Below are 461,373 nucleotides of genomic sequence, written 5' to 3' on the forward strand. Positions count from 1 at the left end.
TCTTTTATCTGAAAAACCATAGTTAAGGTCTGTATTAATTCTCAACCAGCTTCCTTTCTCTTCATTGTTTTTAAAATAAGTAATTCCAGCTGTTGAATTCCATCCTTGAATAGAATTGTATTGCGTTGCAAATAGCGGAGCATTAAATGTAAGTTGCCAATCTTTATAAGAGTTTTTATAGGTGTAGCCAAAAAAGAAGTTGGTAGCTTTAAATCTGTTGTTTTTCTGATCTAAGGAGTCTAGGTATTTTTTTGATTTCCGAATAGTTTTAATACTGTCTTTCACCGAGTAATCAGTTGCCTCTTCATTAGTTAAAGGTACGGGGCGCACTTTACTCCAAAAATCATCCTCTTTTTTATTGGCGCTTTTTTCAAACGAAACTATCTCATTGGTAAAAAACGTAGTGTCAAAATCAGGATTGAAATTATAATTATTGTATACCGCAGTAAACCTACCATTTCCCTTAATTCCAAAAATACCAAACGCTACATCAAAAGTTTGAGAAATAAGAGCCCATAAGGTGTCTTTTTCAGAATATGAATAATTTAGTTTTAGAACTATCTTTTCAACGGCAGGTAACTGTAACTGTTCTCCTGTTAAAGCGAATTCTACCGCATACAACGCCCATTGATCTTTAACTATGTATAAAAATCCTTCTCCAACGCGGTCTTTAGGCCTTTTTGGCGTTGCTTTGATCTTATAAATGAGATTGTTGAGATCATCATAAAATGTACTTTCCAATCTGTAGGTATAATAATTAAATGCGTAATCTGAAATAGGAGAGATTAAAGATGTATTAAATTCAATAGTATTTTGATAAAAGCTAAAATTAACATCTGAAGCATTATTAAAGCTAAAGGCATTATCATTACCGCTTACCTTAGAGGCCATTATTTTTTCCTTAAATAAAGAAGGTGCTTTTCTAAAAATTTTAGATTTCGTTTCAGAAAGATAAATAACACCACTTCGGGTAGAATCTAAGCCTCCTCCAAAATCTCCTAAATTTTGACCTAAAATTCTTTCTGGTGCATCCTTAAGTCTATATATACCTCTTGAATAAAAATCACTCGTATAGGTATCTGTTTTTTGAAGATTTTTTTTTCGAAATGAAATAACCTTTTTTATAATATCATTTGCAGGATTGTCTTTAGCATTAATTGTAACTTCATTAAGGAGCATATTTTCAGGAACCATTTTCACATTAAGTTCAAGAGGAAATTGATCCACTTTTATCTTTTTTCGAACAGTTTTATATCCTAAATATTGAAAAACAATCATATAGTCGTTCTCTTTTTCTACCTGAAGTTCGTAAAGACCATTTTCGTTAGACGTAGTGCCTATATAGGTATCTAAAATATATATGTTTACAAAAGGTAAGGCAACTCCTTGATCATTGGTTACAATTCCTTTTACCTGCCCATTAACTAAAAAACAGCAAAAAAATAGCAACAAGAATAAGAATCTAAAGCTTTTTGTCATCTCTACTTAATTATTTTAATGGATACGTCTTATTAATTTTTAAGAACAAAAAAGAAATTTAGAGGAAAGACTCTATGTTGAAGAGGTAATTATTTATAGGCTTTTTTTATCCGGTCTAAATTTCGTTTATTATCCCGGTCTTTAATCACTTCACGCTTGTCATAAAGTTTTTTCCCTTTTGCTAATGCAATTTCTAGTTTTGCAAATCCTCTATCATTAATAAATAATCTTAAAGGAACAATAGTATTACCAGAATTAGTAACTTCTTTATGAAGCTTCTTAAGCTCTCTTTTCTGTAAAAGTAATTTTCTTTCACTTCGAGGTTTATGATTGTGTAAATTACCATGAGAATACTCTTGAATATACATATTAATAGCAAAAAGTTCACCTTGCTCATTAAACTCACAAAAGCTTTCAGCAATAGAGGCCTTACTCATTCTTATGGATTTGATTTCGGTACCAGTTAAAACTATTCCCGCTATGTATTTATCCAGAATTTCATATTCAAATCTGGCTTTTTTATTTGTAATATTGATATTTTTCTGTACCATAAGTCCACAAAAGTACTAACATTTGTATTATGCACAATCAACAAATCCTTATTAAGAGGGTTTTAAGAAATATTTATCAAAGTTTGTATAATTTTACACGTGAAAAACCAAGATTATGAAATTAAGAACACTTCGCTATGCATTGGTCATATTACTCATTTTTTCATGCAATAAAAACCAGCAAGAACGGGTGATTACAGATCCACAGATAATTGTAGACAAGGCCATAGATGCATCTGGCTCTAAAAATCTCAATGGTAAAGAAGTTTGTTTTGATTTTAGAGGGAGAGAATACATTTCTGTTCATAATGATTGGCGTTACAGACTGGAACGAATTACTATAGATTCTACTAAAATCATTAAAGATGTGCTTTCAAATACAGGTTTTTCAAGATTTTTGAATGATGAAATTGTAAAATTACCAGACACACTGGAATCCAAATTAGGAAATTCTGTAAATTCTGTACATTATTTTGCGTATCTGCCATACGGATTGAACGACAAAGCTGCTAAAAAAACGTTTTTAGAAGAAACCGTTATTAAAGAAACTCCCTATTATTTATTAAAGGTGACTTTTAATGAGGAGAACGGAGGAGATGATTTTGATGATGTCTTTTTATATTGGATTCACAAAAAAACATTTAAAGTAGACTACCTAGCGTACAAATTTCATGTAAACGGAGGAGGCTTAAGGTTTAGAGAAGCATTTAACCAAAGAACTATAGATGGTATTAGATTTGTGGACTATAAAAACTATAAACCCTCTAATCCCAAAACTACTTTATACGATCTAGAGGAAGCTTTTAAAAACGGAGAGTTAATACTTTTATCTGAGATAGAACTCGAAAATATTTATGTACAACCCTGTAACCAATGTTAATTAACAGACAACCTGATGCTTGATGCAATATCACGCACAATGGTAACTATATATAAACCTGCATTATCAGAATCATCCATAGCTTCATAAGTATCTTTCCCAATTAATTTATTTGCAAAATCAGGCGTTGTATTACTATGCCCAACGATTAATACAACCTTACCTTTTGTTTGTTTTTTAAATTCTTCAATATCTAATTCAAACGGATCGTATAAAAGTATCACTTTATTTTGTCGAAGGGAGGTAGGTGCTGCAGTTTGACGGGTACGATTATAATCCGTCGAATAAATCACATCAAATGATACATCTTTAAATGTTTCTGCCCATTCAAGTGCTCTTGCCAATCCTTCTTGCTTCAAATTTGGATTTTTGTTGTCTTGATCTGAGCGATCTTTCTCAGCATGTCTTATGAGATAATAGGTTGTTGTATTATCTTCTTTACCATCCTGTGCAATACTTGGAATGGTAGTTATCAGTGCGGAAAAAAGCAAAAGGAGTTTTTTCATGATGTTAAAATCCGTTTTTATGTTAATTATCAAAGATAAAGGATTCTTGAAAATGTAAAATGTTAAGAAAACTAAATTTAGAATCTTTTATATTATCCAGAAAAAGTTACAATTTCAACACTATTAGAAGTTCCAAGTCTGTCTGCCCCATTTTTAATTAAAAGCTGTGCCGTGTTAAAATCTCTAATGCCTCCTGAGGCTTTTATTTTTGCCTGCCCTTGTAATGCTTTCTTCATCAATCTAATGTCTGCTAATGTGGCACCTCCACTTCCAAAGCCTGTAGAAGTTTTTACGAAATCAGCACCTGCCTCCACACATAAATCACAGGCAATTCTCTTCTCTTCATCTGTTAAATAACAATTTTCTATGATTACCTTTAAAACATTTGATCCTAGCAGTTGTTTCATTTGAATAAGCTCCTTTTTAAGGTCTTGATATTTTCCATCTTTTAAATAACCCACATTGAGTACCGTATCTATTTCTGCTGCACCGTGTTTTATTGCGAGTTCGGTTTCATATATTTTTGCTTTACTCTGCATAGCTCCTAACGGAAAACCTACTACAGAACAAACTGCTATTTCTGATTCAGAAAGCTGTTCTTTTGCAAACAAAACATAACAACTATTTATGCATATGGAGAAGAATTCGTGCTTTTTAGCCTCTTTACACAGTTGTAAAACGTCTTTTTCGGTGGCAAAAGGCTTTAAAAAAGTATGATCTATGTAAGAATTAACCTTCATTTTGAATATTTTTTGAAATTTCTCTAAAGTGTCGAAACATCGATGAAATAACGGATTTTTACGTTGAAATACACTATTTCACTATTTTTTTAAAGAATTTTATGTTCAAAAAGTTTGTTTAGAACCTTTTTTTATATAATTTAGACCATGAAGATACAACTAAAAAAAAGCGTATGATATAAGATTACTTTCTTCATTTATTGTTGCCCTAAAAACCCTTATAAAAACCGTTTTTATTTTAACCCCAAGAATAAAAATTATGAAACAAAGCCTACTCCGAACAGTATGCTATTTAATATACTGTTTAACCTTATGTAACATTTCGTTTGTCGCTGCTCAGCGACTCAATGCTCCTGATCTCTCTTTTACCTATGCTTGCGTAAAAGATAATTTTAATAGCTTTAATACTATTGTTAGTTTTGAAGAGCGTATTTTTAATTCAGATAATTCATTTATTCTTGAATTATCGGATGCCAATGGAGACTTCAATAATCCATCTGTTCTTAAAACGATTAATGATCAAAATTACTCATTTGCCTTTGAAACCACTTTTGCTTTGCCATTAGATATTTCGGGGGAAGGTTATATGTTAAGAGTAAGAGCTACTTCACCAGAAATGGTAGGTCCAGCGTCCCAAGCTTTTCATGCATTTTATGTGCCGGAAGCAACACTCGTATTAAATAATTATACAGATGTAGCCATCTGCGGGGGTAACACGGCTACCATAAGTCTAAATCAGGAGGTAGCAGCTTCTTATATATGGTATAGAAATGGTAATTTTTACAAAGAAGGTGGCTCTAGTATAAATGTAAGTTCTTCTGGAGATTACTATGCAGAGCCTTATTATGGAGATTGTACTGGCAGTATTTATTCAAATATTATTAATGTTAGTTTTGGAGATGAGTTAAGTGCAGCCATAGTAGGGAGTGATGTTGTGGAGTCTTGCGAAGGAACTACACATATATTTAAAGCTTCAATAACTGATTCCTCATTAGAATATCAATGGTTCCTAGATGGAAATAGAATTGAAAATCTTCCAAATTATGCACCAGAATTAGCTGTAGATGTTAATCAGGGTTCTTATGGTGATTATACTTTAAAACTTATTAATGTTGGGGGATGTGAGGCGATATCACAAGAAGTTAGGTTGCAACCTAAGACTACTTCTGAAACGATTTCTGCTGTAAGTCCTTTAGAAAATATTTTGTTGGACGGACAATCAACAGTTTTGAAGATAGCTACTTCTAGCACCAATCCAAGGATTACTTGGTATAAAGATGAACAATTATTGAATAATGGTGGTACTTTTGAACTTAATGTGTCACAGCCTGGTGCATATTTTGCTAGGGTTACTGCTGCTGGTTCTTGTACCGGTATTATTGAATCCCCAGTTTTTACTGTAATGCAGCCAGTAAGCTTTACGGCAGCTATTGCACATGCTAATAATTATGAAACCTGTTTTAATACTAAAACTTCACTAGAATTGCAAAGTATTATTGCTATTGCTGAAAATGGACTTGAGGTACGAGTTTCTGAAAACCTATATACTGAATTCAATTTGAATTGGAAAAAGAACGGAACGGCAATTAATCATTCACAGTCTATACTTTCTTTGAACTCTTATAATGAAAATGGGGACTATAAACTTGAGGCTTCCTACGGAGATATTCAATTCACAACAAATACCCTAAGTGTACAATTAGGTATTCCAGAAAACGACATCATTTCAGATACTGATTTTATTTGTTCCAATAATGGCGCAGCAAATTTTTCTATCACAAATTATAACGGCGCAGTTTACAATTGGTATTTAGGTGAGAAATTAATTCGCACCTCTAACGAGTCTACTTTTACCGCAACGGAAGCAGGAAGCTACTCTGTAGAAACTATCTACAAAGGATGTGCTGTTTTCTCTGATTATTTTGAATTAAAACCATTTGGAGAAGATGTAGTAGAAATTTTTCCATCTCAACAAGTATATATTCAAACGGGAGGTTCAGAAAATGTGTTCGCAAAAGGAGCTGATTCTTATCAATGGATTGATAGTAAGGGAATGGTGGTTTCAACTTCAAACTCCTTTATCGCTATGGAAGAAGGCACTTTTTATTTAGTTGCTCAAAAAGATGGTTGTGAAATCCGCAAAGAAGTTACCGTAGCAATTTCAGATGTTACAGAGGTTCCCAATATCATTACACCAAACCAAGATAATATTAATGATAAATGGGTACTTCCTGCTAAGTTTGTAAATGACCCCGATATTGAAGTAATGATATGTGACACATACGGAAAACCCGTTCTCAAAACTAAAGCATACCAAAATAATTGGCCAATGAATACAGCATCTGTTAAATATGAAGCTTCTATTTATTATTACAATATTCATAAAAATGGTGAATCACTAAAAAAAGGATCAATTACAGTTGTTAATAGATAAAATAATCTACGTGCTTTTTAGATGATAAAAAAAATATCTTTTTTCATATTCGTATTACTCTACGGACTCTTGCAAGCGCAACAGTCCGTTTTGCCTGTTGATTGGCGCCAGCATAACTTAGCAAAGTATAATGATAATGTTTTTAATCCAGCATTATCATTTGTGCGTAATGAACAAATGAATCTGAGTCTATGGGGACGCATTCAATGGGTGAATGTAGAAGATTCACCACGAACCTATTTTATTAACTATAGTGGAAAGGCTGGAGAAAAATCAGGCGCAGGCTTGGCATTATTTCAACATAATATTGGACTTTTTACAGATTCAGGTTTAATGGCGAATTATGCAAGAGGAATTCAACTTGCACGAGAGTCATGGCTTACTTTTGGTATTAATATTATAGCATTTAAAAGAGGATTAAACGAGGCTAATTTTATCACACCACAACCAGACCCATCAATACTGGAAGGAAAAGATGACTTTATTTTGGCTTTAATGCCAGGAATTAATCTTACACTGGATAGATTTAATATAGGAATTACATCAGAAAACTTATTTGATTATAATCTTTCTAGTTCTGGACAGCAGACTGATTTTGGAGATAAAATTTTTTTAGGATATAGTAGTTATGATTTTAAAGTAGGGCAAAATTCAAGCAGCTGGAAAAATTCAATACTACGAACAACTATTTATGCAAAAACAATTCCTAATCAGGATTTACAATATGGTCTAGGCGCATTAATGGACGTTCCAGAATATGGGTGGATTCAAGCCGGTTACAATAATTTTTATGGCATTTCTGGTGGTTTAGGTGCTAAGGTGTCAAAAGGGATTGCCGTAGGGTTCTTAATAGAAACCGGAACTAGAAATACCAATCAGGCATTTGGTGCTACCTATGAGATAACTGCTGCCATAGAATTTGGAAATGTAAAAGGTACAGATGAACAATTGGTGTTCAAGGAAGGTCCTAAACCAGTTAGACGAAGAAAAGTTACCTCTGAGGAAGAAAATCAGAGCCTTGAAATAATTCAAAATAAGGAAGTTTCCAAGAATGAAGAAATCAAAGAAGTAACCGCCCAAGTTTCCAATAAAGAAACAGATAAGGTTGAGACTTCAAAACCAGCAATAATTTCTGAGGAGAACCTAGCAAAGGAAAGTTTAAAAGTGCCCCCTAAAAGAAGTAGACGCAGAGTTGTTGTTTCTAATGAAGAAGAAGAAGTTGTTGTTTTAGGGAATAAAAAAGAATCTACGCCAACAGGTGTTTTAAAGACTAGTTTGCAGGATGATGTAAATAATGATAACATTCCAGATAACGCTAATAAAAGTGTTGAGAATGTGGTTACTGATGTACTAAGTGAAAAAAACAAAGACACGCTCAACTTTGACAATATTCAACAAATGGAAATCAAACAATTGGAATCTTATGCAATTGATAAAAATACAGATAGGAATGTTTTAAACGCTTTATTCAAGGAACAAGTAGAAAATACTCGATACAAAGTAGTTGAGAGAATTGAAGGAGTTGAATATGGTTTTTATTTGGTTGTAAATGTGTTTGCGCAAAAGAAGTATTTTGATTTGTTTATGAGGCTTCTAAGTGCTCAAAGCCTAGATCCTAAGTCGTTTTATAACCCAGATAACAATTACTATTATGTTTATCTGAAGAAATATGATAAACTTTCAGAAGCAGAACAAGACAGACGTTCTTCTTACAATGGCTCGTACACGGGAGAAACATGGATTTTATGGGTGCGAGCAAACTAAGTATTTAGAGATTTAATTTTTGTGTAATTTGTAGTAGTACTTTTACAACTCATTGTTTTTTCTTTACTTCGCTTCATGATAAGAAATATTTTGAGTCTCTTTATATTTTTTGGAAGTCTAAGTTTGCTAGGACAGGAAAGTAATACCCCTAGAGATTTAAGGCAACACAATCTAGGTAACTTCAACTCTAACATCTTAAATCCTGCATTTTCATATGCCCGCAATGAAAACCCTACGGCCTTGTTTTGGGGAAGAAGCCAATGGACAGATTTAGAATTCTCACCAGAAACCTATTTTATAAATTATTCTCAAAGAATTAATGATTATTCTGCTGCTGGTCTGGGTGGTTTTTTGCATGATACAGGTATTTATGAAACTGGTGGTTTTATTGGTAATTATGCATATTCATTTGATGTGGGTAGAGAATCCCAGATTACTATAGGACTCAATATTATAGGTTCTATACGCAAACTTCAGAAGTTTTTCTTTACCAGAGAAGAATACGAAGCTTTACCTAAAGAACAAAGAGAAAATTTTACTCTTGCAGCCATGCCAGGTATTGTGTTTACATCTGGCAATCTCACATTAGGAGTGGTTTCAGAAAACCTCGTTGATTATAACCTTACTAATTCAGAAGCTGTCTCTGATGATAAAATTTTCACAGGGCACGCCGGGTATCAGTTTGATTTTGATTCTTCAAGTACGTTGTTTGAGGGAGGAAGTCTAAAAACATTAGCTTATATAAAAAATATACCCAATTTTGAAACACAATACGGAGGTAGTATTTTGCTAGATATTTCTCATGGTTGGATGCAGGCAGGATATAATAATTTTTATGGTCCTGCTATAGGTCTTGGCGCAAAAATTAATAAGCTAAGAATAGGCGGTATAATAGAATTACCTAATGCGGAATCTGACGAAAACCTAGGTACTACATTTGAAGTATTTCTAGCTTGGAATTTTGGTGATCCGAAGGAAAACAATAAAGGATTTGCTGGTCCGGTAAAGAAAAAGAAGCCTAAGAAGAAAGTAATTATTCAAAAAGAAGTAACCGTAACTGAAGATGCTTTAAGTGAAAATAATAAGAAATCAGATTCATTATCGTCTACTATAACCAAAATTGATGATCATTATTCTACTGTTGAAAAAATAGAGGGCGTAGCCCCTGGTTTTTACTTAATTGTAAATGTGTATAGCACACAAAAATATTTTGAATCATTTATGGCAAAACTCAAGAAGCAAGGGCTTACCCCTAAATACTTTGTTAATGAAGCAAACAATTACTATTATGTGTATTTGGAAAAGTATGATACTTTTAAAGCTGCATCTGCTGCCAGAATAAGTAACTATAATGGCAAATACAAAGGATCTTCCTGGATTTTTAACATACAGAAATAAAGATACAGGCAATAAGGATAAAAGTTCTTCTCAATTGTTTACTGGATAGCTTAAGCCCACATTAAATGCTTAAAACCTATGGGTTGAACCTTAGGAAGTATCTCAGAATTCACAAAAGATGTCTATAAAATGATTCTATAGCTTTTGGCTCTTTAATGTTAAAAGTTCTACTTATCTATTTTTAATTCATATGCTAAAAAAACAATGAATTGAGAATCATTAAATACCACTTTTAGAACAAAATGATCCATAGTAAGGTACCATTCTTAGTTACAAACCATTACAGAAACCTCATACGTATATGCTTATTGAAGCTTTATAATTAATTTAGCATTGGAATTTTTATAGTATTTCTACTTTGAAGTCTTTAGTGGTAGGGATATTACGTATAATTTCTTGTATTCTTTCTTCTGGTTGAATCAGTTTTCGCTTTGAAAGATCTAAAAAGCCCCCTTCTACCCTTAAAATACATGCTAAAGTTTGATCTTGTTTACGAACATTATGTTGAATGCCCCAACGTGAAAAATCTCTAGAAAGAAAGAAACATTGGCAATCCAAAGTAATGGTTTCATCCAAAAGAACCTCCCTCATGTATTCACAAGATGATCTTAAAATTACAGGACCGTATCCAGAAGTAATGAATTTATGAAATGGATAGCCATGTTCTCTGAAGTATGCGATACGTGTTTGATCTCCAAAGTCTAGGTATACTGAGTTACGGAGATGCATGTAAGGGTCTACATCAGACCATTTAATGGTGAAAGAAGTTTTAAAATAATTCATATAATACTGAAAGGTATATTTTTAAAAGAAAAACTATATTTTAAGTTGCGTAATTATTAATTTGTCTATTACATCCATCATCTCTTTTAGGTAACTTGTATTTTCCATTATTGTAGCTGAAAATACAGCGCCTTCAATCATGGTAAATAATTGTCTGCTATATCTTTCTGAATTTATATAAGGTTTTATCTCGGCCTTTACTTTACCTTCTGTAATAATATCTTCTATGATTTTTTGAAGCTTCACAACAACCAATTGCACCCTTTCCTGAAGATGCACATTTTGATTTTTAGTATCCACACCCACATTCAAAACAGGGCATCCCCCAAAATCCTTTGTATAATCTGCATAAAACCTATAAAAATTAGTAAGAACAAAAAGTTTTTGTAGAGGAGAGGAAGTCGCTTCTAATCTGTTTGTTATTTTAGTTAGTAGCTTTTCAATATTATAATTAAAAGCCAGAATTGCAAGCTCTTCTTTATTTTTAAAATTACCATAAATAGCACCTTTGGTCAAACCAGTAGCTTCGGTAAGATCACTTAAACTTGTAGCAGCATATCCCTTTCTATTGAAAATGGGAGCAACCGTTTCTATAATATAGGTACTAGTTCTTTCTGCTTTTGTACTCATTATAAGTAATTGATTCTCAAATATAACAAAAATATCATACTTATCGGTATTTATAATTACTTTCAAATAAGCATAGCAAATAATGGCTATGAACTATAAATTATTTAACCAAAAAAATAAAAGCCCTGACAACACAGGGCTTTTATAGTTTTACCTTGTTTCTGAAATTACTTAAGAATTCACTAAATTAATTTGATTTCTAAAGACTAGTTTATTGTCAAATGCATCCAGAAGAATAATACTGTCTGTATTAACTTTGCCACTTAGAATATCTTTAGATAGCATATTTAGCACCTCCTTCTGAATTACTCTTTTAACAGGTCTTGCACCGTAATGGGGGTCAAAGCCTTTTACCGCTAAATATTGAATAGCATCTTCGGTTGCATCTAAAGTTATATTTTGTTTGGCGACCATTTTGGTGATATTCTTCATTTGTAATCTTACAATTTCTATGATATCGGTTTCACTTAATGGAGTAAACATAATGATATCATCAATTCTATTTAGAAATTCTGGTTTTACGGTATTCTTTAGCAAGCTCAGTACTTCCACTTTGGCAGCTTCTGTAGCTGAATTCAAATCTTTCAGGGTTTCAAATTTTTCTTGAATGATAGCACTCCCCATATTACTGGTCATAATAATAATGGTGTTTTTAAAATCAGCAATACGTCCTTTATTATCAGTTAATCTTCCTTCATCTAAAACCTGTAATAAAATATTAAAAGTATCTGGATGTGCCTTTTCAATTTCGTCTAGCAACACCACAGAATAAGGTTTTCTCCTTACTGCTTCTGTTAATTGCCCTCCTTCGTCATACCCTACATATCCAGGAGGAGCTCCTACTAATCTACTCACTGCATGACGCTCTTGATATTCACTCATATCTATTCTAGTCATTGCATTTTCATCATCAAAAAGATAGGAAGCAAGGGTTTTTGCTAACTCTGTTTTACCTACTCCTGTGGTACCCAAAAATAAGAAGGAACCAATGGGTCTTTTCTCATCTTGCAATCCAGCTCTACTTCTTCTTATAGCATCAGAAACTGCTTCAATAGCTTCATCTTGACCAACAACTCGTTGATGAAGTTCATCCTCTAGCTTAAGGAGTTTTTCTCTTTCACTCTGTAACATTTTCGCAACTGGAATCCCAGTCCATTTAGCAACTACTTCTGCAATATCTTCATAAGTAACTTCTTCTTTTATTAAAGAGGCTCCGTCAGTTTGTTGTTCTTGTAATTCTATTTCTAAAGAATCTAGTTTTTCCTGCGCTTCCTTGATTTTGCCATAACGTATTTCAGCTACTTTTCCATAATTTCCGTTTCTTTCTGCTCTTTCTGCTTCAACTTTGAAATTTTCAATGGCTTCTTTTGTATTCTGAATGGTATCAACTATTTCTTTTTCACTTTTCCATTTGGCAAATATTTCATTTCGTTGTTCTTTCAAATTAGCCAAATCTATATTCAAAGACTTTAACTTTTCTGTATCATCTTCCCGCTTTATAGCTTCAATTTCAATCTCCAATTGCATTATTTTACGATCTAATACATCCAATTCTTCCGGTTTGGTATTGATCTCCATTCGTAATTTTGAAGCCGATTCATCCATGAGGTCAATAGCCTTATCAGGGAGAAATCTATTGGTAATATACCTTTGAGATAATTCTACCGCACCAATAATAGCTTCATCTTTGATTCTTACTTTATGATGTGTTTCATACTTTTCTTTGATACCTCTAAGTATAGAAATAGCACTTTCAATATCAGGCTCAGCTACCAATACTTTTTGGAAGCGACGTTCTAACGCTTTGTCTTTTTCAAAATACTTTTGATATTCATCTAGGGTAGTAGCTCCAATAGCTCTTAATTCCCCTCTAGCAAGAGCTGGTTTAAGTATGTTGGCAGCGTCCATAGCACCTTCACCACCACCTGCACCAACCAATGTATGGATTTCATCTATAAATAGTACAATATTTCCATCACTAGAGGTTACTTCTTTTATTACAGACTTCAAGCGTTCTTCAAACTCACCTTTGTATTTAGCCCCTGCAATCAAAGCACCCATATCTAAAGAGTGAACCTCTTTATCTCTAAGGTTATCTGGAACATCGCCTTGAACAATTCTATGGGCAAGTCCTTCTGCTATTGCGGTCTTTCCAACCCCTGGTTCTCCCACGAGCATAGGGTTATTTTTGGTTCTTCTTGATAGAATTTGAAGAATTCTTCGTATTTCTTCATCTCTACCTATTACGGGATCTAGTTTCCCTTCATTGGCAAGTTGATTTAAATTTCTTGAATATTTTGATAATGAGTTATAGGTGTCTTCTGCACTGGCGGAAGTGACTCGCTCTCCTTTTCTAAGCTCCTCAATAGCCGATTTAAATGCCTTTTCTGAAACCCCTTGATCTTTTAATATTTGAGCAATTTTACTATTTGACTTAAAAATGGCTAAAACAATATGTTCAATGGAAATGAACTCGTCTTTCATTTTTCTGGCAATAATAGATGCTTCACTCATGGTAGTGCCTGCTTCACGAGAAAACATAATCTCTCCCCCCGTAACTTTTGGAAAACTTTGTAAAGTGCTTTCTAAAATTTGCTTAAGTAACGTGATATTTACTTGGAGCTTTTTTAAAAGAAAGGGAAGAACATTTTTATCTATTTCAAGAATAGCTTTGAAAATATGCTCATTTTCAATCTGTTGATGATCATATCGCTTTGCGATTTCTTGAGCTCTTTGTACAGCCTCCTGAGTTTTTATAGTGAAATTATTTAGATTCATATCTTTTGTTTATTTCTTTTCAAACAATTCTTGTTCCATTTCAATTTTCTAGACATTATGTCGTTAAAACCAACTAATTTAAAGACATTTTGACATTTATACTACTTGAAATGCAGACTTTTTTTGATTACTGATGATGGATAGTTACTTTTGAATCCTGTTTTAGTATAACTATTGCTTAATAAACAAAAACAATATGGGATTATTTGATAAACTTTTAGGGAGTAACAGCAGTGATAAAAAAGATGCTTCTACCAATGTTCCATGGATTGCTTTAGAAAATATTAATCAGTTAAACGATATCGTAGAGCTAAGCAAGGAGACTCCTGTAGTGATTTTTAAGCACAGTACGAGATGTGGTATTAGTAGAATGGTATTAAATGGTTTTGAAAGAGAGTTTGATATAGAAGACGATAAAATAAAGCTTTACTTTTTAGATTTGATTCAATTTAGAAAAATTTCAAACGAAATAGCCACACGATTTAACGTGTGGCATGAAAGTCCTCAACTATTACTAATTAAAAAGGGCGAAATGATTCACCACAGTTCTCATAGCAGCATATCTTCAATTAGACTAAAGGAGTTTATTGTGTAAAATTATTTCTTCTAATAATACCTTTAATGCGCTGTTTTAAATCCTCTCCGGCATCATAAATCATTTGCTCATTGCTCGGGAAAGCAACTTGACTGAGATTTATAAGATTTAACCAACCTTTATCAAATGCTCTTTTATCACCGTCAAAATCTGCGTATTGATGTTCAAATATAAATTCACTTGCTAATGGATAGGTATTCATTAACTGTCCTGTTTTTACATCTTTGAAAAAAACTTCTCCAGCTACTTGAACTGATTTGAATTGAGTAAACTCATAAAAATCACACCTTACAGTTTTGAAGCTGTCTACTTTTATTTTATTACCAAGACTGTCTTTTACCAGCTCACCTTGATTATCATATAAATATTCCCAACCGTCTTTTATTTGTTTTTCTCTACTAATTTGTCTCTCCTTTACTTGTTCTGGGGAGATGTTAATGTCTCTGAATAACAATTCCATTTCATAATCATACTTGACATTTTTTTGTGGATTACTGTGGTAAACAGTCCATAGATTATTAACCTCATAAGTGTCAAAATTTAACAAGGAAGATTCTAAACGTTCTGGAATTACCATTTGTGTATCATTAAACAAAGATACTTTTACAAAATCCATACCTCTAAAGTGCGCCTCTTCCATTTTAGCTGCAACATCTTGGTATCCAGGATTTATTTTTTCAAGATAGGCCAAATCATTATATACAGCTCTAAAATCCAGTTTAGTGCGCCCTGTTTTTAATAATTGGCTGGCATTTGCATACAAGTATTTAGATAATTTCTCTTTAGTGGCGATTATTCTAGATGAATAATCTTTCATATCAAACCTCGCATTTTTATTTTCCGATTCAAATCTTAAAGGGAGTAAGGGTTTGATTAATTCTTGCCGATTTCTCAATCCTATATACAACTTATAAATTTGCTCTAAGTTTGCTGGATTACCATCACTTTTGAGAAAGGAAATTCTTTCCAGATCTCTCTGTGTGATTTTGGCAAAGGCTTCTTCTAATTGATAGATGTATGGCTGATTACTCTTTCTTGTTTTGTTATTTCTAAGCTTATCTACTGAAATATTAATACTGGTGTTATAATCACCTGAATTAAGCGCTTCCTGAGATTTCTTTACGGAACTACAAGAAAATAAAAAGACTGAACTGATGCATAATGCAAAAAAACCATTTTTCATAAGTAACATTTTAGTTTGGGGAATATACTATTCAAATGTGATGCCAAAGTAATTAAAAGAATCATTAAACTGCAAATTAATGATGTATAACCTACTAGTTTTGTGGTATAAAAAAAAGTTGATATACAAATGAAATATCAACTTTTGCAGCTTTTATAATGTAATATTATTATTTTTCTTTAGGAACAAAAGCCGGTAATAGTTTAGTGGTTACTTTACCAAAACCAATTCTTACATCCTCATTTATACAAAAACCACGCATGGTGACTGTATCGTAGTCATTAATAAATTTACGCTCTGTTCCATCTTTCATTTTAATGGGTTTTTCTCCTCGCCAAGTAAGTTCTAACATAGACCCATATGAGTCTGGTGTAGGGCCAGATATGGTGCCACTTCCCATCATATCTCCACTAAGCACATTACAACCATTTACAGTATGATGTGCTAGTTGTTGAGACATATTCCAATACATATACTTAAAATTAGAACGTGTAACAACTTGTGATTCACCATCTTTAGGAGTAATAGAGACTTCTAAAGCAATATCATAGCTCTGATTTCCTTCGATTTTAAGATAGGGTAGAGGTTCTGGATTTTGTTCAGGGCCTTTGGTTCTAAATGGCTCTAAGGCGTCCATGGTTACTATCCATGGTGATATAGAGGAAGCAAAGTTTTTGGCCAAAAATGGACCAAGTGGGACATATTCCCATTTTTGAATATCTCGTGCACTCCAATCGTTTAATAAAACCATTCCAAAAATATAATCACTTGCTTCTTCAACAGGAATGGGTTCTCCTAAATGATTTGCATCTGTTGTGATAAACCCCATTTCCAATTCAAAGTCTACTAATTTGGAAGCTCCAAATACAGGACTAGTTGCGCCGGATGGCATGGTCTGGCCGTAAGGTCTTCTAATATGTATACCAGAAGGAACAATAGAAGAGCTCCTGCCATGATATCCAACAGGAATATGAAGCCAGTTTGGAAGCAGGGCATTCTCTGGATCTCTAAACATAGAACCAACATTGGTTGCATGCTCTTTGCTTGAATAAAAATCTGTATAATCACCTATTTGAACCGGAAGTTGCATCTCAATTTCATCCATCGTAAATAGTACAGTACTTCGGTGATTTTCATTATCTCTAAGGGTAGCATTTGCCTCATCAAAAATATCTCCAATACGATTTCTAACAAGGCGCCATGTTTTCTTTCCATCAGAAATAAAATCATTTAAAGAGTCTTGAAGAAAGATATCATCCGTTAGCGGAATGCCCTTAAAGTACCCTAGTTGATGGAGTGCTCCCAAATCTATCGCATGGTCTCCAATTCTTGTGCCAATAGTAATTACATCGTCTCTGGTAAGAAAAACACCAAAGGGAATGTTTTGTATTGGAAAATCAGAATCTTTAGCAACGGGGATCCAAGATTTTCTAGCAGGATTATTTGTAGTATTTGGCATGATTTAAAATTTATGGTAAACAATATTATGAAATAAAATGAATATGACCCTTACAGAATGTCTTAAATTTTAAAGATAGTGCGCCGACACAAAATAATAAAAAAATGTTAGTATTATTCTTGAAAGAAAGAAATCAATACTTAGTTTTTTCATAAATTCGCAACGATTTGTTTTGCAAAACTTTACTACTTTTTTAAAACTATAAAATGAAACGTGACGAACAGATTTTTGAACTTATTCAAGCCGAGAAAGAGAGACAACTTTACGGGATTGAATTGATTGCTTCGGAGAATTTTGTAAGCGACCAGGTAATGGAAGCGGCTGGTTCTGTATTAACTAATAAATATGCCGAAGGTTATCCTGGGAAACGCTACTATGGAGGATGCGAAATAGTGGATGAAGTTGAAAATATAGCAATAGAAAGAGCAAAAACACTTTTTGGAGCACAATGGGTTAATGTACAGCCACATAGTGGTTCTCAGGCAAATACTGCTGTCTATCATGCCTGTTTAAAACCAGGAGATAAGATTTTGGGGTTTGATCTTTCTCATGGAGGGCATTTAACGCACGGTAGTTCTGTAAATTTTTCAGGAAGATTATACAATCCTGTATTTTATGGGGTTGAAGAAGAAACAGGAGTACTTAATTACGATACTATTGCAGAGATAGCCGAACGAGAAAAACCACAGATGATTATTGCTGGCGCTTCTGCTTATTCAAGAGACATTGATTTTAAACGTTTTAGAGAGATCGCAGATCATGTTGGCGCGTTACTTCTTGCAGACATCTCACATCCTTCAGGATTGATAGCAAAAGGCTTGTTAAATGACCCTTTACCTCATTGCCATGTAGTTACCACTACAACACATAAGACATTAAGAGGTCCTCGTGGTGGAATGATTATGATGGGACAAGATTTTGCCAATCCTTTTGGTCTTACTTTGAAAAATGGAATGCCTAGAATGATGTCTGGATTATTAGATAGTGGTGTGTTTCCTGGTAATCAAGGAGGTCCTTTAGAACATATTATTGCAGCAAAAGCGATAGCTTTTGGAGAGGCGCTTACTGATGATTTTCTTCACTATGGAATTCAGGTGCAAAAGAATGCAAAAGCAATGGCAAGTGCTTTTGTGGAGAAAGATTATAACATTATCAGTGGTGGTACAGACAACCACATGATGCTCATTGACCTGCGTAATAAAAATATTACTGGTAAACAAGCAGAGGCTGCCTTAGGAAAGGCACATATTACAGTAAATAAAAATATGGTCCCATTTGATGACAAATCTCCTTTTGTTACTAGCGGAATTCGTATTGGAACTGCAGCAGTAACTACAAGAGGACTCATAGAAAAAGACATGATTACCATCACAAATTTAATAGATGAGGCACTTGTTAATGCTGAAAATGAAGCTAAATTAGAGGCTATATCTAAAGAAGTAAAGAAGGTAATAAGTCATCAACCTTTATTTGTAGAAGGTTAATGATTCACATAAAATTCATGGAGTACTAAAAAATCCGGCGTAATGCCGGATTTTTATGTTAATTATCTTCAAAAGAGCTGCTTTGATAGGCGCCAGAATCAGGGTCTGCTACTCGGCTAACCCCTAAAAGGTCTAACGGGACCAGATTTGCTGTTGCTGTTGCTCCTAGACTATTTGCTGCGGATGCTTCTCCAATAGTAAACAAACTATTCTGCGTGTCCAGAAAATTGGGATTTTCATTCAAAATCACATTCGTATATAAACTTGTATTTGAGAAATCAAAACGAGGATCATTAATAAATTGTTGATTGAAATCGTTAAATTGAAGTAGTGTGTTTTCTAATTTATAATTTAATTGTACCCCTTCAACACCCGTCGCAAAAAACTCAAGATTATTGTTTCCATAAATAATACTATTTTGAAAAGTTGCTTCTATCAAATCTCTGCTAAAGATTCCATTTTCACCTAGGTCTACAAAGTTATCCACTAGAACAGCAGGGAAATCACGAAAACTATTACGCCAGTAATTGGCAACGGTGATATGTCTAAATTGATACCTGCCTCCTATATTACAATATAAAGATGCCTGCCCTGCATTGCCAATAACTAGGTTTTCAGCGTCTATAAAGGCTGTTCTACCCCAGAGTCCTACATTAGCCGTATTGTGAATTTGTGTGTTTTTAAGTTGTAGGGTAGGGTAGATGCCATCGTTTCTATCCATCAGAATACCTACAGTTGCATTTCTAAGGGTAAGATAATTAATTTCATGCCCGGTACTTCCTGCGGTTAGCCATACCGTACCCCATTGTCCTGGTACATTGGAAAATTCAGGTTCCAGCCTGTCGCCTTCAAAAATAACTTCGTTTTCAAGTAGTTCCTGGTTCGTACTTAGACTACCGTTTACCAACAATGTACCATTATTCCCCACTAAAAGTCCTGAATTTTTATGAAAATGGACTCTTGCACCTGCTTCAACAGTAAGGGTCTTGCCATTGCCTACACCTGCATACCCATAAATAACATAGGGTTTTTCATTGGTGAATACAAGCTCATCATCTTCTAGGAAAAATCCACTTATTCTAATTTCATTTCCCAGATCATCAATACCTAACAATAAGGATTCCTCAGTACCATCATCAAATCGTTGTGGAAATAAAAAAACCGCATCTTTAACTAAAGTAACTAAGGCAACTTCCTGCTCGTTTTCACCAGTATCAAATGCAATGGCATCTGTATACAAAAATTCTGTGCCGCTCGCTGTAAGTTCATCAATAGCAACGGTAGTTTCAACAAATACGAAAATACTATCCTTGGCAAGAATTTCAACATTCTCAAATGTTTTTCCAGCTACGCCATCTACGTTAAGACGATATCTTGAATTTTGACCTTGTCCTAAGCTTACCACTGGAATACGAATATCATCATCACTTCTGTTATAGACTTTAAAGGTGTAAGTAGCAGAGCCTATATTAGTAAAAACCGTATCTAGGTAGATGGTATCTCTTGAAAATTCAAGTCTTCCATTACTGGGAATGGTTTCGAAATCTTTCCGGCAAGAACTCCAAAGTATAAGAACAACCAACAAAACTAAAGAAAGAAGTATCCTTTTCATGTATTTGAAACGATTTTGGTAAAAATAATACATTTCACTATAAACCATCAGAATAGAAATCAATCTTTTTTAAGGGAATAAAGAATTTAATATAAAAAAATAGGTTGCAAAATATTTCTTACCGTATAAAAAGAGATATTAATTCTTGTGGAACCCTATGAGGTTTTAAAGTGTCACTCAATAATAAACACCAAGTTGTTTCTGCCTTTACTAATAATTGTTTTGTGATGCTATTATGCATCTCTACAACTCTAATTGAAGTTACCCCCGAAGATTTTTTGATATAGGTTCTTATATGAATTTTATCCCCAAGAAAGGCAGGTGCTTTATAGTATATGTGATGACTTAAAACTACCCATAAAAACGTTTTCTTTTGAAAATCATCTGTAGCCTCATCCCAATGAGATTTCGCAATATCCTGAATCCACTGAACATACCTCACGTTATTTACATGGTTCATTTGATCAAGGTCACTTTCTTGAACTTCTATTACTTTTTCAAAAACGATAGGAGATGGATTTTCCATTAATTTTTTTCCTCAAAAACTACTTCAAACATTTTATTCCAATATTTACCTGTCAAGAAAAAAGTTTTACGTGAAGGGTTATAGGCAATTCCATTTAAAACATCTAGTTGACTATGCGAAGCAACTTTTTTCTTTAGTCCTCTTCCATCTACCACTCCCAGCAGGGCTCCACTACTAGCATCAATGATCATAATTCCATCATTTTGATAACTATTTGCATAGATTTTCCCATCTACATATTCTAGTTCATTTACCTTATTATAAATTTTTGAATTGGAAGTAACCTGTATATAATCTTGCTCTTCTAGCGTTTCTGAATCAAGTATCCATATTTTTTCTGTTCCATCGCTTTTAAATAACTTCTCTCCATCATTTGTAAGTCCCCAGCCTTCTTTACTTTTTTTATATGAGAATGATTTTATTTTTTCAAAAGTGTTTATGTCATAAACAAAACCTATTTTATTCTGCCAGGTCAATTGGTAAATCTTATCATTCAATATAGTAATTCCCTCTCCAAATTGATTTTGTTGTAGGCTAATTTCTTTTAAAACTTCTCCAGTTTCTAAATTGAGTTTTCTTAGTCTAGATTCGTTATAACGCCCTGTGCCTTCGTAGAGAGTGTCTTTGTAGAATTCCAATCCTTGTGTATAAGCACCTTGATCGTGCGGATATTCTTGTATTATTTTAATAGTATACACTTTAGGTTTCACCATAGAAAGCACTGTGAATTTAGAAGTTAGAACTTCTTTTTTGCCATCGTGAAATACGGCTGCTGTAAATGAGTGAATCCCTAGTGGAACATTTGTAAGCGGTAACTTTTGCTCTTTTAATTGTATTGGGTTTTCTTTTAATGTATAGCTAATGGAATCTGGAGCTACCCCTTTTCGGTTCTCAATAGAAAATACAAGCGTATCATTTTGATGAAACTGTGTTTTTTTAGCAGGAAATTTTAGCATAAAATTGGGCGAAGTATCTGATTTTGATCCGTTGCAAGAAATCAAAAAAATAACTAAAATATTAAACGTGAAGAAGTTAATAAACCGCATTTTACATTTTATTTTCCGGCAAGTTAGCTAACAAAAATTAGATTAAAAAATACTTGACAAAACTTTAAAAGGTATTATCTTTGCAGTCGGCAAGTCCTGCACGACTAGCTCCTACAGAATCCCCCAGGGTGGGAACGCAGCAAGGGTATGTGGTTGTAGCGGTGCGATGCAGGTAGCTTGCCTTTTTTTATGTAATTATCTTTCGTTTTACTTCCCGTTTTTTTGTTGTTAATTTGCAGCTTATACAGATATATATTATATGAGCAAAGTAGTTCTTATCACTGGTGGATCTTCGGGGCTTGGAAAAGCTACAGGTGAATATCTTTCTTCTAAAGGTTTTATTGTATATGGGACTAGCAGGAATCCTGAGAAAGTTAAAGAAGAATTTCCTTTCTATTTAATTAAAATGGATGTAAAAGACAGCAATTCTATTCATCAAGGAATTTCAAAAGTGCTAGGTGAACAAAAAAGACTTGATGTCTTAATTAATAATGCTGGTATGGGGATTACTGGTCCTATAGAAGAAACGCCTCTTGAAGAAATTAGAGGAGTATTTGAAACCAATTTATATGGTTCTATAGAGGTCATAAAAGGAGTACTCCCGACAATGCGTACGCAAAAAGCAGGATTAATCATCAACATTACTTCTATAGCAGGTTATATGGGCCTGCCGTATAGAGGTGTATATTCTGCAACCAAAGGTGCTTTAGAGTTGATAACGGAAGCGTTAAGAATGGAAGTTAAAGATTTTGGTGTACATATAACCAATTTGGCCCCAGGAGATTTTGCTACTAATATCGCAAGTGGACGTTATCATGCCCCACTTTTAGACAATTCACCATATCACAAACCGTATGGAGATACTCTAAGAATGATGGATGATCATGTAGATCAAGGAGGAGATCCTATGTTAGTAGCAAGACTTATATACCAGATTATTAATACTAAGAAACCTAAAATTCATTATAAGGCGGGTGCATTTATGCAAAAATTTTCTATTGTATTAAAAAGACTCTTACCTTCTAAAACTTATGAGAAATTATTAATCAATCATTATAAATTGTAATTTTACAATTCAAATAAAACATACTAATATTAAAATCAGTATATGAAATTTTTTATTGATACCGCAAATTTAGACCAGATAAAAGAAGCTCAAGATTTGGGTGTTTTAGATGGTGTTACTACCAATCCTTCATTAATGGCCAAAGAGGGTATTACAGGAAGAAATAACATTCTTAAACATTATGTTGACATATGCAATATAGTGGAAGGAGATGTTTCCGCAGAGGTAATTGCTACTGATTTTGACGGAATGGTGAAAGAAGGTGAGGAGCTTGCAGAACTGCATCCCCAAATTGTGGTAAAAATACCTATGATAAAAGAAGGGATTAAAGCCATCAAATATTTTTCTGACCATGGAATTAGAACCAATTGTACGCTGGTTTTCTCTTCTGGACAGGCATTGTTGGCTGCAAAAGCAGGCGCTACCTATGTATCTCCGTTTATTGGAAGATTAGATGATATTTCTACGGATGGATTGAATCTTATTGCAGAAATAAGAGAAATCTATGATAATTATGGATTTGAAACTCAAATCTTAGCTGCTTCTGTAAGGCATACGATGCATGTGATTGAATGTGCTAAAATAGGCTCCGATGTGATGACGGGTCCTTTATCCTCCATAGAAGGCTTACTCAAACACCCTCTAACAGATATTGGATTGGAAAAGTTCTTGTCTGATTTTAAGAAAGGAAATTAAGTATAGAAAAATCCCCGTAATATCGGGGATTTTTTTTATAAATCTTTTTGATTATTTAAGTAGAAGTTTTCTTCATAAATATCTCCAAATGCATTTATAATTGTGCCATCATTTTTAACTACAATTATCTTATTAAGACCTTCAATTACTAGTGAATTACGTATCTGAATGAAGTCTTCGCATCTAAATTGATAAGTAGTATTCAACTCCATTTTTTCAACAGCCTTCAGCCAACTATCATGATCCTCATTAATACTTATGCCAACGAATGCATATTCAGGATATTTAACACGCAACTCATTTACTTTGCGATTAATATTTTTCATATGATTCTTCTGATTCAAAGACCAGAAATAATAGACTGTATGTTGCTGACTTTTGTATGCTAATGTATCTATATTGACTTCTTTTCCAGAAGAGTTAACCAGAAGTACATCTGGAAGCTTACTCCCTTCTCTTAACTTTTTGATAGAAGTGTAAACCTCCATAACTTCTTTAGCGTACTTATTATCTTTTGAATACGTATTAAACGCTTCTATAAATTTTTCATTATTGCTATGCTTGTGGTCTTTTCTAAAATAGGCAAAAGCGGTATTTCTGTATAAATTATCTCTAATCTCTTTTACTGCCACTAAACTATCTATTAATTTTAGTTTATGAAGATGAAAATGAAGCGTTTTATCTACTGGAAGATTTGATCCAGAACACTCATCCATACATTCAGTGTATGACATATTATTGAAAAAAGTGTTTAAATACTTAATATAGGGACCAAAATAACTTAACTTGAGATCATTATAATTAAGGTTTTCTCTATAATCATAGTAATCTTCAGGGATACTATCTGATTTCTGATGAATCTTCTTCTTGGTATGAAGATATGGATAAATCTCCTTTGAATCGTAGTGTCTGTAATCAATACCTGCCCTAGTTATTTGCTTAGCTTCCTCAGAGAGATCAAAATTTAAAATGAGGTTTTCGTATTGTTCCAGTTTCATGTTTTTTAAAGAATCCATTCTGAAAATGAATTGATCTGCTTCTAAATCATAATAATCATAGACCAATCTTTCCTCGTCTTCATTGACCAAGAACATATCTATCATAAAATTATTTTTCTCAGCTCCATTACCCGTAAAAATAAGGGATTCATCAAAATCCAGCGTATTCAGACGAAATAAGATACTATCTCCTTTCTCAATTAGTACATATTGCATTTCTGGCGTATGCTCAAAATGATATAAACCATCTGAAACAGGATCAATTTTTAATAAAAATCTATTATTTGAGTCCAAAACAATAGAATCAACCACTTTGTCGTTCTTGTAAAGAACAACATAAGGGTTGGTAGGATTCACAATTTCGCCACCAAAATAAGCAGCACCGTCTGAATGTTTATCCCCGCAACTATAGGCCAACAGTACTAAAGAAGCTACTAATAAATACCTCATAAATCATTTTTATAAATACCTTATGGTAATCGTCTCATTCAAAGCAAATCTAACAAAGCAAAACACGCTATCATGTTAATACAGAGTTAAAAAAAATGTTTTTAACTTATTATAAAAGTGGTTTGTGAATGTTGTATTCACCTTATTTTCTTACTTTTGCACCACTTTTAAAAAATAAAAATTTCTATAAATGTTAAGTGTATCAAATCTTTCTGTACAGTTTGGAAAAAGAGTGTTGTTTGACGAAGTGAATGTTACATTCACACAAGGTAACTGTTATGGGATTATAGGAGCCAATGGTGCGGGAAAATCTACTTTTTTAAAGATCCTTGCAGGTAAAATAGATCCAACTTCTGGGCATGTACATCTTGAAACGGGGAAACGTATGTCCGTTTTAGAACAAGATCATTATGCATATGATGATTTCACAGTTCAAGAAGCTGTTATAATGGGCAATAAACCTCTCTATGCTATTAAAAAAGAAATGGATGAGATTTATGCGAAAGAAGATTTTGGAGACGCAGATGGGGAACGTGTAGGAGAACTTCAAGTTAAATTTGAAGAGATGAATGGATGGAATGCAGAAAGTGATGCTGCTACCTTATTATCCAATTTGGGTATTTCTGAAGCGCTACATTATACAATGATGAGTGACCTTGATTCTAAATTAAAGGTTAGAGTATTACTGGCTCAAGCCTTATTTGGAAATCCTGATGTGCTTATTATGGATGAGCCTACCAATGATTTAGATTTTGAAACGATCTCATGGTTAGAAAATTTCTTGGGTAATTATGACAATACAGTAATTGTTGTATCTCACGATAGACACTTTCTTGATGCCGTTTGTACCCATATTTCAGATATAGATTTTGCTAAAATAACGCACTTTAGTGGTAATTATACTTTTTGGTATGAGTCTAGTCAGTTGGCTGCCAGACAAAGAGCACAACAAAATAAGAAGTCTGAAGAAAAAGCCAAAGAACTTCAAGAGTTTATACAACGCTTTAGTGCCAATGTTGCCAAAAGTAAACAGGCTACGTCCAGAAAGAAAATGCTGGAAAAATTAAAGATAGAAGATATAAAACCTTCCAGCCGCCGCTATCCTGCCATTATTTTTGAAAGAGAGCGTGAGGCAGGAGACCAAATATTGAATGTTGAGAATTTAAGTGCTACTTCTGATGACGGGGAATTACTTTTTCAAAATATAGATATTAATTTGTCTAAAGGAGACAAAGTAGCGCTTATTTCAAAAGACTCAAGGGCTACAACAGCTTTTTATCAAATTATCACAGATAATCAAAAAGCAAATACGGGTAAGTATCAATGGGGTGTTACCACTTCACAATCTTATTTACCAGTTGATAATTCTTCTTTCTTTGAAAACAACCTAAGCTTAATTGATTGGTTAAGACAATGGTCAAAAACTGAAGAAGAGCGAGAAGAAGTTTTTGTACGAGGTTTTCTAGGCAAAATGTTGTTTAGTGGGGAGGAAGCTTTTAAGACTGGTAATGTATTGTCTGGTGGAGAAAAGGTACGCTGTATGTTAAGCAGAATGATGATGACAAGGGCAAATGTTTTATTATTAGATGAGCCAACTAACCACTTGGATTTGGAAAGCATAACTACCTTTAACAATTCTCTTAAAAACTTTAAAGGCACAGTAATATTTACTACGCACGATCACGAATTTGCACAGACTGTTGCTAATAGAATCATAGAAATAACTCCTAATGGAGTCATTGATCGCTATTTAACTTTTGATGATTATATGACGGAAGCTTCTATTAAGGAACAACGAATGAAAATGTATGAAGTCACTGTATAAAAGAAGCCGCTTAAAGCGGCTTCTTTTATATTACAAATAGCGTGTTTTATATACTTCGTTAGTAAAAATAGCTAACTTAACCTATTCAGAGAAGGGATGTGCAAATCCAGGTAATCTTTCATGTTCATGCCCTTTTAGTAAAGGGAAAACTAGTTCCTTTAATGCCAACCAGTTTTAAATAAAGACAGTATCTAACTATAATGCACTATACCTTAATTCATAGATAGAATCTGTTAGCTGCAAACTAATTTTTAAGCATTGAAATATTTACTATTCCAAATAGCATGATTAAAATTCTTCCCCAATGCAAATCCATAAAATAAAGTCACCGCAGCAACAGATTTAAACATAAAGAAATAAATCACAAAATAGTTTGCGAGCGTGTCTTCTTTGGAAAATAAACCTACAGGAACCATCTCAGTTAAAACCCAACTTATTAATAATAGGAGTATGGTTAGATTACGAAAATTTTTAAAAGGGAGCATGAATAGTTTCCTAAAAGCACTTAAGTCATTACCCCACTTGTGTACCAAATAATAATAGCCATTACCCATTGGAGCAAATAAAAGCGGATCATCTGCATTCTCCAATTTGAACAATTTAGAAGGAGCCACTATTTTGAAGCCTTTGAGCGCAATATCATGTTGTTTCTCTAACAATTTAATTTCAGTAAATGCCCGTTGCGGAAATTTGCCTTTAAAATATTTAGTATCTAAAAAGCGTAAACGATAATCGATACAAATTTTCTTAATTTGATCTATATGATATATTTTGCTAGCATCTAACATATCAAAGTTAAATATATTGCTTTCATTTATAGCAGTACCTGTTAACTCTTGTTGAATTTTTTGGTCTTTAAAATCATCCTCTTCTAAAATTTGTTTTACCTGACTAAGAATGTCTTCGGAAGAAACCGTTTGATTACGGACTTTTTGAAGTTTTTCTTCAATATTGGTTTTTTTAAATAGCATATTTTTTCTTTTTAACAATTTCAAGCGTTTCAAAGTTAATGAAATAGAAGCAAGTTATCAAAAGAAAACAAAGACCAGATTAAAAGTCTTACCATATTTTTTTTGAAGAACACTATATAAAAAATGAAATTTTATAAAATGGAACTTAATCAAAAGCGGTAATTCTTATCGAAGTTCTGCACTTAACTGTTTTTCAAAGCTCGATTTTAACTTTTTCATTACCTTATCTATTTGCTTTTCCGTAAGCGTATTCTCGGTATCTTGAAGTACAAAGCTTACGGCATAGCTTTTTTTGCCTTCTGGTAGTTTATCCCCTTCATACACATCAAACAAGGTAATGTCTTTAAGAAGTTTTCGTTCACTTTGTTTGGCGAGGGAATAGACCTCATTAAATTCCACTTGTTTATCTACCAACAATGAAAAATCTCTTTTCACTTCAGGAAATTTTGGGATAGCCTTGAATTGTATTTTTGAATCTCTGGCAATTTCAATTAAGGCGTCCCAATTGAAATCAGCATACAAAACCTCTTGTTTTAGATCAAAATGCTTCCTTATCTTTTTCTTAATTACACCAAATTCTACCACTTTTTTCTTTCCTACAGACAAAATTAATCCCTCAGCGAATATATCATTCTTAAAAGGAGTTGTTTTTAACTCACCTATGCCCAAACGCTCCAAAGTTCTGTATACTACTGATTTCAAATAAAAAAAGTCACTTAGTTCTTCTTTTAATTTCCAGTTTTTACTATTCTTATTTCCAGAAATCCATACTCCTAAATGTTTTAATTCGGTTCTTCCAGAATCATATTGATGGTATGTTTTACCAAACTCAAACAAACGTAAATTATGTTTTTTTCTATTGATATTAAAAGCAAGTACTTCCATTCCCGAAAACAACAAAGACTGTCTCATCACAGCAAGGTCGTTGCTCAATGGATTTAACATCTTAACCTGACTATTTTCATGAATTTGTTCACTTAGCTGCTGAAAATCAGGTGAAGTTAAAGAATTCGTCATAATCTCATTGAAACCTATCGCAGCTAATTGATCTGCAATAATATTTTGAAGACGATGATCATCATACTTTGAAGTAGTAGAGATAGACGCGTTTAACTTTCCGGTAAAAGCAATATTATTATAACCATAAACTCTTAAAATTTCTTCAATAACATCGGCTTCACGTTTTACATCAACCCTATAAAAAGGTATTGTGAGACCTATACCCGTTTCGGTGACATTATTTACTTTTATTTCAAGAGAGGTAAGAATACGTTTGATGGTTTCCTTTGGGATTTCTTGACCAACTAATGCGTTTACTTTTTCAAAATTGAGGAAGACTTGATGATCTTCTATTTTCTTTGGAAAAACATCAACTACATCGCTAGTAATAGTCCCTCCAGCAACTTCTTGAATCAATAATACCGCCCGAAGTAATGCATATTCAACTTTGTTTATATCTACACCTCGTTCAAAACGAAAAGAAGCATCTGTATTTAGTCCATGCCGCTTAGATGTTTTACGAACATGAATTGGATCAAAATATGCACTCTCTAGAAAAATATGAGTAGTATCTTCAGAAACTCCAGAATTGAGTCCTCCAAATACACCCGCTATGCAAAGCGGCTTCTCAATATCGCAAATCATTAAATCATCCTCATCCAGCTTTCGCTCCACTCCATCTAGTGTAGTAAAAAGAGTGTCTTTTTCTAATTTTTTAACGATGATCTTGTCTCCTTTAATTTTCTTAGCATCAAAAGCATGAAGGGGTTGTCCTAATTCATGCAGTACATAATTAGTTACATCTACTACATTATTGATAGGAGTAAGGCCTATTGCCTTTAATCTGTTCTGAAGCCAGCTAGGCGAAGATTTAATAGTAACATCAGAAATTGTAATCCCACAGTATCTTGGAGACCAATCTTTATTGGCAACTTCAACGTCAATTTTAAGTATTCTATTGTCAATGTTAAAACTACTTACAGAAGGTGTTATCAACTCCAAGGAAATCTCTTTTTGCAAGAGACCAGCCTTGAGATCTCGCGCAACACCGTAATGACTCATTGCGTCTGCCCGATTAGGCGTGAGACCTATTTCAAAAACTTGATCTGTTTCAATATTGAAAACCTCAGCGCAGGGTGTCCCGGGAACAAGTTCTTGGCTTAAAACCATAATGCCTTCATGGCTATCCCCAACACCTATTTCATCCTCCGCACAAATCATTCCTTCAGAAACTTCACCTCTAAGCTTTCCTTTTTTAATTTGCCAGGGATTCCCATCCTTATCGTATAAAGTAGTCCCTATTAAAGCTACAGGTACTTTTTGACCCGCTTCCACATTAGCGGCACCGCATACAATTTGAAGTATATTTTCGTTTCCAACATCTACTTTGGTGAGCTTTAATCTGTCTGCATTGGGGTGTTGTTCACAACTTAAAACATGCCCCACTACAATCCCTTTTAATCCGCCTGCAACAGATTCAAATGTTTTTACTCCCTCAACTTCCAGACCTAGATCTGTCAGTAATTCAGCGGTTTTATCTGAATCCCAATCAATTTGTAAAAATTGTTTTAACCAGTTATAAGAAATCTTCATAAGTTGCCCCTAATTTTGAAACCGCAAAGATACTATAATGCAATTATCCTAACAATAAAAGTAATTCAAACATTCTATATCTTTATTGTCCTAAAAATATACCTCTAAATGACATTTTATTTAGTTTATTTTAAAAATGTACGTTACGTCTGGGTACTTTTCTTTTTCCTTATTGGATGCAAGAAGAAGGAACAAATTCAAAATAAACTTTCTACAGGAGTATGGCGAGCTGAATTAGTTATAAAGGAGGGTGTTTCACTACCGTTTATTTTTGAAATACACCACAAGAACAAATGGAGCTTTTACAATGCACAAGAAACCATTATTGTAGATGAAATTAGTATTAAAAATGATTCTGTTCAAGTTCAATTTCCTGTATATGAAGGTTATATAAAGGCTAGAATTAAAGATTCTGTACTAACAGGACATTTCATCAAACCATCTTTGGATAGAATTGTACCTTTTAGAGCTACCTTAGGAAAGACAAAAAGATTTCAATCTAAAAAACCAGAGGTTCAACTTTCTGGTAACTGGGAGACTGTTTTTAGTGATCAATGCGATACTTGTAGATATGTTGCTAAAGGAACATTTAAGCAGGTAGAGGGGGTGGTGACTGGAACTTTTAGAACTACCACAGGAGATTATAGATATTTGGAAGGTGTTGTTTCTGGTGACTCACTAAAGCTTTCTACATTTGATGGTGCCCATGCATTCCTGTTTGAAGCAGTTGTTACAGATAGTACCATGCAAGGCACTTTTTATTCTGGAAATCATTTTGAAGAACCTTTTTATGGAAAAAGAAATGAGACATTTGAATTAGCAGACGAAGATAGTCTTACGTATTTGAAATCAGGTTTTAATAAATTTTACTTTGAGTTTCCTGACGCCAATGGTAAAATAATCTCACTAGATGACCCAAAGTTTAAAAACAAAGTAGTGTTAATACAAATTTTAGGTAGTTGGTGCCCCAATTGTCTTGATGAGACTAAATATTACAGTTCTTATTACCGAAACAATAAGAATGACAATCTTGCTTTTGTTGGGTTGGCTTTTGAATATGCCAAAACCCCTGAAAAGGCGTTTAAAAGTATTCATAGATTAACGGAAAAAATAAAAGTTCCTTATCCTATTTTATTAGCACAATATGGTACTGTAGATAAAAAAGAAGCACAGAAAAAAGTACCCATGCTCAATCAGGTATTATCCTATCCAACTTCTATCTTTCTTGACAAGCAAGGGGTGGTAAGAAGAATTCATACTGGTTTTAACGGTCCCGCAACAGGTGAAAAGTATACACTTTTTAAGAAAGATTTTGAGAGTTTCCTCACGAAATTATTGCAGGAAGAATAACTAAAAAAACAATAAACAAATGGTTTGTTATCAAATTGTAAAATTAGCTATTTGATTTTATTTCAGCTTTTGGTTTGTATTTTTTAAGTAGTTTTGCGTTTTTTCCTACGCAATAAGCGTTACTAATTAAAATAAACCTCATGAAACAAAAATTGCTTTATCTTTTCTTACTGGCCAGTGTTGTAGCTTTTGCACAAGTACCTTCTTATTACAACAATGTAAATTTAAATCTAAGTGGTACTGCATTGCGAGATGAACTGGCAACGAAAATAATTGTAACACACACAAATGCCTTAAGTTATACTCCTGGAATATGGGAAGCTTGCAAGGCTACTGATTTGGATCCAAACAATAGTGCTAACGTATTACTTATTTATGGGTATAGTGATTCAGATGGCAATTATGTAACAGATAGAACACGAAGTGTGAATGCTAATGGCGGAAATATGGGTACAGATTGGAATAGGGAACATACCTTTCCAAACTCTCTCGGTAACCCAAGTCTAAACAGCTCAGGCACAAGTGGTCCTCCTTATGCAGATGCTCATAATTTAAGAGCTTCTGACGTAAGGATGAATTCCAATCGCGGGAATAAGAAATTTGCTTCCGGAAGCGGAAATGCGGGCGACTCTAATGGCGGATGGTATCCAGGTGATGAATGGAAGGGAGATGTAGCACGTATTGCAATGTACATGTATCTTAGATACGGTTCTCAATGTTATCCTACTCTAGTTGCTAACGGAAATACAAACACCGCTGACAGCAACATGATAGACCTTTTACTTCAATGGAATGCAGAAGACCCCGTTTCTGTTTATGAAGATGCCAGAAATACATATCATAATAGTAATGCTACTTATGCACAGGGAAATCGAAATCCGTTTATTGATAATCCGGCATTTGCTACTCAAATTTGGGGAGGACCTCAGGCAGAAGATCGCTTTGGAAATACTGGCGGAGGTACTGATACGCAGGCACCATCTGCGCCTGCATCTTTAGTAGCAAGTAGTATCACCCAAACTGGAGTTTCTTTAAATTGGATTAATTCTACTGATAATGTAGGGGTAACTGCTTACAATATTTATAGAAACGGAAGCTTATTTCAAACTACAACTACGAATGCTGCTACGATTACAAATCTTTCCGAAAGTACTACTTATACCTTTTTTATAAGAGCTAAAGATGCCGCTGGAAATCTATCATCAAATAGTAACACCGTTTCTGTTACCACGATTACTGGAGGTGGTGGAGGAGAAGCCTCCGAGTTCTTTTTTTCAGAATACATTGAAGGTAATTCTAATAATAAAGCTTTGGAAATCGCAAATTTTACCGGAAGCAATAAAAGTTTGTCGGGCTACAGTATCCGTAGAAACACAAATGGTGGATCTAGTTGGGGAGCCGCTTTTTCACTTTCAGGATCGGTTGCCAATGGGGATGTATTTGTAATTGCCAATGCTTCCGCTACTTCGGCAGTGACCAATCAGGCAGATGTAACTACTACAGCAGATGCTATGGTTTTTAATGGAAATGACCCTGTAGGACTTTTTAAAAATGGGACATTGATAGACATTATTGGTAATTTTGCCGGAGGTTCAGCTAATTTTGCAGTAAATATTACCTTGAGAAGAAAAGCCAGTATTAGCAGTCCTTCTGTAACCTACGATGCAAATGATTGGGATTCTTTTGCTGTAGATACTTTTAACGGATTGGGGGATCACAGTATTAATGGTGGAGGAACTGGCGGAAGTAACCCTACAACCACAGTACTTCAAGAAAGTTTCTTTGAAACCGGATTGGACAACTGGATAGATGGTGGTTCTGATTGTGCTCGTTATTCAGGATCTCGTTCTTTTGAAGGTAATTATTCCATTCGCCTACGAGATAATTCAGGAACGGCTTCTTCCTTAACGTCACAAGCGTTCAATCTTACTAATTATGACACCGTTGAAGTTGAATTCTATTTTTATGGGTACAGCATGGAGAATGGAGAAGATTTCTGGCTTCAATTTAACAACGGTAGTGGATACACAACTGTAGAAACCTTTGCTAGTGGAACCGATTTTAATAATAATACGTTTTATTCAGCAACAGTAACACTGACCAATGCAACCTCAAATTTTGGAATTTCCAGTAGATTCAGGTTTAGGTGTGATGCCTCTTCTAATGCAGACCAGATCTATATAGATCAAGTAAAAATTACTGGAATATCAAATAGCGGCTCTCGCTCACAAGTCCTAGATTCCAAAGAATCTGTTATTAAAAGAGTAGGTTCCCTTGTTGAAAAAGACAAAAACGAAATGATTGCTTTTTATCCCGTTCCTGTAGCTACTTCATTAACCATACAGTATGGTAATGATGAAGAAGCGAGTTTTGAGGTTTTTAATATGTATGGGCAGCAAGTTGAGAAAGGTGTTTTTACTAATGAAACAACTATTAATACCTCAAGCCTTTCTAATGGAATGTATATCGTTAGGATTATAGATGAAGATGAATCATTTTCAAAAAGATTTTTAAAAAAATAGTTAAACAAAATATAGAAAAAGAGGTGCTAGACTTGTTTAGCACCTCTTTTTTGTATAAAAAAACGTTAAAAAAGGTGTTTTAAGCTGTTTTTAACATCATGATAACATCAGTGAGTTGCAATCCTGTTTAACTTAACATCATAAAACAGTTTTAACCTAACCAAACAGATTGATCATGCAAAATTCTATTTCGGGAATGTTCCGACTCATGGCAAGTACGCTTTTTTTTGTTTTTTTAACCAGTAGTATTTCTGCGCAACTAAACCTGCCCACAGGAAGTCAAAAAGCCCGTGTAATTCAAACTATTGGTATCACAGACATCACAGTTAATTATTCAAGACCTTCTGTAAATGAACGAGAAATATGGGGGAAGTTAGTTCCATATGGCTACAATAACCTTGGTTTTGGCACCGCAACAGCGGCACCCTGGCGTGCTGGAGCTAATGAAAATACAACCCTATCATTTTCACATCCTGTAATTATTAATGGGCAAAACATTAATTCTGGCACTTATGGTTATCATGTGGCAGTAGAAGCAGACAATACTGCAACAGTGATACTTTCTAAAGATGCCACCTCATGGGGAAGTTATTTTTATGAACAAGAAAATGATGTAATCAGAGTACCCGTTAAAACAAAGGAGATACCCCATACAGAACTATTAACCTATGTTTTTAATGAAGTTTCAACCACAAAAACAACGCTTGCGCTACAATGGGAAAAGAAAGAAATTCCATTGACCATAGAAGTAGAAGTGCACAAATTGGTTCTTAATGACATAAGAAATGCATTAAAAAGTTCTCCTGGCTTTAATAGGCAAAGTTGGGAGCAGGCTGCAAATTATGCGCTGAATAATAATGGAGATCTTAAGGAGGCACTAGGCTGGGTTGATGCAGCAATTGCAGGTAAGTTCTTTAGTCAGAAAACATTCGGAAACTTAATGATTAAAGCCAATATTTTGTCTAAAATGAATAAAATGGAGGATGCTAAAGAAGTAATAGATGAGGCATTGGCTATAGGTACTGTTTTTCAGGTTCATCAATATGGAAGGCAATTAATAGCTAGCGGACAAAAGGAAAAAGCATTGGAAGTTTTTAAATTCAATTTAAAAAAACATAAAAAAACATGGCCCGTTCATTTGGGGGCAGCTAGGGGGTATGCCGCTAACGGAAACTATAAAGAAGCGCTAAAACATCTTACTATTGCACAAAAAAATGCGCCAGATCAAGTAAATAGGGATGCAATCGCTGCTAATTTAATCAAGCTTAAGAATAATGAGGATATTAATTAAACAAAGAGGTCATTCATCATCATTGTATTGCAAAAACTCCGTTTAAGCGGAGTTTTTTTAGTCGTAAATCCCAGATTATCCATTGATGGTTTACAATAATTCCGCTAGCTTATATAATTCCAAATATTCTTGTATTTGGCAATTTGCCCGTAAACATATTTATAAATCTGATGCTCGATCATAGAGAGAGAAGGATCTTTTTTTAAGATTTGTATGGCATAAAATCTAGCTGTTTTTAGAATATCATGATCCCTTATTACATCTGCAATACGTAGGTTTAAAACACCACTTTGCTGTGTCCCCATAATATCTCCTGGTCCTCTTAACCTCAGGTCTACTTCGGCAATTTCAAAACCATCATTGGTTCTCACCATGGTTTCCAGTCTGGTTTTGGAGTCATTAGTAAGCTTATGGCTCGTCATAAGAATACAAAAACTCTGTTCTGCTCCTCTACCTACACGTCCGCGAAGTTGATGCAATTGAGACAAGCCAAAACGTTCTGCACTTTCAATGACCATTACAGATGCATTGGGTACATTTACACCCACTTCAATCACGGTAGTTGCCACCATAATTTGAGTTTCTCCCTTAATAAATCTATTCATTTCAAAATCCTTATCCGCAGGCTTCATTTGTCCGTGAACTATAGATATTTGATATTCCGGCTTTGGAAATTCTCTGGAAATACTCTCATAGCCATCCATTAAATCTTTATAATCCATTTTCTCCGATTCCTGAATCAACGGATACACTACATATATTTGGCGCCCTTTTTTTATTTCATCTTTCATAAAGCGAAATACGCGTAAGCGATTGCTATCAAAACGATGCACTGTTCTAATGGACTTTCTTCCTGGAGGCAATTCATCTATCACAGAAATATCCAAATCGCCATATAGGCTCATCGCCAAGGTTCTAGGAATAGGAGTGGCGGTCATTACCAATATGTGAGGAGGATTTTCATTTTTTCTCCATAGCCGAGCCCTTTGTGCTACCCCAAAGCGATGTTGCTCATCAATAATTGCCAGTCCAAGATTCTTAAATTGTACTTTGTCTTCTAGCAGCGCATGGGTACCTATGAGTAAATGTAATTTACCAGACTCTAACGATTCGTGAATTTCACGCCTTGCCGCTTTTTTCACGGAACCCGTAAGAATACTAACTTCAATGGGTAATTGGGCTACTAAATCTTTTATGCCATTATAATGCTGCGTAGCTAAAATTTCTGTAGGTGCCATAATACAGGCTTGAAAATTATTGTCAATAGCAAGCAAAACAGCCATTAACGCTACAATTGTCTTTCCAGAACCCACATCGCCCTGCAACAAACGATTCATTTGTGCATTGCTACCTAAATCATTGCGAATTTCTTTAATAACTCTTTTTTGTGCATTGGTAAGTTCAAAAGGTAGGTATTGCTTGTAAAAATCATTGAAAAGCGTACCTACCTTATCAAAATTAAAACCTTTGATCTTCTTCTTCCTAACCAGATTTTTAATAATCAGCTGTAGTTGTATATAGAATAGTTCTTCAAATTTTAATCGATATTGCGCTCTTGCCAGCAATTCTTGGCTTTTAGGAAAGTGGATGTTTAAAAGCGCTACTTGTTTAGATACTAGTTTTAATTCCTCCAGAATTCCAATTCCCAAAGTCTCTAAAAATTGAGCCTGAGTTTCAATAAAGAGTTGCTCCATCAATTTATTGATCACTCTATTGGTAATGCCTCTATTACTGAGCTTTTCGGTAGAAGGGTATACGGGTTGCATCGCAGAGCGCAAACTTTTTTTGTGTTCATCTAGGAGTTCCATTTCTGGATGCGGCATACTAAAAACGCCATTGAACCAATTGCATTTACCAAAAACTACATAAGGAATATTGATTTTGAGGCTTTCTTTGATCCATTTATGCCCCCTAAACCATACCAACTCCATATCCCGTTCACCATCTGTAAATGTAGCTACCAACCTTTTGCCTTGCTTTTGAGCCACGCTTTTAATATGGGTAATTTTTCCCACTACTTGAACCTCCGCAGAATTTCGCTGTAACTCCGCAATTTTATAATACCGAGTTCTGTCAATATATCGATTAGGAAATAAGTTTAACAAATCCTGATAGGTATGTATGCCTAATTCTTTACGCAGCAGCTCTGCACGGTTAGGACCAACACCTTTTAAATAATCTATAGGAGTATTTAGAATTTCCGAGTTCATTAAAACGAAGATAATCTTCCAGATGCAATGTTCAAAGTTTATCTTTATCCTGTTAAATAGGGATTTTAAAAATATAGTATTCTAATTAACGTTAAGTAAAACAAGACAGCAAGTAATGAGGCAAAAGTTAAAGAATTTCTTAAAGACATTTATAAGGATAATCTTATTATACTCCTTTTGTTTTTCTTTTTCTCAACAGTATGATAATGTAGATTTTAAACAATGTAATGTAAACATTTACATTAATCCTTATAAAGAATTGGTAAAAGGTGCGGTAACGTATTCCTTTGTGGCTAAAAAAAATATAGATAGCATATATTTAGATGCACGTAAACTACAATTTTTAGAAGTAAGATTAAACGGTTCCAACGTAAAAACATCCTATGATAATAAGCGTCTGGTAATTCATAAAAAAATAAAAAGAGGTAAACCATATAAACTTAAAATAGATTATCAGTCCAATCCAAAAAAGGCCATGTATTTTATTGGATGGAAAGAACCTAATGAGAGGCAGCAAGTATGGACTCAAGGACAAGGCAAAAATAACAGCCATTGGCTACCTTGTATTGAAGATGTCAATGAAAAGATTGTCTATAAATTGAATCTTACATTTCCTGAAAGTTATGAGGTTATTGCAAATGGCGAGTTAGATGCTACAGAGCTAATTCAAGATAGCCTCAAAACTTGGAAGTTTTCTATTAAAAAACCTATGAGTAGTTATCTTTTAGCAGTGGCTGCTGGTGATTATCATAAAAAGATCATCTATTCCAATTCAAAAGTTCCTATAGTGTTATTTTACTATCCGGAAGATTCACTAAAAGTGGAACCTACCTACAGATACTCAAAAAGGATTTTTGATTTTTTTGAAGAAAAAATTGGAGTTCCTTACCCTTGGAAAATCTACAAACAAGTTCCGGTTAAAGACTTCTTATATGCCGGAATGGAAAACACCACCACCACTATTTTTTCAGATTCATTTCTAGTAGACTCTATTGGATTTGTAGATAAAAAATATGTAAATATCAATGCGCATGAATTAGCACATCACTGGTTTGGTAATTTAGTAACTGCAAAGAGTAGTGAACACCATTGGTTACAAGAAGGTTTTGCTACTTATTATGCATTATTAGCTGAACGCGCTCTTTTTGGAGAAGATTATTATTATCAAAAATTATACGAATCTGCTAAACAGCTAATTTCACTTTCAGAAAAGGGTAGTGGAGAAAGTTTACTAAACCCAAAAGCTAGTAGTTTAACTTTTTATGAAAAAGGGGCTTGGGTTCTTCACATGCTAGCTCAAAAAATAGGGGAAGAAAACTTTGATAAAACGGTCAAAGAATATCTAACTCAGTATCAATTTAAGAGTGCAGATACGGATGCATTTTTAGCTATTGCTGTAAAGAATTCGGATGTTGATTTAACCCAATTTAAAGAATTGTGGATTACTGGGAAAACAATTCCTAAGTTAAACGCAGAACTTGTGGGAAATAAACTTATTGTTCTTGAAAATGAATGGGGAATTGATATACCCTTAAGATTTGTAGTAAATGCTAAAGATACCATTTACACAAAAATAAAACAGAGTCATGATTTAACAGATTTGTTAGTAGGCAATAGGTCTTTGTCTAATGAAATAAATAGTATTCACCTCAATTATGCCTATCAACTATTGGTTGATTTACAATTCAAACGATCTAAGGCTTTATTAGAGGAACAAATTTTTAATGCCCTCAACAGTGCGGTTGCTATGGATGCATTCTCATTTTTAAAAGATACGGCCCAAAAATTGGTGGTTAGTAAAAAGCTTTTAGAAGAAAACTATCCATTCCAGTTAAAAGAGTTTGCAGTTTATCAACTTGCACAGAACTTAAATCCTAGCACTATTAAAATATTAAGATCAGTTGCAAATTCAAAGGAGATTAGACTAAGACAAGCAGTTGTTAAACATCTAAATACTATTCCAGCCAATTTAAAGGAATCATTTGAAGGTTTATTGGAAGATAAAAGCTATATGACCAGAGAAAGCGCGCTATTTAAGTTATGGGTAAATTTTCCAGAAGATCGTTCTCGTTATCTTGAAATAACCAAAGATATGATAGGTTTTAATAACAAAAATATTCGTACTTTATGGTTAGCTTTGGCGTTGGGAACACCCGATTATAATTCTCACTCAACACCTATTTATTATAAAGAACTTTCAAAATATACCAATCAGTATTATCATTTTGAAGTACGCCAAAATGCGTTTACCTATTTATACCAGTTACAAATGATATCGGACCTAAGTCTTAAAGATTTAATAAAGGCCGGAACACATCCAGTATGGCAGTTTGCTTCTTTTGCCAGACGTCTAACAGACTTGCTTTTAAAGGATAAAGATTATAGATTTAGAATAGAAAAAATAACACATAACTTATCAAAAGAACACACAAATTGGGTACTAAAGCGGATAGAATAAAATCCTTTATAAATAGATTTTAATTAACAAAAATGAGAGCATTAGTTATTTCAGGAGGCGGCAGTAAGGGTGCATTTGCAGGCGGGGTATCACAGTTTCTTATTCAAGAACTCGGTAACTCCTATGATTTATTTCTGGGCACTTCAACCGGGAGCTTATTAATATCGCACCTGGCCTTAGGAAAAGTAGCTGAAATTAAGGAAATCTATACCTCCGTAGATCAACAAAGTATTTTTAACATCTGTCCCTTTATTGTGCGAAAAAAACACGGAATTGAAAGTATAGGAATTAATCACCTTAATGTGGTTAGGAACTTCATTAGAGGAAGTAAAACCTTTGGGGAAAGCTATCATCTTCTAGAACTCATAAGAAAATCTATTACAGAAGAAGATTTTGTAAAGCTTAAAGAAGGGTTGTCTGATGTAGTAGCTACCGTATCAAATCTTTCCTTAAATCAAGTAGAATACAAATCTGTTAATGATTATTCCTACGATGAATTTTGCTATTGGCTTTGGATTTCATGCAACTACACCCCGTTTATGAGTTTAGCGAGGGTTGATGGATGTGAATACGCAGATGGTGGTCTTGGAAGTATGGTTCCCATAGAGGAAGCTCTTAAAAGAGGCGCTACAGAAATAGACGCAATTATACTTCAAACAGAAGTTACTCACTTGAATAGAATGCCTAGTAAAAATCCATTCTCTTTAATTACAAGTATCTTTAGTTTCATGCTTGATAGAATAGAACATCAAAATATTAGGATAGGAAAATTTGTAGCTAACAACAATAATGCAATTATAAACTTCTATTATACCCCCACAGTGCTCACTACCAATTCTCTTATTTTTGACAAAAAGCAAATGTCTGAATGGTGGAGAAGTGGATTTGAGTTTGCAAGAGTAAAAAATACAGAAACAAATCAAATTATATAGTAATGAGAGCTTTAGTAATTAGTGGTGGAGGAAGTAAAGGTGCGTTTGCTGGAGGAATAGCGCAATACTTATTGGAAGTTGAAAAGAGAGATTACGATTTGTATTTGGGAACCTCTACTGGAAGTCTACTAATGCCACATCTTGCGAATAATCAAATTGAAAAAGCGTATGAAAATTATACTACTGTAACACAGCGTAAAATTTTTAGTAATAATCCCTTTATAGTTAAAAAAAAGGGAGGACGTGAATATGTTGGAATTAATCACCTTAATGTACTTTGGCAAATTATTAAAGGAAAAAGAACGTTTGGTGAAAGCAAAGCCTTGCGTAGAAATATACGACGTAGTTTTTTAGAAGTAGAATTTAATCAATTAAAACAATTAGATAAAGAAATTGTAGTTACCGTATCCAACCTTACAAAGAATAGTATAGAGTACAAGTCTTTGAAAGATTTTGAATATGAGGAGTATTGTGAATGGATTTGGATAGGCTGTAATTACATTCCTTTTATGTCTTTGGTCAAGAAAAACGGATTTGAGTATGCAGATGGTGGTTTTGGTGCGGTTGTACCTATTCGGGAAGCGATAAGAAGGGGAGCTACTGAAATAGATGCTATTATTTTGGAAACAGAAACCATGGAACGCAATAATGTGCTTGGTCGTAATCCATTTTCTCTAATGGTGAATCTCTTTGCTTACTTATTAGATCAGGTAGAGCATAATAACATCTTGGTAGGGAAACTTGCAGCTCAAAATAAAAATGTAAAGCTTAACCTGTTTTACACACCTACTTCACTTACTGAAAACTCTCTTATATTCAATAGAAAGCAAATGAAACTATGGTGGCAACAGGGGTTTATTTATGCAGGCCAAAAAATAAAAAAGGATAGAGAACAAAGGCTACGCACTAAAGACATTGCTTAGACTACCAGAGTTCACCCACTTCTTTTTTTATAAAAGATAATGCTGCATAAGAAGGAGTTTGCCTATCCATCAAATCGTTTAAGATACTTTCACGTAATTTATCCGAAGAATCAATTTTATCGCTCATACTTGATTTACGAATAATTTGGATGGTTGCATTTTTAGCAGCCTTTACAATATTCCAACATTCGTCACTCATATATATTTGTTGAGAGATATTATGGTCATACTCATTCTCAATATTTGTGATTAACTGATTTTCATATTCATTTTTACTGGCACTAGAAGGAGAAACCCGTACTAATAACTTTTGCGGATTGATACGCTCAAGAAACAATGCCATCCGCTCGTAAGCTTGAAGCCTAATAGGTAAGGTGTTTTTTTGTGCATCTTTTTGAATAATGAATCTTCTTCTGGCATCTTCATTTTTGGTATGAAGGTTAAAAAAATAATATGCCAGAATACCCGTAATTAAAGCAGGCATGGTATAGGCTAAGAGTTCAAAGAATTTATTCTCCATGAAGAATTATTTAAGACTTTTGGTTAATTTAATTAGGATGACAAGTATAACGCTTAATCAATCTATTTTATTTTATAATCACCACCAAGATAAATACAATCTTTTAGATCTTCCATTTTTTCAAAAGGAACCTTTACCTTATTGTAGCCATAACAATCAGCTAGTGTTTGTGTCATATTTTTATCGCCAAGACTTACATCCACATCTTGCATGGTTAATTCGCATGGATGCTCATAACCACATGCATGGGTGATTTCAAGTACTTCTTTTCTAAATGTTTTAAAATATTGTTGAAGTCTATCAGACTTTAAGGGTACATTAATCCCTTTTTGCAACCACTTGTTCTGAGTAGCAATTCCTGCCGGACAACGATTGGTGTGGCATACTTGTGCCTGAATACATCCAATACTCATCATTGCCTCTCTTGCTACATTGATACAATCTGCTCCCATAGAAAATGCCATAATAGCTTTAGCAGGAAGCCCCAATTTACCACTGGCAATAAAAACAATACGTTCTGTAAGGTCTTTATCTTTAAAAATACGATATACTTGTTTGAATGCGAAAACCAATGGCAGTGATACGTGATCTGCAAAACTAGGAGGAGCAGCGCCAGTGCCGCCTTCTCCGCCATCAATGGTTATAAAATCAGGGCCTTTATTAGTTTTTGTCATATAATCGGCCAGTTCTTTCCATTCGGCTGTCTTACCAATAGCTGCTTTAATACCTACTGGGAGTCCCGTTTCCTCTGCAATTGCCTCTATAAACGCTACCATCTCAGGAATGGTGCTAAACGCACTATGAAAAGCTGGAGAAAGAACTGCTTTGCCCATTTCCACATTTCTAATTTCAGCGATTTCTTTAGTGATTTTTTTAGCAGGTAAGACACCTCCTTTTCCTGGTTTGGCGCCTTGCGATAGCTTAATTTCAATAGCTTTTATATAAGGATGTTCTTCTACCAGTTTTTTGAGATGTTCCATAGAAAAATTACCGTCTTTATCTCGAACCCCAAAATAACCCGTACCGAAATGAAAAACTATATCTGCACCATTTTTATGATAAGAAGACAAACCACCCTCTCCGGTATTGTGATAAGCCCCTGCTTTTTTAGCACCAATATTCATTGATTCTACAGCCTTTGCAGATAAAGAACCGTAACTCATAGCAGAAATATTGATAATGGAAGCTGGTCGGTATGGTTTCTTACGCTGGTTATATGCACCCATTACTTTTGCGCAAGGAAGAAAACATTTGTCTTCCAAATTTGGATGTCCTTCCTTTAATTTAAAAGGAATCATAGCATTGTTTACAAAAATATACTGATGCGCATAAATATCCCTATCGGTACCAAAACCTTCATAATTATTTTCATTTTTAGCTGAAGCATAAATCCACCCTCTTTCAATTCGGTTGAAAGGAAGTTCTTCCCGATTATTTGCAACTAGGTATTGGCGTAATTCCGGACCAATACTTTCCAGCATATACCTGAAATGCCCTACAACGGGGAAGTTGTGAGTAATGGTATGCTTGTTTTGAAAAAAAATATCTCTTATAGCTACCAATAAAAAAAGAATTATTAACCATCCCCACCAAGGAATAGAACTAACAATATCTAGTATATGATTCATATATTAATTTCCTAAATAATCATGCACAATTTGAATAAATGTTTTCACCCCCAGAAGCATCCCACTCTCGTCAATATAAAAAGCTGGAGTATGGTGAGAAGTTGCATTTTCTGGTTTTACATTTAAAGGTTTTCCTCCTAAAAAGAAATAAAATCCAGGAATTTTTTCCTGAAAAAATGCAAAATCCTCGGCTCCTGTGATTGCTTTTGCCAAATACACATTTTCTTTTCCAGCTGCTTTTTGTAACGAAGGGAGTGTTTGAGCAGTAAGGTCTAGATCATTAAACGTTATGGGGGCAGTATCTTCAATAGAAACGGTTGCAGTAGCTCTGTATGCCTTGGCAATAGCAGACACCATTTCTTCCATACGCTTATTTATTTTGGTTCGCATATTGTAATCTAAGGTGCGAATGGTACCAATCATTTCTGCCTCTTCCGGAATAATATTAAAACGTACTCCTGAGGTAATTTTGCCCACTGAAATTACCGCCGCCTCGTTGGTTAGTTGAGACTCTCTACTAATAATTGTTTGAAGTCCGTCTATAATTTTTGCAGATACCATGATAGGATCAACTCCGGTCCAAGGACTGGAGCCATGGGTTTGCTTTCCTTTTACCTTAATCACAAAACGTTGAGAAGAAGCCATGGCACCTCCTGGTTTGTAATTTAATTTACCAACATCCATTCCTGCAGAAATATGCAATCCAAAAATGGCGTCTACTTTGGGGTTTTCAAGAACGCCTTCTTTCACCATAAGAGATGCACCTCCTTCTTCTCCAGGTGGCGGCCCTTCTTCTGCTGGCTGAAAAATAAATTTTATAGTACCTGCAAAATCGTTGTTTTTTGCCAAAATCTCAGCAACACCCATCATTATTGCTATATGAGTATCATGCCCGCAAGCATGCATTACCCCGGTTTCTTTTTCCAAAAAGGTAGTAGTTACTTTTGATTTAAAAGGCACATCTGTAATTTCCGTAACAGGTAGCGCGTCTATATCAGCCCGAAGCGCAATCACTTTACCTGGTTTTTTTCCTTTTAAAATCCCCACAACTCCGGTTTTTGCAATTCCTTCTTTTACTTCTATTCCTAGAGATTTAAGATGCGTAGCAATTTTTTTAGCGGTATTATACTCTCTATTAGACAACTCGGGGTTTTCATGAAAATCTCTTCTCCATTCAATGATTTTGGGTTCTATAGCAGCAATCTCTTTTTCCAGTTTTTGCTGCGCCATAGAAATAAATGGCAGCATTAAAACCAGAAGGCTAATATATTTTTTCATAATTAAAATTTTATAAGTCTGTAATTGTTATTTTGAAGTTGAATAAGAGCAGTCATCGCAGACAAAGCCCACTGTACCTCAGGCAGGGTATCAGATTTTGATATATTTCGATGTGCAGCGGTTTGTCCGCATAGAATAATTTTCACACCTGCAGCGTCCAAGGCTTTTATTAATGGAGCATTAGGGTTTGAAATTTGAAATTTTTGCTCGTATTTTTCATTAGACAATATAGCGCTGGAAGCTTTCCCATGAATTACCAAGGCTACCTGAAGATTTTCTTTAGGAAAACCATTTCTAACATGTAAATTAAGAAAACGAGCAGCGGTTTCAATCAATGGGTTAGGAGCAGATTGGTTTTCATAAGTTCTATCTACGTCAAATACTACTTTAAGAACATTTGTTGTGTCTGTTTTAAAATCAATAGTTTCCACTTCATAAACAGCACCATACTGGGATATCACGGGACCTTTGGTGCTTGTGCTTTGTGCGAATAAGGTTGTCGTGCAAGCCAAAAAAAGCAGTACACACAAATCTATTTTATTCATGAAGTTCATTTCTGCTTTAAATATATTAAATAAATATTTGAATGTTTATAAATAATGAACTCACGTTTTCTAAATCGGGTGATAATAGTTATTTTCACGTTCTCATTTTATGACTTTAGAAAGCTGTGTTGGAATCGTATATTAATGAATTAAATGAAGCACAAAAGGCTCCTGTTTTGCATAAAGACGGCCCTTTAATTGTGATTGCTGGAGCAGGCTCGGGAAAGACGCGGGTGCTTACCTATAGAATCGCTTATTTAATGAGTCAGGGAGTAGATCCTTTTAATATTCTGGCATTGACTTTTACCAATAAAGCGGCTCGGGAGATGAAAAAAAGGATCACCGCCATTGTAGGTGGTTCGGAAGCCAAAAATCTGTGGATGGGAACCTTCCACTCCGTCTTTGCGAAAATTTTAAGGTTTGAAGCCGATAAGTTGGGCTATCCAAGTAATTTCACCATCTACGATACGCAGGATTCACAACGGTTGATCTCTGCAATTATAAAGGAAACAGGCCTTGACAAAGACATTTATAAGTATAAACAAATTCAGTCTCGTATTTCTTCTTATAAAAACAGTTTAATTACAGTAAAAGCCTATTTTTCAAATGCTGAATTAATGGAAGCAGATGCCATGGCAAAACGGCCTAGAATGGGTGATATTTATAAGGAATATGTGGATCGTTGTTTTAAGGCTGGAGCAATGGATTTTGATGATTTACTTCTCAAAACGAATGAACTCATTAATCGTTTTCCAGATGTCTTAATGAAATATCAAGATCGTTTTCGCTACATTTTGGTAGATGAGTATCAAGACACCAATCATTCACAATACCTGATTGTAAGAGCATTATCAGATAGATTTCAAAATATTTGTGTGGTAGGAGACGATGCTCAAAGTATTTATGCATTTAGAGGAGCTAACATAAATAACATTTTAAATTTTCAAAAAGATTACGATAATGTAGAAATGTACCGATTGGAACAAAACTACCGCTCCACAAAAAATATTGTAGAGGCTGCAAACTCTGTTATTGAAAAGAATAAAAGCCGACTTGAAAAAGTGGTATGGACTGCTAATGAACAAGGTTCTGCGATTAAGGTAAATAGATTGATCACAGATGCAGAAGAAGGGCGTTTTGTAGCAAGTTCTATTTTTGAAAATCAAATGCAGCATCAAATGTCTAATGGAAGTTTTGCGGTTCTTTATAGAACTAACTCTCAATCCAGAGCTATTGAAGATGCCTTGCGCAAGAAAGATATTCCATATAGAATCTACGGAGGACTCTCTTTTTATCAGCGTAAAGAAATTAAAGATGTGCTGTCTTACATAAGACTGGTTATTAATCCAAAAGATGAAGAGGCGTTAAAACGAGTCATTAATTACCCTGCAAGGGGCATCGGTCAAACTACTGTTGATAAGCTGGTGGTAGCAGCAAAACATTACGACCGTTCTATTTTTGAAGTAATGGAACATCTTTCAAAGATAGATCTTAAAATAAATTCTGGTACTAAGCAACGTCTGGAAGACTTTACCAATATGATTAAAAGTTTCCAGATTATGAATGAAGGTGCAGATGCATTTGTGCTTGCAGAACATGTTGCCAAAAAAACAGGAATCCTACAGGAGTTTAAAAAAGATGGTACCCCAGAAGGAATTGCCCGAATGGAAAATGTAGAAGAGCTCTTAAATGGAATTAAGGATTTTGTGGAAGGACAAAAAGAACTGGCGGATGCTACAGGCTCTATAGCAGAATTTATGGAAGACGTTGCGCTGGCTACAGATTTGGATAAAGATACAGGTGATGATGATAGAGTAGCACTAATGACCATTCATTTGGCAAAGGGACTTGAGTTTCCATACGTTTATATTGTAGGTATGGAGGAAGACTTGTTTCCATCTGCTATGAGCATGAATACACGTAGTGAGCTGGAGGAGGAAAGAAGGTTATTTTATGTGGCACTTACCCGGGCAGAGAAGCAGGCTTATCTTACTTATACACAAAGTAGGTATAGATGGGGTAAATTGATTGATGCAGAGCCAAGCCGATTTATTGAAGAAATAGAAGATAAATTCTTAGAATATATTACTCCCGTAGACACGTATCGCTTTAAACCCATGATTGATTCTGATATTTTTGGGGAGGTAGATAAAAGTAAATTACGTCAACAAAAACCTATATCAGGAGAACCTCGAAAAGGACCTAATACAGAGCAACTTAGAAAGTTAAGAAAACTAAAACCAGACCTACAGCAACCCATTGGAAATAGTAATGCAAAAGGGTTAGATCTTACCGAAGGAAGCAGAATAGCTCATTCAAGATTTGGAAATGGAGTTGTGATTAAAATTGAAGGAGTTGGAAACGATAAAAAGGCTGAGATCAAATTTGACAATGGGGATGTTAAAAAACTATTGCTGAGATTCGCCAAGCTGAGTATTCTGTAATTAGGCATTTTTGACGAGAATTCCGTAATTTTACATACGTAATGATTCCTACTTTATATGGCTCAATTCATAAAAATATACGAAACAAATCCTAATCCTAAGGAAATAGCTAAAGCTGTTGAGATTCTTAGAAATGGAGGATTGATTATTTATCCTACAGATACTGTTTACGGATTAGGTTGTGATATTACCAACAATAAGGCATTAGAGAGAATTGCTAGAATTAAAGGTGTAAAGCTAGAGCGTGCTAATTTTTCTTTTGTTTGTGCAGATTTAAGTAATTTATCAGACTATGTTAAGCAAATAGACACCCCAACTTTCAAAATTTTAAAGCGTGCTTTACCAGGCCCTTACACTTTTATCTTACCTGGTAATAATAATCTTCCAAATGTTTTTAAGAAGCGGAAAACGGTTGGTATTCGAGTTCCCGATAACAACATCGCTAGAACTTTAGTAGAACAGTTAGGCAATCCCATTATATCTACTTCTATTTATGATGAAGATGAACTAATTGAGTACACTACAGATCCTGAATTAATTCTTGAGAAATGGAATAACTTGGTTGATTTAGTTATAGATGGTGGCTATGGAGATAATGTTGCTTCCACCGTAATAGACCTTTCCGGAAGCACCCCGGAGGTGGTTAGGGAAGGCAAAGGGCCTGTTGATATTTTATAACCTTTAAGATTTCTCTTAGATTCATGAAGAAAAAAAAATTATTCATAGTGCTTGTCATTACCTTTTTAATATCAGGTGCCGCAGGCTTTTACCTTTACCCATTATTTCAACTTTATAAGACAGGTAAAGAAAAGATTCTTCTTAAAGAAGATGTTACTTATTTTGTTCATACAGGTACTTCTTTAGATAAGCTGGTGGAAGATTTAGAGCAAAAAACTATTATAAAAAAAGGGAAGTGGTTTAAAAAGTATGCATTGAGGCGCAATCTTAAAGATGCTACTTTAGAACCAGGGAAGTACGAGCTAGAAGCAGGGATGACTTTAGAAAGTCTGGTCACAGGGTTTAGAAAAGGGTATGCAGAAAAAGAAGTACGCATCACGTTTAACAATGCAAGAACCAAAGAAGATTTAGCTGGAAAAATAGCAGATAATCTTGAATTGGATAGTACTTTGCTAGTAACAAAACTGAAAGATCCTGAGATTGCTATAAAATATGGTTTTAATGCGCATTCTTTTAATGTTATGTTTATTCCAAATACTTACAATGTTTATTGGGATATTACGGCAGATGAATTATTAGACAGAATGGCAAAAGAATATAAGCAATTTTGGAATGATGAACGTTTACAAAAAGCAAAAGAATTAAATCTCTCTCCAATCGAAGTTTCTGTTCTTGCTTCTATCGTAACCTGTGAAACCGCTAAAAAAGATGAAAGTAAAATTATTGCAGGAGTTTATGTAAACAGGCTCAAAAGAGGCATGCCTTTAGAGGCAGATCCTACGTTGGTTTGGATTCTGGGAGATTTTACGATCAAGAGAGTCCTTAACAAGGATAAACAATTAGACTCTCCATACAATACCTATAAATACGCCGGTTTACCTCCAGGGCCCATTTATATTCCATCTACCACCTATATTGATGCCGTATTAAATTATGAAAAACATGATTATATTTTCTTTTGTGCGAGGGAAGATTTTTCAGGGTATTCAAATTTCGCCGCTACGTATCGCCAGCATCTTGTAAATGCTCGCAAATATCAAAGAGCTTTAAATGCCCAAAGGGTTTACCGATAACAATAGATTATAAAAAGTATAAAAAAAGGAGTACGCTTAAAAGCCTACTCCTTTTTCTATTATTATTGAATTCTAACTAGTTATTAATCGCAGGGTCTTTCATTCCATCTTCAATCATACCAAAAAATTGATCTAATTTTGGAAGCACTACGATACGCGTTCTTCTATTTTTTGCACGCCCCTCCGGGGTATCATTACTTGCAATAGGTACATAATAACTTCTTCCAGCAGCAGTCATGCGTTCTGGCTTCACTCCAAAGTCATTCTGTAAAATACGAATAATCGCAGTAGCACGGTTTACACTTAAATCCCAGTTGTCTTTTAAAACCTTATTGTTAATAGGCACATTATCTGTATGGCCCTCTACTAAGAATTCAAAATCAGGCTTATTTTTCACTACAGTCGCTACTTTTCCTAATACCTCCTTGGCCTTGGCTGTCACGTTGTAACTTCCGCTACTGAAAAGTAATTTGTCGGAAATAGAGACATATACTACTCCTTTTTCAACACTTATCTCAATATCTTCATCATCAAGATTTCCTAGAACTCCTTTTAGACTTTGCACTAAAGAAAGATTTACAGAGTCTCTACGAGTAACTGCGTCCTGTAATTTACGAATGGTTAAATCTTTTTCACGAAGACTTTCTAAAGACTTTTCTAGGTTCTCAGCACCCTTTGTAGTAAGAGTAGTAAGATTTCCTAAATTGTTTATTAAATCTTGGTTATTAGCTTTTAAAGTAGTTACTTGATCTGTAAGCGCTTCATTTAAAGAAGATAATCCTGCTTTTTCCTCCAAACAAGAGTTTAACTTGACCGTCGCAGAATTTAACAGGTCTTCCGTTTCCTGTTGTTTTGCCTCCAGTTCAGCATATTTTTTCTGGGAAACACATGAAGTTAATAATACCAGAGCACCCAAGCTCCATAAAAAGGATTTTCTCATAATTTAAATGTAATTTTAGAAATTGACGCTCAAAATTATCAAATTGGCTATTGTTTTGAGAGCGGTTTTAGTTAATCTTTTACTAAATTGTTAAAGTTTCTCATATTACGTACGAAGTAAGACCATACTATAGATGTCGTAACGTAATATTTATTTGGTTTTTCAATAGGTGATCTGTTTGAAAACGTTCTTTTAAAATGCATATAAAAGCTAATATGTGCTTTTAAAATAGCTGCAAAATGTCTCCATTTTAATTGAAAAACAAATCGTAAGCCGGCAAGTCCGTCGAGCAATAATCTTATCAATAAGATTGGAAAAACTTTTCTTTTGGGAAGGTTCTTTGTTATGGAAAAGAGTGAATTTCTAAAGTTTAAAAACGTTTTTTTAGGATTCATATTACTTAAGGTTGCTCCACCAACATGGTAAATAGCGGAAAAACCGGTATAATATGATTTATAACCTCTATTTCTTGCTCTCCAGCAAAAGTCTATTTCTTCTTGATGTGCAAAATAATCTTCATCAAATCCTCCTAGTTCTTCAAAAACACTGCTTTTTACAAACATACAAGCACCTGAAGCCCAGAATATTTCTTTGATATCATTGTATTGGCCATGATCCTTTTCTAAGGACTGAAAGATGCGTCCTCTGCACAAAGGATATCCTAAACTGTCAATATATCCACCTGCCGCTCCCGCATATTCAAAATGACTCCTCTTGTTATAATCCAGAATTTTAGGTTGAACAATAGCAGCGTCTGGATAGTCTTTGAAAACTGTAATAATTGGTTCAAGCCAGCCGGGTGTAACTTCCACATCAGAATTTAACAAACAATAAATGTCTGCATTTACAGATACCAGAGCATCATTATATCCTTTGGCATATCCACCATTTATTTTATTCTTAATAATAGTTACCTCTGGATAATTTTTTTGAACAAATTGAATAGAGGTATCTGATGATGCATTGTCTGCTACATAAATACTTGCTTCAGGAGAATAGGAGGTGACAGAAGGCAAAAACTTTTCTAATAGTTCCCTTCCGTTCCAGTTTAATATGATGACGGCAATTTTCAATGTATAAAAGTTGCAAATTTAACGGATATAAGATGGAATATCCTTTAAAAAAACATATTTTTCATTGTTATAATCTAATTGACAATAAAAGTGTTCTATTCCATTGGTTACCATAAGATATGAAGCTTTGAGCTTTAAATTGTAAGTGGCAATCTGATCAAAAGTTTTTTGATTAATTACAATATTAGGTGCTTTGCATTCTACTATTAAGTGAATACTTCCATCACTATTAAAAATAACAAGATCATATCTTTTGACAAGATTATTAATCTTAATTTGTTTTTCAACGTTAATTAAAGATGCAGGATATTTTTTTTCCCTTCTCAAGTAATGAGAAACATGTTGTCTAACCCATTCTTCTGGTTGTAGCACCACAAATTTTTTGCGTAAATCATCGAAAATACAGAGTTTATTTTCGCTATTTTTGAAACGAAAAGGATATGGCGGAAAATTAAGGTGTTGCATTCTGCCAAAATACTAAATTGCACAAAAAGAGATTTGATTTTTTCCGAAAATATAATCATCATTATAAACATTTGATTTGGACGAGGTAAAAAAAATTGTAGCATCCATTAAAGAAGGCAATATTGCTCCAGTTTATTTCTTGATGGGTGAGGAACCCTATTATATAGATCGTATCGCTGAATTTATTGAAGAAAATGTACTTCAAGAAGAAGAACGTGGTTTCAATCAAATGGTTCTTTATGGAAGAGATGTAAGTATAGATGAAATCGCCTCAAATGCCAAACGCTACCCAATGATGGCTGAAAGACAGGTAGTAATTGTAAAAGAAGCCCAAGACCTTTCAAGAACTATTGAAAATCTCACTTCCTATGTTGAAAATCCACAGCCTACTACAGTGTTGGTTTTTTGTTATAAATATAAAACGATTGATAAGCGTAAAAAACTGTATAAAGCACTAAAAAAAGGGGGTGTTTTATTTGAGAGCAAAAAATTATATGAAAATCAGGTAGGGGAGTGGATAAGAAGGGTTTTAGGGGGAAAAAAATACACAATTTCTCATAAGGCAGCGCAAATGCTGGTAGAATTTCTTGGAACTGATTTGGGAAAAATAAACAACGAACTGGAAAAATTGCAACTCGTCGTTAAACCAGATACTCAAATCACCCCTGAGCTTATAGAGGAGAATATAGGCATTAGTAAAGACTTCAATAATTTTGAGCTACGAAAAGCAATTGGTGATGGTAATTTTGTAAAGGCTACTCGTATTATTAATTACTTTGCTCAAAATCCGAGAGAAAACCCTACCGTAGTAACTATTTCTTTGCTTTATAATTTTTTCTCTCAATTACTTCATTATCATGGACTCCGAGATAGGTCTCCTAAGAGTGTGGCCTCTGCACTAAGGATTAATCCCTATTTTGTGAGTGAGTATCAAACCGCGGCTAGAAATTATCCTATGAAAAAAGTGAGTAAAATAATAACGGCACTTAGGGAAACAGACGTAAAAAGTAAAGGAGTTGGAGCTATTAATTTGGGCACAGAAGACCTTTTGAAAGAATTATTAGTAAAAATAATGACCTAGAAAAACATGGGTTAACACTTGCTTTTCTAGGCATATGTCTTTATCTTCTATTCATCATTCCATCTATTGAATGTTTACCACCACCTAAAAAAGCTATTGCAAGGAATCCTATTAAATAAAGGAGTGCTAATTCTTTTTTAGCAAGCGGGTCGCTCCCATGAACTATAAAAGCAGCAACAGCCATAGTTATCGCGGCTGGAATAGCAGCAATTTTGGTTTTAAAGCCAACAACAATTAAAATAGGAGCTATAAACTCCCCAAATACTGCTAATATGAGGGATAGTGTTGAATTCATACCTAAAACAGACGGAAACCGAATTTCTCCACCATTTATGAGCATATTAAATTTACCATACCCATGCGTTATCATAAGAGCACCCATACCTATCCGCAAGATGGCAAGGCCAATATCATTTAAAGATCCTTTCATAAAAGTCTAAGTTTAAATTTTTCTAATATACTAATTTCTTTTATTTGATTTCTTCGTGCTTTAGATAAAATTTAAGGATAAAATAGAAAAAATAATACCCATCAATAAGACGCTAAAACTATTTTGAAAATTTAAATTGAGGATCAACAATCTATATCCTAAGCTTAAGTATTCAAATTTACAGAACTATTTATTTTAGAGGTATAAAAGTACCCCGCCTTACTCAGGATGCACTAAAAGGGTAACTTAGACAAATCTACATTTCCTCCGGAGAGGATAATGCCAACTTTTTTATCCCGAAAGATTTCCTTTTTTCTAAGCACAGCAGCAAAGGGAACCGCGCAAGAAGGTTCTATAATAATCTTTAGCCTTTCATAAATAAGTCGCATGGCTTGAACAATCTCATCTTCTTCAACTCTGATGATTTCTTTTACTAACTTTTTGATAATTGGGAAGTTGATATCACCAAGTTGTGTTTTAAGTCCATCCGCAATAGTATTTACTGTTTTATTACTTTCAATTTTGCCAGAAATAAGAGATCTATATGCATCATCTGCCTCAAAAGGCTCTCCACCAATGGTTATACATCTAGTGCTTAAGTAATGAGCTGCGAGAGCCGTTCCCGCTATTAAACCACCCCCTCCAACTGGGGTCAATAGATAATCAAGATCTTCTTGCGATACTAGCAATTCAATTGCCGCAGTTCCCTGACCTAAAATAACGGAAAGATCGTTAGATGGATGAAGAAAAGTTGCCCCTTTGCTTTTTACGATAGCGGCAGCTGTTCTTTCGCGGTCTTCAATAGTTGAAGGACACAAAATGATCTCACCTCCATATTGTTTTACTGCTGCTTTTTTTACTTCGGGGGCAGATTCTGGCATTACAATGTAGGCTTTTATTCCAAGTGTTTTAGCAGCCAGTGACACTGCCTGAGCAAAATTACCAGAAGAATGTGTAACTACTCCAGACTGTTGTTGGGCTTCTGAAAGTTGCAACATTGCATTTAAAGCTCCTCTCATTTTAAAAGCTCCCATTCTTTGAAAGTTTTCACATTTAAAATAAAGCTGGGCTCCGCTCATTTCATTAAGAAGAGTAGAGGTTAAGATAGGCGTATTGTGCACATGAGGTTTAATTCTTTTCATGGCAGCAATAACCGCTTCTTTGCTAGGAATACTCATTAACTATGTTATCGTAAAAAAGGAAATTTCTTAGGATTAGATTCATGCATAATTTGATAGATTTTTTCAAAAATATCTTCAGCATTTGGCTTAGAAAAATAATCTCCATCGGTACCATAAGCAGGTCTATGGGGTTTAGCGGTAAGGGTTTGGGGTGCACTATCTAAATATTGATAGGCACCTTGTTTTTCTAACACCTCTTGTAGTAAATATGCCGAAGCACCGCCTGGTACATCTTCATCTATAACCAATAATCTATTTGTTTTCTTAACACTCTTTAATACATCATGATTAAGATCAAAAGGCATTAATGACTGGCAGTCAATTACTTCGGCATCAATACCTACCGTATTTAGTTCTTTGCTCACCTGCGCTACTATTCTCAGTGTAGACCCATAAGAAAGCAATGTGATATCTTTACCTTCTTTTAAAGTTTCTACCACACCTACTGGTGTTTTAAAAGCTCCAATATTGGAGGGTGATTTTTCTTTTAATCTATATCCGTTAAGGCTTTCAATTACAAGAGCAGGTTCATCGCTAGACAGTAATGTGTTATAAAAACCAGCTGCTTTAGTCATATTTCTAGGCACTAGAATATGCATTCCTCTTAACAAGTGAACTATTGCTCCCATTTGTGAACCACTGTGCCAAATACCTTCTAAACGATGTCCTCTAGTTCTTACTATTAAAGGAGCTTTTTGTTTTCCTTTGGTTCTATACAAATAAGTAGACAAATCATCACTTAATATTTGAATCGCATACAGAAGGTAATCTAAGTATTGTATTTCTGCTATAGGCCTTAATCCTCTTAACGCCATTCCAATACCTTGACCAATAATAGTTGCTTCTCTTATTCCTGTATCTGCAACTCTTAAAGCCCCATGTTTTTCTTGAAGGCCTTCCAGGCCTTGATTAACATCACCTATATATCCTGTATCTTCTCCAAAAATAAGTAGGTTTGGATTTTCACTTAGAAGAACATCAAAATTATCTCTTAGCACCACTCTGCCATCTACCTCCTTAGCACCATCATTGTATTCCGGTAAAACAGGTTTAACATGAATCAACGCTGTGTCATTTTCGTTGTATAAATGTGAACTGTATTCAGGTTGTATTTTTCTATAAGCGTCCTTTATCCAATTTTGAAGATGTAATTTTTCAGGAATATCTTCAGAAATCACATAACGTAGCGATCTTCTAGCAGCTGAAATAATATCTTTCTTCATTGGCTCTTCATTAGCTACCAAATCATTTTTAAGTTTAGATATAAAAACTTTATTAGTGCTTTTAGAAGCTAATTTATCAAGAAGACTTACGGCCTCTTTTTTAAAAGTAAGAATTGGCGATAGAAAATTATTCCATGCCTTTTTGCGGGTTTCTCGGATTTCTTTTTTAACCTCTTTTTCTAACAGACGTAACTCCTCATCTGTTGCAATATTACTCTCAATGATCCATGCTCTCATTTTGAGGTTACAATCATAAGCACGTTCCCATTCCAGCCTTTCTTCCGTTTTATAGCGTTCATGTGAACCTGATGTAGAATGCCCCTGAGGTTGTGTAAGCTCTTTTACGTGAATTAAAACTGGCACATGTTGTTCCCTAGCTATTTTCCCTGCAAGTTCATATACCTCTACTAATTTTGGATAATTCCATCCTTCTACGATCATGATCTCATAACCCAGATTTTCATCATCACGCTGAAATCCTTGTAAAATTTCTGAAATACTTTCTTTAGTAGTTTGGTACTTTGCAGGTACAGAAATACCATAATCATCATCCCATACACTAATAACCATAGGTACTTGTAGAACTCCAGCAGCATTGATGGTTTCAAAAAAGATTCCTTCGCTAGTACTAGCATTTCCTATAGTACCCCAAGCAACTTCATTGCCATCAATCGAAAAATTATCGGCCTTTGTATTTTTTACATTTCTATAAATTTTTGATGCCTGAGCCAGCCCTAAGAGACGTGGCATTTGTGCTGCAGTTGGAGAAATATCTGAACTACTATTCTTTTGCTTTGTTAAATCTTTCCATGTACCATCTTCATTGAGACTATGAGTTAAGAAGTGACCTCCCATTTGTCTTCCCGCAGACATTGGGTCTGCTTCTATATCTGTATGTGCGTAAAGCCCTGCAAAGAAATGATTGGGCTTATAAGTACCCAATGCCATCATGAAGGTTTGGTCTCTATAATAACCGCTTCTAAAATCTCCATTTTTAAAAGCCTTTGCCATGGCAAGTTGAGGAACTTCTTTTCCATCTCCGAAAATACCGAACTTAGCCTTCCCAGTGAGCACTTCTCTTCTTCCGAGAATGCTACACTCTCTACTTGTAATTGCAATACGGTAATCTTGAATAATCTCCTTTTTAAATTCCTCAAAAGAAATATCCTTTTTTGTATTCGTATCTACTTTCATAAGCTAGAAAAGGGTTTTTGCAAAAGTAATCAAAAAGATTGGTTTTAGCAATTCTCGGAAATGCCGTAATAATGAAATATTCTCATTATTACCCTTTGTATTTTGATAATATTATATTTTAAAGACGTAAAATGATAAAAAAATAAGAATGTAATAATTTATTTTTAAAAAATCTTTTGTATAAACTGTTAGTTCATAAGAATCTAGAACCACTTGCGGGTAAAGAGCCCTAAGAGTGTTCTAGGGCTTAAGGTCACTATAAAACGTATTTTTTGATCATATCTTTCTTGTCCCACTTCCCAACCATTACTTGAATAAAGCGGAAAATACAATTCAAAATAATCAGTTAACAGATTGAGGCGGATGCCGGAATCGTATACAAAGCGTGCATTTCTACGATTATCTTTTATAAAACCAACGTCACCATATAATTCAATCCAACGCCAAACATTAAAGCTTCCATTAGCTGTAACCATCCAGTTATTAGAAAATGGATTTTCTAATTTTGATTTAAATCCGCCTTCAGCAATGATTAATTGTTGACTAAATAGACCTGAGTTCTCTGACCTCCCCAGATAGTTAAAATCAAATAAATAATCAGTTGGGCGATCTAACGCGAAGCTGAAAAAATCTGAGTTCGTATTATTAAAAATAAATTTTCCCGCAAAAAGTCTTAAATTAAGTTGTCTATTATTTTGATATAATTTACGATACTCAACATTCAAAGCTACTTTGGAAAAATTTTGAGCGATCTGAAAATCAGTAAACCAAGAAAGGTAATTAATAATTCCATTATTGGAGTAGGAATACCTAGCATTGAGAACACTATAGTCTGGATCTGTTTCTACATCTGTAGATCTGTCTCTTAATACGTTTACATACCTTAGTGTTACAAATTCTCTTTCATTAGACCGAAAATCGTTTGTTCTAAATCCAAAAGAAACAGAAGGTGTAATAGTCATAAACCTTGAGTTTTCTGCAAAATGAAAAGAAGAACCTCTAAGCGCATAGTTTACCCTATAAAGGCTTTTGTTATCTATATTATGCCTATATGCAACCACTCCCGAGCCTACTAAAGATTTTTCACCACTAGACCATGAAGGTTGAAGGTCAAAAATAAAGGGTTTGTCTAAAAGCGTTTTGTTGTGAAAACGCATTCCTACTACGAATTCGTCATAGAAGTTATAGGTAAAAACAGGTACAAAAAATACTTGATTAGCATAGGGGTTTTCAGCATCCTTAAGTAATTTGAACTGTAATTTTTTATTTCCTGAGAAAAATCCGTTTAATGATTTCCAATTGTCCCGTTGATTAAATTCTGGAATAATCTTATCATAATTTAACACCAATCTTTCTGCACTGTCTCTAGCTATTTGAAATGTCTTTTCTTTATCAATATCCGTAATCCAATATTTGGAAACTACAGAATCATTTTTGATACCGTATAAAGAAATAGGTACATTAGTGCCTCTTTTATTTTTAATGGTTACTTGTAATGAATCATTCTCTATCTTCTTTACTTTTCCAATTTTAAAGTCAATCTTGTTACGAGAATGAATATAGTGATCAAAAAACCAATTAATACTTTTTGGACTTCCCTCTTTCAAATAATCTTCAAAAACATTTGCATCAATGTCTTTAAGCATTTGTTCATTGTAAAACTTTTTAATTCTAGGTTCTACATAGTCATGTTCTAAATAATCATTAAGGTATTTTAAACCAATACCTGCTTTGTATTTGCTGGCTATCTTTTCATTAAATTTCACAAGAGAATCAATTGGGGTGTCTAAGGATTGATCCAGATTTTTTCGTTGCATTAACATGAAGAGAAATGGATACTGGTCATTAAACTTCATCTTAGACAAATGAAAAGTATTTATAATAAAGAAATCAGAAACATTCCCTAACAACTTCATATCAGGGTAATGGGTTTCCACATACTTGATCATCAAATAGGTTTGAATGGCATCTAACACCCATCTTTCTCCCCTTGGGTCTACGTAAATAGTATTCTCCAACCAGTTATTAAGGGTTGTCTTAAGAATTTTCATTTCAAATTGAAAATCTTCAGGAAATGGTCTTAAAAAGGAGGGAAGCTGGTTTAGGCCGTACAATGGATTCTTTTTATATTCTAATTCACTAACCAGCAAGCTTTTATGTGGAAAATTTCCCAGATGCTCTGCTATAAAATTAACTACTTTATCTACGGAGACCGCTTTTTGGATATCATCCATATTACGTCCGTCAAGGTTCGTGATTAATTTTACCTTATCATTTTCATAGAAAGAAAAAGTCTTTGTTTTGTCTAGATGAAGTCTTATATCTGTTCTATTGGTACCCTTTAAAAGTGCTTGCTTGAAGCCCGTAATTGTGTTGCTTTCAACAACATCTAAATCTGAGGTTAGAAAATAATTTTCTGGATAATTAAAGGTTATTTCATAGTTTGAATTATAGGTATAAAGATCATCAAGGTTTTTATCACTGTAGAGCTTCCATCCTTCTTCTTGCAGTACTGCAGGGGAGAGATACCAATACCGTAATTTTACGTCTCCGTCTTTATTAATGCCATACTTTGTGAATTTACTACTTGGCAAATGAACCGTGTATGATATTTTAATTGGATAATATTCTCCTGGTTTAACAGGTTCTTCTAGCGGAACTCTTATCAGATCTCCTTCTTTTAAACGACGCCAATCCAAAAACCTGAATTGACGATCTGTCATAGAAATTATTTTTGTAAAACCTCTTTCTTCATCTTTTGCCAAATGCAAACTCCTATCAAACTCTTCTGCAAACCGATTCGCTAAACCAGTATTTTTACTTGAATATGCATTATTCCAATCTGAAAGGTATATGGTATAAAGCGTTTGTCCTGTAACATTTTGAAATACAATTTCCTGTTGAATATTGATTGTTTTCTGATCTTCATGAAAAGTAGCTGTTATTTTATGCTTATTTTGAGCATATAGAGAGCTTACCATTAAAAGCAGGACAAGGGAACGATATGTTTTTATGAGATCCAACAATCTAATTAAATTCTGTAAAAGTTTTGGGATTACTAATTATTCAACAAGACTAACTAACTTTAAAAGCCATTTAAGTACTTTTCATACTATTTGTTTAAAAATCAAATTAAAAATTAGGACTGAGATTGTATTTACCATAAAAAGAATCTAGTACATCAATCACTTCTTCCTCGGTATCTACAATTTTAATTAAATCTAAATCTCCGGCACTTATATTTTGATAGCGATCTAATAAAACCGATTTAATCCATTCAAGGAGTCCTCCCCAAAAATCGCTTCCTACTAAAATAATAGGAAACTTACCAATTTTCTTTGTCTGGATTAGTGTAATTGCCTCAAAAAGTTCATCCAAAGTACCAAAGCCTCCTGGCATAACCACAAATCCTTGAGAATATTTAACAAACATTACTTTACGCACAAAAAAGTAATCAAAATTAAGGTTTTTATCACTGTCTATATAAGGATTATCGTGCTGCTCAAAGGGTAGATATATATTGAGCCCTACAGAGGTTCCCCCTCCCAAATGAGCCCCTTTATTTCCAGCTTCCATAATACCAGGACCTCCACCAGTGATAACGCCATAACCTGCTTCCACAATCTTTTGCGCTACACTTTCTGCTAATTTATAGTATTTATGATCTGGTTTTGTTCTTGCAGAACCAAAAATAGAAACACACGGACCAATACGACTCATTTTCTCAAAACCATTGACAAACTCTCCCATGATTTTAAAAATAGCCCATGAATCATTCGTCTTAATTTCATTCCATCCTTTTGAATGCTGCTCTTTCCTCATAAATTAATTATTTTTTGATGTGGTCTAAGGTAATTCTTTTTTAAGAAATTTAGCAGTATAGCTTTTAGGATCCTTAGCTACTTTTTCTGGAGTACCTTCAGCTACTACTTCTCCTCCTCCTTTACCTCCTTCATACCCAATATCAATTATATAATCTACCGTTTTAATAACGTCTAAATTATGTTCAATTATGAGCACTGTGTTGCCTTTATCTACCAGTTTATTTAAAACCTCCATCAAAACTCTTATATCTTCAAAATGCAAACCTGTAGTGGGTTCGTCTAGAATATAAAAGGTGTTTCCGGTATCTTTTTTAGAAAGCTCAGTGGCTAATTTAATTCTTTGCGCTTCACCACCAGATAGAGTTGTAGATTGTTGCCCTAGTGTAATGTATCCTAAACCAACATCTTTAATGGTTTTAAGTTTACGATGTATTTTTGGAATATTTTCAAAAAATTTAACGGCTTCATCAATAGTCATATTCAATATATCTGAAATTGATTTGCCTTTATAACGAATCTCTAATGTCTCTCTATTAAAACGTTTCCCTTGACAGGTTTCACATTCAACATAAACATCTGGTAGAAAATTCATTTCAATAACTCTTAAACCTGCTCCCTCGCAGGTCACACATCTTCCTCCTTTAACATTAAAACTAAAACGCCCTGGTTTGTAGCCTCTTATCATTGCTTCGGGGGTTTTAGTAAATAGCGTACGAATTTCACTAAAAACGCCTGTATAAGTTGCAGGATTAGATCTGGGAGTTCTTCCAATAGGGGACTGGTTAATATCTATTACCTTATCAATATGCTTTAAGCCTTGAATACTTTTATAAGGCATGGGTTTCTTTACCGCATTGAAAAAATGAGCATTGAGAATAGGGTATAAGGTTTCATTTATTAGGGTAGATTTACCGCTGCCTGAAACCCCGGTTACACCAATCATTTTTCCCAACGGCATTTTTACCGTAACATTTTTTAAATTGTTACCAGTGCAGCCTTTTAAAACCAATGTATTTCCGTTTCCTTTTCTGCGCTTGATGGGAATTTCTATCTGTTTAGTTCCGTTTAAATAATCTGCGGTTAAGGTGTGAAATGTTTTGATTTCTGCGGGGCTTCCCTGAGAAATAATTTCACCACCGTGTTTTCCTGCTTCTGGACCAATATCTATTACATGATCTGCCTGTTCAATCATATCTTTATCATGCTCTACAACAATAACAGAATTTCCAAGATCTCTTAAAGCCGTTAATGACTTTATAAGGCGTTCATTATCTCTTTGGTGCAAGCCTATACTAGGTTCATCAAGAATATATAGCACTCCAACTAATTGAGAACCAATTTGAGTTGCTAATCTAATACGCTGGGCTTCTCCACCTGAAAGCGATTTTGAACTTCTATTCAAAGAAAGATAATCAAGGCCTACATCTAGTAAAAATCGGATACGGGTATTAATCTCTTTTACCACCTCTTCTGCTATTTTAAGCTGTGTGCCAGAAAGTGATTTAGGTAATTTTGAGAACCAGTTGCCTAAGTCTGAGATATCCATTTCAGCAAGTTCTGCGATATTCTTTTTATTAACCTTAAAGTTTAGCGATTCCTTTTTTAGTCTTGAACCATCACAAACAGGGCATCTATTCTTATCCATGAACCCTTTTGCCCATCTTTTTATACTAGTAGAACTACTTTCGTTAAACTGATTGGTAATAAAGCTTATAATTCCTTCAAATTCAATTTTATAATCTTTAGTAACTCCTAAAGTCTTAGATGCTACCGAAAATCGTTCATTTCCTCCATGTAAAATTACTTGCATTGCATCTGTTGGAATTTTATCAATAGGATCAGTCAACTTAAAATTAAAACGTTCTGCTATAGTTTCTAGCTGTTTGAACATCCATGATTTTTTGTACGCTCCCAAGGGTTCAATACCACCAGCTTTAATACTTCTTTTGTTGTCTGGAATTACCTTATCAATATTTACTTCATGAACAGTTCCCAATCCACTGCATTTAGAACACATACCTTTAGGCGAATTGAAAGAAAATGTATTAGGTTCTGGTTTTGGATACGAAATACCAGATGAAGGACACATTAAATTACGACTAAAGTAACGAACTTCCTTAGAATCATGATCAATAATCATTAACACATCATCTCCGTGATACATAGCTGTGTTGATGGTTTCCATTAGTCGTTTCTGCACTTCTTCAGATGCCGGATTCACCTGCAATCTATCAATTACAATTTCAATATCATGAGTTTTATACCGATCTGCTTTCATCCCCTTTTCGATGTCTCTAATTTCGCCGTCTAACCTGACTTTTACAAAACCCTGTTTTGATATTTGTTCAAAAAGTTCTCTGTAGTGTCCTTTTCGAGAACGAATTACAGGCGATAAAACATTAATTCTTTTTCCTGAAAAATCCTGAAAAATCAGCTCTTTAATTTGCTCATCACTATAACTGACCATTTTTTCGCCCGTATTGTAACTGTAAGCATCAGCCGCCCTAGCAAAAAGGAGTCGTAGAAAATCATAAATTTCAGTAATAGTTCCTACAGTAGATCTGGGAGATTTAGAAGTTGTTTTTTGCTCAATGGCAATAACAGGAGAAAGACCATCTATTTTATCCACATCAGGACGCTCTAATCCTCCTAAAAATTGTCGTGCATAGGCAGAGAAGGTTTCTATGTATCTTCGCTGACCTTCTGCATAGATCGTGTCAAAAGCAAGTGATGACTTTCCACTACCGGAAAGCCCCGTAATCACCACTAAACGTTCTCTAGGAATGGTTACGTCAATGTTTTTTAAATTGTGCTCTCTGGCACCTCTTACCTCAATATATTCTTCGTAATTTGTCATAGCAATACAAAGTTGCAAAAGTACAGTTTTGAGAGCTATAAAGAAAGCTGTGGTGGCTTAGAATTTTGTTAATTATAGGTTTCTAAATTATCTATTTTTAGATTAAAAAATAAGATTTTATGAGAAGTAGCTAAAAGGATTCCAGTTTTGGTTTTTTTCCATTCATCCCAACTTGCTTCCAGCCCTCCAATTGGTATAATACTTACCCACATTTTAAAGTTTACAGGACGTCCATTCTCATCAATACGCCATAAATAGGAATCACCTGGTGTACTGCCTCCTTTAGTATAAGTAATCAATAATCCCTTATTGCCATCTTTCAAATTCACTAATTTTCTGGTAACACCTGTGTCAAAAAGTTTAAAAGGTGCTATTAACCAAAACGAGTCGTTATTAAAATAATCAATTGCTTTGTTGATTAATTCAGATTTTTCTTTTTGTGCAAGCGCACCTGATGGTGATAATACCTCACTTTTCTCTTTTTGTTTTAAATCAAGGGATACCTTGTTACCTCCCCATTTCACAATAACATTTTCCTCTTTTTTATTCCAGATATAATGATGTTCTCCGGGAAAAGACCATTCTATAATCGCCGTTTTTTTGAATGCATCATAATAAAGATTTTCTTGGATTTTCAAGGCTAACCTATCTGCTTCTTCACCTTCAATTCCCTCTGGTAATTTTTCATCTAAAACAAAAAAGGTTACTGTTAACAGCACTCCAAGGAAAATAAGCGTCAGAAAAATCCATTTAAAAAATTTTTTCACCATCAAGTAACTCTTTTATTATAGATTAACTAATTTTATGCTACTAATTTACTGCATTAAAGATGAAACTACTAGGTATTGGATCAAGGATTAATCATCCAGAATATGGTCAAGGGGTGGTAACCAATGTTACTGCTATTCACTATTGGGTTACTTTTATTGAAAAAGGTTTGGAAACTATTGCCATTGACGATTCTTTTGAAGTAATTGAAACTTTGGAAGATGATGTTGACACAGTTAGTTTTTATGAGATTGAAAAAAGTCTTCGTTCTATTTTAAAAAGATGGAGTGACGTGAGCGAAGTCACCCCTATAGCTGATAAGTTTAAAGGAGGGAAACTGATTCTTGAACCTTCTAATACAGAGCTGAAAAGCCATGAGGTGCCTATTGATACTTTTTTTAACAAAATTATTATGGTGAGAGACCGTTTACGAGTCATGGAACAAAAAATTAATTCTAGCAACTTAGAGAATAGTGAAAAAATAGACCTTCAGCAATATCTCAGCCGCATCTATGGCAGCCTTACTACCTTCAATGTTTTATTCAAGAATAAATCAGAAGTATTTGTTGGCGCTGGTAAACGAAAAGATTAAAGGTTTCTTATAATGGAACGAGCTAATAATGTAGCTGCCTCTGGATGGTATCTAAACCAGAGTTCTGGTTCAATGAGTTCCAGTTCTGAAAGTGCCAATTCGCCTTCATTATCAGTGAACATATCGACCCTTGCATAAATAGGTTTCTCAATACAATTTTTTACAGCATTCTCCGCAAATTTGATGGCTTTAATTGATGCAGAATAATTGTGTACGCTTCCTCCGAAGTCGTCTTGTACCCTAAAGTCACCAGACTTTGCCTTTTTCAAAATAGCATGACTATATTTTCCATTAATAATCATTAAAGACAATTCCCCTTCGTTTATAATTTCATGTTGAAAGGGTTGCAGCATCATTGCTTCTTGCTTAAGTAATTGTTCTAATAGCCTTTCATATTGATGTGAATTTTCCAGAGAAACTCGGTAAGTATGTCTGGCAGCGCCAGAAACACAGGGCTTTAAAACAGCATCATACCAATCGGTATTTTGAATTAGATCATATAAAGAAATACTTTCACCTTTTTCAATAAATCGGGTAGGAGTGATACGTACCCCTTTTTTCTGAAGGTCTAATAAATAGTGTTTATCAATATTCCAACGAATAAGTTTTTCCGAATTGAACAATCTTGTAAGTTTACTTACAGTATTAAGCCAATTAGAAAACTCGTTAAACCTATCAAAATAGTCCCAGGTAGTTCTAAAAAGTATTGATTTAGCAGAGGACCAATTAAAATTAGGATCATCCCATGATTTTCTTGTTACAATTAATCCTTCTTTTTTTAATGCCGCTACCACCAAATTATCTTCTAAAAGAACATTTTTTGTATACGTATCTATTTTTTTTGGTGATATCCATCTGCAATCTGTTAACACCACTACATCTATTAATTTCATATCAATGTTGATGTTAATCAATATCCTACAGCGATATCATCACCTCTTGGATCTGCACCTCCTTCTAGTGTTCCATCTGGCCAAACCAAAATAGCATCTACCTTGCCCATAATGGGAGTTCTGTTTTCATTTATAATATATCCCTTATGCCTCAAACTGTCTAAAAGTTCTCTAGAAAACCCTTTAGGCTCAAATGTAATTACATCTGGTAACCATTGATGGTGAAAGCGTGCTGCATTCACGGCCTCTTGCATACTCATTTCAAATTCATAAACGTTGAGAATGGTTTGCAATACTGCAGTAATTATGGTGGATCCTCCTGGAGTGCCTACTACCATCCAAAGTTTTCCGTCTTTTTCTACAATAGTGGGGGTCATAGAGCTTAACATTCTTTTACCAGGTGCTATACTGTTTGCCTTAGCTCCTATAAGTCCAAACATATTAGGAACTCCTGGTTTTGAGCTAAAATCGTCCATTTCATTATTCAGAAAAAAACCGAGTTCGTCTACGTATAGCTTAGATCCGTAAGCTCCATTAAGTGTAGTAGTAACAGAGACCGCGTTTCCCTTACCATCAACTATAGAATAATGTGTGGTTTCATTGCTCTCTACAAAATTAATCTCACCACGACGAATGTTTGAGGATTGCGATGCACTCTCAAAACTAAAATCCTGCATTCTACTGGTAAGGTATGACTCAGAAATTAGGGTGTCTTTAGGGATTTTAACATAATCCGGATCCCCCAAAAAATAATTGCGGTCTGCATATGCTCTTCTTTCTGCTTCTGTTATTAATTGAATAGCTTTCATTGAATTATGGCCATATTCACCAATATCGTAAGGTGCAATCATTTTCATAATCTGAGCAAGCGTAATTCCTCCACTTGAAGGAGGACTCATAGAAATCACTTTTATGTTTTTATACGTAAAAACTACAGGATCTCTCCATTTTGCTTCATAGGTAGCAAGGTCTTCAAGAGTAACGTAACCTCCTTTTTCTTGAATGAAACTTGAAAGTTGTTTGGCTATTTTTCCCTTATAAAATGCATCTCTTCCATTTTGTTGAATCCTAATTAGTGTTTTTGCCAACGCAGGATACTTAATAGTGTCTCCGGCTTTAAAAGTTTTAGCAAACAAGGTGCTGTCACCACTTACTTGAACAATTAAGTCTCTGTATTTTTCTAAACGTTTTTCCTGATTTTTGGTGACCACCAAGCCTGTTAAAGCTATGTCAATTGCTGGCTGTATAAGCTCCTCCATAGGCAAAGTGCCAAACTTTTTATGACATTCAAAAATACCAGCCACGGTACCAGGTACGCCAACAGCAGTTGCCCCATATATACTTTTATCAGGAATTACATTACCCAAACTATCTAAGTACATATCTTTATGAGCAGACAAAGGGGCTTTTTCACGATAATCCAAAGCACCGGTTTCTCCGGTAGACTTACGATATACCATAAAGCCTCCACCACCTAAATTTCCTGCAAATGGATAAGCTACAATTAAAGCAAGTTCCGTAGCCACCATCGCATCAAAAGCATTACCTCCCTTTTGCATAATTGCCACACCAATTTTAGATACTTCCTCTCTTGCTGAAACTACCATCGCGTTTTCTGCAACGAGTCCGCTTGGTTTGGTAAATACTTTAGGCGTATTTCTGCAACTTGCAATTAGCAGAACAGCAATTACAAAAAATAACTTTTTCATAAAGATTTTAGTTTATCTTGGGAATATTCAATTAATTCTTCAAAAAAAGAAGTGAATTCTGATTCAAATTCTTGATAATATTTTTCAAGTTCTATAACTGCAAAATTCATTCGAGAGATGTTTTTGGTACGATTATTCATTTGATAAAGAATTCTACTAATCCCTTCAATAGTAGCATAACTCAATAACCAGTTATCTTTAATCATAAATGGAATCATTTTCTGAATTCTTTGTGGCAGAATATCAAAATGTTTTTGAAGGAGCAGATAAAAGTTTGACACGTAAATATCTAAGGGTACTGGGGAATAATTTTTCCAGTTATGCGCTAAAAAATGATCATAAAAAATATCTACAATCACTCCGCTGTAATGACTATAGTTTGCGTGTAACTTTTTGGTGCTTTTTCTTACGGTAGGATGCGCATCTGTAAAGGTGTCTATATGTCTATGCAATAAAATGCCTTTCTGCATTTCTGGAGGATAATTCATGTATTTTTTACCCCGTACACTATCTGCGGCAAAATTTCCGATTTTTACTAAATCCTGATCCCCGGAAAGATAAATATGGGCAAGAAAATTCATTTTCCGAAAATACAAATTAGTATTTAACTATTCCCAATTTGGAATTGTATATTTGTCCCGAAAAATCATAAAATATGACGCTCATTAAATCTATTTCCGGTATTAGAGGAACCATTGGCGGAAGTACTGGAAACAATTTAACCCCACTAGATGCGGTTAAGTTTGCTGCTGCTTACGGAAGTTGGCTAAAACAGCATTCTAACCATACTAAGCTCACCGTTGTTATTGGGCGTGATGCACGTATTTCAGGTCCTATGATTCAACAATTAGTAGTAGCTACTTTGGTTGGCTTAGGCATAGATGTAATAGATCTTGGATTATCTACGACACCTACAGTTGAAATTGCTGTACCCATGGAGGAGGCAAATGGTGGTATCATTCTTACAGCAAGTCACAATCCAAAACAATGGAATGCGTTAAAACTATTAAATGAAAAAGGGGAATTTTTAAGTGGTGATGATGGAGCTAAAATCTTGGAGATTGCTGAAAGAGAAGATTTTAATTTTGCTGAGGTAGATTCATTAGGAACCGTGGTTACTAATAACACGTATATTGACAAGCATATTGAACAAGTTTTAAATCTAGAGTTGGTAGATGCTCAAAAAGTGAAAACTGCTGGGTTTAAAGTAGTGGTAGATGGGGTTAATTCATCTGGAGGAATTGTTATTCCTTTGTTGCTAAAGAAGATGGGAGTAGAAGTAGTAGAGCTTTATTGCGAACCTAATGGCTATTTTCCTCATAATCCAGAACCTTTAAAAGAGCATCTCAAAGATATTTGTGATTTGGTAGTGAAGGAAAAAGCAGATTTAGGAATTGTTGTAGACCCTGATGTAGATCGTCTTGCTTTTATTTCAGAAAATGGAGAGATGTTTGGAGAAGAATATACTTTAGTTGCTTGTGCGGACTATGTTCTTGGTAAAAAAGGAGGGAATACCGTTAGTAATATGTCTTCTTCCAGAGCTTTAAGAGATATTACTCATAAATATAATGGAGCGTATGAAGCAAGTGCCGTAGGCGAGGTTAATGTAGTAACCCTCATGAAAAAGAACGAAGCTATTATTGGAGGTGAAGGTAATGGAGGTATTATTTATCCAGAACTCCATTATGGGAGAGATGCATTGGTTGGTGTAGCCTTATTTTTAACCTATCTGGCCGAAAAAAATATTTCAGTTCAGGCATTGCGTAACTCGTACCCTTCTTACTTTATGAGTAAGAAAAAAATAGCCCTTACTCCTAAAATTAATGTTGATGCTATTTTACAACAAATAGAAGCCCGTTATAAGAATGAAGATGTTTTGAATATTGACGGCATAAAAATAAATTTTGCTGAAAGTTGGGTTCACCTTAGAAAATCCAATACTGAGCCTATTATTCGTATTTATACAGAGGCAAAAGATCAGCAAACTGCAGATTTGTTAGCAGATAGGTTTATTGATGAAATCTCTAAAATTGCAGGGATCTAAGGCTTCTTTTTACGCACAATACCATGATGGAGATCTTCAGGCGCTTTATTCATATGTTTAAAACGCTTGTGTGTCCAAAGGTAAAATTCCGGTTTTGCTTTAATTTGCTCTTCTAGCATATCGGTAAAAATATCGGTAATCTGATAATCTGGAAAATCTTTTGGTTGTTCAGCGATGAGTTTAAACGTAGTCTCATAATATCCCCGTTTTACCTTTTGAATATCTAAAAAAATCACTGCACAATCCGTTTCTTTGGCCATATACTCAGCACCGGTAAAAACAGGTACGGTTACTCCCATAAATGTACGCCAGTATCTTGCCCTTTTAGGGCTGGGAGATTGATCGCTAGCAAAACCATACATACTAAGCATTCCCTGTTCTTTATGCTTTTTTATCTCTTTTATTGCGGTATATCTTGAAAGTAAAAAGGCTTCATGCCGCATTCTGATTTTTTTTACGAGTTTATCAAAATATTTATTAGCAAGAGGGGTATAAATGGCAAAGCCCTTATGCTTCACTCTATAACCTAGTGATACCATCCATTCATAACTTGCATAATGGCCACAGACCAGAATTACATTTCGTTCTTCCTTTTCAAAACGCTCTATTAAATCCATATTAACGAATTTAAACCGTTTTTGAATTTCTTTTTTAGAAATAGTAAGTGACTTGATCATTTCCAAGAAGAGATCGCACATATGACTGTAAAACTTCTTTTCAATTTCAAATAATTCCTTTGGTGATCTATCAGGAAATGATAGCTCTAGGTTTTTACGAACAATCTTCCTGCGATATCCAATTATTCTAAAAACTATAAAGCATACGCCATCAGAAACTAAATAAAACAAAGGAAAAGGTAGAATAGAAATAAACCACAAAAGTGGATATGCTAGCATATAAATAAGAAACTGCATTCCAGAAATAATTTGGTCAAATATAGCTATATTTGAAATGAAACCTTAAAAGATCATCATGAATTTAGCGATTGTCACAATTGCCATTATTGCTTCAAACGTACTTATTTCCATTAAAGGATTTAATGACTTTTCATTCTTTGAAAAGTATAAATTTCATATTGGGAGTATTCGTAGAGGAGAGCAGATTAGAATGTTTACATCTGGATTTTTGCACGTAGATATTACCCATTTATTGTTTAATATGCTTACCCTTTATTTTTTTGCGGATGTAGTGATCGCAAATTTTGGAGAACCTAAATTTTTAGCAATCTATGTTATTAGCTTAATCGCAGGGAGTCTTTTGGCATTGTTTTTTCATAAAGATGAGTATCATTATAGTGCCGTAGGCGCCAGTGGTGCGGTAACAGGAATTTTATACGCGGCCATTTTATTAAGACCCGATATGAAATTATTTCTGTTCTTTGTACCCATTCCAATTCCTGCCTATATTTTTGGAATCGGATATTTGTTATACTCTATTTATGGAATGAAAAGTAGAATAGGTAATATTGGGCATACAGCACATTTTGGAGGCGCTATTGGAGGATATCTTACTACACTATTTTTTTTACCAATGCTATTAACAACAGAGACTTTAATGGTGGTTCTTCTCGCTATACCCATTATTATTCTTTTTATTCTTGAAAAATCAGGAAAGCTATGAATGAAAGTCATATATTAATAAAAACCTTAACCTTGATGATTCCATAAATTATGAAAAAAATATTTATTATAGCCATAACACTTTTTAGTATGAATCTAAATGCACAAGCAACACCTCCAACACCAACTATTTCAGTTACCGGGGAAGGAATTATTACTATAATTCCAGATGAAGCACGCATTCGCGTAAGTGTAGAAAATAAGGGTAAGGAAGCCGCTGCAGTAAAGGGTAAAAATGATGAAGCTATAGATCAAGTACTTAAATATTGTAAATCTTTAAAAATTGAAGCAAAAGACATCCAAACGGAGCGTATTAATCTTAATAAAAATTATGATTATCAACTAAAAAAGTATAATTACGTAGCCAACCAATCTTTAACTATTAAATTAAAAGATCTGGAAAAGTATGAGAAATTAATGCAGGGGCTATTGAATTCTGGAATTAACAGGGTTGATAATGTAGTTTTTAAGTCTTCTAAATCTATAAGTCTTGAGGCTGAAGCGCGTAAAAAAGCGATGTTAAATGCAAAAACCAAAGCATTAGAATATGCTTCTGCGGTTGATCAAAAGATAGGGCGTGCAATTTATATTTCAGAAGCAAACAGCACTCCTCAACCACCTTTGCCCATGTACAGAACTGCAATGTCTCTTGAAAGCACTAACAGTGTTGCCAATAGAGAAACGATTGCTCCCGGACAATTAGAAATTATTAGTAAGATTAATGTAGTATTTGAGCTTAAGTAATAAATTAATGTGAGTTCGATATAAACTCTATAAAATATAATTCCAAAATTTCCACACTATTTTAATCTAACAATCTTATTTTTAGATTATTATTTTCATTTTTTTTACTCGCACAGGGGCGAACGTAAAGAAAACAGCTAGTAGTTTTTTTAGTGAAGCAGCCAGGCGGCGTGGGGAAATAAAAGAATCCCGAAGGAAGCCGGGAGCGCTTTTAGTTCTTTTTAGATCGAACTCAGGTATAAATAATTAATTATATTCTGTTATTGTATAAAAAAGGGGTGTCTTTTATAAAAACACCCCTTTTTTAAATTTTCAAATAGCTTTATATCTTTTTAACTTCCCGATAACAATTCTGCTACTTTAGCATCAAGTGCATCACCTCTTAAGTTTTTTGCGACAATTTTACCTTCTTTATCAAGAATGTAAGTAGAAGGAACCTCTCTTATATTATACATTCGTGCAATAGGATCTTGCCAGAATTTTAGATTTGAAACATGCTGCCATGACAATGAATCAGCCTGAATTGCCTTTTTCCAGTCATCGGCGTTTTTATCCAAAGAAACTCCAATAATATTGAGTCCTTGATCGTGATACTTATGGTACATTTTTACCACTCTTGGGTTTTCAATTCTACATGGTTTACACCAAGAGGCCCAAAAATCAATAATCGTCACCTTTCCTTTTGCTTCAGTCAAAGTAAGCTGCGTACCTTCTGGTGTAGGTCCTGTAAAATCAGGAGCAATTGAACCTATGCTTGTTTTAGTGAACTCATCTAGCTTACTAGAAATATTCTTTCCAACTCTAGTTGCTTTTAGTTCTTCGCTTAGAGGCTCAAAAAGTTCTTTTATCTCTTCGGTCGTTTTACTACCCATAAAAAGCATTCTTTCCATAATTAAAGCAGACATGAAAGACTCTGGGTTTTCTTTGATGAATTCAGTCTCAAAATCCTGAGCTTCTAACATTAATTCTTCATACGTTTCTTTAAGCGTATTTATAGTAACCGTATCGCCCGATTTAGAAGCTGCGGCAAATTCATCACGAACCGAATTGATTTTATTTCCAATAATTTTAGATTGGGTAAGAAAATCATTGAAATCTTCATTTGCAGGTGAACCTCCTAAAATAGATTTCGTAATACTATCTTTATAAGCAATTACATTTATTTTACCCGGTTCTGCGATATATCCTAAATTCCCTTTTACACCATCAATAAAAACATAATGTAATTCTGGAGATGCTGAAAAACCAGAAATCACAAACTTACCATCCTTTACCTCTGTGCTGTCAAGTGTAACCGGAAGATTCTGTTCGTCGGATTTTTTTATGTATACTTTTTTACCGTCTTCAACACCTTCTATTTCTACTGTTAAACGATATTCATTTTCTTTCAATCTGTCGCATGAAATCATAGCAGTGAGAGCTACAAAAAGTATTCCTATCTTTTTCATTTTTATTTTAAATTTGTGAGCGGCAAAGTTAACTAATTGGATGATAAACTCATAAGTTTTAACAAAAAGTAAAGAGCCACTAAAATAGTGACTCCTTGATATGTTATACATGAAGATTTTAAAATTGATATCGTATCCCAATAGCCAAATCAAAATCAAAGTCGTCTGTATAGTTACTAAATCCAATTTCGGGCCTAAGATCAAGAGATATAATCAACGGAATTTCAAAATCATACTCTATTCCTATGTTACCTGCTACAAATCCAAAGAATTCACTATCTAAATCTCTGGTAAGAGCATTGTTATCATCTGGATCTATATTTCCAAACCCACCACCAGCACCTACATACCAATGGAAATTACCATCTAACAAAAATACCCATTGGTAGAGTCCTGTAAGTCTAAATGCATTATAATCGCTTGCATCCCTCCATCCAAGACCAAATTCTAATCGGTTGTTACCAGATAGTGCCCTTTGATAAGATATTTCAGCTCCAAAACCATCGCTGTCACCTAGACGAAGACCTAGCGCATTTTCAGAAAACAATTGTGATGAAGCACTAATTACAAATAAGAAAATTAAAGAAATTGATAAAATTATTTTTTTCATAGTTTATGAATTTAAGAGATACAAAAATAACGCTCCTTAGCGGTTTTAATTACTATTTTTACCAAAAAAAGTTAAATGTCTGCCAAAGAGCTATTTAAAAGTTTTTCAAAAAAAGTAAAAGGAGAGCTATATATTGACGAGCTCCATAAGACTCTTTATGCAACAGACGCATCGGTATATAGGCAAAAACCATTGGGGGTTTTCTATCCACAAAATGCTACAGACATTCAAAAAGTTGTTGAATTTTCAGCGACCAATAATATCTCTTTAATACCAAGAACTGCTGGAACTTCCCTTGCTGGGCAGTGTGTTGGAAAAGGTCTGGTTGTAGATGTATCCAAACACCTTACTCAAATCTTTGAAATCAACACTAAAGAAAAAACTGCTACTGTTGCCCCCGGTGTTATAAGAGATGAATTAAATTTATATTTGGAGTCTTATGGTTTGTTTTTTGGTCCAAACACCTCTACTTCAAACCGTTGCATGATTGGCGGCATGGTTGGTAATAATTCTAGTGGCACTACCTCAATTCAATATGGTGTTACTCGAGATAAGGTATTAGAACTTCATACGATTCTTAGTGATGGGTCTGAAGCAATTTTTAAATCTCTTACCAAAGAAGAATTTACTGCTAAATGCAAGGAAAAATCACTTGAAGGAAATATTTATAAAACAATTAAGGAACAACTATCACCTCCTCATATTAAAGAACAGGTAGCAACAAATTTTCCAAAACCTGAAATACATCGTAGAAATACTGGCTATGCCATAGATGCACTTTTAGAAATGGCACCGTTTAGTGAAAATGGAGATCATTTCAATTTATGCAAACTACTTACTGGAAGCGAAGGAACACTTGCTTTTACTACAAAAATTAAAATCAAGCTAGATCCATTACCTCCAAAACATAGAGTAATGATAGTGGCTCATTTTGACAGTATTAAGAAAGCTTGTGAAGCAGTAAAACCCTCTATGAGGCATTCCCTTTCTACTTGCGAACTTATGGACAAGGTGATTCTTGATTGTACCAAAAATAACAAGTCTCAATTGCCTAACCGATTTTTTATTCAAGGAGACCCAGAAGCCATTTTAATGCTTGAGCTACAAGATAAAAATCTGGAAAATCTGGAAAAGAAAAGAAATGCGTTAGTAGCAACCCTTAAAAAAAGCAAATTGGCATATGCACATCCTACTCTTTATCATGAAGATATAGGGAAAGTTTTAGAACTGCGTAAAGCAGGACTTGGCTTGCTTGGTAATATTGTAGGTGATAAAAAAGCAGTAGCATGTATTGAAGACACCTCAGTTACCATAGATGACCTGGCGCCTTATATAGAAGACTTTTCTCAGCTTATGGCGGCTTACAAACAAAAAGCGGTTTATTATGCACATGCAGGAGCAGGGGAACTCCATTTACGACCTATTTTAGATCTTAAAAAACAAGAAGAGGTTAAGTTGTTTAGGGCAATAACAACAGATGTTGCTAAACTGGTAAAAAAATATAATGGCTCCTTAAGTGGAGAACATGGTGATGGTATTGTGAGAGGGGAGTTTGTTGAAATGATGATTGGGGCTGAAAACTATCAAATATTAAAAGAAATAAAAGCAGCATTTGACCCACAAAATATTTTTAATCCGGGAAAAATTGTGGACGCGCCTCCAATGGATCTCAATCTGCGTTATCAGCCAGATAGAAAGGAACCAGAGATTCACACACTCCTAGATTTTACAGATTCTTTAGGAATCCTAAGAGCTGCGGAAAAGTGTAACGGTAGTGGTGACTGTAGAAAAACTCACATTGCTAAAGGTACTATGTGCCCCAGTTATCACGCTACAAAGAATGAAAAAGATACTACCAGAGCCCGGGCTAATGCATTACGCGATATCTTAACCCATTCCACCAAACAAAATAAATTTAATCATAAAGAGCTCAAAGACGTATTTGATTTATGTTTGAGTTGTAAAGCTTGTAGTAGTGAGTGTCCTAGCAACGTAGATATTGCGACTTTAAAAGCGGAGTTCTTATATCAATATCAGCAAACAAACGGAACATCTCTGCGAGATAAAAGTTTTGCTTATAATACCCAATTAAATGCTATCGCAGCGAAATTTCCACTAATTTCAAATACAATCTTCTCTGGTTTTACTGGAAATATATTGAAAAAGGCGCTTGGCATAGCTCCAGAAAGATCAATCCCAAAAGTTGCTAAAGTAGATTTTGAAAAGCATGCATTGGCTTATCGCTCTCCTAAACCTTTAAGATCTATTATTTTGTATATTGACGAATTTACAAGGTATTTGGATACTGATTTAGGTAAAGATGCTATTGAGGTTTTCTCAAAATTGGGATATCTAGTGAAAATTTTTTATGCCGAAAGTGGACGAACATTTATTTCAAAAGGATTCTTAAAACATGCCAAAGTAATAGCCAACTCAAATATAAATGAACTGAAATCTCTGGTAAGCAAAGACTGCCCATTGATTGGTCTAGAGCCCTCTGCCCTTCTTTCATTTCGTGATGAGTATCCACGTTTGGTTCATGATAAAGAGGCTGCAGTTTTAGTGGCTGAAAATAGCTTTTTGGTAGAAGAATTTATAAGTAATGAAATTCTAAAGGGGTTTATTACAAAAACTCAGTTCAAAAAAGAAGCAAAACACATAAAAATTCACAGCCATTGTCATCAAAAAGCCTTGTCTAATCAAAAATGTACTTTTGAGATGTTAAACCTTCCCGAGAACTATCAAGTATCTATTATTACATCTGGTTGTTGTGGAATGGCGGGGTCTTTTGGATATGAAAAAGAACATTATGAGGTGAGCATGCAAGTTGGCGAACTCAAATTATTTCCTGCTATCCGAAAGTCAAGTAAAGAAGTACTTATAGCAGCAAATGGTACCAGTTGTAGGCATCAAATCTTTGATGGCACAAGCCGAAATGCACTTCATCCAATTTCCATTTTTAAGCAAGCACTACTATAAAATGAAATTGAAAAAGAATTTATTAAAAAGGTTTTCCGGTTATTGTTATTGCGGCTAATAATTCTTTACAATTAAGTTCCTTTAACTCTTTATCAGAATAAAAAGGACTTAGTTTGTCTTCGTTAAAATGATATAGGTTCCATCTTTTGTTATGATATTCCAAAGCAGTTAAATTTTCTACCCAGTCACCACTGTTCAAATATAAACAGATACCATTTTTATTTACCTTTCTGATCATTTCTGGTTGATGAATATGACCACAAATCACATATTTGTATCCCTGTTTAATAGCTAAATCTGAAACTACTTTTTCAAAATTGTTGATGTGTTTCACCGCTTTTTTTACCCCGCTTTTTATCCTTTTAGATATAGAATATTTTTCCTTTCCAAGTCTTTGAAGTACCCAATTGATTAATCTATTGATAAGAATTAATAAATCATAGCCCCAGCCTCCTAATTTAGCGATCCATTTGGCGTGTTGAATAGAAGCATCAAAAACATCTCCATGAAATATCCATGCTTTTTTACCATCTAATTCTAGTATCAACTTATCTAATACATGTATGTTTCCCATACTTATATCACTAAATTTTCGGAGCATTTCATCATGGTTGCCAGTAATATAGAAAACCTCAGTTCCTTTAGTAGAGAGATCAATGATTTTTTTAACTACTTGAAGATGACTCTTAGGGAAATAACTTTTTCTAAATTGCCAAACATCAATTATATCGCCATTGAGCACTAATTTTTTGGGTTCAATACTATTTAGGTAAGACAATAATTCACCTGCATGACATCCGTAGGTTCCCAGATGGACATCTGATATGACAACTGTATCTAACTTTCTTTTTCTCAACCCAATATTACTTTTTACAAAGAAAGATTTTTGTTGTTATTCAACTATTATTTGATAATTATGAATACATAAGAAGAACGTTAAATAATTGTCAACTAATTATATCAATATTAAGTTATTATTATCTGGTTTTAATTTTTGTTTCTCTGATATAAAATTTACTTTTGCTACAAAGCATCAACACTATGGCCGGAAACTCTTTCGGAAACTTATTTAAGCTCACAACTTTTGGAGAATCACACGGTAAAGGAATTGGCGGCATTATAGATGGTTGCCCAGCAGGTATCACTTTAAATCTTGAAGCCATACAGCAAGAACTGGACAGAAGAAAACCAGGACAGTCTGCCATTGTTACGCAACGAAAAGAAAGTGATACTGTGCAATTTTTAAGTGGTGTTTTTGAAGGTAAAACTACTGGAACTCCTATTGGATTTGTGATTTTTAATGAAGATCAAAAGTCAAAAGATTATTCACATATTAAAGATAGTTATAGGCCTAGTCATGCAGATTACGTTTATGATCAGAAATATGGATTTCGAGATTATCGAGGAGGTGGCAGAAGTTCGGCACGTGAAACTGCAAGTAGGGTAGTAGCAGGCGCTATTGCAAAACAACTACTTTCAAATATCAAAATAAATGCATACGTTTCGGCTGTTGGTGAGATCAAGATGAATACACCTTACAACGAGCTGGACTTTGCAAAAACAGAATCTAATAGCGTGCGTTGTCCTGACATTACTATTGCTCAGGAAATGGAGACCTACATAAAACAGATCAAAAAACAAGGTGATACCGTTGGCGGAATAATTAGCTGCGTAATTACTGGGGTACCTGTAGGTCTTGGGGAACCTGTTTTTGACAAGTTACATGCAGAATTGGGCAAAGCAATGCTTTCTATTAATGCCGTAAAGGGATTTGAATATGGCAGCGGATTTGAATCTGCTAAAATGAAAGGAAGTGATCACAACGATCAATTTAATTCAGATGGTTCTACCAAAACCAATTATTCAGGTGGAGTGCAAGGTGGTATTAGTAATGGGATGGATATCTATTTTAATGTAGCCTTTAAACCAGTTGCTACCCTTATTCAAAAACAAATAACTATTAATAATAAAGGAGAGGAAGTAGAAATGCAAGGTAAAGGGAGACACGATCCTTGCGTAGTTCCAAGAGCCGTGCCAATAGTTGAGGCTATGGCTGCGCTTGTTTTAGCAGATTATTTCCTCCTTAACCGAACCAATAAAATCTAAACTTCATGAAAAAACTCGCATTACATTGGCAAATACTATTGGGTATGTTAGTAGGTGTCTTATTTGCCTTAGGAATGACGCAGTTTTCGTGGGGACCTAAATTTGTAACCGATTGGATCAAGCCTTTTGGAAATATATTTATCAATTCTCTTAAACTTATTGCAGTTCCTTTAATTCTGGCGTCCCTAATTAAAGGGGTCTCTGATTTAAAAGATATCTCTAAACTCTCAAAAATGGGAGGTAGAACAATTGGCACCTATATAGTAACTACTATAATTGCAGTCTCAATAGGCCTAACTGTAGTAAATGTTGTTAAACCCGGAACTTCTATATCTGAGGAAACAAGAAATGAACTTATGGAAAATTATAGCGGAGATGCCTCTGCTAGAATCTCTCAGGCAGAGAAACAAAAAGAAGCGGGTCCCTTGCAGGCCCTAGAAGATTTAGTTCCAGGAAATATTTTTAAAGCAGCCACAGACAATGGTAAAATGCTTCAAGTAATATTCTTCGCAATCTTTTTTGGTATCGGTCTCATATTGATTCCAGAAGAAAAAGCAAAACCAGTGAAAAGTTTTTTTGACGGGTTTAATGAAGTCATTCTAAAATTGATAGATCTTATTATGTTAGCTGCTCCTTATGGAGTATTTGCGCTTCTCGCATCTCTTATAGTGGAAGCTCCTAGCGCAGATCTTTTTGTAGCTCTTTTATGGTATGCCATCTGTGTTGTTTTAGGACTAGCCCTTATGATGGGGGTTTACACTCTTATTGTATGGATCTTCACCAAGAAATCACCCGCTTTTTTCTGGAAAGGAATTGTTCCTGCACAATTACTCGCTTTTTCTACAAGTTCAAGTGCAGCTACCTTACCAGTAACCATGGAGAGAGTAGAAGAACACTTAGGGGTAGATGATGAGGTGACCAGTTTTGTGCTACCTATTGGTGCTACCATAAATATGGATGGAACCAGTCTTTATCAGGCTGTAGCAGCCGTTTTTATTGCACAAGCTTTTGGTATGGATCTGAGCTTTAGCACTCAATTAGGTATTATTGCAACTGCTACCTTAGCTTCTATTGGATCTGCTGCCGTACCTGGGGCTGGTATGGTGATGCTCGTTATTGTTTTGGCACAAGCAGGAATACCCGAGGCAGGACTTGCTCTTATTTTTGCCGTTGACAGACCCCTAGATATGTGCCGAACTACGGTAAATGTTACCGGAGATGCTTCTGTTTCTATGCTGGTGGCTAAATCTATAGGTAAATTACGAGACCCACATGTTCGCAATTGGGATGATAATTATCCATCCGGATCCTAACTATGTCTGCTCAAGCAACATATCCGAATCTTTTTAAGATTGATGCACAAATAGAAAAAATCTTAAAAGGGGTGGAGCTTTTACCGTATCTCAATCCTATCAATGCAGAAACAGAAAAGCGTAAATTTTTTCAATCTAAATATACTAAAGATCCTAAGTTTGCATATACCAAGATTAAATTTAACGCATTTAACACGCAAAGACGTTTATTTGCTATTGAACTTGACAGAATAGAGGAAATAGAAATACGTAAATTTTATGAGGAAGTAATTTATTTTTATTCTTCCCAAGTTGATGCGATTAATCATATAGGTAACAATAACAAATTCTATTACAATAGCCTAAAACTTTTTGGTACTCCGAAGGATAAAGATGTTGAAAATGCGAAGTTTATTCTTCATTTTGAAGATGATGAACTTACAGAAAACGCAATAAAAAAGTATACAGCAAATGATGCTCAAATGTTCTTTGAGGATTTTTCTAAAAATTACGATTTTAAATTTACCGTAGAACAGTCTGTTAAAATAGCTTCTGAAGCTATGGTTAAAAACAGATCTAAAGTTCTATTGTTAAAGAAAAATGCGCTTTTTAGTCAAAATAAACTTAATATTCTTGCGCATCATGAGATTGGCGTTCATCTACTTACTTCATATAATGCACAGGCTCAAAATTTACATATTTTTTCTAACGGCTTCCCTAGAAATGTAGAAACTCAAGAAGGTTTGGCTGTTTTTAGTGAATTTATGAGCGGTTCTCTTTCCATTAAGAGACTTAAAACTCTGGCTTATAGAGTGATTGCAGTAGATAGTTTACGCAAAGGATATAATTTTGTGAATACTTTTGATCTATTGCATAATACCCATAAGCTAAACATTGAAGATGCTTTTATAATTAGCATGCGTGTGCACCGCGGAGGCGGATTTACCAAAGATTATTTATACCTCACAGGACTTAAAAAAGTCTACGATTATTACCATTCTGGAAAGGAATTAAACGTTCTCTTAACTGGAAAAGTGAATTTAGAACATCAAAGCGTTATTGAAAAATTGTTAAATTTAGGGCTGGCTAAAGAGGCTGCTTATTTTAATCATGCCTTTTTAAAAAATAACAATACCAATAATACCCTTGATTTTATTTTAAAAAACTTAAAGTAACCAGCATGAACTGGTGGCTCGCCATACTCATCTTTCTAATAATTTATAGTGCACTTAATATCGTAGTATATTTTTTGCAGGAACGACTTATTTTTAAACCTGAAAAATTGCCTTCCGATTTTGAGTATCAATACCAGAATCAAATTTTTGAAGAATACAATATAGAAGTTGATGAAAATATAAATATTAATGGAGTTCACTTCAAGGTGAAAAACCCTAAGGGAATCGTACTCTATTTAAAAGGCAATTCTAGAAGTATTAAAGGTTGGGGTAAATTTGCCATAGATTTTACCAGATATGGTTTTGACGTTTTGATGATTGATTATAGAGGCTTTGGAAAAAGTACAGGAATTAGAACAGAAGAGGGGATTAAAAAGGACCTTCAATTTGTGTATGATGAACTCAAGAAGCAAGTAGATGAAAAGTATATTCTTCTCTACGGGAGATCTTTAGGCTCTGGATTTGCAGCTAAATTAGCATCGGTAAATAATCCTAGAATGCTCATTCTTGATGCTCCTTATTACAGCGTAAGACATGTAGCCAAGCGATTTTTACCCATTATGCCAATGACCTTCATTTTGCGTTTTCCGGTAAAGACCTATCGTTGGATTGAATATGTAAAATGTCCCATTAAAATTATTCATGGCACCAGTGACAAATTAATACCTTTTAAATCCAGTATTAAGTTATCTAAAATAAATGCTGAAAACACACGACTATATCCTGTAATAGGTGGAGGACATAATAATTTACATACTTTTCCTCAGTATCATAGATTTTTGGAAGAAATTTTACATTCTAAACTGCCCAAAACAATTGACCCAAGTACTTCTAGTCTTAATTTTAGGAGAAAAAAAAGATAATTATTTAAATAACCCCTCATGTTAAATTACTTTCAACAAAAACTCATATTTAAAAGCACAAAACTTGAAAATTCACACATTTTTGATTTTAAACAGCCTTTTGAGGAGATTCATTTGAAAGCAACAGATGGGGCCCTGCTTCATGGAGTACATTTCAAAATTCAAAATCCAAAAGGCATTGTACTCTATCTTCATGGAAATGCCAGAAGCATGGATTATTGGGGGCATTGGGGAGAGCAACTAGCAAGCGCTTATCAGCGTGATGTGGTGGTGATGGATTATAGAGGCTATGGGAAGAGCAGGGGAGTGCGCGATCATAAAGCCATGTTAGAAGACACCCGGTTATTTTATGACTATTGTGAAACGCTTTTTCCTGAGCATAAAATTGTGGTTTTTGGAAGATCTCTAGGGGGTGCTTTTGCATCCTATATTAGTAGACAAAAAGATCCGGGACTGCTGATTATAGAATCCAGTTTTACCACATTGGCAGCTGTGGTGAAAAATATGTTTCAATATTTACCTGTTGCAACCTTACTAAAATACCCATTTCAAAGTGAAGAGAACATTAAGCATATTCGTGCAAGGAGCTACTTTATTCATGGCACGGAAGATCGCATTGTTCCTTATGAGTTAGGGCAAGAATTATATGCGCTCTCTGGGAGTAATCATAAAGAATTTTTCACTATTGAAGGGGGATTTCATAATAATTTGAGAGAATACAACACATACTTTAAAGCATTGGAGACTATTTTTAATCAAGTCTAATACCCTTCTAAAAATTTTGACTTTAGCGCTGGAGTAGGAATCATACAACTCTCTTTTTTCCCAAACCATTTATAGCGATTTTTAGCAATTAATTTATAAATACCATCTCTTACGCCTTCAGGTAAAATATACTCAAAAGGCTTTAAAAGAATCCATATTCCACCAAATTCTTTCGCAATTTCTAAAGCTGCCGTTGATCTGGTGTAATAAGCTACTCCAGGATCTACCAAAATAATGGAATCTATTTTTTCAGTGTCAATATTTCTTTCTTCTATAAGTTTTTTGCCGATTTTACTTTGTAAAGCTGCAAATCTAAAAACATCTTTGCGGTCTCGTTTTATGATATAAAGCACGGCTCCATTACATAAATTGCAAACTCCATCAAAAAGAATAATTTTTTTATCCTGCGGCACCTCTTTCATAATTTAAGATTTTGCGGCTTCTACCAATTCTAGCTGATTCAATTTAACATTTGTAGTAAAAATACCATAATTAACAATAGCCTTGTCTTTTTCTATCACATCAATACTTCCCACTGCTTTACCGTCATTCATTCTCACTCTATCGCCCACCTTAAGTATCGGTCTTGGTTTTATTTGTTCTTTTACCTTTTGAAGTGTTTTCTCTTTCTTTTTTTTCTGTCTAATCACTTCAACCTTTTTCTCCACCTCTTTGGCTACTTCCTGCTTTTTCTCTTTTTCTGCTTTTTGTTGTTTGGCCGTTTTTTTCTTTCGCTTACTGTTTTCGGTTTCAACAATTCTTAAAAACTCTGAAATTAAGGGACGCTTTTTTTTGTCTGAAAAATATTTTTCCGAGATATCATTAATTTTATTTCCTAACACTACCATCCGTTGGTTATGATCAAATAATTGCTGATAACTTTCAAGTTTTGTTTTGGTTTTTGCGTTCAATACTTCCAATCTTTTTGCTTCCTCTCTGGCTTTTTCTTCCTCTGATTTTAAGGCAGAAGAGGTTTTTTCCATTTTATTTCGTTCTTTCTGTAATTTGGCAATGGTTGCATCAAATCTAACCTTTCCGCGTTCAATCTTCTTCTTAGCTCTATTAATTAGGCTGTATGGAATTCCGTTTTTCTGAGCAACTTCAAAAGTAAAGGAACTTCCTGCATCTCCAAGGATGAGTTTAAATACGGGTTCTAATGTCCTATTATTAAACATCATATTTGCATTGGTAGCATGGGGAAGCTCATTTGCTAACATTTTTAAATTGGCATAATGAGTAGTAATAATTCCAAAAGCATTCCTATTGTAAAATTCTTCTAAAAATGCTTCCGCGAGAGCCCCACCCAATTCAGGATCACTTCCTGTGCCAAATTCGTCAATAAGAAAAAGCGTTTTTTCATTGCATTTTCTAAGGAAGTAATTCATGTTTTTCAATCTATAACTATACGTGCTTAAATGGTTTTCTATAGATTGATTATCTCCAATATCTGTTAAAATATTATGAAACAAACACACTTTGCTTCTTGGGTGCACAGGTATTAACATACCGCTTTGAAGCATTAATTGAAGAAGCCCCACTGTTTTTAATGTAATACTCTTTCCACCCGCATTGGGTCCGGAAATTACAATAATCCTATTATTGGGGTGTAGCTCAATAGATTGAGGCCAAGTTTTTTCTTTTTTTAGCTTATTGGTAAGAAATAGCAGCGGATGGTAAGCCTCTTTGAGGAACAACTCCCTATTATCCGAGATTTCTGGTAAAGTAGCATTCATTTCGTCTGCATACTTAGCTTTTGCTGCTATCATATCAATTTCCGTGAGAAATTCCTGATAGGTTATCAATAATGGTTTAAAGGGTCTTAAAAAATCGGTTAATACCCGTAAAATGCGAATTACTTCTTCTCTTTCCTCAAATTCAAGCTCGCTCAGTTCTCTTGAATATTGTAACGTAACCTCCGGTTCAATATAGACAATGCTTCCGGTTTTTGAACTTCCCATCATTGCACCCTTCACCTTTCTACGATGCATTGCTTTTACTGCAAGTACACGGCGGTTATCAACAACACTTTCGCGAATATCGTCTAAAAAACCTGATGCGTGGTATCTGCTTAAAGCGCTACCAAAGCTTTGGTTAATTTTAGATTTTATCCCTACCATAGATCTTCTAATAGTTAATAATGCATTACTTGCATTATCCTTAATCTCACCAAATTTATCCACAACACTTTCAATTTCCTGAATAATTGCTTTGGTATATTCAATTTTAACGGCCGCTTCATGGAGCGAAGGATAGTAATCTTTAAACTTTTGATAAAATTTAATATGTAAATTAACGGTCGCAGAAAGCGCAGCAATTTTTCGAAAACCACTAATCTCGATTTGTGTATTTTCAATACTTAATAACTGTAGCTCTTTAGAGATTCCTTCAAAACCATGATTGGGAATCTGATTGTTATTGGTAAAAGAAGATAAATACTCGTGGGTACGTTTCAACGAAGTTAGTAGTACTTCCTTTTCTTTATAAGGAGTTAACTCCAATACCGCTGTCTTACCCATTTCTGTATTGCAGCGAATGGATAAATGATTAAGTACGGTGGCATACTCCAGGTCTTGTAAGCTTTTCTGAGGTATATTGTTCATTGCAATTTTATATGCTACATTTGAGCAGTGCAAAAATAATGCTTTTTAAATGAACGTAACAATTCACCAAAGCTGGAAATCAAGACTCCAACACGAATTTGAAAAACCATATTTTCATTCGTTAACAGAATTTGTTAGCGCAGAATACAAACAACATACTTGTTACCCAAAGGGTTCTAATATCTTTGCCGCTTTTGATTATTGTGCATTTGAAAACACTAGGGTTGTTATTATTGGCCAAGATCCATATCACGGCGTAGGACAGGCAAACGGATTATGCTTTTCAGTTCATTCAGGAGTACCGCATCCTCCCTCTCTAATCAATATTTTCAAAGAGCTTGAAAACGACCTTGCGCTTCCGTATCCTAAAAGTGGAGATTTAGAAAGATGGGCAAAACAAGGCGTATTATTGCTCAATGCTACGCTAACAGTTAGAGCTCATCAAGCAGGTAGCCACCAAAATAAAGGCTGGGAAAAATTTACGGACACCGTGATTGAAACCATATCACAAGAGAGACAAGGCGTTGTCTTTTTATTATGGGGCGGATATGCAAAGAAAAAAGGAGCTATTGTAAATAAGCAAAAACATCATGTACTTACTTCGGGGCATCCTTCACCATTAAGTGCAAATAGAGGTTATTGGTTTGGAAATAAACACTTTAGTAAATGTAATGAATTACTAGCAGAACAAAACCAAGCACCCATAAAATGGTAAAAAAAATAGTGTAGCCCCTTGAAGGTAACTACACCATTTTGTATAAGTACATTGATTAATAGCAAGGTAAATCTAGTGAAAACCTCATAGGTAGATCAAAATATTCGATGAACTAATTCATTTTTCGGTTAACGGCATTTTTAAAGTTATTTTAGCACTTTTTACGGCAATGCCATAAGTATTTTACGGGAATTTTCCTTTTTTTCAAGTAGGTTTAGATTAATTAGTTGGTTTTGTACCACCTCTAGCGTTGCTTCCGGTAATTGTGATTGTCCCCATTTTGTAAGGGATAACCATGTTTTTACGTCTTCTAGTTTTTGTTCATAGCGATTAGCTATGGTTCTGTCTATACTTGGAATTTGTTTAAAATCTTTGGTATAGTTGTTAATAATTTCCAGTATATGTTTAGCAATGGAGGAATGGTTTTCAAGAAATGCATCAGAAATTGCAATCACAAAACAAGGCCATGGAGTAGGGCAATCGCCCACTCTTCTAAAAATTCCATTATCAACCAAAGGCTTGGTAGTGAATCTTTCCCATAAAAAGTAATCAGCCGCTCCATTAGTTAAGGCATCTATACCTCCTTGCAAATTATTTACTATTTCAAACTTCAATTGGTCCAGATTCCAGCCCTGAGAACTGGCGTTTACATAAGACATTAAATGACTCCCACTACCAAAACGACTAATTGCAGCTTTGCTATTTTCTAAATCTGAAATTGTCTGAAAATCAGAATTAGCGGCAACATGTACTCCCCAAATAAGAGGAGATTCTACATAGGTCTGAATAATTTTAGAAGGATTTCCTGCTGCGATATCTTTTACAATTCCTTCCGTTAGAATAATAGCTAAATCGGTTTCATTGTTACGCAGCATAGTACACATTCGTCCTGTTCCTTCGGGTACCTCCGTCCACTCCAATTGAATACCACGCTCATGGAAAGCACCTTCTTCAATGGCCATATGCCATGGCAAATTAAAATGTTCTGGAACACCAGCTATACGAACTTTTATCATATAAGAATTTTTAAAACAACTATTTGAATTGGTTTTAAAGATAGGTAATTAGGCCGTATTGAGATATAAGTGCTTTGCTATTTATATTAGATTTTTTTGAATATTAATTAGTTTTTTAAATTTTCATATCCCTGATTTTAAGTTAAATAAATAATTTAACTTAAAGTACAAATTTAATAAATAATATAGTCTTTGAAAACACTCTTTATTTGTCTTATAGAAACTTTAAGCTCAAAAAGCGGCTCTCGATTTGAAAAACAAGATCGCTAAAAACAAAACGTTCTAAAATGAATTGATTGTTAACAATTAAGAAAATGCAAGCCGGTCTAAAACAAATTTAATAAGGCGATCCATAGAAACCTCCCCATTAGAAGAAAAAGTTCTATTAGGGCGGTTGGCAAGAATACAATTTAGAGAAACCGCATGATGCCCTAAAAGCAATGCTAAACCATAAATTCCGGCTGTTTCCATTTCTAAGTTTGTGATCTGTAATCCCTGATAGTTAAAAGAAGTTAGTTTTTCATTTAAAAGGGGATCTTGAACTTCAAGTCGCAGTTTTCTAGATTGCGGGCCATAAAAGCCTACAGCGGTAGCAGTAAACCCTTCATGTACATTTTTATGTTTAAAAATGCTTGCAAGTATAGGGGAACAAATGACTACGTAAGGTTCAGATTTTTTATAAAACCAACTGGTATGTTTTTTAATAGCTTCCTGAATATTAGTGTTTTGTATTTTTTCACTATCGTAAAAATGTAATAAACCATCAAAACCTACTGCATATGAGCTCAGAAGAAAATCATCCACTTTTATTTCCGGTTGCAAAGAGCCACTTGTGCCAATTCTAATGATATTTAAAGAGGTGCATTTTTCTTTAACTTCACGCGTGTTAAAATCAATATTCACCAAAGCATCCAACTCGTTAAGTACAATATCTATATTATCTGTACCTATTCCAGTAGAAATAACGGTTAATTTCTTTTTTTTGTAAAAACCCGTATGCGTTACAAATTCGCGTTTTTGCTTTTTAAGAATTACTTCATCAAATTGATTTGACACTTTAGAGACTCTTTCCGGATCTCCCACAACTATAATAGTTGTGGCGATGTCTTCAGGGAATAAGTTTAGATGGTAAATACTACCATCCTTATTGAGAATAAACTCAGATTCAGGAATACGCATTCTACATTATAACTTTAATAATCCACCTGTAGGCTCATTAAAAAGAAAGTCATATTTAGCCGCTCCGCCAAGATAACTTTCTGTGTTTCTAATGATAGGGTAGAAGTTATTTGATTTTTGAAGAAGCTCTTTTGCCAATTTTTTTAAAGTCACGGGTTTCATAGATCTGAACAATGGTTTTAGTTCCTTAATGATCTGAATAAACTGTAAATCTCCAAAACCATAAATACCTTGATTTTCAAGTGCAAGTTTCACCAATTCTTCTTGAGATTTTGGCTTATGCGTAGCGGCAAGATCTAATACGATATTTTCTAATTCGTTAAGACCATTACCTACGGAAGGGAATCGCCTTAGGTGCGCTTCTATGGCATCTGGAAGATATTTAAACGTAGATGAACTAAACTGCGCAGAGCTTTGCATCCGTATAGGGTTTTCTTCGCAATATAAATGCCAAATATAATCAGCAAACTCTATATCGTCTTGAGATAAAGCTATGCGATTATGATACATCTCATTTAATTTGTCTTCTGATAATTCGGCTAAACCATATAATTTACCAGAACTGTCTTCCTTACCACTGCAAATAAGTGAAATAGAAGTTTGGTTCCTGTATTTTTTTAACCAACTTATAACAGCTATCATATTGATTTGGCAAAACAAATCATATTCAAACCAAAGAACAATTTCATCATGCATTTTATAATTACAAAGAGATCTATATTCTTTGAGAGTACGATCAATAAAACTCCGTTTGGTTACTTTGTATACTTTATTAAAGAAATCAAAGCGAACTTTCCAGAATTTCTCACTACCTACTTCGGTAATGGTTCTTCCTTCACACAACATCTCACGCCATGTAATCAGATCACCCTTTATATCGAATTCTTTGAGCTTGGAGGTGAAATTATCTCCATTTGTGATGTGAAGTACTTTGCTCATTTTGCTGAAATAATTGGTTAGGTAAGTTAAATTTAAACATTTAAACGGATAAATAATATGTTTAACCGTTAAATTTATCCACCAACCCGTTTTACATTGTAGGATAATGCCTTTAAGATTTCAATGATCCTATTTCGGTAATCTCCTTGAATAATGATTTCGCCTTCTTTTACACTACCTCCAACACCAAGTTTTGTTTTTAGTGTTTTTCCTAAAGATTTCAAGTCTTCATGAGAACCCACAAAGCCTTTGATAACGGTTACTGTCTTGCCTCCGCGACCTTTATTACTAAAGTGCGCTTCAAGGTGTTGTTGAGATGCAGAAGGAGTTTCCTCTTCACTTTCAATAGCTTCAGGTTTAAAATCATCATTTGTTGAAAACACAAAACCTCCAAGAGATTCTAAACTATTTAATTTTTTCTTACTCATTTCCCTATTTTTTTATCAACCCAAGTTCTATAAGCCTTTCGTGCAAAAAGTCACCTGCTGTAATATCTTCAAATTGTTTGGGATGTGATTCATCCACACAACTCTCCAGACAATCTAACGGCATGCTACTTACCGGATGCATGAAAAAAGGAATGGAATAACGCGATTTACCCCAGAGTTCTCTAGGCGGATTAACTACTTGATGAATGGTAGATTTTAATCGGTTATTTGTGTGTCTGGAAAGCATATCGCCCACATTAATCATTAATTCATCAGGAGCCGCTATCGCATCTATCCACTCTCCTTGATGATTTTGTACCTGGAGTCCGCGACCTTGTGCCCCCATTAGTAATGTAATTAGATTAATATCTCCATGAGCCGCTGCACGAACTGCGTTTTTAGGTTCAGAAGTTATAGGGGGGTAGTGAATAGGTCTTAAGATGGAATTCCCATTTTTAATATACTTATCAAAATAAGTTTCTTCCAGATCTAAATAAAGAGCAAGAGCCCTTAATACGTATTTCGCAGTTTTTTCAAGCATTTTAAAAGTAGTTTTACCCACTTCATTAAAAGATGGAAGCTCTTCAACCTTCACATTGTCTGGATATTCTTTTGCCAATATTTCATCGTCTTCTACATATTGACCAAAATGCCAAAACTCTTTTAAATCGCCTTCTTTTTTTCCCTTTGCGTGTTCCTTCCCAAAAGAGGTATAGCCTCGCTGACCGCCAATGCCTTCAATTTCATATTTAGATTTAACTTCATCTGGAAGATCAAAAAACTTTTTTACTTCGTTATACAAATCAGACACTAATGAATCATCTAAAAAATGACCTTTTAGTGCTACAAATCCAATAGTTTCATAGGCATTACCAATTTCATTGACAAAACGCTCCTTGCGTTCTGAATCTTCACTTAAAAAATCATGCAAATTTACACTTGGTATCTTATTCATCTTTAAATTTTTCCATTAATATTAAGGCAATTCCACAACTAAGTTGTATAAATACAAAAATAATCATTTTGATTTTTAGATCATACTGGCTATAAATTATAATCGCACAACTTTAAGTTTTAATAACTTATTTCCCTAATTTTGATATACAAATTACTGGCATATGGCAGAGGCTGCTTTTCAACATACACTCAACTATTTTAAGGGAGATTTAACAGAGGAAAAACTTCTTTATCTCTATAAAATAATGCTCAAACCAAGAATGATAGAAGAAAAAATGTTGATTCTTCTGAGACAGGGTAAAATATCTAAATGGTTTAGCGGTATTGGACAGGAAGCCATAGCAGCTGGGGTGGCAGCAGCTCTAAATACCGAAGAGTATATTCTGCCTATGCATAGAAACCTAGGCGTTTTTACTACCCGAAACATTCCATTGCACCGGTTGTTTTCACAGTGGCAAGGAAAGGCAAATGGCTTTACAAAAGGAAGGGATAGAAGTTTTCATTTTGGCACCAAAGCTTATAAAATAGTGGGGATGATATCCCACTTAGGCCCCCAGTTAGGAGTAGCAGATGGAATAGCACTCGCACATAAAATTAGAGGAGAGAAAAAGGTATGTGCCGTATTTACGGGTGAAGGCGCTACTAGTGAAGGAGATTTTCATGAGGCGCTTAATGTAGCTGCTGTTTGGGATCTTCCTGTGCTATTTTGTATTGAAAATAATGGCTACGGACTTTCCACTCCTACATCTGAGCAATACCGATGCGAAAACCTTTCAGATAGAGGTATAGGATATGGTATAGAAGCTCATATAATTAATGGAAACCATATTTTAGAAGTGTATACTAAACTCAGTGAGTTGGCCGAAAGTGTTAGAAATAACCCAAGACCTATTTTAATTGAATTTCAAACATTTAGAATGCGCGGGCACGAAGAAGCAAGTGGCACTAAATATGTTCCTCAAAAATTAATGAATGAATGGGCACTTAAAGACCCTATTGATAATTACAGGCAATTTTTAAAAAAAGAAGGATTCTTAACCGAAGAAGAAGATAATGAAATTCAATTAAAAATAAGAGCCGAGATAGAAGCACATTTACAAAAATCATTTGAGGAACCCCCGATTGAATCTACTGAAAGTAATGAGTTAAGTGATGTTTTTCAAAAATTTGTTTATAAAGCAGTTAACCCTTTACCCTCAACAAGAAAAATACGTTTGGTAGACGCTATTTCTGAAGGACTCAAACAGTCCATGGAGCTACATGATAATATGATGCTTATGGGGCAAGATATTGCAGAATATGGTGGAGTTTTTAAAATTACAGAAGGGTTTGTTGATCTTTTTGGTAAAGCAAGAGTTAGAAATACTCCTATTTGTGAGTCCGCCATTATTTCAGCGGCGATGGGTCTTTCAATAAACGGAATGAAAGCGGTGGTGGAAATGCAATTTGCAGATTTTGTTTCTTCAGGATTTAACCCCATTGTTAATTACCTAGCTAAATCTCATTATCGTTGGGGTGAAAATGCAGATGTGGTTATCAGAATGCCTTGTGGAGCAGGTGTGCAGGCAGGTCCTTTTCATTCTCAAACCAATGAGGCCTGGTTTACCAAAACTCCAGGGCTAAAGGTAGTGTACCCAGCATTTCCATATGATGCTAAAGGCTTATTGGCAGCTGCTATTAATGATCCAAATCCGGTATTATTCTTTGAACATAAGGCTCTTTACCGCAGTAGCTATCAAGAAGTGCCAGCGTCTTATTACACGCTACCGTTAGGAGAAGCAACCATTTTAAGAGAGGGGAATGAGATTTCCATAATTACCTATGGAGCGGGTGTTCATTGGGCTTTAGAAATATTGGACAATAATACAGAAATAAAAGCTGATTTAATTGACTTAAGATGTCTTCAACCATTAGATATAGATAAAATATACCATTCGGTACAGAAAACGGGTAAAGTAATCATTTTGCAAGAAGATTCTCTTTTTGGCGGTATTGCAAGCGACCTTTCAGCACTTATTGGTGAACATTGCTTTGAATATTTAGATGCTCCTGTTAAAAGAGTGGCAAGTATTGAAACACCTATTCCTTTTGCTGGAAATCTTGAAGATTTATATTTACCTAGGGAACGATTTGAAAAAGAACTAAAAGCGTTACATACATATTAAAACCAGTATTACCTATTCTACTCAAAAGTACTTCTGAAGCTTACTTATATTACTTTGAATGCCTAGAAAGTCATGAACAGCAAATACCTATACATTATAATAATAAAAAATCAATGACCCCCTAACTTTAGGCCAAGTTTTACATTGACTAACATGGAATTTCATTGTTTTTTGCGGTAAAGTATATTATAAAGTGATAAATAATATGCATCACTCCTAATAAGAAAATGATGGGGCTATTTTATAGGTTATCAATGCCTTTAGCGCCTTTACTCATAGTTTTAAATCAAGTTGCTTAAATTAATCCAAACCAGATACAATATATTCACGAATTAGCGTTATTGTATTAAAGAATATTGAAAAAATGCCTCAAATTAAATTCAATTATTTCCTTTTGGTTTTATCTAAGAACAACCCATCCATTTTTAGGCATTTTATTTACTAAATATGAAAAATTAATTTTCATATAGTTAAACGCTACAGGCGATATTTGATTTTTAATCGTATTCGGCTGTAATGAACATCACAGCAATTAAGTAGGTTAAGTTGCTTAAAGGCGGTTACTAGGGGCATACGTAACCGCCTTTATTTTTTTATTCAAGTAGGGCTCCAGTTCTTGAGGAGTGCACATATTCTAAATAAATTACTCCGGTCTAGCTAGAGGAAAATCTATATATACATCCATTTTATTTTCATAGCGTTTTTCAGATAACTCAATTCCATAATCCATCAGATTAATGGAACCAACCCCCACAATACTGCCTTGTGTATAGCCTACATGGAATACCGTTTCTTTTGTAATGTCTTTAATGGTAAGTTCTCCGGTGATCAAATAACCATTACCAACATCTTTAATTTGTAAACTTTTAAATGAAATAACAGGGTGTTTTTTTTTGTGAAGGTATTTTCTAGATCCGAACTTAATGTCCCTAACCATATTCCCCGTGCTTAAAGTGCCTACCTCCAAAGTTGCTCTTATAATAGATTCAGAAAGATTTTTAGCGTCAAAAAGAACCTCCGTTTCTAAACCATTAATTGTTCCTGAAATACGCTCTGAAGCCAATTCTAGGCGAATAGACGCTTGATTATCTAATACTTCTATTTTGGGAGGAGATAGAAAGAAAATAACTAAAATTCCTAAGCCTGCAATAGCAAGCAATTTTTTTGCAAGTAGCATAGTTTTAAAATTTAGGGCACTTAAATATACTAAAAATCTGATTATCAGTCAATAATCTTCTATATTAAGTGTTTTCAACTAAGTTTTATCTGTTTTCCAAACCCTGAAAAAGCTAAACAACATAAGAAAAAGGCTAAAGATGCCTGATATATATCATTCTTTTCTAATGATTTCCACTTTATTTTTAAAATTATAAAATTGAATCTTATGAAAAGAATTGTCATTCCTACCGATTTTTCACCTAACGCATACAATGCCATCGCTTACGCATTACAATTATTTTCTGAAGAACATTGTTCATTTTATTTATTGCATGCGTATTCGCCCCCTATGCCAGAACCTAGCAATACAATGACATCTGCCATCACGGCGAAAAGACTCATGGAAATATCTCAAAAAAGTGCTGAACAAGGACTTGAAGAAGTTTTAGATCAAATTAAAAGTTCTTTTAATAATCCAAATCATTCATTTGAAATTATAGCTACATATGGCTTTATAAAGGATGTTATTGATGAAGTTGCAGAAAATAAAAAAGCCGATTTAATCGTTATGGGAACCAAAGGAGCTAGTGGACTTAAGGAAATAGTGCTAGGAAGCAATACAGCTAGGGTGATTGCTAACTCTTCTTATTCTTTGATAGTAGTTCCCGAAACTGCCATTTATGAACCATTTAAGGAAATTGCCTTTTTTACAGATTACGATTACTATTTTGAAAGATCTGAATTAAAGCCATTAGTAGATTTAGTACAACAAACAAAAGCAGAGCTTCATGTAGCGCATATATTAACAAAAGGAGACAAGCCTATCCCAGAAAAAGAATTGGTAAGAGAGCATTTAGATGATTTAATAAAAATAGTAAAACCGCAGTATCATTTACTTACTGATCATTCTGTAGAGAAAGCTATTCATATTTTCGCACAAAGCAGAAAAACGGCAATGCTTTGTATGCTCACCCAAAAACATTCTTTTTTAGACAGACTCTTCAATACCCATCCTACTAAGAATATCAGTTATCATACCAAGATACCTATGCTTGTTTTGAGAAAAAGTCTTTAACCAAATCGAAAAAAACAGTTTATCATTAATTTGGAATATAAAGAGCCCTAATCTTTTCGTCATTGAGTTCTGCTTCAGAAATAAGCATAGACTCTATCTTTTTTGAACTTTCTGCTACTATAAACCTTTCATCGGTAAAGCGATGGCAGCTCTTTTGTTGAGAATATGTATCTCTTGACTCTTGCGGTATAGCTGCATAAAATTGACCCGTAGCCTCTTTGTTCAACCACTGCCCGGACCTCTTCTTCTTTTATTAGAGGTATCACTCTGAGAATTGCTTCTGGCTTTTCTTATTCTTGAGCTCCTGCGTGGAGCATTTTCCGGAGGACTTTGCGCTTCATTAGAAGCAATCATTAAGCCTGGAAGCGGTATTGTTGCTTCGCTTGTGTTTTGAACAATCTCTGGTGCTTCTGCAATACCATATTCTTTTCTAACTTCTTCCATCTTAGTTAAATACTCTGTACGATTTTGATCTATTACGGACTCAATTTGATCATCAGGTACGGTTCTCATCGCAAGTCTCAAATTATCTTCTATTTTTTCAAAATCTACTAAATCTAAATCTACAGACAGATCTCTGTTATTAGGTTCTTCCATGAGTTGTGTTATCTCACGGATGTATTTTTTTCTGGCTTGCGCTTTGGTATCTAAAATGCCTTGTTTTTCTATGTATTTTTGAGTAACGGTGTAATACTTATCTGGATCTAATTGATACAGACCTTGATGATCTTTAATAGGATTGCTACTATCATCGGTTTTACAACAGAGTTTGGCAAACTTATCTCTAAATTCTTCCTTTATCTCCTTAAAACCAACCTCTATAAAACTAGTTTTAGCGGCTATCCGTGGTCTATCGCCTTGAATTTTTAAAGTGTTTTCTGCTCTTGTTTCTGCGTTTTCAAGGAACAATGCATTGGTAAGACCTTGAACAGCTTCAATATGTTCTTTTAAATCAGAAGGAACCATACGTTCCTTCTTTATCAAGGCCTCAAAAGCCTGTCTATGAAGTATGGTTTTTAAAGTTGTACTTATTTCTTTAGCTGATCCTAAGGCTAATTGAACACCCGTTTTTTCCATAAGATCCATTACTGGTGTGGGGCAATTACCTAGCGAAGATGCTAACTGGGTGAGCGCAGCATCTGAATCAGTAGTATCTGTGCCAAGAGATCTTTCAAGAAGGTGTGTTGTAGCCCCATGATAGAGTCTTGTAACATCTGCCCCCCCATGATCCACTTCTAATCGTGCAAGAAAGCTATCTACTACTTCACTACCTTTTAGGCTACTCGGTCTTAAATCATTTCCATCCATAAAACTAGTGTCTCTACGATTTAAACTTCCGATGCGCAAGTCTTTTTGAGCTATTTGTTCTTTTGATGCATTAGGGTATAAAATGTTTAGTTTTCCAATGCTGTCAGATTCTATATTTACGGTGATCTCCTGCTCTTCAGGGAAACCGTTGCTAAGAAATGTTAACGTTTCCTCAGAAAGAGGATTCCTCACAATTTCCAATCTTTCAAGATTTCCAAGCCCCGCAATTTCTGAAGGCAAGGTAGTTATAAGGTTGTTTTCTAGTCCTAACCCTTGAAGACTAGCGAGTTGCCCAAACTCCACAGGCAATACTGTTAGCTGGTTGTCGCGAAGCCCTAGTACTTGAAGGCTACTAAGTTGTCCTATTTCTGTGGGCAAGGTTGTTAAACGGTTTCCGCCAAGTCCTAGCAACGTTAGGTTATCTAGTGCTCCAATTTCTATAGGCAATGTTGTTATTTGATTGTTGTCAAGTCTTAATGTTTCAAGGGTACTCAGCTGTCCCATTTCTGGAGGCAATGCTGTTAACTCATTATTACTAAGTCTCAAGGTTGCAAGTTTACCTAGCTGTAAAATCTCTGGAGGAAATACTGTTATCTGATTATTTTCAAGCCCCAGCTCTACAAGTTCTCTAAGCTGTACAATCGCTGCGGGTAATCTAGCTAACTGATTATTATCAAGTCTTAATTTGGTAAGCTTAGTAAGCTGTCCTATCTCTGTTGGTAATTCTGCTATCTGATTATTTTTAAGCCCTAGCTCTACAAGTTCTCTAAGCTGTCCCATTTCGGAAGGTAACGAAATTAACTTATTGTTTTCAATCTCTAGTCCTGCCAGTTTACTGAGCTGTCCAATCGCTGCAGGCAAGGTAGTTAACCCGTTATTGGTAATCCTTAACATTGTAAGGTTATCAAGCTGTCCTATCTCTTCTGGCAATGCGGTGAATTGGTTGCTGGCAAGGCCTAGTTTTTTAAGCTCCTTAAGATTTTTAATCTCTACTGGTAATGTTGTTAATTGGTTATTATTAATTGCAAATGCTTTAAGCTTACTAAGCTGTCCAATTGCGGCGGGCAATACCGTTATTTGGTTATTACTAAGTGATAATACATTAAGGTTACTAAGCTGTCCCATTGCGGCGGGCAATACCGTTATTTGGTTATTATTAAGTGATAATACATTAAGGTTACCAAGCTGTCCTATCTCTTCAGGCAATGCTGTTAACCGATTGTTGTCAAGTTCTAGTGTTATAAGATTACTAAGTTGTCCTATCTCTGCTGGTAATTCCGTCAACTTGTTACTGTGAAGTATTAATCCCGTAAGGTTATTGAGTAGTCCAATCGTTTGAGGCAATGCTGTTAATTGGTTATTATTTAGTGATAATGCTTTAAGATTAATAAGCTGTCCAATCGCCTCGGGCAATTGGGTTAACTGATTTTCGTGAAGTGTTAACCCTGTAAGGCTTTGCAATCCACCAATCTCTACTGGTAATTCGGTGAGCTCGTTATTGTCAAGTTTTAGCATGGTAAGGCTACTTAGTGCTCCAATCTCCGCAGGTAATTCGGCTATCTGGTTGTTATTAAGCACTAGCATTGCAAGACTAGCGAGTTGTCCTATCTCTCTTGGCAAGGTGGTTAACTGGTTACCTTCAAGCCCAAGTGCCGTCAGATTACTTAACTGTCCTATCTGTACAGGTAATTCGGTAATCTGATTGTTGTTAAGTGCTAGGCTTTTTAGGCTATCGAGTTGTCCTATCTCTTCAGGCAATGCTGTTAACTGATTGTTTTGAAGTGCTAGGATGGAGAGGCTGCCTAGCTGTCCTATCTCTGCGGGCAATGTCGTTAACTGATTGTTTTCTACTCCTAATCTGGTAAGATTGCTTAACTGTCCAATCTCTGCAGGCAATGCTGTTAATTGGTTGTTTTGAAGTCCTAGTGTAGAAAGGCTACTGAGCTGCCCAATCTCTGTTGGCAAGGTTGTTAGTTGATTGTTATTGAGTAATAATCTACTAAGGTTGTTGAGCTGGCCTATCTCTGGGGGCAATGTTGTTAACTGATTACCTTCAAGCCCAAGTGCTGTCAGATTATTTAACTGTACTATCTCTGGGGGCAATGCCGTTAACTGGTTATTATCAAGTCTTAGCATTGTAAGATTGTTGAGTTGTCCTAACTCTGGGATGAGAGCTGTAAGATCCTCATTCGTAAGACCAAGCCCGGAAAAAACAAGTGGTTTTGGTTGAAGAGTTGAAGGAGGATTTTGTGATTTCCAAGCATTAATCTGTTCTCTTGCTTGTCTTAAAGCATCTGAAACTGGAATATCTGGCATAGGCTAATTTTTTTTATAAGGGTATGTCCTGTATAATAAAAGTATGTGTTCTTTTGAGTGCTTTGATAGTAAGACTTGCAATGCATAATACTGAATTTCATGCTTTATTAAAAACCTTCTTAGCGATGTATTGTTGTAGCACTGTTTTATTTTTCAATTATTTCTTCTACTTATTCTAGGAGTAGTACTTCTGTTTTCATTCGTATTTGCATTCCTATTTCTTCTATTGGTTGGTGTTCTAGTACGTTGTGCTTCATTACTAGGAATCACCATATCTCCAAGCGGTAGGCTTGGGCTCTGTGCTTGTTGACTACCTGCATCTTGAACAACTCCAGATGCTGGTGAGAGGTCGTATTCGTTCCTAACTCTTTCCATTTCAACCTTAAATTCTTCACGATTTTGATCAATAATCGTCTTAACCTGATCATCAGGAGCTGTTTTCATAGCCAGTCGCAAACTATCTTCTCTTTTTTCAAAGTCTATTAAATCATTGTCTATGGCAAGTTCTCTATTCTCAGGTTGTCTTATTAATTGGGTTAGCTCCTCTATGAAGTGTTTTCTAGCCTGCGCTTTAACATCTAAAATGCCTTGATTTTCTAAATACTTCTCCGTAATTGTAAAATATTTGTCGGGGTCTAATTGATACTGCCCCTGAGCATCTTCAATGGGGTTATTACTGTCATCGGTGATACAACAACTTTTAGCAAACTCTGCGCTCATTTTTTCCGTGATTTGCTCAAAGGCGAATTCTATATTTTCAGTCTTAGGAGTGATCCTTGGTCGATTTCCTTGAATTTTTAACGTATTTTCTGGTTTTGTTTCTGCATTTTCAAGGAACAACGTATTGGTAAGCCCTTGAACGAATTCAATACGTTCTTTTAAGGAAAATGGTACAATACGTTCCTTATTTATATGAGCTTCAAAAGCTTGTCTATGCAGTATGGTTCTTAAAGTTTCACTTATATTTTTGCTAGAATCGAGGGCTAATTGAACCCCTGTTTTTTCCATAAAGTCTATAACTGGTGTGGGACAATTACCCAACGAAGATGCCAGTTGGGTAAGTGCAGCTTCAGAATCAGCACTGTCTGTGCTAAGTGCTCTTTCAAGAAGATAGGTTGTAGCATCATGATAAAGTTTTGTGACGTCTGGCCCTTCATGATTTGCTTTTACGTGTGCAAGAAATATATCTACTACTTTATCTCCTTTTAGCATACTAGCCTTTCTATCATTACCATCCGTAAAACTGGTGCCTTCACGATTTAAGCTTCCTATACGCAAGTCTTTTTGAAGTATTTCTTCTCTTGATGCATTGGGATATAGAATATTTAATTTTTCGATACTATCAGATTCGGTACGCAACATTGTTGACCCTCCCGCCGGAAATGTATCTGTGAGTAATTTTAATGATTCCTCATTAAGAGGATTTCTTGCGGCATCTAATTCCGTAAGGTTTTGAAGCGCCAAAATATGCCGTGGTACTTCAGTTAAAAGGTTATTTCTAATTCCTAATTCCTGAAGCTCGCCAAGCATCGCTATATGCGAAGTTAATTTTGTTAATTGATTGTTATTTGCATCTAGTTTTAAAAGATTACTGAGCTTTCCCACCTGTTGGGGAAATTTAGCCAACTTGTTATCGCTAAGCAGCAACATTTCAAGCTTAGTAAGGTAACCAATAGTTGACGGTAATTCTAGCAATTGATTATTTGAAGCTGATAGTACCTGTAGTTCACTAAGCCGTCCGATTTCTGGAGGCAATCCTGCTAATTTATTATTATCAGCCTCCAACGTGTTGAGCTTACTGAGACCTCCAATCTCTCGAGGTAATATCACTAAATCATTATTATCAGCCTTCAGCACTCTGAGCTTACTGAGATTTCCAACCTCTGGAGGTAATTCAGTTAGCTGATTGTTGCTAATTAGTAGATTTTCAAGATTAGTCAGCTGTCCAATTGCTTTCGTTAGTGTATTTAGTTGATTGTTACTGGCATCTAAATCAACAAGGTTTTGGAGTTGTTCTATCTCTTGCGGTAATGCTGTCAACTCATTATCGTTAATTTTTAATAATACAAGCTCCGTAAGCCTTCCTATTTTGGAAGGTAATTCTGTTAATTTGTTATTATCTGCTGCTAATACCTGTAGGTTGCTTAACAATCCTATCTCATCGGGTAATTTTGTTAACTCGTTATGACTAATTATTAACATGTTAAGGTTGCTGAGCCCTGATAACTCTGGTATCAGGTCTTCAAGGTCTTTGTTAGTAAGCCCCATTCCCGAAAGATCTAATGCCGCTGGGGTCGTTGTTGTAGGTGGGTTTTGTGATTCCCAGGTATTTATTTTTTCCAATGCTTGCGTGACAGCTTCTGAAACTACTATGTCTTCTGGCATAATTCTAAAATTTTAAGCGTGTTATTCAAACCATTGGAAAAATACATATTTATTACAAAACTTAAACAAGCAATGTAATAGTTGGTAAATCAATAGTATATCTGGCGCACCTATATGCTAAAAACTAGCCTTAATAATGTTTCTTGTCTAAAATGAAACTAAATCAATTATTAAGCTTTCATGGGCTTCAACGTATTAAAAAAACATCTTTAATCTCTTATCAATAGTTGGTTTTAATAGGTTCAAAATTGTATCAATCAATACAGAAATTAATTTTTGATCTTAAAACTGGTTTAAGAAGTGGCTTAACTAGTAGCCAATGCAGTTATTAAAATTCTTTTGTATCTGGTGTTTCCATCAAATTTAGCACATCTTTAAATTCATAAACAAATAGGTATTAGGCATATAAAATCCTTTGATCGGGAGTTCTCTTCCGATAAACGATTATCTCCATGTACGATTGTAGTTTTTATGAATTTTAAATATTTTTATGTCGGAATAAAGTAAGAAAAAGCCCCAATTTTATCACAATCGTAATCATAGCTTAATATACTGTTATCCTTTGGTTTAAAACAGCATTTTAATTTCGTAACCATTATTTATTAACAGAAATAAATTGTATCAATCCAATTCATATCCCTTTTATGAATAGGTGTAGTTCGTTTGTTTCAATATACTAATTAGTAACCTCAATTAAATTCTAATTAAATGAAAGTAAAATTACTTTTTTTGTCAGTCTTAGGGCTGCTCTTGTTTTCGGTATTGCCGATAACAGCACAATCGGTTTTTATCAATGAAATTCATTATGATAATACTGGTACAGATGTAGACGAAGCTATCGAAGTAGCAGGCCCTGCAGGCACAGATTTAACAGGATATACCTTAGTGCTGTATAACGGATCTAATGGGTCTGTGTACAACACCATCACCCTATCTGGAGTATTAGCAGATGAACAAGGCGGTTATGGTACATCGGCAGTAGTGCTTCCTTCAAATGGTATCCAAAACGGATCGCCAGATGGAATTGCACTTGCAGATGCCTCAAACAACCTCATTCAGTTTTTAAGTTATGAAGGCACACTTACCGGAGTAGGTGGGGTAGCAGATGGTGTTCTTAGTACAGACATTGGAGTCGCCGAAACCGGAAATCCTATAGGTACTTCGCTTCAATTAGCTGGCGAAGGTACCGTATATGAAGATTTTACCTGGAAACCTCCCGTGGCGAGCAGCTATAACGCAGTTAATGTTAATCAGGTATTTGGCACCCCAGAACCAGTAATCAACGAATTTGTATTTAATCATACCGGATCTGATACGGATGAGTTTGTAGAAATAAAAGGTACACCCAATACAGATTTAAGCAGTTATACATTAATAGAAATTGAAGGAGATAGCAATGCTCCCGGAATTATTGATGAAGTAATTGCCCTAGGAACTACAGACAGTAATGGTTATTGGACCACCGGATTTGGATCTAATACCTTTGAAAATGGTACCGTTACCTTGCTACTGGTAAAGAATTTCACTGGAGCACTTGGTGATGACTTAGATACTGATGATGACGGAACGCCAGATGTAACTCCTTGGGAAGCTATTATAGATGGAATAGGAGTAAACGATGGCGGTACTGGAGATTTTAACTATAGCACACTTACGTTGGTACAAAGTTTTGACGGAAGTAGCTTTACGGTTGGAGGTGCCTCACGAATTCCTGACGGCACAAACACAGGGAATACAAGCGATTGGACGCGTAATGATTTTGACGGACAGGGGTTACCTAGTTTTCCAACGGCGGTTGCCGAAAATGGAGAAGCACTCAATACACCTGGTGCAGAAAATGCTTTGGCAAATGTAGTCGCTCCAATAGTCTTAGTAATCAATGAAGTGGATGCTGATACCGCAGGCACAGACACCCTTGAGTTTGTAGAGTTGTTTGACGGAGGGGTAGGAAATGCTTCTCTAGACGGGTATGTATTGGTTTTTTATAACGGGTCTAACAATCTAAGTTATGCTACTTATGATCTAAACGGATTTACTACCAATGCAAACGGTTATTTAGTACTAGGAAATGCAGATGTTGCCAATGTATCTATTGTTTTTGGAAGTAACGGACTCCAGAATGGAGCGGATGCGGTAGCACTTTATAAAGCGAATGCTAGTGATTTTCCAAATGGAACAGCAGTTACCTTAACCGGACTAGAAGATGCGGTAGTATACGACACCAATGATGGAGACGATGCAGATTTACTCATATTGTTAAATGCAGGTGAGCCTCAGGTAAATGAAGATGCTATTTCAGGAAAAGACATCCAGTCTATTCAACGTTTTCCAAATGGAAGCGGTGGATTGCGAAATACAAGCACCTATGTAAATGCAATTCCAACACCTGGACGTGCAAATACCAATGCAACCGAAGAAGTTAATCTGATTATTAACGAATTAGATGCAGATACCGCAGGTTCAGACGTGGAGGAGTTTGTAGAATTATACGATGGCGGAAGCGGTAATACTTCACTATCAGGCTATATTTTGGTATTGTATAATGGAAACGGAGACACCTCTTATAATACGATAGATTTAAGTGGATTCACTACCAATGCTGAAGGGTATTTTGTGGTGGGAAATGCCGGCGTAGCAAACGTAGGCTTAGTAGTACCCGGAAACACTTTTCAAAATGGAGCAGATGCAGTAGCCTTGTATCAGGCAGATGCCGCAAGCTTCCCTAACGGAACAGCTGTGACCACAGAAAACCTGATTGATGCGATTGTATACGATACTAATGATGCAGATGATATAGCGCTTTTAACTTTATTGAATGCGGGAGAAGCACAAGTAAATGAAGGTGGCGGTGGTGATAAAGATGGACAATCTTCGCAACGTATTCCAAACGGAGAAGGGGGACCACGTAATACAACTACGTATACACAAGCCACACCTACACCAGGAACAGAGAATGGAGGTACTGTAACACCAGGAGATCCGGTTACTATTGCCGAAGCTAGAAATGCGGTTTTAGGCACCACAGTTACTATTTCTGGAGTACTTACCGTAAGTGATCAATTTGCAGGTTCTGCATACATTCAAGATTCTACAGGGGGTATCGCCATTTTTGATGCAACGGTGCATGGAGAAGGTATTTTTGCTATAGGAGATTCCATCACGCTAACAGGTGTTAGAAGTGCCTTTAATGATCAAATACAAATAAGTCCTGTAAATGCGGTAGTGGCAAACGGATTACCAAATGAACCCATCCAACCCAGAACTATTACGCTTGCAGAGTTGGCAAATTACCCAGGGGAGCTTGTAAGAGTTATAAATCCGGTATTTCCAGATCCAGCCGAACTTTTATTTGGAAATTCAAATGTGATTGTATCTGATGCTAGCGGAAATGGAGAAATTAGAATTGATAATGATGTTGCTGCATTGGTAGGCTTGGCGCAACCAGAAAGCTGTGCAGAAGCAATAGGCGTAGTAGGTAGGTTTAGAGAATCCTATCAATTACTACCAAGACAATTTTCAGATCTTTCTTGTGCAGTTCCATATGAGAATCCAGCAAATAATTCGCCAGTATCTAAAGACGATAGTTTTGATGTAGTTTCATGGAATATTGAGTGGTTTGGAGATGAGAATAATTCGCCAGCTGCCGGGAATCCATTATCAGACCCTATTCAAAGAGACAGCGTTAGAAGTGTGATATTAGCATTAGATGCTGATGTAATTACGGTACAAGAAATAGCAGATGATGCTTTATTTGCAGAATTGGTAGCAGGGCTTCCGGGATATGACTTTATTTTATCTGATGCCTTCTCCAATCCGCAAGGAACGCCACCTTTCCAGAAGTTAGGCTTTATTTATAAAACCAGTACAGTAACTCCTAAAGAAACACGTGCTTTATTGAAGACTATTCATCCACTCTACAATGGGGGAGACGATACTGCTTTGGTAAACTACCCGAGTACTACAGATCGTTTTTATGCAAGCGGGAGGCTTCCGTTCTTGATGACGGCAGATGTAACTATTAATAATGTAACCGAGGAGATAAGCCTTATATCACTTCATGCAAGGGCAAATAGTGGCAACGCATCGCAAAACCGATATGACATGCGTAAGTATGATGTTGAGGTATTAAAAGATTCATTAGATGTACAATTTGCAGATAAGAAGTTTATCCTCTTAGGAGATTACAATGATGATGTAGATGAGACTGTAGCCGATATTTCATCAACTATATCCAGTTTTGAAGCTTATGTGAACGATACTGAACGGTATCAAATAGTTACAGATACCTTAAGCGAGCAAGGTTTCCGTTCCTTTGTATTCCGTGAGAATATGATTGATCATATTGCTGTATCTAATGAATTATTTGATGCATATTTAGATGGATCGGCTACTGTTCATTATGAATTCTATGACAATGATTATACAAACACCGCATCCGATCACTTTCCGGTATCTGCGCGTTTAATTTTAATAGAACCTCTAGAATTAACGGTTTCTGCTACAGAAATTCTGTGTGCAGATGAAACTGCAACAGCCACAGTAACTGTAAATGGAGGGGCTGCACCTTACACCTATTTATGGAGTGACGGACAAACCACTGCGGAAGCTATAGAGCTAGGAGCAGGGGAGTACACTGTTACAGTAACAGATCAAAATGGAGATTCTTTAGATGCGGTAATTACTATTAGCGCACCAGAAGCACTTTCTATAGAAGTATCGGAAGATGCCTTGGTGTATGTAGGGTATGAAGCTGCTGAATCTTGTGCAGATCTTTCGGTATTAGGCGTTACAGGTGGTACCGGAGGCTACACCTATGAGTGGAGTACAGGAGCAACCGGAGCAACTCTTAATGTATGCCCAGAAGAAACCACTACGTATACGGTAACCGTAACAGACACAAACGGTTGTACTATCACAGCCGAAGTAACGGTAGAGGTAGTAGATCTTGCTTGTGGAAACAATCCCAGAAACCCAAGAGTTCAATTGTGTTACAGAGGTAGAGAGTATTGCTTACCGCCATCTGCTGTACCTACATTCTTAAGAAGAGGTGCAGTACTAGGTAGTTGTGATCAAGGTGTAAACAACCCAATGGTAGTAACTGGTATGAGAATAGCACCCAATCCAGTAGCAAATTATACTACGATATACCTAAACAGTGCGGTGGGTACTTCTGTTGCCATTAATGTATATGATTATACGGGGCAGCTTGTATTACAGACTTCTCACGCAATAGCAGCCGGAAGTTCTTTAGTTGATTTAGACTTAACCGGACTACGTAGAGGGTTCTACTATGTAAAACCTACAGTAAACGGAGTGGTACAAAAAGTAAAAGTGCTAATTAAGCGATAAATTATTCACACAAAAACACTAGTAAAGCCCGGCATGTCCGGGTTTTTTTTTAGACACAATTCAAATTATGCACCCTTAACTACCTTTTTTTTGATTTTTTTGGAGGCGGCTTTAAATCAGGTTTTCCGTCCCGTACCTGGCCTTTATTTTCGTCTTGTTTCCTCTTGTGTACGGACTCCTTTTTGGTATGGTCACTGCTGGCCTGTGCGCGAGCTGTATGCGGAGTAAGTCTTGTTAAAGCAGAAAGGTCTGGTCTTGATTCCTGAGGCACACTGGATATTTTAACATTTTGATACAATGAGGGCTTTCGTTGCATTAAGTCTGATTCCAGTTTCAACACCTTTTTCTTTAGTGGTTCCGTGCAGGCTTTGAGAATCCGTTCTTTGACCTGATCCTCTTTTCTCATCCTACAGGCTGCCAACCCCATAGCGATACTTTGCTCCTTCAATGCTCCTTGACATGCCTGGAGTACCTTCTCTATTCCCTGAGTTCCTAAGTGATCAGTTCGTTTAGCAAAATTGTACAGCACCGTGCCAGCAACCTTTGCATTTAGTGATGGGTCTGGACAGGATTTAAATAGCCGCTCCATGGCTTGGACATCTCCCTTATTTGCAAGGCTGTACAATACTTGAGAGATAACTCCCGTTCTATTTGTTTCCGGGCATATCTGCATTGCGTGTTTCAAGGATTCCAGATGCTCGAGTTTTGAACATTTAAAAAGTGTATTGACAATGACCTGATGCCTTGTCGGCTCCGGACAGATGTTAAACAGTCGCTCCATGGCCTGGACATTCCCCTTATTTGCAAAGCTGTACAATACATGAGAAACAACTCCCGTTCTATTTGTTTCCGGGCATACCTGCATTGCGTGTTTTAAGGGATCTAGGTTCTCGAGTTTTGAACATTTTAAAAGAGTATCGGCCATGACCTGATTCCTTATCGGCTCCGGACAGATGTTAAACAGCCGCTCCATGGCCTGGACATTCCCCTTATTTGCAAAGCTGTACAATACATGAGAAACAACTACCGTTCTATTTGTTTCCGGGCATACCTGCATTGCGTGTTTCAAGGGATCTAGGTTCTCGAGTTTTGAACATTTTAAAAGAGTATCGGCCATGACCTGATTTCTTATCGGCTCCGGACAGATGTTAAACAGCCGCTCCATGGCCTGGACATTACCCTTATTTGCAAAGCTGTACAATACATGAGAAATAACTCCCGTTCTATTTGTTTCCGGGCATACCTGCATTGCGTGTTTCAAGGGATCTAGGTTCTCGAGTTTTGAACATTTTAAAAGAGTATCGGCCATGACCTGATTTCTTATCGGCTCCGGACAGATGTTAAACAGCCGCTCCATGGCCTGGACATTACCCTTATTTGCAAAGCTGTACAATACATGAGAAATAACTCCCGTTCTATTTGTTTCCGGGCATACCTGCATTGCGTGTTTCAAGGGATCTAGGTTCTCGAGTTTTGAACATTTCAAAAGAGTATCGGCCATGACCAGATTTCTTATCGGCTCCGGACAGATGTTAAACAGCCGCTCCATGGCCTGGACATCTCCCTTATTCGCAAAGTTATACAATACATGAGAAATAACTCCCGTTCTATTTGTCTCCGGGCATACCTGCATTGCGTGTTTCAAGGGTTCCAGGTTCTCGAGTTTTGAACATTTCAAAAGAGTATCGGCCATGACCCGATTCCTTATCGGCTCCGGACAGATGTTAAACAGCCGCTTCATGGCCTGGACATCTCCCTTATTCGCAAAGTTGTACAATACATGAGAAACAACTCCCGTTCTATTTGTTTCCGGGCATATCTGCATTGCGTGTTTCAAGGGTTCCAGATGCTCCAGTTCAGAACATTTCAAAAGAGTATCGGCCATGACCTGATTCCTTATCGGCTCCGGACAGATGTTAAACAGCCGCTCCATGGCCTGAACATTCCCCTTATTGGCAAAGTTGTACAATGCATGAGAAACAACTCCTGTTCTATTTGTTTTAGGGCATGCATCCATTATCGTTTTGAAGGAGGCACTATCATCATTTTTATTTTCGTAGGACAATAAAAGCCAAATAATAGACCGTTCACCTATCGGGATACATTCCAACCGTTTTTCAAGTGATACCTCCAACTTGGAGAGTGCTTTTAGCGACACCTGTTCAAAACCAGTCATCTCACATATTGAACCGGCGACAATTTCCTTGGCCTTTTTTATTATAGTGTCGGATTTTTCGAATCTTGAATCTTTCCCGTCCTCTTCGAAAACAAAGACGTCGTTCATGAACCCTTCCTTATTGTCTAGCCCCCTCCATGGGGTCAAAATATCCCTTTCAATGTGGTATACTGCCCTGTTCTGTTCAGATAAATCTTCCAATTGGTCAAAACCCCTCATTATATCCTCGATGCTATTATCCAAATTAGTGACCAGCCATCTTGGAAAATCGAAACATCTTTCTATTACCATGGAAAGACAATCGTTGTCTAGACCAATTATCCCGCTGCCAAAACTCTTATCATGAGCCTCGATAAGATCTGGCGATACACCAAAAATTCTATCTGCAAAAAAGGGGAAGTGGAGTTGATTTCCTTGCTGTATCCTTTCTGAAATGGAAGGGGTTCCTTCCTCGGGAGCCTCCTTCATAATTTCCTGTACATAAAGGTTCCAATAGGCAACAAGGGTCTCCTTTGGTTCGGTCGCTAGCAAATTCTTTGCAGACTTTATGCGATACGATTGTTCGGCCGGGCATAAACCATAAAAGCTCTTATTCATCGGGAACATTTCTTTTAGGGCCTGCTTTGCCTTTTGGGTACCTTCTGCAGTGTTCCTTATAGCGAAGATCTTTTCAAGAACACCCGACAAATTCCGCATAAGCCGTATGTGTGCCCCTGGATCTTTCCAATACAGCTTATTAAAGGTGAAATCACGTATCAATAACCCTTCCATGTCCGATGGTTCCATAGAAATAGGGCTTAGCGATTCAGGGGTAGCCAAGACACGCATCAGGTCTTGGTATTCTCCATTTTCCAATGACTTCTCCTCTTCGGTAAAAATTTCGCTGGCAGCAATGGCCTTTACGAGATTGTTAAGAGTTTCCCCGATAGCATTTATCATTGCCCTTCTATATTCGATATTAGGCACTCCGGTGGCATCATCTTGAATAGATGGTGGCCATTCACGGTCTTCGTTCCAAGATGAGGATTCCGTTAAGAATTGGTTCACATCAGGAACCACGTCACTTGGCGTACGACTTATGGAAGTATGGATGTAGTTGTCGGAAAAAATTTTCAAGAGGGCTTCATGTAAACTATCCCCATGTAATGTTTCCTTTGGCATATTTCAGTTTTTAACCTTATGTATGATTAAATAGTCTGAACCCCCAAAATGCTAGATAATACTTAGTCAACCCTTAAAAAATTGATGAAAGTCTATCTTTTACCTGTACGTAATGGCTTCGATATGACAAATTTTAATGATAAAATCACCTCCATTATTGTATCGCCAAGAAGAAATTGAGGTCTGTAAATTTTAAACAATAGCTTGTCTAAAGAATTCTTAAGACAAGCTAAAAACACAAAAAGTCCAGCAAATTGCTGGACTTTTATCTAATATATACATTTTATTGCCTAATGTGAAGACATAGAAGCCTTCCGTTTTTTGAGTTGTACTTCCAAATCGCGAACCGTTTCATGCATGGCTGCTTCAAAGCTTTTTTCGTCAGACTCTGCAAAAATGCGAGGTCCGGGTAGACTTAACCTGATATTACATTTTTTGCCTTTATCTCCAACCGTATTTTCTTTTTTAAAGAATACATCTGCACGAATTAGAAAATCATATCTAACTGCTAATTTGTTCAGTTTTTCAATAGTCATTTCTTCAAGTCGATCGCTTTGCGTAAGGTCTACAAATTCAAAATTTATTTGCATAATCCAGTAATTTAGTGTTTGATTAATTTATTGGTTAAAAGGTACGAACTGCGCATTTCATAAAAAAAGATATTTGTCAGTTTTAAGAGAAATTTAAGTTTGACAGCACCAGCATGTTTTGGGAAAGTTTTAAGGATTCTTGGCGAAGCTTTAAGATTTATACCTGTTAAATACAGCTATCTTAGCTGTACATCAATCAAACAAACAACACCAATCATGAAAAAGCATAAACGTTTCCTTTTATTCTATGTATGTTGGGTTTCTGGTATTGTATGGGTTTTAAACAGCCCTATGCAGCAAACAACTACCACGAATACGGTAAGGCCAAAAAGCAGCTGTTCAAAACAAATCAAAATAACTATATCCCAGCAAACTTATAAAAATCAACTAAGAAGCCCTTGCAAATCACAAAGGAGTTAAGTAAGTTTTGCAAACCATCATTCGTATTTCTAAAAGGTAAAACTACGTGTACCCAAGTTGTATTTTAGCTTCAATGTAAGTAGAGAAAAATGGTGAGATTTTAGCAACTAAAATTAGCAGATTATTTTAAAAAGCAGCTAGGGGATATGGCTTGTTTACACCACCTTATGGTAAACAATCCATATGGGAAATATACCAACTAAATCAGCACAACTCTCAGAGGCGATAAGAAGAATTAAGGAGGCAAAATCTAAAGGGAGTGATTTACTCATTTTATCGGGCATAGGGTTAACTTCAGAAGACCTTAAATTATTAATTCCCCGAATTCGAAAAATGCGAAAGCTTAAAAAACTGGCGCTAGGCAATAATAAAATACGCATATTGCCTAAAGAAATAGGTACCCTAAAACAACTTACCAACCTGATTTTGTTTAAAAATCTGCTCATTGAGCTTCCGGAAGACGTTAAGACCTTGAAAAATCTTCAAGTACTGGATTTAACTGATAATCCATTAAAAAAAGAAGAAATAATACGCTTAACAGCTATCTTCAAAGGCAATGTACTTAGAACCAATATGGCGGCTTATCAAAGAACCCAAGATCCTAAAAAAGTACTGGAAGCTATTTATGGTGAACCTAGAGCTGCCGAAATGGCAATTGAACTCAACGCACTTGAATTGGGCTTTTTTCAAATTGAAGGAGGCGATTTTAAAAGTGCCCCAGAGATTTTTCAGGAGTTTTTAGAAAAATTTCCTGAAACCGATGAATACTCAGAAAAGATCTATTTTCCAGCCGCCAGACACCTTTTAGATAATGCATTAAATACCCATTTACCTGAGGAAGAAAGAGGCCTTTTTGTGCAACAGATAGCCACTTCGCTAAATGATTGTCCTACGCCTGTAAAAAGCTTTTTGGTGCAAGCTTATATTGGTCAGTTTTTAGAAAAACAAGAAGAAATTCCAGATTACCTGTACACTTTTATAGAAAGAGAAGCCATTGAAGAACATATTCTATCGCAGCTTGCCGAGGATATTTTACGAGATAATGAACTCATTGAACAAGTACAAGGATTAAGCAATAGTTTGTATTTGGCAGATGCTGAAAACCGTGAAGACAATAAAGTACCTATTACAGGGGATAGGGACAGACTACCAACAAAAACCGATAATTTGGAGATTTCGTTTGGATTGATCTCAGAAGAAGCCGCACTTGCCTTTGTACAGTTAGTATGTAAGACCAACGACAAACAAGAAGCCATAAAAAAAGACGGAAAGTATGAGTTTGATCTGGCAAAGGTAAGAGCAATTGCAAAACCCTATTTTTCAAGCAGACATATTCTGCCATTAGCCAAAAAATATGCCCAGCAATTTAGCGAAGAAATGCAGGTATTTATACCAGCTAAAAAAAATGCGCCAGAGCATACAGAGGTGCGTTTAACCGCAGCAAAATTACAATTGCAGTTAGAAGGTCTTAAAAATTCGGAGATGGCAGCATTCTATCAAAACTTTGTAGCAGCACAAAAAACGGTATTTAAAAAAGTCTCCAGAGACGATAGCTTAACAGCCTTGACCACTGCATTAAATGAAGACCATCGTTTACAAGGAGGCGAGGTATTTGGCACAGAGGTTAAAACAGAGCGTAAAACCTCCGTACAAAAACAAAGTATGTAGCGCATAGTGTATTATAATAAGTTAGAAAGAGCTAGTAATGTTATCAGTAGTTAATTATTCTATTTTACATAATATAAATTATAGGGCAAATAATATATTGTAGCAATTTGCGTATAGCTGTGCTATTTTAGCATAATATCAGATATAACGTCTTTAGACTTATATCGGCACAGATATTATGTAAAAGCAAATTGCGAATCTAATTTTGTAAATATTCGTAAGCTATCATGTTCCCAGCCGCAACATCTCGCAGCTTTTTAAAAATACTTCACTGGATTAATTTTAAAAACTCGCGTAAAATATTCTAGAGACTTTATATTTCCAATAAATGCTTTATGGTATTTATTTTTAAACATAATTTCGAGCCGCTTGCCTAAGTTTATACTGAGCTTGTCGAAGTACCAAAATAAAAACTAACCTTCTTCATTAATATTGTTCTAGACGTGTTCGTGAATGCTGCGCATGTCTCGTGGATTGCCACAAGAGCATAAATTTTAAGAAATCGACTTTTTAGGAGATTCACGAACACATTTGAAGTTTTTGCAAATAATTAAATATGTGAGTAAAAATAAAATTCTAAGCACTTATTCTATTCTCGATATTATTTAAACTTTTTTTTATTGTAACTTCTAATATTATGTAAAATAGAAATTGAGTTTTTTGAACTTCTAAAGTTTTCATTCTTATCTTTTTTTCTTGATAAAAAAAGAAACAAAAAAATCAAGACTGCATAAACTTTTGGAAACAATTACGGCTCGTTACGCTATATTTTAGGAAACATTGGAACTCGTTAAGATTGTTTTGAAATCCTTTGTAAAAAAGAAACTCTTAAGAAACTGTATTACTAAACCCCTAAAATATGGAGGCTCATTTCTCCTATTGTTTTAACCAAAAATTTATGAGGCCAAGTTTAATATCGAGTTTCTATTTTACATAATGTTAAGGAAAAATACTCTTTTTACCTCAATCTAACACCTACAATTCTTTCAAATTGGTTATTATCTATATAACCATATATTTTACCTCTATTACCTATAAAGTTTATGGCATATTCTCTCAATCTGGTATAAATATCAGTTTCTTGTCGATAAATTCTTAATTCATATTCACTATCTCCTATTCTGGATAAAGCCATAATATCTCCTTCACTAGCTAGCCCAGTTCTCATTAATTTTCCTGTCCCTAATCTAAAATCTAAATTATTTTCTGCTTCAAATGTTACACGACAATTATCATCTATTATATCTAAGTCTTTATAATGAAGTCTTATTAAAGCTGAATAAGTTCTTTTTCGTCCCCTATTATTGAGTATAGTTAGCGCAGGAAAAAAATCATAAGAATATTTACTTAAAAAAAAGTATTGAGTACCAACAGTTACTCGCCCTTCAATTCGAGAAGTATCATTCGCACTTAAAGTCATAATTAATGTACTACGTTGATCTTCATCAATAACAACTTCTCTTCTTAATTCATCATATAAAAGTGACCATGCTGGAGCTTCTAAATTATCTAGTGTTGGTTTATGATAGTCCCATCGTTGATTCAATAAATTTCCCATCAAATTGTCCCATGTAAAATTCATTTCACGTGTGTGTTCTCCAGTAGCTATTAATGAAGATTCAATATTTGCAGACATTCCAGGACCAGTGAAATTACCAGAAGAAATAATAAGTGATTCATTTTCTTCACTACTAACTCCATAGCACTTCATATGCAATAACCTGTTTCTATTTACTAAATGGACATCAACCCCAATCTCTAGTAATTTTTCAACGACCTGTTTACTTGATAATCTTTGAGAAGTTTTCCCTCCTAAAACAGCAGTTACTTGACCACCAGCATCGATATGATTTTTAAAAGTATCATAAAATCGTATACCTCCATTATAATTTGAAAATCCCGAAATAAGAAACATCGAACCAGTTCCTGGAGTATGGTTTCTTACCCATACATCTTCAAGCATGTTGATTAACCCTTTGTAATTTCGATTTGTATGATATACTTCAGGATGAATTGTATAATTAATCATTATTTTCTAAAATTATTAAGGTTTCAGAATTTATTGCATTAGCACTATGTAATTCATAACGTTTGTAAGTTTGAAGAGGAATCATTTCTTTAATTTTCCAACCATTTTGTTCTGCAATTATTGCAAGGTGTTGTGGTGTTTCAATATGGAAAGTTGTACCTCCAAGTGTAGTTTTATTATGACCTACAATAAGTGCATAATATCCACCAATTTTCAACTTTCTTTTAATTGATATAAAACTCATCTTCATATCAGAAAAATACTTATATAATAATAAAGGTACTGCTCTTCTTCTGAATCCATCATCAATACCGATTGATTTTTCAAGAGATAAACAATAATGATGGGTTTCCGTTGGAAGTAAATTACTATTACTTTTTAAATTATCTAAGGCTTTTTCTTTTTTAGCTTTTGTATTCAGTTCTCTACTTCCCGTTAAAGAGGCTTCTAAAGACTTTATATCTGATGCTTTTGATAATCCAAGCCAAACTAAACTAAGTCTTTGAGTATCAATATATGGAAGTGCCATTGCATATGGAGGACTTGTTATTGCTAAATCATACTTCTTAAAGTCTTTATTTAGATGTAAAGACTCTTCATAAGTTCTATTATCCTTCAGTAAAGCAAAACTATCAGTATTTAATACTCCTGTAATTTTCTGAGCATTTTTTAATACTGTCAAAAACTTAAAAACTTTATCTTCTATCGCTTTTTCAAAAGGAATATCTGGCATTGGAGATTTTCTCTTTCTAATTCTTAAATCTCTAGGTTCTTGAAGAGAATACTCTCGTAACATATCACTGACCAGAGCTAAAAAAATTGTAGAGTGAGATTTAGGCAGCTTATTTAAGTAGATCTTTATTTGTTCGGCTTTAATTAAAATATCTCTGGGAAACCATTTCAAAAGGTATTTTATTCTCTCATTCTCTTCATTTAATTCAATGTCTTTTTTATTCCATTTCTTTTGAATACTCAAAAATGAAGTTTCAAGATCAATAGAATTTGTATTCAAAGCCGAAATTTTAGCATTAGACAAATAAACGGCCATTGGGTTTATATCTGTTCCTTCTGCTTGAATACCCATTAAAGAAGATTCACATAGCGATGTACCACTTCCACAAAATGGATCTAGAAGCCTATCACCTTTCTTCGCATCAAAAATATTTAATATTGATTTTACTATTTGTGGGTTAAACTTTCCTTTATATTCATGTAATCCATGAACTGAATATCTAGTAAATTGACGTTTTTTTGACTCAGAAAGCACTTGGCTTGATTCTAATTCTGATTGAATTGTATCAGAAATATTCTCTTCATTATTAATTTTCGAAAAGTAAACTAATCGTTTAGCTAATTCTGCATCAAAATTTCCAATTAATTTAACTCCTTTTTTGGTTGTTATAATTTCTTTTGGACATAGTAAAGTTTCAATTTCAGAATAAGCCAACTCTTTTTCGTATTCAAAATATTTGTATTTATGCCATTCTAATTCCAATTCATTCATACTTTTCTTAATATAACAATATGCTCTTGTTTGATTCTGGCATGATTTAAATTAAATGATTTTCTATTAGAGTTCATATTTCTTGTAATAATATCATCTAAAACAAATCCATTCAACTTTCCTGCATTTGCAATTATAGTTTCATTTGCTATTATTTCTCCATGAATTTTTGAATTACCAGTTACCATAATAACTTTACCATCATTAACCACTAGCTGACTCAATTTATAGAAAATTTGATTCATTTGTGTTTCAAAATCAGCGGCTGTTTGATGATTTTTTTTAAAATAATGAGCTCGTGCTCCAATCTCTTTATTTTTAACATCAATCGGATCATAACCCAACCACCACATTCTATATTTATGATATAACCAATATTCATAGGCATTTGGGTATGGCGGAGAAGTAACAACTAATCCGATTGGGCGATTTATTAATTTAACATCTAATTCTAGGATATTTTTATTTAGTATTGTTGATTGCTGTCTGTTCTTTTTATTTTTCGGAATAAATTTTATTAATCTATCTATACTATTTAAAAATAAATCAAAAACTAAATCATAATCTACATCTTTACTTACTGCTGCATATCTAGTATCACTATCTTGATTAGATACTTTAACAATTATACTTGAAACAGCAACTTTATAAATTTCTTTTAGAGTTAGATCTTTTGTTTTAAAAATCTGATCAGTTAAAGTAGCTAATGCTAATTGCACTCCTTTTTTAAACCAATGATTAAGATTCGGAATATCTGGGATTTTAACGTTTTTAACGTTCTGTTTTGAATTGAAAACTAGCTCTAAAGATTTATTTTTTAAGTTTTCTGGTAAAGAGTTACCGGTTTTAATTTTTGAAATTAGACAAGCAATCGGGTTTAAATCAACACCAAAAGACTCATGTCCTGCAATTTGCGATTCTAAAAGAGTAACACCACTTCCACAAAAAGGATCTAATATTGCTGTTCTATCTGGAAAACTTATATTTTCAATAATTGCTCTAGGTATCTCAGGAATAAATTTCGCTGGATAAGGATGTATAGAATGGATACTTAATGATTTATTCGAATTTTTAAAATCCCAATCAATCTGTCTTAATGGATGTTCCTTTATTTCTTTAGCATTAATCATTTTGTAAATATAAATTGTTTGAATTCTTTTTTCTAACAATTTTAATTAAGTTGTAAAATAAGTTATTAAGAATAATTTATCCATTTCACACACATTACGCTTCCCTCCTACGTCGTCGCATAAAGAGTGTTCCATTAACATCCTAGAAGAAACTTTTTAGAATAAATTTTTTTCAAGAAACTGTAGTAAGAACTTTTCGCTTTTAACCAAAGCTCAAGTTACATAACGCAGAACATTATAGTACAAATGTCATATTTTATAATTTATGGGTTTTTGCCAATTGTAACTCGTTAAGATTGCTTTGAAATTCCTTGTGTATTTAGAACTCTTAAAAAGGCTTATTACTAAACTCCTAAAATATGTACGCTTCACTCACCTATTGTTTTGCCAAAATTTTATGAGATCGAGTTGAAATCAAATTTAAATTAATCTTCCTTTACTTCATCGTTATTCTCTTTTTTAGTAGGAACAACTAATTTAGTTCGTTCAAAAATAGAACTTATAGTTTTAGGTTCAATTAACTCTCTTTCTCCAGCAGAATTGAACATCTCTGATAAATCTTGATTATAGAGTCCTTTTGATGAATTAAGAATTTTAATTAGTTTTTCTAAATGGTCTTGTAATATAAAAACAAATAAGTCGTCGTCATCTTTGAAATGAAGAATAATTTTTCTACAAACTTCGTCAGCTTTAGAAACAATATTTGATGAGTATTTAAAAAGGCCTAATGCAAAAAATTTGATATGACTAGAAGAAACCTCTGTTTGATTAATTATTACATCTAAAATGTCATTAAATATCCTGTTTAATTTTCTTCCATCTAAATAATCATTTTCTAATAAGCCATTCCAAAAATCAACATCGTCTGGAATACTCTTTTCAGTTTTTGCTATTGATTCAAAATACTCATCATAAGCACTCATAAAGAAAGTGTTTTTAGTAATTTTTTTATCTAAAAGTTCATTTTCGGTAAGACCTTTGAAAGCAAAATTCAAATTATTATCTGTATCAAAGTTTTCTAGCCAAACTTCTTTTGAAGTATTATTTAGCTCACTTATAATTTTATCGTGTATATGCTTAATAGAGTTAAAACTATGATTGTCTTGAGAGAACGTTAATTCTATGATAGATGTTCTTAAATCAAACACATCTTCTCCTTTAAAGTTTTTTTCAAATTTGGGATTCCAACTATCAAACCTATTTAGGAAGTCATTAAAATTATTTGGAAAAATTTTAGTTTTGATTTTGTCTAAATTTTCAAAAACCCACTTTATACTTAATGATTGAGTAAACCCGAATTGATTACGTGTTACTATATTAATTATTTCATTAAGTAAAAGATGATTTCTTCCTTTATCTATAACTAATTTAAGTAACGAACCATAATCAATATAATAGTGTATAATTTCAGCAATTCTTTCCGCTTTATCTATTTTACCAAGCTCTGTTGTGAAAAATGAACTTCTTGGCACAGTAGTTTCTAGATGAGCAATTTGATTAGCAATTACATCAAAATAAGGATTTTCATCACTACTTCCATTATGGTTTAGATAATTTGTTGCAGTAGCTTCAGGTATTAATTTTAAAGCTTTTTTCCCTGTCAGTGTTTTAATAATTTCTATTAAATATTCAACGTCCTCTATAGAGGTATAACCTACAGCTTGTAGTTTTGTTTCAATATGTTTTCTGAATTCTTCAAAATTATAAGACTTATCATTTTTCTTTAAAAACTTTATGACGTGTAACCAATTATGGTTCATAGGTATTCCGTCTTTATGTTCAATATAATATTTGTTTAATTCTTTTGAATTTGAGTAGATTTTCAAATCTTTAAAAGTACATTTCCCTTCTTTAAAAAGGTTTTCCATATCATCTATGAAATAAACAAATTGGTCAGATGTAAATTCAACTTTATCTAAATCTATATTTATCTTAATTGAATTTTCATTTATATATTCAATTAAATCATATACAGTTGAGTAATAATCACTTCCTTTTTCAGATTTTTTAAATTTTTGTTTGCTATTATAAGCAATTTTGTCAGCAAGTTTCTTTGACGTCCCTTTTGAAGTTTTTGCTAAAATATTTTTGTGCCAATCAGTTAATAATTGGAATTCTTCTTCTGGTCTTCTATCTAAGTTTTTACCAAATTTTTCCCAATAAGTAGATAAAGATTTCGAAGAGACTACATCTTTAATCTCATCTAATATTTTTGCAGTATTCTCTGGTCTCGAACTTGGAAAATCACCTTTTTGAATTACATTGTCAAAATATGTTTTAAACTCACTGTGCTTTTTAACCTCTTTCAGAACATCGAAATTAGCTTTGAAAAATATATCTTCAATATTATTTTTTAGTAGAATTTCACTTGATTTTTCTTTATTAACATTATATACTATAGCAGCTAGACTCTCCTCCAATTCAGCGTTATTACTAAACAGATATGATTCTTGTTTTAGGAATTGTTTACTTGAAATAGTAGTTAGAGGGTTTGATAAAATCTCTTTCTTTCTTAAAGAAAAAAGTGCTAAATATTTAATGTCAATTGAATTATTATGCTGTAAATAAAGAGAGACTAGGTTGTTAACAAATGTTATAATATCTCTTGGCCTTCTATTATTTGTATCAGTAACTATTTCATAAAGAGATGAAATAAAATCAATATCATCACTATTAATAATTTCCTTAAAAGATTCTTTAAATTTTAAAACAAAGAATTTTTTCCAATCCGATAAAACAGGCGGAGAAATTCTAAAAATTGTTGAAAAAGTTTTACCTATAAAATTATCAATTATATATGAGTCTTCATTTTTATCAAAATGACTTGATAAGTGTTCTTTATCGTAAGGAATAATAACCCAGACATTATCAATTTTTTCTTCCGCAAAGAAAGTGTGTATCGAAGACCATAATGACAGTACTTTTGCACTATCTGATAGCCTGTCCATATTATCAAAAACTATAACTAAACCGTCTGATTTTAAATCTTTAGTAATTTTTCCAAAGTATTCCTTAAAGCTCTTAACAGATGGCTCTTCTTCTAATGTGTGTTCTAATTCTTCTGAAGTTAAATCTGAACCACTAAAAATGTAAAACAACTGTTTAAATCTATCTTTAAAATTTATATTTTTTGTTTTTTCGTCTTTATCAAAATCTTTATATTCTTTCTTTATTTCAATTAATCCCCAAACAAATAATATTACAGGTAAAAAATATTTTACTAGTATAAGTTTTAATATTGGAGATTGAAAAGATGGAATAAAATCTTTTGTACTAAAAAAGTCTTCATTTAAAATATCTAAAAAAGAAAATAATAATATGGAAGCCATTATTAAAATCCAATAGAATTTTACTTTAGGGAATTTTTCTGTAGTTTTTAGTGAAGTTTTGGAAAGTAGCTTATTTAATTCTTTATTCCAATCAATACTGCCTTTAAACTTATCTTTTTTCTTAAGTTTTGAAATTAACTCTTCTAGAAATGTTTTTCTTGTTAAATCTTCTTGATGTCCCCAAGCATCATAGGTAAAAAAGAAATAATCTGAATCTAACTTATCGAATTTAGAATTAAGTATGCTGACTACATTTGATTTACCTGAACCCCATTTACCTTGAAGACCAATTATATTATTAGGCAAAGATTTATCTTTTATAAGCTCAAAGATTGTATTTGAAATTTTTTCGTGCGATTTGCCTTCAAACAAATCTTCTCCTGATGGAGAACTAGAAATATAAGTTGGTTTTGGCTTAATGGATGGTTCACTCATAAATAGATTTTAAATTGTTAAAGGTTTACTAAATCAAGAGTTGTGCCGTTTGGTAATTCATATGTTTTTAAGCAAATAACTGACAAAAACAAAAGAATTATAATAAAAATATGACAATAATTCATTGATTATAATTGCTATACGGTTCATTAATCATTTTGTTCAAGTCAAAAAACAGGTTTTACGATTAAATTAATCACCCTTTTTGTGTTTATGTTTTTTAATGGAGGATAGTCTTTCTTTTTGTCTGGACTAACTCGTCTTCTTTTGTCTAACGAACCATCATCTTTTTTGGTTTTGAACCAGGTTTAATAGCTTCAATTTTCATTATGATATTTGGTTTTAAATATTCAAGTATAAATATATAGAAGTTAAAAGGTAATAAGTTACGGTAAACCATAAAGAAAGTAAGGGATATTTATCCCATTCCATACACATTCCCCTACTCTCCTACGTCGGTTCGGGCAAAGCGTATTCCATTACATTTTTAAAGAAACTTTTAGAAAGAAAAAAATGAAGTAACTGTTTGTGTATATAAACCGCTTTTTCCAAAGCAAAGTTACCCTTCGATAAAAAGCTCAGGGCAGGCGCCACGCAGAACATTATAGGGCAAATATGTTTATACGAGTAAAACGGCGAATACTGTGTATTTGATATAAGATCAGATATAAGTACGCGCAAGCGTATTATATCGATAATTTTGCTTTTACAATTATGCATGAGTTAGGTCATGTCTACAAACACCTCACAAAGCCGAAGTAAAAAAATGCTAATTTTTTTCTAAATAATGCAAATATGAAAATGGAGGAATTTGAAGCAGATAACTATGCCCAAAGTAATTTAATAGAGCTTGATATATGAAATGAATTTTATATGTCTAATGAAGAATTTGATGATGAAACAATTATTGGTTTTGCTAATAAATTAAACATCCATCCAGGTATAGTTAGAGGTCGTATTTGCTTTGAAAATCCAGAATATTATAGAAAAAGGACTATTTTTAATAGAATGAATATTTTATCTTAAAATTCCAGTAGGCACTATAATTTTGGATATCTTACTCCCAAATATTGATACAATCGCCTTAATTTCATACGCCAATTAATACTTGCCATATGCCAAGATTTACTTCCTTCAATATTTAAAATATTATCGTGAGAATGACGCATTTTTTGTTTCTTAGCCATTCTTTTGTCAAAAAGCAGAAGTAAATGAGGATTATCAATTGGGTCTGGGTCCTCATCTAAATCAAATATATTTCTATCTGTATCCTTATTAAACTTTTCTTTTTTTGATTTTAACATGTTATATAAATCAGATAAATCTTCTGATTCTGTGATATATTCTAAATCATAAATGTCTTTTTTAGCAGGACGACTGGCACAACTCACTAATTTGAAAAGCCCTATATCTTTTACATCAAAACAACGTACTCCTTTAATGATTTCAAAATCATAAAGCGCTTTCATATTCTGAATAATATCCACTTTTATTGTAGCATTCTTTTTAGCTACATAAAAACGTATATCTACAAATTGGTCATTCTCTTTTATAGGATATATTATATTTAATAATTTATCACCATAAAATGCTTTTGCTTCTGATTCAATTTGTTCAAATCCTTTAATACCTATGATGTTGGTAGAAAACAAGTCAATGTCTTCGGATATTCTGTGATTAAAGCGCAATGCTAAATTTGTACCACCTGCCAATGCAAAATCAGACAGACTAGGTAATTCCTGCAATTCTCTAATTGTTTGCAAAAGTAATTTGGAAACCGCTTGCATTATTTATACTGCGTAACGGTAGAAAGGCTTTGTATTATATCGTTTACTTACTAGAATACATACTTGATTACTAATATTCTCTTTAGTATGTTTTAGAATCTGTAAAATATCTTTTTTAGAATAATATTCTTCTAATAATTTAATGTCTTTGGAAAAAGAATCTTTATTAGTAGCATATAAAGCTCTTGGAATAATAATATCTTTATCTCTTTTAATAGATAATTTGCTACTATCCATATCCCAAAACACATGGTTAGGGAATACTTTAGATATGTCTACTCTTGTTTTCAAAACTTCTTATAATAACGTTTAATACTTTTATGTATTATAGTCTACTTAATACAAATATATGAAATAGTATATAAATAAGTATTTAAACTAATTGTTCTATTATTATTATTAATAGAACTTATATATCTTAGACGTTTATTAGAGTAATATATTACATATTTACTAGTGAAATTATTTAAAAAGTCTTTAAGTGAGTAATTAACTCTTTAATAACAATACAATTCAAATAAGCCATTCCACACACATTCCACTTCCCTCCTACGCTTCGACTATGCTCACCACGGGTTTGCCGCATAAAATTGTTTATTCGCAAGGTTTTCATTATTTTTTGATGGAGTTTATGATTCTCGTAAAAAAGCTTAGTTTCATTAACGTCTTAGAAGAAACATTTGTCAAGAAAAAATAAAGAAACGGTAGGATGCCAAAGCGCCAGCTGGCTCATTCGCTAAAATAGTCCACCGGACTATTCTTTAACACTCTACCCTGTTTTAGCCAACGTTTTCTGTGGTCAGGTTAAATTCGAGATTCTAATATTTTTAACTTTTCGTAGTCAAAACTTTAATTATAAATTTTGAGGTAAAAATCTCCCGTAAATCTTTCAGTATTAATTACATCCTGACTATTATCTTCCTTTTTAAAAATTCTTTTATAGGTATATTGTGCAGTTCCTATAAAATAACCATTTGTAGAATCGTAATAACCCGAAAATTGAGAACTGTTTATAAAAGTAATTCTTTGATTTACACTACCGCTGGTATTTCGATCGATGTAGCTCTCACTGGAAGTGGTAAACTCTAAAAGGGTATCGGTTAAGGAGAACTCAGAGAAAGTACTTGTAACAACATACACTTGTTGATTAGCAAATTCATGCGGCTGATTTGTTGTATTATCTTCAAAAAATTTGATTGAACTTATCCAACAATCATCTTCATTATATTCCGTAATTGTATTTAATAACAAATCTTCAACAATAATATTTCTTTTGCAAAGCTTGTTTTCATCAGGGTAAATTTCACTAGCAGGTCTTATTAGCCATAAATTTGCATTCGTCAGTAATTCAAATAAATCATTTTGCCTTTTACTACCAAAATAATTTATTTTTAAATTTTCTTTTCCGTCAATGGTTTCAACTGAAATTATTCCTTGAATTGCATCTGAAGTATTTTGAACTGGAGAAAAAACAGCATTTATAATTATAGAATCTCCCGCATTAATAATACCGCCGTTGCCCCCATCTAAAGTTACTTCTGAATGCGCTGTTGATAATGGTTTAATTTCAATAGCTGTATCTGAATTATTTTTAATTATAAAACTTTTCACTGGTGAATTTTCTCCTACAACTATCTGTCCAAAATCTAGGTCTTCTCCTATAATTTCTAATTTAGGAGCATAAATACCTATGCCTGTTAACATTACTAACGTATCATCAATAACCGCGTCATTCTTTACCATAATTTCACCCGTATATTCTTTTTCTTCAAACGGGCTGAAAGTCACTAATATTTCTTGTGAAGACGCTAACGGAATTAAACCTGAACTCCAATCAACACTAAAGCCATCAGGTAATACGATGTCTAAAATATTTATTTCACTTTCCAGCGTATTCATCAATGTAAAAATTCTACTTTCCGAAGTACCTACTCCAACTTCACCGAAATCTGTATCCCCCAATAAGCTTAAACCATCGCAATAAAACACTTCTTGATTATCCTGAACAAAACAGAATTCTTCCTGATTGTTATATATAGCTAAATCATTAAAAAACATGGCAAGTTGAACAAAACTTTCAATCTTATCTACCTGAGAAAGTCGGGCAAAAACTACCCTTATCTTTCCAAATAAAGTACTTGTTCCAATTGGTTTACCGGAGCAGGAATTAACTATACCGAACACATCATTAGTTAATCCAGAAAATAGTTTTAATGTGTTTTTTAATAAAGACTTATCATCTCTGTTTAAATAAAAGTCGTTAAGTAAATCTATCATCTGACCAGACATATATTCGCCAACAGCGGTTAAACAATCGCTTAATAAAAACAGTCTTTTTAGCGAATATGAGAAAAGCCCAATAGTGTTTGCAGTAAATCTACCAAGATTATTCCATCTTGCTTTGCTATTTTCTTTTGATTCATCTGCCAGGGGTAGCCCATTCTTTGCTTTTAGTAACCACTGGCCATCTGTGGGTATTGGAAAGTTTATTTCTGTAGCTTTAAAAGTTGATGAAGTATTGGTAAATACTTCTAAAATTCTATCAAACGAAGTAATTTCCTTTTCTCCTTCTAGAAAATAAACTTCATCTGTTGCCTTTCCCTCTGTGTCGTATAATCTTAAACCATACCCATTTATATTTCCATTATTAGTAACATTTACAACTCCATTGGTTATATCTGCTTCTAAAGGTTCTTTTTTAATATTTAACTGAGGTCTTTTACCAGATTCTTGTTTTTTAATGATAATATTTTCAATAATATCATCTACATTAAGGGAATTTAAAGTTCTGTTTCTTATTCCGTTTTCAACAACAACAATAAAGTCTTTAAAAATATCAAGACCTTTTATGTATGAAATAGCTTCTGATTTAGTATTTGGAGCGAAGTTTATAGCCCATGGATGTGTCATTATTAAGGCTAGAGCTGTAGATTCTGAATTTATAATCAATTTGTTACTTCCTGAAGGAGCTATAATTCCATATAAAACAATATCTTCATTATTGTCTTGAGCGAAAACAATTTCATAACCTTCAGACTGATAAATATCAATATCCACATTTCCATCTTGCGGGATATCTTTTTCATCTGCAAATGTTGCTAAGGTTAAATCTTCAATCGAAAATGAAGTATTAGATGGTAATTTAATATCAATATTTATGGAGGTAACTGGCAGTTCTCCTTCTGCGATTTCTTCTTTAACTAAATTGTCATCGTTCTTTCCGCAAGCAAGTATTAATAAAAAAGTAAGTAAACAAAATATAGCATTTCTCATAAGTTATTCTTAAACAAGAAAAGTACAAAACTTATAAACAAAGAAAAGGCTCAATTGCTTGTTAAATAACTGATAAATAATACGTTTTGGCTAAAAATCAAAAGAAATAATTATAAGGAAGCTAAATCTTTGTTTTATTAGTTAGAGTTAAATTGCCATTCCACTTCCCTCCTATGGTTCGACTCCGCTATTAAAACAAAAAATGCCCATCATAAGCCTGAAACAATAATTACAAACATCAATTGTACCGTAAAGGTCCCCCACATTTTATGCTACCTTTCAATTGGAAATGTTTTAAAAATGTACACCGCTGCCAAATTTTGGAGACTGGATTGCTTTTTAAAATCAAAATGTACGTACGTATTTTATTGCATACTAACTGATTAATATCATTGCCTAAAATCTATTCGTTACCTAAATTAATAGTCGCTCTAATTAATAGTTAAAATAGATACGTATACGAATTATAAAAAAATTAAATAACCAATTTCTATCGTCATGAAAACAGCTTATTTAAATAAAATCAAATTTTTTACAGTCATTTCTATATTACTCATTTCTATGTCGATGACTTTTACTAGTTGTGATGCACTTAGAAGATTTCTAGGTATAACAGATACCATTAGCATTTTAGATAATACCAATAAAATTCTGGATAAAGCCGTAAATGATTTAGCGGGTAATTCAGAAAATTTCAATTCAATTATTCAAGAAGCAATAGATGATATTAAGGACGCTCATATAAAAGAACAGCTTAACGACGCATTATTTATTGCAACTAATAATGTAAGTGCTGAATTAAAGTGTACCATTCAATTTACAGCCGATTTTTTAATAAAGAAAATAAGAATTATTAAGGCCGAATATAATGATGAACCCATCCCTTTACAAGAACCCATGATTTGTGTTATACATCCAGATGGGGTAGACATGAATCTGCCACCAAATCTAAGGAACAACATAACAATATCTGGATACTTCTTAAAAGAAAATTATAGAAATTTTGAGCTTTACCATTATGCTTCCAATGGTATCAAAACGAATAAAACTTCTCATTTAAGTATGAGTACCGATTACAAACTTAAAATAAATCTAGGAAGTAATGGGATTACGTTGAATGAAAACAGTAGTAAATTAGTCTTGGAATTGGAAGATGATATTGTTTCTGAAATAGTGGTATTACAGGTACAGCCTGAACCTTGCGAAACTAAAACATGGTCTTATACTAATTTGTCAAATTTAGTGGTGTATCCTGTTCATAAAAGATTTCCAGGAAAAAGAAAAGGAGACAATGATTTTGATGATAATGGGCCATGTGTTACAGGAGACGTAAGCGTTTTTACTAAAAATAATGGTCGTGAGCTTTGGGCTTATTCTTGGGTTCAAATGTGGGAGTGTCCTGATAATTTATCTAAATCAAGAAGTGATTATACCTATGGGAATGCATCAAAAGAAATGAAATTAGCCACCGTAGAGGAAGGGTTCAGAATTCAAAGGATTAACATTGCTACTACAAGTAGTTTTCAATATATTGATAAAGATCACAGCACAGAATCAATATCTGGCTCCGGACCTGTATCGCAATATAGAATACACGGCGATACAGAAGGAAGCGATTTAGGAGCTAGTAGGGTAGAAATTTCCTTTAAGAGTATTAGCGTTTCCTTAATTGAATTGGGCGATTGTATTTCAAATTAATTAGTGCACAATGCCGTTCCATTTAGTACACCTCCCTCCTATGCTTAATACAGGCTTAATGAATACATTGTTGTCTTAGAAGTGCTTCCTCGCTCTACTGCTACTGGGTATTTAGGTGCTCATGAAAGTATAGAAGTTGTTGATCTTAAAAAAGAACCAAAAACACAGGCATTTGCCTTACCAAAGACATGAAATCACTTCACTACGGACAATAGTGTACCATATGGTAGCCATGAACCACGATATGGTATCCCGTTTTGTAAAGTGCAGTTTTTACGACCTATTCAAAATGAGATGCTAAATTTTCCATACTCTTTAGGTCATTCTTAGTGTCCTAACCCTTTTTACGCCCCCCCTTTTTCTTTTTTTTGTTCGGTCTGCGTCTCGTTGCTGCCGTATTTGCCCTTTGGGACGATGTTACGGAGTCTGTTACCCCGCTATTGTCTCTTGGGCTTTGGGCTAAGGATTGTAAAGACTCTAATGAAGGAATCTCTGCTGCGCTTTGTGCCACTGCGGATAGCTTTCTTTCGGTTGGTCCTCCTTGTTCTCTCCATAAGTTGGCAAGTGCTTCGGCTATTTTGCCGTCCCCAAGTTGGGTATCAGGTCCTATTATTCCCCTATTCCAAAGGGTTTCCAAATCTTTAATTTGCTCTTCCGTTAAATCTTGCAACTGATTTTCTGGACTTTGAGCCACCGATCTCGATGTATCGGTCGAAAGGGGCTCCACAGCCTGTTCTCCTACACTAGAAACTGCTGTACTTTGCGAAGCCGCGGTGTCCGGTCTTGGTTCGCCCATTTCCAAATTTCCTCTATCTAAAGGCATTGAACTAATGGCAAACTCTACCTCAGCACGGGAAACTGCTGTACTTTGTGAAGCCGCGGTGGCCGGTCTTGGTTCACCCATTTCCAAATTTCCTCTATCTAAAGGCATTGAACTAATAGCAAACTCTACCTCAGCACGGGAAACTGCTGTACTTTGCGAAGCTATGGTGTCCGGTCTTGGTTCGCCCATTTCCAAATTTCCGTTGTCGTCCAGCTGCAACCGCTGAAGTGCTTCTGCAAGGGGTATTTCGGCTTCAGTGGTACCTCTAAGCGGTTCCATTGCCTCCATAAGCTCGTTAATGGGTCTCTGATCGATTTCCAGTGCCTGACCTTGTGGCGTCTGGGCAAAAGCACCCATAACTTGATCAAACGCTGTTCTTTCTTCAAGGGGTATCCCCGGAAATGGATTCTCGTTAGATGTTACCTCATTCAACAACCTTTGATACTGTTCATTTTTTTCTTGCTCTCTTTGTTTTCTATTTCTTTTGCTCATCTCTTAAAAATTTTATATCGTTACTAGTTAGCCAGACAAAAAAGGCCTGTTTTTCCAAAAGCAATAGGCATTTGCCTAACGACACTAAGTAAACTGAAGTTCCAAAAACCCCCAACCTGATTAAAAGATATTTGTTCTACAATGACAAACGAAGGAAAGTACGTCCCTATTCCCCTTAGTATTCTAGAAGAAGTTCCTGCAATCTTTGTATGCTATAATCCGGTATACGCTCAAACGTATCCTTGAGCCGTGTACCAGAGAGTTATGCACTGAATCTTGCTCTCATGTTAAGTCATCCTTTATATGATTGCAATTACATGTTTGTCAAATCTTCATGTGGATTATGACCTATATTACGGCTACTCCTCCACTGGATGAACCAGGCAATTGTATTTCAAATTAATTAGTGCAAAATGCCGTTCCATTTAGTACACCTCCCTCCTATACTTAATAAAAGCTTCGTGAAAACATTGTTGTCTTAAAAGTGCTTCCTCGCTCTACTCCTACTTTGTGTTTAGGTGTTTATGAAAGCATTGTGTTTTATGAACCTTGCAGAAAAACTTTGAGATAAAATTTTTAAGGAAGTTATAAGGAAGTCTCCTTACTCTAAGCCAATAATCTTCAAAAATTTATTTGAAAACAGATGTTGCATTTCAGCTGATACTAATTTTTTGCGTTGCGCTATCCATTTTTCTGCATTGTCGCCATACATATGAGTGACCAATTCTGGAAATTCCCAATCACTATTTTTTCCCCAATGAATGGTAAAAGGAATATTGTTTTTTTTCAACACTTCTATCATCCGTCTTGAATATTCTTCTAGACTCATTATTTTTTTGGTTTTTTTCCAAAGTACCCCATCAATCTCAATCACACAGGTAATTGGAAATTTGGTAAAACCAATAGTAGCTTTGGTCTGCTTTACAAAACGCAATGCAAATATCCCGGGAATTGGGCCTTCCTCACGGGTTAATTTACCCAGAAGATGCATTACTTTTTCAGCATTTTTATGGTGAACCCCAAAGGAACAAGCAAATGCTGGTCCTTGGTAAGGGGCATCCCAAAAAATCTCTTTGAGCATCCCTGTAGTTTCTTCATCAACTTTTGGTAGAATTGTTTTACGTAAACGTTTAACCAACCAAGGAATACTCTTTGGAAAATTTTCAGCGAGTTTTACAAAGAGGTAAATTAAATCTCGATATAATGATTCTTTAATTATTGGAAAAGGATCTGGATATGATTCATGATACGGCTTTTTATACATTACTTCTACCACACAATTGGGATCATCACTATATTGATTGATAAAGATTTTATAGTGATAAGGGCGATTGCCTTTTCCTTGAGCATCTGTCTCTCCTGGGATGGTAAATGGTGAATTTTTAAAATCCATGGTATTTGCAAGTTCAAACGCTAAGTGCTTACTTATATTTTTCACATAACGCTTTAAAAGAAATACGGGTTCTGCCTCTATTACTACCCCGTGAATAAATCCAAAACTCCCCAATCCAACCAAGGCAGCATAAAATAAGTCATCGTCCCTTATTACCCTAGAATTTAAGGCATGCCAAAAGTGATCACTCAAAGCAGGTTTAGATTTAGGTTCAAGATAGACAATATCATCAGTATTTGGACCAATAATAAGGTTAAGACCCACTACAAAATCCTGCACAGCCCCAACGTCAAGACCCGCACCGTGAACGCCTGTAGAAATACAGCCTGCAATTGTTTGCCCATTACTGGCTCCACTTGTTTTAAGCGATTTTCCATTTTCAGCTAAAGTTTCAGATATTTCTTTAATGGTGTTTCCGCATTCAAATAGGAATAAATTTGTTGGATCATATGTATTGTCTGGGTGACAATCTTTAGCGTGAATGGGCATTGAAAGATTCATAAATCCATTGTAATGCATCCTGTCTTTATGGCTTGCAATTCGATTCATTGACCAAGCAGATCCATAAGCCCGAAAACCCTCCCCTGCATCTTGAGTTTCTTTTATTAATCGCTGTATTTCAAGTGCTACATCATTATAACGTTCCACTTTATCTGGCATTACTCTTTCCCCTTCTAATTTTGTTTGGTACAACAATTTTAAAGGAAAAGGACCATTTTTATGTAAAGTATTCCACTCGTTTAATTGTTTAGATTTTGTGGTAGCCATACTAATTTAGTTTTGAAGTTTTTCACACACATATTTAATTTTCACTTTTCTCTTTCTCCCAAAAGTTATCGCACTTAGTAGTATCCCTCCTAATGTATTGCGATATTCAACAATATTTAATTTACCAGATTCACAAGAATCACTTTCTTTAATGAGGTAAGTAAAGTCTTTTGAAGTCAATTTCATATTAATAACGGTATCTATTTCAATAACCGCCATTCCACGATAATAGTCATCTCTATCTGAAAAAGGATCTGGTTGCGGCGTTCCATTAATATTTCTCAATCTAACAGAATAACAAGATGCTAACAGTAAAAAACTAAGCAGGAGTAGCAGAAGTCTAATTTGTTTCATATTTTATTTATTAAAGGTTGTTTTATGAAGTTATTTAATCGTAGCCATTAGGGTTTGTGGGGACTGTAAGTCAATAACTAACTCTTAACAGTTTGCAATGAAAGATGGAACAATTACATTCCCAGAATTCCTTAATTTGCTATCCTATATATTCTATGATTAAATAATTTATGCAATACACCAAGCAATACTAAGAAATTTGCTAATCACAAACTATACCCACTCATGGGTACTATTCATACCTTAAAATATTTTTACGTTTTTTAAACAGGGGGCGTTTAATAACTAATAATAAGTTCCTTATGTTAAGGTATGAAAAAAAATTAATTAAAGCCATTCCTTAAATATCGCCGCTTCAGGCAAAGAATATTTAACGTCAGTTCAATGTAAATAAGAATTAAAATCGAGTTCGAAATTGTCTTTTTCCGCTGTGTAACAAGGTTTTCCGTTAAGAATCTTCGTAGCCCTAATCCTTCGGGGGAGAAATGTAAATTCATGAACTCCTTTGAAGAAAATAGAATTTAGTGAACTAAAATTTAGGAAAGCCTTATTATGCTGCAGAAAAGAAAAAAATCCGTAGAAAAAGTAGTTCTTTTTACATCGAACTCAGATTATTTAAGATTAAAATGCAGTTAGGGTCTGGATTGGAAAAGTAGCTTACCCCTATTAAATTTTGCTTAAATTACAGTCAGTATATTTAGAGGTCTAAAATCTTTTAAAATAGGGTAAAGAGCCTGAACTATAACAATCGTTGATCCCAAATAAACGGACTATTGGATGCAATGCGTACTTTGCTAAAGTTAGGATGATTGGTGTTGATTACATAGTTGTATTCTCCCGGAATTAGCACTGAAGGCACTTTTAGAATCAAATATTTTTTTTCCCGATACCAATCGCTTCCAATGGTTTGAAGTTGACTGTAATGTTTTAATAATCGCCAGTCTTTGGGTAAAGAAGCTTCTACTTCTAAGTAGTATTTTTTATCGGAAGGAACCGAGATACGCAGCAGTTGGTAATCGAGTTTTTTCATTCGAGCATTTCGGTGGGCTACCATTTCTAAAGTGCATAAGGCTCTGCTTTGAGAGGTATAAATTACATACTCATTATCTTTATTCCAGCGGTTTGGAGCACCGGAAGCACTTAATTTATCCGCATACCTGGTCTGTGAAATTCGAAATACGTCCATTACTACACGTTGTCACCGTATTCCATGGCGGTAAGACGGCTGTCTACGAAACGAATACCACTTATGGTATTTAAAAAAGAAATGGGCTCTTTGTGATCAAAAAATACATTAGGTGATTCTAGCCACTCGTTAAAATCTTGCGTATCTCCAAAAACTTCTGCTCCTTTCTTTAACAAAGAAATTAATAAAATAATGTGTTCTTTAGTATCAATTTTAATCTTAGAAATATCTTTGGTGTAGGTGGTAAATGTTTTTGGATTAATGTTTAAGATTTGTGAAAGCTCTCGAATATTGATGTGACTCAATGCTTTAAGTGCACGAACGTGATTGATAGTAAATTTCTTATCTTGTAAAAAGCTAAGCATCCAAGCGGGATCTGCCTCGGTGGGAATTAAGTCTATTACTTTTTGCCTTGCAAGCATCTTTGTGGTATTTTTACTTTTTTACAAACGTAAAATTACGCTTTTTTATGCGATATACCAAATAAAAGGCCTAATTTCAAGCCTTTAGATTCTTATATAAACCTGATTTTTATACTCTGTTAACAAACTATGTATATTGACTTGGTTGGCAATAGCAAACAATCCTTGAGATCACTCGGCTCCTTATTGAATATATAATTGATAAATCGCAAAGGGCGGCCACTAGGAATTAAAAGCATAAGTTAACGCTAAAAACTTACTTTCCAGTCTTTGAAAGTCTCAGATAATCTTATCACAGGTTCGCCGCTTAGATCAATCTGAGTGCGCCAATTGATACCACTTCGTAAACGTGCAGTTATTTGATTGATACTCCAGTTATCAGGATCCAACACTACATTATCAATCCCTGAAGTATGTCTTACTTTTATATAAGCGAAATTGCGCAAAGATATAGACGAATCAAAGGTATAATTAAAAGTGTTTATACTGCCATTTGCAAAAGACTCCCCACCATCATTTAATTTAATCTCTCCTAACAAATCATCATTGCGATCATAAATCTCAATAAATGCTCTATTATCTCCTCTAAGATCATCTTCTCCTGTCGTGATGCGCACAGAAATCTCTTCCACCATTTCGTTTGTTTTCTCAAGATAATTACTAACAAGTACGTGTTTAGCTTTGGAAGGAATAAAGTCTTGAGGACAGATATCCTCAGAATCCTCTACGATTTCTTTTAACACAAAGATCATATAAGGTCCTGGTGGTATATAACTTGCATCGTCGGGCATTCTGGCAGTTAAGCGAATCCGCCCGTCACTCAAAGTAGTTTTTACAGCCGTAAAGTTTAGCAAACGTTGATCTGTATCTAACGAATGTGTTCTGGAACCATGTCTTACTAGTACAATTCTGGAAGCTACATCAGGATCGTTTACCGTAACCGAGAATTCCTGATCTAACTGAAGGGTTTCCGGCGCATCAAAAATGATAGGTCTTGTAAGCAAAGGATTGTCTATATAGGGCGGAGAAAACACTTCTACTGATGTGAGCTCTTCCTCGGGACCATCCATTCCTAACCAATTTCCATTACCTCCAGAAACCATAACACTGGCATCGGGCAGTAACAGCGCAGAAGCATGGTAGCCGCGGTCCTCCTCAGCATCTGCTAAATCTCTGTAACCAGCTACGCGTTCCCCATTAACTATTTTTAACAAGGTTGCCTTTAAAAATCTGTCTTGGTTGGTATTTGCATACCCTGTTTTAGCACCTCCCACAATGAGTACATTTCCATCCGGTAACAAAATACCGTCTCCCATGAGTCTTCCTGCACTCTCGAACTTTTGTGTTTCACTAATGGTCTGGGCATTCACATCGTAGGTGAAAATCTTAATATCTGAAAGTGCGGGAACATTCTCATCATTTGTTCCTTTAGTTCCTCCACCAATCACCATTACTTTTACGGTATCTGGAGGATTTCCATTTTCATCAATGGGTATGGGAAGTAATACCGAAGACCCCTGCGTCCACCAGGTGCGAAATCCACCTACATCTATTTTAGTATTGATAATACGGTTCGTAGTAGGATTGTAAAGCCGTAAAAATGATTCAGTCAATACAAATAAAATCCCATCAGGAGCACTTCCATCGTCAGGTTTCGGTAATAAATGTGTAAGTGGGTAAAGTCCTGCAAGTTTCTTTCCGGAAGCTACTTCTTGACGTTCATCATTTGAAGGATAATTGAAAGCCCCGTCCTCCGGATAGTCAATAGTAGTAATATTTTTGTTAACGTAACGGTCATTTAAAAGATCATAATATTCATAATCATCATTCGTTCCCGCCCAATTGTAAGCCAATATAGGAGAACTCCCTCCTATGACCTGTGCATTACCATTTGCAAGCGTTACCACCGTAGGATACCATCTATTATTCCCCATAGCCTTGAAATCAATATCCCAGTTGGGATTGCCTGATTCGTCCAAATTAATAGTTGCAACATTTTCTGCACCGGATTCACCTGGCCAGTGCACATGTCCACCCGCAATAAAAAGTCTTCCATCTCCCAAAAAACTATGCCCTGAACAAAAGGGATTCCACCCTTCTATATAGGTGTTCTCTCCCTCCGGACTTCGGGTTTCAGGGTTCCATATTTGATATTTTCCTTCGCTCTCTTCTAGTGCATTACGGTCATTATAACTAAAGGTTAGTACTTTTCCATTAGGTAAAAGGGCAGCATGCACTGCTACCAGCTCCATCGAATCTTCTGTTGTTTCCCAACTTCCCAGGTTCTCACAGGTATCATTACAGCCAGTTAAAAAAAACATCGAAACAAAAACTATGACATAATTTCTCATCTATACAGAATTAAGGTGTTTAAAGATGTTAAATTTTCAATTCCGAAACAAGGGGAAAATCCCTGATTTATAGATACATAAATTAAATTTAAAAATATTGAACATTAAAAAAGCCGCTCTTTAGAACGACTTTAATTAGCTCTTTTAATATATATCTGACTCCGATGTTAGTACTACATCGTACGATGATTCCTAGTAGATTCTTCTAACTGCTGCCTATGGAGTTTTTAATTCAAATTCCTGAATTCTCTTGGATAATTATTTCAATTTGGCGAAGGTTGATCACCAGGTCACAATCAAGGACACAGATAGGCTTACGTACTTTTATAGCTCTTTCCTCAATAGACGCTTCAAATACCTGAGCTGCCAATTCATCAAACCCCTTTTGTAACAAATAACTTCTGGGTTGAGTAATGTCTTTGGGCTATATAATACTGCTAACCAAGTGCCTAAAACACAATAGCTATCGTTATAAAAAGATAGACAAGCCTTTTTTTACCTAGCTCATTAGGTTTGTTCTTTTAAAATAATTAATCGGCAACACAACTTAAAGACCTTGTTTTTTTGGGGGGTTTAAATTAGGGGTGATTACTTTTCTTGGTTGGAGCCTAGGAGCCGTTCTTTCCTTCCCTGAAGTTAAACTAAGTCTTTCCTGATTTAAAGGCACTGTAAATGCTTCCTTTTGGGCTTCTTTGGTGTCTGAAAACGTTTCAGACTGCTGCTTTTGTTCTTTCTTGAAAATATATTTGTCTCTCAAAGCATAATCGCCTTCATCATTTACATAAAAGGAAGTAAATTTTTTCTCTCCGTTTTTGTTCTTTTTCCAACCTTCAAAGGCATTTTTACCATCTGGAACGGTCAATACTGTTATTTGGGCATTCTGGATATAATTAGGAGCTAAATCAATAAACAGCTGAGCTTCGCAAAGGTTGCAACTATGTGATGATATTTTGATGTCCTCAATACCTTTATCGATTAGTAATTGCAAAATGGCCTTGGCTTCTTCTTCTTTTATTTTGATATCTGGGTTAACTCTATTGCCGCTGTGTTGATTAAAGGCAAGACGAAAGGATTTGGTGTCTTTTTGTGTTTCCAACAATGCCTTAATCGCATCTAAAAGTTCCCTGCCATTAGCAACCACCGCAACTTTAACTGGTAATCCTCCTTTTTTGTGTTTATGAGCCTCGTATTGCGCACTTCTGTTTTCTTTGACCATTCTATTAGATCTGACCACCATAGTAAGCACTGTATTTGGTTTCATTTGGTGTTCCGAATCGTCAAACACTATTTTACCATTATCAAAAACGCCTTTTAAAACTTCCCCACTGCTATATCTAGAGGTACCCCATCCATTGATTTTTCCTTCTACAAACGTTCCTTCATGTGAGTCTCCTCCTGCATTTTTAAATACCCCTTGCCCATGGTAAGCCCCCATTTTAAATGCTCCTTCATAAGAATTACCATTGGCACGTTTCAAATTTCCTTGTCCGTTAAACTTATCACGTGTAAACTGCCCCTCGTAAACATCTCCATTAGCAAAGTTTCTAATGCCTTCTCCGTGTAACTTTCCGAATCTAAGATCTCCATTATAGGTATCATTTTCGCCATAAGAGATGTTTACCTTTTGGGTACCAAATAAATCTGATAATCCAAGTTGTTCAATAGCCGTATTGTTCAACGGTATGTCTGAAAGGTCTAATTGATTTAGATTGCCTAGCAGATGAATTGAAGGCATAAGTGTCTGCAGATTCTCCTCCGTGAGGCCCAGCCCTGAAAGATCTAGTTGGTGTTGTGCCCAATTATTATCAAAGGTTTGTATTCTTTCCCTTGCTTGTTGTAAAGCATCTAAAACAGGTATCTCATCCATTGCAATAACGTTTACTTTATTTTAAGGTAACAAAAAACATGAAATACCCTCAATTGGAGGCATCATTTAATCTAAAAAAAGAGCTATTTTCACCTTATTGCCATTTGCTACTATTTACTGGCTTTCTTCTAAGTTTAGAAAAATATGCACACGCATCTCTTCAATAGTTTTACTTCAGATTTTATAAGGTTATGGTGAACATCAATTAAAATTACCCCACCATTCATCATTTATACCCAACTTATTTTTCAATAAAACAGGTGCTCCAATTTTTGGCACTACAACATTCATATTTAATTCTTTGGACTTTATCAGAAGACGTTCTATTGGATCTGTCCAAGAGTGCATTGCCAACTTAAATGCTCCCCAATGTATAGGCATTATTCTTTTTGCTTTTATATCTATTCCTGCTTGTACGGTCTCTTCGGGAAACATATGGATATCTGGCCACATTTCATTATATTGACCGCATTCCATCATCGCAAAATCAAAAGGACCATATTTATCTCCTATTTCCTTAAAATGATTCGCATAACCGCTATCTCCACTAAAGAATATATTTTCTGTGTTTGATTGTATGATCCAAGAACTCCATAAGGTATTTGTTCTATCGGTAAGACCTCTACCCGAAAAGTGTTGCGCTGGGGCACACTTAAAATTTAATCCTTCAAATATGGTTTCCTGCCACCAGTCTAACTCTATAATTCGTTCCTTTTCTATTCCCCATTCTTGCAAATGAACTCCCACACCTAATGGTGTAAAAAACATTCTGACTTTATTTTTCAATACTTTTATAGAGCCATAATCCAAATGATCATAATGATCATGTGAAATAAGCACTGCATCAATTTTTGGTAATTTTTCAACTTCAATAGGCAACTCTTTGCTAAAGCGTTTACTCCCTAGCAGAGGATGTGGTGCCGGCACCTCTCCAAACATTGGGTCTATCAATATGTTTTTAGTATCAATTTGCAGTAAGAAGGCCGAATGCCCAAACCAAATAAGTCGTGTACTCCCATTGTATTCTTCAATAGTTAAAGAATCTATGCTCACAACAGGGATGTTTCCTTTTGGAAACGTATTAGGTTGTGATTTTAGATACCTCATTAAACTTTTTACCATATCACCCAGACTCATATCTAATTTTACTTCATTCTTGTTAACAAATTTCCCATGTTGATAATTATCAGATTTTGCATAAACCGCACTTTGTTCGGCAGTAGGTTCTCCTCCAAATTGAGGACTTAAATGCACAAATAACAATACCGTTATACTAATCGCAACTATAAAAACACCTATAATTAGCGCTATTCGTTTTAAAAATTTTACGACCCTATTTTTCATATTTCTTAGTTATCATATAGCTAATATTGCACCTGTTTATTACATAAAACAATAACAAACTTATTTTTTAACAGGTACTATTTTGGAAGCTCTAATTGCTGTTTATTTGTTAAGGCTTTATAAATTGACCAAGAAAATTACGCCCGTTGTTCCTCAGTCTGAGCTGTATTAATAACTCATCGTTTATTGTGAGTTGGGCAGAGACGCTCTCTACTAATTGGAGGTAGTCATTTTTAATAGGTAGTAAAGAAAACTCTAGTGGGTTTTCTAAATAACTATGTATGTTTATATGAGCATTAAATTTGTATTGTTTTTCTTTTAACAAACGAGTTTCAAGCTGTCTTTGAGAAGAAATATGTAGATAGTTTTCCTGTCTTCTTGCATACATTTTATATACTGGTATCCCTGCAAAAAGAGTATCTCCTTCCTTAATTTGAATTATCTTATGAGTGTAAAAATAACCATAGAGATTTGCATCGTTTCCTAAGGTGATTGTTACATTAGGTATATTGGTTTTTTGTACTGATTTTTTCTCTATTTTGTTGAAATCATCATCGTACTCGTACGTGATAATAGTATCTGTTTTTGTGTCAATATTTTTTAGATTAAATACTACACTTCCATTCCAATTGTTTACAATAGAGTCAATAGAGAGTTTTGTGAAATCTTTGAATTTGGTCTTATTTTTGTCTGATATAAGGGATCTGAAGATGTGATGATTTGTGTTTACTTTAGTCGCTATAAATCCTATAAGGTTTTTGGAATCTGCATTGTAAGCATCCGCTACAAATAGTTCAGATTGAACCTTGCCTTTAATTTCAAAGAGTCCTTTTTTAAAATCTGCTTCTAAAAAATCAGACTTTGCATTAACATATGTAATATCACTTTTAGAATTCTTAATTGACTTGAGTATATCTGTTTCTTTTTTATAAAAACTAGTTTCATTAAAAACAGTTTGAATAGCAGCATTTACAGATAGGCTTTGCTGTTTTTTGTAGGCAATTATCCCCTTTTTACCAGCTATAGCGATAACCACTTTACCTTTACTAAAGAATGTTATCTTTTCATCAGTAAAGTCATTAAAGCCTTCTTGTAACAAACAATTTCTAAGCTCAACAGAGTCTTTAAGCTTTATGATAGTACTAAACCATCCCCCTTTAAAATTATCATTGTTGGTGAAAAACAACAAATTCTTCGGTATCACTATTGTTTCAATAAATGAAGCGGTGGTATCTTTCTTTTTACTTTTAAGGCTTATATATTTAAACGGATTCTTAATCCCATCAACTAACAAATGATGTTCTATTTGACGGAGATTAATTTGTACAATCTCAGTAGCAGTACTAGGGATTTTATTTTCAATAGTTAAAGCACTTTTATACCTAAAAAGATATAACGTGATTACTACAATACTGATAATTACAAAAAGATAAGTAAGCTTTTTTCTCATCTATCTTCAGTTTGCTAAAACCTCGATATAGTCTAAAAATACTTTGAATGAATTTTCCTGAGAAGTAGCCATATTAATCTTCATTTCTGATTGCAATTTGTTGCCCTTCATTTTAGACGATTTAAAATACACATCTTTAAAATGATCATTGGCATACTTTAGATATTCTTGCTCCTTTTTATTTAATTCTGAAGCGGGTATTTTAGCCATCATTTTTTGCCCATTCATATAAAAAACAGCACTATTCTTACTCATAAGTTTTTGATGCTTTCCTACATTTTTAACCACACGATTATTTACAATATTTGAAATTTTTTCCTTTGAAGTAGTAAAGAACAAAATGTCGTTTTTTACTGCGGTATATAAATCCACAGGAATTTCATTTTTAGGTGCATTTATCTTGTAGTAACCTTCTTTATTTTCAAAAAGTTCATACTTAATGGCTACAAGAGCCGCTTTATTGAGCAGTTTCTCTTTCTTGGATCCTATCATGATGGTAAAATCAGGCATTACCTCTTTTTTTGTTTTGGTTACTTCTTTTCTTTTATAATCCTCTTCATCATATTCATAAGACAAATAGGTTACTTCTTTCTCTCCAAAATCGTTCAATAGAAGTACCATATCACCGGTTATTAATTCCCCTATTGCTTCTTCATCTAATACAAGAGACAAGAATTCACTACCTAGCATCATCTCTTCCTTATATTTTGGCATAATTTCACCATACACACTCGTTATAAAAGTAGGATATTCTTCCATAAATGCCTGCATATCGGTAGAAAAACTCATGTATGCTAAGACATCATTCTGATTAAAATAGTTGTAAAAATTCTTATCTAATTTAGAATTGTAAACATTTTCAAATATCTTACCCCAATCAGAATTCACTTCCATTTCGGTGGTCATTCTGGCATTATTTTCATCTAAATATAAATTAGCAACAATACTCTTGAATCCAGCTAAATTAGAAGAAGATTTCAATGCCCCAAGCGATGAAACACCCACCATGTCATATATGCCAGACATGGCTCCTTCCATTAATTGACCATAGTTACGAACCCATACAGATGCTACTGCATTTTTATCTTTATTCGCTCTATAGTTTCCATCGTTTAAAATGGAGGCTTCATTTGTTCCTTTAAAAATGCTTAGCGCATATGCTTTTGCCCATTTGGAAGTTATTCTTTTCTTCACTTCATAATCTGATAGCTCTTTATTTTCTGGTTGAGCCATAAAGCGTTCTATATTTTCATTAAGGTAATTATATGTTTTTTCGTACCCGGAAAACAAAAGCAAATTGTCATTCCATAGTGCAACACTACTATTATCTGCCATCATACGTATTCCATCTTCTGAAATTATTTTTTCTCTATCTCGCTCCGAGATCAAGCTTTCAAACTTATTTTTATCGGTTAACTTCACTAAGAAATTATGATAGTTGATACTATCTGTTGTCTTATAAAAATAAAATGCCTTTGAGTTCAAATTAAATCCTAAGTCTTCAATACTGGTGATAGTTAACGAAGAGTCTCTTTTTCTATTTAACTTATCAAACATTTCTTTGGCAAAGGTATAGTCATCAAATTCTGCAATAGAGACTAAATCAATCAAGCGATCTCCATTTATAGAAATCACCGCTTCTGCGCTGTTTGGTATTTTACTTTCAATGTTTTGAGCTATGCAGGTAAATGATATAATTACAGCAATGAATAGTAGGTTTGTTTTCATAATAATTACTTCTGTAGTTTTATTTGATTTTTGATTGATGTTCTATTGGTAATAATATCTTGAGCATTCACTCTTAACATGATTGCTTTTTTACTTCCAGCTATTTTAGCAGTAGGGTTTTTTGATGAAATAATTGGGGTTTCAAAACGATAAATAGTGGTCATTGTAGCGGTTTCAAAAACCTTGCGATCTTCTATGTTTGTTTTTTTGAATTCTTGAGAAAGATTATAATGATAGTTTCTCGTAAACGTATTTTGAGATTTATTGAAACTAAAATGTTGTTCTTGTTTTATAATGGCCGCATCTTTTTTGGTGCTGAAATGTGAAATTACTGTATTCAATGATTCTACATTCGTGAAATCACAAGAAATGGTAAAAATGTATTCTTCAAAATCAGAAGAATTTTTAACACCCGAAATGCCCTCAATTTGCGCTATCTTTTCAATTGCTTGAGCGATTTTATGATTAATTTCTGTTTTGGAAGGTATTTTGTAGTTATTAATGCTATCGAGCAACATTATAGAGTTTAATTTGGTCCTACTCTTACTTAAATTCATAGTAAGTGATACATGACCCGAACCCTCTTTGTTAAAACTAACTTCTTCTATAATTTCGAAACAGCTAGTGCAAAGAATGAACAATCCTAAAAAAAGAATCTTGACTACTTTTTTGTACATTTTTACTTTTGAATTGTAAATTTAGTTGAATTATTACAATTAGGAACTTTTTAAAATATAATTATTTCTTGCAAAATTTGAATAAATATAGCTTTAGTTGATACCCTTTTCTTAACGGAAGTAATACTTATAGCTCCTCCTAGTCTTTCATGATTTTAGGCTTTATGAGCAGTAAACACAAGCTTGTTTACTTTAAACATGTGCGGTCCTAAAAAGCATATGGGAGAGCGTTCAAAATTATTCGCTGAACTCTATTTTTCTTAGTGTTTTAATGAGACTCTTTAATCTAAGGCATTTTATAGCCTACAATGAGTGGCGGGCGATCATATTGTCCTACCTGTCCTGCTTTTCCCAAGGCTAGATATAGTAGTCCCGATGAACTATCAAAAGAACCACCAATAATACGATGACTGCCATCGTCATCAAAAGGAATCGAAAATTTCCCGTAGGCATAAGGACGTGGACTAGACACATTTTCGGCATTGAGAATTTCTTCCACATCAAAAAACCAATAGTAATTGTAGTAGTCTGAAGCCTGATAGGCGCAATATCCGCCACATAGATTTCCATTATCCTGAGTAATTTTATAACCTATACCACTGTCTATACCTCCGGCTGAACCAAAAACCGCAAAGGTACGGGTGCCAGGTACAATAAAACCATACATGCCTTTGGCGAGATAATTCCAAACTGCTTCTCCGGGGTCATTGGAAGGTGGGGTAATATAATTTTGGTCATTAAAACTAAAATTCATGAAAGGCACCGTTTCTATAGAGCCACTATTTGAAGAAGTGTTCAACAATCCGTTAAGATCAAAGGTGAACAAGGAAGGTCCGTAACTATATCGGGAAATTATAGAGTTTACAGAAGACCACCCGGTAAGGTATTCTGCATTAAAACGTTCGTGCCATTCGTTAGGAATTGGCGATAAATATCCAGCCGCATGCGCAGCACCGTCCATTTGATAATATCCATCTATTTGTGAGGTGCCAATGTTATTTGCATCACGAACTACCAAACTGGTATTGCGATTTCTTCCACTGGCATCATACCACACCTCTGCGTTTATAACCAGTTGCTCATTTTTATACAACATCCCATTTATCCGATTGACATTACTAGGGTTGTCTACAGCATTCAAAACGGTATGAAAGTCTTGCAAGGGTTCAGAGACGTTTAGCGCTGTTATATCAGTCTCATCTAGTAACGCCGGTACAGGAAACTCTGCAATCGCATTTACTTGTGCATGCCCCACTATGTAAATGGAGTGATTATCGTTATTATAAGCCATGGCGCCACTGGCGTAATTTATACTTGATTCACCATAGGTGTCTCCTGAAAGGCGAAATGCCCCTACATAATTAAGATCTGATATTTGAAGTAAATCAGAATTAGTATTTTCCGCTTCCTTCAAAAGATCTATATCATCTTCACAGGAACTAAGAAATGCTGCTGCAAGTAACAAGTAGCATAATTTTAAGAATGTAGCTTTAATACTCATAATAAGATATAATAGGTTCTTAAATTAACACGATATAGATGTTATTATTGCAGCGCATCCGGCAAATTTTTGATGTTTTGAGATTTTCACGTCGTTATCGTATTCAAATCAGCAAGGGTAGACAAAGCTATTATCCCACGGCATGTTCCTTAAAAAAATCCTCCCGAGAAGGAGGGTTTAAATGGTTATATTTTCTAAAGTCTATTTGCCAGCTGGCTCTTCCAAGGTGCCATTATTATAATCATTAACCATTCTTAAAAAGGCCGCTTCATATTCTTTATTGACAATAACTCCAAACTTCTGGCGCTCTGTAAATTGATTTCTGAAACCATAATGATTAGCATCGTAATTGGTTTTTACACGTTCATTATCCCCTATATAATTTAGCAAATTTATTTGCATAATATTGCGTGGATTTTTAGTGTTTTTCTGCACTAGTATCTGGAAATTATCTTGAATATAATCTATTAACATTTGCTCCCCTTTGGTACGGCTATCCATAAAAATATTAGCCAGTTCTGCGGAAATTTTTCCTGTAGTCCTGCTGTACATTTTAAAAGCATTTATTTTACCCTCTGCGATTTGCTCTAAACAAATACGCTTAGGTAACATTCCCAGTTTCTTTTTAGTAAGATCTGCATACTTCACTACCTGAAACTTTTTTCCGTTTTCCAGAGTAAAACCTTCAAACTCTTTTAATTTTAGTTTGACCTTCTTTTTATTCTTTATTTTTCCTTTTTCAAGGTACTTTGCAAAATCTTTAGGAGTTATGTAAGTGATCGCGTTTTGAAAACGTTGCGGAAAGTTAAAATCAATAGATATATAGGCTTCTATACTCTTCCTTTTAGTAATTTGAATATTTCCTTTTTGATAGTGACGCTGTGCGTTCACTATACATGTCATACTCAAGAAAAAAACAAGGCCTAAGGAAACTTTTTTAATAGTATTCATAGATAAAACGGTTAAGATTTAGGAATAGCTAGAACGAATAATATTTAAAAATATTTTGTCATCGACTCCCAAAAGCATTAAAATTTTTTTCTCTTTCCTTTTATACCGTGTGCCTGAGTAATCGTCTTGTAATTTTTAAAACAAAGAAAAATGAAGAAAATGCTTGTATACGATTAAAAAGCATTCCATAAAGACTTTTAATAATGTTTTTATTTCATTTAAACGCTGTCTGCCATTTTCTACCACTGCTAATTTAATAGCTAAGTCTTCTTTTTTATATTTATGGTATTGTGCAACGCTGTTCTCTTTTACTATTCTTTTAGACGATATTTACCTGCTTTTGCATTTTATTTAATTAGGGAGGAGGCATTCATCCTGCTATATTTTTTAAATAGGCCATTCTAAAGAAACTACGGTATATTTGCCTTTTAAGAGTATCTATATTTTATAATTTAATTTCAGCAGTAAACGCTATGTCATTCAAAAAATTGCACCCCTATTTGCTTGAAACATTACAACATTTTTCTATAGAAACCCCTACCCCTTTTCAAAAAAATAGTATTCCTGTAATTAAAAGTGGTGCGAATGTATTTTGTACAGCGCCAAAAGATAGTGGAAAAACGACTACCTTAATACTAACCACCCTTCAGAAACTCAATTGCCAGCCTGAGGGAAACGCACCAAGAGCAATTGTTATGGTTGAAAATAAGACAAAAGCACTAGAATTATACAATGCATTTTTAGCCTATACAAAGTACAATTCACTTAGGGTATATGTAGGATACACAGAGCTGCATATTGATATTCAAAAGTCGGAGATTTTTGAAGGAATAGATATTCTTATTACTACTCCAAAAAGCTTGCATAAACTATTTTTGTTAAATGGCGTAAGTACTTCTCAATTAAAAATATGTAGTATAGATGATGGGGAATTTTTAATTCAGAAATCAGAATATGCAGCTATAATTGCAATTACGCAAAGTATCAAAAAATGTCAATACGTTATCTATTCAGAAAATCTGCACCCCACATTAAAACGTTTTGAGCAGTACTTTATGGAACACGCCAGACGGGTTCAAGAGTAAGAAACTCATTGTATTCTGATTCATATCAAGGTGCGACATCTAAAATTTTTGGTAATCTCGAGTCATAATCAACCCATAAATTACCATTATCTAAGAATTTCCTGTGAAGTTGAATTAATTCTATTATTTCTGATGGTTTTATGAATTTCTAGTGATCCCATGAAAATGTTTTTAAAAAAAAATCAAAGAAACCTCCATTTTACTAGGAATTCTGTAAAAAAAGTTTAGATTGTAGTAAAGAATGTTTAATTAAAATAAATATATGAGGCAACTTAAGATCACTAAACAAATTACAAACAGAGATACCAAGTCATTAGAAAAGTACTTTCAAGAAATATCAAAAATTGATTTAATTACCGCAGAAGAGGAGGTGGAACTGGCAAGAAGAATACGTGAAGGAGATCAAATTGCCCTTAATAAGTTAGTAAATGCAAATTTACGTTTTGTAGTTTCGGCCGCAAAACAATATCAAGGAAGCGGCATACGGCTTTCTGATTTAATCAACGAAGGAAATATTGGGTTGGTGAAAGCAGCCAAACGTTTTGATGAAACCCGTGGTTTCAAATTTATCTCCTATGCCGTATGGTGGATAAGACAATCAATATTACAAGCGATGTCTGAACATTCGCGGATGGTTAGATTACCCTTGAATAAAATTAGTGAAATTAGTAAAATAAAAAAGGTATATTCTTCTTTAGAACAGACCTATCAACGACCTCCAAGTGCTGTTGAAATTGCAAGAGAACTTGATATGAGTGCTGCTCAAGTTAAACTTGCAGTAAAAAATACAGGAAAGCATTTATCTATGGATGCCCCTTTTCAAGAAGGGGAATCTTCTAATTTATATAATGTAATAAAATCTACAGGAGCCATTAGTCCTGATGCTAAAATGATGCAAGATTCACTTAGAACAGATATCCATCAAATGTTGAAAGTGCTTCCAAGTAGAGACAGTGAAATTATACGCCTGTATTATGGTATAGGAGAAAAAAGTCCTAAAACCTTAAGTGAGATTGGTGAACTCTTTGATATCACCAGAGAACGGGTAAGACAAATTAGAGAAAAAGCGATCCGGATTTTAAAAAACAAATCACATAACGAAGTTTTAAAAGCTTATTTATAAGCTATAGCAGTATTTGATATAATTGCAGACAACACAACACCCAATCAAGTGTATATCTGCAATTATATCAAAGTTATTGTATTGACTAAGTTTCTCTTCTCAACACCTCTAATGGCGAACTTCTTAGAACACTCTGAATATTGCTTAAGCCTATGGCTAGTACCAAGAGTGAAATGCCGGGTAAAATTACCAGAAACGGAATTACTGAAGGTACAAAAGGTTCTTTAAAAACTAATATCGCCAACAGTAAACTACTTATGAGTGCCAAAAGAATTCCCAGTAAACTGCCTAAACTACCTAAAAACAAATACTCTAACGCAGAGATTTTTAGTATTTGAGTATTCTTAGCTCCCAATGTTCTTAGTAATACACTTTCTTTGATACGTTGATATTTACTATTGCGAACAGATCCTATTAAGACAATAATACCGGTAAGCATACTAAAGAAAGCCATAAAGTTAACAATCCATGAAATCTTGTCTAAGATATCTTCTACGATGGTATATACCTGTCTAAGATCTATAACAGATACATTTGGAAATTTTGACACCAAATCACGTTGTAAAACTGCAGAACTTTCTTCATTGGGTGCATAGGTGGTTAATACATTAAACTGGGGTGCATTTTCCAATACTCCTTTTGGAAACACAATCAAAAAATTAAGTTGTAAGCGAGCCCAATCTACTTTTCTTATACTGCCTACCGTAGTTTCCATTAGTACACCTTGCACATTGAAAACAACAGTATCTCCAACCGCTAGATCTGCATCCCTAGCCAAATTATCTGAAATGGATATTTGAATAGTCTCTTCCGGCTTTTTAACCGGAATCCACTTCCCTTCTATAAGCTCTTCAGATTCAATAAGGGTATCTCTATAAGTAGTTCTAAATTCATGATTTAAAATCCATTCTTTAACTTGCTTTGTACTATCCTTTCGTATTGTATTTGCTAATTCTCCTTTAATACTGTGAATACGCATAGTAACTAAAGGAATATTGTCAATAATAGTTAAGTTATTTGCTTCAAAGGTTTTTTCAATATCCATACGTTGGTCATTTTGGACGTCTAATGCAATAAGGTTTGCGTTTACAGAAGTTTCTTCAAGGTCTGTTTTGGCTAGTAAAATGTCTTTGGTAAAATACAACGTACTTATTAGAAAAGTACCTAAACCAATAGCAACTAGTAATACCACAGTTTGATTATTTGGGCGGAACAAGTTTAATAGACTTTGACGAATGGTGAAACCTGCATTTTTTGGAAAATAGGTTTTAACAGCCTTCATTGCTACTAATGCAATACCTCCCAAAATACCAAATGTCACTAAAATTCCAATTATAAATGTAAGCGCAAACAGTGCATCTTTAAGTAACCAAAATGAAAATAAATAGAGGAATAAAATAATTATTGAAAAGACAAAAAATCTTGCTTTTTTAGGTTTTTCTAAAGAAGTTCCTCCTATGCGGAGTACTTCTAAAGGAGAAACATACCAAGTACGCATTAGGGGTAATAATGCAAACAATACAGACATAATAAAACCGAGTAAAACACCCATAACTAAAGGCTTTAACGTGATACTGATTTCAATATTAAACGGTAAAAATTCCTTTAAAATGTAGGGAAAAAGCTCTTGAAGACCTACACCAATAAAAGTCCCTATAAAACCTCCTACGATACCAATTCCTGAAATTTGCAAAAGAAAAATTAAAAAACTTTGTTTTCTTGTAGCTCCCATACATTTTAATACAGCTACCGCTTTTAATTTTTCTTTGATATAAATATTCACAGAACTTGCAATACCTACACACCCCAGTAATAAGGCAATAAAAGCTGCTAGATTTAAAAACTTACTCACATTAGCATACCGCTGCCCTAAACGTCTACTAGTGGTTGTATGGGTATCTAAATCGGCTTTTTCTGCATCAAGCATAGGCTGTAACCGGTCTTCTAACTGATCTAAATCTATTCCTGGTGCTTTGTAGAAAAATTGATACTCTTTACGACTACCGAATTGCAAAAGCTTCGTCTGCTTTATATAACGATAGGGAATAACAATTGTGGGGGCTACTGACGTAGAAATAGCGGTACTGCCAGGAATGGCTTTTAATGCCCCTGAAATAGGTAAGGTCACCTCACCTATTTTGATAGAATCTTCCGGTTTAATACCAAACTGTAACATTAAAGTGGCGTCTACCAATGCGCCTCCAGATTCTTGGTAATTAGCAGCAGCAGAGATAGGCTGGGTATCAATAGTACCATAAAACGGAAAATCACCTTTTAGACCTCTAACACGTGCCAATTTGGTACCTCCATTCTTTGGAAAGGCAATCATTGAGACAAAGTTTATCTCAGAAGCATCTGGTTTTAAAGAATCAATAATCACTTGCGCACGTTTATTAGGAAGTTGCCTGCTGTCAATAATAAAATCGGCACCCATCAAAGCTTTAGATTGTCGCTGTATATTATCTTTTAAATTCTCACTAAATAGTTGAATAGATACCACGGCTGCAATTCCTAAAATAATAGAAGCCATAAAAAGAAGTAATCTTATCCTGCTCGCCTTTGCATCACGCCATGCCATTTTAAAAAGCCATGCTGTGCTGCCTTTTGATGTGAAAATTGTTTTATTCAAAATAGTACTGTGGGTTGATTCGTAATTATTTGCCCGCCTTTTAATCGTAATATTTGCTGGGTTCTTCTAGCTAAATCTAAATCGTGAGAAATAATCACTAAAGTAGTTCCTGCCTCTTTATTAAGCTCAAAGAGTAATTGAATTACTTTTTCTCCAGTTTCTTCATCTAAATTTCCGGTAGGCTCATCAGCAAATAAAATAGAAGGCGTATTTGAGAATGCTCTCGCCAAGGCTACACGTTGTTGTTCTCCTCCTGATAATTGAGAAGGATAATGATGCAAACGATCTATTAATCCTACTTTGTCTAGCAATGCTTTGGCTTTTTTAACTGCATCTTTCGCACCTTGTAATTCTAACGGTACACTCACATTTTCAATTGCGGTAAGAGTTGGTAGTAATTGAAAATTTTGAAAAATAAAACCCACTTCTTTATTACGCAATTGTGCTCTTTCATCTTCATTCAACGTATTTAAATCATACCCACATAATTCTACTGTACCAGCATCGGGCTTATCTAAACCAGCGCATAAGCCCAGTAAAGTTGTTTTTCCACTTCCGGAAGGTCCTATTATGGAAAAAGTTTGTCCTTTTTCAACTTCAAAAGAAACATTTTGTAAGACCGTTAATTGTTTTGAACCGCTAGTATATGTTTTTTCTAGCCCGCTAATCTTTAATATCTTTGGCATATAAACTTAAAATTATTTTCAACTCATGCATAAGCTTAAAAATATACAAACGTTTTTAAATACAGTGCATTCTATTCAATGGAACTTCTTAAAGTTTTGTTATTTTACCATTCCTTTTGTTTTACTTTCCTGTGGCAATGGAACTAACTCTAAAGAAAAAACAGCACTGGATACCCCAACAACTAATACTTCTACGATTACTGAAGCAAGTACAAAAAAAACGATTCTTTGTTTTGGAGACAGTATTACAGCCGGCTATGGTCTGGATGATAGTAATGACGCATTCCCTGGTGTACTGCAATCTAAACTAGATTCCTTAGGCTTAGATTATGTGGTTGTGAATTCAGGATTAAGCGGCGAAACTACCGCGGGTGGTAGAAGTAGAATAAAATGGGTACTAAATCAAGATTTTGATATTTTTCTTTTAGAACTAGGTGCTAATGATGGATTACGAGGAGTTCCTTTAGCTGAAACCAGATCCAACTTACAGGCTATTATTGATGCGGTACGCGATAAAAACCCTCATACTACTATTATTTTAGCGGGTATGGAATTACCTCCTAATATGGGACAGGAGTATACTTCTGAATTCAGATCAATTTTCTCCGACCTTGCTAAAAAGAATGATTTAGCGTTTATTCCATTTATATTAAAAGATGTTGGTGGTATTGCTGAATTAAATCAAGGGGATGGTATACACCCTACTATTGAAGGTCATAAAATTGTAGCAAATACCGTTTGGGAAGTTTTAGAAACGGTAATCAAGCTATAAGGAAAGAATATAAATGAGTTAACTGAATCTCAGATTACCATAAAATATCTTTAAGTTATAGAACTTTCACCCGAATTTTTTTCTTTTTTAACCGGGTATTATTCAATTTTTCTACCAATTCATCAGCAATAGTTAATGGAACTGCAACAAAGGCGCAATCTTGCTTTAGCTCAATAATACCAAGTTGGACTTTTTGAATTGCACCTTGTTTAAAAAATAGCCCTGCAATATCACCTTTGGAAATTTTATCCTTTCTACCTCCAGATATAAATAAAGTTTCCCAATAGGGTTCTTTATAGGTTGCTTTCTGAGTGATATTGACTTCTTTAATATTTTTAATGAATTCTGGTAGCAGCTCTTTTTCCCATTTCAAAACGTAGGCAGTACCGTGGGCTTCCACTCTAGCTGTTCTTCCATTTCTATGAATAAATTCTTCTTCATGTCTTGGTAGCTCATAATGAACAATATAATTTATTTCTGGAATATCAATACCTCTGGCAGCCAAATCTGTAGCAAGTAATACTTGAGAGGTACCGTTTCTAAATTTAATTAAAGCCCGTTCTCTTTCTTTTTGCTCCATCCCACCAGAAAAGCAAGCGTGACTAATTTTATTGCGTTCTAAAAAAGTACTAACCTGATCAATACTATCTCTTAGATTACAGAAAATAATTCCACGTTCAGCACCAATATGCAGTACCAATTGCAATAAAGTCTTTAATTTGTTCTTGTCTTTAGAGAGAACGGTTTTAACCGTAAGTTTTGAAGGTGTTTTTTCTTTTAAATAATTAATGATAGTTGGCTTATCTAACCTTACAAAACTAGGAATAGTTACGCCTTGAGTCGCTGAGGTAAGAATTCGTTTATTTATGGTTGGTAACTGACTAATAATGCCTTTCATTTCATCTTCAAAGCCAACCTCTAAAGACTTATCAAACTCATCTAGTACAAGCATTTTAATACCTGTTTTAGAAAACCGATTACTATCAAAGTGATCTAATATTCTGCCTGGTGTTCCTATTAAAATAGCAGGAATATGTTTCATTTCAATTTTGTCTTTAGACATGGGCCTGCCGCCATATACGGCATTCACTTTATAACCAGATCCCATGGAGCGAATTACTTGCTCAATTTGAATGGCTAATTCACGTGATGGTACCAGAATTAATGCTTGAACCTCTTTAGATTCAGAATCTAAGGATTCAATTAATGGTAATGAAAATGCCAATGTTTTGCCTGTTCCGGTTGGTGAAAGCAGTATCGTATTGGTGCTGCTTTTAATAACAGAAACAGCTTCCTTTTGCATGGAATTTAAGGCGTGAATATTTAACTTTGTTAAAATATCCTGTTGGTTTTTAATACTATCTGCCATGCTGATTATTTCTTTTTAGAATCTTCAGGTTTAAGATTACCCGTACGAGCTTGAGCTAAGTAATTTGCTAATATTTTATCTACTAGCTCCTCTTTGGTTAAGTGATGAAATATAGTTTTAACTTTAGTTTTTAGGTTTTCAGAAACTTCCCGATCCGGTTTTGTTTTAAAAATTTTTCGAGCCCAAAGCACTGCATTGTTTTCTTCAATAGCAAGGGCATCAGCTTTGGTCATTTCAAAAAAAGTAATGCCTAATTCCTTTTCTAAATCTGGAATCTCGTTTACTTCCTCTTCTTGAATGATGCTTAAAGAAAGCCCCTTAGCTCCTGCTCTAGCCGTACGCCCACTTCTATGCACATAGGTTTCATAAGTGTCTGGCAAATGATAGTTTACCACATAAGTTATTTCTTTAACATCTATGCCACGCGCTGCTAGATCTGTAGCTACTAAAATTTTAATATGTCCATCACGAAATTGGCCCATAACCCGATCTCTAATTCCTTGCGATAAACTACCGTGTAATGCTCCAGAGGAAAATTTATTTATTGCTAGGTTTTTGGCAAGTTTATTAACAGCCGCTTTTGTTTTACAAAATATAATACCCTGTTTTCCTTCTTTTGTGTTTAAGAAGTGCATTAAAATCTCTAATTTTTCAATGGGCTGTACCACTAGATATTGGTGATCTATACCTTGATGCCCAACTGTGGCCATATCTGCTTCTATATGTAACACATTTTTTGACAGATAGTTTTGAACTAATTGTTTTATAACCCCTGGTAAGGTAGCCGTGAAGAGTAAGGTTCTACTAGTTTTGGGAATCTCTTTAGTAATCGTATCTAGTCCATCTTTTAAAGCAGTGACCATTTCATCTGCTTCATCCAACACCAAATATGAAGTGTTTTTAATAGTAATTGCTTCTCGTTGTATTAAATCAATCAAACGCCCAGGTGTAGCTACAATTATGTGAGTGTCCTTTTTTAAACGTTCTATTTGAGGTTTTATAGGAATACCCCCGCAAACAGAAGCTATGGAGATTTTTGGTATGTGTACTGCAAAATCATTTAGACTCTTATAAATCTGTTGTCCTAGTTCTCTTGTAGGTGCTAAAATAACTGCCTGAATAGTGGTGTTATCTACATCAATAAGTTGTAGTAATGGCAACCCAAATGCCGCAGTTTTACCTGTACCTGTTTTTGCTAATGCTACTAAATCTTCTTTTTGATTTAAGATAACAGGAATTACCTTTTCTTGGATGCTTGTAGGTTGCTTAATGTTTAAGGTTTCTAATGCCTTAATTAAAAAAGCATCTATACCTAAACCTTGAAATGTATGCGCCATATTTTTAACAATTCAATATTATTTTTTTCTTATGAAATCCGTATTTTTTAGTTCACTTCTTGAAATATTCGTTTAGATTTTCGGAAGCTATATTTTTGGTAAATAGTACGTTTTGCTAAACGATTCATGCTTCCTGCATTTATTATTTTGAGATAAACCCGTTTAGTGCCCCCAAAAAACTCATAGATTGTTCCATTTGTAAAGCTAATCTCTAGTAATAAGCCTTTATGCTGGTGATCTACAATTGATGCATTTAACATGGTCGCTGTATGCTGGTAATTTTTTTCCATTGTCTCCGAAGCTACACGAACCAAAAAGTGATAACCATCTATAATTTTACGGCTTTGCATTTCTTCCTCTTACCGCAATGCATCTTCTTCTTGAAATTTATCTGGATTCTATTTTTTTATTAAGTCTCTATAACTCTTTTTACGTAGTTTAAGATCAATTCCTTTTCTACGCCAAATAATTTCTTATAATTATGAATTCCTTTTAGAATCAGAGCTTAGCTTTATGCGCAAAACTACCTATTTTTAATAGATCTGATGGGTTTATTAAGCAATAAAAAAGCCCATCAATTAAGATGGACTTTCTTTAAAAATATCAGGTATGTATTTTTAGCTCACTTTTACGTTTACTGCATTCAATCCTTTATTTCCTTCTTGTAGGTCAAATATAACCTCATCACCTTCTCTAATTTCGTCTATTAATCCCGAAACGTGTACAAAGTGATCTTTTTCAACTCCTTCTTCCGTGATAAATCCAAAACCTTTAACATCGTTGAAAAATTTTACTGTTCCTTTACTCATTTTAATGTAATTTAATTTATTAATGTTTAATACTGTGCAAAGATGATGCCAATAAATCACATTACAATGAATTATTCTATTTATTATTCATTTTTATGATCTAAAAAGTAATATTTCATAAAAAACTAGACTCAATGTTCACCTTTTTTGATTCTATCAGTTCAATTGTGTAAATGATAGCGCTTTGAAATCGTTACTAGAAATGATTAATAATGGTTCTTTTGTGTAATAACACAATGTGAAATTTAACAGAATTGTGGGAATATATACTAAAAAAAACCTTCAAATAAGATAGATTCCATCTTATTCTAAGTATCTATTATTACACCAAACGCACTCTTACAGCACTTAATCCTTTATCACCTTTTTCTATCTCAAACGCTACTTGGTCTTTTTCTTTAATCTTATCGATGAGATTTGTTGAATGTACAAAGATCTCTTCTTCCGTATCTTTAAGTTTTATAAAACCGAATCCTTTGGTATTATTGAAGAATTTTACGGTTCCCTCTTTCATTTGAGTTACTTTATTAGGTTTAAATAACTTATTTATAAATTGTTTTATCATGAGTTGTTTATGCTTAATTAATAAATAATAGTACGAAATTTACTTTTTGCCCAAAATACGAAGCATTTTGGTGTGATCCCAAATAGCATGAACAAGGGATGTTTTCACGTGATAGGGCATTCCGAATTCTTGCGCAGTTTCCGACACAATCTTTGTTAATTTTTTATAATGCACATGACATACATCTGGTAATACATGATGCTCAATCTGATAATTTAAGCCTCCTATAAGCCAAAATAAAAGATTGCTTTTTGGAGAAAAATTACTGGTGGTAGCCAATTGATGCCCATACCAGTTATCATTTATCAAACCATCTCCATCAGGTAACGGAAAGTCATTAACAGGCATAATATGTGCTATCTGAAAAACGATGCTTACTAAAAGACCCGTAACAAAGTGCATGCATATAAATGCCAACAATACAAGCCACCAAGAAAATGATAACATAACCATAGGAAGTATAAGTGCATAGGAATAATAAAATAGCTTCCACATAATCATGCTTATGAGTGTTTTGTTGTATTCATTTTTTTTGCCTAAAAACCCCATGTTTTTGTAGCGTTTTAAGCGTACAAAATCTTTTGTGGTAATCCATGAAATTGTAGAAATTCCATAAAAAAACCAGATATAAAGGTGCTGAAACTGATGTATCCAATAATGTTTAGCATGTGGCGAGAATCTCAGAAAAAAAGGCGCATTTAAATCATCATCAGCATTGTCAATATTAGTATAGGTGTGGTGTAAAACATTATGCTGTATTCTCCAAACTGTTGCATTGGCTCCTATAAGATTAAATGTATAACCTAAAAGAATATTGATCTTCTTATTTTTTGAATACGAGCCATGAATTGCATCATGCATAACCCCCATACCTATTCCAGCCATTCCCAATCCACTTAATATATAGAGTAAAAAAAGCATCCATACATTAGTGACTATCCCAGATGAAAGTATCACTAGTGGTAAAAAGAATAATGATAGCATAACCACCGTTTTTACGACCATAGTTGCATTGGCGTTCCGACTCTTGTTATGGGTTTTGAAATATTTGTTTACCCTATTTCTCAACGTTTTTGAAAAGTTAGGATTTATGTCTCTTGAAAATTTTGGAGTATCTATACCGTTATTTTTTTATATTATTTATTCAACTTCAAATACAGTACGTCATTTAAAGTAAAAAGAAGTAGTCCTTTATTTTTAAACTGCTAACTTTTGCTTCGAAGCTTTTTTGACAAATCAGACTAATATGACTGAACTCTATCTATTAAAAAAAGAAGAAAGCAAAAGATTATTTAAGATGGTAAGAAATTAAAAAAATGAAGAGCTATCTAAATAATTAATACTACAAAGGTAGGTTAAATTAATATTAGTTTTTCCTAAAATAAGTTAAATAACTGATAATCAAATTTATATGTATGCCTGGAGACTTAATTGACGTGAGTTCAATCTAATTTCAGTTTATATTTTAATCTTAAATAGGGTCTTTGAATTACAATAATAAGGGAACCAAAAGAAAAGACAATTTCAAACTGAGTTTTTAATTCTTATTTACGTTGAATTGACGTTAATTATTAACTTTCATTAATAGACTAACGACTAAAAAAATTAGTAGTGATTGTTCAACCAGTTCAAAACGAAGATAAATTTGAAAATTTTAGGTATCAATAGACTCAAAAAGTCTATCAAAATATTGATTTATGGTTTAATACAAATCTGAGATTTAGTTTTACAATTCTATATTAGAACAAAACATTGAGTAACCAGCGAATATTATAGGATTATCAAAAGTATTTTAATTTATAAACCTGCAATCTCAGTATCTAACCAACTAAGCCTGTCTTTTATCCAATTTTTAAGGTACTCTTCTTCTTCTTCATAGGTGTTACCAACAAAGTTATTAGGAATTATATATGTTCCTAGAACAACCCATTTTTTAAAATTTTCTTTGATCCCTCCAGACAATGTAAGCGTTTCTACATAGGTATCTATCCTTTGTAAAATAGCAGCCTCAGAAAATTCGCCACCTCGCAAGTCTGCCCAACGAGCTTTTAGTTGCGTAACAAAAGCGGGGTCTTGCAATAAACGATCCCACCAAAAAGGAAGTAACCAAAAATCATTAGGGCAACGTTCATTAAATTTATAAGTCCAAACATTAGTTAGACCACCACCACAATAATTTGCATTCCCAAAAGCTATATTAAAATCCCATATAGGGCCCATTTTAAGCTTCTCGTTTTTATCTTTAACCAACCACGTACTTAGTCTATAACCGTCTACATTATTTGACAACTCATTTAATAAAAAGAAATCAATAAAACTTTGGGTGTCAATATATGCGGCATATCCTGTGTCTGGATCTTTAAAGTCACTGCTAGATAATGCATTTTCAAAGGAAGACATATAGTTACTTATATATACTCGCTGTTCTGTTGTAATATCTTCCTCGTCTGGGGTATCATACGAAAATCGTATTTGTTGTCCAGAATTCGCGTTAAGAGGTTCATAATTAGATATGAAAGAATTTGCAGGTGTATATGAGAATGGAGCAGAACCATCCGCTTTATCAAGCTTAAGAATATATCCCCCTGTAAGGTCTTCTCCACTATTCTCATCTTCTTTTAGCTTGTTAATGTCAATGCGATTATTGTCTCTTTTCAGTTTTTCCATTAACACATAAACTCCGTTGTAGGATTCATTAATATAGACATCTACAAATTTTGTTCTACTTGTATAGCGCCCTATTGCTCTGGATAAATCATAAATAAGAACATTTCTTATTAACGACTTATCACTATAAGGGGCATGTAATATCCAATCTTCTTCTTCGGGGAAACCAAGTAAAGAAACGTCTATATCTTCGTTGGCTGCATCTCTGGTTTCTAATCCAAATTGTTTTTTAGGATAAAACTGCGACGTAGCTCCTCTTATTTCTATCCCTATAGCTCCTTCATAATCTATTTCATCATTTACGGTAATAGTCATTTGAGCATTGATCTTTGGTTCATCAACAATTACTCCTCCATTTGTATTTATAGATACCCTGGGAAGTCTATTTTCAGGGAGTATTTCCTCCTCCGGAGGATCTGTGATAGTTGTTTCCTTTGAACAAGAAAAAATTACAAACATCAATAAACTAAGCAAACACAGATTTGAAAAACTTCTCATTAAATTAAAATTTTGATTGACTAAAACGTTAAAAATACCCAATACGGATTTTGAGGCTAAATAGAAAATGTTATTATAAAAAATCTTACCATATTAGTATGAAAATTACAAAAATAATTTAACAAACAACTCGTATTATAAGAATTTTTTAAGCTATAATAGATATTTCTTTAAATTAAGAAAGTTTAATCTTTCATAATTTAGGCCATTTTAGATTACGATTTTGCTCTTTATCAGTTGTTTTTGTGCGCTGACGTATGTTTCTCTGATTTTCTATTGCACGCTGATTTGTACTACTGCCTATGTTGGTACTTAGCTCCAGAGGTAAGCTAAATGCCTGTAAGGATCTTTCAGAAATAGGAATAATTCTTGTTCCTGCTTGATTTGTACTTTGTTCAGAAAATAATCCAGGGACTATAAGAGAATCATTAGGTTGTATTCCAACGTGATTTATGCTTTGTTGCTGAGATGAGTTCAATCCTGAGAAATACTGCCCAGCTCTTGGGGCGAGTCTTATTTTTCTAGAACTTTCAGGTGAATTTAAATCTAGGCTTTGATTTAAGGGTATACTAAGTGCTTGCAAAGACGCTTTTGTAATTTGGTTAAAATTCTCCATTTTTCTATTTAAACTCGGTGCTCTCATGGATTTATAATCTTGAAAAGCTCCTCCAAGTCTTACCCTATTCTGCCTCGTTGTTTGTTGAGAAAGGAAACCTGTTCCCTGTAATGATTTCTGAGGTATTGGTGCCAAAATTTCTCTTTCTTGATTTGAATCAGCAGCTTGAATTTTTCTTTTTTCTGGAGATTTGCTAAGCGATTGGAAAAACCGGTCTGGTCTATATATAGGTGTTGTTCTATTTTGGGCTGTTCCTTGGTCTGGAGGCAAGCTAAGCGCTTGTAAAGTCTCCATAGGGCTCGCGGCCAGTGTTACTCTACTTTGATCTCTAAACGGTGTCTGTCTTGTTTCTCTTTTTCTCATCAAAACTACTTTCTTTTTACAGAAGTATCAATACAGACTCATTTCCCCCAATAGAATTCATTAACTAAAAAATATATTGAATTTGCTATAATTAGACGTAGCTTCTAAAGAATGTATGATCTGTAAAAATCATTTCGAATCTAATTAAAATAAGTGCCAGAGCAGTAGTTTCAACGTTTGAGAGTAATATGCCCCGTATAAACCTGCCCTTCAATTAGAATACGGTACCAATAATCAGTTGATGGAAGCTTTTTATTATTAAACGTACCATCCCATTTAAAAGGAACATTATTTGCTGATTTTAAAAGTTTCCCATAGCGATCAAAAATAAAGACTTGTGAAGAGCCATAGAATTCAATATCTTTTAAATTAAAGGTGTCGTTAATCCCATCATTATTGGGTGTAAAATACTTAGGAATATAGAAATGTAGGTGTCGTGTGCTCACTTCAAAATCACACTCCTGCTCTTTTACGTAAATGGTATACCAACCTGCTTCTATAGCATAAAACACATTGTTAGATTGAAAGCTAATTCCATCCAAAGAATATAAAAAATCACCGGAATTCGCAGTAAAAACTATCATATCAATTCCATCTGAAACTACGGATTCAATAATAGGTGCTTCTGAGATAGTCACCGTGTAAATTATCTTTTCAAAAGAACAATTTCCATCAAAAATCTCTACAGAATACTCGCCCAAGGTATCAACCTGAATACTTTCCGTTATGGCACCTGTACTCCAAAGATAGGTAGGTGTTTGAAAATTGGTATCTGCTTGCAATACGAGTTCATTACCACATAAAATACGTGTCTCTTCAAAAATAGTTTCTGGTTTAGTGCCCGTTACCTCCCAACTACAACTGCTGTTGTTAAAGCTAGCGGTTTCCCAACATTCAACGATAGGAAGCGGTGGTTGCGTACCTGTCACTTCCCATGCACAGACGCTGTTATTAAAAGTAGCGGTTTCCCAACACGCTGTCAACGGAACCTCAGGTTGCGTTCCAGAAATGTCCCAAGAACATGTTGCATTATTAATAGTTGCTGTCTCCCAGCAAGCCAAGGATGGTGCGGGTGGCAATTGGTTGATTATAACCTGATAGTTATCTGAAAACGAAATACATTGAGGATTGCCTATATTGATAGCAAATTCAGCAACTTTTACTCTATAAAATCTAGAAATAGTAGTAGAAACGAATAAATTTTCATTTATTTCACCAACTAGATCTGTCCAGTTAATACCATCTGTACTTTCTTGCCATTGATAAAAATGGCTACTGTATACAGAAAAATCAGGGGTTGCCGTTAGGGTGGTTGCAAATGGAGTTTGCGTGCTGCACAATGCTGTAGTAGTTATGTTTGAAGAATCAGTAATTATCACCTCATCTCCGCAAGATTTAAACTCAATATCATCAATGGCCAAATCGTTACCGCAACCACCACTACCATTATTAATCATTTTTAAAATCACTTGATTTTGTCCTGCTAAAGTTTGAAAAACGAGCCCATACTTTTCCCATTCTGGAATTGCATTTTCCAAAATATCACCTGTATTACCACTCGCCAATAAAACAATATCTGTAATATCCCAGATTTCAAAACTTACATTAACGGGGATAGCAATCCCTTGATTGACGCAAAAACCAGGTACTTTCACTAAATTTAGCAGCCATGCAGAAAATTCATAGGTTGTAGCTTCGCAGAGTCCAGAAATAGTTGTTCTATAAAATTCTCCCGGGGTAAATCCAGCATTTACAATAAGACATTTTCCGTTCACGTCACCCGGTGTATGGTCTTCAAGTTGATGCCAATCAAAAGCATTTCCGAAAGTACCATTGGAGACTGTATAAAAGCCATCATCAGGAAAGGCGTTCGTATAGGCATAAGTAGTTGTGCCTGATGGTAAAGAATTGAACCCAATGCCAGTTCCAAAGGTTTCTGTAAAAATAGCATCTCCTGAATTTCCATTACAAAAACCTAGTTGCCCGTGTACACGCACGAGTACAAAACATGATAAAACAAACGATAAAAAGAAGCTTTTTTTAACGATATCGAATTTATTAAGTAGAATTTCTATAATTAAATACGATATTACTAAAAAATATCAGATATATTGGATTATTACATAAATTATATACCCATACAAAAACTATACAGGCTTTAGTTACTTTCTAATATATTGAATTGTAAAGAAAACCTATTGTCAATTAGAGACAATAGGTTTTTATATGACATTATTTCCTTCAACAATAAGAGTTCCATTCAAAATTGAATGATGCTCTATCAAAATTATGGTATCACTTTAATAATCAATAGTAACGCTAATTTTAGATTTATTATCGATTATTTTCACTACTACTTTTTGGTTGGTAGCATCATAGCAGTATGCATTGGTTTTAGAACTTTCCATCTTTTGTTGCGTAACAGCAGTTAGCTTTTTACCATTTACGGTGATCCCTGCATTTGCATTAGTGATGCCAAGAAAAGAGGTATAAAAGTACTTTTCTGTGGGTTTAAAGTTGTCATACGTTCTATTAAAAATAACCTCTTTACCGTTTGTATTGTTTTGAGATGTAATAGTGGTGGTTCGATAAGCTGGATTTTTCAGGTCTAAAGCATCCATGGTTGTTTTATCATCCAAGTACAGTTGATAACTGCTATCTTTTCCTGGATAAAAATAAAAATTAAGATAGTTTTCTGACAATTCTCCTACGTATTGTTCTAACTCTCGCACTGGAAGAATAGCCCCTTCCCTAATATAGATAGGCACCAAATCAAGTGGAACATACCATGAATACGCTTCACCACCTGAAGTAGGAAGAGGAAGTACTCCTCCTTGAATATCAAAAACATACCATTGGCTGTTTGCTGGTAAATAGACTTCTTTATCCCAATTCTGGTCAGTCACCGGTGCAACTAACAGGTCTTTTCCAATAAAAAATTGTTGATCTGCATAAGAAAAGACATTGATATCTTCCACCTCATTTAGGAATAGAGCCCTTGCAATTGGCATTCCGGTTTGGGTATTTTCAAACATGCTATCGTAAAACAATTGTAGTAATTGATACCGGATGTTAATATATTTTCTACAATTGCTAGGGACTGGTTCTCCATATCTAAAAGGCTCTTGGAACGCTTTCGTATATCCGTCATAATGATTTCTATACCAAGGTAAAAAAGCTCCCATAGTCATCCAACGAGTATAGAGTTCATATTCTGTAACGCCTTGTCCTACACTACCTGATCCATTAGCAAAACCTCCTATGTCGCATCCGGAGATAGGCATTCCGGTGAGCCCAATGTTTAATACTTCTGGTATATTTATTTTTAAGAAATCCCAGCTTGAAGCAGAGTCTCCTGTCCAAATTCCGGCGTACCTATGAGCCCCAGCAAATCCTCCACGAGAAATAATGAAATTTCGTTTGTTTTCATTGTAAAGTCCATTATAAGCATTACTGCTTTTTAGTTTAGTCAAACCTTCATAAGTAGCTTGTACCAAATTAAGTGAAAATGCATTATGAATCTTTGCATTAGGTTGATATTCCTCGGTTACCTTATCATACATCATTAAATCTAAAGGAAGGGTTTTGTCTTGATTTCCATTGTCTACATTAGGTACTACTGCTGGGCATGTCATATCCTGCCAGATCATATCTAAGCCTTGGCGTAACAGATAGTCATATTGTTCTCCCCAATATTCCTGAACAGCTTCCTGACCCATATCAGAATAAAACCCATAGGTGCCGAGTGCATTTTGACCATTAGGATATCCTGGTGAAGGGTAGTTTTTCTGGTAAGGGTTAAAACCATTATTCTCTCCGTAACTTTCATTAGCTAAAAAGATGGCCGGGTCTTCCCCTCCTCCATAGCGCGTATTAAAGATAAAGGCTTCTAATGCTCCGGGTTTGTAGGTAGATTGTGTAGCTTGATTTGGATTGAGATTTAAAAGATTATCCCTAGTTGGATAAGGCGTATCTGTATTTCCATTTTCATCATACGGATTTGCAGTGATGATTCCAGTAATATTGGTACTACATTTAAAACCTTGTTGATGTAACTGATCAAACATTTGTTTCACATTTGGAAACTTTACATCACTACTGGTGAAAGTACGGTAGTTATTTTGAAAATCTACATCAATATGGAGTCCGTCTATAGGAATTTTTTGCTGGCGATACTCATTAGCAATGTTTTCTAAAATACTTCGGTCGTAATATCCGTAACATCCTTGCTGATAGCCAAAGGCATACATTGGGGGCATGGCAGAAGCACCTGTTAACTGAGAATATTGTTTTAAAACACTCGCAACTATATTCTGACTGGCATCATTAGGATTTCCAACCATAATGTAATAATCCAATTCTCCATAGAGTGCTCCAAAATAATATTTCCCATCCATATCTGAATAATCATTAGAGCCCATATTGAAATAGGATTGCGAAACATTGTCAAAATAGATTCCATAGGCATATTCTATACCATCATTTCCTTTTCCAAGAGCTAATGTATAAGGCATAGAATTGTATAATGGACCTGTTGGATTCAAAGGGCCACCGTCATTATTTTCTGGAACTACCTTACTGCCATCGGCGGCGATATCATTATAAGTAAAGTTGTCATAATTGAAAAAAGTCATCGTGAATTTTTTCTTGTCAATTTGCGATCCTGCCTTTTCTCCAAATCCAAAATAACTTTCGTTATCTGGAGATTTTTTTAGGTTGGCAACAGCTTCATTACTAAAAACAATATTTTTAGCATAGGTGTCTTCTGTAATTACTTTGCCATCTTTTTGAACCGATATTCCGTAAGGGTTGAGACCTACAAAAACATCTATATCTCCAGTTGAAATCTGTAATGTACCTCCATTATCTGATAGTTTTTTAATGATAGGAGTTACAGTTCCTAAATTTCTATCCACCACAGCATAAGAATTGTCTTTGCTGTAATCAGGATTCACTACAGGATTAAAACGCACCCGTAAAGCCGTGGTAGATAAAAACGAAATTTTAATTTGATACCCGAGGTCGTTCGTTAATAGAATGTTTTGATTATCTAATTTTTGATAGGAAACAGCGCCTATTTGATTCCATCCACTTACATTAGGTTGAAATTCATCAACCTGAACAAATTTGAATTGTGCCATGAGCTATTTGTATTGGTAGTTTAGTTATTTTTTAAAACTTGCTTTTTGATTAAGTAACCAGCTAAAATCTGCTGATGTAGGCAACCCAAATACAGGTGTTTTCACTCCGTTCTGCTCTTTGTAACCAGTTGCTATAGCCGAAGAAAAGTGACAGGCAATACAGCTCTCTGTACCAAATATTATTTGCTGTGTGTTTTTGGTATCTGTACCCATTGGGAAGTTATTCATCTGAAAATAAGCGGGCTCATTAGCTAGATATACGTTATACCCATCTAAGGTATCTTTGTATTCAATTTTACCATCTCGGGTATATTGTTGAATAATTTTATCTGAACCTGCCGTAATGGAACCACCTTGAAAATAGGTCTCCATCACCATATTAGTTAAATAAGCTGGTGTTGGATTACCTCCTGATTTGTTAGTAACTGCTTGTGGTAAAGTATATGCGGTAGTATCTTTTAAAGTATATGGTGGTACCTCTGGTGCAGTTGGCCATTGGGTACCTATTTGTTGATAGTACTGTAATTTTGATCCTGCCGCTCTGAGTAAGTTTTGAACACTAGCATTCAATTCTTTAGTGGCACCAGAAATGGGTATGATACGCTGAATCTGTGTTTTAACTTTAGGATTATCTGCTGATACAACGGTATCCCCAAGTACATTGATAGGACATATTTCACAATCAGGATCATTATAAGAAGGGCGTAATGGTTTTCCATCTACTTCATCTAATAAATTCACTTCCAGATTGTCTACATGTTCAAAGGTAGTCCAAATCCATTGGGGAGAAGATTCCGTCTTAGAAGAGATATGCATTCCCACCATACCTACTTCTTTTCTTTCATAGGTTTTATCTTCATTAATAACATACCCATAGGTGGTAAAATATCGAGATTTAATATCGGTGTCTTCTAATATCTTCCATGCTAATTTTATTTCAATAGCACCTTCTTGAGTACGATTTCCTTCCGGGAATGTAACATTACTATTTTCTTTAGAAAATACAATCTGACCGTCATAATTGTAAAGTTCGTTTTTTACCACATAATCAAATTCAACCTCGTTCATACGTATTTCATAACGGGTTATATTTCCGTTTTGATCCCAGATGGGAGAGGTAAAAGCCTGATTCACTTCGTCTTCAATATCAGGATGTGCAAAGTCTACTATTTTATTTGATCTAAAAAGAATTTTTTCGCCCTTATATTCAATAGATTTTGGAAAATGATCTGGAGGAGTAAAAACACCCCAAGGGGCTGGTTTTTGACCATTTGGAAGAAAAACTTCGTAGCTTTCTTTCCATCCAAACCAAGTTGGATTCCCTGCATCTGATATAGCTGGCATAGGCTCCCCTTTATCGTTTGTTGGCCAATTTAGGGCTACAAACCATTGCCATGACAAGATTTCAAACAAGCGTTGTACCTGCACAAATTTACCTTGATTGGTAAGTTCTGCCTGTAGATTTCTATCTACATCCCAAGGCGTGTCTGGAGATAAAGGTGTAGGGAAATTTAAGTAGGGAGCCCTTGAAGAAGTAATTTCTTCAATAGTCACTTTTACAATATCTTCACTGGGTTTCTTTTTACATGAATTGAGTAAAACGCATAAGCATGCGAAGTAGATTAGTTGGTTCTTTAGTTGAATGAGTTTGGATTTCATAATTAAATATTTGGTTTGAAGTTTGAGTGAAATTTCATAAAATAGGATGCGCATCCATTGAATTATAAAATAACAGATGCTTAAGAAATCTACTTTCTTATTAACAGGATAGATTTTTAATCTATATTGATTTATTGAATCGATAATTAATGATTTAAAATAGGGATTACTGTCAAATAATATCAATGAAAGCAATACCTACATTCGTTTATTAAATCATTGGGGTAGTTTAATTACGTACGAATTTTAGGATAAAATAACAGGTCAAATCTATAAAAATTATAGCATCTCAACATCGTTTACAACTCTTTTTAATCCATTTTTGAGAATTTGAAAAAAAAGAGCATCAAACATTTTTAAATACCTATTTAGCAATCCTTAATTAGAGAAAAATGTAAACTAATATTTTATAATCTCGTTGTGTTGTGCATTAGGATGAAAGCTTTATACTTTTAAGTAAGTATAGTCCTAATTAAAAAAATGCAGGAAATTCGTTACAATTTATCCCTAATTTATCAGAGAATCTTATTCACCATCAAATTAGTAGTCTCTCTTTATCATTCGTAACTAATCCATTTTGTAATCAGATTTTTTTGATTAATTTAGAGAAAATAAATAACTTTTAAATACTTAAAAAATGAAGAAAAAAAATCTAAAATCGCTAAATTTAAATAAGAATTATATTTCAAATTTTGAAACTGAAGACATTAAAGGTGGTGCCATGTACTCAGGAGTCCAAACCTGTGGAGGTCAGACTTCTAGTTATCCTCCTAGTGTGAGTTGTCAGCTATAACAATTTTGAGATCAAATCTTAATTTAAGAGCTCCTGTTTTAAAAACAGGAGCTCTTGTCTTATATAATAATCTTTCTCTGTCTTTCTCTTTAATACTAGTTTACCAAGTATCTTTTCTAAAAAACGCTTTGGGTTCTGCAATCCAAATGGTTCTTGAAATTTTATCTCAAAAAATTTATGTGATAAGGATACTAAAATATTTAGTTGAAAATTATTTACATCGTATGAGACAAATCTATGATAATCGTTAAAACATACTTTAATAAGAAAAAACCACATTATTTTAAAGGTTTTTCCACATTGTAAATTCATATTTTATCCCTATTTTTAAGGAAGCATGCATGCCACAATTTTAACCATTTAAATCATTTTATTATGAAAAAATTAAAAATGTTGGTTGTACTTGCTATTGCTTTTGCTTCTTGTACAACAGATTCAAACCAAACACAGGAAGATCTTACACTTGATGCGACTACCAGAAATGCCATCTTATCTGAGTTAGAAACCCAGTTGACTATTGAAAAAGGAGTGCCTATTAAATACGACTCCTATGAGGTCATGCATATTGATGAAAATTATTATCTCCGAGCCAGAAGTGGAGCCTACGTAACTACTACCCTTTTGAAAGAAAATGCAGAAGGAATATTAGTAGGACTTGGCGTATCCTGTACATCAAGCTCTTGTGCTGGCAGTACTACCGAATGTTACCCTAAATGGGTAGATGGTGTGAGACCCACATGCACTCCTTGCACTGCTGGAACAAAAGACTGTAAAAGAACCATCACAAGCGGATCGGTAGCGATAGATCAATAATACATAGAAATTTGAGATATTGAATGAGGCTGTCTAAAAAGGCAGCTTCATTTTTGTTTAATTTTAAAATTCTAAAGCTAGAGGAAGAAAAGAAGTTTGTTCAGTTTATGAATGCTGCCGTTTTATTTCTTTTTTATGTATATTCCCAACACACATCATAACAATCCTTTCTTGATGCTAAAAAATACCTTTTGGAAACCGCAAAGATTTAACTCTGGACAGATTTCTATACCTTTATTCACGAAACATCTTTTTGTGATTCAATTAAACTTCTCATAGCCTTATCGGTTAATTAAACTATAAGAATTACTCATGAAGGACATCGTAGAATCCTGTAAAAAGAAAATATCTAGTATTATACTTCTTTCTTTGGCTATTATTTTAGTGTTGATTACCAATACGAAATCAAAAGCATATAGAAATACTTTTGAAGCCCTAGATAGACTTGTGAATATAGATTATGATTCATGGCGGAGTGACCTTCTTCTAAAATGGGAAAATGAAATGGAACCTTACCAAGATTCCATAAAACATAGCATGGATACTTTTATTATAGACAAAAAGATTTTGAAAGACTCCACATCTAATCCATTTTATCGGATTTCTTATTCCTACACGAAATCTAGAAGCAAAGGGTCTTATTTTACACCAGAGTTCTACTCATTGGAATCATTATTGAAAGAAGAGGGTGAACCATTTTATACTTTTGTGCCTGATTTAACATCTTTAGGTGATTTTTTAAATGCCAGCCATCAGAAGGCTGTTGGCATAAGTCAACTAAAAGAAAATAAAAATCTATTAATTCTTGAAGATGCTGTTATCAATTCTAATTTAAACAAAGGCGAGTTGTATACAACGCTTAATTATTATTTTTACAGAAACGGTTCTAAAATATACACTAAAAGTGATACCCTTAACTTCATGGGAATCAAAACTTCAGGAACATTTCCTTCCTATTTAGATTGGATCATTGATCAGTTCTCAAAGGGTTCTGAGACTGGAAGTTTTAAAAAAGGATTTGACCCCCTAAAAATAAAAGAAGATCAAAGCCTTGGTGATTATATCTTTGGTGACCATGAGCATTCCTATGAAATATGGATGGAAATTAAGGATCAGAAAATAGAAGAAGCATTTTCCGTTGTAAAATCAAACTATGAAAGGGAAAAGAAAACAATCTCCATCTTTGGTCAAGAATTAGATAATACCATCATTGCTCTGGTTGTACCTGTTATATTCTTATATTTATTTCTACTGCTTTTTGTTCATATTACCGATTTAAAGAAAGCGGTTTCTAAAAAGAAAAGCACCTATTATTATTGGGTATTAATGCATCCTAATTTGTTGGGAAAAGGCATCGCTTTTTGTGTCTTTTTTATTCCGATAATTATTGAGGGATGGTTATTAATTGAATACTTATCAATGCAAACATTACCCATTCAAATAATAATTATGGCTATTTATATTGGCACCACTGCATTGGCATTCTTAGGGTTTATAAAAACACCCTACATTCGAAAAAAATACCATAAACTCTTAAAGTCCCATGTCTAAAAAACATGTTCATTTTAAATTATATAAGCCTTATGGCATGATAAGCCAATTATTTTCTAATGATGCAAAACAGCGTCGAAAAAAACAATTTCTTAGCGCGCTATTTGACTTTCCAGAAGGTACCATGCCAATAGGGAGGTTGGACGAAAAATCTGAAGGTCTTTTGTTAATGACTACAGATGGAAAGTTAAGTGATCATATTAATCGTTCTGGTATTGAGAAAGAGTATTATGCCCAGTTAGATGGCATTATTACTCAACAAGCTATTGATATATTACAGAAAGGAATTGAAATAGGCTTCTACGGCAAGCGATACATTACTAAACCTTGCTTTGTAGCTCTTATGGATGCTCCTTCCCTGCCTCCTCCTGATAAAAGGTTACGAATAGAAAGACACAGACCGGCTTCGTGGATACGCCTCACCATTACAGAAGGCAAATTTAAACAGGTTAGAAAGATGACCGCCGCAGTAGGTTTTCCTACCCTTAGATTGATACGAGTACGGATTGGAAATATTACTCTTGAAAACTTAGAACCGGGCAATTTTGAGCCTATCAATGCACTAACTACCCATAACTGAAATTCTAAGATCTTTTAAAATTGTTTAGATGAATTTTTTATGGCATCATAGCCATGGCACCAGTAACATCAATATCCAGTTTTTCTTTAGGGTCTGTGTTTTCTGCAGCTTGAACTAGTTTGCACATTCTTTCAAGGTCATCTTGAGTAATCAAACTTACATCAAAATCACAATCTGCATGATTCACTTCTTCTGTAAGTTTCCAAATATCAGGCATACGGGCATCGCGACAAATCAGGTAATATGCTTTCACAGGATGAATCTCAAAATATTGACCATGCTCTTCATCCATAATCCAGTCTCCGTAGGTAATTACAATATCACCTCCCTGCGTGGTGGTGGTACCTACAGGATCATCAAAGTTACCCTCTTCAATGTCTACCCCTATTTCATCTGCGTTGCCATCTTCCCAATCATTCACCAGCCAAGAAATCAAAAAGGCTAGTAATGCTACTATTACAGAAACCGCAGCACCTATCCACCCACATAGAAAATCAAGTGCTCCAAGACTAATAACATCACAAGCAATACAAATACCTAATGCTACTATTAATCCCGCTAAAGCAGAGCCGTAGATATTGTTTAAGAGTATCATTAATCTGTTTCCTTCTACTTCTGTATGCAAGTAGGGAACAATGGTAGTATTTGCAGAACCTCCATTGTCATATCTAAATTGCGGATTTGGATCTTCATCTGTAATAAGGTCTGAATCTGAATTATCAAAAGCAGGTTGTCCCATTATGGCTTCATCCCTTCTGTAGAGGTGTCTTTGAAAACCTTTGTTTGGTTGAGACATCATCTTTTCATCCACTAGCCTTATATAGAATTTATTCTTAGTAATGGTGTCCATTCCATTGAGATACCCTACCAGAATCTGACGGTTTTGAAGATCTATTAAATCGGGTACATTAGAAAGTTCTCCTCTCATTTCATCTAAAAGTTCTGCAATAAGAGCTTCCGTTTCTTTAGGCGTAAATGGAGCTAGATGTAAGTTTATTTTACGATCTCCATCAGTCGCAGCAGTAGGATTATGGGTGACTGTACCCAGAGCGCATCTATCTTTCACAATACACATTAGCCTGTGATTATTATACCAGTCTTTGAATTGAATAAACCAATAGGTAAGGACTCCTATAAATGCAGCTATACCGCCACACCCCCAAGCAAATCCACTAGCAAAAACAGCCATTATTCCGCCTAGAATAATACCAAAACCTGCTCCTGTTAAAAGGCTCAATCCTACTTGCGCAAAAATATTACCCACGGTAACATATGGGTACGAGTCTCCTGGACTAGCACAACTTGTAAAATGTTTTAAATTTCTCGGCATCTTTTTTTATTTTACATTGATTAAAAGTGTAACTCCTCCCGCAATCTTGCCGGAAGGTGCAATTGCGATTACGTTAATTGGCATTTGATCTCCAGGTACCGCATTTATGGGTACTTTCACTTGAAGCTCTACATCTTTACCTTCTTTTCCTTGCAAAAACATGGTTTGCGTATTGGTAGCTGTATTTAATCCATTGATAGCAAGTTTCCATTCATCAGGAAGAGGAGCATTACCTCTTCTGTGGTTTTCCTTAAATTCATCCCATCCTTTGTATTGATAATGGGTGTATTTAGGCATATAATTATCTCGTGTTTTAATACTTCGTTTTTTTTCGTCTACCGTTAATAAATAGTTCCGAAGGTTTTGAAAAATTGGTTTTCTTCCAAGCGGTATTTTTTTGGTTTCAAGCCTAAGACGTACCCCTTTACCATCTATTTTATAAGCATCGGCCATTAATTGAAATGTGCGCTCTCTATCTTCAACATTCATTAAAAAGGCTGTTGTTTCAACGGTTTCTCCAGGAGCTGCTGAGAATACATTTGTATTTTCCTGACCTAGATTATTATTAGGGTTTATATCGTCTTGGTGAAAGCATTCTACTTGAATGCAATAATGTGCTGAATTCACATTTGGTGTATGCCATTTAAATTCTGCAATAGCTGAAGACCAGGGAGCAATATCTAAAAATACCATCTTTTCAGTCCCGTTGGGATTTAATTCTATAGGAATCTTATCTGGACTATTAAAACTCCATGGCCTATAATAGCACCTCACGGCAGTTGCTAAAGAAGGATCAAAGGCCGAATTGGAGATTTTAGCTCTTAGCAAATAATCAGTATTTGCATTTAAATTTGAAGAATCTGCCAATGTTCCATTGGTTTCATATATTTCAATATCTGGATTATTCCATGTCACAGAAAGGCCTTGATTCATTCTATAAAACTGACTGTATATACAAGGATTTGGCTTTCTAGTAACATGTGGCGGTATTTTATGGCAAACTTCTGGTTTCTTTTCGTGAGGTTTTTTCCTGCGTTTACGTCGTTTAAACAACCAATAAAGAATATATAATAACAACAAAAGAATCAAAAGCAGAATTCTAATGATTGCTGCTAAGATTTCCTGAGGCATCTGGACTAAACTTGCTAAAAAACGTCTTATAGTATTCATTATTATGATTTTTTTAGACCTATTATTTTAATCTCTAATGAGATAAGACTTCAGTTTGTAAATAAAATAACCCAATACAAAAAAGGTAGAAAGAAAGGCTATACACTCCAATGTAAAACTTCCAAATTTGTAAAAGGATTCTGAAATGAGTAAAGAAATTCCGATAGAGGGAATAATTTCAGTTATCGTATCTTTCATGGTGAGGTGTTGAATAATCTTATACATAATGTTATTATATTTTAAAGTGAGAGAACAGTGTTAATCAAATATAATAACCATTAAATCAAATATATAGGAGGTTTTTACCCATTTTAAGAGGGGGTTTTTACCCATTTGTTGCGATATATGTTTAATCCATGAAATATAAATTCATCTTTTTCTAATGCATGGTGCTGCTTCATATTCCACTAAACTTTTTAACTTTATTTTATGTAGGTTTATTCTTAATAATTATTAAGTTTGATAAACTAAAAAACATGAAATGAAATGAAAAGAAAAAAGATCACAAACCTCGTTTTGAACAAAAAAAGAATTGCAAATTTTAGCTTAAAGAATCAGATAATTGGAGCAGGTAGTAGAGTTCCCTGTCCTGAACCCGATACAGAAGGAACTTGTGCTCCTACTGCTGATACAATTTGTCAATCAATATTTCCGCTTTGTTAAGCACTTTACATACTGAATATATTGAATCCGCCAAAGTTATTTAACTCTGGCGGATTTTTTAACTGTATCATTCTTGTATTTATCTTATGTTAACTGCCTGACTTTTATAGTTATTTGCTGCATAATTTAGCAACACACTACCTCCCTGTCTAATTCTCCATTTATGGGTATTGTAGGTAGATTGTGTATAAGACCTTCCTGAAGGTAAATCATAGTATTTTACCTCTACTCCCTGAAAGTTAATCCAATAAATTTGAACAGCAGCACCAGTAGAATTCGTAAAGGTTACTTTCACGCTGCCGTCTACCGATTGATCGCTAGAAGTAATGTTGGTACTTCCATTTGAAGAAATTACACCTAAATTAGTTTTTGAAGTACCTTCCCAGGATTCATAAATATAAGCAGAAACTCCCATGCTGTTATGTGCGACCTCTAATTCTACGCGGTAGGTACCTCCTAAAACAAATTTGAAACGCACCATATTAGAAGTTATCAATTCAACACCTTCATAAACAGGCGGGTACGAATATTCATGCTTGGTATACGCCGCACTAAGATCATTATTGTTTCGATAAATGGTTAATTGAAATTTACGCCCCTTATGGTTATAGTTATAAATACCTGGTAAATTTGAAAGCACATAATTACTCATTTGAGGACTTCTTACGCAGCTACTGCTAAGCATTTTAAGCCTTTGTATGCGGTCTCTGGCAAGGTCAGCTATAGTTGGGTTTACTTTTTTGTTCGGATAAATAACCGTATAAGTCCATTTGTTGGGTATCAGGTCTTTAGAACTTAGATAAGGCTCTAACTTAGAAATTACACCAGTGATACTATTACATTCTGCTGTAGTTAAACTTTGTTTTCTGGGAGCAGTCAAATAAATATTTTGAACTGTATTGTATCGTTGCTGTGAAAAATAATTACCCGAATTAACACAATTTTTAAAGCGGCTTTGAACCCTTGCTACACGGTCTTCTGCCAAATCCCCTATAGTAGGATTCGTAACCCTTCTTTTAAAACTTACAGAATAGGCTTTGTCTGCTGGTACACGTTCTGTATAGTTTTTGTAAGCACTTAAATCATTAATAAGAGTATTCACCCTGTTGCAATCACTTGAAGAAATATTGTAATAGCGCCCATACATATTTTGCACCTTATTATAGAGTTCTACAGATCTTGGGCTGCCTGCTGTAGTAAGACAACTTTTAAATCTACTCTCTAATCTGGCAATGCGATCTTTGGCAAGATCGCCTATAGTTGGATTGTTTACTTTGTTAGGAAAATTGACAGAATATGCTTTATTAGCAGGAACTGCCTGACGATATCCTTTATAACCGGCTAGTTTTGCTATGTAACTTTTTGCTTGAGAACAGTTACTACTATTTGTGGAAGTACCTGAAATATAAATATTTTGTACCTGATTATACAGTTGTGCAGAGGATTGTGCATAAATACTCTGAGACCCAAAATAAAGGTAAAAACAACTTACTAATACGATACATTTAAGTAATATTCTATTCATAATGAAGTATTTAAAGGGGCTATTTAGTATTTCGCAAGTATAAATAGTACCCAGTTATTAAAGTTTCTGTTCGATTAATTAGGTCATAATTTGAATACAACGTTTTTACGGATGGTGTTAAATTTACATTATTAATTCTTTATTTGAATCAAATTTATATCATAATCAATAAATGAGTAGAGATCAACAAAGCCTATTCATTCGTGGTATCAAAAGGTAAATAGAACTAAAAATATCCTTATTACTACTATATTTATAGTTTTATTACTATAATTATAGTTATACTGCTATAATTATCCTATATTTGTTTTCTCAAAAGGTTTTTAGCTATTTAAAACAGATCGTATACATGAAGGATTTAACAAAAGCGGAAGCACAAATTATGCAATATTTATGGCGCTTAAAAAGTGCTTTTTTAAAAGATATTGTAGAACAATATCCCAATCCCAAACCAGCTTACACTACGATATCCACTGTTATTAGAGTATTAGTAAAGAAAAAGTTTATTGATTACAATACATATGGTAAAACACATGAGTATTATCCGCTTGTTTCCAAAGACACTTATTTCAAAGACCGATTAAAAGGGATGATACAAAATTTCTTTAACGGCTCTATTAGTAATTTTGCACACTTCTTTACAGAAAATGAAGAAATGAATCTGATGGAGTTAGAAAAGATGAAGCAATTTATAGAAGCAAAAATTGAAACTTTAAAAGAAGAAAATGAGTAATTCTGTTATTTATTTGCTAGAAACTGCTATCGTTTTCTCAATTCTATATCTTTTGTATAAGTATGTCTTGCAAACACTTACATTTCATACTGCAAATAGAACTTTTCTTCTTCTTTTAATTCCAGTTTCTCTTTTATTACCCCTATTTGATAGCTTTATTCCTGAATTTTACACAAATAACTATAGTCTTCCTATTTTTTACCAATGGATTCCTTCCCAAAAATTGGAGACTACTTCTTTGAATATTAAAGCTGAGAATATTAGTATAGATTTTGAATTTCTTGGATGGATGCTCTATTTGATAATATCTGCCTATTTCTTAATGAGAATTGCATTAATTCATTTACACCTTTATAAACTTCAAAAAAAAGGAACGGTACTACAGACAAATGGAACTACCTTTATTTCAACAGACGTTTCTACCGTTTTCTCCTACTTAAAGTGGATCTTTATACCAGCCAATACTGATAAACTTCCAGACACTTTAGTTATTCAACATGAAAGGATTCATATAAGACTTATGCATAGTTTAGACCTTATTCTAGCTGAGGTGTATTTTGCTTTTTTCTGGTGGAATCCATTAGTATATTTCTACAAGACATCACTAAAGTCTGTTCATGAGTTTCAGGCAGACTCCTTAGTTTTAAGCCTCAAGAATGAAAAATCTTATTACCTGAAATTGCTATTAGAAAATATAGGGCTTGAACGTCCTAATAATTTATTTCATCAATTTAATCATTTAATCATCAAAAAACGAATAGACATGATCATGAAAACCAAATCATCAAAAAAATCAGTAATCCGTTATTTTTTAATCGTTCCTTTAGTTGCATTGCTTTTAATGGCATTTACTAAGCCATTAAGCAGCTATGAAGTTACATCCTCTTCTCAAATTGACTGGACATTAAAAGCTACACCTCCCAGCCTATTCCCTTTAAAAAATAGGTTGAAGAAGCACATTACAAATTCCTTTGGGAAAGAATTTAAACATCCAATTACCAAAAAGAAGGTTGTACATGGAGGTATTGATATTAAAGCTCCAATGGGTACTCCAATTGTAGCAACAGCAGATGGAAAAATCACCTTTTCCTCCTTTAAAAAAGATTGGGGAAACCTTATAATAATTAACCACTCTGATGGTTATGAGACCTGGTACGCTCACATGCAGGGTTTTGAAGTAGCTAAAGGAGCCAGCGTAGAAAAAGGAGCTATTATTGGTTACGTAGGTTCAACCGGGCAATCTACAGGACCACATTTACATTATGAAGTACGACGGAATGGAAAAAGACTCAATCCAGAAGATTATTATAAAAAATAAGTTCATGAAGTGTTATAGTTAAAAGCATCTGCGAAATTACAGATGCTTTTAATTTTGATTTTTGTCTTATTTATTTACTGATTATCTTACTTCTAGAAAGCTTTTTACGGGTGTTAATGAAATACACTCCCGTGAGTAATATTACCGCAGCAATAATAGATTGTTTAGTTATTTCTTCATTAAGAAAATACCAGCCTAATAACAATGCTATGATGGGGTTTACATAGGTATTTGTAGCAACTTTTTCTGGGGAAACATATTTTAATAGATAGTTAAACGAGGTGAAAGCAACAATACTCCCAAAAATTATTAATAATAACATAGACCATCTTACAGGGTCACTCCATTGTTCAGGATAGGTCCACTGTTCTCCTAATAAAACACTAGAAATGAAAAGCATAATTCCTCCCATTAGCATTTGATAGCCGGTATTAACAAAATAATTTGTTGGCATCTCTGCTTTTCCCACAAACAGACTGCCATATGCCCAGCTAATCATACAGGCAAAGATCATCAACATACCAATAATACTTCCTTCCCTACTAATTACTTGCTTTTGGCTTACTAATAAATAAATTCCAATGATTCCCAGTATCACTCCAACCAAAGACATTAGTTGAATTTTTTTTCCTTGTAGTATTCTCATAAGCAGTAGTACTACTAAAGGTTGTGCAGATATTTCAAGGGCTGCGAAGCCACTGTCTACATACTTAAGTGCCCAAACTACTACTCCATTACCGAAAGTTAAAAAAAGGAATCCTGCAATTATGGTATTCTTTAATTGCTTCTTCGTGATCGCTATCTTAACGCCTATTAGCTTGCAAATGATAAAGATTAAAAGTCCAGCAGTAATAAAACGAATAGAAGCCAACATAAAAGGTGGAAGTTCCTTTACTGCTATTTTATTCAATAAATACGTAGATCCCCAAATAACATAAATGGAGAAAAATGCTAGCACAATAAGGAAGGTATTTTTAGAGGCACTCATGTGAATTTCTTCAGTTTAAAATCGCACACAATAGTAAGCATAAGTTTTGATATGTATTTAGTCATACCTCTTAATTAATTGTTCGGCTTGTCTGATGAAAGAACTACTGTTACTAGTAAGCATTGTATTGATGTGAGTAATTTTGTTGCATAGTTATAGAATTATTTAGTTGAAATTTGATTATTTTTAATTAATCACCGTCTTCTACCTTTCTTTTTTCGATTCTTATTTGGTTTATTTGCGGATTCTTTGGATTCGTTGGATTCTTCGGATTCTGCAAATTCTGAAGATGGTCTTCTTGTCATTTGAGCACTAGGAGGATTAGGTTGTATAAATCCTTGCCCTTTCCAATATTCAATAGCTTCTTGGTTACCCGGTACTAAATCAATTGGTTTTCTTGGGTTTTGTTTTCTGCTAAGCTCTAATACCCATTCTGTCATGGCTTTTCCAGCACCCTTTTCTACACTAACAACATCGTCAATATAATAATTTTCAGGCTCCATAAGACCTAATGTACAAATTCCTAACCCTACAACCAGATCATCTTTTTCAACAATTAAAAAATGTTCATTTTCTGCTTCAAACTGTATCCTATCTTTAATATCTAATAAGACCTTACGGTGGGCATCGGTTACATTTTTATGTTTGTCAATGCTTTCTATCATTTCACTAAATTCTTCCTTATTTACTTCTCTTGCTTTCATATTTACTTTTTAAATTTAAATCTTTTATTTAGCTGTGATAAACTTTAGTAAGTTCAAAACAATAAAAGAGAGAAAAATAGCTATTATTCCAATTTAAAATATCATAACAAATTGGAGAAGACTTAAGAGCTTTGAAATAATTCCTTTTCATAATTAAATTAGTTTTCAATATAAGCATAATGTTTTTATACTTGAAAACGACTACAACATGCTGCATTCAATTGACAAAAAAGGGTTAAATAGTAACCTATAATTAAAGGTCTTGTTGTTTATTCTTATCTTCTATAAGATATCCTAAAACTGTTTAATGACAATTTTCGATATGACTCTTTGGAGAAAATGTTCTGTTATTAAAACAGTAAATGATAAACTTAAGAATATTAGTCAGGCAAAATATTCAGGACATAGAAGTTTTGGTAATTTCCTTAACAATTATCATAACTGGATTAATTGCATATAATTTCCTCTTTGAGAAACAACCAAATCTATTTATTCTGATGATCGAACTAAGAGTCTTAATTAAAATCAGATTCCCTTGAAACAAAATTGGAAAGCTACAAAAGCTTCTCTCTTTTCCTGGTTCAAATAGGATTTCTCTAGTTCTCAAGTCTAATAAACGTTTCAATTTATACCCTTAATTATAACCTTCTCCAAACCTAAGGCTTAGTACTAGGCCATGTGTATTGCCTATAGGAGAATTAGCCGTTACTATATTGTATTGATAGATAAGTCTGCATAATTTGAATACATACAAGCCTGCTAAAATATTAAAAGAGGAATTTGATCTGTAGCCTGCACCAAATTCAAATTGATTTTTAAAACTTACCGACATATTAAAATCAGCTAAGAGCGGTGCGCCTTTTTCGTGCTTCACAAATACACTAGGTTTCAACATCAAATTTTGAAAACGATTATTATAAAACCGGAAACCTACATAGCCATAAAAAGGGAACTGAAGTGATAAGGCATCATCGTTTGAAACCAAACTTGTTCCTATAAGATTGGGCGAAGAAATGCCTACGTAAAATAGTGAATGATTAAATAGAATCCCAGCTCCAATAGTAGGTATCGTAGAATTAATATTTTCACTAAACTGTATGTCATCCATAATATTAAGATCCAATAAATTATTCTGATATTGTTGTAATCCTGCTCTAATACCAAATGATAAAGTACCGGGTTGGTAATTTTGCCAGTATGGACGATTACTTTTGAAATCAAAAAATATTTTATAGGAATAAGCTATAAATGCATCAGTAGTTGTTGTTACACCAATTTCGTCTCTAATAATTGCAGCTCCTAGCCCCATTTTCCCCTTATTTACAGGGGAATTAAAACTTAAACTAAAATTTCTCGGAGCGCCATCAATGGAGCTAAATCCTGTATTAGCTATCGTTGCTTCTGTGGTTGAAAGCATTCCTGTAAAGCCTGAATTGATAATAAATGGATTGTAATTATACTCAGGAAAAGAAGCTGTTTGCTGGCAGAATAAAATACTGTATGTTAAAAATAGTATTAATAAAAAACCTAATTTCATACGGTTATACTGTGTTCTCATTTTCATAATTTTAACGCTTTATAACAACGTACCCTTTTGTTTTTCTCAAGTTGTGATTACCTTCAATCTGAATATCAAAAAAGTAAGTTCCAGATGGTAATCGGCCTGCGCCCATGTTCGTTTTTTGGTTTGCATCACCTCTAAATACTCTAGAACCGTTGTCATAGCCTTTCACTTTAAAAACCATATCTCCCCAACGATTATATATGGTCACCACATTGTTTGGAAAGTTCTCAATACCTTTTATTTCCCAAAAATCATTGATACCATTATTATCAGGAGAAAATCCATATTTGGTTTCATCTGCTAATGTAAATTCAATAGTAAAACTTTCTTCTACGCATCCTGTGGCAGCTCCTACTCCATTGTATGGAATGATGGTGACAAAGATTTCTGTGTCTTCTGGTAAATCTATAGGGATATTATAGCTGGTAATATTACCCACATCCAGATTATCCACAATATCATTTCCTCCAGAGGTGGTGCCAACGGTTAAGCGATAACCATCTACATTACTAATGGCGTTCCATGTCAAGTCTGTGCTAATTGACACATCAATAGCTCCGTCTAATGGGGTGGTTAATACGGTACAGCTAGGTACAGTTAAAATAGTTTCTGTGGTAAAACTTTCTTCTACGCATCCTGTGGCAGCTCCTACTCCATTGTATGGGATAATGGTGACAAAGATTTCTGTGTCTTCTGGTAAATCTATAGGGATATCATAGCTGGTAACAATACCCACATCCAAATTATCCACAATATCATTTCCTCCAGAGGTGGTGCCAACGGTTAACCTATAACCATCTGCGTTACTAATGGCGTTCCATGTCAAGTCTGTGCTAATTGACACATCAATAGCTCCGTCTAATGGGGTGGTTAATACGGTACAGCTAGGTACAGTTAAAATAGTTTCTGTGGTAAAACTTTCTTCTACGCATCCTGTGGCAGCTCCTACTCCATTGTATGGGATAATGGTGACAAAGATTTCTGTGTCTTCTGGTAAATCTATAGGGATATCATAGCTGGTAACAATACCCACATCCAAATTATCCACAATATCATTTCCTCCAGAGGTGGTGCCAACGGTTAACCTATAACCATCTGCATTACTAATGGCGTTCCATGTCAAGTCTGTGCTAATTGAAACATCAATAGCTCCATCTAATGGGGTGGTTAATTCGGTACAGCTAGGTACAGTTAAAATGGTTTCTGTGGTAAAACTTTCTTCTGTACAAGTGGTCGCATTTCCAAAAGTATTATATGGGATAATGGTGACAAAGATTTCTGTGTTTTCAGGTAAATTAGCTGCTAAATTGTAGGTTATTACATTGCCTACATCCAAATTATCTAAAATATCATTTCCTCCAGAGGTGGTGCCAATGGTTAACCTATAACCATCTGCATTAGGGGCTGCGGTCCAGCTTACATCTGTATCAATTGCAATATTGCTTGCACCATTAATTGGAGTTGTTAAGTTAGTGCATGGCGGTGGGTCATTTAGCGTGGATGCTCCTGTTCTAAAACTTTCTTCTAGACAACTTGTAGCATCTCCAATATCATTATAGGGTATAATAGTAACATAGTGTGTTCTGTTTTCCTGAAGATCAACGGGAAAATTGTAGGTGGTAACATTACCAACATCAATGTTATTAGCAACTTCAATACCACCTTGAGTAATGCCAACAATTACTAAATAACCAGTAGCACCATCAACTGCATCCCAACTCAAATCAGTATCAATAAGAACATTGGTAGCACCATTTATCGGATTATTAATATTGGTACAAAGGGGCGGTACCGGAATCAATTCTGTTGTAAAACTTTCCTCAGTACATCCCAAAGCACTTCCTTCTTCATTATAAGGAATTATTGTGACAAAAATTTCAGTGCTCTCTGGTAACTCTGTTGGCAGATCATAAGTTGTTATATTTCCAACATCAAGATTATCTATAATATCATTTCCACCAGTAGTTGTTCCCACGGTGATTCTATAACCATCTGCATTTGCTATAGGATTCCAAACTAAATCAGTAGCTACACGTACATCAACCTCATTTGCAACCGGTGTAGAAAGTTCTGTACAATCGGGTACATTAGCTGGATCATTAGATATAGTGAAACTTTCTTCTATACAGGGGCCAGTAGCATCTCCTTCATCATTAAACGGAATAATAGTTACAAAAACAGTCTCACCTCCAGTAAAATCAGTAGCAAACTCGTATGAAGAAGCGTTATTTATTACTTCATTAATAATGGTTCCACCGGGCTGAATTGTGATCGTAAGTCGATATCCTCTTGCAAACTGTGCTTCCTCCCAAATAAGGTTTGTATTTACGGGTACATCAGTAGCCCCGTTTAGAGGAGATATTAATTGAGTGCATTCCGGAACAGGACAATCTAAAACATCACCAGAAATTGTCCATTCATAAGTATCAATTATAGATTGTCTTTCCTCCAAGGCATCACAATAGGGCAAACCTAAAGCTCCTAAAGTGATCTCATTAGTAAGTGATTGTTCAGACCAAGCAATTAAGGTATTATCATAATTTTCCCTAATAATTGCAGTATTGTCTAGCATATTTTCCATATCAGACACGTTGCGAATATTCCAATCTCCTAAATATTGATTTAATGAAGATGCATTTAGAAACATAGAACGCATAGAAACTGAACCTAAATCCCATTGATCCATATTTTGATTATAGGCAGATGCATTTTGGAACATAAAATTCATGTTTTGAACACCAGTAACCCTCCAGCTATTTAAAGGTTGATTAAAAGAGATCGCTCCTTGAAACATACTTTGCATGGTAGTTACTCCTCTTACATTCCAACTATCTAAAGAACGATTGAAAGAGATAGCGTTTTGGAACATTCCGTTCATGGCTGTTACGGATGCTACATTCCAAGAAATCAGATCTTGGTTATATGATGATGCATCTCTAAACATTTCTTCCATGGTGGTTACAAAAGACACATTCCAATTCTCAATATTTTGATTAAATATGGTTGCTCCTCTAAACATTTCTTGCATGGTTAGTACTTCTCCAGTGCTCCAATTATTTAAAGACTGATTAAATGCTATTGCCTCTTTAAACATTGCTTCCATATTGGTAACTACTGAAACATCCCAATTATTTAAAGGTTGATTAAAGTCTTGAGCCGCTTCAAACATAGATTCCATTAATGTTACCGAACTAACATCCCAGACATCTATGGGTTGATTAAAAAGAATTGCATCTTCAAACATTGAACTCATATTAGCCACGGCACTTACATTCCAAGTATTTAGAGGCTGGTTGAAACTATCTGTACTTCTAAACATAGAAGACATATCTACTACAGAATTCACATCCCAACCGCTCATAGGTTGATTATATAAAATAGCAGAATTGAACATTAAACGCATGTTTGTCACATTAGTAACATTCCATGAATTAATATCTTGATTAAAGGCTAAAGCACTACTGAACATGGCAGCCATGTTAGTTACTTCAGATACATTCCAATTATTTAGTGGTTGATTGAATAGAGGTGCACCAGAAAACATAGAAGACATATTTTCCACAGAAGAAACATCCCAAGAATTGAGCGGTTGATTAAATATTAAAGCGGATTGAAACATACCTTTCATAGTGGTAACATTACTCACATTCCAACTATCAATATTTTGATTAAAACTGTTAGTGCTTCTAAACATCTCCTCCATATCAAGTACATTGCTTACATTCCAATTGTCTAATGATTGATTAAAAATTTGAGCCCTATTAAACATTTGGCGCATGTTCTCTACTGCAGAAACATTCCAGTTGTTAATAGGTTGATTGAAAGCATCTGCATCTTCAAACATTCTTGCCATATTGGTAACATTACTAGTATCCCAATTATTAATATTTTGATTAAACGCATCTGTCCTAAAAAACATCAAAGACATGCTTTCTACATTACTTACATCCCAATTATCTAAGGGTTGATTAAAAATGCTGGCTACTCCAAATAACGCAGTCATATTTGTAACATTACTAACATCCCAAGAGTTGATATTTCCGTTAAAATTTCTACAAACAATAAACATGCTACTCATATCCGTTACCGCTGAGAGGTTAGGTATATCAGTGGCATTATATTCCATGTTTTCACAACCGGCAAATGCGCTTTGCATGCTTTCCCAAGTCTGCGTACCCCACTGATCTATGGACAATAGTTTAAAAGAATCACTATTGAATTCTGCATGTCTGGGCGCAGGAAAAGCACCAATAATACTAATGGTATAGATTTCTGGAACTAAGTAAGTATGAGTAATTTCACCGTTCACATTATTATCATATTGACCGTCTCCCCAATCAATAGAATAATTATAAGACAACCCAGATATTGTTTGAATTCTTAACTGATTAATAGGTGTCGTCTGATTTGCTTCTTGAAGCCTTGTATCATACGTAAGTTTAAAAGCATTAGGACTATTAACCCAGCTCTCTACCACAGTAAAGCTAATTTCCGGGCAACCGGTTGCAGGTCCTTCATCATTGTATGGAACTACTGTTACGTAAACCGTATCTCCTGGTGTAAACTCATTGGTAAAGTCTAAACCTATTACATTACCAAAATCCTGATTGTCGTAAATAATCTGTGTAGTGCCTCCGTTTTCTCGTCTTATGCTTACTCGATACCCTGTTGCATTTGGTGCAGGTGCCCAACGTATATCAGAATTTGCTGGTACATTCGTATCACCATCAAATGGTGAGGTTACCTGCGTGCAAAATACAAAAGAACAATTAACAATATCACCCGTAATATTCCAGTTATGGTTATCAATTAAATCTTGCCTTGCGTCCCTCCCATCACAATAGTTGATGTTTGTAGCACCAAGATTTACATTATCCGTTACAGCTTGAGCCGCCCAGCCAATCAAAATATTATCATAATTTTCTTGAGATAATCCGCTATTAGACAACATGTTAGACATATTAGTTACCCCAGAAATATTCCATGCAGCCAAATTTTGATTAAATGAAGTTGCACTTAAAAACATAGTAATCATATTGGTAGCTGAAGTGGTATTCCAATTACTTATATCTTGATTAAATACTGCTTCCCTAAACATACTTTGAAAGTTAGTTGCGGCACTTACATCCCAATTATCTAACGGAAGATTAAACTGAGAGGCTCTAAAAAACATCAAGGATAGATTTGTTGAAGCTGAAACATCCCAAGTATTTAATGGTTGATTAAATGCATTAGTTTCTTGAAACATGCCGCTCATATTAGTAACATTACTCACATCCCAACCACTAAGGTTTTGATTAAAGACCAATGCACTATCAAACATCAGATTCATATCAGTAACATTACTTACATTCCAGTTATCTAGTGGTTGATTGAAACTTTGACAGTCTCTAAACATCTTACTCATACTAGTAACATTGCTAACGTCCCAAGTATTCAATGGTTGATTAAAAATCATAGGGATAAAAAAACCATCAAACATGCCACTCATATTAGTAACATTACTAACATCCCAATTAGCCAAAGGTTGATTAAATAGAGAGGCTCTAAGAAACATATCAGACATATTAATAACAGAAGAAACATTCCAGTTATTTATATTTTGATTAAACCTACTAAATTGAGAAAACATACCGCTCATATCGGTAACACTACTAACATCCCAATTATTCAAAGGTAAGTTGTATTGAGAGCCTTGAAACATGTCTGACATATCAACTACCGAAGAAACGTTCCAGTTATTTAAAGGTAAATTGAAATTGTTGGTATTACGAAACATACCACTCATATTGGTAACTAAGCTTACATCCCAATTATTGATATTTTGATTAAAATCGGAAGCATTAGAAAACATAGAACTCATGTTAGTAACAGAAGCCGTGTTCCAATTATCAAGTGGTTCATTAAAATCACGCGCCTCGCTAAAAGTTTCTGTCATATCAGTTACAGAAATTGTATTCCAGTTGTCTAATGGTCTATTGAATATTATTGCCCTGGCAAACATTCCAGATAAATCTGTTATGTTATTTACATCCCAATTATTTACTATCCCATTGAATGTGGCGCATAACCTAAACATATTACGAAGACTGGTAACTTGAGAGAGGTCTGGAGCATCAATAGCATCAAAATTTAAATTTTCACATCCATGAAACGCATTTTCCATACTCTGCCATTGTATGGTACCCCAATTAAGAATTTCTATGATTTTATTTCTATCTCCGGTATTGTTAAAGTAAATGGCTGGAAAACTTCCACTTATTTGAATGGTATAACTTCCAGCAACTGCATATGTATGCGTAATATCCGTATTTATTCCTGTATCCGTGTTTCCATCGCCCCAATCAATAGAATAATCATACGTGAATGCAGGATTTGTTGGAATTGTAATTTGATTAGCCGCTGAAGAACCAGTACTGGTATTGTTAGTATTCCAAATGGAAGAAAAGCTTTGAGAATAACTTTTAGAGAATAAAAAAAGTACTCCAAATAGCAGTAAATATCTGAACATAATTAAATTGTTTGGGGTTAAATTAATCAGGCTTGTATAGATATGGGCAATAATAAGCTTTTACAAACATTATTTTGTACCATTCAACCGAGTGGAACCTTTTTATAAGATATTTTAAATATTGGAGTCTATTTTTTTCCTGAATTCGGAAGGAGTCATGCCGGTGTAGTTCTTAAAAAGTCTATTGAATGATGTTTTACTTTTAAAGCCAGCGTCAAAAGCAATTGAAATTATTTTAGCGTCTTCGTAGTCTTTGTTTTTTATTAATTTTTGGGCCTCCATAATTCTATACGAATTTATAAAATTATAAAAATTCTGTTCCATGTTATAGTGTAGAACTTCAGAAAAATGATGACTACTTATATTTAGTTTAGCAGCTAGATCTGATTGTGTCATTTCAGGATCAAGAAACGGTTTTTCATTTTTCATGAAATCTAAGATGTCTTTCTCTAGTTCTAAACGTTTTTTAGCTGTTAATGATGAATTTTTATAAGGTTTAAGTTCACTTTTACTAGATTCATTCTTCTTTGCTGGGATAGATTTTGAAGATTCATCTATATATTCTTTAAAGTCATGTTGCAATGCTAGGTATTGGGTTTGTAGCTTGGATTTTTCAAGTGCCAACTTCTTTTTCCGACGGATGTAGATATAAAGTAAGGAGCCAAAAAACAATATAATACCGCCACCAAAAAGTGCGATTCTATTTTTCAAATTAGTTGCTTCTTCTAATTCTTCATTACTTTCTGTTATCTTCTTACTTTTTAAATCTATTTGTTTGGCTAAATCAGTATTAGAGGCAGCTTTCTTATCCTTATAAAAGATATCTCTAGCTGAGGCATATGCTTTTTGTTCTCTTAGAGATGCTTTAAAATCTTGATTTTGTTCGTATACCTTTGCAAGGAATTCGTGCGCATACATTTTAATTTCTAAAAGATTCTTTTCTTCTGCTAAGTTTAAACACATCTGTAAATATTCTAAAGATTTATCCAACTTATTTAAATGGAAATTTGCAATTCCTATGTTAAGTAATAGCCAAGCCCTTCTTTTCGTTGGCTTTTTAGCGATAGATAAATTTAAAGCAGCTTCGCCTACCTCTAAGGCTTTCTTATATTTTTTAAGGCTTATGTAGGCATTACACAGGTTAATACTGGAAGATGCAATAATACTTTCACTCTTTATATTCTCTCCAATTGCCTTAACCTGTTGTGAATAAGCAATTGTTTTTTCAAAATCTTCTAATTCTGCGTAATTATTAGCTAACCCTGTTAATGCCGCGGCCCTAATGTTATCTGAGTTTTCATGAAGATCAAGTAAAAAAAGTACTCTCTCCATGTATTCAATAGATTTTTCATAGGAGCCAATACTATTATATGTATTACCCATATTGACTAATACGATAATCTTAGATTTAAAATCTTCTGGAATTAATTCACATTTCTTTAGTGCCTCGTGGTATAATTCTATTGCTTCTAATCTTTCACTTCGGCTATTATGGTATACAGCTTGATTATTTAAAGCTAGAATATGCATTTTGGTTAGTCCGTATTCTTTAGAAACCTCTAACAAAGAATCACTGTACTTTTTGTGCAATACATATGCACCATCATCGTAGGATTCTTGTAATCGTTTTAAATAGTATGTTGCTTTTTCCTTAGAAGTTTCTAGGTCTATTTTTTGATCTGCTTGCGAATTGGTTTTTGTAGGCGTTATTAAAATTGAAAAGAAAATTATGAAAAGTAATAGTTTATTCATTTTCAAGGCGATACTTAAGATATTTATTTTTGGATTAACAAATTTAAATTATTTGATTTTAGTTTCTAGTATTCTAACAATAATTCTAAACTTCTAGCTTGATTTATACTAACTTCATCAGAAGCTTAACTAAGATTCAAAAAAAGTCCCAAAATTAATCTAGCAAAACAACTAATAGCATTGTTGCTAATTTCTATCATTGTAGGTATAAAGATTTTTTCTATTTACATAAAGCAAAAAATAGTATATCCTAAATTACATACACATAAGAACTGAAGAACCTCCAGATAGGATAATATTTCAAAAAGACCAAAAGGTATATTATATTACTTTAAGTATTTTATCACCGCTTCAGCAGCACGCTCACCAGAAATCATTGCGGCATTTAAAGAACCATTTAATAATTGGTCTCCAGCTCTAAATACACCTTTGCTAATACTAGTTGCTTCTGGTTTAATATCATAAGTCAGGTTTTTTAAATCTGGTAACGCCTTTTGTATAGGAAAATGAGAAATACAAGAAGTCACCTCTATCCCACAATATTTTTTTAACTCTTCAATTACTTGTTTCTGCAAATCTTCTGATGAAAGTTGATGCTCTTTTACAACGGTTACAGAAATTATGCCTTCTTCTTTCTTTTTGATATTTTGTACTACAGATGGATAATGAATATTATTAATGAGTGCATCAGCATCTGCTATAAGGCCAATGATGGATTTTTTAAGAATGGGCTTACCCGTTTTAAAATATAGATTATCACAACTTTTCCAATGTATTTTATGCTCGCTGTCCTCAGTAATAAGTCCAGAGTCTCCGCTAGCTATGATAACCGCATCGTATCCTATTCTTTTGGAATTTTCTAGAAAAATTTGATCTTCTTCAATTCGCTCGACTTTTGAGTTGTAATGAATTTCTGTTTTTTCTAATTTGTTTACTAATTGATTTGGTATGGCTCCAATACCATTTTGTGGAATCACAGCCAATCCTTCCCCAAACATTTTGTAAACAAACTCAAACATTCTGCTAGATGTTTCCAAAGTTGTTTCCAGAAATATTCCTGTAAAAAAAGGTTTAAAAAAATCGTGAATCATACGCTCGCTAAAACCTTTTTTTTGAAGATAAGATAAAGTGGTTTGTTCGCTATCTTGAAAAATAGCTTCCAATGATTTATTTTTAAGTGTAAAGTTAAGATTAAGCACTTTCCACTTATCACTTAAGTTTCCAATTCCGGAGAGTAATGTAGGCCATGCTAAAGATATATCTCTAATGGGGTCACCTATTATTTTTTTATTACCATTTAAAAAAATAGCTGCGCCTGGAACAAACTTTTTGAGTTCTAATGCTTCATAATCTAAATATTGTTTCGCTTTTGGATACGCTTCCAAAAGCACTTGAAATCCATGATCTAATGGAAAGCCATCTTTATATGTAGTTTTTACGCGCCCCCCCGGCCTATCTGTTACTTCAAATATTTTAGGGGAAAATCCGTTTTTCTCCAAAACCAGAGCAGCTATAAGGCCACTTATTCCTGCTCCTATTATACAAACCGACTGTTTTTTACTATTCATAATACAAACTGTTAAGTAAAAAGCAAAAATACACAATTCCAAAGAGCAGCTTTATCATATTACATAGGTATTTACAGTCGTTCAAATTTTTAAATTTAAGGTCTCTGAAACTATTTTTATTTTAAGATTTTACACTAAATTGCTTTCTCAAATAGTAAAAATGCCCACAACAAACTTATCAGAACGTTTAAGAATCACTTTAAAAAAGTTTTTTGGCTATGATCATTTTCGGGAACAACAGGAAGCAATTATAACTGCGGTTCTCAATCAACAAGATTCTTTGGTAGTCATGCCTACCGGAGGAGGGAAATCACTCTGCTTTCAACTTCCTGCTTTATTATTACCTAACGTAACACTTGTGATTTCTCCATTGATTGCTTTGATGAAAGATCAAGTAGATGGTCTTAATGCCAATGGTATTGAGGCTGCCTATTTAAATAGTAGTCAGTCATCAGTAGAACAAAACAAGATTATAGAGCGTATTATATCAAAAGAATTAAAATTAGTTTATACCGCTCCAGAGAGTCTTGCAGCATTTAAAGAAGTTTTAACCGCTGCCCATGTTAGTTGTATTGCAGTAGATGAAGCCCACTGTATTTCTTCTTGGGGGCATGATTTTAGACCTTCATATCAGCAATTGTCTTTCTTAAAAAAAACATTACCACAAATTCCTATTATTGCGCTAACTGCTACTGCCGATAAAGCTACGCGTAATGATATCATTGAGCAGTTAGGAATATTTTCTGCTAAACAGTTTATTACTTCATTTGACAGAGCCAATATTGAACTTGAAGTGAGAGCTTCTCATAAAAGGATAGAACAAATTATCCACTTTCTAAAAGAACGAAAAGGTCAATCAGGTATCATTTACTGTCTTAGCCGTAAAACTACTGAACAACTTTCTGAAAAACTAAAAGACAAAGGTATTCCTGCAGAAGCATATCATGCTGGGCAGAGTTTTCAGAAAAGAACCAAAATTCAAGAAGATTTTATTTATGACAAAATTCAAATTATTTGCGCTACTATTGCCTTTGGTATGGGGATTGATAAATCTAACATACGTTGGGTAATACATTATAATATGCCTAAAAATCTTGAAGGCTACTATCAAGAAATAGGTCGCTCAGGAAGAGATAGTGAAAAAGCGCATGCCTTATTGTTTCATAGCTATGCAGATGTAATACAGCTCAGAAAATTTGCAGAAGGAACTGCCAATGAAGAGGTGCAATTGGCCAAATTGGAACGCATGAAACAATTTGCAGAAGCCACTAGCTGCCGTAGAAAAATTCTTTTAAGTTATTTTGGAGAATTTAGGGAAACAAATTGTAATAATTGTGATGTCTGTAAAAATCCGCCCGTATTTTTTGAAGGCACTATCATTGCACAAAAAGCACTTTCTATTATTGCTCGTTTAAAGGAGATGGAAGCTCTTGGTGTAGTTATTGATGTGCTAAGAGGTGCTCAAAACGCTACAATTTATGACAAAGGATATCAAAATATAAAATCGTACGGGATTGGTAAAGATATTTCTTGGAAAGACTGGCAACATTATATTATTCAATTAATTGATCAGGGATTTTGTGAAATTGCTTTTCATGAAAACAATCATCTAAAACTTACGGAAGCATCACGGAAAATACTTTTTGAAAATCAGAAAATAGCTCTGGCGAAACCTATTGATATTAAAGCAAAATTGGTTGGTTTGGAAACAGCGGATAGAAAACAGAAAGCATCCATATTATTTGAAAAGTTAAAATTCCTGAGACATCAAATAGCACTTCAAGAGAATATTCCTGCTTATTTGGTTTTTAGCGATGCTACACTGAGAGAAATGGAACGCAAAAAACCATTAGATGAAGTTTCTTTTCTTAAAATAAGTGGTGTTGGACAACGCAAACTAGAAGTATATGGAAAACAATTTATGGATGAAATTAAAGCTTCTTTAAAACCCGTAAAGACCAAAGAAGACACTTTATTGATTACCTATCAGTTATACAAACAAGGTTTATCTATTGAAGAAATAGCCATAAAAAGAGCATTAAAACCATTAACCATTTATGGACATCTTTCCAAACTCTATGAAGAAGGAAAAGAGATAAAATTAGATACGCTTGTTACAGAAGAAGAATTAGCTCTGGTTAAAAAAGCTTTTTCAACTCTTGAACAGACTGATACTCTTAAGCCCTACCATGAATATTTAGAAGAAAAAGTACCTTATCATGTTTTAAAACAGGCGTTAAACATTTTGAAAAATGAATTCTAGAGCTAACTTCACGATAGAATGAAAGCTTATTTTTTCTTGGGTGGCATTGGCCCTCTTAAATGAATTATTAGTCCATTTAAAAAATTTCTAAGAATTTGATCACCACATTCCATATATTTTGGATGATTTTCATTTCTGAATAAAGCATTTAATTCACTTTTTGAAACTTTGAAATCTACCAGTTTGCAAATTTCTACGATGTCATCATCTCTTAATTGATGTGCAACCCTTAACTTTTTAAAAATATCATTATTTGTTAATCCCATATTGCAAATTTAATTGTTTTTTTAAGGTGTGCATATTTTAAAATTAGAATGTTAACACCTGCTTTTGAATGAATGGGTAATCGATCGTATTTTGAAAGCTGACAAACATCATTGTAACCTCTTTTATAGTACCTTATTTTCAAGTAATGTTAAATGTAGGCACTAATAAAATTCATCAAACATATCCACATCGGTTAGTTTTAATACTTCCTATGGTGGGAATGGTGTTTTTTATAATCTTATATAGCGCCGCGGCTATAGACTATTCAGGAGGCTCTTATAAAATGCCAACAGCGAATCACTTTAACTTTTGGCATAATTATCTTTGTGACCTTTTAGATAAGAAAACGTATAACGGCTTAGCAAATTCTTCAAGATACTATGCACAGGCTGCTTTGGCAACTTTATGCTTTAGTTTGATGATTATATGGTTCTACGTTCCATTGCTTTTTTCTTTGAAAAGCTTTCACAGCAGAATTATTCAAATAACAGGAATACTGTCTATGACCACAATACTTTTTTTGAGTTCTGAAAGGCACGATCTTATCATAAGAATTGCTGGAATATTGGGCTTGGTAGCAATAACAGTACTTGTAAAAGCTTTAATTGACTTTAAGTACTACAAATTAGCCGTTGGAGGTTGCTTTTGCATTTTAATCTTTCTACTTAATTATATTATCTATGAATCTGGGCTTTACATCAAGGCATTACCCGTTATTCAAAAATTTACTTTTGTTTCATTTATGGGGTGGTTTTGTCTTATTGATATTGCGCTTTACCTATATGTCTATAAAAAAAACATTAGAAAGAAGCTAAATTAGCGAACAGTTATTAGTTATCATATCCTATAAATTGCTTCTAAAACTTTTACGTATGGCCTGCAAAGTATCATCAATCTCAGTAGAAGTAAGTCCTTTTATGGAGGCAATTTCATCGTATGTTAATCGCCCAAAAACATAAAAATCAAAAATATTGGAGGTTTCAAAAGGCAACCAATCATATATTTTGTGAAGTATTTTTCTTTTGGCCGTACTAAGAGATCCCCTAGAATCTTGAATCTCTAATGCCTGAATAATATTCTTTTCGGCATCATCATATAGAAATTCAGGTTGATGCTGGTCTTTTTGATGGTAAGATATATCGTCTAACTCCTCGTGCATTAGTAAATCTTTATCAGCGTCAATTTCAAATTTTTCTTCAAGCATCTCTAGCTCTCTGCGAAGTATTTTACTGGTACTCACGGTGTCTTTATGAAACTCTTCATCTCTAAAAAGTTTATTTAGCATATTGTCTACTGTTCTAAAAAGCTTCAATTTAAGTTCTTGAGCATTGGTGATTTTACCCTCAAATTTTTCATAAATCTCTATAATAGCTTCGTCTATAATACCGTTGGGTTGATACATGTTTTTAGGAATAATACCAGAAGTTTCAGCAATATAGAGTCTATGCCGTACGTAAGGAAATACTCTGGGAATAGCACTCAACACTTTTTTGCCAAATTCTTGATGTGCATCGTTGAGAAGAGAAGAATTTTTCATGATATCCTTATTTTATGTTACTTATTTGAAATTAGAATAAAAGAAGTGCTTTTAAAATGATATTAGTCAGCTATACTAATTAGTGCCAGATATAAGAAAATTAATGACAACTAGGGTTGTATTTGTGCCCTTACCTATCGCTTCATGGAATCTTAAAAGTATTTCTAGTATTACTGATATCCATCTAACTAGAACCAAATTAATTGTTTTTGCCGGTAACAAAAGGAAAATTTATACATCAAATAAGCATTTAAAAAGTGATCACAATCATGGGGCTTAAATTTCTTAATTACACCTTACCATTGCATTTGAAATAAAATTTATTTTCACTCATTTATATTTTAACTGCAACACTTATATCTTTCCAATAGCTGTTTTTAATGATTAGTTCTTACTTTTTAACGATAAAATCGAGTGAAAAAAACCGCAAAGCATCATAAAATATATGGGAGAAATAGAATGGGCTCTTAGACGTATAAATGCTAACATAAGAGAAAAGGATATTTTATTAGATTTATCCAGATTAAATTTAACATCCGCAAATGTTAACCAATTAATCCCAAGTATAAGAAAAAATAAAAATCTCCGCACGCTTCTTCTGAATGATAATCAGATTCAAAACCTACCTGAAAGCTTGGAAGCATTAACAAATCTTACGCATTTGAATTTAGCAGATAATCTATTAGAAAGCATCTCAGAAAACATATTAGAACTAACTAATCTTAAGTCATTAAATCTTCAAAACAACCAAATTCAAACACTTCCAGAAGATTTAGGGATGATGCCCAATCTTGAAGCACTTATCTTAACGAATAATAAACTTCAGACCCTTCCGGAAAGTCTAGCAAATCTTACATACTCCAACTGCTCTATCCTATCGTTAAATAATAATCCTTTATTGGAAGAAACAATGATATGGGTTAATAGTGCGTTACCCGATATTGCCATATTTGATATGGCTGCTCATGATGAAGATGAAACGGAAAATTATGAAATAGTATTAAACAAAATATTCGGGACTAATATCCAAAGAGAGAAATCTAAAATGAGCGCATTAAACACAGGGTCTTTTAAACTCGGTGATGATATTTTGGGTCATGGTAATCTTCCGAGTATCCCTGCTCCAAGAGCAACCGGGCAAGAAGTTATCAAAAAATTCTTAGAAAAAATACCTATCAAAAATACTTTTGATCTTGCCATTTATATACCCGCAGCAAGAAATCTATTAGAAAATGTTTTTAATGACGATGCTTCAGAAGACTCCAAAAATACAACTTTATCTATTATGGCGTCCTCATTAGGTAATTGTCGAACTCCAGTAAAAAGTCTTTTAATCCAAAAGGCTATCGGTTTAAAAATGGAGGAAGGAGGCGTTATTCCAGAAAGATATTACACCATCGCAGAACGGGAAGCATTTGAAGAAAAAATTCCTCAAATGCTAGGAGACCAATTGAGTGAGAATGAAAAAATTGAACAGGTTCAAGGACTGCTTAACAGTTTATTTCTATCCAATTCTGAACTAATGGAGGAAAATAAACTAAAAATATCAGGAGATAGAAAACGACTACCCTCAAAGACCGGTTATGTTAAATTTGCATTTTCAGCAATAAAAGAGGAGGCACTTAAATCTTTTGCTAAATCTTGTTGTAAAACAGATTCTGAAAATAATCTTTTGCAAGATGATAGCGGTAGGTTTATTTTAGATATGAATAAATACAAAAGAATTACAGAACCATTCTTATCAAAATTAGGAATTGTAACCAAAAGCGATGTGGATGTTTATATCCAAAACTATATTGATATCATACAAAATTCTATATTAAAATCAGGAGTTATATTACTTCATATGGAAAAAGAGGAAGTAAAGGCATTATTTAAAATAAATAAACAAAAGGATGAATTAGCAACTCTTCTGAATGAATCTAAAAAAGAAGATCTTCAAAACGTTTTTGATAGCTATGTTGCACAGAAAGAAGAAGAAATAAAAGAAGTGGCCAAAATATGCGAAAAGGAACAACCTGCAGAAAGTGAGCAAAATCCGGGCAATAATTTAAGTGCTCTTACGGTTGCTCAGATGCCTATTGTTACTAATAAAAGTGATAGCGATGAAGAACGAAATTCAAGAAATAATGTATCTTCTAAAAAAAGGCCATTTGAAAAAAAGGAATCTTTTAGCAGAAAGAAAAGATAATTTGGTTTATTATTGATCTTACTAACCTGATGCTGGAACCACTGAATTAATTACTACTAGTCTTGCCACAGTATCTTGTCCCATAGCCTTATGGAATTTTTTCATTGTATTTCTGCTATTACTAACGTCTAATAAACCGTCAACATCCAAATCTACCCGTTTCTCACCAAGGGCTATGCAACCATTAAGTTGTCTTACGAAATTGGCAGCATGAAATTTACACTCTCTTCTATTAGGAACACCATATATTTCCCATAAGTCTTTTTGAAACCTCGGAGACCATTCTAACTTTAGATTGTAATTGCCAGCAGGGATACATGAAATGTTTCTAGTATTATTTAACCAACCCCTTTCTAAGCTTTGTGAAGTAAAAAGAACCTTATTATTAGTATCTCTTATTAGGCAAATACCAAGACTTTCTTTTCTTCCCACAATATCTCTTATTACAAATACAGTTTTCATAAAAATATAATTTATCATAAAACGATCAGGTTATATGAAAAACAATTCATATACCTGCAAATACGTCACCTATAGTTGCTTGGTAAATAGAATTTTTAAAACTTAACCTATTAAAGATAAGAAAGAAATTGGGGCTAATCAAAAACTTTCTTACAAATAGCCACCTTGATCAAGCTTTGTTATATTTTGATGTCAAATTTTATATCTTTACCTTATAACCAAAATATACCCCCTATTTTATAGGGTTATTTTTAAAATAATACTATGAAATTAGACAACACCCTGCCTATTTTCTCATCATATCAAAAAAATAATAATTTTTTTGATGAAGTTTTTGATGATCAAAATAATTCTAGGGAGATTTATAAAACGCTTTTAAAAATTTATGGAGAGCAATCTGTACAAGATTATATAAATCTTAACAACAAGGCAAAAGCCTCTTTTTTTAATCAAGGAATTACATTTCAGGTTTATAATGAGAATGAGGCGAAAGAAAAGATTTTTCCTTTTGATCTTTTTCCAAGAATTATAGACTCAAAAGAGTGGTCGCATATAGAGAAAGGTGTTTTGCAACGTAGCAAGGCGCTGAATTTGTTTTTATGGGATATCTATCACGACAAGAAAATCATTAAACAGGGTGTAGTTCCCTTAGAATTGTTGAGTTCATCTGATAATTACTTAGATCAAATGATGAATCTTGATCCTCCTGGTGGAATTTATAATCATATTTCTGGAACAGATCTTATTAAGCATTCTGATGGAAAATATTATGTCTTAGAAGATAATATAAGATGCCCATCTGGTGTGAGTTATGTGATTTGCAATAGAACAGCCCTTAAAAGAGCGTTATTTGGTGTTTTTGATCATTACCAAACACATACAGTTACAAATTATGCTCAGCATCTGTTAGAAATTATGGAAACTGTTAAACCTCATGGAGTTGATAATCCCAATTGCGTAGTTATTACCCCAGGAATCTACAATTCTGCCTATTATGAACACTCTTATCTCGCAAAATCAATGGGAGTAGAATTAGTAGAGGGTAGAGACTTATTTGTAGAAAATGATTTTGTCTATATGAAAAGAATCAATGGACCAGAAAAAGTAGACGTAATTTATAGAAGAATAGATGACGCCTTTTTGGACCCTTTGGAATTTAAACCAGATTCAACCTTGGGAGTTCCTGGTCTGTTTGCCGCTTATAAAAAAGGAAATGTATGTCTTGTTAATGCTCCTGGAACTGGAGTGGCAGACGATAAGGCAATCTATACCTATATGCCGGAAATTATAAAATATTATTTGAATGAAGAGCCTATACTTAATAATGTTCATACCTATAAATGTAGCAAACCTGATGAACTCCGTTATGTATTAGAAAATATAGATAAGTTGGTTATAAAACCGGTAGATGAAGCAGGTGGATATGGCATTTCTATTGGAAATAAGCTTACTAAAGCGGAAATTGAAACCGTTAAAAAAACAATAAAAGAAAAACCCCGAAAGTACATTGCACAACCCATAATGTCCTTATCTGTTCATGCAACTTATACAGAAGAAACTTCTTCTTTTGAACAGCGACATATTGATCTGAGAACTTTTACGTTATTAGGAGCTGATAAAGAATTTGTGCTTAAAGGTGGCCTAACCAGAGTTGCCTTGCAGAAAGGCAATCTAATTGTAAATTCTTCACAAGGCGGAGGTTCAAAAGACACCTGGGTTTTAAAAAAATAAAAATATTTTATGTTAGCAAGAGTAGCCAATAATCTTTTTTGGATGGGGCGTTATATAGAACGTGCAGAGCATATTGCAAGATATATGAATGTAAATTATTTTAATTCATTAGACGCTCCTAACGATCTATCTCAATCGAGACAATTTGTTTTAAGGTCGATGCTTTTTATGACTGGTGAACCAGTTCACGATGATACGGTTATATTAAAAGAAAATAAAGTCCTATACGATATTGCATTAAATAAAGAAAAACCTTTTTCCATCATTAATTGTGTGAAAAATGCCAGAGAAAATGCAAAGAGTGCCAGAGATTTAATCTCAACAGAATTGTATGAAGCTTTAAATAAGTTTTATCACTATGTTATTGAGTATCCTGAAGATTTTTTCCTTAAAAACGGATTGTTTGAATTTACTGTTTCAATCACAGAATCTACAGACATCTTAAGAGGTAAAATAAGAGGTACATTACTTCATGATCAAGTGTATGCAATTATTATGATGGGAATTAATATTGAAAGAGCAACTCAAATCATTAGAATAATTAATACAAAATTCAATGATGCTGCTGCCTGTGTAAATCATTATGACAATACCATTAGTGACAGTCATGAATGGAGTACTCTTTTAAAATGTGCAGAATCTTATGATATGATGCGAAGGTATTATAAAAAAGCCCCTACAAATATCACCACATTAGAGTTTTTAATTCTAAATCCAGATTGCCCAAGATCTGTAATGAATAGTCTGAATCAGGTTTTTAGGCATATCCAAGTAATTAATAAAGACAAGCACTTTTCTAAAAACTCCGCAGCTTTTTACATTGGAAAGGTTAGGGCGCAATATAAATACATGTTAATTCAAGAAATTGAGGAGAATCCACAGGTGTTTATTGAAAGTATTTTGTCCTCTTTAACAAAGATTGGAGAAAAAATTGAAGGGGAGTACTTTACCTACTAAAAAGTAACTTACTTTTATATTTATCAAAGCCAATCATGTTGCACATCTATAATATATCGTATAAAACGGTAAACCACTATGAACTTGGAACCAAAGGAGCTATATGGCAATTTCTTGTTTTACCTGAAACAAATAGTACTCAAAACATTCAGTCGGCAAAGTTTTCTAATTCAGAGAATGAAACCGTTGAGCAATCCATTAATGGATATGGATTTTCTACCTATAAAATTCAATCCAAAAAGCTAATTTCTGAAATTTCATTTTCTGGAACTTTTGTGTTGACCAAACAACAAGTAAATCCAATTAAAGAGTTGGTAACCAGTAATAGTAAGGAAACCTTTGAGTGCCTGCAAAGGCTGGATTTTAAAACGGACTTTGAACCTTTTTTGAGAGAAACCCCTCTTACTTATTTACCCGATGACAATCGTGATTATTTTACTTTAAATGAGTCTATAAGTATCTTTCAAAATTTACAACAGCTTAATGAAAAAGTATTCAAGACTATTCACTTCAAAACAAATATTACAAATGTTAACACCTCAGTTTCAGATGTCCTCAAAATAAAGGCAGGTGTTTGTCAAGATTTCACTCACTTATTTTGTGCAGTTGCGCGAAAAAATGGCATTCCCTCTAGATATATTTCGGGATACTTACATCAAGGGAAAGGCTATTTTGGTGATTCTCAAATGCATGCGTGGGCTGAAGCTTATATTCCTCATATGGGATGGGTAGGGTTTGATCCTACAAATAACATACTAGCAGACCACAATCATATTAAAGTTTGCCATGGCAAAGATTATAACGATTGTTCACCTTTGAAAGGCATTGTTTTTAGTTCCGGAACTAACGACACCAAATATCAGGTATCTGTGCATTCAGATCAGTAAAAATTTGATTTAATGAGTGGAGTATGGATTGTTTATAAACTTGTTAAGCTATGATTTAGTCTATTTTCTTAACATTAACGGCATTCATACCTTTCATTCCTCTTTCAAGATCGAAAGTAACTTTGTCATTTTCGGCTACTGGCTGAAGTAATCCATTCACATGCACAAAATACTTTTCTCCAGACATGTTTTCTCTAATGAACCCATATCCTTTAGAATCATTAAAGAAGGCAATTTTTCCTTCCCTAATTAAAGGTTCTTCATCTCGGTCTTCTTTTTTTGGAATTCCAATTACGATATCTTCTGCTTCAATAGCTACTTTATTAGCAGGATCTGGTGGGGTATCTGTTAAATGCCCGTTCTCATCAACATAGACAAGCATATTCTCCAATCCACCACCCTTAGAGTTGGCACGTCTTTCTTCTTTGCGCTTTGATTTTAATTCACGCTTTTTTATTCTTTTTTTCTCTTTTTCCTTTTTACTGTAGCTCTCTTGAGATCTCGCCATTAACTGTTTTGATTTTAATTTTTATAATAGATTACCTGTTATATTAAGCATTTTTTTTATAGATACACCAGACATTATTTTGCTCTCTCTGAGTTTATCGCTTGGAGAAATAAAAAATGCGATTTAGAACTTTATGAATATAGTGCTTTTTGTACAACACTACAAAGGTACAATAATTCTGTAAAAACTTCTTATTGATTATAGAATAATTCTATTTACTCTTTAACTACAATTAGTGTTGCTTTTACTCCTGTGGTAAGATTCCATTGATTAGCCGAAATAAGCTTTCCAGTATCATCATAAACCTTAAACTCTGCGGTATTAGGGCCGGAGCTTCCTTGATTTAATGCTTCAAAATCAATTTTATTAAATCCTTCTTCCAAAATAATGTCAAAACCTGTATAATCGTAATTAAGCGTTATTTCATATTGAACTATTTGGTCATTATGATATACCATTACTTTATCTCCATCTACAAATTCATGATCTCGACAAATAATTTTTACATAATTACTTTTGGTTTTAAAATCTCCTAGATATTGCGGACTAGCGTAGGATTCTTTTACTTCCTTGTCTTTTTGCCATTCTTTAGCATAAATCTCTCCTGGATCTCTTAAATCTTGTCCTGCTGTGATGTCTACCTTTTTGCTTCTTGGCTTTACACTAATTGAATCTCCAAAATATTTCTTAATTCGTTCTCTGGTATCATCTTTATTGAGTATGTCAAACCCTATTGGTTTATTGATGGATTTTTTGTTAGTACCCATTTCTAAGGGCCTTCTTCCCCCATCTTGCCCTATCGTATTATTTGTTCCTGCAATAAGCACAAAAACAAATATGTTGAAGTAGCATAAAAACTTAAAATTTATCATTTAATCCTGTAAGTTTCTCAAATATATACAATAGAAGTCAAGACAATTGCGAATGATTTGTTAAATCGTAAAAGCAAAAGCACACTCTTCATTAATTGACCAAATTGCGTGCCAGAATGAAAGTGTGCTTTAGAAAGTTTTACTATTCTATTTTGAACGTTGCTCTTTTCGCATCTTTCTTTTTATTTTATTAATGGCAGATTCTATAGATTTTTCTGGTTCAATCACGTTGTACTCGCCCCAAAATTGTGGGTCTGAAAAACCTGAAGCTTCATCCGCTAAAACCACAGAAGGTCGTAGTCTTTCTTTTCCTGAGATCGTCTTTTTTTCAAGGTTAACCGCCCAGTCTGTAACCGCCATTTCACTATTTAAGGTATAGTTAGAATTGAATAGTTTATTTTTCCAATTTACTTTAAAGCCCAATTGTAAATTACTATACCCGTAGTACCACTTTCCATTCTTTTCTCTGTAATCTACTCGATACGCCGCTTCAGTAGGCATCACTTTTACATTTGTAGGCTTTCTTTTAACAAACCAACGACTAACTTCCGCTTTATTTTCAAGATTTAATTTATACACCGCACTCATTAAAGCAAGTGTTTTTGCATTTATGTAGAGTTTTCCATAATATCTTGGCTCGGTAACATCTTTTCTTTGGTTAAATTTAATCACATATACCGGTTGGTTATTCACACGTGTAGATCTTTCAAAACTAAAGACATAATCGTTTAAAAGTTCTTCAGTAAAAATATACTCTGGATATTTCATTACATCTAAATAAAGAGCTGAGAAAGGACCTCCCTGTAATTTCAGTGCTATGGTATCCAATTTTGAATAATCTGTACTTTTACGAGATTTATAAAGACTCACTTGATCACTTCGGGAGGAAGGATAAGGTTGTTTGTAAATGTTTACAACAGCCTCCGACAGAGACACGTTTCTTCTTCTTTTCTTTATGGTTTCTCTGTAAAAAGCAGTCATTACCAAAGCATCATCAAAGTAATTATCTTTACGTTTGTCAATGACTTCACGTACCAGTGCCTCTGCATCTTTCGGAATTTGAATATTGACTTCTCCAAGCATTATTGCTGCAGGAGTTAACTGTATTTTGTTTCCCTTTTCTTTAAGCTCTGAAAGTTGAATTACTTCATCTTGGTAGCCTAAAAAAGAAATAACTACTTGGGTTGCTTTTTGGTTTTTAGGAATTTTAAGTAAAAATTCTCCTTCGGTATTAGTAATAGAACTAATGTTGGTTCCTGTAACACGCAGTACAGCAAAAACCAAGGGATCTCCAGAATTTGAATCGGTTATAGAACCTGCGTATTGTTTAAATTCAGTAAGTTCTAATTGTTGTTCAAATTCAGCTGCATTTACAATTAAATTTCCTGTGGCGAAAAGCAACAAGAAACTAAGGATGCTAATGAAAGTCCTTTTTCTGTTTTTAGATTGATTCGTTTTCATCTCTTTATATCTATTTCCACTTCTTAAAATACGAAATTTTTGGACATAAAGGGACTTCCAAAAAGTTAAAAAGTCTTAAAACACTATGGTGGGTTTAAATTGTATGTTATTTAAATATAGATTGATACAAAGATTGGTAAGCAGTCATGGTATCTATATCTGCAGTTGGGGCATTAGCCTTAATACAAGCTGCATTGCCTTTAAGAGAATTCAATAAGGCTTTGGCTCCTATTTTACTATTTAATTTTGTTAAAGCTTCAAAAACAGAAATATCAAACACTGCTGGTACTCCTAGGCTTTGGTTATAACAAGTGGCCATAGCAATTTTATCACTCGTAGAGAGTGAATGTATCAATTGCCTATAAAATTTAGCAAGAAGTAATGGTTGATCACAAAGTGTAATTAACAGCCGTGAATACGATTTTTTGGATTTTTGGATTTTTTGTACTCCTATGGCAATAGAAACTCCCATACCCATTTCCCATTGTTCATTCGTAACAATACGAATATTCTTTTGGATTAATGTTTCTTGAATTTCCTTTTTATAGGCACCTAAAACTACGTAAATATCTTCTATACCAGCTAGTTTACCTTGTTCAATGGTATGGCCCAACAAGGTTGTATTATTCCATGGCAATAATTGTTTAGGTTGCCCCATTCTTGAAGAGTTTCCAGCAGCAAGAATTAACATGGCTGTTTTGGTCTTTGCTAACATCTAATATCCTTATGAATAGGTCCTTTTTTGTTTTTTAGAGATTCTACTGGAAGCACTCTTCTTACTACAGAAAGCATTTCTGCTAAAATGGAAACTGCAATTTCCTGTGGTGTTTCAGCACCCAAATGGAGACCTGCGGGTCCATAAATTTGATCAAAAAAAGTAGTTTTTTCTTCAGGATATTGTTCTATAAAATGGTCTAGTAACTTCTCCCTCCGAGCCGAAGGCCCCAAAAGGCCCATATAACATGGAGCTACGTCTTTTAGCTTATATAAATACTTGAGATCACTTACAAAGCTATGTGTCATTAAAACTACAGCGGTTTGTTGATCTATTATAGAAGCTTTAAATGTTGTTGCATCTGTATTAACCAATTTAGAAGCTCCTGGGAAATTTAGCAGGGTTCTTGGGTCTTGTTCTGAAGCAATCACCCAAACTTCCCATCCCATAAGGGAAGCCATTGAACATAGCTGCACAGCATCGTGCTCTGCTCCTATAATAACCAACCTTAACAATGGCTTAAAAACTTGTGAAAAAGTTTTATCATTAGTTAGGTCTGGATTAAAATGGATAGGAGCTACAGGGAAAATACCTGATTCATCAAATTTAAATTGAGTATATCCCTCTCCTTTTTCAGAAAGATTTAAATTGTAATAAATCTGTAAGCTAAAAGCTTTTCTGTTTTTTAGGAAGTCATCAAAACAAGCTAAAAATCTATCAGAAGGCTCAAATGGTTCTAAAAGAATATACAAGATTCCTTCACATCCTAAACGATATCTACCATCATACGTCATTATCACCGATTTTCCCGTAGAAAATACATGTGTAGTTTGTCTTATAATCTCTTTTTCTACACATCCACCACTCACGGCTCCAGTAACCGTGCCCTTCTCTGTAATTAACATTCTAACGCCCGGTCTTCTATAGGATGAACCTTTTAAATCTACTACCGTTGCTAAAACAGTTTTTGTTTTAGTCTCCTTAGCTATTTTATAGCTTTTAATGATCTTAAGAAGCTCATGAGTCATACAAATTGCTTAAAAATTTGGTGGAAATAAAGGGTACTACCGTTTCTTTAGGGTATCCATCAGTTTTTGCATCTAATCTCACAAATCCATCTGTATGTGTTAGGCTTGTTAAATCTCCTGAACCATTTTGATAAACTTGTTCAGCAAAAATTTTTCCAGAAGTAATTCTGAGTTTAACAGGCACATATCGGGTTAGTGTTGAATGGGCATTGATCTTTTCTGCTAGAATTACGTTGTTTTCATTTATAGACAGGCCATAGCTTTTTTTTAACCAGGGTATAAAGTAAATGTGATAGTTTGCAAAGGTTGATACTGGGTTTCCTGGAAAAGAAAATATGGTCGTGTTGGAATTGGTATGTTTACCAAACCAAAATGGTTTCCCTGGTCTTTGTAAAACACGATGAAAAACCTTCTTAACGCCACATGAAGTCATTGCATCTGGTAAAAAATCAAACTTACCTTTGGAAACACCTCCGCTAATGAGAAGTACATCATAGGTATCTAACGACTGTAACACAGCTTTTTCTATACTTATTTTATCATCCTTTAAATGAATGGTATCTGCGCTAATTTTTAGGGATTCCAGTGTAGCCTTTAGGCTTAAAGTATTTGATTTACGAATCTGATAAGGTTCAGGTTCTTCTTCTACCTCCACAAGCTCATTACCCGTAGAAATTACCGCTACTTTTGGCAATTTTTTAACCCATACTTCTGACTTTCCAACCGAAGCGAGTATTCCAATTTCTGAGGCTCCAATTAGTTTTGGGGATTTTATAACCAGTTCATTTTTTTTTAAATCACTCCCTTTAAAATGAATATTTTGGCCTTTTTTTATCTGTGATGGTAAAACTACGTACCCTTCCTGGAATTCCAATTCTTCATACATAATCACTGAATCTCCATTATCTGGAACCACTGCACCTGTCATTATTTCAAAAGCACTTTTATAATCTGGAATGTTCTTGGTTGGGTTTCCTGCAGAAATAACGCCAGAAACCTTTAAAGAACTAAATCCTTCTTCAATAGATTGGTAATTGCATACAATACCATCTTTGGTGGCTCTATTAAATGGCGGAAAATCTCTATCTGCCAAAATATCCTCCGCAAGAATACGATTGCAAGCATCCTTTAGAGCCACTTTTTCCCTAGTGAAAGAAGTAGAATTTGCTAATACTAAATTGTAAGCCTCTTGATATGTAATCATTTTAATAGTGGTTAACGTATTTTGTATAGCTGTTAGCTACAAATACATTATCTGTTCTTCTTTAAACTTCCTTATTCCCCCATCCACTTCAAATATTTCTAATTCTGGATTTAAATTACTTAATATTTTTAAAGCTTTTGCACTTCGTACGCCAGATTCGCATATTAGATATACGGATTGGTTACTATTTATTTCTTGAAACCGCGCTGTGATTTGATCAAGCGGAATATGAATACTTCCGGGAATTGCATAGTTTTTATACTCATCGGTATTTCGTACATCTACAAGCTGTAAAGAAGGTACGGAACCCATTAAGCTTTTTAATTCTTTAGTATCAATCACTTTATTTGTAGCGCTACAAATCAAATAATTAGAGCTTTTTGTAAGTTTTTGAATTTTAAAATTTTCCAGATTCACTGGAATATTTATTTTTCTAATTTGCTGTTCCAAACCATCATAAATCATTAATTTACCCGAAAGAGATGTGCCAATTTCTGTAATCAACTTTACTACTTCCAATGCTTGAAAATTTCCGATAATTCCTGGGATTACTCCTAAAACCCCATTGGTATTGCAATCGGGAATTTCCTCGGCTGTTGGAATATTAGGAAACAAACAACGGTAGGTAGGACCACTTTTGTAATTAAAAACACTCAAATGCCCTTCAAAAGCGTGCAAAGCTCCATAAACAAAAGGCTTTTTTAGAATTACGCAGGCGTCATTAATTAAGTATCTGGTTTCAAAATTATCTGAACAATCCACAATTATATCAAAGCCTGATAGTATTGATAATGCATTTATGTGATTTAAAAAAGTATGATACGTTTTAAAACTAATCTCACTATTTAAAGCTTTCAATTTTTTAAGGGCAACTTTGAGTTTAGCACTTTTATTGATCGCTTCTTTTTCCGTATAAATTACTTGCCTTTGCAAATTAGTCAAGGAAACAGTATCGTTTTCAACGATCCCTAAAGTTCCTATTCCCATTCCGCATAGATATTGTAATACGGGTACTCCTAATCCTCCTGCTCCTATCACTAATACACTCGCTTTTTTTAGGAGTAGTTGTTTTTCTACTCCAAAACCTTTTAGCTGTGTCTGCCTTATATACCTATACATGCTGTTCTCTAAATTTTTGAAAGTGCCTCTTGATAGTCTAATTTAGAATTTGCATTAAATAGTACCTTATCATTTTCTGGAAATACCAGTTTTGTATCTGAATTGATTAAAAACTTTCTTGGACAGCTTGTTTCTGAAGTTTCAAGCCATTTTTTAACCTTTTTTAAGCCTTCCGGTTCCCATAAAGCACATAGAGGTTCTGGAAGTTTACTTTTAGTAGTGGCAAATACGCTAGCAACTTTTTCTTTATCGCGATTTTCAATCAATTGAGAAACTGCTTTTTGATCCATAAAAGGCAAATCACATGCTAGCACTAACCATGAAGCCTCGGGAAATAATTGATGTGCACTAAGTATTCCATTTAAGGGACCTTTAAACTCATCAGTATCAACAATAAACTCTTGATTTTGATTTATTTCTGTCTGCTGCGATTTGCGAATACTCAAAAAGCTGCGTTCACAGAACTTATTCAATAGATGATATAAATAATCTCGATGTGGCATTCCGTGATATAGAAGTTGTCCTTTATCTCTTCCCATTCGGGTACTTTTTCCTCCAGAGAGCACGAGTCCGTATAAATTATCTTTTGTAGTCACTTTTCCCTCCTGATTTTTGTTCTAATTGTATTTGAGAAATCTCTATGTTTTGAGACAATGCTTTGCACATATCATAAAGCGTTAGTGCACTAACGCTTACCGCTGTCAACGCTTCCATTTCAACACCTGTCTTACCGCTACAAACCACTGTTGCTTCTATCCATAATTCTGGTGATACAGGCGTAATTTCTATGTTCACTTTAGAAAGATTGATTTGATGGCAAAGAGGAATTAATTCTGCGGTTTTTTTAGCCGCTTGAATCCCCGCAATTACCGCAGTTTGCGTAATACTTCCTTTTTTACTTGTAAAACCTTCCTTCTCTAATTGATTAAATATATGTTGAGGAAAAACTACCTTTCCCGAAGCTATTGCGACGCGCTGAGTGTTGCTTTTGCCAGAAACATCTACCATGTTAATCTTTCCCTCGTCATCAATATGTGAAAGCATATTGTTCATGTTTATTGATTTTTTACCCTCCAATGGAAGTCATTGAGTTTGAAAATACGGTCTTGTGCTTTTCTTGCGCTTCAAAACCAGTTTTTGCTTTTTTACTTACCGCATTTAAAATAAGTGCTTCTATGCTACTTCTCTGATTTTGACTTCTGAGAATTTCTCGAATATTAGCAGATGCTTTTGCATACAAACAAGTAACTACATCACCCGTAGCAGTAATTCTCAAGCGATTACATGTGCCACAAAAGGTGCGGGTAAATGATGGTATAAGACCTATCGTACCTTCAAATCCTTTCACCTGATAATTAAGAGAGGTAGATGAAAACGGGTCTTCTAACTTTTCTATATCTGGATAAACTGCTGTTATATGTGAAAGTATTTTTTTGTAATCCCAAGTTATGGATTGAAAATTTTTGGTCCCACCATTAAACGGCATTTCTTCCAAAAAACGAACGGCAACATTTAAATGTCTTGTCAACTCCACCATTGGAATAATTTCTTGCTCATTCTGGTTTTCAAGTACAATACAGTTAATCTTTACATCAAAGCCTTCTGAAATTAAATGAGTTAAATTTTTATGAACGGTATCATACTGTTTTCTTCGTGTAATTTTTTCAAAGGTGGCTCTTTCAATAGCATCCATGCTCACATTCACCTTTAGAATGCCTAATTGTTTTAGTTCTTGAATGTAGGGTCCTATAAGTGTTGCGTTGGTGGTAACTGATATTTCTTTTAATCCTTTTAAAGACGCTAAATGACGCATCAAAATCATAATATCTTTTCTTACAAAAGGTTCTCCTCCGGTAATTCGTATTTTATCAATCCCCATATTCACCAACATTTCTGCAAGAAGACAAAGCTCTTCAATACTTAGGAGTTTATCGTTTGCTGCCCATTTAATTCCTTGCTCTGGCATACAATAATTACAGCGCAAATTACAACGATCTGTAACAGCAATTCTTAGGTAATTAATCGTTCTGTTGTGATTATCTACTATCATATTTAGTATTATGGATGGGCTGATACCCAAACTTCTTTATTCTTAAAAAATTCTTTTTTCCAAATGGGCACTTTTTCTTTAAGTGTATCAATTAAAAACCTACATGCTTCAAAACAATTATCGCGATGAGGCGCTGAAGCTCCAACTAAAACTACCGGCTCTCCTACTTGTTTCATCCCTGTAACATGTTTTATCACAACTTTCTTTAGCTTCCACTTTTGCAAAGCTTTGTCTGCTATTTTATGCATCTCCTTAAGTGCCATTTTATCATAAGCTTCAAAATGAAGTTGATTAACCTCTTCATTATTAGTTTGACTTCTTACAGAGCCTATAAAAACACAAATTCCTCCACTATCCGGATCATTCAGATCTTCATAAGCGCTGGAGCAATTTAAATTTGAAACAATTTCTATTATTTTTTTCATGGTATACTAACCTCCGCTTACTGGAGGAATTATGGCAATTTCATCTGATTCAGTTAAAGCTGTTTCCATTTCTGCATAATTACTATTTACAGCAATTGCTATAGAACGTAATTTTTGAAATTCTGGGTATTTATTTTTAAGAAAATCTGTTAACTCTTTAACAGTTTTAATATTTAACGCTTTTTCAAGCCTTAGTTCTTGTGTACCAACAATATCTTTGGCTATTCCAAACAGGAGTACGTTCATTAACCTAATACTTTTTTATTTTTAATACTATTCACAAAAGGCTGTTTGTAATAACGTTCTCCTGTTGCAGCGTAAAAGGCGTTAGCAATCGCTGCACCAGCTGGCGGCAGAGCAGGTTCTCCAAGACCTGTAGGTGCCAAATCGTTCTCTACAAAGAATGCTTCTACTTCTGGAGCTTCTTGCATACGAATTAAACGATAGCTATCATAGTTATCTGCTTCAGGAACGCCATCTTTAAAACTCAAATCACCATACATAGCATGACCAATTCCATCTATTACTCCTCCTTCAATTTGATTCAACGCGCCTAATTTATTTATTACAATACCACAATCTACAGCGCAATATACTTTTTTAACTACTGGTAAACCATCTTCTAATTGAACTTCGGCAACCTCAGCTACATGGGTATTATGACTATAGTAGGCACTAAAACCTTTATACACCCCTTGTTTGGGTTGATGCCAACCTGATTTATCTATCACCAATTTAATGGTATTTTGCATTCTTTCTGGGGAATATTGAATTCTTTCATCAGACGTACCTTTTGCGTTCTCTAAAAGATCTAATCGTAATTGAATCGTATCTATTTCTAATTTCTGCGCAAGCTCATCAAAGAAAGTTTGCTCTGCGAAGGCAAGAAAATTAGTATAAGGAGCACGCCATGCACCTGTGGAAATTTTGCTATCAAATTTAGCGACGTCCACCTGATAATTGGCTATGGCTCCTGCGGGGAAAAAATTAGGGATCAAGCCATACATATTAGAATTAATGGAAGCTTCTTTTAAATGATAAGCTGTGATTTTACCATTCTTTAAGGCTGCTTTTATGCGGTATTTTATAGAAGGTCTATAAATTCCCGCAGTCATATCGTCTTCTCTTGAATAAACTACTTTTACTGGTTTTCTAGTTACATTTGATATTTCTGCCGCTTCTACTACAAAATCCCCATATAATCTTCTACCAAAACCGCCCCCCATTCTGGTCATTTCTAAATGCACCTCCTCTTCTTTGCGTTCTAATAATTTCGCCACATATCTTGCAGTACCTTCTGGCGTTTGAATAGGGCCTACCAATTCAACCTTTTCATCTGATACATGTGCAAAAAAGTTCATGGGTTCCATACAGTTATGTGGAAGAAAAGGTGACTCATATGTTCTCTTCACTATTTCATCTGCATCTGTAAATGCTTTATTAATATCCCCATCTGTACGTAATGTTTCAAACTGGTCACCATCCAGTAAATCTGTGAGTATTTTATCGTGATCTTTACTACTTTCTAAAGGTTCCTCTGCATTCCATTCGGCATCAAGCGCTTTCTTTCCTTTCATAGCAGCCCATGTATTAGTTGCTAACACGGCTACTTTATCACCAAAACGAACAATATCCTTTACTCCTTCTATATTTCTTGCTTTGGAATCGTCAAACGAAATGAGTTTTTGACCAAAAGCAGGAGGTCTCAGTACGGATGCATATTGCATGCCTTCTGTTTTAAAATCAAGACCAAACAAAGGTTTTCCAGTAATAATATTATCTATATCTACATTCACAATACCTTTGCCAATAATCTTATAATCTTTTGGTTCCTTCAAGGTAACTCCTTCTGGAATTTCCATTGAAGCGGCTTCTTTAACCACCTCACCATAACCCAATTTTTCACCTTTAGCGTTTGTAATGATGCCTTGGCTTGCAGAACATTCAGATGCATCTACGCCCCATTTTGCTGCTGCAGCATTTACTAACATTTGTCTTGTTGTAGCACCGGTTTGCCGTAACGCATCCCATCCTTGACGAATGGATTGACTTCCGCCAGCCACCTGTCTGGTGTAATTCTTTGCATCTAAAGGTGCTTGCTCTACATATACATGTTTCCATGGAACTTCTAATTCTTCCGCTATAATCATTGGCATTGAAGTTTTAACTCCTTGCCCGATTTCAGGGTTTGGCGAGAAAATAGTTACCATTCCATTATCTGCAATCTTGATAAAAGCATTAAAATCATTAAAATTTAATTTAGAGATATCAATTGGAGGCACTACTTCTTTTTTACAAGCGGTAAAAAGGTTAAAACCAATAAGGATCCCCCCACCTGCGAGGGTTGATGCTTTAATAAAAGATCTCCTGCTGAATGTATTTGGTGTTGCTGCTGACATCTTACAATTTTTAAGTTAGTTTCTCAGCTGCCAATGCCACAGCCTTATGAATTCTATTATAAGCCGCACATCTGCAAATATTACCATGCATAGCACTTTTTATTTCCTGTTCCGTTGGGTTTGGATTATTTTTAAGAAATGAAGAAGCGGTCATAATTTGTCCTGCTTGACAATATCCACATTGAGGTACATCCACTTCTTTCCAAGCCTCTTGTACCGGGTGTTCTCCATTTTCAGAAAGCCCCTCAATGGTAGTAATTGCTCTTCCCGCTAATTGAGAAACCTGCAATAAACAACTTCGTGTTGCTGTACCGTCTATATGAATAGTACAGGCACCACATTGGCCTATTCCACAACCATATTTGGTACCTACCATATCAAGATGATCTCTCAATACCCATAAAAGTGGTGTATCTGATGCTACTTCTACAGAATGGTTATTTCCGTTAATTTTTAAATTATAAGTTGGCATAAAAATTGGTTTTTACTGAAAAGACAATTAAAAAAATGAGGTTAACATCCTACTATTTTATCAAAGGACGCCAAATTTGCTGCATTTGACTACAAGTTACTAAAAAATAAAAATACATTAGTTATTTTAACAATTTCCATTTTACTAATTATGTACTCCTATTATATAAAACAAAAAAAGCTATCCTTATGGATAACTCTTTTAAAATGATTTATTTTAAACTCTACTTAATTGTTAGTCAGTTCTTTATATAAAATCAAAAGTGTTTTAAGATTTTTAGAAGGTTTAAAGATTACTTTATCATAACCGGGCATAGCCTCTCTTTTTTTCTCTTTAACAACAATAGTACTTCCCGTTTGTTCTAATAATCCAGAAATCACTTCCATATAATTTTCATCAGGATATGTATATGAATAATCATTTTCAGTAGTCCTACCACAGTTAATGAAAGCTCCCAATAAGAAATACAATTTTTCATTTTGAGTTTTAAAGGCTTCCGGTTTTAATTTTAAGACCACTATTTCAAAATCTTTATCTAGGGTTTCATCATAATAAAACATATCTGCTGATCTTTCTTCTTCAAAAAATCGTAAAAATGGATTTTCCTCCCCCTCTTCTCTATATATTTCAACAAAATCTTCTTTTTTAATGATAAAATTTAATCCAGATTGTTTTTCATAAGATGCTAAAGTATCTAATACCACCTCAATAAGTTTTTCTTTCCCTGGAAATAAAAAATTAACACGATTCTTTAAAACTGGATGTTCCTTCACCCAGTTAGTACCACTAGAAAAATTGAACATCCCCACCAGAAAAGCTTCTTTTTCTGGTATAGACAATTCTTCGTGCTGACCTTTACAACCAGCACTTAGAATCATCATTAAAATTACTATTACTTTTCCTATTTCCATACGCTGAAAATCTGGTAGATATTTTTAAATGTTGCTCTCACTCCATGACCACCAGGATCCATTATAGTGATTCTATATTTTGAAAAATCTGCAAGGAATTGAATTTTAGTAATTAGACTTGCGTGCCCATATCCACTTTTTGGATACCAACCAATCTGTACAATTCTATTTGCTTTCATTTCGCCTAACATCCAAGGAAGTGCATTTTTGGGTGTATAACTTCCATTGTATCCGTTTCCGAAAGAACTCACATTATAACCAGAACCCTTATAGTACCCTTGTATAAACGTATTTTTCATACCATTATTAGAGTTTACATATTTGAGCCATTTGCTATTAATAGACGATTGACCGCTGGTATTATAATATTTATCTACAGATAATTTAGTGGCATGCGTACAATCCCACTCTCCTTTTTGTAGCGTTCTACCTATTTTCATTTCAAATTCGGTATCCCATTTTTTACCTAGATCAAAGTCTTTGGTAAAGCCTGAAGTTCCTTCCCCTCCATATCCTAAGGTTATTTCCTGCCATTTTTCACCAGACCAAAATTCCCTACCGTTTTTCACTGCATTAATTCCGCCTGAGATTCCTCCTGCTATTCCTCCTGTGACACCACCAATAAGTGCTGCTTTAATACCTGAGACGAGTCCTTCTCCAAAACTTGAACCGTTGAGCCAGGCGTTTCCTGCCGCACCTACAAAGCCGCCAGCAAAACCTCCGGCAGCCCCTGCTGCGGCGCCAGACCAAAAGCCCATGGTAGAGGCTACTGTACTTCCAAAGAATGAGCCTCCGGCGACGACACTTCCCACGCCAGCTCCTACTAATCCTGCCACAGCTCCTATTAATGCTCCTCCAAGTATGGACCCAAAGGTGGCTCCTGGTTTTAGTGCCTGACTAATAGCACCAATTGCAGCACCAATAATTACTGCAAACCAGAAAAATTCACCGTTGGGATCTGTATATTTTAGCGGGTTATTAAGTACATAAGCATATCTATTAAAATTTTGTGTATTAAATGGGTCTTGCATATAATTATCAGGACTCAAGAACCGATGGATCTTAGCATCATATAAACGACCATTCATATGTACCAACCCTACTCCCTGCAAGTGTTCATGACCGGTATACCCTCTATCTAGTACTGCAAAACTGGAAAGATTAGCTCCGCTCCCATTGGTAAGTTTTATGATATTACCCCATGCATCAAAATGTCGCTTTTCTTTAAAAGCACCCTCTTTATCTGTAATTGCCAAGATACTTCCAAGGTAATCACGATGTAGGTAATAATATTTGTTTGAGGTGGTTGAGCCTTGCTCAGAATGCCAAATAACTGGGGCAGTATATGCGTCTCCTCCAATATATGCTACAAAAGTAACTTTGCCGGTTTGTTTATCATAAGTAGCTTCCATACTTCCATCAAAGGAATAATGCTTGCGATACCTTCGTTGTAGTTTGTCTGATTGCGTTCCTCCGTAAAACATATTGGAACGACTCATAAAAGCATTGTACTGGAATGAAATACGATCTTTACCGTGTTCGTAAATTTCTACCGGGCTTTTAAAAGCATTGTACGAAATTTGCTGCCTTGTATAAGTATTAAAATAATTTTGTCCAGTCCCGTTTAAAGTAAGTGAGGCAAGCCTATAAGAATTTCCATTATACACATAACTTCCTACCCGGCTTTCAGAGGTAATTCGCCCTCTAGTATCATAGGCCTGTGATTGGTTTCCGCTATTATCATTAAAGCTAATTAGCCTATCCATACTATCATACTGGAAATTTTCATTCCAATTAAACAAGCTGTTAGATCGGCTATTAAGCAAGCCCCGTTGTGTATTGAAATTATAACTAAGCTTCATTAATTGCTGTACCCCGCCAGAAGGATCACCAATAGGCGCTAGGGTTACTTTATTGGTTATAGCCTGTGTTAAATAACCATATGAATTATAGGTGTTGTTCTTGGTGAGTCCTACGCCACCTGATGATGAAACTACTTGCCCTCTGGCATTTACACTATTCACAGACCATAAGAGCTCATTTGAGCTGTAATCTCTTATATTTCTTATTTCTCCATAGGTATAGCTATTTTTAATTTTACGAACCGTGCTCTTATTATTTGCCAATACCTTCCCGTCAAACTCCTCGGTGTATACTCTTCCAAAAGAATCGTAAGTATATCTCTTAATAAACCTAGCAAATGCATTATTCTCAATAATGGAGGTGACTCGTTTATAAGAATCATACGCATAGGTATAAGTACTGTTATTCCCATCTGAATTGGAAAGGTTAATTGTCTTGAGTTGTTTTGAGGTAGAATCATACGTATACTGCATGGTCATATTAGTAAGATCTCCCGAAACTGTTTTTTGAGTAAGTTTACCAACGTTTGTATAAGTGTTTACAGTATTTCCTTTTGGAGTTGTTTCTTTAATAGTGTCTCCAAATCCGTTGTATTCAAATGTGTAGGTTCCTGCGGATGGATCTATCAATTTGGTTCTTCTTCCCCATCCATCTTGTTCCATCCTTAATAGTACTCCTCCGTAGTTTGCAGTTTTAAGTGCTCCGTTACCAAAATAGGTATATGAAACTGTTCCTCCAGGATCTTGTACAGATACTGTTTTACCCATTGCATTTTTGGTAGTTACTACTGTCTTAGTTCCATCATTAACCGTAGATGTTAGTCCGGAATAACTAATGTTTGTGATTTTTCCAGTAAATGAGGTGAGCTTTACTACTCTTCCATAAAAATCATATTCTGTATCATTCCATTGCGTAGCACTGCTACTTGTATACGGTTCACTTTCTCTAATGGTTCTATCAAACTTATCATAAACGTAGCTTTTCTTTACCCATTGCCCAGTTACATTTTTTTCTTGTTCAAGAATGAGTCGTTTTAAAGGGTCGTAGGTTGAAATTTTAGAGGCTCCATTGTCTCCATTTACAGTTACGGTATATTGATAATTGGACTCTGCATAGGCTGTAGTTACTTTTTTGCCTAAATAATCAGTAGCTCTTGTCATTCTAAACCAGCTATCGTATAGATAATTGGTGGCATGCCCTAATGTATTGACTTCGCGAGTAAGCGTTCCATTATTAATATTATATTGATAGGTTGTAGCTAAACCTTCAATATTGATAGATTTAGTAAGATACCTTCCAGAAGAATCATACTCAAATTTTACTTCTCTGGATGTTGATCCATAAGGTGTGGTTACCTTTCTAATAATATTACCAAAAACATCATAATAGTAGTAATCTATATTAAAATTGGTGCCGTCGCCTTTCGTTTTCTTTTGAGAAACATTCCATCCACTATATACATATTGCTCTTCACTCCTAAAGGTTTCTGAACCTATGCTAGAAGTTTCTACTTTTTTAGTAGCTCTACCAATATAATATGTACTACCTGTACTATTTGCATAGGTTACATCAATTACTTTTGATGCCTGTCCAGAATAATTAGTGGTAGACTTAGTAGGATTATTGTAACTATCGTAAACAAAACTTTTAGTTGTGGTTGTATTCTCCAGACGGTTTTCCTCTACAATAGAGGTGTTTGTAAGTTTAAAAACTTTGCTTGATGATAAAGAAGATTGATAAGAATAGGTGTTTTTGGTTGTGAAATTAGACGGTACCGATGTAAAGTTTATACTATAGGGGGCTTGATATTCTAGGGTAACGGCTCCTCTCAAAGCGGCACTATGCCGTGTCATGGTGAATAAACGATCACTATTACCAGTGTGCCAATTACTCCGTGCAACCGCAGAAAAACCTTGAAATCCTAGTCCACCCAAATGCGTAACTGCTCCTTTGTAGGAGTAAATCTGCTTTAAGGTTGAGGTACCACTCCTTATTCTTTGCAACGCCGTAACTACTTTTGTGCCAGGTGCAATCTGAATATCCACATACGGATATGTGTTATCATAAGTATATTGATATACGGGCATATAGTCTAACCCTTGCTCTGAAGTATCTAAAGAATTGTAATTGATGGTATGCGTAACTCCATTAGAAGCAACAGAGCGCAATAAAACATCTTCTCTATGGTCTTTTGTAAACCTGAAAGATGATACCCAACTATTACTAATAGAACCAAAGTCAAGATTAGCGTTTGCTTTGTCTTGTGATATAAAAATAGGGATTGGAAAATGTTTTAAATTTCCATATTTTGAAGCATATCCACTATAATTAAATGCTGGAGTTCCGTTAGTTGAAGTAGTATATGTATTATGATATACACGCACGTATTGGGTACCATTACTACTACTATTGTAAGTAGTAGTTCTATAATCTACAACATCTGTACGTCCATCCCCATTAATATCTACTGGGATTAAATTATATCCATACAAGGTTCCATTTTGTCCGTTCCAGTTGGTTTCTTTATACTGATACGGCATGGAAGATTCTCTTTTTACAAAACCTGTTCCTGTTGAAAGAAAGGTGGCAAATGTATAAGAGTTGTTTGCGATTGGAGTCATGAAATCTGTTTTTCCATCGCCATTGTAATCACCTATCATGATAGGTCTTGTGGTGGTAATTCTGGAATCTGGTGTAGACCATAACAATTGAATATAATTGTTACTTTTTAGGGTATACACATAAATTCTTCCTGACTTGACCTGAAGAATATCTGTTTTTCCATCTCCGTTTACATCTGCTGCATAAAGCTTATCGCTAGATCCGAGAGAAGCGGAAAGATATCCTGCCGAATTCGCAAATCCGCTAGTTAATCTTCTATCCAAATTAATAAAACTAACTTTTGAAGAACCAGAACTGGTAGAAGTACATTGACAGCATGTTCCGTCTCCTCCTCCTATCGGAATACGAGATTCTTCTCTTGGAGGTCCTACAGTTTCCGTGTTTGGATTGATTTTGCTTTCTTCTACCCCAGTTTTTTCATAATTAGACAAAAAAGGATCATCAAAAAAACCACAGGGATTATTTGGGTCTGGTAAGGTTTCATAGCAATAAGAATATGAATAAGGCTTACTTATTGCAATAACATCTGAGATGCCATCTCCATTAAAATCTCCCGAAATATACTTTTGGTTTACCCGATAGGTATTACTACTTCCGCAAGAATAACTGGAAGTGTATGTTGGGGCATTCCAAAGCTTTTCATATTGATAATAAATAGGATTTACCGTTCCGTTTGAGTATACTTTAAATTTTACCTGAGTAGACCCATAATTTTGGGCAATACCAATACCTTGCCCTGCTAAAATTTTATTATTATGAGTTAACCAATTTACTGGAAACAAAGCTTCAAAGCGTCCGCCTGTATTTACTTCATACGCATAATTGGGATACCCAGATTGAATTTCCTTAAAAACCCAAAACTTATTTCTAGCTGATGACGATTTTGGAAAAACCGTAAAATCCATTTTCCCATTACCAGTGAGGTCTAAAGAAACTGCTTCTGCATTTCTTTGTTCTATATTACCTACGGATAATGAATAGGTTGTATTTACTGAAGTTATGGATGTAGCGGTATTATTATAATTAAAAGTTATAGGCGAATGACTTAAGGTATTATCTCCGCTTTTTTCTTGAATACTTATGAGTCTGTCATACCCAAGAGAGGTATAATTATGATTTAAAATATAATTTCTATAACCAACTCCATTGCCTTTTACTCTTACTTCTTTGAGTAAATTTGTTCTCACAAATGCTTGTCCGCCAATATAAGAATGTTCATAACGCTTACGGGTTCCATAAACAAATTGGATCTCATTCATATGCGCTGAAGAGCTTCTACCTCCCCATTTTATTTTACTAATAGAGAGCCCATTACCACTTGTAGTGTAATTATAATGGATATATACGCCATGCGGACTTCTCCAATACGTAATTGCATAATCTGTTCTTGAACGAGCATCTCCTCCTAACCCATAATAGGCATATGAACCATCTGGATATTTTACCTGAAAATAGCTAGGGCCATAAGCCGCTCCATATATAGAGGTTCCATAAGCTGTAATCTTTACATTTGAATACCGTTCTGTTTCATAAACAGCCCCACTGATTCCATGAGTACCACTTTTTAGAATCATCCGCTGACCTTCAAAAGCAAAGCGGTCTTTATTATCAAAATCTACTGGATCAATTTCATTGTCATGAAAATTACTTGAAGGGATTCTGGTGATTAAAGATACACCAGAAACATTCCAACCATACCCAGCCAGACCGCTTCCTGCTTGACTATTATAGGTAAGAGCAATTGAAGGTTCTATTCCGTTAATCCCGGGAGGAACAGCAATAGGAACTCTGTAACTCGCACCGCCAGATAGTGAAACTGAAAGCTGGCCTTCTGTTTCGTTAATTCCAGATCCTCCTGTAGACATGGAGGCAGTAGCGTTTATGGGTATTTCTTGAGCGGGTTGCTCTGATGCGCCTGTTAATTCAAGTTTTTCTTTATCTATATCTGTGCTTTTTATCTTTTTATAGGTAAAAGTATCCTGAGCAGTTATAAGGTTTAAAGCAAAACATAAAGTCAATAAACAAGTAATTTTTTTCATAATGTTGGAGGGTTTTTTATGAGTTATCTTGGAATTACTAAGAGATTTTTTAATACATCTGATAATCCATTTTTATAGATTTTAAGATCTATGATTAATTATTGCTATTTGAATATTCTTTTTTGCGTGTATTTAATTATTCGCTTTTTGCTTTAAACCGATATCTATACCTGTTTTTTTGAAGATTCATCTCTAGCGTTAATTCCTCCCCTATTCGGATATTTTTAAATTCTTCTTCTGAAATGTCCTGGTTTAAATTATAAAAAACGGTTAGGTTCACGCTATCCTTTGCTTTAATTGTAAAAGGAAGCATATTCTGATTCTTATTATTTGAAAAAACCGTAGTTCCTTCACCCGGTTTTTTAAAATCCTTTGAATTATTAATCACTTTTGACCATTCATACGTGAATATGGTACTGTTAATTTTAAAAGAATAATTAGCAATTTCTAAGGGTATTTTCTGAGGATTTACGATCACTAAATTCTGAGAAACACTTACTTTATTCCCTGGAAGATGCATTGCATAAAAAGCACCGTCTTTAATATTGATGTTAGTTTCATTATTAATTATTGATTTTTCCAATAATTCAAAATAATAATAATGAGGTGCACACCCATAAAAAAAGAGTGTGCACAACATTAGTACATTGAATCTTATAAATCTTTTCATATTAAAAATTAGTGTCCGTGAGATCGTCCTCCTACAGAATTCACTAGCGCCTCTGCTCCATATTCTTGGAAACCTGGAGTACTATAAGCCCTAGGGCCTATAAAAAATTGTTCAAATATACCCGTGGCTTGAAAATCAGCCCATCCAACTAATTTCATGCTTTGTATAATATGCCCAAATTCATGCCCCATAGTTCCTGCGGTAGTTTTATTTCCAAACGTTACTATGCTTCTTCCCCAAACTACTTCTCTACCACCTTGGCCTTTTGTAAGTAAGTTCCAGACGCCTTGATAGGCACCTCCTTTTCTATACGCAACGTCTTTATATGAAACACCATATTTGGCACTCATAAGCTTTACATATTTTAACTGTTGATCTGATGGTTTATAGGTAGCTCCAAATAATCCTATCATCCCTATTGATTGTACTGCGGCACCCATTGCCCCATTTTTTGCACCGGTCTTAAGACCATCAATAGCATTTTCTCCATCTATTAAGGCTCCAACAAAACCATTAACACCACCACGAACGGCTCCTTTAAAAGAGTTAAACCCAACTTCAAAAGCTGCGTTTTTAAACCAACCTCCTTTAACTCCGCTCCAGTTTCCTAGTTTGGCTCCTGCAAAACCTCCTGCAAAAGATCCTAATATAGTTCCAAACGTGACATCTTCTCCAAATGCAAGACTAGTTCCTACCTGAGACGCTACTTCAGACAACATATTCATGGTGCCACTCTGGACAAATGCACTCGACGAACTTATGAGCTGGGACCCCAGCGAACTCAGGCCACCCGAAATGGCTCCGCCTACCGCCCCCATGAGCACGGCATTACCAAGACCACTCAAAGAGAAAGTGCCTGTAATTAATGATATAGCGGTATAAGTGACTGCGGCAACTGCCGCTCCCACCAGCGCTCCATAAAGAACAGCACCTAAAAATGCTAAGAAAGCAAAATTACCGGAAGGATCTGTGTACATTAATGGATTGTTTAATACATATCCATATCGATTGTAATTTTGGGAACTAAATGGATCTTGAATATAATTATCGGGCCCTAAGAAACGGTGCAATGTAGGATCATACATTCTTGCATTCATATTAACAAGACCTACACTTTTAATATGTTCATGCCCCGTATAACCTCTGTCTGTAATGGTAAAAGCATTTAGGTTTGAGCCAGAGCCATTAGTTAATTTTACAATATTACCCCAAGCATCAAAGTGGCGTTTTTCTTTTACCACACCATTGGTGTCAGTAATAGCCATTATACTTCCTTGATAATCTCGATGTAGGTAATAATAATTATTAGTTGCAGATGATGTTTGACTGGAATGCCAAATTACATTTGCCGTGTAACCGTCACCTCCTAAATAGGTTACAAAGGAAGTTTTACCTGTATTTTTGTCATAAGTAATCTCCATGGAACCATCCATAGAATAATGTTTACGATACCTGCGTTGTAATTTATCTGTTTGCAGGCCACCATAGAACATATTTGATCTTTTAAACAATGCATTGTACTGAAAAGTCACTTTATCCTTTCCGTGTTCTGTGATTTCAAAAGGCTTTCTAAATGCGTTATAAGATACTTGTTGTCTTGTATAATTATTGTAATGGCTTTGTCCTGCACTATTTAAACTTAATTGATATGGTTCATACGCATTACCACTGTAAGAGAATGTACCGAGTCTGGAGGCTGTCGTGATTCGTCCTTTAGTATCGTACGCCTGAGATTTTGACCCACTACTGTCGTTAAATGCCGTTAATCTATCTTGACTGTCGTAACTAAAGTTTTCATTCCAACCAAACATGCTATTTGTTCGGCTAGTAAGCGTTCCTCTTTGCGTATTGAAATTATAGGTTAGATCCATCAGGTGTGTTGTAGTTCCAGGGTTTCCTATAGTGACTTTGTCTACGTCAATTTTAGTGAAATAACCATAGCTATTAAATGTAGCTTTTGTAACAAGACCTGTACCTGCAGAACTATTTGTAACTTGTCCTCTAGCATTTTGTCCCGTAACCGTCCATAAGGATGCTCCTGTAGAATGATCTTTTATTCCTCTTAACTGCCCATACGTATAATAGTTTCTAATCTTTTTAATACTAACCTTGTTATTAGAAAGATATCTAGCTTCACTCTCTTCTGTATAGGGTTGCCCATGAGAATCATAGGTATACCTTTTGATAAATCGAGCATAAGGATTGTTCTCTGTTATGGTACTGATTCTTTTGTAACTATCGTAGGTATACGTATAATTTGAATTATTCCCATCACTACTAGTCATTGATGTATAAGATGGGAGTTTAGTAGCAGAATTGTAACTGTAATTGACGGTCATATTAGTATGATCACCAGAAATAACTCTTTTAGTTAACCTCCCTAATGAATTGTAGGTGTTTGTAGTGGTTCCTTTTGGTGTAATTTCTTTGGTAGTTTCACCAAAACCATTGTACTGATAATCATGTATGCCCGCTGTTGGATCAGAAAGTCTGGTTTTTCTACCCCAACCATCTTGGGTAATTGTAGTTGTTAAACCTCCATAATTGGTGGTTTTTAAATTACCATTCCCATAATAGGTATAGGTAACGGTGCCGCCAGGATCTTGTACCGAGATCACATTCCCCATTCCGTCTTTTCGGGTAGTCACAGATTTAGTTCCATCATTAACCGTCACATACAATCCTGAATAAGTAATATTCGTAGTCTTTCCTGTATACGCAATGGTTCTGATGATTCTCCCATAAAAGTCATATTGTGTTTCATTCCATTGGGATGGGGAGCTACCTGTATAGGGTTCACTCTGTTTATAAACCCTACTAAATTTATCATATAGGTAACGTGTTTTTACCCATTGCCCCATCACATCTTTCTTCCAGACCTCGCTCTTTCTTTTTAAGCGATCATACTTAACAATTTCTCCACTTCCATTACTTCCGGTAGTAGTTACTGTATATAAATTAGAAGATTCTGCATAGGTAGTATTCAATTGTTTACCTAAGAAATCTGTGGCTCTTTTGAGTCGGTTCCAACTGTCGTATAAATAAGTAGTTGTTAAACCATATGGGTTTCTTTCTGTGAGTTTACTTCCCGTACTGCTGTTGTATGTAAATATGGTTTGTAAGCCCTCTGCATCTATAGACTTGGTTAAAAACCTGCCTGAAGAGTCATACTGAAAATTAAGAGTACGGGATGGTGTGCCATAAGGAGTAATTACTTTTCTGGTTAGATTTCCATAAATATCATAGGTAAACGCTTCTGTATTAAAATTAGTACCATGCCCTTTATGTTTACGCTGTGTTATTAAAGCTCCTGAGTAGGTAAACTGATCTTCTGTCGTAAACGTATTAGATCCAATAGTATGACTTACGATTTTCTTCGTAGTTCTTCCTATATAATAATTACTACCTGTGCTATTTGCATAGGTAAAGTTTTCCACCTTAGATCCTGATCCAGAGTAACTGGTAGTTATTCTTGTAGGATTATTATAACTATCATAAATAAAACTTTTGGTGGTCGTAGTTCCCTGCAAACGATTTTGTAATACTACGGAAGTAGTTGATAATTTAAATACTTTATTTGAAAGGGTGGTAGAACTGTTTGTATAGGTTGATTTATTTATATAATTGGATGGAATGGAAGTGAAATTCATATTATACGGAATGGTATAATCACTTACAGTGGCTCCCCTTAATTGTGGATTATGCTTAGAGATGCTAAAAATCCTGTCACTACTTGAAGTGTACCAATTACTTCTGGCAACTCCTTCAAATCCCATAAATCCAAGACCAGATACATTTGATACCCCTGCGTAATATGAATATGCTTGTTTTACCGTGGTTGTCCCTGAAGCTGACCTCGTAAGACCCGTTACTACTTTAGTACCTCTAGCTACTCCAATATTCACATAAGGATAGGTTTGATTGGTGTTAGTCTGATATACTTGTTGATTATCTAAACCTCTTTCTGCGGTATCTAGTGCATCATATGTAATACTATTAGTGACCCCGTTATTACCTATAGATCGCAATAGAACATCTTCCCTATGATCCTTAGAGAAACTAAAGGAAGATACCCAGTTATGACTTACAGAGGCAAAATCAAGATTGCTATTGGGTTGACTCGATGACATAAATATGGGAATAGGATAATGTTTTAAGTTTCCATATTTATAAGCGTAGCCACCATAGACAAACGCTGGTGTAGCAATACTAGAGGTAGTATGCGTATTATTATAAACTCTTACGGTTTGATTTCCATTATTGTTGCTATTGTAAGTAACCGTTCTGTAATCAATAATATCGGTTCGGCCGTCTCCATTAATATCAACTGGTATTAAATTATATCCATACAAGGTAGCGCTACTCCCATTCCAGTCTATTGGCTTGTATTGAAATGGATAGTTCACTTGTTGTCTATAATAAGTAGTACCTGTAGATAAAAATACGGCAAAAGTATAGGTGTTATTTGAGATGGGTGTCATAAAATCGGTCTTTCCATCTCCATTATAATCACCTGATAGAATTGGATAATCATTTTTAATACTTGAATTACTGTAGCTCCATAACTGCTGTAAAGTATTGCTATTACTTAAAGTATAAACCGTGATTTTCCCAGCTGTAATATGAATAATGTCTGTTTTACCGTCTGCATTTACATCTCCTGTTTGTAATCTATCAGTAGACTTTAGTCCTCCTGATAAAAAACCAGCATATGTAACAAATCCAGAAGTTACTCTTCTGTCAAGATTAATAAAATGTACTTTAGAAGAAGTAACGGTATTGGAATAGCAATCACAACAGCCAAAGGCTAAGGGTTGATCTATCTCATCAATTCTTTGATCTCTAACAGGTCCAACAGTATTCTGTCTATTAGAGTTATTGTCTTCACTATAGGCTTCTTCTGTAGGTGCCAATATATCTTCTTCTTCTTTCTCATATGGGTCAATACAGGGACCGCCGCCTCCAAAACCTTGATTACAAGTTCTTACGGTATATCGTTTTCCAATGGCAATTACATCTGATAAACCATCACCATTAAAATCTCCTGAGATGTATGATTGTGGCACCCTTTTAGGAATACCAGGATCCCAACAGTCAAGCTCAGTGGTATAAGTTGGTGGGGTCCAGGCTTTTTCATATTGATAATATATGGGAGTGGTTGTACCATTTGAATAAACTTTAAACTTAACTTGTGTTGAGCCTGAGTTTTGAACTAGCGCAAGCCCTTGTTGTGAAAGTAGTTTATTGTTATGCGTTAACCAGCTTACCGGGAAAAGTGCTTCAAATGCACCCGTATTTACTTGATAGGCATAGTTTGATGAACCTGATTGAATATCCTTAAAAACCCAAAATTTATCTTTACCATAGCCTTGTTTTGGAAAAACCGCAAAATCCATTTTCCCATTTCCTGTAATATCTAGTGGAATTGCCTCTGCATTTCGTTGTTCTAAATTTATAACAGACAGGTTATAGGTTAGGTTTGTAGAAGAAACCGAAGAGGTTGTATTGGTATAATTAAATGTGATAGGACTATGTGTTAATGTATTGTCGCCACTTTTTTCGGTTACGCTAATTAAACGATCATAACCAAGAGACGTATAATTGTGTCCTAAAATGTAAGTTCTATAACTTGCTCCATTACCAGTAACCCTGATTTCCTTAAGTAGATTTTTACGCATAAAACGTATACCGCCAACATAAGAGTGTTCTGTTCTTTTTCTGGTTCCGTAAATAAACTGAACGGTATTTATTGGAGCCGCTGTTGTTCTGGTTCCATATTTTACGGTGTTTATTCTGAGTCCATTGTCACTTAAAACATAATCATAACTTATTCTAATCCCTTGAGGGTTTTGCCAGTATGTAATGGCAAAATCCGTTCGGGAACGAGAATTATTGGTATATCCGTAATATGCTATAGCTCCATCTGGATATTGAACTTTAAAGTAAGAAGGTCCATATGCAGCACCAAAAGGAGATACTCCATAAGAGGTGATTTTTACATTAGAGAATTTTTCTGTTTCATAAATTGCACCGCTTGCTCCATAGGTTCCACTTTTAAGCATTAGTCGCTGACCTTCAAAAACAAAACGGTCTGCAGTATCAAAATCTACTGGATCTATATTATTATCATGGTGCTTAGAAGACGGTATTCTTGTAATAACAGATAAGCCGGATACGTTCCAGCCATATCCTGCAAGACCATTCCCTCCTTGACTATTGTAGACCAGAGATAAATCTGGCTGCACTCCAGAAATACCAGGGGGCACAGTAATGGGGACGTTATAAATAGCTCCTCCAGTAAGAGAAACAGACAAGTCTCCCATAGTTTCGCTAATTTCCTCTGTACCAGAACTTCTGTTAAGCCCTTCCTGATCAGTAATACTCATTTTTTCCTGAGGAGCCCCTTGTAATTTTTCTTCTTTTTGTTCTACAGAGGTGGTTTTTATCTTTTCATAAGTGAATGTGTCCTGCGATAACGCCAAATTGGCCGTAAGCACGGCTATTAGCAATAATAGATATCTATTTTTCATTGTTTAATTGGTTATGTAGATGATTGGTTGTAATCTATTTTTTTATAATCTTATAACTTTCTGTGCTTCCATCGGCAAAATTCACCAGCAACAGATAAAATCCAGAAGGATAACTCCCAAAATTAAATTCTGTGCTATTCATTTCATCAGAAATATCCAACGTAGACAAAAGTCTATTTCCATTGCCAAAAAGCGTAATTTGTTTCACGGGGTTTTTAGCATGATAAATCCATTCTACGTTGAGAATATCGGTTACCGGGTTAGGTGCTGCTAAAAACCTATCTTTTGAGAGGTTTTTAGAAGTTACATCTTCAATAACTGCGGGTAAGGAGTCTTTTGCAGCGTCTATACTTACTGCACTGCAATTCAAACAAATGCGATCTCGAAGTGTTTGATTTCCAGAGGTGTCATAATTAAAGACTAATTTGTCTTGTGCGTATACCATAAAAGTAAATAGACACAATACTGTACTTAGTAGTTTTAATTTCATTGGTTGCTATTAATTGGTTGGCTATGTACTAAGGTCTTTGCTAAGTATATGTTTAATTCTTATAATTGGTGTAAAGAAAATAAACAGTAAAACTTAAACATGTATGGCTCTATATTTGTTTTCTAAATCATAGGTTTCATGAATTTGTATTGAAATTCTTAAATAAATGTGAAAAAAACAAAAAAAACTGCCCTGAATTCATGAATTCAGGGCAGTTTTAATAATCGATCTCCATGTAGCTATCGTCTTACTTCAAAAAACCGAAGCGTCTTGAATAATCTAACATTTGAAATTCAAAATTTATAGGCTGCTTTACTTCTATAGATTTAATATTTCCGTTTTCATCCATCTCAGGAACTAAAACCGGATTGACAAAACCGCTATATGGTGCAGATGTGAATTGTTTATTTCTTTCTAATACTTCTTTATGAAGTGCTTGATCTACTTTTACACCATATCCTTCCACAAGTGCTTGTGCCGCTTCATAATCTCCTTCAGACTTAATGCGTTGTGTCTCTTTTAGTAATTCACCGAACAAAGTTCTCAAACGCTCATAATCATTTATTTTAAAATATGTTTTTCCTTCTTTTTGAATTTTTTCTATTACATTTTCATCCGCACCTTTTTCAAAAACCCAAGCAGATACCCACTGCCTGTTCCGCATATGAGACTCTTCTACATCTGCTCCTAATTCTAGCCTAATTAATTGTGTTATTAGTCCATTTCGGATATAATTATTGTAAGCCGTAATCCCAAGCTTTTGCGCATCATCTACCAATCCTAATTCCTCTAACTTAGCATCCATTAGGTAATAAAGCCCCACCAAATCTGCTCTCCCCTCTTCTAAGGTTGAAGAATAATTTTTAAGGGTTTCTTTGGTTTCTCCCACTCCCGGGTTCAATTTGCCCGAGGCATGCCCTATTACTTCATGAAGCGCTGTGTGCAATTTTGAAGATAATTGCCCATATTTTTTATTTAACTCTAACTCTTCCTCGCTATACGCAAATTCAGCAGTTCTGCCTGTATTTCCTGCATTGTTGTAAGCATCAATTATATTACCTAGAGATACTGATTTAGAACCAACTGCAGCCCTAATCCAATTCGCATTAGGTAAATTTACTCCTATAGGTGTACTTGGAGAAGCATCTCCTGCTTCTCCTGCTACCGTAACTACCTTATAACTTACACCTACCACATTTTCTTTCTTATGTGCTGGCATAATGGTAGAATTGTCTTCAAACCATTGCGCGTTTTCAGAAAGAACAGACATTTTATCAGACATATCAAAATCTTTTATCTGAACAATGTTTTCATAAGAACCTTTGTATCCTAATGGGTCGTTGTAGACCTCTATAAAGCTATTGATGTAGTCAATATTCCCTTCTGTTGCAGCAGTCCATGCCACATTGTAATCATCCCACACTTGTAAATCACCTGTTTTATAATATTCAATTAATAAACCTAACGCTTTTTGTTGGGGTTCGTTTTCTGCAACACCCTGAGCCTTTTCAAGCCACTTAACAATTTCATCTATAGCAGCTCCGTAAAGGCCACCAGATCTATAAACTTGTTCCTTAATTTCCCCATTTTCCTTTATAAGTTTAGAATTTAGACCGTAAGAAAGCGGTTTATCTGGATTTGGAGATACTTTTGACTTGTAAAAATTAGCCACATCTTCATTGGTAATGTTTGGTCCATAAAAGTTAACCGCAGACAATGCCACATTATCAACTCCTTTAGCCTGATTGACTTTTTTTACATCCACATCATTAAAAAGTACTTCAAAAGCTTCTCCTTCTAATTTGACACCAGTTTCATTTAATAAATTGCTAAGATAATCTGAACTGAATTCTGGCTTGATCTTGTCATTTGAATAATGATGATGTATCCCATTTGAAAACCAAAAACGCTTTAGATAGGTTTCAAAGGCTTTCCAATTGTTATTAGTTTTATCCCCTTTATATACCGTATAAACACTTTCTAAAGCATTTCTTATTTCAAGATTATGTCGGTAATTCTGATCATACATAATATCTCTCCCGCTAAGACCTGCTTGAACAAGGTAGTAAACCAGTTTTTGCTCTTTTAGTGTCAATTTTTCCCATCCTGGAATTTGGTAACGCAAAATTCGTATATCCGCAAATTGATCTACGGTATAATCTTTTAATTTTCCATTCTTAATAGCCGCGAACTCCACCAATGTTTCTTCACCTTTAGTGGGTTCCTTTTTTTCAGCACATGCAAAAAATAGCAACGCTATCCATAATAATGTTAAATACTTTGTAGTTTTCATGCTTTAAATTCGTTTTTTAGTAATTGCAAATGTAATTAATTTAGAAATCTTCAAAATAACTAAAGAAAGTTAATAACCTTCACCTTATTAGGTCAATAAAAAATCAATATGAAAAAAATACTTATTGTAGGGTTTGTTTGGCCAGAACCAAATTCTTCTGCAGCTGGCAGACATATGATGAACCTTATCCTTTTCTTTAAAGAAATGCTATATCAGGTAACCTTTGTTACAACAGCGAAACATTCAGATTTTATGGCGGATCTTTCAGGATTAGATGTTCAAACTAAAGTTATAAAGCTCAATGATTCTTCTTTTGATGATTTTGCGATGGAGCTAAATCCGCATATTGTTCTTTTTGACAGGTATATGACGGAAGAGCAATTTGGTTGGCGAATTGCTAAGAATTGTCCTAACGCCATTAGAATCTTAGACACCGAAGATCTTCACTTTTTAAGAAATGCCAGAGAAACCTCTATAGAACAAAACGGAACTCTTGAAAATGTCCATTTAATTACTGATTTGGCTAAGCGAGAAATTGCAAGTATCTACCGCTGTGATTTAACGCTCGTTATTGCTGAATATGAAATGGAACTGCTTAAATCAGAATTTAATATTCCAGAATACTTACTGGTATATTTCCCGCTTATCTCAAGTAATACAAGGAATTCATCAATTTTTAAATCAAAAACATTTGAAGAAAGAAGACATTTTATATCCATTGGAAATTTTAGACATGCACCAAATAAAGATGCCGTTCTAATCTTAAAAAATCAGATTTGGAATCAGATTAGAAAACAACTTCCACAAGCTGAACTGCACATTTATGGGGCTTATTGCAATGAAGCAATATATGTTTTAAATAATAAAAAGGAAGGGTTTATTGTAAAAGGAAGAGCTAAAAGTGTGCAAGAAATAATGCAAAATGCTAGAGTTTATTTGGCTCCTTTAAGATTTGGCGCTGGTATTAAAGGTAAATTATTAGATGCTATGGATTATGATTTACCTGGTATTACAACTTCCATAGGCGCTGAGAGTATGCAAGGCTCTTTTGATTGGAATGGTGCTATTCATGACGATTTTGATGCATTTGCTACTGCTGCAATTAATTTATATCAAGATGAAAATCTTTGGAATAAATGTGTTAAAAATGGTCGTATTCTTAGACAAAACAGATTCGATAAATTTAACGCATTTCAAAGATTGGCTGCTGCTATAGAACGTATAACTGTTGATCTTTCATCACAGCGCAAAAAGAACTTTACTGGTGCAATGCTTATGCATCACACCTTACAAAGTTCTAGGTATCTATCAAAGTATATTGAATTAAAAAATAAGAAAGAATAAAACCTTCCTATACTTTAAATCCATGTGGAATTACTGCTCCTTTTTTAATTACTACGATGCCGTCCTTAATGGTGTACAATTCATTATCTTCAAAAGTTTTATGGGGTCCTCCTTCAATTCGCACATCGTTACCAATACAGCAATTTTTATCTAAAATTACATTGTTGAGATAGCAATGTTCTCCTATACCCATTGGTATTTTTAAAGGATTAGATGCTTGCAGCTCTTCTATCTGCTGATAATTATCACAACCCATCATATATGAATTGCTTATAGTAGTTCCCTTCCCTATTCTTGATCTAATACCAATAACAGATCGCTCAATGCGACTTGCATGAATAATGCATCCCTCTGCAATCAATGCTTTTTCTAATGTTGTTCCCGCAATTTTTGAAGGGGGAAGCATTCTAGCATGTGTAAATATTCTCCTTGATTCATTAAAAAGATTGAATGCTGGCAAATCATCCGTAAGCCCGAGGTTTGCTGCAAAAAATGAATCAATATTTCCAATATCCGTCCAATAACCTTCATATTGATAACTAACTACTTTATGCGTATCAATAGATTGTGGAATAATCTCTTTTCCGAAATCCATTGTATCTGGATTCTTCATTAAATCAACCAGTAAATCTTTATTAAAGATATAAATTCCCATGGAGGCAAGATAATGCCGTTCTTGGTTTTTCATTTCCTTGCTTACATCCGATTTCCATTTTGGTAATTCTTCTGCTGAAGGCTTTTCAACAAAAGAAGTTATACGCTGTTCCTCGTTTGTTTTAAGTATTCCAAATCCAGAGGCATCTTTGGCGTTTACGGGAAGTGTAGCTATTGAAATCTTCGCATCATTTTCAATATGTTGTGATAGCATGTGATTAAAATCCATCTCATAAAGTTGATCTCCAGACAAAATGAGGGCATATTTGAAATCATGATTAAGGAAATGCTGCATACATTTTCTTACCGCATCTGCTGTACCTTGAAACCAATTTGTATTCTCCGGCGTTTGTTCTGCTGCTAGAATATCAACAAAAGCACGACTAAAAAAACTAAAATGATAGGTGTTCTTAATATGTTTATTTAACGATGCCGAATTAAACTGTGTAAGCACATACATTCGGGAGATATTAGAATTCATACAGTTAGAAATAGGAATATCTACCAAACGGTATTTTCCAGCTATGGGCACTGCTGGCTTAGATCTTGTGCTTGTAAGAGGGGCTAGTCTAGACCCTTGTCCTCCACCTAAAATTATTGCTAAAACACTGTCGTCACTCATTATTTATTTTTTATTGATTGGTATAAATTTATATAATCTGATGCCGTATGATCCCAGGAATGATCAATGGACATAATTCTTTGTTGAATTGATTTCATTTCTGCTATGTCTGCACTTAATTTTACTGCCCTTGCCATTGAATAGGTTGCATCCCATACCGTATTCTGATTATGGCAAATTCCAAAGCCACCAGTTTCTCCCAGATCTATTACGGTATCTTTTAACCCCCCTGTTCTTCTTACTATAGGAATAGTGCCATACCTAAGTGCATACATTTGATTGAGTCCGCAAGGTTCTACCCTAGATGGCATTAACAAAAAGTCTGCACCTGCATACATGATATGAGAAAGTTCTTCATTGTATCCAATATACGTATTATAGTTACCTTGAAACTTTCCTTTGAGGTTTTCAAGATCGTTTTCTATTCTTTTATCTCCAGATCCCAAAACAAGGAGATTCATTTTATTTCTAAATCTGTTTAAGGATTCGTAGATAATGCCCGATAAGAGGTCTGCACCCTTTTCGTAAACGAGTCTGCCTATAAAAACAAAAAGGGGAAGGTCTAAATTGAGGTTAAACTTCTCACAAAGAAATTTTTTATTTGCTTTCTTTCCGTTTTCCATGGTTTCTTTTGAGTACTGTTTAACCAGCATTGAATCTGTTTCTGGATTCCAAACCTCAAAATCAATGCCGTTCAATATTCCATGGCTTTTAGCTGCTTCATTTCTCAATAAAGATTCTAAACCACCCGCAGATTGTGCAAGTTCTGTAAGATATGTTTTAGATACTGTGGTAACTTTCCAAGCTGTTTTAATAGCTGTTGCTAAAGAGTTAATACTGCCGTTCCAATCTAGTAAGCCGCTACTATTATGATCAAAATCGGGCAAATAATGTAACTTATCATAGCCAAAATCACCTTGATATTGCGCATTATGAATACTAAATACGGTAGGAATAGCAGCCAACTTTTTATAATTAAAGCTCTGAGAAAGCATAAAAGGTATTAATCCTGTATGGTGATCATGGCAATGCACTATATCTGGTAAAGAAGTTGAACTGGCAAGCCATTGCAGTACTACTTTTTGGAAAGCGATAAATCTTTCTATATCGTCCCCATAAGAGTAAATTTGAGGACGATCTAACAAGCCGTCAATTTTTACTAGAATTACCTCAAAATCTAGATTTGGCTCCTTTATTTGAAGGAGACTATACGAATATTCATGAGGTCCTAGCCAAACTGAACCGGCACCTACACTTTTTAAAATGGCTTTTTCAATAAATTTGGTTTCATAATATGGCATCATCACAATTGCTTGATGCCCTAAATTATTTTGGTACTTAGGCAAAGCACCTACCACATCAGCCAATCCACCCGCCTTCGCCAGAGGGTAACATTCAGCACTAACATGAAGTATTCGCATAAAAAATGTTTAAATAGAAACAATATTTAAATATACCCATTTCTTTATAACCCTAAAATAAAAAAACCTCATAATATTTGATTATGAAGCTCTTTATTTGGGTATTCTTTTAACTTAATTATTTACTAATTGGTACCTAGAAAAGATCCAAGTGAATAATCGCATTGTACAACACAGGACATCACACCGTACAATGAATAACCACAAGCTAGATAGGTATTGGGAAGATACGATGTACCTCCTTTTAATTCACCCTTCATCTTATTCAATTTGCTAATGGTTTTTTCATTTTTAGTTAATTTAGATCGTTTGAGGATTTTTGCATAAGTTAAGAGACTTTATTAACAAATATAGTATCCATTTGTATCCTGTTCATTAGTTTGTAATGGGCAGCCTCCCCAATAATTGGTGTAATTACAGAAACAGGTATGATGAGATCTGGCTGCTCCCCCTTTAATTTCAGCTTTCACAGTATTCAATTTGCTAACTGTCTTTTTTTCTAGGCGTAATTTCTTAATACTTTTTTTCATTTTACTTAATTTTAGTTTATTTAAAAATTTTTTGGTTTGCGTATAGCATCTATTAAATTAAATCATTCACATCTGCTTTTGAATACGTATTTCACACTTTTGTTTTAAAAAATAAAGCCCTTTTAAAAAGAGCTTTAAATGTTCTTAAATCAAGATTTTATTTTAAAATATAGTGACTGGTTCTTCCGGACAAATATAACACCAGGTGAGCGCAGTTGGATCCGTAGTTGGCTTCAAAATAGAAGCGGCGCGCCCCCCTTTAACGTCTTCTTTGCTTTTGTTGAGATTTGCTATTGTCTTTTTCTTTAAATCAAAAATTCGTTTTGTTATTTCATTTTAAACTGTTTAAATTAAATATTATTAAAATTTATTGAACGTATCTGGCGGACAATCAAAGCAACCTGTTTCCGCAGTTAAATCTGTAGTTGGTATTTGTATGATTGACCTAACCCCGCCTTTTATGGACTTCGCATCTTTATTCAGGTTTGCTATTGTCTTTTTATTTAAATCAAAGACTTTTTTAGTAGTTTTCATATTTATCTTCTAAATTTATTAATTATTAGTACATCGTATCTGGCGGACAGTCAAAACAAAGAGTCTGTGCAGTAGGGTCATCTGTGGGATTGTCTGTAAACTCCTCTTGAAACTTAGCAAGTCCACCCTTCATTTTATTTAACTTGCTAATGGTGATTTTTTTAATCTAAAATTTTCTGTGCTTCTTTTCATTTAAATATCATTTTATATTTGTAGTAAAAATCTTAACTTAAAGATACTTATAATTTTTTAAAATTTGGTCTAAATTCATGAATCTGGCATACTACTTTACTTTCTTTATTGTTTTATTGGTTAAAAATTATTCTATGGGAAGTACCTTAGGCCTAATTCTTCAAGTTTCCAAATCAAGACCAAATTGTCTCAATATTTAAAAGTGAACAATTTTACGACACCCAATATGATTTGTTCATTTAGTGCTGCATCTAAACATTAAAATTCTAATTTTTTGTATCTTCCAAAACAACCAATCCTATAAATTTCATGAAAAAAAATAGTTCAATTTTATTAGGCATTTATCTTAGTTGTACTCTTTTAGCCTGTAAGAAAGACATAGATACCATAAAGCAAGTTTCTATCAATGACTCTATAGCGCTGGTTAATGAAGCAAAACTTATTCATGAAAAAGTAATTACTATAGACACGCATAACGATATTAATGTAGCGAATTTTACAGATTCTATTAACTATACTCAAGAGCTCTCTACACAGGTTACTTTACCAAAAATGAAATCTGGCGGATTAGATGTATCATGGCTTATTGTATATACAGGTCAAGATTCGCTCACTTCAGAAGGTTATGAAAAAGCAATGGATAATGCGATGTCAAAATTTAATGCTATTCATAAACTTTGCGAAGAAATTGCCCCTAGTCAAATAGAATTGGCCTATACTGCGGGAGATGTGGGACGAATCATTAAAAGCGGAAAAAAAGTAGCCATGATTGGGGTTGAAAATGCATATCCAATTGGGACAGATTTAAAAAATATAAAGAAATTTTATGACCTTGGAGCAAGATATATGTCCTTGTCTCATAATGGCCATAGTCAGTTTTGCGACTCTAACACGGGTGAAGAAGATGGTATTTGGATGCATAATGGACTAAGCGAATTAGGAATAGAAGCTGTTAAAGAGATGAATAAATGGGGAATCATGATAGACGTTTCTCATCCCGCTTCTTCTTCTATAACACAAATGATAGCGCTATCTAAAGCTCCAGTGATTGCTTCACATTCTTCTGCAAGAGCATTATGCGATCATAGCAGGAATCTAAAAGATGAAGAGCTGTTATTGATTAAAGAAAACGGAGGAGTTGTTCAGACCGTAGCGTTTAGCTCCTATCTCAATACTGAAAAGGATGAAAACTACCGTGCATTTTTGAAAAAAACGCGAACTAAAATTGCTGACTCCTTGGGCGTGAAATGGTTTGAACGGAAAGAGTTTCGTAAACTTTCTGCTAAAGAGAAAGAGAATTTTTTGACTTACAGGTCAAGAATTATTGAATTAAGCGATTTGAAACTGGCAAAAGCTAAAAATATTCCTGAACAGGTTTCAGTAAAAGACTTTGTAGATCATATAGACTACATGGTAAATTTAATTGGTATTGATCATGTTGGAATTAGTTCTGATTTTGATGGCGGTGGCGGTATCAAGTACTGGAATGATGCCTCTGAAACATTTAATGTTACCCTAGAATTAGTAAACCGTGGCTATACAGAATCACAAATTGCCAAGTTATGGGGCCTTAATTTACTAAGAGTCCTAAAAGATGTTGAAAACATTGCTAAAAGTATTCAATCAGAAAATTGATTCTCTCTCTTTCGCATTTTTTTTAGGATTATAGCCTACTTTTGTAATCAAAATTATTTTTACGGTATGATTGAAAAATGGAGTAGACAAATATTTGATTTACTTATTTCAAGAGGGGTTTCTGAAACCATTGCGATCTATTTGAATTTACTTACTAATATAATTCTTTTAGGAATTGTCATTTTTATCTTTGACCGATTTCTTCGGGGTTTAGTGATTAAGGCTTTTAAGATTTTCTCAAATAAAACCAAAACCACTTTTGATGATTACTTGGTAAAGAGCAAGTTTCCCAAATACGTAGCACATATTGTTCCGTTTATTATCATAGAACAAGTAATTCCTTATTTATTAGTTGATTTTCCTAAGTTTGAAAGATTTTTTCTAAAGCTAACTGACGTTTATCTTGTTTTTCTTATTGTTTGGATTCTTAGAAGTATTTTAAGATCCACAAGAGCATTTTTAAAAGCACAAGATAATTTTAAGGATAAGCCCATAGACAGCTATAGTCAAATTGTAATGATTATTCTTTGGTTCTTTGGAATTACCGTTATGTTTTCAGTCATTTCCGGAGAATCTGCATGGAAATTCCTTACTACCCTAGGCGCTGCTTCTGCTATTTTACTTTTTGTTTTTAAAGATACCATACTTGGTTTTGTGGCTAGTATCTCAGTTTCCGCTAACGATATGGTTCGTATTGGCGACTGGATAACTCAAGAAAAATATGGTGCAGATGGTGATGTTGTTGAAATTAACTTAACTACAGTGAAGGTTCGAAATTTTGATAATACCATTACTACTATCCCAACCTATGCGCTTATATCTGATTCTTTTAGAAATTGGAGAGGAATGCAGGAAAGCGGAGGAAGAAGAATTAAACGAGCGCTATACCTGAAAGTTTCAAGTGTGAAATTTTTAACCCCTCAGGACTTAAAAAGGCTCTCTAAAATACAGATCATTTCGCAATTTATTGAACATCGGCAAAAAGATATTGATAAATTTAACTCCGAGAATGGATACGATAAATCTTTAATAGTTAATGGAAGAAATCAAACAAACTTAGGACTCTTTAGAAAGTATTGTGATCTTTATTTAAATAACCATCCGGCTACTAATAAGGATTTAATGATTATGACTCGCCATTTAGAACCTACTCCTAAAGGAATTCCGTTAGAGATTTATGTATTTTCTAGTGACAAAAGATGGGGAAATTATGAACGTATTATGGCTGATATTCTTGAACATCTCATCGCTTCCGTTTCGTATTTTGAGTTAGAAATTTTTGAATTACCTACAAGTAAAGATTTGCTAAGTATGAGTTCGTCTTCTCATAATTAATCCTCTTTAAGTCTATCACTTACATATTCTATCTCTGTTTTATGATGAGGGGTTGGTTTTCCATCTTCATCTAAATTAACAAGTACTAAATTCTCAACTGTAATAATAGTTTCCCTTGTCATTTTATTTCTGACTTCGCATTTTAAAACAATAGAAGATCTTCCAAATTTTAAAACTTCTATACCTATTTCAACAATATCGCCAGGTTTTGCTGAACTCATAAAATTGATTTCAGACATATACTTAGTAACTACTTTTTGATTCTCTAATTGAATTACCGCGTAAAGAGCAGCTTCTTCATCAATCCATTCTAACAGTCTACCTCCAAAAAGCGTTCCATTGGGGTTTAGATCTTCTGGTTTCACCCATTTCCTAGTATGAAATGTCATCATATTAAAATTGTTTCAGAAATTGACTTACTTTCTTTCGGTAAAATTCATGATCTTCAAACTGAGCCCATAAGGCTCTAGAACCATGATTCCCCAAAGTTTTTGGTAAAAAGTATTCTTTCTTATTGCTCTTAATTGCCTCAAAAATCTTCCTCCAGCTTTTTTCTTCATTTTTTGCAGAGGTTATAAAAACCGGTATCACAATTTTAGCAGCACTTTTTGAAATAAAATTATCAGTTCCAAAATATTCTCCAGACGAAAAAGATAAAACGCCATCTATCTTATCTGGATAATCTCCGGCATATTTTAAAACCAAGGAAGATGAATAAGAACTTCCCCATATAATAATTTTTAAAGGATTATAATTAGACCTGAGATATACAACGGAAGCCTCTATGTCTGGAAAAGAATGAATATATTTTGTTGGTAGCTTTCTTTGAACTGCCCTTAAATTTGTATGGTTGGCAATCCCATTAACTTCTTTTCCTGATCTTAAATCTACAGCAAGACAGTTATAACCTATTTTAACAAGCCATGGTGCTATTTCTTGATACTCACCTCTGCTCCAACCTGCTTGATGATATAAAATAATGAATTTGTCAGACTCCTTTGCCCTATACAAATCAGCAGAAATTAAAAGTCCGTCTTTTGAGGGAAATTCAATTGTTTCTTGTGCTTTTACCATACTTGCACCAAAAATGAGTATTCCAATTAGAATAGTATGAAAAATAGTATGTTTCATTTCTGAGTTTTAATTAATGATCTTAAAATAAGGTTTGGGTTTCATTTGAGTTCATGGGTATTTTAAGATTAGTTCCTAGACGGTCATTTAACTTTTTTATAAAATAAGCTGCAAGTAATGGTGATTCAACTTCTAGGTTTTGATGGATAAAAAAATGTATTTTACCCAATCCCATATTTACCCAAGACTCTAACCTATCTACCCAATCGTCTAACCTGCTATAATCTGTGGGGTGGTTAGCTCCCACATAACGCACGAAAGCTTCATCATTGGTTAATCTCATATGCATTAAATCTCTCCTTCCAGCAGTATCTACCAGAACATTTGCTATATTATTTAGTTCCAAAAGATGATATAATTGAGCGGCAGTTTTAGGATCATTAAACCAGTCTGTGTGCCTAAATTCAATTGCCAACGGCACATTTTTAGGCCAATATTCTACAAAAGAAATTACTCTTTCCCAGTTTTTTGGACCAAAATTATTATGCATTTGAAGAAAAAAAGTTCCCAATCTATCTTCTAAATTTAATGCGGCTTCTAAATACCTGTCAATGATAGGATATACTTGATCATTTAATCTTCTTAAATGACTGATATCTCTGGATAGTTTTGGAAAAAATCTAAAATGCTCAGGTGTTTTCTCCCTCCATTTAGTAAATTGTTCTTCTGAAAAAATTCTGTAAAAAGTAGCATTCAATTCTATACTATTAAACTGTGATGCATAATACGCGAGTTCATCTTTTGTACCTCTGGGATAAAAGTTTTTAAGATCTTGCCTATTCCATTTAGCACATCCAACATAAACACTCAATGGATTATCTGCCTTATTACTCCTTAAAACTACCTCAGTATCAGGATGATCGTTGGGTAAAGTGAAATCAATATTCTCAGGGTTTTCTACACTGCCAAATTTCATTAAAAGACTTTTTTATAAAAATAGAAAACAAAAGTAACATAAAGTAATTCTTATCAATCAGAATGATAATAGACCGTTTTTATATTTACAAACTCTCGGATACCAAAATAACTTAGTTCCCTTCCATAACCGGAAATCTTAGTTCCACCAAATGGCAATCTTGGATCTGATTTTACCTTTTCATTTATAAAAACAGCTCCATCATCAAACTGAGGGATTGCTGCTTCAATTTCCTTTTTATCTTCTGAAAACAGCGTAACTCCAAGTCCAAAATCTGAGGTGTTCACAATTTCAATGGCCTCAGATAATTCCTTAAAAGTTGCTATCCCTATTACAGGCCCAAATGTTTCTTCTTTAAAAACAGGCATCTCCATAGTTGCATTGGTAACCACCGTAGGTTCAAAATAAGCTCCTTTTCGTTGTCCGCCTAAAACAAGTTGTGCTCCCATATCTATAGAATCTCTAAGTATACGTTCTAATTCTTCTGCTAAATCTTCCCTTGCCATTACTCCTATATAGGTTTCCTCTTTTAAAGGATCTCCACTTTTGAGCTGTTTAATTTTAATGAGAAATTTGGTGAGAAAATTTTCTGCAATATTTTGATGCAGAAGCAATCTTTTTGCTGCTATACAACTTTGACCTGTGTTTTGAAAACGTGCATCTACTGCTACTTCTATTGCTCTGTCTAAATTTGCATTTTCACTTACAATAAATGCGTTACTGCCTCCCAATTCAAGTACTGATTTTTTGATTTGTCTTGCAGCAGCGGAGGCAACAGCTACCCCAGCAGATTTACTTCCGGTAAGGGTAACTGCTCTTACGTATTTATTCTTTATGATCTTCTCTACTTTTTCACTTTTAACAATCATATTTTGAAAGGTATACGAAGGAAAGTCAGCATCCTTAAAGGCCTGTTCTATATGTATTGCACTTCCCATTACACTGCTTGCGTGTTTCAAAATAGCTGCATTACCAGCCATTAAAGCAGGAACTGCAAATCGGAAAACTTGCCAAAAAGGGTAGTTCCAAGGCATCACTGCAAGTATCACACCCAATGGATCAAATTTTATATAACTTGTGGATGCATCAGTTTCAATAGACTCATTTGCAAGGAATACAGCTGCTTTTTCTGCGTAAAACTCACACACCCAACTGCATTTTTCAATTTCTGCAATAGCTTGCGTTATAGGCTTTCCCATTTCTAAACTAATAGTCGCTGCATATACTTTCTTGTTATCTTGTAAAATCCCTGCCAACTTTTTCATTTTTTGGGCTCTTTCAGCAAATGAAGTTTTCCTCCATTCTAAAAAAGCAAAATGACTTTGCTCAATTGAATGTGCTATTTGAGCATCACTCAATGTCTTATAATCTTTAAGCTTTTCAGAAGTATATGGGTTGGTGGTAGTAATCATTATTTTTATTTATAAATTATTGAAAATAATCTTATTTCCCTGCTAAATTGTTCATAAAATAGTTAAAAACAAAGAACACTTAGCTAAAGAAGCATTCCTTAATTAGTTACTTTTAGTAAAACTTCAAATATGGACAACAGGTCTTCCTTATTAGTAAATACCCGCCCTATTATTCCTTCTGCCAGAATTCATGAAAATATGAGTAAAGAAGAACGCTTTCAAAACAGCACCTTGAGACCTGTTTTGAAAATGCAGAATGATTTGTTGATAGAAGCATTCAAAAACTATATCAATAAGCATAAAGGTGGTTTTTATTCGTTCAGTCTTGAAAAAAAATTAGCATTTATACAGAATGCAATTCAAAGGGATATTAAGTTTAGAAATTCTTTAAAAGGAATGATTATAGGTGTTTTTACTGTGGAAGAATATCTAGAATACATTGAAAATTCGTCTGCTCTTAATAAAAGAATGATGAAATTGGTAATTGAGCGATTGCAAAATCAAGTACAGCTATTTGATATTAATGAGGTAGCTTAAAAAATCAGTCTAAAAGCGATACTCCGTTTAAATCAGTAGTCAATACCTCAGTCATGTAGTCAAAAAAAGGTCTTACCCCTTTAAAGGAATGATTAACCTGTTCTAAAAAATCTGGTGAACAAACCTGAGCATCTGTGAATTTCCGAGAGAAAATAAATTGTTTTTTGCGTATTAATTCGATATTGGGATGTGTTTTTGAAAATCCTTTTGGGGCTGTTTTGACTTCATCACCCTCAAGTGGGCCCCAAATATTTACAAAAGAATTATCCTTTATTATTTCATTAAAATCTTTAGCATCTATTTCTAATTCCTTTCTAATTCTTAATAAATCCTCTTTAACAGGGTCCCAAAAACCCGTTGCAATAAAAGATTCTTTAGGTTTTATTTGGAGGTAATATCCCCCTCTTAATTTTGGTTTTATGCGTTTAAAAGATGCTGCTAAATGACTTTTGTAAGGAGTTTTATTTTTTGAAAACCGAACATCCCGATAGATTCTAAAAACTTTTAGTCCTTCTATCTCATCGTGTTTTTTCATCTCATCTAATAACTCTTCATTAAAATTCTTAAAAGTACTTTGATGTTTACGAAATTCATTCTTATGATTTTCAAACCATTCACGATTATTATTCTTTTCTAATTTTGTCAGGAATTTAAGTAGTTCAGATGTAATCATAGTATATTCAATATGGTTAGGTGAATTTATAGGAAAAATGCAGCTTCCAAAAATATCGTTATTAATTTTGTGATATTTTAACAAAACTTTCTTTACGTCTTGTTCAATATTAAATAATGAATTTAAATATATTTATGCTTTATTAAACGTATGTATCACTAAATAGTTACGACCAATAAAGATTCGTAGAAATCTTGAACTAAAGCCAGTAAAATGACCACTTCAGAAATCATTCAAAATATTATAAATCAGAAAAAAAATCCCAATGTAAAACTGCGGTTAAAAGAAAAAACAGAACAGTTTGCAAATCTACTTTTTTGTACCCTTTTTGATGTGGAAACCGATGTAGAGGAAAATATGGAAAAACTAGAAGTTAGTTTTAAAGAACTTTCCCATTTAGCTTGCTGGGATGCATCTAATCAATGTGAGAAAGAATGGGATAGATACGTCCAAAAACTTCCATTAATATTAGAATACTTAACATTAGATGCCAAAGCACATACAGAAAATGATCCTGCCTCTAATTCACTCCAAGAAGTATACTTGAGCTACCCGGGATTCTATGCGATTGCAATCCATAGACTGAGTCACGAACTTTATCAAGTCAATTTCCCTTTGGTTCCAAGGCTTATGGCAGAATATGCACATCGGTTAACTGGTGTTGATATTAATCCTGGAGCTCAAATTGGAAAGTCATTTTTTATTGACCATGCAACAGGAGTAGTCATTGGAGAAACTGCGATAATTAAAGATCACGTAAAAATATATCAAGGTGTTACCCTTGGAGCTCTTAGCGTTTCTAAAAGTCTAAAAAACAAAAAAAGGCATCCAACAGTAGAGAATAATGTTACTATCTATGCTAACGCAACTATTTTGGGCGGGGAAACGGTAATAGGGGCTAATAGTATTATTGGCGGTAATGTTTGGATAACCAGTTCCGTACCAGAAAATTCTATTGTTTCACATACCCCTGACATTAAAATTAAAAAAGCAAAAACAAATGGCTAAGACTATTCTTGATTGTATTGGTAACACTCCAATAGTGCAGTCGCAAAAACTAAATACTCATAGCAATGTTCAAATTTATTTTAAATTAGAGGGTCATAATCCAGGGGGAAGCGTAAAAGATAGAGCTGCATACCATATGATCAAGTCTGCTTTAGATAAAGGTAAAATCAATAAAGAAACTAACCTTATTGAAGCAACTAGCGGCAATACCGGAATTGCATTGGCTATGATTGCAAACCTTTTTGGGTTAAAGATAGAATTGGTGATGCCTGAAAATGCAACAAAGGAAAGAATTCAAACCATGAGAGCATATGGTGCTGAAGTTACACTTACAAATCAAGAAAAGGGTATTGAAGGTTCCCGTGATTATGCTGAATTGAAAGTAAAAGAAGAAGGATTTTTTATGCTTAATCAATTTAGTAATGATGACAATTGGAAAGCCCATTACAAAACAACAGGGCCAGAAATATGGTATGATACAGAGGGCAAAGTAACTCACTTTGTGTCTTCAATGGGAACTACGGGTACTATTATAGGCACTTCTACCTTTTTGAAAGAACAAAACCCAAATATCCAGATTATTGGGGTTCAGCCTACAGACAATAGTAATATTCCTGGTATAAGAAAATGGCCAGAGGCTTATTTACCTAGAATATTTGATCGTTCTAAAGTAGATCATATTATTGAAGTTAGTGAACAGGAAGCTATTAGTATGGCGAGGAAACTTGCTAAAGAAGAAGGTGTTTTTTCCGGTATGAGTAGCGGGGGTGCCGTTACTGCTGCTTTAAGATTAGCTGAAACGCTCTCTGAAGGTGTTATTGTATGCATTATTTGTGATCGTGGAGATAGATACCTTTCATCTGGGTTGTTTGACTAAAGCATTATAACCATTTTTTCCTTTTAAAATAAAATAACATCAGTATAAATACAACAGCCATTATGATCAAGAGAATAGGATATCCGTAGGGGTGCTCTAACTCTGGCATGTGTTTAAAATTCATTCCATAAATACCGGCAATAAAGGTTAATGGAATAAATATTGTAGCAATAATGGTGAGAACCTTCATTACTTCATTCATTTTATGACTCATATTGGTCATGTACATCTCCATGAGTGACATGGTCATTTCTCGATAGAGTTCAATATTTTCAAAGATTTGTATACTATGGTCATGTGCATCTCTTAGAAAAACTCGGGTATCATCTTTTATTAATGGATGCTCTGTTTTAATCAACCTAGTGATTATTTCTTTAGCAGGAGAAACTGCTTTTCTAACACTAAGCACTTCTTTCTTTAACCGTTGTATTTTTTCGGAAACTTCAGATCTAGGATTATTATATACCTCTTCTTCCAATAACTCTATTCTTGTATGGATGCTTTCCAATACTACAAAATACTGATCAATAATCGCATCAATTAATGCAAAGAAAAGATAATCTGCCCCCCTTTCTCTTATTCTTCCATATTTGTTTTTTATACGTTCACGAACTCCGTTAAAAACATCAATTTCCACTTCCTGAAAGAGTAGTACGGTATTCTCTTTAAGAACAATTGCTGTATGCTCAACAACCAATTCATGATTTTCATCGAGATATAACATTTTTAAAACTGTAAATACATAATTTTCATATTCATCTACTTTAGGTCTTTGATTGGTATTCACCGTATCTTCTAGTACCAATGAATTAATCTGATAATGTTTGCCTAGTTGTTCTATGTCCAACTCATTACTTAATCCAAATACATTAATCCAAGAAACTTGATTGTATGCCTCCAAGCCAAAAGCCTCTTCTATTCCCACACATAATTTTGTATCAAATGTGTTTTTATCATAATTCATAACCTTAATGGCATATTTTCCGTCTTCACGATTTCCAAGATAGGTGATGGTCCCAGGGGCTTTACCTATCTTGCGATGTGAATAAAGTTGCTTTTTAAGGACTGATTTTATTCCAACCTTTTTTCGAGCCATAAAATAGTTTTATAGCAAAATACAATATATTATTGAAGTTTTTGGATTTTACCAATTTGCTGGATTACCTCTTAAGAGTTTTTAGGTAAAATGTGTAGAAATAAAAAGATCAAGGCATACATATACCCCCATTACTATTATGAGGCTCACAACTTCCGCAATGAACATCGGTACAATCTCGTGTTGCATTACAAAAAGTAGATAAACAGTCAGAATTCATACCATTTTCAAAAGAGTCCATTCGCTCCGCAGCTCCTTTTATATTTTTGAGTTCTTCTTTAGTAAGAAGTTCAGCTTGAAGCCTTACTAAATAAGGTGAGTCCATAAGTTGTTTCATTTGGTTTTGAAATATTTAAACAATTTTGATGGAAAGATTTGTTAGATTACTCTAGTTTACATGATAAAAACAGAAATATTGCCTCATCAAATAAGACTTATGACCATATTGTGGAAACCTTTTTTATATTCTTATCACTCTCTTAGGAAAGATTCGGTTTCTCTTAAATCAATGTAGAATCTGTTTATGATTTTGAATAAATTTGTTGTAATTTTTGTTTGAGTTCAGGAATTCCGTCTCTACCATTTTCATTTCCATCATAGCGATCTGCTCCTAGATATCTTCCAACAATGTAGCCCTTATCATCAATGAGAATATAGGCCGGAATGGGCATAACATTAAATTTATTATGAATTGCATTTTCATCAGAATCTCTATAATCTCCTAATACCTGATGCCATAAATCCAGATTTTCTAAAGCTATAGATTCTTTCCATTCTTCTTCATCTCTATCAAAAGAAACTCCTATAAATTCAAGTCCTTTATTATGATACTGATTGTAAATAGCCTTCATGGCAGGATGATTCTTTTTACAAGGTTTACACCAACCCGCCCAAAAATCTAGTAGTACATGTTTTCCTTTAAAATCTGATAATTGAAGTTTATTACCTAGGTAATCTGTTGCTTCAAAATCAGAAGCTTTGTTGCCAACTAAGCTTCTTTCTATTTTTTGAAACATTTTCAAAACTTCTTGCCCATGGCTGCTTTCTTGTACTGACTTTGAAAAGTTATTGAAATAATTTCGGGTATCTTTTACACCAATTCGATTGCTTTTGAATTCCATTTGTAATACAAAAGTACTTACAAGATCTTTAGCATACTTTGTAATAAACTCTCTTTTCTTATTGTTAATAAGATTAACTACTTTATCAATTTTGAGATTAAAATAGTCCATACTATCTTTCAGCATCTTATTTTTTGGAAATACTAAATGATCCGCATAGTAATTATTACGTTGTTTAACAATAGCTTTCCAATTATTTACAGAATAGATAGAATCTATACTCTTATATAATTTTTTATAAAGCTTAAAACTTCTGTTATCGGAAATTTTAATGCTTTTAAAATTATTTTCTTCTAATTTTATTTTATTAATCCCAGGTTCAATAAATATAAACACATAATTAGGATCTTCTACGCTATTTGATTTCACATTACCCTTAATGTTTGCGGAAGTAAAGCCTTTAATAGTACCCTTACTTTTGAATGATCCATTGTTTTGAATAGCTATAGTATCAATTTTCGTATTTTGATTTGCGTCACCATAAATCAGAATAATTTCCTTTGTGTTTTTTCCAATAAATGTTCCCTCGATCTCAAAGTATTCTTCCGTATCTTTTTGTTGAAACCCTAAAAGAATTGTAAAGCCTATTAAGAGAATTGGTAAAAGTATGCCTGCTGTTTTTTTAGATAGATATTTCATTTATTTTAAAATTAAAATTAAAGGGGCTAGAATTTGAAAGAGACCACTAGCCCCTCACCTAATTATCTCCAAGACGCACAACTACCTTCTTCTTGAGAAGTTGCACCTACGCATTTAGTACAATAAGGAAGGCTTTCACAACTCGAATCATTTACACAAGTCGCAGTCAAGCATTCATCACCTGGGTCACTATTTCCCAAAGAATCGTACCCTTCTGCTGCTCCAAGAATGTGTTTTAAATCTTCTTTACCTAATACTTTTGCCTTGCCATCTAGCAAATTTTGAAAATCAATTTTTTTCATCATTAAAATTTCATAATAGTTATTAATTGGCTAAACATTTTTAGGACGGTTAGCAATCCGTCCATTTTTTTGCAAAAAAATGTCATTATTGAATGGAGGGCTGCAAGGTTTCATTTTGTTGTGTTAATTGTATAAAGTCTTCCATAAAATAAGGAAGCTCTTTAATTTTATAGTATTTTTTCGGATATAATCGGGAGTTGATACACAAAGCAGGGGTGAAATTGATGGATTGCTCTTTGCACCAATTATAATGACTGTACAAAAGATCAAAATAGGTGGGCTCTAAGTTTTGATCTATCTCAGATAACCATTTCATTTTATCTTTTTGCTTATAAAAACCAGATATCTGCTTAAGACACTCTTTGGTACCCTGATCATTAAATACTTTGAGAAAATAATGTGCTATTTGTGCCGCCTTATTATGCTCCGAAGAATTGATAATATTGAAGCGAATGGTTAACTCAAAACGATCACCATAGGCTTTTAATAAATTGTCTAATACTTCATGTGCCTCTACACAATAATAACATAGAGGATTGGTCACTAAGGTGATCTTTAAGTTTGCGCCTTGATTACCAAAAACAAGATCTTCTTTAGATTTATAATACCTGCTTAACAAGGGCATTTTATGATAAGCTTCTGAGAAAAAATCAAAATTTCTCTTAAACCTGAGATTTTCAAAACTCAATTTTTTTAATTCAATGGATTGATCTAATAAAGGGCGAACAAACAGCCAAATGGAGGTAATTGTAGCGAATAGAAATGAATAAATACTTGTAGTAAAAATAGTAAAATCAGTAAGGGACACTAAACTTTCTGTAGTACTAAAAACAATTAACAATTGAATACTCAATATCCCTACAATCCCGAGGCATAACGGACACCATTTTTTTAAAATAACACCTTGATAAATCAGCGAGTACGCAATTACAGGTACTGAAAGAATGCTTGACCAAATTAGAGGGTTCAAAGATAGGTTAGTGCTAAAGGAAGCTATGATTATAAATAAAGTTTGCGCCGTAAAATATATTACTCCTAAATCGCTTAACTTTAACAACCCCATTAATGAGGCACCATCTGAACTTATGACAGCATCACAACTTGTATTTTCAAAAGATTTACAGATTTTATGTACTGCATTGAGATTAAACCCTAATTCATGTTGTACTATAAGCCCAGCGATGGCTAATCCGATAAGAGAGGTGAAAAGCCAAAATACCTCAATAAAAGAACTATTTGATTGTAGAAATATCACAATTATGGAAGAAACCACAACTCCATATACCAAATTTTTTATCAACTTCTTTTTCCCAATTCCCACTAATGAGGCAATAGGAACTTCTTTAAAACTTAGCATTACCCCTGTCCATAATTGTAAAAAATCATCAAAATTATAGTTGATGATTTTCTTTTGATTGTAATATAGCTTTAATAAATCCTTATTTTTTTGAACTAAAACAAGTGTGGGTTCATGATCAATCATACAATGAGCCAAGAAAAATTTTGGGAGGTTTTCTATGATTCCTTTTTCTTTATTTAGCCTTAGAGCGTAATGATCAATGCCAAAATGATGAAATAAATCACTTACTGCTATCAAATTTGGAAACTCTGCATGTGTAGAAATTTGTAAAGCCACCTCTTCCTCATTAAAAAAATAACCAGTTTTTTGGAAATAAAGATTTATTATATCTAAAATAGGGTGTTTCAAATTGGAAAACAGTTAGGTCTTTATTTATTACTTTTTAGTTTTAAATGACGTACTAATTCAAACCAATTTACAAAAAAATGTATTACTTTACTTACGGATTTCCGCATCTAACTAGGAAATTACTGGTATATCCTTAGTTTTTTAACCTTATTATTATAAGAAACACTTCTTATTTATAAATCTATGGGAGAATAAATAATTTCAGTGTTTTTCAAAATAAAATTATTTCTCAAATTAAAAAGACATTTATTTTGGTATTAATAGCTTAACTAACTATTAATTTCATAGAAAAGATGCTTCGTCATTTAATAGACAAATAATCCGAAAATTAAAATCCAATTCCAACACATTAGGATAAGAAGAAAAGAAGCCTTAAAATAGAATTGTATAAGATAATCTTATAACGAAAGACCAAAAAAAGTTCCTAATGTCTCTCTTTCAATATTTTCTCAATATTTGATAGTTTGAAACCCTTGGCTTGCAATAGAATTAAATAATGAAATAATAAATCTGCACTTTCATTTAAAAAAAGATCATCATTGGAGTCTTTAGCTTCAATGACGGTTTCAATGGCTTCTTCCCCTACCTTTTGCGCAATTTTATTGATTCCTTCCTTAAAAAGGGATGCTACATAACTTTTTTCCGTTGGGTTATTTTTCCTATGAGAAATAATGGTTTCTAAAGAGGAAAGAAATCCAAAATTACTCTTATTGATTTCGCTCCAACAGGTATCTTTGCCCTTATGACAGGTTGGTCCCAAAGGGTTTACTTTCACAAGTAGCGCATCCTGATCACAGTCTACACTAATATCTTGTAACTCTAAATAATTACCGCTTTCTTCACCCTTTGTCCACAGTCTGTTTTTACTACGGCTAAAGAAAGTGACTTTTTTAGATTCCAATGTTTTCTCATAGGCCTCCTTATTCATATACCCCAACATAAGTACCTTTTGTGTAATTCCATCTTGAATAATTGCAGGAACTAATCCATTTGAGTCCTTATCAAAATCTATTATTTGTGTATCCATTTTTATTCCTTTTTGTTAAAAAGTACTACATGAGATCATAAATGGTATTTTTATAAACGTACTGGAATACCTTCTATTTGTAATTGTTCTTTTAAATCTTTAATTGCAATTTCTTCAAAATGAAAAACGCTCGCAGCCAAAGCGGCATCTGCTTTTCCAATGTTAAAAGTATCAGTAAAATGATTCATTTTACCTGCTCCACCAGAGGCAATAACCGGTATGTTAATTAATGAAGAAAGTTTAGCTAGCGCTTCATTTGCAAATCCCTCTTTTGTGCCATCGTGATCCATAGAAGTAAATAAAATTTCTCCTGCACCTCTCTCTGCTACTTCTTTAGCCCATTCAAAAAGATCAAGTTCTGTTGGCACTTTGCCTCCCACTAAATGTACTTTCCATACTCCTTCAAGCTGTTTGGCATCAATTGCTACCACAATACATTGAGATCCGAACTTACCTACCAAATCATTAATCAACTGAGGATTTTTAACAGCAGATGAATTTATTGATATCTTGTCTGCACCACATTTTAAAAGTATATCTACATCTTCTATTGAAGAAATACCACCTCCAACCGTAAAAGGGATGTTGACATTTTCTGCTACCTTGAGCACTAAATTTGCCAATGTTTTTCTTTTTTCTTCTGTTGCAGAAATATCTAAAAACACCAATTCATCAGCACCTTTTTCTGCATATTTTTTTGCTAACTCTACCGGATCTCCTGCATCTCTAAGGTCTACAAAGTTAATGCCTTTTACCGTACGTCCATTTTTAATATCTAAACAGGGTATAATTCGCTTTGTGAGCATCTTAAGCTTTCTTTAAAAATTGTGTTTTAAGTACTACCTGACTTTTTCCTACTCTACATTCCACTTCCTGAGGATTTCCAGTAAGACGTATATTTTTAACAATATTGCCTCTTTTAAGGGTATTTGACATGCCTTTTATTTTTAAATCTTTCACCACATGCACAGCATCGCCGTCATTGAGTAAATTTCCATTGCTGTCTTTTACTTCCATTATTTATTAGTTATTGGTGATCTACAATAAACTTTTCAAGTTCTTTTAAATGTATTTTTCCTTCATAAATAGCTTTTCCAATGATAGTGCCTTCGCATCCTGCTTCTACCAACTTAGGCAACTCATCTATATGCGAGATTCCTCCGGAAGCAATCAACTTAATTTCTGGAATAGTATCTATAATTTTTTTGTATAAATCCATTGAGGGGCCTTCCAACATTCCATCTTTACTAATATCAGTACAAATTACATACGTTATTCCTTCCTTTATATAGGATTGAATAAAAGGTAATAGTTCTAAATTTGAAGCTTCCTGCCAACCACTTATGGCTATTTTTTCATCTTTGGCATCCGCCCCCAAAATAATCTTTCTATTACCGTATTGAGCAATCCAATTTTTAAAGATTTCCGGAGATTTAACAGCAATACTTCCACCTGTAATTTGGGATGCACCAGATTCAAATGCAATTCTTAAATCTTCATTACTTTTAAGTCCTCCACCAAAATCAATAGCTAATTCTGTTTTAGAAGCTATTTGTTCAAGCACTTTATGGTTCACAATATGCTTGCTTCTTGCACCATCAAGATCTACCAGATGCAAATGTTTAATTCCACTAGCTTCAAATGCTAATGCTACTTCTAGCGGATTCTCATTGTATATCTTTTTGGTATCATAATCACCTTTAGACAAGCGTACACACTTGCCATCAATTATATCTATTGCTGGAATAATTCTCATTGTCTTAAAGCTAAAAAGTTCCTCAATATTTTGGCGCCTGCTTCACTGCTTTTCTCTGGATGAAACTGCACGCCATAAAAATTGTTTTTTTTCAAAGCCGTTGCATATTTCATTTCATATTGGGTCACAGCAATAGCTTCTTCACAAAGGGGTGCATAGTAGCTGTGCACCAAATACATATACTCATTTTCTTTAACGCCTTCAAAAAGGTTTGATTTTAATTCTGCTATTTGATTCCATCCAATCTGTGGCACTTTTACCGCATTTGAAAAACGATGAACATCTACATCAAAAATACCTAAACCTTCTGTGTTTCCTTCATCAGAGCGGTTACACATGAGCTGCATTCCAAGACAGATTCCAAGCACCGGTTGTTTTAGGGTAGGAATTAAAGTGTCTAAACCCGAAGCCTTTAGTTTGGTCATAGCACTTCCAGCCTCTCCTACTCCAGGAAAAATAACGCTATCGGCTTTTTTAATCTCATCAGGATCACTAGTTAGCACTCCCTCAAAGCCAAGTCGTTTTAAAGCAAACTTTATACTTTGGATGTTTCCGGCTCCGTAATCTATAATAACTATTTTCACTTTATATTTTTTAGAGCATTCCCTTTGTACTAGGTAAAATCATTTTTTCTGTATCTCTTTTTACAGCACTTTTGATTGATTTAGCAAAAGCTTTAAAAATAGCTTCTATTTTATGATGCTCATTTGTTCCTTCTGCTTTAACATTCAGATTGGCTTTAGCTCCATCCGTAAAAGATTTAAAGAAATGATAGAACATTTCTGTAGGCATTTTACCAATCATTTCACGATTAAAATCAGCTTCCCAAACCAACCAGTTTCTACCTCCAAAATCAATCGCTACCTGTGCTAAACAATCATCCATAGGTAAACAAAAACCATAACGTTCAATACCTAACTTATCACCTAAAGTCTTCTGAAAAAGCGTTCCTAAAGCGATGGCTGTATCTTCAATAGTATGGTGTTCATCTACCTCTAAATCTCCCTTCACTTCAATTTTAAGGTCCATTTGCCCGTGCCTCGCTATTTGATCAAGCATATGATCAAAGAAAGCTATTCCCGTTTTTATATCACTTTTACCACTTCCATCAAGATTAAGTTCTATGAAAATATCGGTTTCATTCGTTTTTCTTTTGATGGTAGCCACCCTATTCTCTAACTTTAAAAACTCATAAATCCTTTTCCAGCTGTTAGTTTCTAGAGCAATATAAGGATCAAGTTCTTTGCGTTGTACCGTAATTTCATCTACTCCTAAAAATGTTTGGTCATTAATATAAATACCTTTACTGTTTAAGTTTTTAGCTAACTCAATATCTGTAAGTCTATCTCCAATGACAAAAGACTCTTCTAAGTTATAATCTTCAGAAAAATACTTGGTAAGCAAACCTGTATTTGGTTTACGTGTGGGAGCATTGTCTTTAGCAAATGTCTTGTCAATAAAAACTTCGTCAAATACTACTCCTTCATTATTAAAAACATTTACTATTAAATTATGAACAGGCCAAAACGTATTTTCAGGAAAAACTTCGGTTCCCAATCCGTCCTGATTGGTAATCATCACCAATTCATAATTTAACTCTTTAGCTATGCGAGGGAGATAGGTAAGTGCTTCTGGATAAAACGTTAATTTTTCAAAAGTATCTATCTGCTCATCAGATGTTTCCCTAATTATGGTTCCGTCTCTATCTATAAATAAAACCTTCTTTTTCATTGCTAATTAATATTTTTTAGTGCTGCTATAAGTTTTTGATTCTCTTCTTTAGTCCCAACCGTAAAACGCAAGCAATTATCACAAAGAGGTTGAGAAGACCGATTTCTAACTACAATACCTAAATTGAGTAATTGCTCATATCTTTTAGTTGCATTATCTACCCTTGCTAAAACAAAATTAGCTTCTGAATCATATACTTTTGAGACAAAGTATATATTCTTTAAAGCTGAAGATAATTCATTCCTATAGGCTACAATATTCGCAATTTCTAAACTTACCTGTGTGGTATTAGTCACCCTTAAAAATGCCCGCTCCTGAGTTAATATATTTACATTATAAGGGGGCTTAATTTTATTTAGAACCTGAATAATCTCTACGGAAGCATAACAAATTCCTAATCTGATTCCTGCCATACCATATGCTTTAGACAGCGTTTGTGTAACAATCAAATTTGGGTATTCCGCTAGGCAATGAACCCAGCTTTCTTGTTCTGTGAAATCAACATAGGCTTCATCTATCACAATAAGTCCTTCAAAATTTTCAAGTAGTTTTTTAATCGCCTCTTTATTAAGAACGTTACCAGAAGGATTATTTGGAGAACAAATAAAAATTAACTTCACATTAGATGATATTGCTTTTAATACAGCTTCGGTATCAATATCAAAATTATTGGTTAATAGAATTTCTTTATTAGTAATATCATTTGTAGCTGCCAATACCCCGTACATTCCATAAGTAGGTGGCATTGTAATCACTGAATCTTTTCTGGGCTCACAAAATGCTCTGAAAATAAGATCTAATACTTCATCACTACCGTTACCAAGCAAAACCTGATCTGCAATCACCCCTTTTTTTTGTGCTAAAAGAGATTTTAAGTTTTTCTGTTGTGGATCTGGATATCTATTCACTCCATTGGCAAATGGATTCTCATTCGCATCTAAAAATATCATTTCTGTTGTGAAGTCTTTAAACTCATCACGAGCAGAAGAATATGGCTTTAATTTGGCAACGTTAGCCCTAATAAGTGTGGAAAGATTAAAAGCTGTGCTCATTTTATTGCTCTTTCAAAAGATTCTCCAGTCTTAAAGTAACTGCATTTTTATGTGCTTCTAACCCTTCTGCTGCTGCCATTTGTTCAATAGCATTGCCAATATTTTGGATCCCTTGTTTTGAAATTTTTTGAAAAGTCATTGCCTTCATAAAAGTATCCAAATTAACGCCACTATAATTTTTTGCATATCCATTAGTAGGAAGTGTATGATTAGTACCAGAAGCGTAATCACCCGCACTTTCAGGAGTATAGTTCCCTATAAAAACAGAACCTGCATTTTTTAACTCTGCAAGATACTGCTGCTCATTCTCTACACATAAAATATAGTGTTCTGGACCATATTGGTTTATAAGTTCTATAGCGGTAGCATCATCTTTTACAAGAATAAGCTTGGAATTATTGATAGCTTGCTCTGCAATTTCTTTTCTAGGCAACTTTTTGAGTTGTTTAGCTACTTCATTTGAAACTTCATCTATTAATTTTTCTGAAGTAGAGACTAAAATCACCTGACTATCTGCTCCGTGCTCGGCTTGACTTAAAAGGTCTGAAGCTACAAAAACAGCATTCGCAGAATCATCAGCAGCTACCAATAGCTCGCTAGGTCCTGCGGGCATATCTATGGCAACCCCATAACGGGTAGCTAATTGTTTCGCTACCGTTACAAATTGATTTCCTGGACCAAATATTTTGTATACTTTAGGAATTGAAGAGGTGCCAAAAGTCATTCCAGCCACGGCTTGAATTCCCCCTACTTTTAGAATTTTAGTTACTCCACAGAGTGCTGCTGTATAAAGAATTGCCGGATTTACTTTTCCTTCTTTGTTTGGAGGGGTGCACAAAACAATTTCCTTGCAACCTGCCAGTTTTGCAGGAATGGCAAGCATCAAAATAGTTGAAAATAAAGGAGCTGTACCTCCTGGGATATATAAACCAACCCTGTTAATAGGCCTTTTTTCTTGCCAACATACTACTCCAGGAGTTGTTTCTACTTCTACTTTATCTGTTCTTTGTGCTTCATGGAAAGTTTCAATATTTCCTTTCGCTAATAAAATAGCATCCTTTAACTCGTTGGAAACCAAATTATTTGCTAATTGGATTTCCTTCTCACTAACTTTCAATGAGGTTAAACTGACTCCATCAAATAAACTCGTATATTTTCTTATTGCATCATCACCTTTTGTTTGGACTTCATTAAATATCTCATTTACTGTAAGTTCAATATCATCAATTGTTTGTGTTGGCCTCATGAGTAATGCTTCCCATGAATTATGTGCCGGATAATTAATTTTTTTCATTACTAATTTTTTTTTGAAAATGATATCCTACAATATTATATCCCTGATTCATCCAAAATTTTTGAGCTGCAAAACTACTTACATAACAATTCAATTCCGAACCGTTACAACCAATAGATTTTGCATATTCTAAAATCCAATCCGACAACAGTTTACCTAATCCTTTATCTCTGTATTCTGATAAAATAATAACATTATCTAGTTCTAGATGCTTCCCCATATAATATTTTACAAGAGTCCATAAACCAGAAATTCCTACTAATTTTTCATCCTCATACATACCTACGCACTGATAACCTTGTTGAATCATTTCCCGTAACCGTTCTGTGAGTATTTCTTTTGATAAGCTGCAGTCTAGTTGTTGCCAAAATGGAATTACCAATGGCAATTGATTTTCAGGAATGAATTTTATGGTATATGCTAAACTCATCTTTTAAAGCACCATTTTTTCAATAGGACAAACTAAAATTCCTTCGGCTCCTTCTAATTTTAGCTCATCAATTACTTCCCAAAACGTAGCTTCTTCAATAACAGAGTGCAAAGAACTCCATCCTTTTTCTGCCAAAGGCATAATAGTTGGGCTCTTAAGTACTGGAAGAATGTTACTTATGGATTCAATTTTGTCATTAGGTACATTCATAAGAATGTACTTTGATTTTCTAGCTTTTAATACAGAGGTTATTCGAAATTGAAGCTTTTCAAGCAATATTTTATTTTCTCTGGAAATACAAGGAGATAAGGCTAAGACCGCTTCACTTTTGAAAATTTCTTCTACCTCTTTGAGATTATTTTTAAATAAGGTACTGCCACTGGAGACAATATCAACTATTGCATCTGCCAGCCCTATATTAGGGGCTATTTCAACGGAACCATTTATAATATGTAACTCTGCATTTACGTTATTTTCATCTAGAAATGCCTGAACTGTATTGGGATAAGAGGTGGCTATTCTTTTACCTTCTAAATCTTTTACAGAAGCATATTTATTAGATTTTGGGACGGCTAAAGATACTCTACATTTAGAAAAACCAAGTTTAATCAAAGTTTCTATATCCTTTGCTTTCTCAAGTAATAAATTTTCTCCTATTACAGCTATATCCACTACCCCGTCTTTTAAATACTGTGGAATATCTCCATTTCTGAGATACAATACCTCCAATGGAAAATTTCTTGCCGTAGCTTTTAGTTGATCTCTACCATTATCAATTGAAATACCACAATCTTTTAATAATTTTAAAGAGTCTTCATTTAGTCTTCCTGATTTTTGAATCGCAATTCTTAGCTTATTCATTTTTATTTATTAATGTTAGAACGGCTCCACTTTTGTTCATAAAAAAACCCGCCTGAGCTGTTCAAACGGGTTTATATAATGTTTAATAATAATCAAAACATTTCAACTCGCTTGATTGCAAGAAATGAAATGATGATGATATATTTTATAATTCTTCATATTTTTAATAAAGCACAAATTTACTATAAAATCAATAACAGTGGCAACCGTTTTTTGTTTTTTTAAGCACTTAATACAAGAATTTAAAAAAATTAACGCTAAATGTTTAATTTTTAATCTTATAGGTTGGGTATGAAAAATTGAATTTTTATTTTTAACAATAGAATTTGAATTTATGGAGACCTATATATATATCGCAATCACAGGTTTTAGCTGTTTTTTATTGGGATATATTTTAGGGGCTTTTAGAACTAAAAAAAATCTATCAGAAAACAAACAAAGCAACCACATCACAACAATTGATTCCCAAAGTGAACCTTTTTCCAATAAAAATTTAATACCTACATCGAAGGTAAGAGCCGTTCAAACCCGCGGAAGAATGGGAAGCTCCATTGAGGCCAATTCAAATGAAGGGATTTTTAAAGGTATTAAGTCTAAAAATAAAAAAACCCTTCCTTATCTAAATTTTTCACGAATAGGTGTTGCTTCTGAAGCGGAAAAAGACGATTTAAAAAATATTGATGGTATTGGTCCTTTTATAGAGCAAAAATTAAATCATATTGGCATTTTTACTTATAGCCAGATCAGTAAACTTAGTGATCATGAAATAGAAGCCGTAACCCAACTTATTGAATTTTTTCCAGGTCGAATTAAACGTGATAACTGGAAACAACAAGCTTCTAAATTACTAAAACAACCCAATACTGAATTTTAGATCTTACTGGTTGCCAAGAATAATTGGCAATCCACCTTCTCCACTACCAATTACAATTATTTTAGAGTTGTCAGATTTAGAAAGTTCTAAGGTAGCTCCAATTCCTTTCTCCATAAGAATTTTATCCGTAAGTGAAGCACTTAAAATCCGGTTGGCATTTGCTTTACCCTCAGCCTCTATTCTTTGGCGCTCTGCTTCTTTAGATGCCTTCTCTAATCTAAATTCGTATTCCAAAGACTCCTGCTCCTGTCTCAGTTTTCGTTCAATTGCATCTTTAATTGTATTGGGTAAAGTAACATCACGCACCAGCACTTCATTGAGTTGAATATATTGATCATCAACTATCTTTTTAGTTTCTTCAAAAATTTCTTTTTGAATAGCATCTCTTTTGCTTGAATATAATTGTTCTGGTGTATACCTACCCACTACACTTCTTGCAGCAGATCTTATTGCTGGTTGCAGTATACGCTGGATATAATTTTCGCCTTTTTCCTTATGCATTAGTCCTAAAGTCTCATAATTAGGCTGAAACCAAGCTGAAGCTTCTAGTCTTATTTCCAATCCATTAGAAGATAGTACTTGCATTTTTTCAAATACTTCTTGTTGACGTACTTCGTAAATAAAAACATTATTCCAAGGCGCTACAATATGAAAGCCTTCTGAAAGTGGTGGCCCATCTGTTACCACTCCACCTGAAAAAGTTTTATATAAAACGCCTGCCTGCCCTGATTTAATAGTTTCTGTAGATTTAACAAAAAAAATGATTACAATAATTAAAATAAAAACAACAGGTAATACTAATTTTGGAAATTTTTCCATGACATTTAATCTATTTAGATTGTGTTATTAAATAAGTCCTTTATATTTTCTCAAAAACCACTCTAAAGCCAACAAGAATGCAATGGCAAACAAGAGATATCTAAAATCTATTAAAGATACAATATCTTGTCTGTTTTTTTGGATTGGTTTATAGTTAATATCGTTTAATAATAAATTTTCAAGTTTATCAAATTGGTTGTGATAGATAAGTTGAGTGCCTGAATTTTCAGCTAGTCGTTGTAAACGTTGTTTATCTGCTGTGAGAAACTGCTTTTCAATATCAAAATCTAAAATTCTGAAGTTTCCCGATTTAGCCATATTTTGTCCAAGTACTTTTACTTCAAATTCATAAGGCCCAGAAGGAATTGTGGATATATCTGCTTCGTAATAATTACCTTTTAAAATAAGGGGGATCTTTCTACTTTCATTAGAATTTTTATTCGTCAAAGACAATAATAAATTTGCTCCTGCATCAAATTCGTAATTCTTGTTAAAATAAGACGCTGCTATTCTTAAATTGTTACTTCCGTCATAAAACGGTTCATAGGTTAAACTTAGCCGTTCTCTTTTTTTATCTGAAGATAGATAAAATACTAATTTACCGAAGAATGAATCAAAATCTTCAAAGCTATTTTGTAAAACAAAATTATGCGCTCTCCATTTCCAAATATTTTCCCCATTTAACAAACCAAATTTATTATTATCTTTTTCAAATGTTACCAAAAGTGGACTTGTGAGTGTTAAATTTCGTATTCTATTAAATAATATAGGAGCTGTGGGCACCGAAAATGTAAGGTCCCCTAAATAAGCTTCTAAAGGTGGATAATTTACAAAAGAGACATTTTCTATATTAAATACGTCGTATCCATTATTTTTTTCTCCTTGAATCTCTTCCGTTTGACGAATCCAGTCTTTTTTAAAATGATCTTGAACCGTATTAATGAAATTCCAATCAGTCCTCGTTCCGGTAATAATAAAATAATTACGATTTTGACTAGTAAGTTTTTTAAATAAACTACTAAATGAGGGGGTTGGTTGATAAAGTATTACTAGCTCACTTTCATCTAATAGATTTTGAGAAACATTACTCTTTGCAAAAGTGACCAACCGTTGTTCATTACTTTCAATACTTTTTTTTATTGCACCCAAGTCTGGATGTACCAAATCAGAAACCACTAATATTTCTGTACGTTGATCAATTATTTCAACAGCAAATTCCTTTTTATTATTAATCTTATTTTGTTCGTCTGAAAGCGGTGCTAATTCTGCTCTGTAAACCTGCGTCCCAGGACTTTTCGCTGTTAAATTAATTGTTTTAATAATGGTTTCTGACGAAGCTTCAAAATTTATACTTTCGCTAAAAACCAGCGTATTGCCATTATACAAAGACAACTTTGATTTTATTGGTTTTGTACCTTGATAATTAAGGAACAGTTCAACCGGAAAGCTATTTCCAGAAAATGCATAACGGTTACTATTGATCTGAGTTATTTTAAGATCTAAAATTTTTAAGGTGTCGCCCAATAAAACTGGATAGATTTTATGTAAAGGGTTTGCCTTTTGAAAACTATAATCCCTACCAAAAGTTTGATTCCCATCAGAAATTAGAATAGTGGCAGAAGGTTTATCTTTATTTAGTTTTTGAATTGAGTTAAATGCACTACTAATTTTGGTTTGCGATTCTAAAAAATCTGGATTACTCCCTGTATTAACTTTATTTCCAAATGTATAATAGGAAACCTCAAAGCGTTCATCAAGACCTTTACTTTTTTTTAAAAAAGAGATAAAATCTTGGGCTTTCTGTTTTTGTTTTAAAAATGAAATTGAAGATGAATTATCTATGGCTACCGCTAATGTAGGTTTTTCAAGATAGGTATAGTATTTATTGTATTTTGGATTAAATAACAATAAAAGTATACAAAATGCACTTAAAAAACGCAATAGTATTGCTAACCATAAATAGTATCCTTTTTTCTTTTTAAAAACAGTGTGATAATGGAATAGTGCTATTAAAATAGACAAAAATGCTGCCAGCATTCCATAAAAAATGGTGGAATTATCCATTAATTTCTTCTTTTTTCAAAATTCTCTTGCTTTCTATCTTCTATTCTTTTCGCTAAAAAATAGATAAAAGCCACCGCTGTGATAACGATTAAAAGGAAAATAAATAAAAAAGAAAGTACCTCAGTCATTTTTTAATTAAGTTTAACTGCTGTTCCATAGGCGAGAATTTCGGCCGCTCCTTGCATTACCTGAGAAGTTGTGAATCTTACATTGACTACCCCATCTGCTCCCATTTGTTTTGCATCATCTAACATACGCTGTAATGACTGTTCTCTTGCATCGGCTAACAATTTGGTATATTCTGAAATTTCTCCTCCAATTAAATTTTTCAATCCTGCAAAAAAATCTCTACCAAAATCGCGCGCCCTAACTGTGCTTCCTCTTGCTATACCAAGAGATTCAATAATTTCTTTTCCTTTAATAGTTTCGGTGGTTACATATATCATAATTAATGGTTTTAAGTAAGCATACCTCCGTCTACATTGAGTGTTTGCCCTGTAATATATGCAGATAAATCTGAAGCCAAAAATACACAAGCATTGGCTACATCTTTTGGACTTCCACCTCTTTTTAATGGGATCCCATCTCGCCAGCCCTGCACAATTTTCTCGTCAAGCTTATCTGTCATTTCTGTTTCGATAAAACCGGGTGCAATCGCATTACATCTTATGTTTCTAGAACCGAGTTCTAATGCTACTGATTTCGTAAATCCTAAAATACCTGCTTTTGAAGCTGCATAATTAGTTTGTCCTGCATTCCCTTTTACACCAACAACACTACTCATATTAATTATAGACCCAGATCTCTGTTTTAGCATGGTTCTTTGTACTGCCTTTGTCATATTAAAAACAGACTTTAAATTTACTTCAATCACTTTATCAAAGTCTGCTTCGGAAATACGCATTAATAAATTATCCTTAGTAATTCCGGCATTATTAATCAAGATATCTACCCCTCCAAAATCAGAAACTACATCTAACACTAATTGCTGTGCCTGTTCGTAATTTGAAGCATCAGATTGATATCCTTTCGCTTTAACTCCTAACTCAACTAGTTCTTTTTCCAACTCATTCGCTGCCTCAACAGATGAGCTATATGTGAATGCAACTTGCGCGCCATGTTGGGCAAATATTAATGCAATTCCTTTACCAATACCGCGACTTGCACCCGTAATTATGGCAATTTTTCCTTCTAATAATTTCATTGTTTGCTATATTGTTTACTTACTATTCAAATATACACATTTGTTTGATTTAGCGTATTAAAAAATCCCGCATAAGCGGGATTCTTCTGTTATAATTATGCTAAAGTTTATGCCAAAACTTCCACTACTTTTTTTCCAATTTCAGCTGGTGAATCTACCACGTGAATACCACATTCTTTCATAATTCGCTTTTTTGCTTCTGCAGTATCATCTGCTCCACCTACAATAGCCCCTGCATGCCCCATAGTTCTTCCTTTGGGAGCAGTCTCTCCAGCAATAAAACCAATAACTGGTTTACTATTACCATTCTCTTTTACCCATCTTGCTGCATCTGCTTCCAGCTGACCTCCTATCTCACCAATCATAACTATACAATCAGTCTCCGGATCATTCATTAATAATTCTACCGCTTCTTTGGTGGTAGTTCCTATAATAGGATCTCCTCCTATCCCTATAGCAGTAGTAATTCCAAGACCTTGTCTTACTACTTGATCTGCTGCTTCATAAGTAAGTGTTCCTGACTTTGAAACAATTCCTACATTTCCTTTCTTAAACACAAAACCAGGCATGATTCCTACCTTAGCTTCTCCGGGAGTTATTACGCCAGGACAGTTAGGACCTATAAGCCTACATTCTTTATCCTTAATATAATCAAATGCTTTAATCATATCCGCTACTGGAATACCTTCGGTAATCGTAATTATTACTTTAATACCAGCTTCCGCAGCCTCAATAATAGCATCCGCCGCAAAAGCAGGAGGAACAAAAATAATAGTAGTGTCTGCACTCGCTTTTGTAACCGCTTCAGCTACCGTATTAAAAACAGGCTTTTCTAGATGTGTCTGCCCACCTTTACCAGGTGTAACACCTCCAACAATGTTTGTGCCGTATTCAATCATCTGCTGCGCATGAAAGGTGCCTTCACTACCTGTAAAACCTTGAACTATTATTTTTGAATTCTTATTTACGAGAACACTCATTGAAATATATTTTAAAATTTAAGCGTTGCAAAAATAGGTATAGATAATTAAAATTCAACCCTTTTAATCTTTAGATTTTAAAAAGGTTTCTATATTTATTGTATTGTTATCAAGTTGACTGATTTCATAACCCTTCTATAATTCTTAATTTTTTGATTCTAAAAGGTAATGGAACAAGGGGGACACTGTCTTTAGAATTTTCGATCATACTTGCAAAAAAATAACTACTTACCTTTGTTATTTATCTTTTATCTTTAATTAGAACAACAAAGCGATGCATTTATTTATAGGGATTTTCTGAAAAAAACATATTTACTTTAACTAAGATTTTCCTTTGCTGCCAGATTCTTGAGAGCTGCAATTTCCCTATATTTCTTTCTAAAATCTTCTGCTGGGGATCCAAAATAACGATTATTTCCTGCCAAAGTTTTACCAACTCCAGACTGTGCCAATACAACAGACTTTTTTCCAATAGTGATTCCGCTAATCACACCTACTTGTCCCCACAAGGTTACCTCATCTTCAATTATTACACATCCAGCAATACCAGTCTGTGAAGCGATTAGACATTTTTTTCCTATCACCGTATCGTGTCCAACCTGAACTTGATTATCTATTTTAGTACCTTCTTTTATAGTAGTATCTCCTGTAACTCCTTTATCAATAGTACATAAAGCCCCTATTTCTACATCATTTTCAATAATCACACGACCGCCAGAAAGTAATTTATCAAATCCTTCTGGCCTGTTTTTATAATAAAAAGCATCTGCACCAAGAACAGTACCAGCATGTATTATAACGTTATCACCAATAATAGTTTCATCATAGATCACAACATTTGAATGAATCAGGCAGTTCTTTCCTATAGTTACATTATTACCAATAAATGCTCCCGGTTGTATCATAGAACCCTCGCCTATTTTAGCTGATTCATTCTGTATTGCCAATGCAGGTTGGAAAGGTTTAAAATGCAGTGTCAGTTTGTTAAAATCCCGAAAAGGATCATCTGAAATTAAAAGTGCCTTGCCTTCGGGACAATCTACTTTTTTATTAATTAAAACAATAGTTGCCTCAGAATTTAAAGCCTTTTCGTAATATTTAGGGTGATCTACAAAAACAATATCTCCATGCGATACCACATGTATTTCATTCATTCCAAGAACCGGAAAGTCTGGATTGCCAACATATTCACAATCAATAATTCTAGCTATATCGCCAAGTGTTTGTTTTTGAGTAAATTTCATTAATTAATTGATTTATTCTTTTACCCGTTCCATGTAAGAACACTTTTCGGTATCTATTTTAATCTTATCACCTTCATTTATAAATAAAGGAACATTAATCTTTGCTCCCGTTTCTACAGTGGCAGGTTTTGTTGCGTTTGTAGCTGTATTGCCCTTGACGCCTGGTTCTGTATGTGTAACTTCTAAGTATACGTGAGCAGGCATATCAATAGAAAGTGGCATATTATCTTCTGTATTAAAAAGAATTTTAACCACCTCTCCCTCTTTTAGTAAATCTGGAGCATCTAACGTATCTCTTTGAAGGGTTATTTGATTGTAATCGTCTGTATTCATAAAATGATATGTATCACCTTCAGGGTATAAGTATTGATAGGTTTGGGTTTCAACCCGAACATCTTCAATTTTATGTCCTGCTGAAAATGTATTGTCTAATACTTTTCCAGTAGTTACACTTTTCAACTTAGTCCTTACAAAAGCAGGACCTTTACCAGGTTTTACATGTAAAAACTCAATAACTTTATAAATATCGTTGCTATAACGAATACATAAACCTTTTCTAATATCTGATGTGGATGCCATATATAATTAATTTGTACTAAAATATCCTTTCATAATCCCTCTTTGTGAATCTCTTATAAATTGAAGTATCTCGTCTCTTTCGGGAGTCGCTTCCATTTCCGCTTCAATTATTTCAATAGCTTGGGTATTATTGTAATTACGTTGATACAAAAGACGATAGACATTTTGTATCTCCCGAATCTTTTCAGACGTAAAACCTCTTCTTCTAAGACCAACGGAATTAATCCCTACATATGACAAAGGCTCTCTTGCTCCTTTTACGTATGGTGGTACATCTTTTCTAACCAAAGAACCGCCTGTTACGAATGCATGATTCCCTATGGAACAAAACTGGTGCACTGCTGTCATTCCAGCTAACACAACATAATCACCCACTGTTATATGTCCTGCAAGGGTACTGTTATTTGAAAAAATACAGTTGGCACCTATGATACAGTCATGAGCAATATGACAATAAGCCATGATAAGGCAATTATCTCCAATAACTGTTTTCATTCTATCTGACGTACCTTTATTAATGGTCACGCACTCTCTAATAGTAACATTATTTCCAATTTCTGCGGTAGTATCTTCTCCTTGATATTTTAAATCTTGTGGAGGTGCCGAAATCACCGAACCTGGAAAAATATTACAATTTTTACCTATTCTGGCTCCTTCCATAATGGTGACATTAGATCCAATCCAAGTGCCTTCTCCAACAATTACATTATTATGAATGGTTGTAAATGGTTCTATTACAACATTTTTAGCAATTTTTGCTCCTGGATGTACGTATGCAAGTGGTTGATTCATCTAATTTACATCTTTATTTCTTACGATCTGTGCCATTAACTCTGCTTCGGCCACTAATTTGTCATTTGCGTAGGCATAGGCTTGCATATGACAAATTCCTCTTCTAATAGGGGTGATTAAATCTGCTTTAAAAATAAGTGTATCCCCAGGCACAACCTTTTGTTTGAATTTCACATTATCCATTTTCATAAAGAACGTAAGATAATTCTCGGGGTCTGGAACCGTACTTAATACTAAAATACCACCTGTTTGTGCCATTGCTTCTACTTGAATAACCCCAGGCATTACGGGTGCCCCAGGAAAATGCCCAATAAAGAAGGGCTCATTCATAGTGACATTTTTCATTCCAACAACGTGAGAATCAGATAGTTCAAGAATTTGATCTATTAAAAGAAATGGAGGGCGATGCGGTAAAATTTCCATGATTTTTACAATATCCATTAAAGGAGGCTTACTCAAATCATACTTAGGAACATTGTTACGTTTTTCTATCTTAATTATTTTAGCCAGTTTTTTTGCAAATTGTGTATTTACAAAGTGACCAGGCTTATTAGCTATAACTTTTCCACGAATTTTGGTGCCTATCAATGCAAGATCTCCTACAACATCTAACAATTTATGTCGGGCAGCTTCATTGGGATAATGAAGTGTTAAATTGTCCAAGATTCCATTAGGCTTTATCGCTATAGAATCTTTTTTAAAAGCTATCTTAAGCTTTTCCATTGTCTCCGAAGATAACTCTTTGTCTACATAGACAATGGCATTATTAAGATCTCCACCCTTAATCAATCCATGTTCCAACAACATTTCTAATTCATGCAAGAAACTAAAGGTTCGAGCATTAGATATTTCGTCTTTAAATTCACATATATGTTTAAGGGTTGCATTTTGTGTGCCTAAAACTTTAGTTCCAAAATCAACCATCGTAGTAACCTGATACTCTTCAGAAGGAATAATAGTAATTTCACTTCCGCTCTCCTCATCAGAGTAGGAAATAACGTCTTTAATAACAAATTCTTCCCTAATAGCTTCTTGTTCTATAATCCCAGCTTGCTCAATGGCTTCTACAAAATATTTAGAAGAACCATCCATGATTGGGGGTTCAGAAGCGTTCATTTCTATCAACACGTTATCTAAATCCATTCCAGTAAGCGCAGCTAATACATGTTCACAAGTTTGGATTTTTACCCCGAGCTTTTCAAGTACTGTGCCTCTTTGCGTATTTATAACGTAGTTGGCATCTGCTTCTATTACAGGGGCGCCTTCCAGATCCACTCTTGCAAAGGCAAAACCATGATTTTCTGGGGCGGGTTTAAATGTCATTTTAACCTCTTTACCCGTATGCAAACCTACCCCTGTAAGGGATATTTCTTTTGCAATTGTCTTTTGTTTTGTTTCCTGACTAATCATCAGATAATTTCTTTTCAATCTTGTTAACTGAATCTACCAATCGTGGTAGGTTCTTAAATAATACATATGATTTATTATAATCTCCATAGTTTAGAGCTGGTGAACCTTGTAACACTTCATCGTCTTTTACACTTCTACCAATTCCTGATTGTGCTTGTATTCGTACTCTATCTCCTATAGTTATATGACCTACAATGCCTACTTGACCTCCTATCATGCAGTTTTTTCCAATTTTAGTGCTCCCTGCTATACCTGTTTGTGCTGCGATTACCGTGTTTTCTCCAATTTCTACATTATGAGCTATCTGGATTTGGTTATCAAGCTTTACACCTCTCCTTATAATTGTGGAGCCTAAAGTAGCTCTATCAATTGTAGTTCCTGCACCAATATCTACATGATCTTCTAAAATCACATTTCCAATTTGCGGAACTTTTTGAAATTCTCCTTTTTCATTTGGCGCAAAACCAAAACCATCTGCTCCTACAACGGCACCACTGTGAATTACACAAAAATCGCCAATAATTGATTCTGAATATATTTTAGCTCCAGAAAAAATGATGACATTATTTCCAATATTTACGTTATCACCAATATACACATTTGGGTAAAGTTTTGCATTATCTCCTATTTGAACTTTTTCGCCTACGTATGTAAATGCCCCTATATAAATTTGCGCTCCTAATACAGCCGATTTAGAGATGAATGAAGGTTGTTCCACACCCTTTTTATTGAGTTTCACCTGATTGTAGTATTCCAGTAATTTAGAAAAAGATTTATATGCATCTGATACTTTAATTAAGGTGGTAGCAATAGATTCTTCTGGCTCAAAATCTTGGTTAACAATTGTAACTGATGCTTTGGTGCTGTAAATAAATGATTTATATTTAGGATTTGACAGAAAAGTCAAAGAACCTTCTGTTCCTTCTTCAATCTTAGACAATCTAGAAACTTCCACATCTGGATTACCAATAATGTCTCCTTCTAAAATACCCGCTATTTGACTTGCTGTAAATTTCATTGCCGCAAAAGTATAAAAAAACTATCAGACTACTCTTTTGGATAACAGATGTAGTATTTGGTTACTGGTTTTGAGAGTGCTAATATATTTAATTGATCTGAAGCCTCCGTAATATCCTTGATTTTTCCATTCTTAAAAAGGATGTATATATTCTGATTCTCTTTATTATACGCCTGATTTTCAATTTCACCTTGAAAAACAACATAAGGTACTAAGTGATCTTCAATTTTATATTTCTTTTTGGCTATTTTCATGAAATTTTCCATTTTTTCCTGGCTGGGAGGTTTATCTTTGAGCTTTACCGCTGGTAGGTTTCTATGTAAAATCATCTTACACAATAAGGAAAGCACCCTGTCTTCATGATTTTGCCATTCTTTAATTGCGCTCATTACATCATAATCATCCAGCATAGAAAAAATATCAAGTGCTTCTTTAGTGAAACTATTCAAGTCTATTTTATGAGAAATAAAATAAGCTAATGGATTACTACAATGTAGGCTATCTCCGTTGCTTACCAGCTCTTTTGCTCTTTTTAAAATTCTAATTAACACCTGTTCTGCCGCAATTCCTGTTTTGTGCAGGTACACTTGCCAATACATTAATCTTCGAGCTACCAGAAACTTCTCAACCGAATAAATCCCTTTCTCCTCAACCATCAAATTACCATTATGTACATTTAGCATATGAATAATTCGTTCCGCATTAATATTACCTTCTGCTACTCCAGTATAAAAGCTATCTCGTTTTAAATAATCTGCTCGATCTAGATCTAATTGTCCGGACACCAACTGATTCATAAAATTTTTTGGATAGGCTCCTTTAAAAATTTGGATTGCAGTAGTTAAACTTCCGTTAAACTCTTCATTTAGTTCTTCCATGAATAGCAACGAGATACTTTCATGATTAACTTTGTCTACAATACTATGTTCCATAGCATGAGAAAAAGGACCGTGACCAATATCATGTAACAGAATCGCTATCAGTAAGCCTTCTTCTTCTTTACTTGTTATCACAACTGATTTAGAACGAAGTATCTGGATGGTACGTTGCATTAGATACATACATCCAACAGCATGATGAAAACGAGTATGATGTGCTCCTGGATACACCAAATAGGACAATCCCATTTGTGATATTCTTCGTAATCTTTGAAAATACGGATGTTGAATAAGGTCAAAGATTAAAGCAGATGGAATGGTAATAAATCCGTAAATTGGATCGTTTAAAATCTTTAATTTATTAGTCGCTTTCAAATTTAAAAAGGATTACTTGAATTGTACGCAAATATACATATATGAATAAGATTAAAATACTATGGGTAGATGATGAAATTGAATTACTCAAACCACATATTCTTTTCCTTAAAAATAAGAACTATGAGGTAACTAAAAGCCTAAGCGGAACAGAAGCTATTGAGATGGTTAAAGAAACTAATTTTGATATTGTTTTTCTTGATGAAAATATGCCAGGCCTTACCGGGTTAGAAACATTAACAGAATTAAAAGCACTTCAACCTAGTATTCCTGTTGTAATGATTACTAAAAGTGAAGAAGAATACATTATGGATGAGGCTATTGGTTCTAAAATAGCAGATTATCTAATCAAGCCCGTAAACCCAAATCAAATTCTATTAAGTCTTAAAAAAAGCCTTGATCATTCAAGACTTATTACAGAAAAAACTACTTCCAACTATCAACAGGAGTTTAGAAAAATAGCAATGGACATGGCTATGGTGAATTCTTTTGAAGAATGGGCAGAACTTTATCAAAAACTAATCTATTGGGAACTTGAACTTGAAGAAATAGAAGATTCCGGCATGTTTGAGATACTAGAATCTCAAAAAACGGAAGCTAATAACCAATTTGGAAAGTTTGTGGACAAAAACTACGCAAAATGGTTTCAAGATGGAGAAGAAAGCCCCGTTATGTCACACACGCTATTTAGAGAGCTATTAGTGCCTGAATTAGAAAAAGACAGACCTACATTATTTGTGGTAGTTGACAATTTAAGATATGATCAATGGAAAGCTTTTGAAAGCACAGTAGTCACTTATTATAAAAAAATAAAAGAAGTTCCTTACTACAGTATACTCCCAACGGCAACCCAATATGCAAGAAATGCTATTTTTTCTGGGTTAACGCCCGTTGATATGGAAAAATTATATCCAAAATTCTGGAAGAATGATACTGATGAAGGTGGAAAGAATTTACATGAAGACGACTTTTTAAATGAACAGATAAGAAGACTTGGTCTAGATTTAAAATGGGAATACCACAAGATCTCAAGCCTTAAAGCGGGGAAAAGACTCGCTGAAAATTTCAGATCTCTTAAAAATAATGACCTTACCGTGATTGTCTATAATTTTGTAGATATGCTCTCACATTCAAAAACTGAAATGGAAGTTGTGAAGGAATTAGCTTCTAATGACAAAGCATACCGATCATTAACGCAAAGTTGGTTTAAGAATTCTCCTCTTTTAGATATGATACAACAGGCACAACAAATGGGATTTAAATTAGTAATAACCACAGACCATGGTACTATTAATGTGAAAAACCCGTCTAAAGTTGTGGGTGACAAGGAAACCAGTTTAAATCTTAGGTATAAAACAGGTAAAAGCCTTACCTATGATACTAAAGATGTCTTAGCTGCTAAAAATCCTAAAGACATAAGACTACCCTCTATTAATATGAGTAGTTCATTCATTTTTGCAAAAGGAGATTTATTTTTTGCATATCCAAATAATTATAATCATTATGTAAGCTACTATAGAAACACTTATCAGCATGGAGGAGTTTCATTAGAAGAAATGATTATCCCATATGTTGTATTAGAACCAAAATAGAATGACCTTACAATATAGCTTAGAACAATTAGATAATATTGCTACTATTATTTTAGAGAACACAGCACATAAAACAATTCTTTTCTATGGCCAAATGGGTTCTGGAAAAACAACTTTAATAAAAGCATTGGTAAAGACATTAGGAGTTGTGCATGAAGCTACGAGTCCTACTTTTAGTTTAGTTAACGAGTATCAAAATTCTGAAAGTAAAATTTTTCATTTTGATCTTTATAGAATTCAGAGCCTAGAGGAAGCTTTAGATTTTGGGATTGACGAATACTTAGATCAAAATGCTTGGATATTTATAGAATGGCCGGAAAAAATTGAACCTCTATTGTCTGGCAAAGAAACTAAAGTAACCCTTGAACAATTACCTTATAATAAGCGTAATTTACAGCTTACTTAGTAGTAATTACTTTTTAGGTATTCTATCTCAGAAGGAAAAAATTACCTTTTAACGAATATTCAAGCATATGATCCAAATTTTCTGAATTCTTTAGACTAAAAAAATAAATCAGACGTTGGTGAATAGAATAATAATAAGAAAATATTAATTTAAACTCATAATTAGATCATCTATTTTGGCTCTTTTTAAACTATAAAACAATGGTTTAAAATTTTGATTTTTAGGTATACTTTAAAGTATAAAATAACTCTAAAATTACTAAAATCACTCTGTATAAAAGAGGTTTCTAAAATTTTTTAATTATCTTAAACCCGTGATTTTTTCGATGAAGTGCTTGAAAAAATCGTTAAAGATACAATAAAAGTATTTTATTTACGCTTTTTTTTTTTGTGTACGTTTGTATCATCGGTAACCAAAAAAAATATAAGCATCATGAATACCAGAAAATTTTTATTAGCCCTCGCATTTGCAGCAACCACTTTATTTGTATCTTGTAGCCCTAACAGTGTTTCAGATGAAGATGACCTCTACAACGGAAAACAAGGAATTGAAAAGTCTAGGATCAAAGGTCCAGCATCGGCCGCGGGTTAAATCTATTTTAATTAAAGATACTATAATCGTTATATTAATAGCGATTTCACCATACATATTTTATTTTTATAAAAGTTTCCCAGACACTAAGGTTTGGGAAACTTTTTTGTTTACTTATGAAAGTCAATTTTACGATAGCGTTTACATTGCCATGTGGACCTACATGCAAAAATTAGTTCCTTTTCTTTTATTGTTGATCTGGTTTTTTACTAATAAACATTGGTGGTATCACATCATTCTTGTTCCTATTATCATGTATGCCTTTCAGATTTTTGGTACGTTTAGTACTGAAACAGGAATCATAGATGATGTAGAAATTTACTATTTATTTCCTATAATGATGATCATTATACCTTTTGTATATTGGATTAGACTTAGACTTTTTGACAAACTAGTTTATGGTATAGATCTTAAAGAGATTGAAAGGGAACTAGATGAGTATAAAGAAAAGGAAAGAGCAGAAAAAAAACGTAGAGAAGAAGAAAGAAAGAAACGCTTATCAGACATTCACTAAATATCCTTATCTAAATGAGTGAATCTTTATCGCCATTTACTCGGCAACAATTGCTCCCACAAGAAGAAATGCTCGAAGTTTTGCGGAGAAAGGGAGAGCTTTTTATAGGAATTCCAAAAGAGACTGCTTACCAAGAGAATCGTGTATGTTTAACACCAGATGCAGTAAATGCGTTAACTTCAAATGGACATCGCGTTCTAATTGAGTCAAAAGCTGGTAAAGGCGCTAATTTTTCAGATAAAGAATATAGTGAAGCTGGGGCAGAAATTACAAACGACAAAGAAAAAGTATTCTCCTGCCCTATTCTTCTAAAAATAGAACCACCATCTGCAGAAGAAATCAAACTGATTAACTTTAAAACGATTCTGATATCTGCATTACAGATTAAAACACAAAATAAAAAGTACTTTGAAGAATTAGCCAAGAAAAGAATTACTGCCATTGCTTTTGAATATATTAAAGACGAAGATGGAAATTACCCAGCAGTTCGTGCTTTAAGTGAAATAGCTGGTACGGCATCCATACTTATTGCTTCTGAATTAATGACAAATTCTCAAAGTGGCAATGGCCTTCTATTTGGTAATATCACAGGTGTCCCACCTGTAGAAGTAGTTATTTTAGGAGCAGGTACTGTTGGTGAATTTGCCGCAAGATCTGCTTTAGGATTGGGAGCCAGAGTTAAAGTATTTGACAATTCAATTTCACGTTTGCGACAAATTCAAATAAATCTTGGAACGCCGCTTTATACATCTACCCTGCAACCAAAGACACTGGTAAAATCTTTAAGAAGATGTGATGTTCTTATTGGTGCAATTAGAGGTAAAGATCGTTCTCCCATCGTTATTTCAGAAACAATGGTAGAAAACATGAAAAATGGAGCTATTTTAATAGACGTAAGTATTGATATGGGTGGGTGTATTGAAACTAGTGAAGTAACTTCTCATGGAAAACCAACTTTTGAAAAACATGGTGTAATTCATTACTGCGTGCCCAATATTCCTTCCAGATATGCAAGAACAGCATCTGTTTCTATTAGCAATATATTCACTCCGTATCTGCTGAAAATTGGAGAGGATGGGGGGCTTGAAAATTCTTTACGTTTTGATCGTGGACTTAGAAGCGGTATTTATTTCTATCATGGAATTCTAACTAGCAAATCTGTTGCAGAATGGTATGATCTCTCTTATAACGATATTAATCTTCTTATTTTTTAAAAGTACATGGGCTTATTAAAACGAGTTGGTTTTTATTTAGGAGGTTTTGCCATTGGTCTTGTCATTATTACTTTTATTTTCAAAGGTAAGGATACAGAGTTTTGTTATTCTCCAAACTGTAGGGTTCTTAAAAATATCCGGAGTAAAAAAATTGATTACATAAAAGAAACTAGTAAGGATTCTACTGCTATTTCCACTATCCTAAAGGAAGGCGATGTAATTTTTTCCAAAAGCAATACAGACACTCAAGCTTGCAAGACGTACGTTATTGAGGGAAAAATCAGTAATACTGAAATGGAAATCTCTATAAAAAATTGTGACAGCATTGCTACTGTACAGTACTACCGAAAAGTTAATTAATATTTCTGTGTTTACTTTTTTCTTCGTTCCAATTCTTGATTAAGAAGTTTTAACTCTCTTCCCGTTTGTCCAGATACCGAAGTGTTTTCTTCTGCTCTTCTAATTAGATAAGGAATCACCTCTTTTACAGGGCCAAAAGGTAATAATTTAGCAACGTTATATCCTTGTTTTGATAAATTATAGGTAATCTGGTCACTCATACCAAACAACTGTCCAAACCAAATATTATGATGGTTTCTTGATAATTTCTTCTGGTTCATAAGTTCCAAAGTTAAATAGGTGCTTGGCTCATTATGCGAGCCAACGAAAACGCTAAAAATATCAAGTCTATCCATCAAATAGATTAAAACCTCATTAAAATTGCGATCTGTAAATTTTTTACTTTCACAAATTGGAGTCTTGTAATGCATTTCTGCAGCGCGCTCATTTTCTTTCTCCATATAAGCTCCACGAACTATTTTTACCCCAATCTTAAAATTATCTTTTCTTGCTTTTCGCTCAAGATCTTTTACGTACTCAAGCCGATCCCATCTGTAACATTGAATCGTATTATATATACAAGTATGTTTCTTATTGTAAAGCCTCATCATTCTTTCAACCAAATCATCCGCAGCGTTTTGCATCCAACTTTCTTCAGCATCAATAAGAATTGGAACGCCTGTTTGAAAAGCATGGCTGCAAATGCGATTAAAACGTTTTTCAATACGCTCCCATTCTGCCTCTTCAGAAGAAGTAAGCTGTTTTTTTTCAGTAATCTTCTGCCAAATTTTAAACCTACCTAATGCTGTAGGCTTCATTACAGCAAATGAAACTCCTTCATTTTTTTTGGCAAAATCAATTAAAGTAATTTTTTTATTCATGACTGCGTCAAAATCAGCTTCCTCTTCTTTTGCCTCAACTGAATAATCTAAGATAGCAGTCACTCCTATTTCGGATAGTTTTTCTATAATAGGTATACATTCTTTTTCGTTAGTACCTCCACAAAACTGTTTAAAAATAGTTTTTTTGATCAATCCTTTTACCGGCAGTCTAAACCTAAGAGCTGCCATAGTAAACCAAGTACCTATTTTGACTAAAGTAGGATTCTCAATTACCTTAAACATGAAACGCGCTTTCTTCAATTCAAGATCAGACTTCAAAGAAAAAGCAACTTTCGTATTCTCAAATATTTTTTCCATCAAAAACTTCTGTAAGATGTACAAATATAATTATAGATTCTATAAATATTTTGTGAATTTCTTGTTAATTTGCCGTCTCTAATTGTAAAGCGATGATGCTAGAAACTATACAAGCCAAAGGGTGCCAAATATTTTTTAATTCAATTGATTACAAGGAAATTAATGCTCACATTACCAATGAGATGTATTCTATGATTTTTATTTTGGTAGATGAAAATACACATCAACATTGTCTGCCAGATTTTCTTGCCAATCTACAAACAGAATTACCTATTGAGATTATTGAAATTGAAGCTGGTGAAATTCATAAAACATTAGAAACCTGTGAGGGTGTTTGGAAGACTTTATCTGATCTTGGGGCAGACAGAAAAAGTCTTCTAATAAATATTGGTGGCGGAGTTGTAACAGATCTCGGTGGTTTTGTTGCAGCAACTTTTATGCGTGGGATACGTTTTATCAATATCCCTACCTCCTTATTAGCAATGGTAGATGCTTCAATTGGTGGAAAAACAGGAGTAGATTTAGGTGCTTTAAAAAATCAAGTAGGTGTCATTAGTCTTCCAGAAATGGTTTTCATCAACTCTTCATTTCTTAAAACACTGCCAGAAATTCAACTGCGAAGCGGATTAGCTGAAATGTTGAAACATGGGCTTATCTTTAGCGAATCTCATTGGAATAAGCTTAAAGATATAGAAGAGCTTAGTCCTGCTCAAATGGAAGCTCTAATACATGAATCTGTAATTATTAAAAATACCATTGTTACCAAAGACCCTACAGAAAAAGGACTCCGTAAAATTCTAAATTACGGTCATACCCTAGGGCATGCAATTGAATCCTACTTTTTGAAAAGTGATTCTTTAACAACACTCTTACATGGTGAAGCTATTGCGATTGGAATGATTTTAGAATCTTTTATTTCACACAAGATTCATAATTTACATTTTGAAGATTTGGTAAGAATCAAATCACAAATACTAAAGTATTTTGGGAAAGTCAAGTTTGATGAGAATGATATAAATGAAATTATTAAACTACTTAAATTTGATAAAAAAAACACTTTTGGAGAAATTAATTTTGTTCTTTTAGATACCATTGCAAGTACAAAAACAGACTGCAAGGTTTCAAATGAATTAATTAAAGAATCTTTCTCTTTTTACGCTGAATAATTTTTCATATTTGTATTTGAATAATGAATAACTTTACCATATTCAATTGGGAAACAATGAAAATTTTCTTTTGTGACATGTTCTTGTTATCGCTTAAAAAAGATAAGTTTTGTTATAGTAGATTCTACTGCATGTTGCAACAACAAAAATTCCCATATTCTATACCATCATCTAAATATTGTTTTTACTATTTGATCAACATAAGAATTTGATATTCCAATGTTAATTAATGAGTAAATAATTCTAACTAAGAAAACCCTATCTTAATGAAAACCAAATATTTAGATCTAATAGATCAAACTTACTATTTCCCACAAGAGGAATTCTGTGTAGAAGAAAACTCTCTGAAATTTCACGATATTAATTTAATGGATTTAGTGGAAAAATATGGTACACCTTTAAAGTTCACCTATCTCCCACAAATTTCAAATAATATTAATAAAGCGAAAACCTGGTTTAACAAAGCCTTTTCAACTCATAATTATCAAGGTACGTACCATTATTGCTATTGTACCAAAAGTTCTCATTTTGAATATGTTATGAATGAAGCTTTAAAAAATGATATCCATATAGAAACCTCTTCTGCATTTGATATTGATATTGTTAACATGCTTAAATCAAAGGGAAAACTCACTAATAACCATTACATAATATGCAATGGTTTTAAACGAGAAAAGTATATTCAGAACATTTCAGAACTCATTAACTCTGGTCATGACAGATGTATTCCGATTATAGATAATTACGAAGAATTACACTTATTAACTGAGGCTACAGAGCAAGCAATTAATGTAGGCATTAGAATCGCATCAGAAGAAGAACCCAAGTTTGAATTCTATACCAGTAGACTAGGGATCGGTTATAAAAACATAGTTCCCTTTTACAATCGAGAAATAAAAAACAACCCTTCGGTATCCTTAAAAATGCTTCATTTTTTTATAAATACAGGCATTCGAGATAACGCCTATTATTGGAATGAATTACAAAAATGTTTACAGGTTTATGTGCAATTAAAGAAAATTTGCCCTACCTTGAATAGCCTTAATATAGGTGGGGGGTTTCCTATAAAAAATTCGCTTGCCTTTGATTACGATTATGAATATATGATTAATGAAATAGTAAATCAGATTAAGCTTACCTGCCAAGAAGCAGAAATTGATGTTCCTGATATTTTTACCGAATTTGGTAGCTTTACAGTAGGGGAAAGTGGAGGTGCTATTTATGAAGTATTATATCAAAAGCAACAAAATGATCGGGAAAAATGGAATATGATTAATTCATCGTTTATAACCACTTTACCAGACACCTGGGCAATAAATAAAAGATTTATTATGTTAGCTGTAAATAGATGGAATGAAGAATATGAAAGAGTACTTCTTGGGGGATTAACTTGTGATAGTGATGACTATTACAATAGCGAACAAAATTTAAATGCTATATATCTGCCAAAATACAGTAAAACCAAACCACTGTACATAGGTTTTTTTAATACAGGTGCCTATCAAGAAACTATAGGGGGTTTTGGGGGGTTACAGCATTGTTTAATTCCAAATCCAAAACATATTATAATTAATAAAAATGAAAATGGTGACATTACCACTAAAGAGTTTTCACAACAACAAACAGCAAAACAAATGCTTAAAATCTTAGGTTATCATGAATAAAAAAAATTATGCAGGAATTCCTGAAAAATACACTCGCCTTGATGATGCAAGAGTTGTATTGATTCCTGTTCCCTATGACGGAACAAGTACTTGGCAAAAAGGAGCCGATAAAGGCCCAGAAGCTTTTCTTAATGCTTCTGATAATATGGAACTTTTTGATATTGAAACCCGATCTGAACCCTATAAAAAAGGAATATATCTTGCCCCTACTGTGAACGAAAATAGTAGTCCTGAGAAAATGGTAGATACAGTGTACAAAACCACAAAAAACTATATCAATCAAGAAAAATTTGTTACTGTTTTTGGTGGTGAACACTCGGTTTCAATTGGTACGATTAGGGCATTTAATGAATGTTTTGAAGATTTAACCGTTGTGCAAATAGATGCACACGCAGATTTAAGAGAATCTTATGAAGGTTCTAAATGCAATCATGCTTGTGCAGTTCATGAAGCAAGTAAAAACACAAACCTTATTCAGGTTGGGATAAGAAGTATGGATATTAGTGAACTTGATCATATGGATGAAAATCAAGTTTATTTTGCCAATGACATGGTTATAAATGATGAATGGATAGAAGATGCCATAGGGCAAATGACACCCAATGTATTCTTAACCATAGACTTGGATGCATTTGATCCATCCATCCTCCCTTCTACCGGAACCCCAGAACCAGGTGGACTCTTATGGTACGAAACATTAGAATTTATAAAAGAGATTTTTCAGAAAAAAAATGTAGTAGGTTTTGATATCATGGAACTTTGTCCAAATCCTACAGAGAAATCTTCTGATTTTCTTGCGGCAAAGCTTTATTACAAAATGCTTGCTTATAAATTCAAATATGAAAACGGTTCTAAAGATGAAGAATAGCGAAAAAGGAACTATTTCCGAATTCATTGAAAAATACTTCTTGCATTTTAATGCCGCAACCTTAGTAGATGCAGCTAAGGCATATGATGATCAATTGACAGCCGGTGCTAAAATGATGGTTACCCTAGCCGGTGCTATGAGTACTGCCGAACTTGGAAAAATTTTCGCTGAAATGATTCGACAAGACAAAGTACATATTATTTCTTGTACGGGAGCAAATCTTGAAGAAGACATAATGAATCTGGTAGCACACTCACATTATAGAAGAGTGCCAAACTATAGAGACCTTACACCAGAACAGGAGTGGGAATTATTAGAAAAAGGACTCAACAGGGTAACAGATACTTGCATTCCTGAGGAAGAAGCTTTTAGGCGACTTCAAAAACATATTTACAACATCTGGAAAGAAGCAGATGCTAACGGAGATAGGTATCTACCCCATGAATATATGTATAAATTACTTTTAAGTGGTGTTTTAGAAGAATATTATGAAATAGACCTGAAAGATTCATGGATGTATGCTGCAGCAGAAAAAAATCTACCCATTATTGTGCCAGGATGGGAAGATAGCACCATGGGAAATATTTTTGCTTCCTATGTGATTAAAGGTGAATTAAAAGCAAGCACCGTAAAAAGTGGTATTGAGTATATGACGTTCTTAGCAGACTGGTACACTAAAAATTCTGTAAATGGAATTGGTTTTTTCCAAATAGGAGGCGGAATAGCAGGAGATTTTCCTATTTGTGTGGTTCCTATGTTATATCAGGATATGGAAATGCCAGAAACTCCTTTTTGGAGCTATTTTTGCCAGATTTCAGATTCAACCACAAGTTACGGGTCTTATTCAGGAGCAGTTCCTAATGAAAAAATAACATGGGGAAAACTTGATATTAATACCCCTAAATTTATTATTGAATCTGATGCAACTATAGTAGCACCTCTTATTTTTGCATACTTATTAAAAATGTAAAAAAAAATCATCATTCAATTTTAAATATGTACATTTTTAATTTATTTTAGAGTAGCCTATTAAGTCCTAAATTATGAAAAGAATTATTGTAGATTTTAAAAAACTGACGAATGAAATCCTTTCGCTCTTGGTAGAAAAGTATCCTGATGGGTATGATGATGATGATATTATTGAATTCAAAAATGCTCACAATGAAACTATAGAAGCTGTAGAGGTGAGAACAGATGATACTATTTATTTAGTTAAAGTAAGTACTAAACTTGCTTATACTATGGAAAATTTTGATGAAGATGATGAAGACGTAGACGAAAGTTCGGTAGACATTCCATCCGATCTTAAAATGGATGAAGATGACTAATATTATAAAAAAAGGGGATTGTTAACAATCCCCTTTTTTTATAAATAACGTTCTAAAAGTATTTGCTCATGATGTCTTTGATGCCCCGATATTAAAAAGCCTAGAGCTCTTACTGATATAATGTTTCCACTTGCCTTGCCCCTTCTCAATAAAGCTTCATCCGTCATAGCGCTAAATAAAGTGATGCTGCTGTTTCTTACCGATTTAAACTCTTCAATAAGATCTTTTTTACTTCTTAAAAATGCATTACTATTTGCTACATACTGGTCTTGTTCAAAACCGGAAAGATCTGTAGAATCATTTCTGGAAAAGCGCAATGCTCTGTATTGAAAAATACGTTCTGTATCTATTATGTGCAACAAAAGTTCTGCAATTGTCCACTTTCCATCTTCATATGCATACTTAAATTTATCTGCTGGGATGTTTTTCAGTAAATCAAAAAGATAGTCCTGCCTAGAATACAACTCTTCTACCAAATCTACCTCACCTAGAATCTCAAAATAAGGTTGATAATACAGATGATATTCATTAGATTTTAATTGAATTATATTCATTTAGCCAGATTAAGCAGAGTTTCTACTAGCATTAATATTTCCAAATAAAGATCGAGTTACAATTTTCTCATAAACTTCTAATTCTTTCTTATCAGGTGATTTTTGTTTGTTAATTTCTTGAATTCTTCTTAGAGCATATTGCTGAATGGTCAGAAGCGGTAGTACAATAGATTCACGAACTTTTATGGAAGCTCGCATTTCACGAGAATCTTCCATTAACTCTTCATATCCAGTTACTTTCAAGATCATTTCTTTACTTCTTTCATACTCCTCATAAATCAATTGCCAAAAAGCGCCAAACTCTTCATCATCTTTCATATAAGCCGTTAATTCAAAGAAAGACTTTGATAAGCTCATCATGCTGTTTTCTAGTAAGGTTTTAAAGAATGATGAATTTTTATAAAGAGTTTTAACCTTTTCCAGTTTTCCATCCGCTTCAAAAGTAGCAATAGCATGCCCCACACCATAAAAACCAGGTACATTTTGCTTGAGCTGACTCCAACTACCTACAAATGGAATCGCACGTAAATCTGAAAAAACAAGTTTATCAGATTTTCCTCTTTTAGAAGGACGACTTCCTATATTGGTTTTAGCATAGTACTTTAAGGTACTCATTCTTTCTAAGTAAGGAATAAACTTATCATGACTTTTGAAATCTGTATAAGCCTGATAACTTATATTTGCCAGTTTTTCCATGGTATCACGGTCTTCATCAGATAGCGTGCTATGCTTGTCATTTTTAAAAACCCTGTTACTAATACCCGAACTTAATAATTGTTCCAAATTATATCCTGAACTATCCAAAGTTCCAAAGTTTGAACTAATGGTTTGCCCTTGAATAGTAAGTTGTACTTCTTCATCTGAAATCGTAGATCCTAACGATGCATAAAATTGGTGTGTTTTTCCTCCTCCTCTGGCAGGTGGTCCACCTCGGCCATCAAAAAACATTACCTTAATATCATATTTTCTTGAAATAGCAGTTAATTCTTCCTTTGCTTTAAAAATACTCCAGTTAGCCATTAGGTATCCTCCATCTTTAGTACCATCTGAAAAACCTAACATAATAGTTTGTTTGTTCCCTCTTCTTTTCAAATGAGCTGCATATACTTCATTAGTATATAACTGTTCCATTACCCCATGAGCACCTTGCAAATCATTCACAGTTTCAAATAGAGGAATAACATCAACAGATGGTTCTTTCCAGTTACATAAGCGAATCATCGCAAAAGATTCCATCACATTAGTCATGGTTTGATTGTTACTTATAATGTATCGGTTACATCCTAATTCACCGTTGTTTTGTTGAATTACTTGCATCGCATAAATAGACTCCAGTGTTTTTCTGGTCATTTCGTCTTTGAAAATTTCTGGTTTTAATTTGCCTTTAACCTTACCTAGAGCTTCAATTTGCGCTTCATCTGATAAACTTTCATAGTTATCCGGGAAAATATCCAATCCCAATGCTCGTGTTTCTTTAACAATATTAGTAAGCACATGATGATGAACGCGCGAATCCTGCCTAATATCGAGACTGGCAAAATGAAATGCAAAAATTTTAACTTTATTAATAAGATCATTAACCTCATCTAAAAACAGAGATTGATGATCTTCAATAATCAAAGTTTTTATTTCATAAAGCTTCTCCAAAAATACTTCAGGAGTAATTACTGGTTTTTCAACTCCTCCATAAATGCTTTTATAAATATTAGCTTCTAGCTCTGAGATTAGTTTGTCTACTTTAACAAAGGTTATTCTTCGTTTTAGCTTTCTTATATCTCTATAGTAGTTCTTAAGAATAGTAATTCTCAATCTTTCTGCTACTTTTTTAGTGATTTCAGAAGTTACAAACGGATTTCCGTCTCTATCCCCTCCAGGCCAAAAACCAAGGTTAATGATTTGGTTCTGTAATTCTGTATCTTCAAAAATATTATTTTGGATATATGTAAAAATCTTACTGATTGTCTGATAAAATACATTTTCAAGATACCAAATTAAACTTACTGCTTCGTCATACGGTGTTGGCTTCTCCTTTTTAAAGAAAGGTGTCTTGCCTAATTGCGCTAGCAACTTTTTAATAAGAATAAGATCATTATTCTCAATAGCCAAAGCTAAATCTGTAATAATACCTAAAACAGGACCCGGATAAAATTGTGTTGGATGTGCAGTAAGAACAGGTCTTATCTTAAATGTTTTAAGATATTCTTTCAATTCATCTGTTTTATTCTTTGCTTCTGCCTCTTCCTTAATACTTCTTAAGGTACCTCTACCATCCAAATTATTGACAATTGGAAAAGCTGCATCTTCAATAGCATCAAATAAAACTACCTGCCGTTCAATATATTGAATAAATCTAAACAGCAAATCCTGTTTTTGATTCTCAGACGGATTGTCTTGATACTTTTCAAAAAAAGTGTCTATTATTTGTGTTGGGTTTTGTTTATCCTGATACCCTTTTTCACACATTTCACTAAATAAAGGAAGCAAAACACCCGTATTTGTTATAGTATCAAAAGGTAGCGTAATAAAAATGCTATTATAGATTTGATGTTTTGAAAGAACGTTTTCATTAAAACGTTCCATTTTTGGTTTACGTAACATTATTAATAAGTATTAGTCATAAAAAAACCCTTCCTAAATTACAAAGAAAGGGTTCATATTTGGTTATAGTAGAACCCTTAAAGTTCATTAAAAATTGAGTGCATCAAACGCTTCTTGTCATTAATACTCTCTTCTAGTGAAATCATTGTTTCTGTTCGAGAAACTCCGTCAATATCATCAATTCTAAATATGATATCCTTAGCATGTTTAGTGTCTTTTGCTCTAATCTTGCAAAAAATGTTAAACTTACCTGTAGTTATATGCGCTACAGTTATGTATGGAATCTCACTTAATCTTTCCAAAACAAATTTTGTCTGATGCGTTTTTTCTAAAAATATCCCCACATATGCTATGAAGGAATATCCCAACTTAATATAGTCTAATGTTAGAGAAGATCCTCTAATTATACCTGCGTCTTCCATTTTTTTAACACGAACATGAACGGTTCCTGCTGAAATTAATAATCTCTTTGCTATATCCGTAAATGGTGTACGGGTATTGTCTATTAACATGTCAAGAATTTGATGATCTACATCATCAAGTTTAAATTTTGCCATAGTTTGTTGTTTATTTAAAGAATACGCAAAAAAAACAAAAAAAAATGAATAATCCTGCATTAAACACCTTATATTTTATCAACAAATCATAATATTTAGTGATAATTCTTCAAAAATTCAAAAATCCAAGAATTATCTAAATCGTTAACGTAAATTGCATCTTTCTGATAATCAATGTAATTGAGTTTTTGGTGGGCAAGGTGATTTTTATAGGAGCCGATACCCCTTATTTCAGGTACAAAGATGACCTGATTTTTTGCTAAGACTTCCTTGTACTGAACGGCAATATCTTTTTTTGTAGTCTTATTCTTTTCTAATACCGTTACATTTTCTATAATAATATCAAAGAATCGTTTTTCATTCTCCGGAATATCGAAATATGCTTCTGTTTTATCTACTCCATTTTCATGATTAGAAATATAATCGAGAACAACTAGTAATGCTTTCCAGATAAATACTCGTGTCTTTTCACGCACATAATCTTCAGGGTAATGTCCTGCTTCAAACAAGATTGTAGGAGCCCCTAAAGATTGAAATGTATCTCCCACGCAATTGATATTAAATCCATCATCATACCTGCCAATCTGTCCAGGTATAATCAATTGCAAAGCTTCATTCATAACCACTATAAGTTCCATTGCTTTTTTTCTCGCAGGTGTAATTGTTTTTTCTAGGTTAGCAGATGGTGATAAAAAAGAGACCGTAGCAGGTTTAACTGTGCCTTTAGTATTGAAAATTGTACGTTGACCATGCAAATTGAAACAAAAATTTGGGTTTATTTCATTAAACGCCTCTCTAAGCGCTACACTCTCAGGTTGCGAAAGTTCTTGAGCGTCTCTATTAATATCTACTTTATTGGCGTTAACCCTAGTGTAAGCTTCACTACCATCTGGATTTAACATTGGAATAATATGCAGCTCACAATTACTCAATATTGAATCTGACAATTCACTCTCACTTTCCAAAAAGTTAAGAAGATCAAAAACTGCTTTTGTAGTTGTGGACTCATTTCCATGCATCTGAGACCACATCAAAATTCGTTTTTTACCTGTTCCGATTTTAATCTTCTCTATAGGATGTCCATTCACAGAGGAACCTATTTGTGTACGCTCAAATTGTTTAGGCAGCTTGTCAAGTAGGGTATTTATATGCGATGGCGCTATATATCTGCCAGTCAATTTTTGTTGTTTAAATAAAGAATGCTCCATAGGATTATTAATGATTAAAAACATAGTTTACAAATGTAACCTGATCAATGTTTACAAATGTAACTAACTTTTTTGCTTCATTTGTTTACATCTGCAAACTATTTGTTTTATGAAAATATACAATGTGAAAGTTGGTAGGTTTTTATTGGCTAATAAATCATTAATAATATTTAAATACCTTTATTTCAGGTGTATATGGTAGTTAATGTCAAGTTTTACTTTAATTTAATTTAATTTAATTTGACATCTGTTCTCTAATCTGGGTAGATTTTTATACATTTGTAAACAGTTGAAAGAGTTAATAGTATTTACAATGGTAAACAGTGATGAATTTTCAAAAAGACTTCAAGATATCATTGAATATTATGATTTATCTGCCTCTTCTTTCGCGGATAAAGTTGGGGTACAGCGCTCATCTATTTCTCATATTCTTTCAGGTAGAAACAAACCTAGTCTTGACTTTATTTTAAAAACCATAGATGCATTTCCTGAAGTTTCTCTTTATTGGTTACTTTTAAATAAAGGAGAATTTCCTTCTGCAGATTTCCAATCAATCCCTAAAGGAGAACAAAAAGAATATGCTGACACTACTCTATTTTCTCAAATAGAAAATGAAAAATTAGGAGATAAAAATCCAGTCAGCCAACAAAGTGACGTAAATCCAGTAAAGCATTTACAAACTACTTCTTCTAGAAATGAGGATATAGAACGCATTATAATATTTTTTAAAGACGGAAGTTTTAAAGATTATCATAATTGATTTTTGTATTTTTCGGAAAAAATGAAAATGAATAGATTTCAAGGGCTTTTTTTTATATGTATCCTTTTAACCTCTTGCTTTCAGCGCGAGCGTGATTGCGATGCATTTAAAACTGGTAAATTCTCTTTTTCATATACCTTAGATGGCAAAGATTATGTGGATACTTTTGCTAGGAAAGATAGTATTGAAATAAGTTATCGTAACGGTAGCGCAGATACTTCTTCCATTAGATGGATTAATAATTGTGAATTTATTGTTCGAAAGTTAAACCCTACTTCGGTTTCAGAAAAAAAAGCAGTGCATATTAAAATATTGTCTACTACAAAAGATTCTTATATTTTTGAATATAATATGGTGGGTGATCAAAAAAACAAACAAAAAGGAACTGCTGTAAAAATTGATTAATATGTTTGAAGTTTTTACAAGTGCAGATGCATGGGTTGCACTACTTACTCTCACTTTCCTAGAAATTGTTTTAGGTATAGATAATATTGTTTTTATCTCAATTGCTGCAAATAAATTACCTAAAGAACAACAAAAGAAAGCAACGAATATTGGTCTTTTATTGGCTATGGCACAACGTATTATTTTGTTGTTTGCTGTTTCCTTTTTAGTAGGACTTAAAAATCCGTTTTATTACATTGATAACTCATGGCTTCATATTGGAATTAGCGGTCAGGGTCTCATACTTTTTACAGGAGGATTATTTTTGATTTACAAAAGTACCTCAGAGATTCATGAAAAATTAGAGATTCCTGATTATGACGAAGATGAAATTAGAAGTAAAAATATCACTACCCTTCCCAAAGCCATAGTTCAAATAATTATTATAGATTTTATTTTTAGTATTGATTCTATTTTAACCGCCGTTGGTATGACTAATGGTATATCTGACAACCCTAATCATTCTTTAATTCTAATGATTACTGCGGTGGTAATTTCAATAATAGTAATGATGCTTTTTGCCAATCCGGTAAGAGAGTTTATAAATAAGCATCCTTCAGTACAACTCCTTGGTTTAGCATTTCTTATACTTATCGGCTTCATGCTAATAGCTGAATCTGCACATTTATCTCATGCGAGAATTTTTGAGCAGGAAGTAGGTGCCGTTCCAAAAGGCTATTTATATTTTGCAATTGCATTCTCGTTGTTAGTTGAATTTTTAAACATGCGTTTTAAGAAAAAAACAAATCTTCACAAGAATCAAAATTCATAAAAAATGCCCGTAAAGGGCATTGTTATTTTTTTCAGTTTTGAAATTATATCAAAACTTATTCTAAATCCATCGTAATCTGCCCTTCATCATCATCTCTACCCTTATCATTATTATTAGATTCTACATTTTCTTCATCTATAACCTCCATATTTTCAGGTGCTAATTGTGCTGGCTCTTCGTAAGGCAAAGAATCTAATGTATTAATGTTTTTTACTTTTTGTGTTGTGAGCTGATTTCCAAGAGCTTTAATTCCTTTTATTGCTATAAAGTCTTCCAAATCAACCTCTAGATTAGGCGATTTATCTTTACCTCTTTGCTTTGAGAAAATAACCTCCGCTACTGGTCTCCAATCTGTGGATACAAACTCCAAATGTGATTTTGGATGTTCTGTGATAAATATTTCTTCTTTATTCTCATTTTCAATCATGAAACGTTTCACCAAATAACGTTCTTTCTCTCCATCAAAATAAATAGCAGCTATTGGTTTTCTAGGATTCCATTTCTCTAGCACAATCATATCTTGACTAAAATGGGTTGTAAGCTCTGGAATAATTGTTTTCACCAATCCTTTTTGACTAATAATCAGTAACCTATCTTCCCCCCTAAATTCACCTAATAATTCTCCCCTTCCATCTACATTAAGGCGCTGTACTGTTTCGTCAAACCAAATCTTTCTCGGTTTTAGTGTAGACACACCTTTCTCCTTCAATTCTATTCGTTTTACCGCATATTTTGAAACAATATTCCCTTTAGAACTGCGGCCTTTAATTAATACATCCGCAAAATCTAAGTCCCATTTCAGTTTTTTAATACTCCCTGCCTGACGTAGATGTACCGTTACAATCTCTGCCTCCCCATTGGGGTTAGCAGAAAAATATAATAACGTAGAAGCTTTTTTACCCTGAGTAAGATCATATTCCCTATCTCTGGTTACTGAGCTTACGAAAAACCTTTTTATATAGCTTGCCCCACCCTTTCCATCTTTATAGATTAGATTATAAATGGTGCGCTTATCCTGTTTCTTAAAAACAGCTAAGTGAATAATATCTTTCCCAACAAACGTTTTGTCGGTTACTTTTGTAACCATCATTTTACCTTCCTTCGTGAAAACTATTACGTTGTCTATATCACTACAATCTGTAACATATTCATCTTTTTTGAGTGCTGTTCCAATAAATCCTTCTTCCCGATTCACATAGAGTTTTGTGTTTCTTATCACTACTTTGGTAGCCTCTATATCATCAAAAATTCGAATTTCTGTTTTTCTACCTCTTTCCTTGCCATAAGACTTTTTAAGATTGGTAAAATAATCAATTGCATAAATTGTAAGATTTTCTAAATGATGATTCACCTTTGCAATTTCTTGCTCTAACGCATCAATTTTTTGCTGTGCCTTATCAATATCAAATTTTGATATTCGTTTAATACGAATCTCAGTAAGTCTTACAATATCATCTTCTGTAATAGCTCTTTTAAGGTTTTTTATATAAGGCTTTAATCCGTTGTCTATAGCCAAAATAACACCTTCCCAAGTCTCTTCTTCTTCAATGTCACGATAAATCCGGTTTTCAATAAAAATACGTTCTAGTGAAGCAAAATGCCATTGCTCTTCCAGTTCGTTTCTTTGAATTTCAAGCTCTTTCCGAAGTAATTCAACCGTATTATCTGTTGACCGCTTCAACATTTCAGAAACGCCAATAAACAAAGGCTTGTTATCTTCTATAACACAAGCTAGAGGAGAAATAGATGATTCACAATTGGTAAAAGCATAAAGTGCATCAATAGTTTTATCGGGCGAAATCCCAGAAGGTAAGTGCACTAAAATTTCAACTTCGGCAGCAGTATTATCTTCTATTTTTTTAATTTTTATTTTCCCTTTATCATTGGCTTTTAAAATAGAATCTATTAAAGAAGAGGTGTTAGTACCATAGGGTATCTCTGTTATTACCAAGGTATTCTTATCTAACTGGGAAATTTTAGCTCGAACTCTTATTTTGCCACCACGTTCACCATCATTATAATTAGAAACGTCCATTATTCCTGCGGTAGGAAAGTCTGGGTAGATCTCAAATCTTTTACCTTTGAGGTGTTTTACAGACGCATCAATAAGCTCTATAAAATTATGTGGAAGTATTTTAGTAGAAAGCCCTACAGCAATACCCTCTGCCCCTTGTGCCAGTAACATGGGGAATTTAACAGGTAGATTTACCGGTTCTTTTTTACGGCCGTCATAACTACGTTGCCAGTCTGTTATTTTTGGACTGTAAACTACTTCTAATGCAAATTTAGAAAGCCTTGCCTCAATATACCTAGAGGCTGCTGCACTATCACCCGTTAAAATATTTCCCCAGTTTCCTTGGGTATCAATAAGTAAGTCTTTCTGTCCAATTTGCACCATAGCATCTGCTATACTAGCATCGCCATGCGGGTGGTATTGCATAGTATGACCAACAACATTGGCTACTTTATTATACCTACCGTCATCCAGTTCTTTAAGTGAGTGTAAAATACGTCTCTGAACTGGTTTAAAACCATCTTCTATTGCGGGAACTGCTCGTTCTAAAATAACATAAGAAGCATAGTCCAGAAACCAATCCTTGTACATTCCACTAACCTTCTTAATGGATTCGTTTGGTTGCTCTTCGTTGTGTTCGTTGTTTAATTCTGGGGTCTCTTCCATTTAAGGAATAATATTTATTTTTTAGTTTTCTTCAATTACGTCAAGTTCTACCTTCAGGTTATTGATAATAAATTCCTGACGGTCTGGAGTATTTTTACCCATATAAAATTGCAAGAGGTTTTCAATAGACATAGCTCTGTCTAACATTACTGGATCAAGCCGGATGTCATCTCCAATAAAATGTTTAAATTCATCTGGAGAAATCTCGCCTAAGCCTTTAAATCGAGTAATTTCTGGTTTCCCTTTTAGTTTTTCTAAGGCATTTCGTTTTTCTTCTTCACTATAACAATAAATAGTCTCTTTTTTATTCCGAACCCTAAAGAGAGGTGTCTGTAAAATATACAAATGCCCTTCCTTTATCATCTCTGGAAAAAATTGAAGGAAAAACGTAATCAATAATAGGCGTATATGCATTCCATCTACGTCTGCATCTGTAGCAATAACTATATTATTGTACCGTAGATTTTCTATGGAATCTTCAATATTTAAAGCTGCCTGAAGCAAATTAAACTCCTCATTTTCATATACAATCTTTTTAGACATTCCATAGGAATTAAGAGGTTTTCCACGCAAACTAAATACCGCCTGTGTATTTACATCTCTTGATTTTGTGATTGATCCGGATGCAGAATCCCCCTCCGTAATAAATAATGTACTATTCAATCTACGATCATCCTTAAGATTTGAAAGATGTACTCTGCAGTCTCTTAGTTTCTTATTGTGTAAACTTGCTTTTTTTGCGCGCTCTTTGGCAAGTTTTTTAATGCCCGATAATTCTTTACGTTCTCTTTCTGCCTGTAAAATTTTTTTGAGCAAAACTTCGGCTACCTGAGGATTTTTATGTAAAAAATTATCTAAATAAGTGCCCACAAAATCGTTTATAAATGTTCTTACTGTAGGGAGATTTCCACCCATATCTGAAGAACCTAATTTTGTTTTTGTCTGACTTTCAAAGACAGGCTCCATTACTTTAATAGAGATAGCTGCTATAATTGATTTACGAACATCGGAAGCATCAAAACTTTTATTATAAAAATCTCGAGTTGTTTTAACAATAGCTTCTCTAAAAGCGGCTAAGTGAGTACCCCCTTGAGTGGTATTTTGACCGTTTACAAAAGAATGATACTCTTCACTGTACTGAGTTCGGCTATGTGTAATAGCAATTTCAATATCCTCTGCTTTTAAATGAATGATAGGATACATCATATCTTCTTCATTGGTGGTATCCTTTAGCAAATCTTTTAAACCGTTCTCAGAGTAAAATTTTTGCCCATTGAAAAGAATCGTGAGTCCCGGATTGAGATACACATAATTGCGTAACATTTTCTCTATATACTCAACTCTATATTTAAAATGTTTGAAAATAGTTTCATCTGGTCTAAAAGAAACCTTGGTGCCTCTTCTTTTCGATGAACTTTGTACTTTTTCTTCGTTTACTAACTCCCCTTTCTCAAATTCCGCTGCTTTTGTCTGATTCTCACGATAAGATTCAACCCTGAAAAATGTAGAAAGAGCGTTTACAGCTTTGGTACCTACTCCATTTAATCCAACCGATTTTTTAAAAGCTCGACTGTCATATTTTCCACCAGTATTCATTTTAGAAACAACATCTACTACTTTGCCTAAAGGGATTCCTCTTCCAAAGTCCCTAACCGAAACATGCCCTTCTTTAAGCGAAATTTCAATCGTTTTACCTGCTCCCATCACAAATTCATCAATACAGTTATCCATCACTTCTTTTAAAAGTATATAGATTCCATCATCAGCAGAAGAACCATCCCCTAATTTCCCAATATACATGCCAGGACGCATACGAATGTGTTCTTTCCAGTCCAGTGATCGTATATTATCTTCGGTATATTGGGTTTGTGACATAAAGACAAAGATTTTGTGGGTTACCCGCTAATATAACAACTGTGTTGAGAATATAAAACTGGTCTCCCATAAATTAATTAACAATAAAAAGCTATACTATGTTAAGAACCTTAAAATTCTTATTTTTTATAACCAGAAATAAGAATTATACCGCAAATAAAAATCAAGGTACCTAATAATTGTAAAGATGTATTTTAATCCTCCAACAATATACTGGCCAGTATAATTTTTGAAACAAGACTAAATCCACTTAAAATGGAGAATTCTGAAGCTCCAAGCCGTTTAATAGAATGCTGAGACCATATAAGAAGGAAGCACAGTTGAAAAACAGCAATTGTGATACCTATGAAATAAACTTCACTAGGCTAATCAAAAATAGCACTTGTGTTCCGTCATAAATAATAAAAAATAACACCTACACATGAAACAATCATTGCATAGAACGTAAAGGTAACTACTCCAAACTTAGGAATCAACCAACGAACAAGATAAGAAGCATAGGTTACAGCACTTAAAAAAATAGAAGTCCTCCATTAATAGCAGTATTTCCTGATATTTCAATTTCTTCCCAAAATATAATTAAGGTCAGTTCGACGTAAATAAGAATTAAAAACCGAGTTTGAAATTGTCTTTTTTCTGAGTATAACAAGGTTCCCCGTTAAGAATTTTCGAAGCTACGATCGTTCAGAGGATAAATGTAAATTCATGAACTCCTTTACAGAAAATAGAATTTAGGGAACTAACATAAAAAGGACGTATAAAAAAAATCATTCTTAAAAGTAGCAAATGAAACATATATGCTTCATATGCATTTGCTAGTTTTACTATTAGAGCTTTTGCGGAAAACAAAATTACTCCATCAAGACTGGGCAGTAAACCTGTAATTAAGAATTCATTGAAATATCAGGTTTCTAAAAGGATTATCATGCATAAGCTGAAAATAACTGCTGTTTTAAACGTTGAATCTGAAATGCATTACATCTCCATCTTTTACCACGTATTCCTTCCCTTCCACCCGCATTTTTCCGGCTTCTTTCACTTTAGCTTCACTTCCAAAATGGGTATAATCATCATAAGAAATAACCTCTGCCCTAATAAATCCTTTTTCAAAATCCGTATGTATCACACCTGCACTCTGAGGTGCCGTAGCGCCTACGGGAATGGTCCAGGCTCTTACCTCTTTTACACCTGCGGTAAAATAAGTTTGAAGATCAAGCAGCGTATATGCTGCTCTTATTAATTTTGCAGCGCCTGGCTCTTCAAGACCTATATCTTCTAGAAAAAGTTGACGTTCTTCATAAGTTTCCAGTTCGGCAATATCTGCCTCCGTAGCTACGGCTAAAATAATAATCTGCGCATTTTCATCTTTAATAGCTTCTTTTACCCTATCTACATAGGAGTTTCCATCTTTTGCAGAAGATTCGTCTACATTGCATACATATAGGATTGGCTTAGCGGTTAATAATTGAAATGCCTTTATCAATTCCTGTTCATCTTCAGAAGTTTCTACTGCCCTTGCTGAAATACCGCTTTCAAGTGCTGATTTGAATTTTTTTAATACGTTTTGCTCCTTAATAGCATCTTTATCCCCTGTTTTTGCAGCTCTATTCACTTTTTCCAGTCGCTTATCTACGGTTTCAAGATCTTTGAGCTGTAACTCAATATCAATAGTTTCTTTATCGCGAATTGGATCTACACTTCCGTCAACATGAACAATGTTATCGTTTTCAAAACAACGTAATACATGAATTATAGCATTACATTCTCTGATATTTCCCAGAAACTGATTCCCTAATCCTTCTCCTTTGCTAGCTCCTTTAACCAAGCCAGCAATATCAACAATCTCCACGGTAGCTGGAAGTACTTTTTCTGGGTTTACCAACTTCTCAAGTTCCTGCAATCTTGCATCTGGAACATTTACTACTCCTAAATTGGGTTCAATAGTACAAAATGGAAAATTAGCACTTTGTGCTTTTGCATTAGATAAACAATTAAACAACGTGGATTTTCCAACATTAGGAAGGCCTACAATTCCAGCTTTCATTTGGTTATTTTTTTGAGGTGCAAATGTACTAATTTTAGCTTATAAAAAAACCGAGCAGTGCCCGGTTAGTATATATTAAAACTAATTGTTTTTATTCAGGATGCATAAACTGTTGCTTACCCAGTAAAATTTCTTCTGTCTCTACATGATCTTCATCTGGAATACAACAATCTACAGGACAAACGGCCGCACATTGAGGCTCATCATGAAAACCTTTACATTCTGTGCATTTATCTGGAACTATATAATAAAATTCGTCTGAAACTGGAGTTTGTGCATTATCTGCATTTACCGCCTTTCCATCCGGTAAAACCACATCACCAACCAATGACGTTCCATCGCTGTAACGCCAATCATCTGCTCCTTCATAAATAGCTGTATTTGGACATTCCGGCTCACATGCACCACAATTGATACATTCGTCTGTTATAATGATTGCCATAGCTTTTTCTTTTTTACTTTTACACAAAAATAGGTTGCAACACGATAATAGCCAAATATAATGACTAAATTAAAAAAACGAATAGCCGCTTTTGTTAAATTAGGCAATTTTTTACGTGATTTTTCAGGAAAAAGCATAAAATCCAGTGAAGAAATGTCTCTCCATCAAAAGTTTGCAATTGAGTTTACCAAACAAATTGAGTTAGCCAGACAGGCGAATGGATGGTTTACCAATGAAAATATTATGTATGCCATAGATCATTGGGGGACTTTACTAACAGAAGGTAACCTCATTAAATGGACACAAAAATATCTTATAGAGCCTCATACTTCTAAAGAAGTGGCCATTATCATGGCTGGAAATATTCCATTAGTTGGTTTTCATGATTTAACTTGTGTTTTAATTACAGGACATCATGTACTTATCAAACAATCTGACTCAGATAAACATATTCTTCCTGTAATAGTTTCGTTTTTGCAATCAGTAGAACCTAATTTTAAAGATTGTATAAAATTTACCAACAACCAACTAAAAGATTTTGATGCGGTAATTGCTACTGGAAGTGACAATACTGCTAGGTACTTTGATTATTATTTCCGAAAGAAACCTCATATTATTCGTAAAAATAGAAATTCAGTAGCCATTTTAACTGGTAATGAATCGAAGGAAGAACTCTCTGGACTAGGAGAAGATATCTTTCGCTATTTTGGGCTTGGCTGCCGCAGCGTTTCTAAAATATTTTTTCCAGAGGAATATGATTTTGATGTATTTTTCAATGCTATTTTTGAAAGAAACGAAATTATAAACCACCATAAATATGCTAATAATTACGATTATAATAAAGCGGTATATCTTATGAGTCTTTTTAAATTAAAAGATAATGGATTTCTTATGTTAAAAGAGGATAACGCTTTTGCTTCTCCCATAGCAACCGTCTTCTATGAGCACTACACTTCTGATGATTCATTAAAAGAGTACTTAAAACAATATCAGGATAAAATTCAATGTATAGTTTCATCTATGCCGTCTAAAGATCATATTCCTTTTGGAATGTCTCAAAAACCAGAATTAGATGCATATGCAGACGGGATAGATACTATTGATTTCTTGTTAACAATCTAGCCAAATAATTATTAATTTAATAACGGTTATTCGATTAGAAATTAGGAACTTTGCACCTCGTTTAATCCGGTTAGTATTATAACAATTTTATGAAAAAACACAATTTTAGCGCAGGCCCCTGCATTCTACCCGAAGAAGTAATGAAAAAAGCTTCAGAAGCTATTTTAGAATTTAATGGAATGGGGCTTTCGCTCATAGAAATATCTCATCGAGACAAAAATTTTGTTGAGGTAATGGACCAAGCTAGAGAACTTGCTTTGGAACTGCTTGGTTTAAAAAATAAAGGTTATCAAGCACTTTTTCTGCAAGGAGGTGCTAGTTTGGAATTCTTAATGGTTGCATACAATCTTCTCGAAAAAAAGGCTGCTTATCTGGATACGGGCACCTGGGCTGAAAAAGCAATCAAGGAAGCAAAAATTTTAGGTGACGTTTCCGTTGTAGCATCTTCTAAAGACGCTAATTACAATTACATCCCAAAAGGATATGATATTCCAACGGATTTAGATTATTTTCACTGTACTTCTAACAATACTATTTTTGGAACTCAAATTAAAGACTTTCCAAATTTAAACGTTCCCTTAGTTTGTGACATGAGTTCTGATATTTTCTCAAGACAGCTAGATTTTTCAAAATTTGATCTTATCTATGCAGGAGCTCAAAAAAACATGGGGCCTGCCGGAACCACACTTATTATTGTGAAAGAGTCTATTTTAGGAAAAGTTTCTAGGCAAATACCTTCTATGCTTAGTTATAAAACTCATATCTCAAAAGACAGTATGTTTAATACTCCTGCTGTTTTCCCAGTTTATGTGTCAATGTTAACACTACAATGGTTAAAAGATTTGGGAGGTATCACTGCTATTGAAAAAATAAATAATGAAAAAGCATCCTTAATTTATAACGAGATTGATAGAAATCCGTTATTTAAAGGATTTGCTGCCAAAGAAGATAGAAGCACAATGAATGCTACTTTTAATCTAACCGATGATAAAACTAAGGAGCAATTTGACACCTTATGGAAACAGGCAGATATTAGTGGAATTAATGGTCACAGAAGTGTTGGTGGCTATCGCGCTTCTATGTATAATGCCTTACCATTAGAAAGCGTAAAAGTTCTGGTGGATGTCATGAAAGAATTTGAAAGAAAAGCATAAATAATAAAAACTAATGCATCTTTGTTTATCAATTAATCATAATAACAAAGATTTTTAAAAAATAATAAATGAAAGTTTTAGCAAACGATGGTGTATCTGCAACAGGTATTAAAGCTCTAGAAAATGCTGGTTTTGAAGTAATCACAACTAAGGTGGCTCAAGAACAATTAATCAACTATATCAATGAGAATAAAGTAAGTGTCTTATTGGTGAGATCTGCCACTAAGGTAAGAAAAGATATTATTGATGCCTGTGATTCACTTAAAATTATTGGTAGAGGTGGTGTTGGTATGGATAATATTGATGTAGAATATGCGAGATCTAAAGGGTTAAAAGTAATTAATACGCCAGCAGCATCGTCTGCATCTGTTGCAGAATTAGTATTTGCTCATTTATATTCTGGTGTGCGATTTTTGCACGATGCGAACAGAAATATGCCCCTAGATGGAGAAACTAAATTCAATCAACTCAAAAAGAGTTTTGCTGGGGGTGTTGAACTTAGAGGTAAGACTTTGGGAATCATTGGTTTTGGTAGAATTGGTCAGGAAGTAGCTAAAATTGGTATTGGTGTAGGTATGAATATATTGGCATTTGATCCTTTCGTAGAAAATGCTAATGTGAAATTAGATTTCTTTGATGGCCAGACCATTAATGTAGCTATTAAAACCAAAACTAAAGAAGAAGTTTTGAAAAATGCCGATTTTGTGACATTACATGTGCCTGCTCAAAAAGAATATGTAATAGGTAAACCAGAACTGGAGATCATGAAAAATGGTGCTTCATTAATTAACGCTGCCAGAGGCGGTGTTATAGATGAAGTAGCACTTGTTGCAGCTTTGGAGAGCGGTAAGCTACGTTTCGCTGGATTGGATACCTTCGAAAATGAACCTACTCCTGCTATAAAAGTGCTAATGAATGCTAAAGTATCTCTTACACCTCATATAGGTGCAGCTACTCAAGAAGCGCAAGATAGAATAGGCACAGAATTAGCAGAACAAATAATTAGTATCTTAAAATAAATTCTGCAAAAGACATAAAATTCTTATTAAAAAAGTCCTTAAGCTAAAATCTTAAGGACTTTTTTGTATATTGAAAAACTAACAATTAAAACAAGAATAAAAATGTCTGGATTATTAGATCTATTAAACAGTGACATGGGGAAGCAAATAATCAATGGTGTGAGTAATCAGACCGGTGCTCCCGAAAATAAAACAGCGGATGTTTTAAGCATGGCTCTCCCCTTATTGATGGGTGCTATGAAAAAAAATGTGCAGTCTCCTGAAGGAGCTTCAGGTTTGCTTAGTGCCCTTTCTTCAAAACATGATGGAGGTATTCTAGATAATCTTGGAGGACTTTTTAATGGCGGGGTGGATGAATCTGTTATGCAGGATGGCTCTGGTATTTTAAGTCACTTATTAGGAGATAAACAATCAAATGTTGAAAATACACTGAGTGCAAAATCTGGACTAGACGCAGGCTCCATTTCGCAGATCCTAAAAGTTGCTGCTCCTATTATTATGGGGTTTATGGGAAAACAACAACGTCAAAGCAATGTTAATGATAGCAGTGGTTTAAACACGCTCCTTGGGAGTATGCTAGGTGGACAACCACAACAAAATCAAAGCCTTATCACTTCATTATTGGATGCTGATGGAGACGGAAGTATTCTTGATGACGTGGCTGGTATGGTTTTGGGAAGCAATAAGAAAAAAGGAGGCCTTGGCGGAATGCTTGGCGGTCTTTTTGGTAAATAAAAGCTAAAAAAACACCTTAAAAAAAACCGAGATAACTCTCGGTTTTTTTTATAAATTTCGTTAAAACTGGGTTAAGAAAAGATAAATAATAGGACTTGGCAAGCTTATTTTATATCTTTAATATTATGAGAAGTTTTTTACTCTTTTTTTTATTAGGATTGTTCTTATGGGGATGTTCTACTTCACAGTCAAATGACACCATTAGTGAAAAAGAACGGAGAGCCTTTAATAGTACCACTAAAGACACCATAAAAATCACCAACGATAGTCTGGAGTACGAAATAATTATTTTTGAACCAGGTTTTAATTTTTGGCTTAACAGTGTTGCAAGACCTAAAGGATATTACAATCAGAATTTTTTAGAAAATAGAAATAGACTTTTAGTTTTAGAATGGAATAACAGAGTAAGACAACCTCAGTTGTTTGACCCTAATCTTTATATATTACCTATTGATTATAATTATAACATTGATTATGGGTATGATGTTAACTACAAATTGTACTACTACTTTGTTTATTTTCAACGTAAGTACAATCAAAGGCTCACCGGATTTGTACCAAGGATTTAATTAATTATATTTGCGCCACTAAAAATGGGGCATGAAAAAATTTAAAGAAAGATGGGATATCAAGTCTAATTGGCAGCTTATATTTCCATTTTTGGGGATTGTATCATTAGTTTTTTCTTCAATCTTAATTGTTTATAAAATTTTCAATTCATTTGTTGCAGATGCATCATTATTTATCACTACTATTATCTATTTGGTAGTAAGTATACCGCTGTTTTACGCATTGCTTAAAGTTACGCTTTGGCTTTTTAAAAAGTTAGAGAATAAATGGATTGTCAAATATAGATGGGAAATGATCTCAATATTTTTAGTTTTTGCAATTACCGGTTCTGCCTCAGCCAGAGTATCTGGTCCACTACTTCATTATTTTGGTTTTGAACGCTCTGTTTTTTCTTCAGAATGGTTTTGGGGTGTTCTCTATTGGTTCATTCGCATCTTAATTATATTTCCAATTTATCAAATACTTCTTATTATTGTAGGTTCTATTTTTGGTCAGTATAAATTTTTTAGAAATTTTGAAGAAAAGATGTTGTCCAGAATGGGGCTTTCATTTCTTTTCTCTTCTAAATGAATTTAAGATTAAATTAACAGGAGTGCTCCGAATAAATTGATACGTTTGCATTAATGAAAATTCGTTTTCAACATATTGCATCAATAACTTTATTAGGAATATTTCTTAGCTTAAAAATTGTTTCTATTCATTCTCTTGTTCATTTATTTGAAGATGAAGATATCGTTGTTGAAAATTGTATTGACTGTGAGTATCATATTCAGGTCAATAAAGTTCCTGTAGTTAAAACGCAGGTCGCACAAGTTATGCAAGTAACTTATCTAGGATATGTTGCCCAAAGAACGTTTTATGTATCTACATTTACTTCTAAAAAAGCTACTTTCAATTTTGCAAATAAAGCACCTCCTGCACTCGTATAATTAATTAGATTATCCGACTCGTTCCAACTCTGCTCTGAGGCACATAGCATTGCAGTTTTCTTTATTAAAAAAATTATCATGAAGTATGTTATTATTACCATTTTTTTATTGGTAAGTGTATGTAAAGTCTATACCCAAGATTGTGATTACATACTAAAAGGTGAAGTTTTTGACTTTCATGAAGGAACTCCTTTAAAAGGCGCTATCATTCAAATTATTGGTGCAAAAAAACAATATGAAACGAATAGTAAAGGAAGCTTTACAATAAAAAATCTCTGCAATAGAATATATGAATTAGAAATCACACACTCAGATTGTCAAACACTCATAATACCCGTAACCATTGAAGAAAATACGTTAAAAAGGTTTTATCTGGAACATCATTTAGAAGAACTTGAAGAAGTAAAAGTTACAGGTGATGCAAAAAGAAAAAAAACCAACTCTGCACAAGAAAACACTATAAATACCAAATTGTTGCAGAAATACGCTAGCGGAAGCTTAGGAGACGCTTTAAAAGAAATTACTGGAGTTTCTTCTTTCAATACGGGAGCCGCTATTGTCAAACCAGTCATTCAAGGGTTAAATGGAAGTAGAGTTCTTATAATAAATAACGGGGTTAGAATGCAAGACATGGAATGGGGAGACGAACATGCGCCTAATATTGATGTGAATGCTTCTGGAAGCGTCACCGTAATAAAAGGAGCTTCAGCACTTCAATATGGAGGAGATGCGGTTGGAGGAGTTATTATTACAGAACCCTCAAAAATTATTATAAAAGACACACTCTACGGAAGTACTACATTTACCGGAGCTACTAATGGAAGAGGTGGATCTCTTACCTCAAAACTTATTAAAGGCTTTGATAAGGGTTGGTATTTAAAAGCCCAAGGGAGTATCAAGCGATTTGGTGATTTTGAAGCACCAGACTATGTGCTCTCCAATACAGGGGTTTTGGAAAAAGCAGGATCCTTTAATGCAGGAATCAATAAGTTTACTCATGGTTTTGACTTTTATTATTCTTATTTTCAAACCAATATTGCCGTTTTAAGAGCTTCGCATATAGGTAATGTTGACGATTTAATAAATGCAATTAATAGTCCGCTACCACTGGTAATTGATCCTTTTACTTACGATATATCTAGACCCAGACAAGAAGTTACCCATCATTTAGCGAGAGCTCGTTTTTTTAAGCGCTATGAAGGATTAGGTAAACTTAACATTCAATACGATTTTCAATTTAATAACCGATTTGAATATGATGTAAGGGTTGGAGATGATAGAGATAAACCCGCTATTGATCTTCAGCTTACGACACACACCATACAATCTGATTTTAAGTTTGATTCTAAAGATACTGCTCAATTTCATACAGGAATTCTTGTGCGATATCAAGATAATTTTGCAAATCCAGCTACCGGTGTTAGACGTCTAATTCCTGACTATCAAAAATTTGATGCAGGCATTTTTTTCTCAAATTCTTATGCGTTTTCATCTAAACTTATTGTAGATGCCGGTTTTAGGTATGACTTCAATAGAATTGATGCAAAAAAATTCTATTTAAACTCAAGGTGGGAAGAACGAGGTTACGAGGAAGATTTTGGAGATATTGTTACTCAAAACTTAGAATCTCAATTATTGGTAAATCCTGTTTTTGATTATCATAATATTTCTTTTACTACCGGTTTGAAATACGATATAGACGAGAATACGGAGTTTAGATTCAACTATGTTTTAGCGCAACGTGCACCTAATCCATCAGAGCTTTTTAGTGATGGTTTGCATCATTCTGCCGCTAGAATTGAATTAGGCGATCTTAGAATAAAACAAGAGACTTCAAACAAAATAACAGCTTCCATAAAAAATAGCTCGTCAAAATGGGGTTGGGAAATTGCTCCTTTTTTAAATCTAATGAATGATTTTATCATATTAGAACCAACAGATGTTGAATTTACCATCCGTGGTGCTTTTCCTTTATGGGAATATCGCCAAACAAATGCTCGCCTCATAGGTATTGATGCTAGTGCATATGTAAACTGGACCTCCAGATGGAGAACGAATCATCAGTTTTCTTTAGTGAAGGGCTTAGATACTTCTTTAGATATCCCATTAATCAATATACCTGCTCCAAAACTTACTAATAAGATTAGTTATTATTTGAAAAAATGGCATAACCTAAACGTAGGGCTGGAAAGCAATTATTTATTTGAGCAAAATGAAACCCCTCCAAATATTACCGTTTTCTCACCACAGGCAAATGAAGAAGTTCTTTTACGTATTAATGATGCACCACAAGCTGCTCACGTTTTGAATGCCAATGCCAATATTGATTTTGAGCTTTCCAAGAATAAAATACTGGAAATTGGTCTTACAGTAAATAATTTTCTAAATACTAGTTATCGAGATTATCTAAATAGATTAAGATATTTCGCAGATGATTTGGGAAGAAACTTTTTAATACGATTAACTTTTAACTATTAATTTAAATTTAAAAAAAATGAAAAAAAATGTATTTCTAATTGGATTGTTGACACTTATATTTACTAGTTGCTCTAGTGATGATCCTGCTCCAGTGAACGAAGAAGAAATTATTACTACAATGACCGTTGTATTAACAGCAACTGGACAAAATACTGTAACTTTGCAAAGTAGAGACTTGGATGGAGACGGTCCAGATGAACCAGTAATTACAATATCTGGGCCTTTAACAACTAATACCACCTATACTGGATCTATTACTTTGTTAAATGAAACCGTTAGCCCTGTAGAAGATATTACAGAAGAGGTTGAAGAAGAAGACGAAGAGCATCAGTTTTTTTATCAGACAAGTGGTTCTGTGGCTAGCACTGCCTATAACGATGAAGACTCTAATGGCAATCCTGTAGGACTCAATTTTACCCTTACTACTGGAGGAACAGGTCCTGGTACCATTCAAATAACACTCAGACACGAACCTAATAAATCGGCTTCAGGTGTAGCTAATGGTGATATTACAAATGCGGATGGAGAAACAGATATTGCGCAGTTATTTAATGTATTCTCCCAATAAATAATATAATAATATTCGGAATATGGTTTGTTTATTCATTCTTTATCCGATGTGGTAAAAATGCTTTTTTTGTGAGATTTGATTGCATGTTTACCGAATACAGAAAACCCTTCAATTTGAAGGGTTTTCTACTTTTATTTTGATTTCAAAATTTAACGGTCCTCTTTATCTTTGGAAAGCAAATAGGTATAAATCCACATGAGTGTAAAAGAAGGGATTATATCTAATCCAGGAAGTGCTTCTTCAATAAATGTAATTGCTCCGGCAATTTGACCACTTTTACCTTTATATAAACGCGTCATTAACCACCCAGATACTGGAGCCCAGATAACATCTGTGAACTCCCCTATTCCAGGAAGAATAAAAGAAACGTACCCTAAAGCATCAAAAAAAAGACCTAAAAAAAGCTTTCCATACTTGTCTTCTGTCATATTACTTATTTATAGCCACTAAAATAGCAATAAAAATGCCAAAAATTAAGACAAGTCTGAACCTAACAACTTCAAGAATTCATTTCGAGTTTCAATTTTCTCAAAAGCCCCTCTAAAACCTGAAGTTGTAGTTATAGAATTTTGTTTTTGAACACCACGCATCATCATACACATGTGTGAAGCCTCAATCACTACAGCTACCCCTTGTGGTTTAAGGGTTTTATTAATACATTCCAAAATATCGTGCGTTAGTCTTTCCTGTACCTGTAACCGTCTGGCAAAAACATCAACCACCCGAGGTATTTTACTTAAACCTACAATATATCCATTAGGAATATAGGCAATATGAGCCTTCCCAAAAAAGGGAAGAATATGATGTTCACATAGAGAATATAATTCAATATTTTTAATAATAACCATGTCATTATAATCTTCTTTAAACATGGCTCCCTTTAAAATATCAGCACCATCCATGTGATAACCTTGTGTGAGGAACTGCATTGCTTTTGCCGCACGTTCTGGAGTTTTTAATAGCCCTTCCCGTTCTGGATTTTCACCTAAATCGGTTAAAATGCTATGATAACTATCTTTTACTTCATCAGTAACATCTAAATTATACTCTTCTAAATATTTGTATGGTGGTGTCATTAAACAGTCTTTAATTTATTTTGATATTTGTTTTTAAGCTTTGAAAGTTTTGGATCTATAATAACCTGACAATAGGGCTGGCTTTTATTTAGATCATAATATTCCTGATGATAATCTTCTGCATTGTAAAAGACACCTAATTCTGTAACCTCCGTTACAATAGGATTCTCAAATAAATGTTTTTTTTCAAGTTCTTCTATATAATTTAATGCACTTTGTTTTTGGAAATCATTAGCATAGAATATAGCCGAACGATATTGTGTACCGCTATCATTGCCCTGTTTATTAAGTGTGGTGGGATCGTGAGTTCCAAAAAATATATCCAGTAATTCTTCAAACGAAATTTCATTTTCATTATAAAAAATCTGAACTGCCTCAGCATGACCAGTCCTTCCTGTACAAATTTCTCTGTAAGCAGGATTTTTAATAGAACCTCCTGTGTATCCTGAAATAACCTTATGAACGCCTTTAATCCTATTGAAAACAGCCTCTGTGCACCAAAAGCAACCGCCAGCAAAAGTAGCTGGTACTTGATTTGAATTATTTGTCATGAAAGTACTTAATTACGCAATTATTTTTGTTTAACGAATTTAAAAAAAACATAAACAAGGTGGAATATTTTAACTTTTAATTGTGACCATGCCAAAAATCATCGTTTTAGTTTTGCTTTCATATTTTCATAATTCATTAAAAAAACCGTTTATATTTTTCAATGTTACGAAAAATCTTCTTTTTTATTACTATTTCTTCAGTTTTAACGCCTTTGTTTTCTCAATCACAAACAAAGGAGCTTATTATAACCAGAATTGATAATTCGCCTAAAATTGATGGTAAATTAGACGAAGAAATATGGAAAAACTTACCTGCCGCATCTGATTTTTATATGTTAGAACCAGATAATACCGCTTTGGAAAGGTCTTCTCATCAAACAAAGGTAAAAATGGCCTATGATGACAAAGCTATTTATATAGCTGCCTATATGTTTGATAACGAGCCAAAAAGAATTCTCAAACAATTTAGTCAGCGTGATAATATATTTGTTCAAGCTGATTTTTTTTCGGTAAATATTAATACACTAAATGATGGAATAAATGAAACTGTCTTTTACGTAACCAGTGCAGGTACCATTGGCGACTCCAGAAAAGTAAACGATGATGAAGACTTTAATTTTAATAGTGTTTTTCAATGTAATGTAACCCATGATGCGAATGGATGGTATGCAGAATTTAAGATTCCTTATAATGCATTACGCTTTCCTGAAGTAGCTGTTCAAAATTGGAGTATCAACTTTTATCGTAGGATTAATAATTTAAATGAGAGTTTTAGTTGGAACAAAGTAGACAGAGGTACAGGTTTTAGTACACAATACAATGGTATTATCAAAGGGCTTGAAAATATTAATCCCCCGTTAAGACTCATATTATTTCCTTTTGCTCAGGCAAGTACAACTTTTGCTGAAGAAACTAATACTACCGATTTAAGCGTAGGGATGGATATAAAATATGGAATCACAGATAATTTTACCTTAGATGCCACTTTAATACCAGACTTCGGACAAGCTGCTTTTGATAACGTTGAATTAAACCTAGGGCCTTTTGAGCAAGTTTTTTCAGAGAATAGGCAATTTTTTAATGAAGGGATAGAACTGTTTAATAAAGGTGGTTTATTTTTTAGCAGAAGAATAGGAAATGAAGGGTCTAAAAGTGAGCTTGTAGAAGATTCACTGCTAGAAAATGAAGAGGTTTTAGAAAATCCGCAGAAAACAGGTTTACTAAATGCGGTAAAAGTTTCTGGTAGAACCAAAGGAAATTTAGGTATAGGTATTTTAAATGCAATCACAGAAGGGGTTCAAGCAAAAATAAAAGATACCATTACCGGTGAAGTAAGAGAATTTCAAACAGAATCACTTGCCAACTACAATATTTTTGTTTTTGATCAACAGTTTAATCAAAACTCTTCTATAACACTTATAAATACAAACGTTTCACGCTCAGGCTCCTTTAGAGATGCGAATGTGACTGCACTGTTGTACAATATATCCAATAAAAATAATTCTTATAATTTTGAAGGCGGGATTAGAGCTAGTTTTGTTAATGACGGAGAAACTATTTCTGGTATAAGGAGTAATTTTGAAGTGAGAAAAACTAAAGGAAACTTTAGATGGTTTTTTGGGCATTTTATGGCAGATACCAATTATGACAGCAATGACTTAGGGATTCTTTTTAGAAACAATTTCAATAATTTTGCAGGAAGAATATCCTATGAGATTTTTAAACCCACTAAGACCTTTAACAGGTATCGAATTGCATTAAGGGTGAATCATAGAAGACTATTTGATCCTTCAGTAATTACAAGAAATTCCATTTCATTAGATACCTTTTTTGTGACACCAAGTAGGTTTGCTTTTGGTCTTGATATGAGTTATAATAGCCAAGAAGATGATTATTTTGAACCTAGGATTGATGGACGTTATGTAACTTTTGATCCTAATTTGGGCGGTGGTGCATTCGTATCTTCAGATTATCGTAAAAAATTTGCTTATGATGTTGGAATAGGTTATCGCAAATGGTTTGGAGATGTTCAGAAAGCGTATTCTATTTTTGTCTCACCTAGGTATCGTTTTTCTGATAATTTTTTACTTGTTTGGAACTCTGAACTAATTAAAAGAGTGAATAATTTTGGATATATAGATGACAACGATATAGATGTTTTTCTTGGGGAAAGAGACATTACTAGTATTGAAAATTCGTTAAGAGCCAGCTATAATTTTAATTCATATAAAGCAATCAATTTACGGTTTAGAAACTTTTGGAGCACAGCAGATTACTCTAAAGGTAATTTTTTCATCCTTAACCAAGATGGATCTCGTTCTCCTTTTGATTATAATATTGATGAGAACAATCCAAATACCAACTTTAATATCTGGAATCTGGATTTGAGCTTTAATTGGCGATTTTCTCCTGGTAGTGAAGTAATTTTACTATATAGAAATTCCATTTTTAATGAAGACAATCTTTCTTCTTTAAATTATAATGAAAGCTTAAAAAATCTTTTTAATCAGCCTGCAAATCACACTATTTCTTTACGAGTAGTCTATTTTCTGGATGTAAACAATCTGAAAAATTCTTTTAAAGGATAATTTTTTTTGGAACATCTGTTGCGAATGGTTACTTTCACTTTTCATAATTACTAAGCATGATCTCAGCTACTAATATTCATAAGTCTTTTGGTAATCTTGAAGTTCTCAAAGGTGTTGATCTACATATAGAAAAAGGAGAAATTGTGAGTATCGTAGGAGCCTCTGGTGCTGGTAAAACTACTTTGTTACAAATTCTTGGTACTCTAGAGAGAATGAACGCTCTGCCCTCTAGTAAACTGATCATTAATTCACAAGAAATTGCTTCCCTTAGCGATAAAGCACTTGCCAAGTTTAGAAATGAACATATTGGTTTTATTTTTCAATTTCATCAATTACTTCCAGAATTTACCGCTCTTGAAAATGTCTGTATTCCAGCGTATATTAAAGGAACATCAAAAGCTAATGCTGAAAAAAGAGCAAAAGAACTGCTAGATTTTCTTGGAATAGCTCACCGCCAAAATCACAAACCAGGAAATCTCTCAGGCGGAGAACAACAACGTGTGGCTGTTGCTAGAGCTTTAATAAATAGGCCCTCTGTTATTTTTGCAGATGAACCCAGTGGGAATTTAGACTCTGAGTCTGCAGAAAACCTCCATCAACTTTTTTTTGAGTTGAGAAATACTTTTAATCAGACCTTTGTAATTGTTACCCACAATAAAAAGTTGGCAGAAATGGCAGATCGTAAATTGGTGATGGAAGATGGTAAAATTATAACCCGAAAAGCAATTATTTAAGTTCTTCTCTGTCTTTTATTATGGAAAAGTTAAGCAAAAAAGAACTCAAAAATTTTCTGGATGAAAAAGCTGAAAAATATAACTCATTAGCGTTTATTGAAACCGATCCGATTCAAATACCTCATCAATTTGAACAAAAAGAAGACATTGAAATTGCTGCTTTTTTAACAGCTACCATTTCTTGGGGAAATAGAAAAAGTATTATTACCAATGCTAACAAAATGATGCAGATAATGGGGCAATCTCCCTATGATTTCATCATGAATTATACGCCTAGTAAAGTATCTTTGTTTGATTCTTTTGTGCATAGAACATTTAATGCCAAAGATTTAGCCTACTTTGTGGTTGCCCTTCAACACATTTATAAAAATTTAGATGGAATGGAGACCCTTTTTGCAAATTATTCAGATCAATCTAATTTACAAACGGCTATTCATGAATTCAAAAAATTGTTTTTTGAGCTTGCGCATCCTGTAAGAACTCAAAAACACATTTCAGACCCATTAAAAGGCAGTGCAGCGAAGCGAATCAACATGTTTTTAAGATGGATGATTAGAAATGACACTAAAGGAGTGGATTTTGGCATATGGAAAAGTATTAGCCCTGGTATACTTTCTTGTCCCTTAGATATTCATTCGGGCAATGTAGCTAGAAAATTAGGGCTATTAACTCGTAAACAAAATGATGCAAGGGCAGTTACAGAACTGGATACAAATTTACGTAAATTAAATCCCAAAGATCCTGTAATATATGATTTTGCCCTTTTTGGTTTGGGTGTTTTTGAAAAGTTCTAGCTTCATCAATATGGATAGAATGCCTTGTAGGTCAAGACTTACTATGATATGAGTTCAACCTAAAAATGAGAATTTAGCATCGGAAAAATCTATATCTATAAATTAAAGTGTATACCTTCTTAAGAAAAGATACAGTATTGAAAAAATTTGACTCGCTAAAAAACTTAGGCGAGACTTGAAATCTTCAATGCTTTAGGTAATGAGAAATGATTTACAGAATACCATTTCCCACTTATTACAAGCAATATCAATGGTAACAAATCTTATTCATATATTAATTTTTTAAAAGAGTTAAATGTTAACCGTGATTAGTCTTCGTGAATCAACCGAACGTCATTTATTGATTTCAAACGTATCTTGGAAGTGACACCCAAAAAGGAAAAATAGTGTAAAATTTAGTGTTAAGCATTCTCACTTTGGAAATCTTAAGCTGAAAATACGTTTTACCATGAGCTATAAACACTTATTATAATTTTATATCTATGCCTACAACAACTGCAGATGCTTTTAATGAAGCACTAGAACGAATAGATACCTGGATAACACAAAATCCTCCTTCAACACCTACTCCTATAGCATTAAATTTTTCAGGAATAGGGCTTACTGACCAAGACCTGAAAGATCTCATGCCCGTGCTTGAACAGTACTCCCAGAAGAAGTAGAGGAAACAATTAAATAAGTGAAGGGTTCTAGAACAAAACATTAGTAACTATTTTTAACCAACATAAAATTATAAGTAATCAAATTCCTATTCACACCTCTATTAAAAGATTAAATTGAAAATAAGCTTATGATAGTTTACATACAGTTATTAAAATTTTAAACCCATGCCAGAAATACCCGTTTCAGAAAGTTTAAAGGAGGGAAAAAAAAGAATTGATGCTTGGAAATCAAGATCTCATGAACTTGAGACACTAAATCTTTCAGGAATTAGTCTTACTGATGCCGATTTTAAAATACTAATGCCAGAATTGGAAACTCTCAACAATCTTTCTTTACTGCACTTAAACAATAACAAGTTAACAGAATTACCCAAAAATATAGGAAAACTTACAAAGTTAAAAAGACTGCTAATAAATGACAATCAATTATTAAAACTACCAACAGAAATTGGGAATCTAATAAATCTCCAAGACCTTAACTTAACCAATAACCAAATAACAGCGTTACCTAAAAATATTGGTTTTTTGGAAGAACTTTCAAATCTTGAGATTGAAAATAATAAACTTATTGAATTACCTCCAGAAATTGGTCAACTTGAATTTTTGGAAACTCTTAAACTAAATAAAAACAAGCTGAAGACATTACCTAAAGAGATAGGGCAATTAGAAGAGCTTAAACAGCTTACAGTAGATAATAATAAACTTGTAGAATTACCTCCAGAAATTGAAGAACTCAAAAATCTCCAACTTTTTCAGATTCGTAATAATAAACTAAAAGAATTGCCTAGAAGTATTGGTAAGTTAAACAACTTAACACAACTTGCACTTAGTGGTAATCAATTAACTTTATTGCCTCCGGAAATTGGCCAACTCAAAAAGCTTGAGAATTTATATATTCATAATAACCAGTTAACAGAATTACCAGAAGAAATGGTAAATCTTATGAATCTTATTGCTCTTAATGTGGGGAACAATGCATTAACCAAATTACCAAAAAAGATTGAAAAGTTAAACAACTTAACACAACTTGCACTTAATGGCAATCAATTAACTTTATTGCCTCCGGAAATTGGCCAACTCAAAAAGCTTGAGAATTTATACATTCATAATAACCTGCTAACAGAATTACCAGAAGAAATGGTAAATCTTACGAATCTTACTACTCTTAATGCGGAGCGTAATTCATTAACTAAATTACCAAAAAAGATTGAAAAGTTAATCAACTTAAGGCAACTTGCACTTAATGGTAATCAACTAACTTTATTGCCACCAGAAATTGGCCAACTCAAAAAGCTTGCGGATTTATACATTGGTGATAATCAGTTAACCGAATTACCAGAAGAAACGGTAAATCTTACAAATCTTACTACTCTTAATGCGGAGCGAAATGCATTAACCAAATTACCAAAAAAAATTGAAACATTAAATAACTTAAGACAACTTGTACTTAATGATAATCAACTAACTTTATTACCTCCGGAAATTGGTCTACTCAAAAAGCTTGAGAATTTAAACATTGGTGATAATCATTTAACCTCATTACCCAAACAAATAGGAAACCTAAGTGAGCTTAAATTATTATATGCCCAAAATAACCTATTAAAAAATTTACCAAAAGAAATTGGACAGCTCGCGAACCTTCAGGCACTGGAATTAGAAAACAATGAATTAACTGTATTGCCGCAAGAAATTGGTACGCTTAACAGTCTTCAACGTTTCACTGTGGATCATAATGAATTAAAAAATATACCTAAAGAACTTGCCAAACTGCCAAACTTGGAAAGATTGGACGTCTTCAGAAATCCACTCTCTGAAAACTCGATTAAATTTTTGAGAAACAACTTTGAACCGGAGATACTTACGAAATCTGAAATTAGCGAAATGCTTAAAATATTGTATCCAGATCAATTACCAGAAGAAATTCGTGAAAAAGATATCTTTATTGGAAATTTAAACCAAGAAGGAGTCTCTTTTACGGATGGAAATGACCTAGCACCCAGCCAGCTTTTGAGTGGAGAAGTTATTGATAGCTTCCTATTACATGTAGAAAATGACCATGGCGAATCCGAAATTACGGAGTTCTACCATATGGCAGCTAAACATCAGGTAAACAGAACTCTTGGCTCAGACAAAATAGATGCAACAGCTGCACTTACCAGTATAGCATCTTCTTTGGGTAATTGTCCTACTCCGGTAAGAGATTTTATAGAAAAAACTGGGGTTCAAGTAATCCTTGAAAATAATAGACCCATCACTCCTACCCTAAAAACAATGCTTCAAAGACAGGGTGTTGAGGAGTTAATAAAAAGTAAAAAAATTATTCCTGATGATCATCCAGAACGTATTGAAGTTATGCAGGGGCTTCTCAATACATTATTTTTAGAAGGAGCTGAAACAAATGAGGACAATACCTTAATCATAGAAGGTGAAAGGCATCGTATTCCATCAAAAACTGAAAATATAGACTTTGCTTTTACCCAGATAACAGATTCAATGAAAGAGGAATTTGCGAAAATCTTTTGTGAAACAGATAAGAATAATAACCTTTTTGTAAACAAAGATGGTAGCTATCAATTAGACCCAAATAAGTATAACAACATTACGGAACACTACCTTGAAAACCTAGGTGTTTTAGATGAAAAAGCACAAGTAAGAAAACAATATATGGCTCAGGTTCAAGATTTCTTTAAACAACCTGAAAATGAGGATCTATACTTAAACCCAGAACTCATGGATTTTTTTAAAATAGAGGAGGCTTTAAAACTTGAAATGAGTAGCATTCCTGAAGATCAAATTAAATCCTTCATTGAAACTAAATTTAACGTATTTAAAGCCGAAATGCAGAAGGAACTTGTAAGTATAAAACAAGAAGAAAGTAAACAAAACGCAAATAATGCAACCCTAAATACCGCACAAGGAGCTCCATTTGATCGTATGATGTTTCCAATGAATCAGAATCAAAGTAGAAGCCTTAGCCCACAAACAAATAGTAACCCTACAAACGAAAACTCTAATAAAAGTAGTAGAAGAAAAAGTATTTAGTAAAAAAACTACATCTAATTCAATATTACCTTCTTATCCGATTGCCTTATGAATTTAAAAGGCATCACTATTTTGAAAAAGAACATTGTATAGCTCTGGCTTAAAAGATACTATAAGATGGTTGTAGCGTATTAAGAAAATAAACTTAACTTCTTAAGTTAAGACTTCATGAACTTTACAAAAACAAAAGTCTTCATTCTATATATCGTTAAAACAAAAGTGATTATTTAAAAAAATCTTAATTGAATTTAATTACGTTTAGAAACGATTATATTTGATAAATTTTTATACGGAATGCAATTTAAAAATCCGGACATTCTTTGGGCTTTATTCCTTTTTATAATTCCGGTGATTGTTCACCTTTTTCAGCTGCGGAAATTTCAGAAGGTTTCTTTTACCAATGTGAAATTTCTTAAGGAGGTAGCTACTCAAACACGTAAAAGTCGTAATTTAAAAAAATGGCTTACTTTATTAACACGGATTTTACTTTTATGCATGTTGGTAATTGCATTTGCCCAACCCTATACCGCTAATAGAGATATTATTAATACGAATACCGAAACCATTATTTATCTGGATAATTCATTCAGTATGCAGGCTTCCGGGAAAAACGGTCCTTTATTTGAAAATGCTGTACAGGAATTAATCGCAAGCATTGATGAAGATGCTCAATTCTCCATTTTTACAAATACTGAAACCTTTAAAAAAACCACCCTTAAAGCAACTAAAAAAGAACTTTTAGAACTTAAATACGCCCCAAATCAATTATCTTATAGAGAAGTTCTTTTAAAAGCAAGAAATATTTTTTCTAAAGATTCAAGTTCAATCAAAAATCTGATTTTTATTTCGGATTTTCAATCTAATTCAAAAAGTGTAAATCAACTTAAGGATTCACTCTTAAACGTTTATCCTGTAGTATTACGTCCCGTTGAAATAACTAACATAAGCATTGATAGCATATATGTCCAAAATAATAGGGCTTCTGGTATGGAAGTAAATGTGGTTCTTAAACGAAATGTAGTATCTACGGAAGAACAAGCTGTTTCCCTCTACAATAAAGATGTTTTAATTGCAAAAGCAGGAACAGATTTTAAAGACAAAAAAATATCTCAAATTACTTTTACCCTGCCGTCAAATAAAGAAATAGAGGCTTTTGTTTCTGTTGAAGATACAGGACTTTTTTATGATGACACTTTCTTTTTCAATATCAATAGTAAGGAAAAGGTAAATGTTCTTAGTATTAATGATACGGACTTTGAATATCTAGAAAGGATTTATACACCTAATGAATTTAATTTAACCAATACCTCATTAAACAATCTCAACTTTAGTGATATAGAAAATCAAAATTTGATTGTTTTAAATGAATTAAGTACAATTACTCCTCCTTTGCTAAATACGCTTAGTGCCTTTAAAAGAAATGGCGGTTTCATCATTTTTATTCCATCTTTAAAAGCTTCAATTGAAGAAAACAATCTGTTCTTAAGTAAATTTGGTCTTCCCAAGTTTTCTAACATCTACGAAACAACAAAAAAAATTACCAATATAGCGTTTGATCATCCACTTTTTCAAGATGTTTTTGAGCAGCGGGTCAATAATTTTCAATATCCACAATCTTTAAAAGGTTTTAGTTTTAAAAATAAAAGTACCGGAGCTCTTAGCTACCAAGATGGAACTCCTTTTTTATGGAACACTCAAGGAATGTATATTTTCACTTCTCCGCTGGCATCAGCTTATTCAAATTTTAAAAATTCTCCATTAATTGTTCCTGTATTTTATAATATTGCTTTAAAAAGTTTACCCTTACCAAAATTGTACTACACTATTGGCACCGAAAAAAATATTGCTGTAAAAGCAAGTCTTTCTAAGGATGAAGTACTTACACTGGTTAAAGATGAGAATCGTTTCATTCCTTTGCAACAATCTTTTAGTACTAAAGTTCTTTTAACGCTTAATGAGGAACCCAATACTCCTGGGATATATGATTTGAAGTATAAGAATGAGGCCCTGCAAAAATTAAGTTTTAACCATCTTAGAACAGAAAGCTCAAAAGAGTATGATTTTATAGACGCTTCTGAATTCCAAAATATGAATAATGATGTTTCAGAGCTTTTTAACAGCTTAAAAAAAGAAAATAGCGTAACAGACCTTTGGAAATGGTTTGTTATTTTTGCATTAGGTTTTCTAATAATGGAAATACTGATTTTAAAATTCTTGAAATGAATTTGCTTCTTAAATCCGTTCTTATACTTGATAAGGCTTCGGTTTACCATAAACAAGAAAAAGACATTCTCATTAAAGATGGTATTATCAAGCGTATTGATAATCACATTGATGCTACCAACAAAATAAAAACCATCATAAAGTCAAACCTCTACGTTTCCAAAGGTTGGTTTGATAGTAGTGTATGTTTTGGAGAACCTGGATTTGAGGAAAGAGAAAGTATTGAAAACGGATTAAATACTGCTGCATTAAGTGGTTTTACAACGGTAGTTTTAAATACCAATACGCAACCTATTATAGAAAACAAATCAGATATCGCATTTGTCAAAGACAAAGCATCGGCGCATGCAGTTTCATTACTCCCGTTGGGAGCACTTACTAAAAGAAGTAATGGAGAAGAACTAGCCGAGCTTTTTGATGCTTTAAATGCAGGTGCTGTTGGATTTTATGATTATAAATTACCTATTTCCAACCCAAATTTGCTCAAACTTGCTTTACAATACGCTCAGGGCTTTGATGGATTAATTTGCTCTTATCCTCAAGAAAATAATATTGCTGGTAATGGGATTGTTAATGAAGAAAAAACTGCTACCTACTTGGGTTTAAAAGGAATCCCCTATCTCGCTGAAGATCTTCAAGTTGCAAGAGACCTTTTCTTGCTTGAATATACCAAAGGTAAGCTACATATTCCTACCATTTCAACCAAGGGTTCAGTAGGCTTAATTAGAGAGGCAAAAAGAAAAGGTCTTAACATAAGCTGTAGCACAACCATACACCATCTTTTTTATACAGATCAAATTTTAGAAGGATTTGACTCCAATACCAAAGTACTACCGCCTTTACGTGCAGAAGAAGATCAAAATGCTTTAATTGAAGGTGTTTTAGATGGTACTATTGATATGGTTACTTCAGATCATAATCCTCTTAATATTGAATTAAAAAAAGTAGAATTTGATAATGCTGCTTTTGGAACTATTGGGCTTGAATCTGCTTTTGGAGCTTTGAACAAAATTTTTGATACAGAAAATGCTATTGACATTTTAACACGTGGGATGAGTCGTTTTGGAATGGAAAGCCCCCCTATTAAAGAAGGAATAAAAGCAAATCTTACTCTTTTTGATCCTGATATTGTTTATACCTTCAAAAGAAATGATATTTATTCCACTTCTAAGAACTCCATTTTTATAGATCAAGAGCTAAAAGGGAAGCCTTTGGGTATTATTGCTAATGATCAATTTATTACGACACTTAAATAATGAGTACAGATAAACCTAAAGAAGGAAAAACGGCTGCAATGGCAAGTTATATTACCATTATAGGGTGCATTATCGCAATTTTTATGAATATGGAATCTAAAAATGCATTTGCAAGATTCCATATTCGTCAGGCATTTGGAATTCATATTGCCTTTTATGGTATAGGTGTATTAATTAGTCAATTTGACAGTTGGCTTATTTCTGCGTCCTTCTATTTGTTTTTTATTGTACTTTGGGTTTATGGCTTTTCCGGAGCTATACAAGAAAGAAAAACCAGTATTCCAATGTTAGGCCCTCTATTTCAATCATGGTTTAAATTCATAAAATAATGCAACAGAAAAAGTTATCACTTCAACATATTATAAGACCTTCCAAAAGTCAACAAGAAAAAAATCCTGCTTTGTTCTTATTTCATGGTTATGGAAGTAATGAAGAAGATCTTTTTTCATTTGCAGGAGAATTACCGGAAGAATTATTTATTATATCTGCCCGTGCGCCGTATGAATTAATGCCTAATGGGTATGCTTGGTATGCCATTCAATATGATCCTATAGGTGGTAAATGGAGTGACGATGAACAGGCAAAAGAATCCAGAGAAGTAATTATGTCTTTTATTGAGGAGGCTATTTTGGCATACCAACTAGATGCCAGTAACATTAGCCTACTTGGTTTTAGTCAGGGTACTATTTTAAGTTATGCAATTGCTCTTAGCTATCCAGATAAAATAAAAAATATAGTAGCCTTGAGCGGTTTTATCAATGAAAATATTTTAGTATCTGGTTGGAAAAACAACAATTTTGATTCTCTTGAAATCTATGCATCCCATGGAAATGAAGATCAAATAATACCTCCAGATTGGGCTCGTAATGCAAAAAAAATACTTGAAGCAAACCATATCAAGTTTGTGTACGAAGAGTATCCAGTGGGTCACGGTGTTGCTCCTCAAAATTTTCACTCATTCAAGAAATGGCTTTCAGAACGAATTTCTTGATTCTTTTTATTTATTGATTGGTGTAAAGTAAATGATCTGTTAATGTGAACTGAATACTTTTATCCTCTTTAATTTCATAGTTAAAAAGTAATTCTCCCCAGTACTTACCATCACTAAAATCGGCAATAATCCACTTGTGATTTAAGACTTTAATTTTATTAATATTCATAGTCCCTTCCATACCTGCATAGGGCACCAACGGATTATCCTTCCCTGCCAAATTCGTAGATATTAATTGATCTGAAATATAACCTGGTAAATCTGAAATATTTAAATGATCGTAGTAAGACAATGCATCATCATTATTAGCTAAAGCAAAATATTGTAGATCAAGATTATCAAATAATAATTGCTGTGTAGAATCTTGAAATTTTTCAATCTTCTTTTTCAAGTTGATCACTTTTAAATCGTTTGCCTTCACGTAATTGCGCGAATTGGTCCATTGAAAAAGAATAATTAATAACGCAAATAAGAAAAGGTAAAGAAAAAGACGAGATTTCATAAAGATCTAATTTATATGTATGGTTAAATTATCATAAGCTAAGAATACCCCTTCAGGCAATGTTTTCTGTACTTCTTCATGAAAGCCTAATAAATGACTAATATGTGTAAAATAAGCTCTTTTAGGTTTTACCTCCGCTACAAATGCCAATGCTTCTTCTAAATTAAAATGAGACTGGTGAGGTTCTATTCGCAAAGCATTTACTACCATGACATCTAAATTTTTGAGTTTATCCATTTCCTTTTTTGAAATAGTTTTCACATCTGTTAAGTATGCAAATTTATTAAATCTAAATCCAAATACCTGTAAACGATGATGCATTAAGTTAATGGGAATCACTTCCATGTTTCCCAAGACAAAAGAACGGTCTTTATAAATGGTTACCTCTTCAACAGCGGGAGCACCCGGATACCGATTTTCTTTGGTAAAAATATAGTCAAATCTGATTTTTAACTGTTCCAACACACGCTTGTGCGCGTAGATGGGAACATCTCCTTGTCTAAAGAAAAAGGGTCTTATGTCATCTAATCCAGCAGTATGATCTGCATGTTCATGAGTAAAGAGTACCCCATCTATTCTGGTAACCCCTGCTGTAAGCATTTGTTGTCTAAAATCAGGACCACAGTCTATTACATAGCTATAATCATCCCATTCAACCAATACAGATACTCTAAGTCTCTTATCTTTTGGGTTATCGCTTAAGCAAACAGGGTGCGTACTTCCTATGATTGGAATTCCCTGAGAGGTGCCAGTTCCTAAAAATGTAACTTTCAATTGAATTATTTTTCCAAATTTATAATTTATTTGGGTATTTCATTGATGAATCTTATTAACTTTGTTGTAATCAATATTTTATTTTATGGCTACAGTTTTATCTGGTGATAAAGAGTTTGAAAATATTCCCTCTACTAAGACCAAAGCTCTCAGAATAAATCTCAATGAAAATATTTATGGTACGTTTGCGGAAATTGGCGCCGGACAGGAAGTAGCTAGGCATTTTTTTAGATCTGGAGGTGCCTCGGGCACCATAGCCAAAACTATGAGTGCTTACGACAAAGACTTTAGTGATGCTATTTACGGTATTGAAGACGACAAACGCTATGTTACGGAAGCACGATGTAAAAAAATGCTTTCGCATGAAATGCGATTGATTGAGGAAAGAATTCCTAGAGCAAAGCATCCAGACAAATTATTTTTTAGTTATGCCAATACTGTTGCCACTATTGATTTCGCAAAAAAGTATAAAGGTCATGGATGGATGGGAATTCGTTTTCAGGTAGCTCCTGGCGAGGATTACAATGAAATTGTTCTGCATTTTAGATTTCAGCAAACCGAAGCCAGACTTCAACAGGAAACCTTAGGAATAATGGGGGTTAATTTGATTTATGGTGCTTACTATAAATTTGAACATCCTAAAAAGTTACTTCGTTATCTTTATGATCATATTGATAAGGATACCCTTGAAATTGATACCATAAATTTTTCCGGACCAAGATTTGACAAAGTAGACAATCGTTTGATAAGTTTGCAATTAGTTAAAAACGGGATGACAGAAGCCGTCATGTTTGGCCCAGATGGAAATAATATTCTACCCGCAAGAATTCTATACAAAAAGAATATTCTTACTTTAAGAGGTAGTTTTAGACCTGTCACTAAGGTAAATATTGACATGTATAAAAAATCTTATGAGATTTTTATACGGGAGAATAAAGTAGATGTAAATAAAACAGTCGTAGTTTTTGAAATTACATTGTCTAACCTAAAGGCAGAAGGTGAAATTGATGAAGAAGATTTCATGGAAAGAGCAGAATTATTATGTTCTTTAGGGCAAACTGTGATGATTTCCAATTTTAGAGAATATTATAAAGTTGTAGAATACTTCTCAAATTATACAAAAGAACGTTTAGGGCTCACTATGGGAGTTAATAATCTTATTGAGATTTTTGATGAGAAATATTATCGCCACATTAGCGGAGGTATTTTAGAAGCATTTGGAAAGCTTTTCTATAAAGATTTGAAGGTGTACTTATATCCAATGAAAGACCCGGAAAGTGGACAACTTATTACTAGTAACAACCTGAAAGTTCATCCTAGGATGAAAGAGTTGTATAAATTTTTCAAATACAACGGAAAGCTTGTTGATATCTTTGATTATGATCCAAACATACTTCATATTTTTTCTAGAGATGTTCTTACCAGAATTGCTAAGGGAGACCCTAGTTGGGAAGAGATGCTTCCAGAAGGTATTGCTGAAATTATAAAAGAAAAAAAGCTTTTTGATTATGAGCCTGAAATCAAAAAAGAAAAAATTGAAAAATAAAAAAAGCCTCGAATTATCGAGGCTTTTTTTAAGCTAGTTCTAAAACTTGAGCAGCATGATCTTTAGTTTTTACCTTTTCAATAACATGACTAACAACTCCATTTTCGTCTACTAAAAATGTCATACGATGGATTCCATCATATTCTTTTCCCATAAATTTTTTAGGTCCCCAAACACCAAATACATTGATCACTTGTTTTTCTTCATCTGCTAATAATGTGAATGGAAATTCGTATTTGTTTTTAAAATTTGCCTGTTTTTTTGATGAGTCTGCGCTTACGCCTAAAAGCTCAAAACCTTTTGCCTGAAGTTCTGTATAATAATCTCTTAAATTACACGCTTCCGCTGTACAACCAGGAGTATTTGCTTTTGGGTAAAAAAATACTACCAATTTTTTACCTTTGTAATCGGATAATGAAACTGTATTACCATTTTCATCAGGAACGCTAAATTCTGGCACCTTATCCCCTGCTTTTAATGTATTCATAGTCAATTTTAAATTTGATTACTTTTGATGTAAAAATAAACAAAAATGACTAAAGCCGAAAAGGTAAACTTCGTTATAGAAACTCTAGAAAGCATATACCCTGAAATTCCTATTCCATTAGATCATAAAGATCCTTATACGCTATTAATTGCCGTTTTAATGTCGGCACAAAGTACAGACGTACGAGTAAATCAAATTACTCCATTATTATTTGAAAAAGCGGATAACCCTTATGCAATGATAAAACTATCACAAGAAGAAATACGAGAAATTATTAAGCCTGTTGGTTTATCTCCTATGAAATCTAAAGGTATTTATGGATTATCGCATATTCTAATCGATAAATACAACGGGGAGGTTCCGGCAGATTTTGAAGCATTAGAATCGCTTCCAGCAGTGGGACATAAGACGGCAAGTGTAGTTATGTCTCAAGCCTTTGGTATTCCTGCCTTTCCTGTAGATACTCATATACACAGATTAATGTACAGATGGGGATTTTCTAACGGGAAAAATGTGGTGCAAACAGAAAAAGACGCTAAGCGATTATTTCCCAAAGAAAAGTGGAATAATCTGCATCTACAAATCATTTGGTACGGACGAGAGTATTCTCCTGCACGAGGATGGGATCTAGAAAAAGACATAATCACAAAAACAATTGGACGCAAGACTGTAATAAACGCCTATAATAAAACTAAAAAAGCCCGTTAAACACGGGCCTTATCAAAGTTTAGTTAAGAAGTGCGTCAAACTTCAACGTTTTGTAATTAATAACACTTAAAGCCTTTGAATAATTTAATAAAAATTCAACGGTTTCTTTTTTAGGTCTTAAGTTTGTCATCTCAGATGAACGTTCAGTGTAAAGTTTTGCCATATGTTCAGATATAATTTTAAATCATAACATACTAACGCCATACTTTACTTTTTATTGTCTAACTAATTTGTTAAAACAATATTATGCTTTTCAATTATCTTTCTTAAATTAATTATTGCATAGCGCATTCTTCCTAGTGCAGTATTAATGCTTACACCAGTAACCTCTGAAATTTCCTTAAAACTCATATCTTTATACATACGCATTTTAAGAACTTCTTTTTGATCATCTGGCAATTCATCAATTAATTTACGTAAATCATTTTCAACTTGATCTTTAATTAATTGTTTTTCTGCATTTAAAGAAGAATCCCCAATCATACTGAAAATATTGAAGTCATCATTACCTTCAAATTTTGGCATTCTTGTATTTTTTCTGAAATAATCAATTACCAGATTGTGAGCAATACGCATTACCCATGGTAAAAATTTACCTTCTTCATTATAGGCTCCCCTTTTAAGAGTTTTAATAACTTTTATAAAAGTATCCTGAAAAATATCCTCGGCGACATCACGATCGTAGACTTTAGAAAATATAAAGCTATAAATTCTCTGAGAATGGCGATTAATTAAAATTTCTAAGGAAGTTTCTTGACCTTTTAAATAGCGTTCAATAAGTACTGAGTCATTGACAAGTTGATTCATACAAAATTACTTTTAGGTTTCGATTTGGTGTTTCGATTCTAAGAACCGAAGTGGGTTAAATAGTAAATCTTAAAAAGTAATTTTATTGTATAGGCGCTATAAATTTAGGTGCAACGTTGTCAAATATAAGATTATTACATAGAAAAATACAAATTTTTGTTATTATTTTTTCGTTCTAATTCTTTTTAATATCTAATTTCAACAGCAAAAGTCTTATTAGTATCTTTGTGATTTGTTAATTGCTATGAACGACATTTCTCTTCTTAATTCTAAGGAAAACATTATTATTAAAGGCGCTCGTCTTCATAATTTGAAGAATATAGACGTCGCAATTCCCCGTAATAAATTGGTGGTCATAACGGGTCTCTCTGGTTCTGGGAAATCCAGTCTTGCCTTTGATACCTTATATGCTGAAGGTCAACGCAGGTATGTGGAAAGTTTATCTTCTTATGCCCGTCAGTTTTTAGGCAGATTAGATAAACCAAAAGTAGATTATATTAAAGGAATTGCGCCAGCCATCGCTATAGAACAAAAAGTAAACTCTACAAATCCGAGATCTACCGTGGGTACCACAACAGAGATCTATGACTATCTCAAGTTGTTATTTGCCAGAATTGGTCATACATTTTCTCCCGTTTCAGGTAAAGAAGTTAAAAAACATACGGTATCAGATGTCATAGATTTTGTACTTTCTTTCACAGAGAGAAGCAAACTTTTATTATTGGCTCCTGTTCATATCCCAGAAAATAGAGATACTCACAAAACACTAAAAATACTATCACAACAGGGGTATGCCCGGATAAAATATAAAGGAGATATTATTAGAATTGATGAAATTGATCATTCTATTGGTGATGATTTTTATTTGGTGGTAGATAGAATTATTGTTAAAAACGAAGAAGATTTCAAAAATAGATTAGCTGATGCTGTAGATACTGCCTTTTTTGAAGGCAAAGGAACCTGCATTATTGAAGACCTAACAAGTAAGAAAGAAACCCTCTTTAGTAATAAATTTGAATTGGATGGTATACTTTTTCCTGAACCCAACGTACATCTTTTTAGTTTTAACAACCCATATGGAGCTTGTCCAAAATGTGAAGGTTACGGAGATGTAATAGGTATTGATGAAGATTTGGTAATACCAAATACAGCGCTTTCTGTTTATGAGAATGCTATTTTTCCTTGGCGAGGCGAAAGCATGAGTTGGTATCGTGACCAATTGGTAAATAATGCCTATAAATTTGATTTCCCTATTCATAAGCCTTGGTTTGAGTTATCGGAAAGACAAAAACAATTAGTTTGGGATGGAAATTCACATTTTGAAGGGCTTCACGACTTTTTCTCATTCCTTGAAGAGAAAAGCTATAAAATACAAAACCGGGTGATGCTTTCAAGATACAGAGGGAAGACCCGTTGTGATGTTTGTAAAGGTAAACGCCTAAGACCCGAATCTAATTATGTCAAAATAGCCAATAAAACAATAACAGACCTAGTAGAGTTACCCTTAATCAAGTTGGCAAAGTTTTTTAAAGAGCTTCAAATTAGTGAACACGATTACAAAATTGCTTCACGACTTTTGAAAGAGATCAATAATAGATTGTTATTCCTCTCTAATGTAGGGTTAGAGTATTTAACGCTTAACAGAAAATCTAATTCGTTGTCCGGAGGAGAGTCTCAGCGCATTAATCTAGCCACTTCCTTGGGAAGCAGCTTGGTAGGCTCTATGTATATTTTAGATGAACCAAGTATTGGTTTACATCCTAAAGATACAGAAAAACTAATCACGGTATTAAAGTCCTTAAGAGATTTAGGGAATACGGTGATTGTGGTAGAGCATGATGAAGATATCATGAAGGCAGCAGATGAAATTATCGATATAGGACCGGAAGCAGGTACAAATGGAGGAAATTTGATAGCACAGGGTAGCTTTGAAGAAATCTTAAAATTTGACACACTCACCGCAAACTACCTAAATGGAAATCTAGAAATTCCAATACCTGCAAAAAGAAGGACTTCTAAAAACTTTATTCAAATTGTAGGAGCAAGAGAGAACAATTTGAAAAATATTACCGCTAAATTCCCAATTAATCAACTTACTGTAGTCACTGGTGTTTCTGGGAGTGGAAAAAGTACCCTTGTTAAAAAGATACTCTATCCCAGTATTTTAAAAGAAACAGGGGGGTATGGGCAAAAGGCTGGACAGTTTACAAAAATTGAAGGAAAATTTTCAGAAATTGCTCATGTTGAGTTTGTAGATCAAAACCCAATTGGAAGGTCTTCAAGATCAAATCCAATAACATATATAAAGGCTTATGACGATATTAGAAGTTTATTTGCCTCACAAAAATTATCAAAACTACGTGGTTATCAGCCTAAACACTTCTCTTTTAATGTAGATGGAGGACGTTGTGAAACTTGTAAAGGAGAAGGCGAAGTTACTATTGAAATGCAATTTATGGCCGATGTGCATTTGGAATGTGAAACCTGTAAAGGTAAACGGTTTAAAAAAGAAGTCTTAGAAGTTAAATTTGAAGATAAAAATATTGACGATATTCTCAATATGACTGTGGATGAAGCCATTGATTTCTTTACATCAAACAATCAGAAAAAAATTATTACCAAAATTAAACCTTTACAAGATGTAGGATTAGGATATGTAATGCTGGGACAGTCGTCCTCTACCCTATCTGGTGGAGAAGCACAACGTATTAAATTAGCCTCTTTTTTGGTGAAAGGAAATACCAAAGAAAAAGCCTTATTTATTTTTGATGAACCTACAACAGGATTACACTTTCACGATATTAAAAAACTTTTAAAATCTTTTGATGCCTTAATAGATAAAGGACATTCAATTGTGGTTGTAGAACATAATATAGAACTTATAAAATGTGCAGATCATATTATTGATCTTGGCCCCATTGGGGGTGAGCAAGGTGGTAATATTGTGGCTACTGGGACTCCAGAAGAAATTACCTCGGTTTCAACTTCATTTACAGGATACTATCTTAAAGAAAAGCTCAAACTAGCAACCCCTATACCATAATCTCTTTTAAATCTTCATAGTTTAGTCCAGACAAAATATATTTATACACCTGAAATACAGTTAATTATAATTAAATCGATTTTTTGGCACGCTGTTTGAAAAGTAATAATCATAATAGCGAATGCCGAAAAGCTTAAGAGTAGGCATAACCCAAAATTCGATAATTATGAAAAGAATTCAACTCTTAACAACAATTTTGTTGCTAACTGGAATGGTAACGTTTGCCAATCATGTAAGTACAAACGTATTGACTACAAAAGATGGGTTTACAAAACGCTATCGCAATGCACAGCCTATTAAGTTTGTAGAACGAGGTATAAAGTTTTTCATTTTTCCTAATGGTGAATTTGAATATAGACTCATTCGACCTGTCTACACAAGAAGAGGTTCTTCTTCTGTTATATTAAGAACTCCTGGAAGAATTGCAAATAAGGTAAACAGACCTTATAGAAAAGCACCAATAAGATTTGATAGAAATGGAAGAGTGAAAAGAATAAGAAATGTTTCCATTAACTATGATCAATTTGGTAGGGTCTTTAGAGTGGGTTCGGTATATATGAACTACGGAAGAAGAGGCGTTTTAAATCAAGTTGGAGGACTAGATGTGAGATTTACTAGAAATGGACGGCTAATTCATCGTTATGGTGCGGTACACAGTAATAATAACTACACATATACTTATAGAAGAAATAGATATTAATATAATTAAGTTTGATTTTTTGGTTGGTTAGTTAAAAACCCTGCTTTATAATTCTTTAAACAGAAATAAAGCAGGGTTTTCTTCTTATTCTAATAAGATTTTAATTTTTGGCACGCCATTTGATATATGTATAATAGATCAGCCAAAAGCGATTGTTTAATTTAAAACTCAGATTATGAAAAATTTATTTATCCTTTTATTCACCCTTAGTTTAGGCGTATTTTCAGCGCAAGCTGAAGGATCAGAAAAGGCACTGAACTCAAGATATTTTGGCTATCAAAATTCAGTCATATTTGTAGAAGATGGAATTTCATTTTCTGTTTTCCCAGATGGACAGTTTGACTTTTATGCAGATGGAGGCTCCTTTGTAAACGCCAATGTTAATTTAGGTAATGTTAATCTTAGTTTTAACTCAGGTTATAATTATGATGCGTACGTTCAGTATGATGACTATGGAGCTGTAATCCAGATTGAAAATATTCCTATTTTCTATGATTTTTATGGAAGAGTTAATCAAATAGGATCTGTAAATATTGATTATAATGGGGGACGACTGAACCGCGTAGGTGGTCTTAATATCTTCTATAATAACTATGGTGGATTTGCAAGATTCAATGGATTTATCAATATCTATAACAGAGCATATGTTTACCGACCTTTTCACAGATGGTTTGCTAGACCCGCAGCTAATTTTTGTATAATCAATACGAGACCTTACAGAAGGTACTATCAGCCAGTTAGATACTCTTTTTACCGTCCGTATAGAAATAACCTGAGAAGACGCTATGTAGATGTAGGTAGACCATATCATTACAAATCAAGTAATAGAAGACAAAACATCTATAGAAATGACAGAAGAGTTACAAGGAGAGATTATAGAGTGAACGGACGTCGTAATACGATTGCAAGAAACAATAGAGTAAATACCAGAAACAATGCGGTAAGAAATGGTAACAGAAGAGATAATGTAGCTAGAAACAATGGAACAGTTCGAAGAAACTCTCAAGGTAGTCGTACTGAAAATTACAACAGAAGAGATAACGTAGCTAGAAATAACGGAACAGTTCGAAGAAACTCTCAAGGCAGTCGTACTGAAAATTACAATAGAAGAAATACCAGTACAACCAGAAACAACGGGGAGGTAAGAAGAAATACCAGAAGTACCACTAGAAGTAATGAAAATAATCGTAATGGATCTATTAGTAGAAATAGAACCATTACCAGAAGAAATGATACGGATAGAAGAAGTAATGGAAAGATTGCGAGAAGCTCAAAAAATCAAAATAATTATTCAAATACCTCTCGTCGTAATCAGAATGTAAAAAGACAAGGTGTTACTAATAGAAATACTGTTAGAAACGCTCCACAAAGAAAAAGTAATGTAAATAGAAATAATACAAAATCTAAAAATTACAAGGCTAGCACGCCGTCAAGAAAAAATAATATCACACGAAATAATACTAGTAAACCTAGAAATAGTTCGGTAAAGAGAAATAGTTCTAAAAAGTCTGTAGGAACTTCCAGAAGCAATAGTTCAAACAGAGCTTCGGTTAACCGAAGAAGAGGAAGAAGTTAAAAATTGGTTGGTTGGTTTAAATTGAAGTCCGCAGTAATAGTTTAACTATACTGCGGATTTCTACTTTATATATTTTCTAATGATCCCAGATATATCTTCTGAAATAGAAAGTTTTAAGATTAAAAATAGATACCCCGCTCCTATTAAAACTGATTTCAATACGATGTTCAATATTGGATGAAAGTTAAAATCCCATAGAAAAAACAAAAGAATAAATGATATTACAATTACCAGAATTTTAAGAGTGGCTCTAGAAAAAGGGTGTATTTTAAATTTATGATGAACGAACCATATTTTAACTCCATTATAGCACAGAAATGCTAAAAGTGTTGCAAACGCAGATCCATTGATTCCCCACAACGGAATAAAAATCATATTTAGAAATATGGTGATAATTGCCAAAAAAACACCAAATAATAACATCATTCGGTAGTAATCTGAATTGAAAATAATAGAATTGTTATTGCCTATAATACTGTCGGAAAGTTTAGCGATTGAAATAAAAAGCACTACCCATAATCCTTGACTATACTGAGGTGGAAGAATAAAATATAATTGCTTGATATTTAAAGTAATTAATAAAAACAACAATCCAGATACCACGAACAATGTTAAAGAACTACGCTTATAAAGATCAGCGAGACCTTGTTTGTTATTATTATTCATTAACGCTGCGGTAATAGGGTATGTAATTTGATGCATTGCTCTTGACGGAACTATAATAACCATCGCAATAAAAATTGCCACATTATAAAAAGCTATATTTTCTATAGCAATATATTGGCCTAACATAAACTTATCTATATCCAACAAAATTACGGCTACAGATCCTGCAAGGATAATTAATCCTGAATAACTTAATACCTTCCGATAATTATCTGGAAGGTTGAAACACAGGATTGGTTTTTGAATGCTAAAGGCATTAAACATCATCAAAATTGTTCTAACTAAATACATGATAGCTATTGCAGTAATAAAATTGTGCATAGAGATCAAATTAAAATGTATGGCTAATAATAAAATCATTATCACTACTCTATGAAATACTTCTTTTAAAAAATTTCCGAATACAGATTTCATATGAATCTTTGCCCAAGCATAAAATACTTCAAAATAAGCCATAGCAATAGCAATTACATAAATAATCCAGATATATCCCTCTATAATTTCATTTTTTGCAGAAAGTAAGTTTCCTATCTCTTGATACGATATTACGCCAATAATTCCTATAGGAACCACAATACATAATGGAAGAAAAAGCATTAAAAAAGTAAACTTACCCTTTTCCAAATCTGTTTTATAAGAAGAGAAAAATTTAACCAATGTATTGGGTACTCCAAAAGCTAGTAATGGCATCATGATATTAGCTGTAGAAAGTAAAAATCCTATAAGCCCAAAATATGCATCTGTTAAAAAATAGGGATACAGTAAAAGAGTGTTAATAGCTCCAAAAAAAAATCCAGCGTAACTGCTTATGAGATTTCTAATAGATTGTCTGGCAATTATCCCCATTACATACTTTTAATAAGCTTTGCTAATTGTTTGGTTAATGATTTACGGTGGTAGTCTTTCAATTTTATTGGTTGGGTTTTTAATTCACCTCTTTTAAAATCAAGGTAGTAAGATACTATCTTTTCTTTTAATTCTTTTTTCTGGGTATAATTAAACCCAATTCCTGTGTTGGTTTTAGCAATAATAGGAACAACATCCCAAGACTCAGGGCCAATAGCTATGATAGGGCGTTGTGAAACCATGTATTCAAATAATTTACCAGGAATAATACACTTATTGTACTCACTGTTAATTTCTAATAATAATAAAACTGCTGAATTTTTCTGAAGTTCTAATACTTCTTGATGAGAAATATAGCCCAGAAGTTTTGTGTATTTTTTTAAATCATAAGCATAAATTTTACGCAAAACTTCTTCACTTAGCACCCCCGCTAAGACAAGTTCAAAATCTTTTGCAAAGTCTTGCTGTTCATTTAAAAGTTCTTTTAGTACTGCCCACAAAATTTCTGGATTTCTTCCGGTTAAAAGTGAGCCAATATGCGCTAAAGAAAACTTCTTAGGATTTAAAGATGTTTCAGCTAACTCCATGTCATACCCATTTGTGATCACATGAATAGGCCTATCTGTAATCGTTTCAAAAAGAGTTTTGGTAGTTAGACTGGTAACCGTAATTATATCTGCTTTAGTAAGTACCATTCGCTCAAGTTTTTTATGGCGTCTGGCTGAGTAGTCTGTTAATTTTAATTTAGAATGGTATCCAATGGTAGTCCAAGGATCTCTAAAATCGGAAATCCATTTTAATTCTGGGCAAAGTTGTTTCAATTTGCACCCAATAAGATGTAAACTATGTGGAGGTCCAGTAGTGATTACGGTATTAATATCGCTCTCTTTGATGACATTTTTAAGATGTAAAACAGAAGGTTTTACCCAATATTTACGGGCATCCGGAATAAAAAAGTTGCCACGAATCCACAATAGTAATTTTTCTATGGCAGATTGTTTTTTATCAGGAATAATTCCTTTACTAATTTTAGATACCTTATTACCTCCAAGAATACGTGCAATTCTATAGGGTTCAAAAATGGGTTTTCTAATAACCTCTAGGTCATCTATCACTTCTTTTAACAGCTCTTCGTCTTTAAAAGGATATGAAGGGTTTTCGGGAATATAAACTACCGGTTCAATATCAAAATCCCTAAGATATTTTACAAATTTAAGCCATCGTTGAACACCCGGCCCACCGGCAGGTGGCCAGTAATAAGTGATAATCAATACTTTTCTTTTATTCATTTACTGTCTACAACAACAATTTCTTTTCTTTTGTAGCTAAACTCATAATAGATACCTCCTAGAAATAACAGCACAAAAATCAGTGTTCCGGCAAGTGTAATCCCACTCCCTATATGCACAACTTTTGGCTCAAACTTGAACTCAATAGTATGTTTCCCTGCGGGAACTAACATCGCTCTTAAAACATAATTCACCCTAAAATGATTGGTTAATTCTCCATCCATATATGCATTCCATCCGTAGGGATAATACATTTCTGAAAAAACAGCTATGCCTTTATTCTTAGAATTAGACTCATAAACCAATTTATTTGGCTGATAGTTTGTTAAACTAATACTCGCAGTAGAATCTTTCACTAAAACTGTATTTAAAATCTCTTCAGAAACTTCATCTTGTTGTAAAACTACCTCTGTTGCTGATTCCAACGTACTCAATGCCTGAATAGATTCATCTGGATTTTTAGTCTTGACAATAGTATTCACGAACCATGCGTTCCCATTGACAAAAGGATTTTTACCCGCATATTTTTTTCCATTTTCATCTTGCTGTATAATATACTTAACGTTGAGCATGTTAAATATGGAAATATTGTTTTTAGAAATCTGATAATCATACAATTCCTGAAACCTTCTAGGTTTTGCAGCATGATATCCTCCAATACTTTTATGGTAATAAGCAGCCCTTGCACCAGCCATCCCGTCAGATGGATCATAAACTCTGAATACAGTGTTGTCCTTCAATATTTGCTGGTCTGCTGGGTTAGTAGAAAATGGTTTTTCCATTTTGCGAGCTTGAACAAAATCATCATTGTTAACGTATCGTCTCGCCACTCCTGTAAGATCTGCAAGTATCAATACCGCAATTAGTACCAAAGCTGTATTAATTTTTATTTTTTGCTTCGTCATAGCAAAAAGTACTATTGCTGTTAAAAGAACATAGATTACAGACCTAAAAATATCTGCATTAAAAATAGCTTTCCTATCTTTCACAATAGTGTCCATTATAGCATCTCCAAAATAGGCTTTTCTATAATAGGCATCGTTAATTCCTTCAAAACTAAAGCTTCCTGAAAAGAAGAAAAGAACGGCTCCTAAGCCTAAAAGTACTAGTGAGGCATATTTTATCGCTTTTTGTTTTTTCTTCGTGTCTTCACTCTTGATAAATTGGTACAGCGCTATAGAGGCAAGTATAGGCACGCACAACTCTAAAATAACTTGTATGGAAGAAACGGCACGAAATTTATTATAAAGTGGTATGGATTCAATCATAAAATCGGTAAGCATACTAAAGTTCTTACCCCATGATAAAATTAAGGATACAATCACACCTGTAACTAACCACCATTTGTGTTTTCCTTTCACAAAAAATAATCCTAAAACAAAAAGAAATAAAACTACAGCTCCAATATAGGCAGGAGCAGCCACTATAGGCTGATCTCCCCAATAGGTAGGTAGATTTTCTGAAAATTCTTTAGCTTTAGCACTAGGGTATCCTTGTTTAACCATAAATTGATATGTATGAGAATCTTCCCCTAGATTTTCACTATTTCCTCCACCAAAAAGCCTTGGCACAAAAAGATTAAGTGATTCTGAAATTCCATAGCTATATTCTGTAATATAATCTTTAGAAAGTCCGTTACTACTTACTTTAGGATTCCCATCGGGATCTTTAGTAAGCTCGCTAATGCCTCTGGTACTCCATTCAGCATACTCCTTTGTTGCCATGAGACCTGTTGCATTTAAAATAATAGACAACCCTACTGCAATAAGTAGTATTCCGCTAGCCTTAGCAAAATGCAATAGTTGTTTTTGTTTAAAAAAGTAGATGAGGTACACTACCCCTAGAATACCCACCAAAAGCATCAAATAATAGGTCATTTGAAAATGGTTTGCATTTAACTCTAACGCCATGGCCAAAGCAGTTAAAAGAAAACCCCAAATATATTTTTTGCGAAATGCAAGTAATATTCCTGAAATCACTAGAGGGAAATAACCTATTGCATGTGCCTTTGCATTATGTCCCACACCTAGTATAATAATAAGGTACGTAGAAAAACCAAATGCTAGAGCCCCTATAAAAGCTATTTTGTAATCGATTTTAAGGACTAATAACAAAATATAAATTCCAACAAAATAAAGAAAAAGATAATCAGCGGGTCTGGGTAAAAAACGAATAAGTTTATCTAATTTTTTAACATAATTATGTGGATAATTAGCTCCCAGTTGATAGGTGGGCATTCCCCCAAACGCACTATTAGTCCAGTAAGGTTCTTTACCTGTGTCACGGCGAAAGTCATTCTGTTCTTTTGCCATTCCTATATATTGAACAATATCACTTTGATATATTTGTTTTCCTTGTAGTACGGGATGAAAATAAATAAGTGCTACGATCCCAAAAAGAAAAACTACCGCAAGATGTGGCAGAAGTTTTGTGAATTTTTCTTTCATTTATGCTTTGTTAGTATCATCAATTTCTTCGAAATCTATGTATTCGCCTAGTTTGTTAGCTGATTTAGATTTTGTTGAAGGTTTTTTTTCTATAGTAACTTCTCCTTCATTAACATTCTGATTTCGATACTGTTGCTGCTTGTTAAATTGCTCATTGAAACGCTTTTCAGCTTTCTTACTGGCATACTTAAAAAGAGAGGGCCCAAAAATTCTTGCAAGAATTTTAAGGACATAATATACTAAAACAATGATTAATATAGTTCTTAGTAATTGCATGTAATACCTTTTTTAGTAGAATTCAAAAATACGACACTTGAGTTTTAAAAATTAGGTAAAACTCTTAAAAAATGATAAAATCTGCTATATTTGATCAAAACCTCAACTCATGAAAAATCTACCTATCACACTACTGTTAGTGCTTTTTTGGTTTTTAAATACTGTAAATTCCCAATATACAGAAGTCATTAACTCCAATCGGCCTGGGGTATCAATGAGTGCTTTTTCTGTGGGAAAAAGTGTTATTCAAGGAGAGTTTGGTATAAACATGGAAAGGCGTAAACATGATGGCTTGCTTACAGAATCTGGTAGATTTGGAATTGATTTTGCTTTTAGATATGGATTATTTTTTGAACAATTGGAGATTATTTGGGATGGTTCATACGCTTTTGAAAATCTAACCCGTAACATATTCAGTCCACCTAGAGAATTCAAACAAAGTGATTTTTTGCAAAATACAATAGGCTTAAAATACTTAATTTACGACCCCTGGAAAAATAAAGGAGAGGAAAAACCTAACTTATATAGCTGGAAGGCGAATAACTCTTTTAAATGGAGCGATCTAGTTCCTGCAATTGCCATTTATGCAGGAGCTAATATAATTTTCTCTGATAATCCATTCTTACCTAATGAAAGCTCCATAAGTCCAAAAATTGGAATCTTCGCACAAAGTCATTTTGCAGAAAGGTGGGTATTAGTTTCTAATATTTGGTATGACAAGTTTACTACAGATAATCCCAGCCTAAGTTATGTATTAACACTTACACATACGCTCAGAAATCCAAAATGGTCTATTTTTGTTGAAAATCAGGGTATTAATAGCGATTTCTATTCAGATTTTATTTTTAGAGCGGGTGCGGCGCGTCTTTTTAGTAAACAGTTTCAATTGGATGCCAGTATTGGTGCCAGCACAAAAACTACTCCTTCTCGTCTTTTTGGAGCCATTGGTGTTTCTTACCGCCTTGACTACCATAAAGACGAACTAAAACGTATTGACAAGGGGATTAAAAAAGTAAAGCTTGGAAAGAAGAAAAAGGCAAAAAAGAAAAAGAAAAAAGAGAATAAAAACGATAAAGACCCTATTTTTGAAGAAAATAAAGGAATTTAGAATTTTATGGTTACAATTAAAGAAGTTTCAGATAAAAAAGACCTTGATGCATTTGTAAAATTCCAATTTTCTCTTTACAAAAATTCACCTTATTGGATACCTCCTATCATTAAAGATGAGAAAGCCATCTTTGATAAAGAAAAAAACCCTATTTACAAAGATGCCGAAGCACACTTATTTCTAGCCTATAAAGATGGAAAGATTGTTGGACGCATCGCAGCTATTATTAATTGGCTGGAAGTAAAAACCCTACAAAAAAAAAAACTAAGGTTTGGGTGGTTTGATGTAATAGATGATTTAGAAGTAAGCAGGGCTCTTTTTGATAAAATTATTGAATTAGGTATACAAAAAGAGTTGGCATTTATTGATGGCCCTGTAGGGTTTTCTAATATGGACAAGGCAGGAATGTTAGTATTAGGGTTTGATCGTTTGAATAATATGACTACCCTCTACAATTATGATTATTATCCTAAACATATGGAAGCCTTGGGCTTTAATCAAGGAGCAAATTGGGTAGAGTATGAAATTGATGTCCCAAAACCTGTACCTCCAAAAGTGAAAAAGTTTTCTAAACTTGTTTTAGACAGGTATCAACTTTCATTACTGTCTTTTAAATCAACTAAAGAGATGGTATCTTATGCAGACAAAATGTTTGACCTAATGAATAGGTCATTTAAAGAATTACAATCTTTTGTACCCATTCAACAGTATCAAGTAGAAATGTACAAAGAAAAATACTTAAAGTTCTTGCATCCAGATTACATTACTCTTATAGCAGATAAAAATGAACGATTGGTTGGTTTTTCTGTTACTATGCCTTCTTTTGCAAGAGCATTGCAAAAGGCAAATGGAAAATTATACCCTTTAGGATTTCTACATTTGTTAATCGCCAAAAATAAAAATAAACACGGTAATCTATTTCTTATTGGGATTGACCCAGAATACCAAGGAAAAGGGTTAACAGCTGTTATATTTGAAAGAGTTATTGAAAACTATAACAAAAGAGGAATTACGCTAGTTGAATCAAACCCTGAGCTTGAGGAAAATCAATCTGTGCAAATAATGTGGAAGAATTATAATCCAAGGCTTATTAAACGTTGGCGTACTTATGCCAAAACATTATAAAAAGAAAAGCCACTGGAATAGTAGAAAACAGTGGCTTTTAATGTTATTGTAAAAATATTTTATTCCATTTCAGCGGCTACAGCCATGGACATTCTTTTATAAACTCCTTTTTCAAGACGATCTCTAATGGCAGAAAACGCTTCTAAAGTTTCATTTACATCATCTAGTGTATGTGTGGCTGTAGGAATCATTCTTAGTAAAATGAGCCCTTTAGGTATTACCGGGTAGACCACAATAGAGCAAAATATGCCATAATTCTCTCTTAAATCTTTTACCAGCGCCATTGCTTCAGGTATGCTCCCATTTAAATAAACAGGGGTAACACAACTTTGAGTTGTACCTATATCAAAACCTCTCTTTTTAAGTCCGTTTTGAAGTGCATTCACATTTTCCCATAACTTATCTTTAAGTTCAGGCATTGTTTTAATCATTTCCAGTCTTTTCAATGCTCCTTTTACAAAAATCATTGGTAAAGACTTAGCGAACATTTGAGAGCGTAAATTATATTTTAAATAATCCATTATTTCTTTATCGCCAGCAAGAAACGCTCCAACACTTGCCATAGATTTTGCAAAGGTGGCAAAATATACATCAATATCATTCATTACTCCTTGCTCCTCCCCTGCTCCGGCACCAGTGGCACCAAGTGTACCAAAACCATGAGCATCATCTACTAATAAACGAAATTTATACTTTTCTTTAAGCGCAACTATTTCTTTCAATTTTCCTTGTTCACCTCTCATTCCAAAAACTCCTTCGGAAATAACTAGAATACCTCCTCCAGTTTGGTCTGCCATTTTAACAGCTCTCTCAAGGTTTTTTTCAAGACTTTCTATATCGTTATGCATAAAAGTAAATCTTTTACCCATATGCAAGCGCACACCATCAATAATACAAGCGTGAGAATCTACGTCGTAAACAATTACATCGTCTTTATTCACCAGCGCATCAATAGCAGACATGATTCCTTGATAACCAAAGTTAAGAAGATAAGAAGACTCCTTTCCAACAAAGGCAGCCAACTCGTCTTGTAATTGTTCATGATGACTTGTATGTCCACTCATCATTCTCGCACCCATAGGATAAGCTGCTCCATTCTCTGCAGCTGCCTCCGCGTCTACTTTACGAACCTCTGGATGATTGGCTAAACCTAGGTAGTCATTAATACTCCAGGTGATAACCTCTTTTCCGTTAAATTTCATTCGGTTTGAAATAGCTCCTTCTAGTTTCGGGAACACAAAATAACCTTCAGCATGTGATGCCCATTTTCCTAAAGGCCCTTTATTTTCAATGATTCGTGCAAATAAATCTTTCATCATTAAGTTTGAGGTATTAAAACGTTACAATTTTAACAAGTTGCAAAATTAGTTAATTTTAAGCTTTAATCATAATATTTTCAATATTTAAGATGTGTTTCATGAAAATTACAAATAAAAAAAGAGGAAGATGAATTACACATACTTCCTCTTTTCAGTAGCTTGGTTAGTTAGCTATTTTATATATTCTATTTTGTGCGTTTCTTCAGGGTTTTTACTATCAAAAAAGCCTTGATCACTCATCCACTTATCACAATAAATTTTACTCATATATCGAGAGCCATGATCTGAAAAGATCATTACCACATTGCTGTCCTCGTCAAACTCTCCATTTGCATCTAGCTGTTTAACCGCTTGAATCACAGCTCCACTAGTGTACCCTACAAATAGGCCCTCTGTTTTTGAAATCTCACGAGCCGTATGCGCACTTTCTTCATCGGTGACTTTAATAAATTCGTCTATAATATCAAAATCTGTAGCCGTAGGGATCAAATTCTTACCTAAACCTTCTATTCGATATGGATATATCTCTTCTGAATCAAATTCTCTGGTTTCGTGATATTTTTTTAATACAGATCCATATGCATCTACTCCTATAATTCTGATATTAGGGTTTTGCTCTTTTAAAAAACGGGCGGTTCCAGAAATTGTACCTCCTGTGCCACTACAAGCTATGAAGTGTGTTATTTGGCCCGCAGTTTGTTCCCATATTTCAGGTCCTGTACTTTTATAATGAGCATCCATATTGAGTTCATTAAAATACTGGTTAATATAAACAGACCCTTTAATTTCTTCATGCATGCGTTTTGCCACTTGATAATAAGATCTTGGATCATCTGCACTTACATGCGCTGGGCAAACAAAAACCTTAGCTCCCATAGAGCGCAACATATCTATTTTATCCTTAGAAGATTTAGAACTTACCGCCAGAACACAATCATACCCTTTAATAATACTCACCATTGCAATACTAAATCCAGTATTTCCAGAAGTGGTTTCAATGATGGTGTCTCCTGTTTTAATAATACCCTTTCTCTCTGCTTCTTCAATAATATAAAGAGCTATTCTATCTTTTGTAGAATGTCCGGGATTAAAAGCCTCAACTTTGGCATAAAAGTTTCCTTTGAGCTCTTCAGTGATTTTATTAATTTTTATAAGAGGAGTATTACCTATAAGTTCTAATACGTTATTATAAGCTTTTATCTTTTTTTCCATATAGATTACTTAGTACAGATTTAGGTTCTGGACACATTAAAACCTTGCAAATTTAATTATTTTTTTTAATTAGGATTGAATCTGCTCCAAAAGTAGTAAAAAAGCATATTCTTCCGCCACTTCTTTCAAGCCTTCAAACCTCCCGGAAGCACCGCCATGGCCTGCATCCATATTGGTTCGGAAAAGCAATAAATTCCGATCAGTTTTTAAATCTCTTAGTTTAGCAACCCATTTAGCGGGCTCCCAATATTGTACCTGAGAATCATGATATCCAGTTATCACTAAAAGATTTGGATAGTCTTGTGCTTTCACATTATCATATGGTGAGTAGGATTTCATATAAAAATAAGCATCTTTTTCATTAGGGTTTCCCCATTCATCATATTCTCCAGTAGTAAGTGGTATAGAGTCATCTAACATGGTTGTCACCACATCTACAAATGGAACAGAAGCTACCATTCCATGAAATAGTTCTGGTGCCATATTTGCAACTGCTCCTATTAAAAGTCCTCCGGCAGACCCTCCCATTGCATACGAATGATTCTGAGAAGTATACTTCTCTCCTATTAAATGTTTGGCACAATCAATGAAGTCTGTAAACGTATTCATTTTGTTCATAAGCTTTCCATTTTCATACCATTCCCTACCTAGGTATTCACCACCCCTTATATGTGCAATTGCATAAATAAATCCACGGTCTAATAAACTCAATCTGGATGATGAGAAATAAGGATCTATTGTAGCTCCATAAGAACCATATCCATAAAGTAATAACGGATTAGAACCGTCTTTATTGATTCCTTTTCTATACACTAAAGATATGGGAGTTTTTGTACCATCTTGAGCTGTAGCCCATACTCTTTCCGAAACATAATTTTCTTTATCAAAATTACCTCCTAGAACTTCCTGTTCTTTTTTCACCTCTTTTTCCCGAGTAATCATGTCAAAATCAATGGTGGAAACCGGAGTAGTTAAAGATGTATACGTATATCTTAGAATATTGGTATCAAAATCTGGATTGGCAGAGGCAAAGGCCATATAAGTTTCATTATCAAAAGGCAAATAATAATCATTTGTTCCATCCCATCTTTGAATACGAAGTTGATTTAATCCATTCGTTCGTTCACTAATCACAAGAAAATCTTTAAAGATGTCTATATCTTCCAGTAAGGTTTCTTTTCTATGCGAAATTACATCTGTCCAATGTTCTTTTGATGTGCTTTGCTCCGGAGCTTTCATCAATTTAAAATTGATAGCTTTATCTGCATTGGTTAAAATATAGAAATATTCTTCAAAATGATATATGCTATACTCCAATCCACGAACACGTTCCTGAAAAATTCTAAAATCCCCAGAAGGCTGGTCTGCTTCAAGAATTCTGAATTCACTTGTTAGCGTACTAACACTGCCAATAACAAGGTACTTTTTTGATTTTGTTTTATAGACAAATACATCAAAAGTATCATCTTTCTCTTCGTAAACTAAAATATCCTCTGTAATATTTGTTCCAAGTTCATGCTTAAAAATAGCATGTGAACGGAGTGTTTGATCATCTTTAACTACATAAAACAAAGTTTTGTTATCATTAGCCCAAGTGCTGTCTCCAGAAGAATTGGCAATACCTGTTTCATAAATTTCACCTGTCTCAAGATTTTTAATATAAATGGTGTAAATACGTCTACTAATTTTATCTGTAGCAAATGCAGCTAATTTATTATCACGACTAATGTTAATTCCTCTTAAATTAAAGTAACTACAACCCTCAGCCATCTCATTACAATTGAATAGAATCTCATCTGGAGCTTCTAGACTTTCTCTTCTCCTAACATAGATGGGATAATCTTTTCCTTCTTCATAACGCGTGAGATACCAATAGCCGTTTAACTTGTAAGGAACAGATTGATCGTCTTCTTTTATCCTACTTTTCATCTCATTAAAAAGACTTTCCTGAAAACCTTTAGTAGCACTAGTAGCCTGCTCGTAATACTCATTTTCATCAGAAAGATACGTAAGCACCTCTTTTGAATCACGTTGATTCATCCAAAAATAATTATCTATTCTTATATCTTCATGCAATACTAATTCCTTGGTTTCTTTCTGTGCCTTGGGAAAAGTTTTTGAGTTTAAAAGCATGTAGCAGTTTTAAAAATTAAGTAGCAAAAATAGCACAAAATAATCACAGAAGAACAATAAAGAATCGTGAGACAATTGCATATAGACTGTATTAATAATTTGATACTTTTGTAAAAACCAAAAATTAAAAATTATGTTTGGAGATATGATGGGTATGATGGGAAAACTTAAAGAAACCCAAGCCAAAATTGAAGCGACTAAAAAACGATTAGATACTGTAATGGTTGAAGAAAATTCTAGTGGCAATCATGTAAAAGTGGTAATTACCGCAAATCGAACTATAAAATCGTTAGAAATTGATCCTGAAATACTTGAGGATAAAGAAGTATTGGAAGACTATCTCATACTTACCTTAAATAAGGCAATACAAAAAGCTTCTGAAATTCAAGAAGCAGAATTAGCTGCTGTAGCTAAAGATGGAATGCCAAATATTCCCGGAATGGATTTATTTAAATAGATTCTTTAACTAATTAGTTTTTATTAACTTTAACACATATCAACAATTAACCTTTACAATATGTTTGAAATCTTTAAAAGTGATAAAAACCAAAAGTTTTATTTTAACCTTAAAGCGAAAAATGGACAGATTATTTTGTCTAGTCAGGCCTACGCAGATAAAAACGGAGCTAAAAATGGTATTGAATCCATTCAAAAAAATTGTGATGACGAGAGCAAATACGAAAGAAAAACGGCCGCTAACGGAAAATTTCATTTTAATTTAAAAGCAGGCAATGGCCAGATTATAGGAAGTAGCCAAATGTATGCCTCTGAGGCTGGAATGGATAATGGCATCGAATCTGTAAAAACAAATTCACACCATGCAACTATAAAAGATCTTACAGAATAGCAATTAGTTATTGCTATTTCAGTTGATGATAAAAAGCATCTCCTAAAAACTAGAAGATGCTTTTTTTATTTCTATTGTTTTCATTATTTCTAAAAAAGAGTTGTGCATATCGTCTGTATAATCCAAATGAGTTACTATACGCAATTTACCTTGTCCCATTGAAATAATTTTAATATTATTTTTTAATAAACTTCTCATAAACTCTTCGTCATCTACCTCTGAAGTAAGATTGAAAATAATTATATTAGTTTCTACTGGTTCTACACTGGCAATAAAAGGAAGCTTATGTAAAAGAGCTTCTATTTCCTTTGCTTTCTTATGATCTTCTGCAAGCCTTTGAATGTGATGGTCAAGAGCAAAAAGTCCAGCAGCAGCTAAATAACCAGCCTGACGCATGCCACCTCCTAATACTTTACGAACCCTAAGCGCCTTTTTCATATGGGCCTCAGTACCAACTAAAACAGATCCCACTGGACAACCCAGACCTTTAGAAAAGCATACAGATATTGTATCAAATAAAGCTCCATATTGTTCTGGCGATTCTTTTTTAGCAACCAAAGCATTCCATATTCTGGCTCCATCTAAATGATAAGATAAACCATGCGAATCACATACTTTTTTAATTTTTATAAGTTCCTGAAAATCCCAGCAGGCTCCTCCTCCTTTGTTCGTTGTATTCTCAACGCACACTAAAGAAGTTAAAGGGCTGTGGTAAAAATCAGGAGGATTTATACTAGTCTCCACTTGGTCGGCAGTCATCATTCCTCTTTGTCCATCTACGAGTTTGCAGGAAACTCCGCTATTAAAGCTAACTCCACCACCTTCATAGTTATAAACATGTGCATATTTATCGCATATAAGCTGCTCTCCAGGTTGCGTATGTAGTTTAATTGCAGTTTGATTTGCCATAGTACCACTAGGAAAAAACAAGGCCGCCTCTTTCCCGAAAAGTGACGCTACCCGAGCTTCAAACAAATTTATAGTGCTATCTTCTTTAAAAACATCGTCTCCTACCTCTGCATGCATCATAGCATCTAACATGCCTGATGTAGGTTTAGTGACTGTATCGCTAATAAGATTTATGGTCATAATAATTTAATTTACAAAACAAGCCATCCCTATAGGTGAACCATCTGGAACTTTTGGTGATTTTGGCAAAGTATAGGCTTTTGGATTTCCTAAATATTTGTCTATTTCTTTTATTAGAAACGTAGTATAGGGATCAATAGACCTACTGCCTAGCCATGTTTTTAATTTCATCATTTCAAAATTAACTAATGCATCTACCTGCGGTAATGTTTGTTTGCTTGCTCCTAACTGCATAATGTGCTTAAGCACATTATAATTAACTATTTTTTCAATTTCACCATTATATCCCGCTGATAATTTTTTCTTCAAGGTATTTTTTAAAAGTTCATCTATCACTTGTTCTAAAGAGAGCATCTTTTCATCCATGGCATGTTGCTGGATCAATCTTGAAGCTCTTTGTGGATGTAATAAAAATTGAAGTGCTAAACTACTAGCCGTTTCTGCCACGCTTAAGGCATCAAAAGAAACTCCTGTTTTTCCTTTAAAAGACTCTCGGGTTCTGCCGTATCCAAATGCTCTTGGAGGAAACAAGGCAAGCTTGTCTGCTGGTATAGCAAGTGTTTTAGAAGCAAGTGTTTCCAAAACAGATGCCAAAGCTTCCCTTTGAAGTGCATTATCTGCGGGTTTTACGGTAAAAGCCCCCCCGTCTTTGATTGCATAGTTATAATCTAATCCGCCTATTATTTTAACTGCTGCTTCCGTTTGATACCGGTGCAGAAAATAGAGAGGAACGAATACATCTTCTAAGACAGAAAAGGGTTCATAACTTCTAATATTATCTTCTGAAAAATACGCAATTGCCGCTTCTCTTACTTTTAAAATTCTATTGAGTTCTTCGGCAGTATTGGTGCCATTATCCCATAGATGGGCATATATATGTGCACTCCCAACCGGACGCGCATCTTGATCTGAGATATACCTCAAACCTTTTGTAGAAGCAGCCTCTAAAATTTCATGTAACGCATTCTTCTCTTCCTTCATATCTGAAAAATCTTGATAAGAATAAGCTACTGCTACTTTATCCCATGCTCCGATACCTGTTGCATACGCTTCACTAAAATCAACAACACCATCAAGTAACTTAAATTTTGGATGTGGATAATCCATTACAGAAGCGCGGTTATTAATACTGGATGCAAAATTATGAGCAAACCCCAAAGTATGACCTATTTCGTGTGCTGATAACTGTCTGATACGTGCAATAGCAAGATCTAACATTGCTTTATCATTAGAATCACTCTCTTGAAAAGGGCGATTCATTAATGCTTGCGCAATCAAAAAATCTTGTCTTATACGCAGACTTCCCAAACTCACATGTCCCTTGATAATTTCTCCTGTTCTTGGGTCTGTTATACTAGCTCCATAACTCCAACCTCTGGTAGATCTGTGCACCCATTGAATAACGTTATAACGCACATCTAAAGGGTCTACATCATCAGGAAGCATTTTCACTTGAAAAGCATTTTTGTAACCAATAGCTTCAAAAGCCTGATTCCACCATCTTCCGCCTTCTAATAAAGCAGAACGTACCGGCTCTGGAGTACCATTATCCAAATAATAAATGATGGGCTCTACGGCCTCACTTACAGCTTCTTGAGGGTTTTTCTTCTTTAGCCTATGCCTGGTAATAAATTTCTTTTCAATGGGTTGATTTACCGGAGTAGCATAATCAAAATATGAAAATGGATAGGAACCACTTCGTGGATCATAGACTCTTGGTTCATATTCATCATCTGGTAATTTTATAAAAGAGTGATGTGCTACAATAGAAATAAGACCTGCGTTAGGAGCCACTTCCTTGATATAAATGCCTTTGGCTTCTCCTTTAAAAGTCTGTAAAGCTTCAAACTCAACATTTTCAGGAAATGCTTTGGTTCTTTCTAACCACAACGCACTTTTTGACTTATCAAAACTATAAACACCTTGTTTTCGCTCTGCTAATCTTTTAGAAACCCCGTGCATATCCTCCATAAGAAAATCAGTAATATCTACAATATACACTCCTTTTTGACTGCTTTTGATAGGAAAACCGTAGAGTACAGATCTTGCAAATGCCTGCTCCACAGATTTCTTTTCTAAAACATTAGACGTCAACGCCCTGTATTTTAGATTTGGTTGAATTAGCAGTAATTTATTTCCTGCCTTTTTAAATTGAACAACTTGCTCATTTCCAAGTTGACCTCTATCTAAGCCTATATCATTACTCCCTATTCCGTTGCTTAAAGAATAAACGTATAGAAAGTCTTTCTCAAGTTCCTTTACCTCCAAATAGATCTTATCATTTTCCTTGTCATAATAAAAATCAAAAAAACCTTTGTACTTTTCAAAATCCTTTTGGATAGCAAACTGAGCCTGAAAATGAGCTACATAAAAGAAAGCAAGTATAACCCCTAATTTTTTCATAGTGCAATGTTTTTAGATAAGTTTATAAATTTATACAAAATAGTTTTTCTACCCTGCCATAAATGCTATTTTTGTTAAAATTAAACCCGATTATATGATTACTACAGATCAAACAAAAGATCTTTTTGAGCGCCTTGGTGCGTTAAGGAGGTATCTTTGACATTGATGGGAAACTTATAGAAATAGCAAACGAAGAAGAAAAAACTTTTGCCCCTGATTTTTGGAATAATCCAAAAGAAGCCGAACTATTTATGCAGACCCTTCAAAGTAAAAAGAAGTGGGTTGAAGACTACACAGCCGCAAAAAATCTTGCAGAAGAACTTGAGGTTTTACTTGATTTTCATAAAGAAGGAGAGGTAGAAGAAAGCGAGGTAAGTGCGCATTATGAAAAGCTTACTTCTCTTCTTGAAAGTATTGAATTTAAAAATATGCTCTCTGATGAAGCAGATAGTATGAGTGCTGTTTTACAAATAACAGCAGGTGCCGGAGGTACAGAAAGCTGTGATTGGGCGTCTATGCTTATGAGGATGTATATAATGTGGTGCGAAAAGCAAAAATACAAGATCAAAGAACTTAACTTTCAAGAAGGAGATGTTGCAGGAATTAAAACCGTTACAATTGAAATAAACGGAGAATATGCTTTTGGATACCTTAAAGGTGAAAATGGAGTACATAGACTGGTTAGAATCTCTCCCTTTGACAGCAATGCAAAAAGACATACTTCTTTTGCTTCTGTTTATGTTTATCCTTTAGCTGATGACACCATACAAATTGATATTAACCCGGCAGACATTACTTTTGAAACCATGCGTTCTAGTGGTGCCGGCGGGCAAAATGTAAACAAGGTAGAAACCGCAGTACGTTTAAGACACCATCCCACTGGTATTATTATTGAAAATTCTGAGACGAGATCTCAATTGGACAATAAAACCAAGGCAATGCAATTACTTAAATCTCAACTATATGAGATAGAGCTTAAGAAAAAGCAAGCAAAACGTGAAGAAATAGAGGCAGGAAAAATGAAGATTGAATGGGGCTCTCAAATTAGAAATTATGTTATGCATCCTTATAAATTGGTAAAAGATGTTCGTACTGCGCATGAGACTAATAATGTAGACAGTGTTATGAATGGTGGTATTGATGAATTTCTAAAAGCCTATCTCATGAAAATGGGACAGAAAAAAGAAGATCAATTGAACTAAAATGAAGCTATGATTAAAATTTATCATAATCCGAGATGTCAAAAATCTCGGCAAACTTTAGAGATTCTTGAAAAATCAGGAGAATCCTATGAAGTAATTAAATATTTAGAAAACATTCCTTCGGAAAAAGAGCTACGGCAAATATTAAATTGTTTAGGGTTAAAGCCTGAAAATTTAATTCGTAAAAATGAATCCATTTGGAAAGAGAACTTCAAGAATAAATTATTAAGTGATGAAGAACTTATTAAGCTTATGCTTAAACATCCAAAGCTCATAGAAAGACCTATTGTAATTAAAGATAATAAGGCAGTTATTGGTCGTCCACCAGAAAAAGTGAAATCCATATTATAATATGTTTAACCAACTGAAATTCAGTTGGTTTTTTATTTAACACATATTTAACTTGCTTTCTTTAAACCAAAATTTAAATTCGTTGTCTCAAGTATATATTCTTAATTTTACTATGAAAAAACTAATATTTTTTTTGTCACTAGGTATTTTTGTCCTATTTAGTGTAAGCCTTAAGGCTCAAAATTCTTCTGAGAATCTAAACAATTCAAAAATGGAAGAGCAAATAGAAAAACAAGTAGAAAAATTAGGTATTGAACTTGAGCTAGACGACCTCCAAAAAGCATTATTAAAAGCAAATCTTAAAGAGTACAATACAAAAGCTTTGATACTTCTTAAATCAGAAGATTCAAGAGAACAACTTAAAGAGTCTCTTTCATCATTACGAAAAAAACAAAAGGAAGATCTACTTGTTTTTCTCAATGAAGAGCAACTACAAGTTTTTGAAAAACTTCAAAAAAAAGAACGCAATAAAAATCGTTCTAACATGAGAAGACAACGTCAAAGGTATTAATAAGTGCAAATAACTCATTGATGAGAAAAATTTTATGGTTTGCTATCATCTTTATGATAGTGATACGCGTTCAATCTCAAAATAGACCTGAGCAAAAACAAATAATCGTTAAAGGTAAAATAGTTGAAAAAGAAACGGGTCAACCATTAGAGTTTGCAACAATTAGTTTTCAAAATACAAAAAGAAAAATGATCCTCACTGGAGCCATCACCAATTTAAGTGGTGAATATGAGGTTTCTTTATCGCCTGGCACTTATGATATTAAAGCAGAATTTATTTCGTTTAAAACCTTGACTATTTTTAATAGACTGCTTAAAGAAGCAACTACTTTGGAAACACTTGCATTGGCTGCTGATACCCAACAATTGGACGAAGTGGTAGTTAGAGGAGAAAAAACACAAGTAGAAATTAAATTGGATAAAAGAGTCTATAATGTGGGTAAAGACCTAACTGCTCTTGGAGGCTCTGTAACAGATGTATTAGATAATGTACCCGCCGTAACTGTAGATGTAGAAGGAAACATAGCACTTAGAGGGAATGACAATGTGAGGATACTTATTAATGGAAAACCATCTGCCTTAGTTGGACTTAATGGAACAGATGCGCTTAGACAACTTCCAGCAGATGCCATAGAAAAAGTAGAGGTGATAACCTCTCCATCGGCAAGATACGATGCCGAAGGAACTGCAGGTATTTTAAACATCATTCTAAAAACTGAGAAAATAACAGGTATAAATGGTTCCGTAACTACCAATCTTGGCTATCCTTTTCAGGCAGGTGTATCGTTAAACCTAAATTATCGAATTAAAAAGTTTAATTTTTTCACCAATACTGGATATAGTATTAATGAGGTGCCTGGAAATTCTTTTACGGACACAGAATATTTAAACGATGATGACCCTAGCACTTTTACCCAGGAAACAAGAAAATTTGATAGAAGTCGCAAAGGTTTAAATACTAATTTTGGGGTAGAATATTTTATAAATAAATCGTCGTCTATAATAGCAAGCATGCTCTATAGAAACCGTGATAATACCTCTGAAAACACGAATGATATCTTCAATTTTGATACCAATAGAAACCTCACTAGTAGAACCAGAAGGTTTGATCCAGAAACTGAAGATGATCTAACCATCCAGTATTCTCTGAATTATTTTAAAAATTTCAAAAAAGATGGTCACAAGCTTACTGCCGACTTCCAGTTTGAAAGTAGTTCTGAAGACGAACGTTCTATAATTATTGATACCGAAATATTCCCAATTGGAGATACTCAGAGAGAGGGCGTAACAACGCTTGAAGACCAACAAAGAATTTTAGTGCAATCAGACTATGTATTACCAGTAGGGAAAAATGGCCAGTTTGAATTAGGCTATCGTGGTAATTTTGTAGAATTAGAAACAGATTATGAGGTGTCTTTTGAAAATGATATAGGTGCTTTAATTCCTGATCAGGAACTTACAAATGTTCTTTTATACAGAGAATACGTAAATGCAGTATACACTCAATATGGAAATAAAGCTGGAGAAAAAATTTCATATTTATTGGGGTTACGAATGGAAGATTCTAGAATTAGTATCATTCAGGAGACTCTAAACACCAAAGATTTAAAAACCTATACTGATTTCTTTCCTACTATAAATTTGGCATATGAATTTAATCAAAAGGAAAGTATTACACTTGGATATAACCGAAGAATAAGAAGACCCAGATCTCGTTTTATCAATCCGTTTCCTTCTAGATCTAGTGCCACAAATCTCTTTCAGGGAAATCCTGATCTAGACCCAAGTTACTCTAATACCGTAGATGTAGGGTATATAAAAAGATGGACAAAAATATCTGTTAATGGTTCTGTGTATTACCAGAGAGAAACAAATGCTTTTAATTTTATTACAGAAGAAACTGGAGAAACTGTAATTATAAGTGGCGATCCTAATGATTCTGGGAGTCCTTTAGTTGAAGTGCCTGTTCTAAGAAGAACTCCTGTAAACCTCTCCACAAATAACCGCTATGGTTTTGAATTTACTTTCTCTTATGTGCCCAGTAGAAAATGGAGAATTAACACCAATCTTAACTTTTTTGGACAGGAAGTAAGAGGAGATTTTAACGGTCAAAATTTTGATGCAAACAATATTAGTTGGTTTGCCAGATTGAATAGCACTTACACGCTTCCTGGAAAAATTAATTGGCAAACTCGTTTGTTTTATAGAGGGCCATCAGAGACCGCCCAGAGTAAGAACGAAGGAATTCTCACTACCAGCCTGGCATTTAGTAAAGAAATTTTTAAAGATAAGGGCAATATTGCTTTAAGTATAAATGATGTTTTTAATAGTAGAAAAAGACGTTCTGATTCTTTTACACCTAATACAAACGTATATAGCGAATTTCAATGGAGAGAGCGTTCATTTAATCTCACATTTACATATCGATTTAATGAACAGGAGAACAAACGAAAACAAAGAAGAGGAAATGGCTCTTTTGAAGAAGATGATTTTGAGGGATAAAAAAAGAAGCCAATTGGCCTCTTTTTTTTTTACACTTCGTTTCTTGCAGCTCTTTTAGCGTCTCTGCGTTCTTTTAAAAGCTCTATTACAGCCCCTCCCACCCAATAAGGAATTATAACAGTTAATAAAAATATCATTAACCAAAATCCTATCGTAACGATGGTAAGAAAAGATAAAAAACCTAAATACTGATCAAATTCAAACATGATTTCCGGAAATTTTCGAATTCGTGATCAAAGGTACTGCTTAAAATTTAAAATTCATAGATAGGAAAATGTTTTTTGTAGAATACTCTATTTCTTTTTAAATAGTATCAATTCCAAATAAAAATAAGAGTTGGCAATTACTTTTCCACACACAAAACCTTAAATTTGTATTCATTTTTTAAACGGATTATTTTATGACGAAGTTCAGAATAGAAAAAGACACCATGGGGGAAGTGCAGGTTCCCGCAGATAAATTATGGGGGGCACAAACAGAAAGATCCAGGAATAATTTTAAAATTGGAGCTCCTTCCTCAATGCCCTTAGAAATCATTTATGGGTTTGCTTTTCTCAAAAAGGCAGCTGCATATACTAATTGTGAACTTGGAGTACTTCCAATTGAAAAAAGAGATCTCATCGGTAAAGTATGTGATGAAATTTTAGAAGGAATGCATGACGATCAATTTCCTTTGGTTATATGGCAAACGGGTTCTGGTACTCAAAGCAATATGAATGTAAATGAGGTAATTGCCAATAGAGCGCATCAATTAGCTGGAAAAAAAATTGGCGAAGGTGATAAAACTTTGCAACCTAATGATGATGTTAATAAATCACAATCCTCCAATGATACGTTCCCTACAGGTATGCATATCGCAGCCTATAAATTAATCATAGAGAATACCATTCCAGGAATTACGCAACTTAGAGAGACTCTTAAAGATAAAGCTATAGAATTCAAAAATGTGGTTAAAATAGGTCGTACCCACTTAATGGATGCAACTCCTCTAACCTTAGGCCAAGAGTTTTCTGGATATGTATCACAATTAGATCATGGTCTTAAATCTCTTGTAAATTCATTAGCGCATCTTTCAGAATTAGCACTGGGTGGAACCGCAGTTGGTACTGGAATAAACACACCTAAAGGTTATGCCAAAAGAGTTTCAGAATTTATTGCAAAATTCACAGAACTTCCATTTATTACCGCCGAAAATAAATTTGAAGCACTAGCAGCGCACGATGCACTCGTAGAAACCCATGGGGCCCTTAAACAATTGGCAGTTTCTTTAAATAAGATTGCAAATGATATAAGATTAATGGCATCTGGACCACGAAGTGGAATTGGCGAACTTATTATTCCTGCTAATGAACCTGGCAGCTCTATCATGCCAGGAAAGGTAAACCCTACACAATGTGAGGCACTCACCATGGTATGTGCTCAGGTTATTGGGAATGATGTGGCTATAGCAGTAGGCGGTGCACAAGGCCACTATGAGTTAAATGTATTTAAACCCGTTATGGCAGCTAATTTATTGCAATCTGCAAGATTACTGGGGGATGCATGTAGGAGTTTTGATTTGCATTGTGCAAAGGGTATACAGCCTAACAAAGAGCGTATTGATGAACTAGTTACCAAGAGCCTTATGTTAGTTACTGCATTGAATACTAAAATTGGTTATTATAAGGCTGCCGAAATTGCTAATACTGCCCATAAAAACGGTACAACTCTTAAAGAAGAGGCTATAAATTTAGGGTATCTCACTGCAGAACAGTTTGACGAATGGGTAAAACCAGAAGACATGGTGGGGTCTCTTTAAAATAAATTTAGAAACGCTGCCAATGCAGCGTTTTTTATTTCTAATCACTTTAGATTGAAAATACTTTTATACAATATTAAGCAACTGCTCCAAGTAAGACAAAAGAGCATTTCTTTTGTAAAAGGTGCTGAAATGAAAGAACTTCCATTACTAGAAAATGCGTTCTTAACCTCTTCTGAAGGTAGAATTACTAATTTTGGTAAGATGGAGGAATGTCCAGAAATTTCTGCATTTGATGAGGCCTATGATTGCACTGGAAGGCTCGTCTTACCAACATGGTGCGATAGTCATACACATCTTGTTTTTGCTGGGAATAGAGAAAATGAGTTTAGGGATAAAATTCAAGGACTCTCATATGAACAAATCGCAGCAAGAGGTGGCGGAATCCTTAATTCAGTAGAAAAGTTAAGAAATACTTCAGAAAGGGAACTCTATAAACAGGCATCAGAAAGGCTCAAATCTGTTATTGCGATGGGTACGGGTGCTATCGAAATAAAAAGTGGATATGGTCTTAACACGGAATCAGAGTTAAAAATGCTCAGAGTAATTAAAAGGCTTCAAAATGAGTATCCTGTTGAAATTAAGGCTACATTTCTAGGAGCGCATGCTATACCAAATCGGTTTAAAAATAGAAAAGCTGAATATTTGAATCTTATTATTACTGAGATGCTTCCTGAAATCTCAAAATTACAATTAGCAGATTTTATTGATGTATTCTGTGAACAAAATTATTTCTCAGTCAACGAGACCAAAAGAATACTTGAAGCCGCCAATGAATATGGTCTTTCCGCCAAAATACATGTAAATCAATTTTCTATTTTGGGCGGTATTAAGGTTGCTTGTGATTTAAATGCGAGATCAGTAGACCATTTAGAGCTTCTAGATGATGATGATATTTGCGCGCTTAAAAATAGTACTACAATTCCTGTAGCTTTGCCCGGATGTTCCTTTTTTCTTGGAATTCCATATACGCCTGCAAGAAAAATTATGGAAGAAGGGATTGCTTTGGCATTAGCATCTGACTATAATCCGGGATCTGCCCCTTCGGGCAATATGAATTTTGTAGTTTCCCTTGCCTGTATTAAAATGAAAATGACCCCAGAAGAAGCTATTAATGCTGCCACTATTAATGGGGCTTATGCTATGGGCTTGGAAAATACGGTTGGAACTATCACGATAGGCAAAAAGGCTAATTTTATGATGACTAAAAAAATAGAGAATTATAATTTTTTACCCTATTCTTTTGGAAATCATCAAATAGAAAACGTATTTATTAAGGGTACTTTAATACAATAAAAAACGCTCCTTAATGGGAGCGTTTTTCATCAATATGATTCTTAATTTAATCTTATTTTAGTACAAATTTGGAGTTACTTAACTCATTGAGTCCGGAGTCATATACTACCACCTCATAATTACCTTTAGCAAAATCATCTCCCGGCTTATTAACATAATCACATACATCTAATGGGGTGTTCTCGAAAAAGAAGTTAGAAACCTTACTATAAACCACAGAAGTACCATCTTCTAGTGAAGCTGTTGAATTTTCCCCTACAATATTACCCGCAGGATCTTTTACCTGAATATAGAATTGACGATCTCCGGCATTTGCAATTTTGTTTCCTGCAACCGTGTAACATATTTTTATTTTATCTGCTCTGTTCGCTCTTGTGGTAGAAACCAATTTACCACTAGAACGCTCTTTTACCGCATCTATTGAGAATTTTGCTAGATTAAGTGCAGATCCTAGTTCAACTACTTTCGCAAGACTTGTATTTTGCTCTACAAGTGAGTCTGCTACAAACGTTTGTGTTTGTAACGCAACAATAGTACTATCTCGCTGCATTGCAATCAAAGTATTTGATTTGCGTAGAGAATCATTTTGTGCCAAAAGAAATTTTCTTTCATTTTCCAATAGTCTAACTTGCTTTCTGTATCTGTAAAGTGCAGAAATATCTGCTTTCATAGTTTTAACAGAGTCAATGTATTGATTTATTCTTGATCTAGCTTCTACTAATTCTTGATTAGTACTTTCACTTTCTTCAATTGCTCTGTCGTAATCGGATTTTAGATTATTTAAATCTTCAATAACAAGATTCCTATCATCAATAAGCCGCGCAGTAGTCTCTTTTTTATCTTTATAGAGGCTTGCTGTGTAAAATAAAGTACCTATTAATACTACACCTAGCAATACTGCAACTACTTTTAATCCATTGTTGTTTTTAGATTCGGTCATAATAATAAAATTTAGTTTAACGCTTCAAATTTATGCGCCTAATGTATATACGTATGAAATTAGTTTTTTAGATTTACGTATCTCTATTTTTTTTCAAATCTACAATTTTTAAAATACATGCATCAAAAGCTTAAAACCTATAAATTAGAAGAAATTCAGCATATAATTGATCACCGAAAGCCAGATGTTAAAATGGGTGAGAAAATTAGTTATATACATGATACTTCCAACCTAGAAGCACAACTTTTAGCTTCTAAATCAAAATTTGTTCTTATGGGGGTTCCAGAAGATATAGGCATTTTTGGTAATTATGGTAAACCAGGAGCAAGATTTGCATGGGATGCTACTTTGAAATCATTACTCAATATACAAAGTAATTCATACACCAAAACGGGAAAACTACTTCTGTTAGGTTATCTTGATTATACTAAAGAGTTACAAGATTTTGATAAATCATTCCATAAAAATCAAGAATTTATTGAAAAAGCAAGGAGTCTGACTGTGGAGATTGATAAAGAAGTTACCTATTATATAAGACTTATTGTTGCCTCAGGAAAAAAACCTATTATTATTGGTGGAGGACATAATAATTGCTACGGCATTCTTAAAGGTTGTGCATTAGCACTTAATAAACCTATTAATGCTGTTAACATTGATGCACATACAGATTTACGTCCTTTAGAGGGTAGACATAGCGGTAATGGGTTTTCTTATGCATATAATGAAGGGTTTTTAGGGAATTATTTTGCCTTTGGGGTTCATGAAGATTTTCTTTCTAAAGAAATGCTAAAAAAAATGGCTGATCAAAAATCAAGAATTCAATTTAATACCTATGAAGAACTTGAAATAAAAAAATCAAAAGGAATGGCTTTTCAAATCAACAAAGTAAAAGACTTTATTACCAGTAGCCCTTTTGGGATTGAAGTAGACTGTGACTCCATTATAAATATTCCTAGTAGTGCCATGACACCGACCGGGTTTGATGTAAATCAGGTTCGTAATCTTGTGTATACATTCGGTAAGCAAAAAAATGCGTTATATCTGCACATATGTGAAGCGGCTCCTAATCCCGAAAATAAAAGAGAACTTGAACAGAGTGGAAAACTTATCTCCTATTTGATCCTAGATTATTTAAGAAAGTAAAAATTTGTTCTGGAACTAAAAATCTATTTGAGTTTTTAAAAAAACACTTCTATAAATTCGTTATGGTAATATTGAATTCCCTTAACGAGCTGGATCTTGATTCTAGATTAACAAGATGAAGCGATAAGTTTATAAGAGAAGTGCAATGGTTGTATGACCAAACATTTATGAATTTTGACCCTCACCTTTTTATACTACTCCAAATTATTGCGTATAAACCTAAAATAACCAATAACTTTATTTATACTAAAATAAATATTACACAGCCCACAGCAAAACACACAATTAAAAAATTAAACAACAAAGGTTATTTAGCTATCAGCAAAAACCAAAGTAATAACAAAAACATACTATTGAATTAAGCAGTAAAAATGAAGAACTATAGACGAACCTTACTCCTATTAGAATCGCAATAGATCAAGTAATAAAGTCTATCATCCATTTTTCAAACCATTCTTTTCTGGAAAATAGGAGTCGTGTTGAAAAAGAGCTAACCAATTCAACCCTTCACAAGACTATTTACAACAATATTACTTCAATAAATTAAACTAAACAGTAATTATTTCTTTTAACCCTTCACTTTCAGATTATTTGAAGAGCCTCTAAATGGGAGTGACTTAAAAACTATTTTGTAGTAGAACCTTATCACCAGAACCAATGAATAAGTGTAAAGAATAAATTATCAAGTGCATATTAGGCAATAGCTTCATTCTTGTTTATATTTCTTAGAATGATCTTATAAAACTCACTTTTGTCAAAGGGCTTATTAATGATATCGTTAATCTCTGCTCTTTCTATATCTTCTTTTACATCTTCTATTTCAACCGCAGTGAGTGCCACAATGGGCGTTTCTTGGTCAAACTCTCTAATTTTAATAGAGGCATCTATTCCACTCATGAGAGGCATGTTGAGATCCATTAAAATTAAATCGTACTTATTTCTTTTCACATATTCAATAGCAGTCAACCCATTATCTACAACCTCGCATTCAAAGTTTTCTCTTAGAAGAATGTTCTTTGTGACAATTTGATTAATCTTATTATCTTCTACGATTAACACTTTATATCCTTTACCAAAAATACTTCCACTTACTGCATTTTTTTCAAGAATTTTTTCCTTTGCCAAATGCCCCGCACTTTCGGAGGCAATCTCAAAATTTAAATTGAAATTAAATGCAGCTCCTTCTCCTTCAGAACTGGTTAATTTTATTTCCCCATCCATTAAATCAATGAGTTTCTTAACAATAGATAATCCTAAGCCAGTTCCTTGATATTCATTATTCTCTCGATCTAATTGTGAAAAGTTTTCGAAAATTTCTTCATGTTTTTCTTTTGGAATTCCTGGTCCATCATCTTTTACAATAAAATTTACAGATGCCTTGTTTTCTTCTATTGTAATAAGCTTGAGAAATATCCAGATATTTCCATAAGAAGTAAATTTGACAGCATTACCTATTAAGTTTATTAAAATTTGTGAGAGCGGAACATCGTCCCCTTTAAGAACATTAGGAATTTTTTTATCTATATAAACATGAATTTTATTATTCTTTTTATCAAGCTGAAATTTAAACGAGTTAATAACATCCTCAACCAGATCCCTTATATTAAAGGGAGTTTTTTCAAAAGAAACCTTATTAGATTCTATTTTGCTAAGATTAAGAATATCATTAATTAAATTTAATAAATAGTCTCCTGAAAATTTTAATGATTTCAGGTATTGATTCTCTTGAGAGGAAAGATTGTTTTCTTCTAATAAAAGAGATGTTAATCCAACTACTCCGTACAAAGGAGTTCTTAATTCATGACTTACTGTAGAAATAAATTGTGATTTAAGTCTTGATAACTTTTCTGCTTCTTCTTTGGCTGCCTTTAAATGTTCATTTCGGGTTTTCAGCATATCTGTAAGCCTATTCTGTGATTGTTGGTGTTTATTCAATAAAAACCATAAGATAATTGAAAAAGCTATTAAAAGAAAAGCATAAATGAACCAATGAAAATAAGTGCTAAAAAAGCTTTCAGAAGCTAATTGTTGATTTACTTTTTGTAGGTTTTGAGAACCCAATTTTAAAGAATCCGAAGAAAGTCTTCCTAATTCATTAGAAGCAATAACTCTATCTAGAAGTAAATTGTCTTTTATTTTTTTTACGAGTTGATTCTTAAATTCTTGCCCCTTCTTCTGAGCTATAATAGATTTGTCTGTTTCTCCTATTCTACTATATATCTCAGATTTAGCCAAATAAGCATCTGCAACCTCATCTATCATATTTGATTGCTTTCCATAGGCAACTGCCTTGTCGTAATAATTAAGTGCTAAAGAATATTGTTTTTTTATTTTGTAGTAATTACCTAAAAGAAAATTAACGTAAAACTTTTGCTGATCGCTTTCAAATTGCTTCACATACGTTTTTGCTTGGTCTAATTCTTTAAAAGCTTTGTCTAATTCTCCTGATTCTAAATAATTCCAGGCTAGGTTAATAGTTGGGGTTAGTATTTCTGATGTGTCCTTATGCTTTACCGCAATTTGCCGTGCTTTTAAATAGTAATTATTCCCTTTAACAAAGTCTTTGTGATAAACTACAGAGATGTTCCCTAAATTATTTTGAGCTCTTCCAATGAGAGTATCGTTTCCTATGAGTCGAGCATAATCTACGGCTTTCTCATAATTTTGCTGTGCATCCTTGTAATGTGATAATTCTTCATAGTTAATACCCAGTAAATTATGGGCTAAACTGAGATGGTAAGAATCATTTGCTCTTTGAGATAAGCGAATAACTTTTTGAGCCATTAACACCGATTCTGTTAGGGCATACGAGTTTTGAAGTTTTTCTGCTTGCGCAAAAAACTTCAAAATACTATCCTTTTCGGACGTATATGTATTTTGTGGAAATACATTAAAACTAACCGATAAGATCAGAAGTGTAACTAAATACCTTTTCAACTTTATGAACTATAACCGTGTTAATTTTAAGCATTAAAATGGACTAAAAAAAATAAATCGATAATTAGACGATAAAGTGATTAATTTCTTGGAAGTAAGGTTAACTATGGATAGAAAGGCAAAAAATTAAAGCTAAATTCTATCATTTATAAAATCAAAATTATACTACTTTATGGGTTCGTTTTAGTATAACTTTCTTCGGTTTTTTTTATATTTTTTAAGATTACCATATAAAATTCTTGATTATCATAAGGCTTGTTGATAATATCTGTTAACCCTGATTCAAAGACTTTGGCTTTTATTTCTTCTATAGCGACCGCAGTTAATGCAATAATGGGTATTTTTTTATTAAACTCTCTTATCTTTTTTGTTGCATCAAATCCATTCATTCGAGGCATATTAAGATCCATAAGAACTAAATCAAAATTATTATTTCGAACCGCTTCAATTGCATCCAAACCATTATCTACAATACTTGTTTCAAAATTTTGCTTACTAAGTATATTTTGAGTTACTATCTGATTAATCTTATTATCCTCTACAATTAAAATTTTATTATTTGATCTAGAAGATTGTTCTACCATTTTTTTGATTTTTGGAACATCTGCTGAGTTTCCTCTTTTGAATGCAATCGCAAAGCTAAACTTAGAACCTTTACCTCGTTCACTCACTAACTCTATCTCCGCTCCAAACAAATTCACCAATTTCTTTACAATTGAAAGCCCCAATCCAGTTCCTTGAAAATCAATATGATCTCTATCTACTTGTGAAAAATTCTCAAAAATCTCTTTTTGTTTTTCTTTTGGAATCCCTATTCCATTATCTTCAACTTCAAAGCGTATTATCAATTTTTCCTTTGCTGATGGTTCTGAAGCATTGATAGCTCTAAACCATATATCTCCTTTTGGCGTAAATTTTATAGAATTTCCTATTAGATTAATTAAAATTTGAGAGAGGCGTACCATATCACCCTTAAGCGTTTCTGGAATACTCTCATCAATAATCACATGAATTTTGATCTTGGTTTGTTCTAATTGATATTCAAAGGAATTAACAATGTTGTTGAAAAGCGTATTAATGCTAAAATCAGTTTCTTCTAACTTAAGCTTATTAGATTCAATTTTACTTAGTTGAAGTACATCGTTAATTAAGTTTAGTAAATAATCTCCAGAAAATTTTAGGGAGTTTAAATATTGATGTTCTTTTTTGGAGAGGTTAGATTCTTCTAATAATAGCGATGTGAGTCCCACTACCCCATAAAGAGGTGTTCTAAGTTCATGACTTACTGTAGAAATGAATTGTGTTTTTAATTGTGATAGTTTTTCTGCTTCTTGTTTAGCTTTTTCAAGAGTATCATTCTGAGTTTGCAAAATACTACTCAATTTGTTCTTATCCATATAATTCTTATACAGTGCTAAAAGCAAAATGAATAGAATAATCACTACTAAAACAGAGATAAGTGTTATAATTCTAGATCGTTTGGCAATAGTCTCCTGTAATTGCCTTTCCTTTTCTAATTTTTTTACATTTCTCAAATTCTCCTCGTAATGAAATTGTGCTCTGGCAATTTGCATTTGTTTGACGCGTTCTTTTTTTGTTAAAAGTGCTTTATAACCAAGATATTCTTTAAGAGCAGAAAAAGCCTTGCTAATTAATCCTTGATCTTCATAAAGTGCTGTTGCTTCTTTATAAATATCTGCCAACTCCACAACCATTGATTTCTGTTTGGCAATTTCTATAGCTTTCTGAAGATAATTATAAGATTTACTATATTGTTTTTTGCTACGATAATAACGAGCAAGAAGATAATTGGTATGCACTTTTGCACTTGCATCCCCATTTTTTACATCATATGCATATTTATATCCTTCTTCTAAATAAGGTAATGCTTTCTCATACTCTTTATTATCAATATAGGTCCATCCTATGTTGATAACAGGTATTGATATTTCAAATGTATCTTTAATTTTTTTTGCTAGCTTAAGTGCTTTCTCATAATATTCAAGACCAGAATCAATTTTCTTATATCCATCGGAGTATACATTTCCCAAATTATTATAAGACCATGCTTTTAAAGTATCATTTTTTAATTTTAATGCAATATTTAGTGCTTTTTTATAACTGTATTCGGCATCATCAAATTCTGAAATCTTTTCATGATTAATACCTATGGTGTTATATGCATGATAAACTGATTTTTCATCTCCAACTTTTGTCGCCAGTTCTATCGCTTTAGAAGATAATTCAATACAGCTCTGTATATCAAGAGCTAAATCTGCATCATATGCCAAGTCAAGAAGCTTATTTATGCTGTCTTTAGCTTTAGCCATTTCATTTTCAGATAAATCTTGTGCACAGACACCTCCACAATAGGCCAGTATAAATAAAACTATGAAGAGATTCGTTTTCAATGATTTAAAGATTTGGATTTGCAATTTATGTATTTTATTAAAATCCATGCGCCGTGCAAAGGATAAATAAGAGTAAATTTTCGATAAGTGGTAATAATTAATGCCAATTTAACCTATATTTAAACAAAAATGAAAAAAATAAAATACTTTTTATTCTTACTATCTGGATTTATTATGGCTCAAGAAACTAAAAATATTACGGACAATGATTTAGAAATTATCCCTATAAATCATGCGACTTTTATTATTAAAACTACAAATACTACTATTTATGTAGACCCATATGGAAAAATGGAAAGGTTTAAAAACCAGCCACAAGCAGATTTAATTCTTATTACAGATATACATGGAGATCATTTAAGTTTACCTACTTTGGAAAGTATAGATGTTGCCAAAGCAACATTTATTGTTCCCGAAGCCGTAAACGATAAACTTCCAGAAAAATTTAAATTGGTAAGTAAAATTCTCCACAATGGAGATAGTGCATTTTTTAAAGACATAAAAATAGAAGCTATCCCTATGTATAATTTACCCGATGATAGCACAAGCAGGCATCCTAAAGGAAGAGGCAACGGCTATATATTGACCATAAAAAATAAAAGAATTTATATAAGTGGTGATACAGAAGATATCCCAGAAATGAGAGCTTTACAGAATATTAATATTGCTTTTATCTGCATGAATTTACCTTACACAATGGATATCTATCAAGCAGCAGATGCGGTACTAGATTTTAAGCCTACCATTGTTTATCCATACCATTATAGGGGAAAGCCTGATATGAGTGATGTTTCAGAATTTAAAGCATTGGTAAACGCAAAAAACAAAAATATAGAAGTAAAATTGTTAGAGTGGTATCCAAATTAATAAACATAAAAAAGCCTAAACATACTATTAGGTTTAGGCTTTTTTATGTTTATTAATCTCTTATAAGTTTTTTGTATTTAATTCTTTTAGGAGTCACATCTGATCCTAATCTTTTTCTCTTGTTCTCTTCATAATCAGAAAAACTTCCTTCAAAAAAGTAAACCTGTGAATCTCCTTCAAATGCCAAAATATGGGTGCAAATTCTGTCTAAGAACCACCGGTCATGAGAAATCACTACTCCGCAGCCAGCAAAATTTTCTAACCCCTCTTCTAGTGCGCGTAATGTATTTACATCAAGATCATTAGTTGGTTCATCCAGTAAAAGCACATTTCCTTCCTCCTTCAGTGTCATTGCAAGGTGCAATCTATTACGCTCACCTCCAGATAGTGTAGCCACTTTCTTGTTCTGCTCACTTCCTGAAAAATTAAATCTACTTAGATAGGCACGTGAATTTACTTGTCTACCTCCCATCATAATTAGTTCTTGACCATCGCAGAAATTTTCCCAAATTGATTTTTCAGGATCAATATTTTTATGTGTTTGATCCACATAAGCAATTTGGACCGTTTCACCTACTTCAAAAATACCTTTGTCTGGTTTTTCTTCTCCCATGATCATTCTAAAAATAGTGGTTTTTCCAGCGCCATTAGGTCCAATAATACCCACGATACCATTTTGTGGTAAATTGAAATTTAGATCTTCATATAATAATTTGTCACCAAATGCTTTTGAAACACCTTTTGCTTCTATGACATTAGTACCCAATCGAGGTCCGTTAGGAATATATATTTCTAATTTCTCGTCTAATTGCTTCTGATCTTCATTTAGCAATTTGTCATAATTGTTTAAACGAGCTTTTTGCTTTGCCTGTCTTCCCTTGGGTGCCATGCGAACCCATTCAAGTTCTCTTTCTAATGTTTTTCTTCGCTTACTTGCTTGTTTTTCTTGTTGTTCTAATCTTTTGGCTTTTTGATCAAGCCAAGAAGAATAATTTCCTTTCCATGGTATTCCTTCTCCTCTATCCAGTTCCAGAATCCAGCCAGCAACATTATCTAAAAAATAGCGATCATGGGTTACAGCAATTACAGTTCCACTATATTGTTGTAAATGCTGTTCTAGCCATAAAACAGATTCTGCATCTAAATGGTTAGTAGGTTCATCTAAAAGTAATACATCTGGTTGTTTCAATAACAAACGGCATAAAGCAACTCTTCTTCTTTCACCACCAGATAGATTTTTAATAGGAGTCTCTGGTTCAGGAGTACGCAGTGCGTCCATTGCAATTTCAAGTTTAGTATCTAATTCCCAGGCATTAGTCGCATCAATTTTATCTTGTAATTCTGCTTGCCGGTCCATTAGTTTTTGCATTTTATCTGCATCTTCATACACCTCAGGCAAACCAAACATATCATTTATCTTATTATACTCATCTAGAACAGCTACTACCTCAGCAACACCCTCTTTTACTATTTCAATAACTGTCTTATCATCATCTAAAACAGGCTCTTGTTCTAAATACCCAACTGAGTAGCCAGGTGCAAATACCACATCTCCCTGAAAATTCTTTTCTATACCTGCTATAATTTTTAACAGTGTAGATTTTCCAGACCCATTAAGACCTAATATTCCTATTTTCGCGCCATAAAAAAAACTCAGGTATATATCCTTTAAAACTTGTTTATTGGTACTTTGAAAGGTTTTTGAAACCTTATTCATCGAAAAGATGACTTTCTTATCGTCTGACATATTTTTATAATTAAATCTATATTATTGTGAATTAAACCCGTCCTTTGAGCGCATTAAAAACCCATGCAATTGCAAAAAAACCAACTCCTACGGTTCCAAAACCTATTCCAGAAACTTCACTGTATTTAAAAACGCCTAAAGCAATTAAAATAAGACCCATTATAATCATAATTAAAGTTGCATACCCAAGCACGGTGTTTTTATTCATTCCCATAGTTTTTATTTAAGATTTTCATTCAAATATCGCACAATTTAGGGAAATATTAAGGGAAAGTAATTATTTCGATTTCGTAATTTAGCACAAATTTGCAATAGACAATGGATATCAACTTCAATAAAAACGAAGATCATAATAAACTACTTCTTTCAGATTTAAAAAAACGCCTCGCTAAGGTTTATTTAGGAGGTGGAGAAAAAAGATTGGCCAAGCTGCATGCAACTGGTAAAATGTCTGCCAGAGAACGTGTTAATTATTTGCTAGATGCGAAAGCTCCCAGTGTAGAAATTGGAGCTTTTGCAGGAGATAATATGTATCAAGAACATGGGGGATGCCCTTCTGGAGGAGTCGTAATTAAAATAGGATTTATAAGCGGAAAACAATGCGTAGTTGTTGCAAATGATGCTACAGTGAAGGCTGGTGCATGGTTTCCTATAACCGGTAAAAAAAATCTAAGAGCACAGGAAATTGCAATTGAAAATCGCTTACCTATCATATACCTAGTAGATAGTGCGGGGGTTTACCTGCCTATGCAAGATGAAATTTTTCCTGATAAAGAACACTTTGGAAGGATATTTCGTAATAATGCAGTAATGAGTAGTATGGGGATTATTCAAATAGCAGCGGTGATGGGGAGTTGCGTAGCCGGTGGTGCTTACTTACCCATTATGAGTGATGAAGCCTTAATTGTTGATAAAACAGGAAGTATTTTTCTAGCTGGGAGTTATCTGGTTAAAGCTGCTATTGGAGAGACTATTGACAATGAGACTCTTGGAGGAGCAACTACCCATTGTGAAATTAGCGGTGTTACAGATTATAAGGCTAAGGATGATAAAGATGCCCTTGATACCATTAAAAATATCTTGGAAAAAACAGGAGATTTCACCAAAGCAGGATACAATAGAATAAAAACTTCTAAACCTGCGGAGAATCCAGAAGAATTGTTTGGTATTCTTCCAAAGTCTAGAAGTGATCAATACGATATGTATGAGATTATTAAAAGGTTGGTAGATGCCTCTGAATTTGATGAGTACAAAGCAGGATATGGACAGTCTATTATTACAGCTTATGCACGTATTGACGGTTGGGCAGTGGGTATTGTTGCAAATCAAAGAAAGGTGGTGAAAACTAAAAAAGGAGAAATGCAATTTGGTGGAGTCATTTATTCAGATTCTGCAGATAAAGCAACTCGTTTTATAGCAAATTGTAATCAGAAAAAAATACCCTTAGTCTTTCTTCAGGATGTTACCGGATTTATGGTTGGAAGTAAATCAGAACATGGTGGTATTATTAAAGATGGAGCCAAAATGGTAAATGCAGTAAGTAATTCGGTAGTGCCAAAATTTACAGTCATTATTGGTAACAGTTATGGTGCAGGTAATTATGCCATGTGTGGTAAGGCGTATGATCCTAGACTCATATTTGCTTGGCCAAGTGCAGAATTAGCTGTAATGGGTGGTGCACAGGCAGCTAAGGTATTACTGCAAATAGAAACCGCCTCATTAAAAAAGAAAGGAGAAAAAATTACTCCAGAAAAAGAAAAAGAACTATTTGATAAAATCAAATCAAAATATGATGTTCAAACTTCACCCTATTATGCTGCCGCAAGATTATGGACGGATGGAGTTATAAATCCTTTAGATACCAGAAAATGGATTTCAATTGGTATTGAGGCGGCAAATCATGCACCTATAGAAAAACCGTTTAACCTAGGAGTTATTCAGGTCTAACATGACTTTTCAATTTGGCTATTTGCTTCATTACAGCAGGGTGTTTGTTTATCATTGCTTCTTGATACTTAACAGCCACCTCTCCTAATAAGCGAGATAATGGTGGGGTTACTATACCCCAATCATTTAAATTATAATGATGATAACTTTCTAAAGCCTTATCTATTGTTTTATTATGAATCTCTAGATGTTCAATAAGTTTTAGCGGATTTTTAGGTTCACCACCCAAAATCTTTGTGACATACTTATAATCAAGTTTATGAGGCATAAATATCTTTTCTACGCCCTCTTCTCCCTCCCCAATAATGGATTCGGTTACATACCTGGGTAATTTCTCAGTAGAAATCAGGGTACTCAATATAGCTGAAAGTTCTCCAGAGGTGAGTCCGTTTTCTGGATTTAACTCCACCCCCCATTCTTTAATTTTTCTTAGAGCATAATAATCTTTAGAATTTATAATATTTACGAATATTGGGTTTATCAAAACAGAATCTAGCTTCTTTTTTTCTTTAAGGTTTGGCAATATATAATCTCTGAATTCTCCTGCACTTAGCAAACCTGAGTTTTCAAAATATCCACCATCTAAATAATAACCTTTACCTTCAATTTTAGCCGCAGGACTAAGAAATGGAAAACGATTTGAGGTAGATAGCGCTCCGTAATAACTTAGTGACTCCTGTCTTTTTCTATCTTCAAACAATAAAATATCATCTGCAGCGGGTACAACGGTATCTTTTGTGAAAATTGAAAGAGATACACCTTGCTTACCTTTAGTAGAAGTAGCATTAATAATTACCGCAGGAAAATAGTTCTCCTTTCTAAAAAGTTCTGACCATTTTGATCTAAAAGAAATTGTATTAAAGCCACCAAGATCTCCGGTATGTAATGCATGCTGCTTCATTGAATAATAAGATCTACCTCTATCTGAAAACAAATTATCTATAGGAATATACCTTCTGAACAAATCGGCTCCTAATAAATACGCAATTTCTGTGGACAATAAATTGGATTCTCCCACTCTAATATTTGCAATATTGCGTTCTTCAAAGGTTGCGTAATGATCATGGATTCTGAGATAATTGCCTATGCCTAATGCTCCTCCAGATACTCCAGAAAAGCACAAAGTATTTTTAAAAAAATTAGAGTCTCTATTCAATTCATTCAAGACAAGTAGATTCCATAGGTTAGCCTTTAATCCTCCGCCATAAGAAGCGACAAAAAAAGTATTCACCGTATCATTTCTAATTATAGGGTCATACTGCTCAACAAAAGTTTTTATATTTATTAAAGAAGGATCGTTTGTGTTTTTTAAAGGTATTGAAGCATCTTGATTCTCTGGAATTAGTGTTAGCGTATGTAAATCATTACCTACTGAAGTGCTGTAAAATCCCCATCCAACCAAAACTACCATAAGAATAGGAAAAAGGTATTTGAAAATTGGTTGAAAACTTAGAAAAGAGGAGAACGGAGTATTTGTTGTATCTGTTACAACAGTTTTGTTGTAAAACAATAAGTGTTTTAGCAAAATAATAATTACCGAATAATAAAAAATAATATAGAGTAGGATAACATTTAATGGGTTAAAGACAAAACCGTAAAGTGGAATTAAATTGATAAAAAATATAAATAATAAAGATAATAAACCTCCCACTCTCATAAAGCGCAGGTATTTTCTGTTATCACTTAAATAAGCTAAGAATTGTCCTGTTCTAAAAATCAAATCGCTAAAAAAAGGATATGATGCTTTATTAGAATTACTAAAATATTTAAGTACTTTTTCATCAATGAGATGAGGATTAGATGACTGCAGTGCTTCAGAATAAAAAATATAGCGTAAATAGGATCTAGAGAGTCTAAAATAAATGTAACTCAGTGTATTTAAAAATAGTACTGTTAAAATTACAATTATGGTTGTTCTATTCCACTCAAAAATAGCAGAAATAATAGTCGCTAATATTACACTTAATAGTCCAGCGAGTAGTACCTGTGGATACCATTTAAGCAAACGGGTTAATTGTTTAGCACTTTCCCATTTATCACCTTCCTTTTTTCCATCCAATATATCATCATGTCTCTCTTTTCGCTTTTCCATATAGTAGAAAAACATTAATAGTAAAATGGTTATAAAACCGGTTAGTTTGGCAGTGTCATAATCCCATTCAAAATATTTATTTGAAGTAAATAAAACTACGTAAAACATGGACATGTATAGCAAGATACCCAAGCTTCTTCTAAGAAACTTTGTTATGAATGGATCATATTCTTTATCGCCTTGAGGAATAAAATAGATAATCCCAAAACCTAATATCACTCTATTTAGCTTAGACATCACTAGCCTAAGACCATCAGGCGCGAATGGTTTATCCAAAACATTCCAAATCTGCATATAAATAGGGTAATGTGAAATTATCACTACTAAAAAATTCAAAAGAAAGAATGTTAGTAATACTTGATGCCAAGTAGATATTAACTCTACCAAAATGGTTCCACCTTGATCTACCATTGTAATAAGTACGGTAATTACCAAAATGATAAGTATACTCAGGAAAGAAGTTTTTAGAAAAAAATAAATATTTCTGTTCTTATCATGCACATAGCGTTTATACAAATTGTAAAGTAGTACTATGGCTGCAAGGAGATATGCGATCTTTTTAAATGAGACTATCTTTTCAAGATACTTTGAATTGTTTAATAAATAAAGAGTGTTTTCCATTACATCAAAAGCATAAGCAATAATGGAAAAAATGATAAAAAACAGTGCGTTTCTATTGCGAAAGCCTTTGTTTAGTTTGATAATGATTTTATACATACTGATAAGTAACAGTGGTGCCCAGATAAAATCAAGAATAAAAAACGCATTAAATAAGGTTGTTTTGTCTTTATTTTGGATGAGTTGTATACATCTGTCAAAATGAATAAAATTCTCAAATTGAGGATGACTTACAAAATCGTTAATGGCAAATTTAGTGGATATAAACACCATCAATACCGTACTAATTGCAAGTGAGGAATAGAGTATATACGACTTGAAAGATGCCGCTTTTTTCATGGGTAGTTTGTTTACCACTAAGGTAAGAAACTACTATTTAAGTAAAAATACCTTTAAATGGGTAATTTTGCATTCAAAGTAATTTTTAAAATATACGATTTACCTATTTATTAGTTTCCTATATGGGCTTTAATTCTTGGAATGGTTAGTATATGAGTTTGTCTACCATTTACATATCTAAATCCATTTACTCCATAAAATCCGGCTTCTTCCAACATTATTCGTATGTCTCTTTTCCATTCTTCTAAATAGATTTTAGTATTTAATTCAATGGCATAAACAGTATTGGGTAATAACAAGTAATCTCCATTTACAGGCACCCCATTTTGTGAGTCCCACATACCTATTGTTGGTCCAGAAGAATGCCCATAGCTTCCTAATGGATGTGTATAAATTGAAGGACGTAAACCCTTCTTCTTTGCATCTTGTAATGATTTTAATAAAATCTCATTACCGCTTGCTCCTGTTTTAAAGTTGCCCGTTAGAATGTCCTGTAGTTGATTGCCTTTAGCAAGTGCTTTCTGAAGAAAGTCAGGTACCGTTTTCTCATTAGGTTTAAGCACATAAGCTAGTTCTTGACAATCTGTATTAAGTCTTAGATACGTTATTCCAAAGTCACAATGTAGAAGGTCTCCCGGTTGTATAATCAAATCATCTGGACGCCCCGAGAAGGAATATAAATGTCCTACCAGTTTTTCGCTAGTTCTTTGCACATCTACCGTTGGATGAAACCAAGTTTCCAGCCCCAAATCTGTAACTTTTTGGCGCATCCACCACTCTACATCAGTCGTAGTTGTAATTCCTGGTGTAATTACCTTTTCAGAGAAGGCTTCAGCAATAATGTTATGGGTTATGGTAACCAATTGATTATAAATAACCATCTCACGAGGCGTACGAGTTTCTATCCATCCAATGGCTAATTTTTCTGCAGAAGTTATTCGCTTTTGATACTTCTTGGGAAGATATTCAATGAATTCTTCATAATCTGTTTTCACTAAACCGTCTGCAATATTGAAATTGGTAGAATAGTTGAGGCCTATTTTTTGAGGATTGCGTTCTTCAATTAACTGTACAAGTCTTTTCCATTGATCTGGTTCTTTTTCTTTATCCCATGCAGATATAATGCTTTTGCCCACACTATATCTGGCTACTGCAAGTTTCTCAATGGTGTTTTTTGATTTGTCTCTATAAAAAACCAAAATTGTGCGTCTACGTGCATTTAACCAAGTAGCTGGAAGCATAGTTCGCAACACCGGGTCTTCATTATACTCTCTTGAAATAACAACCCACATATCAAAACCCGTACTATCCATCAATTGTGGTAATAACTTGTTAAATCGCTCTTCTAAAATCGTATCAATTATTACTGCACGTTGTTTTTCTGTAAAGATGGTTTGTGCATGGATTTGGGTAACAAATAATGTAATTGTGAAAGATAGAAAGTAAATAAATTTCATTGTAGTGTTGTAATTGATTTGGCTAAAATTACTAAATAATAAGATACTCTTTTATGTTATTAAAAGAAAGAGACGTCCAAAGACGCCTCTTTCCCGCTCAATAGAGCTAACCAACCAAACTACACTTATAATTTATTTGAAGCTTTCACCAATCTTATAAACTCTGCACGATATCCTTCTTTATCTTCCTTTCTGGCAGAATCTGCAAGTCTAATAATCATATCTGCTGGTGCTTTGTTAAGAAAAGCTGATTTTCTAAGATGCATCCCAAATAAACTAACGGCTGCAGCAAAACTAAAATCATTACTCATTTCTTTCACTTCATTTTTAAGTATATGCGTCATCTCAATACTTTTATCGCCATCTGGTTTTTTATACCTGAATTTCACCGTCATTAATTCTTTAGAAGAACCTGAATTGAGCATCTTGCTATACTTCAAATCTTTAACGGGTTTAAGGTATTCACTTTTTACACCCACCGGAATAATCTCATAAAGTGCGGTTACAGAATGGCCACTACCCAATTCTCCTGCGTCTTTTGTATCATCTATAAAATCTTCATCATTTAAAAGTCGGTTTTCATAGCCTATAAGCCTATACCCTTTTACCAAAGCTGGATTAAATTCTACTTGAATTTTCACATCTTTTGCAATCGTAAACAAGGTACCTCCAAACTCTTTTCCAAAAATAAGCTGCGCTTCCTGCATGGTATCTATATAAGCATGGTTTCCATTTCCTTTATCAGCCAGCGTTTCTAATTTTGAATCTTTATAATTTCCCATTCCAAAACCTAGAACTGATAAAAACACTCCCGATTTTCTTTTTTCTTCTATTAAGGTTTCCATGGCTTGATCACTAGATGCACCTACATTAAAATCTCCGTCTGTAGCCAAAATAACTCTGTTATTTCCATTTTTTCTAAAATTCTTTACCGCAATATCATAGGCTAATTCTATACCTTCACCACCAGCCGTAGAGCCTCCCGCTTCTAATTGCTCTAGTGCTTCCAATATAACTTTCTTATTTGTACCAGAAGTTGGTTCAAGAACTACTCCCGCCGCTCCTGCATAAACTACTATTGATACCCGGTCTTGCTCACGTAATTGGTTTGCCAATAATTTAAAGGCAGCTTTCAGTAATGGAAGTTTGTTAGCTGAACCCATTGAACCAGAAACATCTATAAGAAAAACAAGGTTAGACGGTGGTAAATCTTTATTTTCAAACTTCTTACCCTGCAAGCCTATACGTACTAATTGCGTGTCTGGGTTCCAAGGAGTAATGGCAAGGTCTGTTTGAATGGCAAAAGGATGTTTGCCTTTTGGTTGTGGATACTCATAATCAAAATAATTAACCATTTCTTCAATCTTTACTGCATCAAAGGGAATGGATTCTCCGTTATTGATGAGTCTTCTTAAATTACTATAGCCAGCTTTGTCAACATCAATAGAGAACGTAGATAACGGTGCTAAAGCCGTATGTTTGAATTTATTTTCAAGGATTCTTGCATAGGCTTCCTCATTTTCAATTCTATAATTACCTTTCTTGGTAGTGATAACGATGCAACCATTTACTGCTTGCTCGCCATAAAAAGAAGTCGCCTCTTTTTTCTTTAAGACTTTTGTTTCCTTAATGTTTTTTTTAGGCATGTCTTTTATAAGACCAACAAAAGCAGGATCAATCATCACTCCGTCTACAATGTAGAGTTTTTCTTTTTTAGCTGCTTTAGAAGTTTGACTTTGACGATTTTTTGAATTATTATCAACATCATTACTAATTACACTGGTATACAGTCTTTGTGGAGATACTATTGCACTTTGATTAAATTTTTTGGAGGCAATAAGGCCAACAGAGCCCGTTGCATCTCTACGTTTTTGCGTACCGTAACCAATAATTACAATTTCATCCAAAGATTTACTATCCTCTTCCAACTTTACATTAATAACCCCTGCTTTTTTTACTTTTCGTTTCTGTGTTTTATATCCCACATAAGAAAAAACTAGAATGTCTCTTTTCGAGACCGTTAGCGTATAATTACCATCAAAATCGGATTGAGTTCCGTTGGTAGTTCCTTGAACAACTATGTTGGCTCCAGGCAGTGGTCCACTAGCATCGCTAACCGTGCCTGTTATTTTTAGGTCTTGAGCAGTAATGCTCCAGCAGCTAAATAATAAAATAAGTGTATAATATGCAGTTTTCATATGCTCAGGTTTTAATGGTTATTTGAACCAAAAGTAACCTTCACTAACTGCAATTAGAAGTGAGAATGAGTAAAACGCTCTTTTGAATGCGTGAAAATGACTTAGGAGTGAGTCATTAATTTCTTTAGTGTCTTTTGTCTTTTTATTTTTCCGTTTTCAGTTTCTTTAAACTTGGAAAGCGAGATAATTTCTTTGGGGATTTCAAATTTTTCTAAAGTAGAAAGTTCATTAACCTTTTTGGATAACACCTCTTTATCAAGATTATCTCCTTCTACTATTAACACCAGTTTTTTTCCTAATTTTTCATCTGGCAAGCCAGCAACAAAAAATCTGTTTTCTATAATCTTATCAAGCTTAGCTTCAATTTGCTCGGGTATTAATTTTACCCCTCCGGAGTTAATAATATTATCAAAACGACCAATCCACTCAAATTCACGATCTGAAACTAGGTTTACTAAATCATTCGTTACAATTGCTTCATCTGAAATATTAGGAGCATTAATCACCAAACAGTTTCTCTTATCCTGATTTACAGTTACATCGGGTAAGGTTTTAAAAGTTTTGACTTCTTTAGCCTTATCTGAAGAAAAATTATTGAGCCTCTTAGCTGCAATATGGGTTACCGTTTCGGTCATCCCATAGGTTTCATAAATAATGGTCTCCTTATCCTGTATGGACTCAAGCAACTCATTGGATACGGAAGCTCCTCCTACAATAATAGTTTTAACAAGATGCAAGTAAGGCAAAGAATTTTGCAATTGTAAAGGTATTAAAGCACAAAAATCATATTCCTTGTTACTGTAGGATAAAGGATGTAAAGATGGAGCCACAAAATCTACATCTAAACCTAAAATCAATGCACGAATTAGCATCATTTTTCCTGCTATATACTCTGCTGGTAGGCAGTGTAAAGCACGATCACCTACCGAAACATTAAAAAAGTCACCGGTTGCAATTGCAGAATTTACCATATACTGCTTCTTTAAACGAACTAGTTTGGGTTTACCTGTAGATCCAGAAGTTTTGACATCAATGTAATCTTTATCATTTAGCCAATCTATTAAAAAATCACCTACCGACTGTTCATAGGGCTCACCTTCCTTTATTAAACTATAGGCAATTTCATTAAGTTCTTCTCTGTTAAAGTGATAACCGTTCCATTTGAATTTTAAATGTATATTCTTATATGTTGGTGTCATAATTTGGCATAAATATTGGTAAAATTAACGAATAAGAATCGGCTAAAAAAAAATAGCTCAAATTTTATTCATAAACTTTCTTAAGATGTTGAATATGCAAATTGTATGGTATATATTTGAATTTAAACCCAAAATAATGCGAGTCTTTTATGCTATTTTATTCCTACTTCCATTTGCGTTCTATTCACAGGAAGCTTCTAATGACTTTATTTTTTTAAATCGAGCTGAAGAAATAAAGGTTAATTTAAAGAATGATCGTTTTTCTATCGTAAAAAATGTACATGAAAAAGGAAAGTATCTTACTGGCAATAAGCTCTTTTATGCAAATGAGTTTATTCATTTTGACAGTTTCTCAGCTATTGAATCCATTGAAGCATATACTGTACTGCCTGAAACCGGGCAAAAAATAAAAGTTGACCATATTGAAACCAAACATCAGTTTGATAATGGGATATTTTTTAGCGATCAACAATCTAAAAATTTTGTTTTTCCTGGAGTCACTAGGGGTGCAGAAACTACTTTAAATTATACCGAAAAAATTATGGATCCACATTTTTTAGGCTCTTTTCGTTTTGGATCTTATGTACCTACTAAAAAAGCCAGTCTAAAAATAGAGTTCCCTAAAAATGTGGAAGTTGGGTATAAAGCTTTTCATTTAGAAAAATACAATATTATTTTTGAGAAAGAAGAAACCTCTGATAGTTATATTTATAGTTGGTATGCTCAAAATATTAAAGACTTTAGGAAAGAGGAAAAAAGCCTATCCCCTGCTTATTACATTCCTCATGTAATCTTGTATATTAAAAATTACGATAGTAAACGTGGTAAAGTTTCTGTTTTAAACAATTCTGCTGATTTGTATAGTTGGTACCGTTCTTTGATTAAACAAATTAGCAAAGAAGAACTTAAAACAGTCTATAAAATCACAGATGCGCTTACAAAGACCTACGACAAGAAATCTGATAAGGCTAAGGCCATATTTAATTGGGTACAAGATAATATTACTTATGTAGCTTTTGAAGATGGTTTAGGAGGATTTATTCCTCGCAATGCAGAAACTGTTTGCACCAAACGTTATGGAGATTGCAAGGATATGGCTAACTTGCTGTATGAAATGCTTAATTATGCAGGAATTGAAGCCTATCATGCCTGGATTGGCACAAGAGATCGTCCTTATTCCTATCAAGAAGTACCTACACCTATTGTTGACAATCATATGATTACTGCTGCAATAATTGAAAAGGATACTATTTTTCTAGATGCTACAGATAGTTATGTGCCCTATGGAATGGCAAGTGCTTTTACACAAAGTAAAGAAGCACTTATTGGTATTGATGACACTAGTTATATCATCAAAAAAGTACCTGTCTCTAATACCAAAATGAGTGTCAGCCACATAAAAACTAAGCTTTATTTGAAGGAGGATTTTTTAAAAGCCCATCAAAAGCGCACCTTAACTGGATATGAAAAGGTAGAGTTTATAAATGAGTATACGTATAAAAAAGATTCAAAATCTAATGAGGAGTATCTCAATAACACATTAAAATTAGGCAATAATAAAAGTGCTTACAACAATATTTTATTAAGTGATCTGGAAGATCGTACAAATCCTATAGAATTATCTTTTGACCTTACTTTAAATAATTATGTCAAGAATATTGCAGGGAAAATTTTCTTGAATATGAATTTGGACAGATCTCTTTCTGAGTCTGATATTGACGTAGAAAAGCAACTTTACGCTAAGAAAATTGATTATCACTTTGAAAAAATATTTGAAACAATATTTCAGATTCCGGAAGGCTATCAGGCATTGAAACTTCCAGAGAAACTTGCATTTGAATCTCCTAGTTACGGATATGAAATATCGTATCAACTAGAACAAAATCAAGTTAGAATGAAAAAGCGTATTTATGTAAATACGCTGGTGATTGATAAAAATGGTTTTTCAAATTGGAACTTATTCATTAACAGTCTCGTTAAAGCTTACAAAAAAAGTATTACCCTTAAAAAAGTATAGAAACCTATGAAAAAGCTATTTATTCTAATTTTACTAATCTCACCTACAGTTACTTTTTCTCAGTATTATAAAGGGTATGATTGGAATTCAAAACCTGAAGTTGTAAAGCTTACTAATGAGGAAGAAAAGGAATCTTCTGTTGGAATCATAGAAAAATTAATCGTAGAATTTACGCCTTCCGGAGCTAATGGAAAGCAGTATGAAACCACACATACTTTGGTAAAGGTAAATGACGAAAAAGGTATTCAACAACACAACAAAGTATACATTCCTATGTACGGTGTAAAGGAGCTTAAGGAAATTAAAGCAAGAACCATCAGTCCAAACGGAACAGTGCGCCTTTTAGATGAGAAAAACATCAAAGAAGTACAAAATGTAGAAGCATATGGAGATTTTAAAATTTTTGCCATTGAAGGTGTTGAAAAAGGTTCAGATATTGAAGTACTCTATACAGTAGAAAAGGAGGCTTATCCATTTGGTATGGAGACCTTACAAAAAGACTATCCTGTTCGTTTTTCGGAATTTTTGTTTATCACTGGGGATTTAACGGGAAAAGCAAAAGCGTATGGTACCTCAAAAGAATTTATAAATTTGATAGTCTCCAATCGGAAAGCCCAGAAAATTACGGTTACTAATTTACCGGCAATGATTGAAGAGGAATACGCTACACCAGATGCAAATAAAGTTAGAATTGCCTACCAGTGTTTTGGTAAGGGTGTAAAAGTTACGCAAGAACAGTTATGGATTAATGTAATAAATAATATTTCTGGAGGATTATTTCCTTCTCAAGTGAATGAGCAGGTATTCAAAGAAGTTGAAGAAAAGGTAGTAAAGAATAATGAGCTCTCTTCATATCAAAAAGCGGCTTTATTAGATAATTATATTAAAACAAACTTTACCATTGTAAAGAACAATAATCAACAGCTTTCTGAAGTTGATTATATTTTAGAAAACCGTTCTGCAAGTGATTTTGGAATTGCAAAAGTATATGCGCACTTTCTAAAAGCTATGAATATTGAATATGAAGTAGTGATAAGTGCAAATCGTTTTCAACAAAAATTTGATCCAGAATTTTTTAATCCACAAACTATTAGAGAGTTTTTAATTTACTTACCTAATGAACAGCAATATATTGCACCAGACAGAATAGATTATCGCATTGGAGAAGCCCCGTTTTACCTTCTTGGAAACCAGGCTGTTTATGTAAATAAAGATTTGGAGTTTTACTTTGCAGAAATTACACAGGCGGATGCTAATTTCAGTAGAATTGTAAGGAATATTGATATTTCTTTTGATGAGGAAATGGAATCGGCAGAAATTATGCAGCATCAGGAATATTATGGTCATTGGGCAACTTCAAATCGCTCATTTGTTACCTTTAGTTCTCCTCAAGACCGGAAAGATTTTGATGATTATCTTACGGCCTCAGGAATTGAAAACAAAACAGTTCAAAATTATGAACTGCTTAATGAAAAATTATATCAGGAAGAGTACAACGTTCCATTTGTTGTTAATAGCACCATCACTTCTGGAGCTTTATTAGAAGAGGCAGGTGATAGTTATATTTTTGAAGTTGGTAAAGTGATTGGTACGCAAAGTGAGCTTTATCAGGAAAAAGAACGAGTGAACCCTATAGAAATGCAGTATCCAAACAAATATAATTATAGCATTAAAGTTGCTATTCCTGAGGGGTATACTCCAGAAGGCTTAGAAAGCCTTGTAATTAATGAAAAATTGCTAAAAGAAGAAAATCTATTATGTAGTTTTAAATCAAATTATGAAATAGTAACAAATACCATTCATATAACTATTGAAGAAATTTATGCCGTAAATAAATTTCCTAAAGAAAACTATGAAGACTTTAGAAAAGTAATTAATGCTGCCTCAGATTTTAATAAAGCAACAATATTGTTTAGTGCAGAATAAAAGTTATGCTCTTAAAAAGTGGCATTTGTATGCATTATTTTAAACAAAACAGGATTAATTTAGACCCAAAGAGAAATCGCTACTTTTTCAATAAAAGGATGCTCATCTAAATATTACCCATTTGACTTTTAGTTTCTAAAGAAAATAGGTTGTTCTGCAGGGTAAGTGTATTTAGTTTCAACAAACGCTCTTCTGAAATAGAAAAATCTGTCAATAAATTATCATTTAAATACAATACTTCAAGATTTGAAAGCGCATTGATAGATTCTGGGAGATAGGTTAATTGATTGAAATCTAAAAAAAGAAATTCAAGATGGTATAAATCTCCAATTGACTCTGGAATGTAACTCAATTGATTTGTTCCCAGTCCAAGACTATTTAGGTTTGAAAGCTTTCCAAGACCGTTAGGAAGATTTTTTAATTTATTGTCAAATAAAAAAAGTCTTCTAAGGTTAGTCATTTCTGAAATGAATTCAGGAATGTGAGTAAGTTGATTTGTGTCGAGGTATAATATTTCAAGATGTTGGAAGGTAACTAAGAATTTTGGTATTGAGGTTAATTTATTACCATTTAAATCTAGTATTCTCAAATTTGAAATTTGTTGAATCTGTGGATATAACTCATGAAGATCCTCGTCAGCAATATCAAAATTAGAAAGGTTTAGAACATCTCTTCCGGTTTGGATTATTTCTTTGATTTTATGTCTGGCTATATTCATTTTACTCTTTTCCATTCCTTCAAAAATTTACAAAATAAAAAACACTCATTTACCATACGTAGTAAAATTCATATAATTCCCCTAAAACATTTGTAAAAAAAATCTTCTGCAAATTAAATTTATGCGTCGCACCCAAGAATAAAAAATAAGCTGGCCATATAGTGATTCATTATATTAGCAAGTAATCATATAAGGATCATACAATTGCTTTCCTGTAAGTATTTAGTTTTAGATTGTCATTTTATCTAGAAGAGATATCCGGAAGAAATGAGCGTACCTGAACCACTTTTATTTGTAGTTGTTATTAGAACTTTATTTGTAGCGTTCAACCTAGCCAAAGAGGTACCTTGAAATCAAAGTCATTTGAACAAAAACATAACAGATACTTCTTGAGATTATAAGCTTGCATAAGACTCACACTCTTTGTTTTCATACCAACAAAAGTTCTTATTCTGCACATTTAGAAATATCTTCTACAAGCTATTTTGCTGGTTCTTCTACTTTGCCAAATAACTTATTTATCCATCCGCTCCATTTGTATTTCTTACCCATAATAAACAATATTACGGCATAAAGTACTAATGGAGTTAGTATTTCCAAACCTACCTTAGGGTCTGAAACGTCTATGAATAAAGAATCTGTTTGTAAGGCAGTCCAATCTGATGTAACTAATAATGCTGCTAGAATATTGTTACCAGCATGGTATCCTAAAGCTAATTCCAAACCATCATCCATTAAAGTCATAATCCCTAATAAGAATCCGGTTCCTATATAATAGACCATTACAATGTATCCTAACTTCTCTACTTCTGGATTAAAAGCATGCAAAAGACCAAAAAAAATAGAAGTGACAAAAAGGGGTACCCAACGGTTCTTCGCTAATACTCCCAAACCCTGCATCATATATCCTCTTAGGAAGTATTCTTCAAAACTAGTTTGAATAGGCAATAGAAAAATACCTATGAGTGCTAAAATGAAAAAATTGGTTGCATTAAAATTCCATTCGTAGTCTTGAGGAGTAAGATAATAACCTAATGCAAAAATCGTTAAATTGATGGCTATTACAATCGCAAAGCCAAAACCAATACGATTATAATCTACTTTATTTCTTGTAGTTGTAAGGCTTTTAATAGATAAGTTATGAATAAACTTGGTCCAAAACAACAGTGCAATCAAACCTCCTAAAAACGAAATAATTAATAAAACTAAAAAAAGATTTGCACCTATTATGTCAACCATTCCACCAATATCTGTAGGGATGGATGTCATACTATCAGCCTTCAAAAATAGAGCTATCACTAAGGGTATAGCTCCTATAAATTGCCACCCAATAAAAACACTTACAACCCCTAGTATATACTTCCAAATCTCTGTTGTTCCTTTATACGCTTGCTCTATAAACATTTAGCTTAAATTATATTAACGTTCCATTTTTTATCTTTTTCGTAACTCAAATATCCCGAAGACACCTTTAACGGGCATTCAAAATTATTTGTATAAAGACTTCCTGTTCCTAGTCCTTGTGGCAATGTTACTCCTTTCAAATAGGCATACTGTGCAATTGCATTTAACCCTATATTACTTTCAAGAGCGCTTGTAATCCACCATTTGATAGCATATTTTTCTGCAAGTTCTATCCATTCATCAGTTCCTTTAAAACCTCCAACAAGGCTAGGCTTTAAAATAATAAATTGCGGTTTCACTATTTGTAGTATTTCCTCTTTATTTGTTACATTAAAAATGCCAATAAGTTCTTCATCTAATGCTATAGGTAGTGGCGTCATTTCACATAATTGTTTCATTTCTATTAGTTGCCCTTGTTTAATAGGCTGTTCAATAGAATGAAGATCATACTGTGCAAGGATGTTGAGTTTGCTCATGGCTTCTTGAGGACTAAAAGCTCCATTGGCATCTACCCGGATTTCTATTTGATCTTTAGAGAAATCCTTCCGGATTAGAGCAAGTAATTTGATTTCTTCTTCAAAAGAAATAGCTCCAATTTTCATTTTGATACAATCGTAGCCTTCGTCTAGCTTCTGTTGTATTTGTGCTTTCATGAAATCCGGATCTCCCATCCAAATGAGCCCATTAATTTTTATAGAAGCATCTCCTTTTGTAAATGATGATGCAAAAAGTTCAAAAGAATTTTTAGATTGTAGAGAAAGAAAAGCCTGTTCTAAACCAAATTGTATACTTGGAAACTCTTCTGTTATTTTTAATAGTTTTTCAAGGCCTAGGTGAATATCAAAACAAATTTCTTGCAGTTTTTCCTCGTAATCAGGTCTATCATCTATACTAAGCCCCCGAAGAATTCCACATTCTCCTATTCCTATCTTCTTTCCATCGGTTAGTATGATAAACCATGTTTCTTTTTTCTTCAATATCCCTCGTGAAGTGCCACTGGGTCTTTTAAAATTAAGTATGTATTTGTGATAGGTAGCTTTCATATTGGACGATGCCAAATTTAGCTATAAATTTGAATCTGAATAGCATTTTCAACAATAAAGATATGATTAGAGAAAAAGTAATTTGGATAACGGGTGCCTCAAGCGGAATTGGCGAAGCGCTGGCATATGAACTTTCAAAATATGACAATAAGATAATCCTTTCTGCCCGAAGAGAAAGTGAATTGCAAAAAGTGAGATCACAATGCTTATATCCAGAAAATATAAGAATTGTTCCCTTAGATCTTTTGAAGTTTGAACAAATGGAAACGTATGTAAAATTAGCTCTTGAATGTTTTGGTTCTATTGATATTCTAATTAATAACGGAGGAATAAGTCAACGATCTTTAATTGCAGAAACAAGCTTTCTGGTAGATAAACAAATCATGGAAACTGATTATTTAGGAACTATAGCTTTAACTAAGGCACTGCTGCCTCATTTTTTAGCGAAAAAGCAGGGGTACTACGTGACCGTTACTAGTTTAATGGGAAAATTCGGCACTCCCTACAGATCTTCCTATTGCGGCGCTAAACATGCACTTCATGGTTTTTTTGATGTCTTGAGAATGGAGCATGAAAAAGATGGGATTGATGTCACGTTGATTTGTCCAGGATTTGTGAATACTAACGTGGCTAAAAATGCTTTGACAGGCTCGGGTAAAAAACAAGTGACTAATGATAAAGCAACTCAAAATGGTCTCTCACCAGAGGTCTTTTCAACTAGAATGATTAAAGCTATGAAGAAAAAGAAATTTGAAGCATACATTGGTCGTAAAGAAATCCTAGGAGTATATCTAAAGAGATTTTTTCCTAGATATTTACATAGATTTGTATTAAAAAGTACTATTAAATAGCTTTAAAATTCAATACTTTCACCTATTGGAAGAAGAATAAGGTCTTTCCCCGAAGCGGCAAATTTACTTTTGGCCTCTTTATGATCTATTTTTATATAACCAAAAGTATCATAATGATATCCCATAATCTTATCACATTCAATAAAATTGCTCGCCAAAATAGCATCGTCAATTCCCATAGTAAAATTATCACCTATCGGCAGAATTGCTAAATCTAATTTTGTGAAAAGTGGTATGAGCTTCATATCCATTGTAAGAGCTGTATCTCCAGCGATATAAACGTTTTTATGTTTTCCTTCAATAATAAAACCTCCTGGTTGACCACCATAACTACCGTCTTCAAAGGAAGATGTATGAATGGCATTTACATATTTTACCTTGCCAAATTCAAAGTTCCAGTTTCCTCCATGATTCATAGGGTGTACCTTAAATCCTTTAATTTGGTAATAAGTGGTGATCTCAAAATTAGAAACGATAACTGCACCCGTGCTTGTGGCAATGGCTTCTACATCTGCAACATGGTCTGCATGTGCATGTGTAATTAAAATATAATCACAAGTAATTTTATTTATATCAATAAGGTCTTTAGCAAGTTCATTTTCTGAAATAAACGGATCGATTAAAACTCCTATATTGCCTATATCTATTTTAACACAAGCATGTCCCAAGAACGTGATTTTCATTGTAAAAAAATTTTATGGTTTTTTACCTCTAGATTTTAACTAAAGTTAAACCAAAATCTGACACCATCAACATCTTTATCAAAATTAAGTGTTGAGCGCAATTGGTTAACGAGTCTTTCAATTAGCTTAATACCCAAGGAGCTGCCTGCGCGCTTTTCTACATCTTCAGGAAGTCCGTTACCATTGTCAAGATACTCAAAAACCCCTAATTTACCGTTCATTCTTACGCTTATATATATTTGACCATCTTCACGACCTGTAAAGGCATACTTTAATGAATTTGAAACTAGTTCGTTGATAATCAATCCTATTGGAATTGCACGGTCTATATCCAATTCAGTGCCTTCTGCATCAATAATAATATTGATTTTGTGACCTCCTTTTTTGTAAACAGACTGCACACTATTTACCAATGATTCTATATATTCCTGCATCTGAATCACTGAAAGATCTTCGTTTTGATAGAGTTTTTGATGAATTAATGCCATTGCTTTTACTCTACTTCTACCCTCTTCTAACGCAGCTATAGCTTCTTTGCTTTTGGTATTTTTTGTTTGCATGCTTAGAAGACTGGAAACCATTTGAAGATTGTTCTTAACCCGATGATGTATTTCTTTTAATAATGAATCTTTTTCTGCTAAAGACAACTCTATAAAGTTCTTTTGTTCTTCTATAACCTTTTTGTTCTTAACACTTTTAAAATAGGCTAATATGGCTACCAAACACACTAAAAGTGCTACCATTAAAGCTACAATACTATAATTTATCTTTTTATCACGTTGTAATATTTCTACTTTTGTATTCTCTATATCTTTTTTTTGTTTTTGTATGGTTGCTTTCTGGTTTTTAAGATCTAAAGAAACTAGGGTCCCTAACAATTCTCGTTTGCTCTTTGAAGCAGTTATAGAATCTTTAGTCTCAATATATTTCTTGAAAAATAAAGAGGCAGAATCTGATTCTTTTACTTTTAAATAATACTCAGCCAAAAGACGATTGAATCCTGTAATATTTACATTCTTTTCATAAAATGAAATACTATCTAAATATTGTTTGGCAGTTAAGGGAATATTTAATTGAAGATAGCAATCAGCCAAATTTGCCCAAAGCTCTAACAGTTCTACCGAAAATTTTCCTCTAGTTTCCTCCCTTATAAAGGTCACGGCAGATTCTAGTAAAGGAATCGCCGTATTGTATTCTTTTAGTTTTAGCCGACATTTACCTAAATTACCTTGAATTTTTCCTTTAATTAACCTTGCTTCCGCAATTTCCTCTGCTGTCTTATCATAACGGTTTTCAGTAAGATAAAGATTGATGAAGTTTAAGGCTCTATCTGCTTTACTGATTGCCATAAAATAAGCATCATCTAATCTATGATACTCTGCCATTTGATTATGATACAGGGCATTTCCAAGAAAATCACTGTCTTCTAACGTAGACTCAAACTCCATAATATAATCTCGGACTGCTTGATTATACAATCCCAGATTAGCATATATATCGTACATTGATATATCAATACCAGAATCTACAATTTCGTTTCGTATATCAAGTTGCTTGTCATAAATTTTCAGTGTTGCATATGCCTTATCCATCACCTCTAACAGATGTAATCTTGTCTTTGGGTCTAATTTTATTTTGGAACCATGTATTTCCTCTGCTACCTTTATACTTTTTTTGTAATCACCTACATCAAAATATACTTGTGCTAGAATGATATTATACTGCAAAATTCCCAATGAGTCTTTGGAGTTCTTCGATTCTTTTAAGAAATCATTAATTTGAGTCGTCCAACGATATTCAGATTGTTGGTATCTATTCTCTAGGCTAAAAAAGAAGTCTAACCTGTCTTTTGCATTCCCTTTATCAATAAAAGTCTGCAAAGACTGTTTAGAATCACTAGTTGTCTTTTGCGAATAACTATATGTTAGTAAACAAAAGCAAGCCAGCAATGTAAACATTATTTGTCTTATGTTGGTACACATTGGTTCTTGTCTGTATTTAATAACTATGTATTGTTAATTTTATTTAATACACAGCTTGTTAAATTTTGAGAAAGCTTAATTCACAAATAAAATATCTAAATCTCTAACAAAAAAATAATTTGTCACTTGATTGAGCTTATTGAAATAAGATTCCTCTTTTCAATCTGAAAAACAAGTATTTAGCGATTTGGGGCATTACTAAAAACTATGGATGTAAATCTAATCTATTATAGAGTTCATATTTCATTTTTGTTGCATAGAAGCATTTTTTTGTTGTAAAAATCAAATCTTAACAAGTGATAATAGATGTATTTAACTTTTAAACTAAGTATCCCGAACAAAAATGTCCGGGATACTATATTGTTAATAAACCCTATAAAATGAAACAAGATTATTATAAATTGATTATAAACTATTTACAATACCTTATTTACTCAATTCAAACATACAAACAATTATAACCTTCTTTCTACAATTGTTGTATAATCTATAGAATATGTTGTCAAAATAACGTAAAAGTGCTTTTTATTTGAAAAGTAAAGTGTGTCAAAAAAAACAAGCCTTGCTAAGTAGGTAACGAGGCTTGTTCTGGAGGCTTTTAGATAGTATAAAGATTTGGGATAGTTAAACTATCTATCAAATATTTCATTGATACTCCTAACTTACAGCATTCTTAAACTATAAAAAAAATATTGTTGTATAAAGTCTTGAATGTGTTGTAAAAACTTATCTTTCTATGGTATAGATCCTTTGTGAATGGATTGATATAAATTTTCAAATAGTTTGAAGCAACAATATTGATCAGGTTATAATTTAAAATATAAGCTATTAAAGGCTTTAGAAACCTCAAAGTTTGGGGCTGGCTATTCTAAATAAAATTTGAAGTGTCAAATAAATTAGATTAATAATTGAATTAACTTCATTCAAAACACGCACACGTCAAAACCTAAAATAACTGTAAATTTTTAGACGAATATCGTGAAAATATCTCTGTTTGTTTTTAGCCGATAACTATAAACTAGCCAATCCGCAATACCAATAGTAGATAGTGTCGTTTTAAGAAAATAAAGAAGTAGTTATGAATTCATAGAAGACAATATAAAGTCCCTAAATTCTCTTGAAATAGGTATTAGTCGTTCCTTAATCATAATATCTTTACTATTTACCGCTTGTATGTGCTGTAAATTAACAATATATGATTTGTGAGCTCTATAAAAATGATCTTGAGGTAGTTTCTCCAGATAATCTTTTAAAGCAGATCTAACTAAAAACTGTTTATCAGCTGTATGTATTTCAAGATAAACATTGTCTGCTTTTATAAATTGAATTTCATCAAAGTAAACACGGTGAAACAAATCATTCTTTTTAACAAAAATAGAATCTTTCAAAACGGAATTACTCACAACCTCACTTTCTTCTTCGCTTCTATCTGTTTGTCCTTCTGCACGACCTTCATCATAATTGAAAGAGGAAAGTGCTATTTCAATAGATGTATAAAGATCTTGCTGCTCAAAAGGTTTGACTAGGTATCCATTTGGCTTGACCAACTTAGCATTCTCTACAGTGGCTCTATCAGAATTAGAGGTTACAAAAATAAATGGAATATTATGATTTTGTCTAATATACTTCCCTAGATCTATTCCAGTTTCATGAGACGCTAATATAATATCTATAAGAACCAGATCTACTTTCTTAACAGTTAAAATCTGCTTTGCTTGCTGATAGTCAATTACATTTCCAACAATTTCATATCCAATATCTTCTAACATATACTGAATATCATCTGCAATAATAACGTTATCTTCTACAATGAGAATTTTGATTGTGTTATCCAAAAGCCTTAATTTTTTGATTAGTTAATTATTGCAAATAAAACTACAAAAATATATTGATACTCAAAGCAAATAATAAGGCAAACAAGAAAGTGCTTAAAGCTAATTTTTTTAATTCTGGATCAAGAAGCTTAGAATTCTTTGTGTTATAAACTCTTTTAAGGTGCAATACAAGCGGAACAAACGATAAAAAATACAAAAAATTCACTGAAGAATTATAGGTGAAAATAGTATAAAGAATGGAAAAAAACATTGCAGAAATAATGATGTAATAATGATAGTATTTTGCAAATTCATCTCCAATTCTTACCACAAGTGTAATCTTTCCTGCTTTTGCATCGCTTTCTCTATCTCTCATGTTATTGAGATTAAGAACACCTACACTTAACATTCCAATACTAATTGCCGGAAATAACGTTAACCAATTCCATTGCTTAGTAAATAAAAAATAGCTCCCTATTACACTTACCAATCCAAAAAAAACAAAAACAAACAAATCTCCAAGTCCTCTATAGCCATATGCTCCTCCTCCTACTGTATATTTAATTGCCGCAATTACGGAAACAATGCCGAGAAGCAAAAAAACAAGTGTAAGAAATAATGAATCGCTTCCAAAAGCTTTATAAATTAGGATAATCGTTAAAAGAAAGCTTATAAGAACAGTAACATAAATACCCCTCTTCATTTCATCTTTACCTATTACCCCACTTTGTAATGCTCTAACAGGACCTACTCTATCTTTATTATCTGTTCCTTTAACACCGTCGCCATAATCATTAGCAAAATTGGAAAGCACCTGGTACGAAATGGTGGTGGCTATGCACAGCATTGCAATGGTACTATTGAAATGTCCCTCGGATATTGCTAATGAAATACCCACTATAATTCCTGATACTGATAGGGGTAACGTGCGTAGTCTTGCCGCAGATATCCAGGCGCTTGTTTTAGACTTCACGTTAATAAGGTTCTTCTACTTTTACCCTCTTACCATCTACATAAGAGACCACAAAAGCATCTTCAAAGCCTATTTTAGAGAGTTCATATCTAAATGATTGGGCTTCTTTAATAGTTTCAAAAACACCAAGAGAATATGAATAGAACGGATTATTTCTAACCATTTGAGTATTATTAAGACTTACAGGTAATAACGAAAGTTTATTTTCTTCAAAAGCAGCAATTTGTACCGTAAAAACTTTTTGGTTTTGAAGTAAATTTTTAGCTAAGTAAAAGTCGTTAATACTATTAAGCTGGCTATTTCGTTCTTGAAGCGTTCTAATTTTATCTCTTAGTCTATAGATACTGTCTATAGAAATAGTGACCTTATTCTCACTTGTAGTTTTTAATTCATTAACGGTATTTTTTATTCCATAAGAATAGGAAATAACTACCGCACAAACAACCAAACTTATAACACCAAAAATAGTGAAGGAGTTTTTAATCTTCCTACTTCTAATTACTTCTTTATTTTTATATTTTATTTGCTCAAGTAATCCTGCATTCAATGCTTGTTCCTTCTCAATGTCTTTATGGAGACGTAACAAGTCTTCTTCTTCTATATAAGGCATCTATTTGAATTTATGGTATCCACTTTATATCGCTAAAATCTGGCTTTCTCTTTTCAAGAAATGCATTTCTTCCTTCTTTTGCTTCTTCAGTCATATACGCTAATCTCGTAGCTTCACCGGCAAACACTTGTTGTCCTACCATTCCATCATCTGTAAGATTAAAAGCAAATTTGAGCATCTTAATAGAGGTAGGTGATTTTTGTAATATTTCTAAAGCCCATTGATAGGCCGTATCCTCTAACTCATCATGAGGTACTACTGCATTTATCATCCCCATATCAAACGCTTCTTGCGCATTGTAATTCCTTCCTAAAAAGAAAATTTCCCGAGCTTTCTTTTGACCTACCATTTTGGCGAGATATGCAGAACCATAGCCTCCATCAAAACTTGTTACATCAGCATCTGTCTGTTTAAAGATAGCATGTTCTTTACTAGCAAGCGTTAAATCACATATTACATGTAAACTATGACCACCTCCTACAGCCCATCCAGGAACTACTGCTATAACTACTTTGGGCATAAACCTTATGAGCCTTTGTACCTCCAAAATGTTTAAGCGAGGCATCCCTTCATCATCTACATAGCCTTGATGACCTCTTGCATTTTGATCTCCTCCACTACAAAAAGCATAACCACCATCTTTGGGTGAAGGACCTTCCCCTGATAGTAAAACTACACCAATAGAAGTATCTTCGCGAGCATCTAAAAAAGCTTCAAATAATTCACCCACGGTTTTTGGTCTAAATGCATTCCTTACCTCAGGACGATTAAATGCTATTCGGGCTACCCCTCCACATTTTTTATACGTAATATCCTGATATTCTTTAACGGTTTTCCACTCTGCCATCACACTTTTTATTCTTTATGCAAAAATAATGGTTATTAGCATTTAATACTAGTATTTTAGTTGTATAATCGCCTTTTAACCTCTCCTAAATAGAAAACCTAAACGGCTTCTTTAAAAGCGAATATTAAATTATAATTAGTAATTAATCAGATAATAAGGTCACAATATCGAAAATACTTGATAAAAATAGAAAATTTGAAGGGAAAAAATTTACTTTGTTAAAAACATGTCCCCCAATGACTGTAGAAAAATCAGATTTAATCTATTTACCCCATCAGTTGCATAATTTTAGTTTTGGCAAGATGTACTTCTTTGATTGCATGATGGTATCAGAGTTTAAGGAAGGTATAATCTTAAGCCAAGAGAACACCTTAGAATTTATTCAGAAAGCTAGAAATTATTATAATGCTTCTGATAAATTAGTATATATTTCCAACCGTCTTCATTCTTATTCTGTAGACCCAATGCAATGGGTCAAACTTGGATCTAGATATCATGGCCTTTTAGGTATTGGCGTTGTGAATTATTCTTTTGTAAAGAAGAAAGTATTCCATGTGGAAAAGGTGTTTTGCAAAAAACCAATGATAGGATTCAATTCTCTCAACAAAGCTGTTGAATGGGCTTATGAGATTACCAAAGATAACAATAGTAAAGTAGGTTGAACAGCGATAAATTCTCTTAAATCAAAAACATTCCCCCCTATGACTATAGAAAATTCAGATTTAATCTATTTGCCACATCAGCTACACAATTTTAGTTTTGGAAAAGTGTACTTTTTTGAGCATATGATGATCTCTGAGTTTAAAGAAGGGATTGTTTTCACGTATAAAAATGCATTGGAATTTATTTCTCAGGCAGAAAACTATTATGGAACAGAAAGAAAATTAGTCTACATTTCTAATCGTATTTATTCTTATTCTGTGGATCCTGTAGATTGGATTAAACTTGGGTCAAGTTATAATAACCTTATGGCTATTGGTGTTATTAATTACACTTCTTTTAAAAAGAAGGTATTCTTTGTTGAAAAATTGTTTTGCAGAAAACCCATGATGAGTTTTGATTATCTTAAGGAAGCTGTTGATTGGGCTTATGAGTTAACTCAAGTTCACGAAAGCAAAGCAGGGTAATACCTACGAACAAATTTTATATTTAAATTAATACCCGAATTCCGTCTGGTAAAATATCAATCAATCTTTCTTTATACAAGCTTCCTATGGCTTTCTTAAAATCTTTTTTACTCATCTTAAGATGCCTCCTAATTTCATTTGGATCACTTTTATCATGGAGTGCTATGAATCCGTCACTCATTTTTAAAGCTTCTAGTATTCGCTGAGAATTTGGTTCAATATTTTTATAACCAATCTGTCTTAGGGTAATATCAACTTTATTATCCTCGCGAATTTTTTTAACAATCCCTTTTAAGCGTTGTCCAAGATGAACAGGTTCAAAAAGTTCATCTTTGTATATTAATCCCTTATGTTTATTGTTGATTATGACTTCTGCGCCAAGATCTGTATGTCTAGAAACTATTATTTCAACCTCTTCATATTTTTCTATAGATAAACTATCATTATCAATAAATCTATCTGTCTTAGAAGAGCCAACAAGTCTATTGGTTTTTTCATCCACATAACAATAAATAAGATACCATTTACCTGCAATCATTCGAGCCGCTTGTTCTCTAAATGGCACAAAAAGATGCTTCTCTAATCCCCAATCCATAAAAGCACCTATCTCATTGACCTCAATTGCTTTTAACAAGGCAAAACTGTTTTTCATCACAGCTGGTTTAAGTGTTGTTGCCACCAATCTTTCCATATGATCAAGATAACAGAAAACCGTTATTTTTGATCCGATTTCAAAGTCTTTTGGAACATATTTGTTAGGTAGTAAAACATCATTGTCTTCATCATCTCCTAAAAACAAACCGGGATCTGTATCACGAAGTATTTCCAAAGTATTGTATTGTCCTATTTCTATCATAAACGTATTAATGCAGGTACAAATATACATATTAAAAAAGGCGTCTTTGTGAAAAGACGCCTTTTGAAAAAAAGATTTTTCTTTTAGTTGTAGACAGATTGTTTATTAAAGTGTACCGCTAATAAATAATAGACAACTGCTCTATATTTATTTCTATTAGATTTACCATATTTCTCGACTACAGCGCTAATGGCTCCATCAAGATCATCACCTTCACTTAAACCCAATTTTTTGATTAAAAAATTATTCTTTACTGTAGCTAATTCTTTTTCATCAGAACCAGAAACTGTTGAAGAATCTGCGTTGTAAATTGAAGGTCCCAAGCCAATCGTTACTTTTGTTAATAAGTCCATGTCTGGAGTAACTCCGCATTTTTCCTTAAGATCTGATGCATACTTTGCAATTAGATCATCTCTTTTGCTCATAGTTATAGTTTTAGTTTATTAATATGCTGTTAAAGACCTTAAATATAACATTTTCTCGCTTTGAGTAATAATAAAATTGTAATTACTAGACGATAAACCTGAAATAATCGAGTAAAATTTCATCGTTAATAGCTGTAGGAGTAAAAATTTCTAATAACCTAGGTGCTGAATTATCGTTAAAAAATTCTGGTAAAGTTGAAATCAGTTCTTGCTCATCTTTAGCAGAATTATAGATAAAATGAAACATTTCACAAAGAGAAGCGGCACTTAGTTTATGGCGGGTTTCAAAATAGGTATGAAATTTTTGAGATGATTTTGGTCCGGGAAGAATTCTAAATATCCCACCACCTCCATTATTAATCAAAATTATTTTAAAATTTTGAGGAATATAATCATTCCAAAGTGCGTTACTATCATAAAAAAAACTTAAATCCCCGGTAACAAGTACTACGGGCGATTTATTAACACTGGCAGCACCTAATGCGGTTGATGTACTTCCATCTATGCCACTTGTACCTCTATTACAATAAACTTCAAAAGAGTTATGAAGATTAAATAACTGGGCATACCTTACAGTTGAACTGTTGCTTAACTGTAGAACTACATGATGAGGGATTTTTGAAAATAAGTGATGATAAACTAAAAAATCAGAAAAAGGTATTTGTTGAATATAATTATCATGTCTAGCTATTCTGTGTAGTTTTATGTTTTTCCAAAATAATTTATAAGCTGATTCATTTACTTTAAGATGATTGCCTACTGCTTTAAAAAATTCATTTACAGATGTTTTGAAATGGTGAGTTAGACAAAAGTAGGTATTGTAAGCTTTCTTTGCATCTATATGGTAATGAACCTTTGGCGGATACTTCCGTAAGAAGGCTTTGATTTTTTTGGAAATAATCATTCCACCAAAAGTAATGAGCATATCTGGTTGTAAAGCACTTATTTTATCTTCTAATTTTTCAATGGGTGCAATTAATTGATCAATAGCAGGGAAAAACTCTGAATGATATAAATTTGAAGTCGTCTCTGTGAGTACAATTACAGAGGGGTCTCTACTTAAAATATCAAGCACTTCTTCTTTAATGGTATTTGGATGCTGTACACCAACTAAAACCAACTTTTTTTGAGATAAGTTCCAATCATCAATAAACGAATTGGTTTCACCTTTCTCTAATTCTGGAATAAATTCTTTTGCAGCAACTAAAGAAGATGGTAGCAGTGGAAGAGTTCCTTCTTTCATTTCATACAAAGGTTCTTCAAAAGGTGCATTTATATGAACAGGCCCTTTTGAAAGTATGGAAGTTTTTAAAGCCTGATGGAGTAAATTCATGTTTTTTTGTTCCTCATTTTCTGCTTCGGTGAGGTTTGCACTAACCAGAATATGATTCTCAAAAATATTTCTTTGATTAATGGTTTGCCCATCACCAATATTAATTTTATGAGATGGACGATCTGCTGAAATCACGATCAGAGGAATGTCACTATAGTATGCTTCCGAAATTGCAGGATAATAATTGAGTAATGCAGAACCAGAAGTACAAATTACAGCCACTGGATGCTTGATTTGCTGAGCCATTCCCAACCCAAAAAAAGCTGCACAACGTTCGTCTACAATACTAAAACAATTAAAAAAGGGATCTTCATAAAATCCCATAGTTAAAGGCGCATTTCTAGAACCCGGAGAAATGATGATATGCTTAATATTATAAGATTTACAATGCTGAATAATCTGTTGTGCAAGTTTAATCTCGGGATATTTCATTCAACAAATTTAGAGTATACAAAGCACGTATTATCTATGTACATTGGCAACACCTACTTTATACTACTTATTCTTTTCTTAGCGCTGTAAAGATATAAACTTTCAATGTTTTCTGAAACCTTCTTTAGGTATGTTTAACAATACTTTCTTCATAGTTTTAGATTTATTAACGGTTTCCTCCCATTCATCCCTAGGGTTACTATCTGCCGTAATTCCACCACCCACATAAATTGAAGCTTTTGTCTTTTCCAGTTTCATACACCTAAGGTTTACAAATAGCTCTGTAAGTGCCGTACTTGATGGTTTAGATTTAACATTTATTATACCTAAAAAACCGGTATAGAATTCACGCTTATAATCTTCATTAGCAAGAATAAAATCTTTTGCCTTATCTCTTGGAGTTCCGCATACGGCTGGTGTAGGATGTAAAGACTGTAGGAGCTTAATAAGGTTTTCTTCTTTTACGCTTCCTGTTATTTCAGTTTTTAAATGTTCTAAAATACCTGCCTTAATCGTTTTTGGTCCTTCTATTTCCAGACTTTCAGTATACAATCTAAGTGTATTGACAATAGTATCGGTTACTATTGCCTGTTCATCAAGTTCTTTTTTACCCCACCTTTTAGGTGTTGCAGAAATAAACTTTCTTGTGCCTGCCAAAGATACAGTCTTATATTTTTTACCATTAAATGAAAGTAATGTTTCTGGAGTAGCTCCTGTCCAACAACCTGTTGCCGGGTGATACCAAAGATAGCAGAAAGCCGAAGGGTACAATTGTTCTAAGATCTGAAAAGTTTCAATAAAAGAGGCTTGAAACGGAATCACTTCTTTTCTAGAAAGCACCACTTTTAAAAGTGCTTTTGACTGTATTTCCAAAATTGATTTCTCAACCAGATTTTTAAAATTCGCTGCAGCTAATGGATCCAAAGCTTCATAATTATCTTCTGCATGAATAAATACATGATTGGAAGCTTTTGCTAATTTTACACTTAAGAAATCTGCTTTTTCTGTTGGTATGATGTATGCCGAATCATTGCTATTAAAGGGTGCCATTATAAAACCTGATGAAACCGAATGTTCATAAGGATACGTTTTATTATCCTGTTGAAAAAAAGCATTCAAAAAAGAATCATTAACCTTTCTATAGATCACAAAAGGTTTTTCTTCATTTAAACTTATTTGAGCTCTCTTATAGATTTCACTTTTATTCAAATTACTCATTTTTTGGGCAGTGAGATCGTAGTTAATTTACAAACAGATACAAGTTCATCTTGTTCATTGGTGATTTTGATGTCCCATAACTGTGTAGTTCTGCCCTTGTGTAAAACGGTAGCTTTTGCAAATACAAATCCTTCTTTGACACTTTTTATATGGTTCGCAGCTATCTCTATACCTCTAATAAAAAAATTATTAGTGTCTAAAAATAAATGAGAAGCTGCACTGCCAACACTTTCTGCGAGAGCAACCATGGCTCCACCATGTAAAACTCCGTCGGGTTGATAAACTTTAGTATTTACTGGCATACTTGCTACCAAAAAATCTTGGCCTGCATCAATATATTTTATATCAAGCGTTTCCATAAGTGTATTTTTAGAAATTTTATTACAACTTTCTAGCAATACTTTTTTTTCTGTAGGCGTCATTGAATTGTTTTATTATGTAAATACTCGCAAAGTTTATCCAGAACCTTTCGCAACGCTAATTGTATTTTACTAAATTAGCTTGCAAAATTACAAAACCACACTTCAATATATATGACTTCAACTGAAAAAGATATTGAGTATAAGACGTGTAATAGTTATTCTACTTTAAATACGTTTACAGAAAAAACAAAAAATGTATGGTTTGTAAACCATGGTTTAGGTTATTTAAGTAGATCTTTTATAAAATATTTTTCTATTCTTAATGCCGATGAAAATTATATTATTGCTCCACAAGCACCATCTAAGTATTATTTAGGGAATGAATTTAAAAATGTAGGTGCTTGCTGGCTAACTAAGGATAATACAGAACAAGACATTGAGAATATTTTAAATTATTTAGATGCGGTTTATCTGGCAGAGGCAATTCCTAAAAATGTTAATTTTATTACTTTAGGATACTCTCAAGGAGTTTCAGTTACTGCAAGGTGGGTTGCCAGAAGAAAAATAGAATGTGAACAAATGATCCTGTATGCAGGGGGTATTCCTAATGAGTTGAATCCTGAAGATTTTACATTTTTTGACAAAAAGAATACCAAAGTACATTGTGTTTACGGAGATATAGATCCTTACATCAATAAACAACGATTAGGGTTTGAAATACAACGCATTGAGGAATTGTTTGGTCATCATGCTCAAATCCAGCATTTTAAAGGAGGGCATGAATTTAAAAACACATTCTTGTCTCGATGGATATCATATTTAGATTTAAAAAAATAGCTCCGTTTTTTCTTCATAAAAAGAAAGTTTATTCTTATTTTAATATGTTTAGAGCAATGCCCCCCGTTAAGTGGAGGGCTTTTTATTTTAGGATGAATTATCATGATTCAGTCTTAAATGAAAATATCACCCATTTGGAAAAACTTACTATTAAAATTTAATACATGAAAAACAAGAAAAAACAGCTAGGGAAATTAACATTAAAAAAATCTACCATTGCGGGCTTAGATTCCAATTTTCTTACAGGTGGAACGGGAACAAGCTGATATGGTTGCCAATCTTATCTAGTAGAACCCTGCTTTACCGAGTTTGCTACAGATTGTCAAGATTGTAATACTGGAGGCACTGGTGGGGCTACAAATGGTTGTCCTCCTAATACTAGAAATGGATGTTTAGGTAATTCGGATTCTATTTGTCCTCCCGGGGAACAATGTTATTAAGAAAAAAGAATTTATTAAAAAACGTGGTTAGCATTCTAAAAGTAGAACTAACGATGATACTCGTGTGTTATTAATATTAACAATGAATGTACAAATGCTCGCTAACTTGGGTTAGAAACTAAAAAACGCGGACTTTTACGTCCGCGTTTAACTTACTTTATAAATTTTAGTTTACTTTACTTCTTCAAAATCTACGTCCTGTACATCATCCCCCTCTTTAGCTTCTGCATCTGGGGTATCTGTTCCGGTGCTTCCATCAGGTGCTGCCTCTTGTTTTGCGCCTTCCGCCTGAGCTTTATACATTTCTTCAGAAGCTCCTTTCCAAACTTCATTAATCTTATCTAAAGCAGGTTGAACAACAGCTATATCTTTTGTTTCATACGCCTTTTTCAATTCTTCTAAAGCTGATTCGATAGCGGTCTTATTTCCTTCTGATAACTTATCACCAAATTCACTTAGTTGTTTTTCAGTCTGGAAAATCATTCCATCTGCTTCATTCAATTTATCAACACGCTCTTTTGCAGCTTTATCAGCATCGGCATTTGCTTCAGCTTCTCTACGCATTTTTTCAATTTCTTCTTGGGTTAAGCCAGAAGAAGCTTCTATTCTAATGTCTTGAGATTTACCCGTAGCCTTATCTGCTGCTGTAACTTTAATTATTCCGTTTGCATCAATATCAAAAGTTACTTCTACCTGAGGCGTTCCTCTTGGTGCAGGCGGAATCCCATCTAAGTGAAATCTTCCTATGGTTTTATTATCTGCCGCCATAGGTCTTTCTCCTTGCAATACATGTATTTCTACAGAAGGTTGATTATCTGCTGCAGTTGAAAATACCTGAGATTTTTTAGTAGGGATCGTTGTATTCGCATCAATCAACTTTGTAAGCACACCTCCCATAGTTTCAATACCTAATGAAAGTGGTGTAACATCTAAAAGCAATACATCTTTCACATCTCCAGTAAGTACACCTCCTTGAATAGCAGCACCAACCGCTACTACTTCATCTGGATTTACTCCTTTAGATGGTTTTTTACCAAAAAACTTCTCAACAGCTTCCTGAACAGCAGGAATTCTTGTAGAACCACCTACCAAAATTATTTCATCTATATCACTTGCTGATAAATTAGCATTTTTAAGTGCATTTGAACAAGGTGCAATCGTTCTTTTTACTAAATCGTCTATTAATTGTTCAAATTTTGACCTAGATAATGATCTTACCAAATGCTTAGGACCCGTATCGGTAGCCGTAATATATGGTAAATTAATTTCTGTTTGTGATGAAGAAGACAATTCAATTTTAGCTTTTTCAGCAGCTTCTTTCAATCTTTGAAGCGCCATAGCATCTTTTCTAAGATCAATATTTTCTTCTTTCTTGAATTCATCAGCCAACCAATTAATGATTTTCTGATCTACATCATCACCACCTAAATGCGTATCTCCATCTGTAGATAGTACTTCAAAAACACCGTCTCCTAATTCAAGAATAGAAACATCGTGAGTACCTCCTCCAAAGTCAAATACAACAATTTTTTGATCGGTGTCTTTTTTATCTAAACCATACGCTAATGCTGCAGCTGTAGGCTCATTAATAATACGTTGAACCTTTAATCCTGCAATCTCTCCGGCTTCTTTAGTTGCCTGACGTTGTGAATCGTTAAAATATGCAGGTACTGTAATAACTGCTTCAGTTATATCCTGTCCGAGATAATCCTCAGCAGTTTTCTTCATTTTTTGAAGAATCATTGCTGATAATTCCTGAGGTGTATACAAGCGCCCATCAATATCAACACGCGGTGTGTCATTATCACCCTTTTTCACATTATAAGGTACTCTTTCTGCTTCTTTCTGAGACTCAGAATACTTATTCCCCATAAAACGTTTTATAGAATAAATAGTTTTGTGAGGGTTTGTAACCGCCTGACGTTTTGCAGGATCTCCTACCTTAATTTCACCATCTTCCACAAAAGCAATAACCGAAGGTGTGGTTCTTTTGCCTTCTGCATTAGGAATTACCACAGGTTCATTACCTTCCATAACGGAAACACATGAATTGGTAGTTCCTAAGTCAATTCCAATAATCTTACCCATATTTATGTTTTTGTTGAGTTGAAAATTCTTTTTAAATCATAATGGATAAGTCAAGTATTGTGCCATGGTATTAAAATATGACAAGCTGTCATAGTCAGTGAAACACTTGGTTCTTAAAACACTACTATTCCATGTTATATTTGGTATTGATATTGGATTTAAAATACATCACAACCTTAAAAGCAAGCCTGCCTGTCTTTTTTAACAAAGAAGGTTCCAGAAAACAGCTATTTAAATCAACACTGGATAAATACGTGCCAACTATATTCGCCTTAAACTACTTACAACCTTTTACATATCTGGTATCTAAGATTGATATAATGCGCCATCCAGAATTAGTGTTCATTAAATGAAATGAATTCACTCCACAATGGCTGAACTTTCCACCAAACCAAAACTCATAGGGGGTCCATACATGTGCCATTAATCCATCAGAATCAATAGTAAAGGATAAAAGCTTTTCTTCAAAATCTACTTCCGAAGGAATACCAGCAATATTTTGAAAAAACATACTGGAAGAGGTTGTCTTTAATGACGCACTCCCCATAGTATCTTTTCGGATTGTTTGAAGGGTAAAATTTTCCCCCAATGTTCTTTTAATAACTACCGAATCTCTTGCATGGAATCCTTTAAAAAAATCTTCTATGGTTTGTTTAATAATCTTGCTAGAGGTCTCTTGGGCTACCGAATGAAAAGATAGAAGTATCACAAGTACAAATGTAACTTTGAATTTCATAGATCGTAAATTGATTTGCAATGGTAATTTACTACTTTTACATCAAATTCTTTTAAGATTATGTCTGTTGCAAAAAAACAATACAAACGAATCACTGTAAAATCTCTTACCGAGATGAAACGTCTAGGTGAAAAAATTTCAATGCTCACAGCCTATGATTATTCTATGGCCAAGATAGTAGATGGGGCCGGAGTAGATGTTATTCTTGTAGGTGATTCAGCAAGTAATGTAATGGCTGGACATGAAACCACCCTTCCTATTACCTTAGATCAAATGATTTATCATGCTTCTTCGGTAATAAGAGCAATAGAAAGAGCCTTAGTAGTAGTAGACATTCCGTTTGGAAGTTATCAGTCTGACCCTAAAGAAGCATTGAGATCTGCCATAAGAATTATGAAAGAAAGTGGTGCTCACTCTGTAAAACTAGAAGGAGGAAAGGAAATAAAAGAGTCTGTAAAACGTATTTTAAATGCCGGCATTCCTGTCATGGGGCACTTAGGTTTAACTCCTCAATCTATATATAAATTTGGAACATATACGGTACGTGCCAAGGAAAAAGAGGAAGCAGATAAACTTATAGAAGATGCTTTAATGCTAGAAAAAATGGGGTGTTTTGCCATTGTATTAGAAAAGATTCCAGCTGCTCTTACCAAAAAGGTATCAGAAAAACTTACCATTCCAACCATTGGTATTGGTGCAGGTAACCAAGCAGATGGTCAAGTACTCGTAATTCATGATCTATTGGGTATTACTCATGAATTTAATCCTCGCTTTTTAAGAAGGTATATGAATCTTTATGAAGAAATGAGCCAAGCAATTACTCAATATGTGGATGATGTAAAAACGCTAGACTTTCCCAATGAAGAAGAGCAGTACTAAGTAGTGATCATCAAAAAAATGTCTGGAATTCATTCAAACAAATCAAATCTTCAAGTACTTTACGAAGACAATCATATCATTGCCATCAATAAAAGATGTGGTGATATTGTGCAAGGAGATCAAACGGGAGATAAACCCTTAAGTGAGATTGTTAAAGAGTATCTTAAAGATAAATATGCCAAACCAGGCAATGTATATTTAGGTGTCGTGCATAGACTTGACAGACCCACATCAGGAATTATAATTTTTGCAAGAACTTCTAAGGCTTTGTCCAGAATGAATTCTTTATTTAAAGAACGAAAAACGCAAAAAACATATTGGGCAATCGTAAAAAATGCTCCCCCAAAAACAAATGACCAACTTACCCATTGGTTAAGGAGAAATCCTAAAAAGAATATGTCTACGGCTTTTGAGAATGAAACTACCAATACTAAAAAAGCCATTCTTGAGTATGAAGTCATTGCGCAATCAGACCGCTATTTTTTATTGAGTGTTCATCTTTACACTGGTAGACACCATCAAATTAGAGCTCAATTAGCAAAAATTGGATGCCCTATTAAAGGAGATTTGAAATATGGTTTTGACAGAAGTAATCCTAATGCAGGTATTGATTTGCATGCCAGAAGTTTATCTTTTATACATCCAGTACAACATAAAACTGTAGAAATAATTGCTCCTCCTCCTAATTCCTCTTTATGGTCTTACTTTATGAATTAAATTCACTTATAAGATCTAACCCCTTCCAATACCACAGAAGTGAGAATAAGGATGCCTCCTATTATAGTTGATGGAGTGGGATATTCCCTTAAAAAAACGAATCCTAAAATGATTCCATATAAAGGTTGAAGACTTCCCATAATACTAGCTGTACTTACCGAAAAATAACGAAAACTCATTACGTAGAGACTGTGACCTACAGCGGTGGTAAGCAATGCCAAAATGGCCAAGGCAGGTAATTGATCTGCAATTCCATCTAGTGGAAACAAAAACAATGTTGGAATTAGCATTAAAACAATAATTAATAGTTGATACCACATGAGTGCTGTTGCCTGATATTTCCCTATCTGTTTTTTTACTAAAATATTGCGCAGTGCGTAAAAGAATGCCGAGATTACTCCTAGAAAGACTGCCAGCGTATATCTATTGTCAAAACTGAATTCTGGAACCAAGAAAAAAATTCCTACCACCACTAAAATTGCTAAGAAAAGCTGATTTTTTTGAAATGTTGTCTTCAACAAAATAGGTTCCAAGAAAATGGTGATTACGGGATATGTGAAAATTGATAGCATCCCTATAGCAACATTTGAAAATTTTAGAGCATAGAAATACGTTATCCAATGTACACCCATAAAAATGCCACTAAAAAATATTGTTTTTGTATCTTTTCCCAGTCGCTGGAAGAGATTTATTTTTGTGAAATAACAATAGAAGAACAGAAAAAATAAAGCCAACAATGCCCTACAAAAAATAGTTAAAGGAGGCGGTAGGGCTATATACCTCCCTAAGACCCCTGAAGTACTTATGAAAAGCATTGAAAGATTTAACAATACCAAATGCCGGACATAGGGTGAGACCTGCATTTAACGAATAAGTTTTTGTGATTTTTCTTTTATGATATCACCAATGGGTCTATTCTCTATTTTACTTTCCAACCAAGAAATAATATCTAAATATAAAAAAGCTCTTTTCTCGTATGGATGTTCTTCATATACTAGCAGACGCGCATGTAATTGTTTAAATGCATCTTTTAATTCATGAGGATAGATGTCTCCAAGGTTTCTTAGAAAACGTATCATTTCATGCTGAACCGCCTGTAAATCATTCATTTTCAATAAAAACTTATAGGTACTTTTTAATTGTACCTCTAAATGATAATCCATTCCCGCCTCGTAATGTGCAACGAGACTTAGTACTCTTGAAAAACACATTAAATCTTCTCTCATTGTAAGATTCTTATTTTCAATGATTCGTTTAAGGTATTTTATACATGTTCTATTATCGCCCTCACCAAAATATAAACACGCTATTTTATAGTAAAAAACCATTACATGATGTTCATCAATGCGGTCTTTGTGCTTTTTTAACCCATGAAGAATCTCATCTACAAGGGTTAACCCCTTTTTAAAATCTCCTTCTAGAAATAAAAGGTTTAACTTATTAAGATGTATATAAAGGAAGGCTAATGAAATAACATTATCATTTTTAGGAAATCTGTTGTCTGTAATTGTTTTTTCCAATTTGCTAAGAACTATCTTCATTTGCGTTTTATACTTGATGAAGAACAAGGATTCTAACAAATAATGATTTCCTTTCAAATAGAATACAGGATTAAGGTAGATCATTTGTGGATGCTCATAAAAAAGGGCAATCCATTTACTTGAAAATTTAAAACAACTAAGAAAATCTTGGGTAAGAAAACTATACCAAAGATAGACATTGTATAACCAGAATTTTTCCCTAAATCCCATTTTTTCCATACTTACTTCAGGTAGTCGGGAATAGAAGAATTCTTTAATTTCTTTTAACTCCTGATCATTTCTCACATAACCAGTTTTTAACATTATACCATATAATTGTAAGGATAAGTTTGAAAGATTACTTGTAATTAAATTAAGTGAGCTAAACTCCTCTGCCTGTCTAGATAGTTCATCTGCTCTACCTGCAATGCTTCTTGTAATGTATTGTGTTTCAATTAATTTTTCCAGTTCAACAATTTCATAAGCGGCTGTTTTCTCTTCATTGTCAATAGCTAATCCCTTGGCCTTATCTAATATTTTGAGGCTTTGTTTATACAAACCTTTATGGTATAAAATAGTAGCAAAATCCATTTGCTCCCTTATTTGAATACGCATATTCTGATGTACTGGATTTAAACGTAAACTAACCAAAATTTGTTTGTAGAGGTGTGCTTTAAGGTTAGACAACTGTTGTTTTTTGACGATACCATTCTTCAAAATCACTTCTTCAGAATAATCATCCATTTTATCCATTTGATTAAATAAAGCTAAGAATTTTGCGTCAGTATTCACTCCCAGTCTACCTACATACAGCTTAAACTGTCTTTTTTCAGATTTAGAAAGTGATTTAACTAAAATGAATAATGGATCTTTTGTTGTATTTGTCATTGTAAAAAAATATATTTAAAAGACTGATTGTCAGAATCTTAAACTCTAAAAAAAATGATTAAACGTTGTAACTACTATCAAATAGCGGCATGCATATCACGCTACAAAATATAAATTCGTAAAGTTATAAAGAAATTTATCGATTAAGTTATGAAAAAAGATAAGGTTCAAATCTTTGATACAACATTAAGAGATGGCGAGCAAGTACCGGGGTGTAAACTAAATACGGAACAGAAATTGATTATTGCACAGCGACTCGATGAATTGGGTGTTGATGTCATCGAAGCAGGATTTCCGATCTCATCTCCTGGTGATTTTCATTCTGTCAATGAAATTTCTAAGATTGTAAAGAACGCAACTGTATGTGGGCTTACAAGAGCTGTGAAGAAAGATATTGAAGTAGCTGCGGAAGCACTTCGCTTTGCTAGAAAACCAAGAATTCACACCGGAATTGGAACTTCTGATTCTCATATAAAGTATAAATTTAACAGCACAAGAGAAGAAATTCTTGAAAGAGCTGTGGAAGCTGTTGCGTATGCTAAAACATTTGTTGATGATGTGGAGTTCTATGCAGAAGATGCAGGAAGAACGGATAACGTTTTTTTAGCTGAAATTTGTAGTGCAGTTATCGCTGCTGGGGCTACCGTTTTAAATATACCCGATACAACTGGCTATTGTCTTCCAGAAGAATACGGTGCCAAAATGAAATACCTTACCGAAAATGTAATTGGTATTGAAAAGGCTATTTTGTCATGCCATTGTCATAATGATCTTGGACTTGCCACCGCTAACTCAATTGCAGGTGTTGTAAATGGAGCAAGGCAAATAGAATGTACTATTAATGGTATAGGTGAAAGAGCTGGTAATACTTCATTAGAAGAGGTTGTAATGATTTTAAAGCAGCACCCAAACTTAAATCTTGATACTGGTATTATTTCAAATCTATTGTATGACACGAGTCAAATGGTCTCCAACAGTATGTGTATGCCTGTACAGCCTAATAAAGCTATTGTAGGTGCTAATGCTTTTGCACATAGTTCTGGAATTCACCAAGATGGCGTAATTAAAAATCGTGAAACCTATGAAATTATAGATCCCGCAGATGTTGGTGTTACAGAATCAGCTATCGTTCTAACCGCTAGAAGTGGTCGTGCAGCACTTGCATACAGAGCTAAAAATGTAGGGTATGACCTGACGAAACTCCAATTGGATGTAGTTTATGATCAATTTTTAAAATTTGCAGACCGTAAAAAACAAATTGAAGATCGTGATATTCATGATATCATTGCCGCTTCTGATATTTCTAAAATAAGTGTTGCTTAACTATGAAAAAAACTCTTTTTGATAAAGTATGGGATGCTCATGTGGTAGACACTGTTGAAAATGGTCCTCAAATTTTGTATATTGACAAACACTTAATTCATGAAGTAACTAGCCCACAAGCTTTTGATGAATTGGAAATGCGGAAAATCTCGGTTTTTCGACCTGATCAAATAGTGGCGACGGCAGATCATAATGTTCCTACCAAGGATCAGCATTTACCCATCAAAGATCTGCTTTCAAGAAAACAGGTGCAACAACTTACTGAAAATTGTGAAAAACACGGTATTACACTCTATGGATTAGGACATCAATACCAAGGCATTGTTCACGTAATTGCGCCTGAACTAGGCATTACACAACCTGGAATGACTATGGTATGCGGAGATAGTCACACTTCTACTCATGGGGCTTTTGGTACCATTGCTTTTGGTATTGGAACTAGTCAAGTAGCCCAAGTATTTGCAAGCCAATGTCTTCTATTGAGTAAACCTAAAAAAATGCGCGTAAATGTAAATGGAAAGCTCGCTAAAGGTGTCCTCCCAAAAGATGTGATTCTTTACATTATTGCCAAATTAGGCACTAATTCTGGAACTGGCTATTTTGTGGAATATGCAGGAGATGTTTTTGAAAACATGAGTATGGAAGGGCGTATGACTGTTTGTAATATGAGTATTGAAATGGGAGCCAGAGGTGGAATGATTGCTCCAGATCAAACTACTTATGATTATATAGAGAATAAAGAATTTGCTCCAAAAGATGTAGCTTTTGAAAATAAAAAGGCTTATTGGAGTACCCTAAAGACTGATGAAGGAGCTATTTTTGATAAAGAGCATACTTTTAAGGCAGAAGACATCTACCCAATGGTTACGTATGGAACTAATCCTGGTATGGGAATTAAAATAAATGAACCTATCCCTTCTTTGAATGATGCATCTTTTGAGAAATCTCTTGAATATATGGGTTTTGAAAAAGGAGAATTGTTGCTTAATAAAACTATAAACTATGTGTTTATTGGAAGTTGCACAAATTCAAGAATTGAAGATTTCAGAGTGGTTGCCAATTATATTAAAGGGAAACAAAAAGCAGTAAATGTGAATGCTCTTATTGTACCTGGATCGCAACAAGTAGCTAAACAAATTCAAATGGAAGGACTCCATAAAGTTTTTGAATCCGCAGGTTTTGAGATTAGACAACCCGGATGCTCTGCTTGCCTTGGTATGAATGAAGATAAAATCCCAGCGGGAGAATATTGTGTTTCTACCTCTAACAGAAATTTTGAAGGGAGACAAGGACAAGGAGCAAGAACTATTCTTGCAAGTCCGCTAGTAGCAGCTGCTACTGCTGTAGAAGGAAAACTTATAGATATTAGCAAACAGCTTAATTAATATGGAAAAATTTACAAAACTTATTTCAACTGCTGTTCCAATATCTATAGAGAATATAGATACTGATCAAATAATTCCCGCCCGTTTTTTAAAAGCTACTGATAAACTTGGCTTTGGAGATAATCTTTTTAGAGACTGGCGTTTCCATAAAGATGGTTCGCAAGTTAGTGACTTTCCACTTAATAATTCGGCGTACTCAGGAAGTATTCTTATCGCTGGAGATAATTTTGGATGTGGATCCAGCAGAGAACACGCCGCTTGGGCACTTGCGGGCTACGGATTTAAAGTAGTAATTTCAAGTTACTTTGCGGATATTTTTAAAGGAAATGCATTAAACAATGGAATCCTTCCAATTCAGGTTTCCCCTGAATTTCTTAAGACGTCTTTAATTACGGTTACAAAATCTCCTTCTACAGAATTGGTTATTGATTTAGAAAATCAAACAATTTCTATTCATAACTCTACTTCTACCGAAAGTTTTGATATTGATCCTTTTAAGAAGATATGCCTGATTAACGGGTATGATGACATTGATTACTTAGTAAATAGTAAAGATAAAATACAAGCTTACGAAGCTCAAAACAGAGATTAAACATGAAAAAGCTAACTACTTTATAATGAAATTTACAATTGCCGTATTATCAGGAGATGGAATAGGTCCAGAGGTAACCGCACAGGCTGTCAAAGTTTTGAATGCAATCGGAGAAAATTTCGGGCATTCTTTTGAATATAAGCCTGCGCTGGTGGGTGCCATCGCTATAGAAAAAACTGGAAATCCGCTACCAGAAGAAACGCTTGATATTTGTGAAGCAAGCGATGCTGTTTTATTTGGAGCTATTGGAGATCCTAAATATGACAACGATCCTTCTGCTAAAGTAAGACCAGAACAAGGGTTATTGAGATTACGCAAATCTTTAGGTTTATTTACCAACATACGTCCTGTGAAGGCCTACCCTACTTTAGTTGAAAAGTCTCCTTTAAAAAAGGAAATTTTAGAAGGTACAGACTTTACGATATACAGAGAGTTAACCGGTGGAATTTATTTTGGTGAAAAAAAATTAAGCGAAGACGGAACCGTTGCGTCCGATCTTTGTGAATACTCAGAAAAAGAAATAGAACGAATAGCGCATCTCGCATTTAAAGCGGCTAGAAAACGAAGAAACAAACTCACATTGGTAGATAAAGCCAATGTATTAGAAACTTCAAGACTCTGGCGGAGAGTTGTTACTACGATTGGAAAAAGTTATGAAGACGTTGCTTTAGATTTTCTGTTTGTAGATAATGCAGCTATGCAAATGATTTTAAATCCTAGCCAGTTTGATGTGATCTTGACAGAAAATATGTTTGGAGACATCATATCAGACGAAGGTAGTGTAATTGGGGGTTCTATAGGTTTACTCGCCTCTGCCTCTGTGGGTTTAGAAAACGCCCTATTTGAACCTATTCACGGTTCTTATCCACAAGCTAAAGGAAAAGATATTGCCAATCCTATTGCCAGTATTCTTTCTGCGGCTATGCTCCTAGAACATCTTGGTCTACTGGAAGAGGCTTTACTTGTAAATAAGGCTGTAGAAAAGTCTTTAGAACACAATGTAGTTACCCCAGATATAGATGCTGAAAGTAGTTATGGAACTATTAAAGTTGGAGATTTTATTGCTAATTATATTCTCAACGCTGACGATGAATTGAGGCTCAACCAAGAGAACATCAATTTTGGTCAGTCAACCATTATTTAATTGATTGGTTTTTTAGTAGAAAGCCCGACATTGATGGTTATGTCGGGCTTTTATTTTTATATTTTTATTTGGAAGTACTTGAATAAAAAAATGCTGATAAATTTCTTTTCAAAAAATTAGGATTAAAAAGTGATTATTGAATTGGAAAGCTTCCTAGAGTAGCTTTTGCATAGTTCTGAACCAACCTTGTAATTACCAACTATTACACAATAACTAGTTATTTCTAATTTAGAATCTATAGAAAATTAAGCCCCAATAAAAATATCGGGGCCATTTATAATGCTATAAAATATAATCTGTACTAATGAAGTTTGATACTTTAGTCTTCAACAATTTCTCTAAAATATCATTATTGTATGGATTGTCTTTTGATGCCACAAAAGTTCGGATAGAGAATGACCTCAAGGCATCATGAACACTTAAAGTGGCTACCGCAGAATCTTTTCTTCCTGTAAATGGATAAACATCTGGTCCCCTCTGGCAGGAGCTATTTAAATTTACTCTACATACTAAATTTACCAACGTATCTATAAGCGGAGAAAGCGTATAAACATCTTTTCCAAACAAACTTACTTGTTGTCCGTAATTAGAGTCGGCCATATCATCTAAAGGCTCTTGAATGTTTGAAAATGGAATAATAGGAATGACGGGGCCAAATTGTTCTTCTTCATAGACACGCATATCTTTTGTTACTGGATATAACACGGCTGGATAAATAAAATTATCTGTGCGTTGACCTCCTTTTTTATTGATAATCTTAGCTCCTTTAGCTACTGCATCATCAATAAGTTCTTGAATATAGTCTGGTTTGCCAGGCTCTGGAAGAGGTGTCAGCTTTACACCTTCATCCCATGGATTTCCAAATTTAAGTGCATCTACTCTTTTTGCGAATCGTTTATTAAACTCTTCCTGTACTTCTTCATGGACATATAAGATCTTTAACGCTGTACAACGTTGCCCATTAAAGCTAAGTGTACCAGAAATACATTCATCAATTGCCAAATCTAGATCGGCATCTGGCAAGACAATAGCTGGATTTTTAGCTTCTAATCCTAAAACGAGTCTTAGCCTATTTTTATTTGGATGTTGATCCTGCAAAGCAATTGCAGACTTGCTATTACCTATAAGAGCTAATACATCAATAAAACCTGATTGCATTATAGGTGCTGCTACTTCTCTACCTCTACCATAAATTATATTTACTACTCCTCTTGGAAAACTATTCTGAAAAGCTTCCAATAAAGGGGATAGTAATAGAACTCCATGTTTTGCAGGTTTAAAAATCACTGCATTACCCATAATAAGTGCAGGAATCAATAATGCAAATGTTTCATTTAATGGATAATTATATGGGCCAAGGCATAAAACAATACCTAAAGGACCTCTTCTTATATGTGCATATACACCATCCCTTTTGGCGAATTTTGCATTGTTACGATCTAACTGTTTGTAATCTTCAATAGTATCGTGTATATATTCTACAGTTCGGTCAAACTCTTTTTCAGAATCTGGCAATGATTTACCAATTTCCCACATGAGTAACTTTACCACTTCTTCACGTTTGGTAACCATTTGATTTACAAACTTCTCCATACACTCAATTCGGTCTGCTACCTTCATGGTAGGCCAAAGTCCTTGTCCTTGATTGTATGCATGCCTCGCTGAATCTACTGCCTCTTTTGCTTCTGCCTCTCCCATGAAGGGTATGGTTCCAAGTAAGGTTGGTTTGTACTCTTCGGTTGAAGAAATAGAAGAATAAACTTCTGTAGTCTTCCCTTTCCAGGTTTTTAACTCTCCTTTTACAAGATAAGTATCTTGGTGTAAGACATTATTAATTTCAAATTTTTCGGGTATAACTTCTTTGATTACTTGCATGAATATAAAATGTAATTAAACTAAAAACTGGAATAAATCCGGTTTATTATTAAGGTAATCACCGTAAAACTTATTAGCTTTCATACGGTTGATTAAAGGTAGTAAATCTTCGGGACTTTTTAATTCAATCCCAACAACAGCTGGACCCGTTTCACGATTGTGCTTTTTGGTATACTCAAAATGGGTGATATCATCATTAGGTCCTAAAATTTCCGCTACAAATTCACGCAGTGCACCAGCTCTTTGTGGAAATCGAATAATAAAATAATGTTTGAGCTTTGCATATAACAAGGCACGCTCTTTAATCTCGGCGGTTCTTGTAATATCATTATTGCTTCCACTCACTATACAAACTACATTTTTACGTACAAGTTTTTCCTTGTATTGGTCTAAGGCGGCAATAGCCAAAGCTCCAGCAGGCTCAACTACAATAGCTTCTTTGTTATAAAGCTCTAAGATTGTTTGACAAATTTTTCCTTCGTCAACCGTAATCATATCACTTAAATATTGTTTGCAAATCTCAAAATTGAGATCTCCAACACGTTTAACTGCAGCTCCGTCTACAAATTTTTCTATGGCTTCTAATGCAGTGTTTTCTCCTTTATGCAAAGACGTTTTCATGGAGGGTGCTCCTGTTGGTTCTACTCCAATTATTTTGGTATTTGGCGATAATTCCTTAAAAACACTACTCAATCCTGAAATAAGACCTCCACCTCCTACCGGGACAAAGACATAATCTATATCTTCTGGTGTTTGTTCTAAAATCTCCAATCCAACCGTTGCCTGGCCCTCAATTACTTTTTGATCATCAAAGGGATGCACAAAGGCTTTTCCCAGTTTCTCACATTCTGAAATGGCAGCTTTATAACAATCGTCATACGTATCCCCTTCCAAAACAATGTTAATCTGTTCACCACCAAACATTCTTACTTGATCAATCTTTTGTTGAGGGGTGGGTGATGGCATATAAATAGTACCATGTATATTCAACTTTTTACACGAAAGAGCTACTCCCTGTGCATGATTACCTGCACTAGAACACACAATTCCCTTTTGCTTTTGCGCATCTGATAAAGAACTTATCTTATTAAATGCACCCCGTATTTTATAAGATCTAACCACTTGAAGGTCTTCCCTTTTCAAAAGTATATTCGCATTGTACAGATTAGAATACGAAAAATTGTGCATTAAAGGGGTTACATGTGCTACACCTTTAAGCAATGCAGCAGCAGCTCTAATATCTGTTAATTTAGGTATGTATGCAGTAGCTACATTCATTTATACTATTTTTTTCATAGCAGTCATAGAAGCTCTTAGAGAGGCTCCAACTTTTTCTATAGGATGATTTCTTATGATTTGATTTACGGTAATTAATTCTTTATTATCTACCTTATTTCCTTGTTCAAAAGAACCACCAATCACATTGGTATCTATTTCTTTCATGAAACCTTCTAACAAAGGTTTACAAGCATGATCAAACAAATAGCAGCCATACTCTGCAGTATCTGAAATGACTCTATTCATTTCAAAAAGTTTTTTTCTTGCAATAGTATTTGCAATTAAAGGGGTCTCATGAAGTGACTCATAATATGCAGACTCTTCAATAATTCCAGCTTCGGTCATTGTTTCAAACGCCAATTCAACACCTGATTTTACAAAAGCGACCATTAAAACACCATGATCAAAATATTCTTGTTCATCAATTTCTTCATTTGAGGCTTCAGATTTTTCAAAAGCAGTTTCACCGGTAGCTTTTCGCCACGTTAACAAATTAATATCATCATTAGCCCAATCTTCCATCATAGTCTTAGAGAAATGTCCGCTCATAATATCATCCATATGCTTTTGAAACAGCGGACGCATGATTTCTTTTAATTCTTCTGATAAAGCGAATGCTTTTAATTTGCCAGGGTTGGATAAACGATCCATCATATTTGTTATCCCTCCATGTTTTAAAGCCTCTGTAATAGTCTCCCAACCATACTGAATCAGTTTGGAAGCATATGCTTTGTCGATCCCTTTCTCGACCATCTTATCAAAGCATAAAATGGATCCCGTTTGTAACAAACCACATAAAATGGTTTGTTCTCCCATAAGATCAGATTTCACCTCTGCAACAAAAGAAGAATGAAGTACTCCTGCTCTATGCCCTCCAGTTGCTACCGCATACGCCTTTGCTAGTTCTAGACCGTCACCATTTGGATCGTTTTCTGGATGTACTGCTATCAAGGTAGGTACACCAAAACCTCTTTTATACTCTTCTCTTACTTCAGAACCAGGACATTTAGGAGCTACCATTATAACCGTTATGTCTTTTCTGATCTGCATTCCTTCTTCTACAATATTAAAACCATGGGAATATGATAATACTGCACCGTTTTTCATTAATGGCATAATGGCATTCACTACGGTGGTGTGTTGCTTATCTGGAGTAAGATTGCAAACCATATCTGCTGTTGGAATTAATTCTTGGTAGTTACCTACTTTAAATCCGTTTTCTGTAGCATTTTTGAATGATGCTCTTTTCTCTGTGATAGCAGCATCTCTTAGCGCATAAGAAATATCTAAACCTGAATCACGCATATTTAGACCTTGATTAAGACCTTGTGCTCCGCATCCAACAATTACAATCTTTTTGTTTTGTAGTTTTTTTACCCCTTCATCAAATTCTGAACGATCCATGAATTCACATACTCCTAATTGTTGAAGTTTGCCTCTTAAGGAAAGGGTATTAAAATAATTTGCCATGCTACTTTTTTATTTTTACAATTAACAATTTTATAATTCTGATGCCTGAAATTCTTTGAGCATCGAAGATATTTTCATTTCTGATTTTGAAACAGATATTCTTCCAGATCGTACAAATTGCATAATTCCATAAGGCTGCAAATTGTTATACAACTCTTGAATTTCTTCTCTTCTACCTGTTTTAGCAATCACAAAGAAATCACGGGAAACCGTTACTATCATTGCGTTACTGTTTTTAATTAGATTTTGAATCTGACGTTCATCAAATAACAAATGTGATGCTATTTTAAACAAAGCAGACTCTTGGTAGATGGTTTCTTCATCTGTATGGCAGTATGCCTTAATCACATCTATTTGTTTCTCTATTTGACCTACGATTTTCTTTACCGATGAATGAGTTGTCTTAATCACAATAATAAACCGAAATACATTTTCAATTTCTGATTCAGAAACATTGAGACTTTCTATGTTAATATGTCTCTTTAAAAATATGCCTGAAATTCTGTTTAACAACCCCACATTGTTTTCAGAATATACTGATATAGTGAATGTTTGTTTTTCCATTATATTAACTTAATCTTATATCTGATACTGATGCACCCGTTGGGATCATTGGAAATACGTTATGTTCTTTTTCAACACAGACCTCTAAAAAATAAGCATCTTTAGACGCTAACATTTCTTGAACCGATGCTTCTAACTCTTCTCTTTTTGTCACTCGTTTTGCCTTAATCTGATATCCTTGTGCTATGGTTACAAAATCTGGATTCGTCATTTCAGTTGATGCATATCTTTTATCAAAAAATAATTGTTGCCATTGCCTAACCATTCCAAGAAAATCGTTATTTAAAACTACTATTTTCACTGCAGTACGTGTTTGGAAAATAGTTCCTAATTCTTGAATTGTCATTTGATAGCCACCATCACCAATCACAGCTACTACTTCTCTTTCGGGTGCTCCCATTTTGGCTCCTATAGCTGCTGGAAGTGCAAATCCCATAGTACCCAGACCTCCTGATGTGATATTACTTTTACTTTGGGTAAACTTGGCATATCTACAAGCAATCATTTGATGCTGTCCTACATCCGATACAATCACAGCGTCATTTCCAGATGCTTTATTAATTTGTTCTATCACCTCTGCCATCGTTAAGCCTTCTTTCTGAGGAAAAAGATCGTCTTTAATTACTTTCTCAAATTCAATTGTATCTTTATCTCGGAATTCCTTTAACCATTGCGTATATTCCTTTTTTTCTAACAAAGGCAATAATAACTTAAAGGTATCTTTCACATTTCCTAAAACGGCAACTTCTGTTTTTACATTTTTATCTATTTCTGCTGGATCAATCTCAAAATGAATCACCTTTGCCTGTTTAGCATAGGTTTCAAGATTTCCAGTAACCCTATCGTCAAACCTCATCCCTACCGCGATAAGCACGTCACATTCATTCGTCAATACATTTGGCCCATAATTACCGTGCATTCCTACCATACCAACATTAAGCGGGTGATCTGTAGGCATGGCCGAAAGACCTAAAATAGTCCACGCGGCAGGAATTCCTGATTTTTCTACCACCGCTTTTAACTCTTCTTCTGCGTGACCTAAAATAACTCCTTGTCCAAAAACTATCATAGGTTTTTTGGCTGCGTTTATCAATGCAGCTGCTTCTTCTATCCTTTTAGGGTCAATTTCTGGTACCGCTCTATAACTTCTAATTGCCTTGCACTTCTTATACTCAAAATCAAACTCTTGGAATTGTGCATTTTTAGTAATATCAATAAGTACAGGCCCTGGACGACCACTGCGAGCAATATAGAATGCTTTTGCAAGTATTTCTGGGATTTCTTTAGCATCCGTAATTTGATAATTCCACTTTGTTATAGGTGTTGAAATTCCTACAATATCAGTTTCCTGAAAAGCGTCAGACCCAAGTAAATGTCTTGCAACCTGACCCGTAATGCAAACCATGGGTGTAGAATCAATTTGTGCATCTGCCAGACCGGTTACTAAATTAGTAGCCCCTGGTCCAGAAGTTGCCATAGCCACTCCAACCTTACCACTAACACGTGCATATCCTTGAGCAGCATGGGTTGCCCCTTGCTCATGACGTGTTAACACGTGATGAAGCCGATCTTTATATTTATACAATTCATCATAAATAGGCATGATTGCCCCACCGGGGTAACCATAAATAAGATCAACACCCTCTTCAAGCAGACATCGAATAACGGCTTCTGCACCATTGATGGTTACTGCAGAAGAGGATGTGATTTTGGCGGTTTTTTCTCGTAAGGTTTCCATAATATAATCTTTCTTAAAATTCATCTGTTACACAACCACTGGAAGCAGATGATACTGTTTTTGCATATTTGTAAAGAACACCCTTTTTATAACGTAACTGGGGTTGTTTCCATAATTCTTTCCGTTTCTTTAATGTCTCTTCATCTACGGTAACATTTATCGTATTTTCTTCGGCGTCAATGGTAATTATATCTCCATCCTTCACCAAGGCAATTGTACCTCCATCCTGAGCTTCTGGTGAAACATGACCAACAACAAAGCCATGTGTTCCTCCAGAAAAACGTCCATCTGTAATAAGGGCAACATCCTTGCCTAGACCTGCTCCCATGATAGCGGCAGTTGGCTTAAGCATTTCAGGCATTCCAGGCCCTCCTTTTGGACCCTCGTAACGAATTACGACCACATCACCTTTTTGAACTTCTCCCTTACTTATACCTTTATTAGCGGCAAATTCTCCATCGTACACTTTGGCCTTTCCAGTAAATTGAAGTCCTTCTTTTCCTGTTATTTTTGCGACTGAACCTTCTGTGGCAAGATTTCCAAAGAGAATTCTAATATGTCCTGTTGGTTTAATTGGTTCTGCTATGGGTTTAATAATATCCTGCCCCTCTTTTAAATCAGAAACATCCAATAAATTTTCTGCTAGTGTTTTACCTGTAACAGTAAGACAATCTCCATGAAGCATATCATTAACCAACATATACTTAAGAACCGCTGGCACGCCTCCTACTTTATGCAAATCTTCCATTACATACTTGCCACTAGGTTTTAGATCTGCTAAAAACGGAGTGGTATCACTTATGCGCTTAAAATCTGCAAGGGTAAACTCAATATCTGCTGCTCTAGCTATGGCAAGAAAATGTAAAACTGCATTTGTAGAACCGCCTAATACCGTTATAAGTCTTACTGCATTTTCTAAGGATTCTTTGGTAACAATATCTGAAGGCTTAATATCTTTTTCTAAGAGTATACGCATGGCTTTACCTGCTGCCACACACTCTTCTTTTTTCTGAGCTGAGTTTGCTGGGTTAGAACCATTGTAAGGTAATGCCATACCTAAAGCTTCTATAGCAGAAGCCATTGTATTTGCGGTATACATCCCCCCACAAGCACCTGCTCCAGGACATGCCTTATGCACTACTGCTTTGAACTCTTGCTCCGTAATTGTTCCCGCAACTTTTTGTCCCCAAGCTTCAAAAGCAGAGACAACATCCAATTTTTTCCCTTCATGAAACCCAGGAGCAATAGTACCTCCATAAACAAGTATTGAGGGACGGTTTAACCGAAGCATTCCCATAAGAGCTCCTGGCATATTTTTATCACATCCCACAACAGTAACAACTCCATCATAATTCATTGCCTGTACCACCGTTTCAACAGAATCTGCAATTACATCACGAGATGGAAGCGAAAAACGCATTCCGGTAGTTCCCATTGAAATTCCATCACTAACCCCTATACTATTAAAAATTAAACCAACAACATCTGCTTCTTTAGTTCCTTTTTTAACATAGGTAGCCAAATCGTTTAAGTGCATATTACATGGGTTTCCTTCATAGCCAGTACTTGCAATACCTATTAAAGGTTTTTTAAGATCTTCATCTGTTAAGCCAATTGCATGTAACATCGCCTGTGCCGCAGGCTGCGTAGGGTCTTGAGTGACGTTCTTACTGTATTTATTTAGTTCCATTAATACGTTGTACTTTTAGTATTATATTCGAAATTATTGGTTTTAACGCCGACATAGCGCTTCATTTTAATATATTCTTTAAATTCAAGTACTCTTTTCACATGTCAAAATACTGTTTGTCAACCACTTAACTTCTTTTTATTTGTAATACTCAACTTTAATAATGTTCAAAAATTAAGGCCTTGTTTCTAATCAAATCGTGCAAATCTTAAGAGATACCAAACAAATTAATAGTTTTGATACTTTTGAAGGGATAACTGCTGTTATTTACCAATATTAAAAATCCTTATCTCTTTACGTATTTTTCAACTAGTACGAAGAGAACAAAAGAGTGAATGATACATTCTCTTTTTGAAGTGGTGTACTTAACAATACTATAAAACATATCAATTAATAAATGTTTGTCTTTTGGAGGTATTGAGTATAGCGGAATTGGTGCTTACCACGGAAAAAAATCTTTTGATACTTTTTCACATCATAAGGCAGTTGTAAAACGGGGAAATTGGCTAGATTTACCTTTGCGCTACGCTCCCTATACATCAAAAATGAAATTTGTTAATTACATTAAACACCTCCTCTAACTTATGGAAAAAACAGTTACCGAAGCAATACAATATCGAAGATCTGTAAGGGTATTTAAAACCGAAAAAGAACCGTCTAGAGATGAAGTAAAAGCATGTCTGGAAAATGCTGTTCTGGCACCTACCAGCAGTAATTTGCAACTTTGGGAATTTTATCATATTACAAATGAAGAAATCCTTAAGAAAATGACCCAAGCTTGCCTTGGGCAAAATGCAGCTGCTACTGCTCCACAAATGGTGGTGGTTGTAACAAGAAAAGACCTTTGGCGAAAACGTGCCGCATTTAATGCAACCTACTTAAAATCTAAGATGGGAAACAAACCTATTAGTGAGTATACAAAACGCGAAAAATTCGCAATTAACTATTATACAAAACTCATACCCACTATTTATACTGATTTTCTAGGTATTCTAGGATGGTTGAAGTATTTATTATTTAATATCATAGGAATTTTTAAACCGGTTTACAGACAAGTACGTTTAAGTGATATGCGTATTGTAGCTCACAAAAGTGCAGGTCTAGCTGCTCAAAACTTTATGATTAGTATGGCCGCAAAGGGTTTTGACACCTGCCCCATGGAGGGAAGTGATACATTACTCGTTAAAAAAATACTCAAACTTCCAGCCGGCTCAGAGATATGTATGGTCATAGGGTGTGGAATTAGAGATGGAGATAAGGGGATTTATACAGAACGTTATAGAGTACCTTTTGAAGATGTATACAAACATATTTAAAAGTTAGAAATACTATATTTCCTATAAAAATTGTATGTACATCTTTAATATTTGTGCTTAGGATAACTCTTTCAGTTTTGATATTGCCTCCATTGAAATCATCAAAAAAATAGTTGTATGATTTTGGGAATGCATTTTAAAATAATTGCTTTACCAATTAGCTTTCTACCAAACTTATTAATTGATTAATATTTCTACAAGTAATGAATTTCTTTTTATAGAAATTTGAGGTGGTTTTTTTTGTTACAAAAGTGAATCTCTTTAGATTCATAAAATAAATTCTATTTTAGCTTTATTAAATAAACATAATTAATGATAGTATCCCTTGCAGAAGGCACTTTGAAAACTAAATATGGTACTTTTAAAGAAGTACTATTCTATGATGGGCAGAAAGAAATTATAGTTTTGATTATGGGGTCAATTAAAAATGAGTCCGATGTGCTATGCAGAGTTCACTCTTCCTGTATTTTTGGTCATTATTTTAATAGTATAGAATGTGATTGCCAAGAACAAATGAATAGTTCTCAAAAACTAATTCAGGAGGCTGGGAAGGGTTTAATAATTTTATTAGATCAAGAAGGAAAAGGGAATGGACATTTAGCTTTGTTAAACAGTGTACAGTACAAAAGACAAGGTATTAGTCAAGCTGAAGCCTATAAATTATCAGGTTATAAAGAAGACGCAAGAGATTTTAGTCAAGCTGCAAAAGTTTTAAAATATTTAAAAGTACGCTCTATTATTATGCTAACAGATAACCCTGAAAAAACAAAAACAATGAATGATCATGGAGTAAATGTTTCTGGAACTCTTAAGACTTCGTAGTGTTACCTTTAAATTCTAATAAACTGTTTTGACCGAGATAAGACTTCCTTTGATTTGTATTAAAAATAGGAAGATTTGGGTATAACTTTTGAAATAATCAAACGCTGTCAAATTACTTTTTTTATAATAAAACAAAGAACCCTATTCTTTGAGATTGCTAATGCAAAAAAGTTCAAGCCAATATAATTTTCTGGCATAGAACTCTTGTTGAATTAGAGGGTATTAATGAAACCTTCTTTTTTAGAAGAAATTCCTAAAAGGTACATACCTATGGTTATCAAAAACTCACATTAAGAAACTTGACATTGCTGTTGACCGGGTTGAGAGATCGTAATAACCCCTCCCCACATACAATTTAGCGTACAAGTGTTGTTAAGTGTTGGAATACTCCCTACCATTACGGTGGGTGAACCAGGAACCCAAGGTGCTACGGTTGCAGGAATACAAGGCATTGGTGTGAGTACTCCTAAAGCGGCAGTGGTGGCAGATGCCACAGTTGGGTTAGCCAATGAAGAACAAACACCAAAAGGTGGAATATTGATAACAGGAGCATGATCCATAATAGTTGCGGCTGGCATATTACTGGTTAACACCCTATTTACTGGTAATACTATTAAAGAGGCGGGTGCAGCACCAAAACTGCAACTTATCATAGCCCCCATGCATACTTGTAAAGGCATAATTAAATGGTTTTATTAAGTTTCCGGTATTCTCTTTGAACACCTACTAAAATATCATCTTGTGGAATAAATTTTTCATTTCTTTTAGCAGCTTCCAAGGCACAATAACGTAAAACATTAATCATTTCACCTCCACTAAGCTCATATTTCTCTGCCAATGTTTTAATACATACATTAGCTGCCAAATCAAATTTCTCTTCAAATAATTTTTTCCAAAGGCGTTCTCTTTGTGTTACATCTGGCTTTGGAAAATGAATCATGTATTGAAATCTTCTTGCAAAAGCTTCATCAATATTTGTTTGAATATTGGTTGCCAAAATCACCAATCCAGAAAAATCTTCTATTCGCTGCAATAGATAGGCAACTTCTTGGTTTGCATATCTGTCATTTGCACCCTTAGTTTGCGTTCTTTTACCAAAGAGTGCATCTGCTTCATCAAAAAACAAAATCCATTGTTTATCTTCAGCTTCGTCAAAAAGCTGTCCTAGATTTTTCTCTGTCTCCCCAATATATTTAGAAACTACTAAAGATAAATCTACTCTAAAAACGGGGCGTTTGGTTTCTTTACCCAATAGCGTTGCCGCCATTGTCTTTCCTGTACCCGGAGTACCGTAAAACAAGGCTCTTAAGCCAGCTTTTAAATGTTGCTTAAGTCCCCAGTCATTTAAAATTTTATCACTGTGAAGCAACCATTCTTTTATATCATTTAGGCTTGCTAAAACTTTTGAATCTAAAATGAGATCGTTCCAACTAAGCTCTGTTGCAATCTCTTTTGCTGGAAATTTTGCGCTATATTGGGGTAAATACTCCTCTCCGGTTGTAAATAAACTTATTACTTTATTTGTGGGTTGTAATCTTTGATGTAAAAGAAAATCAGATTCCTTATCTACTTCCATTATACCTTTGGTAAAGAAAAAATGATCTTTACTAAATATGCTGAGAAAATGCATCCTATTTTTCATTTCTGATCCCCCCAGAACAAAAGCAGCAGTTTCTAGAGTTGGTATAAACCCTTGTCTTTTATTTTCAACTATTCCACCAAATTCTGTAAAATGAGTTCCTAAGTTCTGATTCTTAATAAGAAAAACATCCAAACTTTGAGGTTTTAAATACGTACTCATACCTAACATAAGAACTATACGCTCTTCAAAAGAAAGCTTATTTCCTTTGATAAAGTTTGCATAAGAGTCATTCTCCTCATTTAAAACTGGAGGTGCCAATTCATAGATAGAGTTTGCTTCTTTTTCGTTTTGAAAGTAGCAGGTAAGTGAACGTTCTATAACCTTTTCAAACCATTCAAACTCACGATCTATAAACATGATAGTATTTTCTTTTATTATCTCCATTCGCTGATTAGAATTTTTTGCATCCAACTTAGTTTTACCTGATTAATGTTCCACGGAATTTGATCCAATAGCATGTCAAAAGTTCCATTAGCTACTTTCAAGTAAAACTGTTCACTTTCTTCTTCCAACTTACCTTCTCTTTGTAAAAATGTAGTTCGTAAACCTTCATTAGAAGTTCCATTCATAGGTTTCCATTGACTTCTTACCGCATCTAGCAAACTGTTAGCAGTTTCTTTGTGTATATCTTCAATAGCTCCCTGAATTATTAAAGGTTCTGTGAGCGGTATCCCAGTTAACACTTTATTGAGAATCATCCCATGCTCTTCTTCATTTGATTCTTTTCCCCAAACCAAAAAATCTAACAACCTTGCCGCATCATGTTGCTTTTTTGTATTTACGAACTTGCTATCAAGAATAAATTCACACCTTTCAAATAACATTCCTAAGAAAGGTGATATCAAAATAAGTCCGGAGTTCTTGATAAAAACAGGGTTTAATAATTCTTTCGGTTCCTTTGCTCCGAGCTTTTTATAGGGTTTTTTAAATGTCTCCTCTTGAATAATTATCTCTTCTTCTTCATTTTCATTTTCTTTTTCTTTTTCAAAAAAGAATTCTGCAAATTGAACTAACTGATTTTCACTAAAGCTATTTTTAAATTTTGTTTGTCCCATTTTTAGAAATACACCATTCGTTTCAGCAACGCCAATGATTCTTCTAATCATTTTCTTTATATGTACTATCCAATCTGCACGCTTCCAAGAATTCCAATCCTTAAATAGAAATTGAACAAGTATCTCATTTAACCAGAAATATTGTAATTTTTTATAGGATTCAATAGGAACTAAATTTTCAAATGTAGCAATCACTTTATGAAAAAAGAGCAGCTCTTTTCTAACTTGAGTAGACGTATTTAATTTAACCCATTCAAGAATTTCGTTTTGACTAAATTCATTGAGCAACATTTCTCTAAATTCAATATTCATCAAGAAAACTTCTACAGATTTTATATCAAAACTGTTATAATTTGTTTTCTTAGATTTTTTTATAAATTGAATGATCTGTTTCATTTCATCCAATGATAAATTCTTACTTTTTTTAGCTAATACTAATACTTCATTATTCGCTTTTGTAGATTCTGTAAAAAATAAAAACTCTTTAATCCACTTTTCAATTTCAACGTGCTTTATTTCTTTTCTAAAGTTTTCTAAAGCATTTATAAAAGTTACTTGCTTTGTTGCATTAAACTTAAAAACATCTGATAAATATTCTAAAAGCAACCTTTTAAATTGTAATGGTTTTTTAGCTAATAAATTTTCTGTCGCTTTCAGCAAAAAGAGAGTGTAAGACTTTTCATTGAGGATTCCCTTAAAAAGCAATAACTTCAAAATATCAACATCTAATCTTTTTAAAAATAGACTGAGCTCTTTATTTGATGAGGTATCGGCATATTCCCAAAACAAATACAAATTGGATTTTGTGAAAAAAGAAATTAAAAGAGCCTTAAACGAATTTGTTTTTAATTGATTTCTAAATGCTTTGTTTAAAAATACTCTATTACCATACTTTTCAAAGTCTCTGTTGAAATAGACCCAAGAATAAGTAGTATCCCACCAAGGTAACTGTTGATTGAGCAAGGTATATGATAACTTTGAAATAATAGCCTCTATATTGGACTGTTCATTTATTTCAAACTGTTTCCCATTAGCATAGGTGTTTTTCCAATAAATCCATACATACTCATAGACTTTACTTTTAGATTTTTTTTCTTTAAAATTGAGAAAATACGCCTGTAAAATTTCCTCCGAATCCACCTGAAATTCTGAAGAAACCTTCCGTAAAATTTTAGCAACTTCCCTACTCCAATCTTTAAAAAGCATTCTATTAAACTGAATTTGGAGTAGTTGTTTTTCAAGAAGTGTAACTATAAAGCTATTACTTTCTGGATGCTTTGAAACCTCGTTAACAGTATCTATTATAGCAACTAATTGAGGGTTTTTAAGGGTTTCATTAGAATAATCCTTAAGAAAATTGAGTATTTCAACCTTAGAAAGTACAGAACCGTTTTCCCATGCTGCCAAATTACTTTTAATCCAATAATACCATGTTTCAGGTTCATTAGATTTTGTGAAATTAAGAAAGGCTTTTAGTATAATTTTAAAACTTTTATCTATATGTAATTTTTCTTTTTTTAGATTGGCTGCCTCCATTTGAAGAAAGTCTTCTATGGGTTTCTTATAAAAAGAAGGCATAAAAGAAATACTATTTTCTAACAAGCTAAAAAAGGAGTGTTCAGCGTGTTTTATTTCTTTTAACATCAAATACAAAAGCTTGTTTACAACGGTATTAATATGCTTTTCTTCTTTGAAAATTTGAATTAAAAAAAATGCTTTAGTTCTCATTAATTCTGTGGCTACGTTTCTGTTTTCTAAAGTTAATTTTGAGAAATTAACTTTAATTTTTTCAAAAAAAACAGTTCCGGTGGCTATTGATTTTGAAGTTGTTTTGGAAAGAAGAAGCTCTAATATATCTATATTTACAAGTGCTGTTATCTTAGCGATTTGAATTTCTGATTTTAATGCAGCAAATAAAAGCTTCATCAAACTCAAATCTTCTGCTATTAATAATTTTCTTAAAATAGTTAAAAATTCATTTTTTGTATATTTAAGATTCTTAGTAGGTTTAAAGATACCTGTTCTTAGATAGGCTTCAAATGTTACTAAAAAGTTATTAGAAGTTTCTTCTGAGGTTGTTGTAAGTTCACTTTTTTTAATTCGATTTTGAGAAGCTTCCTGTAATTCTATAATTATTTTTTGAAATTCAACCGCATCAGATGCTACATTAATTCCATCTATTCCCTTAAAGATAGCATCTAGCAGTATTTCGTAAGCAATGTTGTAAGATTGTGCTGTATTTCTTATTAAGTAATTTAAAAAATTCTTTCGGTTATAATAACCATTAGAAGCAATGAAAATATACGCTAAAATAATATGCCAAAGCGCATTTCTAAATTGATCAAAACCCGTATCTATCATCTCCTGATTTTTCTGCTGCTCAAGCATCTGGTTTTTGTACGAAATAATATAATCACTCTCTTCCACAGCCAGTGACCTAACAACCTCATCAAGAAGATCATCTTTAAATTGAAATACCAACCTATTTCTAATGGTTTCCTTTTTACCAAGAGTCCATAACAAAGAAGCTAAGTTAGCAGCGTTTTCTTCTAGTAAATCTTGTAATAATTGCTTGGCAGATTGTTGAGAAGAACCTTTCCAATCAAAATAACCATATACCAAAAAATGTTTTAGTCGTTCTAGCTTTTGATCTTCTAGCACTATCTTCTGTCCTTCTCTTAAAGAACCATTTGTGCTAATTGCTTCTTTAAAAAAACGCGTAAGCGCTTCCTCTATTTTATAGGTAATTTCTGTTTGATAATTGTGAATATTAACACTGCCTAAATCCAATTCGATTTTATCAAATCTGTAAATACACCCTATTTCTGAAAACGAATTCATAACATTCTCTATAAGAGGCTGAATAGTGGTTTCTTGAAGCAAGCTTATTCCAGATTGAATATCATGTGCCTTATCAGACTCCTGAAGGAGTATTTCAAATGCTTGGTACGATACAATATGTTCTTCTACTTTACTCATTTAGTAGATTTCTTCTTTTTTTTAAGGAAATACTTTTTAATATTTTCTATTAAATAATACGCATGTTTTATCTTTTCTTCTTGGAAATTATCTTCAGATGCCATTTGTAACCAATTAAAATAATGTTCTTCAAAAGATTTCATCTCCTTAAACTTTAACCAAATAACATCAAAAGCAATATGGGCAGGGTATTCTTCCAAAATTACATTTCGCAAACGTGTTTTAAAATTTGGATCTTGAAACCTTGCTGGCCATGAAGGAAATACAAAACTCATTTTATGAGAAAAGAAACTTTCATCTACTGTTTGTGCTCCATAATGTGCTAAAAAACTAATGTGGAGTTTATTACGTTCTGGGTAATTGGTTTGAAGCGAGCTTACCATTTGTGTGATCATTAGTTCCGATTCTTCTTTTTGAGAAAATTTTTCAGTACTTACAGCAAGTTGTGCTCCATTATTTGAAAGAATATGAATTTCATAATTTCCATTATTACTTATACTTCTAAATTGCAAACTTCCGTCTGCCTTATAATTATGAGTAATTTCAATAGCATTTTTATTTCTTTCGTCCATAGAAAGTAGTTCATGCTGAGAAAACTGAAGCGTTGTACAGTTATCTGGTTTTACGCTAAATTCATAACCAAAACAATTGCTTTGGTAAGGCGGTGCCAATAACAAATGCTCAATCATAAAAAAACCTTCACTTTCGTAGTTTACCTTCCTTAAACTATGCACAAAATCTTCTATAGCCTGAGAAGCTTCTTGACGTGAATGAGTAATGTGTACTACCCGGGCACGTTTCTCTTTAGTGCCTTTAAATAGAATATAGTGGGATGGGTGATGTTTCCCTTCATTAGATTTGATTTCATAATTTTTAGTACGAATACCATTTTTGAGCACTTCCTCTAAAATTTCATTTTCATTTCCATAAAAATAGAATGAGCTGTGGAGATCCCTAACTACTTCGTCAATTATAATTAAATCATCAAATTCTAACGCATCTTCTTTTTCATCTGTATATATAATCTCAAGGCGTTCTTCATGTCTCAGGTCATCAGATTTTTTATATACCTTGATGTTAGCATTTTCTAATACTTTTGAAAAAGACCTGATTCCAATATTGGAAATACCCAACAATAAGGAGATCTTTTGAACCAGTCCTGGAATTAACTTGTTCTCCTTATCATCTATGTAAAAATTTCGCATTAGCTCAATAGGCTGTGTATAGTCATATGCCTTAGCCCTATTGTAACTTAACTGGGCATAATCTCGTAACAAAATTTGTTTTAAAGACAGAATATCTCTTTCTAGTTTATTTTCTCTTTCAGTGTTTCCGTATAGACTTTTATGCATTTTGCGCAATGCATAATCAGGAAAAACTTCACCAAAACGTGCTAATAATGTATCTGCAACATTGTTAAGTCTATCTACAGCTTTATTATCAAAGGTTTTATGCAAATTAGCCAAGGTATTTTTCCAATCTGCCAGTGCTTCAGAAAGTTTTTGATTTTCATCTTTCGCAATCAAATCTTTCAGTTCCTTCATATCTTCTAGCTCCTGATAAAAGTAAGACTGCATTTCCTCTCGTCTAACATCATATAAGGTATAAATATTAGTGAGTTGTGCCAGAAAGTTTGCCATAAGCTGGTCAAAAGGTAATAGGTAGGCTTTTAATTGTTTTGCCTGTGCTTTTCTTTTTTCTGAAACAGAAGGTGACAACCCATAGGCACCAATACCGTAGGTTGGTGGAAATTGCTTACGAAGTGGAAAATATTCTGGAGAACTTGGTGCTCTCCCCTTAGGGATTTCAATTGAATTAAAAGATTTAGAAACTGATTTAAAACTTCCATAATTTTGAGCTTCAATATATGACAGTTTTTTTTGCACTTCATCTAGATCAGGAGTAAATTCAATACCTTGATTTTTATACATAAGCTGCTTACTATCGTGTGGTAATTCTAAAATAGCCGCATAATCTGCTGGTATTTCTAATCTCCCTTTTTTAGGTTGTTTTAATTGAGGATCATTGTAATGTGATGTGTGAATCTCAAGATTAAAATAATCAACACTAATAATATGGTCTAACTTATTGATCATACTAACCAAATCTGAAAAGAGAAGTAATCGGGTGCGTTTTTTTAATTGATTATCTTCAATAAATCCATTTTCAAGGTGTGGTCCATTAAAAATAGTGGTTACTGGTACTTTTTCTTTTCTCAATTCCCATAAAGATCTGAATTTAGGGTCTAATGAGATATGATTTCTCAACTTATAAAAAACTTCCGCTAGGATTTCGTCTCCATTAACCAAATCAGTAATCGTTATTTCTAAATCAATATGGAGCTCTAATGGTTTGAGGATGGTAACCTCATAAAGATCTTCACATAAATTACGATGAGCATGAAACAGCTTTTTCACTTCATTTTTCACCCTTTCATTTTCATCGAGTCTTGCTTTTCCAATCTCTGAATAGCGATGTAATTCTACAAAAACATGATATAACCCACTAATATTAGTAAGCCTTGTATGTTCTTTATCATAGGTATAGGTATCATTCTGCCTTTCAAACCAAATATTTTTTAGATTAACAATCTGGTCTATCATTATTTTACGATAATCTAATATCGTTATAGGGTTTGTAGTTAATATTTCCGAAGGAATAAAAAATCCATTATCACCAGAAGTTAATTGACTTCCTTTACCCTGCACCAATAAATCTTCAATAGGCTGTGATGTTTTATGCGCCACACTGGTCAAACCATAGACTACATTCTCCAGTATGGTTACCCCTGGGTCATGCAGATTATAATCTGTCCATTGATCACCTGAAAAATTCTGCAATAATTGAATTCCCTCAAGATATAAATCTTCAAAAGGTCCTGTTCCTTTTTCTTTTTTGACAATAAAACCTTTATCATCAATATTTATTTTATTTTCATCTTTATTCATCATCAGAATTAAAGAGAGACATCATGTTGTTATCCCAAAGTTTACTTATATGAAAACGTATGTTTAATCCGGCTCCATAATCGGTGCGCGTTTTCATTTGTAGTTTATAATCAAAAGTACTTCCTACCCATCTTAAAGCAATTTTATTCCACCACCATCCATAATGTGCCTGTGTACAGCTTATACGGCTTCTGGATTTGCCATAGGTACTTAAAGCATGGGCATGCAGTAAGGCATATTTGCCTGCTTTTTTCTTACCCACTTTTGCCACAATTTCAAAGGCATTACAATGGTCTAAATCGGTAATGATGTCATGCCAGGTGCCATCTGCGGGCACCATTCCCATTTTATAGGTGCCTACTTTGCTTTCAATTCCTAATGTTCCTTTTACTTCCAAATTGGTTTTAGGAGCCGTAGTTCCTACCCCCACATTTCCATTCTTTTCAAAGAAAAGCCTATAGTGTTTTTCTTTTTGAGAAATGTTTTCCACAATTCCCAATCCTTCCAAACCATCCTGAGCCAGCTCAATACTCCAATCTGGAGTTTCATTATTGATTTTCTGGTAAAAACTTATTAATCTTTCAGATTCTGAAAGTTCTGGAGCCAACATAAGACCATCTTTGGCATTTTTGGAAATTCCATCTTCTACTTTGTTGACCATAGAATCAATCAGGCTTCCAAAACTATTTGCATCTGGTCTGTTCCCATCACTAAAAACAGCCTTCAGACTTTCTCGATTTAATGGTTTTTTGTTCATCTCTTACTACTTTTTCGTTTTGCACACCAGTATGGCATTCTCAGGCGTTGTTTTTTCTTCTAAAGCCTTATTTTTATCCTGGTCAATTTCTACCGATGCCAATTCGTGATATGGCTCTCCAAGAATAAAATCTGCCCCTATCTCTAGAGCTCCAATTCCAGGATTCGTAATATCTACATCTTCATTTATGCGATTGCTATTTTCTAAATGATGCAATGTGAATGGTACCAGTACAGACCAAGGAGTAGACGGCTCAATTTCTTGCCCTTCATTAAATATTCCCAATGAAAAACTATTGGCTCCATTTTGAATAATATGTTCTATAGCAAATTTCTTAACTGATTTTATATATGGAAGGTCTTCAATAAAACCAACTACTGTATTAGGTACTACAACACCTCCTATCCCTTCATAACTATTCTTCATATTATATACCGGAGAAAGGAAGGTATTAACGTCTTCATTTATTTTTTGATCATAATATCCACCTTGTTCTTCTGGCTTAAACTCAATAACTCCTCTTGCCATTAAATATTCAACCTGAGGGTTGATCACATCTAAGACTACTGAAGCACTTACTAGTTTATTAATATAGTCTTTCATTTCATTTAGCCGATTCTGATTGAAAAAAGATCGATTCTCAGGGTTCCAATCCTTAGGCATCACAATAATTTTTACCTGTCCCGGCATGGGTACAAATTCAGGATTCAAGTTAGTACATTTAACAGCCTTTAGATCTGTAAATCTTTCTAGTAATAATCTTTCGTAATCCCAACAAGATACCGCCCTATCTTTATGTTTTAGGCGCTCGCTTACCCGTGTATAAAATTCAACTTCACTTTCTGGTCTCTTACCTCCAAAAGTAAATGAAGGTTGAAATACTTTTTGAATTTTAGGTGATTTTTGCACTAATTTTGTAATACTTCCCGGATTTAACTTATACCCTTTTAACTTAGGGTCTGATACATTACTCTTAACTACAGTTGCGTTTAAATAAATACCTTTAAGTCTTGGGTAACTGGCTGCATTCTCCAAAACCTTTATTCGCAATTGGTAGATTGTACTTTCAGAATCAACATCAGAAATCACTTCAGGAAGCAATAATTCCATGATGCCAGACTTAGTGAGACCATTAGTGTCATCCAACATAATATTTCTTAGAGATAAAGGTTTCCACATACCAAACTCCTTATATTGAAAGGAAAGCACATTTTCTTTTAAGTGACTTTGATTACCAACGGTTTGCAAATCAAAATATAGCGTTATAAGTCCCGCATTTTTTATGCCTTTTAGATGTATTAATAAATAACCTTCCCCCTCATAATTTGGCAGTAATCCAGTACTCTTATTGGTGTTTTCTATATTAGAGGTATTCCATCCAAAAGGGCTTATATGTAAAAACTTGTTTTCTTTTTTTCCATTAGTTGCCACTCCTTCATTAAATGTATCAAAAAACAAAGTATCTGTCGCATTATAATTTAATGATATCTTATTTACCTTAGGAACATATGGTTTGTTTGGGTAAGGTAAATTAGTTTTGTTTTGTGCATTATAAGTAGCAACTGCGGTAAATTCTTGTTGGTACAAATCCTGACCAAAAGCATAAGATGGAGCTGTAAGCATTAACCTAACAAAACCACTTGTTGAATTAACGGTATATAGAAGCGGATCTTTTAAATCTGAAACTTGTTCTAGACCAAAGGTATCTATTTCTGTAAAGCAAAGTGTAGAACTATTTTTCAATAAAACGCTATCATAATTATCAGTTGTGACGCAAGGATACGTTTCAAAAAGTGGTATTTCTTCTTGATCTAATGGATTGTTTGGAATCCAATATCCATTAGATAGCATTGAAAATTGAACCTTAAAAGAATCATTTGATATTTCTTCGGTATATCCATCATAATAACTCTCAAAACCGCCAAAATCTGCTGGTAAAGAATCCCAATCTATTTTAATAGTTAAAGAAGTTACATTCTTTTGAAAAAGCTCACTTTTTCCTAGCATGATCCATGACCTTACAGAAGGAATAGGCCCAAATAAATTAAAAGGCTTGCCTAAACCTATCTTGCCAATATTGTTGTAAATAGAAAGGTTCTTTACATCTGTAACTTCAACATTTATTTTTATAGTATCCAGCTCAATACCTTTTAAAAATGAATACGCATAAATTGGAGCGTATTCATTGAGCTCTACACTTATTGCTGGCCAGCTTAAACCTTTATCATTGTTTTTTGGAAGTGCAATGGGAGGTTTGGTTACTCCTACCACAAGTTTTAAACGAATCTCGTTTTCAACTTCATTAAAGTCAATTTGATAATGATCAAAAGAAATCCATTCTTTTTCCGATGAATAAGAAATTTTAAAAGCATTATCAAATATTTCAGCAAATAACAGCGTAAGTTCTAATTGTCTATGCGCTTTCATTTCATTCAATAATCTAGATAGTGAGGTTTCCGGACTTTGCTCCTTAAATTTAATATTTAAATTTATCACACGATTTCCTTCAGAAAGAATAAGTACCGGAGAACTAATTACAAACCCCATAGAAGCTACGGTTTTAGCATTTATCTGTGTTTGCAAAGAAGATTCCTCACTTGCTCCGAACAAATACCATAGTTCTTTATTGTCTGTTAATTGTTCGCCATTCTTAATAAGATGATTGTGATTAATTGAAGAAATTATGGGTTTGGAGGTTCCAACTTTGATATAGGGGTTTTTGTTGAAGTAAAGTGTTTGTAATTCTTCTAGCTTTATATCCTGTATTAAAATTTGTTTTTGGGTCTCAAAAGTAAGTTCTTCCAAACTACCGTTTATTTTTCCAGCAGATACTTTGGTTCCTGCCTCTAATAAAAAATGTGGAATCTTTGGTAATAAGTCAAAAGAAACAATAGCAAAGCTATCTTCTCCCTGGTTTAATTGTTGTTGTAATACATTCTTATAATAAAAATCTAAATGATTTTTACCATGTAAATTTATTTTATCAGATAATTTTTGATAAAGAAGTGTAAAAACTATGTATAAAGAAGTGTGCGCCTTATGTCCCTTGCTTTCTTTAATAGTATGTAAGAGATGTTTTTGAGCCGTTTCTTTAATGTGATAGATTCCTTTAAAAAAAATATTAATTGCTTTATTAATATTTAATTCACTGGCTTCTTCTGTTGGGGGAGGCGCATATGCAGGCATAAAGTCACCTAACTTACTTTTTAAATCTGGACGTATATTTTTTTGACTAATAAATTTCTCTAATTGTCTTTTCTCATAAATCAATAAATCATTGAGTATATTACCCACTTTATTAGCCAATCTATACTCTCCCATTTCATGAAGTACATCATACCATTTTTTAATTCTATCAAAGCAGTCAAGTAGCATTTTAACGATCTTTATTTTTGATGTAGGTGATAAAATTGAAAAATCTCTTTCTTGCAATAATTCTTCAATCCCTCCTAAAGGATCGTTAATAATAGAAACTATGTAAATCACAGGGTCATTTTCTATAAGCTCATTCCATTTTCCATCAAGTTCATTTTCTGTGTTATAATAATTAATTTGCTGCAAAAAAGAAGTGAGATATCCTAGAATATCCCAAAATTGACGCTCATCAATCTTAAACTTGCCATTCAACAAGTTTTGTGATAATCGTTCTTCTCTTATGGTACCTTTACGGTTTTGCATTTTATTGTATTAGCTTATTTTAGTTATCTCCTTCTGATACATTTCAGGTATATCTGTTCCTTCTACCTTATAGTAAGGAAAAACCAGGTTAAAACGAGTATTACTTACTTCTATGCTATAATCTAAACCAATCTTAACAATACCTTCTAAGTATTCGGAAATATCAATATGGATTTCATGAAGCTCAATTCTGGGTTCATAATTAAGAATGGCGGTACGAATTAGTTCTTTTAAGAAATGAATTTTGGTATTAGAAATAGAATCAAATAGAAAAGATTGTATACCACATCCATATTCCGGAAGCATCACGCGCTCACCTGGATTGGTAGTCATAAGAATCTCAAGAGATTCCATAATATCTTTCTCATCAGATACCATAACCACTCCAGAGTTGAATGATTTTTCAAATGTAGGAGGAAAACTCCATCCTTGACCTAAAAAAGATTTATCGTCATACATACTTAATTTATTTTAACCATTAATCCTTGAACCTCTACTTGACCACTACTTTTTACAGAACATTCTGCTGTACCTGTAATTGCGGTGGATTGATTTCCTGTAACTGATACCGAACCGCCTGTTGCATCTATAGATTGATCGCCATTAACCTTTACAGTTGTTCCTTGAATGGTAACCCCCTGTGACGCTTTTAAAGTTAGGTCTGACTGGCTTTCAACTAAAATACCATCCGTATTCATTTGGATTTTATTATTGCTCTGATCTGTTATTGTAATTCCTTCATCTTCATCGCTAAACACCATCGTATTGCCTCCTGGGGTAAGAATCGTGATCACTTTATTTTCATCGTCAAACTTTATCTGCAATTTACTCTGGGTAATAAGTGTTTTAATGGTATTTTTCTCATCTGGAGTTTCAGGTGAAGCAATTTTAGTACTGTAAACGCTGCCAAGAATTACGGGAAATCTGGGATCATCGTTTACAAAGCCTAAAATTACCTCATCATTTACCTCAGGCATAAAAAAAGCACCAAAACCATTCCCATTATAAAAGGTAGATAACCTTGCCCAGACGGTTTCGTTGTCCACACCTAAAACAGGTATTTCTACTTGTACTCTGTTTTGATTATCAGGATCATCGTAAATTTTCTTTACAACACCTGTTTGAAGACCTTTTATACCTGGTATTAATGCCGAAGTTACAGGGGCACTAATTTTATTTTCTTCTGCAAACCAATTTTCAGACAATCCAATGTGTACTTCTGTATTCCATCTTCCCTCATCCAAGGTATGCACAACACCAGAAATAAAAGCATTCCCATTAAAACGCTCGCTTAAACCATCAAGCTGTATGGTGCTATTGGGCACCGCTTTGGAAGATCCTTGAAAAGTAACCGTGCCTTTAAAGCGTGAAAGTCTATTTTTTAATAGAGCAGATTCCGCCCACACTTTTAAATCATCTTGACTTACAGGAGCTGATGTATTTAAATGATTATCTCCTGCATCTACTGCCTCAGACAATGATTTACCGGTAATATTTCCTTGTTTATTTACTGTAGGTTCTGAAGCATCTGAACTTATCATTGCTTGTTCAGACATATCCCATGCGGTGGAGGTAACTTTAGAATACTGATAGGTAGCATCTAATTCTCCATCAAATTCTATAATATCATATCCATACTGTAACTTAAGTGCAGGATCTGCTGAAATAGCAGGTTTGGCTGTTGTAAATTTTCCGCTATCTGTAAATACTACCATTCCATTTATTTCTGTGCGATTTATAATGAAATCCCAGTCTGTTGCATAATATTGTACCACCTCTTTATGCTCGACGGTAGTGGCAGCTATGGAACTTTGCAAGCCGCTTTCACCTATAATGTTTTCAATCACAGCACTGTCTTTTACATCTGTAAAAATGTTGTTTTTTCGATTAATGGTAAGTTTTACAGCTTCATCTTTACATAGTACATGAAGTGTTGATCCATTAATTTCATTTACTTTTAATTGTTGTTTAACTACAATACCTTTAAAAATAGAATCCTCCTTACTGTTATAGCCTAATTTAATTTCAATTTTTACTCCCGGTTTAAATATGGATGACTCTGCTACCGGAAATGTTTGTTTAGCCGTGTCTCCATCTTTTATGGTTATTTCTGCTTTAGCAATTCGGTTTAAATATTGCTCTATACGAATAGAATGTACTTCATACGTTACAGGTATCTGACTTCCTCCAGATATTATTTTGAAAGATACAAGATTCGTTTCTTCAACAATAGGTGAACTTGGCATGATTTATTGAATTGGTGGTAAATAAATTTTTGTTCCAGGTATTAAATTTCTAAAATTAATAAGTTTATTAAATGTAGCTACCTCTAGATAGTAACTTGCATCTCCGTACATTTCATGGCATAAATTTGGAAGGGTATCACCATCTTTAATAGTTATTATATGAGTTAAATCTGGTGATTTATTATTTGCTTCTCTTGCCAAGAGGTTCGCATCCGTTGCCTCTTCAAATTTAACATTCGCTTTTGCTCTAAGAGGAGTTCCATCTTGCTTAAACAATGAATACGTAACGTCTAAAGATGTCAATTTACATTTAAAAACTAATGATCCCCATGAAACTATGAGATAATTAGGTTCATGAATACTTCCATTATAGACAAAACAAACTTTTTTAAACTGATCTAATTGCGTTTTAACTGGTACTTTGTTGTTTTGAATAGCTCCAGTAGCATCAAAATGAATTTCAAATGAAATAGTTTCTGGCGGAATTCCTTTAAATTTCAAGGTTGTTCCCGGGGCTCCTTGGGCAGTTGAATTATCGTATTTTACCTGATAATTATGCGCATAAGAAGAAGGGTTAATCTTTACTGTGCATTTTGATTTCCCTTTACCAGAATACTTATTATTAGGATAAGCTACTATGGTCATTTTATTTTTTGCCATATTATCGCTCTTTTATTTTACTCAATTGTTTCTGAATTTCTTTCTTACAATCTTTAAGTATAGATTGTTTCATTAAGTTCAAATCCAAGTCTGAATTTCTATTTCCAGGCTGGTCTTCAATTTTTACTTTTATCAATAATTCTCTTATTTCTATAGCCATATTACTTCATTTCAAAATAACTAAACGCAAATTCCAATGTTTCTATAGCAATTTCATTATTCATAGAATTAAGATCAGATAATGCCCATTTAACGGGCCACGCATTTACAAAATTCCAGGATTTTAAAGGATTGCCATTTTCATCTAGTAATTTTACGACTACCGTTTTTGTTTCAATAGTTTCTTCTAAGTTCCCTCCTAAAGTATTCATACACCATTTTGCGATTTCAGAATTTTTAGGAATAAGCCCTCTTTTTAAAACTAGGTTCGCATATTTTGCAGCGACGGGTACGCGGTGTTTAAAACCGTTTACCCCGCCTTCTGCAATTTCTTCTGTACCCATCTCCATTGTAATTCCTGAAACTTCTTTAAAGGAACCATCACTTTTTCCAGAGCTTCCTTGAAAAGAAACCTGAAAATAAAATGAAACGGGTGGGTAAAATTCATTCATTTATTACCCGTTTTTAATGGTTAGTCCTTCATGCGCAAGCTCTAAGGTCTCTACCGCTACTTCATTTGCATCTGACTTTAAATCTGTACCGGAAATTTTGGTTGGCCAAGCATTTGCTAAAGTCCATGTCATTGTAGCTGCCCCTTTTTCGTCTAGCAACTGTATCGTTACCGTCTCTCTTTTTATGATATTCATTTTAATAGCATCATACCATTTCCAGAAATTATTGTCTTTTACAAAAATTCCTTTTTTGAGAGTTACGTTTCCAGACTTACTAATTCCAGGCATTTTAATAGTTGAAAACTGTTTGCTGTCTCCATGTCTATATTCTATTGCCTGTGTCTCTGTTTCTAATCCTGATACCTCCTGAAAGGAAACTGTATTGTCTTGCGATCCAAGACTTACTTTAAAATAAAACTTTGGTAATGGCCATACATTACCTTGTGCTGACCCGTCTGCCATATCTTTAAGATTTTAAAATTAAACTGTTTTTTTATTTGATTATGCTTTTTGCATTTCCTGTTGGAATGTGATTGATATAAATTCAGCAGGATGAGATACCGCAACCTTCACTGCTACCCTCATAATTCCCATCAATATATCTTCACCAGTCATCGTACTTCCAAGACCCACACTAACTGAAAAAGCATCTGCCGGTTTTGGACCTACCAATCCTCCTTGTTTCCAGATGTCATTTAAAAAGTTACTTATCATACTTTCTACATTCACCCAAGTGCTGGAATCATTAGGAGCAAATACATATGCTTTAGCTGCTTCTTTAACTGATTGCTCTAAAAAGATTAATGTTCTTCTTACATTGATATAACGCCAGTCATTAGAATTTCCATCTAAGGTACGTGCACCCCAAACTAAATTACCTCTACCTGTAAAAGCTCTAATGGCAGAAATTGATTTTCCATCAAGAGGCACATTTAAATCTTCCTGCGTTTGATGATCTATCTTGATAGACGGTGCTACTGTGCTTTGAACGCCTACATTGGCAGGTGCAACCCATACCCCTTCATTATTATCTACAGAAGTATAAATACCTGCCATCGCTGCACTTGGCCCCATAAGGTTCATTTGGGCCATCATAGCACTTACTAACATTTGATAAGATTTGCTCAAGTTTTGCAAGATGGTATTTGACTTTTCAAATTGTAACTGATTAGGTGCTGGTGTCGCCTTACTGTCAAAAACACCAATAATAGGTTTAATTTTCTCATTAAAAACCCCATTTTTATCGGTGTACTCTATGGTGAGCATTTTAAGAACCGAATCATAAGACTTTGAATCAATATTTTTATAAGAAACCTCAGAGGTCTGAATAACGGTAGTATGCAACCAAGGATAGTATGCTGCTGCATAGCTATTAAATTTCTGATCTAGTGGAGTAACCGCATCTCTAAAATAGGACACACTGGTCTTTCCTACTTCTGGTTCACTATAAGCCCCTGGAATATCTAATATGGCCACTCTATTCATCATCTTGCCACAATGGTTTATCATAGCTCCTTGAAGAGAGTACGCGTTTTTATAGTACTGTGAAAAATCAGTTACATCACTTGCTGTAGGATCTTTAATTTCTACTAGATCTGGAATCACCAACATAGTAGGCTCCATTTCTTTTTCCAGCAAAGTAATTGCTTTCATAAAACCATCTGTATCTGTAATGGCAGGCTTAGAATAATCATAGGCTCCAATAGAAATTACATAACAGCTTCCTCCTCCATTTTCATAAAAGAATTTAAGAGCCCCATACATTCTATAGTTAATGCTACTTGTTTCCACATCATACGCAATACCACCAATAACAAATTCTGCATTATGAATTACATCATCAATAGTTTTTTGTGCTGCTGCAAGCGCCTTTAACTGAGCATCGGTAGGTGCAGTACCATCTGTTGGCATTGCTGCCTGCGCTGTTGTAAGTGCTTTAAGGTTTTTATCTGCCTTCACAGCAGTTTGCTCAGCTTTTGCTGCATCATTGGCAGTTTTCGCTGCTGCTGCTGCATCTTTCTGCTCCTTTGTTGCATTGGCCGCAGCAGCAGTAACTGCATCGTTTGCAGCCTTTAATGCCGCTGCTGTATCCGTAACAGATTTATCTACTGCCGCTTGATATTCTGGCAAGTAACTAGCGGTTATTTTAAATTTAACTTCTGGCGGTTCTGTTCCAAAAATGGCCAGAAATTCTGCTAAGGAAGTAACTTTTACGGGTTTGTTTAGCAAACTCTTCCCATTGTAAGAGGTTTGCCCGGTGTACCCTATAAAAGCCGGAACGGCTGTTGGTATAGGTACCACTGCGTTCCCAAAGGCATCCAATTCGCTGATGTACACCCCGGGGGTTTTCATGACTGTTGACATAGTTTTAAAAATTAAGATTAAACATATACTATAGTTGATACCAGCAAATGACTTTCATTTTGCTGATTTTTAAATGATTGTAATTCCATAGGCTGAGGGTTTGGCAGCTTTAATTCAAGTGAACTTATTTCACTTGAAAAATTACCCGTGTAATTTAATGACAGCAATGGGGGTTGTTCTAATTCTTCCTGAAGCATCATAGGCGCTGAAGATAAAAATGTACGTATCTCCTGCCCATTTGGTAATTGTTCATTTTGAGGTCCCTCAAAAACATTTTCTTTACCTCTTGAGACTAACATTTTTTTAATCGTTGTTTTTGTAGAAGTACTGGCTATTTTATACTGCCAAAAAACTTCTCTTGCTTTAAAATCTATGTTATATTCTGGGATTTGCTCTAAATCTGAAATATCAGCTACTGCTAAACGCAAAATGCCCATATCTGATCTTACCAAATTATCTAAATAAAGAAACTTCTCAATAAGTTCATCATTCATCCATAACTCAAAAATACCTGGTGATGCTCCTCTTAACTGAACTTGATAATGGTTCAAAGACGGGGGGATATTGATCGCTTCAAAGACCACATCTCCTTCCCCATCCTTTACCATTAACTTTGTTGTATTATCTGGAATAATTAATGAGAACGATTTAGCCCTAATGGAAATCTGATCTTCCATACCCACATGATTATTTTTCTGCAATGTTTTATTTAAAGCGCTTTGATTATTTTCAAAGAAAAGAGTTTTAGTGTCACTTGGAAAAGGGATCTCTGTATAGTTATAAAACATCGTGTCGTTCACTTTTATAGTAAAATATAAATCAGAAATGCCTTGAAGTTTTTCTTTTAGAGTTGTGGCTTCCCCTTCATTCCTCCCTATAAAAAATGAGAAAGTACCAGACTTATGATTCAAAAGAATATCATAATTTTTTAAGATCTGTTCTGTTTCTCTAAAAGGAACCATGGTAAGAACTTTACAAATAGCATCTGGAAAGTACCCATGAGACACTTTCAAATCAAGCCATTTTTTATAAATTAAGTTCATACTAATTTGTTCTAGCTCCTACTTCGTTATCAAGACCTCCAACACCTGGAACTTCTCTGGTTATTTTATTTTCCTGAACAGCAATCATTCTTACTTTATAGATAATTGAGGGTACATACTTAGCCCCCAAACCTCCCCATATATGACTAAGTTCATTTATTGGAAGATTATAAATTTCAAAAGTTAGTTTATCCAAAAGAGGGGGCATATCTGGATTTTTAGACTTTACGAAATAGGTATTTGACTGAAATATACCTATGACAGATGAAAGCATTTTTAATGCCTCTTGATAGTTACCAGATTCATAATTAGCAGCAACCAAAAGGTAAAGATTTAAAAAAACAGTATTGGGCACCTTTCCATAATCATTAGAAGCACCTGAAACATATTGATGGGTATTCACTGTGGTCTCATGTTCTATATTTACTAAAGAGACTACTACTTTATTCATTACAGCATCTGAAGTACTCCCATCTGGATTTACTAAACTCTCTGCAACTACACGGTCTTCGTCTATCCCGTACAACATTTTGATTTGTTGGTTTAGAAAATTCTGTATGAAAACAAATGCCTTATCAATCATAACAATTTAACTTTTAGGTTTTGAACTCAAAGTTGCCAAAGCCCCCGCTACTGCTCTGGATAAATAAATCCCTCCCATATTCACGAATAAGTTGACGGTAAAAAGAGAGGATCCTTTAGAAATCACATCAACAATTTTCATTGCATCATCATAGGCATATTTTTTAATAAAATAATGAGTCATTAAAGTTAGTGGCAATGCCAAAAGCACTATAAATAATACCCACAGAAACTCTTTAGAAATAAACTTCTTTAATGTTTTAAAAAGCTTGAGAATCATTCCCTCTTTTTCCTGCATATTCTTCATCGTAGTGCTCTTTTTCATGGTCTGTCTCTGTTTATTTGTTCCAATATTTTATAAACCAGATAGCCGGAGACAGACCCCATTATGAAACCAATAATAAGTACTACAGAAAGATCGTTTATTTTGCCTGTCCACCTAAAGAGAACTAGTAAACAAGATATAATCACCAAGGAATAATAAACTGTTTGTGCTGTATTGGTAAAGAAATAAGAGCGGGTATCTTGTTGAAACATGGCAATGATAAAACCAACACCTCCAAAAATCACTACCAATAATAAGATTGATAGCAACAAGGTTTTATGCGTAGTCATTTCTCGAAGAATATATTCTATATCTGTAAGCTTCTTTAAAAAAGAGTTTTCTGTTTTTGGTTTTCCATTTTCTTCCTGATTTTTAGTAGGATCTGTGGGAACTGTTGGATTTTCGCCTTCTGTGGTTTGATTATTTGTATTTTGATCTGTAATATTATCACTGTTAGCATCTTCACTATTGGTAATAGGATCGTTAGGATTATCTGGATCATTCACTCCATTTCCCTGATTGGAATTATTAGCATCGGAAATCGCTACCGAAGGTTTACTTAGATTGTTGGCTACTGCTTTCCATAAATCTTTATTTACTTTATTGTAGCCTAACGCCCAAATACCTAGACCTTTTAATTTCTTTTTTTTAAGGTATTCCAACTTCGTTGAAAATGTATTCATATTATCAAACCAAACTTGTCTAAAAGGTGCTTTCCCTCCTTGCACAGCGTAGGCAGACCACATACTTTTACTTATAGAATCATACTGAATTGGTGATTTTATTTTCTCTTTAATATAATCGTATGTGCGAGAACCTATAAACCTTTTAGCTTTAGCCATTCTTTTACCACTATCAGTTTCCCAAATAGAACCGTAATAAGGTAATGCCAACAAAAGGCTCGAGCTAGGAATACCATTAGAAAGATAAAAGTCTACAGAAAGCTCAATATTATAACGTTGCCATATCTTACCGCTTTGTAAAGGGGCAACTGGGCCTGCCACTGAACTAGCCTGGCCGTAATAATCATAACCCATAATCACAAAGCTATCTACATAGGGGCTAATGCTTTCAAAATCCAGATACTGCTCCCAATCTACACTAGGAAGCGTTAGGTATAATTCATACGATTTATTTGCTGCTTTTAATTGTAATTTCAATTGAGATATAAAGGCAGAAAACAAATTACGTTCAGACTTGTGTACCCCTTCAAAATCCACGCAAATACCATGGGCACCTCTTGTTGAAATTAATTGAATAAGGTTTTTGATCAAGGTAGCTGTACTCTTTTGATTCCTGAGAAGCCTCCGATTATTATACCTTCCAAAATTTGATACCGTTAAGAGTACTTTTTTTCCATGCACCCTAGCAGAATCTAATAATGGAGTTGTGTTCCAATCGTGCACATTCTTTGCTTTTCCATTTTTTGGGTTTACCTCATATGCAAAATACGCTATGGTACTTAAAAGTTTATAATCCAGTGTTTTGTATAAATCTTTTTCCCAGAAAGGATACCAGCCAAGTACTTCTTTTCCTAACTCAAAATTATCTGCAACCACCAGATTATTACTGGAACTGCCTACAGGCTTGGTATTTAAATTATAGGGATAATTTCCTCCCTCTCTAAGTAGTTTTTGTTGTTCACGAATATATTTACGCGCCAATTTAGCAGAATCACTATGTTTTAATTTGCCGCCAAAAGAAAGTATTTTTGCAATTTTTTTTAAATCCTTTTTAAGCCCACTTTCCTTTTTTTCGGTCTTTTCTTGAGCTTTTACAGCATTGCCAACAGAACTCAATAAAAAGACTGCTAATAAAAATATTTTTAAAAATGTTCTTATTGATTTCATAAATAAAGTTCTGCCAAATACATTCTGAAAAATTTGTTGTTATGAATGAACCTTAAGGTGAATTTGTACAAAATGAAAAGTTAAAAAGCCTTTATAAAAAAACTAATTGCAAATCGTGATTTGTAATTAAATTACCAAAAGCTCCAATACACTATCTCAAACTATTAAAGTGATCTGAATGCTTTGATGAAAGGACAAAAAGGTTGTTTTTTATGGTTTCCTGTAAAAATAGACATATCCCTTCATCAAAATACGAGTATAAATACGTGGTTTGATAAAGTAGTTTCACTCGATTATAGGCTAAACTGGGTTTCAATAATATATTCAAGGGAATGGAATACATACTATTTTGGTTAATCTGATGAATTAATGGTAAACTTGTTAAAATCAAATATAATTAAATATTATTAAGAATATTATTTAAATAATATTGAAATATTTCTATAAATGTTGTAATATAATTTTTCCAAAAACTAATTTATAATTACAATGATTACGTAGGCTTATCAGAAAAAACCATAGCATTTAGAATTATCTATTTTGTTGTTAGCTAAAAACCAAGACCCCTAGGAGCAAACCAGCAAGATTTTAACAAGAGATTCAAAGTAATGTATTTAAGACCACGAAAAATATACTTATAAAGCCATTTAAAATACATTCAAGAAAGATAGGAGATTTCTTTGTTACATCACAAAAAATTAGTGTTGTAAAATCCTTTTGTACATAAAACACCTGCTGGGTGTTAATTAGCATCCTTTAGAACTAGGTCAATACTAAATTCAACCTTATTATCAGCTCTTTCTTTAAGTACATTAATATTCCAGTCCGCAGTATTAATTAAGCCAGACAGCTTTATTTGATTTTCTAAAACTGATGCTTTCATGGAGATATACTTTGAAATACCTTTAATATTGAGAACTCCTTTAACTTCATAAAGAGCTCCTTTTTTCACAATCTCGGCACTCTTAAAATAGATTCTTGGATGCTTTTGCCGGTAAAAATACTTCTTACTCATTAGGTGCCAATCCCTCAAAAAATTACCTGTTTTCAACGATTCTAAAGAAACAGAACCTTTAAAAACTGAGTTTTGAAAATTTTGAAGATCAATCATAGAAGTAGATTTTAAATCTCCTATGGTTCCTTGAACATTTTTTGAGATAAAAGTGAAGTTAATCTGAGCTTCATTAATGGAAACCTGTTTTTCCTGAGAAAAAGATCCTACTATAAATAAGAATAGGGTACAGAATATTGGAATTGGCTTTAATATATGCATAGACCTAGTTCTTTAAAATTTTAATGGTAAATCTAGCAGTTACTATTTAAAAGATTTACAAAATAGTTTTTTTTAACAATACTTATAAATAGATTAAGACTCTATATTTAATCCTTTTAATCATCCATATCGGTTGTTTAGGGCTATACAAACCTTTAAAATAAAGAACCAAATGGTTTCTACCTCTTAGAAAAATCAAAGTATCAATTCCATCAAATTTTATAATGAAAAAATATTAAAACACCCAGTTGGCAACCATTCATTACACAGATCTAAAAAGCAAAAAATTACATTTAAAAAAAGAAACAAGCGCAATAAAATGAATTTATTATTTAATATTTGTCATTGAGAAGAGCCCCATAACCTAGAAAGGATGGGGTCTCAAATAAAAAAAATTATTAAAATAATCTATTGAATTCTATTTCATTATGTCTATTTCAAAAATGATTCCAAATCCGTTTGACAAAAACTCAACGCTTTCAGGTTTGGAAAAAAAGAAAGAATTAATCAAAGAAGGATTAAGCTTTATAGGGCTAATTAAAATGATGGCTTTTTTAGGTTTCTTTGGATTTATTCTTATCGTTTATTTTAAAATTTCAACAACAGTTATAACCATCTTAATTGGAACCGAGATTTTAGTAAATTTAATCGTAGGATATCTCAAAATCAAAGCGATGAAATCCATTTATTCAATAGATACTCAAGACAGTGCAAAAAGCTACAGAAACCTACTAATTATAAATGAATATTGGGACTTTATTAAATCAGTTCTTCATTTGATTGGTATTAGTATTAGTAGCACTTTAATTTTTGTGTTTTTATCTTCAGAAGGTTCCGATTTAATTGGTCAACTTATTACTCCATATTCACCAATAAAAGGAGAGTCATGGAAGTACATCTTATTTGTCTTTATTATTTTTAGAGCCTATAAGTTTATGATACATCTGATTAAATATTATTGGATTGAAAACCTTTCTAAAAGCGATAATTTTGCGAAAATTAATCAGGAATATGTACTAATAGAAAAAAAGCTTAGCCTGATAAGGCTTGTGCCTACAATAAGCATTGGTATATTGGTGATGTTTTGGATTGGGTTAACTCATGTGTTTTCATGGATAATTGCAGTATTTATGTTGATCGTTGTTGTATTATCTATCATAGAATTTAAAAGAATAAAAAATGTCCAATTTGATGATAACAGAATAGATCCTTCTACTGTACAACATAAAATAGAAAATCGTCAAGATGAACAAATTGAGGGAGCTGTTTTTGGAATTATAGAAACTGTAACAAGTTTTAAAGATATTTTTAAAAATAGAGGCGGAGCGTTTTTGGGAGCAGGAAAAAGCCGTTTTCCGGAAAATTCTTTGGTGATCACCAATTATAGATTACTTCTGGTACAAATACCTGTTTCAGGAGGCAATAAGATGATTGGAGGTACTGATTATGCTTCTCATAATTTCCATTTCAACAGAGGAGAAATAAGACAAAAGGGAGAACAGCTATTAAAAACAAATTCTGTTCCAGAATTCCTTGAACTTACCACAAATGATATATATTACAGAGATATTAAGACCGTTACCTTGCACCATACCAATATTATTATTAAAAAATTGTCAGAAGATAAATTAGGGTATTTCTTCATGGATGAGGAATATATTGAACCCCTTAAAGAACTATTAAAATTGCATTTAAAGGAAAAATTTATTGAAAAATAAAGACGTTTGCTCTCTATATTTTTTGAAGGCGCTGCATGCTGGGTAAAATCTTTTCCTTCACTCTTTAATTTTAGGTTTCGCATACCATTACACTCCCCCTTGGTTACCACTTTACTATAATGCATCTAACATCGATAAAGAAGCAACGCTCGGTTTACTAAAATTATCCACTATGTTAGGAACTTTTCTTAATAGCAATATTGTAAAAAATGTGGGCACAAAAAATGGAAAATAAAAAGATATGAAATGTTCTGTTTGTTCAAATGAAATTAAAAAGAATTATTGCCCAAATTGTGGTCAATATTTCAAAGATAACCGAGTGACCATTTCAACACTATTTGTAGATTTATTTGATAGCATTTTCTCTATAGAAAAGTCTTTTTTAAGAAATATAAAAATTGGGGTAAGCCAACCAAAAACCTTAGCTACTAACTATTGGAATGGCTATAGGAAGTTTTATTTTAGTCCTGGAAAATTCTTCACGTTAGCATCTCTTTTCTTAGTACTACACTATCTAATGGCGAATGATTTTTTAGGACTTGTAGTAGCCAGTACTATTTCTTCACAATTTGTGATTTTAATAACCAACATCATATTACTAACTTTTTTAAGTTGGTCGCTTTATCTAAAATTCAAGAAAAATATTTTTGAGCATCTCATACTTAATATCTATAATGTAAGCTTATGGACAATTATTTTTGTTCCCATTTCAATAATTTCTAGCCTTACCATAAATAATAATGCTATTGAAGAAATATTTTTTATACCATATCACTTATTGATTATGATTTGGAATTCCAAGGCTTTTGACCTGACTAAAATAAGAAGATTTCTTTTTGTTATGATAAATTTGATTTTGTTTTATGGAACGATCTTATTTTTGATTTATAAGTATGGTGAATTTTGACCATATAATTTGAACAAATGAAAGCAAACACAATTAAGAATTACTGTTTACAAAAGCTAGGCGTTCCTCGCATTTGGATAGCTGAATCTGATAGAACATCCGTACTTAGCCTTTAATTTTTCTGTATCCTTTTTTAACTTAGTTTCAACAACCTTCGCATAAATTTGAATCGTTCTTAAAAACAGATACTACACCTGCGGTTATAGTGGCAATATCAGTAGGAGCAATTTCAATACATGGTTATTTTACTTACAGACATATCTATTAACCATAAAAGTATTTTTCACGAAACATGCAAAGACCATCTCAAAGCTTGGCTGGAAACTAATTTCAAAAATGTAATTCAGCTTAAACCTGTATAGCGAATGTCCGAGTGATGAATGCTGTAACTAATTAAAATCTGGTACAAGTCAAAAACTCGTGCCAGTATTTATCAGAATAAAACATTTAAAACCTGTGAAAAATTCAGTCAATATTGCCTTTTAAGTCTGCCGGTGTTAATACTGTTAGATATACGCATCATCACATATATTACCTTTATCAACAAATCCCGAATTTGGGATACTCAAAAGGGTGCTGGTAGAAATCTGGATAAAATTAGGTGCTACCAATAACTATATGGACAAGATTGCCGCCCAATAGGTAGCTGCCGAAGAAGCTTTACAAAAGCGAGCCATAAGGAAATTTAATCCGCCTACCAGAGAACATCACCAATTTTGCACATCGTTGTGTAATTTCCCAAAGATGTTTTAGGTTTTTATCTTCAGCATCTTTTTTCCTGGAGCGGGTTATACTTATAAAAAAACGGACCTTACGATCCGTTTTTTATTTGATTATTCTTAGAAATATTGGCATTCATCACCATATAATGATAATGATAAGCCCGTTTGAACAAATAATGATGATTATATGACTGAACCTTCTACCATCCCTCATTTCACCTTCAAATCTATACACAGACTCGTTTTCAAATCTATGTGGAACATCAATTACCTCACCATCCTGCATTCTGTGTTGTGCAAATCCAATTCCGCTAAACTTGTCTTCCTTAATGGAGTAATTTGCAATATCCTGTTCTCTCAGACCAGTTCTTTCAAGGAAAGTATCAAGGCTTGGTTCTCTCAATCCCTCCCTGTCCATAGGAAATTCATCAGCTTTTACTACTCCATACTTTTCGTGATAATCAAGTCTAATCTCCTCTTCGCCCCGTCGTACTACATTACCTTCAATTACGAAGTCATTATTTTTAACTGCACTGTAGATCTGTGACTCTTCAACTTTATCACTAAAGTTGATTTCTTCCTTAGAAAGTTGCTCTGCATTTGTCTCATCATAGACAGATGTCTCTTCGTTTTGGCAAGCTGTGAATATCAATAAAATGATAACCAACGCCATTAATAATTTATTTTTTTTCATAATATAAGGTTTTGATTTACTTAAATTTACCAAAATTTTCTTTAAAATAGTAGTGGAAAAACCTGCAAAAAATGAAGGTTAAAACGTATATTATTTACCTTTTTTTAAGGATGAATAGCGCTAAAGGGATATGTTAAAGTCAGGCTTAGCCGAAATAAACACCACTATTGGAGTTATGTATAAGATAAACCTTCTTTTAAATACCTATTTTGGTTCTATGAAATACTGTCTTGAGAATTCATAAATTATTAATTTTTTCAAACACAAACACTCATTTCAAATGGTCTTAAAAAGATTAGAGCTCCTGAAGGCACTCCGGGCTGAGAATCAACAAAAGAAAACGCTTCCAATTTATTACGCATCTGAAAACGAAGAAGTTTAAATATTCCTTGTGAGCTCAATACTCCTAATAATAATTTGAATCTCTTATTTATAGCTACTTCTCTCACAGACAGAATCGAGCCAGTAAACTACGGTTGTATCTTAAACCACCGTTAATTTGCGGTGTATACAGCAACTTTTAAGGCATCGTTCCAGTAAAACCCCCGAAGTTTATACACATGTACGTACTACACATTTAACAAACATTAAAAGTTCTTTTGATTTAGTATTCAAAAAGGTATATTTGAAAGAGAAATAAACGCAACAAAGTGCGTATATTAACTAGTTGGGCCTCATTTGAAAAATGACGATTGAAGAACTAAATAACGAACTCAAAAAATTAGGCGTTTCTGACGACAGGTATTATCTGCACGGACTTTTTGGCTCGACTGACGATAAAGATAAAATCGCTATGACAATCAAAATGGGAACGTACACTGCTGAATATGAAGTCTATTACAGAGAACGTGGCGAAAAGCATTCCACAAGAACATTTACAAACGAAAATGATGCTTGCGAATATGTGCTCAATAAAATCCAGGAGGAGCTGACAATTGAAAAAGTTCAGAGTGTTGTTGGATTTGGTGGAATGACCGTTAATGAGAGATTGTATGCAACAGGACTGATGGACGATTTTGACCGAACCAAAAAGAAGAATAAAACTCGAGCCGCCCAGATTTTAAGAATTTTACGAGTTGACGAACCTTCAATTAAGAAAATTTTAAAATGAAAAACGGGGCACAACAAAACCTATACGGAATGCGGGCTGAAGGGATAAACGAAAGGTCGGTGATTTTAGCCCGCCAAAGCTCCGCTTTGACGTTTTTGTTGAATAAAATTAAAAACACAAAACGCAGCTTTGGCTACCGTTTGTGGCAATTTGAAAGTTTCGGCTTTTTAAATCCGCACTGCGCATAGCAGGGCCGTTGCCCATAATACTGAAAAAACATTGAGAAGATTAATTTTACTTATTCTGATTTTAAATTTGTCTTGTAAAAGTCAATCCTCAACGCCTGAATTAAAAGCAAATTTTTCAGCCGACCAAATTGCAGACTTAAAAAAGATAACTAAATTTTTTGAGAGCCAAATCTGCAAAAATGACCAAACCGATTTTAAAAGTTGCTTTGAGCCAATTCTTCCGGACTTAATTAATGTTGGTTACGAGCCAATTGTTGAGCTTTTAGATTTCCAAATGCAGAAAGAGTTTTATAATTCAATTGGAAAAACCACGTTCAACGAAATTTGGAATTTTTGCGAAACAACAAACCTAAAGACAAATAAAAATTATCAATCAATTTGCGCAAAAGGTTTAGAAAGCAAATATGCAGATTTCTTAGTTGCAGTTGGGCAAAATAATAAGTTTGTAAAAAAATATGCAGACCGACTAATTACTTCTGGCGATTTTGAAAGTTCAACATTGTTACAACAATGGATTTACACTAATAAAGAAAGTTTTGACTTAGTAAATCCTAACATCAAATTAATAATCGCAATCCATTTTTTAAGCATTAATGACCAAGAAAAACGAACTGAACAATCTGACTAAAGTTTTATTGACAATACCATCGGTACTTTCCTTTATGTATATGTTTACATTTTCGTTTCCGAAAGAATTTGTTTGGTTAATTCCTTCAATGAAAGCCTATTATATTGAAATATTCACTTTGCAGATTTTAACTGTCGGACAATTGATTTTTTTAATCGGCCGTTTGCGGTCGTTTGAGAATATCGGAAAATCTGTCAAATCAAATTGGACTTGGTATTTGATTTTATTTAATTTTATTACTTGTCCGATTTATATTTGGAAAAAAGATAATGAGTTAATCCAAGCTGAACGCAAAAGTACTATGGGTAACAAAGTATAAAAACAATAGGTCAATTAGTAGCAAAACTAAAAGGTTCGGCCGCATTTGCGAGGTCGCCAAATCTTTTGGATTTGGCTTTTTAAATAGAAAAAATAAAAACAAACAAAAAGATTCGGCTAATCGCTTAAACGGAAACAAAAGTGCTTTTTTTTCCCATACTAATCATAGCCGAGACGTTAAGTTTAATTTCAAGCAGCCCATCGGACAAAACTTAACGGATGGATGCGTTAAAAAAGTAAGGATTGGCAAGTATTTTTAAGGCTTAGATTTTTTAAAAAGCGGGAAGTCAAAGTCTTTTCGATTGCATCGTGCAAATTTGGATTTGCAAACGTAGCTAACGTACTAAAGACTTTGGTTAAGGTATCGAAAAAAAATGATAAAGTCAAGAACTGCTTTTTTCTTCCCGAACCGCTTTGAGCTAAAAATAAGCCCGCGAGCAGGGTTTGATTTTAACGCTTTGCTTCATTGCCAGCTACGTTCCTTATCAGGGATAAAGCCCATAGCCGCCACTGATCCCTCCATCAAGTGTTGGCTTTTCATGATTTGCGCGGCCTGTTGAAACTCCGTTAGTTTACCCCACTGTAAGAAAGGGGAAAATTCCTTACATTTGGGTAGAACAACTAAACTTAACACTATGTAAAAAAGCATTAAAACGCTTTTTACACTTTACGTTGTGTGTAATTTGCGTACAACACAAAACATTAGCTCTTAAGTAAATGGAAAAAACAGATAAAACTAATAGTAATGAACTGAATGAACGTGTATCAAAAGTTGAATTAAAACTTTTGGAACAAGAACATAGGATTATTCCAGCTATCTTAAACATTTTTAAAGATGGAATAATAAAAAAGAAAGATTCGCAACTATTAGAGCTCTTGTTTTTCTCTTGTTTTCAACTCAAACCGTTACTGCAATTGGTGTAAGTATAACAGCCGTTATTGGGATTTTTTTAGCTACAAAAGCTAACGACCTTTTTGACCAACAGAATAAGTTTATTGAAAAACAAACATTTTTAGAAGAATCTACTAGAAGGTCAGCACTAGTTTTTGAATTAAGTAGTATTCTTGACGAAATAGATGAGGAATTGGACTTAATCGAATCCAAATCAGGATATACAATTTCCCCTGGTATCATTGCAAATTTTTTAAGCCCAAGACTTCAAGGTAGAATCATCGCGATTAGTAATTCTTTAAAGCCTTATAAATATCTTAATGAAAATGGAGAATTAACTTCACCTTTGAGCCCTGAACGAGGACAACTCCTTATATCATTGGTACTTGCAGGTACAAATATCGATTATATCATTGGCAACTCTGATTTTTCATATGCTGATTTAAGCGAATCGAATTTATTAACCAAGAACTTGTCAAAAATCAATTTAAAATCAGCAAACCTAAAACAGTCAGTTTTTCATGGTTCAAAATTAATACTAGCTGACTTATCAAGTTCAGATTTAAGCAATAGTAATATGAATTTTACAAATTTATCTTTTGCCAAATTAAACAATGCCAACATAAACGGGTGTGATTTTGAAGGAGCATATTTACCAAATTCTGAAAACTTTAGAGGCGCTAAAATGGACTCTATTAATCTTCAATTTAACACTGTACTTGATAGTTTATGGTTAGATAAATTTTTCAAATTAAAAAATGTGCCTAAGAATTATAGAAGAAAGGACTTTGATATAACAAAAGACAGAGAACTTAATAGAAGTTTTGCACCGTATGAAGCGAAAACTGTAGATACTAATGGAAATGTTCTATACGACTCGATGACTGACACCACCACAAGAGTTGTTTACCGAATCAAAAATTTAAAGAATCCCTCATCCGCTAAAAGACTAAAAATAAATGAGCCTATAAAATTCAATATGAATTCGAATTAAAACTACTCACAACAAGGGTAGTCGTTGCACAAGCCACTAATTTGCAAAAATCTTTCTTATTTTAAGCCCTATTGAAGGTCTTTTTAAATGCATTGACCTTAATGGGAAGCCATATTTAGTGGCTTTAAATAGAGCCAAAAAAAGCCCTGAAGCCCTGATTTATAATTTGCACAAAGTGGAGGCTTCTCGCCCCACTTTTCACCTTATTTTGAGTGAATTTTAAGTATTTTTTCAGACTTGCCCTGAGCATTTTGTCGAAGGGTTATATGCCATAGAGAATAGTTGCATACACTTATTAGCCTGCCCAATACAAACTGTTACTTCAATAAACTCACCACAAGTCTTGACTTGCATAACTAAAAATACGATTTTTCCTATCTTTAACAATAGTTGTGCAACAGGCACAACGTGTATAATGCATTGCTACTTCCCTAACCTTTCGGAATATTTTAGAGACAAGCTAAAGTTCGTGTTTTATTTGCTAAATTAGTTCTCAACCATCACAAAGATATCATACACGAACACCTTAGCATAAAAACTGAATAAACCATGAAAAAAATTCATCCAATTCTTCTACTGATAATTAGTTTCCATTGCTATTCACAAGAATCCAAACTGCCAGTAATAGATATTCATTTACATGCCTACCAAGAAATTACACCTAATTTAAAGGCTTCATGGGCAGGTGAATCGTATGCAAAAGAATTAATCTCCCCAGAAAATGCAGTGATTCATTTTCAAGATGTTCTTGATGAGATGGAGAAAAACAATATTAAGCTCGCACTTACCAGCAGTACTTCCATAAAAGCACTTGCAATCTGGAAAGAATCTCGACCTCAATTGTTTCTAACAGGAATACAAACAAATGAAAAAGGTAAACCGATTTTGAGCCCTGATTCTTTAAAGGTGTATTTTGGCAAAAATAAAGTGAATGCTCTTGGTGAATTAGGACTCCAATATTTCGGAATCACGCCTAATGACGCAATGATGGAACCTTACTACCAAGTTGCCGAAGACGAGGGTATACCCGTATGTTTGCACACGGGTCTTGGTCCTCCAGGCGGACCACACTCCTTTGCTCCTAAATTTAGAACCACACTTGGAAAACCAACACTGTTTGAACCTGTTTTGGTTAAACATCCTAAACTAAAAGCTTTCATAGCACATGCTGGCTGGCCTTATATTTCGGAAACTATTGCCATGATGTACATCTACCCCCAACTGTATACTGACATAGGTGTTTTAACATGGGCTCTACCAAAAAAGGCTTTCTATTCTGCACTCAAGCAATTAATCGATGCTGGGTTTGGTAAAAGGATTATGTTTGGAACAGATCAGATGTTATGGCCAAAGGCTGTTTCGATTGCTGTAAAGACTGTAAATAATGCGCCATTCTTATCCGATGATGAGAAAAGGGATATTCTGTATAATAATGCCGCTCGCTTTTTAGAGCTTTCTGAAGAAACAATATCACTTCACCACGAATAATAAAAGAATTATTTCAGATGCAAACTTAAGACGGTAGCAGTTGCACAAGCCACTGGTTAAAAAAGAACTGTTTTCTTTTAAGCTTCCCGAGAAAGTGGGGTTAAGGAGGTTTTCAATTTATTTATCCTAACTGGAGACTAAATTTACGGGCTTTAAATAAAGCCTAAACCATTATTAGAGCAATGGTCTCTTAGTTTGTAGAAAAGCAATGCTTCCCGCCCCAATTTTCACTTTATTTTGAGTGAATTTTAAGTATTTCTTTAAGGCTTTCCTGAGCACTTCGTCGAAGGGTAAGCAATTGCAGACAGCTGCATACATTTATTAGCTTGCCGAATGCCAATGGTTACTTCAATAAACTCACCACAAGTCTTGCCTTGCATAACTAAAAATACGATTTTTCCTATCTTTAAACAATAGTTGTGCAACAGGCACAATATGTATAATTAATGGCTAGTTCTCGCTTACTTCTGAAAATCCTCGCCGATTTTCAGTTTGGCGTGTACTTGCAAAGTTGAGTGCTAACCCACGCAACTACTCATAGCCGAGACGTTATGCCCAATTTGTGAACACATACAACAAAATAAATGCAACGTTTGAAAATTTTCTGGGTCTTTAAAGAAACCTTTAAAACATGAATAAACTTAAATACTTATTTATATTTCTTCTCTTTTCAAACTTATTTCAATCCTGTAATAAAGAGAATAAAGCACGAGAAATTCAAAGTTATGATGGGCGAAAAATAACAACCAAAACACTTGATGAATTTTTAAAAAATCAAATGGATAGTTTGAGTATTCCGTCTATATCTATTTCTATAATAAATGATGGTGAAATATCTTACAACAATTCATTAGGTGTCACTAATACTAGAACTAATCAAGCAGTAAATAAAAAGTCAATCTTTGAAGCTGCTTCTTTATCAAAACCAGTTTTTGCTCTTTTCGTGATGAAATTGGGTGAAAAAGGAATTATTGATCTAGACAGACCTTTACACTATTACTTACCAGATGAAGAAATGGAAAAAGACCAACGATATAAAAATGTATCAGCCAGAATGGTCTTAAGTCATAGAACTGGGTTTCCGAATTGGCGATGGTTTGACAAACCACCTGAAGATTTAGAGATAAATAGAGGTGATTTTTTTATGATTAATGAACCAAATATAACTTTCAACTATTCGGGAGAAGCATATCAATACTTGGCAAGAGTAATAGCTCATTTGAATTTTGTAAATATGAAATAACTAAATGAGTTATTTCAAAATGAAATAGCCCAACCATTTTCAATGGAACATGCATATTTTGTTTGGAATGATTATTTATATGATAATAAAGTATCTGGCCATATTAACGGAGAACCAAGAAAAATGAAATGGGGAACTGCATTACCTTATCAAAATTCAAAAATTTTCAGTGCATCAGGAGGACTTCGTACAGAGGCAAATAGTTATGCGAATTTTTTAATTTCTATAATAAATAAAGAAGGACTTTATAAAGAAACTTACAAAGAGATGTTAAGTCCTTACACAGTTATACCTAGGGATAATGTAAATTATACAAAAGACGGGATTACCCATTGGAGTTTAGGATTTGGAATAAAACCAACTGAAAATGATACCATCTATCGACATGGTGGTTCAAACAAAGATTTCCAGTCTGAATTTGCATTTAGTATTAAGAAAAAATACGGTTATGTATTCTTTGTAAATTGTGATAAAGGAAATGAACTCAACGAAAAATTAGAAAAGTTTTTGGGAATTTAAATTAATTAAAAATCAAAAAACTGGGCATAATAACAGTAGTTGTTGCACAAGCCAATAATTGATGATAAAGTTAATTATTTCAGGCCCTTCAGAAGGGCTTTTTTATTATTAGTTTATTGTTTTAGATTGTCAAATTAACAGGTTTTAAATAGGCGGAAAAACAGTTTTGAAGCACCGTTTTTATCATTTTATGAAAGGCAAGGTTCCATACCCCACTTTTCACCTTATTTTGATTGAATTTAAAGTATTTCTTTAAAAACTTGCCCTGAGCACTTCGTCGAAGGGTAAGCAATTACAGACAGCTACATACATTTATTAGCCTGCTGAATGCCAATGGTTACTTCGATAGACTCAGCACAAGCTTGATCTTGCTTAGCCCCATAAATTGAGTAACGTGCCAAAAACAGGCGCTACAGTGCTTTGTCGCTTCCCTTTCATGTATCGCCCTTGCTTACAGGTGCATTGTCCTATTCCACTGATTAGAACTGCTTATTTGTCCAAAAATTATATTTTTTGAACTAATGGCTAGGAAGCGTATTAATCACCCATATACAGCCTTTACTTTTTCTATGTTCCCCTTTTAACTTAGCATCAATAACCTTAGCATAAATTTAAGCGTTCTTAGAGACTTATACCCCATTCACTAACAGGCTCATTAGGGGGCTCCTTTGAACTAAGTAACTATAGATCCATTCCAAAACTTTTTGAATTTGGGCTTGCTCTCTTAAGAGCCAACTACTTTAAGTGCAAATAAAAAGGCTTCTGGGATAAAAACTCCCAGAAGCCCTGTGTTTACTAGTGATCGCGACAGGATTCGAACCTGTGACCGTCTGCTTAGAAGGCAGATGCTCTATCCAGCTGAGCTACGCGACCATTTTTTTTACAATATAAAAATACAAAAGAAAAAAGTTTTCCCTTTTTAGCGGTGCGAATATACAATTATCGGTATATACAATCCAACAGATTCTTTAAAAATTTTATAATCTTAAGTTTTAATGATCCTTTTCAGTAAACCTATCCAATTGAGAGCTTGATAAAGCGGTAGCATTTCTTCCCATTTAAATAGGCTGTTTTCTATAATTGTGATCTATCTTTATGAAGTTAAAAATATTTGCTTTTATATTTTTAAGTTATTATTTGTTCTTTATTCCCATTATTTTGTTATACTTAAAATCCCTATACGAAAAGAAAAAAGATTCGTTTAATAAAGGCAGACTACCAACGCAAAATGAAATTAATAGTAAAAACTTGGAAGAACACTCAAAAATTTTGCTTGATTGGCTATTGCCTAATTAATGTTTTTGCGGTCAACGGCCAAACTAATGATATCATAAAAACAAGGATTGAAAATCAAAATAAGCAAAATCAAGTAAAAATTAGCTTTCACCCTCTTGTACTTAATCAAATTATTAAATATAAGAAAAGAGAAACCCTTCCTGAAACTATGAGATTGGCTAAATTTTATTTTCCCTTATTTGAAGCCAAATTAAAACAGTACGGATTACCAGAAGAGCTTAAGTATCTACCTATAGTTGAAAGTAATTTAAGAAGTTATGCTACTAGTAAGGCAGGAGCGCAAGGACTCTGGCAATTTATGAACGGTACTGGTAAAGAACTAGGCTTATATGAAACTCAAAATATAAATTTATTTAATGAGCCTATTGCCTCTACAGATGCCGCGTGTAGATACCTAAAAAGTTTGTATCAAGAGTTTAAAGATTGGGAACTGGTGTTGGCGGCATACAATTGTGGTAGAGGAAGAGTAAAAAGAATTCTCAAAAAAACTGGAAAAAAAGATTATTGGGAAATCATAAAACATCTTCCAAAAGAAACCCAATTATATGTACCCTCATTTTTAGCTGTTATTTATCTAACAAACTATTCTTCCTACTACGAACTAAAACCGTCAGATTTTGTAGTTGAATATAGAGATGTCGTTATTAAAAGCGCCTCTAAAGATTTAAAAGTAAGCGCTTTACCCTTCAAAACTAAAAAGCAAAAAATCATATTTACTTTTTTAAATCCGCATTTAAAAACCAACCATATTCCAAAAAAAACATACTATTATACCACTCGAAGTATGTTTGAATAAAACATAAAATCTTCATTATCTTGTTCATTAGAAATAGCTAAAATTTGTACTGAGATTAAAAAAATACCAGAGCCAAAACAATACGTATTGTTTACCATTTCATGATCATAAAAAAACTAAGACGAGTTTAAGCCTACCATCTTTGAAGATGGTATTTTAAATGAGAAGACATCAGCTAAACTGCGCCAAATAAGAACAGTATAGATAAGTAATAAGGAGTGTACACCATAGGTAATGTAAGCAAGAACTTTTCACGGAAGAATTCTTCTTTGAAATAAGTGTTAATCATAAATATCTAAATTTAGCTAAATTCAAGATAGGGTAAGGCTACATTATTTTAAGATGAAAAATTATATTTTAACTTTACAGATGAATGGTAAATTGATGTTTGATAAACAAATAACGAGTATTTTAAACCTTAAAAATAATGTATAAGTTTTTCGTTAAAAGAATTTTAGACTTTACTGCTTCATTAATAATGATTCTTATGATTTCTCCAATATTTCTGTTTATTACATTTTTTCTTTTTTTTGCTAATAATGGCAAACCATTTTTTGTTCAAAAAAGACCCGGTAAAAATGAAAAAATATTTGAGATCCTGAAGTTCAAAACCATGAATGATAAAAAAGATGAACAGGGTAACTTATTACCTGATAAAGATAGACTAACCTCAATTGGAACTTTTTTAAGACGGACTTCTTTAGATGAAATTCCTCAATTAATTAATGTCCTCAGAGGCGAAATGAGTTTTATAGGACCAAGGCCCTTGTTAATTCAATATTTACCATATTATAAAGAAAATGAAAAAATCAGGCATTCAATTCTACCAGGGATAACAGGCTTGGCACAAGTATCCGGTAGAAATCTTTTGAGCTGGGATGCCAGATTGGCAGCTGATGTTGAATACGTGAAACGTATTTCCTTTATTTTGGATGTAGAGATTCTTATTAAAACCATACAGAATGTGATCACTTCCAAGGATATTGTGGTTGATCCTGAATCTATAATGCCTAATCTGAAAGATGAAAGAAGCACTGGTTTGGTTAAAAAATAAAAATTACTTTGCTATTTCTTGGTGATAAAATAATTACCTATTGCCAACGCATCTAGTCCAGTAGAAAAAAAACATCTAATAGCATCCTTGGGTGATTCTACCACAGGTTCTCCTTGTATATTAAAGCTAGTGTTCAATACCACGGGAATCCCGGTTTTGTCTCCTAATTTTTTTATAACATCATAATATCTAGGGTGAAGTTCTTTCCTTACAGTTTGTAGCCTTGCACTTCCGTCCACATGCGTTACTGCTGGAATTACACTTTTCTTATCTTCATTTACATTACAGACCTTTAACATAAAGGGTGCTTCAACGTTGAGATCAAAAAAATCATTTTTGGCTTTCAAAATTACAGATGGAGCAAAAGGTCTGTAAGCCTCCCTGAATTTGACCTCCCTATTTATTTTATCTTTCATATCTGGAAATGCAGGATTTGCCAAAATACTTCTACTACCAAGAGCTCTTGGCCCAATCTCCATGACCCCCTGAAACCATCCAATTATTTTTCCAGATTCTAAAAAGGAGGCCGCTTTTTCACAAATATCCTCATGGTATTCATACGAAAGCTTTGCCCCTTTTAAAACCTTTTCAATTTCTTTATTTGTATAGCTTGTGCCAACATAGGGATTCATATGGATAAAGCTTCTAGGTTTATTAAAAATACCATTATAAAGATAAAAAGCAGCTCCCAAAGCTGTACCATTATCACCTGCTGCTGGCATCACATAAACATCTTTAAATTTACTTTCTCTTATAATTCTTCCATTCATTACACTATTCAGCGAAACACCACCGGAAATCACAAGATATTCTGCTTTTGTTTTTTCATAAAGTATATCACAAATTTCTATGACTTTATTTTCCAATACTCTCTGGAAAGCAGCAGCAACGTCCATATGATATTTTTTGAAATCTTCGTTAGGCCTTCGCGGTTCCCCAAAAATTTTAAAAAATTTATCAGAGCAACGTTTCCAGCTCATGTGTTGATAGTTGAAATAACTCAAATCAAAATGTAGCTGTCCATTCTTATCAACTTTAATCATTTTATCTACCTCATCTTTAAAAACTTCAGGGTCTCCCATAGGAGCCAGCCCCATTGTTTTTCCTTCATCATAGCTCGTTCTAAAACCACAAAACTGAGTTACAGCTTCATAAAAAGACCCTAGTGAGTGTGGAAAAAAGCTTTCTCCCAAACATTTTATTACATTACCCTTTCCATACCCCAACCAAGTAGTCGCCCATTCACCAGAACCATCAATCCCCAATAAAGCAGCTTCCTCATAAGGAGAAATGAAAAAAGTACCTGGAGCGTGGCTATAATGATGTGGAATAAAATGAACTTTTGGGCCTTCTTTTTTACTCTTCCAATGATATTTAAACCAATTCCAAAACCCTTTTTGTTTATTATAAGCATGAACAAATTCGTGATTGACAAATGGTTTGAAACTCTTTAGACTCTTTAAACAGTATAAAAGCTTTTTACCCAAATTATGAGTGGGTTTAATAGAAACTGCTATATGGTTAATATCTTTATAATTGAGTTTAGCAATCTTAAGACATCTGTCTATTGCCATACTAGGAAAAACTCTGGTGTGTTTATCTCGGTTTAAACGCTCTTCTTCAATGGCTGCAATTAACTTTCCATTCACCACTATACATGCGGTTGAATCATGAAAGTAATAGTTAAGTCCTAATATTACCATTATTTACAGAAATTTTATTCAATACTTAATTCTCATACTTGTAAGAAGAACACTAAATTATATATTAAACTACAGAAAGAAATGACATAAGTCATGGTTGTGAAATTTACATACTATCTAAGTAAAAAACTGGTGAATTCTGCTCTCAGTAAAGTAAAAGAAGATGATCTTCTTGAATAAACTTACAACTAAACTATAGAGTTCTTAAAAGATTATAAGTCTTGTAAGTAGTATCCGGATATATCCTGATTTACGCTACATTCTGTATGTATACTCTTGGCTGTTATTCTATAGTTAATGATTAATTTTTAGGAATTTGTATTAATTTCTCTTTGTTAACGAAGATCCCTTAAAACAGTCCTACCAACTAGTAAATTATGAACAAATAGCCCATTAAACTATTCACCATTCTAAATACCAATCAGCGACGATATTAGATATCTGTACAAAAATAAAAAGCAATGAAAATCAAAAGGTTAACGTTTCTTAATAACAACTTACCTGTATTTAGTATAGTTGATAGACCTTGAAATAAAATCACAACACACCATCGCATGTTTTACCTTGCCAATTTTAAGCTACATATCTCTTTACCATTTTTAATAAAAATAACACAAGGAGCATAATTTTTTACCCTATAATTTTTTGAAAAACCAACTATTAGATCACAACTAATTTAAAAACTAAATCTGCAATCGATTAGCTTCTTAAAACATTCCTTTTATAAAGCTTTCTAAACCTTAAGATTTAATGGTTAAACGATGGACATTAAGGCACCAAAAAAAGTTAATCATACTGATATTCATCATTTTATAATTGATCTTTTGAAAGTACTTTAATCTGAAATTAACTTAACGCAGGAAAGTTTGTGCCATTCTTTGGAGTTCTCTTACTAGACATTATCTAGATTCAAACCGGTATCCTGCCCTATTGTTGAATTTACAATTAAAATGAATTAGCATGAAATACAATACGATTGTTATCGGAGGGGGCTTAGCCGGATTGACCGCTGGAGCCACACTCACCAAATTCGGAAAGAAGGTACTCCTTTTAGAACAACACCATAAACCTGGAGGTTGTGCTACCACTTTTAAACGAGGAGATTTCATCATTGAAGTTGGTCTTCATGAAATGTGTGGCGTAGAAAAGGGTAAGGCGATCTTACAATTATTTGACATGCTGGATGTGAATCAAGGAGTTCAATTGCTACAAGTCCCCGAATTATATGCTGTACTTTCAGAGCAACAGAAGTTTGTTTTTCCACATACTTATTCTGCGGCTAGCAAAGCACTGATCGATAAATATCCAGAAGATGAAAAAGGAATCAAACGGCTCATGAAATTGCTTGCTGGTATAAGGAAAGAAGGAGTCAAACTGCCACGTACACCATTGAAACGTAAGCTCATGTATCCATTTATGCCTTTGCTCTATCCCAATCTTGTGGAAGCAACTCGGCATACGGTAGGGTCCTGGTTGGATAAATACATCAGTAATGAAAACGCAAAGCTCGATCTGGTAGCGCATATTGCGTATTGGGGCGATGACCCTTACACCTTATCTATGTTTTACTATGGTCTCCCATTCTCCAGTTTTATAGGGAGCGGTGGTTTCTTTATAAAAGGTGGCTCACAAAAACTGTCTGACCATCTTGCTGCTTACATCCAAGAGCATGGCGGTACCGTGGCACTGGGCAAGAAAGCCGAGAAGATCATCACCAAGAATGGACACGTGACCGGAGTCACCTTCCGTGATCAATTTAATGATAGTCTAGAACCCGAGACCATTTACTGTGATAATGTCGTAGCCAATTGTGCCATTCCTGTGGTACCAGATATGTTAGAGGAGCCCTACGCAAGCTTACTCAAAGAAAAGATCGGTTCACAAAGCATTTCTTGTGCGCTTTTCTGTCTATATCTAGGATTTAAAGCCGATATAGCCGCTTTTGGCGTAGAACACTACTCCAATTATATCAAGGGAGATGATATAAAAAGCTTGAAGGACGTATACCCTAACTACACAGGCGATTGGTCTAAAAGAAGCTTTATTTTAGTAGATTACAGTAAAATAGATTCCCAATTGGCACCTTCTGGGAAATCTGTAGGTGCAATCTGCTGTGTAGACTATCTGAAGGACTGGGACGGACTGAGCACCAAAGATTACAAGGCCAAAAAGGAAGAAGTAGCTCAAGTTTTATTAGACCGATTAGAAAAACAATTTCCAGGAATTCGAGAAAGCATAGCATACTATGAAGTTGCCACTCCAAAAACCATTAAAAGGTTTACCTCAAATACTGCTGGATCAGTTTATGGTTTTGCGCAATCCAAAGAACAGTGCGGTACTAAACGCTTGAGAAATAATTTTCTGATTTCCAACTTGTACTTTGCATCGGCTTGGACATTTCCAGGAGGTGGATTTGAAGGTTCCATCATGGCGGGTTTTTTGGCAGCTTTACAAATGAATCGAGACAAAATATGGTCAGAATGTGATGGCGTAACATATGTAGACAAGAGACTCGTTTCGCTTTTGGAGTGCAAAAAAATCGATGACAAAACGCTGGAATTGAGTTTTGAAAAACCAGACAGCTTTCAGTACCTAAAGGGGCAGCAAGCCATTCTTAATCTAAAGGAGCCGAAAGTAACTGAATTGGATTTGCCCTATCGCTGGCTTCCCGTTGTTTCTTATCCAGAGGAAGAGAGCCTACGGTTTCATATTGAACTTGACGGCAGTAGCTTTTCTAAGAGTTGTGAGCTTATGAATATTGGTGACAGGGCTATGGTATTTGGCCCTATGGGTTATTAGGATACATGAATAGGTACAAAAGTGTAATAATGTATAGAAAACATAGCAGGCAATAAAAACTAGGCTAGAATGAATAAATCTTATCACCCTTTTAAGTCAGAAATAGCAAGAGAAAAATATCTTGCTTTTTATGATAAACGTGCTAAACTGTGGCCTGTTCCATCAAAAAACAAATATATTGAAACTTCTTATGGTCAAACCTTTGTTCGAATAAGTGGTTCAGAAGATAAACCACCTTTAATTCTTTTGTCTGGAGATAGTGAAAATTCACTGTCTTGGATGTCTCAGATAAAAGAGTTTTCAGAACATTATAAAACATATGCATTAGACCAAATTTATGATAATGGCCGTAGTATATATTCACGTCCTTTGAAAGAACCGAGAGATTTTGTTAACTGGTTAAATGAATTGTTTGATGCACTAAATCTGAAAAATGATATTAATCTACTTGGGTTTTCATATGGTGGATGGCAAGCAAGTATTTATGCCCTTTCATATCCCGAAAGGCTTCATAAAGTTATAGTAATCTCTCCCTCTTCAACAGTGATGCGACCAAGAGTTAAGTACTTAGTACTTTCCGTAACAACTCATTTCTTACCAATTTATTTTTTCGCAAAAAAACTAGTGTATTGGGAAAGAAAATGTTTGGTAAAACAAGGAGAAGCTGGTCGGGCTATTGCGGATCAAATGATTGATGAGTTAGTATTGGCTGGAAAATGTTTTAAAAAAAGAAAATTTGTCAAACCGACTGTTTTAATGGATACTGATTTGCAAAAACTTACAATTCCTGTATTGTACCTCATTGGGGAAAAAGAAGTCTTGTATTCTCCAAACAAAGTAGTGCAACGCCTTAATGATGTAGCGCCCCAAATAAAAACACTCATTATTCCTGATGCCAGCCATGATATAACTCATTCGCAGGCAGAGATAGTAAATCAAAAGGTTCTTGATTTTCTACAAAAGGAACAAGGAATGAGAAAGAATGAGCATATAACAAAACCATATTTAAAGAATAAACAAAATGGGATACTATATTGATTTGAAAAGCATCAGTCTTGATGCATACAAGGACATTTTAAAAACTAAAACGCTTATTCCAAGTTGGAAAGTTTTGGAGAACGATATAGATAAAAATCTAAGTATTCTAAAAACAAATCATATTAAGAACCTTGATGACTTACTAATAACCTTAAAGGACAAAGGCAAAATTCAGGAATTTTCAAAACAAAGTGGTTTGCCGGAGAATTATTTAGCAGTTCTTAAAAGAGTTATAAAAGGGTATCGGCCAAAACCCAATAGAATAAAGGATTTTAAATGTGTTAGCGAAGATATAGTTATCAAACTTGAAAAAATAGGAATCAAAAACACACTGAAATTATATGAAGAAATTGTGACTGACGAAAAAAG

General features: G+C 33.8%; 369 protein-coding genes, 1 tRNA gene, 1 other RNA gene and 1 pseudogene (2 of these 372 running past the window's edge). 140 read left to right on the forward strand and 232 right to left on the reverse strand.

What is annotated here, in order from left to right:
- Window positions 1–1,479, reverse strand: partial view of a DUF5686 and carboxypeptidase regulatory-like domain-containing protein gene (locus WBG07_RS00285; protein WP_340198466.1) — the 5' portion only. It extends 987 nt beyond the left edge of the window; the window shows 1,479 of its 2,466 coding nt (coding positions 1–1,479); it begins with the start codon at window positions 1,477–1,479; its stop codon lies off the left edge, out of view.
- Between the two features lie 89 nt (window positions 1,480–1,568).
- Window positions 1,569–2,030 carry an SsrA-binding protein SmpB gene (gene smpB / locus WBG07_RS00290; RefSeq protein ID WP_340198467.1) on the reverse strand — a complete coding sequence of 154 codons (462 nt, stop codon included), beginning with the start codon at window positions 2,028–2,030 and terminating at the stop codon, window positions 1,569–1,571.
- Window positions 2,031–2,145: 115 nt separating this feature from the next.
- On the opposite strand from smpB, the gene WBG07_RS00295 reads away from it, so the two are divergent.
- Window positions 2,146–2,910: a DUF6503 family protein gene (locus WBG07_RS00295; protein ID WP_340198468.1), complete on the forward strand. Its 765-nt coding sequence runs from the start codon at window positions 2,146–2,148 to the stop codon at window positions 2,908–2,910.
- On the opposite strand, the gene WBG07_RS00300 is transcribed toward WBG07_RS00295, so the two are convergent.
- Both WBG07_RS00300 and deoC read right to left on the reverse strand, forming a co-directional pair.
- A complete protein-coding gene (locus tag WBG07_RS00300; protein WP_340198469.1) occupies window positions 2,907–3,416 on the reverse strand; it encodes a SixA phosphatase family protein in 510 nt (169 codons plus the stop codon). The genes WBG07_RS00295 and WBG07_RS00300 overlap by 4 nt on opposite strands.
- A gap of 92 nt (window positions 3,417–3,508) precedes the next feature.
- Window positions 3,509–4,156: a deoxyribose-phosphate aldolase gene (gene deoC, locus WBG07_RS00305; protein WP_340198470.1), complete on the reverse strand. Its 648-nt coding sequence runs from the start codon at window positions 4,154–4,156 to the stop codon at window positions 3,509–3,511.
- A gap of 259 nt (window positions 4,157–4,415) precedes the next feature.
- Here deoC and WBG07_RS00310 point away from each other — a divergent pair, with 259 nt between their 5' ends.
- The 3 genes from WBG07_RS00310 (at window position 4,416) to WBG07_RS00320 (ending at window position 9,752) form a co-directional block, all read left to right on the forward strand.
- Window positions 4,416–6,590, forward strand: a complete 2,175-nt coding sequence (locus WBG07_RS00310; protein ID WP_340198471.1) for a T9SS type B sorting domain-containing protein — start codon at window positions 4,416–4,418, stop codon at window positions 6,588–6,590.
- Between the two features lie 21 nt (window positions 6,591–6,611).
- Window positions 6,612–8,354, forward strand: coding sequence for a PorP/SprF family type IX secretion system membrane protein (locus WBG07_RS00315; RefSeq protein WP_340198472.1), 1,743 nt, complete (start codon window positions 6,612–6,614; stop codon window positions 8,352–8,354).
- 75 nt (window positions 8,355–8,429) lie between these two features.
- Window positions 8,430–9,752, forward strand: coding sequence for a PorP/SprF family type IX secretion system membrane protein (locus WBG07_RS00320; protein WP_340198473.1), 1,323 nt, complete (start codon window positions 8,430–8,432; stop codon window positions 9,750–9,752).
- A 342-nt stretch (window positions 9,753–10,094) separates the two neighbouring features.
- On the opposite strand, the gene WBG07_RS00325 is transcribed toward WBG07_RS00320, so the two are convergent.
- From WBG07_RS00325 to clpB, 3 genes are all read right to left on the reverse strand, one after another.
- On the reverse strand, window positions 10,095–10,535 hold the full coding sequence (locus WBG07_RS00325) for an acyl-CoA thioesterase (protein ID WP_340198474.1): 441 nt from the start codon (window positions 10,533–10,535) through the stop codon (window positions 10,095–10,097).
- Window positions 10,536–10,568: 33 nt separating this feature from the next.
- Window positions 10,569–11,165: a TetR/AcrR family transcriptional regulator gene (locus WBG07_RS00330; protein ID WP_340198475.1), complete on the reverse strand. Its 597-nt coding sequence runs from the start codon at window positions 11,163–11,165 to the stop codon at window positions 10,569–10,571.
- 171 nt (window positions 11,166–11,336) lie between these two features.
- A complete protein-coding gene (clpB, locus tag WBG07_RS00335; RefSeq protein WP_340198476.1) occupies window positions 11,337–13,943 on the reverse strand; it encodes an ATP-dependent chaperone ClpB in 2,607 nt (868 codons plus the stop codon).
- Window positions 13,944–14,139: 196 nt separating this feature from the next.
- On the opposite strand from clpB, the gene ytxJ reads away from it, so the two are divergent.
- Window positions 14,140–14,538 carry a bacillithiol system redox-active protein YtxJ gene (ytxJ, locus tag WBG07_RS00340; RefSeq protein WP_340198477.1) on the forward strand — a complete coding sequence of 133 codons (399 nt, stop codon included), beginning with the start codon at window positions 14,140–14,142 and terminating at the stop codon, window positions 14,536–14,538.
- Here the strand turns inward: ytxJ and WBG07_RS00345 are convergent.
- Together WBG07_RS00345 and fahA are read right to left on the reverse strand one after the other, a co-directional pair.
- On the reverse strand, window positions 14,528–15,721 hold the full coding sequence (locus tag WBG07_RS00345; RefSeq protein WP_340198478.1) for a hypothetical protein: 1,194 nt from the start codon (window positions 15,719–15,721) through the stop codon (window positions 14,528–14,530). The genes ytxJ and WBG07_RS00345 overlap by 11 nt on opposite strands.
- A gap of 169 nt (window positions 15,722–15,890) precedes the next feature.
- Complete coding sequence (gene fahA, locus WBG07_RS00350; RefSeq protein WP_340198479.1) at window positions 15,891–17,180, reverse strand: fumarylacetoacetase; 1,290 nt, start codon at window positions 17,178–17,180, stop codon at window positions 15,891–15,893.
- Between the two features lie 206 nt (window positions 17,181–17,386).
- Here fahA and glyA point away from each other — a divergent pair, with 206 nt between their 5' ends.
- The gene (gene glyA, locus WBG07_RS00355; protein ID WP_340198480.1) at window positions 17,387–18,664 is read left to right on the forward strand and encodes a serine hydroxymethyltransferase; all 1,278 of its coding nucleotides are present in this window, start codon (window positions 17,387–17,389) and stop codon (window positions 18,662–18,664) included.
- Window positions 18,665–18,722: 58 nt separating this feature from the next.
- Here the strand turns inward: glyA and WBG07_RS00360 are convergent, their stop codons facing one another.
- The 3 genes from WBG07_RS00360 to WBG07_RS00370 form a co-directional block, all read right to left on the reverse strand.
- Window positions 18,723–20,276 (reverse strand): hypothetical protein, encoded by a 1,554-nt coding sequence (locus WBG07_RS00360; protein ID WP_340198481.1) that lies wholly within the window; start codon window positions 20,274–20,276, stop codon window positions 18,723–18,725.
- Between the two features lie 118 nt (window positions 20,277–20,394).
- The gene (locus tag WBG07_RS00365; RefSeq protein ID WP_340198482.1) at window positions 20,395–20,802 is read right to left on the reverse strand and encodes an acyl-CoA thioesterase; all 408 of its coding nucleotides are present in this window, start codon (window positions 20,800–20,802) and stop codon (window positions 20,395–20,397) included.
- On the reverse strand, window positions 20,802–21,758 hold the full coding sequence (locus WBG07_RS00370; protein WP_340198483.1) for a glutaminyl-peptide cyclotransferase: 957 nt from the start codon (window positions 21,756–21,758) through the stop codon (window positions 20,802–20,804). The genes WBG07_RS00365 and WBG07_RS00370 overlap by 1 nt, the downstream gene beginning before the upstream one ends.
- Window positions 21,759–21,935: 177 nt before the next feature.
- Between WBG07_RS00370 and ffs the strand changes: the two genes are divergently transcribed.
- The 3 genes from ffs (at window position 21,936) to fsa (ending at window position 23,610) form a co-directional block, all read left to right on the forward strand.
- Window positions 21,936–22,034, forward strand: an RNA gene (gene ffs / locus WBG07_RS00375) — signal recognition particle sRNA small type.
- A gap of 73 nt (window positions 22,035–22,107) precedes the next feature.
- Entirely contained in the window at window positions 22,108–22,914 is an 807-nt protein-coding gene (locus tag WBG07_RS00380) for an SDR family oxidoreductase (RefSeq protein WP_340198484.1), read from the forward strand.
- A gap of 42 nt (window positions 22,915–22,956) precedes the next feature.
- Window positions 22,957–23,610, forward strand: a complete 654-nt coding sequence (gene fsa / locus WBG07_RS00385) for a fructose-6-phosphate aldolase (protein WP_340198485.1) — start codon at window positions 22,957–22,959, stop codon at window positions 23,608–23,610.
- A gap of 35 nt (window positions 23,611–23,645) precedes the next feature.
- Here fsa and WBG07_RS00390 read toward each other — a convergent pair whose 3' ends face one another.
- Window positions 23,646–25,058 carry a TlpA family protein disulfide reductase gene (locus tag WBG07_RS00390; RefSeq protein ID WP_340198486.1) on the reverse strand — a complete coding sequence of 471 codons (1,413 nt, stop codon included), beginning with the start codon at window positions 25,056–25,058 and terminating at the stop codon, window positions 23,646–23,648.
- Window positions 25,059–25,248: 190 nt separating this feature from the next.
- Here WBG07_RS00390 and WBG07_RS00395 point away from each other — a divergent pair, with 190 nt between their 5' ends.
- Window positions 25,249–26,883 (forward strand): ABC-F family ATP-binding cassette domain-containing protein, encoded by a 1,635-nt coding sequence (locus tag WBG07_RS00395; RefSeq protein WP_340198487.1) that lies wholly within the window; start codon window positions 25,249–25,251, stop codon window positions 26,881–26,883.
- A gap of 251 nt (window positions 26,884–27,134) precedes the next feature.
- Here the strand turns inward: WBG07_RS00395 and WBG07_RS00400 are convergent, their stop codons facing one another.
- Together WBG07_RS00400 and pheT are read right to left on the reverse strand one after the other, a co-directional pair.
- A complete protein-coding gene (locus WBG07_RS00400) occupies window positions 27,135–27,854 on the reverse strand; it encodes a hypothetical protein (RefSeq protein WP_340198488.1) in 720 nt (239 codons plus the stop codon).
- Between the two features lie 165 nt (window positions 27,855–28,019).
- A complete protein-coding gene (gene pheT / locus WBG07_RS00405; protein WP_340198489.1) occupies window positions 28,020–30,446 on the reverse strand; it encodes a phenylalanine--tRNA ligase subunit beta in 2,427 nt (808 codons plus the stop codon).
- A 108-nt stretch (window positions 30,447–30,554) separates the two neighbouring features.
- Between pheT and WBG07_RS00410 the strand changes: the two genes are divergently transcribed.
- The 3 genes from WBG07_RS00410 (at window position 30,555) to WBG07_RS00420 (ending at window position 35,609) form a co-directional block, all read left to right on the forward strand.
- Window positions 30,555–31,796: a peroxiredoxin family protein gene (locus WBG07_RS00410; protein WP_340198490.1), complete on the forward strand. Its 1,242-nt coding sequence runs from the start codon at window positions 30,555–30,557 to the stop codon at window positions 31,794–31,796.
- Window positions 31,797–31,936: 140 nt separating this feature from the next.
- Window positions 31,937–34,318 carry an endonuclease gene (locus WBG07_RS00415; protein WP_340198491.1) on the forward strand — a complete coding sequence of 794 codons (2,382 nt, stop codon included), beginning with the start codon at window positions 31,937–31,939 and terminating at the stop codon, window positions 34,316–34,318.
- A 175-nt stretch (window positions 34,319–34,493) separates the two neighbouring features.
- Window positions 34,494–35,609, forward strand: a complete 1,116-nt coding sequence (locus tag WBG07_RS00420) for a DUF2911 domain-containing protein (RefSeq protein ID WP_340198492.1) — start codon at window positions 34,494–34,496, stop codon at window positions 35,607–35,609.
- A 104-nt stretch (window positions 35,610–35,713) separates the two neighbouring features.
- On the opposite strand, the gene recG is transcribed toward WBG07_RS00420, so the two are convergent.
- Window positions 35,714–37,819: an ATP-dependent DNA helicase RecG gene (gene recG / locus WBG07_RS00425; protein ID WP_340198493.1), complete on the reverse strand. Its 2,106-nt coding sequence runs from the start codon at window positions 37,817–37,819 to the stop codon at window positions 35,714–35,716.
- 115 nt (window positions 37,820–37,934) lie between these two features.
- Between recG and WBG07_RS00430 the strand changes: the two genes are divergently transcribed.
- The 3 genes from WBG07_RS00430 to WBG07_RS00440 are packed head-to-tail and all read left to right on the forward strand — an operon-like array spanning window position 37,935 to window position 42,132.
- Window positions 37,935–40,277, forward strand: a complete 2,343-nt coding sequence (locus WBG07_RS00430; RefSeq protein ID WP_340198494.1) for a M1 family metallopeptidase — start codon at window positions 37,935–37,937, stop codon at window positions 40,275–40,277.
- Window positions 40,278–40,309: 32 nt separating this feature from the next.
- On the forward strand, window positions 40,310–41,209 hold the full coding sequence (locus WBG07_RS00435; protein WP_340198495.1) for a patatin-like phospholipase family protein: 900 nt from the start codon (window positions 40,310–40,312) through the stop codon (window positions 41,207–41,209).
- Window positions 41,210–41,211: 2 nt separating this feature from the next.
- Window positions 41,212–42,132 carry a patatin-like phospholipase family protein gene (locus tag WBG07_RS00440; protein WP_340198496.1) on the forward strand — a complete coding sequence of 307 codons (921 nt, stop codon included), beginning with the start codon at window positions 41,212–41,214 and terminating at the stop codon, window positions 42,130–42,132.
- Between the two features lies 1 nt (window position 42,133).
- On the opposite strand, the gene WBG07_RS00445 is transcribed toward WBG07_RS00440, so the two are convergent.
- From WBG07_RS00445 to WBG07_RS00460, 4 genes are all read right to left on the reverse strand, one after another.
- Window positions 42,134–42,652: a DUF7935 family protein gene (locus WBG07_RS00445; RefSeq protein ID WP_340198497.1), complete on the reverse strand. Its 519-nt coding sequence runs from the start codon at window positions 42,650–42,652 to the stop codon at window positions 42,134–42,136.
- Window positions 42,653–42,714: 62 nt separating this feature from the next.
- A complete protein-coding gene (locus WBG07_RS00450) occupies window positions 42,715–44,280 on the reverse strand; it encodes an FMN-binding glutamate synthase family protein (protein WP_340198498.1) in 1,566 nt (521 codons plus the stop codon).
- Between the two features lie 3 nt (window positions 44,281–44,283).
- The gene (locus WBG07_RS00455; protein WP_340198500.1) at window positions 44,284–45,558 is read right to left on the reverse strand and encodes an amidohydrolase; all 1,275 of its coding nucleotides are present in this window, start codon (window positions 45,556–45,558) and stop codon (window positions 44,284–44,286) included.
- A gap of 2 nt (window positions 45,559–45,560) precedes the next feature.
- Window positions 45,561–46,103: a DsrE family protein gene (locus WBG07_RS00460; protein ID WP_340198501.1), complete on the reverse strand. Its 543-nt coding sequence runs from the start codon at window positions 46,101–46,103 to the stop codon at window positions 45,561–45,563.
- A gap of 128 nt (window positions 46,104–46,231) precedes the next feature.
- Between WBG07_RS00460 and WBG07_RS00465 the strand changes: the two genes are divergently transcribed.
- The 3 genes from WBG07_RS00465 to mltG are packed head-to-tail and all read left to right on the forward strand — an operon-like array spanning window position 46,232 to window position 50,298.
- A complete protein-coding gene (locus WBG07_RS00465; RefSeq protein ID WP_340198503.1) occupies window positions 46,232–48,547 on the forward strand; it encodes an ATP-dependent helicase in 2,316 nt (771 codons plus the stop codon).
- 57 nt (window positions 48,548–48,604) lie between these two features.
- Window positions 48,605–49,225, forward strand: a complete 621-nt coding sequence (locus WBG07_RS00470; RefSeq protein WP_340198504.1) for an L-threonylcarbamoyladenylate synthase — start codon at window positions 48,605–48,607, stop codon at window positions 49,223–49,225.
- A 23-nt stretch (window positions 49,226–49,248) separates the two neighbouring features.
- Window positions 49,249–50,298, forward strand: coding sequence for an endolytic transglycosylase MltG (mltG, locus tag WBG07_RS00475; protein WP_340198506.1), 1,050 nt, complete (start codon window positions 49,249–49,251; stop codon window positions 50,296–50,298).
- A gap of 76 nt (window positions 50,299–50,374) precedes the next feature.
- Here mltG and WBG07_RS00480 read toward each other — a convergent pair whose 3' ends face one another.
- The 3 genes from WBG07_RS00480 to WBG07_RS00490 all read right to left on the reverse strand — a co-directional run bounded on the left by WBG07_RS00480 (window position 50,375) and on the right by WBG07_RS00490 (window position 52,776).
- A complete protein-coding gene (locus tag WBG07_RS00480; protein WP_340198507.1) occupies window positions 50,375–51,238 on the reverse strand; it encodes an OmpA/MotB family protein in 864 nt (287 codons plus the stop codon).
- A 71-nt stretch (window positions 51,239–51,309) separates the two neighbouring features.
- On the reverse strand, window positions 51,310–52,311 hold the full coding sequence (locus WBG07_RS00485; protein WP_340198509.1) for a glycosyltransferase family 2 protein: 1,002 nt from the start codon (window positions 52,309–52,311) through the stop codon (window positions 51,310–51,312).
- An 18-nt stretch (window positions 52,312–52,329) separates the two neighbouring features.
- Window positions 52,330–52,776 (reverse strand): type I restriction enzyme HsdR N-terminal domain-containing protein, encoded by a 447-nt coding sequence (locus tag WBG07_RS00490; RefSeq protein ID WP_340198511.1) that lies wholly within the window; start codon window positions 52,774–52,776, stop codon window positions 52,330–52,332.
- A gap of 76 nt (window positions 52,777–52,852) precedes the next feature.
- Here WBG07_RS00490 and holA point away from each other — a divergent pair, with 76 nt between their 5' ends.
- Window positions 52,853–53,857, forward strand: coding sequence for a DNA polymerase III subunit delta (gene holA / locus WBG07_RS00495; protein ID WP_340198513.1), 1,005 nt, complete (start codon window positions 52,853–52,855; stop codon window positions 53,855–53,857).
- A gap of 40 nt (window positions 53,858–53,897) precedes the next feature.
- Here the strand turns inward: holA and WBG07_RS00500 are convergent, their stop codons facing one another.
- The 7 genes from WBG07_RS00500 to WBG07_RS00530 all read right to left on the reverse strand — a co-directional run bounded on the left by WBG07_RS00500 (window position 53,898) and on the right by WBG07_RS00530 (window position 65,336).
- Window positions 53,898–54,287 (reverse strand): DoxX family protein, encoded by a 390-nt coding sequence (locus tag WBG07_RS00500; protein ID WP_340198514.1) that lies wholly within the window; start codon window positions 54,285–54,287, stop codon window positions 53,898–53,900.
- Window positions 54,288–54,520: 233 nt separating this feature from the next.
- A complete protein-coding gene (locus WBG07_RS00505) occupies window positions 54,521–55,465 on the reverse strand; it encodes a threonine ammonia-lyase (RefSeq protein WP_340198515.1) in 945 nt (314 codons plus the stop codon).
- A gap of 8 nt (window positions 55,466–55,473) precedes the next feature.
- On the reverse strand, window positions 55,474–57,885 hold the full coding sequence (locus tag WBG07_RS00510) for an alpha-ketoacid dehydrogenase subunit alpha/beta (protein WP_340198516.1): 2,412 nt from the start codon (window positions 57,883–57,885) through the stop codon (window positions 55,474–55,476).
- A gap of 203 nt (window positions 57,886–58,088) precedes the next feature.
- The gene (locus WBG07_RS00515; protein ID WP_340198517.1) at window positions 58,089–60,866 is read right to left on the reverse strand and encodes a gluzincin family metallopeptidase; all 2,778 of its coding nucleotides are present in this window, start codon (window positions 60,864–60,866) and stop codon (window positions 58,089–58,091) included.
- Window positions 60,867–61,017: 151 nt separating this feature from the next.
- Window positions 61,018–61,707, reverse strand: a complete 690-nt coding sequence (locus tag WBG07_RS00520) for an LOG family protein (protein ID WP_340198518.1) — start codon at window positions 61,705–61,707, stop codon at window positions 61,018–61,020.
- Window positions 61,708–61,731: 24 nt separating this feature from the next.
- Complete coding sequence (uvrA, locus tag WBG07_RS00525; RefSeq protein WP_340198519.1) at window positions 61,732–64,566, reverse strand: excinuclease ABC subunit UvrA; 2,835 nt, start codon at window positions 64,564–64,566, stop codon at window positions 61,732–61,734.
- A gap of 68 nt (window positions 64,567–64,634) precedes the next feature.
- Window positions 64,635–65,336, reverse strand: a complete 702-nt coding sequence (locus tag WBG07_RS00530) for a hypothetical protein (RefSeq protein WP_340198520.1) — start codon at window positions 65,334–65,336, stop codon at window positions 64,635–64,637.
- Window positions 65,337–65,395: 59 nt separating this feature from the next.
- Between WBG07_RS00530 and WBG07_RS00535 the strand changes: the two genes are divergently transcribed.
- Entirely contained in the window at window positions 65,396–65,926 is a 531-nt protein-coding gene (locus WBG07_RS00535; protein ID WP_340198521.1) for a hypothetical protein, read from the forward strand.
- Here the strand turns inward: WBG07_RS00535 and WBG07_RS00540 are convergent.
- The 3 genes from WBG07_RS00540 to WBG07_RS00550 are packed head-to-tail and all read right to left on the reverse strand — an operon-like array spanning window position 65,923 to window position 69,109.
- A complete protein-coding gene (locus WBG07_RS00540; protein WP_340198522.1) occupies window positions 65,923–66,819 on the reverse strand; it encodes an ATP-grasp domain-containing protein in 897 nt (298 codons plus the stop codon). The two genes, WBG07_RS00535 and WBG07_RS00540, sit on opposite strands and share 4 nt — an antisense overlap.
- Window positions 66,820–66,836: 17 nt before the next feature.
- On the reverse strand, window positions 66,837–68,528 hold the full coding sequence (gene ggt / locus WBG07_RS00545; protein ID WP_340198523.1) for a gamma-glutamyltransferase: 1,692 nt from the start codon (window positions 68,526–68,528) through the stop codon (window positions 66,837–66,839).
- Window positions 68,525–69,109: an acyl carrier protein phosphodiesterase gene (locus WBG07_RS00550; RefSeq protein WP_340198524.1), complete on the reverse strand. Its 585-nt coding sequence runs from the start codon at window positions 69,107–69,109 to the stop codon at window positions 68,525–68,527. The genes ggt and WBG07_RS00550 overlap by 4 nt, the downstream gene beginning before the upstream one ends.
- Window positions 69,110–69,183: 74 nt before the next feature.
- Here WBG07_RS00550 and glmM point away from each other — a divergent pair, with 74 nt between their 5' ends.
- The gene (glmM, locus tag WBG07_RS00555; protein ID WP_340198525.1) at window positions 69,184–70,572 is read left to right on the forward strand and encodes a phosphoglucosamine mutase; all 1,389 of its coding nucleotides are present in this window, start codon (window positions 69,184–69,186) and stop codon (window positions 70,570–70,572) included.
- Here the strand turns inward: glmM and WBG07_RS00560 are convergent.
- On the reverse strand, window positions 70,569–71,486 hold the full coding sequence (locus tag WBG07_RS00560) for a lysophospholipid acyltransferase family protein (protein ID WP_340198526.1): 918 nt from the start codon (window positions 71,484–71,486) through the stop codon (window positions 70,569–70,571). The genes glmM and WBG07_RS00560 overlap by 4 nt on opposite strands.
- A 58-nt stretch (window positions 71,487–71,544) precedes the next feature.
- Between WBG07_RS00560 and WBG07_RS00565 the strand changes: the two genes are divergently transcribed.
- Together WBG07_RS00565 and WBG07_RS00570 are read left to right on the forward strand one after the other, a co-directional pair.
- Window positions 71,545–72,192: a rhomboid family intramembrane serine protease gene (locus tag WBG07_RS00565; protein ID WP_340198527.1), complete on the forward strand. Its 648-nt coding sequence runs from the start codon at window positions 71,545–71,547 to the stop codon at window positions 72,190–72,192.
- A 50-nt stretch (window positions 72,193–72,242) separates the two neighbouring features.
- Window positions 72,243–72,935, forward strand: a complete 693-nt coding sequence (locus WBG07_RS00570) for an SIMPL domain-containing protein (protein ID WP_340198528.1) — start codon at window positions 72,243–72,245, stop codon at window positions 72,933–72,935.
- A gap of 332 nt (window positions 72,936–73,267) precedes the next feature.
- Here WBG07_RS00570 and WBG07_RS00575 read toward each other — a convergent pair whose 3' ends face one another.
- Both WBG07_RS00575 and WBG07_RS00580 read right to left on the reverse strand, forming a co-directional pair.
- Window positions 73,268–74,383 carry a redoxin domain-containing protein gene (locus tag WBG07_RS00575; RefSeq protein WP_340198529.1) on the reverse strand — a complete coding sequence of 372 codons (1,116 nt, stop codon included), beginning with the start codon at window positions 74,381–74,383 and terminating at the stop codon, window positions 73,268–73,270.
- Between the two features lie 118 nt (window positions 74,384–74,501).
- Window positions 74,502–74,993, reverse strand: coding sequence for a hypothetical protein (locus WBG07_RS00580; RefSeq protein ID WP_340198530.1), 492 nt, complete (start codon window positions 74,991–74,993; stop codon window positions 74,502–74,504).
- Window positions 74,994–75,068: 75 nt separating this feature from the next.
- On the opposite strand from WBG07_RS00580, the gene WBG07_RS00585 reads away from it, so the two are divergent.
- The gene (locus WBG07_RS00585) at window positions 75,069–77,972 is read left to right on the forward strand and encodes an FAD-binding and (Fe-S)-binding domain-containing protein (RefSeq protein WP_340198531.1); all 2,904 of its coding nucleotides are present in this window, start codon (window positions 75,069–75,071) and stop codon (window positions 77,970–77,972) included.
- Between the two features lie 22 nt (window positions 77,973–77,994).
- On the opposite strand, the gene WBG07_RS00590 is transcribed toward WBG07_RS00585, so the two are convergent.
- Window positions 77,995–78,828, reverse strand: a complete 834-nt coding sequence (locus WBG07_RS00590; protein WP_340198532.1) for a UDP-2,3-diacylglucosamine diphosphatase — start codon at window positions 78,826–78,828, stop codon at window positions 77,995–77,997.
- A 185-nt stretch (window positions 78,829–79,013) separates the two neighbouring features.
- On the opposite strand from WBG07_RS00590, the gene aroC reads away from it, so the two are divergent.
- The 5 genes from aroC to WBG07_RS00615 are packed head-to-tail and all read left to right on the forward strand — an operon-like array spanning window position 79,014 to window position 84,173.
- A complete protein-coding gene (gene aroC, locus WBG07_RS00595) occupies window positions 79,014–80,078 on the forward strand; it encodes a chorismate synthase (RefSeq protein WP_340198533.1) in 1,065 nt (354 codons plus the stop codon).
- Between the two features lie 5 nt (window positions 80,079–80,083).
- A complete protein-coding gene (locus tag WBG07_RS00600; protein WP_340198534.1) occupies window positions 80,084–81,391 on the forward strand; it encodes a dicarboxylate/amino acid:cation symporter in 1,308 nt (435 codons plus the stop codon).
- Between the two features lie 2 nt (window positions 81,392–81,393).
- Window positions 81,394–82,545: a flavohemoglobin expression-modulating QEGLA motif protein gene (locus tag WBG07_RS00605; protein ID WP_340198535.1), complete on the forward strand. Its 1,152-nt coding sequence runs from the start codon at window positions 81,394–81,396 to the stop codon at window positions 82,543–82,545.
- A 5-nt stretch (window positions 82,546–82,550) separates the two neighbouring features.
- On the forward strand, window positions 82,551–83,408 hold the full coding sequence (locus WBG07_RS00610) for an alpha/beta hydrolase (RefSeq protein ID WP_340198536.1): 858 nt from the start codon (window positions 82,551–82,553) through the stop codon (window positions 83,406–83,408).
- A gap of 18 nt (window positions 83,409–83,426) precedes the next feature.
- Entirely contained in the window at window positions 83,427–84,173 is a 747-nt protein-coding gene (locus tag WBG07_RS00615) for an alpha/beta hydrolase (protein WP_340198537.1), read from the forward strand.
- Here WBG07_RS00615 and WBG07_RS00620 read toward each other — a convergent pair.
- Window positions 84,170–84,595: a thiol-disulfide oxidoreductase DCC family protein gene (locus WBG07_RS00620; RefSeq protein ID WP_340198538.1), complete on the reverse strand. Its 426-nt coding sequence runs from the start codon at window positions 84,593–84,595 to the stop codon at window positions 84,170–84,172. The two genes, WBG07_RS00615 and WBG07_RS00620, sit on opposite strands and share 4 nt — an antisense overlap.
- 3 nt (window positions 84,596–84,598) lie before the next feature.
- Window positions 84,599–86,773, reverse strand: a complete 2,175-nt coding sequence (locus tag WBG07_RS00625; RefSeq protein ID WP_340198539.1) for an endonuclease MutS2 — start codon at window positions 86,771–86,773, stop codon at window positions 84,599–84,601.
- A gap of 49 nt (window positions 86,774–86,822) precedes the next feature.
- Between WBG07_RS00625 and WBG07_RS00630 the strand changes: the two genes are divergently transcribed.
- Complete coding sequence (locus WBG07_RS00630) at window positions 86,823–87,488, forward strand: uracil-DNA glycosylase (protein WP_340198540.1); 666 nt, start codon at window positions 86,823–86,825, stop codon at window positions 87,486–87,488.
- A gap of 161 nt (window positions 87,489–87,649) precedes the next feature.
- On the opposite strand, the gene WBG07_RS00635 is transcribed toward WBG07_RS00630, so the two are convergent.
- The 5 genes from WBG07_RS00635 to WBG07_RS00655 all read right to left on the reverse strand — a co-directional run bounded on the left by WBG07_RS00635 (window position 87,650) and on the right by WBG07_RS00655 (window position 92,005).
- Window positions 87,650–88,504, reverse strand: coding sequence for a substrate-binding domain-containing protein (locus tag WBG07_RS00635; RefSeq protein ID WP_340198541.1), 855 nt, complete (start codon window positions 88,502–88,504; stop codon window positions 87,650–87,652).
- Between the two features lie 306 nt (window positions 88,505–88,810).
- Window positions 88,811–89,683: a nucleoside phosphorylase gene (locus tag WBG07_RS00640; protein ID WP_340198542.1), complete on the reverse strand. Its 873-nt coding sequence runs from the start codon at window positions 89,681–89,683 to the stop codon at window positions 88,811–88,813.
- Between the two features lie 6 nt (window positions 89,684–89,689).
- Window positions 89,690–90,622 carry a DUF1835 domain-containing protein gene (locus WBG07_RS00645; protein WP_340198543.1) on the reverse strand — a complete coding sequence of 311 codons (933 nt, stop codon included), beginning with the start codon at window positions 90,620–90,622 and terminating at the stop codon, window positions 89,690–89,692.
- Between the two features lie 74 nt (window positions 90,623–90,696).
- Window positions 90,697–91,050 carry a translation initiation factor gene (locus WBG07_RS00650; protein ID WP_340198544.1) on the reverse strand — a complete coding sequence of 118 codons (354 nt, stop codon included), beginning with the start codon at window positions 91,048–91,050 and terminating at the stop codon, window positions 90,697–90,699.
- A 4-nt stretch (window positions 91,051–91,054) separates the two neighbouring features.
- Complete coding sequence (locus WBG07_RS00655) at window positions 91,055–92,005, reverse strand: isopenicillin N synthase family dioxygenase (protein ID WP_340198545.1); 951 nt, start codon at window positions 92,003–92,005, stop codon at window positions 91,055–91,057.
- 163 nt (window positions 92,006–92,168) lie between these two features.
- On the opposite strand from WBG07_RS00655, the gene WBG07_RS00660 reads away from it, so the two are divergent.
- The gene (locus tag WBG07_RS00660) at window positions 92,169–94,172 is read left to right on the forward strand and encodes an alpha-ketoacid dehydrogenase subunit alpha/beta (RefSeq protein WP_340198546.1); all 2,004 of its coding nucleotides are present in this window, start codon (window positions 92,169–92,171) and stop codon (window positions 94,170–94,172) included.
- 643 nt (window positions 94,173–94,815) lie between these two features.
- On the opposite strand, the gene WBG07_RS00665 is transcribed toward WBG07_RS00660, so the two are convergent.
- The gene (locus WBG07_RS00665) at window positions 94,816–95,349 is read right to left on the reverse strand and encodes a YceI family protein (RefSeq protein WP_340198547.1); all 534 of its coding nucleotides are present in this window, start codon (window positions 95,347–95,349) and stop codon (window positions 94,816–94,818) included.
- A gap of 207 nt (window positions 95,350–95,556) precedes the next feature.
- On the opposite strand from WBG07_RS00665, the gene WBG07_RS00670 reads away from it, so the two are divergent.
- Complete coding sequence (locus WBG07_RS00670; protein ID WP_340198548.1) at window positions 95,557–96,405, forward strand: universal stress protein; 849 nt, start codon at window positions 95,557–95,559, stop codon at window positions 96,403–96,405.
- A 25-nt stretch (window positions 96,406–96,430) separates the two neighbouring features.
- Here WBG07_RS00670 and WBG07_RS00675 read toward each other — a convergent pair whose 3' ends face one another.
- The 3 genes from WBG07_RS00675 to WBG07_RS00685 form a co-directional block, all read right to left on the reverse strand.
- Entirely contained in the window at window positions 96,431–96,631 is a 201-nt protein-coding gene (locus tag WBG07_RS00675) for a hypothetical protein (RefSeq protein WP_340198549.1), read from the reverse strand.
- On the reverse strand, window positions 96,628–100,029 hold the full coding sequence (locus tag WBG07_RS00680) for a leucine-rich repeat domain-containing protein (protein WP_340198550.1): 3,402 nt from the start codon (window positions 100,027–100,029) through the stop codon (window positions 96,628–96,630). The genes WBG07_RS00675 and WBG07_RS00680 overlap by 4 nt, the downstream gene beginning before the upstream one ends.
- A gap of 153 nt (window positions 100,030–100,182) precedes the next feature.
- Complete coding sequence (locus tag WBG07_RS00685) at window positions 100,183–102,414, reverse strand: leucine-rich repeat domain-containing protein (protein ID WP_340198551.1); 2,232 nt, start codon at window positions 102,412–102,414, stop codon at window positions 100,183–100,185.
- A 708-nt stretch (window positions 102,415–103,122) separates the two neighbouring features.
- Between WBG07_RS00685 and WBG07_RS00690 the strand changes: the two genes are divergently transcribed.
- The gene (locus tag WBG07_RS00690) at window positions 103,123–107,763 is read left to right on the forward strand and encodes a lamin tail domain-containing protein (protein ID WP_340198552.1); all 4,641 of its coding nucleotides are present in this window, start codon (window positions 103,123–103,125) and stop codon (window positions 107,761–107,763) included.
- Between the two features lie 79 nt (window positions 107,764–107,842).
- Here WBG07_RS00690 and WBG07_RS00695 read toward each other — a convergent pair whose 3' ends face one another.
- Window positions 107,843–111,100, reverse strand: a complete 3,258-nt coding sequence (locus WBG07_RS00695) for a hypothetical protein (RefSeq protein WP_340198553.1) — start codon at window positions 111,098–111,100, stop codon at window positions 107,843–107,845.
- Between the two features lie 290 nt (window positions 111,101–111,390).
- Window positions 111,391–111,690 carry an HPF/RaiA family ribosome-associated protein gene (locus WBG07_RS00700; protein ID WP_340198554.1) on the reverse strand — a complete coding sequence of 100 codons (300 nt, stop codon included), beginning with the start codon at window positions 111,688–111,690 and terminating at the stop codon, window positions 111,391–111,393.
- Between the two features lie 603 nt (window positions 111,691–112,293).
- On the opposite strand from WBG07_RS00700, the gene WBG07_RS00705 reads away from it, so the two are divergent.
- Complete coding sequence (locus tag WBG07_RS00705; RefSeq protein ID WP_340198555.1) at window positions 112,294–113,778, forward strand: leucine-rich repeat domain-containing protein; 1,485 nt, start codon at window positions 112,294–112,296, stop codon at window positions 113,776–113,778.
- A gap of 958 nt (window positions 113,779–114,736) precedes the next feature.
- Here WBG07_RS00705 and WBG07_RS00710 read toward each other — a convergent pair.
- From WBG07_RS00710 to WBG07_RS00725, 4 genes are all read right to left on the reverse strand, one after another.
- Window positions 114,737–115,807, reverse strand: a complete 1,071-nt coding sequence (locus WBG07_RS00710; RefSeq protein ID WP_340198556.1) for a hypothetical protein — start codon at window positions 115,805–115,807, stop codon at window positions 114,737–114,739.
- On the reverse strand, window positions 115,800–117,311 hold the full coding sequence (locus WBG07_RS00715; RefSeq protein WP_340198557.1) for a DNA methyltransferase: 1,512 nt from the start codon (window positions 117,309–117,311) through the stop codon (window positions 115,800–115,802). The genes WBG07_RS00710 and WBG07_RS00715 overlap by 8 nt, the downstream gene beginning before the upstream one ends.
- Complete coding sequence (locus WBG07_RS00720) at window positions 117,308–118,441, reverse strand: DNA methyltransferase (protein WP_340198558.1); 1,134 nt, start codon at window positions 118,439–118,441, stop codon at window positions 117,308–117,310. Before WBG07_RS00720 ends, WBG07_RS00715 begins: the two co-directional genes overlap by 4 nt.
- A 425-nt stretch (window positions 118,442–118,866) precedes the next feature.
- Complete coding sequence (locus WBG07_RS00725) at window positions 118,867–122,205, reverse strand: P-loop NTPase fold protein (RefSeq protein ID WP_340198559.1); 3,339 nt, start codon at window positions 122,203–122,205, stop codon at window positions 118,867–118,869.
- An 873-nt stretch (window positions 122,206–123,078) separates the two neighbouring features.
- Here WBG07_RS00725 and WBG07_RS00730 point away from each other — a divergent pair.
- Window positions 123,079–123,231 carry a hypothetical protein gene (locus WBG07_RS00730; protein WP_340198560.1) on the forward strand — a complete coding sequence of 51 codons (153 nt, stop codon included), beginning with the start codon at window positions 123,079–123,081 and terminating at the stop codon, window positions 123,229–123,231.
- Between the two features lie 14 nt (window positions 123,232–123,245).
- On the opposite strand, the gene WBG07_RS00735 is transcribed toward WBG07_RS00730, so the two are convergent.
- From WBG07_RS00735 to WBG07_RS00745, 3 genes are all read right to left on the reverse strand, one after another.
- Window positions 123,246–123,992, reverse strand: coding sequence for a nucleotidyl transferase AbiEii/AbiGii toxin family protein (locus WBG07_RS00735; RefSeq protein WP_340198561.1), 747 nt, complete (start codon window positions 123,990–123,992; stop codon window positions 123,246–123,248).
- Window positions 123,993–123,995: 3 nt separating this feature from the next.
- Entirely contained in the window at window positions 123,996–124,241 is a 246-nt protein-coding gene (locus tag WBG07_RS00740; RefSeq protein ID WP_413788810.1) for a DUF6922 domain-containing protein, read from the reverse strand.
- A gap of 600 nt (window positions 124,242–124,841) precedes the next feature.
- Window positions 124,842–127,265, reverse strand: a complete 2,424-nt coding sequence (locus WBG07_RS00745) for a choice-of-anchor D domain-containing protein (protein WP_340198563.1) — start codon at window positions 127,263–127,265, stop codon at window positions 124,842–124,844.
- 498 nt (window positions 127,266–127,763) lie between these two features.
- On the opposite strand from WBG07_RS00745, the gene WBG07_RS00750 reads away from it, so the two are divergent.
- Window positions 127,764–128,963, forward strand: coding sequence for a hypothetical protein (locus tag WBG07_RS00750; RefSeq protein ID WP_340198564.1), 1,200 nt, complete (start codon window positions 127,764–127,766; stop codon window positions 128,961–128,963).
- 334 nt (window positions 128,964–129,297) lie between these two features.
- Here WBG07_RS00750 and WBG07_RS00755 read toward each other — a convergent pair whose 3' ends face one another.
- The 13 genes from WBG07_RS00755 to WBG07_RS00815 form a co-directional block, all read right to left on the reverse strand.
- Window positions 129,298–130,278 (reverse strand): hypothetical protein, encoded by a 981-nt coding sequence (locus WBG07_RS00755; RefSeq protein WP_340198565.1) that lies wholly within the window; start codon window positions 130,276–130,278, stop codon window positions 129,298–129,300.
- A gap of 601 nt (window positions 130,279–130,879) precedes the next feature.
- A complete protein-coding gene (locus tag WBG07_RS00760) occupies window positions 130,880–132,439 on the reverse strand; it encodes an FAD-linked oxidase (protein ID WP_340198566.1) in 1,560 nt (519 codons plus the stop codon).
- 6 nt (window positions 132,440–132,445) lie between these two features.
- Window positions 132,446–132,793, reverse strand: a complete 348-nt coding sequence (locus WBG07_RS00765; RefSeq protein WP_340198567.1) for a hypothetical protein — start codon at window positions 132,791–132,793, stop codon at window positions 132,446–132,448.
- 739 nt (window positions 132,794–133,532) lie between these two features.
- Window positions 133,533–133,979: an RES family NAD+ phosphorylase gene (locus WBG07_RS00770; protein ID WP_340198568.1), complete on the reverse strand. Its 447-nt coding sequence runs from the start codon at window positions 133,977–133,979 to the stop codon at window positions 133,533–133,535.
- Between the two features lie 2 nt (window positions 133,980–133,981).
- A complete protein-coding gene (locus WBG07_RS00775; protein ID WP_340198569.1) occupies window positions 133,982–134,401 on the reverse strand; it encodes an antitoxin Xre/MbcA/ParS toxin-binding domain-containing protein in 420 nt (139 codons plus the stop codon).
- A gap of 248 nt (window positions 134,402–134,649) precedes the next feature.
- Window positions 134,650–136,752, reverse strand: coding sequence for a galactose oxidase-like domain-containing protein (locus WBG07_RS00780; protein ID WP_340198570.1), 2,103 nt, complete (start codon window positions 136,750–136,752; stop codon window positions 134,650–134,652).
- 547 nt (window positions 136,753–137,299) lie between these two features.
- A complete protein-coding gene (locus WBG07_RS00785) occupies window positions 137,300–138,619 on the reverse strand; it encodes an MORN repeat-containing protein (protein ID WP_340198571.1) in 1,320 nt (439 codons plus the stop codon).
- Window positions 138,620–138,820: 201 nt separating this feature from the next.
- On the reverse strand, window positions 138,821–139,963 hold the full coding sequence (locus tag WBG07_RS00790; RefSeq protein WP_340198572.1) for an MBL fold metallo-hydrolase: 1,143 nt from the start codon (window positions 139,961–139,963) through the stop codon (window positions 138,821–138,823).
- A 109-nt stretch (window positions 139,964–140,072) separates the two neighbouring features.
- The gene (locus tag WBG07_RS00795; protein WP_340198573.1) at window positions 140,073–141,413 is read right to left on the reverse strand and encodes a hypothetical protein; all 1,341 of its coding nucleotides are present in this window, start codon (window positions 141,411–141,413) and stop codon (window positions 140,073–140,075) included.
- Window positions 141,414–141,419: 6 nt separating this feature from the next.
- The gene (locus WBG07_RS00800) at window positions 141,420–143,141 is read right to left on the reverse strand and encodes a hypothetical protein (RefSeq protein ID WP_340198574.1); all 1,722 of its coding nucleotides are present in this window, start codon (window positions 143,139–143,141) and stop codon (window positions 141,420–141,422) included.
- A gap of 5 nt (window positions 143,142–143,146) precedes the next feature.
- On the reverse strand, window positions 143,147–143,659 hold the full coding sequence (locus WBG07_RS00805; RefSeq protein ID WP_340198575.1) for a hypothetical protein: 513 nt from the start codon (window positions 143,657–143,659) through the stop codon (window positions 143,147–143,149).
- Between the two features lie 445 nt (window positions 143,660–144,104).
- Window positions 144,105–145,283, reverse strand: coding sequence for a hypothetical protein (locus tag WBG07_RS00810; RefSeq protein ID WP_340198576.1), 1,179 nt, complete (start codon window positions 145,281–145,283; stop codon window positions 144,105–144,107).
- Window positions 145,284–145,520: 237 nt separating this feature from the next.
- Window positions 145,521–146,270 (reverse strand): hypothetical protein, encoded by a 750-nt coding sequence (locus tag WBG07_RS00815; RefSeq protein ID WP_340198577.1) that lies wholly within the window; start codon window positions 146,268–146,270, stop codon window positions 145,521–145,523.
- A 473-nt stretch (window positions 146,271–146,743) separates the two neighbouring features.
- Here WBG07_RS00815 and WBG07_RS00820 point away from each other — a divergent pair, with 473 nt between their 5' ends.
- The gene (locus WBG07_RS00820) at window positions 146,744–147,355 is read left to right on the forward strand and encodes a DEAD/DEAH box helicase (protein ID WP_340198578.1); all 612 of its coding nucleotides are present in this window, start codon (window positions 146,744–146,746) and stop codon (window positions 147,353–147,355) included.
- A gap of 262 nt (window positions 147,356–147,617) precedes the next feature.
- A complete protein-coding gene (locus WBG07_RS00825) occupies window positions 147,618–148,478 on the forward strand; it encodes a sigma-70 family RNA polymerase sigma factor (protein ID WP_340198579.1) in 861 nt (286 codons plus the stop codon).
- A gap of 85 nt (window positions 148,479–148,563) precedes the next feature.
- On the opposite strand, the gene WBG07_RS00830 is transcribed toward WBG07_RS00825, so the two are convergent.
- Together WBG07_RS00830 and WBG07_RS00835 are read right to left on the reverse strand one after the other, a co-directional pair.
- The gene (locus tag WBG07_RS00830; RefSeq protein WP_340199314.1) at window positions 148,564–151,056 is read right to left on the reverse strand and encodes an ABC transporter permease; all 2,493 of its coding nucleotides are present in this window, start codon (window positions 151,054–151,056) and stop codon (window positions 148,564–148,566) included.
- A 47-nt stretch (window positions 151,057–151,103) separates the two neighbouring features.
- Window positions 151,104–151,793, reverse strand: coding sequence for an ABC transporter ATP-binding protein (locus WBG07_RS00835; protein ID WP_340198580.1), 690 nt, complete (start codon window positions 151,791–151,793; stop codon window positions 151,104–151,106).
- 25 nt (window positions 151,794–151,818) lie between these two features.
- Between WBG07_RS00835 and WBG07_RS00840 the strand changes: the two genes are divergently transcribed.
- Complete coding sequence (locus WBG07_RS00840) at window positions 151,819–152,565, forward strand: arylesterase (protein WP_340198581.1); 747 nt, start codon at window positions 151,819–151,821, stop codon at window positions 152,563–152,565.
- A 55-nt stretch (window positions 152,566–152,620) separates the two neighbouring features.
- Here WBG07_RS00840 and WBG07_RS00845 read toward each other — a convergent pair whose 3' ends face one another.
- From WBG07_RS00845 to WBG07_RS00895, 11 genes are all read right to left on the reverse strand, one after another.
- Window positions 152,621–153,934 (reverse strand): DEAD/DEAH box helicase, encoded by a 1,314-nt coding sequence (locus WBG07_RS00845; protein WP_340198582.1) that lies wholly within the window; start codon window positions 153,932–153,934, stop codon window positions 152,621–152,623.
- Between the two features lie 5 nt (window positions 153,935–153,939).
- Complete coding sequence (locus tag WBG07_RS00850) at window positions 153,940–155,271, reverse strand: DEAD/DEAH box helicase (RefSeq protein ID WP_340198583.1); 1,332 nt, start codon at window positions 155,269–155,271, stop codon at window positions 153,940–153,942.
- A gap of 47 nt (window positions 155,272–155,318) precedes the next feature.
- Window positions 155,319–155,621 carry a KTSC domain-containing protein gene (locus tag WBG07_RS00855; RefSeq protein WP_340198584.1) on the reverse strand — a complete coding sequence of 101 codons (303 nt, stop codon included), beginning with the start codon at window positions 155,619–155,621 and terminating at the stop codon, window positions 155,319–155,321.
- A 267-nt stretch (window positions 155,622–155,888) separates the two neighbouring features.
- Window positions 155,889–156,080: a cold-shock protein gene (locus WBG07_RS00860; RefSeq protein ID WP_340198585.1), complete on the reverse strand. Its 192-nt coding sequence runs from the start codon at window positions 156,078–156,080 to the stop codon at window positions 155,889–155,891.
- A gap of 322 nt (window positions 156,081–156,402) precedes the next feature.
- Window positions 156,403–156,645, reverse strand: a complete 243-nt coding sequence (locus tag WBG07_RS00865) for a cold-shock protein (protein ID WP_340198586.1) — start codon at window positions 156,643–156,645, stop codon at window positions 156,403–156,405.
- A gap of 39 nt (window positions 156,646–156,684) precedes the next feature.
- Entirely contained in the window at window positions 156,685–157,629 is a 945-nt protein-coding gene (locus WBG07_RS00870; RefSeq protein WP_340198587.1) for a fatty acid desaturase family protein, read from the reverse strand.
- Window positions 157,630–158,442: 813 nt separating this feature from the next.
- Window positions 158,443–159,810 (reverse strand): CotH kinase family protein, encoded by a 1,368-nt coding sequence (locus WBG07_RS00875; RefSeq protein WP_340198588.1) that lies wholly within the window; start codon window positions 159,808–159,810, stop codon window positions 158,443–158,445.
- 193 nt (window positions 159,811–160,003) lie between these two features.
- The gene (locus WBG07_RS00880) at window positions 160,004–160,789 is read right to left on the reverse strand and encodes a hypothetical protein (RefSeq protein ID WP_340198589.1); all 786 of its coding nucleotides are present in this window, start codon (window positions 160,787–160,789) and stop codon (window positions 160,004–160,006) included.
- A gap of 170 nt (window positions 160,790–160,959) precedes the next feature.
- On the reverse strand, window positions 160,960–162,786 hold the full coding sequence (locus WBG07_RS00885; RefSeq protein ID WP_340198590.1) for a T9SS type B sorting domain-containing protein: 1,827 nt from the start codon (window positions 162,784–162,786) through the stop codon (window positions 160,960–160,962).
- Between the two features lie 303 nt (window positions 162,787–163,089).
- Window positions 163,090–165,930 carry a glycoside hydrolase family 31 protein gene (locus WBG07_RS00890; RefSeq protein WP_340198591.1) on the reverse strand — a complete coding sequence of 947 codons (2,841 nt, stop codon included), beginning with the start codon at window positions 165,928–165,930 and terminating at the stop codon, window positions 163,090–163,092.
- Between the two features lie 24 nt (window positions 165,931–165,954).
- Complete coding sequence (locus WBG07_RS00895; protein ID WP_340198592.1) at window positions 165,955–167,589, reverse strand: hypothetical protein; 1,635 nt, start codon at window positions 167,587–167,589, stop codon at window positions 165,955–165,957.
- Window positions 167,590–168,757: 1,168 nt separating this feature from the next.
- Between WBG07_RS00895 and WBG07_RS00900 the strand changes: the two genes are divergently transcribed.
- The 3 genes from WBG07_RS00900 to WBG07_RS00910 all read left to right on the forward strand — a co-directional run bounded on the left by WBG07_RS00900 (window position 168,758) and on the right by WBG07_RS00910 (window position 171,326).
- Window positions 168,758–169,195 carry a hypothetical protein gene (locus WBG07_RS00900; protein WP_340198593.1) on the forward strand — a complete coding sequence of 146 codons (438 nt, stop codon included), beginning with the start codon at window positions 168,758–168,760 and terminating at the stop codon, window positions 169,193–169,195.
- Between the two features lie 312 nt (window positions 169,196–169,507).
- Window positions 169,508–170,746, forward strand: a complete 1,239-nt coding sequence (locus tag WBG07_RS00905; protein WP_340198594.1) for a hypothetical protein — start codon at window positions 169,508–169,510, stop codon at window positions 170,744–170,746.
- Window positions 170,739–171,326 (forward strand): pseudouridine synthase, encoded by a 588-nt coding sequence (locus WBG07_RS00910; RefSeq protein ID WP_340198595.1) that lies wholly within the window; start codon window positions 170,739–170,741, stop codon window positions 171,324–171,326. Before WBG07_RS00905 ends, WBG07_RS00910 begins: the two co-directional genes overlap by 8 nt.
- A gap of 37 nt (window positions 171,327–171,363) precedes the next feature.
- On the opposite strand, the gene WBG07_RS00915 is transcribed toward WBG07_RS00910, so the two are convergent.
- The 4 genes from WBG07_RS00915 to WBG07_RS00930 form a co-directional block, all read right to left on the reverse strand.
- Window positions 171,364–172,656, reverse strand: coding sequence for a hypothetical protein (locus tag WBG07_RS00915; protein WP_340198596.1), 1,293 nt, complete (start codon window positions 172,654–172,656; stop codon window positions 171,364–171,366).
- A gap of 6 nt (window positions 172,657–172,662) precedes the next feature.
- Window positions 172,663–173,826, reverse strand: coding sequence for a hypothetical protein (locus WBG07_RS00920; protein WP_340198597.1), 1,164 nt, complete (start codon window positions 173,824–173,826; stop codon window positions 172,663–172,665).
- A 27-nt stretch (window positions 173,827–173,853) separates the two neighbouring features.
- The gene (locus WBG07_RS00925; RefSeq protein ID WP_340198598.1) at window positions 173,854–174,051 is read right to left on the reverse strand and encodes a hypothetical protein; all 198 of its coding nucleotides are present in this window, start codon (window positions 174,049–174,051) and stop codon (window positions 173,854–173,856) included.
- Window positions 174,052–174,568: 517 nt separating this feature from the next.
- A complete protein-coding gene (locus WBG07_RS00930; protein WP_340198599.1) occupies window positions 174,569–176,014 on the reverse strand; it encodes a VHL beta domain-containing protein in 1,446 nt (481 codons plus the stop codon).
- Between the two features lie 349 nt (window positions 176,015–176,363).
- Between WBG07_RS00930 and WBG07_RS00935 the strand changes: the two genes are divergently transcribed.
- Window positions 176,364–176,747 carry a BlaI/MecI/CopY family transcriptional regulator gene (locus tag WBG07_RS00935; protein ID WP_340198600.1) on the forward strand — a complete coding sequence of 128 codons (384 nt, stop codon included), beginning with the start codon at window positions 176,364–176,366 and terminating at the stop codon, window positions 176,745–176,747.
- On the forward strand, window positions 176,740–178,065 hold the full coding sequence (locus WBG07_RS00940) for a peptidoglycan DD-metalloendopeptidase family protein (RefSeq protein WP_340198601.1): 1,326 nt from the start codon (window positions 176,740–176,742) through the stop codon (window positions 178,063–178,065). Before WBG07_RS00935 ends, WBG07_RS00940 begins: the two co-directional genes overlap by 8 nt.
- 70 nt (window positions 178,066–178,135) lie before the next feature.
- Here WBG07_RS00940 and WBG07_RS00945 read toward each other — a convergent pair whose 3' ends face one another.
- Both WBG07_RS00945 and WBG07_RS00950 read right to left on the reverse strand, forming a co-directional pair.
- Window positions 178,136–179,053: an EamA family transporter gene (locus WBG07_RS00945; RefSeq protein ID WP_340198602.1), complete on the reverse strand. Its 918-nt coding sequence runs from the start codon at window positions 179,051–179,053 to the stop codon at window positions 178,136–178,138.
- A gap of 194 nt (window positions 179,054–179,247) precedes the next feature.
- Window positions 179,248–179,757, reverse strand: a complete 510-nt coding sequence (locus tag WBG07_RS00950; protein ID WP_340198603.1) for a GNAT family N-acetyltransferase — start codon at window positions 179,755–179,757, stop codon at window positions 179,248–179,250.
- Window positions 179,758–180,064: 307 nt separating this feature from the next.
- Between WBG07_RS00950 and WBG07_RS00955 the strand changes: the two genes are divergently transcribed.
- Window positions 180,065–180,217 carry a transposase gene (locus tag WBG07_RS00955; protein ID WP_413788808.1) on the forward strand — a complete coding sequence of 51 codons (153 nt, stop codon included), beginning with the start codon at window positions 180,065–180,067 and terminating at the stop codon, window positions 180,215–180,217.
- A 174-nt stretch (window positions 180,218–180,391) separates the two neighbouring features.
- On the opposite strand, the gene WBG07_RS00960 is transcribed toward WBG07_RS00955, so the two are convergent.
- The 4 genes from WBG07_RS00960 to WBG07_RS00975 form a co-directional block, all read right to left on the reverse strand.
- A complete protein-coding gene (locus WBG07_RS00960; protein ID WP_340198604.1) occupies window positions 180,392–181,315 on the reverse strand; it encodes a PorP/SprF family type IX secretion system membrane protein in 924 nt (307 codons plus the stop codon).
- A 10-nt stretch (window positions 181,316–181,325) separates the two neighbouring features.
- Window positions 181,326–187,832: a BspA family leucine-rich repeat surface protein gene (locus tag WBG07_RS00965; RefSeq protein ID WP_340198605.1), complete on the reverse strand. Its 6,507-nt coding sequence runs from the start codon at window positions 187,830–187,832 to the stop codon at window positions 181,326–181,328.
- 114 nt (window positions 187,833–187,946) lie between these two features.
- Entirely contained in the window at window positions 187,947–189,584 is a 1,638-nt protein-coding gene (locus WBG07_RS00970) for a tetratricopeptide repeat protein (protein WP_340198606.1), read from the reverse strand.
- Window positions 189,585–189,910: 326 nt separating this feature from the next.
- Window positions 189,911–191,152 carry an NAD(P)/FAD-dependent oxidoreductase gene (locus WBG07_RS00975; protein WP_340198607.1) on the reverse strand — a complete coding sequence of 414 codons (1,242 nt, stop codon included), beginning with the start codon at window positions 191,150–191,152 and terminating at the stop codon, window positions 189,911–189,913.
- 160 nt (window positions 191,153–191,312) lie between these two features.
- Between WBG07_RS00975 and recQ the strand changes: the two genes are divergently transcribed.
- Window positions 191,313–193,415 carry a DNA helicase RecQ gene (gene recQ / locus WBG07_RS00980; protein WP_340198608.1) on the forward strand — a complete coding sequence of 701 codons (2,103 nt, stop codon included), beginning with the start codon at window positions 191,313–191,315 and terminating at the stop codon, window positions 193,413–193,415.
- 26 nt (window positions 193,416–193,441) lie between these two features.
- On the opposite strand, the gene WBG07_RS00985 is transcribed toward recQ, so the two are convergent.
- Window positions 193,442–193,681: a DUF1456 family protein gene (locus WBG07_RS00985; RefSeq protein ID WP_340198609.1), complete on the reverse strand. Its 240-nt coding sequence runs from the start codon at window positions 193,679–193,681 to the stop codon at window positions 193,442–193,444.
- A gap of 146 nt (window positions 193,682–193,827) precedes the next feature.
- On the opposite strand from WBG07_RS00985, the gene WBG07_RS00990 reads away from it, so the two are divergent.
- Complete coding sequence (locus WBG07_RS00990) at window positions 193,828–194,502, forward strand: hypothetical protein (RefSeq protein ID WP_340198610.1); 675 nt, start codon at window positions 193,828–193,830, stop codon at window positions 194,500–194,502.
- A 24-nt stretch (window positions 194,503–194,526) separates the two neighbouring features.
- Here WBG07_RS00990 and WBG07_RS00995 read toward each other — a convergent pair whose 3' ends face one another.
- Window positions 194,527–195,219: a hypothetical protein gene (locus WBG07_RS00995; RefSeq protein ID WP_340198611.1), complete on the reverse strand. Its 693-nt coding sequence runs from the start codon at window positions 195,217–195,219 to the stop codon at window positions 194,527–194,529.
- Between the two features lie 445 nt (window positions 195,220–195,664).
- On the opposite strand from WBG07_RS00995, the gene WBG07_RS01000 reads away from it, so the two are divergent.
- Entirely contained in the window at window positions 195,665–197,410 is a 1,746-nt protein-coding gene (locus WBG07_RS01000; RefSeq protein WP_340198612.1) for a leucine-rich repeat domain-containing protein, read from the forward strand.
- Window positions 197,411–197,431: 21 nt separating this feature from the next.
- Here the strand turns inward: WBG07_RS01000 and WBG07_RS01005 are convergent, their stop codons facing one another.
- The gene (locus tag WBG07_RS01005; protein ID WP_340198613.1) at window positions 197,432–197,872 is read right to left on the reverse strand and encodes a DUF5675 family protein; all 441 of its coding nucleotides are present in this window, start codon (window positions 197,870–197,872) and stop codon (window positions 197,432–197,434) included.
- Between the two features lie 264 nt (window positions 197,873–198,136).
- Here WBG07_RS01005 and WBG07_RS01010 point away from each other — a divergent pair, with 264 nt between their 5' ends.
- From WBG07_RS01010 to WBG07_RS01020, 3 genes are read left to right on the forward strand one after another with little or no spacing between them, the layout of a single operon-like run.
- Window positions 198,137–199,603 carry a circularly permuted type 2 ATP-grasp protein gene (locus WBG07_RS01010; RefSeq protein ID WP_340198614.1) on the forward strand — a complete coding sequence of 489 codons (1,467 nt, stop codon included), beginning with the start codon at window positions 198,137–198,139 and terminating at the stop codon, window positions 199,601–199,603.
- Window positions 199,604–199,612: 9 nt separating this feature from the next.
- A complete protein-coding gene (locus tag WBG07_RS01015; protein WP_340198615.1) occupies window positions 199,613–200,560 on the forward strand; it encodes an alpha-E domain-containing protein in 948 nt (315 codons plus the stop codon).
- 35 nt (window positions 200,561–200,595) lie between these two features.
- On the forward strand, window positions 200,596–201,447 hold the full coding sequence (locus WBG07_RS01020) for a transglutaminase-like domain-containing protein (RefSeq protein WP_340198616.1): 852 nt from the start codon (window positions 200,596–200,598) through the stop codon (window positions 201,445–201,447).
- A 55-nt stretch (window positions 201,448–201,502) separates the two neighbouring features.
- On the opposite strand, the gene WBG07_RS01025 is transcribed toward WBG07_RS01020, so the two are convergent.
- From WBG07_RS01025 to WBG07_RS01120, 20 genes are all read right to left on the reverse strand, one after another.
- The gene (locus WBG07_RS01025; protein ID WP_340198617.1) at window positions 201,503–201,955 is read right to left on the reverse strand and encodes a cold-shock protein; all 453 of its coding nucleotides are present in this window, start codon (window positions 201,953–201,955) and stop codon (window positions 201,503–201,505) included.
- Between the two features lie 215 nt (window positions 201,956–202,170).
- Entirely contained in the window at window positions 202,171–202,827 is a 657-nt protein-coding gene (locus WBG07_RS01030) for a hypothetical protein (protein WP_340198618.1), read from the reverse strand.
- A gap of 147 nt (window positions 202,828–202,974) precedes the next feature.
- A complete protein-coding gene (locus WBG07_RS01035; protein WP_340198619.1) occupies window positions 202,975–204,288 on the reverse strand; it encodes a carboxypeptidase-like regulatory domain-containing protein in 1,314 nt (437 codons plus the stop codon).
- Window positions 204,289–204,394: 106 nt separating this feature from the next.
- Window positions 204,395–205,003 carry a nucleotidyltransferase family protein gene (locus tag WBG07_RS01040; protein WP_340198620.1) on the reverse strand — a complete coding sequence of 203 codons (609 nt, stop codon included), beginning with the start codon at window positions 205,001–205,003 and terminating at the stop codon, window positions 204,395–204,397.
- Window positions 204,997–206,031, reverse strand: coding sequence for an XdhC family protein (locus WBG07_RS01045; protein WP_340198621.1), 1,035 nt, complete (start codon window positions 206,029–206,031; stop codon window positions 204,997–204,999). The genes WBG07_RS01040 and WBG07_RS01045 overlap by 7 nt, the downstream gene beginning before the upstream one ends.
- Window positions 206,021–207,235, reverse strand: a complete 1,215-nt coding sequence (locus tag WBG07_RS01050) for a molybdopterin molybdotransferase MoeA (RefSeq protein WP_340198622.1) — start codon at window positions 207,233–207,235, stop codon at window positions 206,021–206,023. Before WBG07_RS01050 ends, WBG07_RS01045 begins: the two co-directional genes overlap by 11 nt.
- A 36-nt stretch (window positions 207,236–207,271) precedes the next feature.
- Window positions 207,272–208,354 (reverse strand): ThiF family adenylyltransferase, encoded by a 1,083-nt coding sequence (locus tag WBG07_RS01055; protein ID WP_340198623.1) that lies wholly within the window; start codon window positions 208,352–208,354, stop codon window positions 207,272–207,274.
- An 8-nt stretch (window positions 208,355–208,362) separates the two neighbouring features.
- A complete protein-coding gene (gene mobA, locus WBG07_RS01060; RefSeq protein ID WP_340198624.1) occupies window positions 208,363–208,950 on the reverse strand; it encodes a molybdenum cofactor guanylyltransferase in 588 nt (195 codons plus the stop codon).
- Window positions 208,934–209,407, reverse strand: a complete 474-nt coding sequence (gene moaC / locus WBG07_RS01065; protein ID WP_340198625.1) for a cyclic pyranopterin monophosphate synthase MoaC — start codon at window positions 209,405–209,407, stop codon at window positions 208,934–208,936. Before moaC ends, mobA begins: the two co-directional genes overlap by 17 nt.
- A gap of 13 nt (window positions 209,408–209,420) precedes the next feature.
- Complete coding sequence (moaA, locus tag WBG07_RS01070) at window positions 209,421–210,404, reverse strand: GTP 3',8-cyclase MoaA (RefSeq protein ID WP_340198626.1); 984 nt, start codon at window positions 210,402–210,404, stop codon at window positions 209,421–209,423.
- Window positions 210,405–210,412: 8 nt separating this feature from the next.
- Window positions 210,413–210,829 carry a molybdenum cofactor biosynthesis protein MoaE gene (locus tag WBG07_RS01075; RefSeq protein WP_340198627.1) on the reverse strand — a complete coding sequence of 139 codons (417 nt, stop codon included), beginning with the start codon at window positions 210,827–210,829 and terminating at the stop codon, window positions 210,413–210,415.
- A gap of 6 nt (window positions 210,830–210,835) precedes the next feature.
- Window positions 210,836–211,075, reverse strand: coding sequence for a molybdopterin converting factor subunit 1 (moaD, locus tag WBG07_RS01080; RefSeq protein WP_340198628.1), 240 nt, complete (start codon window positions 211,073–211,075; stop codon window positions 210,836–210,838).
- Window positions 211,075–213,228, reverse strand: coding sequence for a xanthine dehydrogenase family protein molybdopterin-binding subunit (locus tag WBG07_RS01085; protein ID WP_340198629.1), 2,154 nt, complete (start codon window positions 213,226–213,228; stop codon window positions 211,075–211,077). The genes moaD and WBG07_RS01085 overlap by 1 nt, the downstream gene beginning before the upstream one ends.
- A gap of 10 nt (window positions 213,229–213,238) precedes the next feature.
- Complete coding sequence (locus WBG07_RS01090) at window positions 213,239–213,700, reverse strand: (2Fe-2S)-binding protein (protein WP_340198630.1); 462 nt, start codon at window positions 213,698–213,700, stop codon at window positions 213,239–213,241.
- 227 nt (window positions 213,701–213,927) lie between these two features.
- The gene (locus tag WBG07_RS01095; RefSeq protein ID WP_340198631.1) at window positions 213,928–214,611 is read right to left on the reverse strand and encodes a hypothetical protein; all 684 of its coding nucleotides are present in this window, start codon (window positions 214,609–214,611) and stop codon (window positions 213,928–213,930) included.
- Window positions 214,602–221,135, reverse strand: a complete 6,534-nt coding sequence (locus tag WBG07_RS01100; RefSeq protein ID WP_340198632.1) for an FG-GAP-like repeat-containing protein — start codon at window positions 221,133–221,135, stop codon at window positions 214,602–214,604. The genes WBG07_RS01095 and WBG07_RS01100 overlap by 10 nt, the downstream gene beginning before the upstream one ends.
- 136 nt (window positions 221,136–221,271) lie before the next feature.
- Window positions 221,272–221,805 carry a hypothetical protein gene (locus WBG07_RS01105; RefSeq protein ID WP_340198633.1) on the reverse strand — a complete coding sequence of 178 codons (534 nt, stop codon included), beginning with the start codon at window positions 221,803–221,805 and terminating at the stop codon, window positions 221,272–221,274.
- Window positions 221,806–221,813: 8 nt separating this feature from the next.
- On the reverse strand, window positions 221,814–228,335 hold the full coding sequence (locus WBG07_RS01110) for an RHS repeat-associated core domain-containing protein (protein ID WP_340198634.1): 6,522 nt from the start codon (window positions 228,333–228,335) through the stop codon (window positions 221,814–221,816).
- 34 nt (window positions 228,336–228,369) lie between these two features.
- Window positions 228,370–228,825 carry a T9SS type A sorting domain-containing protein gene (locus tag WBG07_RS01115; protein WP_340198635.1) on the reverse strand — a complete coding sequence of 152 codons (456 nt, stop codon included), beginning with the start codon at window positions 228,823–228,825 and terminating at the stop codon, window positions 228,370–228,372.
- 247 nt (window positions 228,826–229,072) lie between these two features.
- Window positions 229,073–231,118, reverse strand: a complete 2,046-nt coding sequence (locus WBG07_RS01120) for a dipeptidyl-peptidase 3 family protein (protein WP_340198636.1) — start codon at window positions 231,116–231,118, stop codon at window positions 229,073–229,075.
- A 108-nt stretch (window positions 231,119–231,226) separates the two neighbouring features.
- Between WBG07_RS01120 and WBG07_RS01125 the strand changes: the two genes are divergently transcribed.
- Window positions 231,227–232,462, forward strand: coding sequence for a glycosyltransferase family 4 protein (locus WBG07_RS01125; RefSeq protein ID WP_340198637.1), 1,236 nt, complete (start codon window positions 231,227–231,229; stop codon window positions 232,460–232,462).
- A 7-nt stretch (window positions 232,463–232,469) separates the two neighbouring features.
- Here the strand turns inward: WBG07_RS01125 and WBG07_RS01130 are convergent, their stop codons facing one another.
- From WBG07_RS01130 to WBG07_RS01150, 5 genes are all read right to left on the reverse strand, one after another.
- A complete protein-coding gene (locus WBG07_RS01130) occupies window positions 232,470–233,738 on the reverse strand; it encodes a glucose-1-phosphate adenylyltransferase (protein WP_340198638.1) in 1,269 nt (422 codons plus the stop codon).
- On the reverse strand, window positions 233,738–235,159 hold the full coding sequence (locus tag WBG07_RS01135; RefSeq protein WP_340198639.1) for a glycogen synthase: 1,422 nt from the start codon (window positions 235,157–235,159) through the stop codon (window positions 233,738–233,740). The genes WBG07_RS01130 and WBG07_RS01135 overlap by 1 nt, the downstream gene beginning before the upstream one ends.
- Window positions 235,160–235,284: 125 nt before the next feature.
- A complete protein-coding gene (locus tag WBG07_RS01140) occupies window positions 235,285–235,419 on the reverse strand; it encodes a hypothetical protein (protein ID WP_340198640.1) in 135 nt (44 codons plus the stop codon).
- Window positions 235,420–235,500: 81 nt separating this feature from the next.
- On the reverse strand, window positions 235,501–235,689 hold the full coding sequence (locus tag WBG07_RS01145; protein WP_340198641.1) for a hypothetical protein: 189 nt from the start codon (window positions 235,687–235,689) through the stop codon (window positions 235,501–235,503).
- A 360-nt stretch (window positions 235,690–236,049) separates the two neighbouring features.
- Complete coding sequence (locus WBG07_RS01150; RefSeq protein ID WP_340198642.1) at window positions 236,050–236,223, reverse strand: hypothetical protein; 174 nt, start codon at window positions 236,221–236,223, stop codon at window positions 236,050–236,052.
- Window positions 236,224–236,724: 501 nt separating this feature from the next.
- Between WBG07_RS01150 and WBG07_RS01155 the strand changes: the two genes are divergently transcribed.
- A complete protein-coding gene (locus WBG07_RS01155; RefSeq protein ID WP_340198643.1) occupies window positions 236,725–238,050 on the forward strand; it encodes a dipeptidase in 1,326 nt (441 codons plus the stop codon).
- Between the two features lie 66 nt (window positions 238,051–238,116).
- A complete protein-coding gene (locus tag WBG07_RS01160; protein ID WP_340198644.1) occupies window positions 238,117–239,385 on the forward strand; it encodes a mechanosensitive ion channel family protein in 1,269 nt (422 codons plus the stop codon).
- Here WBG07_RS01160 and WBG07_RS01165 read toward each other — a convergent pair.
- The 4 genes from WBG07_RS01165 to WBG07_RS01180 are packed head-to-tail and all read right to left on the reverse strand — an operon-like array spanning window position 239,382 to window position 242,844.
- The gene (locus tag WBG07_RS01165; RefSeq protein ID WP_340199315.1) at window positions 239,382–239,774 is read right to left on the reverse strand and encodes an acyl-CoA thioesterase; all 393 of its coding nucleotides are present in this window, start codon (window positions 239,772–239,774) and stop codon (window positions 239,382–239,384) included. The genes WBG07_RS01160 and WBG07_RS01165 overlap by 4 nt on opposite strands.
- Window positions 239,775–239,778: 4 nt before the next feature.
- Entirely contained in the window at window positions 239,779–240,516 is a 738-nt protein-coding gene (locus tag WBG07_RS01170; protein ID WP_340198645.1) for an alpha/beta hydrolase, read from the reverse strand.
- Window positions 240,517–240,538: 22 nt separating this feature from the next.
- The gene (locus WBG07_RS01175; protein WP_340198646.1) at window positions 240,539–241,432 is read right to left on the reverse strand and encodes a DUF72 domain-containing protein; all 894 of its coding nucleotides are present in this window, start codon (window positions 241,430–241,432) and stop codon (window positions 240,539–240,541) included.
- A 53-nt stretch (window positions 241,433–241,485) separates the two neighbouring features.
- Complete coding sequence (locus WBG07_RS01180) at window positions 241,486–242,844, reverse strand: NAD-dependent succinate-semialdehyde dehydrogenase (RefSeq protein WP_340198647.1); 1,359 nt, start codon at window positions 242,842–242,844, stop codon at window positions 241,486–241,488.
- A gap of 129 nt (window positions 242,845–242,973) precedes the next feature.
- Here WBG07_RS01180 and WBG07_RS01185 point away from each other — a divergent pair, with 129 nt between their 5' ends.
- On the forward strand, window positions 242,974–243,381 hold the full coding sequence (locus WBG07_RS01185; RefSeq protein WP_340198648.1) for a glyoxalase: 408 nt from the start codon (window positions 242,974–242,976) through the stop codon (window positions 243,379–243,381).
- Between the two features lie 4 nt (window positions 243,382–243,385).
- Here the strand turns inward: WBG07_RS01185 and WBG07_RS01190 are convergent, their stop codons facing one another.
- A complete protein-coding gene (locus tag WBG07_RS01190; RefSeq protein WP_340198649.1) occupies window positions 243,386–244,054 on the reverse strand; it encodes a DUF2461 domain-containing protein in 669 nt (222 codons plus the stop codon).
- Between the two features lie 213 nt (window positions 244,055–244,267).
- On the opposite strand from WBG07_RS01190, the gene epsC reads away from it, so the two are divergent.
- Entirely contained in the window at window positions 244,268–245,062 is a 795-nt protein-coding gene (gene epsC / locus WBG07_RS01195; RefSeq protein WP_340198650.1) for a serine O-acetyltransferase EpsC, read from the forward strand.
- Window positions 245,055–245,939 (forward strand): cysteine synthase CysM, encoded by an 885-nt coding sequence (gene cysM, locus WBG07_RS01200; RefSeq protein WP_340198651.1) that lies wholly within the window; start codon window positions 245,055–245,057, stop codon window positions 245,937–245,939. The genes epsC and cysM overlap by 8 nt, the downstream gene beginning before the upstream one ends.
- Before the next feature lie 4 nt (window positions 245,940–245,943).
- On the opposite strand, the gene corA is transcribed toward cysM, so the two are convergent.
- The 15 genes from corA to hisG all read right to left on the reverse strand — a co-directional run bounded on the left by corA (window position 245,944) and on the right by hisG (window position 258,956).
- Window positions 245,944–247,035 (reverse strand): magnesium/cobalt transporter CorA, encoded by a 1,092-nt coding sequence (gene corA, locus WBG07_RS01205; protein ID WP_340198652.1) that lies wholly within the window; start codon window positions 247,033–247,035, stop codon window positions 245,944–245,946.
- 109 nt (window positions 247,036–247,144) lie between these two features.
- Complete coding sequence (locus tag WBG07_RS01210; RefSeq protein ID WP_340198653.1) at window positions 247,145–247,372, reverse strand: hypothetical protein; 228 nt, start codon at window positions 247,370–247,372, stop codon at window positions 247,145–247,147.
- Window positions 247,373–247,556: 184 nt separating this feature from the next.
- A complete protein-coding gene (locus WBG07_RS01215; RefSeq protein WP_340198654.1) occupies window positions 247,557–248,795 on the reverse strand; it encodes a redoxin domain-containing protein in 1,239 nt (412 codons plus the stop codon).
- 62 nt (window positions 248,796–248,857) lie between these two features.
- Window positions 248,858–249,100: a hypothetical protein gene (locus WBG07_RS01220; protein WP_340198655.1), complete on the reverse strand. Its 243-nt coding sequence runs from the start codon at window positions 249,098–249,100 to the stop codon at window positions 248,858–248,860.
- Window positions 249,101–249,182: 82 nt separating this feature from the next.
- Window positions 249,183–250,805, reverse strand: coding sequence for a vitamin K epoxide reductase family protein (locus tag WBG07_RS01225; RefSeq protein ID WP_340198656.1), 1,623 nt, complete (start codon window positions 250,803–250,805; stop codon window positions 249,183–249,185).
- 424 nt (window positions 250,806–251,229) lie between these two features.
- A complete protein-coding gene (gene hisIE, locus WBG07_RS01230; RefSeq protein WP_340198657.1) occupies window positions 251,230–251,832 on the reverse strand; it encodes a bifunctional phosphoribosyl-AMP cyclohydrolase/phosphoribosyl-ATP diphosphatase HisIE in 603 nt (200 codons plus the stop codon).
- 50 nt (window positions 251,833–251,882) lie between these two features.
- Entirely contained in the window at window positions 251,883–252,638 is a 756-nt protein-coding gene (gene hisF, locus WBG07_RS01235) for an imidazole glycerol phosphate synthase subunit HisF (protein ID WP_340198658.1), read from the reverse strand.
- Window position 252,639: 1 nt separating this feature from the next.
- Window positions 252,640–252,849, reverse strand: coding sequence for an alkylphosphonate utilization protein (locus WBG07_RS01240; RefSeq protein WP_340198659.1), 210 nt, complete (start codon window positions 252,847–252,849; stop codon window positions 252,640–252,642).
- Window positions 252,850–252,859: 10 nt separating this feature from the next.
- Window positions 252,860–253,588, reverse strand: a complete 729-nt coding sequence (gene hisA / locus WBG07_RS01245) for a 1-(5-phosphoribosyl)-5-[(5-phosphoribosylamino)methylideneamino]imidazole-4-carboxamide isomerase (RefSeq protein WP_340198660.1) — start codon at window positions 253,586–253,588, stop codon at window positions 252,860–252,862.
- Window positions 253,585–254,172: an imidazole glycerol phosphate synthase subunit HisH gene (gene hisH, locus WBG07_RS01250; RefSeq protein WP_340198661.1), complete on the reverse strand. Its 588-nt coding sequence runs from the start codon at window positions 254,170–254,172 to the stop codon at window positions 253,585–253,587. Before hisH ends, hisA begins: the two co-directional genes overlap by 4 nt.
- A 10-nt stretch (window positions 254,173–254,182) precedes the next feature.
- Window positions 254,183–255,319, reverse strand: coding sequence for a bifunctional histidinol-phosphatase/imidazoleglycerol-phosphate dehydratase HisB (gene hisB, locus WBG07_RS01255; protein ID WP_340198662.1), 1,137 nt, complete (start codon window positions 255,317–255,319; stop codon window positions 254,183–254,185).
- 2 nt (window positions 255,320–255,321) lie between these two features.
- Window positions 255,322–256,371 (reverse strand): histidinol-phosphate transaminase, encoded by a 1,050-nt coding sequence (gene hisC, locus WBG07_RS01260; protein ID WP_340198663.1) that lies wholly within the window; start codon window positions 256,369–256,371, stop codon window positions 255,322–255,324.
- 1 nt (window position 256,372) lies between these two features.
- Window positions 256,373–257,665, reverse strand: coding sequence for a histidinol dehydrogenase (gene hisD, locus WBG07_RS01265; protein WP_340198664.1), 1,293 nt, complete (start codon window positions 257,663–257,665; stop codon window positions 256,373–256,375).
- Complete coding sequence (locus WBG07_RS01270; RefSeq protein ID WP_340198665.1) at window positions 257,652–258,095, reverse strand: GNAT family N-acetyltransferase; 444 nt, start codon at window positions 258,093–258,095, stop codon at window positions 257,652–257,654. The genes hisD and WBG07_RS01270 overlap by 14 nt, the downstream gene beginning before the upstream one ends.
- Before the next feature lie 3 nt (window positions 258,096–258,098).
- Window positions 258,099–258,956, reverse strand: coding sequence for an ATP phosphoribosyltransferase (gene hisG, locus WBG07_RS01275; RefSeq protein WP_340198666.1), 858 nt, complete (start codon window positions 258,954–258,956; stop codon window positions 258,099–258,101).
- A gap of 334 nt (window positions 258,957–259,290) precedes the next feature.
- Between hisG and WBG07_RS01280 the strand changes: the two genes are divergently transcribed.
- Window positions 259,291–259,830 carry a hypothetical protein gene (locus WBG07_RS01280; protein WP_340198667.1) on the forward strand — a complete coding sequence of 180 codons (540 nt, stop codon included), beginning with the start codon at window positions 259,291–259,293 and terminating at the stop codon, window positions 259,828–259,830.
- Window positions 259,831–259,833: 3 nt separating this feature from the next.
- On the opposite strand, the gene WBG07_RS01285 is transcribed toward WBG07_RS01280, so the two are convergent.
- The 11 genes from WBG07_RS01285 to WBG07_RS01335 all read right to left on the reverse strand — a co-directional run bounded on the left by WBG07_RS01285 (window position 259,834) and on the right by WBG07_RS01335 (window position 271,193).
- Window positions 259,834–260,649, reverse strand: a complete 816-nt coding sequence (locus tag WBG07_RS01285) for a prohibitin family protein (RefSeq protein ID WP_340198668.1) — start codon at window positions 260,647–260,649, stop codon at window positions 259,834–259,836.
- Window positions 260,650–260,676: 27 nt separating this feature from the next.
- Entirely contained in the window at window positions 260,677–262,713 is a 2,037-nt protein-coding gene (locus WBG07_RS01290) for a vWA domain-containing protein (protein ID WP_340198669.1), read from the reverse strand.
- Window positions 262,714–262,844: 131 nt separating this feature from the next.
- Window positions 262,845–263,159 carry a YbjQ family protein gene (locus WBG07_RS01295; protein ID WP_340198670.1) on the reverse strand — a complete coding sequence of 105 codons (315 nt, stop codon included), beginning with the start codon at window positions 263,157–263,159 and terminating at the stop codon, window positions 262,845–262,847.
- 11 nt (window positions 263,160–263,170) lie between these two features.
- Window positions 263,171–263,917, reverse strand: a complete 747-nt coding sequence (gene fabG, locus WBG07_RS01300; RefSeq protein WP_340198671.1) for a 3-oxoacyl-[acyl-carrier-protein] reductase — start codon at window positions 263,915–263,917, stop codon at window positions 263,171–263,173.
- 107 nt (window positions 263,918–264,024) lie between these two features.
- Window positions 264,025–264,897, reverse strand: a complete 873-nt coding sequence (gene sucD / locus WBG07_RS01305; RefSeq protein WP_340198672.1) for a succinate--CoA ligase subunit alpha — start codon at window positions 264,895–264,897, stop codon at window positions 264,025–264,027.
- A 317-nt stretch (window positions 264,898–265,214) separates the two neighbouring features.
- Window positions 265,215–266,141 carry a UDP-3-O-(3-hydroxymyristoyl)glucosamine N-acyltransferase gene (locus tag WBG07_RS01310; protein ID WP_340198673.1) on the reverse strand — a complete coding sequence of 309 codons (927 nt, stop codon included), beginning with the start codon at window positions 266,139–266,141 and terminating at the stop codon, window positions 265,215–265,217.
- A 12-nt stretch (window positions 266,142–266,153) separates the two neighbouring features.
- Complete coding sequence (gene efp / locus WBG07_RS01315; protein WP_340198674.1) at window positions 266,154–266,720, reverse strand: elongation factor P; 567 nt, start codon at window positions 266,718–266,720, stop codon at window positions 266,154–266,156.
- A 6-nt stretch (window positions 266,721–266,726) separates the two neighbouring features.
- Window positions 266,727–267,512 carry an acyl-ACP--UDP-N-acetylglucosamine O-acyltransferase gene (lpxA, locus tag WBG07_RS01320; RefSeq protein WP_340198675.1) on the reverse strand — a complete coding sequence of 262 codons (786 nt, stop codon included), beginning with the start codon at window positions 267,510–267,512 and terminating at the stop codon, window positions 266,727–266,729.
- Window positions 267,513–268,922, reverse strand: coding sequence for a bifunctional UDP-3-O-[3-hydroxymyristoyl] N-acetylglucosamine deacetylase/3-hydroxyacyl-ACP dehydratase (locus WBG07_RS01325; RefSeq protein WP_340198676.1), 1,410 nt, complete (start codon window positions 268,920–268,922; stop codon window positions 267,513–267,515). It lies immediately after the preceding gene.
- A complete protein-coding gene (gene lpxD, locus WBG07_RS01330) occupies window positions 268,915–269,940 on the reverse strand; it encodes a UDP-3-O-(3-hydroxymyristoyl)glucosamine N-acyltransferase (protein WP_340198677.1) in 1,026 nt (341 codons plus the stop codon). Before lpxD ends, WBG07_RS01325 begins: the two co-directional genes overlap by 8 nt.
- A gap of 29 nt (window positions 269,941–269,969) precedes the next feature.
- Window positions 269,970–271,193: an HD domain-containing protein gene (locus tag WBG07_RS01335; RefSeq protein WP_340198678.1), complete on the reverse strand. Its 1,224-nt coding sequence runs from the start codon at window positions 271,191–271,193 to the stop codon at window positions 269,970–269,972.
- A 41-nt stretch (window positions 271,194–271,234) separates the two neighbouring features.
- Between WBG07_RS01335 and porX the strand changes: the two genes are divergently transcribed.
- The 6 genes from porX (at window position 271,235) to WBG07_RS01365 (ending at window position 275,870) form a co-directional block, all read left to right on the forward strand.
- On the forward strand, window positions 271,235–272,785 hold the full coding sequence (gene porX, locus WBG07_RS01340; protein WP_340198679.1) for a T9SS response regulator signal transducer PorX: 1,551 nt from the start codon (window positions 271,235–271,237) through the stop codon (window positions 272,783–272,785).
- Between the two features lies 1 nt (window position 272,786).
- Window positions 272,787–273,191: a tRNA (adenosine(37)-N6)-threonylcarbamoyltransferase complex ATPase subunit type 1 TsaE gene (gene tsaE, locus WBG07_RS01345; RefSeq protein ID WP_340198680.1), complete on the forward strand. Its 405-nt coding sequence runs from the start codon at window positions 272,787–272,789 to the stop codon at window positions 273,189–273,191.
- A gap of 432 nt (window positions 273,192–273,623) precedes the next feature.
- Window positions 273,624–273,782: a hypothetical protein gene (locus WBG07_RS01350; protein WP_340198681.1), complete on the forward strand. Its 159-nt coding sequence runs from the start codon at window positions 273,624–273,626 to the stop codon at window positions 273,780–273,782.
- 163 nt (window positions 273,783–273,945) lie between these two features.
- A complete protein-coding gene (locus WBG07_RS01355) occupies window positions 273,946–274,296 on the forward strand; it encodes a hypothetical protein (protein WP_340198682.1) in 351 nt (116 codons plus the stop codon).
- Between the two features lie 14 nt (window positions 274,297–274,310).
- Entirely contained in the window at window positions 274,311–275,510 is a 1,200-nt protein-coding gene (locus WBG07_RS01360; RefSeq protein ID WP_340198683.1) for an alanine dehydrogenase, read from the forward strand.
- Between the two features lie 6 nt (window positions 275,511–275,516).
- Entirely contained in the window at window positions 275,517–275,870 is a 354-nt protein-coding gene (locus tag WBG07_RS01365) for a DUF4258 domain-containing protein (RefSeq protein WP_340198684.1), read from the forward strand.
- 11 nt (window positions 275,871–275,881) lie between these two features.
- Here the strand turns inward: WBG07_RS01365 and WBG07_RS01370 are convergent, their stop codons facing one another.
- Window positions 275,882–277,048 carry a proline dehydrogenase family protein gene (locus tag WBG07_RS01370; RefSeq protein WP_340198685.1) on the reverse strand — a complete coding sequence of 389 codons (1,167 nt, stop codon included), beginning with the start codon at window positions 277,046–277,048 and terminating at the stop codon, window positions 275,882–275,884.
- Window positions 277,049–277,140: 92 nt separating this feature from the next.
- Between WBG07_RS01370 and aroB the strand changes: the two genes are divergently transcribed.
- The 5 genes from aroB to WBG07_RS01395 all read left to right on the forward strand — a co-directional run bounded on the left by aroB (window position 277,141) and on the right by WBG07_RS01395 (window position 282,074).
- Window positions 277,141–278,214, forward strand: coding sequence for a 3-dehydroquinate synthase (gene aroB / locus WBG07_RS01375; RefSeq protein ID WP_340198686.1), 1,074 nt, complete (start codon window positions 277,141–277,143; stop codon window positions 278,212–278,214).
- A gap of 266 nt (window positions 278,215–278,480) precedes the next feature.
- A complete protein-coding gene (locus WBG07_RS01380; protein ID WP_340198687.1) occupies window positions 278,481–279,878 on the forward strand; it encodes an arginine decarboxylase in 1,398 nt (465 codons plus the stop codon).
- Complete coding sequence (speB, locus tag WBG07_RS01385) at window positions 279,871–280,746, forward strand: agmatinase (RefSeq protein WP_340198688.1); 876 nt, start codon at window positions 279,871–279,873, stop codon at window positions 280,744–280,746. Before WBG07_RS01380 ends, speB begins: the two co-directional genes overlap by 8 nt.
- Entirely contained in the window at window positions 280,736–281,716 is a 981-nt protein-coding gene (locus WBG07_RS01390; protein WP_340198689.1) for a deoxyhypusine synthase family protein, read from the forward strand. The genes speB and WBG07_RS01390 overlap by 11 nt, the downstream gene beginning before the upstream one ends.
- Window positions 281,717–281,789: 73 nt before the next feature.
- The gene (locus tag WBG07_RS01395) at window positions 281,790–282,074 is read left to right on the forward strand and encodes a hypothetical protein (RefSeq protein WP_340198690.1); all 285 of its coding nucleotides are present in this window, start codon (window positions 281,790–281,792) and stop codon (window positions 282,072–282,074) included.
- A gap of 38 nt (window positions 282,075–282,112) precedes the next feature.
- Here WBG07_RS01395 and WBG07_RS01400 read toward each other — a convergent pair whose 3' ends face one another.
- The 4 genes from WBG07_RS01400 to WBG07_RS01415 form a co-directional block, all read right to left on the reverse strand.
- Window positions 282,113–282,628 carry a DinB family protein gene (locus WBG07_RS01400; protein ID WP_340198691.1) on the reverse strand — a complete coding sequence of 172 codons (516 nt, stop codon included), beginning with the start codon at window positions 282,626–282,628 and terminating at the stop codon, window positions 282,113–282,115.
- Between the two features lie 9 nt (window positions 282,629–282,637).
- A complete protein-coding gene (locus tag WBG07_RS01405; protein ID WP_340198692.1) occupies window positions 282,638–285,226 on the reverse strand; it encodes a phosphoenolpyruvate carboxylase in 2,589 nt (862 codons plus the stop codon).
- A 77-nt stretch (window positions 285,227–285,303) separates the two neighbouring features.
- Window positions 285,304–285,783 carry an Lrp/AsnC family transcriptional regulator gene (locus tag WBG07_RS01410; RefSeq protein ID WP_340198693.1) on the reverse strand — a complete coding sequence of 160 codons (480 nt, stop codon included), beginning with the start codon at window positions 285,781–285,783 and terminating at the stop codon, window positions 285,304–285,306.
- Window positions 285,784–285,878: 95 nt separating this feature from the next.
- Window positions 285,879–287,015: a M14 family metallopeptidase gene (locus tag WBG07_RS01415; protein ID WP_340198694.1), complete on the reverse strand. Its 1,137-nt coding sequence runs from the start codon at window positions 287,013–287,015 to the stop codon at window positions 285,879–285,881.
- A 289-nt stretch (window positions 287,016–287,304) separates the two neighbouring features.
- On the opposite strand from WBG07_RS01415, the gene WBG07_RS01420 reads away from it, so the two are divergent.
- From WBG07_RS01420 to WBG07_RS01430, 3 genes are read left to right on the forward strand one after another with little or no spacing between them, the layout of a single operon-like run.
- A complete protein-coding gene (locus WBG07_RS01420) occupies window positions 287,305–287,751 on the forward strand; it encodes a helix-turn-helix transcriptional regulator (RefSeq protein ID WP_413788811.1) in 447 nt (148 codons plus the stop codon).
- 27 nt (window positions 287,752–287,778) lie between these two features.
- Window positions 287,779–288,156, forward strand: a complete 378-nt coding sequence (locus WBG07_RS01425; protein WP_340198696.1) for a hypothetical protein — start codon at window positions 287,779–287,781, stop codon at window positions 288,154–288,156.
- A 1-nt stretch (window position 288,157) separates the two neighbouring features.
- Entirely contained in the window at window positions 288,158–288,967 is an 810-nt protein-coding gene (locus WBG07_RS01430) for a TerC family protein (protein ID WP_340198697.1), read from the forward strand.
- Window positions 288,968–289,022: 55 nt separating this feature from the next.
- Here WBG07_RS01430 and WBG07_RS01435 read toward each other — a convergent pair whose 3' ends face one another.
- From WBG07_RS01435 to WBG07_RS01450, 4 genes are all read right to left on the reverse strand, one after another.
- Entirely contained in the window at window positions 289,023–291,647 is a 2,625-nt protein-coding gene (locus tag WBG07_RS01435) for a DNA gyrase/topoisomerase IV subunit A (protein WP_340198698.1), read from the reverse strand.
- Between the two features lie 21 nt (window positions 291,648–291,668).
- Window positions 291,669–293,522, reverse strand: a complete 1,854-nt coding sequence (locus tag WBG07_RS01440; RefSeq protein ID WP_340198699.1) for a DNA topoisomerase IV subunit B — start codon at window positions 293,520–293,522, stop codon at window positions 291,669–291,671.
- A gap of 952 nt (window positions 293,523–294,474) precedes the next feature.
- The gene (gene ychF, locus WBG07_RS01445) at window positions 294,475–295,566 is read right to left on the reverse strand and encodes a redox-regulated ATPase YchF (protein WP_340198700.1); all 1,092 of its coding nucleotides are present in this window, start codon (window positions 295,564–295,566) and stop codon (window positions 294,475–294,477) included.
- Between the two features lie 91 nt (window positions 295,567–295,657).
- Window positions 295,658–296,008, reverse strand: a complete 351-nt coding sequence (locus WBG07_RS01450) for a 4Fe-4S dicluster domain-containing protein (protein ID WP_340198701.1) — start codon at window positions 296,006–296,008, stop codon at window positions 295,658–295,660.
- 60 nt (window positions 296,009–296,068) lie between these two features.
- Here WBG07_RS01450 and WBG07_RS01455 point away from each other — a divergent pair, with 60 nt between their 5' ends.
- From WBG07_RS01455 to WBG07_RS01495, 9 genes are all read left to right on the forward strand, one after another.
- The gene (locus tag WBG07_RS01455) at window positions 296,069–297,130 is read left to right on the forward strand and encodes an acyl-CoA reductase (protein ID WP_340198702.1); all 1,062 of its coding nucleotides are present in this window, start codon (window positions 296,069–296,071) and stop codon (window positions 297,128–297,130) included.
- A gap of 89 nt (window positions 297,131–297,219) precedes the next feature.
- Complete coding sequence (serC, locus tag WBG07_RS01460; protein WP_340198703.1) at window positions 297,220–298,284, forward strand: 3-phosphoserine/phosphohydroxythreonine transaminase; 1,065 nt, start codon at window positions 297,220–297,222, stop codon at window positions 298,282–298,284.
- 68 nt (window positions 298,285–298,352) lie between these two features.
- Entirely contained in the window at window positions 298,353–299,303 is a 951-nt protein-coding gene (locus WBG07_RS01465; protein WP_340198704.1) for a D-2-hydroxyacid dehydrogenase, read from the forward strand.
- A gap of 102 nt (window positions 299,304–299,405) precedes the next feature.
- The gene (locus WBG07_RS01470) at window positions 299,406–300,038 is read left to right on the forward strand and encodes a DUF937 domain-containing protein (protein ID WP_340198705.1); all 633 of its coding nucleotides are present in this window, start codon (window positions 299,406–299,408) and stop codon (window positions 300,036–300,038) included.
- A gap of 125 nt (window positions 300,039–300,163) precedes the next feature.
- Window positions 300,164–300,607 (forward strand): DUF6146 family protein, encoded by a 444-nt coding sequence (locus WBG07_RS01475; RefSeq protein WP_340198706.1) that lies wholly within the window; start codon window positions 300,164–300,166, stop codon window positions 300,605–300,607.
- Between the two features lie 31 nt (window positions 300,608–300,638).
- A complete protein-coding gene (locus WBG07_RS01480) occupies window positions 300,639–301,178 on the forward strand; it encodes a DUF6787 family protein (protein ID WP_340198707.1) in 540 nt (179 codons plus the stop codon).
- 53 nt (window positions 301,179–301,231) lie between these two features.
- Window positions 301,232–301,537 carry a hypothetical protein gene (locus tag WBG07_RS01485; RefSeq protein WP_340198708.1) on the forward strand — a complete coding sequence of 102 codons (306 nt, stop codon included), beginning with the start codon at window positions 301,232–301,234 and terminating at the stop codon, window positions 301,535–301,537.
- 78 nt (window positions 301,538–301,615) lie between these two features.
- Window positions 301,616–304,015 carry a TonB-dependent receptor gene (locus WBG07_RS01490; protein ID WP_340198709.1) on the forward strand — a complete coding sequence of 800 codons (2,400 nt, stop codon included), beginning with the start codon at window positions 301,616–301,618 and terminating at the stop codon, window positions 304,013–304,015.
- A gap of 16 nt (window positions 304,016–304,031) precedes the next feature.
- Window positions 304,032–304,583, forward strand: a complete 552-nt coding sequence (locus WBG07_RS01495) for a type 1 periplasmic binding fold superfamily protein (RefSeq protein WP_340198710.1) — start codon at window positions 304,032–304,034, stop codon at window positions 304,581–304,583.
- A gap of 152 nt (window positions 304,584–304,735) precedes the next feature.
- On the opposite strand, the gene WBG07_RS01500 is transcribed toward WBG07_RS01495, so the two are convergent.
- The 3 genes from WBG07_RS01500 to msrA are packed head-to-tail and all read right to left on the reverse strand — an operon-like array spanning window position 304,736 to window position 306,213.
- On the reverse strand, window positions 304,736–305,014 hold the full coding sequence (locus tag WBG07_RS01500; RefSeq protein WP_340198711.1) for a hypothetical protein: 279 nt from the start codon (window positions 305,012–305,014) through the stop codon (window positions 304,736–304,738).
- 45 nt (window positions 305,015–305,059) lie between these two features.
- Window positions 305,060–305,662, reverse strand: a complete 603-nt coding sequence (folE, locus tag WBG07_RS01505; RefSeq protein WP_340198712.1) for a GTP cyclohydrolase I FolE — start codon at window positions 305,660–305,662, stop codon at window positions 305,060–305,062.
- Complete coding sequence (gene msrA / locus WBG07_RS01510; RefSeq protein WP_340198713.1) at window positions 305,662–306,213, reverse strand: peptide-methionine (S)-S-oxide reductase MsrA; 552 nt, start codon at window positions 306,211–306,213, stop codon at window positions 305,662–305,664. Before msrA ends, folE begins: the two co-directional genes overlap by 1 nt.
- A 161-nt stretch (window positions 306,214–306,374) precedes the next feature.
- Here msrA and WBG07_RS01515 point away from each other — a divergent pair, with 161 nt between their 5' ends.
- The 9 genes from WBG07_RS01515 (at window position 306,375) to WBG07_RS01555 (ending at window position 318,503) form a co-directional block, all read left to right on the forward strand.
- Complete coding sequence (locus WBG07_RS01515; protein ID WP_340198714.1) at window positions 306,375–308,801, forward strand: DUF5916 domain-containing protein; 2,427 nt, start codon at window positions 306,375–306,377, stop codon at window positions 308,799–308,801.
- 56 nt (window positions 308,802–308,857) lie between these two features.
- Complete coding sequence (locus tag WBG07_RS01520; RefSeq protein WP_340198715.1) at window positions 308,858–309,535, forward strand: ABC transporter ATP-binding protein; 678 nt, start codon at window positions 308,858–308,860, stop codon at window positions 309,533–309,535.
- A gap of 20 nt (window positions 309,536–309,555) precedes the next feature.
- A complete protein-coding gene (locus tag WBG07_RS01525) occupies window positions 309,556–310,329 on the forward strand; it encodes a TIGR02757 family protein (protein WP_340198716.1) in 774 nt (257 codons plus the stop codon).
- 482 nt (window positions 310,330–310,811) lie between these two features.
- Window positions 310,812–310,991, forward strand: coding sequence for a hypothetical protein (locus WBG07_RS01530; RefSeq protein ID WP_340198717.1), 180 nt, complete (start codon window positions 310,812–310,814; stop codon window positions 310,989–310,991).
- A 165-nt stretch (window positions 310,992–311,156) separates the two neighbouring features.
- Window positions 311,157–314,033: a leucine-rich repeat domain-containing protein gene (locus WBG07_RS01535; protein ID WP_340198718.1), complete on the forward strand. Its 2,877-nt coding sequence runs from the start codon at window positions 311,157–311,159 to the stop codon at window positions 314,031–314,033.
- A gap of 294 nt (window positions 314,034–314,327) precedes the next feature.
- Window positions 314,328–316,256 (forward strand): BatA domain-containing protein, encoded by a 1,929-nt coding sequence (locus tag WBG07_RS01540; protein WP_340198719.1) that lies wholly within the window; start codon window positions 314,328–314,330, stop codon window positions 316,254–316,256.
- A complete protein-coding gene (locus WBG07_RS01545; protein WP_340198720.1) occupies window positions 316,253–317,512 on the forward strand; it encodes a dihydroorotase in 1,260 nt (419 codons plus the stop codon). Before WBG07_RS01540 ends, WBG07_RS01545 begins: the two co-directional genes overlap by 4 nt.
- Window positions 317,512–317,841, forward strand: a complete 330-nt coding sequence (locus WBG07_RS01550) for a hypothetical protein (RefSeq protein ID WP_340198721.1) — start codon at window positions 317,512–317,514, stop codon at window positions 317,839–317,841. Before WBG07_RS01545 ends, WBG07_RS01550 begins: the two co-directional genes overlap by 1 nt.
- Complete coding sequence (locus tag WBG07_RS01555) at window positions 317,841–318,503, forward strand: alpha/beta hydrolase (RefSeq protein WP_340198722.1); 663 nt, start codon at window positions 317,841–317,843, stop codon at window positions 318,501–318,503. Before WBG07_RS01550 ends, WBG07_RS01555 begins: the two co-directional genes overlap by 1 nt.
- Before the next feature lie 10 nt (window positions 318,504–318,513).
- Here WBG07_RS01555 and WBG07_RS01560 read toward each other — a convergent pair whose 3' ends face one another.
- Both WBG07_RS01560 and WBG07_RS01565 read right to left on the reverse strand, forming a co-directional pair.
- Window positions 318,514–319,005 (reverse strand): hydrolase, encoded by a 492-nt coding sequence (locus WBG07_RS01560; protein ID WP_340198723.1) that lies wholly within the window; start codon window positions 319,003–319,005, stop codon window positions 318,514–318,516.
- A 6-nt stretch (window positions 319,006–319,011) separates the two neighbouring features.
- A complete protein-coding gene (locus WBG07_RS01565) occupies window positions 319,012–319,779 on the reverse strand; it encodes an MBL fold metallo-hydrolase (RefSeq protein WP_340198724.1) in 768 nt (255 codons plus the stop codon).
- A gap of 85 nt (window positions 319,780–319,864) precedes the next feature.
- Here WBG07_RS01565 and WBG07_RS01570 point away from each other — a divergent pair, with 85 nt between their 5' ends.
- Window positions 319,865–321,325 carry a TonB-dependent receptor gene (locus WBG07_RS01570; protein ID WP_340198725.1) on the forward strand — a complete coding sequence of 487 codons (1,461 nt, stop codon included), beginning with the start codon at window positions 319,865–319,867 and terminating at the stop codon, window positions 321,323–321,325.
- 28 nt (window positions 321,326–321,353) lie between these two features.
- Here the strand turns inward: WBG07_RS01570 and bcp are convergent, their stop codons facing one another.
- The gene (gene bcp, locus WBG07_RS01575; RefSeq protein ID WP_340198726.1) at window positions 321,354–321,812 is read right to left on the reverse strand and encodes a thioredoxin-dependent thiol peroxidase; all 459 of its coding nucleotides are present in this window, start codon (window positions 321,810–321,812) and stop codon (window positions 321,354–321,356) included.
- A 45-nt stretch (window positions 321,813–321,857) separates the two neighbouring features.
- Here bcp and WBG07_RS01580 point away from each other — a divergent pair, with 45 nt between their 5' ends.
- Window positions 321,858–322,520: an endonuclease III domain-containing protein gene (locus WBG07_RS01580; RefSeq protein ID WP_340198727.1), complete on the forward strand. Its 663-nt coding sequence runs from the start codon at window positions 321,858–321,860 to the stop codon at window positions 322,518–322,520.
- Window positions 322,521–322,745: 225 nt separating this feature from the next.
- On the opposite strand, the gene WBG07_RS01585 is transcribed toward WBG07_RS01580, so the two are convergent.
- Window positions 322,746–323,327, reverse strand: a complete 582-nt coding sequence (locus WBG07_RS01585; protein WP_340198728.1) for an RNA polymerase sigma factor — start codon at window positions 323,325–323,327, stop codon at window positions 322,746–322,748.
- A 244-nt stretch (window positions 323,328–323,571) separates the two neighbouring features.
- Between WBG07_RS01585 and uvrA (WBG07_RS01590) the strand changes: the two genes are divergently transcribed.
- The 3 genes from uvrA (WBG07_RS01590) to WBG07_RS01600 all read left to right on the forward strand — a co-directional run bounded on the left by uvrA (WBG07_RS01590) (window position 323,572) and on the right by WBG07_RS01600 (window position 328,646).
- Complete coding sequence (gene uvrA, locus WBG07_RS01590; protein ID WP_340198729.1) at window positions 323,572–326,370, forward strand: excinuclease ABC subunit UvrA; 2,799 nt, start codon at window positions 323,572–323,574, stop codon at window positions 326,368–326,370.
- 166 nt (window positions 326,371–326,536) lie between these two features.
- Window positions 326,537–327,070 (forward strand): hypothetical protein, encoded by a 534-nt coding sequence (locus WBG07_RS01595; protein WP_340198730.1) that lies wholly within the window; start codon window positions 326,537–326,539, stop codon window positions 327,068–327,070.
- A 175-nt stretch (window positions 327,071–327,245) separates the two neighbouring features.
- Window positions 327,246–328,646, forward strand: a complete 1,401-nt coding sequence (locus tag WBG07_RS01600) for a hypothetical protein (RefSeq protein ID WP_340198731.1) — start codon at window positions 327,246–327,248, stop codon at window positions 328,644–328,646.
- Window positions 328,647–328,706: 60 nt separating this feature from the next.
- On the opposite strand, the gene WBG07_RS01605 is transcribed toward WBG07_RS01600, so the two are convergent.
- The 4 genes from WBG07_RS01605 to WBG07_RS01620 are packed head-to-tail and all read right to left on the reverse strand — an operon-like array spanning window position 328,707 to window position 334,170.
- Complete coding sequence (locus WBG07_RS01605; RefSeq protein WP_340198732.1) at window positions 328,707–330,158, reverse strand: lipopolysaccharide biosynthesis protein; 1,452 nt, start codon at window positions 330,156–330,158, stop codon at window positions 328,707–328,709.
- On the reverse strand, window positions 330,158–331,447 hold the full coding sequence (locus tag WBG07_RS01610) for a glycosyltransferase family 4 protein (RefSeq protein WP_340198733.1): 1,290 nt from the start codon (window positions 331,445–331,447) through the stop codon (window positions 330,158–330,160). The genes WBG07_RS01605 and WBG07_RS01610 overlap by 1 nt, the downstream gene beginning before the upstream one ends.
- Window positions 331,444–333,894, reverse strand: coding sequence for a YfhO family protein (locus tag WBG07_RS01615; RefSeq protein ID WP_340198734.1), 2,451 nt, complete (start codon window positions 333,892–333,894; stop codon window positions 331,444–331,446). The genes WBG07_RS01610 and WBG07_RS01615 overlap by 4 nt, the downstream gene beginning before the upstream one ends.
- Window positions 333,895–334,170 carry a DUF4834 family protein gene (locus tag WBG07_RS01620; RefSeq protein WP_340198735.1) on the reverse strand — a complete coding sequence of 92 codons (276 nt, stop codon included), beginning with the start codon at window positions 334,168–334,170 and terminating at the stop codon, window positions 333,895–333,897.
- A 109-nt stretch (window positions 334,171–334,279) separates the two neighbouring features.
- Between WBG07_RS01620 and WBG07_RS01625 the strand changes: the two genes are divergently transcribed.
- Both WBG07_RS01625 and WBG07_RS01630 read left to right on the forward strand, forming a co-directional pair.
- Window positions 334,280–335,278, forward strand: a complete 999-nt coding sequence (locus WBG07_RS01625) for a transporter (protein ID WP_340198736.1) — start codon at window positions 334,280–334,282, stop codon at window positions 335,276–335,278.
- 6 nt (window positions 335,279–335,284) lie between these two features.
- On the forward strand, window positions 335,285–336,403 hold the full coding sequence (locus WBG07_RS01630; RefSeq protein WP_340198737.1) for a GNAT family N-acetyltransferase: 1,119 nt from the start codon (window positions 335,285–335,287) through the stop codon (window positions 336,401–336,403).
- Window positions 336,404–336,462: 59 nt separating this feature from the next.
- Here the strand turns inward: WBG07_RS01630 and WBG07_RS01635 are convergent, their stop codons facing one another.
- The 3 genes from WBG07_RS01635 to WBG07_RS01645 form a co-directional block, all read right to left on the reverse strand.
- The gene (locus WBG07_RS01635; protein ID WP_340199316.1) at window positions 336,463–337,719 is read right to left on the reverse strand and encodes an aminotransferase class I/II-fold pyridoxal phosphate-dependent enzyme; all 1,257 of its coding nucleotides are present in this window, start codon (window positions 337,717–337,719) and stop codon (window positions 336,463–336,465) included.
- Window positions 337,720–337,893: 174 nt separating this feature from the next.
- Window positions 337,894–338,934, reverse strand: a complete 1,041-nt coding sequence (locus WBG07_RS01640; protein WP_340198738.1) for a PLP-dependent cysteine synthase family protein — start codon at window positions 338,932–338,934, stop codon at window positions 337,894–337,896.
- A gap of 69 nt (window positions 338,935–339,003) precedes the next feature.
- Window positions 339,004–341,067 (reverse strand): S9 family peptidase, encoded by a 2,064-nt coding sequence (locus WBG07_RS01645; RefSeq protein ID WP_340198739.1) that lies wholly within the window; start codon window positions 341,065–341,067, stop codon window positions 339,004–339,006.
- Between the two features lie 133 nt (window positions 341,068–341,200).
- On the opposite strand from WBG07_RS01645, the gene WBG07_RS01650 reads away from it, so the two are divergent.
- Window positions 341,201–341,524 (forward strand): YbaB/EbfC family nucleoid-associated protein, encoded by a 324-nt coding sequence (locus WBG07_RS01650; RefSeq protein ID WP_340198740.1) that lies wholly within the window; start codon window positions 341,201–341,203, stop codon window positions 341,522–341,524.
- A gap of 60 nt (window positions 341,525–341,584) precedes the next feature.
- Complete coding sequence (locus WBG07_RS01655; RefSeq protein WP_340198741.1) at window positions 341,585–341,914, forward strand: YegP family protein; 330 nt, start codon at window positions 341,585–341,587, stop codon at window positions 341,912–341,914.
- Window positions 341,915–341,956: 42 nt separating this feature from the next.
- On the opposite strand, the gene WBG07_RS01660 is transcribed toward WBG07_RS01655, so the two are convergent.
- On the reverse strand, window positions 341,957–343,003 hold the full coding sequence (locus tag WBG07_RS01660) for a threonine aldolase family protein (protein ID WP_340198742.1): 1,047 nt from the start codon (window positions 343,001–343,003) through the stop codon (window positions 341,957–341,959).
- Window positions 343,004–343,009: 6 nt separating this feature from the next.
- Entirely contained in the window at window positions 343,010–345,406 is a 2,397-nt protein-coding gene (locus tag WBG07_RS01665; protein WP_340198743.1) for a zinc-dependent metalloprotease, read from the reverse strand.
- Window positions 345,407–345,500: 94 nt separating this feature from the next.
- On the opposite strand from WBG07_RS01665, the gene prfB reads away from it, so the two are divergent.
- The 4 genes from prfB to WBG07_RS01685 all read left to right on the forward strand — a co-directional run bounded on the left by prfB (window position 345,501) and on the right by WBG07_RS01685 (window position 349,971).
- Window positions 345,501–346,608, forward strand: a protein-coding gene (gene prfB, locus WBG07_RS01670; protein WP_340198744.1) for a peptide chain release factor 2 whose coding sequence is annotated in 2 segments (ribosomal slippage) — window positions 345,501–345,563 and window positions 345,565–346,608 — 1,107 coding nt in all. Because the reading frame shifts where the segments join, the coding sequence is not laid out codon by codon here.
- A 9-nt stretch (window positions 346,609–346,617) separates the two neighbouring features.
- Window positions 346,618–346,959, forward strand: coding sequence for an arsenate reductase (glutaredoxin) (gene arsC, locus WBG07_RS01675; RefSeq protein WP_340198745.1), 342 nt, complete (start codon window positions 346,618–346,620; stop codon window positions 346,957–346,959).
- Between the two features lie 211 nt (window positions 346,960–347,170).
- Window positions 347,171–347,470 (forward strand): PDDEXK family nuclease, encoded by a 300-nt coding sequence (locus WBG07_RS01680; protein ID WP_340198746.1) that lies wholly within the window; start codon window positions 347,171–347,173, stop codon window positions 347,468–347,470.
- Between the two features lie 20 nt (window positions 347,471–347,490).
- The gene (locus WBG07_RS01685) at window positions 347,491–349,971 is read left to right on the forward strand and encodes a TonB-dependent receptor (RefSeq protein WP_340198747.1); all 2,481 of its coding nucleotides are present in this window, start codon (window positions 347,491–347,493) and stop codon (window positions 349,969–349,971) included.
- Between the two features lie 29 nt (window positions 349,972–350,000).
- On the opposite strand, the gene WBG07_RS01690 is transcribed toward WBG07_RS01685, so the two are convergent.
- Entirely contained in the window at window positions 350,001–350,177 is a 177-nt protein-coding gene (locus tag WBG07_RS01690; protein ID WP_340198748.1) for a hypothetical protein, read from the reverse strand.
- 194 nt (window positions 350,178–350,371) lie between these two features.
- Between WBG07_RS01690 and fumC the strand changes: the two genes are divergently transcribed.
- Window positions 350,372–351,769 carry a class II fumarate hydratase gene (gene fumC, locus WBG07_RS01695; protein ID WP_340198749.1) on the forward strand — a complete coding sequence of 466 codons (1,398 nt, stop codon included), beginning with the start codon at window positions 350,372–350,374 and terminating at the stop codon, window positions 351,767–351,769.
- A gap of 54 nt (window positions 351,770–351,823) precedes the next feature.
- Entirely contained in the window at window positions 351,824–353,065 is a 1,242-nt protein-coding gene (hutI, locus tag WBG07_RS01700; RefSeq protein WP_340198750.1) for an imidazolonepropionase, read from the forward strand.
- 52 nt (window positions 353,066–353,117) lie between these two features.
- On the opposite strand, the gene WBG07_RS01705 is transcribed toward hutI, so the two are convergent.
- Complete coding sequence (locus WBG07_RS01705; protein ID WP_340198751.1) at window positions 353,118–354,005, reverse strand: hypothetical protein; 888 nt, start codon at window positions 354,003–354,005, stop codon at window positions 353,118–353,120.
- 117 nt (window positions 354,006–354,122) lie between these two features.
- On the opposite strand from WBG07_RS01705, the gene WBG07_RS01710 reads away from it, so the two are divergent.
- Both WBG07_RS01710 and WBG07_RS19440 read left to right on the forward strand, forming a co-directional pair.
- Window positions 354,123–355,148, forward strand: coding sequence for a formimidoylglutamase (locus WBG07_RS01710; protein WP_340198752.1), 1,026 nt, complete (start codon window positions 354,123–354,125; stop codon window positions 355,146–355,148).
- A gap of 167 nt (window positions 355,149–355,315) precedes the next feature.
- Window positions 355,316–355,510: a MarR family transcriptional regulator gene (locus WBG07_RS19440; RefSeq protein WP_413788809.1), complete on the forward strand. Its 195-nt coding sequence runs from the start codon at window positions 355,316–355,318 to the stop codon at window positions 355,508–355,510.
- A 331-nt stretch (window positions 355,511–355,841) separates the two neighbouring features.
- On the opposite strand, the gene WBG07_RS01715 is transcribed toward WBG07_RS19440, so the two are convergent.
- A complete protein-coding gene (locus WBG07_RS01715) occupies window positions 355,842–358,085 on the reverse strand; it encodes an ATP-binding protein (RefSeq protein WP_340198753.1) in 2,244 nt (747 codons plus the stop codon).
- Between the two features lie 170 nt (window positions 358,086–358,255).
- Window positions 358,256–360,496, reverse strand: coding sequence for a response regulator (locus WBG07_RS01720; protein ID WP_340198754.1), 2,241 nt, complete (start codon window positions 360,494–360,496; stop codon window positions 358,256–358,258).
- Window positions 360,497–360,625: 129 nt separating this feature from the next.
- Here WBG07_RS01720 and WBG07_RS01725 point away from each other — a divergent pair, with 129 nt between their 5' ends.
- Window positions 360,626–361,363: an MBL fold metallo-hydrolase gene (locus WBG07_RS01725; RefSeq protein WP_340198755.1), complete on the forward strand. Its 738-nt coding sequence runs from the start codon at window positions 360,626–360,628 to the stop codon at window positions 361,361–361,363.
- Window positions 361,364–361,415: 52 nt separating this feature from the next.
- Here WBG07_RS01725 and ettA read toward each other — a convergent pair whose 3' ends face one another.
- Together ettA and WBG07_RS01735 are read right to left on the reverse strand one after the other, a co-directional pair.
- Window positions 361,416–363,110, reverse strand: a complete 1,695-nt coding sequence (gene ettA, locus WBG07_RS01730) for an energy-dependent translational throttle protein EttA (protein WP_340198756.1) — start codon at window positions 363,108–363,110, stop codon at window positions 361,416–361,418.
- A 31-nt stretch (window positions 363,111–363,141) separates the two neighbouring features.
- Entirely contained in the window at window positions 363,142–363,318 is a 177-nt protein-coding gene (locus WBG07_RS01735; RefSeq protein WP_340198757.1) for a CAL67264 family membrane protein, read from the reverse strand.
- Window positions 363,319–363,428: 110 nt separating this feature from the next.
- Here WBG07_RS01735 and WBG07_RS01740 point away from each other — a divergent pair, with 110 nt between their 5' ends.
- Complete coding sequence (locus tag WBG07_RS01740) at window positions 363,429–365,057, forward strand: acyl-CoA carboxylase subunit beta (RefSeq protein ID WP_340198758.1); 1,629 nt, start codon at window positions 363,429–363,431, stop codon at window positions 365,055–365,057.
- Here WBG07_RS01740 and WBG07_RS01745 read toward each other — a convergent pair.
- The 4 genes from WBG07_RS01745 to WBG07_RS01760 form a co-directional block, all read right to left on the reverse strand.
- Entirely contained in the window at window positions 365,044–368,106 is a 3,063-nt protein-coding gene (locus WBG07_RS01745; protein ID WP_340198759.1) for a patatin-like phospholipase family protein, read from the reverse strand. The genes WBG07_RS01740 and WBG07_RS01745 overlap by 14 nt on opposite strands.
- A 110-nt stretch (window positions 368,107–368,216) precedes the next feature.
- Window positions 368,217–369,563 carry a M24 family metallopeptidase gene (locus WBG07_RS01750; protein ID WP_340198760.1) on the reverse strand — a complete coding sequence of 449 codons (1,347 nt, stop codon included), beginning with the start codon at window positions 369,561–369,563 and terminating at the stop codon, window positions 368,217–368,219.
- 125 nt (window positions 369,564–369,688) lie between these two features.
- Window positions 369,689–371,761: a vWA domain-containing protein gene (locus WBG07_RS01755; protein WP_340198761.1), complete on the reverse strand. Its 2,073-nt coding sequence runs from the start codon at window positions 371,759–371,761 to the stop codon at window positions 369,689–369,691.
- Window positions 371,762–371,862: 101 nt separating this feature from the next.
- Window positions 371,863–372,960, reverse strand: a complete 1,098-nt coding sequence (locus WBG07_RS01760; protein ID WP_340198762.1) for an AMP-binding protein — start codon at window positions 372,958–372,960, stop codon at window positions 371,863–371,865.
- A 94-nt stretch (window positions 372,961–373,054) separates the two neighbouring features.
- Between WBG07_RS01760 and WBG07_RS01765 the strand changes: the two genes are divergently transcribed.
- Both WBG07_RS01765 and WBG07_RS01770 read left to right on the forward strand, forming a co-directional pair.
- Window positions 373,055–374,977, forward strand: coding sequence for a DUF3857 domain-containing protein (locus WBG07_RS01765; protein ID WP_340198763.1), 1,923 nt, complete (start codon window positions 373,055–373,057; stop codon window positions 374,975–374,977).
- Window positions 374,978–374,983: 6 nt separating this feature from the next.
- Window positions 374,984–376,903: a DUF3857 domain-containing protein gene (locus tag WBG07_RS01770; RefSeq protein WP_340198764.1), complete on the forward strand. Its 1,920-nt coding sequence runs from the start codon at window positions 374,984–374,986 to the stop codon at window positions 376,901–376,903.
- A 106-nt stretch (window positions 376,904–377,009) separates the two neighbouring features.
- Here the strand turns inward: WBG07_RS01770 and WBG07_RS01775 are convergent, their stop codons facing one another.
- The 3 genes from WBG07_RS01775 to WBG07_RS01785 form a co-directional block, all read right to left on the reverse strand.
- Window positions 377,010–377,636, reverse strand: a complete 627-nt coding sequence (locus WBG07_RS01775) for a leucine-rich repeat domain-containing protein (RefSeq protein ID WP_340198765.1) — start codon at window positions 377,634–377,636, stop codon at window positions 377,010–377,012.
- Between the two features lie 465 nt (window positions 377,637–378,101).
- Window positions 378,102–379,025, reverse strand: coding sequence for a CPBP family intramembrane glutamic endopeptidase (locus WBG07_RS01780; protein WP_340198766.1), 924 nt, complete (start codon window positions 379,023–379,025; stop codon window positions 378,102–378,104).
- 5 nt (window positions 379,026–379,030) lie between these two features.
- A complete protein-coding gene (locus tag WBG07_RS01785) occupies window positions 379,031–380,068 on the reverse strand; it encodes an o-succinylbenzoate synthase (protein WP_340198767.1) in 1,038 nt (345 codons plus the stop codon).
- 62 nt (window positions 380,069–380,130) lie between these two features.
- Here WBG07_RS01785 and WBG07_RS01790 point away from each other — a divergent pair, with 62 nt between their 5' ends.
- Window positions 380,131–380,919, forward strand: coding sequence for an SDR family oxidoreductase (locus WBG07_RS01790; RefSeq protein WP_340198768.1), 789 nt, complete (start codon window positions 380,131–380,133; stop codon window positions 380,917–380,919).
- 2 nt (window positions 380,920–380,921) lie between these two features.
- On the opposite strand, the gene WBG07_RS01795 is transcribed toward WBG07_RS01790, so the two are convergent.
- The 6 genes from WBG07_RS01795 to WBG07_RS01820 form a co-directional block, all read right to left on the reverse strand.
- The gene (locus tag WBG07_RS01795) at window positions 380,922–381,602 is read right to left on the reverse strand and encodes a metal-dependent hydrolase (RefSeq protein ID WP_340198769.1); all 681 of its coding nucleotides are present in this window, start codon (window positions 381,600–381,602) and stop codon (window positions 380,922–380,924) included.
- Between the two features lie 35 nt (window positions 381,603–381,637).
- A complete protein-coding gene (locus tag WBG07_RS01800; RefSeq protein ID WP_340198770.1) occupies window positions 381,638–383,584 on the reverse strand; it encodes a tetratricopeptide repeat-containing sensor histidine kinase in 1,947 nt (648 codons plus the stop codon).
- Between the two features lie 1,076 nt (window positions 383,585–384,660).
- Entirely contained in the window at window positions 384,661–385,419 is a 759-nt protein-coding gene (locus tag WBG07_RS01805; RefSeq protein WP_340198771.1) for a LytR/AlgR family response regulator transcription factor, read from the reverse strand.
- Window positions 385,420–385,459: 40 nt separating this feature from the next.
- Window positions 385,460–386,371 (reverse strand): 1,4-dihydroxy-2-naphthoate polyprenyltransferase, encoded by a 912-nt coding sequence (locus tag WBG07_RS01810; RefSeq protein WP_340198772.1) that lies wholly within the window; start codon window positions 386,369–386,371, stop codon window positions 385,460–385,462.
- A gap of 1 nt (window position 386,372) precedes the next feature.
- Window positions 386,373–386,981, reverse strand: a complete 609-nt coding sequence (locus WBG07_RS01815; RefSeq protein WP_340198773.1) for an SPOR domain-containing protein — start codon at window positions 386,979–386,981, stop codon at window positions 386,373–386,375.
- A gap of 10 nt (window positions 386,982–386,991) precedes the next feature.
- A complete protein-coding gene (locus WBG07_RS01820) occupies window positions 386,992–387,828 on the reverse strand; it encodes a 1,4-dihydroxy-2-naphthoyl-CoA synthase (RefSeq protein WP_340198774.1) in 837 nt (278 codons plus the stop codon).
- 236 nt (window positions 387,829–388,064) lie between these two features.
- Here WBG07_RS01820 and WBG07_RS01825 point away from each other — a divergent pair, with 236 nt between their 5' ends.
- A complete protein-coding gene (locus WBG07_RS01825) occupies window positions 388,065–388,490 on the forward strand; it encodes a hypothetical protein (RefSeq protein ID WP_340198775.1) in 426 nt (141 codons plus the stop codon).
- Between the two features lie 39 nt (window positions 388,491–388,529).
- Window positions 388,530–388,955 (forward strand): hypothetical protein, encoded by a 426-nt coding sequence (locus WBG07_RS01830; protein WP_340198776.1) that lies wholly within the window; start codon window positions 388,530–388,532, stop codon window positions 388,953–388,955.
- A 22-nt stretch (window positions 388,956–388,977) separates the two neighbouring features.
- Here WBG07_RS01830 and WBG07_RS01835 read toward each other — a convergent pair whose 3' ends face one another.
- The 5 genes from WBG07_RS01835 to WBG07_RS01855 form a co-directional block, all read right to left on the reverse strand.
- Window positions 388,978–389,811, reverse strand: coding sequence for a CvfB family protein (locus WBG07_RS01835; RefSeq protein WP_340198777.1), 834 nt, complete (start codon window positions 389,809–389,811; stop codon window positions 388,978–388,980).
- Window positions 389,812–389,894: 83 nt separating this feature from the next.
- Complete coding sequence (locus tag WBG07_RS01840; protein ID WP_340198778.1) at window positions 389,895–390,236, reverse strand: DUF2853 family protein; 342 nt, start codon at window positions 390,234–390,236, stop codon at window positions 389,895–389,897.
- Between the two features lie 85 nt (window positions 390,237–390,321).
- Window positions 390,322–392,001 carry a 2-succinyl-5-enolpyruvyl-6-hydroxy-3-cyclohexene-1-carboxylic-acid synthase gene (gene menD / locus WBG07_RS01845; protein ID WP_340198779.1) on the reverse strand — a complete coding sequence of 560 codons (1,680 nt, stop codon included), beginning with the start codon at window positions 391,999–392,001 and terminating at the stop codon, window positions 390,322–390,324.
- 102 nt (window positions 392,002–392,103) lie between these two features.
- Entirely contained in the window at window positions 392,104–393,219 is a 1,116-nt protein-coding gene (locus WBG07_RS01850; protein ID WP_340198780.1) for an isochorismate synthase, read from the reverse strand.
- The gene (locus WBG07_RS01855; RefSeq protein WP_340198781.1) at window positions 393,216–393,641 is read right to left on the reverse strand and encodes a PaaI family thioesterase; all 426 of its coding nucleotides are present in this window, start codon (window positions 393,639–393,641) and stop codon (window positions 393,216–393,218) included. The genes WBG07_RS01850 and WBG07_RS01855 overlap by 4 nt, the downstream gene beginning before the upstream one ends.
- A gap of 111 nt (window positions 393,642–393,752) precedes the next feature.
- Here WBG07_RS01855 and WBG07_RS01860 point away from each other — a divergent pair, with 111 nt between their 5' ends.
- Both WBG07_RS01860 and WBG07_RS01865 read left to right on the forward strand, forming a co-directional pair.
- A complete protein-coding gene (locus tag WBG07_RS01860) occupies window positions 393,753–394,418 on the forward strand; it encodes an alpha/beta hydrolase (RefSeq protein WP_340198782.1) in 666 nt (221 codons plus the stop codon).
- Between the two features lie 164 nt (window positions 394,419–394,582).
- Window positions 394,583–394,684, forward strand: a complete 102-nt coding sequence (locus WBG07_RS01865) for a class I lanthipeptide (protein ID WP_340198783.1) — start codon at window positions 394,583–394,585, stop codon at window positions 394,682–394,684.
- 345 nt (window positions 394,685–395,029) lie between these two features.
- Here the strand turns inward: WBG07_RS01865 and dnaK are convergent, their stop codons facing one another.
- Complete coding sequence (dnaK, locus tag WBG07_RS01870) at window positions 395,030–396,946, reverse strand: molecular chaperone DnaK (protein WP_340198784.1); 1,917 nt, start codon at window positions 396,944–396,946, stop codon at window positions 395,030–395,032.
- 277 nt (window positions 396,947–397,223) lie between these two features.
- On the reverse strand, window positions 397,224–397,682 hold the full coding sequence (locus WBG07_RS01875) for a nuclear transport factor 2 family protein (RefSeq protein ID WP_340198785.1): 459 nt from the start codon (window positions 397,680–397,682) through the stop codon (window positions 397,224–397,226).
- 60 nt (window positions 397,683–397,742) lie between these two features.
- On the opposite strand from WBG07_RS01875, the gene panB reads away from it, so the two are divergent.
- Both panB and WBG07_RS01885 read left to right on the forward strand, forming a co-directional pair.
- Window positions 397,743–398,561 (forward strand): 3-methyl-2-oxobutanoate hydroxymethyltransferase, encoded by an 819-nt coding sequence (panB, locus tag WBG07_RS01880; protein WP_340198786.1) that lies wholly within the window; start codon window positions 397,743–397,745, stop codon window positions 398,559–398,561.
- Window positions 398,562–398,579: 18 nt separating this feature from the next.
- Entirely contained in the window at window positions 398,580–399,278 is a 699-nt protein-coding gene (locus WBG07_RS01885) for an RluA family pseudouridine synthase (protein WP_340198787.1), read from the forward strand.
- 2 nt (window positions 399,279–399,280) lie between these two features.
- Here the strand turns inward: WBG07_RS01885 and WBG07_RS01890 are convergent, their stop codons facing one another.
- Both WBG07_RS01890 and WBG07_RS01895 read right to left on the reverse strand, forming a co-directional pair.
- Entirely contained in the window at window positions 399,281–400,141 is an 861-nt protein-coding gene (locus tag WBG07_RS01890) for a DMT family transporter (RefSeq protein WP_340198788.1), read from the reverse strand.
- Window positions 400,142–401,686, reverse strand: coding sequence for a hypothetical protein (locus tag WBG07_RS01895; RefSeq protein WP_340198789.1), 1,545 nt, complete (start codon window positions 401,684–401,686; stop codon window positions 400,142–400,144).
- Window positions 401,687–401,836: 150 nt separating this feature from the next.
- On the opposite strand from WBG07_RS01895, the gene WBG07_RS01900 reads away from it, so the two are divergent.
- The 4 genes from WBG07_RS01900 to leuB are packed head-to-tail and all read left to right on the forward strand — an operon-like array spanning window position 401,837 to window position 406,130.
- On the forward strand, window positions 401,837–403,009 hold the full coding sequence (locus WBG07_RS01900; protein WP_340198790.1) for a 2-isopropylmalate synthase: 1,173 nt from the start codon (window positions 401,837–401,839) through the stop codon (window positions 403,007–403,009).
- A gap of 2 nt (window positions 403,010–403,011) precedes the next feature.
- Window positions 403,012–404,394 carry a 3-isopropylmalate dehydratase large subunit gene (gene leuC, locus WBG07_RS01905; protein ID WP_340198791.1) on the forward strand — a complete coding sequence of 461 codons (1,383 nt, stop codon included), beginning with the start codon at window positions 403,012–403,014 and terminating at the stop codon, window positions 404,392–404,394.
- A gap of 1 nt (window position 404,395) precedes the next feature.
- Entirely contained in the window at window positions 404,396–404,986 is a 591-nt protein-coding gene (gene leuD / locus WBG07_RS01910; RefSeq protein WP_340198792.1) for a 3-isopropylmalate dehydratase small subunit, read from the forward strand.
- A gap of 25 nt (window positions 404,987–405,011) precedes the next feature.
- Complete coding sequence (gene leuB / locus WBG07_RS01915; RefSeq protein ID WP_340198793.1) at window positions 405,012–406,130, forward strand: 3-isopropylmalate dehydrogenase; 1,119 nt, start codon at window positions 405,012–405,014, stop codon at window positions 406,128–406,130.
- 282 nt (window positions 406,131–406,412) lie between these two features.
- Here leuB and WBG07_RS01920 read toward each other — a convergent pair whose 3' ends face one another.
- The 6 genes from WBG07_RS01920 to ilvD are packed head-to-tail and all read right to left on the reverse strand — an operon-like array spanning window position 406,413 to window position 414,745.
- Window positions 406,413–408,005 (reverse strand): NADP-dependent glyceraldehyde-3-phosphate dehydrogenase, encoded by a 1,593-nt coding sequence (locus WBG07_RS01920; protein ID WP_340198794.1) that lies wholly within the window; start codon window positions 408,003–408,005, stop codon window positions 406,413–406,415.
- 15 nt (window positions 408,006–408,020) lie between these two features.
- Entirely contained in the window at window positions 408,021–409,283 is a 1,263-nt protein-coding gene (ilvA, locus tag WBG07_RS01925; RefSeq protein WP_340198795.1) for a threonine ammonia-lyase, read from the reverse strand.
- The gene (gene ilvC / locus WBG07_RS01930) at window positions 409,284–410,753 is read right to left on the reverse strand and encodes a ketol-acid reductoisomerase (protein ID WP_340198796.1); all 1,470 of its coding nucleotides are present in this window, start codon (window positions 410,751–410,753) and stop codon (window positions 409,284–409,286) included. It lies immediately after the preceding gene.
- A 30-nt stretch (window positions 410,754–410,783) separates the two neighbouring features.
- Window positions 410,784–411,317: an acetolactate synthase small subunit gene (gene ilvN, locus WBG07_RS01935; RefSeq protein ID WP_340198797.1), complete on the reverse strand. Its 534-nt coding sequence runs from the start codon at window positions 411,315–411,317 to the stop codon at window positions 410,784–410,786.
- A gap of 4 nt (window positions 411,318–411,321) precedes the next feature.
- Window positions 411,322–413,055 carry a biosynthetic-type acetolactate synthase large subunit gene (ilvB, locus tag WBG07_RS01940; RefSeq protein ID WP_340198798.1) on the reverse strand — a complete coding sequence of 578 codons (1,734 nt, stop codon included), beginning with the start codon at window positions 413,053–413,055 and terminating at the stop codon, window positions 411,322–411,324.
- A gap of 13 nt (window positions 413,056–413,068) precedes the next feature.
- Window positions 413,069–414,745 carry a dihydroxy-acid dehydratase gene (gene ilvD / locus WBG07_RS01945; protein ID WP_340198799.1) on the reverse strand — a complete coding sequence of 559 codons (1,677 nt, stop codon included), beginning with the start codon at window positions 414,743–414,745 and terminating at the stop codon, window positions 413,069–413,071.
- A gap of 584 nt (window positions 414,746–415,329) precedes the next feature.
- Between ilvD and WBG07_RS01950 the strand changes: the two genes are divergently transcribed.
- Together WBG07_RS01950 and WBG07_RS01955 are read left to right on the forward strand one after the other, a co-directional pair.
- A complete protein-coding gene (locus WBG07_RS01950) occupies window positions 415,330–416,061 on the forward strand; it encodes a nitroreductase family protein (protein WP_340198800.1) in 732 nt (243 codons plus the stop codon).
- Between the two features lie 312 nt (window positions 416,062–416,373).
- A complete protein-coding gene (locus tag WBG07_RS01955; RefSeq protein ID WP_340198801.1) occupies window positions 416,374–416,883 on the forward strand; it encodes a GTP cyclohydrolase in 510 nt (169 codons plus the stop codon).
- Window positions 416,884–417,173: 290 nt separating this feature from the next.
- On the opposite strand, the gene WBG07_RS01960 is transcribed toward WBG07_RS01955, so the two are convergent.
- From WBG07_RS01960 to WBG07_RS02045, 18 genes are all read right to left on the reverse strand, one after another.
- Window positions 417,174–417,563 (reverse strand): DUF4280 domain-containing protein, encoded by a 390-nt coding sequence (locus WBG07_RS01960; RefSeq protein WP_340198802.1) that lies wholly within the window; start codon window positions 417,561–417,563, stop codon window positions 417,174–417,176.
- A 2-nt stretch (window positions 417,564–417,565) separates the two neighbouring features.
- Complete coding sequence (locus WBG07_RS01965) at window positions 417,566–418,909, reverse strand: ATP-binding protein (RefSeq protein WP_340198803.1); 1,344 nt, start codon at window positions 418,907–418,909, stop codon at window positions 417,566–417,568.
- A complete protein-coding gene (locus tag WBG07_RS01970; RefSeq protein WP_340198804.1) occupies window positions 418,900–422,559 on the reverse strand; it encodes a contractile injection system tape measure protein in 3,660 nt (1,219 codons plus the stop codon). The genes WBG07_RS01965 and WBG07_RS01970 overlap by 10 nt, the downstream gene beginning before the upstream one ends.
- Window positions 422,556–425,510, reverse strand: coding sequence for a hypothetical protein (locus tag WBG07_RS01975; protein ID WP_340198805.1), 2,955 nt, complete (start codon window positions 425,508–425,510; stop codon window positions 422,556–422,558). Before WBG07_RS01975 ends, WBG07_RS01970 begins: the two co-directional genes overlap by 4 nt.
- On the reverse strand, window positions 425,500–426,264 hold the full coding sequence (locus WBG07_RS01980; protein WP_340198806.1) for a hypothetical protein: 765 nt from the start codon (window positions 426,262–426,264) through the stop codon (window positions 425,500–425,502). The genes WBG07_RS01975 and WBG07_RS01980 overlap by 11 nt, the downstream gene beginning before the upstream one ends.
- A gap of 6 nt (window positions 426,265–426,270) precedes the next feature.
- Complete coding sequence (locus WBG07_RS01985; RefSeq protein ID WP_340198807.1) at window positions 426,271–429,942, reverse strand: hypothetical protein; 3,672 nt, start codon at window positions 429,940–429,942, stop codon at window positions 426,271–426,273.
- 9 nt (window positions 429,943–429,951) lie between these two features.
- Window positions 429,952–430,401, reverse strand: coding sequence for a GPW/gp25 family protein (locus WBG07_RS01990; RefSeq protein WP_340198808.1), 450 nt, complete (start codon window positions 430,399–430,401; stop codon window positions 429,952–429,954).
- Between the two features lie 2 nt (window positions 430,402–430,403).
- Entirely contained in the window at window positions 430,404–432,188 is a 1,785-nt protein-coding gene (gene vgrG / locus WBG07_RS01995; protein WP_340198809.1) for a type VI secretion system tip protein VgrG, read from the reverse strand.
- Between the two features lie 3 nt (window positions 432,189–432,191).
- Window positions 432,192–432,848 carry a CIS tube protein gene (locus WBG07_RS02000; RefSeq protein WP_340198810.1) on the reverse strand — a complete coding sequence of 219 codons (657 nt, stop codon included), beginning with the start codon at window positions 432,846–432,848 and terminating at the stop codon, window positions 432,192–432,194.
- A gap of 1 nt (window position 432,849) precedes the next feature.
- On the reverse strand, window positions 432,850–433,008 hold the full coding sequence (locus WBG07_RS02005) for a DUF5908 family protein (RefSeq protein ID WP_340198811.1): 159 nt from the start codon (window positions 433,006–433,008) through the stop codon (window positions 432,850–432,852).
- Window position 433,009: 1 nt separating this feature from the next.
- A complete protein-coding gene (locus tag WBG07_RS02010; RefSeq protein WP_340198812.1) occupies window positions 433,010–433,459 on the reverse strand; it encodes a phage tail protein in 450 nt (149 codons plus the stop codon).
- A 3-nt stretch (window positions 433,460–433,462) separates the two neighbouring features.
- Entirely contained in the window at window positions 433,463–433,921 is a 459-nt protein-coding gene (locus WBG07_RS02015; protein ID WP_340198813.1) for a phage tail protein, read from the reverse strand.
- Between the two features lie 39 nt (window positions 433,922–433,960).
- Window positions 433,961–435,811: a phage tail sheath family protein gene (locus WBG07_RS02020; RefSeq protein WP_340198814.1), complete on the reverse strand. Its 1,851-nt coding sequence runs from the start codon at window positions 435,809–435,811 to the stop codon at window positions 433,961–433,963.
- A 29-nt stretch (window positions 435,812–435,840) separates the two neighbouring features.
- Window positions 435,841–436,866, reverse strand: coding sequence for a hypothetical protein (locus tag WBG07_RS02025; protein WP_340198815.1), 1,026 nt, complete (start codon window positions 436,864–436,866; stop codon window positions 435,841–435,843).
- A gap of 1 nt (window position 436,867) precedes the next feature.
- Complete coding sequence (locus tag WBG07_RS02030; RefSeq protein ID WP_340198816.1) at window positions 436,868–437,449, reverse strand: Pvc16 family protein; 582 nt, start codon at window positions 437,447–437,449, stop codon at window positions 436,868–436,870.
- Between the two features lie 6 nt (window positions 437,450–437,455).
- Window positions 437,456–437,773, reverse strand: coding sequence for a hypothetical protein (locus WBG07_RS02035; RefSeq protein WP_340198817.1), 318 nt, complete (start codon window positions 437,771–437,773; stop codon window positions 437,456–437,458).
- Window positions 437,770–439,623, reverse strand: a complete 1,854-nt coding sequence (locus tag WBG07_RS02040; RefSeq protein WP_340198818.1) for a glycosyl hydrolase family 18 protein — start codon at window positions 439,621–439,623, stop codon at window positions 437,770–437,772. Before WBG07_RS02040 ends, WBG07_RS02035 begins: the two co-directional genes overlap by 4 nt.
- 742 nt (window positions 439,624–440,365) lie before the next feature.
- The gene (locus WBG07_RS02045; protein WP_340198819.1) at window positions 440,366–440,896 is read right to left on the reverse strand and encodes a YceI family protein; all 531 of its coding nucleotides are present in this window, start codon (window positions 440,894–440,896) and stop codon (window positions 440,366–440,368) included.
- A 428-nt stretch (window positions 440,897–441,324) separates the two neighbouring features.
- On the opposite strand from WBG07_RS02045, the gene WBG07_RS02050 reads away from it, so the two are divergent.
- Together WBG07_RS02050 and WBG07_RS02055 are read left to right on the forward strand one after the other, a co-directional pair.
- Window positions 441,325–442,614 carry a hypothetical protein gene (locus WBG07_RS02050; RefSeq protein WP_340198820.1) on the forward strand — a complete coding sequence of 430 codons (1,290 nt, stop codon included), beginning with the start codon at window positions 441,325–441,327 and terminating at the stop codon, window positions 442,612–442,614.
- 241 nt (window positions 442,615–442,855) lie between these two features.
- Entirely contained in the window at window positions 442,856–443,521 is a 666-nt protein-coding gene (locus WBG07_RS02055) for a hypothetical protein (RefSeq protein ID WP_340198821.1), read from the forward strand.
- A gap of 858 nt (window positions 443,522–444,379) precedes the next feature.
- Here WBG07_RS02055 and WBG07_RS02060 read toward each other — a convergent pair.
- The gene (locus WBG07_RS02060; protein ID WP_340198822.1) at window positions 444,380–444,937 is read right to left on the reverse strand and encodes a hypothetical protein; all 558 of its coding nucleotides are present in this window, start codon (window positions 444,935–444,937) and stop codon (window positions 444,380–444,382) included.
- 685 nt (window positions 444,938–445,622) lie between these two features.
- Here WBG07_RS02060 and WBG07_RS02065 point away from each other — a divergent pair.
- The 8 genes and pseudogenes from WBG07_RS02065 to WBG07_RS02100 all read left to right on the forward strand — a co-directional run bounded on the left by WBG07_RS02065 (window position 445,623) and on the right by WBG07_RS02100 (window position 452,318).
- Window positions 445,623–446,048, forward strand: coding sequence for a hypothetical protein (locus WBG07_RS02065; protein ID WP_340198823.1), 426 nt, complete (start codon window positions 445,623–445,625; stop codon window positions 446,046–446,048).
- Window positions 446,045–446,236 carry a hypothetical protein gene (locus WBG07_RS02070; protein WP_340198824.1) on the forward strand — a complete coding sequence of 64 codons (192 nt, stop codon included), beginning with the start codon at window positions 446,045–446,047 and terminating at the stop codon, window positions 446,234–446,236. The genes WBG07_RS02065 and WBG07_RS02070 overlap by 4 nt, the downstream gene beginning before the upstream one ends.
- A gap of 31 nt (window positions 446,237–446,267) precedes the next feature.
- On the forward strand, window positions 446,268–446,864 hold the full coding sequence (locus WBG07_RS02075) for a hypothetical protein (protein WP_340198825.1): 597 nt from the start codon (window positions 446,268–446,270) through the stop codon (window positions 446,862–446,864).
- A gap of 88 nt (window positions 446,865–446,952) precedes the next feature.
- On the forward strand, window positions 446,953–447,183 hold the full coding sequence (locus tag WBG07_RS02080) for a hypothetical protein (RefSeq protein WP_340198826.1): 231 nt from the start codon (window positions 446,953–446,955) through the stop codon (window positions 447,181–447,183).
- A 716-nt stretch (window positions 447,184–447,899) separates the two neighbouring features.
- The gene (locus WBG07_RS02085) at window positions 447,900–448,106 is read left to right on the forward strand and encodes a hypothetical protein (protein WP_340198827.1); all 207 of its coding nucleotides are present in this window, start codon (window positions 447,900–447,902) and stop codon (window positions 448,104–448,106) included.
- The gene (locus WBG07_RS02090; RefSeq protein ID WP_340198828.1) at window positions 448,070–449,068 is read left to right on the forward strand and encodes a pentapeptide repeat-containing protein; all 999 of its coding nucleotides are present in this window, start codon (window positions 448,070–448,072) and stop codon (window positions 449,066–449,068) included. Before WBG07_RS02085 ends, WBG07_RS02090 begins: the two co-directional genes overlap by 37 nt.
- Window positions 449,069–449,617: 549 nt before the next feature.
- Window positions 449,618–450,556 carry an amidohydrolase family protein gene (locus tag WBG07_RS02095; RefSeq protein ID WP_340198829.1) on the forward strand — a complete coding sequence of 313 codons (939 nt, stop codon included), beginning with the start codon at window positions 449,618–449,620 and terminating at the stop codon, window positions 450,554–450,556.
- 631 nt (window positions 450,557–451,187) lie between these two features.
- A pseudogene (locus WBG07_RS02100) lies at window positions 451,188–452,318 on the forward strand (serine hydrolase domain-containing protein).
- A 799-nt stretch (window positions 452,319–453,117) separates the two neighbouring features.
- On the opposite strand, the gene WBG07_RS02105 reads toward WBG07_RS02100, so the two are convergent.
- A tRNA-Arg gene (locus tag WBG07_RS02105) sits at window positions 453,118–453,191 on the reverse strand.
- 355 nt (window positions 453,192–453,546) lie between these two features.
- Between WBG07_RS02105 and WBG07_RS02110 the strand changes: the two genes are divergently transcribed.
- Together WBG07_RS02110 and WBG07_RS02115 are read left to right on the forward strand one after the other, a co-directional pair.
- Window positions 453,547–454,410: a lytic transglycosylase domain-containing protein gene (locus WBG07_RS02110; protein WP_340198830.1), complete on the forward strand. Its 864-nt coding sequence runs from the start codon at window positions 453,547–453,549 to the stop codon at window positions 454,408–454,410.
- 427 nt (window positions 454,411–454,837) lie between these two features.
- Window positions 454,838–455,464: a sugar transferase gene (locus WBG07_RS02115; RefSeq protein WP_340198831.1), complete on the forward strand. Its 627-nt coding sequence runs from the start codon at window positions 454,838–454,840 to the stop codon at window positions 455,462–455,464.
- Between the two features lie 11 nt (window positions 455,465–455,475).
- Here the strand turns inward: WBG07_RS02115 and WBG07_RS02120 are convergent, their stop codons facing one another.
- Window positions 455,476–457,167, reverse strand: coding sequence for a carbamoyltransferase family protein (locus WBG07_RS02120; RefSeq protein WP_340198832.1), 1,692 nt, complete (start codon window positions 457,165–457,167; stop codon window positions 455,476–455,478).
- A 960-nt stretch (window positions 457,168–458,127) separates the two neighbouring features.
- On the opposite strand from WBG07_RS02120, the gene WBG07_RS02125 reads away from it, so the two are divergent.
- From WBG07_RS02125 to WBG07_RS02135, 3 genes are all read left to right on the forward strand, one after another.
- Window positions 458,128–459,966, forward strand: coding sequence for a phytoene desaturase family protein (locus WBG07_RS02125; protein WP_340198833.1), 1,839 nt, complete (start codon window positions 458,128–458,130; stop codon window positions 459,964–459,966).
- 69 nt (window positions 459,967–460,035) lie between these two features.
- Window positions 460,036–461,004 (forward strand): alpha/beta fold hydrolase, encoded by a 969-nt coding sequence (locus tag WBG07_RS02130; RefSeq protein WP_340198834.1) that lies wholly within the window; start codon window positions 460,036–460,038, stop codon window positions 461,002–461,004.
- On the forward strand, window positions 460,988–461,373 hold the 5' portion of the coding sequence (locus tag WBG07_RS02135; protein ID WP_340198835.1) for a DUF4332 domain-containing protein. Its footprint extends 289 nt past the window's final position; the window shows 386 of its 675 coding nt (coding positions 1–386); its start codon is at window positions 460,988–460,990; its stop codon lies beyond the right edge, outside the window. The genes WBG07_RS02130 and WBG07_RS02135 overlap by 17 nt, the downstream gene beginning before the upstream one ends.

It is taken from the genome of Ascidiimonas meishanensis, assembly GCF_037782385.1.
GTDB classification, from domain to species: domain Bacteria; phylum Bacteroidota; class Bacteroidia; order Flavobacteriales; family Flavobacteriaceae; genus Ascidiimonas; species Ascidiimonas meishanensis.

Bases quoted from the DNA above. Each gene is read 5' to 3' on its own strand.
- WBG07_RS01815 (WP_340198773.1), bottom strand. From the start codon at position 386,981: ATGCCTTATATAGAAGAAGAAGACTTGTTACGTCTCCATAAAGACATT.
- WBG07_RS00790 (WP_340198572.1), bottom strand. From the start codon at position 139,963: ATGAAAAATAGGGTCGTAAAATTTTTAAAACGAATAGCGCTAATTATA.
- WBG07_RS00735 (WP_340198561.1), bottom strand. From the start codon at position 123,992: ATGCAAGCGGTTTCCAAATTACTTTTGCAAACAATTAGAGAATTGCAG.
- WBG07_RS01045 (WP_340198621.1), bottom strand. From the start codon at position 206,031: ATGACTCATGAGCTTCTTAAGATCATTAAAAGCTATAAAATAGCTAAG.
- WBG07_RS01550 (WP_340198721.1), top strand. From the start codon at position 317,512: ATGAGTACAGATAAACCTAAAGAAGGAAAAACGGCTGCAATGGCAAGT.
- WBG07_RS01530 (WP_340198717.1), top strand. From the start codon at position 310,812: ATGCCTACAACAACTGCAGATGCTTTTAATGAAGCACTAGAACGAATA.
- WBG07_RS00750 (WP_340198564.1), top strand. From the start codon at position 127,764: ATGAAAACAGCTTATTTAAATAAAATCAAATTTTTTACAGTCATTTCT.
- WBG07_RS00805 (WP_340198575.1), bottom strand. From the start codon at position 143,659: ATGTTGCTCGATAGCATTAATAACTACAAAATACCTTCCAAAACAGAA.
- bcp (WP_340198726.1), bottom strand. From the start codon at position 321,812: ATGAATACATTAAAAGCAGGGGATAAGGTGCCAGAATTTAGCGTTCCT.
- WBG07_RS01770 (WP_340198764.1), top strand. From the start codon at position 374,984: ATGAAAAAGCTATTTATTCTAATTTTACTAATCTCACCTACAGTTACT.
- WBG07_RS00295 (WP_340198468.1), top strand. From the start codon at position 2,146: ATGAAATTAAGAACACTTCGCTATGCATTGGTCATATTACTCATTTTT.
- WBG07_RS01955 (WP_340198801.1), top strand. From the start codon at position 416,374: ATGATAGTATCCCTTGCAGAAGGCACTTTGAAAACTAAATATGGTACT.
- WBG07_RS01360 (WP_340198683.1), top strand. From the start codon at position 274,311: ATGAGTGAATCTTTATCGCCATTTACTCGGCAACAATTGCTCCCACAA.
- WBG07_RS00620 (WP_340198538.1), bottom strand. From the start codon at position 84,595: ATGAAAGAGGTGCCGCAGGATAAAAAAATTATTCTTTTTGATGGAGTT.
- WBG07_RS00505 (WP_340198515.1), bottom strand. From the start codon at position 55,465: ATGAGTATTCCTAGCAAAGAAGCGGTTATTGCTGCCATGAAAAGAATT.
- WBG07_RS01325 (WP_340198676.1), bottom strand. From the start codon at position 268,922: ATGATTAGTCAGGAAACAAAACAAAAGACAATTGCAAAAGAAATATCC.
- WBG07_RS00310 (WP_340198471.1), top strand. From the start codon at position 4,416: ATGAAACAAAGCCTACTCCGAACAGTATGCTATTTAATATACTGTTTA.
- WBG07_RS01635 (WP_340199316.1), bottom strand. From the start codon at position 337,719: ATGAAAGATTTATTTGCACGAATCATTGAAAATAAAGGGCCTTTAGGA.
- WBG07_RS01830 (WP_340198776.1), top strand. From the start codon at position 388,530: ATGACTATAGAAAATTCAGATTTAATCTATTTGCCACATCAGCTACAC.
- WBG07_RS00365 (WP_340198482.1), bottom strand. From the start codon at position 20,802: ATGGAAAATCCATCTCCTATCGTTTTTGAAAAAGTAATAGAAGTTCAA.
- WBG07_RS01155 (WP_340198643.1), top strand. From the start codon at position 236,725: ATGAAAAAAAATAGTTCAATTTTATTAGGCATTTATCTTAGTTGTACT.
- WBG07_RS01020 (WP_340198616.1), top strand. From the start codon at position 200,596: ATGTTGCACATCTATAATATATCGTATAAAACGGTAAACCACTATGAA.
- WBG07_RS01410 (WP_340198693.1), bottom strand. From the start codon at position 285,783: ATGGCAAAATTTAAACTTGATGATGTAGATCATCAAATTCTTGACATG.
- WBG07_RS01615 (WP_340198734.1), bottom strand. From the start codon at position 333,894: ATGAAAGAAAAATTCACAAAACTTCTGCCACATCTTGCGGTAGTTTTT.
- WBG07_RS00970 (WP_340198606.1), bottom strand. From the start codon at position 189,584: ATGAATAAACTATTACTTTTCATAATTTTCTTTTCAATTTTAATAACG.
- WBG07_RS01785 (WP_340198767.1), bottom strand. From the start codon at position 380,068: ATGAAAGCTACCTATCACAAATACATACTTAATTTTAAAAGACCCAGT.
- WBG07_RS01435 (WP_340198698.1), bottom strand. From the start codon at position 291,647: ATGGAAGAGACCCCAGAATTAAACAACGAACACAACGAAGAGCAACCA.
- WBG07_RS01970 (WP_340198804.1), bottom strand. From the start codon at position 422,559: ATGAGTAAAGTAGAAGAACATATTGTATCGTACCAAGCATTTGAAATA.
- WBG07_RS00420 (WP_340198492.1), top strand. From the start codon at position 34,494: ATGCAAAATTCTATTTCGGGAATGTTCCGACTCATGGCAAGTACGCTT.
- WBG07_RS00855 (WP_340198584.1), bottom strand. From the start codon at position 155,621: ATGCAAAGCCGTAAAATTATAGATGGTTATCACTTTTTGGTTCGTGTA.
- fumC (WP_340198749.1), top strand. From the start codon at position 350,372: ATGACGAAGTTCAGAATAGAAAAAGACACCATGGGGGAAGTGCAGGTT.
- WBG07_RS01735 (WP_340198757.1), bottom strand. From the start codon at position 363,318: ATGAATAAAAACACCGTGCTTGGGTATGCAACTTTAATTATGATTATA.
- WBG07_RS01110 (WP_340198634.1), bottom strand. From the start codon at position 228,335: ATGAAAAATAGATATCTATTATTGCTAATAGCCGTGCTTACGGCCAAT.
- WBG07_RS02130 (WP_340198834.1), top strand. From the start codon at position 460,036: ATGAATAAATCTTATCACCCTTTTAAGTCAGAAATAGCAAGAGAAAAA.
- WBG07_RS00780 (WP_340198570.1), bottom strand. From the start codon at position 136,752: ATGAGAAATTATGTCATAGTTTTTGTTTCGATGTTTTTTTTAACTGGC.
- WBG07_RS01500 (WP_340198711.1), bottom strand. From the start codon at position 305,014: ATGACAGAAGACAAGTATGGAAAGCTTTTTTTAGGTCTTTTTTTTGAT.
- leuC (WP_340198791.1), top strand. From the start codon at position 403,012: ATGAAAAAAACTCTTTTTGATAAAGTATGGGATGCTCATGTGGTAGAC.
- WBG07_RS01145 (WP_340198641.1), bottom strand. From the start codon at position 235,689: ATGAAAAAAAGTATTAAGAAATTACGCCTAGAAAAAAAGACAGTTAGC.
- WBG07_RS00965 (WP_340198605.1), bottom strand. From the start codon at position 187,832: ATGTTCAGATATTTACTGCTATTTGGAGTACTTTTTTTATTCTCTAAA.
- WBG07_RS00400 (WP_340198488.1), bottom strand. From the start codon at position 27,854: ATGCTATTTAAAAAAACCAATATTGAAGAAAAACTTCAAAAAGTCCGT.
- hisIE (WP_340198657.1), bottom strand. From the start codon at position 251,832: ATGGATACACAAATAATAGATTTTGATAAGGACTCAAATGGATTAGTT.
- WBG07_RS01425 (WP_340198696.1), top strand. From the start codon at position 287,779: ATGAATAGATTTCAAGGGCTTTTTTTTATATGTATCCTTTTAACCTCT.
- WBG07_RS01560 (WP_340198723.1), bottom strand. From the start codon at position 319,005: ATGAAATCTCGTCTTTTTCTTTACCTTTTCTTATTTGCGTTATTAATT.
- WBG07_RS01085 (WP_340198629.1), bottom strand. From the start codon at position 213,228: ATGTCAGCAGCAACACCAAATACATTCAGCAGGAGATCTTTTATTAAA.
- WBG07_RS00520 (WP_340198518.1), bottom strand. From the start codon at position 61,707: ATGAGGAAAGAGCAGCATTCAAAAGGATGGAATGAAATTAAGACGAAT.
- WBG07_RS00910 (WP_340198595.1), top strand. From the start codon at position 170,739: ATGTCTAAAAAACATGTTCATTTTAAATTATATAAGCCTTATGGCATG.
- WBG07_RS02020 (WP_340198814.1), bottom strand. From the start codon at position 435,811: ATGAAAACCCCCGGGGTGTACATCAGCGAATTGGATGCCTTTGGGAAC.
- WBG07_RS01535 (WP_340198718.1), top strand. From the start codon at position 311,157: ATGCCAGAAATACCCGTTTCAGAAAGTTTAAAGGAGGGAAAAAAAAGA.
- WBG07_RS00785 (WP_340198571.1), bottom strand. From the start codon at position 138,619: ATGGATGAGATACCTGTTTTAGATGCTTTACAACAAGCAAGGGAAAGA.
- WBG07_RS00900 (WP_340198593.1), top strand. From the start codon at position 168,758: ATGAAAAAATTAAAAATGTTGGTTGTACTTGCTATTGCTTTTGCTTCT.
- WBG07_RS00330 (WP_340198475.1), bottom strand. From the start codon at position 11,165: ATGAGTACAAAAGCAGAAAGAACTAGTACCTATATTATAGAAACGGTT.
- WBG07_RS00500 (WP_340198514.1), bottom strand. From the start codon at position 54,287: ATGAAAGGATCTTTAAATGATATTGGCCTTGCCATCTTGCGGATAGGT.
- WBG07_RS01420 (WP_413788811.1), top strand. From the start codon at position 287,305: ATGGTAAACAGTGATGAATTTTCAAAAAGACTTCAAGATATCATTGAA.
- WBG07_RS02035 (WP_340198817.1), bottom strand. From the start codon at position 437,773: ATGAAAAAGAGCACTACGATGAAGAATATGCAGGAAAAAGAGGGAATG.
- WBG07_RS01050 (WP_340198622.1), bottom strand. From the start codon at position 207,235: ATGATTACATATCAAGAGGCTTACAATTTAGTATTAGCAAATTCTACT.
- WBG07_RS00395 (WP_340198487.1), top strand. From the start codon at position 25,249: ATGTTAAGTGTATCAAATCTTTCTGTACAGTTTGGAAAAAGAGTGTTG.
- WBG07_RS01515 (WP_340198714.1), top strand. From the start codon at position 306,375: ATGTTACGAAAAATCTTCTTTTTTATTACTATTTCTTCAGTTTTAACG.
- WBG07_RS00480 (WP_340198507.1), bottom strand. From the start codon at position 51,238: ATGAGAAAATCCTTTTTATGGAGCTTGGGTGCTCTGGTATTATTAACT.
- epsC (WP_340198650.1), top strand. From the start codon at position 244,268: ATGACCACTTCAGAAATCATTCAAAATATTATAAATCAGAAAAAAAAT.
- efp (WP_340198674.1), bottom strand. From the start codon at position 266,720: ATGGCATCCACATCAGATATTAGAAAAGGTTTATGTATTCGTTATAGC.
- smpB (WP_340198467.1), bottom strand. From the start codon at position 2,030: ATGGTACAGAAAAATATCAATATTACAAATAAAAAAGCCAGATTTGAA.
- WBG07_RS01150 (WP_340198642.1), bottom strand. From the start codon at position 236,223: ATGAAAACTACTAAAAAAGTCTTTGATTTAAATAAAAAGACAATAGCA.
- WBG07_RS01170 (WP_340198645.1), bottom strand. From the start codon at position 240,516: ATGAAACATACTATTTTTCATACTATTCTAATTGGAATACTCATTTTT.
- WBG07_RS00710 (WP_340198556.1), bottom strand. From the start codon at position 115,807: ATGATTAATTATACAATTCATCCTGAAGTATATCATACAAATCGAAAT.
- ilvA (WP_340198795.1), bottom strand. From the start codon at position 409,283: ATGAATGTAGCTACTGCATACATACCTAAATTAACAGATATTAGAGCT.
- WBG07_RS00540 (WP_340198522.1), bottom strand. From the start codon at position 66,819: ATGAAATTAATAGATGTAGTGGTGTTAACAGATTGCAGATGGATATCA.
- WBG07_RS00380 (WP_340198484.1), top strand. From the start codon at position 22,108: ATGAGCAAAGTAGTTCTTATCACTGGTGGATCTTCGGGGCTTGGAAAA.
- WBG07_RS00565 (WP_340198527.1), top strand. From the start codon at position 71,545: ATGAATTTAGCGATTGTCACAATTGCCATTATTGCTTCAAACGTACTT.
- WBG07_RS01310 (WP_340198673.1), bottom strand. From the start codon at position 266,141: ATGAAATTTACTCAAAAACAAACACTTGGCGATATAGCTAGAATTATT.
- WBG07_RS01840 (WP_340198778.1), bottom strand. From the start codon at position 390,236: ATGAGCAAAAGAGATGATCTAATTGCAAAGTATGCATCAGATCTTAAG.
- recG (WP_340198493.1), bottom strand. From the start codon at position 37,819: ATGAACTCGGAAATTCTAAATACTCCTATAGATTATTTAAAAGGTGTT.
- WBG07_RS01120 (WP_340198636.1), bottom strand. From the start codon at position 231,118: ATGAAAACTACAAAGTATTTAACATTATTATGGATAGCGTTGCTATTT.
- WBG07_RS01605 (WP_340198732.1), bottom strand. From the start codon at position 330,158: ATGGGGATAATTGCCAGACAATCTATTAGAAATCTCATAAGCAGTTAC.
- WBG07_RS00935 (WP_340198600.1), top strand. From the start codon at position 176,364: ATGAAGGATTTAACAAAAGCGGAAGCACAAATTATGCAATATTTATGG.
- WBG07_RS01140 (WP_340198640.1), bottom strand. From the start codon at position 235,419: ATGAAGGGTGAATTAAAAGGAGGTACATCGTATCTTCCCAATACCTAT.
- WBG07_RS00615 (WP_340198537.1), top strand. From the start codon at position 83,427: ATGTTAAATTACTTTCAACAAAAACTCATATTTAAAAGCACAAAACTT.
- WBG07_RS00765 (WP_340198567.1), bottom strand. From the start codon at position 132,793: ATGAAACAAATTAGACTTCTGCTACTCCTGCTTAGTTTTTTACTGTTA.
- porX (WP_340198679.1), top strand. From the start codon at position 271,235: ATGAATAAGATTAAAATACTATGGGTAGATGATGAAATTGAATTACTC.
- WBG07_RS02115 (WP_340198831.1), top strand. From the start codon at position 454,838: ATGTATAAGTTTTTCGTTAAAAGAATTTTAGACTTTACTGCTTCATTA.
- WBG07_RS00460 (WP_340198501.1), bottom strand. From the start codon at position 46,103: ATGAATAAAATAGATTTGTGTGTACTGCTTTTTTTGGCTTGCACGACA.
- WBG07_RS01800 (WP_340198770.1), bottom strand. From the start codon at position 383,584: ATGTGTACCAACATAAGACAAATAATGTTTACATTGCTGGCTTGCTTT.
- lpxD (WP_340198677.1), bottom strand. From the start codon at position 269,940: ATGAAATTTACAGCAAGTCAAATAGCGGGTATTTTAGAAGGAGACATT.
- WBG07_RS01480 (WP_340198707.1), top strand. From the start codon at position 300,639: ATGAAAAAATTTAAAGAAAGATGGGATATCAAGTCTAATTGGCAGCTT.
- aroB (WP_340198686.1), top strand. From the start codon at position 277,141: ATGATGCTAGAAACTATACAAGCCAAAGGGTGCCAAATATTTTTTAAT.
- WBG07_RS01390 (WP_340198689.1), top strand. From the start codon at position 280,736: ATGAAGAATAGCGAAAAAGGAACTATTTCCGAATTCATTGAAAAATAC.
- WBG07_RS00680 (WP_340198550.1), bottom strand. From the start codon at position 100,029: ATGCCAGATATTCCAGTTTCAGATGCTTTAAGACAAGCAAGAGAACAG.
- WBG07_RS00990 (WP_340198610.1), top strand. From the start codon at position 193,828: ATGTTAAATGTAGGCACTAATAAAATTCATCAAACATATCCACATCGG.
- moaA (WP_340198626.1), bottom strand. From the start codon at position 210,404: ATGATAGTAGATAATCACAACAGAACGATTAATTACCTAAGAATTGCT.
- WBG07_RS00985 (WP_340198609.1), bottom strand. From the start codon at position 193,681: ATGGGATTAACAAATAATGATATTTTTAAAAAGTTAAGGGTTGCACAT.
- WBG07_RS00720 (WP_340198558.1), bottom strand. From the start codon at position 118,441: ATGATTAATGCTAAAGAAATAAAGGAACATCCATTAAGACAGATTGAT.
- WBG07_RS00370 (WP_340198483.1), bottom strand. From the start codon at position 21,758: ATGCTAAAATTTCCTGCTAAAAAAACACAGTTTCATCAAAATGATACG.
- WBG07_RS01380 (WP_340198687.1), top strand. From the start codon at position 278,481: ATGAAAACCAAATATTTAGATCTAATAGATCAAACTTACTATTTCCCA.
- WBG07_RS01625 (WP_340198736.1), top strand. From the start codon at position 334,280: ATGAAAAATCTACCTATCACACTACTGTTAGTGCTTTTTTGGTTTTTA.
- WBG07_RS01010 (WP_340198614.1), top strand. From the start codon at position 198,137: ATGAAATTAGACAACACCCTGCCTATTTTCTCATCATATCAAAAAAAT.
- WBG07_RS00960 (WP_340198604.1), bottom strand. From the start codon at position 181,315: ATGAGAACACAGTATAACCGTATGAAATTAGGTTTTTTATTAATACTA.
- lpxA (WP_340198675.1), bottom strand. From the start codon at position 267,512: ATGAATCAACCACTTGCATACGTACATCCAGGAGCAAAAATTGCTAAA.
- vgrG (WP_340198809.1), bottom strand. From the start codon at position 432,188: ATGCCAAGTTCACCTATTGTTGAAGAAACGAATCTTGTATCTTTCAAA.
- WBG07_RS01220 (WP_340198655.1), bottom strand. From the start codon at position 249,100: ATGATGAAAAAAATTGATTTTCAAAATTTGCTAGATGGCAAGGCAAAA.
- WBG07_RS00890 (WP_340198591.1), bottom strand. From the start codon at position 165,930: ATGGCACAATTCAAATTTGTTCAGGTTGATGAATTTCAACCTAATGTA.
- WBG07_RS00455 (WP_340198500.1), bottom strand. From the start codon at position 45,558: ATGAAAAAATATATTAGCCTTCTGGTTTTAATGCTGCCATTTATTTCT.
- tsaE (WP_340198680.1), top strand. From the start codon at position 272,787: ATGACCTTACAATATAGCTTAGAACAATTAGATAATATTGCTACTATT.
- WBG07_RS01270 (WP_340198665.1), bottom strand. From the start codon at position 258,095: ATGAGTTTAGCATATACCATAAAATTCATTCCTGAAAATCAATTGCCA.
- WBG07_RS00670 (WP_340198548.1), top strand. From the start codon at position 95,557: ATGAAAAGAATTGTCATTCCTACCGATTTTTCACCTAACGCATACAAT.
- WBG07_RS00850 (WP_340198583.1), bottom strand. From the start codon at position 155,271: ATGGCGCATACATTTCAAGGTTTAGGTATAGATGCTTTTTTAATTAAG.
- WBG07_RS01645 (WP_340198739.1), bottom strand. From the start codon at position 341,067: ATGCTTTTAAACTCAAAAACTTTTCCCAAGGCACAGAAAGAAACCAAG.
- WBG07_RS01490 (WP_340198709.1), top strand. From the start codon at position 301,616: ATGAAGTATGTTATTATTACCATTTTTTTATTGGTAAGTGTATGTAAA.
- WBG07_RS01285 (WP_340198668.1), bottom strand. From the start codon at position 260,649: ATGGAAAAATTTCCAAAATTAGTATTACCTGTTGTTTTTATTTTAATT.
- hisB (WP_340198662.1), bottom strand. From the start codon at position 255,319: ATGAAAAAGAAGGTTTTATTTATAGATAGAGACGGAACCATAATTAGG.
- WBG07_RS00435 (WP_340198495.1), top strand. From the start codon at position 40,310: ATGAGAGCATTAGTTATTTCAGGAGGCGGCAGTAAGGGTGCATTTGCA.
- WBG07_RS01660 (WP_340198742.1), bottom strand. From the start codon at position 343,003: ATGACCATAAATCTTATTAGCGATACAGTCACTAAACCTACATCAGGC.
- WBG07_RS01640 (WP_340198738.1), bottom strand. From the start codon at position 338,934: ATGGAAAAAAAGATAAAAGCTTATAATAACGTATTAGAACTTATAGGT.
- sucD (WP_340198672.1), bottom strand. From the start codon at position 264,897: ATGAGTGTTCTCGTAAATAAGAATTCAAAAATAATAGTTCAAGGTTTT.
- fahA (WP_340198479.1), bottom strand. From the start codon at position 17,180: ATGCCAAATACTACAAATAATCCTGCTAGAAAATCTTGGATCCCCGTT.
- aroC (WP_340198533.1), top strand. From the start codon at position 79,014: ATGGCCGGAAACTCTTTCGGAAACTTATTTAAGCTCACAACTTTTGGA.
- WBG07_RS00930 (WP_340198599.1), bottom strand. From the start codon at position 176,014: ATGAATAGAATATTACTTAAATGTATCGTATTAGTAAGTTGTTTTTAC.
- fabG (WP_340198671.1), bottom strand. From the start codon at position 263,917: ATGAAATTATTAGAAGGAAAAATTGCCATAATTACGGGTGCAAGTCGC.
- WBG07_RS01040 (WP_340198620.1), bottom strand. From the start codon at position 205,003: ATGTTAGCAAAGACCAAAACAGCCATGTTAATTCTTGCTGCTGGAAAC.
- WBG07_RS00560 (WP_340198526.1), bottom strand. From the start codon at position 71,486: ATGCAGTTTCTTATTTATATGCTAGCATATCCACTTTTGTGGTTTATT.
- WBG07_RS00600 (WP_340198534.1), top strand. From the start codon at position 80,084: ATGAAAAAACTCGCATTACATTGGCAAATACTATTGGGTATGTTAGTA.
- WBG07_RS01790 (WP_340198768.1), top strand. From the start codon at position 380,131: ATGATTAGAGAAAAAGTAATTTGGATAACGGGTGCCTCAAGCGGAATT.
- WBG07_RS00775 (WP_340198569.1), bottom strand. From the start codon at position 134,401: ATGCTTGCAAGGCAAAAAGTAATAGACTTAATTCCCACCGAGGCAGAT.
- WBG07_RS01295 (WP_340198670.1), bottom strand. From the start codon at position 263,159: ATGATATATGTAACCACCGAAACTATTAAAGGAAAAGAAATTATTGAA.
- hisA (WP_340198660.1), bottom strand. From the start codon at position 253,588: ATGAGAATTATTCCAGCAATAGATATAATTGATGGCAAGTGTGTACGC.
- WBG07_RS00575 (WP_340198529.1), bottom strand. From the start codon at position 74,383: ATGAAAAAGATAGGAATACTTTTTGTAGCTCTCACTGCTATGATTTCA.
- WBG07_RS02015 (WP_340198813.1), bottom strand. From the start codon at position 433,921: ATGGCAGACGGGTCAGCACAAGGTAATGTATGGCCATTACCAAAGTTT.
- WBG07_RS00510 (WP_340198516.1), bottom strand. From the start codon at position 57,885: ATGAAAGTAGATACGAATACAAAAAAGGATATTTCTTTTGAGGAATTT.
- WBG07_RS01055 (WP_340198623.1), bottom strand. From the start codon at position 208,354: ATGTATAGGTATATAAGGCAGACACAGCTAAAAGGTTTTGGAGTAGAA.
- ggt (WP_340198523.1), bottom strand. From the start codon at position 68,528: ATGAAAAAGTTATTTTTTGTAATTGCTGTTCTGCTAATTGCAAGTTGC.
- WBG07_RS00490 (WP_340198511.1), bottom strand. From the start codon at position 52,776: ATGCAACACCTTAATTTTCCGCCATATCCTTTTCGTTTCAAAAATAGC.
- WBG07_RS00880 (WP_340198589.1), bottom strand. From the start codon at position 160,789: ATGAGAAAAAGAGAAACAAGACAGACACCGTTTAGAGATCAAAGTAGA.
- WBG07_RS00725 (WP_340198559.1), bottom strand. From the start codon at position 122,205: ATGAGTGAACCATCCATTAAGCCAAAACCAACTTATATTTCTAGTTCT.
- WBG07_RS00610 (WP_340198536.1), top strand. From the start codon at position 82,551: ATGAACTGGTGGCTCGCCATACTCATCTTTCTAATAATTTATAGTGCA.
- WBG07_RS01875 (WP_340198785.1), bottom strand. From the start codon at position 397,682: ATGAAATTCAAAGTTACATTTGTACTTGTGATACTTCTATCTTTTCAT.
- WBG07_RS00925 (WP_340198598.1), bottom strand. From the start codon at position 174,051: ATGTATAAGATTATTCAACACCTCACCATGAAAGATACGATAACTGAA.
- WBG07_RS00815 (WP_340198577.1), bottom strand. From the start codon at position 146,270: ATGAATACTATTAAAAAAGTTTCCTTAGGCCTTGTTTTTTTCTTGAGT.
- WBG07_RS01350 (WP_340198681.1), top strand. From the start codon at position 273,624: ATGAATACCAGAAAATTTTTATTAGCCCTCGCATTTGCAGCAACCACT.
- glmM (WP_340198525.1), top strand. From the start codon at position 69,184: ATGACGCTCATTAAATCTATTTCCGGTATTAGAGGAACCATTGGCGGA.
- ytxJ (WP_340198477.1), top strand. From the start codon at position 14,140: ATGGGATTATTTGATAAACTTTTAGGGAGTAACAGCAGTGATAAAAAA.
- WBG07_RS01470 (WP_340198705.1), top strand. From the start codon at position 299,406: ATGTCTGGATTATTAGATCTATTAAACAGTGACATGGGGAAGCAAATA.
- WBG07_RS01630 (WP_340198737.1), top strand. From the start codon at position 335,285: ATGGTTACAATTAAAGAAGTTTCAGATAAAAAAGACCTTGATGCATTT.
- WBG07_RS01820 (WP_340198774.1), bottom strand. From the start codon at position 387,828: ATGGCAGAGTGGAAAACCGTTAAAGAATATCAGGATATTACGTATAAA.
- WBG07_RS00325 (WP_340198474.1), bottom strand. From the start codon at position 10,535: ATGAATTATTTTAAAACTTCTTTCACCATTAAATGGTCTGATGTAGAC.
- ilvD (WP_340198799.1), bottom strand. From the start codon at position 414,745: ATGGAACTAAATAAATACAGTAAGAACGTCACTCAAGACCCTACGCAG.
- WBG07_RS00770 (WP_340198568.1), bottom strand. From the start codon at position 133,979: ATGGACGTATTTCGAATTTCACAGACCAGGTATGCGGATAAATTAAGT.
- WBG07_RS01980 (WP_340198806.1), bottom strand. From the start codon at position 426,264: ATGAACAAAAAACCATTAAATCGAGAAAGTCTGAAGGCTGTTTTTAGT.
- arsC (WP_340198745.1), top strand. From the start codon at position 346,618: ATGATTAAAATTTATCATAATCCGAGATGTCAAAAATCTCGGCAAACT.
- folE (WP_340198712.1), bottom strand. From the start codon at position 305,662: ATGACACCACCATACAAATATTTAGAAGAGTATAATTTAGATGTTACT.
- WBG07_RS02010 (WP_340198812.1), bottom strand. From the start codon at position 433,459: ATGAATGAATTTTACCCACCCGTTTCATTTTATTTTCAGGTTTCTTTT.
- WBG07_RS01865 (WP_340198783.1), top strand. From the start codon at position 394,583: ATGAAAAACAAGAAAAAACAGCTAGGGAAATTAACATTAAAAAAATCT.
- WBG07_RS00835 (WP_340198580.1), bottom strand. From the start codon at position 151,793: ATGCCAAAGATATTAAAGATTAGCGGGCTAGAAAAAACATATACTAGC.
- WBG07_RS00320 (WP_340198473.1), top strand. From the start codon at position 8,430: ATGATAAGAAATATTTTGAGTCTCTTTATATTTTTTGGAAGTCTAAGT.
- ilvB (WP_340198798.1), bottom strand. From the start codon at position 413,055: ATGGAAACCTTACGAGAAAAAACCGCCAAAATCACATCCTCTTCTGCA.
- WBG07_RS01025 (WP_340198617.1), bottom strand. From the start codon at position 201,955: ATGGCGAGATCTCAAGAGAGCTACAGTAAAAAGGAAAAAGAGAAAAAA.
- WBG07_RS02080 (WP_340198826.1), top strand. From the start codon at position 446,953: ATGAAAGCCTATTATATTGAAATATTCACTTTGCAGATTTTAACTGTC.
- WBG07_RS01600 (WP_340198731.1), top strand. From the start codon at position 327,246: ATGAAAAATTTATTTATCCTTTTATTCACCCTTAGTTTAGGCGTATTT.
- WBG07_RS01985 (WP_340198807.1), bottom strand. From the start codon at position 429,942: ATGCAAAACCGTAAAGGTACCATAAGAGAAGAACGATTATCACAAAAC.
- WBG07_RS01725 (WP_340198755.1), top strand. From the start codon at position 360,626: ATGAAAAAAATAAAATACTTTTTATTCTTACTATCTGGATTTATTATG.
- dnaK (WP_340198784.1), bottom strand. From the start codon at position 396,946: ATGGGTAAGATTATTGGAATTGACTTAGGAACTACCAATTCATGTGTT.
- WBG07_RS01240 (WP_340198659.1), bottom strand. From the start codon at position 252,849: ATGGAAGTAAAAGACAGCAATGGAAATTTACTCAATGACGGCGATGCT.
- WBG07_RS00300 (WP_340198469.1), bottom strand. From the start codon at position 3,416: ATGAAAAAACTCCTTTTGCTTTTTTCCGCACTGATAACTACCATTCCA.
- WBG07_RS01075 (WP_340198627.1), bottom strand. From the start codon at position 210,829: ATGAAAAAAATAATAGAAATTGTTTCAAATTTAAATTGCTCCAGCGCT.
- WBG07_RS00840 (WP_340198581.1), top strand. From the start codon at position 151,819: ATGCATAAGCTTAAAAATATACAAACGTTTTTAAATACAGTGCATTCT.
- WBG07_RS00920 (WP_340198597.1), bottom strand. From the start codon at position 173,826: ATGAATACTATAAGACGTTTTTTAGCAAGTTTAGTCCAGATGCCTCAG.
- WBG07_RS00870 (WP_340198587.1), bottom strand. From the start codon at position 157,629: ATGCTATCATTATTCTTTTTACCACTAGTGATACTTTCATCTGGGATA.
- leuD (WP_340198792.1), top strand. From the start codon at position 404,396: ATGGAAAAATTTACAAAACTTATTTCAACTGCTGTTCCAATATCTATA.
- WBG07_RS00605 (WP_340198535.1), top strand. From the start codon at position 81,394: ATGTCTGCTCAAGCAACATATCCGAATCTTTTTAAGATTGATGCACAA.
- WBG07_RS01000 (WP_340198612.1), top strand. From the start codon at position 195,665: ATGGGAGAAATAGAATGGGCTCTTAGACGTATAAATGCTAACATAAGA.
- speB (WP_340198688.1), top strand. From the start codon at position 279,871: ATGAATAAAAAAAATTATGCAGGAATTCCTGAAAAATACACTCGCCTT.
- WBG07_RS01990 (WP_340198808.1), bottom strand. From the start codon at position 430,401: ATGTATGACGATAAATCTTTTTTAGGTCAAGGATGGAGTTTTCCTCCT.
- WBG07_RS01130 (WP_340198638.1), bottom strand. From the start codon at position 233,738: ATGAGTGACGACAGTGTTTTAGCAATAATTTTAGGTGGAGGACAAGGG.
- WBG07_RS01775 (WP_340198765.1), bottom strand. From the start codon at position 377,636: ATGGAAAAGAGTAAAATGAATATAGCCAGACATAAAATCAAAGAAATA.
- WBG07_RS00440 (WP_340198496.1), top strand. From the start codon at position 41,212: ATGAGAGCTTTAGTAATTAGTGGTGGAGGAAGTAAAGGTGCGTTTGCT.
- WBG07_RS00585 (WP_340198531.1), top strand. From the start codon at position 75,069: ATGTCTGCCAAAGAGCTATTTAAAAGTTTTTCAAAAAAAGTAAAAGGA.
- WBG07_RS01595 (WP_340198730.1), top strand. From the start codon at position 326,537: ATGAAAAGAATTCAACTCTTAACAACAATTTTGTTGCTAACTGGAATG.
- WBG07_RS01280 (WP_340198667.1), top strand. From the start codon at position 259,291: ATGGAGACCTATATATATATCGCAATCACAGGTTTTAGCTGTTTTTTA.
- WBG07_RS02055 (WP_340198821.1), top strand. From the start codon at position 442,856: ATGAAATGTTCTGTTTGTTCAAATGAAATTAAAAAGAATTATTGCCCA.
- WBG07_RS02085 (WP_340198827.1), top strand. From the start codon at position 447,900: ATGGAAAAAACAGATAAAACTAATAGTAATGAACTGAATGAACGTGTA.
- WBG07_RS01415 (WP_340198694.1), bottom strand. From the start codon at position 287,015: ATGTTTTTAATCATTAATAATCCTATGGAGCATTCTTTATTTAAACAA.
- WBG07_RS00685 (WP_340198551.1), bottom strand. From the start codon at position 102,414: ATGCCAGAAGACATAGTAGTTTCAGAAGCTGTCACGCAAGCATTGGAA.
- WBG07_RS01450 (WP_340198701.1), bottom strand. From the start codon at position 296,008: ATGGCAATCATTATAACAGACGAATGTATCAATTGTGGTGCATGTGAG.
- WBG07_RS00695 (WP_340198553.1), bottom strand. From the start codon at position 111,100: ATGCCAAAGGAAACATTACATGGGGATAGTTTACATGAAGCCCTCTTG.
- corA (WP_340198652.1), bottom strand. From the start codon at position 247,035: ATGGCTCGAAAAAAGGTTGGAATAAAATCAGTCCTTAAAAAGCAACTT.
- WBG07_RS02000 (WP_340198810.1), bottom strand. From the start codon at position 432,848: ATGGCAAAAAATAAAATGACCATAGTAGCTTATCCTAATAATAAGTAT.
- WBG07_RS00550 (WP_340198524.1), bottom strand. From the start codon at position 69,109: ATGAATTTTCTTGCCCATATTTATCTTTCCGGGGATCAGGATTTAGTA.
- glyA (WP_340198480.1), top strand. From the start codon at position 17,387: ATGAAACGTGACGAACAGATTTTTGAACTTATTCAAGCCGAGAAAGAG.
- WBG07_RS00535 (WP_340198521.1), top strand. From the start codon at position 65,396: ATGAAACTACTAGGTATTGGATCAAGGATTAATCATCCAGAATATGGT.
- WBG07_RS02070 (WP_340198824.1), top strand. From the start codon at position 446,045: ATGAAAAACGGGGCACAACAAAACCTATACGGAATGCGGGCTGAAGGG.
- WBG07_RS01400 (WP_340198691.1), bottom strand. From the start codon at position 282,628: ATGAATATAATTCAATTAAAATCTAATGAATATCATCTGTATTATCAA.
- WBG07_RS01690 (WP_340198748.1), bottom strand. From the start codon at position 350,177: ATGTTTGAATTTGATCAGTATTTAGGTTTTTTATCTTTTCTTACCATC.
- WBG07_RS00760 (WP_340198566.1), bottom strand. From the start codon at position 132,439: ATGGCTACCACAAAATCTAAACAATTAAACGAGTGGAATACTTTACAT.
- WBG07_RS01160 (WP_340198644.1), top strand. From the start codon at position 238,117: ATGATTGAAAAATGGAGTAGACAAATATTTGATTTACTTATTTCAAGA.
- WBG07_RS01650 (WP_340198740.1), top strand. From the start codon at position 341,201: ATGTTTGGAGATATGATGGGTATGATGGGAAAACTTAAAGAAACCCAA.
- serC (WP_340198703.1), top strand. From the start codon at position 297,220: ATGAAAAAACACAATTTTAGCGCAGGCCCCTGCATTCTACCCGAAGAA.
- cysM (WP_340198651.1), top strand. From the start codon at position 245,055: ATGGCTAAGACTATTCTTGATTGTATTGGTAACACTCCAATAGTGCAG.
- WBG07_RS01740 (WP_340198758.1), top strand. From the start codon at position 363,429: ATGGATATCAACTTCAATAAAAACGAAGATCATAATAAACTACTTCTT.
- WBG07_RS01545 (WP_340198720.1), top strand. From the start codon at position 316,253: ATGAATTTGCTTCTTAAATCCGTTCTTATACTTGATAAGGCTTCGGTT.
- WBG07_RS01710 (WP_340198752.1), top strand. From the start codon at position 354,123: ATGCATCAAAAGCTTAAAACCTATAAATTAGAAGAAATTCAGCATATA.
- WBG07_RS00800 (WP_340198574.1), bottom strand. From the start codon at position 143,141: ATGAAAACAAACCTACTATTCATTGCTGTAATTATATCATTTACCTGC.
- WBG07_RS01920 (WP_340198794.1), bottom strand. From the start codon at position 408,005: ATGCAAGTAATCAAAGAAGTTATACCCGAAAAATTTGAAATTAATAAT.
- WBG07_RS00745 (WP_340198563.1), bottom strand. From the start codon at position 127,265: ATGAGAAATGCTATATTTTGTTTACTTACTTTTTTATTAATACTTGCT.
- WBG07_RS01835 (WP_340198777.1), bottom strand. From the start codon at position 389,811: ATGATAGAAATAGGACAATACAATACTTTGGAAATACTTCGTGATACA.
- WBG07_RS00955 (WP_413788808.1), top strand. From the start codon at position 180,065: ATGACAATTTTCGATATGACTCTTTGGAGAAAATGTTCTGTTATTAAA.
- WBG07_RS01580 (WP_340198727.1), top strand. From the start codon at position 321,858: ATGACTAAAGCCGAAAAGGTAAACTTCGTTATAGAAACTCTAGAAAGC.
- pheT (WP_340198489.1), bottom strand. From the start codon at position 30,446: ATGAAGATTTCTTATAACTGGTTAAAACAATTTTTACAAATTGATTGG.
- WBG07_RS00860 (WP_340198585.1), bottom strand. From the start codon at position 156,080: ATGAGTAAAGGAACAGTAAAATTTTTCAACGATGTTAAAGGTTTTGGA.
- WBG07_RS01370 (WP_340198685.1), bottom strand. From the start codon at position 277,048: ATGGAAAAAATATTTGAGAATACGAAAGTTGCTTTTTCTTTGAAGTCT.
- WBG07_RS00635 (WP_340198541.1), bottom strand. From the start codon at position 88,504: ATGATAAAAGTTCGTATAGCTGGTGTTCCAGAACATTTTAATTTGCCA.
- WBG07_RS00820 (WP_340198578.1), top strand. From the start codon at position 146,744: ATGTCATTCAAAAAATTGCACCCCTATTTGCTTGAAACATTACAACAT.
- WBG07_RS01465 (WP_340198704.1), top strand. From the start codon at position 298,353: ATGAAAGTTTTAGCAAACGATGGTGTATCTGCAACAGGTATTAAAGCT.
- WBG07_RS00755 (WP_340198565.1), bottom strand. From the start codon at position 130,278: ATGAGCAAAAGAAATAGAAAACAAAGAGAGCAAGAAAAAAATGAACAG.
- WBG07_RS01365 (WP_340198684.1), top strand. From the start codon at position 275,517: ATGGGCTTATTAAAACGAGTTGGTTTTTATTTAGGAGGTTTTGCCATT.
- WBG07_RS01540 (WP_340198719.1), top strand. From the start codon at position 314,328: ATGCAATTTAAAAATCCGGACATTCTTTGGGCTTTATTCCTTTTTATA.
- WBG07_RS01125 (WP_340198637.1), top strand. From the start codon at position 231,227: ATGAAAAAAATACTTATTGTAGGGTTTGTTTGGCCAGAACCAAATTCT.
- WBG07_RS01890 (WP_340198788.1), bottom strand. From the start codon at position 400,141: ATGCAGGTCTCACCCTATGTCCGGCATTTGGTATTGTTAAATCTTTCA.
- WBG07_RS01035 (WP_340198619.1), bottom strand. From the start codon at position 204,288: ATGAAAACGAATCAATCTAAAAACAGAAAAAGGACTTTCATTAGCATC.
- WBG07_RS00515 (WP_340198517.1), bottom strand. From the start codon at position 60,866: ATGGTAAGCTCTCTATATGCTCAAAATAAGCATAAAATAACAGCTACT.
- WBG07_RS01555 (WP_340198722.1), top strand. From the start codon at position 317,841: ATGCAACAGAAAAAGTTATCACTTCAACATATTATAAGACCTTCCAAA.
- WBG07_RS00665 (WP_340198547.1), bottom strand. From the start codon at position 95,349: ATGCTACTTGCAAAAAAATTGCTTGCTATTGCAGGCTTAGGAATTTTA.
- WBG07_RS00430 (WP_340198494.1), top strand. From the start codon at position 37,935: ATGAGGCAAAAGTTAAAGAATTTCTTAAAGACATTTATAAGGATAATC.
- WBG07_RS00660 (WP_340198546.1), top strand. From the start codon at position 92,169: ATGGCAGAGGCTGCTTTTCAACATACACTCAACTATTTTAAGGGAGAT.
- WBG07_RS00650 (WP_340198544.1), bottom strand. From the start codon at position 91,050: ATGAGTAAGAAAAAATTAAATAGTTTAGAATCTCTTGGAGGTTTTGTG.
- WBG07_RS01885 (WP_340198787.1), top strand. From the start codon at position 398,580: ATGTCTGGAATTCATTCAAACAAATCAAATCTTCAAGTACTTTACGAA.
- WBG07_RS01825 (WP_340198775.1), top strand. From the start codon at position 388,065: ATGACTGTAGAAAAATCAGATTTAATCTATTTACCCCATCAGTTGCAT.
- WBG07_RS00690 (WP_340198552.1), top strand. From the start codon at position 103,123: ATGAAAGTAAAATTACTTTTTTTGTCAGTCTTAGGGCTGCTCTTGTTT.
- WBG07_RS01655 (WP_340198741.1), top strand. From the start codon at position 341,585: ATGTTTGAAATCTTTAAAAGTGATAAAAACCAAAAGTTTTATTTTAAC.
- ychF (WP_340198700.1), bottom strand. From the start codon at position 295,566: ATGAAAGCTGGAATTGTAGGCCTTCCTAATGTTGGAAAATCCACGTTG.
- hisG (WP_340198666.1), bottom strand. From the start codon at position 258,956: ATGAATAAGCTAAGAATTGCGATTCAAAAATCAGGAAGACTAAATGAA.
- WBG07_RS00730 (WP_340198560.1), top strand. From the start codon at position 123,079: ATGTCTAATGAAGAATTTGATGATGAAACAATTATTGGTTTTGCTAAT.
- WBG07_RS01115 (WP_340198635.1), bottom strand. From the start codon at position 228,825: ATGAAATTAAAACTACTAAGTACAGTATTGTGTCTATTTACTTTTATG.
- WBG07_RS01405 (WP_340198692.1), bottom strand. From the start codon at position 285,226: ATGTTACGTAAACCAAAAATGGAACGTTTTAATGAAAACGTTCTTTCA.
- WBG07_RS01855 (WP_340198781.1), bottom strand. From the start codon at position 393,641: ATGACGCCTACAGAAAAAAAAGTATTGCTAGAAAGTTGTAATAAAATT.
- panB (WP_340198786.1), top strand. From the start codon at position 397,743: ATGTCTGTTGCAAAAAAACAATACAAACGAATCACTGTAAAATCTCTT.
- WBG07_RS01440 (WP_340198699.1), bottom strand. From the start codon at position 293,522: ATGTCACAAACCCAATATACCGAAGATAATATACGATCACTGGACTGG.
- WBG07_RS01355 (WP_340198682.1), top strand. From the start codon at position 273,946: ATGCAAAAATTAGTTCCTTTTCTTTTATTGTTGATCTGGTTTTTTACT.
- WBG07_RS01960 (WP_340198802.1), bottom strand. From the start codon at position 417,563: ATGCCTTTACAAGTATGCATGGGGGCTATGATAAGTTGCAGTTTTGGT.
- WBG07_RS01975 (WP_340198805.1), bottom strand. From the start codon at position 425,510: ATGATGAATAAAGATGAAAATAAAATAAATATTGATGATAAAGGTTTT.
- WBG07_RS00715 (WP_340198557.1), bottom strand. From the start codon at position 117,311: ATGAATGAATTGGAATTAGAATGGCATAAATACAAATATTTTGAATAC.
- WBG07_RS01685 (WP_340198747.1), top strand. From the start codon at position 347,491: ATGAGAAAAATTTTATGGTTTGCTATCATCTTTATGATAGTGATACGC.
- WBG07_RS01745 (WP_340198759.1), bottom strand. From the start codon at position 368,106: ATGAAAAAAGCGGCATCTTTCAAGTCGTATATACTCTATTCCTCACTT.
- WBG07_RS01570 (WP_340198725.1), top strand. From the start codon at position 319,865: ATGGCTACAGTTTTATCTGGTGATAAAGAGTTTGAAAATATTCCCTCT.
- WBG07_RS01755 (WP_340198761.1), bottom strand. From the start codon at position 371,761: ATGAAAACTGCATATTATACACTTATTTTATTATTTAGCTGCTGGAGC.
- leuB (WP_340198793.1), top strand. From the start codon at position 405,012: ATGAAATTTACAATTGCCGTATTATCAGGAGATGGAATAGGTCCAGAG.
- WBG07_RS00445 (WP_340198497.1), bottom strand. From the start codon at position 42,652: ATGGAGAATAAATTCTTTGAACTCTTAGCCTATACCATGCCTGCTTTA.
- WBG07_RS00845 (WP_340198582.1), bottom strand. From the start codon at position 153,934: ATGGCAGATAGTATTAAAAACCAACAGGATATTTTAACAAAGTTAAAT.
- WBG07_RS01760 (WP_340198762.1), bottom strand. From the start codon at position 372,960: ATGACACCAACATATAAGAATATACATTTAAAATTCAAATGGAACGGT.
- mltG (WP_340198506.1), top strand. From the start codon at position 49,249: ATGAAGAAAAAAAAATTATTCATAGTGCTTGTCATTACCTTTTTAATA.
- WBG07_RS01185 (WP_340198648.1), top strand. From the start codon at position 242,974: ATGGACAACAGGTCTTCCTTATTAGTAAATACCCGCCCTATTATTCCT.
- WBG07_RS01290 (WP_340198669.1), bottom strand. From the start codon at position 262,713: ATGGATAATTCCACCATTTTTTATGGAATGCTGGCAGCATTTTTGTCT.
- WBG07_RS00940 (WP_340198601.1), top strand. From the start codon at position 176,740: ATGAGTAATTCTGTTATTTATTTGCTAGAAACTGCTATCGTTTTCTCA.
- WBG07_RS02005 (WP_340198811.1), bottom strand. From the start codon at position 433,008: ATGGCTATAGAAATAAGAGAATTATTGATAAAAGTAAAAATTGAAGAC.
- WBG07_RS01100 (WP_340198632.1), bottom strand. From the start codon at position 221,135: ATGAAAAAAATTACTTGTTTATTGACTTTATGTTTTGCTTTAAACCTT.
- WBG07_RS02095 (WP_340198829.1), top strand. From the start codon at position 449,618: ATGAAAAAAATTCATCCAATTCTTCTACTGATAATTAGTTTCCATTGC.
- WBG07_RS02060 (WP_340198822.1), bottom strand. From the start codon at position 444,937: ATGAAAAAAAATAAATTATTAATGGCGTTGGTTATCATTTTATTGATA.
- WBG07_RS01485 (WP_340198708.1), top strand. From the start codon at position 301,232: ATGAAAATTCGTTTTCAACATATTGCATCAATAACTTTATTAGGAATA.
- WBG07_RS01030 (WP_340198618.1), bottom strand. From the start codon at position 202,827: ATGATAAATTTTAAGTTTTTATGCTACTTCAACATATTTGTTTTTGTG.
- WBG07_RS01765 (WP_340198763.1), top strand. From the start codon at position 373,055: ATGCAAATTGTATGGTATATATTTGAATTTAAACCCAAAATAATGCGA.
- WBG07_RS01495 (WP_340198710.1), top strand. From the start codon at position 304,032: ATGAAAAAAAATGTATTTCTAATTGGATTGTTGACACTTATATTTACT.
- WBG07_RS00830 (WP_340199314.1), bottom strand. From the start codon at position 151,056: ATGGCATGGCGTGATGCAAAGGCGAGCAGGATAAGATTACTTCTTTTT.
- uvrA (WP_340198729.1), top strand. From the start codon at position 323,572: ATGAACGACATTTCTCTTCTTAATTCTAAGGAAAACATTATTATTAAA.
- fsa (WP_340198485.1), top strand. From the start codon at position 22,957: ATGAAATTTTTTATTGATACCGCAAATTTAGACCAGATAAAAGAAGCT.
- WBG07_RS00470 (WP_340198504.1), top strand. From the start codon at position 48,605: ATGGCTCAATTCATAAAAATATACGAAACAAATCCTAATCCTAAGGAA.
- WBG07_RS00975 (WP_340198607.1), bottom strand. From the start codon at position 191,152: ATGAATAGTAAAAAACAGTCGGTTTGTATAATAGGAGCAGGAATAAGT.
- deoC (WP_340198470.1), bottom strand. From the start codon at position 4,156: ATGAAGGTTAATTCTTACATAGATCATACTTTTTTAAAGCCTTTTGCC.
- WBG07_RS00865 (WP_340198586.1), bottom strand. From the start codon at position 156,645: ATGATAAAACAATTTATAAATAAGTTATTTAAACCTAATAAAGTAACT.
- WBG07_RS01965 (WP_340198803.1), bottom strand. From the start codon at position 418,909: ATGGAGATAATAAAAGAAAATACTATCATGTTTATAGATCGTGAGTTT.
- WBG07_RS02040 (WP_340198818.1), bottom strand. From the start codon at position 439,623: ATGAAATCAATAAGAACATTTTTAAAAATATTTTTATTAGCAGTCTTT.
- WBG07_RS01895 (WP_340198789.1), bottom strand. From the start codon at position 401,686: ATGACAAATACAACAAAAGATCCATTATTCATTTTAGTTAAATCACTT.
- WBG07_RS00390 (WP_340198486.1), bottom strand. From the start codon at position 25,058: ATGAGGTATTTATTAGTAGCTTCTTTAGTACTGTTGGCCTATAGTTGC.
- WBG07_RS01095 (WP_340198631.1), bottom strand. From the start codon at position 214,611: ATGGAAATAGGAAAAGTAATAGTAATTTTAATGATGATTCTAAGTGCT.
- hisC (WP_340198663.1), bottom strand. From the start codon at position 256,371: ATGAGCACAGCTTTTAATCTTTCCACACTTATTAGGGCTAACGTTGCC.
- hisF (WP_340198658.1), bottom strand. From the start codon at position 252,638: ATGCTCACAAAGCGAATTATACCCTGTTTAGATATTAAAAATGGACGT.
- WBG07_RS00410 (WP_340198490.1), top strand. From the start codon at position 30,555: ATGACATTTTATTTAGTTTATTTTAAAAATGTACGTTACGTCTGGGTA.
- clpB (WP_340198476.1), bottom strand. From the start codon at position 13,943: ATGAATCTAAATAATTTCACTATAAAAACTCAGGAGGCTGTACAAAGA.
- WBG07_RS01190 (WP_340198649.1), bottom strand. From the start codon at position 244,054: ATGATTACATCTGAACTACTTAAATTCCTGACAAAATTAGAAAAGAAT.
- WBG07_RS02110 (WP_340198830.1), top strand. From the start codon at position 453,547: ATGAAATTAATAGTAAAAACTTGGAAGAACACTCAAAAATTTTGCTTG.
- WBG07_RS01135 (WP_340198639.1), bottom strand. From the start codon at position 235,159: ATGCGAATACTTCATGTTAGTGCTGAATGTTACCCTCTGGCGAAGGCG.
- hisD (WP_340198664.1), bottom strand. From the start codon at position 257,665: ATGAAAAAAATTAATTATCCGGCACATAATTCATGGGAAGCATTACTC.
- recQ (WP_340198608.1), top strand. From the start codon at position 191,313: ATGCCCACAACAAACTTATCAGAACGTTTAAGAATCACTTTAAAAAAG.
- WBG07_RS01015 (WP_340198615.1), top strand. From the start codon at position 199,613: ATGTTAGCAAGAGTAGCCAATAATCTTTTTTGGATGGGGCGTTATATA.
- WBG07_RS02050 (WP_340198820.1), top strand. From the start codon at position 441,325: ATGTCTATTTCAAAAATGATTCCAAATCCGTTTGACAAAAACTCAACG.
- WBG07_RS00315 (WP_340198472.1), top strand. From the start codon at position 6,612: ATGATAAAAAAAATATCTTTTTTCATATTCGTATTACTCTACGGACTC.
- WBG07_RS02120 (WP_340198832.1), bottom strand. From the start codon at position 457,167: ATGGTAATATTAGGACTTAACTATTACTTTCATGATTCAACCGCATGT.
- WBG07_RS01585 (WP_340198728.1), bottom strand. From the start codon at position 323,327: ATGAATCAACTTGTCAATGACTCAGTACTTATTGAACGCTATTTAAAA.
- WBG07_RS01395 (WP_340198690.1), top strand. From the start codon at position 281,790: ATGAAAAGAATTATTGTAGATTTTAAAAAACTGACGAATGAAATCCTT.
- WBG07_RS00995 (WP_340198611.1), bottom strand. From the start codon at position 195,219: ATGAAAAATTCTTCTCTTCTCAACGATGCACATCAAGAATTTGGCAAA.
- WBG07_RS01860 (WP_340198782.1), top strand. From the start codon at position 393,753: ATGACTTCAACTGAAAAAGATATTGAGTATAAGACGTGTAATAGTTAT.
- WBG07_RS02065 (WP_340198823.1), top strand. From the start codon at position 445,623: ATGACGATTGAAGAACTAAATAACGAACTCAAAAAATTAGGCGTTTCT.
- WBG07_RS01850 (WP_340198780.1), bottom strand. From the start codon at position 393,219: ATGAGTAATTTGAATAAAAGTGAAATCTATAAGAGAGCTCAAATAAGT.
- WBG07_RS01750 (WP_340198760.1), bottom strand. From the start codon at position 369,563: ATGAAATTTATTTACTTTCTATCTTTCACAATTACATTATTTGTTACC.
- WBG07_RS00875 (WP_340198588.1), bottom strand. From the start codon at position 159,810: ATGAGAAGTTTTTCAAATCTGTGTTTGCTTAGTTTATTGATGTTTGTA.
- moaC (WP_340198625.1), bottom strand. From the start codon at position 209,407: ATGAACAATATGCTTTCACATATTGATGACGAGGGAAAGATTAACATG.
- WBG07_RS01210 (WP_340198653.1), bottom strand. From the start codon at position 247,372: ATGAAACAACTTATGGACTCACCTTATTTAGTAAGGCTTCAAGCTGAA.
- WBG07_RS00625 (WP_340198539.1), bottom strand. From the start codon at position 86,773: ATGAACAATATACCTCAGAAAAGCTTACAAGACCTGGAGTATGCCACC.
- WBG07_RS00655 (WP_340198545.1), bottom strand. From the start codon at position 92,005: ATGAATAAGATACCAAGTGTAAATTTGCATGATTTTTTAAGTGAAGAT.
- WBG07_RS02125 (WP_340198833.1), top strand. From the start codon at position 458,128: ATGAAATACAATACGATTGTTATCGGAGGGGGCTTAGCCGGATTGACC.
- WBG07_RS00415 (WP_340198491.1), top strand. From the start codon at position 31,937: ATGAAACAAAAATTGCTTTATCTTTTCTTACTGGCCAGTGTTGTAGCT.
- WBG07_RS00640 (WP_340198542.1), bottom strand. From the start codon at position 89,683: ATGCGTATTCCTGAATCTGAGTTTATTCTCAATAAGGATGGTAGTATT.
- WBG07_RS01780 (WP_340198766.1), bottom strand. From the start codon at position 379,025: ATGTTTATAGAGCAAGCGTATAAAGGAACAACAGAGATTTGGAAGTAT.
- uvrA (WP_340198519.1), bottom strand. From the start codon at position 64,566: ATGACAAATTACGAAGAATATATTGAGGTAAGAGGTGCCAGAGAGCAC.
- WBG07_RS01175 (WP_340198646.1), bottom strand. From the start codon at position 241,432: ATGAAATTTGGCAGTGTAGAAAACCCTGAGAATATTGATTTCACTTTA.
- WBG07_RS01090 (WP_340198630.1), bottom strand. From the start codon at position 213,700: ATGCCAACTTATAATTTAAAAATTAACGGAAATAACCATTCTGTAGAA.
- WBG07_RS01900 (WP_340198790.1), top strand. From the start codon at position 401,837: ATGAAAAAAGATAAGGTTCAAATCTTTGATACAACATTAAGAGATGGC.
- WBG07_RS00905 (WP_340198594.1), top strand. From the start codon at position 169,508: ATGAAGGACATCGTAGAATCCTGTAAAAAGAAAATATCTAGTATTATA.
- ettA (WP_340198756.1), bottom strand. From the start codon at position 363,110: ATGTCAGACGATAAGAAAGTCATCTTTTCGATGAATAAGGTTTCAAAA.
- WBG07_RS01705 (WP_340198751.1), bottom strand. From the start codon at position 354,005: ATGACCGAATCTAAAAACAACAATGGATTAAAAGTAGTTGCAGTATTG.
- WBG07_RS01620 (WP_340198735.1), bottom strand. From the start codon at position 334,170: ATGCAATTACTAAGAACTATATTAATCATTGTTTTAGTATATTATGTC.
- WBG07_RS01455 (WP_340198702.1), top strand. From the start codon at position 296,069: ATGACTAAATTAAAAAAACGAATAGCCGCTTTTGTTAAATTAGGCAAT.
- ilvN (WP_340198797.1), bottom strand. From the start codon at position 411,317: ATGGAAAAACAAACATTCACTATATCAGTATATTCTGAAAACAATGTG.
- WBG07_RS02030 (WP_340198816.1), bottom strand. From the start codon at position 437,449: ATGATTGATAAGGCATTTGTTTTCATACAGAATTTTCTAAACCAACAA.
- WBG07_RS01795 (WP_340198769.1), bottom strand. From the start codon at position 381,602: ATGAAAATCACGTTCTTGGGACATGCTTGTGTTAAAATAGATATAGGC.
- WBG07_RS00825 (WP_340198579.1), top strand. From the start codon at position 147,618: ATGAGGCAACTTAAGATCACTAAACAAATTACAAACAGAGATACCAAG.
- moaD (WP_340198628.1), bottom strand. From the start codon at position 211,075: ATGAACGTACTCCTGTTTGGAATAGCCAAAGATATTGTTGGTACACAA.
- WBG07_RS00530 (WP_340198520.1), bottom strand. From the start codon at position 65,336: ATGGTGAAAAAATTTTTTAAATGGATTTTTCTGACGCTTATTTTCCTT.
- WBG07_RS00450 (WP_340198498.1), bottom strand. From the start codon at position 44,280: ATGAATCATATACTAGATATTGTTAGTTCTATTCCTTGGTGGGGATGG.
- WBG07_RS01665 (WP_340198743.1), bottom strand. From the start codon at position 345,406: ATGAAAAAATTAGGGGTTATACTTGCTTTCTTTTATGTAGCTCATTTT.
- WBG07_RS01610 (WP_340198733.1), bottom strand. From the start codon at position 331,447: ATGAATAAAAGAAAAGTATTGATTATCACTTATTACTGGCCACCTGCC.
- WBG07_RS02045 (WP_340198819.1), bottom strand. From the start codon at position 440,896: ATGCATATATTAAAGCCAATTCCAATATTCTGTACCCTATTCTTATTT.
- WBG07_RS00705 (WP_340198555.1), top strand. From the start codon at position 112,294: ATGGGAAATATACCAACTAAATCAGCACAACTCTCAGAGGCGATAAGA.
- WBG07_RS01180 (WP_340198647.1), bottom strand. From the start codon at position 242,844: ATGATTACTACCACCAACCCATATACTTCTGAAAAGCTTAAAGATTAT.
- WBG07_RS19440 (WP_413788809.1), top strand. From the start codon at position 355,316: ATGAATTTTGACCCTCACCTTTTTATACTACTCCAAATTATTGCGTAT.
- WBG07_RS01105 (WP_340198633.1), bottom strand. From the start codon at position 221,805: ATGAAAAGATTTATAAGATTCAATGTACTAATGTTGTGCACACTCTTT.
- WBG07_RS00915 (WP_340198596.1), bottom strand. From the start codon at position 172,656: ATGCCGAGAAATTTAAAACATTTTACAAGTTGTGCTAGTCCAGGAGAC.
- WBG07_RS00345 (WP_340198478.1), bottom strand. From the start codon at position 15,721: ATGAAAAATGGTTTTTTTGCATTATGCATCAGTTCAGTCTTTTTATTT.
- WBG07_RS00895 (WP_340198592.1), bottom strand. From the start codon at position 167,589: ATGAAATCCAAACTCATTCAACTAAAGAACCAACTAATCTACTTCGCA.
- WBG07_RS01950 (WP_340198800.1), top strand. From the start codon at position 415,330: ATGGAAAAAACAGTTACCGAAGCAATACAATATCGAAGATCTGTAAGG.
- WBG07_RS00795 (WP_340198573.1), bottom strand. From the start codon at position 141,413: ATGAGAAAAAAGCTTACTTATCTTTTTGTAATTATCAGTATTGTAGTA.
- ilvC (WP_340198796.1), bottom strand. From the start codon at position 410,753: ATGGCAAATTATTTTAATACCCTTTCCTTAAGAGGCAAACTTCAACAA.
- WBG07_RS01475 (WP_340198706.1), top strand. From the start codon at position 300,164: ATGAGAAGTTTTTTACTCTTTTTTTTATTAGGATTGTTCTTATGGGGA.
- WBG07_RS01525 (WP_340198716.1), top strand. From the start codon at position 309,556: ATGGAAAAGTTAAGCAAAAAAGAACTCAAAAATTTTCTGGATGAAAAA.
- WBG07_RS00950 (WP_340198603.1), bottom strand. From the start codon at position 179,757: ATGAAAGCAAGAGAAGTAAATAAGGAAGAATTTAGTGAAATGATAGAA.
- WBG07_RS01005 (WP_340198613.1), bottom strand. From the start codon at position 197,872: ATGAAAACTGTATTTGTAATAAGAGATATTGTGGGAAGAAAAGAAAGT.
- WBG07_RS00580 (WP_340198530.1), bottom strand. From the start codon at position 74,993: ATGAAAAAAATAATTTTATCAATTTCTTTAATTTTCTTATTTGTAATT.
- WBG07_RS01430 (WP_340198697.1), top strand. From the start codon at position 288,158: ATGTTTGAAGTTTTTACAAGTGCAGATGCATGGGTTGCACTACTTACT.
- WBG07_RS01215 (WP_340198654.1), bottom strand. From the start codon at position 248,795: ATGAAATATCTATCTAAAAAAACAGCAGGCATACTTTTACCAATTCTC.
- WBG07_RS00630 (WP_340198540.1), top strand. From the start codon at position 86,823: ATGAACGTAACAATTCACCAAAGCTGGAAATCAAGACTCCAACACGAA.
- WBG07_RS02025 (WP_340198815.1), bottom strand. From the start codon at position 436,866: ATGAACTTAATTTATAAAAAATGGCTTGATTTGAAAGTGTCTCATGGG.
- WBG07_RS00360 (WP_340198481.1), bottom strand. From the start codon at position 20,276: ATGAAAAGGATACTTCTTTCTTTAGTTTTGTTGGTTGTTCTTATACTT.
- msrA (WP_340198713.1), bottom strand. From the start codon at position 306,213: ATGACAAATAATTCAAATCAAGTACCAGCTACTTTTGCTGGCGGTTGC.
- WBG07_RS00570 (WP_340198528.1), top strand. From the start codon at position 72,243: ATGAAAAAAATATTTATTATAGCCATAACACTTTTTAGTATGAATCTA.
- WBG07_RS01165 (WP_340199315.1), bottom strand. From the start codon at position 239,774: ATGACATTTCATACTAGGAAATGGGTGAAACCAGAAGATCTAAACCCC.
- WBG07_RS01520 (WP_340198715.1), top strand. From the start codon at position 308,858: ATGATCTCAGCTACTAATATTCATAAGTCTTTTGGTAATCTTGAAGTT.
- WBG07_RS00645 (WP_340198543.1), bottom strand. From the start codon at position 90,622: ATGAGCAAAGTACTTCACATCACAAATGGAGATAATTTCACCTCCAAG.
- WBG07_RS01680 (WP_340198746.1), top strand. From the start codon at position 347,171: ATGGAAGAGCAAATAGAAAAACAAGTAGAAAAATTAGGTATTGAACTT.
- WBG07_RS00700 (WP_340198554.1), bottom strand. From the start codon at position 111,690: ATGCAAATAAATTTTGAATTTGTAGACCTTACGCAAAGCGATCGACTT.
- WBG07_RS00945 (WP_340198602.1), bottom strand. From the start codon at position 179,053: ATGAGTGCCTCTAAAAATACCTTCCTTATTGTGCTAGCATTTTTCTCC.
- menD (WP_340198779.1), bottom strand. From the start codon at position 392,001: ATGAAATATCCCGAGATTAAACTTGCACAACAGATTATTCAGCATTGT.